Raw genomic sequence first — 457,516 nt, 5'->3', positions numbered from 1 at the left:
TTTTTGGCGCTTCCCTTTAACTTTTGCGGTGCCGTTCGGCTCTTACCTTCTCCATTCGTCTTTTTTACCTTTTCCCAACATGCTCGACCGTACCGTTGCCCCCCCTTTGCAGCCCCTGGCCCGCGTGGCCCTGCCCACGGCGGAGGTAATGCCTTTGCCCAATGCTGCCCGCCTCCACGTGCTGACCAACGATGCCCAGCCCGTGGTACGCCTGCAAGTGGTGCTGCCCGCCGGCAAAATTGCTGAGCCCAAGCCCAGCCTGGCCCTGCTCACGGCCCGGATGCTGCTTGAAGGCACGGCTACCCGCACTGCCCGCCAAATTGCCGACGAAGTGGCCTTCTATGGCGCGTCGCTCGACTGCGAGTCGGGCCCCGACCGCGCCATGCTCACGCTGTATTGCCTCACGCGGCACCTGCCTACGCTATTGCCGCTCGTGCACGAGGTGCTCACGCAGCCCTCTTTTCCGGAGCAGGAGCTGGCCCAGCTAAAAACCCGCACCGTGCAAAACGTGCAGGTGGAGCGCCGCAAGGCCAGCTACCGCGCTTCCGAGTGCTTCAACCAAAACCTGTTCGGCACGGCCCACCCTTATGGCCAACTGTTTGACGAAGCCGCTTTCCCGGCCTTCACCCGCGCCGATGCGCTGGCCTTTCACCAAGCGGCCTACCCGCTGAGCGAAGCTGAAATATTTTTGTGCGGCGACGTTGACGGGCACCGGCAGTTGGTGGCCGACACGTTTGGCCAGGGCCCCGCGGAGGCCCCCATAGTAGCCGCCGCCGGCACCCTAACGTCATTCCGGCCTGGGCACGACTACGTAACGGTGTCCGGCAGCTTGCAGGCGTCGCTGCGAATCGGGCGGCCTTGGCCCAACCCGCGCCACCCCGAAACCCACCAGCTGAACCTACTGGTTAAGGTACTGGGTGGCTACTTCGGTTCGCGCCTGATGCGCAACATCCGCGAAGACAAGGGTTTGACTTACGGTATTTCGGCCAGCGTTACTAACCGAGAGCAGGCCACAGCCCTTATCATTGGCACCGATGTGCAAGGCGACAGCGCCCCGCTGGCTGTGGCCGAAATCCAGCACGAGCTGCGGCGCTTACAGGAAGAGCTGATTCCGGCCGACGAGCTGGAAACGGTGAAAAATTACACCCTCGGCAAGTTTGCCAACGATTTGTCCACGGTATTTGAGCAGGCCGATAAGTACCGCAACGTGGTGCTGATGCGCCTGCCCGCCGATTACTACCTCCAGTTTGTGCGGCAAGTCGAAGCTGCCGACGCCCCCACGCTCCAGCGCCTGGCCCAGGAATATTTATCGCCCGAGGCCATGCAAGTAGTAGTGGCGGGGGCATAAAAGACCAACGGATAGACACAAAGAGGCCGTCACGCTATTGCAGCGCGACGGCCTCTTTACAAACTATACTTTTCGCCTTACGCCTCCTGAATGGCGGGGGGCCCTGGGTTGTATTCGGCCGTGGCGGTGAGGTGCTCGGCGGTGCGTTTGCCCTGGTCGTCGCGCATGTCGCGGCGCTTGAAGGGACGGATGATGAGGCGCAGGGCCTGGTCGGAGCTGAAGTAGCTGAATGCCCAGTCGACGAAGGCCACTACTTTATTGCGGAAGCCCACCAGCGTCATCAAGTGCACAAAAAGCCACGTCAGCCAGCCGAAAAAACCGTTGAAGTGCACGTTTTTGGGCAGGTCCACCACCGCCTTATTGCGACTCACGATGGCCATCACGCCTTTATTGGTGTACTCGAACGGCTGGGGCGCTTCGCCCTTGGTGAGGCGCACCAGGTTCTTGGCCAGCAACGAGGCTTGCTGCTGGGCCACGGGCGCCAGCATGGGCAGGCCCTTGGGCATGTCGGCAGTTACGAGGTTGGCCACGTCGCCGATGGCAAACACGTTGGCCAGGCCCTCCACTTGGTTCCACTGGTTCACGGTCACGCGCTTATTTCGGGTCACCACGGCGTCGGGCAGGCCGGGCAGGGCCGCGCCGTTCACACCGGCCGCCCAAATCAGGTTCTCGGTCGGAATAAACTCTGTATCAGAATAGTACGCCTTGCAGTTCTCAAAGCGTTTCACCGAAGTGTTGAGCCGCACCAGCACCCCCAATTCGTTGAGGTAGCGGCCAGCATCGGCCTGCGACGCCGGCGACATGGGCCCCAGCAGCGCCGGCCCGGCCTCAACCAGGAAAATCTGCATCGTGCCCAGGTCCAACTCGGGGTAGTCTTTGGGCAGCACGTGCTTGCGCATTTCGGCTAGCGAGCCGCTGATTTCGACGCCCGTGGGGCCCCCGCCCACCACCACGATGTTCATCAGGGCCTGGCGCTCGGCCAGGTCGGCGGTCAGCAAGGCCTTCTCGAAGTTCTGAAAGATGAAGCTGCGCAGGTTCAAGGCATTCGGAATACTCTTGATTTGCATGGCGTTGCGCTCAATGCTCTCAATGCCAAAGAAGTTGGTGAGCGAACCGGTAGCCAGCACCAGGTAGTCGTAGCGAATCTCGCCCACGCTAGTATGCAGCGTGTTGGTGGTCGATTCTACGCCCGTGACATCGGCCAAGCGGAAGAAGAAATTGCGCTGGCCCGCGAAGATTTTGCGCACCGGGTAGGCGATGCTGTCGGCCTCCAGGGCCCCCGTGGCGACCTGGTAAAGCAGGGGCTGGAAGTTGTGGTAGTTGTTGCGGTCGACCACCACTACCTGAACTGGTGCACCGGCCAAGTCCTTGGCCAGCTGGAGGCCCCCAAAGCCACAACCCACAATAACGACCCGCGGCTTATCGGAAAACGGAAGATTGGTGTCCATGGCTACGGTTTAGGAATGAGCAAATCTTTCCTATAACCCCAAAAATAGCCCAGGGGTTATCGAACGGCTTAATAATCAGCTGCCGTTCACCCCAAACTGCGTTAATAATCGACGCCCTCTTTCTTCTTGAATTCGCCGCTCTTCACCTGCTTGATGAATTGGAGCCAGCTGAAAGGGTTGGTGAGTGGGTTGTTGGCTTGCAGTGACTGGCCCAGGCCCATGCGGGCGTTGTAGTTCTGCTGCTGCAAGCTCATGGTTTGGCGGTAGGCCGCCGACGAACTCATGGGCAACGTGTTGAAAATGCGGCGCATGGTCTGCTCGTTGAGGGCATCGGCCCCCGGCGTGCGGCTCTCGCTCGGGATGGCCATGGCCAGGAACGCCGCCTTGAACTCGCGCTCGGTGGCGTAAGGAAACACCCGCACCTCGGGCAGCACCGTGGCATCCTCGCGCAGCGACACCACCACCGAGTAGCTCGCGCGCTGGTAGTCAGCGGGAATCTTGACGGTTTCGTTGGCGTAGCCCAGCGAGCGAATCACGATGCTGTCGCCGGCCAGCACGGCCATTGAAAAGTAGCCGTAGATGTTGGTGGCCGTGCCGCGGCCAGCCTTGGGCACGTATACCGTAGCCCCGGGCACGCCCAGCAGGCTGTCGCCGCTCGCCACAATGCCGGTAAACTGAATTACCTTGCGCTTGCCCTGGGCCTGGGCCCCGGGCGCGGCCAGCAGCAGCAGGAACACCGCCAGCACGGCAGCGAGTGTAAAGGAGAAACCCCGGGGGCGGCTGGTATTGGACATGGGTGGGCGGGCTAGTAAGCAAAGATACAACCAGTAAGGCCGGGCAAGCCTTATATTAGGGCAACGGGAAACTTACGGCAAGCACCGGCTTCCAGACACCAGATGCGCTTGAAACATTTCACGGTTGCGTTCGGTCAGCAAATATTTAAAGCCTTCGGCGACGAAAGCCGCGTGCGCATACTGCACCTGCTCTGGCGCAACCGCGAAATGGTAGTAGCCGACCTCGAACAGGTGCTCGATTTCACCCAAACCAAAACTTCGCGCCAGCTGGCGTACTTGAAGAACGCCGACCTGGTGAGCGTGCGCCGCCTCGACAACTGGATGTTCTACTTCCTAAAGGACGAAGCCCTGGATTTGGTATTGCAGCTCCTCGAGTTCATGGCCCGCGACCCGCAGCTGCTGCACGACCAGCGCATTTACCAAACCCTGTGGTCGAATCGTGAGTTAGCTGCTTACAAGCTCCAGAACCGGCACTGGACTGGTGGGGCCCCACCACCACCGGCCAAGTAGCATTATCCAAAATTCAGCTAGTCGATGATTTACGCACACCAAGTATTTGTTTGCACTAATCAAAAAAGCAGCGTGGGCCGCGACGTGGCCAAGGCCCTGAAGCACGCCATTAAGGACCAGGATTTGAAAACCGTGCGGACCGCCGACGGCGAAAAGCGGCGCAACGCCGTGCAGGAGTGCGACTGCCTCGACCGGTGCAAGCATTGCAAAAAAGGGGATGGCGCGGCCCTTATCGTGTACCCCGACGGCGTAACCTACGGCGACGTACAGCCCGCCGACTGCGCCACCATTGTGCGTGAACATTTGGGCGGGGGCCGCATCGTCACATCGCGGCTACTCAGCGAATAAGCTTCCTTTATATATATATGGCTTACCGGCACCTGTTTTTTGACCTCGACCACACGCTGTGGGACTTTGAAACCAACGCTGACGAGACGCTGACCACGCTCTACGACCGGCACGGGCTGGCCCGCCACGGCACCTTCGACTTGCCCACGTTCAAGCGCGTGTACAGCGACGTGAACCAGGCCTTGTGGCGCCTGTACCAGGCCAATAAGGTGACGCAAACGCAGCTGCGCGAGGTGCGCTTCGTGCGCACGCTGGCCAAGCTGGGTGTGGCCGAGGCCGACGTGCCCCCCACCCTCTCGGCCGAGTTCACGGACATTCTGCCGGAGAAATCGGCCGTATTTCCGCACACCCACGAAACGCTGGCGTACCTGCGCGGCAAGTACACGCTGCACCTGATTACCAACGGCTTTGAGGACGTGCAGCACCGCAAGCTGGCCTCTTCTAATTTGGCGCAGTATTTCGACCAGGTCATCACCTCCGAGCACAGCGGCCACCTCAAGCCCGACCCGCGCATGTTTGCCCATGCCCTGCAAGCGGCCGGCGCGGGGGCCCCGGAGAGCCTCATGATTGGCGACAACCTGGAGTGCGACGTGCTGGGGGCCCACAACGCGGGCATCGACCAGGTGTATTTCAACCCCGCCAAGCGCCGGCACTTTGCGCAAGTGACCTACGAAATCAGTAGCCTGGACGAGTTGCGGGCGTTTCTGTAGCCGGCGGGCGGGGCCCCGTTACCTTTGCGGCTTCCCATCCACCCGCTTTCAAAACGCCCCATGATCATGGCCAACGGCTTTTTTAACGTTCCGACGCCCCTCAACGAGCCCGTGAAGGGCTACGCGCCCAATTCGCCCGAGCGGTTGGAGTTGATCAAGATGCTGAAGGAATTGAAGCAGCAGGAACGTGACATTCCGATGCACATCGGCGGGCAGCCGGTGCGCACCGGCCGCCGCCTGCCCCTGAGCCCGCCCCACGACCACCAGCACGTGCTGGCCCACTTCCACGAGGGCGACGCAGGCCACGTGACGCAGGCCATCGACGCGGCGCTGGCCGCCCGCCCGGCCTGGGCCGCCCTGCCCTGGGAGCACCGCGCCGCCATCTTCCTCAAAGCCGCCGACCTGCTGGCGGGGCCCTACCGCGCCCGCCTGAATGCGGCCACGATGCTGGGCCAGAGCAAGAACGCCTTCCAGGCCGAGATTGACGCCGCGTGCGAGCTGATTGACTTTTTCCGCTTCAACGTGGCCTTCATGCAGGAACTGTACGGGCAGCAGCCCATCAGCTCGCCCGGCATGTGGAACCGCTTGGAACACCGCCCATTGGAAGGCTTCGTGTTCGCCCTCACGCCATTCAACTTCACCTCCATTGCCGCCAACCTGCCTGCCTCGGCGGCCATGATGGGCAACGTGGTGGTGTGGAAGCCGGCCTATCCGCAGATCTATTCGGCCCAGGTACTGATGGAATTGTTCAAGGAAGCCGGCGTGCCCGATGGCGTCATCAACCTGATTTACGTGGACGGCCCCGTGGCCGGCGACGTTATTTTCAAGCACCGCGACTTCGCCGGCATCCACTTCACCGGCTCGACCAAGGTATTCCAGACCATCTGGCAGGAAATCGGGCAGAACATCCCCCGCTACAAGTCGTACCCCCGCATCGTGGGCGAAACCGGCGGCAAGGATTTCATCCTGGCCCACCCCTCGGCCCACGCTAAGGCGGTGGCCACGGCCATCACCCGCGGCGCCTTCGAGTACCAGGGCCAGAAGTGCTCGGCCGCCTCGCGGGTGTACCTGCCCTCGAACCTGGCCGACGAGGTGCTGGGCTACGTGAAGGAAGACCTCGCCACCGTCAAAATGGGTGACGTGGAAGATTTTGGCAACTTTGTGAATGCTGTTATCAGCGAAGTCTCGTTCGACAAGCTGGCCCGCTACATCGACGGGGCCCACGCCGACCCCGACGCCGACGTGGTGGCCGGCGGTACCTACGACAAGTCGAAAGGCTACTTCGTGGCGCCCACCGTCATCGTAGCCAAAGACCCGAAATACGTAACGATGTGCGACGAGCTGTTCGGGCCCGTCGTGACGGTGCACGTGTACGATGCCGAGCAGTTCGAGGCCGCCCTCGACCTCGTGGACAGCACCTCGCCCTACGCCCTCACCGGCGCCATCTTCTCGCAAGACCGCTACGCCATCGACCTGGCCAGCCAGCGCCTGGTGAACGCCGCCGGCAACTTCTATATCAACGACAAGCCCACCGGGGCTGTGGTGGGCCAGCAGCCTTTCGGCGGGGCCCGCGCCTCGGGTACCAACGACAAGGCCGGCTCCATCCTGAACCTGCTGCGCTGGGTGTCGCCCCGCGCCATCAAGGAAACCTTCGTGCCCGTGACCGACTACCGCTACCCTTTCCTCGGGGCCGCCCCCCACGAGGACCTGAACCGCGACAAGGGCATTTAACCAAAGGGGGCCCCGCACCAGAGATTGGTGCTGGGCCCCCTTGTTGTTGAGGTCTATAGATCCTGCTAAGCCAGTTTATTATCGGACACTAAAGGGATTTTCAGGGCCCCGTAGATGTCCTAGACCCGCAGGGTGCACCCAAGTTCTGGCAGCTCTATTTTGCCTTCGGGGGCCACTTGTACGGTTTACTGCCACTCGCCGCTCTCAATGCGGCGGTACCATTCGATGCCTTGGTATTGCTGCGATACTAACAGATAGTGGCGCAGCGAAGGCAGGTTTTGGTATCGGAACAGTTTCCAAAGCCGGTCGTGCTCGGCCGTGGAATCCGACAAAACTTCTATGAGCAGAACTGGGTGCTGCACTACCCGGGTAGCGTCCACGTCTTCGGGATGACACGTCACAATCACGTCTGGGTACGTGTAATATTCCCCCTCTGCCACCCGCAGTTGCACGCTTTCGGCAAAGACCCGGCAGCCGCGGGGCTCAGTGGCAGCCATTAATTGGGCAGCGCAGCGCAGGATCAGGCTGCTGTGGTTCAGCGTGCCGCCCGCCATGGCGAACACTTCGCCCTTGAAGTACTGGTGCCGCACCTCACTGCGCTCCTCCAGCGCCATGTACTCGGCCACGGTGTAGCGCCGGGCCCCTGATTCTGCCTGTCCCATAGTTTGCGGATTTGGCGCCAAAGATACCAGCCGGGGCCCCGTAGCGCGGCGCCGTTGCGCCCCAAACCCACAGGCGCTACCTTTGCCCAATAGCGCCTACGCCGCGTTTTCCTTTCTCCCTGACTGTCATGTTTCTAGTTCTGCCCGCTGCTGGTTACCAGCCTTCCGACTACTTGCCCATCGTCATTCAGTTTGGCCTGGCCATTGCGTTCGTGGCGTTTGCCATGATAGCCTCGCACCTTATCGGGCCCCGGCGCAAGTCGAAGGTGAAGGACGAAGCCTTCGAGTGCGGCATCGAGAGCGTGGGCAACGCCCGCACGCCCATTTCGGTGAAGTACTTTCTCACGGCCATCCTATTCGTGTTGTTCGACGTCGAGGTAATCTTCATGTACCCGTGGGCCGTGAACTTCCGGGCGCTGGGCACGGCCGGCTTCGTCGAGATGCTCGTGTTCATCACCCTGCTGATGGCCGGTTTTGGCTACGTCATCAAAAAGGGCATCCTTCGCTGGAACGAAGCCTAAATCCCTCAAACTTTTGCGCGCCGGGCGGTGTTGGAAAAGTGGGCCCACTGGCCTTTCCACTTGATATTTTGACGATTATGGACACTCGCGTTCCGGAAATTAAAACAGTTGAGGCCCCCGAGGGCGTAGAAGGTGCTGGTTTCTTCGCCACCTCGCTGGAGAAAGTGGTCGGCATTGCCCGCGCCAACTCGCTTTGGCCCCTGCCTTTTGCTACCTCGTGCTGCGGCATCGAGTTCATGGCTACCATGGGCTCGCACTACGACATCTCCCGCTTCGGCTCGGAGCGGCCTAGCTTCTCGCCCCGCCAGGCCGATTTGCTGATGGTAATGGGTACCATTGCCAAGAAGATGGCCCCCATCGTGAAGCAAGTGTATGAGCAGATGGCCGAGCCCCGCTGGGTGCTGGCCATGGGTGCCTGCGCCTCGTCGGGCGGCATTTTCGACTCGTACTCGGTGCTGCAAGGCATTGACCGTATCATCCCGGTCGACGTGTACGTGCCCGGCTGCCCGCCCCGCCCCGAGCAAGTGCTCGACGGTCTGATGCGCGTGCAGGACTTGGCCAAAAACGAATCCCTGCGTCGCCGCAACTCGCCCGAGTACCAGGCCTTGCTGACGTCGTACAACATTAAATAAGCTGTTAGCTCTTGTTCAGCTGTTTCTCTTAAAACAGCTGAACAAGAGCTAACAGCTACCCGCTAACCGCTTAGAAATGACGCCCCAAGACTCCGCCGCCACGCCCGAAGCCGCCGTCGCCGAAGATCCCATCAAGGTGCAGAACGCTCGCTTACTGGCGCGCTTGCACACCCTGTTTGGCGAAGACGCTTTCACGGACGTGTCGGAGCCCTACGGTTTGCTCACGGCCACCACCACGCGGGAGCGCATCCACGGCATCATCGCCGGCTTGCAGCAGGACGAGGAAATTGCCCTGCACTTTCTCACCACCATGTGCGGCATCAACTACCCCGAGAATGTGGGCCAGGAGTTGGGCATGATTTACCACTTGCACAGCTTCACGCAAAACATCCGCCTGCGGCTTAAGATTTTCTTTCCGGTGGCCGACCCAGTGGTACCCACGCTGAGTGACATATACCTGACAGCCAATTGGATGGAGCGCGAAGCTTACGACTTTTATGGCGTCATCTTCACTGGCCACCCCAACCTGATGCGCATCCTGAACGTGGAGGACATGGACTATTTCCCCATGCGCAAGGAGTACCCGCTCGAAGATGGCACCCGCGAAGACAAAACCGACCTGTTTTTCGGCCGCTAGGCCCCTGATTTTTACGTCATGGCAGTAAACGACACGCTGGAAGGCACCCACCACATCATCGAAGAAGCACGGGAGCAACAAGACAAGATCTTGCTGCCCCTGCACAACGACTTCAACCAGGAGTTGACGACCCTCAACCTGGGGCCCACGCACCCGGCCACGCACGGCATTTTCCAGAACATCCTGCAAATGGATGGCGAGCGGATTGTGTCGGGCGTGCCCACCATCGGCTACATCCACCGCGCGTTCGAGAAAATCGCCGAGCGCCGCCCGTTCTATCAGATTACGACCCTGACCGACCGGATGAACTACTGCTCCAGCCCCATCAACAACCTGGGCTGGCACATGACGGTGGAAAAGATGCTGGGCGTCACCGTGCCCAAGCGCGCCCAATACATGCGCGTAATTATGATGGAGTTGGCGCGCATTTCCGACCATCTCATCTGCAACTCCATCCTGGGCGTGGATACGGGGGCCTTCACCGGCTTTCTGTACGTGTTTCAGGAGCGTGAGAAGATTTACGAGATTTACGAAGAGGTGTGCGGGGCCCGCCTCACCACCAACATGGGCCGCGTGGGCGGCATGGAACGCGACTTCACGCCGGTGGCCATCGAGAAGCTGCGAGCCTGGCTGAAGTCCTTCCCGACCGTGATGAAGGAGTTTGAATCCATGTTCAACCGCAACCGCATCTTCATGGACCGGGTGGTGAACGTGGGGCCCATCTCGGCTGAAAAGGCGCTGAGCTACGGCTTCACGGGGCCCAACCTGCGGGCCGCGGGCGTCGACTACGACGTGCGGGTAATGAATCCGTATTCGTCGTACGAGGACTTCGAGTTCGACGTTCCGGTGGGCACCAACGGCGACACCTACGACCGCTTCATGGTGCGCAACGAGGAGATTTGGCAAAGCCTGCGCATCATCAACCAGGCGCTTGATAAGTTGCCTGAGGGCCCCTACCACGCTGATGCGCCGCATTACTACCTGCCCCCCAAGCAGGAGGTGTACAAGAACATGGAGGCCCTGATTTACCACTTCAAAATCGTGATGGGCGAAATCGACGCCCCCGTGGGTGAGGTGTACCACTCAGTAGAAGGCGGCAATGGCGAGTTGGGCTTTTACTTGGTGTCGGACGGTGGGCGCACGCCCTACCGGCTGCACTTTCGCCGCCCGTGCTTCATTTACTACCAGGCTTATCCGGAGATGGCCGTGGGCACCACGCTCTCCGATGCCATCGTAATTCTGTCGTCGATGAACGTGATTGCCGGCGAGCTGGACGCTTAATTTCTGATTGATTTTGATTGATATGGCCCCCACTACTGCCCCATCGAAGCTGCAATTCTCGCCCGCCGGGCAGACGGAAATTAAGCGCCTGCTCACCCACTACCCTGCCGACCGCAGCAAATCAGTACTGCTGCCGGTTTTGCACATCGCGCAGGCCGAGTTTGGCGGCTGGGTTAGCCCCGAGGTGCAGGACTTGGTGGCCGAAACACTGGGCATCAGCCCCATTGAGGTGTACGAAGTTGCTACCTTCTATACCATGTATAACCTCAAGCCCGTGGGCAAGCACGTGCTGGAAATCTGTCGCACGGGGCCCTGCATGCTGCGCGGTTCTGACGAATTGACGGCTAATCTGGAGCGTATTACCGGTGCCAAAGTGGGCGAGACTTCGCCCGATGGCAATTTCACGTTGAAGGAAGTGGAATGCCTGGCCGCCTGTGGCTTTGCCCCCGTGGTGCAAGTGCGCGAGCAGTACTATGAAAGCCTCGACACTACCGAGGCGGTAGATGCCATGCTCAACGACCTGCGTGCCCAGATTCACCGGCCCATTCTGCCGTGGGAAATGTTGGGCGAGGTGCACTCGCAGCAAAATAAGTAACATCATGGCCGATCAAAACCAGGATTTGCCGCTTGTCGTGTCAGAAATTTTAATTGAGATGCACGATATGAAAGCTTCCATAAACAGGCTCGCTGAAATTATGCTGCGTCAGCAGCAGGAAACCAATAAGCGGTTCGAGTTGCTAATGGAGGAAAATCGACGCAATACCGAGATGATGATCGGTGCCTTTCGCGAAGAGGGGTTGCAAAGCCGCCAGCAGTTTGCTGCATTTGACAAACGTTTGGAGCGCATCGAACAAAAATTAGCCTAACAACCATGGGACGCAAGCTCTTAACCGAACATGTTAACGTCGAAGGCATCGAAACCTTCGAGGTGTACCGCAAACACGGCGGCTACCGCGCCGTGGAAAAGGCCCTGAAAACCATGACCCCTGACGAGGTGGTGGACGAGGTGAAGAAATCGGGCCTGCGCGGCCGCGGCGGCGCCGGCTTCCCCACGGGCCTGAAGTGGAGCTTTTTAGCCAAGCCCGAGGGCGTGCCGCGCTACCTCGTCTGCAATGCCGACGAATCGGAGCCCGGGACGTTCAAGGACCGCTACCTGATGTCAAAGCTGCCGCACCTGCTCATCGAGGGCATGATTGCGGGCAGCTACGCCCTGGGGGCCCGGACGAGCTACATCTACATCCGCGGCGAGCTATTGTACGTGCTGCGCATCTTGGAGAAGGCCATTGCCGAGGCGTACGCGGCGGGTTTCCTAGGCGAAAATATCCTGGGCTCGGGCTATTCGCTGGATTTGCACGTGCATCCGGGCGCCGGGGCCTACATCTGCGGCGAAGAAACCGCGCTGCTGGAATCGTTGGAAGGCAAGCGCGGCAACCCGCGCAACAAGCCGCCGTTCCCGGCCGTGCAGGGTCTGTACGCCCGCCCCACGGTAGTAAACAACGTGGAAAGCATTGCCTCGGTGGTTCCCATCCTCAACGAAGGCGGCGACGAATATGCGAAGTTGGGCGTGGGCAAAAGCACGGGCACCAAGCTGTTCTCGGCCTGCGGCCACCTCAACAAGCCCGGCATCTACGAACTGGAACTAGGCGTGCCGGTAGAGGAATTTATTTACTCCGACGAGTACTGCGGCGGCATTTGGAAGGGCCGCGAGCTGAAGGCCGTGGTGGCAGGCGGCTCGTCGGTGCCTATTTTACCCAAAGAGTTAATCCTGAAAACTGCGGCCGGCGAAAACCGCCTGATGACTTACGAGTCGCTCAGCGACGGTGGCTTCGTGACGGGCACCATGCTGGGCTCGGGCGGCTTCATTGCGATGGACGAAACCACGTGTATCGTAAAGAACACCTGGAATTTCTCACGCTTTTATCACCACGAAAGTTGCGGCCAATGCTCGCCCTGCCGCGAAGGCACCGGCTGGATGGAAAAAGTGCTGCACCGCTTGGAGCACGGCCACGGCTCGATGCACGACATCGACCTGGTGGTGAGCGTGGCCAAGCAGATTGAGGGCAACACCATCTGCCCGCTGGGCGAAGCCGCGGCGTGGCCCGTGGCCGCCGCCGTTCGCCACTTCCGCGACGAGTTCGAGTGGCACGTGAAGCACCCGCACGAGGCTACCCAGCCGGGGGCCGTGTACCGGGGCGCGGGTGTGCTGGCCTAAAGCAAAACCGCCGGGCGGGCCGCAACGCCGCCCAGCAGCTACTGTTTCAACCTGATATCCAATGGCTAAAATTACGTTCGACGGCATTGAAGTGGAAGTGCCCGATGGCACCACCATCCTCAACGCGGCCCGCAAAATTGGGGGTGGTGTAGTGCCGCCCGCCATGTGCTACTACACCCCGCTGAAGGGCAGCGGCGGCAAGTGCCGCGCCTGCCTGGTGCGCGTAGCCGCTGGCTCGGCCAAAGACCCGCGCCCCATGCCCAAGCTGGTGGCCTCGTGCATTACGCCGGTACAGGATGGCATGGTGGTGGAAAACACGACCAGCCAGCAAGTGCTCGACGTGCGCAAGGGCATCGTGGAGATGTTGCTCATCAACCACCCGCTCGATTGCCCGGTGTGCGACCAGGCCGGTGAGTGCGACTTGCAGAACTTTGCCTTCGAGCACGGCGTGAGCACTACGCGCTACGAAGAGGAGCGCCGCACGTTCGAGAAAATCGACATAGGGCCCTACGTGCAGCTGCACATGACGCGCTGCATCCTGTGCTACCGCTGCGTGTACACCGCCGACCAACTCACCGACGGCCGCGTGCACGGCGTATTGGGCCGGGGCGATGCGTCGGAAATCGGCACCTACATCGACAAGGTTATTGACAACGATTTCAGCGGCAACGTCATCGACGTATGCCCCGTGGGGGCCCTAACTGACAAGACGTTCCGCTTTAAGCAGCGCGTGTGGTTCACGAAGCCCATGAACGCGCACCGCGAATGCAGCCACGAGAAGTGCAACGGCCACGTCACGCTCTGGTACAAGGGCAAGGACGTGATGCGCGTCACGGCCCGCAAGGACGAGTACGGCGAAGTGAAGGAGTGGATTTGCAACGAGTGCCGCTTCGATAAAAAGGAAACGGCCGACTGGATACTAGAGGGCCCCGCGCACATCGACCGCTCATCGGTTATCTCGCAAGGCCACTACGAATTGCCCGTGGTGAACCCGCAAATTATCGCCGATTTGCCCGAAAGCACCATCCGCGACCTTCAGCAAAACCCACCGCTTAAATTAGGCGGGTTAAATGGCTAAATGGCTTGATAGCTAAATTGTTAAGCGCAACAATCATCAACAATTTAATTATTAAACCAATAAATAATTAAAGACATGACTTTTGAAACCCTGGGCTGGCAAGGCCTTGTCATTCTGGTCATCTTCGGCCTCTCGCTGCTGATTGCCACCTATTGCACCTACGCCGAGCGCGTGATTGCCGCCTTCATGCAAGACCGGGTGGGCCCCGACCGTGCGGGGCCCTACGGCCTGGCCCAGCCCTTGGCCGACGCCGTGAAAATGTTCACGAAGGAAGAATTCTTCCCGGGCGGGGCTAGCAAAGCCCTGTTCACCTTTGGGCCCTGCTTGGCCATGACCACGGCCCTGATGTCGTCGGCCGTAATTCCGTTCGGCAACGCGGTGCAATTTGGCAGCACGGTGGTGCATTTGCAGGGCATCGAAATCAACGTGGGCATGCTTTACGTTTTCGGCATCGTGTCGCTGGGCGTATACGGCGTCATGATTGGCGGCTGGGCTTCGAACAACAAGTTTTCGCTGCTGGGGGCCATCCGCGCCGCCTCGCAAAATATCAGTTACGAGTTGGCTATGGGCCTGGCGCTCATCGCCGTGCTGATGATTTCGGGCACACTGTCGCTGCGCGAAATCACCCTCCAGCAAGCTTCGGACGCACCCTTCGTATGGCGCGACATCTTTAACTGGAACATCATGAAGCAGCCGCTGGGCTTCATCATTTTCCTGGTTTGCGCCTTTGCTGAAACCAACCGCACACCCTTCGACCTGCCCGAGTGCGAAACCGAGCTAGTGGGCGGTTACCACACCGAGTACAGCTCGATGAAGCTGGGCCTGTACCTGTTTTCGGAGTACATTAACATCTTCGTGGTATCGGCCGTGATGAGCGTGTTGTACTTCGGCGGGTTTAACTTCCCGTTCCAGTACGAATTCCGCGACTGGCTCGCCTCGTCGCGCGGGCTGGAATTAATCACGGCCCAGAACATTATTACCGTGCTGGGCGCGGTGGGGCTGTTTGCCAAAATATTCGCCTTCATCTTCTTCTTCATGTGGGTGCGGTGGACGTTGCCGCGCTTCCGCTACGACCAGTTGATGCGCCTGGGCTGGACGATTCTCATCCCCCTCGCCATCTTCAACATCCTGCTCACGGGCGGCCTGATTACGACCGGCATCATCAAGTAGGGCCCCGTAATTCTCGTTTCTTTCTTCGACCTATGCAATCCCTCAGCAACCGCGCTAAAATTTTGGAAAAGAAGCCGATGACGCTCGCCGAGCGGGCTTACCTGCCGGCTATTTTCCAGGGCCTGAGCATCACGCTGCGCCACTTCTTCACCAAGAAGGCCACCATTCGCTACCCGGAGGAAACGCGGCCTTTCTCGCCCGTGTTCCGGGGCCTGCACGTGCTGAAGCGCGACGAGCAGGGCCGCGAGCGGTGCACGGCTTGCGGCCTGTGCGCCGTGGCCTGCCCCGCCGAAGCCATTACGATGGTGGCCGGCGAGCGCAAAAAGGGCGAGCAGAACCTCTACCGCGAGGAGAAATACGCCGTCAGCTACGAAATAAACATGCTGCGCTGCATCTTCTGCGGCCTTTGTGAAGAGGCTTGCCCAAAAGCAGCCGTGTACCTTCAGGCCGATAAAATGGCGCCGCCACGTTTTGAGCGCGACGAGTTCATCTACGGGAAAGACCGGCTGGTGGAGCCCGTGTCGCCAGACACCCGTTCGAAGCGCGGCATTCAGCTCACGGCCGAGCAGGCCGATAAACTGCGCACCCAACTGGCCTAGGGCCCGCTTTTCTTCTCTTACGCCAAGCGGCAGCTTCGCCCTCCTGTATGTCCCTCTTTCTCTTCCTTACGTTTGTGGCCCTGCTGAGTGCGCTGGGCGTGGTGCTGGCCAAAAACCCGGTGCACAGCGTGTTGTTCCTCATCCTCACGTTCTTCACGCTCTCGGGTCATTACTTGCTGCTGAACGCGCAGTTCCTGGCCGCGGTGAACATCATCGTGTACGCTGGGGCTATCATGGTACTGTTCCTGTTCGTCATCATGTTCTTGAACTTAAACGACGCCACGGAGCCCCAGAAACCGTTGCTAGCCAAAGTAGCCGCCACTATTGCCGGCGGCATGCTGCTGCTGATACTAGTAGCCGCCATGCGCAACGTGGAGCCCGCCGGCTACGACCCCGCTACCTTCAATTCGCAAGTTGGCATGGTAGATAAGTTGGGTATCGTATTATTTCAGCAGTACCAATTACCTTTTGAGCTGGCTTCCATCCTATTGCTGGCCGCAATGGTAGGCTCGGTAATGCTGGGCAAGCGCGAAACGGGCGAGCGGAACTTCTAGCTCATCAGCCTTTAACGCAAAAACGCCGCGTCCTCAGGACGCGGCGTTTTTGCGTTAAAGATGCAGCTATTCAATTCCTGACCAGCGCGGCTGGGGCCCTACTTATGATTATTGGAATGAGATTGATTCGCTTTCGCAACGGTGACAACGCTGATTTTTACCAACCGGGAAGTAATGGCCCGCTGCTTGTGAATCGGAGACGCGGCAAGCTCCAAGTGCATGAGCGAGGTGCTCAGCATAACCCAAAAAATGATGGCGGCAAAAATAGAGAATTTGGGCACGGTCGGTATGCGTTTTAGTGGAGAACTACCCATACTTACTGTGGATGATTTCCAAAGGATTTTTAGGCGCATGTCGTTTCGCTAACAACCTGGTGAACCTCCTACTTCACCAAGTCAATGACCTAAAAAAGGCGACGACTGAAGCATCAGTCGCCGCCCTACTTTTTTTAAGTATTACATCTGTTTAGGTGAATACTTATCCAAGTATTGCTGTAGCGCACGCCTATCCACATCCAACTCGCGCATTGATATCCTTGCTATTTCTGTTTTTCGCTCCGGATAAGTTCTATTTATAATAATCAGGTATGTTGCAACCGAGCGGTATCCCATTTCGGTTTTAATAATTGGCAAAGCTCTTCCCCAAGATAAAAAACCAGTTTCAGCAGCCCACATCCCACTACTTCCAATTTTTAATTGGGGCCCCTGATCAAGTCCTCGCTTAGTTGCCTGCCGTATCATGAAAAAACCTAGCAATGGAATAAACGAAGCGGCCCACGATTTGAGCCAGTAAGCAAGGGCAGTTCCACCAAATAAAAGCATCAATCCCGATACAATATCAAATAGAATCACACTTTGGGAAAACCCTATTTCGAGGACAAAGTTGATTTGCTTCTTCCCAAATTTGGGCTTCTTCATCTGTTCACTTTGCCACCATGTCCGTTTTAATGCTCAGCTCCTTCAACTGGGCCCCGGAGATGGGCGAGGGCGAATCAATCATCACGTCGCGGCCGGAGTTGTTTTTGGGGAAGGCGATGAAGTCGCGGATGGAGTCGGCGCCGCCGAAGAGCGAGCAGAGGCGGTCGAAGCCGAAAGCGATGCCGCCGTGGGGCGGGGCCCCGTACTCGAAGGCATCGAGCAGGAAGCCGAACTGGGCCTGGGCCTCTTCGGGCGAGAAGCCAAGCAGGCCGAACATGCGGGCCTGCACGGCCCGGTCGTGGATGCGGATGGAGCCGCCGCCCACTTCCACGCCGTTGATGACTAGGTCGTAGGCATTAGCGCGAGCTTGGCCGATGGTGGCGGGGTTATCGAGCAGGGCCAAGTCTTCGGGCTTAGGCGAAGTAAAGGGGTGGTGCATAGCGAAGTAGCGGCCCTCCTCTTCGAGGAATTCGAGCAGCGGGAAATCGACCACCCACAGCGGCGAGAACGTGTCTTTGGCGCGCAGGCCCAGGCGGTGGCCTATTTCGAGGCGCAGCTCGCTCAGGGCTTTGCGGGTTTTGGCGTCGGGGCCCGCCAGTAGCAACAGCAGGTCGCCGGGGTTGGCATTGAAGGCGGCGCTCCACTTGCGCAGCTCGTCCTGCGAATAAAACTTGTCGACCGACGATTTCACCTGGCCGTCGGCTTCCACGCGGGCGTAGATCAGGCCGGTGGCCCCGATCTGCGGGCGCTTCACGAAGTCGGTCAGTTCGTCGAGCTGCTTGCGGGTGTAGGCGGCGCAGGTGATGGCGTTGATGCCCAGCACCACCTCGGCGCTGTCAAACACCGGGAAGCCCTGGCCTTTTACCGTATCGGTCAGGTCCACAAACTTCATTTCGAAGCGCGTGTCGGGCTTGTCGTTGCCGTAGTCGCGCATGGCGTCGGCGTAGGTCATGCGGGGCACGGTGGGGAAATCTAGGTTCTTGATTTCCTTGAACAGGTAGCGCACCAAGCCCTCGAAGGTGTTCAGGATGTCTTCCTGGGTCACGAAGGCCATTTCACAGTCAATCTGCGTGAACTCGGGCTGGCGGTCGGCGCGCAGGTCCTCGTCGCGGAAGCACTTCACAATCTGAAAGTAGCGGTCGAAGCCCGACACCATCAGCAGCTGCTTGAACGTCTGGGGCGACTGCGGCAGGGCGTAGAACTCGCCGGGGTTCATGCGCGAGGGCACCACGAAATCGCGGGCCCCTTCGGGCGTGCTTTTGATGAGCACCGGGGTTTCCACTTCGATAAAATCCTGGCCATCGAGGTAGCGGCGCACGGCCTGGGCCATGCGGTGGCGCAGCATCAGGTTGTTGCGCACGGGGTTGCGGCGCAAGTCGAGGTAGCGGTACTTCATCCGCAGGTCGTCGCCGCCGTCGGTGTCGTCCTCGATGAGGAAGGGCGGCAGCTTGGCGGGGTTGAGCACGTCGAGTTTTTCGACCCGGATTTCAATATCACCGGTGGGCAGCTTATCGTTTTTAGAGTGGCGCTCGGCTACGCGGCCGGTGACCGATACCACGAATTCGCGGCCCAGGTGGCGGGCCTGGTCGCGCACGGCGTCGGTTTCCACGCCTTCTTCCAGGGCCAGCTGGGTGAGGCCGTACCGGTCGCGCAGGTCCACCCAGGCAATGCCGCCCTTGTCGCGGGTGCGCTGCACCCAGCCGCAGAGCGTGACGATTTGGCCAATGTGTTCGGCGCGCAGTTCGCCGCAGGTGTGGGTTCGTAGCATCTTGGTTTAATATCAGTTGACAGTTGTCAGTTATCAGTTTGGGGGCCCCGGACCGAATTTCTCACAACCAAACGCGCTGGCACGCAGCGGGGCAAAGTTAGGGCCTAACCCGGTGGGGTAAAATGCGCAACATTGCTTTCGGCCGGGGCCCTACTTTGGCACGTTAGGTGCAAAGAGCCGCGGTATCTGCGTTCTTTTGTTCTTTCAACTTCTCGCTCCCATGAAATTTCTCTCCGTTTTCGCCCTCGCCGGGGCCCTGCTGGCGGCTGGTGCGGCCCAAGCCCAAATCAAAGTCAAGACCAAAGCCAAGGACGACGCCGTGGTGATAAAAACCAAGGGCACGCCCGGCACCGTGACGCTTGACGGCCCCGTGAAGCGCGTGGAAACGCTCTCGGGCATCGATATTTTTCCCAAGCCCAACTCGCCGAGCATCATGCTCAGCTTCACCCAGCAGTTCACCAAGCCGGGCGTACTCACGATGACGGACTACAAAAACCGCGTCATTTACACCACCCCGCTCGACCCCGCCAACAACACCGGGGCCCCCGTTGAGCTGGGCAAAATCCCGGCCGGCACGTACTTAGTTGAGGCCAAAACCGGCAACTACGTGTACTGGAAGAAGGTGCGCGTGAAATACCCCACGGTGCGCCAATAGTTTTCGGCGGCTTATTTTCTGTTCATGAGAATATTTTCGTTGCTATTGCTCGTGCTGGGCCTGGCCAGTTTTGCGCCGGGCCCCAAGCTCGTTACCGCCAAGCTGCCCGGCCTAACGGTGGGCGTGCCCGAGGGCTTCGCGCCCCTGCCCGACGACGGCATTGCCGCCAAGTACCCGGCCGCCCGCAAGCCGCTGGCCGTGTACAGCAGCCCCAACGGCCGCGTCAACTTCAGCGTGGCCGTGCGGCCCACCGATTTCCAGACGCCCGACTACAACGTGCTGCTCCAGATTTATAAGTCTAGCATCCAGCGCCTGTATTCGAAAGTGGAGTTTAGTAAGCAGGAAGTGCGCCAGGTGCACGGCCACGACTTTGTGTCGTTCGAGTTCGTGACGACGGTGGTGGACGCGCGGCGCGGCGACCAGTTGGCGCCCATCCGCAAGTACCAGGCCGTGCAGTACGCAGTGGTGAAGGATCAGATGTACGTCTTCACCTTCGACGCGCCAGCCGCCGAGCAGGCCCAGTGGCAGCCCGTGGCCCAGGCCGTAATGGGGGCCATTGTGCTGAAGTAGGGCCCCGGGGCCGGCTCCGCGCAACTTTTTTATCCCGCAAAACTTTGCGCGCCATGACCGACGACTACTTCATGGCCCAGGCCCTGCAAGAAGCCCGCGCGGCGCTGGCGGCCGGCGAGATTCCCATCGGGGCGGTGGTGGTGCTGGAAAATAAAATCATCGGCCGGGGCCACAACCAAACCGAGCAGTTGCGCGACGTGACGGCCCACGCCGAGATGCTGGCCCTGACAGCCGCCGCCAACCACTTGGGCAACAAATACCTGGCCGACTGCACCCTCTACGTGACTGTGGAGCCCTGCGTGATGTGCGCCGGCGCCAGCGCCTGGGCCCAGCTGCGGGCCGTGGTGTACGGGGCCGAAGAACTGAAAACCGGGTTCCGGCGGCACGGGCCCCTACTGCACCCGCGCACCGAGTTGCGCGGCGGCGTGCGGGCCCCCGAGTGCGCCGCGTTAATGCAGTCGTTTTTCCGCGCTAAGCGTAGATAACTCTACCTTTGGCCACCGCGTCGCCGGTAACCCCGCGGGGCAGTTGGCGGTTGTAACGGTGAGTTTTCTTTCACTTTACCCTTTTCACTTATGGCTTTCGAACTGCCCAAGCTACCCTACGCCTACGACGCGTTGGAACCCACGTTTGACGCGCAAACGATGGAGATTCACCACACGAAGCACCACCAGGCCTACGTTACGAATTTGAACGCCGCCATTGCGGGCACGGCGATGGAGAGTCAGTCCATCGAAGAAATTCTGCACAACATTGCGGCCGCGCCGCCCGCGGTGCGCAACAACGGTGGCGGCCATTGGAACCACTCCCTGTTCTGGACCATCCTCTCGCCCAACGGGGGCGGGCAGCCTACGGGTGCCGTGGCCGAGGCCATTACCAAAGCTTTTGGCAGCTACGAGAAATTCAAGGAAGAATTCACCAAAGCCGCCACCACGCGCTTCGGCTCGGGCTGGGCGTGGCTGTGCAAGCAGGCCGACGGCTCGCTGCAAATCTGCTCGACGCCCAACCAGGATAACCCCTTGATGCCCGACGCCGGCTGCAAGGGCATGCCCATCCTGGGCCTCGACGTATGGGAGCACGCCTACTACCTAAAGTACCAAAACCGCCGGCCCGACTACATCGCCGCCTTCTTCAACCTCATCAACTGGGACGAGGTGAACAAGCGCTTCGCCGACGCCAAATAAGTTGGGCCGCTTCGGCGGCTCAATTGAAGCCCGCTTCCTAGCCGGAAGCGGGCTTTTTTGTGGTTTTGTGCCCTCCTTCACAGCCGCACGCCTGCGCGCAACAGCCAATACCCCGCCGCCAGGGGCCCCAACGCCAGCGCACACCGTGGTGCCCGCAACACGGCGGGCGCCGCCGGGGGCCCCCAGCAAATCGGCCCGGCCGATGGCGGCCCCAAACGCCGCTCCCAGCACTACTCATGGGCGGATACACGATAAGCACTGTTGGCCAAGGCCACGACAGCGCCGTGATGACGACCGAGCCCAGCAGCCACGGCCACAGCAGCAATGCCCGCAGGTAAGGCCGCTTTTGCGCCACCACTTCGGTGGGCCCAACCCCGAGGCCTGACGCGGGCACGAAGCGCAAAAACAGCGGCGCCGTGCGTTGCACGGCCAGCACCACGGCCACAGCTGCCGCCACCGCAGCTACAACGGCGGCAGCCACGGGCACGCCCAGCAGCTTTTCGGCCTGGCCCACGTCGCCATAGTCCACCACCGGGCTGGTCATCACGTAGCCCAGGAAGTTTATAATGCCAAACACCCCCAGAAACAGCCCAAATAGGGCCCCGGGGCCCGTGCTGCGCCCGCGCGCCGTGAGCGTCAGCGCCGCCACGCCCTGCGCCAGGCTGAACACCGGGCCGGCCAAGGCGATAAGTATTTCTTGCCGGGGCCCAGCGGGCGGGGCATCGACGTGTGAATTAAACAAGGTTGAGTGCACCCCGGCAGCCAGCGCCATCAGCGCGTGGGCCAGCTCGTGCAGCAGCACGGTGGCCAGGAAAGCGGCGGTGTACAGGCAAATGGCCGCGAAGGCCCAGCGCCGGGTATTTTTTTGCATGGCGGGCGGTGGGAGGCGAACGGAAATATAGGTCGTTTTCTATCTTGAATCGCGCCAATGAAGTGCGCCAGGGCCTGTTTTATTTCTATTGTAACTTTAGGCGCAAAAGCCCTTTTTCCGAACTTTAAAGCTGCGCCTGCATGAGCATCAAGCTGCGACTTACTATTCTAAGCTTCCTCCAGTTTTTTATCTGGGGCGCGTGGTTGATTACAATTGGTGCGTACTGGTTTCAAACCAAGCACTGGTCGGGCGCGCAGTTCGGCGCCATCTTTTCCACGATGGGCATCGCCTCTATCTTCATGCCCTCACTCATGGGCATTGTGGCCGACAAATGGGTAAACGCCGAAAAGCTCTACGGCGTGCTGCACCTGCTGGGTGGCATCACCCTCTGCACCATTCCGTTCGTCACTGACCCCGGCATATTCTTCTGGGTAATTTTGCTGAACATGATTTTCTACATGCCCACACTGGCGCTGTCCATCGCCGTGTCGTACTCGGCCCTGAAAAGCCAGGGCCTCGACGTAGTGAAGGACTACCCGCCCATCCGTGTCTGGGGTACCATTGGCTTCATCGCGGCCATGTGGACGGTTACGTTCCTGGGCTTTGAGAAGTCGGCCAACCAGTTTTACGTAGCCGCCGCGGCAGCACTGCTGCTGGGCTTCTACTCCTTCACGCTGCCCGCTTGCCCGCCGCCCTCCAAAGGCGCGTCGAGCCGCTCGCTGGTCGATGCGCTGGGCCTCAAGTCGTTTGCGCTGCTGCGCGACCGCAAGCTGGCAACCTTCTTCGCTTTTGCGCTGCTCCTAGGGGCCGCCCTGCAGCTCACCAATGCCTACGGCGATACCTTTTTGCACGACTTCGACAAAGTGCCCGGCTACCGCGATACGCTCTCGGTGCAGCACCCGGCCTTCATCATGTCGATTTCGCAGATTTCCGAAACGCTATTCATCCTCGCCATTCCGTTCTTTTTGCGGCGCTTTGGCATCAAGCAGGTCATGCTGTTCAGCATGATTGCCTGGGTGTTACGCTTCGGCCTGCTGGCTTACAGCAATCCCGCCGGTGGCCTCTGGATGATTATCATGTCGTGCATCGTGTACGGCATGGCCTTCGATTTCTTCAATATTTCGGGCTCGCTGTTTGTCGAAACCCAGACCCAGCCGAGCATCCGGGCCAGCGCCCAAGGCTTGTTCATGATGATGACCAACGGCTTTGGGGCCGTGCTGGGCAGCTCGGTGAGCGGCATCGTCATCCAGAACTACTTCACCGATGCCGCCGGCAATAAGGACTGGCAAGGCATCTGGCTGGCCTTTGCGGCCTACGCGCTGGTGATTGCGGTGCTGTTCGTGTTCATCTTCAAGCACAAGCACGACCCGCAGGTGGCTGAAAATGACTATCCCGAGCCCGTGCTATCGGTAGAGCAAGCGTAGCGGGCCGGTGGCCGGGCCCCTATTCCCAACGCGCCGCTTACTCGTTACGGGTGCTGCCTTTACCGGCGGAACAAAGGTGCCCAACCGAGTCATTTTCAACTATGAATCTAAGCTCGTCAATACAAACTTAGTATAAAAAAAGTCTGTTTTCAGTACAACAAAAAACCCGCGTTGCAGCGTGCAACGCGGGTTTTTTGTTGTTTTTTGGGCCCCAGCGGACTACTTACTGAAGAAAAAATCGGCTTCAATTTGGGCATTCTCGTCCGAGTCGGAGCCGTGCACGGCGTTGGCTTCAATGCTCTTGGCGTATTTCTTCCGGATGGTGCCTTCGGCGGCCTGGGCTGGGTTGGTGGCTCCGATGAGAGTGCGGAAGTCGGCCACAGCGTTATCTTTTTCGAGTACAGCGGCCACGATGGGGCCGCTCGACATGTACTTCACCAGGTCCTGGTAGAAGGGGCGCTCCTTGTGCACGGCGTAAAACTCGCCGGCGCGCTCGGCCGTCAGGGCAATTTTCTGGAGCTCCACGACGCGGAAGCCGCCGGCCTCCATCATGCCCAGAATGCCACCGATGTGGTTTTCTAAAACGGCGTCGGGCTTAATCATTGTGAATGTGCGGTTGGTGGCCATGGGGCGGGAGGGGGTGGTAAAAGAGAAAATGAAACGGGTAAGGGCACAAAAGTAGCCATAACTCGGGCGCGCGCCGGCCCAGCCGGGGCCCCCGTTGGGCCAGCCGCAGCGAACCTTCGGGGGGGCTTCGGTTGTTGGGAACGAATTTCTTCCGACTTTTGCCGCCCACTTGGCCCTAGGGGCCCGGCCCTTAGTTGACTCCCAGGTTTCTTACGTTGTCGATGACCACCCCCCTTGCCGAACTACAGGCGCTGCTCACGCAGCCCCGCCAAGTTTTCATCACCACCCACCACAAACCTGATGCCGACGCCCTCGGCTCGTCGCTGGCGTGGGCGGCTTACCTCAAGCAGCACGGCCACCACGTTACCGTGGTTACGCCCTCCGACTACCCGGCCTTCCTGAACTGGATGGGCGGCAACGACGAGGTAGTGGTGTACGACAAGCGCCAGAACGACCACCAGGTGCGCGACCTGGTGCAGCGCGCCGAAGTCATCTTCTGCCTCGATTTCAGCTGCCTGGCCCGCATCAACGAGATTGGGGAATACGTGCGCAACGCCCCCGGCACGAAGGTGCTCATTGACCACCACCAGCAGCCCGAGGCGTTTGCCGACATCAGCTTTTCTAACCCCGGCGCGGCGGCCACGGCCGAGCTGATCTTTGAAATTATCCGCGACCTGGGCGACCAGGCCCAGGTGACCAAGGCCATGGGCGAGGCCCTGTACGCGGGCATCATGACCGACACAGGCTCCTTCCGCCACCCCAGCACTTCGCGCAACGTGCACCTCATCATCGCCGAGCTGCTGAGCGCGGGCATCGACCTCTCGGCCGTGCACCGCCGCATCTACGATTCGCATTCCGAAATCCGGCTGCGCTTCCTGGGCTTTGTGCTCAAGGAAAAGCTGGTCGTCAACCGCGAGTTCAACACCGCTTACATTGCCATCACCCGCGACGAGCTGCGCGCTTACGACAGCAAAACCGGCGACACCGAGGGTTTGGTGAACTACGCGCTTAGCATCGAGGGCATTGTATTCGCCGCCATTTTCATCGACCGCGGCTCGGCCGTAAAGATTTCCTTCCGCTCGGTGGGCGACTTCTCGGTAAGCGATTTTTCACGCCAGCACTTCGAGGGCGGCGGCCACCACAATGCGGCCGGCGGCATCAGCTACCTGCCTTTGGCGCCCACCGTCGAGCGCTTTTTGGGCCTGCTGCCCCAGTACAAGGAGCAGCTGGTGAGCGAGCCCGTAGCCGCCGCGCCGCCCGTGGCCTAGCCCGCGCTTACCTTTGTAGCCAATTCGTTGCCCCAACTTTGTTTTTCCTCACACTTTAGCACGTTCATGCGTTCTACCTTCCGTTCTGGACGGCACCTGGCCCTGGGGGCCGGCTTGCTGGGCCTTCTATTCTCCACCGCGGCCTGCAACAAGCTTGGTGGCGGCGACTTCGCCAAAACGAAATCGGGCATCGAATACAAAATCTTTAAGAAAGTCGGCAGCAAGTACGAGCGGCGCGACATCAGCGGCGACGCCGACCCGACCTATAAAGACCGGGTAGGTAAGTTCCTGACCGCCTACATCGACACCCGCACCGGCAAAGACTCGGTGCTGGAGAGCACCCGCACCAAGTTCCAGGGCGCGTTGGTGCCGCTGCCGTTGCAGGAAGTGAAGCGCAAGGGCACCCCCGAGGAAGCATTTGCTTTGCTGACGCCCGGCGACAGCGCCGTATTCCGCTTCAACGCCGACTCGCTCTTCAAGCCCCAGGGCCCCAACCCGCCCCGCCCCGTGCCCCCCTTTCTGAAGAAGGCCGGCAACGTGGTGGTGTTGCACGTGGCCACCCGCGGCCTCATCGACCAGGCCGCCGCCATGACCATGCAGCAGGACTTGCAGCAGAAAATGATGGCCGAGCAGCAGCGCCAGATGATGGCCTTCGCCGGCGACCAGCTGAAAAAGGACGACGCCGCGCTGCAAGCCTACGCCAAAAGCAAGAACCTGACGGGCCTGAAAAAGACCCCCTCGGGCATTTATTACCAAATCACGACGCCCGGCGCGGGGCCCCTGGCCAAGCAGGGCCAGACGGTGACCATGAAGTACACCGGCATGCTGCTCGACGGCAAGGTATTCGACTCTTCGGACAAGCACCCGGGGCCCCCGTTTTCGTTTCCGCTTGGCCAGGGCAAAGTGATTCCAGGCTGGGACGAGGCCGTGGCGCTGCTCAATAAAGGCAGCAAGGCCACGTTCCTGATTCCGTCGACGCTGGCCTATGGGCAGCAGGGCGCCGGGGCCGACATTCCGGCCAACGCGCCGCTGCGCTTCGACGTGGAGCTAGTCGACGTTAAGTAATTTTCTCAGGTAGTAGGCATGCGGGTATCGTTCATAAAATCTTTTTTGCTTCGTTTCCGGGCCCAAGTTGGGCTGCTGGGCCTACTGGTGCTGTGCGCTTCGCCAGCCCTGTGGAGCTGTAGCAAAGCTGACGTGGTTGACGTCAACGCCGTTGACGACGCTACCATTCAGGGCTACTTGAAGCGGCATAACTATACCGCCTCCGACTACCAGCGGACTGCTTCTGGCCTATACTTGGTGACGCTTGCCACAGGCACGGGCCCGCAAGTGGCTCCGGGAAAGAAGCTGAGCGTGAAGTACACCGGCAAGTTTGTAAGCGCCGCCACAGAAAACACCGTGTTCGACACGTCAGATAATGCACCGACCAAAAGCTTTGATTATACCGTGGGGGCTGTCAGCCTGATCCAGGGATGGTCGGAAGGGGTAGCTCTCATGCGCCAGGGCGACCGCAAGTTGTTGCTTATTCCCTCTTACCTAGCTTACGGACCGACGGGAGCTGGCTCAGCCATTCCGCCCAATACCCCCATTTTGTTTGACATGCAAATTGTGACCGTTTCGCCCTAGCGGCGGCGGCTATGGTTGCTGCGCACCCCGTTCCGCGCTTGCTGCGGGGCGGGGTGCGTTCGTTTGCGGCCAGGGCCCCACCGGGCCGTTGTGCGCCTTCCCACCTCCTTCACCTTACCACTATACCATGCGTTTTTGGATGATTTTGACGGCCGCGCTGCTGGCCAGCCATTGGGCTGCAGCTCAGGCGCCGGCCGCGGCGGGCCCCAGCCGCACCGCCAGCGGCATCGAATACCAGTTGTTTCGCCGGGGCCCCGACGGGCGCTTTGCCCCCCGGGCCCTAACCGTGCCGACGGACGCGCCCTACGCCAGCCGGGCCGGCCAGTTCCTTACCGTATTCCTGGAGTTCCGTACCGGCCGCGATTCGGTGCTGATGAGCAGCCGCCGCCTGCAACCCAAGCCGCAGCCGTTCCCGCTGCTGCCCACGCCGCCTCGCGGCACCCTAGAGGAAGCCGTGGCCCTGCTGCTGCCCGGCGACAGCGCCGTTTTCCGCCTGCCGGCCGATACGCTGTTCGCCAAAACCTTCCAAGGCCAGCCGGTGCCGCCGTTCATCAAGCAGGCCGGCAACGTGCTAGTGATATCGGCCCGGGCTTTTGACCTGGTGAGCCGCGAGGAACTGACCGCCCGCGAGCAAAAGCTGCGTGCCGAGCAGGCCAAGGCCGCCGCCGCAGGTTCGGCCAAGCAGACGCTGAAGGACAATGCCCAAATCCAAGCCTACCTCAAGAAGAACAAGCTGGTGGCCCGCAAAACGGCCGGCGGCACTTATTACGTCCTCACCCGCACCGGCAAAGGGGCCCTGCCCAAAAAAGGCCAAGTCGTGAGCGTGCTCTACAAGGGCAGCTTGCTGGCCACGGGCAAGGTATTCGACGCCTCGGCCCAGCACGGCAACGTGCCCATTGACTTCCCGCTGGGCCAGGGCCAGGTTATCCCGGGCTGGGACCAGGCCATTGCGGCGCTGCCCAAAGGCAGCAAGGCCATCCTGCTCATCCCATCGCCACTAGGCTACGGCACCCGCGGCGCCGGGGCCGACATCCCACCCAACGCCGTGCTGCGCTTCGACGTGGAGCTGGTGGGCGTGAAGTAGTCGCCCGATGATTGATTGCCGCCTTGCGCGGGGCCCCACCAGCACGTGCTGCGGCGGGGCCCCGCGTTTTGCATTTATTCGGCCAGCACCTGCGAGAGAATGTCGAGCGATTTAATCTCGCCCAACTGCTCGACGTGCAGCTGGTAGTAGCGCAGCAGCACGTTCAGCAGCTCGCGGCGCACGCGGCCGTTGGGGATGGTGCTGGGGCCCTGGCCGTGCAGCAGATCGTCGAAGTAGCCCGCGAACTCGCGCAAGTGCAGCACGGCGGGCCCCGTGGGGCCCGTGCGGCAGGTGGGCGCGTGCCCGGCCATGGCCACCTGGTCGGTCAGTTCAGCCCCCGAGTCGGTGCCGAAGCCCAGGTACGTGGCCAGCTCCAGCAGGAAGCGCAGGGCAAAATTTTCGCTGCCCGCCGCGGCCCGGTCGAAGGCCAGGAGGTGGTCGTGCAGGAACGCGAACAGCGGCGCGTCGGCTTCTTCCTCGTGCAGGGCCCGGCCCAGCACTTCGGATAGGAACAGCACCACACTGCTCTTGGCCACGTCGTAGGGCAGGGTTTGGAAGGGCTCGGCGCAGCGGAACTCGGCCAGCCGCGTGAGGCCCCCACGGGCCGACGTGTAAGCAACTAATTCGAGTAGCGTGAGGGGCTGGAACAGGGCGATGCGCCCCGGCGGCTTGGACTTGCGCACGCCGTTCACCACGTAGCTCTGCAAGCCCAACTGCTCGGTGTAGACGCGGGCGATGATGCTGGTTTCGCGGTATTTGAGGAAGCTGAGGACGATGCCGCGGGTTTTGACCAGCATGGGAAGTAAACTAAAAAGAAGGATTAAACGGGAAAACACCGCCTTGGCGCGGGAAGTGCGGCAGACAAGCCCGAAACGGCAAACCAAGCGGCGGAGCCAAGCCAGCCTTGCGGCCGGGTTTTCCACATTTAATCCACTTCTCCACCTTCCGGCCTATTTCGATAACACGGCCACTTTGCTCACGCAGCCGTTTTGGCCGTTGGCGTCGGAGGTGAGCACCAGGTATACGCCCGAACGCACGCGGCGGCCGTCGGAGTCGGTCAGGTTCCAAGTGACGGTGCCGCCGGTGGCCGTGGTAGCGTACACGAGGTGGCCGGCCACGTCGGTAATTTTCACCAGCGCGTTGTTGGCCAGCCCGCCGATGCCCACCAGGCCCGCGAAATCGGGCCGCACGGGGTTCGGGAATACCTGGGCGCAGCTAGGAGTGCCCTCCGTGACGGTGGCCCCGCCGCGGTACGCCAGCACGCCCGAATCGGTGGCCACCCACACTTCGCCGGTTTTGTCGTTCACGGCCACATCGTTGATGCGGTTGGTGGGCAGCGGGCTATTGGCGGTGGTGAAGTGAAGCAGGGCCTCGCTACCGTCGGCGCTGAAGAGCCACAGGCCGTTGTCGGTGCCGAACCACTTGCGGTTGGCCCCGTCCACGGCCACCGACTTCACCACTTCGCTGTAGAGCACCGGGAACCGGCTGCCCTCGCCGCGCTGCACCGCCGGCAGTCGGAACGTGCTAGTGCCTGCCAGGGCCCCGCTGGGATCGTCGAGCACGGCCACGCCCGCCGCCGTGGTCACCCAAATAGCCCCCGCCCGGTCGTTCACCACGTCGTAGATACCGGGCAGAATCACGTCGCTGCCCGTGGCGGGGTCCGTGGCCAGCGAAAACTTGCGGGTTGCGCTGGTATTCGGATCGACTACCCACAGGCCGTCGCCACCCTGGCGGGCTTCCGAGGCCCATACTTGGCCGAGGTTGTCGATGGCCAGTCGGTCCAGGTTTTGCGAGCCGTTGAAGTATGGAATGGCGCTCCAGGCGGCCGCGGCGGGGTCGAAATGGAACAGGCCCGACACACCGGCCTGGCGGTGCTGGTTGGCCACCCACACGCCGCCGGTGGCGTCGGGGGCCACGTCCGTCACGCGCACGCTGATGTAGCTGGGGTCGTTGGGGTCGATGGTGCGGCGCAACAGGCTACCCGGCGTGCCTTCCGTGAATGCACGAAACTGGCCGGGGCCCTTCCACTCCAGCAAGCCGTTGCCGTAGCTGGCCACGTACAGCGTGCCATCGGCGGTGCGCGCCCCCCGCGACACGTCAAACGGGTTAGGGTACATGGCCGCCGGCAGGGCCCCGTTGATGTTGGTCCACTGCCCGGCCGTGTACTCATAAAATCCTTCGCGGCGGTAAAACGGCAAGTATCGGTCGGTGTAGCCACCCGTGAAAACATCCGTAATGCCCGTGTGGGCGTCGGACAGCAAGCTGTAGGCCGAGCCAGTGGCGGGGCCGTTGGCGGCGAAGGTTTCAGGGGCCTGGCCCGCGCGCAGCCGCTGCACCCCGGCCAGGTAATTGGCCACGTAGTAGCTGCCGTCCCGCGCCGAGTATACCGCGTCCGTCACGTAATCGCCCGAGCCGGCCGGTCCGGACAGCAACTGGAACGTCCCCGCGGCGTCGCGCCGGTACACGCCGTAGTTATCGCCGGCCAGTAGCAGGCCGCGCAGTGAACTGCGTAGCTGCCGGGCGCGGGTTGTGTAGGGCGCGGCCACCGGCTGCCAGGCATTGGCCGCCCGCCGGAACACATAGGTGCCGCCGCCGTTGTCCACCGTGGCGTACACGTGGGGGCTCTGAGTGGATAGCTGGCGGTAGGCTTCGTAGCCGCCAGCCACCACCGGCACCGGCTGGTATACGGCCCAGCTGCGGTAGTCGAGCAGGTTATCGGCCATGCGGGCCACCTGCAAGCCCGCCGACGTGGCCGCGAACAGCGTGTCGTGGGCCACGGCCGTAGCGTACACCCGCACCGCTGCCCCTACGGGCCCAATGGCACTGTACGTGTCGCTCACCTCCACCCGGTCCAGGTTCAGCACCACCACCCCAAACGCGGCGGCTAGGTACGCCCGCCGCCCGCTCACCATTGCCTGGTAAATGGTGCGGTCGCTCTGAATACTTTTGCGCAGAATATCGGGCAGGTTGCGCACCTGGCCGTCGTCCCCCAACAAATCCACGTTGTTGTTGCGGTACACCACCACCGTCTGGTGGCCCACCGAGTCGTAGGCCAGCGCCGCCACGCCCACGTCGCTCAAGCCGTCGCGGCTGGAAAGCGTCTGGGTGGTATTTAGCGTTTTGTCAATGAAATAAAAGGCATTTTCCGTGCCCACGTACACGCGGTTGCCGGCGTCGGCCAGGTGCAGGGGCCGGTTGGTGGGCAGGTGCAACTGCCAATCGCCGTAGCCGGCCGTGTTCTGGGCCCGCGCCCCCAGGGGCCCCAGCAAAGGGGCCAGCAACAACAACACAACCAGCAAACGAGCGAAACGGGGCATACGGCAGGGCCTCAGGGACGGTAAATGTAGCGCAAGCCCGCCGCCGTTCCCAACGCCAGGCCCATTGGTTTAGTGCGGGCGCGCGGCCGCCGCCGGGGCCCCAGGCCGCTCCTGCATCCCCGATAAAAAGCACGGGCGGCAACGGGCTTCGTACGAATCGGTTTCGCCCAGCAGCACTTGTTTTTCGCTGGCAGCAATGCGGAACGAGTAAGCGGCCAGCTCGCCGCAGCACACGCACACGGCGTGCACCTTGGTCACAAATTCGGCCGTGGCCAGCAGCGCCGGTATGGGCCCGAAGGGCCGGCCAAGAAAATCCATGTCCAGCCCCGCCACGATGACGCGAGTGCCCTGGTCGGCCAGCTGCTTGCACACGTCCACCAGCGAGGCGTCGAAAAACTGCGCCTCGTCGATGCCCACCACGTCAGAGCCCGCTGCCAACAGCAAAATTTCGTCGGGCAGCGCCACCGGCGTCGAGCGGATGCTGTTGGCGTTGTGGCTCACCACGTCCTGGGCGTGGTAACGGGTATCGAGCGCCGGCTTGAAGATTTCAACCCGCTGCCGGGCAATCCGGGCGCGGGTAAGCCGGCGAATCAGCTCCTCGGTTTTGCCCGAGAACATGGACCCGCACACTACCTCCACCCAACCCCGGTGCGGGGCGGTGAACCGGGGGCCAACTCTGGTTTCAATAAACACGCAATCAATTAGTTAAATCAAACACAACGTATTATAAACCAGGGCAGCCTGCCCTGGTCCACCGCACAAATTACGGCCTTGGGGCCCCAGCCGCCCCTGCTTGCCCTAGCCGTCGTAGCGCTGGTGAGGCAATTGCGTGGCCACCGGCACCCGGCCGCGCACGTTGCCCGCCGGCAGCCGCGCCTGGCAGGCCAAACGCTCGTCGAACGCTAAGCGGCCCGCGGCCCGGTAGCGCTCTTCGGCCGCCGTGGGGGGCCCCAGGCAGGCGCCCCCGGCCCGGACCTGCACCCGGCAGCTAGTGCAGCGCCCGCGCCCCCCGCAGGTGTGCATCCAGTCGAAGCCCTCCCCGTGCAGGGCGGTCAGCAGCGTGGCCCCAGCGGGTACTTCCAGCACCGCACCGGGCAGGTTCTCTATCGTCAGCAGGGGCATTTGTGCCTAACTTTCGGCGCTTGAACTTCGCCTAAAATGAACGACAAATATAGCCCCGCTAAGTGCGCACAGTACGGCTGCCGCCTAGCCGCCCGGCTTTGCGACCAGCACTTCGGCCCCCAGCCCGCCGCCACACTCGACGGCCCCGCCCTGCTGCGTTTCACGCCCGTACGCCAGCTCAACTTACTGGTGTTGCGTCAATTGCTAACGCAGTGGCAAGCCGAGGCCGCCCGCCTGCGCAGCCCGTATTTTGATTTCGACGCCGCGCCTGTACAGGCAAGCCTCGCGCAGCTAATGAATACGCTTTCGCGACACATCCGCCTCAACCGCACCGCCTTAGAGTCGCTGCTGGCCCAGGCCATTGCGGGGGCCCTGAGCTTGGCCACGGCCCCCGCTGCCGCGGCGCAGCACCTGCTGTTCAGCGGTCCGGAACCCATTGCCCCGGCAAGCCTGCGCGACAACTTGCGCTACATCGACCTTGACAAAGAATTCTACCAGGGCTTTGTTGACAACCTCCCGGCTACCACCGAGGGCTTCTCGGCTGAGTTTCTGAGCCACCGCTTCGAGCTTTACCAAGCGGCCAACTACCGGGCCCACGACGCCGTGCAGCGCTTCGTCGAAACCCTGAGCGCTCTGTTGCCCCTCACCACCGCCGATTTACTGGAAGAAGGCCCCGTGGCTGCTCCACAAGTACCCGCGACTCAATTGGCAGCAGTTCAGCCCGTTATTTCAGCTCCGGTGGCACTCGAGCCAGTGACCGTGCCGCTCGTCACCCAGCCACTGGCCGAGAGCGTTGCGCTCCTGCCTATGACCAATGTGCCGCTCTACGAGAAATTAAAAGCCTCGCAAGGCGATGCCCAACCGCTGGCCGAAACCTTGCGCGCCCACGCCGCCCACGCCCGCCCGCCTGAGCACGCCGCTCCTAAAGTAGAAACGCTGCGCGCCGCCATTTCCATCAACCAGCGCTTCAGCTTCATTAACGAGCTGTTCAACGGCGAGAACATGGAATACCACGCCGCTGTCCAACACCTCGATGCACTACCTACCGCCGAGCAAGCTCGGGCTTACCTAACCAACGAATTAGCCCAGCGCTACGACTGGACGCGCAAAGAAGAACACGTTGGCAAGTTGCTCAAACTCATCGAACGCAAGTTTGCTTAGGGCCCTGCGCAGGCCACTAAGCCGGCGCGCGTTCTTTCTTCGCCATTGGCTGCTTCCGTAGGCGCTAGCTGTAGCTGCCCTGGCCAATTTGGCCTATTCCGTGTACCAGCACTACGATTTCTCTTATTCGCCTGATGCCAGCAACTACCTGCGCATGGCCACTGGGCAGTTTGACATCGTCAGAATTACGCGGCGCTACCGCGCGCTGGTTCAACGCAGCACGCCTTAATAGGAACCCAGCAGGGGCTGCGGCCTTGGCCACGTAGGTCTTGCTCATCAGCTTGGGCCGTTCACGAAGCAGGCTTATCGCTCACCAGTAGTCTATACACGTTAACTTTTGGGTGGCGTACTATGCTTCCTCTGCTTTTTGGCGGGGCCCAGGTACCGATTGGGCAGTAGCCATCACTCTATTATTAGGGTCCCTAAAAAAGGAACCGTTCACCTTCTTGCTGCCTTAGTTGCTGTGGTACGCCCATCGCGCCCTTTCCATACCTCAGCAACTGCTCGTATTAGTTGCAGGCCTGGGGCCTTTATGCAGTGCATTGGGTAATTGACTCTCGTATCGGCGCTTCCGTTACCGAATCGGTAAACAATGCCTTTTCCCGTTTCGAAAACATTCGCTATTCCCTGCACCGCGCCTCCAGCTTAAAGGGAACAGGCGAGCTATTGAATATTTTTGGCTTGTATACTCTCATCTTACCCGTAGCATCCTGGCACGCGTGCATTACCCCATCCTTCGCACAGTGGCCCGACCCACTATGATTAGCCGAATTACTGCTGTTGGCCGTTAGTATTCATTCACGTGCTATTATTAGGCGACTTGGGTCGCATGGACTACTTGGCTGCACCCGTTGTCTGCACCGCCTTAGCGCTAGTTTTTAAGCACTGGCGGCAACTCTTACATTCTGCGGCTGCCACAAAAGCTTAGCGGACCAAGTCTTGCTTTCGGTAAGCATCAATTGCCAACAAGCTAAATAGTAAAATAGTAAACGACCATAGCGAAGACCCGCCATAGCTGAAAAAAGGCAACGGTATCCCCACCACAGGAGCTAGGCCCATCGTCATACCCATGTTTATCGTGATGTGAAAGAACAGAATGCTGGCCACGCAGTAGCCATAAGTGCGCCCAAACACTGATTTTTGGCGTTCCGCTACGTACAGAATCCGCCACAGAAGCGCTAAATACAGGCTAATAACTGTTAAACTACCAGCCCACCCAAACTCCTCCCCAACAGTGCAGAAAATAAAGTCGGTACTCTGCTCCGGCACGAAGTCGAATTTGGTTTGGGTCCCTTGTAAAAATCCCTTGCCCAATAGCCCCCCTGACCCTAGGGCGATTTTGCTCTGCGTCACGTTCCATCCCTTACCTAACGGATCAGCTGACGGGTTGAGAAGCACCTCGATACGTTGGCGTTGGTGTGGCTGTAGGACCTCGTTATAAAAAAAATCAACACCCACCACCATCCCAATAACCAAAGCCCATACACTAACTGCTAGCACCAAATGATGACGTAATACGCGTCGGTTGAGCAATAATATTGCTGCCAACAGTAGCGTAAAAGCTCCTACCAACCACAGCTTTGGCACCAACAAAGCCAACAGCAGAATTGTACCGGCAGCTGCCAGTAACAAGAGTATCAGTGGCGACATACCTTCCCGGAAGTAGGCCAGCAGCAACGCAGCAAATACTAGCGCTTGCCCCGATTCATTAGATGCAACGATCAGCAAAGGTGGCAACAGCGTGATACCGGCAAGTACCAACTGGTCACGCCAGTTTTGATATCGCAAATTAATCCCAGCCATAAACCGAGAAGCCGCCAGCGCCGTTGTAAACTTGGCAAATTCCGCCGGCTGCAATCGTACAGGGCCTAATTCAAGCCACGAGCGTGAACCAGCAATGGGCCGCGCCACCAACATCGTGAGGATGAGGAGCAAAATCATCCCTCCGTACAGACCATACGCAAGTGTATCAAACGCCTTATAGTCCACAACCAACAAAACCACTACCAGCACAACTGCTGTCCCTATCCACAACAGTTGCTTAAACCAATTGAATGCCATCAATTGATCAAAGTTCAGATTAGCCAGCGGGTTGACCGGAGCGTCGGCTGAATAACTAGCTGCATAGATGCACACCCAACCCAATCCAACTAAGCTTGTATAAATAGAGACAGTTACCCAATCAATACTGCGGCTATACCGTGCAGGTGACGAAAGCATTACAATATTTATTTTTTAGTAAAAGGCAATAAATATAAAATTAACCTCGCGTGGTTACACAATCCTCCTTATGAAACAGTAATTAATAAAAATTAACATTCTACTATTAAAATATAGTGCACAAAAAATAAATAATCTTTCTTTGATTCAACAGGGAATTAAACACAAAACGCCTGCCGCTGATGAAAGCGGCAGGCGTTGGGGAATAAACGTTGGGGAATAAAATAAAGTTGGCGGCGACCGACTCTCCCACCGGTGAAGGCAGTACCATAGGCGCACCGGGGCTTAACGGCTCTGTTCGGAATGGGAAGAGGTGAACACCCGGGCTAAAGCCACCATTGCTGGCGGGGAGTGCGCGTGTTCTGTCAAACCCGGTCGCCCGGGCACGCACTCCGCAATAACTCGACGCAAGGGGACAAAAACGAAACGCGTGGCGCGCCACCGAAAATCTGCGAAGCCCTCGGGCCATTAGTACGGCTCGGCTGTTCCATTTCTGGTTTTTCACCTGCCGCCTATCCACGTGGTCGTCTCCCACGGCCCTTCCAATTGGGATATCTCATCTCCAGGTGAGTTTCGCACTTAGATGCTTTCAGCGCTTATCTCCTCCCAGCGTAGCTACCCGGCGCTGCACCTGGCGGTACAACCGGCGCACCAGCGGCTGGTCCATCCCGGTCCTCTCGTACTAAGGACAGGTCCTGTCAAATATCCAACGCCCACCACAGATAGGGACCGAACTGTCTCACGACGTTCTGAACCCAGCTCGCGTGCCACTTTAATCGGCGAACAGCCGAACCCTTGGGACCTTCTCCAGCCCCAGGACGTGACGAGCCGACATCGAGGTGCCAAACCTCCCCGTCGATATGAGCTCTTGGGGGAGATCAGCCTGTTATCCCCGGCGTACCTTTTATCCTTTGAGCGACGGCCCTTCCATGCGGAACCGCCGGATCACTATATCCGTCTTTCGACCCTGTTCGGCTTGTGGGCCTCGCAGTCAAGCCCGCTTCTGCTATTGCGCTCTGCGTCCGGTTACCAAGCGGACTGAGCGGACCTTTGAAAGCCTCCGATACTCTTTTGGAGGCGACCACCCCAGTCAAACTACCCAGCAGCCACTGTCTCCGCGCGGCGGATTAGGCATCAGGCACGGCAAGGGCGGTATTTCAACGTCGGCTCCCCGAGACCTAGCGGCCCCGGTTCAGCGCCTCCCGCCTATGCTACACATGCCGAACCCAACACCAATGGCAACCTATAGTAAAGGTGCACGGGGTCTTTCCGTCCCGTGGCGGGTACTCGGCATCTTCACCGAGACTACAATTTCACCGAGCTCACGGCTGAGACAGCGCCCAGATCGTTACACCATTCGTGCAGGTCGGAACTTACCCGACAAGGAATTTCGCTACCTTAGGACCGTTATAGTTACGGCCGCCGTTTACCGGGGCTTCGATTCAAACCTTCGCCCTTGCGGACTAAGTTCCCCTCTTAACCTTCCGGCACCGGGCAGGTGTCAGGCCATATACGTCCGCTTGCGCGTTGGCATAGCCATGTGTTTTTGTTAAACAGTCGCCTGGGCCTTTTCACTGCGGCTTCTCTGGCTTGCGCCAGAGGAAGCGACCCTTCTCCCGAAGTTACAGGTCCATTTTGCCGAGTTCCTTGGCCGTGATTCACTCGAGCGCCTCAGGATACTCTCCTTGACCACCTGTGTCGGTTTGCGGTACGGGCGATGAATCGATTAAAACGCTTAGCAGGTTTTCTTGGCAGTCGGATTAGGCACGCTATCCGCGTGGCCCGAAGGCCGTGCGGTACTATCAGGTTTCGACAAGATGGGCGTACTTAACTACCCTTCCTATATCTACGCCCTTCAACGGGCACTTCCGTCCGCCCGCGGTGCTTTCACTTCTGCGTCACTGCATCACTTCGATTCATCGGTGCTGGACTATTAACCAGCTGGCCATCGAATACGCCCCTCGGCTTTTCCTTAGGTCCCGACTAACCCAGCTCCGATTAGCGTTGAGCTGGAAACCTTGGTCTATCGGCGTGGGGGTTTCGCACCCCCATTATCGTTACTCATGCCTACATATGCGTTTCTCCACGCTCCACCGCCCCTGACGAGACGGCTTCTCCGCAAGAAGAATGCTCCCCTACCACGCAACCATCTTGCAGGTTGCATCCAAAGCTTCGGTACCAGGTTTGATGCCCGCGTATTATCGACGCCCGATCGCTCGACCAGTGAGCTGTTACGCACTCTTTAAAGGAATGGCTGCTTCCAAGCCAACCTCCTGGCTGTCAAAGCAATCGGACCTCCTTTGTTCAACTTAACCTGGATTTAGGGACCTTAGCCGTTGGTCTGGGTTCTTTCCCTCTCGGCCGGGGACCTTAGCACCCCAGGCCTCACTGCCGGCGATACGTGCTGGCATTCGGAGTTCGTCAGGATTCGGTAGGCTCTGACACCCCCTAGTCCTATCGGTAGCTCTACCTCCAGCACGCTCCGCGCCGACGCTGTACCTCAATACATTTCGGGGAGTACGAGCTATTTCTCAGTTTGATTGGCCTTTCACCCCTACCCACAACTCATCCAAATCCTTTTCAACGGAAACTGGTTCGGACCTCCAGTGCGTGTTACCGCACCTTCATCCTGGTCATGGGTAGCTCACCAAGTTTCGCGTCTACCCCCCCCGACTACGCGCCCTGTTCAGACTCGCTTTCGCTGCGGCTCCGCGCCTAAAAGCGCTTAACCTTGCCGGGGAGGAGTAACTCGTAGGCTCATTATGCAAAAGGCACGCCATCAGGCCACCAAAGCCCTCTGACTGCTTGTAAGCACACGGTTTCAGGTTCTTTTCACTCCGGTATTCCCGGTTCTTTTCACCTTTCCCTCACGGTACTAGTTCACTATCGGTGTCTCAGGAGTATGTAGCCTTAGCGGATGGTGCCGCTCGCTTCAGACGGGGTTTCTCCGGCCCCGCCCTACTCAGGATCCCACTACCGTAAACCAGAATTGTCGCTTACCGGGCTCTCACCGTCTCTGGCCTGCTTTCCCACGCAGTTCAGCTAACTCGATTTAATCAGATGTTGTGGTCCTACAACCCCGCAGCGGCCGTAACCGCCGCGGTTTGGGCTCCTCCCCGTTCGCTCGCCACTACTTGGGGAATCATTGTTATTTTCTTTTCCTGCAGGTACTTAGATGTTTCAGTTCCCTGCGTTTGCCACTGCCCGGCAAGCGGGTCAGTTCACGACTCTTCCAGTCGCGGGGTTGCCCCATTCGGAAACCCCGGGATCACCGGGCATGTGCCCCTCCCCCGGGCTTATCGCAGCTTATCGCGTCCTTCGTCGCCTCTGAGACCCTAGGCATCCCCCGTGTGCTCTTGCTTACTTCGCTTTCGCAACGTGTTTCCTTAAGAAAACCCGCCGGCCTCCGAAAAGACCCGGCGCGCTGCGCTTCGTTTTTGTTACCCCTTACGTCAAAGAACGATTACCACTAAATGAATCAGTGATAGTGTAGAAAAGCTTCTATCAAGCTAATCCATATTATTTGAATGATGGAAAAGACATTTAGTATAACTGCTTGATTGATTTGAACTCACGAATCAAATTGCTCCAGAAAGGAGGTGATCCAGCCGCACCTTCCGGTACGGCTACCTTGTTACGACTTAGCCCTAGTTACCTGTTCTACCCTAACCGGCTTCGTTGCGGAGCACCGGCTTCAGGTCTACCAAACTTCCATGGCTTGACGGGCGGTGTGTACAAGGCCCGGGAACGTATTCACCGCGCCATTGCTGATGCGCGATTACTAGTGATTCCAGCTTCACGGAGTCGAGTTGCAGACTCCGATCCGAACTGAGAACGGCTTTTCGGGATTGGCGCACCATCGCTGGTTGGCAACCCGCTGTACCGTCCATTGTAGCACGTGTGTAGCCCTAGGCGTAAGGGCCATGATGACCTGACGTCGTCCCCGCCTTCCTCACTGCTTGCGCAGGCAGTCCATCTAGAGTCCCCGGCACGACCCGCTGGCAACTAAATGTAGGGGTTGCGCTCGTTGCGGGACTTAACCCAACACCTCACGGCACGAGCTGACGACGGCCATGCAGCACCTTGCTTTGTGTCCCGAAGGAAAGGTTCGTCTCCGAACCGGTCACGCGCATTCTAGCCTAGGTAAGGTTCCTCGCGTATCATCGAATTAAACCACATGCTCCACCACTTGTGCGGGCCCCCGTCAATTCCTTTGAGTTTCACCCTTGCGGGCGTACTCCCCAGGTGGGATACTTAACGCTTTCGCTAAGCCAGTGACCGTCTATCGCCACCAGCGAGTATCCATCGTTTACGGCGTGGACTACCAGGGTATCTAATCCTGTTCGCTCCCCACGCTTTCGTGCCTCAGCGTCAGTACCAGCCTAGTCAGCTGCCTTCGCAATCGGGGTTCTGGACGGTATCTATGCATTTCACCGCTACACCGCCCATTCCGCCAACCTCGTCTGGACTCAAGCCGCGCAGTTTCCAGGGCAGTTCCGTTGTTGAGCAACGGGCTTTCACCCCAGACTTACGCGGCCGCCTACGCACCCTTTAAACCCAATAAATCCGGACAACGCTCGCACCCTCCGTATTACCGCGGCTGCTGGCACGGAGTTAGCCGGTGCTTATTCTCCCGGTACCGTCAGGGCCCTGCGCACAGGACCGGTTCTTCCCGGAAAAAAGCCGTTTACGACCCAGAAGGCCTTCATCCGGCACGCGGCATGGCTGGGTCAGAGTCTCCTCCATTGCCCAATATTCCCTACTGCTGCCTCCCGTAGGAGTCGGGCCCGTATCTCAGTGCCCGTGTGGGGGACCAGCCTCTCAGCTCCCCTAGCCATCGTCGCCTTGGTGGGCCGTTACCCCCCCAACTAGCTAATGGCACGCAGCCCCATCCGAATCCAATAAATCTTTAACTTCTGCCCGATGCCGGACCAAAGTCTTATGCGGTATTAATCCGCCTTTCGGCGGGCTATCCCCCAGATTCGGGTAGGTTGGCTACGCGTTACGCACCCGTGCGCCACTATGGCATTGCTGCCACCGTTCGACTTGCATGTATTAGGCCTGCCGCTAGCGTTCATCCTGAGCCAGGATCAAACTCTCCATTGTATAATATCCTTCACCTGCTCGTAAGCAGGCTGCTGTCTTGGCTAATTCGACTCGTATTTACGAGTTCAAATCAATTTTACGCTTGTTAAATACTCTGCTTAATTTCTCAAGCAGAATCTTACCATTTGTCTTTTCCAAACATTCAAAGAACGTGTGCCATTTCCATTTGAAATGACAATGTGGCTTTTTAGCCGAGCCTCTGTTCCGCCTCTTCCGATTTGGGAATGCAAAGGTAATGAAATTTATCAGCTTGACAAGAAAATTTGTATTATTTTTTTTGTCAACAACTGCTTCAATTCTTTTGATCTGAAGCGGGGTGCAAAGGTAGCTGCTTTATTCCTTTTTGCAAGATAAAAGAGTTTTTATTTTCTCTTTTCCTACTACTGTTCCGATTGAGTCGAAGTGGGGTGCAAAACTACAATGACCTTTTCAGTTATTCAAACGAATCAGAAATTTTGTTTTCCGATGATTCTTTTGCCCTCGTCCGTTCGATTTGGGAGTGCAAAATCAGGTATTAAAATTAGCTCACGCAACTATGTGCACACTATTTGGATGTGACACATCATACATTTTATAACTCGTAGGTGACTCTACCCTGATGATCAAGCCAATAAGAAGAGTGCCGGTTGGGGCTTAGGCTAACGAATACGGGCTGGGATGGCAAAATCGCCGGGATAAGGATGGTGTGCGCGGGGCCGCAATGCTTCGTATTGGCGAATAGTGTGGCCCAATTGGGCAAAGAAGGGTAGTCCAATGGTTTCGTATTCGTACAGACCGTCGTTGATAACTCCGTCGGAGTTTACATAAATGACTGCACTCAACAAGAATTCGGACTGGTGCAGGGAATCGGCGAAGTAGGCTACGTCAGCCAAAAACCCGTGTGACATGCCAACAATGTTGTAGATGCGAAGACCATTCTCAGCGAGCGCGGCTGGGTTGCGGCCGTAGTAGAGGTACTTCTTATAGGTGTCGAAGTAACGCTTGGAGGCGTAGGGACGGAAACCTGCCTCGTGGGGCGTGGCGTGCAGGTAGTACCGAAGGAAGGAATAATCGTTAGCCGTGAGGTGTGGGCGGAGGGGATCGGGCACTGATTCGGGAAACAGCAAGGTGCGCAGCAGGGTACTGACGTCGGCCAAGGGCAGGTGGTTGGCGGTGGTAAAATCGTAGGGCTGGCGAACGAGTCGTGTGCCAATGCGGTAAGCGCGGCCTTTCGATACGGGGCCCAAGGGGCTGGCGTAGGGCCTGGGATTGGTCAGCGCTGGCTGTTTATAAATGGTATCGCCGGTGGCGGAGTGGAAACTGATGGGATTGGTATGGCGGTTGGCGACCGTGTCGCAGGGGGCAAAACGGCGCGTGATGCGGGCATTGGGAAAACCTAGCTGGGCAAGACGTTCGTTGAGGGGACCTTGGCCCAGAAATTCGTAGAGGCGGTTGTAGGCGGTATTATCGCTCACCAGCAGCATGCGCTTGATATAGTTGCCAATGGTCGCCGCTTGGTCGGAATCGGCGGGAGCGGCGAAGGGCACGGCGGTTTGGCAGCGGAAGGCGGTACCCGTGGCCATGATGGTACGGCGGGTGAGGCTGGGCTGGTGCAGGTCGTTCAGCTTTTCCAGAGCCAGCGTGACCACGGGCAATTTGACTAGGCTGGCCGGGTTGAAGTATTGGCGCGCATTGAGGTGGAAGGTGTGCGGCGTAAAACGAGGCACGTTTTGCGCGTCGCGGTCGATTTGGGTGTAGATGATTTGCAACTCGTAGGCGGGGTTGTCGGCAATGGGGGCCAAGCCGGGGGAGGTGTGCAGCAACGAATCCAGAAGCGGGGAATCGGCGCTCTGCTGGGGGCCCCGGGCGTTGGTCGTGCGGTTGAGGGGTGCGGTGTACCCAAACGCGGCAGCCATTGCCAGGAGCAGGAGCCCACCAATTATATAGGTATAGCGGTAGCGGGCAGGAAGGGAGAACTTATGATTCATCGGCAGGGCAAAAAACGACGGGGGCCGCGGTGAGGTCACCACGGCCCCCGGGCCTGGAGTTTAACAAAATGACTTAGTTGCTGACCGGCGTACGGCGCTGGGCTAGCAGCAGGTTAGAATCGGTTTGGCGCCAGTTGTAGCCGGTGCCGAATGGCAGCGGGCGGGGGTGATGCAGGCTATCGGTGTAGGCAGCGGTTAGCTCGGGCTGGTAGTGCTTGGCAAAAAGGTTGATGGGGCGGCGGTACGTTCCGTAGTAAGTGAACTGCCAAGTGCTTGCTGGAAAGTATTTCATGGCAATGCCTGAGTCGTCTTGTAGCAAATAATTGCTGCGCGCCAGCACGAGGTTGCGGATTTTTGAGAAATACGCCTTGTGCATAAGGTAGGTGGCCGACTTCACGTAGGTAGTGAGGGGCCCCAGGGTACGCGCGTAGGTGAGCAAAGCCGGGTGGGGCTTGAGTTTGGCGTCGCTGATATCGGCCGAGAAGTAGTAAATGGTTTGGGCTTGACCGCTGGCGCTGCGCACCTGAATTTCGGCCCCCGGGATGTTGGGGCGGCCGCTGGCGCGGGTGGTATCGGCTGCGCCGGGGGTGAGTTGGCCGGTGGCGGTGAGCTGCACGGGGCGCACGGCCAGCACCTGGTGGCCTGTACGGGCAGCGAATAGCATAATGAGCGGCACGGCCCCGTCAAGTTCCACCGATTTCAGGTCGATGGCCATGTCGTTGGTTCGGAAGAAGCTAAAGTTCAGCACTGACCACAGCGAGGCCTTGATGGCGGGGTACAGCTTGAAGTTTTCGAGCGAGGCGCGAGCGGGCACGCTGCCCACGGGCTCCAGGCCCACCATGACGTAGGCTTGGCTCGTGGGGAATAGGGTGGCGACGTTGAGAAAATCGGGGCCGCTGAACGGGTAGAAGATGGTGGGGCTGCGGCGCTGCACCGAATCTAGCTCGTGCGTGGCCCACTGCGTCATGCGGCTGGTGTGGGTGCTGGTGTACTTCGCCCAGCTTTTGTCCTGGTCTTTCGCGAAGGCTTGGTAGGCGGGGCCCTGGGCGAGGGCGGCCAAGTCGGAATTAGCGCGGACTGGCAACCCGGCGAGGTAAGTGGCCACGTCTTGCACGTAGGCCGTATCGGTGGGAGCAGCGGTGGCGGTGGGCTGGGTGGTGGGAGCACCGGGCGCACCGACCGTATCGGCGGAAGTAGGCGGCGCGGCGGGTGGCGTTTGCGCCGGGGCCCCGGCATCGGGAGTGGCCTTGGTCGAGGCCGACGTTTCGGTTTTAGTCGTCGATTCGGAGCAGGCAGCCAGGGCCAGCAAGGCGACGGGGAGCAGCCGAAGGGCAGCGTTTCGGAACAGCATATATATAAGGAGTGAAAACGCGGGCCCGGCCGGTGCCGGGGGCCCACTTGGAAGCCGCAAGTTACGGGTTGGGCGCAGGCCGGGGCGAGCGGAAAAATCGGGTGGTTGCCACGTACACCACCAGGCCACCCGCCAGCGTTAGCAAGCCGTAGCGCGATTCCGTGGGTTTTTCGCGCAGGATGAAGGCAAGCGTCCAGCCGCTCAAGCCCAGGAAAATCAGGGGAGTAAATGGATAGCCCCAGGCCCGGTACGGACGCAGGAGGTTAGGCTTTTTCCAGCGCAGTACAAACAGGCCCAGCACGGTGAGGAAGGTGAACAGGTTCAGCACGAAGCCGGCATACACCAGGATTTCCTTGAAACTGGGCCGCAGGATGAACGCCAGCGTGATGCCCGTTTGCAGCAGCAGGGCCCTAACGGGGACGCCGGCGCGGCTTTTGGCAGCGAAGAAGCGCAGGGCCGGCAGGTCTTCGCCCATGGCCTGCACAATGCGGGGCCCCGCAAAAATCATCGAGCTGATGGTGGAAACGAGCAGCGCCGCGATGATGCCTCCCGCCAGACGGCCCGCCGGGGCCCCAAACAGCGAAGTGGCGGCTACAAACCCGACCTCCACCTGCCCCTTCAGCCCGGCCAGCGGCGTGGAGCGGAGGAATACGTAGTTCAGTCCCACGTATAAGAGGAGCACCACGGCAGTACCGGCCAGCAAAATGCGCGAGAGGTTGCGGCCAGGGTTTTGGATTTCGCCGGTGAGGTAAGCGGCGGCGTTCCAGCCCGAGTAGGCGTAGCTCACGTACACCAAGCTCACGGCGAAAGCGGGGCTGAGCACCGCCCGCCAGCCGGCGGCATCGGGGGCGTAGTGCAGGGGCTGCCCCTCCCCTACCACTAAGCCGGCGCCGATGAACACGACCAGAATGGCCACTTTCAGGGCGGTGATGACGATTTGCAAGCGGCTGCCAGCGCGAGTGCTGGTGCCGTGCACTAGCGTGAGGGCCAGCACCACGCCCACACCGAGCGAGCTGGCCCCGGTAATGGCGGTGCCCGCCACCACGGCCTGGCCCAGGCCGGGCCACACGCTTTTCGCGTATTCGCCCAAAGCCAGCGCCGCCAAAGCCGTGGGGGCCGCAAAGCCGACGGTAGCCGATACCCAGCCCGATAAAAAACCCAGCGCCGGGTGGTAAATTTGCCCCAGGTAATGGTACTCGCCGCCCGAGCGGGGCATGGCCGCCGCCAGCTCGCCGTAGCTGACGGCCCCGCACAGCGCAATGAGGCCTCCCACGGCCCACAGCATCAGCAGCGCGAAGCCGCTTTGGATGTCGAGCACCTGAAACCCCAGGCTGGTGAAAACGCCCGTGCCCACCATGTTGGCCACCACGATGGCCGCCCCGGTGAGGAAACTTATTTTGTATGGTTGACTTTGCACGCTGGCAAATGTCGGGCTTTGGGTTGGCTAAACGAAAAAACGCGCCGCAGCGCGTTTCCTCGTATTCCCGCGGCAGCTTTTGCTACTCTATCACGGCCGCTTTGGGCTTTTTGTAGAGCGGCACGGTGCTGCACGGCTCGCCGTACATGATGCTGCTCGTGACGGGCAGCAGCTTCTGCATGATGGCCACGTAGGCGAACGTGGGCACGGGCTTTTCGCCGCAGCCCTTCACCACCACTTTGGCGTCGCGGTATTCTTCAGCGTCGAGGCCGGCAATGGCTTCTTCAAACAGCGACTGTTCCAGGGCCCCCAAGTCGCCAAATACGTAGCGGTGGGCGTGGTTTTGCAGCTTAATAGCGAGCAGCATATAGGCCCAGGTGGGCACAATGGCATCGGCCGAGCAGATAATGGCCACGTTTTGGCCGTCGTACTGGGCCCAATCGTGGGTTTTGATGAACTCGCGGAAATCCTTTTCGCGCAGGATGAGGCCGTGGAACAGGTTGTCCTTGATGTCGTAAAGCACCCGCTCGCCGGCGTGAATGAATTCTTCCAGGTTGAGGGTGACGAGGCCGCTGTTGGCGACGCGGTTGGTGAAAAGCGGTTCCATAATAATAAGGCTAAACTGGCGACGACGTTTTGGGCGTGGTCGTGTACACTTCTTTCAAATAAAACGGCTCGTAATAGGCCACGTCCTGGAACGCCTGGCGGCGAAAAGCGGCCACGCCCAGGGCCCCCACCGCCACGGCCGACGGCTCGATGCTGGCCAAGAAGCCGATGTTGGCTTGTTCCGCCACCAGCGGCCGAAACTTAGCCGCGCCGTTGCCAAAGCATAACACCCGGCGGTGGACCAATTGTTCGGCCAGGGCCCCGGGCGCGAGGATGAGGGGCGCGGGCGCCAGCACTTCCTGCCCATCGTGGGCGTAGAGGGCGGTGTACACTTCCATGCGCCGCGCGTCCAGCATCGGGCAAAACAGCGTTTTTTCCGCATCCGCCGTCACGGCGGCCACTTGCGCCGCCAGGGCCCCCAGCGTGCTCACCGCCACCAGCGGAATATCCAGCGCGAAGCACAGGCCCTTAGCCGCCGCCGCCCCAATCCGCAACCCCGTGTAGGAGCCGGGCCCGTCGCTCACGGCTACTGCGGCAAGATCAGCCAGAACGTGGCCGGTGTTTTCAAGCAATTGCTCAATTAATACGGTGAGGTGCGTGGAGTGCGACTTTTCCAGCCGCAGCTCGGACTGGCCAATCAGGCGGCCGTCGGCCACGTCGTGCAGCGCGACGGAGCAGACGGGGGAAGAGGTTTCGAGGGAAAGGAGAAGCATTATTTGACAAGCATTCGAATAATTAATGATTTTAATAAACCTCGTCCTTTTTAATTTTATAATTTGTTAGCTTCAGCATTTCTAGACACAATTCTTTAACAGGATGCTTTTCTACATCCACCGAAACAGCTTTGTATTTTCCCTTATAGTATACTTCCAAGGTCCAATTAGAGCCGTCTGTATGTGGTCCAGACATGTATTTGCGCTGCATTTGCCAGAACTTAATTGCCTCTAGCTTCTGCACAACTAATGGCATTTTATTAGTTTCTAACAGTGTAACTTGTTGTTGGTGCACATAAGGCAATGGTTTCCCCAAACACTTTTCTCCCTTCTTAATTGGGCAATCATGGTTGAGACGAGATATATCTTCTTTGTACAAAGCAAACCATTCTTCATACAGCTTTCTGGTACCGTTTGAATCGTAGATTTCCGGACGGTTTTCGACACGAACGACAACGTAGTGGTGAAATGCACTATACCAAGAAAAACGCAATGCGATTCTGGCAGTATCAGTCAACTTCTCATAATCTTCCTCGTTATTACGCGCAAAATAAACTTGCCCCCATTGTTTATCAGTAAGATTACTATTAAAACGAACAGTGTCAATCCAAGCTAATGAATTGACACTGTTCGTTTTTGAAACCACTTTTTCTTGCTGATGCGAGCATCCCGCAAAAAAGAAGCAGGTAATTGCTAGAGATGAGAGAGTGGATTGCAAATTCATATTACAGTAATAGTTTCTATTACTTCGTGCCCGCTAACCTGCGGTCGCTAGCAACTTATTTGCTAGTTATCATAAAATTGACAGTTACTCAGGACGGTAGCTAGGGAATCGGTTATTCGTTTTTTCCGCTAAGCAAGTCGAGGATACGGTCAAGTTTAGTATCCAAATTAATAACCTGTATTCCTACAAGGGAAACAGCGTTTTCTACATCACCAATCCGCGTATTCGCAATGGACTGGTTCTGTTCTATGGCACCTATTTTATGCGTCAATTTGCCAAGCTCCGCCTGCACATTACCAAGGTCCGCCCGTACCTCTTGCCGCAGCTCGTCCATCTCCCGCAAAACAAACTGCACATCGTCACTCTGAACCTTTCCAGCTTCCAGCAACTGGTTGACAGCCCCAAAAATCTGCTTGAGTTGCGCCGTGTGGCGGTCAGCAACGGCCAGCGTCTGAGAAACAAGCGGTTCGAGTTGGTCTGGGCGTTGGTCGGCAGTCATAGAAAAAATATAAGAAAATTAATTGTGCCACGAGCGGGCTCCGTAAACTGCTACTTCGTGCCCGCCGACTTGCGGGCGCTGGCGGCCTGGCCGCTGGGTTTCAGCAGGGCGGCGTAGCGGTTGGGGTCGTTGAGGACGGCTACGGCGGCGAGAATATTGGGGTCGTCGTCGAAGCCAGCCTCGGTGCGGCCCTTCTCGTAGTAGTAGCGCGACACGATTTCCTGCTCCAGGATTTCCTTGATTTCGGGCTTGAAGCGCTGCAAATCGTTGGCTTTATTAACGACCATTTTGCGCCGCATGGCTTCCAGCTCGGTTTTCACGTCGTCGTAATGCTTTTCCTCCTTCAGCCGCTTGCCGAGGTCGGTCAGGGATTTCTCGGAATCGGTGCTGTAGCTGATGTTTTTGCCCTGGAGGTAGGCCACAAACTTCTGGTAATCAGGCTCCGAAAGCTTGAATTCGCGAGCCGGGGCAATGCTGGCGTGCTCGGACCGGAAGCGGGTGGCGTAGTCAAACAAGTAGCTTTTCTGGAGCAGCACGCGGGTGATGTCAGCGATTTCGCGGTCGGCCACTTCCACATCCGGGGCCACGCCGCCGCCATCGTACACGGTACGACCGGCGGTGGTTTTGAAGGCCGTGCGCAGCGAGTCGGGGAATTTGCCCAGTGTGCCGTCGTCGGCGCGGTGGCTATAGTCAATCTCCTGGATGCAGCGGCCGCTGGGGATGTAGTACTTGGCGGTCGTCACCTTCAACTGCGAGTTGTAGCTCAGGGGCCGGGTGGCTTGCACGAGGCCCTTCCCGAAGGTGCGCTCGCCCACCAGCACGGCGCGGTCATAGTCCTGCAACACACCCGATACAATTTCCGAGGCCGAGGCCGAGCGGTTGCTCGTGATGATAGCCACCGGGATTTGGGTATCCAGCGGCAGGTCGAGGGCCTTGTAGGTCTTGTTCCACTCCGTCACCTTGCCTTTGGTACTTACCACATCCAGGCCCTTGTCGATGAACAAGTTGGAGATATTTACCGCTTCATTCAGCAGGCCGCCGGGATTATCGCGGATGTCGAACACGATTTTTTTCGCGCCCTGGGCCTTGAGCTTGGTTACGGCGGCGCGCACTTCCTTACCCGCGTCCACGGTGAAGGTGGCGAGTTGGAAGTAGCCAACTTCGGGCGAAATCATGCCCACGTAAGGCACGTTTTCAACCTGAATTTTATCGCGGGTGATGGCTACTTCCACCGGCTTGTCCTGGCCGTAGCGCGTCACAAGCAGCTTTACCACCGACAGGGCCTGGCCCTTGAGCAGCTTGCTGATATCGTAGTTCGACTTTTTCTCAATCACCACGCCGTTGACGCTGATGATTTCATCGCCCGGCAGGAGGCCCGCTTTTTGGGCCGGGTAGCCTTCGTAGGCGCTCTGCACCACGGTTTTGCCGTTGCGCTTCACCGTCAGGATGCCAATGCCGCCGTACTGTCCGGTCGTCATGGTACGAAAATCCTCGATGTCGTCCTCCGGGATGTAGTTGGTGTAGGGGTCGAGCGATTTGAGCATGGCGTCGAGACCCGTTTTCACCAACTTGCTGGGGTTGATTTCGTCTACGTAGTAAGTGTTCACCTCGCGGAACGTGGTGGCGAAAATGTCGAGGTTTTTGGCAATCTCGAAGTAGCGCTCGTTATCGGCAGCGGTACGGAACGAAAACAGGAGCGCGGCGCTACCGAGTGCGGCACCGGCAAAAAATTTGTGTCGGAGGGTCATGGAGCGGCGGGGCGAAGGGCGAAGCTACACGGCGGGCGGCGAAGCCGGGCGGGGAACCGCCGTACCGAGCAAACGATGGAAGGCGGAAATTAATTTTTTTTCCACCAACGGCAACGCACTTTTTTCCTTGCCGGTATAAATAATGCCCAGCACGCCCACCAGATGCCCCCCTGGGTGCTCCACAAGCCGATATTTATTCAAGCGGTACGCCTCCCGGATGAGGCGCTTGAGGCGGTTGCGGTCGACGGCCCGCTTGAAGCCGCGCTTGCTCACGCTGATGAGCACTTGGGGCGGGGCCCCAGTGGGCGCCTCGCTGGGTAGCCACACGATGCGCAGGGGGTAAACGCCAAAAGAGGAACTCTGCTTCCCAAAAAGCTCATCGATGAGCTTTTTGCGGCACAGGTGTTCCTCTTTCGAGAAGGTGTAGCGGCGCGTTGGCGCAACGCCCGGAACCTCACTCCCGGGCCCCTTCTCCGGGGGAGAAGGTGAGCCCAGGGATTGAATTTGTTCCATAGCTAAGTAAGCTAACAGCTGTTAACCATCAGCTAACAGCCTAATTACTAGCGCTTGTGACGGCCTTCGTCGGATACGGTGAGACGCTTGCGGCCTTTGGCGCGGCGACGGGCCAGCACGTTGCGGCCGTTAACGGTTTCCATGCGGTTGCGGAAGCCGTGCTTGTTGCGACGCTTGCGCTGCGAAGGTTGGTAGGTGCGTTTCATGTCAAATCAAGTTTCGAGTTGGGCCGGCAAAGGTACGGGTAAGTGCCAAGATTCGCAAGCGCCCGGGCCACAATTGGTTCCGGCCGATGCGCTTGGCCCCAAGCGGTTGCGCTGGGGCCCTAATTTAATTGGCTTCGGGCGGGGGCGGCTTGCGTATGCAGGGCCCTAGCTTTGCTCTCCCACCAGCCCATTGCCGCCCATGATTCAGTACCGCGTTTCCTACGAGAACCCGCTCACGTTTTACCTGCAAGTGGAAATGACGCTGGCCGTGCCCGCCGGGGGCACCGCGCCGCTGGCATTGCAGCTGCCCGCCTGGCGGCCGGGCCGCTACGAGCTGCAAAACTTCGCCCAAAAGATTCAGAAGGTGGAAATCAGCGACGCGGCCACCGGCCAAGCCCTGCCCTACCGCAAAACTACCAAGGACCGCTGGGAGGTAGCCGGCGCGGCAGGTAAGGAACTGAAAATCAGATATAATTTCTACGCCCACCAGATGGACGCGGGCGGCTCGTGGCTCGACGAAACCCAGCTCTACCTCAACCCTGTGCAGTGCCTGATGTACGCCGAAGGGCGCGAGCAGGAGGAATGTGAGCTGGCCCTGGCCTTACCCGACGGCTGGCAGGTGGCATGTGGCTTGCCCCAGGGGGGCCCCAACGTGTTGCGGGCGCAGAACTTCGACCAGCTGGCCGACGCGCCACTCATCGCCAGTCCTACGCTAGTGCACCAGCAGTACGAGGTGGGGGGCCTGCCCTTCCACGTGTGGGTGCAGGGCGAGGCGCCGCTGCACTGGCCGCGCATGCTGGCCGACTTTAAGGCGTTTTCGGAAGCGCAGGTGGCGCTGTTCGGGGGCTTCCCGGTGGCTGATTACCACTTCCTGAACCAGCTGCTGCCCTACAAGCACTACCACGGCGTGGAGCACCACAACTCGACGGTGATTACGCTGGGGCCCGCCGAGCTTATTATGACGGAGGCGCTGTATAAGGAGTTTCTGGGCGTGAGCTGCCACGAGCTGTTTCACACCTGGAACATCAAGAGCATCCGGCCCGCCGAGATGCAGCCCTACGACTACGCCCGCGAGAACTACTTCCGCACCTGTTTCATTGCCGAGGGCATCACCACCTACTACGGCGAGTACCTGCTGGCCCGCAGCCACGTGCGCACGCCGGCCCAGTACTTCGAGGAGCTGGGCGCGGTGCTGCACAAGCACTTCGCCGACGCGGGCCCCGACAACCTCTCGCTGGCCGACGCCAGCGTGGACCTGTGGCTCGACGGCTACAAGCCCGGCGTGCCCGACCGCAAGGTATCGGTGTACCACAAGGGGGCCCTGGCGGCGCTGCTGCTCGACCTCACGCTGCGGCAGCTCTCGGGCCACGCGCGTAGCCTCGATGACGTGATGCGGCGGCTGTACGCTGAATTTGGCCAGACCGGCATCGGCTACACCGAGGCTGACTACATCCGCTTGGTGGAGGAGGTGGCCGGCCGGAAGATGAGGGCCTACTTCGATAAGTTTATTTACGGGCTGGAGCCGCTGGCCCCGCCCCTTGACAAAGTGCTGCACACCGTGGGCTGCCAATTGATGGTGGCCGGAAACGGGTCGGCATCGGAAGGGCGCTTCGGCTTCCGCACCGTGGGCCGCAACGAGCGCACCGAGGTCAGCGGCATTTGGCCCGGCTCGCCGGCCGCGGCCGTCCTCACCGTGGACGACGAGGTGGTGGCCGTGAACGGCCGCCGCGTGGACCTAAACCTGCAAACCCTGCTTAGCACGGGGGACCCCAGCTACGAAATCAGCGTGTTTCGCCAGCACCGGCTGCTGACCGTGACGCTGACGGCGACGGAAGGTGCCAGCTACGGGCCCCGGTACTCGGTGGCCAAGCTGGCCGAGGCCGACGCGGCCCAGCGCGAAGGGTTTGCGAAGTGGCTGGGCTGGGATTTTTAGCCCGCCGCTTTTGCAACAAAAAGCCCCGCCGGAATGATCCGACGGGGCTTTTTATTAACTTAGAAATGGCTTAGTGCTTGGCGTCGCCGCCTTTGCCCACTTTGCCGGTATTCACCGACATGGGCTTGTTGCCCTGCGGATTGCTGCGGATTTTGTCAACGCCCTTGCCCACGCTGTTGCCATCGGTGGTGTTGCCGTGGGCCGATACGTCGGTCGTGTTCGGGCTTTGCACTTGCGTGCTCTTTTTCTTGGTGTTGGCCGCGGGGTTGACGGACGTTTTAGCGTTCGTGAGGTCGGTCTCTTTCTTGGATAAGGACATGGCGACGGGGGTTTGCGGTGGGAGATGTAAGGTGTACCGGTCTTGCTGCAAAAGGGTTGCGCCGCCGGGGCCCTAGCCGGCCGTCACCAACGCCGGCTCTACCCGTACCAGCTCGGCGAACTGGGCTTCGCGGGCTTCGATTTCTTCGGCCGAGAGGTTTAGCAAGCGCTCGGTCCCGAATTTCTCGACGCAGAACGAGGCCATGGCCGAGCCGTGGATGACGGCGCGCTTCATGTTTTCGAAGCTAATGTCGTCGGTGGCAGCCAGGTGGCCGATGAAGCCGCCCGCGAAGGTGTCACCGGCGCCAGTTGGGTCAAATACGTCCTCCAGCGGCAGGGCCGGAGCGAAGAACATCTTACTCTTGTGGAAGAGCAGGGCCCCGTGCTCGCCTTTTTTGATGATGAGGTACTTGGGGCCCATGGCCTGGATTTTCTTGGCCGCCTTCACCAGCGAGTACTCGCCGGAGAGCTGGCGCGCTTCCTCGTCGTTGATGCTGAGCACGTCGACCATTTCGATGGTGGCCAGCAGCTCTTCCAAGGCCACGTCCATCCAGAAATTCATCGTGTCCATCACAATCAGCTTGGGCCGGTTGACGAGGCGCTGGATAACGAGGCGCTGCACGGCGGGCGTCAGGTTGCCCAGCATCAGGTACTTGCAGTCCTGGTAGCCGTCAGGAATGGCGGGGTCGAAATTGGCCAGCACGTTTAGTTCAGTAGCCAACGTTTCGCGCGAACTGAGGTCTTGCGAGTACTTGCCCGTCCAGGCAAAGTTTTTTTCGCCCGCCTTGATCTGCAACCCATCTGTGTCCACGCCATGTGCTTGGAGCAGCAGGGTATCGGCGGGGTTAAAATCATCGCCTATTACGGCCACCAGCTTGACTGGCTTCACCGAATAAGAGGCAGAAAGGCAAATGAATGGAGCTGCACCGCCCAGAATTTTATCGACTTTGCCGAAGGGCGTTTCAATAGTGTCCAGCGCAACGCTGCCGATGACAAGTAAGCTCATTGAAGGAGGGTTGAGTTGTAGAATAGTTAGGAGAAGAAAGGACGGCAACCGCCTAAAGCCGACCGGCAAAAAGCAATTGCTAAGCTTAAGACACGGCAATAAATAAAAAAGTCCCCGGAATGACTTCCGGGGACTTTCAAATGAGGGTAAATAATGGGGCTCGAACCCACGACCTCCGGAATCACAATCCGGCGCTCTAACCAGCTGAGCTATATCTACCAGGTGGTTTTTGGTGGTGCAAAGATAGGAAAGGATGCGGTAGCGGGCAAAAAAACTTCGGATGCAGGCCAAATACCCGACCTTTGCGGGATGGAACCCACTGCTGCCCCGTCGTTCAACGATTTCAAACTCAACAAACAATTGCTCACGGCCGTGGCCGAAGCCGGCTTCACCGAGCCCACGCCGGTGCAAGCCCAAACCATTCCGCTGCTGCTGGCCGGGCACGATTTGCTCGGCATTGCCCAGACCGGCACGGGCAAAACGGCCGCCTTTGGCTTGCCCCTGCTGATGAAGGTGAAGTACGCCCAAGGCGTGAACCCGCGGGCCTTGGTGCTGGCCCCCACCCGCGAGCTGGCCATGCAAATCGAAACCCACCTCAAGGCGCTGGCTACGCAAACCGACCTGCGCATTTTCGCCATCTACGGTGGCCTGGGGCCCAAAACCCAGATTGAAACCATTGCCCAGGGCGTGGACATCCTGATTGCCACGCCGGGCCGGCTGATGGAAATTTACCTGAAGGGGGCCCTGCTGCTGAAGGACTTGAAGACGCTGGTGCTCGACGAGGCCGACAAGATGATGGACATGGGCTTCATGCCCCAGATCCGGCGCATTCTGGAAATCATCCCGCGCAAGCGCCAGAACATCCTGTTTTCGGCCACCATGCCCGAGCGGGTGACCTTGCTGAGCGAGGAATTCCTGGAGTTCCCGGTGCGGGTGGAGGTGACGCCGCCGGCCCAAACGGCCTCGACGGTGACGCAGACGCTGTACCAGGCCCCTAACCTGCTCACCAAAATCAACCTGCTGCACTTCCTGCTCCACCGCGACCAGGACACCATGACGCGCGTGCTGCTCTTCACCCGTACCAAGGAGCACGCCGACCAGGTGGCGCACTTCCTGGAGCGCAAGGCCCCGGCGGGCGAGGTGCGCGTGATTCATGGCAACAAGGGCCAGAACGCGCGCATCAACAACATGGACGCGTTCCGGGCCGGGAAGGTGCGCTACCTGGTGGCCACCGACGTGGCGGCCCGCGGCATCGACGTGCCCCAGGTGAGCCACGTCATCAACTTCGACGTGCCCATCATCCACGACGACTACGTGCACCGCATCGGGCGCACGGGCCGGGCCCTGCACACGGGCGCGGCCATCACCTTCGCCAACGAGGCCGAGATGGTGCACATCGCCGAGATTGAGCAGCTCATCAACCAGACCATTGAGCTGCTGCCGCTGCCCGAGGAAGTGAAGGTGGAAGAAACCCCGTTTGAGGAGCAGCAAACCATGAGCCGCGAGCTGGACGACCGCCGCAAGCTGCTCGACCCCGAGTTCAAAGGTGCTTTCCACGAGCGCAAGGAGTGGATCAAGCCCGGCGAAACCATCGACAAGCGCACGGGCAAGGTATTCCAGGCCGGCAAGAAGAAAAGCTCCAAAGGCGCCAAGGCCAACCCGGGCAAAAAGGGCGCCTCCGCCCCCGGCGTGAAGGCCCTGAAGCGGCGCGGGCGGTAGCAACCGGCGACTAGTGCACAGGAACAAAAGGCTGGGGCCCTGGAAAGCAGAACGTTCTGGTTTCCAGGGCCCCAGCCTTTTGTTCTAAGCGCATCAATGGTGGATCAGGTGCCCGAACCGGACGCTGGCCAGCGTGAGCACGCTGCCCCAAAACACGGCGCTCCAGAGCATGTGCAGCAGGATGCGGCCGCGCGGCACGCCCAGCAGCGTGGCGATGACCGTGCCCCCGATGGGCGAAAGCAGCACCGGCGTGAGGAAGGCAATGCCGCCCATGCCAAACCGCCGGAACACCTTAATGATATTGCGCGAGCGCGACGAAAAGATGGGCACCCGCCGCAGCCGCCGCTGCTGCTGCTTGTGCCGCACCCACACTCGGCCCACCCCCGAAATGATGAACACCGTGGTCATCATACCCGCCACGGTGAGCAGCAAAGTGAAACCAAACGGCAAGCCCATCGACACCCCCATCAGGGGGCCGCCCAAAAACTTCACCATGCTCAGCAGGAACACGGAAGCGTATTTGAAGGCGTGGGGAAGCACAGCAGGGGGTTGAGCAAAGACGACAGACGAAGGACAAAAACCCCGCCAGCGGTAAAGGTACCCCCACCAGCGGGCCGGGGCCCCGGCGCTAGATTTTGCTACCGAAGGACAAGTCGCCGGCGTCGCCCAGGCCCGGGATGATGTAGGCCTGGTCGTTGAGGCGCTCGTCGATGGCGGCCACCCAGAGGTGGGCCTCCGGGATTTCGCGGGCCACGTGGGCCAGGCCCTCGGGCGAGGCAATGACGGCTGCGATGTGCACCTGCCGCGGCATGCCGAAGCGCAGCATGGCCCGGTAGGTTTGCACCAGGCTTTTGCCGGTGGCCAGCATGGGGTCGGCCAAAATCAGCACCCGCTCGTCGAGGCTGGGGGCGGAGAGGTAATCTACCTGCACCGTTACCTGGGCCGTGCCCTCGATGCGGTAAGCGGCCACGAAGGCGCTGGGGCTCTGGTCGAAGTAGTTCAGGAAGCCCTGGTGGAAGGGCAGGCCGGCCCGCAGCACGGTGGCCAGCACCGGGAAGTCGTGGAGCAGCTTGCCAGTGGTTTCGGCCAGGGGCGTCTGGATGGTTTTGTCGGTGTAGCTGAGGTGGGCGCTGATGCGGTAGGCGATGATTTCGCCCAGCCGCTGCAAGTTGCGCCGGAAGCGCAGGCTGTCTTTCTGCACGTCGCGGTCACGCAGTTCGGCCAGGAAATGGTTGGCGATGCTGGGCTCGGCGCACACCTCGTGCACGCGGGGGTTGGCCTCGGCGGCGGAGGTGGTTTCGGAAGCGGGAGCGGACGGAATGGCGGCCATGCGGCGGGATTTTTTTGAAAGAAAAGAACCGGCCGGCCAGGCGCCAACCGCGTCCCGAAGTTGGCACAAAAACCCCCAACCCCCAAAGGGGCCCGCCCCACGGGGGCCCCGGACAGGGCCCCGCCTTGCCAACGGCCGCTTGCGTAGGTTTGTTAATTAATTCGTGCGGCGCGCAATGCCCTTGGCTTTACAGAGTTGCTTACTTGCTATGAAACAAATTCTTTTACTCCTAGCTACCTGCGCATTACCGGCTGGCTTCGCAGCGGCTCAAACGCCCACTGCCCCGCCACCCGCCGCGCCTACGGTTCCGGCGCGGGGCACCGAAACCTCGAACTGGTACATCTTCAACGACACCCTGAAGCCCGCGGCTAAACCGCTTCTACCTGCCCCGACGGCATCCCCGGTAGCTACCCCAATGGCAACGCCAGGGGCGGCCCCGGTAGCAGCGCCGCAGCCCGCCAGGGCCCCGGCGGGCGTGGCAGCCCCGGCTAGCCCCGCCCCGTTCTCGACCCAGGGCCCCACCTACGTGCCACTCGACGCGGACACCTACCGGCTCATCGACCGCTACGTTATTAAGTATGGGCCCGACTCGCTGAACGACCCGCACACCAGCGCCCGGCCCTACACCCGCGCCGGCGTGGGCCGCCTGGGTGAGCGACTGCTCTCGCCCGACAGCGCGACCTGGGGCCCCGGCACGCTTTCGCGCGCCGACCGGTTCAACGCGCAGTACTTATTGAAAGACAACTGGCCCAGCTCGCCCCTGGGAACGGCCCTTAACCAGAGCGCCAAGCCCATCCTGACGTATTTCTACCGCGACCAGACCGATTTATACAGCGTCCAGACCAAGGATTTCACACTACGAGTGAACCCCGTAGCGCTGCTGGAAGGCGGCAAGGACAGCAAAATTGGCGGCTTCCGCTACGTGAACACCCGCGGGGCCCAAATTGAGGGTTCGGTAGACCAGCGCCTGGGCTTTTACCTGTTCCTCACCGACAACCAGATGGCCGTGCCTGGCTACGTGCAGGACCGCATTTTGCGCGACACCATTGCGCCGCACGAAGGCTACCTCAAGCCGTTCAAAGCAGCGGTTATCGGCCCGGGCAGTAGCGCCTACGATTTCTTCACGGCGCGGGGCTACGTTACCTACGCGGCCACGAAACACATCAACGTGCAGTTTGGGCACGACCGCAACGTTATCGGCAACGGCTACCGCTCGCTCATTCTATCGGACTACAGCGCCCCGTACTTCTTCCTAAAGCTGAACACGCGCATCTGGAAGCTCAACTACCAGAACCTGTTCACGGAGATGATTGCGGAACGGAAAAACGCCGACCAGGTGTACCCCAAAAAGTACCTAGCCCTGCACCATTTGAGCCTCGACGTGACGAAGAACTTCAACATCGGCCTGTTCGAATCGGAAGTGGTGGGGGCCCCCGGGCGCGGCCTGGAAATCCAGTACCTCAATCCCGTCATCTTCTACCGCGCCATCGAGCAAAACGTGGGTTCGGCCGACAACGCGCTGCTGGGCCTCGATTTTAAGTGGAACATCAAGCACACGGCCCAGCTGTATGGGCAATTGGTGCTCGACGAGTTCAAGCTCAACGAGGTGCTGTCCGGCAACGGGTGGTGGTCGAATAAGCAAGCCGTGCAGCTGGGCGGCAAATACATTGACGTGGCGGGCATTCAGAACCTTGATTTGCAGCTCGAATTCAACTACATCCGCCCCTACACCTACCAGCACACCTCCTTCTACACGGCCTACACCAACTACCAGCAGCCCCTGGCCCACCCCATGGGGGCCAACCTGGCCGAGGTGCTGGCCATCGTCAGCTACCAGCCTCTGCCGCGGTTGAACTTAGTGGCCAAGGCGTTCTACACCAAGCAGGGCCTTGATTACGGCCAGGATTACGCCGGCAACCGCGTCGCCAACTACGGCGGCAACCCGCTGCTGCCCTACGTGCCCCACCCCCAGGACTACGGCAACCGCGTGGGCCAGGGCAACCAAAGCAAGCTGTTTCACTTCGACTTTACGGCCACGTACCAGCCGCGCCTGAACCTGTACCTGGACGCCAAGCTCATTGCCCGGCACCAAACGCTGGACCAGCCCTTGCCCTACGCCGTGGGCACCGGCACCGAAACCTACGCCTCGGTGGCCGTGCGCTGGAACATCGCCAAGCGCCTGAACGAATTTTAGGGCCCCATGAAGACGTACCTCCGCATCCTGCAATACGCCCGGCCGTTGGCCAACTTCTTGCCGCAGTACCTGCTTTACACGGTGCTGGGAACGTTTTTTGGGCTGGCCAACTTCACGCTCATCATCCCGCTGCTGCAAGTATTGTTCGACAAAACGGACAAGGTACCGCAGGTAGCGCCTGACCATTTACCGGCTTTCCACCTCGGGCTGGGCTGGATTAAAGACACCTTTAACTATTTCTTCGCCGGCGTGCTGGCCTCGCAGGGCAAGCTGGGGGCCCTGGCTTTCGTGTGCTTCATCGTGGTAGTGTCGGTCATGCTGAGCAACTTGTTTCGCTACCTCAGCTTGCGGCTGCTGGCCACGGTACGCGCCCGCGTGGTGCGCAACCTGCGCCGGGCGCTGTACTACCGCGTGGTGGAATTGCAATTGGGCTACTTCTCGGGCGAGCGGAAGGGCGACCTAATGTCGCGCTTCACCAGCGACGTGCAGGAAGTGGAAACCTCGGTGGTGAACACCATGACGGCCGTCATCCAGGAGCCGTTGAAAATCGTGGCCTTTTTCGCGCTGCTGTTCTACATCTCGGTGCCGCTCACGCTGTTCACGCTCATTTTGCTGCCGCTCTCGGGCGGGGCCATTGCGGGCGTAGCCAAGCGGCTGCGGCGGCAGGCCGAGGTCAGCCAGAGCACGCTGGGCTCGATGATGTCGGTGATTGAGGAAACGCTGGGCGGCGTGCGCGTCATCAAGGCGTTCAACGCGCAGGCCTACATCAAGGGCAAGTTTGAGGAGCAAAACGACCACTACGCCCGCACCTCGCGGCGCATGGACAACACCCGCGACCTGGCCTCGCCATTCTCCGAATTTGCTGGCGTGTCGGTGGTAGCGGGGCTGCTGTACTTTGGCGGCTCGCTCATTTTGGGCGGCAGCTCTACACTGACGGGCGAAACATTCATCGGCTACGTGGTGCTGTTTTCGCAAGTGCTCACGCCGGCCAAGGCGCTGTCGGGCTCGTTCGGCAACATCCAGCGCGGGCTGGTGGCCGGCGAGCGGGTGCTGCGCATCATCGACACCGAACCGACGGTGCGCGACCGGCCGGGGGCCCTGGTGCTGCCACCCTTTGAGCACGAGATTGAGCTGCGCGACGTGCAGTTCAGCTACGGCGATACGCCCGTGCTCTACGACCTGAACCTGACCATCAAAAAAGGCCAGATGGTGGCGCTGGTGGGCCCCAGCGGCGGCGGCAAAAGCACGGTAGCCGACCTGCTGCCGCGTTTCTACGACGCCAGCGGCGGGCAGATTTTCATCGACGGGCACGACGTGCGCGCCTGCACCATCCACTCGGTGCGCGACCAGATGGGCATCGTCACGCAGGAAAGCATCCTGTTCAACGACACGATTTTCAACAACATCCGCTTCAACACCGAGGCCACCGAAGCCGAAGTCATCGAAGCCGCCAAAATCGCCAATGCCCACGAGTTCATCGTGGCCAGCCCCAACGGCTACCAAACCATGATTGGCGACCGCGGCGGCCGTCTTTCGGGCGGACAGCGCCAGCGCCTGAGCATCGCCCGCGCCATCCTGCGCAACCCACCGATTCTAATCCTGGACGAGGCCACGTCGGCACTCGACACCGAGAGCGAAAAGCTGGTGCAAGAGGCCCTGCAACGCTTGATGGCGGCGCGCACTTCGCTCGTCATCGCCCACCGCCTGAGCACGGTGCAGCACGCCGACGAAATCATCGTGCTTCAGCACGGCCGCATTGTGGAGCGCGGCACCCACGACGAGCTATTGCGCCGGCCCAGCGGTGTTTACCAACGCCTTAGCTCGCTGCAAACCAACGCCGCGCTGGTGTAGGGCCCCGGCGCGGCCTATCTTTATTGCTGAACCCTCTACTCAAAAAATTTCTCTGCTCATGGTTGCGCTCAAACGTTTCGTTTCGGTAGTGGTGATGGTGTACTTGCTGCTGGCTCTGCTGTTCATAATGGTGCCAGCGGTGCGGAATCAAATAGCCGACCTGGGAACGGCGCTGTCGCAAGTGGAGCGAGAGCGGGACTTCTTCCAGATGCTGGCCACCATCGGGGCCGTCATCCTAGCCGTGCACCTGGTTGTTGAAAACCTCGATAGCAGCATCCTGCGCCGCAACGTGGCCAAGCAAGACGGCCGCATCAACGAACTGAAGGCCAAGCTCTACGACCACCAGCAGACGAGCCAGCCGCTGGCCACCGGGCCCCTGGGCACGCCCGCCAACCGCTACGAGGCCCCCACCGCGGCGCCCGAGCCCGAGCGCCCGCTGTTTCCGCAGAACGACCCCGGCCTGCCCAATACGCCCTCGGCCGAGCGGCCGCGGCTGTAATTCTTTTTACCCACGCCCTACCCTTTTCGCGTGCCCCACCCCACCACTGCCCTTACCACGGCCATCCACGCCGAGTTGGCCGAAGCCCGCACCGTACTCGACCGCTTCCTAGCCGACGAAACCAACCTGGCCCGCATTGCCCACACGGCCGAGCTGATGGCCACCAGCCTGCGCAACGGCGGCAAAATCCTTACCTGCGGCAACGGCGGCAGCCTCTGCGACGCCCAGCACTTCGCCGAGGAGCTGAGCGGCCGCTACCGCGCCGACCGCAGGGCCCTGGCCGCCATCGCCCTCACCGATGCCTCGCACATGACCTGCGTGGCCAACGACTACGGCTTCGAGTTCGTGTTCAGCCGCTTCGTGGAGGCCCTGGGCCGGCCGGGCGACGTGCTGCTAGCCATCAGCACCAGCGGCAATTCACCCAACGTGCTCCGCGCCGCCGAGGCCGCCCGCGCCCAGGGCATGAAAGTAGTGGCCCTCACCGGCAAGGACGGCGGCGAGCTGGCCGGCATCTGCGACGTAGAAATTAGGGCCCCGCACAGCGGCTACGCCGACCGCATCCAGGAAATCCACATCAAGGTGATTCACATCCTGATCATGCTGATCGAGCAGTTGGTTATCAACTAATTTCTGCTTGAACAGATGGTAATGCTAATGGTAATGCTAAGAAAAGGCCGTCATGCTCCGCTGCACGCTGCATGACGGCTTAATTATCAATTAATCAATTACATAACTTCTATTACTAATTATTTTTATGCTAACCAAAACCTTCGGCTCGGCCGTGCAGGGCGTCAATGCCTACACCATCATTGTTGAGGTGGTGGTGTCGGCCGGGACGGGATTTAACGTGGTGGGCTTGCCGGATAATGCCATTAAGGAGAGCCAGCAACGAATTGAGGCGGCGCTGAAGTTCCGCGGCTACCGGATGCCGCGCACCAAAACCGTGGTAAACATGGCCCCGGCCGACATCCGCAAGGAGGGCGCGGCCTACGATTTGCCCATTGCGCTGGGCATTTTGCACGCCTCGCAGCAGCTGAACACCGAACGGCTGCACGAGTACGTCATCATGGGCGAAATGTCGCTCGACGGCGAGCTGCGGCCCATTAAGGGCGTGCTGCCCATTGCCATTCAGGCCCGCAAGGAAGGCTTTAAGGGCATCATCCTGCCCAAGGAAAACGCCGAGGAAGCGGCCATCGTCAACCACCTCGACGTGCTGGCGGTGGGCAGCATGCAGGAGGCCATCGACTTTCTGGAGGGCCGCGCCGACATCAAGCCCACGGTGGTGGACACGCGCGACTTGTTCCAGCACGCGGTGAACAAGTACACGGCTGATTTTGCCGACGTGCAGGGCCAGGAAAACATCAAGCGGGCCCTGGAAATTGCCGCCGCCGGGGGCCACAACGTGATTATGATCGGGCCGCCCGGGGCCGGCAAAACCATGCTGGCCAAGCGCTTGCCCAGCATTTTGCCGCCGCTGAGCATGCAGGAGGCCCTGGAAACCACCAAAATTCATTCGGTGGCCGGCAAGCTGGGGCGCGGCGGCCTGCTGAGCACGCGGCCCTTCCAGGCCCCCCACCACACGATTTCGGACGTGGCCCTGGTGGGCGGCGGCAGCAACCCGCAGCCGGGCGAAATCTCGCTGGCCCACAACGGCGTGCTGTTCCTCGACGAATTGCCTGAGTTCAAGCGTTCGGTGTTGGAGGTGATGCGCCAGCCACTGGAAGAGCGCCGGGTGACTATCGCCCGCGCTAAGGTCAGCATCGAGTTTCCGGCCAACTTTATGCTAATTGCCAGCATGAACCCGTGCCCGTGCGGCTATTATAACCACCCCGAAAAGGAGTGCGTGTGCGGCCCCGGCGTGGTCCAGAAGTACCTCAACAAAGTCTCGGGGCCCCTGCTCGACCGCATCGACCTGCACGTGGAAGTGACGCCCGTGACCTTCGACCAGATGACGGAAACCCGCAAGGCCGAAACCAGCGCCGACATTCAGCCCCGCGTGGACCGGGCCCGGCAGGTGCAGGAAGCCCGCTTCAAGGAGTTTCCCGACGTGCACTCGAACGCCATGATGCCGCCCCAGATGGTGAAGGACATCTGCGAAATCAGCCCCGCTGGCCGCATGCTGCTGAAAACGGCCATGGAGCGCCTCGGCCTGAGCGCCCGCGCCTACGACCGCATCCTGAAAGTGGCCCGCACCATCGCCGACCTTGCCGGTACCGAAGAAATCCAGATCCACCACTTGGCCGAAGCCATCCAGTACCGCAGCCTCGACCGCGAAGGTTGGGCCGGGTAAATCACTATGTATAAGTCCGTCGTCAAGCCCCTGCTGTTCAAACTCGACGCCGAGCGCGCCCACCACCTCGTGTTTGACAACCTGCGCCGGGCGGCCCGCGTACCGGGCGTGGGGGCCCTGCTGCGCGGGCTGTACGACTACCAGCACCCGAGCTTGGAGCGCACGGTGTTCGGCTTGAAATTTCCGAACCCGGTGGGCCTGGCGGCGGGCTTCGACAAAAACGCGGCCCTTACCGACGAGCTGGCCACGCTGGGCTTCGGCTTCGTGGAGATTGGGACGGTAACGCCCCGGCCGCAGCCCGGCAACCCGCAGCCTCGCCTGTTCCGGCTGCCGCAAGACGGGGCCCTGATCAACCGCATGGGCTTCAACAACGATGGGGCCCCGGCGGTAGCGGCGCGGCTGGCGGGGCGGCGCAACCGCCAGCTCATCATCGGCGGCAACATCGGCAAGAACAAGGACACGCCCAACGCCGAAGCCGCCGCCGATTACCTAGCCGCCTACGACGCCTTGACCGACGTGGTGGACTACTTCGTGGTGAACGTGAGCTCACCCAACACGCCCGGCTTGCGCGAACTGCAAGAGAAAAAGCCGCTCATTGACCTGCTCCAGCAGGTGCAGGCCCGCAACCTGGCCCGCCCCGTACCGCGCCCCCTGCTCCTCAAAATTGCCCCCGACCTGACCGACGCCCAGCTCGACGACATCATCGAAATCGCTGAGGAAACTCACTTGAGCGGCCTCGTAGCCACCAACACTACTATTGGCCGCGGCGGACTGCGCACTGACGCCGGCCACGTAACAGGCCTGGGCGCGGGGGGCCTCAGCGGCCGGCCGCTGCGCGAGCGGGCCACGGAAGTGATTCGCTACCTGCACCGGCGCAGCGCGGGCGGCCTGCCCATTATCGGGGCGGGCGGCATCCACTCGGCGGCCGATGCGCAGGAAAAACTGGCGGCCGGTGCCTCGCTGGTGCAGCTCTACACCGGCTTTATTTATGAAGGGCCGGGGCTGGTGAAGCAGATAAATCGAAGCCTGGTACGATAGCCACCCGCTGGGCCCGCACCCGGCGCTGCCACCACCAAATGACGGGCAGCCCCAGCACCGTGGGCCACAAGAAGTTGTAAGGAAACGGAATAAAGCGCAGGCTGGTGACTGAAAACGCCGACACCGCCGCGATGTAGGAGGCCATAAACCCCGAAATATGGTTTAGCAGCCACTGGTTTTTGGCCCAGTGGCCGGCCTTGGCGTAGCCGCGCAGTTGCCGCACCGCTGTCATGGCCCCCAGGGCCCCAAATACCCCCACGGGTATGTTGCCCGCCGCGAAAGCATACGCCACCGTACCCAAAAATACTACTAGGCCGGTGCTCGCCACGGCCCAGTCGAAAGCCGCCACGCGGGCATTCCAGGCCAGCGGCTTCAGGAAAATGGAGCGGTAGCCAAACCCCGCCATGTACAGGCTAAACACCGCCGTAAGCAGCAAAAACAAGCTATGGATGTGCTGGGCCCCGGCAATGGCCGTGGTACCAGCCACGGCCATTGCCCAGAAAAACACGCGGCCCCAGAGCCGGTGGGCTTCCCCGCCCTTGCGCATTGCCAGGGCCACCGGAGCCACCAAAAACCCAATGATGCCGGCCGTAATGTGCAGGTAGCGGTTGTACTGAAAGAGGGTTTCCATGGCGCGGCGCGGCCACTAGTGCAGCCACGGCCGAAAGATGGAAAAGACTTCGCCACCGGGCTGTCTTTTTTTGCCGAACCGTTTAAAAACCAGTCTCAAACCCGCTGCTGGGGCCCCGGAGTGTCTTAGCATTCGGCCTTACTGGGGCCCGGTGAGTACCGCTTGCGCAAAGCGCCGCTAACACCAACCAGGCGGCCGGCAGCAGCCCCAGTTGGAAATTTACTTGGGCAGCAAATTAAGTATTAAGCCAAGCAGCAATGCAGCCCTAATGCTTTCAGTGCCATTACATCAGTAGCAAAAAAAAGGAGAAATAAATTATGTGAATAAATTCTGAATTATTGAAAATATCGTTTTTTTATAAAACAATTGAAACCCTGTTAATCTTGGGTTCGATATAAGGCACGTTCCCAATGGCGAGTTGCTGTTGCGAATAATTATTAATTATTTCTTTTTTACATTCTTTCAACCATGAAGAAAGTAATCCTTCCCCTCGCCCTCCTTGCCGGCATCGTTGGCACCGCAAACGCTCAAACCGGCATTAAATATGGTGTAAAAGGCGGCTATAATCTAGCTACTTTCTCCGGTACCGATTCGAAAGGCAGCGAGTACAAGTCGGGCTTCACTGCCGGTCTCTACGCCAACTTTGGCATTGCTGATAACTTCTCGGTGCAGCCGGAAGTACTTTTCTCGCAGAAAGGTGCCTCGATTGACAACTTCGAAGGCCTGCCCACTACCCGCTTCAAGACTACCTTGAGCTACATCGACGTACCCGTGCTATTGCGCGTGAACGCCGGCCAGGACGGCAAAGGACTTTTCTTTGAATTGGGCCCCCAGGCCAGCTTCTTGGTACGTAATCGCGACTTTACGCAGACTGGCAACACCAGCACCCAGAGCACAGACAACACCAACAGCGCCGACATGAACAAGACGGTGCTTGCCTACGTGGGCGGTATCGGCTACCAGATCACCAGTGGCCTGAGCCTTGGCTTGCGCTACACCGGCGACTTTACACAAGTGTACAAGCAAGGCATTTCGGCTAACTACGCCGGCCAAGCTTACGCCGGTGGCAACGGCAACAACCCTAGTGTTCACAACTCAGTATTCCAGTTCCAAGTTGGTTACGCTTTTGGCGGCAAATAGCTTCTTTGATAAGACAAAATAAAAGCCCGGCCTCTTGTAAAGGCCGGGCTTTTATTTTGTCTTATCAAAGAAGCTATCATAAGTATTAGTTATTAAATAATATAAAAAAGTTATCAAGTAGTAAAATATTTATCCATTCTATACGTTGCCAAATATCTTATTCGATAAAAAAATAAATATTCGTATTACTGCTCGAAAAAATAACACCGTATTTTTACGACTTGTTATTTTCACCAAATTAATTTTCATGAGAAAATCAATTATTACTATCGCCTTGTTAACAAGCATTGTCAGCGCTGCCCAAGCACAGTACCGGGGCCGCGGCGGCAACGTGTCGCTAGGCCTTAAGGCCGGCGCATCGCTCACCGATTTTGTGGGCCCCAATGCGAAGAATGTTTTTAATAATCGCTTTGGCTTCAACGCTGGCATCTTCGCTAACATTGGCCTCACGCGGCTAGTTGCCTTTCAGCCCGAAGTGCTGTACTCGCAGAAGGGCGCCAAGACCAATGCGGTGGACGTCAACTACCGCCTGCATTACGTTGATGTGCCACTGGCCTTCCACGTCAACACCGACGGGTTCTTTTTTGAAGCAGGACCCCAGGTTGGTTTCCTGGTGGCCGCAAAGTACCAGGCCGGCAACACGTCAACCGACATCACATCCAGCTACAAGAGCATTGATTTCGGCTATTTGGCGGGCCTGGGCTACCAACTAAAGCACGGCCTGGGCGTGGGCCTGCGCTACAACGGGGCGTTTACCAACTTCCCCAAATCATCGATGAATGGCAACACGACGACCCAGCCGCAGCAGCGCAACAGCGCTTTTCAACTCTACGCAACGTACTCGTTTAACTAGCCGCCCGGTTACTTAGGGGCCCAAAAAGGCCCGGCCTCCGTTGGGAAGCCGAGCCTTTTTGGGCTTTGAGTTGGGGGCCCTACCGCGTTTCCGCGGCGGCGTAGTTGCGGTAGAAGTGCGGGATGGTCTCGATGCCTTTCAGGAAGTTAAATACGCCGAAGTGCTCGTTAGGCGAGTGAATAGCGTCGGAGTCGAGGCCGAAGCCGAGCAGCACCGAATCGATGCCCAACTCAGACTTGAACATGGCCACGATGGGGATGGAGCCGCCCCCGCGCGCGGGCACCGGGGCCCGGCCAAAGGTGGTTTCCATGGCGGCGGCGGCGGCGCGGTAGGCGGCCGAATCGGTGGGCGTGACGACGGGCTCGCCGCCGTGGTGGGGGCGCACCTGCACCGTGACGCCGGCCGGGGCAATGCGGGCAAAGTGCTGCTGGAACAGGGCCGTAATCTCGTCGCTGGTTTGGTTCGGCACGAGGCGCATCGAGATTTTGGCGAAGGCTTTCGAGGCAATCACCGTTTTGGCGCCCTCGCCGGTGTAGCCGCCCCAAATGCCGTTCACGTCGAGCGTGGGCCGGATGCTGGTGCGCTCGGGCGTGCTGTAGCCGGCCTCGCCGTAGGCCACCGGCAGGCCGATGCTGGCCTCAAAATCGGCTTCGTCGAAGGGCGCCTTGGCCAGCTCGGCACGGGCCGCGGGCGTCAGCTCCTCCACGTTGGCGTAGAAACCGGGGATGGTGATGTGCCCGTTTTCGTCGTGCAGGCTGGCAATCATAGCGCATAGGGCGTTGATAGGGTTTTGCACGGCCCCGCCGTAGAGGCCCGAGTGCAGGTCGCGGTTGGGGCCCGTCACTTCCACTTCGTGGTAGCTGAGGCCCCGCAGGCCCACCTCGATGCTAGGCACATCGTTGGCCAGAATACCGGTGTCGGAGAGCAGGATGACGTCGGCTTGCAGCTTCTCCTTGTTAGCTTGCACAAAGAGGGCTAGGTTATTGGACCCAATTTCCTCTTCGCCCTCGATCATGAACTTGATGTTGCACGGCACGCCGCCCTGGCCGTCGCGCATCATCATTTCGAAGGCTTTGACGTGCATATAGGCTTGGCCCTTGTCGTCGCAGGCCCCCCGGGCGTAAATCTTGCCGTCCTTGATAACCGGCTCAAACGGGGGCGATTGCCACAGCTCGTACGGATCGGCGGGCTGCACGTCGTAGTGCCCGTACACGAGCACCGTGGGCAGGGCGGGGTCGGTGAGGTAGTCGCCGTACACGATGGGGTTGCCGGCGGTTTCGCACAGGGCCACATTTTGCACGCCGGCTTCTTCGAGGCGGGCCTTGAGAAAATCAGCGGCCCGCAACACATCACCGTGGAACTTGGGGTCGGCCGACACGCTGGGGATGCGCAGCCAGTCAAGCAATTCGTCGAGAAAGCGCTGCTGGTTATCGGCAAGGTAAGAGACGGCCATGGGGTGGGTGGGAATGGTGAAAAATCAGCAATAGTCGGGCAAAAGTAGTCGTACCAGCGTGCTTCAAATGGAATGCCTAAAGGACACCGGCGCGGGCCAGGCGTTGCGCGTACTCGCGCCGGGTGAGGCGGTACTGGGCCAGGGTGTAGTATTCGCCGTCGCGCTTTACGTGCTCCACCAATTCACCCTCCTTCACCATGCCGTTTTTCAGCATCACGGCCCCCGAGCCCGGGTTTTGGGTGGTGTGGTTGGCCAGGATTTTATTCAGCAGCAAGTCGTCAAAGCCGTAGCGCAGCACAGCAGCCAGGGCCTCGGTCATTAGGCCCTGGTTCCAGTAGGCCACGCCCAGCCAGTAACCCACTTCGGCGCGGTCGAAGCGCGGCTCGATTTTGAGGCCGATGCCCCCAATGAACTCGCCGGTGGCCCGCAACTCGATGGCAAACGTGACGCCCGCGCCCACCGCGTGTGCTTCCCGGCTAATTTTCAGCCAGTTCTGGGCGTAGTCGGGTCGGTACGGGTGCGGCATGTTGAGGGTGTTGCGGGCCACGGCCTCGTCGCTGGCCAGGGCCACAATGCGCGGAATGTCGGCATCGGCCAGCTCGCGCAATACCAGGCGCGGGGTTTCGAGGCGGGGAAAGGGGTGCATTGAGGGCATGGAAAAGAAGGAGCGAGAAACGGCAAAATAGAAGCCGGGCAGCGGCTTTACTTCTCCCATTACCTACCGGCGGGACGAAGCTACCGGGCCCAGGGCATGGGCACCCGGCTTTCGGTGCCGGCGCGCAACCGCCCGATGTTGGCGCGGTGGGTGTACACGAGCAGGGCGGCAATGGCGAACCCCACCCACAGCAGCAGCGGCTGTGCCGGCCGAAACGTGGGCAGCAGCTGGAGCAGCGCAAAGGCCAGGCCGGCCGTCATGCTGGCCAGCGACACGTAGCGAAACAGCGCTAGCATGGTCAAAAACACCAGCACGCACATGCCCACCGTGGCCGGGGCCAGCGCCAGCATCATGCCCAAGATGGTGGCCACGCCCTTGCCGCCCCGGAACTGGGCCCACACCGGGTAGATGTGCCCCAGCACCGCCAGGGCCCCGGCGCCCAGCTGCGCGTACAGCAGGGGCCCCGAGCCGCTGGGGGCCACCGCCAGCCACGCGGGCAGGGCCGTGGCCACGTAGCCCTTCAGCACATCAATAGCCATCACGGCCGAGCCGGCTTTTTTGCCCAGCACCCGGAAGGTGTTGGTGGCCCCGGCGTTGCCGGAGCCGTGCTGGCGAATGTCGTCCAGGCCGAAAAAGCGGCGGCCCACCCACAGCGCCGTGGGAATGGAACCGAGCAGGTACGCCGCCAGCAAGGCTAGCAGCAGTAAAGGAATATTCATAGTTGGGCAAAGGTACAGCAGGCCTTGCCCCCCTCCAGGGCCCTAAAAAAGGCCCCGCTGCACTGCAACGGGGCCTTTTCGGCTGGCTTACGAATCCCCGAAGGGGTCTTCGGTCGCGCCTTTTTTCTTCTTCTTTTTTTTTGGGGCATCGTCCACCGGGGCCTCGGTGGGGGCCGCGTCGGCATCGGCGGCCGCGGCCTGCTCCTTGTCCTTCTTCTTTTTCTTCGACTCCTTGGCCGACTCCTCGGCGGGTGCAGCGGCATCCGCTGGGCGGGTGGCTACAGCCTCTTTATTTACCGGCGCAGCAGCGGCCGGAATTGTAGCGGCGGGGGTTTGGGTGGCCGCCGTAGGAGTTGCCGCGGCTGGTGCCGGGGCGGCACCAGCTGGTGCGGCGGCCGGCACAGGAACTGTTTTCTTCTCGGGGGCCCCAGCCGCAGGCGTGGCGGCAGTACCCACGGTTTCGGCGTCGCCGAAGGGGTCGTCGCCCTTGGACTTTTTCTTCTTCCGGGGGGCCTCCTCCGCTGGGGTAGCGGCCTCCAGCGTTGGCTCCTTTCGCTTCTTCTTAGACGATTCCACCGCCGGCGGGGCGCTGGCGTCGGTGATTTCGCCGCTGCTGAAGGGGTCGTTGTCCTTGGCTTTTTTCTTCTTCTTGCTAGTATCCACCGTCGGCTCTTCGGCCTTAGGCGGCGCGGCGGCGCGGGCGGCCAGCTTGCCACTCTGGCCCAGGTAGTCGCGCTGGAAGCGGCTGCGGAAGCCGTCCACATCGCCAAAGTCGCCCAAGAAGACCCCGTAGTTCAGGGCCGTGTTGTAGTCGCCTTTCTGGGCCTTCGTGATTTCGCCGTCGTAGTTTTCGCTCTGGCTCTTGGTCAGCAGCAGGTTGTTGGCGTACTTGAAGTAGTACCAATCCTGCGAATCGGCTTCGAGGTAAATCTCCACTTCGTCGGTCGAGTTGTTGCGCTTGATTTCGACATAGCCGTCCACCAGCGCGTTCAGGCTTTGCTTGCCTACGCCGGCCACCCCAATTTTACCCACCGAATACCAGGCTTTTTTCTTGTCGTTCCAGCGCAGGTTCACGCGGCTCAGCAGCAGGGTGTGGGCCAGCTTGGGGCTGAGCTTGGCCAGCGCCACGGCCTGGCCTTTGTTGCTCAGGTAGGTTTCTACGCCCTTGCTGCCCACGAATTCGCCCAGCTTGTACAGCTCGTTGGGCGAGCCGTCCAGGGCCTCGGGCGAGCCCTTGGTCACGGCCACCATTTCGGTACCGAGCACATCCAAGGCCTTGGCGGGCATCACGATGTCGAGGCCCAGCAGGGCATCTACGCGGTAGGCGGCGCTGTCAGGGTTGGCCACGCCCACGCCACTGCCCACCATGCGGTATTCTTTGGTTGACTTAATGAACGTGAGGGGGCCCCGGAAGCCCATCTGGCCCGTCGAGTCCTTGTAGGTCATCACGGCGCCGTCGTAGCGGTTGGCGTCGGTCAGGTCGTTGCGCGAGATGGTGAACAGGCCCTGCTTGGCATCGTAGTGCAGCTTGCCATCGACGGTGAACAGCGGCACGTCCGTCTCGTTGGGCAGTGCCGATGCGTAGAGCGGATACACGCTGTTCGACTGGTCAGACAGGAACAGGCCGGTTACCAGCGGCGAGCCGTCTTCGGTTTTGGCGTCGCGCAGCGTCAGGGTAATATTCTTGGGGTCGATGCTGTCCTTCACCGGGAACCACTGGGCCCGGGCCAAGTCCTTGCCGAACTGCAGCTGCACCTGGCCGTCGAAGATCAGGCCCCGCTTTTGCGAGTTCAGCTTCACATCGCCGCGGTAGCCTATGCGCGGGGCCAGCAGAAACTTGGTATTCGTCTGCACCGTGGCCACGGCTATTGTAGCTAGGCCCTGGACGGGACCCGCCGCGTCGGCAGCCACCGCTTTTTTCTTGAACAGGCCGCCGTTTTTGCGTGCCGCGGCCACCACCGACGAGTCGCTGGCGAAGTTGGTGAACTTGAGGGCGAACGAGTCGCGCACCGTTTTGAAGCTGTACAGCGCGTCGCCAGTAAAGGCATCGCGCGACGCCACCTTGATGTTTCCCTTGTAGAGGTGGTGGAACTTGGCCAGCGAATCGAGTACCACGCCCGCGTTGCGCAGGGTTGTGATCTGAGCGTTGGCCAGGATGCTCACCCGGCCCGAATCGGGCACAATCCAGGCATCGGCGGAGGCGATGTAGGGCACGCCGCCGGCCTGCAAGCGGTAACGGGCCAGGTCGTACACGCCGGTAGCGGCCCGAAACTTTAGCCCGTGCTGGGCCGCGCCGGTGGCGTAGAAATACGACTTGGTGGAATCGGCCCCCGGGGCCACGCGCAGCTGCACCGACTTCTTCTTGAAGTCCCAGCGCCCGCCGCTGAGCGTGGTGCTGAACTGCGAATACGGCAGGTCGATACTGGCCTTGCTGCCGGGCTCGCGCGAGAAATCGGCGTAGCCTTTCTTCAAATCGTACTGGAACGCCACCTCGTTGGCGGTGAGGGCAGGCTTGTTGGCCTCGGCCGATTTCACGCTCAGCGTGGCCTTGCGGCCGCTGTAGCCGTCGGTTTTAAACGTGAAGTCGGGCGATTTGATGAAAGACTGGGGCCCGTCGAGGCGGCCGTCGCCACCGGTGCCCTTGGGCGTGAGCAGCGCCCGGCCCCGGAAGCTGTAGGCGTCGTTGGCGTAGAGCTTGATGGGGGCCCCGGCGCGGGGCGTGGTCAGGTACATCGAGTCGGCCTTAACGACCCAGTTCATGAGGTAGCCAGCTGGCAAGGCCATGCGCGGCGAGTTGACGCCGGCCGAGTTGCGGGCCGCAATTTCGCCGGTCTTGCCCTCCGTCACCACCGAGTCGCGGTAAAACGTGAATCGGTCCGAGGTGAACGTGCCGCTCTGGTACTTTACGGTGCCATCGGCTTGCAGGCCGCGGCTGTCGAGCTTCACTTTGTTGAACACGCGCCCCTTGCCCTTATAGAGCGGAAAGCCTTCCTTCGGCACATCGTACACGAAGCCCAGCGAGCCGTCGGGCTGCGGGGTGAGCTTGGTTTTGATGTCCGGGATGACGCCGCCGCTGCGGAACGTGCCGTCGAAGCCGCTGGCCGTTTGGCCCAGGTTGTTGAGCGAATCGAGGCGGAACGGCGGGATGTCAAACACCATCGTCGAGTCATAGGCCCCGCCCAGCACGTCCTGCTTACCGAAGAATACGCTGGCCCCGGTCTTGGAATCGAAGGCCGGGAAGTTCGGCTTTTTCTTGCGGCCCGACTTGTTGCGCGGGTCGTTCAGAAACAGCCGGCCGCTCGACACCTTGCCCCGGTTGGTGAGGGCGAAGTCGAAGTGTTTGCCGTTGTTGCTCTTGCCGGCCACTTTCTTGGGCTGGCTGCGAATGACCATCGAGTCAATCTTGGCCATGTCGACGTAAAACCCGTCGTAGTCGAAGGCAAATTCCTTGCCTTTAAAGCGCATGGCCGCCGCCACCACCGTGCCGCTGAACTTGATGTTGCGGTTCTTCTGCACCCGCACCAGGCTGCTGTCGGGCCGCACGTACACGGCCAGCGAGTCGTCGGTGAAGTTGAACCGGTCCACCCCACGGATGAGCAGCTCGTTGGTGGCCAGGTTGAGGGTGGCGTTGCGCCCAGCGCCCGACAACGACTTGATGGCCAAGTGGTCGTAGTCCTTGCGGTTGCGGGCCGAGGCCACGTAGTGCAGGCCCTTGGGCAGGATGGTAACAGCACCTGTCTGGCCATTCCACTGCACGTAGCCTTCGCGGGCGAGGCCAGCCATGGCGCTGCGCAGGTTGCCTTCAGCCGTGTTCAGGTCGGTGGCAATGTCGCTCACGTTCAGGGTACGGGCGTTGCCGTGTTCCTGGCTGTAGCCCACCAGCATTTGCAGCGGATGCAGCCGGTTGATGCTTTTAATCTGCTGGTAGCGCGAATCGGTGTAGAATTCCTGGCTCTCAAAATCGGCCGTTTGCTGGTTCTTGGCCGTCAGCACTTCGAAGTTGATGGTGGGTTGGTGCAGGTCCCAGGTGAGCTGCTCGGAGCGGATTTCGAGCTTGTGGTACGAGTCATTAAACGGCGTGTTCTTATACAACCCGTCCTCCCGTGAGAGGCGCAGCAGCTGCTTGTCGCGCAGGTAGCGCACCGCTACCCCGGGGTGCGTCAGCGAGTCCTGGCCCTGGTAGATGGTAATGGCCGCGCGGCCGGCTGTTATCATCGAGTCGCTAAGGATATAAGCCCGCGAGGCGGCCCGGAACTTGCGCTGGCCGCCCTCGCTCACCACCAGTGTAGCTAGTGAACCGTCGAGCGCCGCGCTCAGCAAGCGGCTGCCGGCCAGCGAGATGCCGCCCCGGTAGGCAATGTTGCCGCCCAGGCTTTTCAAGCGGGCGTCGTTGGTGAGGGAGATGAAGCGCGGGTAGCCGTTGTCGGCGGCGCCGGGTTTGCGGCGCACGCTGCGGTAGCTCAGGGCCCCCTTCACGGGCGCTTCGAGCAGGGCGGCGTAGGTCAGCGTCACGGGCTGGGCCGTGAATTCGGGCTTGCTCAGGTCGAAGTCGAACCCGCCGAGCACGGCTGTCACGGGGTTGTTCTTCACCGTCCAACCAAACTGGCCACCCGTGCCCACGAAGCGGCTGGTGCCGGGCACCACCGTGCCACTCACTTGGTGCAGCGCCACCGAGTCGCCGGCCGTAGCCATCACCAAATCGGCGTCTTTTATCACCATTACGGCGCCCCGGGTGGGTGGCGGCGAGTAGGTATCGTAGCTGGCGCTGGGCTCGAAGCCGGCCGTGCTAGGCGCAAAATCGGCGGGGTTGGCGGCCGGCGCGCTGGCGGTTGCAGTGGGCTTGGCGGGCGCGGCGTTGGCGGGGGCCCCGGCTTTGGGGGCCGTCTTGGCTACGGCTTTTTTGGCCGGCGCTTTTTTCTTGGCGGGGGCCCCCCAGCCGTCGTCGGCCTTGCCCCAGCCGTCGTCCTTATCGCCCCAGCCGCTGCTGGCCGATGGCGATGACCACAGGTCAGACGTGTCCCAGCCGCTGCTGGACTTCTTCTTTTTAGCTACAGGTTTGGCGGCTGCCTTAGGGGCAGTTTTGGCCGTGGGCTTGGCGGCCGGCAGCGGCTCGTCTTTCACCGGCGCGGGGGCCCCAAACTCCAGGTTGGAAACCGGGGCCGCGATGGGCGAATAGGCAAACGACACGGTGCCGCCCGCCGCCCGCAGCGAGTTAAAGCCCGAGCGGTACAGGTAGCCCCCGTTCAGGAACCGGCTGCTGGAGATGAAAAACTTGTCGGTTTCTGCCACTGGCTCCTTATCCAGCGTTTGGGCCAGCACGTCGAGGTACTGGTCGAGTTGCGCGGGGCTGAGCTTGGCCGTGGTGGCCGCGCCAATCAGGGCCTTAAAAAACGTTTCGAACTGCGGCCGGGGCCGGAATTTCTTGGCCAGCATGGCCTGCGACACCTCCACGATGCGCGCCTGCTGGGGCCCCGTGAAGCTGCTGCTGCCCCACAGCTGCTGGAGTTGGGCCCCCACAGCCTTCGCCGGGGCGTTGTTGGTGCTGGCCAGCATGGCCTGCACGTCCACCATGAACTGGGCGGGCTCGGACGAGAGCCGGCCGCGGACGGGGCCCGCGGGCGGCGTGGCCGCGGCCTTGGCCGCCGGCAGCGATTGGGCCGCCGCCGGCCGTCCACTGCCCCACACACCGGCCGCCAACGCGGCCACAACAAGGAGATATCTCATAGCAATAGCAATCTAAAACCCGCCGCGCCCCAAGGATTGATAGCGCAGGTGCAGCGTCGGGGCTACAATTTCGGAAATTGCCGGGACATCTGCCCTGCCCACCGGCCCGCCTGGCTGGCGCGGCAACGCGCCGTACCAGCCAAAACGTGCCCGGGGCCCTAATTATTATATTTCAACCAATTTACTATCAAATATTTAAGAGAAATATCTTGATATGTTATAATTTTCTCAAGCTTTCACAAAAATTGCCGATACCCAGCTCCGCAGGGTGCGGTGGCGCTGGTAAACGAGGCCGTGGCGCGTCGCTTCATTCTTTATTTTATCCAAGTCTTCCTCGTAGAAGCCGCTGAATAGAATGGGTTTGCCGCTGGGCAGCAGGGCGGCGTAGGCGTGCATGTCTTCGAGCAGCACGTTGCGGTTAATGTTGGCCAGGATGAGGTCGAAGGGCGCTTCGCCGGCCAGCACTTCCACCCCGCCCAGGCGGCACTCGATGGTGCGGCACTGGTTTTCGGCGGCGTTGTCGGCGGCGTTTTCTACGGTCCAGGGCTCCACGTCGACGGCCAGCACCTGGCGGGCCCCCAGCATTTCGGCCATGATGGCCAGGATGCCCGTGCCGCAGCCCATGTCGAGCACGCGCAGCCCGCGGTGGTCGATATCGAGCTGGTTTTCAATCATCAGGGCCGTGGTTTCGTGGTGGCCCGTGCCGAACGACATGCGCGGCATAATCACGATGTCGTAATCGACGCCCGCGGGCTGGGGGTGAAACGGGGCCCGCACCGACACCCGCTCGGCGATGATGAGCGGCTGGAAGTTTTTCTCCCACTCGGCGTTCCAGTTTTGGCGGGTGATAACGCGGTGCGCGTGGCTCAGTTCGCCCAGGGCCTCGTAGCGGGCCATGATTTCGGCCACGCCGTCGGGGTCGAACGCGGCCTCGGTGGTGTAGGCGCAGAAGCCGGCGTCGTTGTCTTCGAAGGTGTCGAAGCCCACTTCGCCCAGCTCGGCCACCAGGATGTCGGCCAGCTCGCGGGGGGCCTCAACGGTCAGTTCAATAAAGTCCATGCGGGAAAAGGAATTAAAAATGAAGAATTAAAAATTAAAAATGAGTGGATTTATGGTCGGATTCGACCATTTTTAATTCTTCATTTTTAACTTTTAATTCCTTTTGTAGCCGCAAAGGTCGCCGAAAAATCAGGCCCCGATGCCGCGCCACAGCCGCCGGCGTAGGGCCCCGTCGTTGCGCAGCACGGCGCGCACCGGCCACCAAGCCGATGCCGTGATGGCCAGCGCCAGCGCCACGCGCGCCCACCACCAAGGCAGAAAGTACAGCGCGGCCGCTGCGACCACGGTCACCAGGCCCATCAGCACGCTGTTGTTTTTGTTGACGTTGGAAAAATTGATGGCCTTGCTCACCGCCTTGGCCTGGTAGAGGGAACTCCACAGGCCCACGCTGGTGAGGGCCAGAGCGTAGAGCGGCACCAGCCCCAGGTAGGGCCACACCGTGCTGGGGAACAGCGCCAGCACCAGTAGCACGCTCAGCAAGCCATCGAGCACCACCACTGGCACCACCAGCCGCAGGTACTGCAATACGCGCGGCGTAAGACCCAGGCGCAGCAGTTCGTTGGCCGCCAGCCCTTGCATGAAGCCGAACAGGTTATTATTAATGTACGTGAAGCCGCTGATGCCCGCCAAGCCCAGGTAGAAAGTGAACTGCTTGTCGATGCCCAGCCCTTCGGCCAGTTGCCAGCGGGCAAGGCCCAGCAGCAGGATTTTCAGCGCCAGGCCCAGCAGCAGCAGGCCCCACGTCCGACGCAAGTAGGCACGGTGCTCGGGCGGCAGGCGGCTCAATAGGGCCCCGGCCGGGGCCCCAGCTACTGCCGGAGCCACCGCATCGGGCAGGAAGGGGGAGCTAAAATAGGGCCCCAGCCAGGCCAGCTGCGCCGCCCCCAGCGCCCACGGCAGCAGGGCCATGCCCAGACCCAGCGCCGGCGCATAGGCCGCGGCCGGGTGGGTCAGCCACCACAGCATCAGCCCCAGGCTGGCCAGGTGGGCCGGCAGCAGCGGGTGCCGCCAGCGCCGCAGCGCCAGCAGCAGCCGCAGGTTGAAGCTGAACGCAGTGGCTCCCAGCACCAGCAGCAGGCTAAAGCCCGTGGTGCCGGCCTGCCGGGGTGCCACGGCCAGCGCTGCCAGCAGCAGCACGAGAATGAGCAGCCGGCGCAGGGTGATGAAATCGAGCAGGAAAGCCGCGGCTACGTTCCAGCGGGCCGAAACCGGAAAATGCTCCGGCACCACCCGGGTAACGGGCCGCACGGCGGGCAGGAAATCGACGAACAGCGCCGAGGCCAGCAGGGTAGCGTTCAAGCTCAGCAATAGCTTGCCGGAGCCCCCGGCCGAAGCCAGCGCATTGGTGTGGTTCAGCAGGAAGCCCAGGCCCACGCCGTAGAGGGCCGTGAGGGCCAGCAGCAGCAGGGTCCCGGTGCGTTCGCCGCCATCGGCGGGCCAGAGCACGGCCCGTAGGCGGCGGCCCAGCAGGTAGGGCAGGAAGTGGCCGAGCCGGCCCGCCGGGGCCGGGGGCCCTAGCGTTGCGCGGTCAGCCATGTTAGGTCCTGGGCTTGGTTGGTGGCCGGGTGCAGCAGCTGGAGCAGGGCATCGCCGAGGGCGGCGCGCTCGCCGTGCGCGAACCCTTCCATCGTGCCCCAGAATTTCACTTCGCTCTCGTCAATCACTAGTAAGTGGGTGGCCAGCTGCTCGATGTGGGCCAGGTTGTGCGACGAGACGAAGGTGAGGGCCTGCGGCTGGTAGCTGCGCAGCAGGCCCAGCACGCGGTCGGCGGCAAACACGTCGAGGCCGTTGAAGGGCTCGTCGAGAATCAATAGCTCGGGGCGGTGCAGCAGGCACGAGGCAATGGCCACGCGCTGCTTCATGCCGGTAGAGAACGTACTCAGGCGCTTGCGGTGCACAGTGTCGTAGTCTTCGAGCAGGTGGCCCAGCAGGCTGGCAATGCGGGCCTGGGCATCGGGCAGCGCGTAGATGCGGGCTACGAACTGTAAGTACTCCTCGGCCGTGAGCTCTTCCACCAAATAGCCTTGGTTGACGAGGGCCCCCATGCGGTGCTTCACGGCCACGGGGAAGGTTTCGCCCAGCCCCGCGCCATCGATAATAATCTGGCCCTGGCTGGGCAGCAGTACGTTGGTAAGCAGGTTGAAGAGTGTGCTTTTGCCGGCGCCGTTGCGGCCCAGCACGCCCACGCAGTAGCCAGTGCGGGCCGTCAGGCTGACGTCGCGCAGCACGGTTTTGGGCCCAAAGGATTTGGAGAGGTGGCGTAGTTCTAATTCCATCGGCGGCAAAATACGGCCGTTCGGGCGCCCTGGGGCCCCGCAGTATCCTGCCACAAAAAAAGCCGCCTCCCAAAGGAAGCGGCTTGCTAACGGCTTACATTTTTAACCTGCTTGCTTACTGCGTTTTGCAGCCTGCGAAGGAGCGCACCGGCGTGTAGTGAATCGTGAAATCAGCCAAGCCGCGGGTGGGCGTCACGAACAGCACATAGTCGGCGAAGTCACGGTTGGGGGCTTCGGCCCAGAGCCCGGCCTTATCGGCAAAGAGCTTGTTTTCTTCCTTGAACACCAGCAAATCGGCAAAGGCCTGGTCAGGCTCCACGTACACGATGCCGAAGCAGCCGTTGCGCCGCGTCGGGTCGGTTTCGAGGTAGATGGAGCCGTACACCTTGCACGGGTCGACGGAGCCGTGCCGGGCCGCGGAGGCCGGCCGGCGGGTTTCTAGCTTAGGGGCCCCGGCGCCCGGCGTGGCCATGAGCGGGGCCCCCAGCGCCAGCAGCGCCGCGCAGAGAAAGGAGAAAAACACGGGCAGGCAAGGGGTTAAAGCACGAAAAAGCTACGGGGGCCCCAAAGCAAAAAGCGGGCCCTAGTGCCTAGAGATTATCCGAACAGAAAACAGGAAAACGGTCATGCTAAGCCTGTCGAAGCATCTCTACCATACAAGTAATCCTGCTGATTGAGTTAGTAACGCGGGAGAGGTGCTTCGACAGGCTTGGCATGACACCCTATTGTGATAGGTTCTTAAAACGACCGAACGATGGTCACAAAATCGGCCGCCTTCAGCGAAGCGCCGCCGATGAGGCCGCCGTCCACGTCGGGCTGGCTGAACAGCTCGCGGGCGTTCTGGGCGTTGGCCGAGCCGCCGTAGAGGATGGACACGTCGGCGGCGGCGGCGCCGGTGTAGGCGCGGGCCACTTGCTCGCGGATGAAGGCGTGCACTTCCTGCGCCTGAGCGCTGGTGGCGGTTTTGCCAGTGCCGATGGCCCACACGGGCTCGTAGGCGATGACAATCTGGGCAAATTCCTCGTTGCTAAGGTGAAACAAGCCGTCCTTCAACTGCTTGGCGATGAAGTCAAAGGTTTCATCGGACTCGCGGGTTTCGAGCGACTCGCCGACGCAGAAAATGGGCTTGAGGCCGGCAGCCAGGGCGGCCTTCAGCTTCTGGCCCAGCAGCACGTCGTCTTCGCGGAATTGCTGGCGTCGCTCCGAATGGCCCAAAATCACGTATTCGCAGCCCACCGAGGCCAGCATCGGGGCGGCCACTTCGCCGGTGAAGGCGCCGCTTTCTTTCTGGTGGCAGTTTTGGGCCCCCAGGTGCACGGTGCCGCCTTTGGGCAATTTTTCGCCTACCCCAGCCAAAAATGGAAACGGGGGGCACACCACCACCACCGGGTCGGTGGGCGTGGCAGCGCCCAGCTGGTCAACAATTTCTGAAATCAGCGCGAGAGCCCCTGGGTAGGCAAGGTTCATTTTCCAGTTGCCGGCAACGAAGTTTTGGCGCATAGCACAAAGTAGGGGTGAGACCCCGCAAAGCTACGCGGCGCGCGCTATGCGGGCTTTTGGGTGGGCGGCGCTGGCTCAGCCGCGGCCCGGCGGCGGGCCAGGGCGGCGTTTTCGGCTTCGGCGGCGGCCGTGGCAATTTCCCACGGCTGCCGGTGGCGGCCCACCCGCGACAGTGCGAAGCCGCCGATAGCCGCCACGGCCGCCCCAGCCAGTGCGGCCCATCCCAGTTCGGGCACTTCGCGCAGCCGCACCACCCAAATGGCCACCAGGGCCCAGGCAATGACCAATGGAAACGCCACTTCTTGAAATACCCGGCTGATGAGGAGCGCTAGGGCCACCACCACCACTAGCAGACTTAGCGCCAGCACAATGGCACCGCCTTGCACGGGCTGCCACCCCAATTGCCGGAACCCAATGGTAATGTTGATGACCGAGGCCACCGAAATCCAGCCCAGGTACAAGGCCACTGGCAGGCTGGCCCAGGCCGGGGCCGCCTGGGCCAGCACCCGCCGCCGGGCCCGCCCGTAGGCCGCCACGAGCGTGCCCAGAATAACCAGCATCACGCCCACGCTGGGCAAAATCAGCTCGTAGGCAAACAGCACCACCCACGCGCCGGTGGCCACGTTGGCCAGGGCCAAGGGCTTAGCCAGCGCATCGGGCAGCGAGAGCAGGCGCTGGGCGGGCAGCAGTTGCCACACCGCATAAATGGTCAGGCCCAGGAAAATCACGCCCCAAATGCTGAACGCGTAGCCCGCCGGCGTCAGCAGCGTCGGGTACTTGGCCGACACGGCACCCATGGTCTGCCCGTTCAGCGGGTGGGTGTTGGAGTAGTAATTGAGGAAAATGTTGCCGAAAATGGCCGCCGCCGCCAGCCAGCGCCACGCGCGGCCGGTGGCCGAACGTTCGGGAGTTGCGTAGTGGTCGGGCGGGTGGGAATGGGCGGAGGACATTGCTGCGAAGGCGATGAGGGGAACAGTTACGAACAAAGCAGCAACCCTAGTTTGATTGGACGCCCACCCAATCGACCAGCTCCGGGGCCTGCTCGCCCAGCAGCAGCTTTCCACCGGCGAACCCAGCCACTAACCGCCAAAGCCGGCGACTTTTGTTGGCTTTGCGTTGCCCTATGGGGCCACAAGGTTAACGGGTCTTTTTAAAAAAACAACTCATCGTGAAATATTTCTGTTTCCTCCTGGCCGCGCTCCTGGGGCCCCTGCCCTGGGCGGCGGCCCAAACGCCCAACGCGACGCCGTTGCAACAGGCCCTGCGCGCCGGCCGCGACCAACGCCGCTTCCTGCTGGTGGGGGCCCCCAGCGCCGAGCACCCCGACTTCAAGCGCCAAAAAGCCCTGCTGGCCGCAGCCGCCGACCAGCTGCAAGCGCGCGACCTTCGGGTACTGGATGTGTTTTACGACCAGCTGAGCCCCACCGACCACCAGCTGGCGCAGCGCCTGGGCCTGCGGCCGCCCGCGTTTGGCGTAGTGCTGGTGGGCAAAGACGGCGGGGCCAAGCGCACCAGCGCCACGCCCCTGGCGCCCGACGACCTGTTCGGCACGGTGGACAAGATGCCCATGCGGCGGCAGGAAATGCGCCGGCGCGGCCAGTAGCGGGCTCAGGCCCCGAAGTACTGCTCTACCAACTCGTCGGTTAGCTCGCGCTTGGGCACCTGGCCATGGGGCGCCGGCGGGAAGGCGTTGCGGCAGAACCCGGCCCGGCGCTGGAAGTCGTACAGGGCGTGGCAGTGGCCGTTGATGACGAGCGCGGCCCCCGTTTCCCCCACCGTCCAGAACAGCTGCACCGCCACGGGGATATGCCGGTCGGCCACATCGGCCACGTCGTACACGTGCAGCGCGTCGAGCATGGTCGTTTCGGGCCCCGGCGCCACGGCGTAGAAGTAGCCGGTGGTGCCGTCGTCTTCAAAAACCACCTGCGCCGTGCCGGCCGCGGCGGTGCTCACCAGCACCGTATCGGGGGTGCCCACCGCCACGGTGGCTTCGGTGCCGAGCTGCATGGGGCCCTATACTTTGTCGGCCAGGAAGCGGGCCGTGTGGTTTGTGTCCTTCAGCTTCACCAGTTCCTCGGGCGTACCTTCGAAGAGCAGGTGGCCGCCGTTGAGGCCGCCTTCGGGGCCCAAATCAATCAGCCAGTCGGCGCACTTGATGATGTCCACGTTGTGCTCGATGATGAGCACCGAGTTGCCCTGCTCAATCAGCGCATTCAGGGCCCCCAGTAGCTTGGCAATGTCGTGGAAGTGCAGGCCGGTGCTGGGCTCGTCGAAGATGAACAGGATCTTATCCTGCTGCAACGTAGCGCCTTTGGTGAGGAACGAGGCCAGCTTCACGCGCTGGGCCTCGCCGCCGCTCAGCGTGTTGGCCGACTGCCCGAGGCGGATGTAGCCCAGGCCCACGTCCTCCAGTGGCTGAAGGCGCTCGGCCACTTTGGGCTGGCTTTTGAAGAACTGCACGGCGTCGGCCACGGTCAGCTCCAGCACTTCGTCGATGCCTTTGTCCTGAAATTTCACGTCCAGCACGTCCTGCTTGAACTTGCGGCCGCCGCAGCTTTCGCAGGTCAGGTAGATGTCGGCCATGAACTGCATCTCAATCTTCACCTGGCCCTCGCCCTGGCACACCTCGCAGCGGCCCCCGTCGACGTTGAACGAGAAGTGCGACGGCTTGAAGCCCCGCGCCTTGGCCAGCGGCTGCTCCGAAAACAGCGTGCGGATGGCGTCGTAGGCCTTCACGTAGGTGACGGGGTTGGAGCGCGACGACTTGCCGATGGGGTTTTGGTCCACGAACTCGACGTGCGATACCTGGCCCTGCACGCCGGTCAGCTTGTCGAACTTGCCAGTGCTTTCGCCCGCGCCGCCGCCCAGCTGCTTCATCAGGGCCGGGGCCAGGATGCGCTTGATGAGCGTGGACTTGCCCGAGCCCGACACGCCCGTAACGACGGTCATCACGCCGAGCGGCACTTTCACGCTTACGTTCTTGAGGTTGTTTTCGCGGGCCCCGGTCAGCTCCAGGGCGTTGCGCCAGGGGCGGCGCACGGCGGGCACGTGCACCGCCAGGGCCCCGCTGAGGTACTTGCCGGTGTAAGTGGCCGTGTCGCGCAGCAGCTCGGGGTACGTGCCCTGGAACATGAGGTGGCCGCCGCCGCTGCCGGCCTCGGGGCCGATGTCGATGATCTGGTCGGCGGCCTCCATCATCTTCTCCTCGTGCTCCACCACCACCACGGTATTACCGAGTTCTTGCAACGAGCGCAGCACGCCAATCAGCTGCTCAGCGTCCTTGGGGTGCAGGCCGATGCTGGGCTCGTCGAGCACGTACATCGAACCCACCAGCGCCGAGCCCAGCGACGTGGCCAGCGAAATGCGCTGGCTCTCGCCGCCGCTCAGCGTGTTGCTCAAGCGGTTGAGGGTGAGGTATCCCAGGCCCACGCGGTTGAGGTAGCCCAGGCGGTTGGTGATTTCCGTCACGAGGCGCTCGGCCACTTTGGCTTCGTGCGCGCTCAGGGCCATGCCAGCGAAGAACTCCAGGGCCCCCGAGATGGGCAGCAGCACCACGTCGGCAATGCTGCGGCCGTCAATTTTCACGTACTGCGCGTCTTTGCGCAGGCGGGTACCGCGGCAGTCGGGGCACACGGTACGGCCCCGGTAGCGGCTTTGCAGCACCCGGTACTGGATTTTATGGCTCTGCTCACTTACCCATTTAAAGTAGGCGTCGAGGCCCTGAAAGTGCTTGTTGCCGGTCCACAGTAGGCGCTGCTCGGCCTCGCTCAGGTCGCTGTAGGGGCGGTGGATGGGAAAGTCGAAGCGGATGCCGTTTTTCAGCAGCGGCTTCAGCCACTCGCCCTGCTTTTCGGTGCGCCAGGGCGCGATGGCGCCCTCGTACACCGTCATGCTCTTGTCCGGAATCACCAAATCCTCGTCGATGCCCAGCACCGAGCCGAAGCCCTCGCAGGTGCGGCAGGCGCCGTACGGGTTGTTGAAGGAGAAGAAGTTGACGCTCGGCTCCTCGAACGTCACACCGTCCAGCTCAAACTTGTCGGAGAACGTGCGCGTCTCATCGTCCAGGCGCAGCAGGCAGGTGCCGTGGCCCTCGAAAAACGCGGTCTGCACCGAATCTGAGAGGCGAAATAATAGGTCTTCGTCGCCGGGGTGCAGCACGGCGCGGTCAATCATGATGAACACCTCCCCTTTCGGCTCCGGGGCCCCCACGGCCAGCAAGTCTTCGATAAAAGCTGTTTCGTCGCCCACCACCACGCGGCTGTAGCCTTTTTGCAGCAGCAAGTCCAGCTCCTTGAGAAGTGTACGGCCCGGGGCCAGGGGCGGCAGCGGGGCCAAAATCATTGCCCGGGTGCCCTCGGGTAGGGCCCCCAAAAAATCTACCACGTCGGCCACGTTATCCTTTTGCACCTGCACGCCGCTAACGGGCGAAAACGTGCGCCCCACCCGGGCAAACAGCAGCTTGAGGTAGTCGTAAATCTCGGTGCTGGTGCCCACCGTCGAGCGGTTGTTCTTGATGCTGACCTTCTGCTCGATGGCGATGGCCGGCGAAATACCGCGGATGTAGTCCACGTCGGGCTTGTCCATGCGGCCCAGGAACTGCCGGGCGTAGCTGCTCAGACTCTCCACGTACATGCGCTGGCCCTCAGCGTACAAAGTATCGAAGGCCAAGCTGGATTTGCCCGAGCCCGAGAGGCCCGTGACGACAATGAATTGGTTGCGGGGCAGGGCCACGCTCAGGTTTTTCAGGTTGTGAACCCGGGCATTTTTGATGAGGATGAACTCGCGGGGGTCGAGTTGGTCAATCGGGTCAGCCGCGGGGGCGGCCACTTGCAGAGCGTCATTTTTGGGCATAGACAAGCTAACAGCGGGCAGGGGGCAAAAGGTTGCGGGCGCAGGCCGTTTCCGCCCGCGCCGCAAAGGAAGCCCGCCGCCGCTGGGCTACCGCCACGCGGCTAGCCGGTCAGCCCCAAGCAACGTTCGCCGAGAAATTTCTTAACATTAACGCATTTTTTGTATTTTTAAACCCTGAATACTCGCAACGTCATTTCTGAGCAGCTTTCGATATAATTATTTTATGATTAAATTTATACTTGTCGCTTTCTTACTCCTTACTTCGCTGGGGCAGCCGGTGCGCGCGGCGGGGGCCCCAGCGGCGGGCCCCGCGCCCCTCAACGGCCAGTGGAAGGGCCCCTTGAAGTTACTCGGCGGCGAGATTACCCTCATTATCACCATCGTGCCGCTTAGCAATGGTACCTACTACGCGGCCCTCGACGCCCCGCAGCAGCGCATCAGCCGCATGCCGGTGGAAGTGGAAGTGAAGGGCGACGACCTCACGCTGCGTATCGAGCAGGCTGGCAGTCGCTTTGTGGGCAAGGTGCTGAACGACGGGGCCAGCCTCAGCGGCACCTGGACGCAGCCGGGCCTGACGGCGCCGCTGGTGCTGCTGCGCGCCGCCGCCTCGAAGCAGGCCGCTAACCGCCTGCGCGCCGCCCCGCCCTACCGCGAGTCCGACGTTGCGTTTCTCAACCCCACCACCCGCCAACACCTCAGCGGCACCGTGACGGTACCGGCCGGCGAGGGCCCCTTCCCGGGCGTGGTGCTGCTCTCCGACTTGGGGCCCCAGGGCCGCGACGCGGAAGTATCGGGCTACCGCATGTTTGGGCAGCTGGCCGACTACCTCACCCGCCACGGCATCGCCGTGCTGCGCTTCGACGACCGCGGCGTGGGCAAATCGGAGGGAATTTATGCCACTGCCACCACCGCCGACCTGGCCACCGACGCGCAGGCCGCCCTGGCTTGCCTGCGGTCCCAGCCCTTGGTATCGGGCGGGCGGGTGGGCCTGTTGGGGCACGGCGAAGGCGCCAACGTGGCCTTGCTGGCCGCCGGGGCCCCCAGCGGCCGGGCGCCGGCCTTTGTGGTGTCGCTGGCCGGCTACGGCGAATCGGGCTACGACGTGCTGCTGCGCCAGCAAAGTGAAATCATGCGCCTGATCGGCGCCGACCCGTCGCAGGTGAAAGCCGCCCAGGACGCCTTTGCCCGCACCGTGGTGCTGGTGCGCCAAACGGCCAACAACGCCACGGCCCGCGCCAAGGTCACGGCCCTGCTCAGCAGCGCCAACACGGGCCTCGACGCGAACATGGCCCGGGCCCGGGCGGCGCAGCTCACCTCGCCCTGGTCGCGTTACTTTTTCGATTTCGACCCGCAAACCCGCCTGGCCCAGGTGCAGTGCCCGGTGCTGCTGCTCAACGGCACGGAGGACCTGCAAGTATCGGTGCGCCAAAACATGACGCCTTTGCAAAAAGCCCTGAACCGCGCCCACAACCCAGCCACGGCCCAGCGCTTGGCCGGTGTAAACCACCTCTTTGAGGCCCCCACCGACCAGTGGACGGTGGTAGACGGGGCACAGCAACCCACGTTTTCGCCCGAAGCCCTGAAGAACATCCACGAGTGGGTGGCGCTCCAGACCAAGTTGCCCGGGGCCCCCTTGCCCGTGACCGTGAAGCGCGCGGCCCCGCGCAAGCCCACTCGCCCCATCCGGGCCCGCGGCTAGGCGCAGCGGCCGGCCGTAGTATTGCAGCATGGTATTACCACTACTTATTAACGCCGCTCGGCAGGCCCTCGGGTGGCTGGGCGGCGCGGCGCTGCTGGCGTTGCCCTTCGGTGCTTGCGCACAAGCCCCTGCCAGCCTCACCGGCGACTGGACGGGCGCGCTGGGTCCCCTCAGCCTCACGGCTCACCTCGCCGACCCCGCCGGGGGCCCCCGCACGGCCACGCTCGACGTGCCGATGCAAAACGCCCAGGGCTTGCCGGTGCAATTCACCGCTCCCACCGCCGACAGCGTGTACCTGCGCCTGCCCCAGGCCAAGGCCTACTTTGCCGGCCGCCGCGCCGCGGGCCAGCAGCTGGTGGGCGAGTGGCACCAAAGCGGCCAGGCCCTGCCCCTCACGCTGGCCCGCGCCGCGGCGGGGTCGCTAGCGGGCCCCCGCCGGCCCCAGTCCCCCAAGCCGCCGTTCCCCTACCAGTCGGCCGACGTAACGTTTACCAACGCCCCGGCCGGCGTAGTGCTGGCCGGCACCCTTACCACGCCGGCCGGTCCGGGGCCCTTCCCGGCCGTGGTGCTGCTGACGGGCTCGGGGCCCGAAGACCGCAACGAAACTCTGTTTGGCCACCAGCCCTTTGGGGTGCTGGCTGACTACCTCAGCCGGCGCGGCATTGCCGTGCTGCGCTTCGACGACCGCGGCGTGGGCCAGTCGGGCGGCTCGCAGGCCACGAGCACTAGCGCCGACTATGCCGCCGATGCACGAGCGGCGCTGGCATTCGTGCGGGCCCGGCCAGGCATTGCCCCGGCGCACGTGGGGCTGCTGGGCCACAGCGAGGGCGGCACCGCCGCTATTGCCGCCGCTGGCCAGCCCCAGGGGCCCAACTTTCTGGTGCTGCTGGCTGCCCCCGGCCTGCCCGGCAACGAGCTGATTGTGCAGCAGGTATTGGCCTTGGGCAAGCTGGGCGGGGCCACCCCAGCCCAATTGCAGAGCGCCGAAAAGATGCAGCGTCAACTAATAACCATCGTGGCGCAAACGCCCGACGACGCCCAGGCCCGCGCCAAGCTGCGCCCCTTGCTTGGCGCCGGCGGCGCGGCCAGCCCGGGGGCCCTGGCGCAGGCCGACGGCAAAATCAACGTGCTGCTCTCGCCCGCTTACCGCCACCTGCTGGCCGACCGCCCCGCCCAAACCCTGCCCCGCGTGCACTGCCCGGTGCTGGCCCTCGGCGGAACAAAAGACGTGCAGGTAGCCGCAGGCCCCAACCTGGCGGCCATTGCCCAGGGCTTAAAAGCAGGCGGCAACCGCGACGTGACCACACAGGCACTGCCCAGCCTCAACCACCTATTCCAAACCGCCCCCACTGGGGCCATTGGCGAGTACGGCACCATCGAAGAAACTTTCGCGCCTAGCGCCCTGCAAATCATCGGCGATTGGGTAGCCGCCCACGCCGGCCGCTAAGAGCTCTACATAAAAGCTGTTTAGGAAGTCGCTGAGGTCAATCAGAACGTCATGCTAAGCGCAGTCGAAGTATCTCTACCGCTCACTAAATCAATCGTTCAGCGATGCGGTAGAGATGCTTTGACTACGCTCAGCATGAGCGGAACCCGATTTCAGCAACAGCTTCGTGGTTATAAAGACTCAATTCCATTACCTCCGGCGCTATTTTGCACCCCGCGCACCCCGCGTAGCGTTTGCAGGAGCTGCGCGCTCTTTATAAACGCCAAGCGCTTCCACCCTTCCGCTTCCGCACCCGTTTTGGCGGGTGCTCAACCACTTTGCTATGAAACCTTCGCCGCGCCCCCGGCGCTCCTGGGCCGATGCGGGGCCCCTGCGCTGGGCGCGGCGCTACATGGGCTACTCGCGCGCCGAAGCCCGGGGCATGGTGGGGTTGCTGGCCGTGCTGGCCGGGGCCCTGCTGCTGCCGCTGCTCTGGCACCCCGCCCAGCCCCAGTACCTGCCCGCCGCCGATCAGCAGCAGCTCGACCAGCTGGCGGCAAACCTGGCCGCCAACCGGGCCCCGGGCCGTGCCTACGCCCCGCGCCCGTTCGAGCGGGCGGCGCGCTACCCCGCTGTGGCCCAGGTGCCATTAGGGCCCTTCGACCCCAACGCCCTAACGCCTGAGGGCTGGGAGGCCCGCGGCGTGCCACACTTCGTGGCCGGGCGCATCGTGAAGTACCGCGACGCGGCGGGCGGCTTCCGCGCCAAGGCGCAAATCAAGAAAATGTACGGCCTGGAAGATTCAGTATACCAGCGGCTGGCGCCCTTCATGCAACTGCCTGAGGCGCTGCCGGTCCGTGGTGAGCGGCCCGCCTACGCCGCCGGGGCCCCGGGCAAGTTCCCGCCGTTCGCCGCCAGCAAGTTCCCCAGCAAGCCCAAGCACCTCCAGCCCTTCGACCTGAACGCGGCCGACACCACACAATTGATGCAAATCCGCGGCATTGGCGCGGGCCGGGCCAAGTGGGTGGTGCAGTACCGTAACCAGCTCGGCGGCTACCTGCGGGCCGATCAGCTCGGCGAGGTGTTCGTGCTGCGCGACGCCCCCGATTTGGTGGACAGCCTCCGCAAGTACACGTTCGTGCAGCCGGGCTTTGCCCCGCAGCTGGTGAACGTCAACACGGCCTCGTTCGACGAGCTCTACTTGCATCCTTACATCCGCAAGCCGCTGGCCCGCCTTATCGTGGCCTACCGCAAGCAGCACGGCCCCTACCGCAAGCCCGAAGATCTACAGCAAATCCCGACCCTGAAGCCCGACGACTGGGCCAAGCTGCGGCCCTACGTGCGCTGCGAATAGGGCCCCGGCGGGCCGCTATTTCTTGCCCGCGCCCATTTCCAGGCCGCGCAGCTTATTGGCCTTCCACGTTGTCACGGCCACCACGAGCATCGTCATCAGGCCCCCAAACACCACGCTGGGCACTGTACCCATCAGCTTGGCCGCCGCGCCGCTCTCGAAGCTACCCAGTTCGTTGCTGGAGCCGATGAAAATGCTGTTCACCGCCGACACGCGACCCTTCATGTACTCCGGGGTGTAGGTGTGCACCAGCGTCGAGCGTACAATAACCGACACGGAATCGAAGGTTCCGGTCAGAAACAACAAAAACATCGACAAGTACAAATTGGTCGACAGCGCGAAGGCCACGGTGGCGGCCCCAAAGCCGGCCACTGCCCACAGCATTTTGCGGCCCGCTCCGCGCTTCAACGGCGAGAACGTGAGCCACACCGCCATGGCCACCGAGCCCACCGCCGGCGCGGCGCGCAGGTAGCCCAAGGCGTCGGGGCCCGCCTTGAGGATATCGGAAGCAAAAATGGGCAACAGCGCCACGGCCCCGCCAAATAGCACGGCAAACATATCCAGCGACAAGGCCGCCAGCACAATCTGGTTGCCGAAGATGAACTTAACTCCACTCAAAATGCTCTCTTTCAAACTCAGCCGCTCGCCCTCAATAGGCGGCAGCTCGCGGCTGGCAATGGTGATGAACAGCACCAGCGCCAAGCCCTCCATTACCACATCGACACCGTAAGCAAACTCCTTCCCCAAATGCGCGAATAGCAAACCGCCAATAGCAGGCCCCAGCACCGCCGAGGCCTGCCAAGTAGTTGAATTCCAAGTCACGGCGTTGGGCAGGAAGCTGCGATCGGGCAGCAGCTGCGGCATGAACGAGAACAGCGCGGGCCCCATGAACCCACGCGCAATGCCGCTCACGAAAATGACTAAATACAGCGGCCACACCACCGTGGCGTTGAAAACGCCCAGGTGCAGCCGGCCCCGCGCCAGCAGGTCGGCCTGGCCCGGGTGCGCCAGCCAGAACAGCGCCAGGGCGCACAAAAACAGCACCGCCACAGCCGGCACAATGATGCGCTTGCGGCGCACCGAATCGGCTACGTGCCCGGCATAGAGCGACACTGTGATGCTGGGAATGGCCTCGGCTAACCCAATAAGGCCCAGTGCCAACGGGTCTTTGGTGAGCTCAAAAATCTGCCAGCTCACCACCACCCCCTGGATTTGGGTAGCCACAGAGAACAGAACCCGGGCGGTAATCAGGCGGCGAAAATCGGGCAGGCGCAGGGCCGCGTAGGGGTCGTGAGGGGCCGCGGGGGCGGCAGGCGAAGCAGGGTTCATAACAGAAACACGGGCCCGGCGCGTGCTGCGCGGCCCCGCCGGGCAAAGGTAGCCCGCCCAACGCCGGGCCCAAAGCAGCGCTTGTTACATCCAATCCACCGCTTACCTTGCGCTGCGCCTTAGCCTTTGCTATGTCCAATTACGGACTCGACCTTGTGTACCGCCCTGACCTACCGGCCCTCATCGCCCGCTGGCAGCGCGAAATCACGCCCCAGGAGCTGCAAGCCGGTTACCAAGCCGTGCTAACAGCGGCCGACGCAGCCGGGTGCAGCCGCTGGCTACTCGACCTGCGCCGCCGCGAAGATGTGGTAGAACCCGCCGTGAATGCTTGGTTCGGCACCACTTTTGCGCCAGCGTTGCGGGGGCGCTACGCGGCTGCGGTGCGGCTGGCGTTTTTGGTATCGCCGCTGCGGGCGCAACAGGCCGTTACGGCTGTGGTTTCGGCCGCTAGCACCGATTGCCGCATTGCTACCTTCACCGACGAAGCCGCTGCCCACGCTTGGTTGGCCCAGGCCGAAGGCTAGGGCTTTAGTCGTGCATCGAAGTCCGACGTGAAGTTTTTAGGAAGGTTGCGCCGATTTCTAAAAATATTTTGTCATTTTTGCCTCAACTGCCTTGCGGATGCCCTAAGTGCGCCGCTACATTTGGCAACCGCTTGCAACGTTCTGCTTACAACCGGTATCTTCCGTTTTATTTCCTGTAATCTCTCAAGCTGCATACTATCGGTTCAAGCTCTACGTTCCCCTTATCCGTAGTCCTTTATGGAATCCATGCAGCTGAGCGATTCCGCGCTCGTTTCGCTTTACCTGGCCGGCCAGGAATCCGCCTTCGCGATGCTGCTTGAGCGGCACCGAAGCCGGACCTTCACCACCATTCTGCTCATCGTACGCGACGAAGACGTTGCTGAAGACCTCCTCCAAGACGCATTCATTAAAGCCATCCACGTGCTGAAAAGTGGCCGCTACAACGACGAAGGCAAGTTTGGGCCCTGGCTGTGCCGCATTGCGCACAACCTGGCCATCGACGCTTTTCGCCGCGGTAAGCGTGTGCCCCACCTCAGCCTCGACGGCGACGGGCCTTTAGCCAATTCGCTCGCCCATTCGGAAGAAGGAGCCGACGATGCCTTGGCCCGCGAAGAAACCCACGCCCGCCTGCGGGAGCTAATCCAGGAGCTGCCCCCGGCCCAGAAAGAAGTGCTGCTCATGCGCCACTACGGCGACCTGAGCTTTCAAGAAATTGCCGACGCCACCGGGGTGAGCATTAACACGGCCCTCGGCCGGATGCGCTACGCCCTGATAAACCTACGGAAGAAAATGGCCGTAAACCCGTCTTACTATGATTCAAACCTTACCCTATACGACCCTACTGCGCTACGTGTACAACGAATTGCCAGCTAGTGCCTTGCCCGAAGTGGAAGAAGCTCTCCAACACGATTCCGAGCTGGCCATCGCCTGCGCTGACTTACTGCTGGCCCAGCGCACCCTCGACGGCCTGCGCTGCGAGCCCCGCCCGGCGGTATCGGCCCGCATTTTAGAATACTCGCGTACGTTTCCGACCGGCAGTTAGGCCCCGGAATTTCGCCCGACCTTTGCCATCCCAAGCGCTGCTCGCCGCAGCGCCTGGGATGGTTTTTTGCTTACTGGCCGCGCCAATTCTTCGTTTATGACCCGTCCTGAGCGGTTTCGCTTCTTCCTCGATTACTTCACTGTCCACTTCCCGGCCCCCAAAACCGAGCTCATCTACCGTAACCCCTACGAGCTCATCGTGGCCGTGGTGCTGAGCGCTCAGTGCACCGACAAGCGCGTAAACTTAGTGATGCCAGCACTGCTGGCGGCCTTTCCCACCCCTGCCGCCCTCGGCGCCGCTACGGCCGACGAAGTTTTTCCCTTCATCCGCAGCGTTTCGTACCCCAACAACAAGGCGAAACACCTCGCTGGGCTGGGCCGGATGTTGACGGAAGACTTTGGCAGTGAGGTACCCAGCCAACTCGACGAATTGCAGCGTCTGCCCGGTGTGGGCCGTAAAACGGCCAACGTCGTGGCATCTGTTATCTACAACCAGCCCGCCATGGCCGTCGACACGCATGTGTTTCGGGTGTCGCACCGCCTGGGCCTGGTGCCCAAAACTGCCACCACGCCCCTGGCCGTCGAGAAAGGCCTGGTCCGCCACATTCCCCAGGCCCTCATCCCCAAAGCCCACCACTGGCTAATTCTGCACGGCCGCTACATCTGCGTAGCCCGCAGCCCCAAGTGCGGCATTTGCCCGCTGGCGCCCAGCTGCTTGTATTTCGAAAAGAACGTGGCGCCGCTGGCTGGCCTTGTCCCACCAAAAGCAGCAAAGCCCAAAGCCAGCGCCGAATAAACCTGCAAAGCTGCACCGGGGGCCCCAGTAGCGGGCCGTTAGGTCACCGCATTTTCCAGCACTCGCTGCACTACCGCAGCCAGTTGTTGACGGTCAAATTCTTTGGCGGCCAGGGCCCTGCCGCGCTGGCCAGCCGCTTGCAGCTGCGCCGGCTGGGCCAGCAATTCGCGCAAGCGAGCGGCCAGTTTCGGGGCGTCACCAGCCGGAACGTACCAGCCGCAACCGTGGGTTTCGACCAGCTTTTTGGTCCAGCCTTGGTTGGTAACGACCACCGGCGTGCCCACTGCTAGCGCGTCGTAGAGTTTGGCGGGCGAGTTGGCGTCGAGCACCGGCAAGTTCAGGAACGACACCACAGCCACATCGGCCAGCCCAAACCAGGCAAACACTGCGTGGCGTGGTAGCCCGCCCACCAGCCGGATGCGCCCGGGCCAACGCGCCGCCGCCGCCGCCGCTAGCGGCTCGTAGTAGCCGTGGCCCAGAAACAGCCACACCGCGTCGGGGTCGGCCGCCACCAGTATTTCCGCCGCAGCTATTAGCGTCGGGATATCGTTGGCCCGGCCGAAGGTGCCGGCGTAGAGCACCACTTTTTTGCCATTTAGACCTTGGTCCTGCCGCAGCGCTGCCACGGCCGCCGGCGTGGCCCGGGCCGCCAAGTCGAGGTCGGTGCCGTTGAGCACGGTGGTTACCTTTTCAGCAGCAACGCCCAAGTCAATCACGTAGCGCGTCATGTCGGGCGAGAGCGGCAAAATGTGCTGGGCGCTGTGGTACAACCGTTTCTCTAGCGCAAATAGCTGTTGCCGGGCCAGGACCGTGGGCACGGCCCCCATCGCCACCGGAAACGCCGGCCACAAATCCTGCACCTCGAACACCCACGGCACCCGCCGCCAGCGCGCCACCTGCGCCGCTGCCCAAGCCGCCGTCAGCGGCGTGCTGATGCCCCAGATAACGTCGGGCTTCTCCATTCGCAGCCCCGCCCGCACGGCCCACGCCGCGTACTGCGCAAACGCCAGGGCCCGGCGCGCGGGGCCCATCTTATTATCGTATGGGATGCTGGCTTCACGAATTTCTACCCCAGCCGGCACCCATGGAAACTCGTGCGTCAGCCGTTGCCCACGCCAAGCGGGCGTGGTCAGCAGCGTTACCCGGTGGGTCTGGGCAATATGGGCCAGCAGCGCATAGTGCCGGCTGGTGGCCGGGCAGTCGGGGTTGGTATGGTACTGGCTGAAGACAGCAATGTGCACGTAGTCAATGGATGAGTGGGCGAATGAGTGAATGAGTGAATGAGCATAATGCCATGTGGGCAGCACTCATTCACCCGCTCACTTATTGCCGCTTGGGCCGGTAGTGCGATTCGTTAAGCAGCTTCTGGGCGCTGCGCGCTGCCATAAGCTGGGCTAAAGTCACGTTAGGGTGGTCGTTCATGTACTTGCGCACAATTTGCAATCCCACCCACTGGCCCACCCGGCCGGGGCAGGTAGCATCAATTTCGGGCACGTTGGGCCGTTCGCCCACGTACTTCTGGATGGTGAAAGGTGTGGTGTTGTACAGCAGGTTTTGCTCCAGAAAATGGGCCCATATCTTACCCTCGTTGGCAGTCACGCCCACCACTTCTTTCCTGGTAAAGCCCAACAACAACGAATCGGGTACACAAGGCAGCGCGCGGCCCGCAAAATATAGCGCCTTGCCACCGCTCACCATAGCATCAAGCATGGTATTAGCAGGCAGCTCGTGGCGGTTGTACTTGGTGGCTACGCGCAATGCCAATGATGGCATTAAGTTGGCCGGCGTGTAGTTGCGCAGAATATATTTGGGCATTTCCACCGGCCGAAACTTGGCTTGGGTCCCCGCAAACCAGTCGAGGCTCAGCACCAGCAAACTGTCGTTCACAAAAATATCTTTGCCCTCAAACCCACTCACAAACGTGGCCGCGCGCGGAGCCTGGAACCCCGGAAAGTAATACTTCACCCGTCCGAACAGGGCCCCCAGGTCGCGGCCCAGCGCGGCGCTGTCCGGAAAGGCAGCGGCCGTCTGCTGCGCCAGTTCACGCAAGTGCGGTTCGGCCGCCAGGCGGGCCAAGGCGGTGGCTCCGGTAGTATCGGTAGCCGTACGCCGCTGTAAATAAAAGCGCGCGAACGCCGGGTGCGCGTTCATAAATGCCACCGCGCCGCTGGGGCCCTGGATTTTAAAAAACGCAGCTTCCAGCCGCTGCACTTGCACGGCGGGCATGGGAGCGTCGGTAGCTGCATCGGGCCGGCAGCCAGCTGGTTGGCTCCGGCCGCAGCCCGCCAAGGCCAGCGCAGCAGCCAGCAAAACGGACCAGGGCCCTCGTTTAGCAATTCTTTTCTTATCCACGCGTTTCTAACTTTCGGGTAAAATTAGCCACAACCTGGGCCCCGACCCGCAACCATTCCCTCATTCTTTCTATCTTCATTTTATGAAAAGATTGTTTCTTTCCTTATCGATTCTTGTGGCCAGTGCTACAGCGGTTTCGGCCCAGGTCGAAATTGGTATTAAAGTATCGCCTTCTGTCACGTACCTACGCACCGATGCCGCCTCTACTTACCAGTTCAAAGACGAGAAGAGCCAGTTAGGATTCGGTGGTGGCTTGATCGTGGATTATTTTTTTGGCGAAAACTACGCTTTCAGCACTGGTTTGATGCTAACCGGCAAAGGTGGCACCTATTCCTACCAAAAAGATTATCGGGCCCTAAATCCAAATGACCCGCTTATTCCAAAGGGCGATGTGCAAAAACTGAGTACGCAGTATCTTGAATTGCCTTTGACCGTCAAGCTTTTCACCAATGAAATTGCCCCAGCCACGCGTTTGTATTTTCAACTCGGTGGTTCGCTCGCCGTACCCATCGGAGCCCGCATCAATGGCGAAAAACGGTACACTGACCCCGACACTAACGAAGAAACTACCGCGCTGAGCCACGTATTATTTATTGACGCTAATGCGTTAGTGGCTTTTGGCGCCGAGTACCAGTTGGGCCGCAGCACCAAGTTACTAGCAGGCCTGAGCTATCACCGCGGCCTAGTCAACCTTGACCATTACTTCGAAAAAACCCGGGGCTTCAGCGACGTCACCATCAAAAACAACGTATTCGCCCTAGACCTGGGAATGAAATTTTAATCGCTGATTAGACTGGTCAACCGTGATTTCACTGCTTTTTTAGATCATAAAGTGCACATCAAAAAGCCCCGGCTGCAATTACAGTCGGGGCTTTTCATTGATAGACGAATCAGTGAAATCCGTTAAATCTGCTTAATCTGCGGTCCTAGTCGGTAAATTCGATTTCCCGGTCTTGCACCTTGCTCATGGCCGCGGCCATCGAGCGAAGCTGAATTTCCTCGCCGCGTTCGTCCTCAATCCGGTAATCGGTGAGACCCAAGCTACTGTCTTTTACTAGTTTCACCCATTTGTAGTACTTCAGATACCACTTCATTTGGCGCGAAACCAAGCCTTTGGTGTAGTAGGCGTACAGGAAGGGGTGCACCGACAGCGTGAGGCCCGATTGGTTCTGGGCCACCAGCAGGTCGTCGATGCTGTTATCAATGTCGTCCGTTACCTGAATAGAGGCCGAAATGCGGCCCGTGCCGCCGCAGGTGGGGCACACCTCGCCGGTCACGATGGTTTCAGCTGGCCGCACGCGCTGCCGCGTGATTTGCAGCAACCCAAACTTGGTCAGGGGCAGCACCGTGAATTTGGCTTTGTCGGCCTTCATCACGTCGCGCACGGCGTCTTCCACCTTCTTGCGGCTCTCAGCAGCACGCATGTCGATGAAGTCCACCACAATGATGCCCCCCATGTCGCGCAGGCGTAGCTGTCGCGCCACCTCTTTAGCAGCCAGCAGGTTAATCATCAAAGCCGTGGCTTCCTGATCGTTTTCCTGGTTGCTTTTACTGCCCGAGTTCACGTCGATGACGTGCAGAGCCTCGGTGTGCTCGATGACGAGGTAGCCGCCGCCGGGCACGGTCACGGTCTTGCCAAACAGCGTTTTAAGCTGCTTTTCAATGCCCGTTTGCTCGAAGATTTTGACCTTGGTGTTGTGCAGCTTCAGCAGCCCGAGCTTATCGGGTGCAATCTTCTGCAGGTAGTCGCGCATCTCCTCGTACATGGCCGGGGCATCGACCAAAATGCTGTCGAACGATTCGTTGAGCATGTCGCGCAGCATCGACGAGGTGCGCCCCAGTTCGCCCAGCACTTTATCGTTCGGCTTGGCGGTGCGCAGCGTGGTGTACAGTTGCTCCCACTTGCCCACCATGTCCTGCATGTCCTTATCCAGCTCGGCCACGTCGCGCCCCTCCGCTACGGTGCGGATGATGACGCCAAAGTTCTCGGGCTTGATGCTGGTGATGAGGCGCTTGAGCCGGTCGCGCTCCGCTTTGCTCACGATCTTTTTGCTCACGCTAATCGTGTTCGAAAACGGCATTAGCACGAGGTAGCGGCCCGCCATCGAAATGTCGGTACTCACCCGGGGCCCCTTGGTGGAAATGGGCTCCTTGATGACCTGCACTACAATTTGCTGGCCTTTTTTAAACACGCTGTCGGCCTTACCCACTTTTTCGAGGGGCGGCTCAAACGTGAACTGGTTAAGGCTAGCCGCGGGGGCCCGGCCGCTTTGCACGGTCCGTGCCCACTTCGTAAACGAGGGGTATTGCTCGCCCAAGTCGCCGTAGTGCAGAAACGCGTCCTTTTCGTAGCCAATGTCTACGAAGGCCGCGTTGAGGCCGGGCATCACCTTTTTCACAGTGCCCAGGAAGATATCGCCCACCGAATAGTTGGTGTCGTTGCGGTCGAAGTGGTACTCAATGAGCCGCTTATCCTGCAACAGCGCAATCCGTTCGCCTTCCTGAGTAGAATTAATGACTAATTCATTACTCAATGTCTTGTTTAGTTAAAGTAGCTCCGATGGACGAATATATAGCGATACCCCAAAACCGGCAAAAGGGAAGCCAGAACCCAAAGTTCTGACTTCCCTCGCGAGCCACAGGAAAAGCACACACCCGCCGCATCCGGGAGGCTACTGTGAGAGATGGGCAGCCGGCAGGTTTCAAACCGAAACCACCGGTTGCCAAAGCACCCCGAGGGGCGGCTTACTTCTTCTTGTGGCGATTCTTGCGCAGGCGCTTTTTACGCTTGTGGGTGGCAATCTTATGACGTTTACGTTTTTTACCGCAGGGCATGTGCTTGTGGGTTAAGTTTTTGGGATTGGGGTACAGTTATTTCAATTTGGCCAGCTCTTCCTCGACCGATGCGGCCAGGGCCGGGTCGGCACTGAGGCTTTTAGCCGCCAAAAAGGCGGCGCGGGCCTGTTCTTTAGCCCCCGTCCGGGCCGAGGTCACGCCCAGGTAAAACTGGGCATTCACGTTTTTGGGATTCACCTTCACCAACTGCTGGAAGCGCTCCACGGCTTTGTCGTACTGGTTGCTTTGCACCGCCAGAATGCCCAGGTCGTACAGCGCTCTTTCGTTGTTGGGGTCGGCGGCCAGTACCTCGCGCAACAGCGTTACGCCCTGCACGGGGTTGTCGGAAGCCATGTAGGCCATGCCCAGGTTGGTCTTGGCGTCGAGATTATTGGGGCTCTTGGCCAGCACTTTGGTATACAAATCACGGGCCTTGCCGCCGAGCAGCTTGATGCGCTCGTCCGACGAAGCAAAGCTAAACGCCTGGAAATAGGCATCCGCCGCTTGCTGCAACGCCTGGGGCCCCGGCTGCGCCGCGGCCACCTGCTCGTAGTAATAGCCCGCGCTGTCGAAGCGCTGCACGTTCTCGTAGCGGCGGGCCAGCAGCGTGGCGGCCTCAGCCCGTTGGGCCGGGGTACCGGCTTTGGCAAACTGCCCCACCAAGCGGTTCAGTTCCTGGCGCTGCTCTCGACTGGCCGTAGTGTGGGGGGCAGCGGCTGTGGGGCCCTCCGGGGAGGTAGTGGGCCCCGCCTCGGCCGACACGGGGCCCGACGACGCATCGGCTTTGGAGCCGTTGGTGGCTGGACCGCCACCGTCGCGGTTGGCCGTGCGGGCCGCATCCTGGGTCAATTCCGCCTTTCCTTCCTTGGGCTTCACAATGCCTTTGGGAAGCACAAACAAGCCGCCAATCAGCGCCAAGGCGAGGACTAGGACCAGTACTTGGTGAGCAGCGGGACGGGAGGCGGTGGCAGCCATAGAAAATAGCCGGCCGCCGGGCTTCCCATTTGTAGGAAGACGCCGGCGGCACAGCCGGTAATTAGCTAGTAATCAGCAACGAAAACTTAAGCTTTAGCAGCCGTGGTTTTTACTTTCTTGCTGTTTTTGATTTTAGCCACGAAGGTTTTCGACGGCTTGAAGCTCGGGATGTAGTGCTCCTCGATGATGAGCGACGTGTTTTTCGAGATGTTGCGGGCCACTTTCCGGGCGCGCTTCTTGTTAACGAAAGAGCCGAAGCCGCGCACGTAAATGTTGTTGCCCTCGGTCATCGAATCCTTCACCACTTTGAAGAAGGCTTCTACGGTCATCAACACATCTGCTTTCTCGATGCCGGTTTTCTGCGAAATTTCGGCGATTACCTCTGCTTTGGTCACGTTGGTTATGTACTTAGGGTAAAAAAATAAGAATCTGGGCAATAAAAATTCCCGCTTTCCGCGTAAGCCCTTGCCCGGTAGGCGATTCGCTTATGAAATCGGGCCACAAAGGTAGCTTCTTTTTTGGTTTTTCCCAATCACCCACTGCAATCGGGGCCCCGGCCCAATTTATTCGTCCTCAAAATTTTGGCTAATCTCCCCCGCCAACCTTCTGTGCTGGCCGCCGCGCTGCTGGCCTGGTACCCCCGCCACCACCGCGACTTGCCCTGGCGCCATACCCGCGACCCATACGCCATCTGGCTGTCCGAAGTTATTCTCCAGCAAACCCGCGTGGCGCAGGGCCTCCCCTATTACGAAGCCTTTCTGGCCGCTTACCCCACGGTGCAGGCGCTGGCCGGGGCCCCCGAGCAGGAAGTGCTGCGCTTGTGGCAGGGACTGGGCTACTACTCCCGGGCCCGCAACATGCACCATACGGCCCAGCAAGTGGTGCAGGAGCACGGCGGCCAATTCCCGACCACCTACGCCGGCCTGCTGAAGCTGCGCGGCGTGGGGCCCTACACGGCGGCGGCTATTGCCTCGTTTGCCTTCGACGAAGCGGTGGCCGTGCTCGATGGCAACGTGTACCGAGTGCTGGCGCGCATTTTTGGGCTGCACGCCGACATTGCCGCGCCAGCCTCGCGCAAGGAATTTCAGGCCCTGGCCGACCAGCACATTCCAGCCTCGGCCCCTGCCGATTTCAACCAGGCCATCATGGAGTTTGGGGCCCTGCAATGCACCCCGGCGCGGCCCGATTGCCTGTTTTGCCCCATGCAGCACAGTTGCTGGGCGTTTCAGCACGGGCAAGTGGCACTGCTGCCGGTAAAGAGCAAAGCAAAGGCGGCGCGTGTGCGCTACCTGCACTACCTGGTGCTGCGCCACGGCGAGGCCATGTACTTAAAGAAGCGCGGCGAAAAAGATATTTGGCAGGGCCTGTACGACTTCGCCGTAGTTGAAACCACTGGCTTAGAGCTGGATGCGGCCGAGGTGCTGCGCCACGTGGAAGCCCTGGGCGGCCAGCTCGATACTAGCCTCGCGGCCGAGCCAGGGGCCCCACCCCTGCTCAAGCACGTGCTGAGCCACCAGAAGCTGGAGGCGCGCTTCCATACCGTGTGGCTGGCGGGGCCCCTGCCGGCGACATCCTTGGCCGATACGGGCCTGCGGGCGTATTCGCCGGCCGAAATTGAGGAGTTACCCAAGCCGCAACTTATTGCCAATTATTTGGGCAAAAATTGAAATTATTTTACTAACCAATTTGGTAATTTAATTTTCGGCGCGTACTTTTATAGCACCTTAATCTCTGCGAGGTAAAACGCATTTTACCATTTTTAACCCCTACCGTCATGGCCGGAGTAAACAAAGTAATTTTAGTAGGCAACTTGGGCAAGGACCCCGAGGTGCGGCACCTGGAAGGCGGCGTAAGCGTGGCGCACTTCACGCTCGCCACCAACGAGTACTTCAAAGACAAGCAAGGCACGCGCGTGGAGCGCACCGAGTGGCACAACATTTCCGCCTGGCGTGGCCTGGCGGAAATGGCCGACAAATTCCTCAAGAAAGGCCAGCAGGTGTACATCGAAGGCAAGCTGCGCACCCGCCAGTACCAGGACAAAGACCAGCAAACCCGCTACATCACCGAAATCATCGCCGATGAGATTTCGATGCTGGGCGCCCGGCCGGGCGGCTCGCCCGGGGCCCCGGCCGCGGTGGCCGAGCCAGCGGTCAGCTTTCGGCAGGAGCCGGAGCTGGACCAGCTGCCGTTTTAGCCGTGCGTCCGTCTCGTTTCTGAAAAGCCCTGGCACCACGCCGGGGCTTTTTTCGTTGCGGCGGGGCGGGAGTACCTTTGAACGGCGGCGACCATTAATAGCAATCCGTGAAACATTCTACTTTTTTGCCGCGCTTCGCCGGCCGGCTGGCTTGGCTGGGGGCCCTGGCCCTCGGGCTGGCCGCATGCACGGCCGCGCCCGACTTCACGCCTAAGCCCAAGGGCTACAACCGTATTGTGTTGCCGCCCCACCGCTACCGGGCCCTGCCCGATGGCCACCCCTACACGTTCGACTACTCGCAGTCGGCGGTGGTGAAGCGCGACTCGTCGTACATGGCGCAGCCGCACTGGCTGAACATCTATTATCCACAACTGCATGCCAACGTGCAGATTACGTACATGGACGTGGCCCGCGACCGGCGCCTCTACAACAAGATGATGGAGGACGCTCGCAAGCTCACCGGCAAGCACCAGGTGAAGGCCACGGCCATTGATGAGCGCATTTTGAAGATGCCCAACGGCATGCGGGCTTCGGTGTTTGAGCTGCAAGGCGAGGTGCCAAGCCAGTTCCAGTTTTATACCACCGACAGCACCAAGCACTTTTTGCGCGGGGCCCTGTACTTCCAAACCGCCACCGCCAACGACTCGCTGGCCCCGGTAATTGAGTACGTGAAAACCGACATGGTGCAGATGCTGAATACGTTGAAGTACCGGTAGTTAAGCTGTTAGCTGTTAGATTTCTGTGCCAGGTTGGCGTTATTCAAGTAATTTATCGAAAAGCTAACAGCTGACGGCTAATAGCTAACAGCTCAAAAACATGAGTTTCTTTAATACCCGGCTGGAGTTTTTGCGGGGCGTGGGGGCCCAGCGGGGGCAGCTGCTGGGCAAGGAGCTGGGCCTGTTCACCTACGGCGACCTGATCCAGCGCTATCCGTTCCGCTACCTCGACCGGACGCAGTTTTACAACGTCGTGGATTTGCACGAAGACCTGCCTTACGTGCAGGTGAAGGGCATTTTGCGCAACCGCCAACTCGTGGGCGAGGGCCCCAAGCAGCGCCTCACGGCCACGCTGAGCGACGCCAGCGGCGACCTGGACCTGGTGTGGTTCAAGGGCATCAAGTGGATGCAGCAGATTGTGCAGAACCAGAAGGAATACATTCTGTTTGGCAAGCCCACGATGTTCAACGGGCGGCCCCAGATGGCCCACCCCGAGCTGGAGGAAGTGACCGAGGCTAAGGCGGGCCAGAGCTTTTTGCAGCCGGTGTACAACACCAGCGAGAAACTCAAAAACTACCACCGCGTGGACAGCAAGGCCATCATGCGCATGGTGGCCGACCTGCTGAAAATTGCGCTGCCGCACGTCACCGAGACGCTTTCGCCAGCCCTCGTGGAGCAGTACGCGCTGATGGGCAAGGCCCAGGCGATGCAGCAAATCCACTTTCCGCAGAACCCGGACTTGCTGGCCGCGGCGCGGTTCCGGCTCAAGTTTGAGGAGCTGTTTTACATCCAGCTCAAGCTGTTGCGCCAGAAAGACCAACGCAAGGTGACGCTGGCCGGCCAGATTTTTAACCAGGTGCCCACGCTGGTTGATTTCTATAACAACCACCTCAGCTTCGATCTCACGGGGGCCCAGAAGCGGGTTATCCACGACATTTACAAGGACTTCTGCGCCGGCCAGCAAATGAACCGGCTGTTGCAGGGCGACGTGGGCTCGGGCAAAACCATCGTGGCCTTCATCGCCATGCTGATGGCGGCCGACAACGGGGCCCAGAGCTGCCTTATGGCCCCCACCGAAATCCTGGCCGACCAGCACTACCAGGGCCTGAAGGTGTACGCCGACGCGCTGGGCATCCACTTGGGCAAGCTCACGGGCAGCACCCGCACGGCCCAGCGCCGCGTGCTGCACGAGGAGCTGCGCAACGGCACGATGCACATGCTGGTGGGCACCCACGCCCTGCTGGAGGACGTGGTGCAGTTCCGCAACCTGGGCCTCACGATTATGGACGAGCAGCACCGCTTCGGGGTGGCGCAGCGCTCGAAGCTGTGGCAGAAAAACCCGCACGTCATCCCGCACGTGCTGGTGATGACGGCCACGCCCATCCCGCGCACGCTAGCCATGACGCTGTACGGCGACCTCGACGTGAGCGTGATTGACGAGCTGCCGGCCGGCCGCAAACCCATCGTGACGGTGCACCGCTACGACGCCAACCGCCTGAAAGTGTTTGAGTTCATTCGCCAGCAGGTGCAGCTGGGGCGGCAGGCGTACATCGTGTACCCGCTGATTGAGGAGTCGGAAACATTGGACTACAAGGACCTGACAGATGGCTACGAGAGTGTGACGCGCGCCTTCCCGGAAATGCAAATTAGCATGGTGCACGGGCGCATGAAAGCCGAGGAAAAGGACTTCGAAATGGCGCGCTTCGTGAAAAAAGAAACCCAGATTATGGTGGCCACCACCGTAATCGAAGTGGGCGTAAACGTGCCCAACTCGTCGGTGATGGTGATTGAGTCGGCCGAGCGATTCGGCCTTTCGCAGCTGCACCAGCTGCGGGGCCGCGTGGGCCGCGGGGCCGACCAGAGCTACTGCATCCTCATGTCGGGCTTCAAACTGAGCAAGGACGCCCGCACCCGCCTCGAAACGATGGTACGTACCAACAACGGCTTCGAAATTGCCGACATTGACCTAAAGCTCCGGGGCCCCGGCGACCTCATGGGCACTCAGCAAAGCGGCGTGCTTGACCTGCTTATTGCCGACTTGGCCAAGGACGGACGCATCCTGAGCGAGAGCCGCGCCGCTGCCCAGTCGCTACTGGCGGAAGACCCCGAATTGGCCAAGGCCGAAAATGGTAACATCCGCCACCACATTGACAGCTTACCCGCCAACGCCGTGAACTGGAGCCGGATTAGCTAAAAATACAAGCCTAAAAAAGCGGCCTCGATGAAGCCGCTTTTTTAGATTAGAACAGTGCCAAGGAGCTGGGCACATTAGCCGGTTGCGAGCTGTTGCGCACCAGCACTACGGGGCTGCTGGTTCTGGGGGAAAAGTGGTTGGCGGGGGCCATCAATTCGGAGAAAGTAGCGGTAATGACCGGTGGATTGGGACGCGACCAACGCCCAACGACCACAAAACTCAAGAGCAAAAAAAGTTTTCCTATTGTTTTCATAAAGGAAACGCCTCTCGGCACGAAAAGAATAATTCTTGAAATATTTACAATCAATCAATTTTTAAAGTAATAGCTAGTAGTTGCCCTGGTAAAGTACGGTGTTTAGTGGAAAGGAGCAGACGTTCGAGCTACACCTTAAACGGTGCCGCTATACGAAAGTTTATTCGCATCGGTTGTGTTTATGCTACCCTTTTGTTACCCACTCAGCGCACTTAGGCGCCTAGCTCCCACGCCACACAGACTATAAGCAAACGCTACATTTGATGCATAAGCATATGGGCACAGGTATGCCTTCTGGTATTAATCTAATTTTCACTAAATGCAATACCATCGAATTAAGGCTATTTTGGCTGCAATGGGACTGTTGACCACGGCTGCACCAGTTTGGGCCCAAAAGGTCAAATCCGTCCCGTTCAGTTACCAGCCCGAGCAAGGCGCTGACCGCTACGACAGCCGGGTGCCAGTCAAAACATTGCCGCTGGCCGCTGGCAGCGGCTTCATCATTCTGGCCCACCAAGCCAACGGTGGCTACGCCGTGGAGCGCTACGACCAAGCCCTAAAAAAGCAGTGGGAGGCTACCCTGCCCGTAGCCCCGGGCGAAACGGTGGAAGCCTTCGGGATGGGTCCCGAGCAAGCTTGGGTGGTGCTGCACCACAAAGATGAAAGCGACCAAAACCTGACCTTACACCCGGTGAACCTGCGCAATGGCCAGTTGGGGCCCCCGGTGGTACTGGTGGCGGCCCCTGCCCGCGACCGCCGCCCGGGCGTGGCCATATCGCCCGATGGCACGCACCTGCTGGCCTTCGCCTACCAAACCCGCGAAGAGCAAATTAGGACCCTCAACGCAACGCTGTTTGACCAGAAGCTGAATAAAGTACTGAGCCGGACCTATGACTTCCGGGCCACGCGCGAATTTTTCTCGCCCAACGTGCTGGTGGCCAACGATGGGGCCCAGCTTGTAACGATGCTCAGCGATGGCATGAGCAAGCTGACCGTGCGCCGCTACCCGGCCACACCCGACCTGCCCACGCAGGCCACGCCGGTGCCGGTGCTGGGTGTGCCGGTGGGCGGCATCTTCGGGGGCCGCACCATCCGCATCCGCGACGCGCGGTTCAAGCTGCTGCCCGACGGCCAGCTCTACGCCGCCGCGCTGGTGGCCGACTACGATTCGGGCGAGCTAACGGGGTTGAAAGTAGTGCGCTTTGATTTCGACAAAAACGACATCAAGCTGAGCGATGAGGTCCCCTTCGATGCTCCCTACTTGGCCGCCGTAGGCCAGGCCACCGGGGCCCCGGCGCCCAAGCGGCTGGAGGATATCTACCTAGCCGACTTACTTCTCACGCCCGAAAAAAACCTGGTAGTGCTGGCCGAGCGCCACTACGAGGAAGGGGGCCCCGAGCTGCCCGTGCACGCCCGCGAAATCCACGCATTTGGCTACAACAGCTTTGCCCGGCCGAGCTGGCACAAGCTGATAGCCAAGGACCAAACGGCCCCGGCCGTGGACAGCTACACGGGCATCGGCTTCCGGGCCGCCGTTTTCAACGAAGAAATCCAACTGGTGACGCTGGAAACCCTGGCCGGCAAATCGGACCTGTACCTGCGCCACCTGCCGGCGCTAGGCGGCGTGGCCTCGCCCCCGCAGCGCCTCAAGCTGAACGTGGCCGACGACAAACAATTGGCCTACGTAAAGGACTTCACCGCTTGGCTGGGGCCCAAAACCATCATCGGCATCAGCCGCCCCAGCAAGCGCTCTGCTGCGCTGCAACTCGACCGGGTAGAACTGAAATAGGCCAGTTATAAGCCATCAAAAAAGCCATTCCCGAACCGGGAACGTCTTTTTTGATGACTATTACTTGAATGCTAGTAGATGTAGTCGTTGGCTTCGATGAGGCCAGCGGCCACGCGGCGGCGGGCGTCTTTCACGTTGAAGAGGTCGGCCTTGGTGAAGCGCTTGAGGCCCATGCTCAGCAAACGCTGCTCGTCGCCTTCGGTCATGCTGGCGATGGCTTCCTTGCCGGCGCGCTCCACGATGTCAATGGTGTCGGAGAGGTACACGCGGGCCATGTCCAGCTCGCGGCTCAATGTCTCCTCGCCTTTGGCAGCAATTTCTTTTTCCACGCGCAGCAGGGTGCTTTCGGCCACGTAGGTTTTGATGGCCATGTCGGCGATGTTGGTCAACACTTCCTGCTCCTTGGCTAGCGAGTTCATGTACTTCTGCACGGCCGTGCCGGCCACCATCAGGATGGCTTTTTTGAGGCCAGCAATGGCTTTTTTCTCGGCGGCAAACGGCGAATCGTCGCTCTCGCCCATGCTCGGAATGGCCAGCAGCTCTTGCTGCACGGCCTGGGCGGGGCCCATCAGGTCAATTTCACCCTTCAGGCCCTTCTTCAAAATCATGTCCACCGCCAGCATGCGGTTAATTTCGTTGGTGCCCTCAAAGATGCGGTTGATGCGCGAGTCGCGGTAGGCGCGGTCCATCGGGTAGTCGGCCGAGAAGCCGTAGCCGCCGAAAATCTGCACGCCTTCGTCTACCACGTAGTCCAGCACTTCCGAGCCTTCCACTTTCAGCATGGCGCACTCTACGGCAAACTCGCGGGCGGCGCCCAGCAGGGCCTCGTTGCTCCCCTTGCCTTCCGCTAGCAGGCGCTGCTCCATGCGGTAGATGTCGTCGCCGGCGCGGTAGATAGCCGATTCTACGGCATACATGCGGATGGCTTGCTGGGCCAGCTTGTAGCGAATAGCGCCGAACTTGCTGATGGGCAGCTTGAACTGCACCCGCTCGTTGGCGTACTTAATGCTTTGGATGGCCGCGCCTTTGGCCCCGCCCAGGCAAGCGGCGGCCAGCTTGATGCGGCCGATGTTCAGCACGTTGAAGGCGATGAGGTGGCCTTTGCCAATCTCGCCCAGGACGTTCTCTTTGGGTACCTGCGCGTCGCTGAAAAACACCTGGCGCGTGCTGCTGCCACGGATGCCCATCTTGTGCTCCTCGTTGCCCAGGCTCAGCCCGGGCGTGTTTTTGTCCACGATGAAGCCGGTGAACTGTTCTCCGTCAATCTTGGCAAACACGATAAATACGTCGGCAAAACCGGCGTTGGTGATCCACATTTTCTGGCCGTTCAGCACGTAGTGCGTGCCTTCGGCGTTCAGCACGGCCTTGGTTTTGGCGCCCAGCGCGTCGGAGCCCGAGCCGGGCTCGGTGAGGCAGTAGGCCCCCATCAGGGTGCCGTCGGTGAGGCCGGGCAGGTATTTTTCCTTTTGCGCGTCGGTGCCGAAGTACAGAATGGGCAGCATGGCAATGCCCGTGTGCGCCGCAAACGCCACCGGGAACGAGTGGCCACCGCCCACGCCCTCCGTCACGCGCAGCGCCGTGGGGAAGTCCATGTCCAGGCCCCCAAACTGCTCGGGGATGCTGACCCCGAACAGGCCCTGCTGGCCAGCTTTCTCCATCAGGCCGCGCATCAGGCCTTCCTCGTGGTTGTCGAGGCGCTCCAACAGAGGAGTTACTTCCTGGGCCACAAAGTCCAGGCAGGTCTGGTGCATCAGGCGCTGCTCCTCACTGAAATCGGCCGGGGTGAAAACGTCCTGCGCATCGGTCGGTTTGATGATGAATTCGCCGCCCTTCACGACAGCTTTTTGGGATACTTCCATGACGGTTGTTGAGTGAGGAGTTGAAGTGGATAGAGGAGTAAGGTGTTCGGCACGCCTACTATTTTGGCAAACAATAGGGCCCCGGGATTTAGTACTGCAAGATAAACAAAATTTGTTAGGCGTGCCGACTATTTTGGCAAGAAAAAACCCACCTAAGCGGGTTTTCTCCCATTAATGCGTATTAAGCAACTGCTACTTCCAGCGTTGCTGATTCCGTGCTGGGCTCTGGTATTGGCAAGCCCTCCAGCAATAAGCCTTCGATGTGGAAGGCAATGCCTTCGCGTGCGTTTTGCTCAACCTCGGCACGCGTTTCACCGAAAGCAGCCAGGCCGGGTAAGTCTGGCGCATAAGCAGAATAGCCGGTGGAAGTGTGCTCGAAAATTACCAGGTATTTTTTCATAGCGTTTCAGCGCAAGCCAGCTTGCTTTAGGATGTTCATGGCTGTACCGATGGCCACGTCGTCAGACGGTTTGTGGCCAGCTAAAGTAACCAAACCAAGTTTAGCCGGATGTTTGAATTGCACGTGGCTTCCAGATTGCCGTACCAATACCCAACCGTCTGCCTCAATTAACTTTCATCAGGCCAACAAAGTGCAGATGGATAGCCGTTCTACTTCAGCAGCTCGTAGATGCCGGCGACGCCCTGGCCGCCGCCCACGCAGGCCGTGACGATGCCGTATTTCTGGCCCCGGTCGCGCAGCTCGTCGAAGAGCTGGATGGAGAGCTTAGCGCCCGAGCAGCCCAGCGGGTGGCCCAGGGCAATGGCCCCGCCGTTCACGTTCAGCTTTTCGGTGTCGATGCCTAGCTCGCGCACCACGGCCAGGCTCTGCGAAGCGAAGGCCTCGTTTAGCTCAAACAAGTCAATGTCGTCCAGCTTCATGCCGGCTTGCTTGAGGGCTTTCGGCACGGCCTTGATGGGGCCCATGCCCATGATGCGCGGGTCCACGCCCTCGGTGGCGTAGGTGACCATGCGGGCGATGGGCTCCAGGTTCAACTCCTTCACTAGGCGCTCCGACATCACCAGTACGAAGGCCGCGCCGTCGGAGGTTTGGGACGAGTTGCCGGCCGTGACGCTGCCGTTGGCAGCGAACACGGGGCGCAACTTGGCCAGGGCTTCGATGGACGTATCGGCGCGGGGGCCCTCGTCGGTGTCCACCACGTAGGAGCGGTTTTTCTTCTTGCCGGTGGCCTGGTCGAGGTAGGTTTCTTCCACTGTAATGGGCACGATGCTCTTGGCAAACTTGCCTTCCTTGATGGCCTTGATGGCCTTCTGGTGCGAATTGTAAGAAAACTCGTCTTGGTCCTGGCGCGAGATTTTGTAGTCCTGGGCCACGGCTTCGGCCGTCAGGCCCATGCCCATGTAGTAGTCGGGGTGCTCGTTGGCGAGCTTGTAGTTGGGCACGGTTTTCCAGCCCACGGTGGGCACCATGCTCATGCTTTCGGTGCCGCCGGCGATGATGCACTCGGCCATGCCGGCCGTGATTTTGCCCACTGCCATGGCGATGGTTTCCACGCCCGAGCCGCAGTAGCGGTTCACGATGAGGCCGGGCACGTTGATGGGCAGCGCCAGCAGCGAGATGAGGCGGCCCATTTGCAGGCCCTGCTCGGCCTCGGGCACGGCGTTGCCCACAATCACGTCGTCGACGCGGCTGGGATCCAGCGCGGGCACCGATTTCATGAGGTGTTTGATGACCTCGGCGGCAAGGTCGTCGGGGCGGGTGAAGCGGAACACGCCACGGGGGGCTTTGCCAACGGCGGTGCGGTAGCCGGCGACGATATAGGCGGTATTGGCCATTTTGATAGATTCTGTCATGCTGAGCTTGCGAAGTATCTTATCACGTTCGCGCCGCTCGGGTGAGAAATTGATTCTGGCGAAGGCAGCCGTGATAAGATGCTTCCTTCGGGACGCCAGGTAGGCATGACAAATTTTTAGTTGCGCAGCGGCTTACCGGTGGTGAGAATGCTTTGAATCCGCTCCAGCGTCTTGCGCTCGCCGCAGAGGCTCAGGAAGGCATCGCGCTCCAGGTCCAGCAGGTATTGCTCGCTCACTTCGGTGGGGGCCGACAGGTCACCGCCGCACATCACGTAGGCCAGCTTGTTGGCAATCAGCTCGTCGTGCTTCGAAATGTAGTTGCCCTGCTGCATGGCGTACACACCGGTGCGGAACATGGCCAGGGCCCCCTTGCCGTGCACTTTGATGTTGGTTTTCTGGCTGGGCTGGGTGTAGCCGGCGTCGGCCAGCTCCAGGGCGGCGGCCTTGGCCTGGGCAATCACGCGGCTGCCGTTGACCACCACTTCGTCGCCCCGGCGCAGGAAGCCCAGGTCGAAGGCCTCCGCCGCCGAGGTCGAAACTTTGGCCGTGCTGATGGTCATGTAGGTGTTGCGCAGCAGGTTGTATTCGGGCTCGCCGTCTTCGTACTTGGCGGCGGTGCGCAGCGTCATTTCCTTGGTGCCACCGCCGCCGGGAATCAGGCCCACGCCGAATTCGACCAGGCCCATGTAGGTTTCGGCCGCGGCCACCACCCGGTCGCAGTGCAGGTTCAGCTCGCAGCCGCCGCCCAGGGCCAGGCCGTGGGGGGCCCCCACCACTGGGATGCTACTATAGCGCAGCCGCATCATGGCCTGCTGGAACTGGCTAATCATCAAGTTCAGCTCGTCAAATTCCTGCTCCACGGCCTGCATGTACACCAAGCCCAGGTTGGCCCCGGCCGAGAAGGCAGGCGCGTCGTTGCCCACTACTAAGCCCCGGTAGCCGCCTTCGGCCATGTCGATGCCCTTGAGCAGGCCCTGAATCACGTCCTGGCCTATGGCGTTCATCTTCGAATGGAACTCCACGTTCAGAATGCCGTCGCCGAGGTCGATGATGGAGGCGCCGCTGTTCTTCCACAGCACCTTGCCACTGGCCCGCAGGTTGTCGAGAATGATAAAGTTCTCCACGCCCGGCACCGGCTGGTAGCTTTTTGAAGCAATGTCGTAGAACTCGCGCACGCCGGCGACGCTCACCTGGTAAAAGGCCTGGTGGCCAGCGGCCAGCATTTCCGCCACCCACGGGGCCACGGTGCGGCCGGTAGCTTTGGCCAGGTCAATGCCGGCTTGCACGCCCAGCGCGTCCCAGGTTTCGTAGGGCCCCAGCTCCCAGCCGAAGCCGGCGCGCAGGGCGTCGTCAATCTTGTACAGCTCGTCGGCAATTTCGGGCACGCGGTTGCTCACGTAGGCAAACAGGCTCCCGAAGCTTAGGCGGTAAAATTCGCCGGCCTTGTCCTTACCCGCCACCAGTACCTTGAAGCGGTCGGCCACCTTGTCGATGGTCTTGGTCAGCTCCAACGTGGCAAACTTTACCTTCTGCGAAGGCTTGTATTCCAGCGTGTTGAGGTCGAGGGCGTAGATTTCTGACTTGCCGCCTTCGCCCTTTACTTTCTTGTAGAAGCCCTGGCCGGTTTTGTCGCCCAGCCACTTGTTCTCACCCATTTTCTGCACGAAATCGGGCAGGGCAAACGTGTCCTTAGCCTCGTCGTTGGGCAGGCCCTGGGCCAAGCCGTTGGCCACGTTAATGGTTGTGTCGAGGCCCACCACGTCGGAGGTGCGCAGCGTGGCTGACTTCGCGTGGCCAATCACGGGCCCCGTCAGCTTGTCGGTTTCCTCCACGGTCAGGCCCAGCTTCTGCATGGTTTGCATGGCGTCGAGTAGGGCGAATACGCCCACGCGGTTGGCGATGAAGCCGGGCGTATCCTTGGCCAGCACGGTGGTTTTGCCCAGGTACAAATCGCCGTAGTGCAGCAGGAAATCAACCACTTCCGGCTTGGTGTCGGGCGTCGGAATCACCTCCAACAGCTTCAGGTACCGCGGCGGGTTGAAGAAGTGCGTGCCGCAGAAATTTTGCTTGAAATCATCCGAGCGGCCCTCGGCCAGCAGGTGAATGGGGATGCCGCTGGTGTTGCTCGTGATGAGCGTGCCCTTCTTGCGAAACTCCTCCACGCGCTCGTAGAGGCTCTTTTTGATGTCGAGTCGCTCCACCACCACCTCAATTACCCAGTCGCAGCCGGCAATTTCCTTCAGATTGTCGTCGAAGTTGCCGGTTTTGATGCGGCTGGCCTCGCTCTTGCGGTAGAGAGGCGACGGGTTGGCAACGATTGCGGCTTGGAGCGCGGCGTTCACGATGCGGTTGCGCACGGCAGGGGCCCCCAGCTCCAGGCCTTTGGCCTGCTCGGCAGGCAACAGCTCTTTGGGCGCAATGTCGAGCAGCAGCACCTGCACGCCGATGTTGGCGAAGTGGCATGCAATGCGCGAGCCCATAACGCCGGAGCCCAGAACGGCTACTTTTTTGATGATTCGTTTCATTCAGGTTGGGTGAATGGGAAGGGATGCGGAGATGCGGAGAAGGAGCCGCGGGCCCGGTAGCGGGCCGGGGCCCTACGCCAGGTTTTCGTGGCGCAACGGCTTCAGTTCGAAGCCGTCGAACATGGTTTTTCCCTCGATGATGCCCGTAATCTGGGCCGTCACTTTCAGGAACACATCGAGCTGCGACTGCGGGATTTTCTCCCGGATTTTGGCGTTGAAATGCCGCACCGTTTGGCGCGAAATCTCTTTTTTCTCCAGGCCCAGCGGCGTCAGAAAAATGCGCACCGAACGCTTGTCCTGCGTATCGGCCTGCTTGTAAATCAGACCTTTGTCTTCCATGCTGCGCAAAATGCGCGTGAGGCTCCGGGTTTCCAGGCCCAGGAGCGGGGCAATTTTGGTGGCCGGGATGCCGTGCTCGTGGTCGATGTTGAGCAGCACAAACCCGATGCTAGTCGTGATGTCGTTCTGGGCCGCTTGGGTGTTGTACATCCGAGAAATGGCGTGCCAGGCCACTTTGATGTTGTAATCGACGGTTTCTTCGGGTTTCATGGCGCGGGATAAGTGCGGTAAACTTACGAAGAAATTTACTCGGCTTGCATACTACTTTCCCAAAAGCCGAAACGCGCGCCGCGGGCCGCCGCTCGGCTAGAACAGCCCCTCGATGAGGTCCTTGTTCTTCTCGGTGATGACCTTGCGCTTCACCTTCATGGTGGGCGTCATTTCGCCGGTTTCCACGGTCCACAGCTCGGGCAGCAGCGCAATTTTTTTCAGCTGCTCCCACTGCGCAAAGCTCTTGTTGCACTTGGCCACCAGCTCGTGGTAGAGCTTCACCACTTGCTCGTTCCGCACCAGTTCTTCGTTGGGCGCGTCGGGCACGCCGTGGCTTTTGCACCAGGCTTTCAGGTCGTGGAACGAGGGAATGATTAGCGCGGCGGCGTACTTCTTGTCGGCCCCCACCACCATGGCCTGCTCGATGAGCGGGTCTTCTTTGAGCTTGCTCTCAATCACTTGCGGGGCAATGTACTTGCCGCCGCTGGTTTTAAACATCTCTTTTTTGCGGTCGGTAATCTTCAAAAACCGCCCGTTCACCAGCTCGCCGATGTCACCGGTGTGCAGCCAGCCGTCGGCGTCGATGGTTTCGGCCGTCAAATCGGGCTTGTTGTAGTAGCCCTTCATCACCGAGGCCGAGCGGGTCAGGATTTCGCCATCGGGCGCAATTTTCACCTCCATGTTATCGATGAGGGGCCCCACGGTGCCGATCATGTTGTTCTCGCGCTCGTAGCCGTTCACGGCAATCACGGGCGAGGTTTCCGTCAGGCCGTACCCTTCCATCACCCGGATGCCGGCGGCCCAGAACACCCGCGCCAGCCGCGGTTGCAGGGCCCCGCCTCCGCTCACGATGCAGCGCAGGTTGCCGCCCAGCGCCTCGCGCCACTTGCTGAAGATGAGCTTGTTGGCAATGGCCAACTCGGTGTTGTACACGAAGCCCTGGTCTTTCTGGGTGTCATACTTCAGGCCCAGGTCCAGGGCCCAAAAGAAGAGCTTGTGCTTGATGCCGGTTTGCTCGTGGCCCTTGGCCACGATGCGGTCGAACACCTTTTCGAGCAGGCGCGGCACGGTAGTGAAGATTTCGGGCTTCACTTCGCGCAGGTTTTCGGCCACGGCTTCCAGGCTTTCGGCGTAGTAGATGCTCACGCCGCTCATCATGTACAAGTACGTGACCATGCGCTCGAAAATGTGGCACAATGGCAAGAAGCTCAGCGCCTTGTCGTGGGCCCCCACGGGCACAAACTGCTTGGAGCCGCGGTAATTGCTCAGGATGTTGTCGTGGCTGAGCATCACGCCCTTGGGCTGGCCGGTGGTGCCGCTGGTGTAGATGAGCGTAAGCAAATCGTCGGGCTCCACGGCGGCTTTTAGGGGCTCTAGGTCGGCGGGGTTGCCTTGCTGGCCCAGTTCCAGCAGCTCGCTGAAGTGGCGGGCCCCTTCGACCTTATCAAACGTGAAAACGTTCTCGGCCGGAATGGCTAGGCCCGCAGTGGCCTCCTGCACCTTATGAAACAGCTTTTCATCGGAAACAAATACGGCCTTTACCCCGGCATCGGTGAAGATGTACTTGTAGTCTTCGACCGTGATGCTGGGGTACATGGGCACGCTGGTGGCCCCGATTTGGGCAATGCCGAAGTCGGCCAACATCCACTCGGGCCGGTTCATGCTGATGAGCGCCACCTTGTCGCCGCGTTGCAAACCCAGGGCCCGCAGGCCGAGGCTTACCAGGTTGGCCTGGTCCTGCACCTGCTGGGTGCTGAGGGGCGACCACTGGCCGTTGATTTTGGCGGCCAGCGCGTCGGTCTTGGCAAACGTCGCGAGTTGGTAGGGCAGGATATCGAAAGAGCGGCGGACGTCCATCGGCGGGTGGGATGAAGCTTAAACGAGTTGAAATTGCGGCTAAATAAACGAGCTTTTTTGGCGATGGGGCCCCGGCATAGCGCGGCGGCGGCCGGGGCCCTGTTTTAAATTGCCCCGGCCGCCGCGGGAGCGTGTAATTTTACGGCCCTTGCTTTTGGTATTTTCATGAACCTGGCCCTGTTTTTTGACCCGCTCGCCGACGACGAGCCCACGGCCACCCCCACACCGCCCACTGCCCTGGCCGCCTATGCCACGCGCTTCACCGAGGCGTTCCCGGACTGGCGCGGGGCCGACGTGGCCATTCTCGGCCTCGACGAGTGGCGCGGCGCGGCCGCCGGGGCCCCACCCGCCGGCTACCACGGCGCCAACCGCGTGCGCGAGCGGTTTTACCAGCTCCAGAAAGGCACCGGGGCCCTGCGGCTCGTCGATTTGGGCAATCTGCGTCCCGGCCTCAGCCTGGAGGACACGTACCAGCGGCTGCGCGAAATTGTGGCCGCACTGCTTGAAGCCAACACGGTGCCCGTGCTGCTGGGCGGCTCGCACGACCTCGACTACGGCCAGTTTCTGGCCTACGAAACCCAGGAGCGGCCGGTGAGCTTCGCCATCGTGGATGCCCGGCCCGACATGGCCGAGCCGGGGCCCGCCACGCCGGCCGAAACCAGCCACCTGCGCCGCCTGCTGGTGCACGAGCCCAACTACGTGTTCAGCCTGGCCCACCTTGGGCACCAGCAGTACCTCACGCCGCCCGAGGTGCTGATAGCCCTCGACAAGATGCACTTCGACACGATGAGCGTGGGGGCCATCCGCACCGACCGCCGCCAGGCCGAGCCGCTGGTGCGCCAAGCCGATTTCCTGAGCATCGACCTGGCGGCTTTGCGCTGGACGGACGCACCCGGCTACGCCCCGGCCAACCCCTTCGGCCTCAGTGCCGACGACGCCACCCAGCTGTGCTGGTACGCCGGGCACAGTGAGCAGCTCACGTCGCTGGGCCTCTACGGCTACCGGCCCGAGCACGACCCCCACGGCCTGGCCGCCGCCACGCTGGCTACCATGCTCTGGTACTTTGTGGAGGGCTTTTACCACCGCCGGCCCGAAACGGGCTTCGGCACGTTCCGCTTCCTTACCTACACGGTGGTGCTGCCCGGCAACCCCGACAAGCTGGTGTTCTACAAGTCGCGCCGCGCCGACAAGTGGTGGATGGAAGTGGAAAGCCTCGGCGACAGCGCCGTGAAGCGCGTGGTGCCGTGCTCGTACGAAGACTACCTCCACGCCTCGCAGGGCGACCTGCCCGAGCGCTGGATTCGCTTGCAAGCCCTGTTGGGCTAGGTTTTAGTTGTCAGTTGTGCGTTATCAGTTGTCCCTAATTTTTTTGAGTACTGGAAATATGAGCCTGACAACTGACGACGAGCAACTGACAACTAAAACCTACACCAAAAACCAGCTCGCGTTGCGCAACGGGCAGGACCGCGACGAGATCTGGGTGGCCTACCAAGGCCGCATCTACGACGTGGGCCGCTCGCGGCTGTGGAAGCGCGGCAACCACTACGAGCACTGGGCTGGCCAAGACCTGACGCCCGGACTCGACAAAGACGCCCCGCACAACGCCAAGGTGTTCGACAATTTCCCTGTTATTGGCCTCCTGAAATAACTTTCTTGCCATGATGACCACCGAAGCACCGTCCGAATTCACCAACCTCGAAACGCTACCCACCGCCGAGTTGCTGGCCGGCATGAACCGCCTCGACCAGACCGTGCCCCAGGCCGTGGCCCGGGCCCTGCCCCAAATTGGGGCCTTGGTAGAGGCCACCGTGGCCCGGCTGCAAGCCGGCGGGCGCCTGTTCTACATCGGGGCAGGCACCAGCGGGCGGCTGGGCGTGGTGGACGCCTCGGAGTGCCCGCCCACGTTTGGCGTGCCGGCCGGGCTGGTGGTGGGCATCATGGCCGGCGGCGACGGCGCCATTCGCCAGGCCGTGGAGGGCGCGGAGGACAACGCCACCCAAGCCTGGGTCGATTTGCAGGCGCACAACGTCAACGCGAAAGACGTGCTGGTGGGCTTGGCCGCCTCGGGCCGCACGCCCTACGTCATCGGGGGCCTCAACGCGGCGCGCGCGGCGGGCCTGGCCACGGGCTGCATCGTGTGCAACGCCGGTTCGGGCGTGGCGGCCGCGGCCGAGTTTCCGGTGGAAGTAGTGACGGGCCCCGAGTTCATCACCGGCAGCACGCGCCTTAAGGCCGGCACGGCCCAGAAGCTGGCGCTGAATATGCTCACCACGGCCACGTTCATCCGCCTGGGCCGGGTGAAAGGCAATAAGATGGTCGACATGCAGCTCTCCAACGAAAAGCTGGTGGAGCGCGGCCAGCGCATGCTGATGGACGAGCTGGGCATCGCCCAGCCCAAGGCGGCCGAGCTGCTGGCCCGCCACGGCAGCGTGCGGGCCGCGCTGGGGGCCCTGGGCCGAGCATAAGCGCGGGTCGGAACGCGGAAACGCCTGCGTGTCGTTGGAGCAAGGAAGCCGTTTTTTAGCCGGCCCGGCCAAACCGAATGCGCCTTGGCGCGTTTCCACCTTGCTTTCTACCCCGCTTTGCTATGCACACCATCGAGCCTTTCTATAACTGGATTGACCAGTATTCGGCTGCCGAAGACCCCCACTCGCCGCTTTTCGGGGCCGAGAACAGCCTGGAATTATTCACCAACAATATTTACGGCTACCTCATTCACCCGCAATGGGATAGCATGGAATCGGACACGCTATTCCTCAAAATTCTATTTGCCGATTACGAAGACGGCGTGGCCGTTATCGAGTTCATCGGCGAGTGGAACGACGCCATTGAGAACGACGTGATGCACCTCAAGCGCTACATTGTGGACCCGCTCGTGGCCGAGGGCATCCGCAAATTCATCCTCATCGGCGAGAACATATTCAACTTCCACGGTGCCGAGGACGACTACTACGCCGAGTGGTTCGAGGACGTGGAGGACGGCTGGATTGCCGGCGTGAACTTTCAGGACCACGTGCTGCGCGAAATGCACCAGTACAATGTGGATAACTACGTGAACTTCGGGGGACAACTCGACGACCTGCCCTGGCGCACCCTGGAGCCGCGCCGGCTTTTTGAAGTCGTGGATGGCCTGTTGCAGCGCCGCTTAAATTAGCCCAAACGAAAGGGGCCCCACATCAGCTGTGGGGCCCTCGTCTTTATTTACGGCCGAAGCCGGGGCCCTAGTGCCGGCGGAGCATATCGGCCACGGCTTCCACCCACTGCGGCTCCGAGTTCAGCGAAGGCACCAGCTGCCAATGCTCGCCGCCGGCTTCTTCGAATAATTCCTTGAATTCTTCGCCCACTTCAATGGTCGTTTCCAGGCAGTCGGCCACGAAGGCGGGGCTGAAGGCCAGCACGTTCTTGATGCCTTTGGCGGGGAATTCCTTCAATACTTCGTCGGTGTAGGGTTGCAGCCAAGGGTCGCGCAGGCGGCTTTGCAGGCGGCTCTGGAAGCTGACGGTGTACTGCTCGGGTTTCAGGCCCAGGCCCGCCGCCACCAAGCGCGAGGTGGCGAAGCACTGGGCGCGGTAGCAGTACTGGTTCTGGTCGGTAAGCGTGTCGCAGCAGCTGCCGAAGCGGCAGTAGTTGGTGGGGTCGCCCTTTTTCACGTGGCGCTCCGGAATGCCGTGGTAGCTGAGTACCACGTGGTCGTAGTGCTGCTTGTCCATCTCGGCCCGGCCACGCGCCACGATGGAGGCAATGAAGCCCGGCTCGGTGGCAAACTGGCTGATGAAGTTGATGCTAGGTACAATCCACCAGTCTTTCACCAAGTCCATCACCTTCTCCTGCACCGAGCCCGTACTGGCCGAAGCATACTGCGGAAACAGCGGCAGCACCACGATGCGCTCCACGTTGGCGGCGCGCAGCTCCTCCAGGGCCCCAGCAACGCTCGGCTTTTGGTAGCGCATCCCAAAGGCCACCACGTAGCCGTCGCCCAGCGCTGCCTGCACTTTTTCCTTCAGGTCGAGGCCGTGGAAGAGCAGCGGCGAGCCGCGGTCCGTCCACAGCTCCTTGTAAATCTTCGCTGATTTAGGGGCCCGCAGCGGCACCACCAGCCCCTGAAACAGCGGGTAGCGAATGGCGGCCGGCATGTCCACCACGCGGCCGTCGGTGAGGAACTCGTTGAGGTAGCGGCGCACGTCGCCGGTTTCGGGCGAGTCGGGCGTGCCGAGGTTCACGAGCAGCACGCCGATGCGGCGGGCGGTGATGGTAGCGGCGGCGGCGGCCGGCGTCGGCGCAGCAGCGGTTTCAGGAGCAACGGAATTCATAGGGCAAAGGTCCGAAGTGACGGGGCAGAATAAGACGGGGCGAAATAATTCAGGTAACAGCCTGGGCCGCCGTTAAGGTTGCCACGGCGGCCCCAAGCCGCGCGGCCAGGGCCTCGTCCGTTACGGTGCCGGCCGCGTCGAGTTTGGCCCGGACGAACGGTACCGCGAAAGAGGCCGCCGGCACCACCGCCGCGCCCAGGGCCCCTAGCGTCAGCAGCAGGCCAGCGCGGGCTTTTTCACCGCCCCCTTCCGAGGGCGAGGCGCTGAGTACGCCGGTGGACTTGCCATAAAAGCTGCCGGCCGACACCAGCCAGTCCAGGGCATTTTTCAAGCTGCCCGGCATCCCGTAGGCGTATTCGGGCGTGGCGAGGAGCACGGCATCGGCCCGAGCCAGCGCTTGCCGCAGCGCCGCCACGGCCGGCGGCGCGGGGGCCCCGGGGCCGTCCAGGTCGGGGCTGAACAGGGGCAGGCCCAGCAGTTCTTCGTACAGCTCCACATCCGTTCCGGCCGGTACTGCCGCGGCGGCAGCCCGCAACAGCTGGCCAACGGCACTGCCGGGGCGGGGGCTTCCAGAAAGGGCAAAGAGTAGCATGGGGCAAAGAAGGGCACGGGGCAGGAGCTTATCAAACCGCGCGGGCCGGCCTTTGTTGGCCCGCCGGGCCCCCTACTGGCGGCGTAGGATAGGCCCCGGGCTAGCGAATCGCGGCCGAAAGCCGTACCTTTGCGGCCTCATTATCAAAACCATCCCTCTGTGAACCCCGAACCCAAGCCCCACCGGGCCGGCTTTGTAAGCATCATCGGCAAGCCCAACGTGGGCAAGTCGACGCTGATGAACGCCTTGGTCGGCGAGCGGCTGAGCATCGTCACCAGCAAGGCCCAGACTACCCGCCACCGCATCCTCGGCATCCTCAACGGGCCCGATTTTCAGCTTATTTACTCCGACACGCCGGGCATCATCCAGCCCAAGTACGAGCTGCACAACGCCATGATGGCCTTCGTGTACTCGTCGCTGGAAGACGCCGACGTGGTGCTCTTCGTCACCGACATCTACGAGCAGTACGACGAGGAGCCCGTGGTGGAGCGCCTGCGCAAGATGGTGGACACGCCCATCATTCTGCTCGTCAATAAAATCGACCAGGCCGACCAGGCCGCGGTCGAAGCCAAGCTGGCTTACTGGCAGGAGCAGTTGCCCAACGCCACCGAGGTGCTGCCCATCTCGGCCCTCAATGCCTTCGGCACCGAGCGGGTGCTGGAATCGGTACTTGAAAAGCTGCCCGTCCACCCCGAGTACTACCCCAAAGACGAGCTAACCGACAAGCCGGAGCGCTTTTTCGCCGCCGAAATGGTACGCGAAAAAATCTTCAAGCTCTACAAAAAAGAGATTCCGTACAGCTGCGAGGTCACCGTCGAAGAGTTCAAGGAAGAGGAAAACATCATCCACATCCGCGGCGTCATTTATGTAGAGCGCGCCAGCCAGAAGGGCATCGTCATCGGCAAAGGCGGCGAGGCCCTGAAGAAAGTAGGCACCTGGGCCCGTGAGGACATGGAGAAGTTTTTCAATAAAAAAGTTTTCCTCGAAATGCACGTAAAAGTGAACGAGAACTGGCGCACCGACCCCAAGGCCCTGAGCCGGTTCGGGTACCAGTAAACTGTTCATCAAATAGAACAGGCCGTCATGCTGCGCGCAGCCAAAGCATCTCTCCCGCTGATTAACCAGCCGACTGGATTACTGCCGCAGTAGAGATGCTTCGGCTGCGCTCAGCATGACGGCCTGCTCTGACCAATAATTTTCCGACCATTCTTTAATCAAATCACCCCGGGTACTGCCGAAACTGGTCGGGCCGGCGGCTGGGGCCCCCATTTTTATGAGTAACACCATCGCCATTGTGGGGCGGCCCAACGTGGGCAAATCCACCCTTTTCAACCGCCTCGTGGGCCAGCGCAAGGCCATCATGGACAACGAGAGCGGCGTAACGCGCGACCGCCACTACGGCCACGGCGACTGGATCGGCAAGAACTTCACTGTGATTGACACCGGCGGCTACGTGCACGGCTCGGACGACATTTTCGAAGGTGAAATCCGCAAGCAGGTAAAGCTGGCCATCGATGAGGCCGACGTGGTCTTGTTTATGGTGGATGCCGACGCCGGCGTGCACGGGCTCGACGAGGAGTTTGCGCAGGTGCTGCGGCCCTACCTCAACAAGAAGCCTATTCTGCTAGTGGCCAACAAGGCCGACACCAACGCCCGGGCTCACGCCAGCGGCGAATTTTACGCCCTGGGCATGGGCGACGGCGAAATTTTCGCCATCAGCAGCGCCAACGGCCACGGCACGGGCGAGCTGCTCGACGAAGTGGTGCGCCACTTCCCGGAAGCTGGCGAGGAAGAACCCGACTCGGGCGTGCCGAAAATTGCCGTGGTGGGCCGCCCCAACGTGGGCAAGTCCAGCTTCGTGAACCTACTGCTGGGCACCGAGCGCAGCATCGTGACCGACATTGCCGGCACCACGCGCGACGCCATTTCGACCCGCTACAACGTGTTCGGCCACGACTTCATCCTCGTGGACACGGCCGGGTTGCGCCGCAAAGCCAAGGTGAGCGAGGACATCGAATTCTACGCCAACATGCGCAGCCTGAGGGCCCTGGAAGAGTGCGACGTGTGCGTGGTGCTCATCGACGCCACCCGCGGCATCGAGTCGCAGGACGTGAACATCATCGGCTTGGCCGACAAGAACCGCAAGGGCGTCGTGATTTTGGTGAACAAATGGGACTTGGTGGAGAACAAGGAAACCAATACCACCAAGGAGTTTGAGGAGAAAATCTACTCCAAGCTGGCCCCCATTGCCTACCCGCCCATCGTGTTCATTTCGGTGCTCACGAAGCAGCGCGTGCACAAGGCCATCGAAACGGCCGTGCAGGTGTTCGAGAACAAGCGCCGCAAAATTCCTACTTCACAGCTCAACGACGTGATGCTAAAGGAGATTGAGCGCTACCCGCCACCCGCCCTCAAGGGCAAGCTGGTGCGCATCAAGTACGTAACGCAGCTGCCCACGCACAACCCGGTGTTTGCCTTCTTCTGCAACCTGCCGCAGTACGTGCAAGACAGCTACGCCCGCTACCTCGAGAACCGGATGCGCGAGCACTTCGACTTCAAGGGCGTGCCGATTGGCATCGTGTTCCGCAAGAAATAATTTTTATATACCAGAGGTTACCTTTTGGGCCCCGGGGTATAAAACGTTGGATTTGGCACTTGGCCTAGCCAGCTACTGAGTTTATCAACGCAAAATTTCACCCTCTCTAAACTTTCTTTTCAAGATGAAAAAATTCCTGTTCCTCGCCCTGGCTGCCGGTTCGCTCTCGTTCACCGCTTGCGATAGCAAAAAAGAAGATGCTATGGAAGCCAAAGGCGACGCCATCAAAGAAGGCGGCGAAGCTAAAGCTGATGCCATGGAGAACAAGGCTGATGCCGTTCGTGACTCGGCCAACGCCGTGGGCGAAGCAGTAGGCGACAAAGCCGACAAAATGGACCCCGCTGGTGCCCCCACGACCACGACCACCACGACCGAAGTTAAAAAATAGTTTCGGTTTTTTACCGGAATTAAAAAAGGCCGCTCCCTTCCGGGAGCGGCCTTTTTTTGGCTTATGGTTTCCGCTTACAGCGCCTCGCCCAGCGCTTGGCGCATGGCCGCGGCGTAGGCAGGCGTCAGCAATTCCTCGGCGTAAATAGGGTATGCGACCACGGCCGCGTCGGTGAGCGACGGAATGAACACGCTGCGCGCTTCAGCATCGAGCACCGCCAAGTGCAGCGGCAGCAGCACCCGCTTAGGTTCCGGGGCCCCAGTGAGCTGGGCGTCGAGGTAGCGCACCTGCTCGGCGTCGGCATCGACGAGTAGTTCCGACACGGTGCCCAGGGCCGTACCAGTGGCCCCGCGCACAGCCCAACCGCGCACGTCGGGGTAGCCATCGGCTACTTCAAAATCGGGCAAGTCGCGTAGGCGACGCAAGTTGATTACGGGTTCCATAAAAAAAATCAGGAAGCAGGCGGGGTATTTTCGGCCTGCAGTAGGGCCCCCACAGCTTGCAGAAAAGCGTGGTTTTCCCGCTGCTCGTCGGCCGTGTTGTCGCGGCCAGATAATTGCCCAGCCTGTTGTACCAAGCGTGCCGCGTCTTCGTCAAGTGCCGGGTACGCGCGTTGCTGAACGGCACGAAGCAAATTGGCGGCCGCCACAAGGCCTGGACGCAGGCTAGCCTGGGCGTCGCCATCGGCCAGGCGCGCGGTGGCACTGGTCAAGTTGTCGCGCTGCTCGCGCACCGTGGCGTCGTTGCGCAAATCGGCCCGGTCGGCTAGGTCCGATAGATTTGGCACCAGCGCCAGTAGTGCAGCTTGGGTACCACCTGCGGGGCCCCCGGGGCCCTGCTCGGGCCCAGATGGAACTGCCGCCTGCTCGAGCCTAACAGCGGCAGTATCGGCCACTACCGGGCCAACCGGTGCGGTTTGGTCAGTAGCGGGCGGGGCAGGTTCATCGGCGGGGTCGGGACGCAAGTACCAGTAGGCACCCAGCGTAAGCACCAAGGCCACCAAGGCTATTAAAAGCCACGGGCTAAGCGGCTTCCTTTTGCGCTGAATAAATATTTCGGCCAAAGCAGTTGAGAGAAGCGGGAAATGCTGGTTACGCCCTCAAAGCCAGACAACGCAAACCAGCCGCTGGGGGTTGGCTGGCTATGCGCACCAATCCAAAGCTGTTGGGGCCTAACAACCTGCTTTTGCATTCGCAGTGCACTGGCAAATTATAAAAAATTGGCCAGAGTCTAACAAACTCTACAACTAGACGACCAGCCCCTCTTTCTGAAGTTTACATTAAATACATTATTAAATTAGTGCAATTCAAATTTTACGCGAAATTAATCTATTAGTAAGTTTATAGTATATTCGTAGCTCTAAAAGCATATTACTATCCTATCCAGTTTATTAAGCATGAAAGCATTTCTATCAATAATCATATTTCTAATAAGCAGTATCCGATTGCTTGCTCAACTTCCTACCAACAGCTACGCAGTTACATCTGCATGTCCAGGCAGTGCCAACAATTACTCTACGCTTCAAGCAGTATTAACCACTGGGGCTCTGGTTCCAATCGGCACAGTTAATGAGAACGGAAATGGACTTGTAATCAATGCCTTGGGCTACGATGCTGCCAACACAACGGTGATTTACGGTTTGCAATCGAAACCCTTGGACCCTGCCGTGCTTGTTTCTGGCAATTCGGTTTCGCCCACACTCTTCCGCATCGATGTGGCCACGGCAGCCGCTACTGCTTTGGGGCCTGTGGCAGCCCCACCCATGCCTACTACAGGCCAATCTGCTCCGGGGCCTACTGAAATGTACCGCGACATAGCGCTAGTACTTGATTTTGTGGGCGATGGCGATGCAAGTTCTAATTATTACCTCGGTGGAGTAACGTGCCGGGTTTTTTATGACGGCGTGGCCCGTGCTTACCGCTTGGCTGACGTTCATTTCCATGTTGGTCTGTTGCCGCTAGCTGGGCTAGCTACGGCACCAGCTGCCACCACTACTTTGAGCCCTGATTGGCACCAAGTAGATCTTTCCGACGCGCCCTCGGCGGCCTTAACCGCTACCTACCAGGCCAACGCAGAGCGCTACCTCAACAATATGGGCACGGCCCCTATCCCCGACGGTGGCTTTCAGGATTGGGTATATAATACTGACCGCGACGAGCTAGTGGCTTACATCGGCACGTCTAACCACTTCTTGACCATTGCCAACCCGGCTACTCAGCCCGTGGCTCGCACTACGGCGGTGGCCGTGCCCATCCCTAATGCCTCGGGCGCCCCAGGTAGCCAAAACATTGGCGCCCTATTTACTGATAATCTCCACAATGTATACGCTATTTCGGCTCAGGACGGCATTATTTACCAGATTGACCACCTGACGGGTGATTATTTGGGCAAATCATATGGGGCATTTGGCTGCTCGCGCGGCGACGCCGTGAGCTTACCTGGGGCCACGCCGATTACACTCGCTAGCTTCGAAGCCGCTTCCACCAGCAATGCTGTACTGCTAGACTGGACGACTACTTCTGAATTTAGCGCTGCTTCGTTCGAAGTACAGCGCAGCAGCACCCGTGCCAACTGGACTACTATCCAAACGCAGGATGCTACCGTTCAGGCGGCGGGCGCTGCCTACCGCATCACCGATGCCACCCCCCTGTTGGGCTTGGCTTATTATCGCTTAGCCCTACGGTACCCCGACGGGCGATTGGCTTATTCGCTGGTACGAGCCGTTAAGTCCATGGGCACAGCGCTAGCCGTTGCGGCGGGAAAGCCTATTAGCTCGTCGCTGCAAGTTTTTCCGAATCCTGCTCACGGCTCGCTGGCGTTTACCTTACCCGCGGGCGACGTTTCTACCAGCGTTGATTTAGTTAGTGCCACTGGCCAATTGGCCCGCCATTACGCCCCTTTCACCAATGGCAGTACGCACTCGCTTGATATACAAGGCCTACCCAAGGGCTTTTATTTGTTGCGAGTACAGCTAGCTGGGGCCGTTCGTACAGCCCGTGTAGTGCTCGCACCCTAATGGCAAGCTAGGCCGCTTCACTAAATAACCCACAAAAAACTCCGCCCGAAAACAATGTTTTCGGGCGGAGTTTTTTGTGGGTTCGAGCCCTACAAACGAGTTTAGGCGCTCACCGGTTGGTAAAGCTTGGCCAAGTGCGCCACGGCGTAGTCTACCTCATCGGCGGTGTTCATTTTACTAAGCGAGAAGCGCACGGTGGCCCGGTCGGGGTCGACGCCCAAGGCTTCGAGCACGTGCGAGCCCGCTTGGGCCCCACTGGTGCAAGCCGAACCGCCGGAAGCGGCTATTTTGCTGATGTCTAGGTTAAAGAGCAACATCTCGCTAATGGCCGACGGCGGCAGGCTCACGCTGAGCACCGTGTAGAGGCTACAGTTGGCATCGGCCGAGCAGCCGTTGAATTGCACGTCGGCCACCCGCGCCCGCAGCTGCTCGATAAAGCGGTCCTTCAGCCCTTGTACATAGGCGCGGTGGGCCCCCATGTCGCGGTAGGCAATTTCTAGGGCCTTGGCCAAGCCCACAATGCCGTACACGTTTTCGGTGCCTGCCCGCACATTGCGCTCCTGCGAGCCGCCGTGGATGAACGGCACCGACTGCGTACCCGGCCGAGTGTATAAAAACCCTACCCCCTTGGGGCCGTGAAACTTGTGCGCCGAACCCACCAAAAAATGGTTTTGCAACGCCTGTACGTTGTGGCGGTAGTGCCCCATCGTCTGCACCGTATCGGTGTGGAAAATGGCGTCGTGCTTGGTGCACAGGGCTCCAATGGCTTCGATGTCGTTCAGGTTGCCGATTTCGTTATTGCCGTGCATCAGGCTCACCAAGCTGCGCGGGTGCATAGCCAGCAGTTCGTAGAGGTGGGCCAGGTCGAGGCGGCCTTGGGCGTCGTGGCGCAGGTAACTCAGCTCAATGTCGCCAACTTTGGCCAAGGCTTGCAGCGGGTGCAACACGGCGTGGTGCTCCAGTAGCGAGGTGGCGGCGTGGCGCAGACCCAGGGCCCGCACACTACCGAAAATAGCCGCGTTGTCGGCCTCGGTGCCGCCGCTAGTGAAGGAAATCTCGGCCGGAGCCGCGCCGATCAGGTGGGCCACCGTTTTGCGCGCGTTTTCGATGGCGGCGCGCACTTGGCGCCCTGGCCCGTGCAAGCTGCTGGGGTTGCCATAGTGCTGGCCCAGAAAAGGCAGCATGGCCTCCAGCACTTCGGGGTCGAGGGGCGTGGTGGCAGCGTTGTCGAAATAAGCGTGCATGAGCTGAACCTTTAATAATGAGCAGTTAATAATAAGTGAGCGGCAGCTAGCAACCCGCCCTTGGGCCCCGTTGCCGGCCGCCGCCCACTCGTTATTAATTGATTATTTTATGCCTTCACGGCAATAATTTCCTTAATATCGGCGATGATTTTCTGCGCTAAATGGTCGGCCGTGCTGTTCGAATCCGACTCGGCATATATGCGAATAATGGGCTCGGTATTGGATTTACGTAAGTGCACCCACTCCTTATCAAACTCAATTTTCACGCCGTCAATGGTGTTCACCGGCTGTTTAGCATAGCGCTTTTCCATTTGCGCCAGCACCTCATCGGTGTCGATTTCCGGAGTTAACTCAATCTTATTTTTGGAGATAAAATAACCTGGGTATGACGCCCGTAACCGCGATGCAGTAAGGCCCGATTTTGCCAAGTGCGTAAGGAACAAGGCAATGCCAACCAGCGCGTCGCGACCGTAGTGCAGTTCGGGGTAGATGATACCGCCGTTGCCCTCACCCCCAATTACGGCGCCGGTTTCCTTCATCTTGGTCACCACGTTCACCTCGCCCACGGCGGCGGCGGCGTACTGCCCCCCGTGCCGTTCGGTTACGTCACGCAGGGCCCGGGTGCTACTTAGGTTGCTCACGGTATTGCCACCACCCAGGGCCCCCAGCACGTAATCGGCCACGGCCACCAGCGTGTATTCTTCGCCAAACATCTCGCCGTTTTCGCTCACCAGGGCCAAGCGGTCCACATCGGGGTCCACCACAATGCCGAGGTCAAACGAGCCTTTTTCTAGCATCTTGGCAATGTCGCGCAGGTGCTCGGGTAGCGGCTCGGGGTTGTGGGCAAAGTTGCCCGTGGGCTCGCAGTGCAGCTTCTCTACCGTCATCACGCCCAAGGCTGCCAGCAGCTGCGGTACCGCAAAGCCGCCCGATGAATTCACGGCGTCTACCACCACCCGGAAATTACGGGCCCGTATGGCCTCCACGTCCACTAGTGGCAGCGCCACCACGGCCGCAATGTGATGGGCTAGGAAATCATCGTCGGTGCTGTACTGCCCTAGCTTACCAACGGGCGCAAAGTCAAAGGCTTCGCTTTCGGCCAAGGCCAGCACCTGCTGACCGGCAGCGTCGGACAAAAACTCGCCATCGGCGTTGAGCAGCTTCAGTGCATTCCACTGCTTGGGGTTGTGCGAGGCGGTGAGGATAATGCCGCCAGCTGCCTGCATGGCGGTCACCGCCATCTCCACGGTGGGCGTGGTGCTCAGGCCCAAGTCCACCACGTCGAGGCCGAGGCCTTGCAAAGTAGCGGCCACGAGTTGGCTCACCACGGGGCCCGAAATGCGGGCGTCGCGGCCGATGACAACCATGCGCGCCGCCGTGGACTGCGCCATGACCCAGGTACCGTAGGCGGCGGCGTATTTCACCACGTCGAGGGGAGTAAGGCCTTGGCCGACCGGCCCACCGATGGTGCCGCGAATGCCAGAGATAGATTTAATGAGGGTCACGGAACTAGAAATGTAAAGGGAGGCAAAAATACGTAACCGCACCGGGTTGGGCCCAGTTCGGTCTATCTTTGAAACGATGGAAAACCACCCGCCTGCCTCCGGGGCCCTGTTGGGGCCCACCCGACGCCCAGCCCAATTGGCCGCTTTCGGCCGCTTGCTCGACGTGCTTGACCGCCTCCGCACCGAATGCCCTTGGGATAAAAAACAGACGTTGCAGAGCCTGCGCCACCTCACCATCGAGGAAACGTACGAAATCAGCGACGCCATTTTGCGTGACGACCTGCCCGATTTAGAGAAAGAACTGGGCGACGTGATGCTACACCTGCTGTTCTACGCTCGCATTGCCGCCGAACGGGAAGCGTTCGATATCGCCAATGTTCTTAATGCCCAATGCGAAAAACTTATTTTTCGCCACCCGCACATCTACGGCGACGCCCAGGCCGCCGATGAGGCGGCTGTAAAGCGCAATTGGGAGCAGCTCAAGCTGCAAGAGAAGGGCAATGTCGGCGTGCTAAGCGGTGTGCCCGTCTCGCTGCCCGCCCTCGTCAAGGCAATGCGCATCCAAGAGAAAGCGCGCGGCGCCGGCTTTGATTGGGACGACCCAGCTCAGGTATGGGATAAGGTGCAAGAGGAGTTAGGCGAGTTCGGAGACGAGTACGGCCACGGTCAGCCTGAAAAAATGCAGGCCGAACGAGCCGCAGATGAATTTGGCGACCTCTTATTTTCACTTGTCAATTTTGCCCGCTTTGCCGGCATCAATCCCGAAGAGGCCCTGGAGCGCACCAACCGCAAGTTTATCAGTCGCTTTCAACACCTTGAAGGGGCTACGGCAGCCGATGGCCATCGCTTAGCTGATTTGTCTTTAACCCAGATGAACGAGTATTGGGAAGGAGCGAAACGCCAGCTAGCGGCATCATCTATTGCTTCTTCCATAAAAAAATAGCTTTCTTGCACACCTCAACCGAGTGCCGCGAGGTTGCTTAAACGGTTTTTTCTTTGGCTGCGCCAAAGATTTTGGTTAGGTTTGTCTAGCTGAATTATCGTTTGACTTACTTCTGGCGTCAGCTCTTTCTCTTCCGTACTTCGTTCCAGGGTATCCAATCCCTAGTCTGGCTCGAGCAAGGCCGCTTTTCTTTTTTGTTTAGCATGCCTTAGCTTTTTCCTTTTTTTTCCTTTAATTTTTACCTCTTCCCAACCCCCCAACCCAAACCTTTCGGAATAATGGAACAGAAAAATGCCCTGAACACGAGCCCCCGGCCCACCACCCCGGCCGCTCCTAAGGCTGCGGCCGCCGAAAAAAGCAGCGGGGGTGCCTCGCTGTTCTCCGTAATCGTAATTATTCTGGCCTTCGTCGTCGCCTACGTTATCTTCAAATTCGTCCTCGGCAACGGCAGCCATTTCCAAGGCGGTGTCAACACCAACGCGCCGCTTCCTGGTGACCTGTTGGGCACGGTATACAGCGGTGGTAACATTGTGCCGATTCTGATTACGATGTTCCTGTGCGTTATCACCTTCTCGATTGAGCGCTTGCTGACCATCTCGAAAGCCAAAGGTTCGCAGAGCATTGAAGGTTTTGTGCGCACCGTACGCCAGAAGCTGAACGCCAACGACATCAACGGCGCCCTTACTGCTTGCGACCAACAGAAAGGTTCGGTAGCCAACGTGGTAAAAGCTGGCCTATTGAAATACAAGGAAATGGTGACCGAGCGTGGCATGAACAACGACCAAAAGGTGTTGGCCATCCAGAAAGAAATTGAGGAAACTACCGCCCTCGAATTGCCGATGCTGGAGAAAAACCTGGTGATTATCTCCACCATTGCCTCAGTAGCTACCCTGACGGGTCTGCTCGGTACGGTGTTCGGTATGATTAGCGCCTTCTCGGCCCTGGCCCAAGCTGGTTCGCCTGATGCCGTGAAACTGGCCGCTGGTATCTCAGAAGCTCTGATCAACACGGCTTTTGGTATTGGTACTTCGGCCCTGGCCATCATTGCCTACAACTACTTCACCAGCAAAATTGACGAGCTGACTTACAGCATCGATGAAGCCGGTTTCAGCATTGTGCAGACCTTTGGCCAGCACACCACCACGCAGACGGCTAACGTCTAGGTTGCCGTCTTCACCGACGCACTAAAACACAGGGAATGCCGTTTACTACGGCATTCCCTTTTTAACCCCACCGCACAATGCCTAAAGTAAAACCGCACCGCACCTCGCCGTCGCTGGATATGACGCCGATGGTGGACCTGGCTTTTCTGTTGGTGACGTTCTTCATGCTGACGACCAAGTTTGCCCCGGAAGAAACCGTCGTGGTAGACACGCCTTCGTCAACATCGGACATTAAACTGCCTGAAAGCAACGTTATTACGCTGACCATAGATAAGAACAAGCGCGTTTTTTTCGGCCTAGACGACGACAAAGCCAAGGTAGCAACGCTGCAAAAGGTGGCGGCCAAGTACGGTGTCACCTTTAACCCATCGCAAACCAAAGCTTTCGGAAACCTGACCAACTTTGGAGTGCCCGTTGGCCAACTCGGCTCGTTGCTGAGCATGGACGCCGACCAGCGCAAGGCCGTGGCCAAGACTGAGCCCGGCATTCCCATGGATTCTCTCAACAACCAACTCATCGACTGGGTTATGGAAGCCCGCAAAGCCAACTTAGCGCTGTACAAAAAGCAGACATTTATTGCCATCAAAGGTGATGGCAACGCCGACGTACCAACGGTACAGCAAGTAATCAAGGTATTGCAAGAGAAGGACATCAACCGCTTCAACCTCATCACTGACTTGGAGAACAAGCCCGTGGTGGCCAAGTAAGGCGGTTTATCTAGTAACCCATCCACTAGTACTTAACTAGAAACTATGTCGGAAGTACAAGCAAAAGCCGATTCCGGTGGCAAAGGTGGAAAGAAGCGGGCCAAGAAAATGTCGACCAAAATCGACATGACACCGATGGTGGACTTGGCCTTTTTGCTTCTTACATTCTTCATGCTCACCACCACGTTCGCGAAGCCCAACGTGATGCAGTTGACCATGCCGGTGAAGGAAAAAAACGAGGATGAGCAAACCAAGCTCAAAGAATCTGAGGCCTTCACCATCATCATGGGCGAAAAAAACAAGGTGTATTACTACGCCGGCATGAACTCTGCCGAAGCCCCAGCTGAGTTAAAAGTTACCAACTACGGTCCCAACGGCATCCGTCAGGTCATCCTGGATCGCCAGCGAGTACAGCCCAAAACGGTAATTCTCATCAAGCCCGACGATAAGGCCGTGTATAAAAACATGGTGGACATCCTCGACGAGATGAACATCACCAACCAGCGGAAATATGCGCTGGTAAAAGTTGCCAAGTCCGATCAAGACCTTATTAAGAAATCCGGGCTATGATGAATTCTGCACAAATCGCCCAAGCTAGCTTGGACGACATCGTATTCGAGGGCCGTAATAAAAACTACGGTGCCTATGTACTGCGCCAGCTTTACCAGCGCAACGTCACTCGGTCGCTGATCATTGCGACGGCTCTACTGATACTGCTGGTAGCCTTCCCGCTTATCGCGCAATACATTAGAGATCGTCAGCCAAAAGAGGACTTAAAGAAAAACCTCACCGAGAACGTGTTGATGGACGCTCCGCCACTGGACGACACCAAGCCCCCGCCCCCACCCCCGCCCCCTGAGGCGCCCCCACCCCCACCGCCCAAGCTTACGACCATCAAATTCACTCCTCCAGTTATTAAGAAGGACGAAGAGGTGAAGCAGGAGGACGTGCCGGATCAAGAGGAGCTGAAAGACAAAGCTGTAGCAACGGTAACCGTAAAAGGCAACACCGATGCGCAGGATCTGTCTGAACTCTCAGGTGAAGGCAACAAAGTGGTGGAAGAGGTAGTGGACACCAAGGTGTACCAATACGTAGAGCAAATGCCGCAACTTCCGGGCGGTGGTGGCAACGCTGCCATCGTGGCCGCCATTCAGAAGTCTACCAAGTACCCGCGCATGGCGCAGAACAACGGGGTTGAAGGCCGGATCTTTGTGAGCTTCACGGTGAACGCTGAAGGCGATGTTTCGGACGTGAAAGTGGTAAAAGGCCTAGGTTCTGGCTTGGACGAGGAAACGATTCGGGCGGTGAAAACCCTGCCCAAATTTATTCCTGGCAAGCAGAATGGCCGGGCCGTGAGCGTATCCTTTACAGTGCCGATTACCTTCAAAATCCAATAGTTTTTGTTGCAGTTTGCACTCGCAACATTTTATAGAACCCCGGACGGAGCCATGGCCCGGCCGGGGTTTTTGCATATCATGGCAGGCGACGGAGCGCTCTCTGGAGCCCAAGCAATGATCGATGGTAGTAATTTTTGATTTCTTTGCACGTTGGTTAATCAACTCGTGGGGCCCTAGTCGAACCATTTGAAGTAATGGAACGGTTTTAGCTGATTCCCAACCGGCTTTTTAGGCCGTTTCCAATCTGCTTAATGCTTAACATACCTACCACTGAAGAGCGCCTGGGCCGGTCACCGCGGCACCTTGTGCGCTACTTCCTGCTTTTCATGTCGCTGGTATATGCGGGCATGGGGGCCTGGCTAGCTTGGACGGTTGGCCAGCCCGCTAGCCCCGTGACCATGCACTTTGCTCAAATTGGCCTCACTGGTAACCGTTTGAGGTTGTTGGGGCTGGTTTTCATCATATATGGCTTGGTACGTTTTGTACGAAGCTACCGCGCCAACTTCCGCCCTTCTTCCCCCTCCGACGCCGATGACCTTTCCAATGGCTAAGCCTGCTCATTTCCTTACCGCACTGGCCGGTGGCTGGCTATTGCTTGCTGGCTGCCAGTCAAACAGCGGAGCCGGTGGCACTGATACCGCCACCAGTGGCAGCGTGGCAGTGGCAGTTGACGAGACGTTTGCGCCCATTCTGCAAGCGCAAGTTGATACGTTTGGTAAGTTGTACCCCGAAGCGCACGTCAAGCTGCATTTTGAGCCAGAGGAAAACATGATGGTAGACCTTCTGAACGATAAGGTGAAGGTGGCCGTGGTTGCTCGCGAGCTAAATGCGGAAGAGATTGCCTCCTTTGCCAAGCAAACCATCGTGCCCCGCACCACGCGCATTGGCATCGACGGCTTGGCCATCGTTTTGCATCCGTCCAACCCGGATTCGATGTTGACAATTAATCAATTGTGCGACATATTTACTGGCAAGAGCAAGACTTGGAGCCAGGTCAGCAACCAAAAGAAACTGGGTGATATTAATGTTGTCTTTGATGCCAACCGTAGCAGCACCGCTCGTTTCGTGCGCGACTCACTGACGAAGGGGGCCCCACTTACGACGCGGGTGTTCGCAGCTTCGTCAAATCCGGCTTTGCTTGACTACGTAGCGAATCATCCTAACGCAATTGGTGTAGTAGGGGTGAATTGGATTTCTGACCACGATGACCCGGCAGCCATGAAATTTCTTCAAAAGGTGCGCGTGGCTAGCATCACAGCCAGGCCCAATCCGAAGCCTGACGATTACATCCAGCCTTACCAAGTTAACTTGGCCCAGAAGACGCCGGAGCAAATAGCCAAGTACCCCGAACTTCAGAATTATCCTTTGCGCCGCAACCTATACGTCATCAACCGGGAGGCTCGCACCGGTTTAGGCAGTGGGTTTGCTTCATTTGTGGCCGGCAAAAACGGCCAGCTGATTTTTCAAAAATCTGGGCTGCTGCCAGCCCAAATGCAAGCACGGGTCGTGACTACTCCCAAACGTTAGTCGCTATTCTGCGTAAAATTCATTAAATCCTCTTTTTTCACCAGCCCTCCTCCAATGAGTTTCAAGCCCTGGAAACAGCCCCTGCTCGCTGCCGCCGCTTTGGCAGCCGGTACTACGGCGGCCACCGCCCAAACCAACAATGTGCAGACCTTAATTCAGCACGAACGCTACAACGAGGCCAGGGCCGCGTTGAGCCAAGGCAGCACGCCGGAGAATGCTTTCGAATTAGGCCGCATCTACCAGTTCCGGGACATGCCCGATTCAGCGGCGTTTTACTTTAACAAAGCTAGCGGCTCTTCGCCCTTTGGCCAGGTTGCCGCCGGCCGTGCTTTACTGGCTAAAGGCCAGATAGCGCCGGCCGATGCGCAGTTTGATGCGGCGGCGAAAGCCACCAAAAACAAAGACGCCAAGGTATTGACTATGATTGCCCAGGCTTACGCCGAGGCAGATGGCGTGAAGACCGTTGACAAAGCCGTGACTTTTGTCAACAGTGCTCAGACCGCAAACAAGGGCAAGGTGGATCCTACGCTGATGCTGGCCCGGGGCGAAATGTATATGAACACCGAACAAGGCGGAGGCGAAGCCATGAACAGCTTCGACCAAGCCATTGCGGCCAACCCTAGTTTCGCACCGGCTTATTATGAAAAAGGCGTGCTGAATGTGCGTGCCCGTAACTACAACGAGGCCCGCACCAACCTCAACAAAGCCGTTGAATTGGATCCGAGCTACGCCCCTGCTTACCGCGAGTTGGCCGACATGTACTACTACGCTGGCCAGTACGACCAAGCACTGAGCACGTTCCAGAAATACGTGGGCTTATCGGAGAAGTCTCCCCGTACCGATGCGCAGTATGCTTCTTTCCTATACTTGACGAAAAAGTATCCAGAGGCTCTCACGGCAGTAAACGGCGCGCTGCAAAGCGACCCGAACAACCTCACCATGAACCGCCTGAAGCCATACTTGCTGTATGAAACCAGCGATTACGCTGGGGCAGCTACGGCCATGGATTCGTACATGAAGTTGGTACCGGCTGGCAAGATTCTTCCTGAAGACTATGTGTACCAGGCGCGCATATTGACGCGGAGTGGCCATCCCGACGAGGGCATTGCTATTCTGCAGAAGGCTATTGCTTCCGCTCCCGATCCTGCCAAGAAGGCTGAACTGGAGGGTGATTTAGCCTCTGCCCTTCTTGCCAAGAAAGATTATAACCGCGCAATTGGCCTGATTAAGAAAAAGATCAACGCTAACCCTGATAAGAGTGATTTGGTAGATGTATTCCGCTTGGCCTCAGCGTACGACAACGCTAAGAAATATACCCAGGCTGACAGCGTGTACAACGTTATTTTGACGGCTAAGCCAACTTACGGCCCCGGCGTGCTGGCCCGGGCTCGCACAAACAACAACCTAGACCCGGATTCGAAGAAAGGCTTAGCCAAGCCGTACTACGAGCGCTACATTGAGCTCTCGAAGGCGGAAGGTGCCGACCCGGCTAAATTCCGCAACGGCTTGATCGAATCGAACTACTACCTCGGGGTGTACGATTTGCAAGTAAAGAACGACAAAGCCGGTGCTAGCACCTACTTCCAGCAAGTGATGGCAATCGACCCGGCCAACAAAGAGGCTAAGAATGCGCTAGATATCATCAATGCCAAGCCGCGTACTACGACTACTAAGAAAACCACTACTACGGTTAAGAAAAAGTAGTTTTCCGATTAGCTAGTAAATGAAGAGGCCCCGTTGCAATACTGCGACGGGGCCCCTTTTGTGTGCGTAATGCCTAGCTACTGCTGGGCAGCGTAGGTTTCCCATTTAGCCAATGCAGCAGCAAAATCAGGGGGTAATTCTGCTTCAAAAAACACCTCCTGGCCCGTAGTGGGTTGCACAAAGCCCAACGATTGGGCGTGCAAGGCCTGCCGTGGGAGCAACTGGAACGTATTTTCCACAAAGGCGCGGTAGCTGGCGGTGTTGGGGCCCACCCGAATGCGATTGCCACCGTAGGTGGCGTCGTTGAATAAAGGGTGGCCCAGATACTGCATGTGGGCCCTTATTTGGTGGGTACGGCCGGTTTCAAGCACGCAGCTGATGAGCGATACGGGCCCATAGCTGCGCAGCACCTCGTAGTGCGTTACGGCCGATTTCCCTTGCTCACCGTCTGGGTATACCGCTTGCACCTTGCGGTCGCGCACGCTCCGCCCAATATGGCCCCGGACGGTTCCTTTGGCTTCTTTGGGGGCCCCCCATACCAGGGCCAGATAACGCCGCCGAATGGTGTGGTGGAAGAACTGCAACGAAAGGTGCGTCATGGCAAATTCCGTCTTGCCAATCACCAGCAGCCCGGACGTATCCTTATCGATGCGGTGCACCAGGCCCGGACGAATCTCACCGTTGCGCCCCGTGGGGAGGTTGGCCAAGTGGTACGCCAAGCCGTTGACAAGCGTGCCCTCCCAATGCCCAAAGGCTGGATGTACCACCATTCCCGCTGGCTTGTTTACAATAAGCAAGTCGGCATCTTCGTAAGGAATGTCCAAATCCATGGGTTCGGGCAAAACTTTGCCCGTACGCGGCGGCTCAGATAGAGTCACCGTGATGGTATCGAGCGGCTTAATTCGGTAGCTAGGTTTTACCACCTGGCCGTTTACCTGCACGGCCTCGGCCCGAATGGCCTCCTGCACTTTATTACGTGAAGTATTACCCAGCCGGTGCAACAAAAATTTATCGATGCGCAACAACTCCTGGCCGCGGTCCACCACAATGCGGTGGTGCTCATATAATTCGTCACCGCTTTCAGAATCGTTGGCGTCAATCTCAGGGCCCTGTTCAGCTTCAGTCATAGCAACAGAAAAATATTCCAACAAAAAGGCCAGGGCTTGCGCCCTGGCCTTTCGCACTTGCAAGCACGAGTTGCTTACTTCTTGCTTTTGGTTTTAGTCTTGTTCACGCCAGGGGTGGCGGCCGCAGGGGCGGCGGGCATGGTCGCAGCGCCCGTAGTCGGGCCCGATTTCAGCGGGGCTGGAGCGGTAGGCGTGATACCCATTTTCTTCAGCACGATTTCAGAGATATCTCCTTCTTTGGGGCCGTGCAGCAGCGTCGGGGTATCACCGTCCGAGTTCAACACGTAAGTATAACCGTTCTCGGTGGCTACGTCATCAATTGTCTTTTGCAGCTTATCAAGGGCCGGGCGCAACAAGCTTTGCTGCTTCTGCTGCAACGACTGCTCAGCGCTACGCTGAAACTCCTGGATAGACTGCTGCAAGCCGGTTAACTCTTTTTCTTTGTCGGCCTTCACCACGTCGGTCATCGTGTTGGCGCTCTTTTGGTAAGCGTCCAGCTTACCCTGGTACTCGGTGTATTTGCTTTTCATCTGCGCCGCCAACTGTTCGTTGTAGGTCTTCAGACTTGATTCAATTTGCTTGCTCTCGGGCATTTGGCTTAGCACATACTGCACGCTGGTGTAGCCAATTTTGAGCGGGGCCTGGGCTTGCGCAGAATTAGCGGCCAGGGTGCCAGCGGTCAGCAGAGCGGCGGCCAACGTCAAGCGGAGGGTTTTCACGGGATTCATCAAGGGAAAAGTTTCAGAGAAAGTGTAGATACAAAGGTAGTTATTTTGGGCTCTTCCTAGCTGCACGGCTCGGCTTAGCTTTGGCAGGCGTGTCAGGAGTGCTCGAATCCGATTCGAAAGTAGGGTCGGTCGCCGCGGTTTTAGGCGGCGTCACCGTCTTTACGGGGCCCTTAACGCCGGGCTGATTGCGGTCTTCAGCGGCCAAGCCCAGTTCCTCCAGTACAAACTCGGTATAGTCGTAGGTCGGGTTGGTGTACAATAAAGTCAAGTCGCCAGCCTTATCGATGATCATGGCTAACTGTTTTTTCTTAGCCACCTTTTCGCACGCCTCGAATACCTTATCCTGCACTGGCTTATTCAATTCCTGGCGCTTCTTGAAAAGTTGGCCTTCGTAGCCAAACTGCTTGTTCTGGTAGGCCTTTACTTCTTGCTCTTTCAGCAAGATTTCGTCCTGCCGCTTTTTCTTCATCTGCTCAGTTAGCACCACTTCTTCGTCGTGGTAGGTACGCTGTAAGCGTTCCAAGTCCTTCTTCTGCGCTTCAATCTCCTTTTGCCACGTCGTCGACAAGGCATTCAGTTCCTGCTGCGCCTTAGCAAAATCGGGCATTTTGGCCATGATGAACTCCGAGTCAACCCACCCGAACTTCTGGGCCTGGGCCCCGGGGGCTGCCAGCAGCATCCCCACCAACACGCCCCAAAAACCTATTTTCATGCGCATCGAACAAAGGAAGCGGCCGCTAAGTGCCCGCCAAACTAGCGGATCTGCTGGCCAATGATGAAGTGGAAGTGGTTAAAGTCTTGCTTGGTATTCACGCCGGGCAGCGGCACCACTGCGTCGAAGCCGTGGCCAAAGTCAAACCCTAGCAAACCAAATGCCGACATGAAAATGCGGGCCCCGACGCCTACCGAGCGGTACAACTTGTAAGGGTTGTAATTATTGTAGGTATCGAACGAGTTGCCGGCTTCGGCAAAGCCCAGCACGTACACCGTCGCGGCGGGGTTCAGGCTAACGGGATAGCGCATCTCTAGCACATACTTATTGTAGATGATGCCCCCGTTCTGCTGTGATTGCGCCGTTGGAATGGCGTAGGAAGCGTTCGGGTCGTCGTAACCGCGTAGGCCGATGTAATCGGTGCCCACGATGAAGTTGCCGCCGCCGTTGTAGCCCAGGCCGGCACCACCCATTTTGAAGCGTTCAAATGGGCCAATGTCACGCGTGCCGTACGAACCCAGAAAACCAAAGTGAGCCCGGGTGTTCAGCACCAGCTTGCCCACGATGGGGGTGAACCACGAAGCATCGAACATCCACTTATGGAATTCCAGCCACTGGTTGGCGTCGGGGTGGGCCCCCGGGAAGATGGAGTAAGGCGGCGTCAGGCTTAAGCTCAAGCTCAGCGACGATCCCCGGCGCGTGAAGGTCGGGTTGTCGATGCTGTTGCGTGAAAGCGTTGTGTTGAGGGTAATGTTGTTGAACGTGCCAGTGGCCGCGCCCGTGGTCAGCAGCGAATAGTTCTGTGTCTGGTAATGGCTGTACGACAGCGAGTTACTCAGCGTGAAATAGTCATCCGGCACCCGCAGTTGGCGGCCCAAGCCCACAGTGGCGCTATTCACTTTGATGAAGCTACCCGTATTGGCATCGAACGTAGTGCCGAGGCGACTAATGCTACGGTTCAGACTGAAGGATAGCGAGTTTGGACGACGGCCACCCAACCACGGCTCCGTGAAGGAGAGCGAGTAAGCCTGGTACTGGAAGCCGTTGGCTTGCACGTTCAGGGCCAAGCGCTGGCCATCGCCGGCGGGTACCGGCGTCCAGTTGCGTAGCGTGCTGGCTTTACGCATCGAGAAGTTGTTGAACACCAAGCCCACCGTACCGATGAAGCCAGCATAGCCGCCCCAGCCGCCCGAGAGTGTCACTTGGTCCGAAGGCTTCTCCACCACTGTGTAATTGATGTCTACCGTGCCATCGGCCTGGTTTGGGATAGGGTTGATACCTACTTTTTCGGGATCAAAGTAACCTAATGTGGCCAGTTCGCGGTTAGAGCGGATGAGTAGCTCGCGGTTGAATTTATCACCGGGCAACGTCCGAATGGCCCGGCGCACCACGTGGTCGCTGGTTTTGGTATTGCCCGATATGTTGATTTCCTTAACGTGAGCCTGCACTCCTTCGGTCAGGCGCATCTCGATATCAATTGAGTCGCCCTCCACCTTTTTCTCCACCGGTTCAATTTGAAAAAACAGGTAGCCGTCGTTCATGTAAAGCGACGTAACGTCCTGGCCTGTTGGATTGTAATTCAGGCGCTTGTCCAACGTTTCCTTGCTGTACGGGCTACCTGATTTAATGCCCAATACCCCCGACAGCGTTTTATCGTCGTAGAGATAGTTGCCATTCCAAGTGATGTGGCGGAAGTAGTACTTGGGGCCCTCATCCACTTTGATAGTCAAAGCCAATCCTTTGTCGTCACGGACCAAGGTATCGCTCACGACAATGGCATCGCGGTAACCCTCGGCATTGTAGAACTCGACCAGCTTCTTCTTATCCTCCTCATATTCCGTCCGCTGGAATTTGCCAGAAGTCAAGAACTTATATGGCTTCCGCTCCTTAGTTTTCTTCAGCTTGCCTTTCAGCTTATAGTCCGAGAAGGCTTTGTTGCCCTCAAACGTAATGTCGTGGATACGGACCTTGTTGCCTTTATCCACATTGATGCGCAAAGCCACGCTATTGGACAGCGAAGAGTCCGGCACTTGTAGGATATTAACCTTAGTGTCTAGGTAGCCTTTATTAACGAAGAATTTGCGCACCTGAGCGCGGGTGTTATTCAATAACGCGTCGGTAACCACCTTGCCCCGAATCAAGGCAATTTTTTTAGTAAGTTCCTCCGTCTTGCCTTTGCTCATGCCATCGAATGTGAATTTCGATAAGCGCGGCCGCTCTTTCAGAGTAAAATCCAGGAAAATCTTGTCGCCTTCGATCCGGGCGATGGTCACATTTACGTCACCCAAAATGCCTTGGGCCCAAAGCTTACGGATGGCTTTACCAATTTCTTCACCTGGAATGGTAATGTTATCGCCTATCCGCAACCCCGACAAGCCAACGAGGGTATTGGGGTCGAGGTAGCGGGTGCCGCTCACGGTGATGCCGCCCAGTACGTATTTTTTGGGTTCATCAGCGCCCCCTGCCGGGCGCACGCCCGGGCTCTGGGCCTGGGCCACGCCCAAACTTCCCATCACCAACCACCCTAGCAGCAGAAACCAAGAAAAATTACGCACTGAAATCATGAATTGAATAAAATACTAGGAAACAGCGATTTGCTCGCTGGTTTTGCCAAAACGGCGCTCGCGCCGTTGGTACGCCCGAATGGCATCTTGCAAATGCTCACGCCGAAAATCGGGCCACAGCAAATCAGTAATGTAAAGCTCAGTATAAGCCAACTGCCACAGCATGAAATTGCTGATGCGCTGCTCACCGCTGGTTCGGATAAGTAGTTCTGGGTCAGGAATACCCGCCGTGGCGAGGTAGCCCGTGATACTGGCTTCGCTCACGTCAGCGGGTTGCACCCGGCCGGCTGCTACGTCAACCGCTAAGCGGCGCGCCGCCTGGGCCAAGTCCCAACGACCACTGTAGCTCAGGGCCAGCACCAAGGTCATGCGGGTACCGCCTTTGGTTAACTCCTGGGCCTCAGCTAACTCGCGCTGGCAACCAGCCGGCAGACTACCCGTGTCGCCAATAGACTGCAAGCGGATGCTGTTCTTGAGTAAAATCGGAGTCTCTTGGCGAATGGTATGCACCAGTAGCTGCATCAAGGCCATTACTTCTAGCGCCGGGCGATTCCAATTCTCAGTGGAGAAAGCGTACAGTGTCAAGTATTTTACCCCAAGTTGTGCGGCTTCTTCCACGGTTTCACGTACAGCCGTAATGGCACTCTGGTGCCCAAACACCCGAAGGCCACCTCGTTGCTTGGCCCAGCGGCCATTTCCGTCCATAATGACGGCCACGTGCGCGGGAATATTAAGAGAGTCGATTTCGGCCCGGCCGGTCATCGTTGCGGTTTTGATATAAGAGGCCGCAAGTTACGAAGACGGTTGCATCTGCCAGCGATGGTGGACCAATGTGGGGCCCCGGGGCCCTTGCTTCCACACAATAAAAGCCCGCCACTGTGCTAATATTTGGCACGGTGGCGGGCTTTTCAGTGGTTATCAAACTACCTCAACAACTGTTTATTGTTTTTGTATTGTGGCGGGCAGCGCACCTTATAAAAGGTATACGAAATGCTAAGGCCACTGTAATAATACCAGTCGTTGTCGTACGGGTTAACCAGCAAGGGGTCTTGGTCGCCCAAGTTGTCGAGTTGGTCGCTAAAAGTTTTGCGCACCCCTACTTCCAGGCCTAGGTTGATGTGTTGCGACAAAGCATATTTCAGTCCGGCTCCGGCTGGAATGGCAACTCCAAAATGTCCGCCTGAGCGGTTATAGTCCGGGCCTAGAATTGGGTTAGCCGTTTGGGTGCGGGTATTGGCGTAATAGCCGCCCACGCCCACGAATAGGTAAGGCGTAAAATGGATTTTTTGCTTGCGGGAACGGTAATCAATGAAATTGTATTCCATCGCCACGGCCGCTTCCAATATGCTCCCTTTCATGTTGGAGTCCCGGTAAGACTGCAAGGGAGGCGTACCGCCTCCTTCGCCGGTTACGTTGGCATCGTTGGCCCGAAGCAAGCCCGCCAAGAAACTTCCCCGCAACGTTACCGGCGCCGACACGTCGCGCCGGTAAAACGCAGTGATAGCTGGGCGATTATTGCCAAACTGGTATTGCGGCGAGATTTCTCCCCGGTAGTTGGTTACACCCAGGCCCAATCCCAATTCACTGGTACGTTGGGTTTCAATCTGAGCTTGGGCCGAGGCGCAAAAAAACGCACTCCCTGCTTGCACTAAGCAAACGAGGAGTGCGCAACGAAATGCATTAACTATCATTAAACTGAATAAGGCACTAAGCGCTGGCCAACAATGGCGGGCCATGATTGCTTAGCGGAATTTTGGGTTTTTGATACGAGGCGTCAAGATATAGTTTAACGACAAGCCGGTTACGGTGTACCAGTCGGATTTATTTTGACCGCGCTTACTGCCTTCGTTATCAAAGCTAGAAAAATCTCCTGTATGGCTTCGGGTAACACCGTAGCCAAAGTACTGCTTTTCAGTAAGGGCACTCGTTGGGGTACCAGGGGCAATACCTAAGGCAGTGGCTCCTAAATAATTGCCGTTAACGTCATCCAAAAAACCCGTGAAGGTTTTGCGAATACCAAACTCCAAGCTAGCGTCAAAGTTGCGGTTGATGCGGTAACGCACGCCACCACCGAACGGAATAGCGACCTGAAAGCGGCTGTAATCCGTACCCTCCGTGGCCAGCGGTTGCAAAGGAACGTAGTTGCCGTTGGCGTCGCGGCCTTTGGGGTTGTGATGAAAGCCCGCCAAACCAGCGAAAACGTACGGCACGAAGTCGGGGCGCTTCAAAAAGTTGTTGCGGTTTTGAATGAGGTCGATGATGACTACGCCGGAAAGCTCCACAATGTCGTTTTGGAAGTTGGCGTTGCGATTGTAGCGGTACCGGGCGTTCTGATCAGTGGCATTAGCCGCCGTGGCGTCGTCGCCGTTGATGCGGCCGTACGACAGGCCCAAACGGCCCGACACCCGCGGGTAGAAGCGCCGGGTCAAGGTCACACCCACGTTGGGGCGGGTGTTGTTAAATCGGAAACTGGCAAAGCCTGTCTGGGGAGCCAAGTCACCGAAATAATTCATGGCGTTAATATTAAAGCCAACCGAATTATACTGTTTGCGCTTGTTGAACTGTTGCGCATCAGCCCGCGAAGAACCGAGCAACGCCAGTCCCACTAATAAAGCAGTGGGATATGTGAAGATATGTTTCATAAGGCATCAAAAGTGAATAGCGTAGATCGAAGGCGAAGCGGAAAAGTACCAATAGCGGACTCTCAGGTATTTACAAAAGTAGAGACTGTTTGGAACTTAAAAAAATTTATGGACAATTTTTAGACTTACGGCAACTTATTAACCCAGCACCGAACTGGGGTTGCGACGGTCGAGTCCCCAATTCAGTTTGCTGCGGAGCGTACTCAAAAAATTGACGTGATTTAGCTTGACCAGTCGTGCGCAGAAGCTTTCGCGGCGCACAGCCATCTGCACATTCGCATCAACAGAGATGGAGCGGGAGTCGAGCGAAAGCATATAATTGGAGCTACGACCCTCAATTTCAAAGGAAAGCACGCTTTGGTTAGACACAACGAGGGGCCGCACGTTCAGATTGTGGGGGCATACGGGCGCAATGATAAAATTGTTGGTTTGGGGAACCAATACAGGGCCCCCGCAACTCAGCGAATAGCCCGTGGAGCCGGTGGGCGTGGCTACCACAAGGCCATCAGCCCAGTAGGAATTCAAATATTCACCATCAATGTAAGTGTGCACGGCAATCATCGAAGCCGAGTCTCCTTTTAAAATACTAAATTCATTCAACCCAAAGTTCAGCCCGCCAAATACGTCCGGGTCGGTATCAACGCGAATGAGGCTGCGGTCATCAAACACGAAATGGCCTTTATATAGGGCGTCGATGGCCTGGCCAATGCCCTCAGGGGTGACGGTAGCCAAGAAACCCAGCCGGCCGGTGTGGATGCCCAGAATAGGAATTTGCAGGGCCCCCACGTAGGTCACGGTGTCGAGCAAGGTGCCGTCGCCGCCGATGCTGAGCACGAAATTGGTGCCCCGCAGCGAGTCGCCGCGCCGGAAACTGGTGGTGTTGGCGGGCAAGCGCAGGGTGTTGTCCAGGTAGGTGCGAAAGGACTCCACGATGCGCACTTCGGCCTGGCGGGCAGCCAAATCGTCGAGAAGGGCTTGGATGGCCGGGGCGGCATCCTCTGCGAAGGGCTTGCCAAGGATGGCGAATTTCATGTGGTCGGAAACGGTAAGTGATGCGAATAACGCACCTGGAGCTGCTTCGCGGGGCGCAGGGCCTCGGCGGCGGCTTCAGATGGGGAAGGTGCTGCGAAAAAAATACCCAGCTTGGCCCAGGCCGTTTCGGGTGTATTCGAGGGTGAACACCCGGTCGTAGTACGTGACCAAGTGCAAACCGAGGCCCGCTGAGCGCAGCAAGCGGTTGGGCAGCTGGTTGCCGGGTGGGGCCCCGGGGGCCACTACGTAGCCCGCGTCGGCGAACAGGTTGAGGTAGGCTACCAGCGGAATGGTGTTGATTTTAGGATTATTGATGCCAGCCAAGTGAATTTCGCTGGCGTTGAAAAGCCGGTAGCTCAGCCCCTGCTGCACAAGGCCGTAGTGGCGGCCATCGACGACGTACGCGTCGTAGCCGCGCACCAGGGCGTCGTTGCCCAGGGCGCGCGCATCGGCGTAGGCCAGGGCCCTGGTGAGGCGCACTTGTCCGTTCAGCTCGAACGCGTAATAAAAGCGGTGGCCGAGCGAAAAATAATGGTCGTAGACCAAGCGCAGAGTGGTAAGGGCCGGCAGGTCGGGGTTTAGAAAGACGCGGTGCGCTAGCAAGCCCTGGGCAAATTGCCCGGTGAGCGGATAGGCGAAGGTATTGCGCTGGTTGAGTGTGCTGACGAGGCTAAAATCGAGGAACTCGCGCGCGGTGCGGCCCAGGAAATAGTTGGGGTTGTCGAAGTTCACCGAATCCAGAATCTGCTCGCGGTGGTACGAGGCGTCGAGGGCGGTGAGGAACTGCACCGTGTGGCGCAAGCGCAGGCCCCCTGAGGCATAGAGCCGCTGGATGGGGTAGGCGTCGTCGGCGCGGTAGGCTTGCAGGCGGTCGCCAAGGGTGCGGAAATCGACGGAGCGGCTCTGGGAAAAAGAAAAGCCGCCGCCCACGCCCACGCGGCGGGTGCGGCCCAGGCCGGGGGCTTCGTAAAACACTTCGTACTTGGGGTTAAACCCCAATTGCAAGTTGGCCGTTAGCTGCTCGTTGCGGCCCCGGAAATTGTTGCGTACCAAATGGATGCCGTAGTCGAGCCGCCGCCAGCGGTCGGGCCGGTCGAGCCAAGCGCGGAAGTTGCGGTCGGCGATGGAAAAGATGGGCACCGGAAACGTATATAGCCGCTCCTGCACCACAAACAGCAGCACTAGCTGGCCGTTGCCCTGGCAACTGGCCTGCACCAGCACCGTGTGGAAAAGCTGGAGGTTAAACAACCGGCGGCGGTTGGCTTCGAGGCGGGCAGGCAGGTCGGCCAGGTTGAGGGTATCGCCCTCGCGGATGTTTAGCTCGGCCCTTAAGGTGCGTTCGCGCGTCACGCGGTTGCCCACTAGCAGCACCACTGCCACCCGCGCCCGGGCCGGGGCCCCCTCGCAGGGCAAAATGCGCACCAGCGTATCGGTGGGAGCCACCACGGGGGGCAGGGCGCGGGTAGCACGTAGGGGCAACGTGTCGGCCAGGGCGGGCCCCGGACTGGCCAGCCACCCCAGCAAAAACAATAGAACGCCCAGCACCCGTTTCTCGCTACACGCTCAGGTAGCGCAGCAGGCCGTCGTAGCGCTCCTGCTCGTCCTCACTCACCTCGCCGGCGCCGCTGAACTGGGCCGTCACCACGTAGCCAAATCGCTCGAGCGTGGCCACGATGCGGGCCAGGTTGTCGGTGTTCAGCTTCAGGGTGAGGCGGATGCGGTACGGGTCCTGCTCGTCGGGCATGGTATGGGCGTTGACAATCTTGGCCTTGTTTTCCTCCACGTAGCGGCTGATTTGCGAGAGTGAGTAATCGCGCTCGGCCATGCTGAGCACAATGATGCCGCCCTGGCCGGGGGCCGACGTTTGGGGCCCGAAGGCGGCCAGCGCGTCGGCTACCGTCACCACGCCCACGTAGGTGTCGTCGTCGTCCACCACCGGTACCAGCTGGAGCTTGTTTTCAATAGCTAGCTCCACCACCCGAAAAAAGTGCTGGTCGGGCCGCACGAATGTTTCACGAAAACCCAGCGTAAGTTCGGAAAGTAGCGTGTTGGGGTCTTCAAAGTCGGCCAGATCGGCCTCCGTTACCAGGCCGCAGTACTGGCGCTCGGCCAGCACCGGCAACTGGCCCACCCGAAATTCGTCGAGCCACCGGGCGGCTTTGCCCAGCGAGTCGGTGCCCTTGAGGGGCGGAATCATTTCGTTGAGTAAATCTTCAGCGAGCATGGCTTGCATGGGCGGGCGGGGCGAAAAAACGCGGCGCCGGGGCGGACGCACGTAAGATGAGAAAACGGGAATAGGGCAACCTGTATTCAGTCGGTAGCGATAGTTGGGGAAGTGGTAAGCGGGAAAGTCAGTGGAGGCCCGGGCCACGGGGCCCTGAGGACCCCACCGGCAAAAATTGCGCCGGGCCGGCGCGTCAGGCCAAAACGGCGGGATGCGGCTCAGTCTTTCGCAAGAACCGGCGCAAGTAGGCATTGAAACCGGCGGGGCGCTCCATCATCGGGGCGTGGCCGCAGTGGTCGAGGAAGGCCAGCTCGGCCGCGGGCAGCAGGCGGGCAAAATCGTGGGCCACCGGCGGCGGGGTGATGGTATCGTTCAGGCCCCACACCAGCAGCACCGGCACCTGGATGCGGTGCAGCTCCTTGGTGAGGTTGTGGCGCTGGGCCGAACGCGCAATGGCAATGATGCGCAGGCACTTAGAATTGGAGTTGGTGATGCGAAAAATCTCATCAACGAGCTCCTTGGTAGCTACCGCGGGATTATAAAAGGTGTAGGCCACCCGCTCTTGCACGAAGCCGTAGTTGCCGCGCTTGGGAAACGAGCCGCCCATACCGTCCTCAAACAAGCCGCTGCTACCCGTGAGCACCAGCCGGCTCACCCGGGCCGGGTTGTCGAGGGTGTATACCAAGGCTACGTGCCCGCCCAGCGAGTTGCCAAGCACCGCGAAGGCCGGCGGCAACTCCAGCGCCGCCACGAAGCCTTCGACGTAGCGCGCCAGGCCCGGCACGCCAGCCTGCGCCAGCGGCATGTCGTAGATGGGCAGCAGCGGAATGAGCACCCGGTAGCCTGGCCGAAAGGCGTCCACTACGTCGGCCCAGTTGCTGAGAGCCCCAAACAAGCCGTGCAGCAGGAGCAGCACGGGACCCTCGCCTTCGTCGACGTACTCGTAGCCTTGGCGGTGGTGGGTCTGCAGTTCCATGGAAATATACTAACCGGCCGCGGGGGGTACGGGTTTCGCAATGTTACAAAACCGCAGCCAATTGGCCAACATCGCCCGGCCGTCGGGCGTCAGCAGGGCTTCGGGGTGAAACTGCACCCCAAACAGCGGCCACGTGGCGTGGCGCAGGGCCATCAGCTCGGGCGGGCCGGGGGCCCCGGTGGTGCGGGCCAGTGCCACTAGCGCCGGGGGTAGCGGCTCGCGCAGCACCAGCGAGTGGTAGCGCGTGGCGGGCGTGACGGCCGGCAGGCCCGCCGCCAGCGCCGCCCCCGGGGCCCAGGCCACGTCCGACACCTTGCCGTGCATGGGCCGGGCAGCCCGCCCCAGCTCGGCCCCGAAAAACTCGCCCAGCGCCTGGTGGCCCAGGCACACGCCCAGCATGGGCACCCGCGCGTGGTAGTGGGCAATGACGGCCGGCATGACGCCTGCCGCCGCCGGCACGCCGGGCCCCGGCGAGAGTACGATGCCGTCCCAGGCCGTTTGTTGCAGCTCGGCCAGGGGCACGTCGTTGCGGCGTACCACCACCTCAGCCCCCAGCTGGCGCAGGTAGTCGGCCAGGGTGTGGGTGAAGGAATCGAAGTTGTCGAGCAGCAGTAGCTTTTTCAAATGTGATGAATTAAAAGATATGCAAAATGTGAAAATGTGTGCGATGCGGCAGGTGTCCGAATTTAGCTCTAACCGCTGTGCTTTCTGCACTTTCAAACCGCCGCTTTTTCAATTTCCACATCTTCACATCCCCACATTTTTCAATTCTTTGTAAACGCGGTTTTCATGCGCGTGAGCAGGCCCTTGGCCACGGGCAGCACGTAGGCCGTGGTGCGCAGGGCCAGCGGCGTGGCCTGCCGCACCACGGGCAGCACCTGCGAGCCGGCCACCACTTGGGGCCCCAGCAGCGGCAGCCCGGCCAGGCCAGTGCCGTGCAGCAGCAGGCTCAAGCCGAGCAGCCACTTCAGCAGGCCCGCGGCTCCGCCCAGCAGGCTATCCAGGAAGCCCAGCGGGGTGAGGTGCAAGGCAGTCTTCAGCAAACCGCCCAGCCAGTGCACGCCCCACAGTATCAGCCCAAACACCAGCGCAAACGAGACAATCGGCAGCAGTCCGTAGGCTTCGCCCACGTAGTGCCGCACCACCGGTACTGTGGCCGTAAGCAGGCTAATACCCCCCACCACGGCCAGCACGAAGGCCAGCAGCGAGGCCACCTCCAGCACCAGCCCGCGCCGGAACCCTTTCACGGCCCCCACGCCAAGCACAAGTAGCAGGAGCAAGTCGAGGGCCGTCATTTTTTAAGGAGTGATTCGGTGAGTCGATGAATGGGTGAATGAGGTGGCGAGTGAGTAAATGGGGCCGTCATGCTGAGCGCAGCGGAGCGGAGTCGAAGCATCTCTACTGCCCAACTAGTCCAATCGATTGGTTTGCTGCTGCGGGAGAGATGCTTGGGCTGCGCTCAGCATGACGATTTCATTTACTAACTCACTCATCCACAAACTACTAATTTACCTACTGATTGGTATTATTCAGCAGATTGCTCACGACTTGCGAAATCATTTTGCCGTCGGCCTGGCCGCTTAGCTCGCGGGCGGCCACGCCCATTACCTTGCCCAAATCAGACGGCCCCTGGGCCCCTACGCGCTGGATAATGTGCACGAGGCGCTCGACCAAATCAGCCTCGGTGAGCTGCTGGGGCAGGTATTCTTCGATGACGGCCAGCTCGGCCAGCTCGTTGCCTTCGAGGTCGGAGCGGAACTGCTCTTTGTAGATGGCGGCGGCATCGCGGCGCTGCTTGGCGGCTTTGTTGAGGAGCTTCAGCTCGGCATCGGGCGTGAGGGCGGCGCCTTGAGCCCCTTCGGCGGTTTCGGCCAGCATGATTTGCGACTTGAGGGAGCGGAGCGCGGTGAGGCGCACCTTGTCTTTGGCCAGCATGGCTTGCTTGATGGCGGCGTCGAGGGTTTCTTTGAGGGGCATGGCCAGGGAATTGGGATGAGGGTGGGCGAACGGGGCCCGGGGCCCCACGTGCTGGCGCAAAATTACGCCGTAGCGGGCCGGCAGCTACTTTAGGCGCTGGCGCTGCCCGCCAGGGCCCCTATAAACTCCTGGGGCTGGTCGAGGTACAGCGCCAGCCGGCGCACGGTGCGGCGCGTGCCGTAGGGCCCCGCCACCACCACGGGCGCGGCAAACGTGAGCAGCACGTTGGGGCTGGCCAGCAGCACCTTGGCCGCGTTCAGGGTATCGGCCGCGGGCGCCGGGGCTTCGCTGATGGCCGCGGCCACCACCGCGGCACGGGGCACCGCCACTTGCCAGGCAAAACCCACGCGCACCACCAGCGCCTGGGGCCCCAGCAGCAGCGGGCACAGCCGCACGGCGTGGGTATGGGCCACCAGCAGCAACACGGTGTACAGGCTTAAAAACGTGAGCCAGTTGGCCGCCACGGGGTGCCAGTGGCCCACCACCAGGTGCGCCGCGGCGGTTTCGATGAGCGTGAGGAAGCCGGCCGTCGCCATCAGCGCCACGAAGCCCGACTCACAGTGGCCGCTGAAGGCGGCGTGGGCCGGGCGCGCCTCCACCGGGGCCCACCAGCCCAGCACGGCGTAGCGCAGCATGGTAGCTTCGGCCACTAGTACGACGCCCGGCAAGCCCAGCACCTGCTCCAAAGCCAGGCCCAGGCTGGGGCCCCAGCTCAGCTGCTCCCGGGCAGCGTGGTAGGCCCGCCATAGGCGCCGGGCGCGGGCCGCGGCAGCCAGCAGCGCCGCGCCTTCCAGCAGCGCGGGCAGGAAGGCCAGGGCCCGCAGGGGCTGCTGCCGGCTGGCGGGCAGCAGCCAAAAAGCCAGCGCCAAGCACGCCCCCACCGCGGCCCCTACGGTACTGAGGGGTAAGCCGTAGCGCCGCACCACCAGCCAGTAGAACAGCGCCGGCACCACCACTAGCAAGTCGAACACCACGGCCACCGGCAGCGCGGGGTGCTGGTAGAAAATGGCCCGCGTGGTGATGGCGTGCTCGGTGGCCACAATGGCCAGCGCCAACCCGGCAAATAGCAGCAGCGGGCGCAGGCGCGGGGTAATGGGGAAAGCTACGGTCATGAAAAAATGGGCAAAGCGGCAAACGCCGGGGCCGGCCGCCGGTTGTGTTGGGAGAAAGAACTACCCGACCTTCGCGGCCGAGTCTTTTGCCAGCAATATACCTTGCCTCCTTATGACTAAGCTCAGCGTCAACATCAACAAAATTGCCACCCTGCGCAACGCCCGGGGACCGCGCGCCCGCCCCGACTTGCTGCAAGCCGCCCGCGACATCGAGCGTTTCGGAGCCGAGGGCATCACGGTGCACCCGCGGCCCGACGAGCGCCACATCCGCTACCAGGACGTGCACGACCTGCGCACCACCGTGACCACCGAGCTGAACGTGGAGGGCAACCCCACGCCCGATTTCCTGGCCCTGGTGCGCGCGGTGCGCCCCGCCCAGGTGACGCTGGTGCCCGACGCGCCCGACGCCGTGACGTCCAACGCGGGCTGGGACACGATTTTGTACCAAGCATTTTTGCGCGACGTGGTGGCCGAGCTGCACGCCCACGGCAGCCGCGTCAGCATTTTCCTCGACACCGACCTGACCCTCGTAGACGCGGCCGCCGCCACTGGCACCGACCGCATCGAGCTCTACACCGAGGCCTACGCCCGGCAGTACGCCGCCGGCCGCGAGGCCGCCGTGGGGCCCTACCGCGCCGCCGCCGCCCACGCCGGCCACCTGGGCCTGGGCGTGAACGCCGGCCACGACCTCGACCTCGACAACCTGGCTTACCTGCACCAGCAGCTGCCGGAGCTGGATGAGGTGAGCATTGGGCACGCGCTGGTGGCCGACGCGCTGTACCTTGGCTTGGAAAACACCGTACAGCTCTACAAGCGGCAGCTGCGCTAGTCAGGGGCCCACTGCCGTCAACTGGGCCCCGGGCGCCGAGGCCCGATGGCGTTAGCGGCTCGCAGTCAATTATCTGGGGCTTAGCATAGCGGGACGTACGTTTCGCTTACCTTTAGCCAGAGGCGTAATTTTCACATTTTTCCTATCATTTCTTATGCTGAAACCGCTACTCTTTGCCGCCGCGCCCGCTTGGTTCCGGCGGGGGCTACTGGCGCTGGCCCTGCTGCCAGCCCTAGGGGCCCGGGCCCAGTCCATTGCTTATACCCCGGCCTCAGCCGCCAACGTGGCCGGCACCTACGCCGACCTGGGCACGGCGGGCACGGCCATTGCCACGGCCAACACCGACGACGCCAACTCGGCAGCCCAGAACATTGGGTTCACGTTTAATTTTAACGGCACGGCGTTCACACAATTCGTACTGAACACCAACGGCTTCGTGCGGCTGGGGGCCAACGCACCCTCGGCGGCGGCCCTGTTCCTGAGCGAGACGGCCAACATCGCCGACCCCATCCTCAGCCAGAACCCGGCCGACGTCAACATACTGGCCCCGTTTAACGTTGACTTGGCCCCCGGTGCGGCCGCTGGCGGTACCGAATACCGGGTAGTTACCACAGGTACGCAGCCCAACCGCGTGTGCACCGTGCAGTGGAAAAACGTGCAGGACAAAGCCGCTACCTACCCCACCCAGTACGCCAGCCTCAGCTTCCAACTCAAGCTCTACGAAGGCACCAACAACATTGAGTTCGTATATGGGCCCACGGTGGCGAGCACGGGTACCGCTACTGCCCGCTTTTTGGTAGTAGGCATCAAGGGTTCGGGGCGGAACGATGGCCAAACGGTGCTGGCAGAGAAAATAAACTCGAACAACGCCTGGTCAACCGCCACGTTCCGCACCGGCTACTACGCCAACGACGGCACCAACATCCTCTACACGCACAACTACCGCGCCGACGTGCCCCCCGACCTGGGCCGTACCTACCGCTTCACGGCCACGCTCCTGGCCGTAGCCGTGTACACGCTGGGCAAGGCCGCAACCTACGCCTCGCCCCTGGCCACGCAGGCGGGCGTGGTTAACTACTCGAACACCACCCTCACCAACCTGCCGGTAACGCTGACCGTGAGCGGCACCACCTCGTTCATCAACACGCAGACCGTGGCCTCGCTGGCGCCCGGTGCGGCGGTGCTAGTCACGTTCCCGGCCTTTCCCATTACGGCCACCAGCGGCACCAACACCCTGACGATAACGGTGCCGGCCACGGCCACCACCCCGGTCCTGTCGCAGGCCGTTACCCAAACGCTGTCGGCCTCTGACCTAAGCTTCCTCACGGCCGACCCAACTTTGGGCGCGGGCCTGACCACGGCGGGCAGCGTGCTGGCCGTGGGCTACCAGGTTGGTTCGGCCGTGCTCACCACCGTCACGCCCACTTTTGTGGGCACGGGCGCAACTGGCTCTACGTACCAGGTAGTGGTGTACGGAGCCACGGCCGCAGGCCAGCCCGGGGCGGCGCTGTATACGTCGCCCACCCGGCCCCGGCCCGCCGCTGGGGGCCCCGATGCAGTGGCCATTCCCAGCACGCCGGTCAGCGGGAAGTTCTTCGTGGGCGTGCGCACCATCGGCGCCGACAACATTGGGCTGGGCTACCAGAACGAGGTGCCGCTGCTGCGCCCCGCCACGTTTTACCTCACCACCGATGGCACCACTTGGGCCGACATCAGCAGCCTGGGGAGCATCAGCTCACGCCTGGCCATTGATGTAACGCTGGGCCCTGGGGCCCCCTGCGCACCCGTGACGGCCCTCAGCGCCATGCCCACCGGGGCCACCACGGCCACGGTGGCCTTCACGGCCGGCAGCGGTAACACCAGCTACACCGTGACCTACACGCCCACCGGGGGCACGGCCCGCACCGTGGCGCCAGCACCCACGGCCTCGCCGGTGCTGCTCACCGGCCTCACCGGCGGCACGGCCTACACCGTATCGGTGGTGGGCAACTGCGGCGGCGGCACGGCCACGGCGGCCTCCACCACCTTCACCACCGGGGTGCCCACGGCCACGCGCAACGCCCTAGGCGCCGGCGTGCTGGCCGCGTTCCCGAACCCGGCCAGCCGGGCCTTCACCCTCAGCCTGCCCGCCGTGGCCGGGGCCCGCACCGCCGCCGTGGTCCTGTACAACGCCCTCGGCCAGCAGGTGCAGGCCCGCACCGTTGCCCTGGCCCCCGCTGGCACCCAGGCCTTGCTCGACGTGGGCAGCCTCGCCCCCGGTATCTACACGGTGCGCGTGCAGGCCGGCAGCCAATCGGCCAGTTTACCCATTACACTGCAATAGGGCCCTGGGGCCCTGCCCAGCACTAGAAAGCCCCGCCAAGTACTTGGCGGGGCTTTTATTTTTTCACTTTTGGTTGACTAACGCTAGCTGCTGATGGGCACTTTACCCAAGATGGCCTCGATTAAATCCTGAGTGCGGATGCCGTCGGCCTCCGCCTCATAAGTTAGCAGGATGCGGTGGTTGAGCACGTCGGCGGCCACGTCCTTGATGTCTTCGGGCAGCACGTAGTCGCGGCCGGCCAGGTAGGCCACGGCCTTGGCGGCGCGGTGCAGGGCAATGCTGGCCCGCGGGCTGGCCCCAAACTGCACGGCCTGCGCGAAGTCGGGCAGGTCGTAGTCGGCCGGGCGGCGGGTGGCAAACACCAGCTCGATGATGTACTTCTCGAGCGTTTCGGAAATCTGCACCTGGTTGATTTGCTGGCGAATGCCTTGGATGTCAGCGGCCGTCAGCACCGGCTGCACGTCTTCCTGGAAGCTCAGGTTGGCCATGCGGCGCATCACTTCCAGCTCGTCGGCCTTCTTGAGGTAATCGACGTGCACCTTCAGCATGAAGCGGTCGACCTGGGCCTCGGGGAGCGGGTAGGTGCCCTCCTGCTCCACCGGGTTTTGGGTGGCCAGCACCAGAAACGGCCGGTCGAGGCGGTAAGTAATTTCGCCGATGGTGACCTGGCCCTCCTGCATGGCTTCGAGCAGGGCACTCTGCACCTTGGCCGGCGAGCGGTTGATTTCGTCGGCCAGCACCAAGTTGGCGAAGATGGGACCCTTCTTCACCTCGAACACCGACTGCCCCTGGTTATAAATCATGGTGCCCACGAGGTCGGACGGCAGCAGGTCGGGCGTGAATTGCACCCGCTGGAAGTGCAGGTTCAGCACCTTGGCCAATGTGGACACGGCCAATGTCTTGGCTAGCCCCGGCACGCCTTCGAGCAGGATGTGCCCGCCCGTGAACAGCCCAATTAGCAGCCGCCCCACCAGCACCTGCTGGCCAATCACCACCTTGCCCATTTCGGTGAACACCCGCTGGATGAGGGCGGGGTAATCGGGTGGCGTGGGGGCAGCAGCGGGAGGCGTGGGCAACATAGGCAAGGGCGTGAGTAGGGCCGCAAATTACACCAGCGGCCCGGGGCCCCAGCCGCGTCAGGTGCGCAAGGCCTGCATTTGCTCCGTCAGCACCGTAATTATCCGCAGGCTTTCCTCGCGGGCGGAGGCCTGGTAGGCCTGGGCGTTGGGCCCGTCGGCCTCCTCCCAGCCGGCCAGGGCCCCCAGGGTTTCCAGGCGCGTCACCGAACTCTCGATGCGGGCGTAGATGGCCTCCCACAGCTGCTGGTTCCAAGCGGGCTGTTGCAGCAGGTGCAGGCGCAGGTCAAGCAGGCCCATCACCACGGTGGCCAGGCGCGCCAGCAGCTCCGACTCGGCCGCGCTGAACGTGCGGGGCTCGTTGCCAATCACGCAGAGCACGCCGATGGGGTAGCCAGCCGCGGTGCGCAGCGTGTGGCCGGCGTAGAAGCCCAGGTGCAACCGATTCACCAAGAAGGGGCTAATTAGGTCACAGGGGTGCTCGTACAGGTTTTCAAAAATGGTGGTTTCCTCCCTCAGCAGGGCCACCGAGCACAGGGTTTCGCCCCGGTTCACTAGGTCTACGCCCGGCTCCAGCCCGTAGTTGAGGCCCAGGCTCACTTCCTCTTCGTCCACAAACGCCACAATACCGATGGGCACGTTGAAGAGCTTGGCCGCCAGGCGTACCAACTCCGAAAACGTCTCGTCCCGCATCGTATTCAGCAACTGGTACGGCCGCAGCGCTTGCAAGCGCTGCTCTTCGGCGAGGGGCAACGGGGCAAGCGGAGCGGTGGCCATACAATTATTTCCCGTTAAAACACTAGGCTGGTACCCAAAGATACAACCCCTCACCCTGCGCACCCGCCCCTATAGTCAAATAATAAGAACGCCTGCTCTCCGGGGCCCTATATTCTAACGACAAAGCCTCACTTCCGGGCGGGAAGCGGGGCTTTGCGTTGTACCGGAGACGGGGCTCGAACCCGTAAGCCCGTGAAGGCAAGGGATTTTAAGTCCCTCGTGTATACCATTCCACCACTCCGGCGTTATATTTTATTTTTTTGATTCTTACCGCGGTAGTTATTGGTCAGGGCGTGGCAATTGGGACAAAGTAACTGCAAATTTGCCAAACGGTGGTCGTTATTTACACCATTGGCGTGGTGTAGCTCCAATGGCATCGGTTGGCCCTGCCAAGTATTCAAGCCACAGACTTCGCAATTATCAGATTTGATGCCTTCTGCCAATAACTGCTTTCTCAAACCATGCGTGAAATTGTATGGCGAATTTTCCACCATAATTTCTTCCAGCGTGGCCTTGCGACCAAAGCTCCGATAGCGCAGTCCAGTATTCCAGCCCGCCCCGGTGAAGTGGCTCATGTCTAACCCCAGTTGCTGAATCCGGGCGTGCACCGTTTTGTAGTTGCCGCCTGCGGGCACCAGCCCGATGCGGCCCAGCACTTGCCGGATGGACAAACTTTCGGCCACCGCCTGCCGGAACTCGTCATCGGTGCTGAGGCATTTGCGCGTGGCGGCCATGGGGAGGAGTAAAACAAAAAAGACGTTGCCGGTGGGCAACGTCTTTTTTCGAACTTAGAGCGGGAGACGAGGTTCGAACTCGCGACCTCGACCTTGGCAAGGTCGCGCTCTACCAACTGAGCTACTCTCGCAATGATAACCGCGACTGGCGTAGCGGCTAATGGTTTCACAAAGGTAAGGGGATTTGGGCTGGAGGCAAGCCCAGGGCCCAAAAACTTGCCCCTGGCACAGCTTTGGGGCTCATTTTCAGCCTGAAAAATTTACGCGGGGCCCAGCGTCAGCTTCAATTCGTTCAGTTTTAGCAGCGCTTCGATAGGCGTGAGGGTGTTCACGTCGAGGTTTTGGAGCAGCTCGCGCAGGCGTTCCAGGGCCGGGTCGCCGGGCTCGAACATGCTCAGCTGAAGCTGGGCGCGCGGGGCGGTGGCCACGGCCGAGGTGGCACGGGGCCGGGGCTGGGCCGACTGGGGGCCCTCGTCGAGCCCCGCCAGCACGGCGTCGAATGCGGTGGGGGCCCCTGTCTCGTCCGCGCCGGCGCTGGTGCGCTCCACTTCGAGGTGGTGCATGATTTCGTTGGCCCGCAGCACCACGGCGGTGGGCATGCCGGCCAGCCGCGCCACGTGAATGCCGAAGCTGTGCTCAGAGCCGCCGGCCTGCAGCTTGCGCAGGAACAGGATGCGGCCGTCGGCTTCCTTCACGGCCACGTTGTAGTTGCGCACCCGGGGGCAGTCGTCGGCCAGCTGGTTCAGCTCGTGGTAGTGGGTGGCGAAGAGGGTTTTGGCCTTGGCTTTGGGGTTGTTGTGCAGGTGCTCCACGATGGCCCAGGCGATGCTGATGCCGTCGTAAGTACTTGTCCCTCTGCCAATTTCATCCATCAGCACGAGGCTGCGGTCGGAGAGGTTGTTGAGGATGGAAGCGGTTTCAGTCATCTCCACCATGAAGGTGCTTTCGCCCTTGCTCAGGTTATCGGAAGCCCCCACGCGGGTGAAAATCTTGTCGATGATGCCCACCGTGGCACTTTCGGCGGGCACGAAGGAACCGATTTGGGCCAGCAGCACGATGAGGGCCGTTTGGCGCAGCAGGGCCGATTTGCCGGCCATGTTGGGGCCCGTAATCACCACAATCTGCTGGTCGGTCTGGTCGAGGCAGATGTCGTTGGGGATGTAGCTTTCGCCGGGCGGCAGCTGGCGCTCAATCACCGGGTGGCGGCCCTGCTTGATGTCGAGCACCGTGCCGTCGTTCACCACGGGCCGCACGTAGCGGTGCTGGCGGGCCGTAAGGGCGAAGCTGGCCAGGCAGTCCATCACGCCAATGGCCCGGGCGTTCTGCTGAATCTGGGGCACGAAATCGAGCGCGCTCAGCACCAAATCGGTGTAGATGCGCTGCTCGATGACAAATAACTGTTCTTCGGCGTGAAGGATTTTCTCCTCGTAGGTTTTCAGCTCCTCGGTCACGTAGCGCTCGGCGTTCACCAGCGTCTGCTTGCGAATCCAGGCGGCGGGCACCTTGTCTTTGTGGGCGTTCGTAACCTCCAGATAATAGCCAAACACCTTGTTATAAGCCACTTTCAGCGACGAGATGCCGGTGTTGCGCTGCTCGCGGGCTTGCAGCTGCAAAAGGTAATCCTTGCCCGAAAAGGCCAGGCCGCGCAGTTCGTCCAGCTCGGCGTCCACGCCGTCGTTCAGCACGCCGCCCTGGTTGGTGAGCAAGGGCGCGTCGGGCTTGATTTTGGCCTGGATTTCCTTGCGCAGGGCCAGGCAGGGGTTGAGCTGGTCGGCCAGTTTCTCCAGGGCTCGCACGCCGGACGCGGCCAGCCGGGCGCGCATGGGCTCCACGGCTTCCAGGGCCCTGGCCAGCTGCAGCAGCTCGCGGGGGTTCACGCGGCGTACGGCCACTTTGCTGATGAGGCGCTCCAGGTCGTTGATTTGGCGCAGGTGCTGGGTGAGGTCGGCCAGCAGGTCTTCGTCGGCCACCAGGGCTCCCACGGTGTCGAGGCGGCGCTGGATCTGGCCTACTTCCTTCAGCGGCAGCACCACCCATTTGCGCAACAGCCGGGCCCCCATCGGCGTCAGCGTTTGGTCCAAAATGTCAATGAGGGGCACGCCGCCGGGGTGCTGGGCCTGGATCAGTTCCAGGTTGCGCACCGTGAAGCGGTCGAGCCACACGTACTTGTCCTCCTCCAGGCGGCCCAGGCTGGCAATGTGGCTGAGGTTGGCGTGCTTGGTTTCGGCCAGGTAGTGCAGGATGCAGCCGGCGGCGATGACGCCCTCCTTCAGGTTATCGACCCCAAAACCCTTGAGCGAGGTGGTGCGGAAGTGGCGCGTGAGCGTGTCGTGGGCGTAGTCGGGCCCAAACACCCACTCGTCGAGGGCATACGTGCAGAAATCGGGGCCAAAATGCCGCTCAAAATCGCCGCGGCTTTGCTTGCAAAACAGCACCTCGGCGGGCCCGAAGTTTTGCAGCAGCTTGCCGAGGTAGCCCACGTCGCCCTGGGCCACCAGAAACTCGCCGGTGCTGATGTCGAGGAAGGAAATTCCGGCCTCAGCTTTGCCGAAGTGAATGGCCGCCAAGTAGTTGTTGGCGCGGCGCTCCAGTACGTTGTCGTGCAGGCTCACGCCGGGCGTCACCAACTCGGTGATGCCTCTTTTCACCAAGCCTTTGGCCTGCTTGGGGTCTTCGAGCTGGTCGCAGATGGCCACGCGCTGGCCGGCGCGCACCAGCTTGGGCAGGTACGTGTCGAGCGAGTGGTGCGGGAAACCGGCCAGCGGCACTTCGCTGGGCGTGCCGCCCCCGCGCTTGGTGAGCGTGATGTCGAGGATGCGGCTGGCCGTAACGGCGTCTTCGCCAAAGGTTTCGTAGAAGTCGCCCACCCGAAACAGCAGCACCGCGCCCGGGTACTGGGTTTTGAGCTGGTAGTACTGCTTCATCAGGGGCGTGTCAATCACCGGCGCGGCGGTGAAGTGGTCGGGGCCCACGGACTTGATGACGAATTCTTTTTTGGGAGCGGACAAGGCGAAAAGACCTGGGGCGCGAAGCCGGGGCTTCGGGCGGTGGGGAAACGGCAATTACGGGCGCGGCACGGGGCGCAGGGCCCCAACAAGGTGGGGCACCAGGGCCCCAACGCGAAACGCGCCGCGGCACGTTCCTACCTTTGGCCATGCGAAAACTTACCATGGCCGAGCTGAACCGCGTGGCGGTGGCCGACTTCAAAAGTACGCCCAAAAGCCCCGTGGTTTTGGTGATGGACAACGTGCGCAGCCTGCATAACGTGGGCGCCGTATTCCGCACCGCGGATGCGTTTGCGCTCGAAAAAATCTGGCTCTGCGGCATCACTGGGCGGCCGCCGCACCGCGAAATCACCAAAACGGCCTTGGGTAGCGAGGCCGCCGTGGCCTGGGAATACGCCGCCGAAACGACCGACGCCGTGGGGGCCCTAAAAGCAGCCGGCTACCAGGTGGTGGCCGTGGAGCAAACCACGGGCAGCGTGCCGCTGCCGCAGTTCCAGCCCGCGCCGGGCCGGCCGCTGGCGCTGGTGCTGGGCAACGAAGTATTCGGTGTAGACGACGCGGTGCTGGCCCTGTGCGACGTGGCCGTAGAAATCCCGCAGTTCGGCACCAAGCACTCGCTGAACGTGGGCGTGGCGGCCGGCGTGGTGCTTTGGGACGTACTGGTGAAGCTGGGCGTGGTGTAGCCTATTGGGTTTTAGTTGGCCGTTGTGCGTTATCAGTTGTTAGCGGTTTACTGTTAGCTAGTGAACGGCCTGACAACAGACAACTAGCAACAAGCAACTAAACCCCATGCCCGATTTCCTTCGCCCCGACGACCAACTCCGCGCCCTGCGCCCCCTGGTGCCCACCGAAACGCCCGCCGACGCCGCCACCGACACCGTGGGCGACTTCCTCCACGCCACGCTGCGCCCCGTGCTGAAGCTGCAAAACGAGCTGCTGCTGGCCGCCGTGGCCGACTTCGTGCGCGACCACCACATTGCCCTGGACACCGCCGATGCCACCACCCAGCAGCGCCTACTCACCGAGCTACTGAGCCGCAACACCAAGCTGCGCGCTACCGTCATCGGCCTCGTTACGGCCCTGTTCACGGCCGCCGAATACGCCTATTACCGCACCCAACGCCCCGAGCTGAACCGCCGCCTGCTGGCCCTGGCCCAGCAGCGCGTGCTGGGCCAAACGGCCGCCGTGGGAGCCTTAGCCATCGCCTAAAAAAAGCGGTGGCGCCCGCCCGGGGCCCCACCGCTTTCGCGCGTTGCGCAGGTAATTAGTTACTAGTACTCTGAGTTGCGCAGTTGCACGGCGTCCATTTTCTTGCGCATGCGCATGTTCAGCAGCTCCACTACCAGCGAAAAGAACATGGCGAAGTAGACGTAGCCCTTGGGGATTTCCTGGTGCGCGGCTTCGAGCACCAGCATGGCCCCGATCATGACCAGGAACGAAAGGGCCAGCACTTTAATGCTGGGGTTGCGGTTCACAAAATCGGCCACTACGCCTGAAAAGGCCAGCATGATGCCCATGGCGCAAACCACGGCCGCAATCATCACCAGCACGTTGCTCACCAAACCCACAGCCGTGAGGATAGAGTCGAAGCTGAACACGATGTCGATGATGACGATTTGCACGATGACGCCCGCCATGGTGGTACCGGCCTTGCCCATGCCGGAGCTGTCTTCGTCGTGGCCTTGCAGCTTTTCGTAAATCTCCACAATGCTTTTATAAAGCAAGAACAGGCCCCCGGTCATCAAAATCAGGTCGCGGCCCGTGACGCCGAAGGGGCCCTCGGCCGTCTGGATGGGTAGCGTGAAAAGCGGGGCCCGTAGGCTCACGAGCCACGAGATGCTGGTGAGCAGGGCGATGCGGAACACCAAAGCCAGCAACAGGCCGATGGTGCGCCCCCGGGGCTGCTGCTCGCGGGGCAGCAGGTTCACGACGATGGAAATGAAGATGATGTTGTCGATGCCCAGCACGATTTCCATGAACGTGAGGGTCAGCAGGCTAATCCAGGTTTGTAGTTGCCCAAAGGCGGAAAAATCGTACATAAATTAAATGCGAAGATGGAAGAACGGGAAAACGTGAGAAATAAAAAATTAAGCAGATGGGCTATTTTTCACATTCCCACATCACCTCATTTTCACCTTTCTTAGCTCTTCATGTTCACGAACTGCAGCGGCAGGCCAATGTCGGCGCGGCGCAGCACGGCAATGGCGGCCTGCAAGTCGTCGATTTTCTTGGCCGTCACGCGCACTTGGTCGTCCTGCATCTGGGCCTCCACCTTCACCTTGGCGTCTTTGATGGCCTTGATGATTTTGCGGCCAAAATCCTTGTCCACGCCGGCGCGCACCTTGATGGTTTTTTTGATGAGCTGGCCGCTGGGCTGCTCGTCGGCCGTGAAGTCGAGGCTGGTGCCGTCGATGCCCTGCTTCACCACGCGGCCCAGCAAAATGTCTTCGAGGGCCTTCACGCGCATCGAGTTTTCCGAGGAAAGCAGGATGGTGTTTTCTTTCTTGTTGAGCTCGATGCCGCCCTTGGTGTCGCGCAGGTCGTAGCGGGTCAGGAGTTCTTTTTGGGCCGTGTTCACCGCGTTTTCGAGGGTTTGCGGGTCCACTTTGCTCACGATATCGAAGGATGCCATGTCGGAAGGTTAATTGAAGTACAGGTGAAGGTGCCACCGCCGGTGCGAAGATAGCCGGGGCCCGGGTGCATCTTTGCGCCCCGCCCCGGGGCCCCGGCCAGCCAAAACGGCCTTGTAGTACGCGGCGGGCCGCTGGGCGTTGCCCGGGCTGCTGGAGCCGTAGCGTTTGTTTTTCCGCTTTCCCGCCATGCCCCCCCTCCCCGACCTCGCCGCCATGGTGGCCGTCTACAACCAAATCAACCACTACGGCCGCGCCAACGGCATGGCGCTGGACGTGCCGGGCCCCGGCCAAGCCGACTACCGGATGCGCGTGCGCTCCGAGCATTTATCGTCGCCCAACACTTGCCACGGCGGCGTGCTGGCCGGCCTCATGGACGCCGCCCTCGGGGCGGCGGCCCTCACGCTGGCCTTCACCGCCCAGGAACTGGTTTCAACCGTCGAGTTCAAGATGAACTACCTGCACGCCGTGCACCTGCACGACGAGCTGCGCGCCGAGGGCCGCGTGGAGCACACCGGCCAGCGCCTGCTGGTGAGCAGTTGCGTGGTGTACCGCGTGGTGGCCGGGGCCCCCGACGTGGCCGTGGCCCGCGGCCTGGGCACCTTTAACCGCTACCCGGCCGATAAGCGCGACTTCGCGCACTTGCTGCGGGGGCCCCAGTCCGACCACATTCGCTAGCCTGCACCCGCGCCGGGGCCCAAAAAAAGCGCCGCGGGGGCCCCGCGGCGCTTTTTCTTTTTGCAATCGGCGGGCCTTACAGCTCGACGGGCACCGTTTGCAGGTCGGGCTCGGGCTCGTAGTCGTCGGTTTCCGACAGCTGGGGGGCAGTCACTTTGCGCACATTGCGGGCGCAATCCTCGTCGCGGTGGTTGCGGCCCACCGTGAACTCCACCCAGTCGCCCTCGCGCAGGTCGTTGAAGTCGCCTTCGGTGAGGTCGGCGTAGCTGAAGAACAAGTTGTTGGGCGGCATCACCACGAAGCCAAAGCCATTTTTCAGGTTCTTAATGGTGCTCATGCCGGTGGTGCCCACGGGGCCCGCGGCGGTGGGGCCGTTGGGGCGGGCGGGCTTGGGCGCGGCAGAAGCGGTGGCCATGGTGCTGGGCGCAAACGCGGCCGGCTCCGACTGGCTCACGAACAGGGCCTCCACCACTTCGTCCTGGGCGGTCAGGCCGCGGTCAATTACGGCGTGCATGGCCACGGGGTAGGTCACTTGCTCCAGCAGCTGCTGCGAGGCGCGCGTCACGCGGGTTTCGCCCTTGAAGTCCTCGTACTTGAAGTCCCAGTTCAGCAGCATCACGCGGGTGCCCACGGTGTTGAGCTTGCGGATCAGGGGCACGTAGTCCGAATCACCGGCGATGAGCACCACCACATCGAGGGTTTTGTGCAGGGCCAGCTCCAGGGCCTCCAGCGAGAGCCACACGTCGATGCCTTTTTCCTGCAGGCGGCCGTCGCGGGTTTTCAGGGGCATGTAGTGGGTGCTCACGCCCAGGTTCATCAAAATATCGTCGAGCAGGCGGTCGTGGAACAGGCGGTCTTTGTCGCGGGCCTCGGTAGCGGAGAGGCGGCCCCGGAAAAAGTGGGCATCGGTGATTTGCGCCAAGCGTACATCTACATCTTCTTCCTCCGCAACTTGGTGGCGAATAAATTCGTGCAGCCCTTCGAGACTGATCCGCGCCTTCCGCTCGTGCTGGAAATAGTAATAGTCGCTGATTTTTAAAAAATAATTGCCGTCGTAGAACACGCCGACGCGAATCAGGGGGCTATTCATCTGGTTCATGCGGATGGTGGGGTAAAATAGTAGTAAATGAGAGACGTTTTAAGTGAGATGTGCGGACAGGACCCTGCCGCGCTTCACCAAAGCGGCAGCGCGGAACGGGGCAGTTCAGAAGTAAGTGGGGAAAGCCGGCGGCCGAGAACCGGGCCGACTGGGGCCCCAGCGGGCCGTTAATTAATAATTATAGTGACTAATTAAGCGTAACCCCGGCCGGTAGAACCAATTAATAACGAAGAAATAACGTATAAATCGGCACCTAACTCCTGCCCTCTCTGCACATATCCACTGCGAAGCTAATAGCCCGTGCCGACTAATGCAACCGATTGCCAGTTTCTTTTACACCCGAAGCACAGAAAATAACATCTAAAATCCTATTTTGCCCATTATTAGCCCCAGCACTAACAGCGCGTAACCCGCGCAAATACTCACCTCGAGCACGTTGCCTGAGGGCGAGCCGGTGCGGATGAGCGGGACTTTAAAGGAGTACCCCAGCAGCGGAAATAGCCAGCGCACGCCGGCTTTGGTGAGGGTATCGGCCACGAGGTGCGAGGCGTAGCCAGCGCCCGCAAACAGGGCCACGCCGCGCCAGCCCAGGTGGTGCTCGGCCAGGTAGCCGACGTAGGTCCAGAAGGCGGTGGCCCACACCGTGTGCGTCCAGGAGCGGTGGCTGGTGAAGGGCGCCAGGGCGATGAAGGCCCCCAGCAGGCTCAGCCACACCTGCCCGGCGTAGAGGCCCGCCACGCCCGTGCCCAGCCCCGTGAACAGCAGCGCCAGCCGCCGCGTGGAGCCGCCCTGCAAGCCGGCCCCCAGCAAGCCAAAGCCCAAGGCAATGAGGTAATAAAGCCGCTGCCCGCCGCCCACGTGCAGGTGCAGGTAGCTGTAGGCCCCGATAACCAGCGCCGCCGCCACGAAGGCCCAGCGCACGTAGTGCTGCGCGAAGCCCAGGCGCTGGCTCAGGCGGCTTTCGGGGTGGTCAAGGTCGGGGGCCAGGGCCGAGAAGCCGGCCAGGGCAATGCCGGGCAGCGACGCCGGCACGCCCGGGGCCAGGCCCGCAATGGCCACGCCCGTGATGAGGCCGATGACCAGGTGAGAAGATCCGCGCACTAAAAATTGACTAACGATAAAAGGGCCGCAAAGCTACGCGGCCCGCCCGCGGGGGCCCCGGAAACCTTCGCTGGCCCCCGGGTGTATTGCAGGGGCCAGCCCGGCCGGAACGCGTTCCGGTCGGGCTGCTTTACGTGTTTCTGCCTAGCCCCAATCGTTGTGCAAGTAGTTGATTTTCTGCGTCTATACCGCCTTTCGCCCGAAATTCAGACCCTGGCGGCCCGCCTGCGCGAGGCCGCCAAGCCGGGCCCCGGCGGCGTGCGCCTGCACCTGCGTGGCCTCGTGGGCAGCCAGGATGCGGTAGTGGCCGCCGCGGCCGCCAACCCACAGCACGCCCACGTATTCGTGCTGCACGACAAGGAGGAAGCCGCGTATTTCCTGGCCGATTTGCAGCACTTGCTGCCCGAGGGCAGCGAGGCGCTGCTGTTCCCCAGCTCGTACAAGCGGCCCTACCAGTTCGACGAAACCGAGAACGCCAACGTGCTGATGCGCGCCGAGGCCCTGAACCGCCTCAACACGGTGCGCGGCGGGGCGGCGGGCCAGGGCGTGTTCATCGCCACGTATCCCGAGGCCCTCACGGAGAAGGTTATCAACCGCCAGAGCCTGGTGAAGAACACGTTCACGGCCAAAACGGGCGACAAGCTGGACGTGAATTTCCTGGGCGAGCTGCTGGGCGAGTACGACTTTGAGAAGACGGATTTTGTGTACGAGGCCGGGCAGTACGCCGTGCGCGGCGGCATCGTGGACGTGTTCAGCTACGCCAACGAGCTGCCGTTTCGGCTGGAGTTATTTGGCGACGAGATTGAGAGCATCCGCACGTTTAACCCCGAAACGCAGCTATCGGTGGAGCCGCGGCCGCAGGTGAGCATCATTCCCAACGTGCAGACCAAGCTGTTGCAGGAAAAGCGGGAGGCGTTTTTTGAGTTCTTGCCCCCCACGGCCTGCCTGTGGCTGAAGGACGTGCGCCAGACGCTGGACGTGGTGACGGACTTATTCGAGCGCGCGGAAGCCAATTTCCAGGCGATGCTGGGCGAGGGCGGCGGGATGCAAATCGTGAGCAAGCCGGCTGACTTGTTCGAGTCGGGCAAGAACTTCAAGAAGTCGCTCGACGGGTTCGCGGTGGTGGAATTCGGTAAGCGGTTCCACTTCAAGAACGCCGACGCGTTTCAGTTCGCGGCCAAGCCGCAGCCGAGCTTCAACAAGGAATTTCCGCGGATGGCGAAGAACCTGCGCGAGAACCAGGTGCGCGACTTCACCACAATTATCGCCGCCGACACGGTGCGGCAGGCCGACCGGCTGCGCACGATTTTCGACGAGATTGACAACAACGTGCAGTTCCAGCACCTGCTGCTGGCCCTGCGCGAGGGCTACGTGGACGAGCAGATGGGCCTGGCCGTGTACACGGACCACCAGCTGTTTGAGCGCTACTATAGGGCCCAGGAAACCAAGAAGTTCTCAAAGAAGAAGGCGCTGACGCTGCGCGAGCTAAAGACCTTGCAACCCGGTGACTATGTGACGCATCAGGACTATGGCATTGCCCGGTTTGCGGGCCTGACCCAGGTGGACATCAACGGGCAGATTCAGGAAGCTATTCGGCTGGTGTACCGCGACGACGACGTACTGACGGTGAGCATCCACGCGCTGCACAAGATTGCCAAGTACAGCGGCGCCGAAGGGTCCCCACCCAGCATGAGCAAGCTGGGCTCGCCGGAGTGGGAGAACAAGAAGAAGGCCGTCAAGAAGAAAGTGAAGGACATCGCGGCCGACCTCATCCGGCTGTACGCCAAGCGCAAGACGGCCCCGGGCTTCGCCTTTTCGGCCGACGGCTTTATGCAAGCGGAGCTGGAATCGAGCTTCATTTACGAGGATACGCCCGACCAGGCCAAGGCCACCGAGGACGTGAAGTACGACATGCAGCAGCCCCACCCGATGGACCGCTTGGTGTGCGGCGATGTGGGCTTCGGCAAGACGGAGGTAGCGATTCGGGCGGCGTTCAAGGCCGTGGCCGACGGCAAACAGGCGGCGGTGCTGGTGCCGACGACCATCCTAGCGATGCAACACTACAAGACGTTCCGCGACCGGCTGGCCACGCTGCCCGTGACGGTGGAGTACGTGAACCGCTTCAAAACCACGAAGCAGATCAAGGAAACCTTGCAGCGCGTGGCGGAGGGCAAAACCGACATCCTCATCGGCACGCACCGACTTACTAATAAGGACATCGTTTTTAAAGACCTCGGGCTGCTGATTATTGACGAGGAGCAGAAGTTCGGTGTAAAGACCAAGGACAAGCTGAAGGAGCTGAAGGTGAACGTGGACACGCTCACGCTCTCGGCCACGCCGATTCCGCGGACGCTGCACTTTTCGCTGATGGGGGCCCGGGATTTGAGCGTGATTGCCACGCCGCCGCCCAACCGCCAGCCGGTGCAAACCGAGCTGCACGTGTATGATGAAATCCTGATTCGCGACGCGGTGGCGCGGGAGCTGAAGCGCGGCGGGCAGGTGTTTTTCGTGCACAACCGCATCAAGGACATCGAGGAAGTGGCGGGCATGATTCTGCGCCTCGTACCGGACGCCAAGATTACCTACGCCCACGGCCAGATGGAAGGTGACCTGCTGGAAAAGCGCATGATGAAGTTCGTGGAGGGCGAATACGACGTGTTGGTGAGCACAAGCATCATCGAGAGCGGGCTCGACATTCCGAACGCCAACACCATCATCATCAACCGGGCCCACCTGGCCGGCCTGAGCGACCTGCACCAGATGCGGGGCCGCGTGGGCCGCTCCAACCGCAAGGCCTACTGCTACTTGCTGACGCCGCCCGTGGCCAACCTGCCCGCCGACGCCCGCAAGCGCCTGAGCACGCTGGAGGAGTTTTCGGACTTGGGCGCGGGCTTCAACGTGGCCATGCGCGACCTCGACATTCGCGGGGCCGGCAACCTGCTGGGCGGCGAGCAGAGCGGCTTCATCAACGACCTGGGCTACGAAACCTACCACCAGATCCTGGACGAGGCGGTGCGTGAATTGAAGGAAACCGAGTTCAAAGACCTGTTCATGGGCGACTCGAACCAGCGCCTGCAAGCCGCCGCCGGGGCCGCCCGCAACCACGAGTGCAGCGTGGAAACCGACCGCCAGGTGCTGATACCGGACCGCTACGTAAGTAACGTGTCGGAGCGCTTGCAGCTCTACGCCAAGCTGGATAGGGCCGAAAAGCCTGAGGCTTTGCGCAAGTTGCTGGCCAGCATGGTGGACCGCTTCGGGCCCCTGCCGGCCGAAGTGGAGCAGCTCGCCGACCTCGTGCGCCTGCGCTGGCAGGCCGGCCGCCTGGGCTTCGCCAAGCTCACGCTGAAGCGCGACACGCTGAAGGGCTACCTGCCCGCGGGCCCCGACCACCAGGCGTACTTCCAGGGCGACCAGTTTGGCGACATTCTCAACTACGTGCAGACCCACGCCCGAAGCGCGAGCATGAAGGAACGCAAAGAGCAGCTGGTGATTACGTTCGAGGAAGTGAAGTCTATTCCGCAGGCCAAAAAGGTGCTGGCCGAGCTCGGCAGTGCCGAATTGGTGGAGGCGTAAAGCCAGATTTTGCTACCTTGTGTAAAATAATTAACCCATGGATTACAACGAGCGTTTTGGACAGATTGAGGCCCTGCTGGCCGACCTGCTGCGCCGCATGGATCGGCAGGCCGAACAAATGGACCGGCAGAGCGGCCAGATTGACGACATCATTGGCATTCTGAAAATATCTGATGCTCGTCAAACCCGGGTGGAAGAGCGGCAGGACGCAATGTTAGTTAGAATAGAGCAACAAGGCGAGCGGCTGGATAAGCTGCTGCAAACCCAGATGAAGATGCTGGAAATGATGAGCTACAACGCGAACCGCACAGATGAGCTGGAGCGCAAATTCCCAATCCTCACCGCCTACGAAGCGCGTTTTCAACGGCTGGAAGCGGCCGTTTTCAACAAGGCCAGCTAGGCTTCCAGCGCTTGAGAGCTTACTAAATCCCGGCTTGGTGCTTACCAAGCCGGGATTTTTATTGGCGTATCCGCCCCTGCGGCTCACCGCCAACCGAAGCTGAACAATGGGGGCGTAGGCGTACAAAAAACCCGGCGCGGGGCGGGCCAAAATGCCGCGAAAAGTGTTGTTCTTTTCCACGCTCTCTCTCCTTCCTGTTTTATGAAAAAGCTCCTTTTTCTGGCCGCGCTGGCGGCCGGCATCACCACCGCTTCGGCGCAAGCGCCGGGCTCGGCCCAGGGCAAAGCGGGGCCCACCAACCATAAGCCCGTGACGGGCGACCCCGTGACGGCGGCTCCCAACGGCCCGGTAAACGCCGGCGTGAAGCCCGGCCAGAAAGTGAACACGGCCCCCGCCACGGGCGCCAACCGCGCTTCGCGCTCCAGTTCGACTCTCAAGGCAGCCAACCAGGGCACGGCTACGGCCAGCAGCCTGCCCCAAGCCATGGGCAAAAACGCCGCCGTGAAGCCCGGCGCGAAGAAATAATTTTCACCAGGCCCCTAAAAAAGAGAGGCCCTGCGCACGTGCGCAGGGCCTCTCTTTTTGCCTGTCGTTCGGCGCTACTTGCCCTGCACCGTCACGGTGGCGGTGCCGCGCACGGGCTGGCCGGTGGCCGTGATGCCCTCGACGGTAGCGCGGAAGGTACCGCTGACGTCGGCGGTGAAGAAGGTAAGCGTGGCCTCGCCGGCGGCGTCGGTGCGCACCGTGGGGTTCCAGTAGAGGGACGTGCGGCGCGGGTCGGGGCCCGGGGCCGTGAGCGTGGGGGCCCCGTAACGCGGCGCGTAGAACTCGCGGGCCTGGTAGTAGCCGGGCAGCTTCACGGTGGCGATGCCCGGGGCGGGGCCCTTGTCGGCGCCCTTGTACTTGGGATCGGCGCGCTTGGTGTAGATGGCGATGACGCCGCCACTGCCACCAAAGATGGCGCCCTCGTTGCCCTTGAAGACTTCCACCGACTGAATGTCGCTCGACACGAGGGTGTTGATGACGTCGGCGTCTACCCGCATGCCGTCGAGGATGAACTGCGGCGTGCCTTGGTTGCGGATTTGGATTTGCATATTCGGCGGGGAGCCGCTGATGGTGAGGCCGGCCACGCGCCCTTGCAGCACCTGGAAAACGCTCAGGCCCGACTGCGCCGCGGGCGTGTTGGCAAAATCAACCACGGTGCCGCCCGTGGCCCCGTAGAGGCGGCGGGGGTCGTCGGGGGGCACGGCCACGCGCTTGGCCGTTACGGCCACGTTGTCGAGCAGGATGTTGCGGGCCACCATGCCGGCGGGGTGCCGCGAGGGGTCCATCTCGTGCTCGTCGGCCTGCTGCTGGCGGCTGCGCTTCACAAAATCCGCGACCGGGGCCGGCGGCGTGGGCAGCGGCGGCAGCCGCAGGTTTTCCACCGAGGGCCCCGTATCGGGCCGAATAACCACGTTGGAGCCGCCCTGCGCGCGCCGGGCCTGCAAGGTCACAATGGCCGTATCGCGCCCATCGAAGCCCACGAAGCGGAAGCGGCCGGCGGCGTTGGTGACGCCGGTGGTGACCTGCCGAATGGGCCGGGTTTCGACGAACGTGAGCTGGCTGTTGGGGATGGGGCGGTAGCCGTGCTCGCTCAGCACCTGCCCGCCCAGGGCCAGGGCCTGGTCGGCGGGGTATTCGAGGGAGACGGCCTGGCCGCTCACCACATTTTTCCACACGAAGCGCCGCCAGCCCTGCGTCAGCAGCAGGTCGTCGAGGGCGCGGGCGGTTTCGGCGGTGGGGTTTTGAAAGTAGTAGCCGGGGCCCTCCACGTAGCCCGCCAGGTCGGAGGTCAGCAGCAGGTTCGAGGCAATGGTTTCGGCGGTGGGGTCGAGGTTGGCCAGGGCCGTTTCGACCACCGACACCGACAACCGCGTGGCGGCCAGGGGCTGGCCGGCGGCGTCGGCCACGCGCACCTTCATCTGCACCGGGGCCCGCAGGCCGTAGGGGCTGGTTTTATCGGGGGTGAGGGCGGCGGGCAGCGCGGCCGGGCCGTTTTGCACGAAGGCCAGGCGCTCGGCCTGCGGCGTGCCCTGGGCATCCACCAGCGTCAGGTGCAGGATGCCATTCGGGTAGCGCGCCTTCGATACCTTCCAGGTGGCAGGAGCCGCGCCGATGGGGCGCGGGGCCATGTACACCAGGAAGCCGCGCACCTCCGTCAGCAGCATTACCGGGCCGGGCACGGGGGCCCCGGCGGGGCCTTGGTAGTGGGCTTCCACCGCGTAGTCGGCGCCGGCATCGGTCACGCGCAGGGCGTAGCCGCTGGCCTGCACGGCGGGCAGGGCGTAGTCGGCAGTGGTGCCGCCGGGTAAGGCCACACGGGCGCGGTAGTGCTGGCCAGCGGCGGGCGTGAAAGTGAAGTGCCCCATGCCCAGGTGGGTGGTGGCGAAATTGGGCACCACGGCCGCGTTGCGGTCGTCCACTATCTGGGCCTTGATGTCCACGCCGCGGCCGTTGGCGTCTACCGCCTTGCAGGCCACCACGGTGGGCAGGCCGGCCACCAGGGCCCCGCCCTCGGGGAAGAACTGCACGTCGGGCCGGCCCGCGGGCACGGCGGGGGCCCCGGCGGCGGGCCGGCGCACGGCGGGGGGCGGCGGGGCGTTAGCGGTGTAGGGCGAGGCGGCCCACACCTGCAAGCGGCGGCTGTACACGAAGTCGTCGCCGGCGTTGCGCATCCAGTTGGTGTAGGCGCGCAGCTGGTAGGTGCCAGCGGCCAGCGTGTCGGCCACATCGAGGTCGCCGTAGGCGCGGCCGCCTTGCAGGCGCAGGGTGCGCCGGGCCACAATTTTTTGCTCGGGCGACACCAAATCGACGTACAGCACCTTGCTCAGCGAGTCGGCCTGGTGGCGCAGGCCGTCCACCACGTAGGCGCTGAACCAGATGGTTTCGCCGGTGGCGTACACGGGTTTGTCGAGGTGGAGGTAGGCTTTTTCGGGCAGCACGGTGGCGTAGTATTCGCTCACCTGGCGGGCCAGCCGCTGGAGGATGCTCTCGTCGACCGGGCGGGGCCGGGCGGCCCCCAGCGCCAGCAGGCCACCACCCGCGAGCAGCGCCAGGGCCCAATTCCGGGAAAAATGTGCGTTCATGCGGGAAAGCTACCAAGGAAATGGGCCGTTGGCCCCGCGCGGGGGCCCCAGCCAAGTGATGGCGAGGTGAAGCCGCAGCCCCGCCCCCAGGGCCCCCAGCGCCAAACGGGCCCCGCCAGTAGTGGCGGGGCCCGTTTTATGAGCAGCTCGCAAGCCGGGGCGACGGCGCTAGTCGCAGCCGTCGGGGCCACAGGCGGGGCCGTCGGCCTGGCCGGCCACGGCCACCAGCTGGGGCTTGGCGGCCTGGGCCTCGTCCCACACCTTGCCCAGCACCTCGGCAAACAGCTCGGCGGGCTGGGCCCCCGACACGGCGTATTTGTCTTCGAACACGAAGAACGGCACGCCGCGCACCCCAATTTGCTGGGCCTGGTACTCGTCGTAGCGCACGGCTTCGGCGTAGGTGCCGGCGGCCAGCGCTTGGCGGATTTCATCGGCGTCGAGGCCCACTTCGGTGCCCAGTGCGGCCAGGGTTTCCACGGCGTTCAGGTCGCGGCCCTCCGTGTAGTAGGCGGCCATGAGGCGCTCCTTGGTGGCGTCTTGCCGGCCGTGGTGGGCCCCCAGGTGCACGAGCTGGTGGGCCAAAAACGTGTTGGCCGGCACGGTGTGCTCGAAGTCGTAGGCCAGGCCCACCTCCTGGGCGATGCCCGCCATGTGGTCGCTCATGCGGCGGCCTTCGGCGGGCGACACGCCTTTTTTGGCGGCCAGCGACTCATGGATGTTTTGGCCGGGTACGGGCTGAAAATCGGGCGTCAGCTCGAAGCTGCGCCACACCACCTCCACCGCCTCGGGGTGGCCAAATTGCCGGAGGCCGTCCTCAAACCGGCGCTTGCCGATGTAGCAGAACGGGCACACCACATCGGACCAGATTTCAACTTTCATTTAGAAGAGTATTTGCAGGGTTGGAAAAAACAGGCGGCGCGGGGCCCCGCAGCGGTCCGCTGACCGGTAACAAGCCAGGGGCCCCCGAATGTTCACGTTGGCTTTCCCGCACTACGGGCAAAGAACCTATAAGGCAACATTTTAGACCGGCGGCGGGTAAAACGAGCTTGGGCTTCAAAGCCTTCTCTTTCGTCCGTCAACTCCTTTTATCATGGAATTTCAAGAATTGGGTGCCTCGGGCGTCAAGGTTTCGCGCATTACGTTTGGCAGCTGGGCGGCCGGCGGCTGGATGTGGGGCGGCACCGAGCAGAACGACGCCGTGGGTGCCATCCACGCCAGCTACGAGCTGGGCGTGACCAGCATCGACACGGCCCCCATCTATGGGCAGGGCCTAAGCGAGCAGATTGTGGGCGAGGCCATCAAGAGCCTGCCGCGCGACAAAGTGCAGTTGCTCACCAAGTTCGGCATGCGCTGGGACCTGGCCAAGGGCGACTTCGCCATGAAAACCAAGGACAACGAAGGCCACGACCTCGACGTGTACAAGTACGCCAGCCGCGACAGCATCATTAAGGAGTGCGAGGACAGCCTCAAGCGCTTGGGCACGGACTACATTGACCTTTACCAGCAGCACTGGCCCGACACCACCACGCCGATTGACGAGACGATGGAGGCCGTGCAGCGCCTCATCGAGCAGGGCAAGGTGCGCGCCGCGGGCGTGAGCAACTACTCGGTGGCGCAGATGGAAGAAGCCGAAAAAACCATTAAGCTGGCTTCCAACCAAATGCCGTACAGCATGTTGCGGCGTAATATTGAGAAGGACTTAGTGCCGTATTGCCAGGCGAATAACAAAGGTATTCTGGTGTACAGCCCGCTGCAGCTGGGCTTGCTGACGGGCAAAATGAAGCCCGGCCAGCACTTCGACGCCAGCGACTTGCGCAGCACTAACAAGCTGTTCCAGCCCGAAAGCGTGACCCGCGTCAACGAGTTCTTAAACAAGATCCGGCCCCTGGCCGAAACCAAGGGCGCCACCCTGGGCCAGCTCGTGCTGCGCTGGACGCTGGCGCAGCCCGGCATCACGGTGGCGCTGGTGGGGGCCCGCAACCCCGAGCAGGCCGTGCAAAACGCCAAGGCCATCGACGTGCCGCTCTCGTGCGAGGAAATCGACTTCATCAACAAGCAGCTGCGAACCTTGGGGGCCGCTGCTACTTTAGCGTAAACATTCGTTTAGCGTTCAGTACCATGTCATTCTCTGAAAACACGCCGCGCCGCACCTTTTTGCAGCGCGCTGGGCTGGGCCTGCTGGCCGCCGCCCTACCCGTCTCCTTCGTTCGGGGCGCTGGCGCGGCGCCCGTCCCACCGGCGGCCGAGGCGTTGCGCAAGCTCCAGGCCGGCAATCTGCGCTTCCAGAAAGGCCAGTTGCAGCACCCCAACGAAACCCTGCAACGCCGCCGCGAAGTGGCTTTGAAGCAAACCCCAATAGCCACGGTACTGGCCTGTTCCGACTCGCGGGAGTCGCCCGAGCTTATTTTTGACATGGGCCTAGGCGACCTGTTCGTGGTGCGCACCGCCGGCCACGCCCTGGACGACGCGGTGATTGGCACCTTAGAGTTTGCGGTGGCCGAGTTGCACGTGCCCTTGCTGGTGGTGATGGGGCACCAGCGCTGCGGGGCCATCAAGGCCACGCTCGACTCCATCAATTCGGGCCAATTGGCGCCCGGCGACATGGAAACCCTCGTCGATGCCATCCGGCCGGCCGTGGTGCTGGCCAAGGGCGACGGCGACGTTCGGTACGCCAACGTGGTGAAGGCCAACGTGCAGATAACCATCGACCGCCTACAAAACTCCAAAATCCTGTCGCAGGCCGTGGCCAGCCAGCAGTTGCTGATCGTCGGGGCTTATTACCAGCTCGACACGGGCGCGTCCGAGTTTCTTACCTGAGATTTCGCGCCGGCCGGGACCGTAGCGCAGCGCCGGCCCGGTATTTTTGCCCCCATGCCCCTGCCCTACCGCCGCCTCGTCGTCAAAATCGGTTCCAACGTCCTCACCCAGCCCAACGGCCTGCCTGACCTGGCCCGCCTCACCGAGCTGGTGGCGCAGGTGGCCGCGCTGCACGCCCAGGGCCTGGAAATCATCGTGGTATCGTCGGGGGCCGTGGCCGCGGGGCGCAGCCTGCTCACCCTGCCGCCCAAAACCGACGCCGTGCGCAGCCGCCAGGTGCTGGCCGCCCTGGGCCAGGTGAAGCTGCTGGGCCTCTACGCCGAGCGCCTGGCTACCCACGGCCTGCTGGGGGCCCAGGTGCTGGTGACGAAGGAGGATTTCCGCGACCGCCAGCACTACCAGAACATGCAAAACTGCTTCCTGGAGCTGCTCCAGCAGCAGGTAGTGCCCATCGTGAACGAGAACGACGTGGTGGCCGTCACGGAGTTGATGTTTACCGACAACGACGAGCTGGCCGGCCTGATTGCCGCGCAGCTCAACGCCGACGCGCTCATTATCCTCAGCAACGTGGACGGTATTTTTGACGGCGACCCGGCGGCCGCTGGCTCGCAGGTCATCCGCGAGATTGCGCCGGGGGCCACGGGGTTCGCCGATTTTGTGACCACGCAACGCTCGCAGTTTGGGCGCGGCGGCATGCTGACGAAGTGCCACATGGCGCACAAGGTGGCCAAGCTGGGCATCAGCGTGCACATTGCTAATGGCAAAACCGCTGGCATCTTGCCCGCCGTACTGGCCGAAACCGCCGTCAACACCTGGTTCCAGCCGGGCAAAACGGCGTCGAGCAAGAAGAAATGGCTGGCCCACGCCCAGGCCGCGGCCCAGGCTGTGGTGCGCGTGAACGCTGGGGCCCGGGCCGCCCTTACGGCCGCCGGCCACGCCAGCAGCCTGCTGCCGGTGGGCGTGGTAGCCATCGAGGGCACCTTCCAGAAGGGCGACATCGTGCGGCTGACCGACGACGCCACGGGCCAGCCCTTCGCCCTGGGCATCGCCGAATACGGCGCCGATAGGGCCCTGGAGTGGCTGGGCCAGCAGCACCAGCGCGCCCTGGTGCACTACGACTACCTGTTTTTGAACCCCGACGCCTAGTAGGATAAATCTAGTATCTTGTCGGGTAAAATGACCTGACAAATGGCGAAGTATTATGTCTTAGCGCTGAGGGCCGAAGAACAGGCCTCGCTAACGGAACTCGTGCAGCAGCGGCGCGTGGCCAGCGCCCGGCTTGTGCGGGCTCAGTGCCTGTTGGCCGTAGCTACAAACGGCTTGAACTGGAGCGACACCCAGACTAGCCAAGCCTACGGCGTGAGTACGCGCACCCTGGAGCGCCTGCGCCAACGCGCCTGCGAGGCGGGCGTGGAGGCCGCCCTGCTGGGGCAGCCCCGCCAGCAGTGGCCGGCCAGTAAGTACACCGGGGAGGTGGAGGCGCACCTGGCCGCGGCGGCCTGCTCCACCCCGCCCGAAGGGTACGCCCACTGGACATTGCGCTTGTTGGCCGCTCACCTGGTCACGCTGCAGGTGCTGCCCGAGGCCAGCCCGGCGATGGTGGGGCGGGTACTAAAAAAAATGCGTTACAGCCCTGGAAGCGACAGATGTGGGTGATTCCACCCGCTCAGAACGCGGCCTTCGTCTGCGCCATGGAACGGGTGCTTGACGTCTACCAACGCCCGTACGACCCAGCCCAGCCAGTCGTGTGCCTGGATGAGTCGCCCAAGCAATTACTACGCGAAAGCCGCGTGCCACTCCCGCTGCCCGATGGCAGCACCCGCTACGACTGCGAGTACCACCGCCAGGGCGTGGCCCAGGTGTATATGCTGCACGAGCCGCTGGCCGGTCGCCGCCGGGTGCAGGTCGAAGACCGCCATGACCGACTCACGTTTGCCCGGGCGGTAGCCCGCCTGCTGGAGGAGGACTACGCCCAAGCGACGCGCGTGACGCTGGTGCTCGACAATTTGTCGGCGCACCAGCCCGCCGCTTTTTACGAGATTTTTGACCCGGTACGGGCGCACGCCCTGTTGCAGCGCGTGGAATTTGTGTTCACCCCCAAGCATGGCTCGTGGCTCAACATGGCTGAAATCGAGTTTGCCGCCCTGCTCACCCACGGCCTGCCGCAGCGCGTGCCCGACCGGCCGACGCTGGAAGCGCACTGCTACGCTTGGCAACTAGCGCGCAACCAACTGGGGGCACCCACCAACTGGCAGTTTACAACCGAGAAGGCCCGCATCAAACTCAAACGGTTGTACCCGACAACCGGCTAGATTTGACCTACTAGGGCCCCGGGGCCCCGCCGCTAGCCCTGCGCCGTGGGGCGAACGATGATTTCGCCTACGTCTACGCTGGCCGGTTGCGCAATGGCGAACGCAATGGCGCGGGCAATGGCCGCGGGCGGCAGCGCCATGGCGTCGCGGGCGGCTTCGAGTTGCGCCTTCACTTCCGGGTTGGTCACGCCGTCCGCGAAATTTGTGTGCACGAAGCCGGGAGAAATAACGGTGACGCGCAGGTGCGCGCCGGCCTCCTGGCGCAGGCCCTCGGACAGGGCCCGCACGGCAAATTTCGTGGCGGAATAAACCGCCTGGTTCGGCACCGTTTTGTGCGCCGCGGTGGAAGCCGTGTTGACGAAGTGCCCAAACCCTTGCTGGCGAAAAAGGGGCAGCGCGGCGGCAATGCCGTACAGCACGCCCTTAAGGTTGACGTCCACCATGTCCTCCCAATCTGCCACGCGCAGGTCGTCGAGGGGCGAAATCGGCATCACGCCGGCGTTGCTGATGAGCACGTCTAGCTGGCCGTACCGGCTCGTGGCCAGCTGGATTAGTTTGTCCACATCGGCGCGCTGCCGCACGTCGGTGGGGGCGTAGGCTACCTCGCCGCCCGCCGCCGCAATGCGGGCCGCCAGCGCCGCCAGGCGTTCGGGGCCCCGGGCGCCAAGCACCACTTTCGCCCCTTGCGCGGCGAGTAGCAGCGCCGTGGCTTCGCCAATGCCGCTGCTCGCCCCCGTAATGGCGACGACCTTGCCCGTTATTCCGTTTTCCATGGTATTGCCTTTTTACCTGGGTGGTTGAGGAAGGCAAAGGTCGCGGCGGGCAGCGGGGCAATGTTATGCGAATCAATCCAAAACTTATGAAACCACCACCGGCTGCCGGCGGTACTGATTGGGCGCTTGCCCAGTCCGCTTTTTGAAGAAGCTGTTAAAATTGGGGGCGTGCCCGAAGCCTAGGCAATAGCCTATTTCCGCCAGGGTCCAGTCGCTGTGGCGTAGCAGCGCCTTGGCTTCGGCGGCTACCTTTTCGGCGATGTGCGCCGTGGTGGTTTTGCCCGTCACGTCTTTCAGCGCTTTGTTGAGGTGGTTGGTGTGCACAGCCAGATGCTGGGCAAACTCGTTCGCATTCTTAAGCGGCAGCGTGTGCTGCGGCGAAGCAATGGGAAACTGCCGGTCCAGCAGCTCCAAAAACGCCGCGCTGAGGCGAGCGGCGGACGTGCCCGGCCGGTGGAAGGGCGCGGCCGGCTCTAGTTTGAGCAACTCGTGCAAAATGATTTGCAAGTAGTTGCGCAGCAGCTCGTTCTTGTTGACGTACGACGACTGCGCTTCCGCCAGCAGTTGCGCAAAGAGGTTGCTGAGCCGGTGTACTTCTGCCGGCGCGGGGAACAGCACCGGGCTGCCCCCCACCCGGAACAGCGGCGAGCCGGCCACACCATCGGGGCGCAGCGCCGGCGGTAAAAACTCCTCCGTGAACAAGCAGGCGAAGCCCGTTTCGTGGCCGGCCAGCCGCTCCCAGGAAAAGGCAACCAAGGGGTTAGCCAGAATCAGGGCGCAATCCTGCACCGCCACTTGCTGGTCGGCGTAGCCCAGGATGCCCTGCACGCTGCACAGCAGCTTTATTTTATAGAAGTCCCGCCGCTGGTGCGGGAACGAGACGGGTCGCGCCACATCCTCCAAACGGTACACCAAAACCTGCCCAGCGGCCGAGTTCCGACCGTGCTGCTGGTGAACGTCCGCAAGGGTCAGCCGCGTTTCCATGCCGCAAAGCTATGCCATTCAAACTACTCCGCTAGCCCCCGCCGCGGGGCCCACCGGCCGGGCCCCGGTAGACACCGGGCCGCCGGCGAAAAGCCAGCAGCCCAAGCCGTTCTTTGCAGAGCTTTTGCTCCGCTGCCCATGACTGCCACCGCCACCCACTACGCCGCCCTTTTCTCTGCTACCCAGCAGGCCAGCTACGCGCTGGGGGCCCTGGCGCCCGCCGCCACCGATGCGCTGTTGCGCGAGCTGGCCGCTACTGTGCGCGCCGAAACGCCGTTTTTGCTGGCCGAGAATGCCCGCGACCTGGCCCGCATGCCCGCGGCCGACCCGCGCCACGACCGCCTGCGCCTCACCGCCGAGCGCCTGGCCGGCATCGCCGCCGATTTGGAAAACGTGGCCGCCCTGCCCTCGCCGCTCGGCCAGACGCTTAGCGACGAGACCTTGCCCAACGGCTTGCATTTGAGCAAAATACGGGTACCGCTGGGCGTGGTCGGCATCATCTACGAAGCGCGGCCCAACGTGACCTTCGACAGCCTGGCGCTGTGCCTGAAAACCGGCAACGCCTGCTTGCTGAAGGGCGGCTCCGACGCAGCTTACTCCAACGCGGCGGCGCTGGCCGTGGCGGGGCCCGTGCTGGAGCGCCACGGCCTGCCGCGTGCCGTGGCCACGCTGCTCCCGCCCGACCGCGCCGCCACCGAGGCCCTGCTCGGGGCCGTGGGCTTCGTGGACGTGGTGATTCCGCGGGGCAGCCAGGGGATGATTGACTACGTGCGCCAGCACGCCAAGGTGCCCGTCATCGAAACCGGGGCGGGCGTGGTGCACACCTACTTCGACGCGAGCGGCGACCTGGCCAAGGGCGCAGCCATCATCGCCAACGCCAAAACCCGCCGCGTGAGCGTGTGCAACTCGCTCGACTGTCTGCTCATCCACGCGAGCCGTTTGGCCGACTTGCCGGCGCTGGCGGCGCCGCTGGCCGCGGCCGGGGTGGAGATTTTTGCCGACGCGCCGGCCCTGGGGGCCCTGGCCGGCCACTACCCCGCCGCCCTGCTGGCCCCGGCCAACGAGGCGCACTTCGGCACCGAGTTTTTGGCGCTGCGCATGGCCATCAAAACGGTGCCCGACCTGGCGGGGGCCCTGGCCCACATTGCCCGGCACGGCTCGCGCCACAGCGAAGCCATTATTTCGGAAACGCCGGCCCACATCGACACCTTTTTGCAGCGCGTGGACGCGGCCGCGGTGTACGCCAACGCCTCCACGGCCTTCACCGACGGGGCCCAATTTGGGCTGGGGGCCGAAATCGGCATCAGTACCCAGAAGCTGCACGCCCGGGGCCCCATGGGCCTGGAGGAGCTGACCAGCTACAAGTGGCTGGTGCGCGGCGACGGGCAAGTGCGGCTGGGTTGATGCGTGCAACCCTCCTGGGCCGCCGCGCTATCTTGTTGGCATGAAGCACCTTTTGCCGCTGGCCCTGCTGCTGGCCCCGCCCGCCTTCGCCCAAACGAAGCTGAACCTGCCGCTCAAGCGGGAGCTGGACAGCATTTACGTGCAGGACCAGCGGTACCGCGAAATGATGATGACGGGCATGGGCCCCGGCAAAGCCGAGGCCACCGAAGCGGCCCTGCACCTGGCCAAAGGCGAGCTAGGCAATTATTTATCCACCAACATGATCCGCACTGACTCGTCTGATATGCGCCGGGTGGCGGCCATCGTGCGGCGCTACGGCTACCCGGGCAAGTCGCTGGTGGGCACGCCCACGAACGAGGCGGTGTGGTGGGTGATTCAGCACTCCAATAAAATTCCGCAGTACCTGCCGCTGCTCAAAGCCGCGGCGGAAACGGGCGAGCTGCCCTTCTATCGTTACGCCCAAATGCTGGACCGCCAGCTGATGAACGACGGACAGGAGCAGCTGTACGGCACGCAGGGCAAGGGCTACACCGTGCCCAACCCGGCCACCGGGGCCCCAGAAAACATCCGGTTCATTTGGCCCATCAAGGAAGCGGCCCGCGTGAACGAGCGCCGCAAGCAGGCCGGCTTCCCCACCACCGTGGAGGAAAACGGGGCAGCCATCGGCATTCCCTACCAGCCGGTTACGCTCGACTACGCCAAGCAGGTGCAGCGGCGGGCCCAAGGACGTTAAGCCGCTAATCCACCAGATTGATGGTCACCACTTTGCCATCGGCGTCGGCCGTGAACTTGCACTCCTCGAAGTTGGGGGCCGACAGCTTGGGGCGCACGTTGTTGGAAAACGCGTAGGGCTCGGTGGGGATGCCCAGCAGGTTTTTGTCGAGCTTGTCGTTGTTGTTCACGTCCTGGGTGAGGGCCACGGCCCACTCGCCCTTGGCCAGGTCCACGGGCACCGATACTTCGTGCTGGCCGTTGGGCTTCACCTCCAGCCGAAACGCCTGCTGGCCGTGCTTAAGGAAGGTTTCGGGGCTGTGGTAGAAGTTCAGCCGCACCACCGACTCGGTGGAGGCCAGCCCGGTAACCACCACCGTGACGGACGCGGTGTCGGGGCCCGGAGCAGCCACAGGGCCGGCGGCGCTGGCCACGCAATTGCTGCCAACCAAAAGCGAGAAAAACAGTAAAGCCTTCATAGCAAGCACAACTAATCAGCACGGTGCGGCTGTAACGCCGCCCGGGGCCGAAAGAGTTCGGGCCTGGGGGTTCCAGGCCGCATCCTTTGGCAATCTTTACGGCATGGATGGACTGACAAAAATTGACGATTTGGGCCAGCCGCGGGTGGTCATTGTGGGGGGCGGCTTTGGGGGGCTGGCGCTGGCGCAGTCCTTGGCCAAAGTGCCGGTGCAAGTGGTCCTCATCGACAAGCACAACTACCACGCCTTCCAGCCGCTGCTGTACCAGGTGGCCACGGCCGGGCTAGCGGCCGACAACATCGTGGCCCCGTTCCGCAAGGCGTTGGGCAAGCAGAAGAACTTTTACTTCCGGCTGGCCGAGGTGCAGTCCATCGACGCCACGGCCCAGGTGGTGGAAACCACCATCGGCCTGCTGCGCTACGATTACCTGGTGCTGGCCACCGGGGCCACCAGCAACTTCTTCGGCGACAAGCTGATGCAGGAGCACGCCGTGACGCTAAAGAGCGTGAGCGACGCCCTGGAGCTGCGCAACACGCTGCTGGCCAACTTCGAGCAAGCCCTGCAGCTCGGCGACCAGGAGCAGCTCAACAGCCTGCTCGACTTCGTGATAGTGGGCGGGGGCCCCACGGGCGTGGAAATGGCCGGGGCCCTGAGCGAGCTGCGGGCCCACGTGTTTCCGCAGGACTACCGCGAGCTGGACTTCAAGCAGATGGACATTCACCTGGTGCAGAGCGGGCCGGTGCTGCTCAAGGGCATGTCGGCCGAGGCCTCGGCGCAGTCGCTGGCCGACCTGCGGGCCCTGGGCGTGGAGGTGTGGCTGGATGCGCGGGTAAAGTCGTACGACGGCTACACAGCCACCCTCAGCACCGGAAAAAAGCTGGTCACGCGCACGCTCATTTGGGCGGCGGGCGTGACCGGGGCCCCCGTGGCCGGCCTGAGTGCCGAGTGCCTGGGCCCCGGCAACCGCTACCTGGTGGACGAGCACAACCGCGTGGTGGGCTATGACAACGTGTTTGCCCTCGGCGACATTGCCCTGATGAAAACCGCCGCCGCGCCCGACGGCCACCCCCAGGTGGCGCAGCCCGCCCTGCAGCAGGGCCGCCTGCTGGGCCGCAACCTGGGCCGCCTGCTGGCCGGCGACCTCATGCAGCCCTTCCGCTACGACGACAAGGGCAGCATGGCCACCATTGGCCGCAACCGCGCCGTGGCCGACATCAAGTTTTTCGGCCGCGAGTTTCACCTGAGCGGCTTTTTGGCGTGGCTGGCCTGGAGCCTGGTGCACGTGCTGGCCCTGGTGAACTACCGCAGCCGCATCGCCGTGGCCTTCACCTGGGCCTGGAACTACTGGAGCCAGGACAAGGGCCTGCGCTACATCATCGGGCGCATCAAGCCCTTGCTGGGCAGCAGCGCCGACACGCCCGCAGACAAGGCCATTGTATGAGGCGCCGAAGTCGAGTGGGGGTGCCGACATTCACCGAGAAATAGCGTGCTTTCGCCGGCTGGCACACGCCGTTCAGCCAAGGGCCAAACGGTCCCCATTGGCCCCGTCATTCCCCGTCACAAATTTGTGTTATTCCTTTCTACAGATTAAAACAAATCATGAATAATACCCCACGCACCCCGGCGGCGCAGCGCAGTAATGTTACGGTTACCGGCGCGGGCGGGCAGGCCCCGGCCATTGTTTTTCTGCACGGTCTAGGCGCCGACCAAAGCACCTGGCGGCTGGTGGCCCCCGCTTTTGAGGACCGCTACCAAGTGGTGCGCCTCGACCTGGTGGGCGCCGGGCAGTCGGATTGCGCCGCCTACGACCGGGTGCGCCACGGCTCGCTGCAAGGCCACGCCGACGACCTGCTCGACGTGCTGCGCGCGCTGGATTTGCACGACGTCGTGTTCGTGGGTCACTCGGTCAGCTCAATGATTGGGGTGCTAGCGGCCATCAAGGAGCCGGGGCGGTTTGCGCGGCTGGTGCTGCTGGCCCCCTCGCCGCGCTTCATCAACACTAATGGGTACGCCGGGGGCTTCGCCCAAACCGACATCGACGAGCTGCTGGCGGCCATGGACAACAACTATCACAGCTGGGTCGGCTCGATGGCCCCCGTGATGATGGGCCGCGATCAGCCCGAGCTAATTACGGAAATGACTAACAGCTTTTTCCAAACCAACCCCGCGCTGGCCCAGCACTTTGCCCGCGTCACGTTCCTCTCCGACCACCGCCTCGACCTGCCGTACCTCACTACGCCAGCCCTGATATTGCAGTGCGCGCACGACGTGATTGCACCCCTAGCCGTGGGCCGCTACCTCCACGAGCAACTGCCCAACAGCCAGTTGCGCATCATCGACACGCCCGGTCACTGCGCCCACCTCACGGCCCCCGCCGAAACCCTGGCGGCGATACACCGCTTCCTGCACGCCGAGGCCGTGGCTGCGTAGCGCCGCCCAGGCAAAAAATGGGACCTGCCAAAACGCCGCGGCCCGATTCGTGCGAATCGGTCGGCGGCGTTTCTGCGTAAAATTGCGCTTATGAAAGACCTGCTGCCCGCCCCCGCCGACTACCGCCTCGAAGGCCGCGTGTGGGTGCAGGGGCCCCACGACCGGTTCCTCGGCATTGGCCGGCTCGAATTGCTGGCCCAAATTCAGGCCACGGGCTCCATTTCGCGGGCAGCGGCGGCCATGGGCATGTCGTACAAGCGTGCCTGGGACCTGGTGCACTCCATGAACACCCAGGCCCTGGCGCCGCTGGTGGCCACCCAAACCGGCGGCAAAAGCGGCGGTGGGGCCCTGCTCACTCCCGCCGGGGCCCAGGCTGTGGCCGACTTCCAGGCCGTACAAACCCGCTTCCACGCCTTCCTGGCCGAAGAAACCCGCCGCTTGGCCGAATAAAACTGCCCGGACTGCGGCGCGCTTTGCAGCCCGGGCAGCCCGCATTTGCCGGCTGCCGGCCGGCCGTTGTGCCATAAAACCACGGGGACGAAAGCCCGGGGCCCTAACGCGGGGGCCAAACCTTTGCTGCTACCAAGCGTTATGTTTGTGAAAATATAACCTTTTGGGATTAGCCTTTACCAATTCGCATGGCGCATAAATTACGCTCTTTGCGGGGTGCAGCGGCGGCGGCCGTGGCCCTCGAACTTCTTCTCCAACACGCCGCCACCGCCCAGGGGGCCCCGCGCCGCGCCGCCCAGCGCGACACTTCAAAAGTAGACCTGGGCGAGGTGGTGGTGGCCGCCTCACGGGTGGAGGAAAGCATCTTGCAGTCGCCGGTGACGGTGGAGAAAATCAACCCGCGGGCCCTGCGGCTCACGCCGGCCCCGTCGTTCTTCGACGCCATCGAGTACCTCAAGGGCGTGCAGGTAATTACGCCCAGCCTGGGCTTCAAGGTCATCAACGCCCGGGGCTTCACCAACACTACCAACGTGCGCTTCGCCCAGCTCGTGGACGGCATCGACAACCAGGCGCCGCACATTGGGGGTGCCATCGGCAACGTACTGGGGCCCAGCGACCTGGATATTTTATCGGTGGAGGTAGTGCCGGGTACGGCCTCGGCCCTGTACGGGCTGAACGCCATCAACGGGCTGGCCAACTTCGCCACCCGCAACCCGTTCCGCTTCGAGGGGCTGAGCGTGCTGCAGAAAACGGGCGTCAACCACGTAAACGACCCCGACGTGGGGGCCAAGGCGTACTCCGAAACCAGCGTGCGGTTTGCTAAGGCGCTGTCGGACCGGTGGGCCTTCAAAATCAACGGCACCTACCTGCGCGGCTACGACTGGGTGGCCAACGACCAGACCGAGCTGAACCCCAACGGCAACGCCACCACCGGCCTGTTCGGGGCCCAAAACCCGGCCCAGGACCAGGTGAACCGCTACGGCAACGAGTCGTCGGACCGCACCAACCTGACGCTGGGCGGCAAAAGCTACTCGGTGGCCCGCACCGGCTACGACGAAAAGGACGTGACCAGCTACGACCTGCGCACGCTGAAGGGCGACCTGGCCGTGCACCGCAAGCTGGGCGCCGGATCGGAGCTGAGCTACACCTACCGGGTGGCCAGCTTCGACAACGTGTACCAGCGCTCGAACCGCTTCCGGCTGCAAGGCTACCTCTTGCAGCAGCACGCCTTGCAGCTCACGGGCCCCGTGGTGCAGGCCCGCGCCTACTTCACGCAAGAGACGACGGGCCAGAGCTATAACCTGCGCTCGGCGGCCGAGAACATCGACCGCAGCTACAAGCCCGACGCCACCTGGAACCAGGACTTCACCAATGCCTGGAACACGGCCACCGCCGGCGGCCAGCCCGTGGCCCAGGCCCTGGCCACCGCCCGCACCGCCGCCGACGCCGGCCGCTACCAGCCCGGCACCGCCGCCTTCGCCCAGAAGCTGAAGGACCTGGAGAACATCAACAACTGGGACGTGGGCGCGGCCCTGCGCGTGCGCGCCAACCTGGCCCACGCCGAGGCCCAGGTGAACATTGCCGAAGCCCTGCGGCGCGGCGGCACGGCCCTGCCCGCGGGCCTCGACCTGCTGGCCGGGGCCGACCACCGCAGCTACATTGTGGTGCCCGACGGCAACTACTTCATCAACCCGGAGAAGGAACACGCCCCGACCGACGACCTGGTGTACAGCAAAACCGGCGGCTTCGTGCAGGCCGGGGCCCACTTGCTGGCCGACAAGCTGCGCCTGACGGCCACGCTGCGGGTTGACAAAAACGACTACTTCAACGCCAAATTTAACCCCCGGCTCACGGCCGTGTACTCGCCCACGCAGCGCCACAACTTCCGCCTCAGCTACCAAAGCGGCTACCGCTTCCCGAGCTTGTTCGAGGGCTTCAGCAACGTGAACAGCGGCCAGGTGAAGCGCATCGGCGGGCTGCGGGTGATGTCGGACGGCGTGTTTGAGAACAGCTACCTGCGCACGAGCATCGACGCCTTCAACGCGGCCGTGACGGCCAACATCAACGCCAATACCTCGGCCCAAACCGCGGCTCAGAAGCGCGCTGCTGCCATTTTGGCCAACCAGGGCACGCTCGTCAAAACGCCCTACACCTACCTCAAGCCCGAGTACATACGCTCGCTCGAGCTGGGCTACAAGGCCGCGCTGGGCCCCGGCGGCCGCCTGCAGGCCGACGTGGATTTCTACTACAACTCGTACCGCGACTTCATTGCCCAGGTGGAGGCCTACGTGCCCCAAACCAGCGCCGGCGTAGCCCTGAACACCGGCACCGACCTGAACACCATCGCCACGGCCCTCAACGCCCGCACCGGCCAGGCCCGCTACCGCCTCTGGACGAACTCGCAGAGCCAGGTGTACAACTACGGCGGCTCGCTGGGCCTGCGCTACGACGTGGCCGGCGGCTACCTCGTGGGCGCCAACACCACCTACACCCGCCTCGACCGCACCGAGAACGGCGATGGCCTCGAAGACGGCTTCAACACCCCGCGCTGGGCCTACAACCTGAGCCTGGGCAACGAGAAAGCCGTCGGCAACTTCGGCTTCGACCTCAACTTCCGCTGGCAGCAGCACTACTACTCGCAAACCTTCCTGGTGAACGGCGACGTGCCGGCCTACCACTCGCTCGACGCGCAACTCACCTACGCCGTGCCCGCCCCCAACCTGCGCTTCAAACTCGGCGCCAGCAACGTGCTGAACCACTACTACGTGACCTACCTCGGGGGCCCCAGCGTGGGCGGCCTCTACTACCTGGCCGTGACGTACAGCGTGCAGTAGCCAGGCGTTACTCCCAAATAGAAATTGCGCAATATCAGGCCGTCATGCAGCGCGCAGCGAAGCATCTTTTTAGCGGCAGTAATCTTAATCGATTGGATTAGTTACGCGGGAAAGATGCTTCGCTGCGCTCTGCATGGCCGTTTTATTAATTCAAATAGTTTTTTTGATTCTGAACACCTTGCGCCTTCGAAAGCCGCGGTAATCCGGGCAGATAACCGACGGCCGGATGTGCTCTTTGCTCCGCGCCAGCGTGGGACACTTAGCCTTGCCTTTGGGGCCCCCACCGCTGAAGCTGATGGTCCAGATGCTGTCAAAATCGGCGTCGGGCCAGGCCAGCGGGGTTTTGATGCCCAGCTCTTTAGCGATTTTGAGGATGTTGACGTGCTCCCAGATCAGCAGCACCGTGCCACGGTGGCGCCGCAGCATTTTGGTGAGGCCCTTGGCATTTTCGGCGGCGAAGTCGCTGTTGATGGTGAGGTTGTGGCGCACCGCGTAGGGCATCACGGTTTGCAGCATCCGGATGCTGGTCGTGTCCTTGCCATCAGTGCCGATAAGCGGCACGTAGGTAAAGTCGGGCGGGGTCGGCATCAGCTTATTGAGCACGGCGGGCAGGGCCAGGGCCCGGTTCAGGCCGGCGCACGAGAGGTTGTCGCCAGTAGCCAGTTTTTCGCCGTGCCGGATGATTACAACCCGCAGCACCGGCGGCGTTGCCACTACTTGCGCTTTCCGCGCGAAGGGGCTAAGTAAGTACAATAAATACAGGCGGGCTTTATCAATTTCGGTGGGCGCAGGCATGCGGGCTGGAACGGGTAACAAGGGTGTTGTTGGATGAACAGGGTACAGTTTCCGGAGCAGTTTGTTGGGAAAGCGCGTCTAATCTGCGCTTCAGGCGAGGCGCTGGCAACGCATGTAGTAACTATCTGCGGCCCACACGGGGGCCCCGGCCCGGGCTACCGGCACTACCTTGCCGCAACGCACCGCCCGAACTGCCCCTATGCTCCTCCTCCGAACCCTGGCCGCCCTCATCGCCCTGATGACCAGCTGCCAGGCGCGCGAAGCAGCACCAGCAGCAGCGAAACTAGGGCCCCCAGCAGTTGCGCCGCAGCCGGTGGTGGACACGAGCCGCGTGGCAGTTCTTCCTTATGACGAGAAGCGGGACCAATATATTTTCCAAAACGCTGGGCAAGTGAAAGCTGCTTCGCTTTCTCCAGCGGAATTGGCCCAGGTTGAAACCTTGCTCAGGGCCTCTATTGACGAATACAACCGACCGCAAGCAGTTGAGCTTCAAAAGCTGCGAAAGGCACAACCCCAAAGTGAGTTTAAAGCGGATGATTTCATCATTAACCTACCCAAATACAAGCGCCAATTAGTTGCCGTACTTAATGCAAAGGGCGAAAAAGAAGTATGGGTTAATTGCTTTAGCCACGAAGTTTATAAAATGGACTGACACCACGAAATTGCGTTTTGGCATAACGGTGGAAACTGTCTTTTCAATGTTAAAATTGATTTAGCTAAACAGAAATGGTATGACCTAATGGTTAACGGAGTGGCTTGATTTCCAGCAGTTCGCGTTTACTCACCCAATTCCTTTTCCACCGCCGGGGCCCTGCTGCCCAGCAGCAACAGGCCCACGGCCACCACCACCAGGGCCCCGCCGCCGAGCATCGGCCAGCTCAGCTGCTCGCCGCCGAAGGCCCAGCCCAGGCCCACGGCCACCACCGGGTTCACGAAGGCGTAGGTGCCGGCCAGGGCCGGGGCCACGGCTTGCAGCAGCCACACGTAGGCCGTGAAGGCCACCAGCGAGCCGAACGTGACCAGGTACGCATACGCCCACCACGACTTGGCGCTGACCGCCGCCAGGTGCAGCTGCTGGGCTTCGCCGCGGGCCAAGCCCAGCACCACCATCACCAGGCCGCCGCACAGCATTTGCATGCCGCCGGCCACAAAGGGCGAGGCCGCCGCCGGCCGCCGCTTGCCGTACAGCGAGCCGATGGCCCAGACCAGCGCCGCCACCAGCACGCAGGCCATGCCGAGGCCCTCGTGGCCGGGCTGCGCTACGGCACTACTCCCGCCCGAGGCCCGCGCCAGCAAGTACACGCCCGCCAGGCCCAGCCCCAAACCGAGCGCCGCCACCGGCGTGGGCCGCGCCGACACCCCGCTGGCCCAGCCCAGCAGCGCCAGCAGCATGGGCACGGTGGCCACCAGCAGCGCCGCCAGCCCCGACGGGATGTACTGCTCGCCCAGCGTCACGCCGCCGTTGCCGAAGGTGAGCAGGCAAATACCGATCAGCAGGGCCCGCCCCCAGCTGGCCCCCGACGGCGCCGGGGCCCCGCGCAGCCGCATGGCGCCGTAGAGCAGGGCCCCCGCCAGGGCGTAGCGGGTGCCCGCCATCAGCAGCGGCGGCAGGCTTTCGATGGCGAACCGGATGCCCAAGTACGTGGAGCCCCAGATGATGTAAACCAGGGCAAAAGCCGTGAACAACGCCGCTTTTGACGGCGCGGAGGAAGTAGAAACAGGCATAACGCGCAGCCGGCGGCCGCTAAAAATGAAGCCGCAAAAGTCGGTTTTTTTTGGTTCCCAAGCGAGTTGCCTGTAGCGTGGACGCTGCGAACCCGCGAGTTGCGCAGTCACCGGTTCACTCGCCAACGCGCAGCACCCACGCTACTTGTGGGCCGAACGGAAATCGGGGTTGAAGGCCAGGCTCACCTGCACCGTGCGGTTGTCTTCGTACACGATGTTGTCGTCGTGCGCCACCACTTGGTTGAGGTAGCTGGCCTCCACGGCCAGGGCCTTGGTGAACTGGTAGCCCAGGCCGCCGTAGAGGCGGTTTTGGTTGAAAAAGCCGGGCGCGTTGTGGCCGTAGCTGACGAAGATTTCGTCCGAAGCCAGCGCGTACAGGGCCCCGGGCTCGATTTTGGGCCGGGTGAGGGCGAATTTCAATTGCAAACGGTAGCGCGAGCGGTGCTGAAAATCGAACCTAGCCTGGCCCTCCGGCCGCAGCCAGCGCTGGTCCTGGATGTAGCGGTGAACCAGAGCCAGGCGGCCGGCCGCCTGGTCAATTTCCACCTTCTCGTAGATGCGTCGCTCGCCGGTGCGGCCCGGGTCGGGGTAGTCGCCGTAGGGCAGCGAGAGCAGGTAGGTGTAGCCCGCCGTCAGCATCACCTTCTCCGACGCCGAGTAGTTGACGCCCGTGCGGTAGAAGTACTGCTGCGGGTCGCGCAAGCCGTTGGTGCGGCGGTACTGGAACTCGGTGTGCAGGCCCCAGCGCCGGTACACGCTGGCGTCGGAGAAGTAGCACAGCCACACGTTGCGGTTCGCGTCCCAGATGCGGGCCGGGGCCGGGCTGCCCGGCTGGGCCCCCGCGGGGCCCACGCTCAGCAAACCCACCAGGAAGAAAAAGAGGAAAAAGTGCTTCACCCCCGCCCTAACGTAAACGAGGGCCCCGGGGCTGGCCGGGGCCCCAATTTGCCCGCGCCGCTTAGTTTTTCGCGCCGCAGTCGGCGCAGAATTTCTGGTCGGGTTTCAGGCCCGTGCCGCAGCCGGTGCAAAACCGCCCCGGCGCCTGGGCCGCGGCGTTGGGGGCCCCGCAGCTGGGGCAAAACTTCTGGCCGGCGGCCAGCTTAGCCTGGCAGCTGGCACATTGCACCAGCGGGGTGCGGCCCAGGAAATCGAGGTTTTGGGTGTAGTCCTGGGCGCGGGTTTTGGTGTGGATTTGCTCGCGGGTGGCCTGGGCCTGCTGGGCCCGCAGCTCCTCCTGCTCATCGGGCGCGCAGTCTTCGCAGAGGCCCGCGCCGGCGTTCCAGCACACGTCGGGGCACACCCAGTGGCCGCAGCGCGTGCATTGCTTGAAGTAGGTTTTGCCCTCGGCCACGGCCGTTTCCAGGGCCCCGTCGTGGGCCTTGCCCCCAATGGCGCGCTGGATGTGGTAGGCCGCATTCTCAGCCCCGCCCAGGCCCCCAAACAAGCTGCTGGCCGCCTGCAACAGCCCGCCGGCAATGCCGATGGCGTTGGGCTGAAACCGCGACATGTACCCGTTGCGGCACTTGTCGCAATGAAACTTGAACTGGTAGCCCTTGTCGGTCGATAGGTCGTCGTAGTTGGCAACGAACTGGATCATGGTGCTCATGGCGATTCGCGGGAAAGATGGCGCGGGCAAAAGTAGCACAAGCTTAAGTATAGCGTTATCGCCGCGATAACGCCACGCCAGCCCTCGCCAAGTGCCAATGCTAAAGGGCCCCGCTGGCAACTGGCGGGGCCCTCTAATTAGTTAATGCCCGGGGCCCCAAGCCATGGCTCGAGTCGTATACGAGTAGCGCAGCTCACCGGTACCCACGCGGAGCACCGTGCCCGGTTCGGCAACAATGCAGTTGCTATTTCAGACTACACGTAGGCCCCGTGGGCCAAACCACGGGTTCGCCACCCGGCGCATCTTGGCAAAGCGGCCAGCGCAAAGCACCACCATTACCTGCCAGATAAGAGTGCCTCCGCTGCTAGGCGAAGCACATAACCCTAACCTGGACTATTCACCCACATCACACAAATTACTACAACTAGCCCAGCAACCACTCCAGCACATAATAAAACCACTCCTGGTATGCTTTGCACTATTCGATCAGACGTGCTAGCAGCCGAATTAGGCAACAGCCTCACTCCGCCATAAAGCAGGCCTAAGCATGCAGCACCAGCAAGTAATCCCAGCACTATCGCTAGCCCGTCCATTGAATGAGAATTCCAGAGCAGCATAAAAACGGAAACTAGGCAAGAACGACTAACACGAGCTTTATCGGCTTCAAGCGGCCACCGAATTACGCATACTTCAACTCCAGGGCCCCCACGCGCAGCGTCACGCCGGGCTCGGCGGTGAGGTGGCCGGCCACCTGGGCGTCGTAGCCGCTGGCTTGCAGGACGGCCACCACGGCGGCGGCGCTGGCGGCTTCGGTCACGACGAGCATCCCGGTGCCCATGTTCCAGTAGAGGTAGGCAGTTTCGGGGCTGATGCCGCCCGCTTCGCACAGGCGCTGCATGGCGGGCAGCGGCTCGAATAGGTTGTCCAACAGGGCCCCCAGGCCGTTTTTGAGGACGCGCTGGAAGTTGTCGGCCACGCCGCCGCCGGTGATGTGGGCCACGCCGTGCAGCGGCAGGCCGGCGTCGAGCAGGGCCGCGATGCCGGGCGAGTAGATGAGCGAGGGAGCCAGCATGGCGTCGCCCCAGGTGGGGAACTGGGCGGCGTCGGGGCCGTCGTAGGGGGCCTCGTGCCAGTGGTCGCCGAAGAGCTTTTGCAGGGTTTTGCGGGCGAGCGAGTAGCCGTTGGAGCGGAACGAGGGCGAGCGCAGGGCCACCACGGCGTGGCCGGCCTGGGCAGTTTTGCCGCTCAGGGGCTGGGCCAGGCTGGGGTGCAGCACGCCGATGGCCGTTGAGCACCAGTTGAAGTTCATGGCCGCGCCGGGCCAGCCGCCGATGCGGTTGCCCAGCTCGGCAATTTCGCCGCCCGTGATGGCCACCTTGGCGAAGTTGGCCGCGTCGTGCAGACCGCGCATCATTTGGTCCACCACGCCGTAGTCGAGGTGGTTCACGTCGATGATGTTCGACAGGTTGGTGGGCACGAAGCCAGCGGCGATGAGGTCGTCGGCCGTCATGGCGATGAGGTCGTAGCCCAGCGTGTCGTAGCGGTTCAGGCGCTCGGCCACCTCAATCTTGGTCCCGATGCCGTCGGAGCTGATGCCCAGGCGCTCGGCCCCAAACCGGATTTCGTTCGAGAAGCCGCCGTCCAAATCCTGGGCGGGCTCGCCGGGCAAGCCGGTGCGGTTGGCGAAGGTTTTTTTGGCCCAGCCGTAGGCGTTGCGCGAGGCGGCGTTGCCTTCTTCGATGGAGTAGCCGGCGGGATTTTCGGAGGAGGGAGTAGACATGATTAAAACGGCGTTTTATTATCAATTTGATAGGCCGTCATGCAGAGCGCAGCGAAGCATCTTTCCCGCATAACTAACCCAATCGATTGGATTACTGCCGCGGGAAAGATGCTTCGCTGCGCTCTGCATGACGGCCTCTGGTTAAGCAAAGACCTAGTGCTCCGTGGGCGCGGGGGCCTTGGCGCTCACCGAGGTTTTATCCTTCTTTTTGTCGCCGCGGTGGCTCTGGCGCTCTTCCTGCACGTGGCGCAGGTAGTGCGTCACGTCGCCGGTGGGGTACTTGCCCGAGAAGCAAGCGAAGCACGAGCCACCGTGGCCGCGCTCCTCAGAAAAAAGTTGCTCCAAATCGGCCAGGTCCTGGTAAATCACCCGATCAGCCTCGATGTAGCGGCAGATTTCATCCTCCGAATAGTTGGCCGCAATCAGCTCGGTGCTCATGGCCATGTCGATGCCGTAGATGCAGGGCGAGACAATGGGCGGCGCGCTCGAAATGAAGTACACCTCCAGGGCCCCCGCCTCGCGCAGCAGCCGCACGATGCGCCGCGACGTGGTGCCGCGCACGATGCTGTCGTCCACCACGGCCACTTTTTTGCCGCGCACGAAGTCGCGGATGGGGTTGAGCTTTTTCTTCACCACGTCCTCGCGCCCGGCCTGGGTGGGCACGATGAACGAGCGGCCCATGTGGTTATTTTTCACCAGGGCCCGGCGGTAGGGCACGCCAATAGCCTCGGCCAGGCCGGAGGCAGCGAAGTAGCCACTGCTCGGCACGTCAATCACCATGTCGGGCTTCAGGCCAGCGTCGGCCACTTTGCGGGCCAGCAGCTTGCCCAGGCGCACCCGCTCGCGGGCCACCAGGCGGCCGTGGATCACGGAGTCTTCGCGGGCGAAATAAATCTGCTCGAAGGCGCAGAAGTTTTTGGGCAGCGCGTAGGGATTCTTATAGTGCACCTGGAAGTTGTTGTCGATGAAAATGGCCTGGCCGGGGCCCACGTTCTCGATAAATTCAAAGTCCAGGTAATCAAAGCACGTGCTCTCCGACACGAAGGCAAACACGGGGCCCTCGGGCGTGTCGCGGCGGCCCAGCACCAGCGGCCGGATGCCCAGCGGGTCGGTGAAGGCCAGCAGGCCGTGCCCGGCAATCATGGTGATGGTAGCGTAGGCACCCTCCACCAGCGCCTGGGTGGTTTCCACGGCGTCGAAAATGTCCACCACCGAGAGGTGGTCCAGGTCCTTCACGCGCAGCTCCGAAGCGAAGGTGTACATGATGAGCTCCAGGTCATTCGTCGTTTTGGGCAGCACGTGGTAGTGGTCGTGCAGGCGCTTGGCCACGTCGCGGAAGTTGATGACGTTGCCGTTGTGCACCATCGCCAGGCCAAACGGGTAGCTGGTGGTGAAGGGCTGGGCCAGGTCGGAGTCGTTGGCGCCCTGCGTGGTGTAGCGCACGTGCCCGATGCCGGTGTGGCCCTTCAGCTTTTTCACGTGCTTAGGCTTGAACACGTCGTTCACGAGCCCCTGCCCCTTGTGCAAGTGAAAGGAATCGTCAAACGTGGCGATACCGGCCGCGTCCTGCCCCCGGTGCTGGAGGGCGGTGAGGCCGATAATCATGTCGCCCACCACGTTGTCGGGGCCGTGAAAACCTACAATACCGCACATATACTTTGAATTAAAAATTATGAATTAAAAATTAAAAATCTGATGGATTAAATTATAAAAATGAATTGCATCAAAGGTCTGAATCGATCAATCTGTCAACTCATTTTTAATTTTTAATTCATAATTTTTAATTAATTCCGCCAGCGTTTCGGCGTACAACTCGTGCTCCACGGCCAGGCCGCGGCGCTCTACTTCGGCCAGCGTGGCGGCCCCGCGCAGGTCCACCGTTTGCTGGGCGAGGATGGGGCCCGTGTCGAGGCCTTCGTCCACGAGGTGCACGGTGATTTTAGTTTCGGGCAAGTGGTTGTCGAACGCCCACTCGTAGGCGTGCAGGCCCTGGTGCTGGTGCGTATCGGCGGGGTGAATGTTGACGATGCGGCCCGCAAACGGCTGAATGAACGCGGACGACAAAATGCGCATGTAGCCCGCCAGGACGATAAAATCGGGCCGGTACTGCTGAAGCAGCGCGGCCGCGTCGGCGTCGAATTCGGCCCGCTTGCGGCCCTGGCTGGGCAGCGCCGCCGTGGGGCAGCCCAGGGCCCCGGCGGCTTCGAGGCCGGGCGCATCGGGCTTATTGCTGAACACCACGGCCACCTCGGCCAGGTCGCGCAACGGGCCGGTTTGGGTGGCGCGCACCAGGGCCAGCATGTTGGAGCCACGGCCAGAGAGCAGGATGGCCAGCCGCGCTTTAGCGGGCGCCCCTGGCCCCGGGGCCCCAGCGGTAGCGGAGGGCGCTGGGCGGCGGTCGTACTGCGGCGAGGTCGGCGTCATGGCAGCGGGTTCGAGCTTCAATTTACGGCGCGTTGGGTTAGCACCGGTGCCGGGCGCTGGGCAATGTCGGGCCGCACGTACTTGTCCTGGAAATTAACCAGCGCGGCGGCCTCGTAGGCGCGGGCCGTGGCGGCCGCCAGCGTGGGGCCCTGGGCACTGAGCACCAGCACCCGCCCGCCGTTGGTAACCAGCTGTCCCTCAGCGCTCCGTTTGGTAGCGCCGTGAAAAGCCTCCACGCCCGCCGGCAGGTCCTCCAGCCCCGTGATGGGGAAGCCCGTGGGGAAGCCGCTGGCCGGGTAGCCGCCCGAGGCCAGCACCACGCCCACAAAGGCACCCGGCCGCTGCCGCACCACCTGCTGGGCCAGGCTGCCGTCGAGCGTTGCTTCAATCAGCGCCAGCAAGCTGCTCTCCATCGCGGGCAGCAGCACTTCAGCTTCGGGGTCGCCGAGGCGCACGTTGTATTCCAGCAGCTTGGGCCCCGTGGGCGTCAGCATGATACCGAAATACAGGAAGCCCCGGAAATCGAACGGCTCGGCTTGCAGCCCGCGCAGGGTGGGCTCCACGATGTCGCGCCGAATATCGGCCAGCGCTTGGTCATCGGCAAACGGCACGGGGCAATAGGCGCCCATGCCGCCGGTGTTGGGGCCCTCGTCATTGGCCAGCAGCTGCTTGTGGTCCTGCGAGGTGGCCAGCAGCTTCATGTCGTGGCCGTCGGTGAGGCCGATGATGCTGATTTCGGGGCCCGTGAGCCGCTCTTCCAGCAGGAAGGAATACCAGCCGGTGTAGTGCGCCTGCAAGTCGTCGAGCGCCGCCTCGGCCTCGGCCGGCGAGCCGCACACGTACACCCCCTTGCCAGCGGCCAGGCCGTCGTACTTTACCACCACCTGGCCGCCCAGCTCGGCGGCCTTGGCGCGGGCGGCATCCACCTCGTCGCTGCGGAACGGCCAGGCTTGGGCCGTGGCCACGCCGTGGCGCCGCATGAAGTCCTTGCTCCACACCTTGGAGCTTTCCAGCAGGGCCCCCGCCTTGGTCGGCCCGAACACCTGGATGTCGGAGCCGACGAAGTAGTCGGCCACGCCGGCCGCCAGCGGGGCCTCGGGACCCACCACAATCAGCCGCACGCCCTGGTGACGGGCGTAGGCCTCCAGCGCCGCAAAGTCGAGCGGGTCAAGGCCGGGGTGGCTGTTGGGGATGCCGGCGTTGCCGGGCACCACCTGCACCGACGCGCCGTCGCGGGTCAGCTTAGCGGCCATGGCGTGCTCGCGGGCCCCGGAACCGAGGAGAATGAGGGGTTTCAAGTTGATGAGCTTTCTTGTGTGATGAGGCGCAAACCAAGCGGAATAGCTTTAAGCCAGCGCTGTCACTTCTAGCCGGTTATTATCGGGGTCGAGGGTTTCAAATTCGTAATAACCGTCGCCGGTGCGGCGCGGGCCACTCAAAATAGGGTAGCCCGCGTGGCGCAGTTCCTGGGCTTTGGCTTCCACTTCCGCTACGGTATCTACGCCAAAAGCCAGGTGAATAATACCCCGGTGTTGGCGCTGCACGGTATCGTTTAGGTTAGCTGGGACGTCAGGCTTAGTCATCAATTCCAGCCGGGCCCCCGAAGCAAACGTCAGGAAATAGCTCTGGAACTGTTTGCCTTCGTTCGTGTACTTGGCATTCGATTGGGCCCCAAAGTATTTTTCGTAGTACGCCCGTAAGCGCTCCAATTCCTCGGTCCAAATAGCAACGTGTTCCAGGGTCATAACCGAAGGATTTGCTTCCAATCAAAAACGCTACAGCGCCTTCAGCTCCGCATCGGCGGCTTTCAGCTTAGCCTTGGTAGCCAGAATGTCCTGGCGCAGGCGCTCGCGCAAGCGCGGCGTGTTTAGGGCGCGCAAAGCCGCTTGGGCCGCGTTGTCGGGGCGCACCACGGTGAGGTTGGGCGTGCCGCTGGGCATGATAACCGACGAGTTCAGGTTCATGGCTAGCTCGGCGTAGTCCTTCCACGGCGGGCAGCTGATGACGGGCACGTTCACGTTGGCCGCCAGGGCCCCCCCGAGGCCATTCGACAAGCCGGCCACGGCGATAATCACGCCGGGCTCAATCGAGCGGTTCCAGACTTCGGCCATCGGGCCGATTTCCTCGCCGTTTTTGTGGGCCGAGCACACGCGCAGCTGCGTGAAGACGTCGTAGCCTTCGAAGAACGAGCGGATTTTCTGGCAGTGCTCCTTATCGGCAGGCGAGCCCATCACGATGTTCACCCAGGCGTCCTTCATCAGGCCGGCCTTCACCAGGTTGCTCACCAGTCGGTTGGCCACGTTGCCGCCGGTGGCGGTTTCGTCGGCCGTGGCCAGGGGCTGGCCCACGATGCGCTGGTAGATGTCGAGGTAGCGGTTGGTGGCTTCCTGGGCGACTTCGGGGGTGAGGGCGCGGGGGTATTTGCCGTCCACCTTGTTGGCAATCAGCCACTGGCGCACGTACTCCTTGTCCATCTGCTCGGCGCCTTCGGGGTTCTTGGCGTAGTCCTCGGCGCCCCAGAAGCGCGACGAGTCGGGCGTGTGGATTTCGTCAATCAGAATCAGCTCGCCGTTCAGAAGGCCAAACTCATACTTGGTATCCACCAGGATGATGCCCTGCGAGGCTAGCAAGTCGGAGCCCACCTTGAACAGTTCCAGGGCCTTCTCGGCCATCTTGTCGTACAGCTCCTGGCTCACCCAGCCCTCGCTCACGAGGTTTTCGGGGGTGATTTCGCGGTCCGACTCCTCCTTGGTGGTCGGCGTCACGATGGGCGTGGGGAATTGCTGGTGCTTGACGAGGCCATCGGGCACGGTCACGCCCGAGAACGTGCGCTGGCCTTTCTGGTAGCCGCGCAGCATCGAACCCGTGATATAGTTGCGCACAATCATCTCCACCTTAATGGGTTGCGCTTCCTTCACCAGCATGGCGTTGGCGTCAATCATCGCCTTCACGTGGTTGGGGATGATGTGGGCCGTTTTCTCGAACCAGAAGTTGGCCAAGCCATTCAGCACCGCGCCCTTGTGCGGCACGGCGGTATCGAGCACGGAGTCGAAGGCCGACAGGCGGTCCGATACCACGATGAGGCGCGTGCTGTCGTCGATGCGGTAGCTGTCGCGGACTTTGCCGCGGTGCAGCAGTTGGAGCTGGGGGGTGGCGAAATGCGGGAGGGTGTTCATGGGGACTTAGTTGGCTAAAACTGAATGCTTTTGAGCAATGTGCTCCACGATGTTCTTGAAAATTTGGAGGCCTGCCCCCTCTTCCGGGGCCCCTGGGTTCTGCCGGCGACGGCGGGCCCAGTCAGGATGATTAAAAGCAGATAAAAACGCCTCTGGGTGCGGCATCAGGCCAAACACATGCCCGGTGGGGTCGGTGAGGCCGGCGCAGTTGAGGTCGGCGCCGTTGGGGTTGTGCGGGTACTCGCTGGTGCCGTCGCCGGCCGCATCTATATAGGAGAGGCAATTGAGGCCAGCCGCTTCCAGGGCCCCGCGGGTGGCGGCGTCGGGCACCACGAGGCGGCCTTCGCCGTGGCGCACGGGCACCTCCAGCACGTCGAGGCCTTTGAGGAAGGGCGTGGTGGTGCGCGGGTGCACGCGCAGCCGCACCCAACGGTCTTCGTAGCGGCCCGAGGCGTTGTGGGTCAGCGTCACTTCGGGCGTCACGTCGCCGCCCAGGTTGGGCAGCAGGCCCAGCTTCACCAGCACCTGGAAGCCGTTGCAGATGCCGAGCACGAACTTGCCGTCGGCCACAAACTGCTTGATGTCGTCGAGCAGCGTGCGGCCCCCGGGGCCCGTCTGGCGGTAGCGCAGCTTGTTTGCCAGCACCACGCCCGAGCCCAGGTCGTCGCCAAACGAAAACCCGCCGGGAAAGGTCAGCACGTCAAAATCGTGGATGCTCACCGCGCCGTGCAACACTTGGTTCAGGTGCACGATGGTGGCCTGGGCCCCGGCGAGCCGGTAGGCGGCCGCAATTTCCTCTTCGCAGTTGATGCCGAAACCGGTGAGCACGAGGGCCCGCACTGCGTCATCTTGTGCCGGTAGTTGAACTTTATGTACTAGCTCCTGCGAGTCTTGTGCCATCTGATTTGGGTTTTGGGCCGAAGCGCCAGCAATTTGTGCCATTAGTGCCCGGCCGACTCGCCGAAGCCGGCCAGCTCGTCCACACCAAGCAATTGATTAACAGGACCATTTGACCAGGTATGCCGCAATTCGGTAGTAGGGGCCCCAATGACCGTTTGGCCAGCGTGGCGCACGGTCAGTTGGCCGTCGTCGGTCACTAGGCCCAAGCGCGTGGCGCGGCCGGCCAATAATTTTTCAAACGCCACCACGTCCTCCGGAGCCACGGTGGCCACGAAGCGCGAGTGCGACTCTGAAAACAGCTGTGTGGCTAGGTCCAGCTCCGTTGCGGGCAGCTCCACCGAAGCGCCACAGCCGTAGCCAAACGTGGCCTCGGCCAGCGCCACGGCAAGGCCGCCGTCGCTCAGGTCGTGGCACGATTGGATGAGGCCCTGGTCGTTGGCCTGGCCGATGAGCGTGTACAGCGCCTTGGCTTCGGCGAAGCGCACCCGGGGCACTTGGGCCCCCAACTCGCCGTGCAGGGCGTAAAACTCGGAGCCGCCCAGCTCATCGTAGGTTTCGCCCAATAGATAGATAACGTCGCCGGCCTGCTTGAAATCGGAGGTAATGGCGCGGCGCACATCTTCCATCTTGGCCGTCATTGAATAGAGCACGGTGGGCGGCACAGAAATCTTCACGCCGTCGGCCTTGAAGTCGTTCTTCATGCTGTCTTTGCCGCTCGTGAGCGGGATGCAGTAGGCAGCCGTGGCGTCGCGCAGGGCCTCGCACATCTGCACCAGCTTGGCTAGCTTCTGCTTGCCGTCGGGGTTGATGGCGGGGTCGTACACCGAGTCGGGCACGCAGAAGTTGTCGTTCACCGACCAGAAAATCCCGTCGCCCGGCGACAGGTTGGGCAGCTTGCCGCCCACAGCGATAATCTGGCGCACAGCCTCATCAAACGAGCCGGCCGACATCTGGTAGGCATCCAAATCACCGTAGCGGGGCAAAATGCCGTTGCTCACGGCCACGCCCTCCCAGCTCTCGAAATTGAAGCGCACCACGGCCGCGTCCTGCGGGGCCTGGCCGGTGGCGCCCATCAGCGGCTTCACAATCGTGCGGCCCTTAACCTCGTGGTCGTACTGCCGGATGACCGACTCGCGCGAGCAGATATTCAGGGCCCCCAGCAGCTGGCGCAGCGTGTCGGTGTAATCCGCTTGGGCCGGAATCCGCGGCTCAGTGGCAACGGGTTTCTCGTATTCGGCCTCCAAAATTTTGCGCGGCACGCCGTCGTGCAGAAACGCCAGCGCCAGGCGCGCCACGGGCTGCCCGTCGAAGTTCACGTCCAGCGAGCCGCCGTTGGTGAAGTGGCCGATGTCGGTCAGCTCCACTTCCATTTCCTGGCCCAGCGCCAGCAGCTCGGCCATCTGGCCGGGCTCCACCACCAGCGTAAACCGCTCCTGCGACTCGCTCACGAAAATCTCCCAGGGCCGCAGGCCGGGGTATTTCAGGGGCACTTTTTCCAGCTCTACCACCGCGCCGCCGCTGATGCCGGCCAGCTCGCCCACGGAGGACGACAGGCCGCCCGCACCGTTGTCGGTGCTGCACTTTAGCAGGCCCCGGCGGGCGGCGATGAGCAGGAAATCCATCGCCAGTTTCTGGGTGATGGGCGAGCCGATTTGTACGGCCGTGGCGGGGGCACTTTCGTCCAGCTCGATGCTGGAGAAGGTGGCGCCGTGGATGCCGTCCTTGCCCACGCGGCCGCCGGCCATCACAATCCGGTCGCCGGCGTCAATCTTTTTCTCCCACGAATCCAGGCCTGCGAACTGCATCGGCATCACGGCGCCGGTGCCGCAGTACACGAGCGGCTTGCCACGGTAGCGGTCGTCGAACACGATGGCGCCGTTCACCGTGGGCACGCCCGACTTGTTACCGCCGTCTTCGATGCCCTTGCGCACGCCTTCCAGGATGCGGCGCGGGTGCAGCTGGCCGGTCAGCAGGGGCCCGTCGTAGGCGGGGTTGCCGAAGCAGAGCACGTTGGTGTTGAATAGCAGCCGGGCCCCGCCGATGCCGGTGGCCAGCGGGTCGCGGTTGTTGCCCAAAATGCCGGTGATGGCCCCGCCGTAGGGGTCGATGGCCGAGGGCGAGTTGTGCGTTTCCACCTTCCACACGAACAGCGAATCGGCGTTGATGCGCACGGCCCCCGCGTTGTCGCTGAACACCTTAACGAGCCAGTCGTTGCCGTTGGCGCGCAGCTGGCGGTCCACTTCCGCCGTGGCGTCTTTGATGTAGGTTTTGAAGAGACCATCAATCCACTTTCTCTCATCCGTATCACGGTCCCAGTAGTGAATACGTGCGCTAAATTCCTTATGCTTACAATGCTCTGACCACGTTTGAGCGATGATCTCCATTTCGCAATCAGTAGGTTCAGCCGGCATGCCGAATGATTCTCGCATCGCCTCCGTGACCGGGTCGGCGAATTCGTCCCGTATTGCCTGCATTTCGACTAGGTTCAGGGCGTAGATGTTATCCTTCGAGAGCTGCACCAGGGCCTCGTCGCTGAGGCCGGTGAGCGAAATCGTCTCGGTAATGGCTTTCGCGCCGCCGCCGGGGCGCGGCGTGTAGTCGCGGATGCCGTCGGCCACGCGGCCCACCTCGAAGCGGTTAATCATCTTGTTGCCCAGCAGCTCCTCGGCCAGGCGGCGCAGGTCGGCGGTGGACAGGTCGTGCTCCAGCAAGTACAGGCGCTTGCTGAAAATGTGCTGCGTGCGCGTGTCAATCGGCTCGTTTAGGAAGTCGGCCAGCGCGTTCTGGACGCTGGTGCCCTCATCGTCGGTCACACCGGGGCCCCTGGCCACCAGGATATAAGCAGCAAAGCCGGGCACAGGGGCCACGGCTTCGTTCAGGGTTACGTCGTGCAATACAGGGTCGGCGAGGCAGCGGGTGGCAAAGGCGCGCAGCTGCGCAGCATCCAGGGCCCCGTAGCGCACCGTGTAGCGGGCGGCGGTGCGCACGCGGCCGGTGGCCAGGCCCAGGTGGCGCGCCGCGGCGGCCGCCACCCGGTGGCCGTCGCCGTCGTGCTGGCCCGGTTTGAGGGTGAGTTGGATGGTATGGGTAGTCGGTTCCAAATCCGTCAAAGTCATAAGTCCTCGCTAAAAAGCTGCCTTCCCAAGCAATTGAATCTAAGCGGCTTTCTCAGGCCGGCTGCCCGGCTTCACGGCCGGAATTCCGGCCAAATGCGCCGGGATGTGGTCGGCGTCAAACACGGCGGCGTTCACCGCCAACAGCGCAAAGTTCGGGAACGGAAGCTTCACCGCACCACCCGTCCGGTCAATTAATGAAACCACCGCCAAAACTTCTACCCCCATTTCGCCCAAAACCCGCGCTACTTCCAGCGTGCTCTTGCCGGTCGTAACTACGTCTTCCGCAATGATTACCCGCTCGCCCGGGCGCAGCGTGAAGCCGCGCCGCAGGGTCATTTCGCCCTGCGCGTCGCGCTCCGTAAAAAGTGAAGGCACGCCCAGCTGGCGGGCCAGCTCGTAGCTCACCACCACGCCGCCCATGGCAGGGCCCACCACGGTATCGGGCACCAGGCCAGCGGCCCGCAGCCGCGCGGCCAGCACGGCCATGGCCGGGGCCGCCAGCTCGGGCCGCCGCAAAAAGCGGGCGCACTGTACATAAGTATCCGAGTGCAAGCCCGACGACAGCTTGAAGTGGCCGGTCAGCAGCGCGTCTTCCTGGCGCAGCTGCGCTTCCAGGATGGCGGCCACTTCGGCGGCGGGCAGGTCGGGGGTGAGGGTTGGGGTCATGAGGATTTTATTCAAACAACTATCCTAGAACGTCATGCTGAGCGCAGCCGAAGCATCTCTACTGCTCCACTAATTGTAATTACTGCCGCAATAGAGATGCTTCGGCTGCGCTCAGCATGACGTTTTTATATGTCAAGATTTAACCACGCGAAACTCATTTATCTGGTCGCGCAGCTCCTGCGCCGCCTTCCCAGCATCGGCCGCTTGCCAGATGCTGCGCGAGGCGTTGATGAGCACGCCGCTGCCGTCTTTGCGCAGGCCGGCCTTTAGCGTGGCGGCCAAGTCGCCGCCCTGGGCCCCGATGCCGGGCACCAGGAACCACTGCCGCGGGCAGGCGGCCCGCACGCGGGCCATAGCCGTGGGCTCAGTAGCGCCCAACACGAGGCCGATGATGGCCTCGGGCAGCTCCTCGTCAAGCTGCCGGGCCACGTGGGCGGCCAGGTCGCTGAGGTGGCCGCCGTGAGCCAGGGCCTGGTCTTGCAGGTTGTGGGCGGGCTTGTTGGAGGTTTTGGCCAGCGAGAACACCAGCTTGCCGGGCCGGGCAAAGGGCCGGATGGCGTCGTCGCCCATGTAGGGGTTCACGGTCACGCCGTGGGCCCCCACCACGTCGTAGGCGAAGCGGGCGTAGTGGTCGGCCGTGTTGGCAATGTCGCCAAACTTGCCGTCCAATATCACCGGAATATCTGCGGGAATGCCCTGGATGGTGCTTTTGAGCAGCGCCACGCCATCTGCCCGGCTGAGGAAAAAAGCCAGATTCGGCTTAAAAGCCGCCGCGTAAGCGTGGGTTTCGGCCACCACCTGGCGCAGGCGCACCGCTACTTCGGCGTCGGTGCCGATGGGATCGAGGCCCACGCAAAGCAACGTATTGGCCGAGTGAACACGTGTAATCAGCTGTTGCATAAGAGCGCGGGCACGAGGGGCCCACGGGTAAAACGTTTGATTATTCCAGCGCGCGGGCTTATGGCAGCCGCGCGGCCTACCGGGGCCCCAAAAGTAAAGCCGCCCAGCTTGCACCGGACGGCTTGCTACTGCGGGTCAGGCACCTATCGCCCCCACCACCATGCGGGGCCCGTTGGGTAGGGCCATGAAGCCCCGCGCCTTGGCCACCGCCCTCCGCTTGGGGGCGGTGCTCGGGTTGCCGTTGCCCGCGCGGGTGGCGGCCAGCGGCAACGTAGCAGCGGCTACTTTCGGGGTGGGCGTGTTGGTATCCATAAAATGAGAAATGGAGGGGGGGAATTATTTTAATTAAAAACTGGTCCGTGCGGGCATAAAAAAACCGTTTCGAAAAACCGGAACGGAAACAGGGCAAAAACCAGAAAAATCAATAAAGACGCCGAAGGCAACGACCGGTTGATCTTCTCGCAGAACGCCTTGCGGTTTCGTTCCACGCTCCATCGAATGATGATTGGGGCGAATCATGGTGCAAAATTACGCCAATTTTATGCCCAGTAATTATTTCGTCGAATTAATTTTTTATTTCGTCACAAACAAAATCTTTATTACGCCACTAAATCACGCCATTAATTAACTGATATTACGCGGTGAATTGGGCTAATTGCTGGTACATGGCTTTGAGTCCGGTCAAATATAGTTGTGCTTTCAAGCGAAAATGCCCAATGCCGCACTTGAGTTTGAGCGCTTCTAACTTGGTGTAAGCCAGAATAGCGGCAAAAAAATGATTGGCTTGGGTGTCGGGCGTTTTGGTGGGCGACTTGCCCATCGACGCATTCTGTTTGAGGGATTTGTGGTATTCTTCGACTTTCCACCGTCTCTGGTAAATCGCCGCCAACTGGGCTTGGTTCAGGGTCGTGTCGCTGCTGACCAGGTAGAGCACGCCCTGCGAACCGTCTTTGTTTGTAAAGACTTGCCTGGTCACGAGCACCGCCGGTTGGACGGACCGCAAAAAGACGCGCAGGGGCTGCTCCTCGGGAAAAACAAGGGTATCGACGGCCTGAAACCGGCCTTGCGCCCGCGCGGCCTCGCTCAAGGCCACCGTGCGCGAGGATTCGAGCGCCACGACGAAGTGGTGGCCCAGGGCCCGCACGGCATTCAGGTTTTCGGCCGAGGCGTACCAACTGTCGGCCAGCAGGTACCGATAGGCCACTTGCTGCTGGGCCACGCGCAGCATGGCCCGCAGGTGCTCGTTCTTGGTGTACTTGCTTTTGGCTTTGGTTTGCTGGGTTTTGGCGTCCCAGACGGCCTCGGTTTTTTCGATGAGTTCCACGGCGATGGGCACGGCCAACGCGCCGGCCTGGTAGAGCAGGCTCACGAAGTTAAGCCCCTTGACAAAGCGGCCCTGGCCGTGGTCCCAGTGCGTACAAATCAGGGCGCTGGGGTCGGTGTGCGCCTTCTCCAGGACAGAATCGTCGACGATAAGCACCGCAAACTCGTCGGCCGGCCGCTGCTGCTCGGCCCGGCGAATCAGCGGCTTGGCTTGCCGCCAGACCTGCTCGGAATCCAGGTACGAGCCACTGAGCCAGCGCGTCACCTGGTCGTGGCTCACCGCCCCGCCCAGCAACCGCGACAAACCCGTGGCCGAGGTTTGACCCGTCGAGCTAATCAGATAATCCGTGTATAAGTCCAGCGTGCAGGTCATGGCGGCAAGCAGTGAAAGGGGCAAACCTTAATTTAGCGCGTAACATCAGTTAGTAATTTCGACCCAATTTGCCATTGCTACAAGTGCGCAATCTTTTTTGGGCCTGATCCGCAGCCCCGACCTGTCGTTGCGGGGCCCAGCTCCGGCGGCCGACAACGGTGTTTAGCGCACGTTGCGCGAGGAAAAGCTACCCGGCTCGTGCAGGAGTGCCCCAACGCGCTGGGGACGATGTGTTAGCTACGGCCGACCGCCTGGAGGTGGGCAAGTCCACCATCTACTGCATAAGTAAGCAGCAGCACGTGCAAGCGCGCTAAGCCCCTACTCCTACTCCATGCTCAGCCCGCCCTGCACGCAACCCCGCCTGCCGCGGCGGCGCCGGGGCAGGCGGGGTTGCACCGCCTTGGGGCCCAGGTGCTGGCAGCGTTGGCCCAGGAATTTCCCCTACCTTAGAGCTAGGCCTTAATCTTACACTTGGTTCAGGACAACTTAATGCCGGGGCTCCGGGTTATATAGCCAATCTGTACTGGTTTCGCGCGGAACCGGTAGTTTATCCGCACTATTCATTCATTGCCGTTATGCTGACCCTCGTATTAGGCTTATTGGGCGCTGCCGCCCTCGTTGCCCGCCGCGCTGCCCAGGCCCCCCAACCCAAGCTGGAGCCCGTACCGGTGCGGAACAAATAAGGCCCTCGGCCCCGTAAATAAAAAAAGCAGCCCAGAGGCTGCTTTTTTGTTGCCTGCGCCACACGAAAGTTGGGGCGTCGCCGTTGAAATCGTTAGCGGATGACGAGCTTACACATTTGGTTGCCTCCGCTACCTTCCAACTTCACGTAGTATAGGCCATTGGCGAAGTGGCTCAAGTCGAGCGACTTGGTGGCATGGTCGTTGAGGTCGGTTATGGTTTCGTGGTATACGACCGAGCCAATCACATTCAGTACTTGCAGTTCGGCGCGGTGGCCTTCCTGGCCTTTGATGGTGAGTTGCACGAAGCCGGTGGTGCTGGGGTTGGGGTACGCTGTCAGCATTTTATCGTCGGTACTGGGGCGCGTTTGCTGCACGGCGGTGTGCTGGGCTTCGATGGGCCGAGGTGGCGTGGGCTGGGCAAATCCGCTGGCCAAGCCACCGGTGGCCAGGGCCAGGATGAAAGAAAGGGCAAGTAAGCGTGGCATCATACAAAAATTCGAGGTAACGAATCGGCCCGGGTGCGACGGATGGCGCACGGACTGATGTAGTTAACGGTGGGAATTAATTTTAGTTGACAAAGATAATCCCAAATCCCTATGTTACTGATGAAAAAGTTGTTATTACCGATGGAATCAAAGCTTTTCCCGATTACTCACCACTTTTCATCGCCTAACTGAGTGGACGTTCTCATCATCGGCGGCGGCTTGGCCGGTTTGGCCGGGGCCCTCGACTTGGCCCAGCGCGGCCACGCCGTGGCGGTGGTGGAACGCCGGGCTTACCCGTTCCACCGCGTGTGCGGCGAATACGTCAGCAACGAGGTGCGGCCATACCTGGCCCGGCTCGGGGCCGACCCGGCCCCGCTGGGCTTGGCCGATATCCGCCGGTTTGAACTGTCGTCGCCGGCCGGGCGCGTGCTGCGCAGCCCCCTCGACCTGGGCGGCTTTGGGGTGAGCCGCTACACACTCGACGAGTTTCTGTACCGGCGGGCTCTGGCGGCGGGCGTGCAGTTCTACTTGCCCGCCACGGTGGCCAGCGCGGCGTTCGATGCCGCTACGAACCGCCACGCGGTAGCCCTGGCCGACGGCCGCGCGCTGGCCCCGCGCGTGGTGCTGGGGGCCTACGGCAAGCGCGCCAACCTGGACCGCCAGCTCGACCGGCCGTTTTTTCGGCAGCGCTCGCCCTACCTCGGGGTGAAGTACCACCTGCGCCTGCCGGGCCACGCCCGCGACGTGATTGCACTGCACAACTTCCGGGCCGGCTACGCGGGCATTTCGGCCATCGAAGACGGCAAGCTGTGCTTCTGCTACCTCACCACGCGCGACAACCTGAAGGCCCACGGCGGCACCGTTGCGGCGATGGAAAAAGCAGTGCTGCACCAAAACCCGCACCTGCGCGCCATTTTTCACGAAGCCGAGTTTTTGTACGACCAGCCCGAGGTCATCAACGAGATTTCCTTCGCCCCAAAGCAGCCCGTGGAGCAGCACGTGCTGATGTGCGGCGACTCGGCCGGCCTCATCACGCCGCTGTGCGGCAACGGCATGGCCATGGCCCTGCACGGCGCAGCGCTGGCCAGCGCCGCCGCGCACAACTTCCTGAACGACAGCACCAGCCGCCCGGCCATGGAAGCGGCCTACGCCCGGGCGTGGCAGGCGCGGTTTGGGGCCCGGCTGCGCGTGGGGCGCGCCGTGCAAGGCCTGTTTGGGGGCCCCGTGCTGAGCGAGGCCGTGGTGGGGGCCCTGGCCCACTGGCCCGCCGCCGTGCAGGGCCTGATGCGGCGCACCCACGGGGCCCCGTTCTGAGGAAAACGCCGGCGAACCGGCCGGCCAAAATCTTTTCCCCCCGCGCCTTCCGTATTTTGCGTAAACTGCGCACAATGACCAGCTACTTAGGCGCCATCGGCACCGCCAACCCCTCCCACTGCATTGCGCAGCAACAAATTGCCGATTTTATGGCCCAGGCCCTGGAATTCGGCGACGCCGACGCCCGCCGGCTTCGGGCCCTGTACCGGGTGTCGGGCATTGGGCAGCGCTACTCGGTGCTGCCCGACTACGGCCGCCCCAACGGCGACTACACCTTCTTCCCGAACACACCTGGCCTGGAGCCATTTCCTAGCGTGGGGCAGCGCATGGCCGTGTACCGCCGCGAGGCCCTGCCGCTGGCCCTGGCTGCTGTGGCCGACTGCCGCCGCCAGGTGCCGAGCCTGGCCCTGGCGTCCATCACCCACCTCGTCACGGTGAGCTGCACGGGCATGTACGCGCCCGGGCTTGACATTGAGTTGGTGCAGGCACTGGGCCTGCCAGCGGCGGTGCAGCGCACTTGCGTGAACTTTATGGGCTGCTACGCGGCCGTGAACGCCCTAAAGCTGGCCGACGCTGCCTGCCGCGCCAACCCCGCCGCCCGCGTGCTGGTGGTGAGCGTGGAGCTGTGCACGCTGCACTTCCAGAAAAGCGCCGAAGACGACCACCTCGTGAGCAACGCGCTATTTGGCGACGGCGCGGCGGCGTGCCTAGTGCAGGGCCGGCCCTTGCCCGATGGGGCCCCCAGCCTGGCCCTCACCGCCTTCCACTGCGGCTTGGAGCCCGATGGGCACGCCGACATGGCCTGGCACATCAACGACTTCGGATTTGAAATGACGCTTTCGAGCTACGTACCCAAGCTCATCCAGCGCGGCATTGGGCGGCTGACGGAGCAGCTGCTGGAAAACCTGCCCGTGCGGCGCGCCGACATCCACCACTTCGCCATCCACCCCGGTGGGCGCAAGATCTTGGAAACCATTGAGCAAGCGCTGGATTTGAGCCACGACGACAACCGCTTCGCCTACCGCGTGTTGCGCGACTACGGCAACATGTCGTCGGCCACGGTGCTGTTTGTGCTGCGCGACGTGCTGGCCGCCGCCACCCCCGCCGACCACGGGGCGCCGGTGCTCAGCTTCGCCTTCGGGCCAGGCCTGACGCTGGAAGCCATGCTGCTGACCGTCAGCCACCAGGGGCCCACCGTGCGGGCGGTGGCCGAGTCGGCGGAACTAGCCAGCCCGCGCCTGCTTAGCGTTAATTAAGCCGTGCTGACGTACCGGGCCCCAGGCCCCGAGCTGATGGACGACCTGACGCTGGCTTCGGACGATTTGCGCCGCAACCTCGACGAGCTGGCACTCATCAACACCTGGCTGGGCGGCTACCGGCCGGTGCTGGATGCGCTGGCTCGGTTGCGGCCGCGCTTCCCCGCGGGCCGGCCGCTGCGCGTGGCCGACCTAGGCAGCGGCGGCGGCGACACCCTGCGCCACGTGGCCCGCTGGGCCCGCCAGCACGGCGTGGCGGTGGAATTGGTCGGCATTGACGCCAACCAATTCATGCTGGACTACGCCCGCGCCAAAAGCCAGGACTACCCCGAAATCAGCTACCGGCAGTTCGATATTTTCTCGGCCGAATTTCAGGCCCAGCCCTTCGACGTGCTGACGTGCAGCCTATTCTGCCACCACTTCACCGACGACGAGCTGAGGGCCCTGCTGCGGCAGTGGGCCCGGCAGGCGCAAGTGGCCGTGGTCATCAACGACTTGCACCGGCACTGGCTGGCCTACGGCAGCATTTGGGCCCTGACGCGGCTGCTCGGCGGCTCGTACCTGGTGCGGCACGACGCGCCGCTGTCGGTGGCCCGCGCCTTCCGCCGCGCCGATTGGGTGGGGCTGCTGGCCCAAGCGGGCTTGGCAAAATATGAGCTGCGCTGGCGCTGGGCGTTCCGGTGGCAGCTGGTTATCTGGCCGAGTTAGGGCCCCAGCGGTTGGTAGCTGGCTAAAAAGTAAGCGGCACCGTGTAGGAAACCGCCACGGGCTTGCCGTTTTGCCGGCCGGACCGGAAGCGTGGCAGCTTGCGCACCGCCGCCAGCACGGCCGCGTTGCAGCCGCCGTCCGGGCCTTTAATGACTTTGGCGTCCTTCACTGTGCCGCTGGGGCCCACCACGAAGTACACGAACACCTTGCCGCTGCAGCCGCTACCCGGGGCTACCCCCTGCTGGATGGACGCTACAATGCTGGCCTTGCCTGGCAGCTGTGGCATTTGCTCGACGTAGGTGTACACCTTGGCCGAATCAGGCGTGGGGGCGGCGCGCACGGCGTTGGACATGGTTTGGGCCGCGGCCGCACCGGTAGCGGCCAGAAAAACGCAGCCAGCCAGTGCCAACCGGCGCGATGAGCGGAAGAAAGTCATACCGCAAGATACACGGTAAGCGGCACGACCGGCTACGCAAGTGGCGGCTGCTACCGGGCCGCTGGGGCCCTAGCTGGCTATCCGAATAGGGCTTTGTCATTCCGACGAAGCCCTATTCGGATAAGCATTAATTGGCCCATCGCCCAGGGCCCTAACTCAGCCCCACAGGCTGGCGGCTACCCGGAACGTGTTGGCGTGGGCTTCCACGATGTCGGCGATGCGGGCGGAGTAGCCGCCGCCCATGCACACCACCACGGGCAGGCCCTGGGCGTGGCAGAGGCTGAGCACCAGCTCGTCGCGCTGGCGGCAGCCATCGCGGCTCAGGGCCAGGTGGCCGAGCTTGTCGGTGGCCAGCACATCCACGCCGGCCAGGTAGAACACGAAGTCGGGGCGCACGCGTGCTACCAGGGGCCCCAGCGTGGCGGCCAGCAGGCCGAGGTATTCGGCGTCGGCGGTGCCGTCGGGCAGGGGCTGGTCGAGGTCGGAGGTTTCCTTGCGGCCGGGGTAGTTGCGGGCCCCGTGCACCGAGTAGGTGAACACGCGCGGCTCGTGCTGGAAAATAGCGGCCGTGCCGTTGCCCTGGTGCACGTCCAGGTCCACAACCAACACCTTTTGCGCCAGCCCGTTGGCCAGCAGCCAAGCGGCCGCGGCGGCTTGGTCGTTCAGCAGGCAAAAGCCCTCGCCCCGGTCGCGGAAGGCGTGGTGGGTGCCGCCGGCAATGTTGAACGCCGCGCCGTGCACCAGGGCCCGCCGGGCGCACTCGATGGTGCCGCCGAGGATGGTGACTTCGCGCGCAAACAGCTCCGGCGACCACGGAAAACCCGTCACCCGCTCCTCCTGCCGGGTGAGCTGGCCCAGGCGCAGGCGCTGGTAGTACCCGGCGTCGTGCACCCGCAAAATGTCGGCATCCGGCGGGGGCACGGGCACGAAAAAATCGGCCGCCGTGGCCGTGCCTTCGTGCAGCAGCTGCTCGGGCAGCAGCTCGTACTTCAGCATCGGGAAGCGGTGGGCAGCCGGCAGCGGGTGGGCGTAGCTGGGCGCGAAGGCAATGGGCAGCATCTGGGCTAGTTGTCAGTTGTTTGTTGTCAGTTGTTAGTTAGGGTGTACCGCCAAGCGCACGCCGCCGCGAATCCACCAGTACGTTGGTTGAAGCACTCCACTAACAACGGACAACGAATAACTGACAACGAATAACTGACAACTAAAAACTGACAACTAAACCTCGCCAACTATTTCGGGACGGCCTTGAACGTCATGCTGCTGAGGACAGCGCCCGGGGTTTCCACCGTCAGGCGCAGGGTGTGGGTACCGGGGGGCAGCGGCAGGGGGCCCTGGGCGGCCAGGGGCCAGTCGGCGGCCGCGGCGTTGGCGGGCACGTCGAAAGTGCCGAGGCGGGTGCCGTCGAGCGATAGGGCCAGGCGGGCGGGCTGGGCGGTGGGATTGGCCGCGCGCAGCACCGCCGCGAAGGGCGCCTCGCGGCCGATGCGCACGGTGTAATTCAGCCAGTCGCCGGCCTCGGTGTGGCTCACCACAAAGCCGGGGCCCGCGGGGTCGGCGCTGAGGTCCACGCCGTCGTTGCGGTAGGCACCGCCGGCGTTGGGGGCGGGCGCTTGCAGGCCCCCGGTTTTCTCGGCGTAGGCGTCGAAGTACGCCTGGCCGTTGCGGCCCAGGTCGTAGTCGGGGGCCCCCACCCGGCCGGGCACGGTGAGCGAGGCGAAGGGCTGGGTATCGTTGGTGCGGAGCTGGCGGGTGAGGGCGTCCACCACGTCGCGGTTCACCTGGCAGTTGGCAAACAGGCAGTTGCGCAGCAGCGTGGCCCGGCCGGTGGCGTCCAGGATGCTGCCGTAGGGCTTCACATCGAGCAGGCTGGTGCGGCCGTTCACGCGCTTCAGCGTCCAGTGGCACCAGCCGATGCCCGCCGCGTCGAGGGCCCGGTAGGCGGCGGCCAGCCACTCGTTCGAGTTCTCGCCGATTTCGCCCACCCACACCGGCACGTGCTGCGCCGCCCGGAACTTCACCATGCCCCCGATGCGCGAAATCTGGTCGGGGTTGGTGGCGTCGGCGGCCCGCGGGTCGTTGGTGTCCCAGTAGTGGTGGGCGTTGTAGACGAGGTTGGTCTTGTCCTTGGTTGTCAGCGCGGCCGGCGTCAGGCCGGCGTAGTTGTTGCCGTAGCCGTCGCCCTCCAGCAGCAGCAAATGATGGTCGCCCTGGGCGCGCACGGCCGTGATGAGGCGGCTGTAGAGCGCGTTCAATTCGGCGTGGTTGGGCGAGAGGCCGTGGGCGACGTTCAGGTTGTGCGGCTCGTTGATGAGGTCGTACATGGCCACGGCGGGGGTGTTTTTGTAGCGCCGGGCCAGCGTTTCCCACAGCCGCACCGCGATGTCTTGGTAGAGGAGCCGGCCCTTGGCGTCGCGCCGCTTCCAGAGGTCGAGCGGGGCCAGGTTGTCGTTGATGTTGGGGTCGGTGCCCTGGCCGCCGGGGGCCGCGTGCAGGTCCAGCACCACGTACATGTTGCGGGCGGCGCACCACCTTATCACGTCGTCGAGCAGGGCGAAGCCGGGGGCCTGGGCGGGCTGCGTAAACAGCTCGTTGCGGTCGTAGTACCCGGCCAGGGCCCCTACGTAGGCGGCCAAGTTGCCGGTGGCCAGGGCTTGGTTGCGGGCGTGGCGCTGGGCGGGCGTCAGCAGCAGGTCGTAGTGAAACGGCACCCGCACGCAGTTAAAGCCCTGGTCGGCAACGAAGTTGATGTCGGCCTGGGTGACGTAACTGGCCCGGTAGTCGGCGTAGAACTGCTCCACTGCCGCCTCGGGCAGCGTGCGCAGCAGCGCCCGCTTGATGCGCCCCTGCGAGCCCAGCGAGTCGGTTTTGAGGATGTAGCTTTCCTGGAGCAGCCAGCCGCCCACGTTCACGCCGCGCAGGCGCACCGCGCGGCCGGCGGCGTCCACCACCTGGGGCCCCTGGGCGTGCAAAAAGGGTAGCGGCTGGGCGGCGGCCGCCCCCCCCAGCAGCGCCAACGCGGCCAAGGCGAGGAAGAGTCGTTTCATGGCGCCAAGCTACGCACCGCACCGGGGCCCCAAAAGCAAAAAGCCTCCCCGCGCGGCGGAAAGGCTTTTTGTGAGGCATACTGGGCTCGAACCAGTGACCCCCACCGTGTCAGGGTGGTACTCTGAACCAACTGAGCTAATACCCCAAAGGCGCCCGCGCCAAGGTGCGGCGGGCCGGGCAAAGGTAGCACCGGCCGGCGAATTTTTAGGCCCCGGGGCCCCGGTGGGCAACTTTCTGGGCGGGGCGAAGTATAGGGCATCGTCGATACCCGATGTGGGGCCCCGCCGGGGCCGCTGTTTTCTATCCCTTTATCCATCCCCTTAATTTATGAAAAATCTTCTTCTCACGCTTATGCTGGGCGCCGCGGCGGCCCCGGCGGCTATGGCCCAGGCCCGCGCCGGCGGCGACCTTTCCTCGAAAGATTACACCGGCGGCGCCGTCACCGATTCGCGCAACACCGGCTTCGGCATCAAGGGCGGCTACAACCTGAGCAACCTCTACGGCGGCGGCAAGGGCCTGCTCAACCCCGATTACATCAACGCCTTCCACGGCGGCGTGTACGGCCAGTTTGGCTTCAACCAAGTGTCGTCCGTGCAAGTCGAGCTGCTGTACACGCGCAAGGGCTACATCGCCAACTTTGCCGGCGGCGCTTACAACGAAAGCCAGCGCACCACCCGCCTGAACTACTTGCAGCTGCCCGTCCTGTACGTGGCCAACTTCACCAAAAACCTGAGCTTCCACATCGGGCCCCAGGTGTCGCTGCTAACCAACGCCCGGGTGTACGACCAGGACCTTGCCCTGTCCGCCGGCGGCTTCAACTCGCTTGATTACGGCGCCGTGGCCGGCTTTGAGGGCCGCGTGGGCCCCGCCCGCATCGGCGTGCGCTACGACCTGGGCCTGGGCAACGTGTACAAAGACGGCGTGTCGATAAAGTACGGCGGCAATACTGTGGCCAACCTGACCAACAGCAACTTGCACAACCAAACCTTCCAGGTGTACCTGGGTTTGGGCTTCACCCAATAGGCCCGCTGGGGCCCTACCGCCGCCTGCCCGCGCGCCTTTCGGGTTGCGGGGGCAGGCGGCTTTTTTATTCCCTTTTCCCATGCCCGCCCTCGACCCCAATGCCCTGTACGCTGCCCGCGAGCTAATTGTGGGCCGTGGCCTGGCGGTGCTCGCCGCCTGGGTCATCGCCAACCTGGTGGGCAGCGGCTACGCCGTGGGCCGCGCCGACCGCCGCCTGGAGCCCTACTACTTCCACTTCATGAACGTGGCCTGGGCCCTGGTGAACGCCGGCCTCGCCGCCTGGGGCATCGTCATGCTGCGCCGCTTGCCGCCGGCCGGTTGGTCGCTGGCCGCCGAAGCGGGGGCCCACCACCACGACGAAAACCTGTTCCTCATCAACACCGGGCTCGACGTGCTCTACGTCGTCGTGGGCCTCTGGCTGCGCCGCCGGGCCACCGAGCCTGACGCGCGCCACCCCGCCCGGCTGGCTGGCTTCGGCTACTCGGTGCTGCTGCAAGGCACCTTCCTGCTGGTATTCGACTTGGCCATGACGGCCCTGCTGCACCTGGCGGGGGCCCCGCTGCGCGCCGCCGGGCTGTAGCGTGGACGCTGCGAGTCCACGGCTCCCACTTCGTCCTACCGATTATTGTTCAGCGACCGGTTAGCGGCTCGGACTCGCAGCGTCCAAGCTACACGCGAACGGCCCGCTACTAGGCAGTAGCGGGCCGTTTTATTTCAACGTAAAGCCGGGGGCCCTAGCTGCGCGGGGCGTGCTGGCCTTCAAGGATTTCTTCTACAATTTTCTTGTTGAAGGCGGGAATATCGGCGGGCTTGCGGCTGGTGATGAGGCCTTTGTCTACCACCACTTCCGAATCTTCCCAGTGGGCGCCGGCGTTTTTAAGGTCGGTTTTCAGGCTGGGCCAGCTGGTCATTTTCTTGCCGCGCACCACGTCGGCCTCAATCAGCGTCCAGGGGCCGTGGCAGATGGCGGCCACCACCTTGCCCGAGCCGGCAAACTCGCGCACGAAGGCCACCACGTCTTTGTCGAGGCGCAGGATGTCGGGGTTCATCTGGCCGCCGGGCAGCACCAGGGCGTCGTAGTCGGCCGGCTTCACGTCGGTGATGACTTTATCGACATCTACTTTGTCGCCCCAGTCCTTGCTGGGGCCGTCCCAGCCCTTGATGGAGCCGCTTTTGAGGGAGATGACGTGGGTGGTAGCGCCTTCGCCTTCGAGGTATTTCTTGGGCTCGTCAAGCTCGGCCTGCTCGAAGCCGTCGGTGGCAATGATGGCAATTTTCTTGCCCTTGAGCTTATCGCTGCTGAAGATGGACATGGGTAAGGAATGGTAAAGAGAAAGGGCCGGGGATAGTCCCGGTCCTTTCTTTTACGCCCATGGGGACCTTTGGTTCCGCGGCAGCGCGGGCGCTCCTAGCCCAATTCCAACTGTTCGGCAATAACGCGCAGCGCCAGAGCTTGTGCGTTGGCAATGGCCTGCTCCCGCGTAGGTCCGTAGGCCAGGGCCCCGGCTATTTGCAGCAATTCGGCCAGCCAGCGTCCGTTGGCTTCGCGTTCCGTTTCGATAGTCATAGGATGAAAAAGAAGTTAACCAGGATTCAGCCCGAAACGTCTTTTCTAGCTACCCACATGGTATGCTCTCTAGAGAAGGCATTTTCAGCATCCTTGACGAAATCAGACAGTTCTTTATCAGTTGTTATTCCATCGCTTTTCTGTCGTATCAGAACTATCTCATGTGCTGTAAACGCATACACAGTAGAATTGTCTTGATACCTTTTTACTTGAATCCAAGTGAGAACACCGGTTGCTCCAACTATAATTGCTTCGATTGGAAGATTGGATAATTTAGGATAACCAATTTGAACAAGAAGCAATATGATTGCTAAACTGTGAAGAATAACCATTACCCGAAACCAACGCTTGCCCATTATACGGTTCTCTACAGATTTCTTACTGTACCATAAGCGTTGTTCCTCTATCCTATGTTCTTTATAAACAGCCAACCTAGTTGGAGTATCTAGATTACGAACCCATTTCATCTTATCAGTAACAGCATCATAGGAAACTGCTCCGTTACCCATAAACTCGGAGAGAGTATTATTTTGACTTAAAATTTCTGCTAAATCATTACAAAACTCATGTTGAGCTTTTATTGGCGGATCTGTCACAGAATAAGGTTCTGCATTCATCATATAGCGCCAAGATCTAGTTTTAATAGATTCGGCAACAGCGCGGCCTTTATACCAGACTTTGTCATGGCGTTTCCATTCAGACAATAAACTTATTCCTAAAGTCGTCATAAAGAAGACTGCAGAAATAATAGTTACCGCAGTAGACTTGGCAGAGTAGGCGGCGAACAGAGCACCAACTACCATCAAAATCAAATAGGAATACGTCGTACGTAGATGCAGCGTCTGAGCATCACTAGAGGCATTATTTGCTGATTGATATAATGCCGGGTAGTCTTCAGAATCGACAGATAAAGCGCCTGCTGTGTTAGATTGAGTAGTCACGTATAGCTGAGACAAAAGAATTTGTATTCCATCCTACGATGATGTTGGCCGCTTGAGTTACAGCTTTAGGAGTTACAGTACTTCCCCAAGGCATCACAGCAATGATTGGCTTTTGCATCTGTTTAGCATAATCAATCTCATACTGTATCCAGTCACTATATGAAACATATAGTCCTCCTAAAATAATAACACATTGCACAGGTCTTATTTGACCCATTATTTCTTCCCCTAAAGCTGTACTTGACATCTTATCGAATTTATCATCGCGTGGTACGCTATAATTGGCATATTCAAAAAGAGGAGCTTCATCGAGTAAGTTTATAAATCGCACGTAATCGTCATGATAGCGCCAAGCATGACTAATAAAAAGTCTGTATCGTTTTAAAGCAGGCATTGTGTTTAGGATTAAATGAATGAAGAAAAGCGAAACGTTATCTGAATCAATATTAGGGATTATCCCTTCCCCATCACCCCATCCGCCCGCTTTTTCACGCCGGCTTGCACCGTTACAGCGGCTTCCTGCGGGGCATAGCCCGCGCCGCTGAAGGTGAGGGTGTAGTCGCCGGCGGGCACGGCCAGGGCGTAGCGGCCCTGCTCGTCGCTCACGGCCGCGGCGGTTTTGGGGCCCGCGACGGCCACCGTCACGCCCGCGGCGGGGGCCCCGCCGGGCAGGGTGAGGGTGCCGCGCACGCCGGCCTGACCGGGGCCGCGCACCAGGCCCAGCAGGTACTCGGTTTGGAAGAGGCGGGCGGTGTCGGGCTGGAGGCGGAAGATGCGCTGGGCGTCGCGGTTCATCTTCTGGTAGTCGTCGTAAAGGGCCTTGTTGGCCGTTTGCTGGGCGGCGGTGCCCTGCTGGGCGGTGCCTTTCAGGGCCTGGTACTCGCCGAGCAGGGCCCCCACGTCGGCGGCTTCGGCGGCCAGGGCGGCGGGGAAGCCGTCGGGCATCTGGCCGGCGGTGCGCAGGTCGGCCGCGTGGGCCCGCACGAAGGCGTCGGCCGCCGCCATCAGGGCCGCGGCGCGGGCCCAGTCGTAGTGCCCGGCGGCGTCGTAGTCGCGGTGGCCGGCCGCGTCGCGCATGGCGGCGTAGGCGTCGGGGTAGGCTTCCTCGATGTAGCCGTCGAGCTGGTACCAGGCGGCGAGGTACTCGGTGAGCTGGGGCAGCAGGCGCTGGCGCACGGCTTCGGCCTGGCCCGAGCGGGCGGCATCGTCGGGGAGGGCCTGCGCGGCGGCGAGGGCCGCGGCCTGGGCGTCGGCCAGCGCGGCGGTGTAGCCGCTCTTGTAGGCGGCAAACCGGGGCAGCTGCTCGCCGTAGGCCTGCCAGGCCAGCGGCAGCAGCAGGTACAGGTCGCCTTGCGACATCGGGATTAAGGACTTGGTCATGGCGGTGCCGAACAGCGGACGATAAAAGGTAAATAGTACCGCCAAATGTAGGCGGTTTAAGCCCGGCCACAAGGTCCCGCATCTATAAAAAATACAAAATCGTTCTTTTTGCGGCCGACTTTTCCGTCGGTTTTTCGGCTCCGCCCGTTCCGCGCCGGGCCCCGGGGGCCGGGGCCGGCCGGAAACCGGGGCCAGCGCGCCCCCCGGCGGCAGCGGCCGGCCGGAAAAGCCTTTTTGTCCTTTCCCCGGCTTGGCTAGCCCCTCCCCCGGCGCTGCCGGCCGGCCGGAAAGGGGGAGCCGCTCGTCTCCCGCTGGGCATTGCCGGGCAGAAATTCGTTTCGGCCGCCCCCCCGAGGGCCCCGGCCGGTCGGATTTTTGTTTTCAGGCGGTACCGCGTCCGTACAATTTGGGCCCTGGCCCGCCGCCCTAGCTCAGCACCAACCCTTGCGCCGTGAACCGCCGGTAGATGCCGGCCAGGATTTCGCTTTTGGTGAGTTCCTGCTGGCGGATGTTGGTAATCCAGAACAGCACGCGCAATTCGTATACCTGGCCGTTGATGTTGTTGAGCAGGATTTCGGGAGCCAGGGTGTGCATGGTGTAGGGGCTGGCCTTGATTTCCTCCTGGATTTGCTCGCGGGCGGTTTGCAGGGCAGCTTGCGGGTCGGCTTGCCCGTCGGCGTCGGGGTTCACGGCGGGGGCGATTTTTAGGGTGAGGTCCACGCGCACGTGGTCGTTGGTGCGGGTCCAGTTGATGACGTGGCCGGAGAGCAAATCGCCGTTGGGCACGATAATTTCGGAGCCCGTGACGGAGGTGAGCTTGCTGGAGCGGATGCCGATGTCCTGCACGCGGCCCGCCTTGCCGGCCACCTCGATGAAGTCGCCCACGTGGAAGGGCCGCTCGAAGATGAGGATGATGCCCGACACCAGGTTGTTGACGATGCTTTGCAAGCCCAGGCCGATGCCCACGCTGAGGGCCCCGAACACGATGGCGATTTTGCTGAGCGGCAGGCCCGTGGCGGCCGTGGCCAGCGCGAAGCCCACGAGCACCAGCAGCAGCCGCAGCCCCACCAGCCAAGAGCCGCGCTGCCGGGTCCCGGGGGTATCGTCGGCATCGCTCACTTCGCCAAAAAAGTAGCCGATGTATTGCTGAAGCTGCGCCGAAATGTAGAGAATGATAAAGAACAGCAAGATGTTGCCGAGCGTGAACTCGGTGCTGCCCAGCAGGCGCGGGGCCGCGAGGAAGCGTTCGGCCACGCCGTAGAGCACACCATACAGGTTCAGGTTGGAGGTGAACACCAGCAGCCACAGGCCCGCCGCCACCGCCGTGAGCAGGCGCAGCAACGAGGGGCCGATTTTGTCGTAGTCGAAGTGCCCCACGCCGCCCGCCGCCGAGCGGCTGCACAGCACTTGCAGCAAAAAAGCCTCGGTGAGCAGCTCGATGAGCACGGCCAGCCCGATGCCCTGCGTGAGCCCGAATATGGCCGTCGTGCTGAACATCTTGGCCAAGCTTAAGCGGCCCAACACGTTGCAGGCCACGGCCAGCCCGTTCAGCGCCATGAACACCCCCGTGACGGGCACCACGAACGGGGGCAGCTTGGCTGCGTGCCGCACGCGCCGCAGCAGCACCGCCCCGATGCCCACGGCCGCCACGTCGAGCAGCAGCAGGCCCCAGCGCACCAGCAGGCCCGCCGCCGCGTTGGCGTTGATAAGGGCCAGCCCCACGAAAAACGCCACCAGCCCCAGCCAGTACCAAAACGCGCCGCGGGGCCAGCTGCGGGCAAACACCGCCGTGAGGGCCCCCAGCAGCAGCACTTGCAGCAGGGCCAGGTACACGGGCGGCGGGTGCAGCTCCAGGGCCGGGGCCAGGCTGAACACCACCACCAGCGTGGCCGCTACCAGCCCCGGCCGCAGGTAATGGAAGGGCGGCTCGATGGCCAGCGCCCGCTTGTTCACCCGGCGGTAGTTAAAAGCCACCCAACCGTAGAACACGGCCCCAATCAGGGCCATGTAGGCCCAGTTGTCCCAGTTGTTGGCGAAGTAGTAGCCGATGATTTCGCGCCGGTAAACCTCGTCCTGGGCCGCGTCGGGGTCGGGCGGGGGCGGTGGAACGGGCCGCGCCTGCCACAGCGGCGGGTAGGCCGCCTTGATGGTGGTGCGCCCGAAGCGGCGCATGAGGTCGCCCACCCGGTCTTGCAGCTCCAGCGACTGGATGTAGCTGGCCGCCACCTGGGTTTGCAGCGTCTTCACGCGCTGGAACCGCTTGGTGAGCAGCCCTGCGATGCGCCCCTGCCGCCCTTGCAGCGCCGAATCGGCCCGCTCCAGGGTAAGGGCGGCCGCGTCGGGGTGGGGGGCGCGGGCCGGCGGGCCGGGCAGGGCCTTTAAGCGGGCCTGCATGGCTTCCAGCGCCTCGTGGGCCCCGCCCAGCGCCGTGCGCCACTCGGTGAGTTGGCCTTGGGTGGTGGCCAGCATCAATTGGCACATTTGCAACTGCTTGATGTCCACCACCTGGTCGGTTTCCTCCACCCCGTGCTGAATGGCTTTCAGGGTTTCGCACACGTCGGGCAGCGCTTCGGCCAGGTCGCGGGGATCGTACACGTTGCGCACCTGCCCGGAAATCCCGCTCAGCGTGGTGTAGCCCATTTCGATGCGGTGCGCGTCGTCGTGCGTCACCGTGTCTGGGGCCCCGGCGGCGGGGGCCCCGAGCGGCGCGGCCCGGCGCTGGGCCTGGGCTCCCGTTGCCAGCAGCACCAGCAACACCCCTAAATAACTAAACTTTACCAAGCCCTTTTTTAGCAATCTACTTATAATCAAAGAAAATAACGGATACATATTGTATTAAAGATAGCAAGCGGCAATAAAGGGGAATGTACGCCTTATTGCCGGGACCCGGGGCTCTATTCGGCGGAGCGGCGCAGCTGCTTGAGCTCCTGGCGCACGGCCTTCACCCGGTCATCGAAGCCATCGGGGTCGTACTCAACCTCTTCCACGTCCACCCGGTCGAGCAGGTCCATCAGCTCGTCGGAGTGGTCGAGGCGGGTGCCGGCGGGCATCTTCACAAACGTCATTTCCGACCACAGCAGCGCCAGCAGGCGCAGGCCGTCGGCGGCGCGCATCTGCATTTCTACCACCAGGTTGGAGTTGTCGAAGTGGATGAGCTGGGTGCGGATGAGCACCTCCACGCCCTGGCGCGCGGGCTTGAGGTAGCTGAGGTGGTGCTTGGTGATGACCCAGGCCGCGTGCTGCTCGCGGGCCAGCTCGCCCATATTCAGGGCGTAGTGCTCGGCCACTTGGTCTTCGCGGGCGTTGAGGAAGTAGTCGAGGTAGCGGGCGTTGTTGAGGTGGCCCAGCATGTCGCAGTCCTGGAAGTGGACGCGGTGGCGGGTCTCGGGGGTGCGAACGAGGTCGGGCATGGCGCAAAAGTAGCGCTGGGCCCCAAAACCACCCCAAACTACTCGGCACGCCTACTACTTTGCCCGAAAATGCCTACCTTTTGCAACCCGTTGCCGCTGCCCAAAATTCCACCCGATGTTCGACCTTACCCCCGCCCGCGCCGCCGCCGTCCGCGCCGTGGCCGACACCCTGCTGCCGCCCGCCCCCGGCCTGCCCACCGGGTCCGAAGGCATTGACCTCGATCAGTTTGTAGCCGCTGTGCGGGCCCAGCCCTTCGGGGCCCAAGCCGAGTTCGGGCAGCTGCTCGACCTGCTCAACCAGCCTGTGGTGGGCCTTACGTGGCTGGGGCCCCTGCGGCCGTTTGCGCAGCTCAGCGCCGCCCAGCGCGAGCAGCTGCTGCAAAGCTGGGCCGCTTCGCGGCTGCCGCCGCTGCGCAAGGGGTTTCAGGCGCTGCGCAAGCTGTGCCTGTTTCTGTACTACGGCGGCAGCCGGCCCGGCCGCCCCGCCGCCTGGAACGCCCTGGGCTACCCCGGCCCCGCCGACGCGCCCGCCGACACCGCCCAGCCCCTCCAAACCCTGCGGCCCCGGCAGGACATTACCTACGACTGCGACGTGCTGGTGGTGGGCTCGGGGGCGGGCGGCGGCGTGGTGGCCGGCGAGCTGGCCGCCGCCGGCTTCGACGTGCTGGTGCTCGAAAAGGGGCCCTACTACCACGGACGCGACTTCACGCAGCGCGAAACCGACATGATGGGGGCCCTGTACGACGCCCGCGGCACCCTCGGCACCCACGACGGCGGCGTGGGCATCCTGGCCGGCTCGTGCCTGGGCGGCGGCACCACCGTGAACTGGGCCGGCGCCTTCCGCACCCCCGACTACGTGCTGGAGGAATGGGCCCGCGCGCACCAGGCGCCCCACTTCACGGGCCCCGATTTCCAGCAAAGCCTGGATGCGGTGAGCGCGGCCCTGGGCGTGAACACCGATTACACCCGCCACAACGGCCAGAACCAGGCCCTGTGGGACGGCTCGCAGCGCCTGGGCCAGGACGTGAAGCTGATTCCACGCAACGAGCGGGGCGTGGACGCGGCCGACGACGCGCACTTTAGGGCCCTGGGGTACTCGTCGCTCGGCGATGGGCACGGCCACAAGCAGGGCACCCTGAACACGTATTTGCCCCTGGCCGCCCGCCACGGGGCCCGCCTGCTGGCCGATGCCCGCGTCGAGCGCATCACCCAGGCCCACGGCCGCGCCGCCGGGGCCGAGGCCGTGTACGCCCCCGCCGACGGGCCCGCCGTGCGCGTGCAGGTGCGGGCCCGCTGCGTGGTGGTGGCCGCCGGGGCCATCCAGACGCCGGCCCTGCTGCTGCGCTCGGGCCTGCGCCACCCGCACCTGGGCCGCCACCTGCACCTGCACCCCACCCTGATTGTGGCCGCGCTGTACCCCTGGGCCATGCACTCGTGGCACGGCCCGAGCATGAGCGTGGTTAACGACGCCCACACCCGCCGGCACGGCACCAACTTCGGCGTGAAGCTCGAAACGCCCCCCACCCACCCCGGCCTGCTGAGCACCGTGCTGCCCTGGCTGAGCGGGGCCCAGCACCGCGAGCTGATGGCCGGCGCCGCCCACCTCGGCTCGTTCATCGCCCTCACCCGCGACCGCGACGGCGGCCGCGTGCGCGTGGACAAGCACGGGATTCCGCTGATTGACTACGCGCTGTCGGATTTTGACCGGGGCAACCTGCTGGCCGGCGTGCAAGCCGCGGCCGAAATCCACGCCGCCGCCGGGGCCCACACCATCTACCTGCCCCACGGCACACTGCCCATTTTGAAGGCCGAAAACGGGGCCCTGCGCCACCCCGAGCTGCTGGCCCAGCTGCCGCACCTGGGCTGGCGGCCCAACCAGTTTGGCCTCTACAGCGCCCACCAGATGAGCACCGCCCGCATGGGCGGCGACGCCGCCACCCACCCTGTGCGCCTCACCGGCGAGACCGTGGAGCTGCCCGGCCTGTACGTGGCCGATGGCGCGGCCTTCCCGGCGTGCTCGGGCGTGAACCCCATGCTCACCATCATGGCCCTGGCCCACCACACGGCCCAGGGCCTGAAGGCCACGCTGCCGGTAGCGGCCCGCGCAATGGCAGCCCAGTAAATGCGTTGAGAAATTGCTTGAATTCATTAACCGGCTGGACGACGCCATTGCGCAGCGGCTGCACGGCTGCGCCCGCCACGGCGAACTACGTCGCATCAAGGCCCTAACCGGCGCCCACATCGATTCGCTGCGGTACAGTGCCTTCGCGCAGCGCAAGTTTGCGAACCGCCGCCGTAAGATTAAGCGGCGCCTGCCCCACGAGGGCAGGCGACCGGGGGCCCCAAAGCCGATTTTTTTAGCGGGCAGCGTACCCAGGAGCGGTTTTTGCGTAACCACGCGGGTATGGCTATTTTCCCGCTTATGCATTCTGCCCGTTTTTCCACCTTAGTACTGGCCTTGGGCCTGGCAGCTTCGGGCTGCTCGGTCTTTCACAAGCGCGCCAAAGCCCCGATAACCGAAGCAGGCCCCGCTGCCGCCGCGCCCACGCCCGCCACCGCCGCCCGCGACTTGGCCGATGCCATGGCCACCGTGCTCAAGCTCACTCCCGACCAAACGAGCCGTATCCGCACCGTCCTCAACGGCACCGTCGAGCAGGCCAATGCCGCCAAGCAGCAGCACCCCGCCCAATCGCCCGAGCTGGCCGCCGCCCTCAAGCACATTAACATCGCCTCCCAAACCCAGCTGCAACAAATCATGGGGGCCGCCAAGTACCGCGAGTTCAAGGCCAAGCAAGCCCGGGTGCAGGCCGAAATGGCCCGGCAATAAGCGCAGCAGCTTGCAATTCAGCGCGCCAGACGAGCAAGTGAATGATCCTTTACGAGGCAGCCCCGGGGCCCTACAGGTACGCCAGTAGCCAGCCAATCAGGCGCTTCACCCCGCTGGTGTAGGGCGGGTACATGGGTTTGAGGGCAGTGAAGCCCACGCGCTGTTGCAGCACGCCCTTCTCGTTGCTGAAGGCCAGGAAGCCGGCGTGGCCGTGCGCCTTGCCCAGGCCGGAGGTGCCCACGCCGCCAAACGGCAGCTCGGGGTGGGCCAGGTGCAGGATGGTTTCGTTCACGGCCGCGCCGCCGGCGGCCACGGCCCCGAGCAGGTAGCGGCGGTTGGCCGGGCTGGTGGTGAACACGTACTGGGCCAGCGGCTTGGGCCGGGCGTTCACGTAGGCGGCTGCCTCGGGCAATTCGTCAAAAGCCAGCACGGGCAGCAGGGGCCCAAAAATCTCTTCTTCGAGCACGGCGGCCCCGGCGGGCACGTCGGTGAGCACGGTGGGCTCGAGGTACTGCTGGGCCGCGTCGAAGGCACCGCCGGTGGCCACGGTGGCGCCGCGGGTTTCGGCGTCTTCCAGCAAGGCAGCCAAACGGCCGAAGTGGTGGGGGTTCACCACGCGGGCGTACGACTCGGAGGCTTTGATGCCGGCCCCGGCGGGGTTGTAGAAGCGGCCGATGGCGGCCTTCATTTCTTCTACCAGGGGCCCCAGCACGGGGCGCTGCACCAGCAGGTAGTCGGGGGCCACGCAGGTTTGGCCGGCGTTGAGGAACTTGCCCCACACGATTTTCTCGGCTGCGTCGCGCAGGTTGGCGGTGGCGTCCACGATGGCGGGGCTCTTGCCACCCAGCTCCAGCGTGAGGCCGCTGAGGTGCTCGGCGGCGGCGCGCATCACAATTTTGCCCACCGCGGGCGAGCCGGTGAAGAAAATATGGTCCCAGGGCAGGCGCAGCAGGTCGGTGGCCACGTCCTTGTCGCCCTCCACCACCAGCACTTCATCGGGCCGGAACAGCTCCTCAGCCAAGCGGCGTAGCAGGGCCGACGTGGCAGGCGTTTGCTCAGCGGGCTTGATGACCACCGCGTTGCCAGCCGCAATGGCCGAAACCAGCGGGTCGACGGCCAGGTAGAACGGGTAGTTCCAGGGCGCGATGATGAGGACCACGCCCTTGGGCTCGACCTGCACCCAGCCGCGGGTGCCGGCCAGGGCCAGCGGCGTGCCCACGCGGCGCGGCGCCAGCCACTTTTTGAGGTGCGCCGCGGTGTGCTTGAGCTCGACCTGCGCGGCCCAGATTTCGGTGATGTCGGTTTCCGACGGCGGCTTGCGGAAATCGGTGTGCAGCGCCTCCTGAATGGCCGCGCGGTTGGCCGTCAGCCAGTCGCCCAGCCGGCGCAGGCGGGTGCGGCGGGCGGCCACGTCTTCCTGGCGCAGGGCGGGGGCCCGGCGGCGCAGCGCCTCAAACGAGGCCTGAAACGGGTTGGAGGCGGCAACGGGCGCGGGCGAGGCGGCGGGGGCAGCGGCGGGGGTCATAAGGGCTGGGCGGGTGGGCAGCAACGGGGCCGGGCCCCTCGCTGAAAGGTACGCCGGGGCCCGCCAACCCGCCAAGGCCCCGGCCGATGTTACGCGCACGTTATCTTTGCACCGGCCGGGGCCCCGGCGGCGGGGTACGGGCTGCCGCTTTCTATTTGCCTGGCGTCCTATTTTATTGCTTTACTTATTAACATGTTACTACGCTACCCGCATCGGCGGGGGCCGTGGCAGCGCTTGGCGCTGCCGTTGACCTTGCTGTTTGCCCTGGGCCCGGCCGCCGCCGCGCCCGCCCCGCGCCCCGACTCGGTGGCTGTCCCCCACCCCGCCGTGCTAGCCGATACCATTCGCCCCGCCGCCGCAGGGCCCCCCGCCGACTCTCTGCCCGCTAAGCCCGGCCACGCCCGCCGCACCGATTATATGGTGGCCCCGGGCGTGACCTGGCACTACGAAAAGCCCCGGCCCTTCCAGTGGCTCTACCACATCCCGCGCGATGTGGCGGAGATGCCGGGCTACGCCTTTAAGAAGAAAAATGTGCCCGTGCTGGCCGGCATTGTGGGCAGCAGCGCCGTGCTGTTCGCCTTCGACCAGCTGATCATCGACGGGGTGCAGCGCGGCAGCCGGGGCCTGGGCATCACCGCCGAAGACAAGCAGCGCAACCTGTTCCGCCTGCCCTTCCACGTCGGCAGCATCAACCTGCCCATCGAGTACAACGCGCCCGACAACTTCAACACCTCGCTGTACTTCCTCGGCGACGGCTGGACGCACCTCACCATTGCCAGCAGCTTTTTGGCGTACGGCATTTTTGGGCACGACAACCGGGCCCTGCAAACCTCCAGCCAGCTCGGCGAGGCCATCCTCACCACTGGCCTGGCCACGCAGCTCATCAAGCACCTCACCGGCCGCCAAAGCCCCAATGTGTCGACCAAGCCCCGGGGCGAGTGGGACCTGCTGCCCAACTACAACGACTACCAAAACGCCGTGCCCCAGCACGATGCTTTCCCCACCGGGCACCTGGCCACGGCCATGGCCACGGTCACAGTCATCGCCGACAACTACCCCGAGTACCGCTTCATCCGCCCCGTAGGCTACGGCCTGATGACGGTGCTGGGCGCCGCCATGCTCAACAACGGCGTGCACTGGGCTTCCGACTACCCGCTGGGCATCGCCTTGGGCTACGGCTTCGCCAAAATTGCCGTGGCCCATGGCCGCACCCGCCTCAACCCGGTTACCGGCCTGGCCCGGCCCCGGCCCTGGTACCGGCAGGCGCAGCCCGCGCCGTTCGTGTACGGGCCCTTCACGGGGGCCAGCCTCACGTGGCGCTGGTAGCCCACGCCGCTAGCGCAAAAAGGCCCTTTCCCGCGCGGGAAAGGGCCTTTTTTTGGGCCCTGGGGCCCCAACAATGCAGCATTAGAACAAGCTTTTTTTCACGGTACGGTGACCGTTTTTGTCGAATTTGACGATGGTGCCGTCGGCGCGCTTGATTTTTAGCGAGCCGTCGAAGTTGCGCTTCACCTTGACGCCGTTGGCGTACTTCACCTTCTGGAACGTCACCCTGGCACCCGGGGCCTGGTAGCGCCCCTTGGCACCGGGCAGCTTGGCAGTGCCGGGCCGGGGCATGGCGAGGGCCGCCGGGTGGCCGGCCACGGGCGCCACTGCAGCGGCGCGCGGCGGCGCGTAGTAGGCCGCCTGGCGGCTGGCGTAGGCTTGGTACTGGCGGGGGGTGAAAGCCGCTTTCAGGCGGCGGCTGGTTTGCTCGTTGGTGGCCCGCACGGCAGCGTATTCCCCGGCGGTATCGGCGGCGTACTGGGCGGAGTACCCTTGCAACGCCCGGCCCCGGGCGTAGTACTCGTTTTTGATGCGCGTGAGCAGGGCGGGGTCGGTAATTTGCAAGTCGCGGGCCACGCGCATGGCCGCCACGTCGGCGTCGTTGCGCAGCCGCATGGTATCGAGAGCCGAAATAGCGGCGGCTGGGGCCCCGTTGGTGGGCAAGTACGCCGAGCTAGCGGCCGTGTTTTCGGCCTCCTTCTCTTGCGCGCACGCGGCGGTAGCTAGCGCCGCTACGGCCAGCAGAACCAATGTTTTAACGGTCATGAACACACTGTTAAGTATAGATTAGCAAGGCATTGCACCTGCGCCGCCTTTCATGCGCGCCGCGGCCGGCGCCAGCCGTTGCCACGGGCCGGCAGGGCCCCCAGGCAAATTGCGGCCCAAAAAAAAGTCCTTCTCCGTACGGGGAAAGACTTTTTTTGGGCAACGCTGGGCTTGCGCCGCGTGTACTGCTTAAAGCAGCGGCTTCTTCACGGTGCGGTGGCCGTCCTCGTCAATTTTGATTTTGGTGCCATCGGCGCGCTTGATTTTCAGCGACCCGTCGTCGCTGCGCTTGATTTTGGCGCCGTTCTGGTATTTCACTTTGCGGTCGGCCTCGTTGTTTTCGAGCTTTTTAATGCCCGAGCCCTGGCCCACGCGGGCGCCAAGGCTAGGGGCGGCGGCCGTGGTAACCACCGTGTAGGGCCCCGAATAATAACCGCCCTGGTTGGCGGTGTAGGTCTTGTACTGGTCGGCGGTAAGGGCCGATTTCAGGTTGGCCGTGGCTTGGTCGTTGGCGGCGCGGGTGGCGGCGTACGCGCCGGTGGTGTCGGTGGCGTACTTGGTGGTGTAGCCTTGCAGCTCGCGGCCGCGGGCGTAGTACTCGTTTTTGATGCGGGTAACCAAAGCCGGGTCGGTAATTTTCAGGTCCTGGGCCACGCGGGCGGCCAGGGCGTCGGCGCTGGTGCGGTAGGCAGCCGTGTCCACGGTCGTGGTGGTGGTTACCGGGGTGTTGTCGCCGGCGGCGGGCACGGTGGTTTCCGTGGTGGTCTTCTCCTGCGAGCAGGAAGCAGTGGCGAGCGCAGCGGCGGCCAGCAGGCCCAGGAGTTTGGTGTTCATAAAGGCAAAGATTAAGAATTGTAAAACCGCTCTTTTGCAGTTTTGTGAAGCCAGTACGGCCGAGCCTGGGACGGGGTTGCCCAGGCCCGGCCGTACCGGTTTCTTAGCGTGTGGTTGCTACGCGTTTACCACCGAGCCGCCGTTGGGGTGCAGCGTTTGGCCCGAGAAGTACGAGGCGTCTTCCGAAGCCAGGAACACGTAGGCCGGGGCCACTTCCGAGGGCTGGCCGCAACGGCCCATCGGGGTGTCGTGGCCAAAGAGGGGGATTTTCAGCATCCCAGCCCCCGTAATGAACGGCGTCCAGATGGGGCCCGGGGCCACCGAATTTACCCGAATGCCTTTCTTGATGAGTTGCAGCGACAGTGCCCGCGTGAAGCCCTCGATGGCCCCCTTGGTGGAGGTGTAGTCGAGCAGCGCCTCGTTGCCCTTATAGGCGTTCACCGACGTGGTGTTGACAATAGCCGCGCCTTCCTTCAAATGCTTCAGGGCCGTGCGCGTGATGCGGAACATGGCAATGATGTTGAGGTTGAAGATGCTGTCGAGCTCCTCGTTGGTGATTTCCTCGAGCGAGTCGTGCCAGTTCTGTTCGGCGGCGTTGTTCACCAGCACGTCCAGCTGGCCGTACTCGGCCACGGTGCGCTCCACGATTTCCTCGCAAAAGGCGGGGATTTTCAAATCGCCGGGCAGCAGCAAGCAGCGGCGGCCGTAGCCCCGCACCAGTTCCTGGGTTTTTTCGGCATCTTCCTGCTCGGTAGGGAAGTAGCAGATGGCCACGTCGGCCCCCTCCACGGCGAAGTGCACGGCCACGGCCCGGCCAATGCCTGAGTCGCCGCCCGTGATGAGGGCAATTTTGCCCTTCAGCTTATCGGCCCCCTTGTAGCCTTCGCGGATAAACTCCGGCTCGGGGGTCATTTTGTATTCGAGGCCGGGTTTGCCGGCGCCCGCGTCCTGGGACTGGGGCGGGAAAATGGTGGGTTTGTCAGACATGATGGGATTTTGAAAGGAAAGCTGAATTGGCTTTGCTAACGGCCGGCGGCGCGGTGGGGTTGGCCCCACGATCAGTTTTCAGGCCGGACTTATAGAAAAAATTTAAGTATTGATAATCAGCTATAAATATAAATTTAGAAACCTCGAAAGATCTCTCGCACACCTTAATATTAAACTAACGTTACGCCTTTGCCTCCAAAGGTTACACCCCTGCCACTCTGCTCCTATTTTGCCATGAAGACAGTTGAAATCGTTGTTATGGGGGGCTGCCATGTGGTGGGCTGGCCCCAGAGCAAGGCCCGCCCCTTCCCCACGCTGCTCAGCGAGCTGGTGGGCGCCAAGGTGGTGGGCCAAGTGCCCCACCTGCGGATCTCGCACCTGGCCGAGGGCCTGGCCAGCGTGCACGCGCTGCGCCCCACGCACGCCGTGTTTCAGTTGGGCAACTACGAGTTCACGGGCTACCTCAAAAGCCTGGTGCACCAGTACAACCACCTGTTCGATACCCGCCTAGTGGAGGAAACCCTTGGGCACTACGCCGAAAAGGCCCCCGCTGAAGCAGCCGGCACCGGGGCCCCGCTGGGCCGCCGCGGGGGCCTTGGGCCGGCGCATTATGCCCGCGTGGGTGCGGCGGGGGCCCTGGTTACGGGGCTGTGGCTGTTTTCGCGGCAGTACCGCGCCAGCTTCCGCAACCTGGCGGCCTGCGCCCGGCAGCACCCGGGCACCTCGTTCATCTTCCTCTCGCCCCTGCCCTGCCTCACGCCCGCCGACAACGCCATGCGGCGCTTCGGGGGGTGGTTGTTACGCCGCCGGCTGCCCGCGCTGCCCAACGTGCACTGGCTCGACGCGCACCAGTTGCTCGGGGCCGAGCCCGCGCTGTTCGTCGACGCGGCCCACCTCAACCAGCGTGCCCACCAGGCCCTGGCCTACGGGCTGGCCGCCGCCGTGCTGGGCCATGCCGACGGCTGTTTCAAAGAGAAAGTCCGGGCTGGGGGCCCGACGTTTACGGCCCGCTACCTCTTGCCCCGCCCCCTTGGAAACCCTGCCCGCTCCCCCACCCTTGTTGCCCACTGACCCGAGCCTGCCGCACCGGCACTTCGTGCTGCACAAGCCCTACGGCTGCCTTAGCCAGTTCCGCAGCGAGTTCAAGGGCGAGCGGAACAAGCAGTTTCTGGGGGCCCTGCACGATTTTCCACCCGGCACCATGGCCATCGGCCGCCTCGACGAGGCCAGCGAGGGCCTGCTGCTGCTCACCACCGACGGGGCCCTGAGCGCGCAGGTGCGCAGCCCCGGCGTGGAAAAGGAATACTACGCCCAGGTAGACGGCCTTGTGACCGACGACGCCCTGGCGCAGCTGCAAGCGGGCTTCGCGTTGCGCGCCGCCGACGGCACCGCCTACCACACGGCCCCCTGCCAGGCGCGCCGGCTGGCCGAGGCCCCGCCCTTCGCCCCGCGCACCCGCAAAATCCGCGACGAGCGGCACGGGCCCACCAGCTGGCTGGCCATCGTCCTCACCGAAGGCAAGTTCCGGCAGGTGCGCAAGATGACGGCCGCCGTGGGCCTGCCCACCCTGCGCCTGGTGCGCGTGCGGGTGGGCGGCGTGTGGCTCGGCAACCTGGCCCCGGGCGAGGCGCGCGAAGTAGCGGCCTTCGCCGGGTGCGGCAATTAGGGCCCCGAGGGGTTTTTAAGCTAACTACTTTTTTCGTAACTTTCGCCTTTCGGCGGAATCTAATTAGCCGCTTTAACCTTTTCGCTTTGGCTAGGCCAAGCAGCTACGTCGAACTAATAATAACCCATGGGAAGAGCACAAGAAACGTTCGGTAAAAAAGAGAACGAAAAAAAGCGGCTAAAAAAGAAAAACGATAAAGAAGAAAAGCGCGAGCAGCGCAAGGCCAACGCCAAGCCCGGCCAGAGCCTGGACGAGATGCTGGCCTACGTGGACGAGAACGGCAACATCTCCACCACCCCGCCCGACCCGACCAAGAAGCGCGTCATCAAAACCGAAGACATCCGCATCGGCATTGCCCGGCAGGAAGACCTGCCCCAGGAAGACCCGGTGCGCACCGGCACCGTGGCATTCTTCAACGACTCGAAGGGCTACGGTTTTATTAAAGATTCGCAGACCCAGGAGAGCATCTTTGTGCACGCCAACGGCTTGGCCGGGGGCCCCATCAAGGAGGGCGACAAAGTGAACTTCGAGGTGGAAATGGGCCAGAAGGGCCCCACCGCCGTGCGCGTGAAAGCCGCCAGCGCCACCCCGCCGCCAGCCCCAGCTCCGGCCGCTCAATAATAAAGTTGGTTTTCAATGCAAAAGCGGCCGCAGCTCCTAGAGCTGCGGCCGCTTTTGCGTGCTGGGGCCCCCCGGGGGCCCCTAGCCGGAGACTCGGCCAGTTCTCTGGCTAGGGGCCCCAGCGGCCGGGTAGGTTGCTTTCGCGTTCTGAGCAGCAGTATGGGGTAGTTTTGAAGCCCGCCTGTACTTTGGCGGTATAGGGGTGGGACTTGCCCCTACCCGTTGTTGAACGGAATAAGTGGATGGGCGCACGCAGGGGCGGGGCTTGCCCCCGCCCCTGCGTGCGCCCATCCACTTTGGGGCTGGAAATATTTTCCAGACGCCCTGTAACGCCGAGGCCCCAGTGGCGGTAACCCGCCCCAAACCCCGTATCTTACTGGCGGCCTACCCCTTACTAATCAACCCGTTCGCATGAGGACTTCTTCCCTTACTCGCTTCTTTGATACGGCCGTGGCCGTGGCCTTGGCCCTCACCGCCACCGGCGCGATAGCCCAGCAGCGGCAGGCGCGCCCGGTGAGCGGCAGTTTTGAGCAAGTCGAGTCCAGCGGCGGCATCGACGTGTACCTCTCCCAGGGCCCCGTGGCGGCCGTGGCGGTGGAGGCCCTGCCCGAGGCGCTGCCCCACGTGGTGACGGAGGTGCGCAACGGCACCTTGTCCATCCACTGGGAAAAGGATTTCTCGTGGCAGAAAATGTTTTCGTGGAACAGCCTGAGCGGCCGGCAGCGTAGCGTGAAGGTGTACATCACGGCCCCGCGCCTGACGGGCCTCGCGCTGAGCGGCGGGGCCGACGCCCACGGCCAAACCCCGCTCGTGGCCGACGAATTCAGCATCCGGGCCAGCGGCGGCTCCGACGTGACGCTGCGCTTGCAGGCCAAAACGGTGCGCGCCGAATCGTCGGGCGGCTCCGACGTGACGCTGACCGGCAAGGTGGAGCGCCAGGATATGCGCTTCAGCGGCGGCTCAGACTACCACGGCTTAGGCCTGCAAAGCACCACGGCCACCATCAACGCCAGCGGCGGCTCCGACGCCGACGTGTGGGTGGACGGCGAGCTGACGGCCAACACCTCCGGCGGCTCCGACCTGCGCTACAAGGGCAACGGCCGCCTCACCAACCCCCGCCGCAACGACGGCGACGATGTGAAGCACGTGCGGTAAGGGGCTGGGGCCTTACGCAACCAGTTTAGGCCGTCATGCAGAGCGCAGCGAAGCATCTTTCCCGCAGCAGTAATCAAATGGTTAGTTGAGCGGGAAAGATGCTTCGCTGCGCTCTGCATGATGGCCTAACGTCTGCATTCCTGTTTTGGCTTTGCACGGCCGTTTTAATATCTGAACGACTGTTTTAACGTTCAAACGCGCAGACCCGCAGAATCCACGCTACGCCTTATAGCCGCACGTTGAAGGCCAGCGTTTGCACCACTACCCGCTGCAAATAGCTGCTGTAGGCGATACGCACACCGGCCTCGACGGGCGTGCGCAGGTGGAAGACGTTGAACAGGGCCAGTAGGTCGGCGCCACCGTTGCGGAAGTCCTGGTAGGCGCGGGTGCGCACAGGCACGCCGCTCACGGGCACCGTTATTAAGCTGCTGCCGCGGGCCACGTCGGCGAATACGTCGGCCCGCAGGCGCTGCACGTAAAGCACGCGGCCCACCGACCAGTGCACAAAGGCCAGCGGCAAGTTGTAATCGGCGCTGGCGGCAGCGAGGCGGTCGAAGCTGATGTAGCTGGTTTCGGCCCGTGGGTACGAAATGGCGGCCGTGAAATTGTACTGGCTTTGCTGCTGGTACTGGTAGCCAGCGCGCAGGCGCAGGGCGTGGTGGGCGGCCAGGCCGGGCAGGTACACCGCCGCCTGGGCCCCTATTTGGCTGGCTTGCAAGGCCGTGCCGAAGGGCGTGGTGCGGTAGGTGGCCAGCAGCGTGGCCCCGCCGCGGGGCGCCACGTCGCGGGCGCTCTGCTTGAGCTGGCTCGCGTAGGCCAGGCTGGTTTGCAGGGCGTGCAGCGGCGTGGTGGGGCCCGTTTCGTCGCGGTTGCGCAAGGTGGCGGGGTAGTTGTACACCCGCTCGTGCAGGTAATAGGCTCCCAGCGTGAGGGCCTGCAAGTACTTCGAGCGGGTGAGCACCAGCGGCACGCGCACGCCGGCCAGCACCCGGGCGTACTGCCAGCGGGCCGGGCGCAGGCTGTCGAGCGGCGCGGCCCGGTCGAAGTAGCGCGTCGAGTTGCGGCCGCCGTAGCTCGCCTCCACGTCCAGCACCGGGAAGCGGCCCTGGTAGCTCAGGGCCCCGGTGGCGGCCACGGTGCGCTCCGTCTGGTCGTAGCTCAGGCCAGCGAAGGCCTGGGTGGTGCTCAGAAAATCCTGCGAGCGTACGCCCACGCTCACCGCGTTGCCGGCCGGGCTCTGCACCGCGCCGTAGCTGAACACCCGGAAGGCGTGGGCCAGCGGCCGGTAGCGTCGCACCCCGTAGCGCGGGCCCGCCGAATCGGGTGAGGCCAGCAGCGTAGCGATGCGGGGCCCCGCGGGCTCGCCGGCGGCCAGGGCGGCGGCGTAGGGCCCCGGCACGTCAGCGGTGGCGGGGGCCCCCAGGGCAGTCCAAGTGGTGGGGTCGAGGGGCATTTCCACCACCCGCGCCCCAGTAGCGCGGTAATCGTGGAAAGCCAGGGTGCGGCCGCCGGGCGACACGGCCGCGTGGTACGCCCCAAAGGGCCGGTTCGTCACTTGATAAGTCAAGCCGTTTTTCAGGCTGACGGCGTAAATATTGTCCACCCCCGTTTGCGGCGAATTGTACAGCACATAGTCGCCCCAGGGCTGGGGGTTGGTCAGGTTCACGTTGGCCGTGGGCAGCAGGGGCTGGGCCGCGCCGGTAGCAGGGTCGATGATTTCCAGCGTTTTACCGGCGGCGCGGAGCGTGACGGCCACCACGCGGCGGCCATCGGGCAACCAGCGCGGCTGCTGGTAGAGAGCGTTGCCGGGGTTGGGCAGGGTTTGCAGCAGGGCCCCCGAGCGGGCGTCGAGCACCACCAGCGCGTGGCGGTAGGCCTCGCTGGTGCGCACGGCCACCAGGCGGGTGCCGTCGGGCGAGAGGGCGGCGGCGGCGAAGCGCCCGCCCCGGCCCACGGCGCGCAACCGGCCGGTTTTCAAGTCCAGGATTTTCAGCTCCGAATACACCCGCTGCCCCCAGCGCGGCTGCTGCCGGAACTCGGGCCACACCGCCGCCCCGCCGCCCACCGAGAGCTGCTCCGGAATGTTAATCAGGCCCGGGGTGAACACTTTCTGCTCGCGCCCGTGGCGGCCCAGCTGCACCAGCTGCGGGATATTATTCAAGCCGCTTTTCAGGGCCAGCACCGTGCTGTCGTTCACGTACTGCGGGTATTGGTACTGCGTGAAGATGCGCGTGCCGGCCTGCCCGGCCAGCTCGCGCACCGGCGTGGGCGCGGGCCGGGCGGCTTGCTCGGTGCGCCAAGTCGAGTCGAGCTCGGCCATGGTGCGGGCGTAGAGGGCTTCCACCCGCAGGCCGGCGGTGCGGCGGATGCTGTTCGAGAACGAGAACGGGTAGAACGGGAAGCGGTAGTAGGCGTCCAGCACGCGGGCCCAGGCGGCGGGGCCCCGGTGCGCTTTCAGGTACGAGGTCATGAAATAACCCAGCACATACCAGTCGGGCACGTTGTCGCGCAGCGAGCCGTTCACCGCTTTCTGGTAATTGTACCGCCGGCCGCTTAGCAAGTTGGCGCGCAGGCCCAGGCCGAAGTACGGGATGCGCCCGCGGCCGCTGCGCGTGAGGGCGGTTTCGGCGCCCACGGCGTCGCCCTCGAAAAACCACTGCGGCACGCCCACCGCCGCTACGCCCAGGGCCCCGTCGCCGAGCAGCGGCACCAACGCCCGCCCCACGCCCTGCCGCGCCTTGTCAAACTGGTTCACGTGCCGGAACTCGTGCACCACCAGCCCGTCGAGCCAGTCCACGGTGCCCAGGCCCTGGCCCTGCTGCGGGGTAGTGAAAAACTCGGCGTGCCGCGGCAAAAACGTCACGAAGCCGTTGCTCACGGTCGTTTGGTTTTGCAGCACCACGGCGATGGGCCGGGCCTGCACGCCCAGCGTGGCGCCGTCGGGCCCGTGCACGGCCTCCAGCCGCCCGGCCGTGCGCTGCGCCGCCGAGTCCAGCCCCACCGGGTACAGCACCCGGAAGTGCGGCGTGCGCACCTCGCGCCAGCGCAAGTCGGGCGGGTTTTGGCTAATAACGGGCAGGCTTTGGGCCCCCGCAGCCCCGGCAAGAAACAGGCCCCCCAGGGCCCCCAGCAACAAACGACGCATTATCTGGCAGAGGCGGGCAAACCGTTGGCCCCGCGCCACGGCCCCGCCCGGCAAGCTACTTAGTTTCGGTGAGTTGCGGCGGCAGCAGGCGGGGGCCGTGCAACCCTTGGCGGAGTTGGTGGCTCTTGTTTATACTCGACTTACCGACCTTCTCCACGCGTGCGCGCCCGTTTTTTCCTGCTGCCCGCCCTGCTTTTGTACGCCCTGGCCGGCTGTAAGCACGACGCCGGTACGGCGCCGCTGTGCTATTCGGGCGTCGTTCTAAACTATGACTGCACGGCTGGCCTCTTAATTCAGGTCGACAGCCAACACCCCATCGGCAAATCGCTCTATCCCCCTGCTTCTTCCTACGCCGATAGCCTTGGCAGCGACAATGTTATCGCGGCGGTCAACTTACTGCGTTCCTCGAACAAATGCGCCCAGCGCATTTATTTCACCTACGAAAACGACCCCAAGCGGCAGGCTCCCGACAACGCTTGCCCGTTCCTTGGGCCTTCTCGCAATCCAGCTCCGCGCCTGGTGCTTGGCAACGTGTCCACCACACCCTGCGCCCTGCCCTAGCCCGCTCCCTTTTCTGCGTTTTAATCCTCCCAACTGTGCACCCACGCTTACTACTCGCTTTTGCTTTTTGCGCTTTGGCCGGCTGCAAGCACGCCGCCGACACGACGCCGCAATGCTACGCGGGCACCGTGCTGAGTACTAGCTGCTACGACGGCGTCATCATCAACGTGGACGCGCAGTTCCCGATTGGCAAGCCCGTGGGCTACGGATTTGCGCTGCACGATTCCACGAAAGCCACCAACCAAAACGTCATAGGGGCCCTCAACAGCAATACGTTGGCACAGTTTAATGTCCCGGGGCAACGCATTTATTTTACCTGCACCGGCGACACGCAGGGGTTCAGCAACTTTGGGCCCTGCAACCACATGGGCATTCCGCTGCCCGTGCCCCATGTGGTGCTCACCAGCTTTTCGGCCACGCCCTGCGACCCGTCCACGCGCTAATCCGCGGTTGCTACCGGGCCGCGCGCAGCCAGGCCCGGGCGGCGGGCACGTTGCCGAAAATGCGCATCTGGAAGCTGCTGGCGATGCCGCTAGCCATGGCTTCGGCCGAGAGGGCGGCGAACGATTCGGGGCTGACGATGTGGGCAAAGTGCGTGAGGCCGGCGGCGATGGCGCGGGGCGTCCAGTCCTGGGCAATCCAGTCCACGGCGTGGTCCCAGGGGCCCAGCACAGCGGTGTTGTCGTTCAGCAGGAGCGGGCAGCGGTGCCGGGCGATGACCTCCAGGCCCGCGTTGGCGGCCGTGATGATGCCCTCGCGGGTTTGGTAGCCGAACCACTCGTTGTACACGAGCCGGTTGGCCGCGTCGTACTCCGCCGTGAAGATGACTTTACCAAAAGCGTTTTTTATCTCTGTTTTCATGCGGGCCGCCGAAAAAGGCGGTGACGATGCGAAGGTAGCTTCGGAAAAACGGCAGCCCGCCGGGCCCCAGCAAGTGCGAAGCCCGCGTATCCAGGCGCAACTCTTTCCTCGGCTAACGTATTCGGAATTACCAAGGCAGCGTGCCCGTTACGCGCCCCCAAGCGGCTGCCCGAAGAAGGCAGCCGCTTTCGTTACGGGCTTGGTTTCAGTGCCTACGCCGATATCAACTCCTTATCCGGCACGCTCTGGTCCTTAAGGGTGGCGGTGCCGCGCTCCTTGCGCATGATGCGCGAGTAGAGGCTGATTTCCTGGTCGAACAGGAACTGAAAGAAGAGCTTGGTGTAGCTGGTGTGGGCCAGCAGCGGCTCGTAGAACTCGGGGGCTACCTGCTTGAGCTTGGGCAGGTTGTTCCACGGAATGCTGGGCATGTCGTGGTGCTCGTTGTGGAAGCCCACGTTCAGGTTCACGCCGTTCAGGCGGCCGTAGTAGGAGTAGGTTTCCTGGGTGTCGCTTAGGGTGAGGTAGTGCTCCTGAATCCAACGGGCCCCGAGCGGGTGCAGGCCCACCGAAAACCAGAAGCTCAGGAACAGGTACAGCAGGGCCGTCCAGCCGAAGAAATACACCACGGCCACGTCGAAGGCAATTTGGGCCGCAATGTTGGCAAAAACGTAGCGGTCGACGGTGGCAATTTCGCGGCAGCGAATGGTGCGAATGAGCTGAAACACCGGGAAGAAAAACAGCCAGATGGCCTTGCCGATGCTGTAGTTTTTGATCAGCTTGGCCTCGTACCAATCGGGCAGGTCGGCGTCCAATTCGTGCACGCCCTGGAACACGTGGTGCTTGATGTGGAAGTTTTTGAAGCTGATGGCCGTGGGGAAAATCGAGGGGAAGTTGGCCAGGATGCCCGTGGCCACGTTTTTCCACAAGCCCTTGAACACCAGTTTGTGGGCCGCTTCGTGGATGACTACGAACAGCGTGTGCGAGAAGAACGCGCCCACCAGATACGCCACCGGAATGGTCCAGTACCAGGCCTGGTCGCGCAGCAGATACGCAATGAGTACCTGCGCCGCCACGCAGCCCGCCCCGATGAGAAAGGTGGCGGGGTTGCGGGTCATGAGCTGCTTCACCTCGGGGTGCGCCCGCACAATCTGGCGGGTGCGCACGCGGTGCGGTTCGGTGGCGGTGGCCACGGTAAAAGCGGTGGGGGCGGTAGCCATGCGGAGAAGAGGCAGGGGAAGCGCGGCCGGAAGTAGCGGCGCAAAGCTGAACTTCAAAGCTACGCCGAATAGGCTCCGCCGTGGGCCGGCCGCGCCCGGGGCCCTAGGGCCCCGGGGCCACTTGCAGGGCCCCGCGCCCCAGGGCCGGCTGCCCGGCCGCCGACACGCCCTGCGCCACGAGCTGGAAGCGCCCGGCCGCGTCGGCGGTGTAGAAGGTGAGCTCGGCCTCGCCGGCGGCGTTGGTGCGCACGTCGGGGTTCCAGTACAGGGTGCGGCGGCGCGGGTCGGGGCGCTCGACGGCGGGCCGGGGCCGGTCGTAGCGGGGCTGGTAAAACTGCCGGGCGCAGGCGTAGCCGGGCGCATTCACGGACATAATGCCCGGGGATACCACGCTCGCAAACTGGGTATCGTCGCCGCCCCGCCGCGTGTAAACGGCGATGACGCCGTTGGCCGAGCGGGTGCCGTAAATAGCTGCGCTGGGTCCCTTTAGCACCTCGATGGTTTCGACGTCGCGGGCCGGGAAGAACGACAGCGCGTCCTGCTCCACCGGTACCCCGTCGAGCAGAAACAGCGGCCGGTTATCGCCCGTAATGGTCGACGGGCCCCGCACCTGGATGACCATGTTGGGCTCGGAGCCGCTCACGTTCACGCCCGCCACCCGGCCCTGGAGCATCTGAAACACCGTCAGGTACGCGGACCCCGCCAGCGAGGGGTCACTCATGCGCAGTACCGTGGCGCTGCCTTGGTTATATAGGCGGCGGCCGTCGATAGGCAGTATTTTTTTGGCTTTTACGCTCACGTTGCTCAGCACGATGGTTTTGGCGGTGTCGAGGCGGAAGCGGCGGGCGGCGGCCACCTGGGCCTGGCTGGATTGCCGGGCGGCGGCTTCGGCGGGCGTGGGCAGGACGGGCAGCGGCGGCAGGGCCCCCGCGGGCACGGGCGGGCCCGCGTCGAGGCGCAACTCGAGGTTGCGGCCGCCCCGGGCGGTGCGGGCCTGCAGCGTGAAGCGGCTCGTGTCGCACCCGCCCAGGCCGTTGAACAGGAAGCGGCCCTGGTCGTCGGTGGTAGCCGGCAGCACGAGGCGGCTGGGCGAGTTGCGCAGCAGGATGAGCCGGCCGCTGGGCACGGGCTTGCCGTTGGGCGTCACCACCCGGCCCAGCAGGCCCAGCGACTGTTCCACGCCGAACTCGCGCAGGGGCCGTTGGCCGGCCAGCACGTCTTTCCAGGCAAAGCGCCGCCAGCCCTGGGTCAGCAGCAGGTCATCGAGGGCGCGGGCCGAGGTTTCGGTGGGGTTTTCGAAGTAGTAGCCGGGGCTTTCGACGTAGCCGGCCAAGTCGGACGTCAGCAGCAGGTTCGAGGCGATGGTTTCGGCGTCGGCGGCGGCCCCGGCGGCGTCCGTCACGGCCAGCGACAGCTGGGCCGCCACCGGCTGGCCGGCCGCGTCGGTCACGGCCACGCGCAGGCGCACCGGCTCGCGGGGCCCGTAGTCGGCGCGGTCGGGGGCCAGGGCCACGCGCAGCGGGGCCGCGCCGGGGGCAAAGGCCAGGCGCTCGGCCTGGGGCGCGCCGGCCCCGTCGAACACCGTGAAGTGCACGATGCCGGCCGCAAACTTGGCCTGCGGAATGCGCACCATGAACTCGTCGTTGCCACTTATTTCGCCCTGGCCCACGTAGCCCACTGCGCCGCGCTCCTGGGCCAGCAGCAGCACCCGGCCCCCCGCGGCCCCGCGCTGGCGGATGCTCACGCGGAACGCCCCGGGCTCGGGTGTTACGCGCAGGGCGTAGCCGCTGGCCTGGGCCACGGGCAGCGGCAGCACGAGCGCCTCGGCCCGGGGGCCCGTCACCACGGCGTGGTAGCGCTGGCCGGGCTGCGGCGTGAGTCGGAACGTGCCCATGCCCCGGTGCGCGCTGCGGAACGTGGCCACGGGCTGGTTTTGCGCGTCCAGCACCTGGCCCTCCACGTCGAGGCCCCGGCCGGAGTAGTCCACCGCCTTAAAGGCCACCACGCTTTCCAGGCCCGCCACCAAGTTACCGCCTTCGGGGAAGAACTGCACGTCGGGCGGGGCCCCTAGGCGGCGGGCCTCCGTGCGGGCGGCCGCGGCGGTGGCGCGCGCTACGGCCCGGGCGCTGGGGCCCGCCTCGCCGCTGCCGGGGGCGGGCCACACTTGCAGGCGGCGGCTGTAAAAGTAATCGGGGCCGGCGTTGCGCATCCAGCCGGTGTAGGCGCGCAGCTGGTAGGTGCCAGGGGCCAGCGTGTCGGGCAGGGCCAGCGCGCCGGGGGCCCGGCCGCCGGCCAGGTGCAGGGCCTGCCGCAGCACCACCTGGCGGCGGTCCGACACCAACTCGACGTGCAGCACCTGGCTCAGCGAATCGGACCGGTGCTGCTGGCCGTCGACCACGTAGGCCCCGAACCACACGGTTTCGCCCGCCGCGTAGGCGTCTTGGTCGAGGTGCAGGTAGGCTTTTTCGGGCCGGACTTCGGCATAAAATAGCTGCACGCCCTGCACCAGGCGGCGCACCACTTCGTCGGGCGCGGTGCCGGCGGGGCGCAGGGCCACGGTGCCCAGCCCCAGTAGGCCCAGGCCGGCGAGGGCATAAAATCGAAAGCGACGCGGCACCGGGTAGGGCGTGGGCATGGCGGGGGAAAAAGCGGAAGGAAAGGATGCCAGGCCGGGGCCCCAGCCGAAAGGCAACGCTATATACGCATGGTAGCTGCACAGTTTATGAAACCGGCCAATACCCGGCGCTAACCCACTGCAAATTACCGCGCTTCGGGAGCCTATTCGGTGGGTTTTTTGTTAAGGGAAGTATCCGCGCGGCGGGCCGTGTAAGGTTCGCCGCGCGGGGCCGTCTAGCCAACCAAACCCCGCCCCCATCCGGCGGGCCGCGCCGCTTCGTACTTCAGCTTTCACCCCCGCATTCCCATGAAAAACCTATTGCAACTAGCCGCCGGCCTGGCCTTGCTGGCCGGGGCCACCGCCTGCGGCTCGCCGCAGGCCCAGGCGCAAGCCAAGCCCGGCACCCCCACGCGCTCCACCGCCGGCTTCGCCCCGGCCAACGCCGCCAGCCTGGCGCAGGCCACCTTCGCCGGGGGCTGCTTTTGGGCCCAGGAAGAAGCGTTTGAGCAGCTCAAAGGCGTGAAGCAGGTGGTGAGCGGCTACACCGGCGGCACCGTGGCCCACCCCACCTACGAGCAGGTGGCGGGCCAGGAAACCGGCCATACCGAAGCCGTTGACATCTACTACGACCCGAAAGAAATCAGCTACCAGCAGCTGGCCGATATCTTCTTCACGGCCTCGCACGACCCCACCCAGCTCAACCGCCAGGGCCCCGACACGGGCCCCGAGTACCGCTCGGCCGTGTTCTACCGCACCCCGGCCGAGAAGAAAACGCTGGAAACGACCATTGCTAAGGTGAACGCCTCGAAGGAGTACGACGGCAAAATCGTGACCCAGGTGGTGCCGCTCCAACAGTTTTGGCCCGCCGAGGGCTACCACCAGGGCTACTACCGCCTGCACCCCGACAACCCCTACATCGAGCACGTGTCGGCCCACAAGGTGGAGCACGTGCAAAAGCTGTTCCCCAACCTGCTGAAGCCGGTGCTGTAGGGCCCCCGCCCTTTGCCTTGCCCCCGGCCCCACGGCCGGGGGCTTTTTTGGGCCCGGAAGCGGCCCTTTGCGGCCGGCGGTTACCTTTGGTTTTTGCTGCTTCCCTCCACCTTGCCCGCCGCTGCATGCCCTCTGCTCCTGCACCCGCTCCGGGGTTCGATTTCCAGTTGGTATTTGCCGCCCTGCCCGCTCCCCACGCGCTGCTGGGCCCCAGCGGCCAGGTGCAGGTACTGAACGACGCCCTGCTGGCCCTGCTGCCCGGCCCGGTGGGTACCCGCCTGCCGGGCCAGCCGCTGGCCGAGCTGCTGCGCGCCTGCGCCGCCGCCGATGCCCTGCTGGCCCCCGCCGCCGAGTGGGGCCCCACCCTGGCCCGGGCCCTGGCCACGGGCAAGGCCGAGGTGCTGACGCCCGCCCCGCAGCGCACCGCCCCCGGGGCCCGCTACTGGCAGGCCACGCTCCGGGCCCTTCCCGCGTACCGCCGCTCGCCCCCCGGCCTGCTGCTGAGCTTGCTCGACGTGACCGACGCGCTGCACCCCGCCGACCCGCACTCGCTGCTCAGCCGGGCCCGCCTGCGCATTTTTGCCGGGCACCTGCCCCAGCAGGTGTGGACGGCCACGGCCGACGGGCAGCTGGAATTTGTCAACGAGCGCACCGCCGAGTTTTTGGGTGAAGACGCGGCCAGCCGCGGGGGCCTCAACGACTGGCGGCGCGCCGTGCACCCCAACGACCAGGCCGCGGTGCTGGCGCGCTGGGAGCAGGCCGTGGCGCAGGGCAGCCCGTTTGAAGTGGAAATGCGCCTGCTGCGCCACGACGGTACCTACCGCTGGATGTTGGCCCAGGCCGAGCCCGCCCGCGACGCCCACGGCCACGTGCTGCGCTGGTACGGCACCAACACCGACATCCACCAGCTGCGCACCCTCACCCGCCAGCTAGTGAGCCGCGAGCAGGAGTTTCGCTTCCTCGTCGAGAGCCTCCCGCACTTGGTGTGGGCCGCCACCGCCGACGGCCGCTTCACCTTCGTGAACCGGCACTGGGTGGACTACACGGGCCTGCCCCTGGACCAGACTCAGAACGGCTGGGCGCAGCTGCTGCCGCCCGAAGACCGGACGACGACCGTGCAGGAAATGGCCACGCACTGGGCCAGCGGCCGCGCCTTCGAGCTGCACACCCGCCTGCGCGACGCCCGCACCGGCCAGTACCGCTGGTTTGTGCACCGCGGCCAGCCCCTGTACGACGCCCGGGGCCAGTTTGTGCGCTGGTACGGCACGAGCACCGACGTGGACGACGCCGTGCGCACCCAGGGCTTGCTGGAGGCGCAAAACCAGCGCCTGACCCGTGCCAACCAGGACTTCGACAACTTCGTGTACGCCGCCAGCCACGACCTCAAGCAGCCCATCAACAACATGGCGGGCATTTTTGAGGAGCTGACCCGCACGGCCTACTTCCGCGACCCCGAGGCCGGCCAGCTGGTGACTTACTTCGAGCGGGCCCTGGCCCAGATTTACAGCACCATCGACGACCTCACGGCCGTGGTGCAGCTCCAGCGGCCCCAGCCGGCCTTGCCCGAACCGGTGGACCTGGCCCAGATGGTGCGCGCCATCGTGCACAGCGTGCAAAACCAGGTGCTGCACCTGCGGGCCGAAATTTCCCTCGACGTGGAGCGCTGCCCCACCGTGCCCTACGTGCGCGCCCACCTGCAAAGCCTGCTCTTCAACCTGCTCAGCAACGCCCTGAAGTACGCCGCGCCCGGACGCCCGCCCCGCATTGCGGTGGGGGCCGTGCCCGACGCCGAAACCGGCCGCCCCGTGCTCACGGTGCGCGACAACGGCCTGGGCATCGACCTCGACCGGTTTGGGCCCCAGTTGTTTCAGCAATTTGCCCGCTTCCACGCCCACGTCGACGGCACGGGCATGGGCCTCTACCTCGTCAACCGCATTGTGGAAAGCCACGGCGGCCGCCTCGAAGTGGCCAGCGTGGTGGACGCCGGCACCACGTTCACCCTGTATTTGTGAGGCAGTTGGCTGCTGGCTTTTGGTTGATGGCTTTTGATTGGAAGCGGTAGTGGCTAGGGCCCCGGAAGCAGTTGGGGCCCCAGGCCCTCATGCTCGCCTGAGCGTCCGCGCAGCCGAAGCATCCCTCCCGCTTCGCTGAACGATTTGGTTGGTTGCGCAGTAGAGATGCTTTGCTTCGTTCAGCATGACGGCCTGCCGGGGCCCTCAACTGTTCCTAGCGAAAAACCATTAGCCGATACCCACTAGCCCACCCAAATGCTCGCCTCCAAACTGCCCGACGTGGGCACCAGCGTTTTCACCCGCATGACCCTGCTGGCCCAGGAAACCGGGGCCCTCAACCTGGCCCAGGGCTTCCCCGACTACGCCCCGCCCCAGGCCCTGCGCGAAGCCCTGGCCCGCCACGCCCTGTCGCCCGACGGCCACCAATACGCGGCCATGCCGGGGCTGCCGCGGCTGCGGGCGGCCATTGCCGCGCAGGTGGGGCGGCTGCGCCCGGGGGCCCTGGCGCCCGACCCCGACGCGGAAGTCACCGTCACGGCCGGCGCCACCGAGGCGCTGTACGCGGTGCTGGCCGCGGTGGTGCGGCCCGGCGATGAGGTGCTGGTATTCGAGCCGGCGTATGACCTGTACGGGCCCGCCATTCGGCTGCAAGGCGGCGTGCCGCGCTACGTGCGCCTGCCCGCGCCCGACTTCCGGCCCGATTGGGCCGCAGTGCGGGCGGCGTTTTCGGAGCGCACCCGGCTGGTGCTCGTGAATTCGCCCCACAACCCCAGCGGGGCCGTGTTTTCGGCCGACGACTGGGACGCGCTGGCGGGCCTCGTGGACGGCACCGACGCGCTGGTGCTCAGCGACGAGGTGTACGAGCACCTGGTATTTGATGGGGCCCCGGCGCGCAGCGCGCGGCAGCACCCGGGCCTGCGCGGGCGCAGCTTCGTGTGCTCGTCGTTTGGCAAAACCTACCACGCCACCGGCTGGAAGGCGGGCTACTGCGTGGCCCCGCCGGCCCTCACGCGCGAGCTGCGCCGGGTGCACCAGTTCGTCACCTTCAGCGTGAGCACGCCCACCCAGCTGGCCCTGGCCGACGCGCTGGAGGCCGACCCCACCGACGCCCACGCCCGCGGCCTGGCCGATTTCTACCAGGCCAAGCGCGACTTGTTCCGGGGCCTGCTGGCTGGCACCGGCTGGGAGCTACTGGCCGTGCCGGGCGGCTACTTCCAGCTAGCGAGCTACGCCGCGTTTTCCGGGGCCCCCGACGTGGCATTTGCCGAGGAGCTGGCCCGGCGCTGGGGCGTGGCCGTGGTGCCGGTATCCGCGTTTTACCACGACGGCTACGACCCCGGCCTGGTGCGCTTCTGCTTCGCCAAAGAGGCTCCCACCCTGGAAGCCGCCGCCGCCCGCCTGCGCCAGCCGCCGGGCTAGGGGCAGTTTTCAACGCAGTCCACACCTTCCCTGAAAATGCCGAACGACCTCACCGTAACCCTGATCCAAGCCGACTTGCACTGGCACGACCCGGCCGCCAACCGCGCCATGTTCGATGAGCTGCTGGGGGCCCTAACCGCGCCCACCGACCTGGTAGTGCTGCCCGAAATGTTCACCACCGGCTTCAGTATGGACGCCGCGGGCCAGGCCGAAACCATGCAGGGCCCCACCGTGGCCTGGCTGCGCGCCACCGCCGCCCGCCTGGGCGCCGTGGTGACCGGCAGCGTCATCATCCGCGAGGGCGACGCGTTCCACAACCGCCTGCTGTGGGTGCGGCCCGACGGCACGCTGGCCCACTACGACAAGCGCCACCTGTTCACCTTCGCCAATGAGCACCGCACCTACACCGGCGGCCAGGGGGCCCCACTGGTGGAGGCCTGGCGCGGCTGGCGCATCTGCCCGCTCATTTGCTACGACCTGCGCTTCCCGGTGTGGAGCCGCAACCCCGCCGCCGCGCCCTACGACCTGCTGCTGTACGTGGCCAACTGGCCGGCCGTGCGCCGGGGCCCCTGGCAGGTGCTGCTGCAAGCCCGGGCCATCGAAAACGTGGCCTACGTGGCCGGCGTGAACCGCGTGGGCACCGACGGCCTCAGCCACGCCTACGCCGGCGACTCGGCCCTGCTGAACATGCGCGGCGAGTACCTGGCCGCGCCCGGCGACGCCGTGGGCTGCGTCACGCGCACGCTGAGTTGGGAGGGGTTACAGGATTTCCGGGCGAAGTTCCCAGCCTTGCAGGACGGGGATGCGTTCACGCTGGCCGGGCGGTAGCGTTTGCTGGGGGAAGCGCAAAATGCGTTGAGGTGCCGTGAACGTGCACACCCTGATTTATGAACTGAGCGATTCAAGCCGGCCGGCGCTACTCGCAATAGACCTTGGGGGTAGCGGGTCAGCAGCAATAAAACAATTGGAGCTTCTACTATCAATTTTTATTGAAACCGAGCTTTAGGGGCACAGGGGCCTTGTTAGTGCCCTTTTTTTGTTCTACTTGCTCAGATTTTCATCGGCCCCTCATCGTTTGGCCGGGCTATTGATTGCTTCGCTAGAATAGGCTTTTACCGGGGCGCGGCGAATGTTCGCTTCTTTCCGGATTTTATATCGTGATTTTAATATTAGTCCTTTGAAATACTTTTTACTCCCATTGGCTCTGCTGACCAGCGTGTTGACTCACGCGCAGACTACTTTCAGCGTGGGCCCTCGCGTGGGCGGCGGCTTGTTCACCGTTCACTTCCAGCAAGTGGGCAACGACTATTCCAAATCAATTTACCGCTCCGGCTGGAGTGCCGGCTTGGCGGGGGAAATAGGTTTGGGGCACTGGGCCCTGCAACCGGCGGTGCTGTACGAACAAGGGGGCTTCAAGTCCCAAATGCTGTACAACAACGGCAGAAGCACCTACGACAACCGAGACGATGTGCGGCTGCAATACGTGACCATTCCCCTGCACGTGGCTTACCGGCAACGAGCCACTGGCCAAGGCGTGCAGGCATTCGCGGGGCCCTACCTGGGCCTGCTGCTGGGCGGGCGCTACCGATCAACCAGCGACAACGCCAACGATGGTTTTCATGCCGAAGGCTCGGCCACCGTTAGCGCGGACCCCAACGCCTCCTCGGCCCCAGGCCTGGTGTTGCAACGCGTCGACGCCGGCTTGGAGGGAGGTGTTGGTTACCGCTACCAAGGTTTTTTGCTGCACGCCGGTTACCGCCTGGGGCTGCGCAACGTGAATTCGGATCAATACTATGGCTTAATCTCTTTTGGGAGCACCAAATACCGAACCCGCGCTTTCCAGGCTTCGCTTACTTACCTGTTCGGTTTCAAATAGAAAGGCAATGCCACGCCGCAAGGAAATATCTCGTCCTGAAACCAAGTGCTCGTTTGACCAAGCGCTCCAAGCAATCCAACTGACGCCTTTGGTTGGCAGGAACCATTGTTGAGGCGAGTTAACAGCAGTTCACAAAACTTGGCAAACAATTAATATACTGCAAATCTGATACTTGTATCGAATTTGCTTGCGCTTGCACTTCTGATTTGCCCCAAGCGTAAGCTCAGCAGTTTAACGCTACTACTACGCCGTTTTACTGCACGGCCAAGCGCTGCACGGCGGCGGTGCCATCGGCGGCTTCGGCGCGCACTAGGTAGAGGCCGGGGGCCAGGCCGCTGAGGACCAGCGCGTGCTGGCGGGCTAGGTCCCCGGGGGCCCTAACCACACGGCCGGTGGCGTCGATTACCGACACGCGGGTAGGTTGGGCGGTTTCGGCGGTGGCCTGGGCGCGGGCGGGGTTGGGGTACAGGGCCAAGCCCAGGGCCGCGGCGGCCGGGGGGCGGGTGGGCGTGGGCGTGCCGCGGCGCACGGCGTAGCTGCTGAGGCCCCCGGTTTCGGTGCCGATGAACAACTCGGGGATGCCGTCGGCGTTTACGTCGGCCGCGGCCAGGCCGTAGCGCACCAGCGCGCTTTGGCCCAGGCGGTTGGCTTCGTATTGGCTTAGCAGGGCGTTCCAGAACAGGTTGGTGCGGGGGGCGGTGGGGCCAGCCAGCAGCGTGCGGTAGTTGCTGAAAAACCGGACGGCGCCGGTGTTGTCGGCCGTCACGAGGTCGGGCAGGCCGTCGCCGTCAAAATCGGCCACGGCGGGGCTGAGGTGGAACGGCCGGGCCCCGGCCGCGTCGCGGATCCGGCCCAGGTCGTTGTTCACCGCCACAAAGGCGTTTTCGAGCGCCACGCCGGGGCCCTGGTTGCGGAAGTAGCGCAGCGACTGGCCGGGCTCGGTGTAGTCGTCGGTGCCCACCAGCAGGTCCACGTTGCCGTCGCCGTCCACGTCGGTGAAGCACGGCATGTCGCCCATAAACGCGGGCAAGACGCCGCTGCCCGCCGCGCCCTGGGGCTTGAAATAGTTGGTTGTGGTGGGGTCGAACACCGCCGGGCGGCCGGCGGCGGCCGTGTTCAGGATGTAATAAATGCGGTTGACGTTCTGGTAGTTGGCGGCGTAGGCCAGGTCCAGGGCCCCGTCGCGGTTCAGGTCCACCAGCACGGGCTTGAGGGCGAGGAACAAGGCTGGTGCGGTGCCCTTGGCGGCCAGGCCCAAATAGTCGCGCGACACGAGGCTGAACACCGGCCGGGCGGCCGTGCCCACGTTGCGGTAGTAGGTGAGGCTGGCGCGGTACTGCCCGTTCACGCGGTCGGCGTTGCTGCCGATGAGCATGTCGGCCAGCCCGTCGCCGTCGAGGTCGCCAAAGGTGGGGGCCGCCGCCTCGCTCACGTCCACCACGTCGTTGGTGAGGAAGCCGCGGGGCTGGTAGCCGAAGGCTGGGGCCCCGGTGGCGGCCGTGTTGCGGTACAGGCGCACGTTGTCGCGCTGGCTCACGTTGTCCTGGCTGTTGTCCAGCATGTTGGGGGCCACCACTAGGTCGTTGATGCCGTCGAAATCGGTGTCAATCAGGTAGCCCGCCGGGAACACCGGCAGGCGCACGGGGTTGGCCGCCGACGGGAAATCGGTGCGGATGCTGCTGGCCGTGAGCGTGGCCAGCTGGTTGGTGCCCTGGTTGAGCAGCGCCACCAGCTCGGGGCAGTTGTCGCGGCCGTCGAGCACGTCGTACACGCCGTCGCCGTTCACGTCGAGCACCAGCAGGTTGTGGCCGCCGGTGTGGGTGGGCTTGGCCGCCGCCCCGCCGCCCCGGCAGGCTAGGCCTGGCAGCTGGTAGGCAGCGCAGCCGCTGCACGTTTGCAGCTGGGCCCAGTAGTTGGTGTCGATTTTATAGGTCAGGCCCGCCCCGCAGGCGTCGGCGCTGGTGTTCAGGTACAGCTCGATCCGCGTGGCGCTCACGAAGTCGTAGCTGAGAATGTCGAGCTTGCCGTCGCCGTTCACGTCGGCAATGGACGGCATGTTGTAGCCGCCGATGGTGAGGTTGCTGGTGCCCGTGCCGGCCCCCGAAAAGCGCAGCTGGCTGGTGGTGAGCTGGAAGCTGGGCCGCCCTCCCGCCCCGGCCACATTACGGTGCACCCGGATGTCGCCCCCGTTCACGTAGCTGAACAGGTCGGGGCGGCCGTCGCAGTCGTAGTCGCGCAGCAGGGCCCAGCCCGCCAGGTCCTGCGGAAACAGGGCCTCGTAGTCGGGCGCGTACTGCCAGCCGCGGCTGCCGCCCGGCTGCGCCGCGTTCAGGAACGTGTAGCAGCGGCTGGTTTGGCGGTCGAAGGCAAAGAGGTCGTTCCGGCCGTCGCCGTTCAGGTCGATGCTGCTGAACTGGGGCGTGTTGAAGCCGCCGGCCCAGGCCTGGCGCAGCGTGTCGGCGCCCTCCACCACGGCCCCCGCCGCCCGGTACTCGAACCCGCCAAAAGTGGCGGTTTGGGCGCGGGCCGCCGGGGGCCCCAGCAGCAGTAGCAACAGCAAAACGGCGTAGCGGCGCAGCATAAGCAAGAGTAATCGGGGGGTTTTTAGCGAAACAGCAAGAGCGGCAGCGAATAACTGACAACGGTTGCGGGGCGCAAAGTTCGCCGCGCCGGGCGGCGGGGGCCCGGGCCCCGTCCCTAAATTAGGCTCTTACTTTGTGCGGTGCGGCCCCACCCGCCCAGCCACGGCTGTTAAATGGTAATTGATAAATGATAAATGTAAGCGCCCTCTACGCCCACTACCTGGCCGCCCACGGCCAGGTCAGCACCGATTCGCGCCAGCCCCAGCCGGGCACCCTGTTTTTTGCCCTGAACGGCCCCAGCTTCCGCGGCGCCGACTTTGCGGCCCAGGCCGTGGCCAAAGGGGCCCTGGTGGCCGTGGTGGACGACGCCGCGCTGGCCGCCCAGGACGCCGCCCACTACTTCTTCGCCCCCGACCCCCTGGAGGCCCTGCAAGCCCTGGCCGCGCACCACCGCCAGCAGTTTAGGGGCCCCGTGCTAGCCGTGTCGGGCTCGAACGGCAAAACCACCACCAAGGAGCTGCTCACCGCCGTGCTGGCCAAGCGGTTCCGGGTGCTGGCCACGCTCGGCAACCTCAACAACCACATCGGCGTGCCCCTCACGCTGCTGCGCCTGCGGCTGGACGAGCACGACTTTGCGGTGGTGGAAATGGGCGCCAACCACCGGGGCGAAATCGCAGCCTACTGCCAGTGGGCGCGCCCCACCCACGGCCTGCTCACCAACATCGGCAAGGCCCACCTCGAAGGCTTCGGCGGGGCCGCGGGCGTGGCCCTGGGCAAGGGCGAGCTGTTTGATTTCCTGCGCGCTACCGGCGGCCTGGCCTTCGTGAACACGCTCGACGCGCAGGTGGTGGCCCGGGCCGCCGCCGTGCCCCAGCGCCGCACCTACCCGGGGCCCGCCGACGACTACCCCGCCACCCTGCTCGCCGCCGACCCCGCCGTGGCCCTGCGCCTGGGCGCCGCGGGCCCCGACGTGGCCGCCCACATCACCGGCGGCTACAACTTCCCCAACCTGGCCGCCGCCGCCGCCGTGGGCAAGTTTTTTGGCGTGCCCGTGGACGACATTGCCGCCGCCCTGGCCACCTACAACCCCCAGAACAACCGCTCGCAGCTGCTGCGCACCGCCCGTGGCAACGAGCTGATCCTCGACGCCTACAACGCCAACCCCAGCAGCATGGCCGCGGCGCTGCGCAGCTTCGCCCAGCGGCCCGCCGCGGCCGGGCAGGGCAAGCTGGTCATCCTCGGCGACATGTTCGAACTGGGCCCCGAAGCCGAAGCCGAGCACCGCGCCCTGGGCGAACTACTGGCCGACCTGGCGCTGCCCGAAGTGCTGCTGGTGGGGCCCCTGCTGGCCAGCGCCCAGCCGGCGTTGGGGCCCCGAGCCCGCCACTTCGCCACCAAAGCCGCTGCCGCCGCCTGGCTGACCGCCGCGCCCCTCAGCGGCCGGCAAGTGCTGGTGAAGGGCAGCCGCGGCATGGCCTTGGAAACGCTGGTGGAGGTGCTGTAGGGCGGGGCACCGCCGCCGCTTTGCGGTTCGTGGGCTGGCTCCCGGGCAGCCGGGCAGCGCGCTGCGAGGCTTGGCGTTCGACAGCAGCTTGCAAAATTTGGAGGCCCGGCGACTGGTAGGTTCTGGCGGGCTGGCTCACCAGTTGCACATTATTTCTTCGTGATTTCGCGTTGGCTGCCTTCCGGCTAAAAACCTGTGTGGGGCCCCGGAAACCGACTTATTTTGCCAGCGGCGTGAATTAAAAATATAATTTTTATTCAGTTAAATATTAAAAAACTTCATCAAAAGTTTTTAATTACCACAATGCCTTCGTAAGATTGGCCCAGCGAATCAGATGCTTCTGCCGGCGCGGCGCGCATTTGATTCCCGAAAAAAGAACGCTTTTCCGTTCTCCTCCTACGTGCTGAATCAGCCCACCTAAGCCCCTGGTTTTCACCGGCGGGCGCGGTGCCGGAACCCCACCCCCGGCTGATGTTCTAGTTGCTTGCCGACCTGGCTCCCACCCGGCAGTCGGCCGCCTAACTTCCTCCACGTACGGCGCACCGCGCCGGCTGCTGCGCTCCGCAGGGCCGCCGGGGCCCACCCCCACTCCTTCCCTCTCCCGCAACGCCCGTCTTTTTTAGCCGGGGCTCCTTTTCGTGGGCATGTTGTTGCCAGCCGCTGCTTTGGCGTTGCCCTCCCCGGCACCGCGCAGGGCCCCGCTGCGCACCCGTTCCGCCGCTTTCGCTGCCGAAACCGCGGAATAAGCTCCTTCCTACCCTCTGGTAGACGGCCCCGAAACGGCCGCCCGGTGCCGCGTGGGCGGGCCCCGGCATTGCAACTTTTCACCAATTAAAACCACATGAGAAAACTACTACTATTGCTGCTGGCGGGGCTGCTGGCGGGGCAAGCCGCAGCCCAAACCAAGGTATCGGGCCAGGTGAAGGACCAGGCCGGGGCCCCGCTGCCGGGCGTGACGGTGTTGGTGAAGGGCACCAACCAGGGCACCGGCACCGATGCAAACGGCGTTTTTACCCTCGCCTGCGCGCCGGACGCCCGGCTGGTGTTCTCCTTTCTGGGCTACGCCGCGCAGGAAGTGGCGGTGGCGGGCCGCAGTACCTTCAGCGTGGCGCTGGCCACCGATAGCAAGCAGCTCGACGACGTGGTGGTGGTGGGCTACGGCACCCAAACCAAGGCCGAATTCACGGGGGCCGCGGCCCGGGTGTCGGGCGAAGCCATCAAGGACTTGCCGGTGCAGAGCTTCGACCAGGGGCTGGCCGGCAAGGCCACGGGCGTCAGCATCGGGCAGCCCAACGGCGTGCTGAACAACGCCCCGGTAATCCGCATCCGGGGCGTTAACTCCATCTCCCTCAGCTCGTACCCGCTGATTGTGGTGGACGGCATCCCCATCAACACCGGCAACCTGGCCAACAACACGACGGTGGCCAACAACCCGCTCGGCGACATCAACCCGGCCGACATTGCCTCGATTGACGTGCTGAAGGACGCCGCCAGCACGGCCATCTACGGCTCGCGGGCGGCGGCCGGCGTCATCCTCATCACCACCAAAAGCGGCAAGGCCGGCAAGGCCCGCGTGAGCTACGAGGGCTGGGCGGGCGTGACCAACGCCGTGCGCCTGCCCAAGATGTTGAACGCCGAGCAGTTCATGCTCATCAAGAACGAGGCGGTGCTGAACGCCAAAATGTCGTCGGGTAACGAAAACACGGCCAGCGTGTCGGGGGCCTCGTTTTTCCCCACGCTCAACCCCGACGGCTCGGTAGTAGACACCAACTGGTACGACCAGGTGTACCAAACCGGCGTGTCGCAGAACCACAGCCTGAGCGTGTCGGGCGGCTCGGAAACGACGAAGTACTACCTCTCGACCAACTATTCCGACCAGAAGGGCATTCTGAAAACCAACGAGTTCGTGCGCAAGGGCGTGCGCTTCAACCTTAGCCACCAGCTGACGCCCTGGCTGAGCCTGAGCGGCAACGCCAACTACACCAACAGCCTGAACGCCTCGCCCAGCACGGGCTCGCTGGAGGGCAACGCCTTCGGGCTGGTGGGCTCGGCCCGGCTGGCCTGGCTCTCGGCCCCCAACGTGCCCGTCCTGAACCCCGACGGCAGCTACAACGTGAGCACGGCCAACACCCTGGGCATGGGCAACAACACGGTGGCCAGCAACTTCTACAACCCGGTGCCGCTGCTGGACTTGAACAAGTACACCTCGGAAAACGACCGCATCATCACCAACTTCTCGGTGGGCGTGACGCCGTTCAAGGGCCTGGAGTACCGGCTGAACTACGGCGTGGACCGCCTCAAAATCGAGAACGACAACTTCCAGAGCGCCGTGCACGGCCCCGGCTTTGGGAGCGGCAACGCCACCAACAACAGCATTTTGGTGAACAACTGGAACGTGACCAACACCCTGACCTACCAGCGCACGCTGGGGCCCAAAAACGCGGTGAGCCTGCTGGTGGGCTACGACGTGCAGAAGTTCGAAAACTCGTCGTGGGGCGCCACCCGCTCGCAGATTTCGGACGGCTTTTTCGACACCTTCCAGGGCAGCTACGCCAACATTGTGCCCGTGAGCAACGCGCTGAGCGAGCGGGCGTTTGCCTCCACGTTTGCCCGCCTGACGTACGATTTCGACAAGCGCTACTTCCTGACCGTCAACTTCCGGCGCGACGGCAACTCGGCGCTGGGCTCGGGCAAGAAGTACGGCGTGTTCGGGGGCGTGTCGGGCGGCTGGCTTCTGAGCCAGGAGGATTTTTACAAGACCTCGAAGCTGGCCGACGTGGTAACCAACCTGAAGCTGCGCGCCAGCTGGGGCAAGGTGGGCAACGGCAACCTGGCCAACTCCTACGGCTCGCTCTCGCTCTACAACTCGGCGCTGTACGGCGGTGCGGCGACGTGGGTGTTTGGGCAGGGCGGCAACCCCGATTTGGGCTGGGAAACCAGCAAGCAAACCAACGTGGGGGCCGACATTGGCCTGTTCAGCGACCGGGTGCAGCTCGACCTGACCTACTACCGCAACAACGTGGACGGCCTGATCCTGAACGTGCCCATGTCGCCGTCGAAGGGCATTCCGGGCAACGCCATCCTGCAAAACGTGGGCGCGATGTACAACCGTGGGTTTGAGGCCGGCATCACGGCCAGCCTCGTCAACCGCGGCAAATTTAGCTGGTCGGCCAACCTGAACTACACCACCAACAAGAACCTGGTGACCGAGCTGTACGGCGAGGGCACCGAGCTGGTGGGCACCACCAGCACCAGCTCCGAAACCACCAACATCACCCGCGTGGGCTACTCGGTGGGCAGCCTCTACGGGGCCCGCACGGCCGGCGTGAACCCCGACAACGGCCGGCGCATCTTCATCAACCGCGCTGGCGAGCAGGTGCAGTACAACCACGCCGTGCCCTCGGGCCAAAGCCGCTGGACCTACCTCGACGGGCGCACCGCGGCGGCCATCAGCGTGTCGGACTACCAGCTGCTGGGCAACGCGCTGCCCACCTGGTACGGCGGCTTCAACAACACCTTCAAGTACGGCAACTTCGACGTGACGGTGAACCTGACCTACTCGGGCGGCAACTACGTGATGAACGGCAGCAAGGCCACCTGGCGCGACCAGCGCTTCTGGAACAATTCGACCGAAGTGCTGGAGCGCTGGACCACGCCGGGCCAGGTGACGGACATTCCGCGGGTGGTGTACGGCGATTTGCTCTCCAACGGCTCGTCGTTTCCGGTGTCGGCCAACGTGGAAAAGGCTGATTACCTGCGCTTGCAGTCGGCTGGCATCGGCTACCGCGTGCCGCTAAACCTGCTGGGCAACTCGGGCATCAGCTCGGTGCGCATCTACTCGCAGGTATTCAACGGCTTCCTGCTGACGAAGTACACCGGCACCGACCCCGACATCTCCTCGAACGGCAACACCAACACCACGCCCGGCGTCGACAAGAACTCGATTCCGCAGGGCCGCACCTTCACGCTGGGCGTGAACGTGGGCTTCTAGGGCCCCAACCCAAACAGGTTGTCAGTTGCTCGTTGTCAATTATTAGTCAACTACTTGGCCTATGACGAACAACCGACAACTAGCAACTCCCAACTAAACTCCTCGCACATGCTGATACGACTACTTCCGCCCCGTGCGCTGGCCGCGGCCTTCCTGGGGGCCCTGCTGCTGGCCCTGCCGGCCTGCAACGAGAAAACCCTGCTGAACCCCGTGCCGCGCACCTCGCTGCAAGGCAGCCTGCTGTTCAACACCCCCGACCGCGTGCTGGGCCAGGTGAACGGCCTGTACGCGGGCCTCAAAAACGGCAGCTACTACGGCGGCCGCTACCTGATGCTGAGCGACATCCGGGGCGAGGAATTCATCAACCGCCTCCAAAACGTATTCACCGGCTACGACGCCTGGAACCACACCATCAACTCGGGCTCGAACGACGCGCTGACGACCTGGAGCACCGCCTACGCGGCCATCAACTCGGCCAACCTGGTGGTGGACGGGCTGGCGGCCAACCCCACCGTGGTGCCGGCCGCCACCGCCGCGCAGTATACCGGCGAGGCCAAGCTGGTGCGGGCCCTGAGCTACTTCGCGCTGGTCACGTTCTACGGCCAGCCCTATGTGAAGGACGGTGGGGCCTCGCTGGCCGTGCCTTTGCGCCTGTCGGGCGAAATCAGCACCGCCAACAACGACCTGGCCCGCAGCACGGTGGCGGCCGTATACGTGCAGATTTTGAAGGATTTGAACGAGGCCGAGGCCGCCCTGCCCCTTACCTACGCCACGGCCCTGCTGAACACCACCCGCGCCCACCGCAACACGGCCATTGCCCTGAAAACCCGGGTGTACCTGAGCATGGGCCGCTACGCCGACGTGGTGACGGAGGCCCGGAAAATCGTGTCGGCCGCCGCGCCATTTAGGGCCCCCACGGGCGTGGCGCACCAGCTCCAGGCCAACATCAACACCATTTTCAGCACCGACTACACCACCACCGAGTCCATCCTGTCGATGCCCATGACGACGCTCGACAACGTGAGCGGCCAAAACTCGCTGGGCTACGAGTACACCTTCAACCAGGAGTACAACCTGAACCCAACCGGCATCCTGGGCAACGCCACCTGGCGCCCCGCCGACCTGCGCCGCACCATGCTGCGCACCGCCGGCACCACCGTGTACTTGACCAAGTACCGCACCGCCAACCCCTACCTCGACTACGTGCCCGTGGTGCGCTACGCCGAGGTGCTGCTGAACTACGCCGAGGCCCTGGCCCGCCAGTCCAGCCCCGACATGGCCACTGCCACTGCCCTGCTCACGGCCGTGCGCCAGCGCTCCGACGCCACCTACGCTTTTCCGGCCGCGGCGGTAGGCACGGCGGGGGCCCTCACCAGCACCATTTGGGTAGAGCGGCGCATCGAGCTGCTGGGCGAAGGCTTCCGCTCGAACGACTTGCTGCGTAACCTGCTGCCCATCCCGGCCAAGGGCACCGCGCCGGCCATTTCGCCCAGCCAGCCCGAGTACATTTTCCCGATTCCAAACGCCGAAATTTCCAGCAATAAGCTCTTATAGTGATATTGCCGAACGTTTAGGAAGGCATTAGGCTGTCATGCTGAGCGGAACGAAGTGGAGTCGAAGCATCTCTACTGCGGCAGTAATCCATGATTAGTTAGCGGGAGAGATGCTTCGGCTGCGCGGACGCCAGATGAGCATGACGGCCTAATGTTGATTTTTTTCAGACGTCTTTAATACTGTCATTGCTGATTATTTAATTCCGAAATTCCTTTTCCTTCCTGAATGAAGCGCCCTTCTTTACTACTTGTTACCCTGTTGGCCGCCAGTGGCCTGGTTACGGCGCAACGCGCCAACAAGAATGCCCCGGCGGCCGCCACGGCGCCGGCCGCCCGCCCCGCCGGCCAGCCCGCCGCCACGCTCGATGCCGTGACGAAGGGCCTGAAAAAAACCGAGGGCTACTTCCCGTATTACTACGACGAGAAAACCGGCAGAGTGTACCTGGAACTGGAGAAGTTCGACCAGGAGTTCCTCTACTTCAGCTCCCTCACCGATGGCGTGGGCCAAGGAGGCCCCGAGCGGGGCGCGGCCTCGGCGGCGGTGGCCAAGTTTGTGCGCACCGGGGGCAAGGTGTTTTTGCTGGAACCTAACCTCAGCTTCCGGGCCTCGGCGCCGGGCCCCGACGAGCAGCGGGCAGTGGAAAGCGCCTTCGCCAAGTCCATCATCTGGGGCTTCGCGCCGGTGGCCGTGGAGGGCAGCAAGGTGCTGCTGGACCTGACGCCGTTTCTGGTGCGCGACAGCCAGAAGCTGACCGACCAGCTGGGCCGCCGCAACTTCGCCGGGCTGCGCGCCGGCGCGGCGGGCGGCGGGGCCCCCGCGCCCTATCGCCTCGACGAAACCCGCTCGGCGGTGTACCCCGACAACACCAAGAACTTCCCCCAGAACACCGAGTTCGAAGCCATCGTCACCTTCGTGGGGGGCCCCAGCTCGGCGGGCCGCGGCTTCGGCGGGGGCCCCGACCTGGCCCCCGACCCCAACGCCGTGACCGTGCGCATGCACCAGTCGTTCGTGGCCCTGCCCGACGCCGGCTACCAGCCCCGCCTGTTCGACCCGCGCTCGGGCTTCAACCCGTTCACGTACCAGGACTTCTCGTCGCCCATGACCGAGCCACTGGTGCACCGCTACACCCGGCGGCACCGCCTGGCCAAGCAAGACCCCACCGCCGCCCTCAGCGACCCGGTGAAGCCCATTACTTACTACATCGACCGCGGGGCCCCGCCCGACGTTAAGCGCGCCCTCATTGAGGGCGGCAGCTGGTGGAACCAGGCCTTTGAGGCCGCCGGCTACCGCAACGCCTTCGTGGTGAAGGAGCTACCGGAGGGCGCCGACCCCATGGACATCCGCTACAACGTGGTGAACTGGGTGGACCGCGCCGGCAACCCGCGCGCGTTTTCCTACGGCTCGTCGTACATCGACCCGCGCACCGGCGAAATCATCAAGGGCGTGGTCACGCTCGGCTCCGACCGCCACCGCCAGGACTACCTGCTGGCCGAGGGCCTGCTCCAGCCCTACAAGCCCGGCCAGCCGGTGCCCACGGCCATGGCCGAAATGGCCCTGGCCCGCGTGCGCCAGCTTTCGGCCCACGAAATCGGCCACACGCTGGGCCTCTACCACAACTTCACCTCCAGCACCAAGGAGCGGGGCTCGGTGATGGACTACCCGTTTCCGCGTTTTTCGCTGAAAGCGGACGGCACCGTGGACGTGTCGCAGGCCTACGCCGCGGGCATCGGCAGCTGGGACAAGCGGGCCATTACCTGGGGCTACCAGGACTTCCCGAAGGGCACCGACGAGGCAGCCGGGCTGGAAAAAATCATGAAGGAAACCCTGGCCCAGGGCCACATCTTCATCCCCGACATCGGCGGCTACGTGCACCCCATCGCCAACCAGTGGGACGAGGGCACCAACGCCGTGACCCAGCTGAACACGCTGATGAACGTGCGCCGCCACGTGCTCGATAACTTCTCGACCAACGCCATTCCGGCCGGGGCCCCCCTGGCCACTTTGGAGGAAGTGCTGGTGCCGATGTACCTACTGCACCGCTACCAGGTGGAGGCGGCGGCGAAGTCGCTCGGCGGCCTCTACTTCACGCACGCCGTGAAGGGCGACGGCCAGGTCATCACCCGGATGGTAGCCCCGGCCGAGCAGTGGCGAGCCTTCGACGCGCTGATGGCCACCGTGACGCCCACCGCCCTGGCCTTGCCCGAGGCACTCATCAAGCAGATTCCGCCGCGGCCCTCGGGCTTCCCGAGCAGCCTGGAAACCTTCAGCGGCCACACGGGGCCCACCTTCGACCCCATCGCCGCCGCCGAAACGGCCGCGGGCCTCACCATCGCTTCGGTGCTGAACCCCGAGCGGGCCGCCCGCCTCGTGGAGTACCACGCCCGCGACGCCCAGCAGCCTGGCTTCCTGCCCGTCGTGGACCGCATGCTGGCCCAAACCTGGAAGGCGCCCCTGCCCGCCGGCTACAAGGGCGAGCTGCAAGTGCTGGTCAACAACCTCACCCTGAAGTCGCTGCTGCAACTCGCCGCCGCCCCCGACGCCGCCGAGAGCGTGCGCGGCGAAAGCCTGCTGGAAATCGCCGGCCTCAAGCAGTGGATGAGTGCCCACCTGGCCGCCGCCCCGCCCCGCCACAAAGCCAGCCTCCTGTTCGGCCTGGCCCAAATCCGCCAGTTTGAAAACGACCCCAACAAGTTTGTGCCTAACCCCGGCGTGGACACGCCCCCCGGGGCCCCCATCGGCATGCCGGGGATGGACTTTCTGGGCGACGACGTAGCGTATTGATTTTTAGGGCCCCAGGCTTCATGTTGTTTTATTGAACGTCATGCTGAGCGCAGCCGAAGCATCTCTGCCGCGGCAGTAATCATAGTTAGTTCAGCAGTAGAGATGCTTCGGCTGCGCTCAGCATGACGTTCTATTTGTACGCCTTGCCTGCTTGCACAAGCACCTAACTCCTCCCCATTTCCTCCACCCTAACCCCTCGCCGCATGAAACGAATCTCTACTGCATTGGGCCTGCTGGCCGGGCTGGCGCTGGCCCCGCTGGGGGCCCGGGCCCAGGCCCCCGCCATGGCGCCGGCCAAGCTCGAAGCCCTCAAGAAAGAGCTGCTCGTGGAAATTGACAAGCAGCAGAAGGCCACCCAGCAGATGGTGGACATGGTGTTCAGCTTCGGCGAGCTGGGCTTCCAGGAAACGGAAACCTCGCGCTACCTCACGGGCATTCTGAAGAAGAACGGCTTCGCGATTCAGACCGGTATTTCGGGCGTGCCCACGGCCTGGACGGCCAGCTGGGGCACGGGCAAGCCGGTCATCGCCATCGGCAGCGACATCGACTGCATCCCGAAGGCCTCGCAGAAGCCCGGCGTGGCCTACCACGACCCCATCATCGCGGGGGCCCCGGGCCACGGCGAGGGCCACAACTCGGGCGTGCCGCTGAACATCACGGCCGTGCTGGCCCTCAAGAAAATCATGGAGCGCGAGCACCTGCCGGGCACGCTCATGCTGTGGCCGGGCGTGGCCGAGGAGCAGCTCGGCACCAAGGCCTACTTCGTACGCGACGGCTACTTTAAGAACGTGGACGCCTGCATCTTCACCCACGTGGGCGACAACCTGGGCGTGTCGTGGGGCGACAACGGCGGCAACGGCCTGATTTCCGTCAAGTTCGACTTCGACGGGCAGGCGGCCCACTCGGCCGGGGCCCCCTGGCGCGGCCGCAGCGCCCTCGACGCCGTAGAGCTGATGGACGTGGGCTGGAACTTCCACCGCGAGCACATGGAGGTGACGCAGCGCTCGCACTACGTCATCCCCGACGGCGGCGACCAGCCCAACGTGGTGCCCTCCAAGGCCTCGGTGTGGTACTACTTCCGCGACCGCACCTACCCCAAAATCATGGAGATGTACGCCGACGCCCTCAAGATGGCCGAGGGCGCCACGCTCATGACCAAGACCACCACCACCCACGAGGTGCTGGGCAGCGCCTGGCCGGGCCACATGAACAAGGCCATTGCCGAAGCCATGTACCAGAACATCAAGCAGGTGGGCCTGCCCCAGTGGAGCCCCGACGACCAGGTGCTGGCCCGCGCCGCCCAGGTGGAAATGAAGGCCCCCAAAACCGACCGCCGCAACCGCCCCATCGACGGCCTGGCCACCAAGCTCGACTCGCTGACGGCCCCCGAGGCGTTTTCCATCGGCGGCGGCTCCGACGACATCGCCGACATTTCCTGGAACGTGCCCACCGTGGTGCTGCGCTACCCGGCCAACATCCCCGGCCTGCCTGGCCACCACTGGTCCAACGCCATTGCCATGGCCACGCCCATCGCCCACAAGGGCGTGACGGCCGGCGCCAAAGCCGAGGCCCTCACGCTGCTCGACATGCTGGTGAATCCCGCCCTCATCAAGGACGCCTGGACGTACTTCACCGAGGTGCAAACCAAGGACACCAAGTACACGCCCATGGTGTCGGCCACCGACAAGCCCGCCATCACGCTCAACAAGAACATCATGGCCCAGTACCGCCCCGAAATGGCGAAGTACTACTACAACCCGGCCAAGTATAAGTCCTACCTGGAGCAGTTGGGCATCACCTACCCCACCGTGCGCCCCGCCGGGGCCCCGGCCAAGGTCAACGGCACGGATTGACCTAATAACCATTAAAACGGTCATGCTGAGCGCAGTCGAAGCATCTCTCCCGCAGCAGTAACCATTGATTACTTGCGCGGAAGAGATGCTTCGACTGCGCTCAGCATGACCGTTTTTTTTATAGCAGCCCGTTTTAGGGCCCCTAAACCAAAACGCCCCGGGGCCCTAAAACGGGCTATCCAAATTGGCCAGGGTGGGCAGGAGGGCGTCTTTGGGCGAAATCGTGGGGTTTTCCACGTTCCAGTCGATGCCTAGGGCCGGGTCGTTCCAGAACAGGCCGCCTTCGGCAGATGGCGCGTAGTAATTCGAGCACTTGTAGAGAAACAGCGTGTCTTCCTCCAGGGCCACGAAGCCGTGCGCGAAGCCAACGGGCACGAAGAAGATGTTACCCAGCGCGGCACTCAGCTCCACGGCCACGTGCTGGCCGTAGGTGGGCGAGCCGCGGCGGATGTCCACCACCACGTCCAAGGCCCGGCCCTGGGCCACGCGCACCAGCTTGGCTTGCGCATGCGGCGGCTTTTGGAAGTGCAGGCCCCGCAGCACGCCGGGCTGCGACTTGCTCTGGTTGTCCTGCACCCAGTCGAGGTCGGCGGGCAGGCCGGCCTCCTGCATCAGGCGCGCGCTGAAGGTTTCGTAAAACACCCCGCGCGGGTCGCCAAACAAGCGGGGAACGAACTCGATAGGACCGGAGATGGTATATTTTTTGACTTGCATAGGGCGGCAAAATTATAGAATAGTACTTGGGCAATCGGTTATTTTTTGGGGCCCGGCACGGCGGCCACGGCCGCCAGGTACTGGGCGAGCACCAGCTTTTCATCAAACTTGGCTTCGGCCAGGGCGCGGCTGGCCTGGCCCATCTGCTGCAATGCTAGGGGCCCAAGGCGCAGCACTTGCAGCATTTTGGCGGCCAGGTCGGGGCCCGAGCGCACTTGGCAGAGGTAGCCGTTCTGGCCGTCCTGCACGGTGTCGCGGCAGCCGGGCACGTCGGTGGTGACCAGGGGCTTGCCGCAGGCCGCCGCTTCGAGCAGGGTTTTGGGCGTGCCTTCGCGGTAGCTGGGCAGCACCACGCAGTCGGCGCGGTGCAGGTGGGCGGCCACGTCGTCGGCGCGGCCCAGGTATTCGATGTCGCCGCCTTGCAGCCAGGCCTCGAACACGGCGCGGGCCACGCCCACGCCGCCGGCCTCGTCGAGGGCCCCCAGCAGCTGCACCCGCGTGCCGGGCACGGCCTGGCGCACGAGTTTGGCCGCTTCAAAATATTCTTCGATGCCCTTTTCGTAGAGCACCCGCGCCACCATCAGGAACACGAACGGCGTGTTGCGCCCGAACGCCGGGGCCGGCCGGAACCGGGCCGTGTCCACGCCCGAACCGGGCAGCAGGCCGGCAATTTCGGCCCGCACCAGGCCGTGCTGGATGAATAGCTGGCGGTCGTCGGCGTTCTGGAAAAATACCTTGCTCGGAAACCGAAACGCCACCCGGTACAGGCCCAGGGCCACCCGGCTCACCAGGTTGCGGATGAGGAACACCGTGCCCAACCCGCTCACGTTGTTGATGCTGGGCACACCCGCCAGCCGCGCCGCCAGCGTGCCGTAAATGTTGGGCTTGATGGTGTAGTGCAGCACCACGTCGGGCTTTTCGCGCTTGTAAATCCTATAAAAGCGGCGCGTGAGCTGGGCGTCTTTGGCGGGGTTGGTGCCCTTGTTTTCCATGAGAATCGGCACGTAGCGGCAGCCTAGCTCAGTTTCGAGGCGGGCGGAGTAGTCGTCGGGCGGGGCAATGGCCAGCACCTCGTGGCCGGCGGCTTGCAGGGCCCTAACGAGGCCGGCGCGGAAATTCCAGATGTTCCAGCTGGTGTTGATGACGAGGGCGACGCGCATTCAGGGCAATGGGTGAATGGGCGAACGGGTTCGGTGAACGGGTTCGCCCGTTCGCCGAACCCGTTCGCCCAATGTCCGGCAAAGGTCGGAACAACCGCGCTAACGCGGCGCGGGCGCGGCCACGTCTTCGAGCCCGGCCAGGTCTTCGAGCCCGGCCAAGCGGTGGCGCATCTCCTCCAGCTCGTTTTCGCCCGGCGCCTCGTCGAAGCCCGCCACCAGCCGCCGGCCCTGCTCGGCCATCGCGCGGCGGTCGGGGCCCGCGGGCAGGGTGCGGGCAATGTCGGCCAGGGCCCGCATCAGGCGCAGGCTCACGGCCACGTCGGTGCGGGCGTAGGTGCGGATTTGCTCGAACGCTGCCTCGGCCAGCCGGTTGAAGCCCAGCTGCGGGATGCTGACGCGCAGCGCCCCCGCGCCGTCGTAGAACCGGGTGGGCGGCACCTCGCGCCCGGCGAACCGAATCAGAACGCTGCTGAGTTGGTCCACGCAGGCCACGGCGGTGCTGGGGTCGTTCACGGCGGGCGAGATGGCCCGCAGCGCGATGTCCACAATCTGTAGGATGCCGAACTCGATGTCCTGCTCCAGGGTGCGGGTCGGGCCGAACTCGAAGGCCCGGCGCAACTGCTGGCCCAGGGCCGGGGGCAAGGCCTGGCCTTCGGCCACGGTGAGCAGCGGGATGCCCGCCGGCACGAAGTGGCCCACGCGCCGGCTCACGCGCACGGTGAGCCCGTGGGCCTGGGCCAGGCGCAGCAGCTGGGGCGCGTCGATGGTGTGCACGTAGCCCGACACCGCGCTCAGCAGGGGCACGTCGGCCGGGCCGGGCGCGTCGGCCGGCACGGTGGGGGGCAGCGCCCCGCGGCGCGGGTCCGGCATCGTGGCGTCGATCATGCGCTCGGTGCGGCGGGCCAGGGTGTCGACGATGTTGTTGACGCTGATAGCCTGCGAGATGTGGTTGATGAAGTACAGCAGCCAGCCCACGCAGGCCACGGCCAGCACCATCGCGCCCAGCACCGTGAGCACGGGCGCGAACGGCCGGGGCAGCAGGTGGGCCGCGGGCAGGGCCGCCAGGCAGTACAGAAACGTGCCCAGGAAAACGCCCAGCGTCTGCTGCGTGATTCGGTCGCGGATGAAGGTGACGATGATGCGCGGCGAAAACTGCATCGACGCCAGGGTGAGCGTCATGAGCAAAATGGCGAACACGATGGACACGACCGTCATCATCGACGTGGCGATGCTGCTCAGGATGAGCTGCGCGGTGTGGGGGTCACGGTTCGACGGAAACAACACCGTGGGCACCCAGGCGCTGAGGCGCGGGTGGCTTTCTTCCTGCGCCGAGAGCAGGGCCCCCGCGGTCCCCAGCGCCAGGGCAATGAACAGCGGCCGAATTAAAAAGCCGCCCCGCAGGTTGTGGACGAGGTGAAAAATGGAGTGGCTGGTGCGGGGGTTGTTCATCGGGGAAGGCCGGGCGAAGCGTGGCCCTTTTGTACGCGGGTCTGCGCCGCCGCGCCGACCTTTACGGCCGCAATCTTTGTTGTTCCGCCATGACGCTCCGCTTACTGCCCGCTTTCGTTCTGGCCCCCGCCCTGCTGCGGGCGGCCCCGCCCGTGCCGCCGGGCAAAATCATCTTCCAGCAAAACTGCGTACGTTGCCACGGAGCCAACGGCCGCCTGGGCCTGAACGGGGCCCACGACCTCACCAAAAGCAACCTCAACGATTTCGGCCGCACGTACCTGGTCACCAACGGCCTGGGCAAGATGCCGGCTTTCAAAACCAAGCTCAGCGCCGCCCAGGTCGCGCAGGTGGTGGCCTATTCGCAGACGCTGAAGTAGGGCCCCGGGGCCCCGGTTCAGCCATTGCGCGGCGGCGGCCGTAGACTCTTTTTTTCGTGGCGGCCCCGCCGGGGCCCCCACCCGCGCCCCGCGCCGCACCCAACGCTTTTTCAACATGGCCAACAAACCGAATTCCAACAGCCGAAACACCGGCAGCACCCGCAACTTCAACACCGACAACACCCGGGCCCACGCCTCGGCCGGCACGGGCAAGAGCCGCGTGCACGCCACGGCCGCCGAGCACGAAACGGCCGTGCTGGTGAGCGTGCCCCCGCGCCGCCAAACCGAAGCCCAGACCACCGAATACCTCGACGAGCTGGCCTTTCTGGTGGAAACGGCCGGGGCCACCGCCACCCAGCGCTTCGTGCAGCGCCTCGAAAAGCCCGACGTGCGCTCCTACGTGGGCGAGGGCAAGCTGGCCGAAATCAAGGCCTACGTGCAGCACGAAGGCAGCAGCATGGTGGTGTTCGACGACGACCTCTCGGCCTCGCAGCTGCGCAACCTGGAGGCCGAGCTGAAAGTGAAAATCGTGGACCGCTCGCTGCTGATCCTGGACATCTTCGCCCTGCGCGCCAAATCGGCCACCGCCCGCACGCAGGTCGAGCTGGCCCAGTACCAGTACCTGCTGCCCCGCCTCACCGGCCTCTGGACCCACCTGGACCGGCAGCGCGGCGGCGTGGGCACCAAGGGCCCCGGCGAGACGGAAATCGAAACCGACCGCCGCATCGTGCGCGACCGGATCGACTTTCTCAAGGAAAAGCTCGAAACCCTCGACAAGCAGGCCACCACCCGGCGCAAAGACCGCGGCGGCGTGGTGCGCGCCTCGTTGGTGGGCTACACCAACGTGGGCAAAAGCACGCTGATGAACGTGCTGGGCAAAACCGACGTGTTCGCCGAAAACAAGCTCTTCGCCACCGTCGACGCCACCACCCGCAAGGTGGTGCTGGAGGGCACGCCGTTCCTGCTTTCGGACACCGTGGGGTTCATCCGCAAGCTGCCCACCAAGCTGATCGAGAGCTTCAAGAGCACCCTTGATGAGATTCGGGAGGCCGACTTGCTGCTGCACGTGGTGGACATTTCGCACCCCAACTTCGAGGAGCAAATCCAGGTGGTGAACGACACGCTGCTGGAAATTGGGGCCGCCGACAAGCCCCTGCTGCTGGTGTTCAACAAAATCGACCAGTACCGGCCCGACGAAATCCCGGATGACGACTTCGCCGCCGAAGCCGCCGGAGCGGAGCGCGAAACCGCCGCCCGCCCGCCCCTGGCCCAGCTCCAGGCCACCTACATGGCCAAGCTGCACGACCCGGTGGTGTTCGTCTCGGCCCAAACCAAGGAGAACCTCGACGAGCTGCGCCAGTTGCTGGGGCAGCGCGTGGCGGCCCTGCACCAGCAGCGCTACCCGCACCTGGCGGCGGGAGAGTACGGGGAGTACGAGGCCGAGTAGCTGGGGCCCTACAGGGGACCCGGCTGCGTATGAAAAATAAAAAAAGCCCCCGGCGCGACCGTGCAAACGGTCGCCGCCGGGGGCTTTTATGGGCAGATCAATATGGTTGCCTTAAGGTTGCTTCGCCAAAAGAGCTTTTGAAACAAACCCAGTGTATCCATTAACATATACTTTGCAGTATCCACTTCCCGGGGTATCTTCTAAAACATATACAGCAGCGTCTGTAGGGCAACTATACACTTCGTTGGCTGTCACAGAAGCATTATCCCTTAATGGAGGGTTAATCCCTGGATTATTAAAATATGTTTTGAATCTAAATTCTGAAGGGGAGGATTTTGTTCTTGAATCTGAATTATCATAATACACGTCACTAGAATTAATACTCAGTAATGATTTGGAAATGTAGCCGATGTGGCCATTAACCGACGCCTTGCAATAAATAGTTTCTGGTATATCTTCAATAACATACACGTTCGCGTTAAGGGGGCAACTGTAAACTTCGTTTGCAATAGGTGTAGGAGCGCTTCTTAAAGGAGGGGCAATTGAACTATCAAATTTTGTCCTGTATTGATAACGTCCTGAATAGACATAAGCATCAGGACGATTCGATTTTGAGTTAGGAGTTATTGTGTACGGATTCCGGTAGTTAGCAGAAGATTGGCTCGAACCAGCGCTCGTGGGAGGTGCATAGTAATTACCTCCAGTGATTGTCCCAGTATTAGGGTTATAGTTACCCGGATAACTGTAATTGTCAGTTATAGTATTATTTGGCCGTGTTCTTTCATGAGACTGCACATAGGTACCATTACTTCGATAGTAGCCACGGACATGAACTTGCGCAAAAGAAAGTTTAACATTAATTAAAAGGCATATTAATAAAAAAATAGGGTGAAGGAAATGTTTCATGATTTACTAATTAAAATGTTGTTGATCTTACTCTCAAAAGGCGAGATAAAAACAGAAAGAGGTAATCACCGTAGCATTTCTACTACCATTTTTGTTTGTCTAGAAGTGTGCCAGGATAATCAGAATAAAAGACCCCAGCAGAAATTGATTAACAGATTATCCATTTTTTTAAATGGATATTGTCCAAGAGCAAATATATAAATAGATGAATGATAAAACAAAGTAAGGGTCGCATTTTATTCGGGACTTTCGGTAAGCACACCTAGCCCCGCACTAAAGGCACTAAATACGGCGGTACGCCCCAGGCTTTTTACGTCCGCAATCCTTTGTCCGCGCAATTGCTCAAAATCGTGCCGCTGAAGTTTGACAGCTAAATTGCTATCAGCTAAACTCGGATTTATAAAATGCCTTTAATTTCAATTATAAAAGCCCCCGGCGCGACCATGCAAACGGTCGCCGCCGGGGGCTTTTTATTTGGGATAACCGCCTATTGCGGCCGGCTTTTTAGGCGCACGGCCCGGAACTCGGAGCTGGCTTTCCACTGCGGGAAAGTGGTTTCGGAAGCCAGCTTTTGGCCGATGCGGAACAGCAGGCGGGCGTCCTGAGCGGCGCCGCGCAGGTCCCACTTGGGGTTGTATTGGTCGGAGGGCTGGTGGTAGTTGTTGGCCTCGAAGTCCTCACGCTCCTTTTCGGCGAAGGCCTTGCCGTGGAGGCGGCTGTCGAACTCGCCCTTGGCGTACAGGGCCGGGATGCCCACCTTGGCGAAGCTGAAGTGGTCGGAGCGGTAGAAGCTGCCGGTTTCGGGGTGCTGGTAGGGGATGACGTAGCGGTTTTGCTCCTTGGCGGCGGTGCGGGCGTAGTCGTCGAGCTCCGACTGGCCGTAGCCGGTGATGGTGAGGTCGCGCATGGGCCCGAAGGCCAGCAGCTCGTCCATGTTGATGTCGGCCACGGTGTTGGCTACCGGAAACAGCGGGTGCTGGGCGTAGTAATCGGAGCCCAGCAGGCCCTGCTCCTCGCCCGTCACGGCCAGGAACACGAGGCTGCGCTGCGGCTTTTCCTTGGCCTGCTCGAAGGCGGTGGCAATGGCCAGCAGGCCGGCGCAGCCGCTGGCGTTGTCCAGGGCCCCGTTGTAAATCGAGTCGCCCTTCACGGCCGGGCCGATGCCCAGGTGGTCCCAGTGCGCCGAGTAGATGATGTACTCCTCGGGCCGGGTGGTGCCGGGCAGCACGGCCACCACGTTCTTCGAGGTTTTGTAGGTGATTTTGTTGTGCAGCGTGGTCGTCAGGTTCAGGCCCAGCGCTTTGCCCTTGAAGCCGCGCTTATTGGCAGCGGCGTACAGCGCGTCGTAGTTCTGGCCGGCGGCGGCGAAGATGCGCTTGGCGGCGTCGAGGGTCATCCAGCCTTCGAGGGCCACTTTGCTAGCGCCGTGGTCGGGCGTGGTGGGGTGCAGCTTGGCGCCGCCGTTGCTGCTTTGCACCACCGTCCAGGGGTACGAAGCGGGTTTGGTGTCGTGGATAATGAGCAGGCCGGCGGCGCCGTGGCGGGCGGCTTCCTCGTACTTGTAGCCCCAGCGGCCGTAGTACGTCATGGCCTTGCCCTGGAACATGGTGGTGTCGTTGCCCGCGTTGCCGGGGTCGTTGATGAGCACCACCACGGTCTTGCCCTTCACGTCGAGGCCGGCGTAGTCGTCCCACTTATACTCGGGGGCCGTCACGCCGTAGCCGGCAAACACCAGCGGCGAGTCCTTGATTTCCACCGTCGGCTTTTCGCGCTCGGTCAGGAACATGAAGTCGGTGCGGTACTTGAGCGCCAGGCTTTTGCCGTTGCCAGCCACGGTAGCCACCGAATCGGGCTTACCGGCAATTTCCACCAGCGGCACCGGCTGGAAGTAGCTGCCGTTGGGCCCCGGCTTCAAGCCCAGTTTCTTGAACTCGGCCGCCAGGTAGCTCGTGGCTTTTTCCTCGCCCACCGTGAACGGCCGCCGGCCCTGAAACGCATCCGAAGCCAGCACCTGGATGTGCTGGGCCAGCAGCGCGGGCGTGATGCCGTCGCTCGGCGTGGACACGCTGGCCGTGTCGGTGGGCGCCGCTTCGGCCGCGGGGGCCCCGGCGGCGGCAGTGTCCGCGGTGGTAGTTTTGCCCTGGCAGCCGGCCAGCAGGAGGCCGGCCACGGCCGGGGCCAGCCAGGCGCGCATCGTGAGTAAGTGCATCATGAAGTAGAGAAAGTGATAACCGGACCCGGCAAGGGCCCCCGCCGCGAATGTAGGAAATGAACCGCCCAGGGGCAGGCAACGCCAGCCGCACCCCCCGCGTAAAAAGCCCATCTTAACCTTAAACCTCTTTCACTGATGAGCGACAACAACAATACGCCGAGCGGCACGCTGGGCGGCATCGTATCTTCCATTTTCGGTGGCAACAACAGCGCCACGCCCGGCAGCACGCTGGGCGACATGGCATCGGCCATATTCGGCGGCGACAAGACCGGCGGCGACGTGGCCAAAGGCTTCACCGCGCGCCACCGGGTGCTGAGCGGCGCGTTGCTGGCCGCCGGCGTTTTCTACCTCTACAAGCGGATCAAGAACAAAGACACCGCGTTTTAAGCGGTTAATGGGCCTTTTGCTCGCAATGCCCGCCTGCCGCCCGTGGTTCACAACCACGAACGGCAGGCTTTTTTGTGGGGCCCCGGCGAAGGGCACGGCTGTCATGCTTATCTGGCGACGGTCTAAAACGGGGTGGTCCGGCGAATTTTTCTGTCGTCGGGCCACTCTGGCGATGCCCCGGAATCACTGTTCAATTCCCGGGCCCCCTGTTCAATTATAAGAGTGGCCCGACGAAGCCCTTCGGGCAATTCGCCGGACCACCCCGTTTTAGACTACTGCCCGTTTTTTTAATAGCCCAAACAGCTTCTAGAAAATAAGATCCCGGCCCTGATTTGAATAGCGAACGGACGAAATATTCCGATACCTTGGGCGTTCTGTTTTCCCCTAACCCCTCCTCCGCATGGCATTTTTTAGAAAGAAGCCCGCCGGGCCCCCCGCCCCGCCCAAAAGCACCGCCCGCGAGTGGGCCGACTCGCTGCTGTTCGCCGTGGTGGTGGCCAGCATTTTCCGCTGGTCGGCGGCCGAGGCCTACGTCATCCCTTCGCCCAGCATGGAGGGCACGCTGCTAGTAGGCGAATACTTAGTGGTGAGCAAGTTGCACTACGGCCCCATCACCCCGCAAACGCCGCTGCAAGTGCCGCTCACGCACCAAACGGACCCCCTATTTCACCTGAAAAGCTACTCCGACCTGATTCAACTGCCCACGTTCCGCTTCCCGGGCTTCTCGAAAATCAAGCGCAACGACGTGGTGGTGTTTCACGTGCCGTTTGAGGCGCAGTACCCGGCCGACTTGCGCGACAACTACATCAAGCGCTGCGTGGCCGTGGCCGGCGACCAGTTCGAGCTGCGCGCCGGCCAGCTATTGGTGAATGGCCAGCCAGCCCCCGGGCAGGGCGCACTGGAGCACAAGTACTTCATCCAGACCACCGAAAACAACGACGACGTGCAGCGCGATTTCCGCGCCCAAGGCGTGGTGGACTACCACCTGACGGCCGACGACCAGCTGATTTACGACAACGAGGGCAAGCCCGCGCTGCAAAACGACGCGCGCTACGGCCCCGGCTACGAGGTGGACTGCACGCCCGCCGCGGCGGCGTTTTTTCGGGCTCAGCCCTACGTGCGCGGCGTGGTGGCCGAGGTGGAGCCCGCCGGCCAGCCCGCGCCCTGGGGCCCCGCGCTCTTCCCCGACAACCCCGACTACCCCGCTACCGAGGTAGCGCCCGCCACGCCCGGCCTGCGCCACTGGAACCAGGACAGCTACGGGCCCCTGGCGGTGCCGAAGCAAGGCCAAACCGTGCAGCTCACCCCCCAAAACGCGGCCGTTTACTACAAGCTCATCCTGCGCTACGAGCACAACGAGGGCATCGCCCTGCGTGCCACCGGCCACGCCCTCACTATCCTGCAAAGCGGCAAGCCCCTGACCAGCTACACGTTCAAGCAGAACTACTACTTCATGATGGGCGACAACCGCCACAACTCGCTCGACTCGCGCTTCTGGGGCTTCGTACCCGAAGACCACGTGGTGGGCAAGGCCGTACTCGTGTGGCTCTCGGTGGACCCCTACGCCGATTTCCTCCACAAAGTCCGCTGGAGCCGGCTGTTCCACAGCGTCAGCTAGGAAGCTGTTTAAATTAATAAGCCGGTCATGCTCATCTAACGGCCTAAACTACCTTTTTTAGCCAAAACCCCGCCGTGCTTGGTTACGCACGGCGGGGTTTTGGCTAAAAGAACGGGGCGCCGAGCTACCGGGCCGGGACCCCAATTTTGGGGCGTACGGGGGGCGTTTTTTCGGTTCGCACCGGCGTGCCGGGTTCGTAGCGGGCAATTAATTCGTCGGCCACGGGGGCCAGCGTAATGGGGTGCAGGAAATCACCCAGCAGCGTGCCGGTGCAGCGAGTGTCCACGTTGGGGGCGGCGGTGCGAGTGGCCACGTCGTCGAGGTGCACGGTACGGAAATCGATGCTAAACCGGGTGCAGTTGGTGGTGTTGGGCACGGTGCCGTGCAAGTGGGCCCCCGAGAACAGGATGAGGCCCCCCACCTGGCCCACCAGCCGCAGCTCGTGGTTGTGGTCCACGGGGTCGAGCGGGCACGGGCGCTTGCGCTCGTCCTTGAGGCCCCCGGCCTGAATGCGCCGGCTTTCGGCGTACCAGTCGCGGCAGTCATAGCCGCCCGATTCGTTGCGCACCGGCTGGTCCCAGTAGCTGGGGAAAAACGTGAGGCAGTTGTCGGCCTCGATGTCGTACATCGGAATCCACCAGTTCAGCTGGTTCATCGGGGCTGAGAACCACGTGTCGCGGTGCGGATCGAACGAGTAGGCGATGCCGGTGGTGAGGTAGCCGTGGCTGGTAGCGGTGCGCATCCGGGGCACGTCGAAGTACGTCTTGTCCAGGTCGAAACCCATTTCGCGCAAGATGTTCTGGATGAGTTGCTTCGAGTGCGGATGGTTAATGAATTTAGGTTTCAGCTGATTCAGGATCCGGGTGTACTCGTCGGGAGCCAAGTGGTGCTGGGCCAGCGTGGGGTGCACATTGCCAAACGCCTCCTCGGTGAGGGAGCGGGCAAAGTCGCACAGGGCCAGCACACTCGGGCGGGGCGAGTACACAAATAGGTCGCCCTCGTAGAGCTTCTGGCGCACCTGGGGCTCGGGCAGGGCCGAATCAAAGTAGATAATACTCATACCGCTTCGTTGAAAATGGCCTGCTTCGCCTCCCTTGGCAAACAACAGGCCGTGTGAAAAAATATAGAAACAGCTATAAAAAGGCCCCCATCGGGAGCCGCGCGGTGGCCGTGCTGCAACCCTTGCGCGGATTTTTGCTCAACTCCAAAGCTTGGAATTTTTCAAGAAAATACAGAATAAGCACCGTTCGTCGCTTTTCAAAAATAAGCTTAGATTTCCTAAATACCTATTTGTTAACATATTTTGTGTTTATTAACACATTTTGTGCCGCAATTGCCCGCATTGGCCCAACCGGGCGCCCGCACCGATTGCACCCGACCTTTGCGCCATGCACACCCTTGCCCAACTCCGCGCCGGGCAGCTGGCCGGCGCCACCCGCCTCAACCTGGCGGCGGACCTGACGGAATTCCCCCCCGAGATTTTCGAGTTGGCCGACACGCTCGAAATCCTCAACCTATCGGGCAACCGCCTCGCAGCCTTACCCGCCGATTTTGGGCGCCTGCACCGGCTGCGGGTGCTGTTTTGCTCCGATAATTTGTTCACCGAAGTGCCGGCCGTGCTGGGGCAGTGCCCGCAGCTGAGCATGGTGGGTTTCAAGGCCAACCAGATTCGGCGGCTGCCCGCGGGGGCCCTCACGCCGGCGCTGCGCTGGCTCATCCTGACCGATAACCAGCTCGAAAGCCTGCCGCCCGAGCTGGGCCAGTGCCACCAGCTGCAAAAGCTGATGCTGGCCGGCAACCGCCTCACGCACCTGCCCGATGCGCTGGCCGCTTGCACCCGGCTCGAGCTGTTGCGCATCGCCGCGAACCGCTTCGGGGCCCTGCCGGCCTGGCTGCTGGCCCTGCCCCGGCTGGCCTGGCTGGCCTACGCCGGCAACCCCTTTTGCGCCGAGGCCGAGGCCGCCGCCCTGGCCCGCCACCCCATTGCGGCCATCGAATGGCACAGCCTGGCGCTGGCAGAGCAGCTGGGCGAGGGCGCGTCGGGCGTCATTTATCGGGCCCGCTGGCACCCGCTGGGGGCCCCGGCCGCCGACGTGGCCGTGAAGCTCTTCAAGGGCGCCGTGACTAGTGACGGCTTGCCGCACAGCGAGATGGCTGCCTGCATCAGCGCCGGGGCCCACCCCCACCTCATCGAAGTCCGCGGCCAAATCATCGACCACCCGGCGGGGGCCGAGGGCCTGGTTATGGCCTTGATTGACCCCGCCTTTGGCAACCTGGCCGGGCCGCCCAGCTTGGCCACCTGCACCCGCGACGTGTACGCGCCCGGCACCGCTTTCGCGCTGGAGGCCGCCGTGCGGCTGGCCCACGGCGTGGCTTCGGCAGCTGCGCACTTGCATGCGCAGGGCGTGCTGCACGGCGACTTGTACGCCCACAACATCCTGAACACTGGCGCCGGCGACTGCCTGCTGGGCGACTTTGGGGCGGCCTGCTTTTTTGCCCCCGACAGCCCCACGGCCCTGGCCTTGCAGCGCCTGGAGGTGCGCGCCTTCGGCTGCCTGCTCGAAGAACTGCTGGCGCGCTGCGGGGCCCCAGCCGCTGCCCTGCAACCGCTGTGGGATTTGCAGGCCCGCTGCGCCCAGCCGGCGGTGGGCGAGCGGCCGCTGTTTGCCGAAATCCGAGAAGTGCTGACCAGGGAAACCTGGGATTAATGCCGCCGGCCTAGCTTCGCGCCATGAAAACGCTATACCTGCTCCGCCACGCCAAGTCGAGTTGGAGCTTCGACGACCTGAACGACCAGGAGCGCCCGCTCAACGACCGGGGCCGCGACGATGCCCCGCGCATGGGCCAGGCGCTGGCCAAGCGCGGCATCCGGCCCGACGTGCTGGTGAGCTCCTCGGCGGTGCGGGCCCTGAGCACGGCCGTGCTGGTGGCCCGCGAGCTGGGCTTCGCGCACGAAAAAATCACCGTCGACCCCGCCATCTACCGGGCCGACGCCGACGCGCTGCTCGCCATCATCCGGGCCCTGCCCGACGCGGCCGAATCGGCGCTATTGGTAGGCCACAACCCCACCATCACCGATACCGCCAACGCCTTTTCACCCAGCTCGTTCAACGAGCTGCCCACGGCGGCCGTGGTGTGCCTGCGCTTCAGTACGGATAGCTGGGAGGAAGTGGCCCGCGCCAACGCTGAGTTCTACTTCTACGACTACCCGAAAAATGTGAGCTAGCCGCCGGGGCCCGCGGCGCGCAGGGGCCCTGGCCGGCGCAATTTTCAAGCCAGCGCACAGCCCGTACGGAAAGCGCGAAGAACGGCGTAGCACGCCATTCAGCGTTCGCCCAGCCACGGCGGGCCGCGCCCTTCCACAGCACCGGGTACTCTGGCTCGACAACTACGCTAGCGCCCAGCGTTTTGGGCGGCGTTGAAGTAAGAATTGCGGCCTACCTTGCGGCAGCCGTCGCCTCAGGCAGCGGCTTACCGGTCAGGCGTTTACTTCAGCGGTGTACGATGAGGGTTCGGGTTTTCGTTGCATTGAAATGGGCCGGGCTACTGGGGCTGGCAACGGCTGGGCACGCCCAGGGCCCCGCGCCCCTGCTGAGCACAGCCGACGGCTTGACGGACAACACGGTGCAGTGCCTGGTCCAGGACCGGCAGGGGTTTTTGTGGGCCGGCACCCAGGACGGGCTGAGCCGCTACGACGGCCGCGCCTTCCGCACGTTTCGGGCCGATGCGCGGCGGCGGGGGGCCCTGGCCGGCAACTTCGTGCGGGCCCTGGCCCCCGACGCGGCCCGCGGCGGCCTGTGGGTGGGCACTGGCGACGGCGTGTGCTACTACGACCCGCGCACCGAGCGCTTCGGCCGCGTACCCTCCGATTCGGCGGCCCATTACTTCGTGAACGCCCTGCTCGCCGACCCCGCGGGCGGCGTCTGGATTGGCACCGAGAACGGCCTCTGGCACTATGCCCCCGCCACCCACCGCCTGCGCCGCTACTGGTGCGCTCCGGGCGGGGCCCCGGCCAGCACCGCCCGCCGCAACTCGGTGCGGGCCCTGGCCCGCGACGCGGCCGGCACCGTGTGGGCCGGCACCGGCGAGGGCCAGCTCTGCCGCTTCGATGCCGCCACCGGCACCCTGCGCCCCGAGCCGCGCTACGGCCCGGCCGGCCCCGCCCCGCTAAGCGCCCTGGCCGCTGCGCCCGGCGGGGGCCTGTGGGCCGGTACCGAGGGCGGCGGCCTGCGCTACCTGCCGCCCGGCCGCCCCGCCGCCGAGCTGCGGCGGCCGGGCCCCGGCCAGCCCGCCGTGCGCAGCCTGTGGGCCGACGCGCGCGGCGGGGCCTGGGTGGCCACCGCCGCCGGGCTGCGCTACTGGCCGGTGGGCCCCCACCTGGCCGGCGCCACTGCCGCCGCTGCTGCCTTGGCCGCCCCGGCACCTGACTCGCTGCGGCTGGCCGGCGAAGTGCTGGCCCTGGCCCCCGACCGCGCCGGCCAGCTGTGGGCGGGCACCGGCGCGGGCCTGCGCCGGCTCGACGTGCGGCCTTCGCCCTTTGCGCTGCTGCCGACGGGGCCGGTGTGGGCGGTGGCCCCGGCCGCCGCGGGCCTGTGGGTGGGCACCGAGCGCCAGGGCCTGCTGCGCCTCGACCCGCGCACCGGGGCCGTGGCCGAGCGCCTGCGCCACCACCCGCGGGACCCCGCTAGCCTAGCCGATGACTTCGTGCGCTGCGTGCTGCCCGATGCCGACGGGGGCCTGTGGGCCGGCACCCAGCGCCAGGGGCTCGACTACCGCGCCCCGGGGGCCCCGGGCTTCCGGCACTTTCGCCACGCGCCGGGCGAGGTGGGCGCGCTGGCCGACGACTTCGTGCGCTGCCTCTACCGCGACCCGCTGGACGGGGCCCTGTGGGTGGGCACCGAGGGCGGCCTGAGCCGGCTGGCCGACGCGCGCCGCGGGCGCTTCACCACGTACCGCCAACGGGCCAACGACCCGCGCGGCCTGCCCAACAACTTCGTGCGCTGCGTGCTGCGCGACGGGGCCGGCCGGCTGTGGGTGGGCACGGGCGGCGGGGGTCTGTGCCGGCTCGACGACCCCGCCACGGGCCGCTTCACGGCCTTCAAGGCCAACGCCCGCGACGAGCGCAGCCTGCCCGGCAACTTCGTGCGGGCCCTGTGCGTGGATGCCGCCGGCCGCCTGTGGGTGGGCACCGAGGACGGCGGCCTGTGCCGGCTCGACGACCCCACCACGGGGCGCTTTACGTCGTTTGGCGAAGCCCAGGGCCTGCCCAACGACGTGGTGTACGCCCTGCTGCCCGACCCCGCCGCCCGCGCCCTGTGGCTGAGCACCAACCGCGGCCTGGCCCGCCTCGACCTGGCCACCGACCGCCTCACGGCCTTCGACGCCCGCGACGGCTTGCCCCAGCAGGAATACAACGCCGGCGCGGCCTGCTGGGGCCCCGGCGGCGCCCTCTACTTTGGGGGGCCGGCTGGGCTGGTGGGCTTCCGGCCCGCGGCGCTGCGGGCGCCGCCCGCCCCGCCGGTGCTGCTGACCGGCCTGCGCCGCCTCAACCAGCCCGTGGCGCTGCCCGATACGGCCGTGGGCCAGCGCCGCGTGCTGCGCCTGGGGCCCCAGGACTACGTGTTTACGCTCAGTTTTGCGGCGCTGGACCTGCGGGGGGCGGGCCGCCAACGCCTGGTGTACCAGCTCGAAGGCTTCGACCCCGAGTGGGTGCCCGCCGGCCCGCAGCGCGAGGCTACCTACACCAACCTCGACCCCGGTCCGTACACGTTCCGGGTGCGCGGGGCCGACGCGCCGCCCGGCACCGGGGCCGCCCTGCGGCTGGTGGTGGCCCCGCCCTGGTACGGCACCTGGTGGTTTCGGGCGCTGGCGGCGGGCGCCGTGGGGGCCCTGGCCTGGCTGGCCTACCGCCTGCGCCTGGGCCAGCTGCTGGCCCTGGAGCGGGTGCGCCACCGCATCGCCCGCGACCTGCACGACGACATGGGCTCAACGCTGAGCAGCATTGCCCTGCTCAGCGAAATGGCCCGCCAGCACCAGCTGGGCCAGCGCCCGGCCCAGGCCGCCGGCCTGCTGCACCAGATCCAGGATTCGTCGCGCCAGATGCTCGACGCCCTCGACGACATCGTGTGGACCATCAACCCCGCCCACGACGGCCTGGGCGACGTGACGGCCCGGATGCGGGCCTTTGCCGCCGAGTTGCTGGAGGCCCGCGGCATTGCGCTGGCCTTCGAGGTGGCGCCCGCCGTGGGGGCCCTGCACCTGCCCATGGAGCGCCGCCGCGAGTTTTTCCTGCTCTTCAAGGAAGCCGTGAACAACTTGGCCAAGTATGCCCACTGCCAGCAGGCCCGCGTGGCCCTCACCTGCCCCCCCGGCCACCTGCTGCTGGTAGTAGAGGACGACGGCGTGGGCTTCGCGCCCACCGCGCCCGCCCAGGGCAGCGGCAACGGCCTGCCCAACATGCGCGCGCGCGCCGCCGCCCTGCACGCCGTGCTTACCCTCACCTCAGCCCCCGGCCGGGGCACCGCCGTGCGCCTGAGCGTACCGGTGTAGGGAGTGAGGAGTGGGCGGTGCCCGGGCTGCCGGCCGTTCGCTCCATCCAAAAACCACCCATTTATGTGGTTGCTACCGGCCGCCACGAGCCTTATCTTCACTCGTTGCGAAGCCCCGTGCCATGCCCCCCACCCGCCTGATTTTGTACGAAGACAACGCGGGGCTGCGGGCCAGCCTGGGCCAGTTTCTGGCCGGGGCCCCGGGGCTGGTGCTGGTGGGCAAGTTCGAGTCGTGCGCGCAAGCGGGGGCCGACGTGCGCCGCCTGCGGCCCGACGTGGTGCTGATGGACATCGACATGCCCGGCTGCTCGGGCATCGAGGGGCTGCGGCAGGTGAAGGCCGTCGCCCCGGCCACCAGCGTGGTGATGCTCACCGTGTTCGACGACAACGACCGGGTGTTTGAAGCCATTTGCGCCGGGGCCGACGGCTACTTGCTCAAGAAGACCCCGCCCGCCCGGCTGCTCGAAGCCATTGCCGAGGTGCGGGCCGGCGGCGCGCCCCTCACGCCGGCGGTGGCCCGGCAGGTGCTGCGCCTGTTTCCGCGGCCGGGGGCCCCGGCGCACCCGCCCCGCCCGGCCCCCGACCTCAGCGCCCGCGAGCTGGAAATACTGGGCCTGCTGGTGGAAGGCTACAGCTACAAAATGGTGGCCGACAAGTGCTTCATCAGCCTGGACACGGTGCGCTCGCACATCAAAAAAATCTACGAGAAGCTGCACGTGCGCTCCGCCACGGCCGCCGTGAGCCGGGCCCTGCGCGACGGCTTGACGTAGGCGGGCCCGCCACCAGCTGGATTTCAGGGCAACCAGCGCGGCCGGGCGGAATTGCATTAAATCACATTAATATGTGATTGTCTTAATTTATTCTAGGCGGCACCTTTGTAGTGCCAGCCTAACCGCCAGCCACCCGCCCTTCCCGCCGATGCCGCTTGCCCGCCCGCCGTTCGGCGCTGCGGTAGTTGCCACGTCCTTTCCATTGCTATGAAATACTACACCGTTCCCCTCAAAGGCGGCTTGGTGCTGGTGGTGTTTGTGTCACCAGCGGATCAGTCGGCGTACTCGGGGCCCCAGACAAAAGCTTAGCCATCAGGCATTTTCTCGACCTGACGCCGCATTCGCGCCAGGTCATCACCCTTTCTTCTTACTGCCATGGAAACCTTCGCTCCTTTTCCCAGCGCGCCCGGCGCCTTTCTTGCCACCCGTGCCGAGGCCAGTGCCCCGGCTCCGGCCAGCACCCACTGGTCGTGGTGGTTGTTTTTGCTGGGCGTGCTGGCCTGCTCGCTGGTGGGTCCGGCGTGCGCCCTGAACTAGGGCCCCGGCTTTTGGGGTTTATTAACTGAGCCCTTTGGGTTTTTAACCTATTGATCAGCAAGGATATGGTACACATTACCCCGTTGCCGGCGCCCGGGGCAGCCATAGGGTAATGAACCGTGGGGGCCCGTTGGCGTACTGCGGCGGGGCCCCCGTTCCGGGGCTTTTGCCTCTGCGAACGTTCCCTGATCTTTGCCGCATGAAAACCCTTCCCCGCGACCTGAGCTGGCTGCGCTTCAACGCCCGCGTGCTGCAAGAGGCCCAATCCGACACCGTGCCGCTGCTGGAGCGCCTCAAGTTCCTGGCCATTTTTAGCGCCAACCTCGACGAGTTTTTCAAGGTGCGCGTGGCCACGCTGCGGCGGCTGGTCAAGCTCAAGAAGAAAACCCGCGACCAGCTGAACGAGAGCCCCAAGCGCCAGCTGAAGGCCGTGTTGGCCGAGGTGCAGCGCCAGCAGGAAGCGTTTGGCACTACCTACCGCGAGCAGCTGCTGCCAGCCCTGAACGCCGCGCACATCCACCTGCTGAGCGAGCCCGAACTAACGGACGCGCAGCGCACGTGGGTGCTCGAGTACTTCAACGCTTCGGTGCGCGACCTGCTCTCACCGGTGGTGCTCGACGATACGCTGCACCACTTGTTTTTGAAGGACCAGGCCGTGTACCTTGCCTTTTTCCTGACGGGGCCCCGCGCCGCGCCGGGCAAGGCCAAGGGCCCCGAGGCCGAGCGCGTGCTGGCCATGGAGCTGCCCACCAAGCGCCACGGCGGCCGCTTCGTGCAGCTGCCCGCCGAGGGCGACGAGCGCTACGTGATGTTCCTCGACGACGTGGTGCGGGTGGGGGCCCCCAGCCTGTTTCCGGCCTACGCCGGGGTGGCGGTGCACGCCGTGAAGCTGAGCCGCGACGCCGAGCTGGACATTGAGGAAGAGGTATCGGACGACTTGCTGGCCAAAATCCGCAGCAGCCTGGCCAAGCGCGCCACCGGCTACCCGGCCCGCCTGCTGTACGACCCCGAGATGCCGCGCGAGGCACTGCGGGCCCTCAAGCAGAAAACCGGCATCACCGACGAGGAGCTGGTGGCCGGCAGCCGCTACCACAACTTCCGCGACTTCTTTGGCTTCCCCAGCTTTGGGCAGGCCAAGCTGCTGAACCCGGCCTGGCCGCCCCTGCCCCACCCCACGCTGCCGCGCACGGGCAGCCTGCTGGCCGCCATCGGCCGGCGCGACCACCTGCTGCACCCGCCCTACCAGAGCTTCGACCACGTGACGCACCTGCTGCGCGAGGCCGCCGCCGACCCGCAGGTGTCGGCCGTGGCCATCACGCTCTACCGCGTGGCCGCCAAAAGCGCCGTGGCTAAGGCCCTGCTGAAGGCCGTGAAAAACGGCAAGCAGGTGACGGTGGTGGTGGAGCTGAAGGCCCGTTTCGACGAGGAATCGAACATTTACTGGGCCGAGAAGCTGCAAAAGGCGGGGGCCCACGTCATCTTCACCCCGCCCGAGCAGAAGGTGCACGCCAAGCTGCTGCTCATCACGCGGCGCGAGGCGGCCGAAATCCCCCGCCAGTATGCCTACCTCAGCACCGGCAACTTCAACGAGGACACGGCCGCGGTGTACACCGACCACGGCCTGTTCACGGCCGACGAGCGGCTGACCAAGGAGGTGGCCGCCGTGTTCAATTACTGCCACGACCGGGTGGCCCCCGCCGCCCCCTTCGAGCACCTACTGCTGGCGCCCTTCACGCTGCGCCCGCGTCTGAACGAACTGATTGACCACGAAATCAAGCTGGCCCACAAAGGCCATCCGGCATCCATCATTCTCAAAATCAACGCCCTGCAAGACCCTGGCATGATTGCCAAGCTCTACGCCGCCAGCAAGGCCGGCGTGCGCGTCGAGCTCATCATCCGCGGCATTGGCTGCCTGGTACCGGGCGAGCCGGGGTTGAGCGACACCATCAGTCAGCGCGGCCTAGTGGACCGCAACCTGGAGCACAGCCGGGTGTACGTGTTCGGCAACGGCGGCGAGGAAAAGGTGTTCGTGTCGTCGGCCGACTGGATGACGCGCAACCTCGACCGCCGGGTGGAGGTGGCCTTCCCGCTGCTCGACGAAACCCTGCGCGCCGAAGTGCGCCAGTTGCTCGATTTCCAGCGCGAAGACAACGTGAAAGCCCGCGACTTCGACAACAACTTCCTGCTGCCCGAGCCCGCCGGGGCCCCACGCGTGCGCGCCCAGGAGGCCACCTACCAGTGGCTGAAAAAGCTGAAGCGGCGCAAGTAGCCGGGGCCCAGGCGGCTACCGGGCGCGCTCCACTTCCGCTAGGAAGTGGGCCGCGTCGCCGGTGAGCAGGGCGGCGTGGCGGGTAATTTTTTCGATGGGCCAGTGCCACCAGGCCACGGCCAGCAGCCGGGCGGTGGTGGCAGCGTCGAACCGCGGCCGTATGACCTGCGCCGGGTTGCCGCCTACAATGTTGTAGGGCGCCACGTCGCGCGTCACCACGGCGTGCGCCCCGACAATGGCGCCGTCGCCGATGGCCACCCCGGGCAAAATGGTAGCCCGGTAGCCAAGCCACACGTCGTTGCCCACGGTCGTATCGCCTTTGGTGGGGTAGGTTTTACCGGCCATGGCCCCGGCCCAATCGCCACCAAAAACTGCGAAAGGGTACGCGCTTACAGCGCCCGCCAGGTGGTTGGCCCCGTTCATGACGAACTCCACGCCGGAGGCAATCATGCAGAACTTCCCGATAATGAGCCGGTCGCCCGTGAAATCGAACAGGTAGCGTACGTGTTTTTGAAAATTATTAACATCTTCAAAATCATCGTAGTAGGTATAATCTCCTACCGTTATCTGGGGGTGGTCAACGACGTTTTTCAGAAAGCACAGCCGCTCGTAGCCGGCCAGCGGAAACATAGTAGAAGGCGCAACGACGGCCATAAAAAAGAAGGTAAGGAAGCGTTGGGGCCCTAAAGGTACCGGGCCCGAAGCCCCGCTACGGCCCGCGCGGCGCAGGGCCCCTGGCCGCCACGCAGCCTGGCGTTTGAGCCAATGCCCAAGGCCTCCTCCGCGCTGATAACGGCCGCCTCGTAGGGCCTCGTGGGCTTATCGGCCCGGGCGCACATCATGTAGCCCACGGGCTCGCAATTGGTGTTGGTGGTGATGTACTGCCCTCCAGCCGGTAGGCCGGCCCGAAGTCGAGCTTATCCACGGCGTAGGCCAGGAACTCCCAGTTCACCAGGTCTTTAGAATGCAGCACCGGCAGGCCCGGCATGGCGTGCATGGTGGTGCCGGTGAGATAATAGTCGGTGCCCACCCGGATCATGTCGGGGTCCGAAAACTCGTTGCAAAACAAGGGGTTCGAGAACGTGCCGTTGCCGTTGTCCGCCATCCAGGTTTGCTCGGCCGGGGCGGCCTTGGGCGGCTTGGCGCGCTGCGCGCCCGCCAGATGCGGCAGGCCCAGCAGCAGCCAAGCCCACGCCAGCAAGTGGTAGCCCAGGCACGGGGGGCCGGTCGGTGTCGTCGTCCTCATGGGAAGCAGTTAATTGAGTGAACTGCGCGGTGCCCCCGCCAACCGCCCCCCCCGCACGGCAGGCAGAACGCCGGCAAAGTAGCACCTGCTCCGGTACGCCGGGGCCCAAACGCAAACCGCCCCGCACTTCGGGCGAAGCGCGGGGCGGCAACAAGGGGCGGCGGGGGTGCAGCGGCTAGTGGCGGCGGTAATCGTCGTGACGGTCATCGTGCCGGTCGTAGCGGTGCTGGGCTTCCCAGCGGGCGCGCTCCTGGGCGCGGCGGCGCTCCAGTTGGCGCTGTTCGCGCTCGTAGCGGGCCCGCTCGACGGGCGAGAAGCGGCGCGGGTCATGGTCGTGGTCAAAGGGAGCGGCGGTAGCGGCGGTGGCGGCAAACAGGCCAAGGGCAGTAACGAACGAAAGCAGGGCAGTTTTCATGGTTGGGGTGGGGATGGAGGGAGTGAAAACGAAGCAGCGCCCCGATGACTTGGGCAGCGCTGAAAGAAGAAAGGAAATAGACGCGTCTGCCTTTCCTAAGAAGCTCCTAAGTTCGGGCCATGCTTAAACTTAGGTCTTGTTGCGACAGAGAGGAAGAAGATGGATAAGAAGTATGGGGCCGCTTGAGTCCGTCATACAGGAGCATCCCCTTTCTGTTCTACGGCCACTTTGGACAGTTCCGCTAGGCCCAGAGCCTGTTTCAGGAGTGAAAAAGCCTGTCGTAGTACGCGCAAGGAAAGGACCTTTTCTTTCTCTTTAGCATATGAAAGTTTTGCAGTCAGTTGTTGGTCTGGATGTTAGCAAAGACACCCTGGCCGTTTGTTACCAGGTCGGCCCGCGCCTGCAGCACCAGGAAGTAGCCAACACCCCAGCCGGCTTTCGACAGTTAGTGCGCTGCGGTGGGGCCACGAGTCTGTACGTGCTCGAAGCCACGGGCCCCTACTACCTGGCTGTGGCCTACCACCTGGTGGCCGCCGGGGCCCAGGTAGCCGTCCTCAACCCGCTCGTGGTCAAACGCTTCATTCAGATGCATTTGGGCAAGGGCAAGTCGGACCGCAAAGATGCGCAGTGGCTGCTGCGCTACGGCCAGCAGCAAGCTACCCCGCGCTGGCAACCCGAGGAAGCGCTGCTCGTGGAGTGTCGGCAATTGGAACAGGTTGTTGAATTACTTATTCGGCAGAAAACAATGGTCCACAACGCCTTAGAAGCCCCACAGGCGCAGCCCGTCGTCAGTCCGGTGGCCCTGGCACAACTGCGCCAGACGTTGCTTGACTTGGCTGAGCAGGTGCAAGAACTCGAAGCCAAGCTCTTGACGATGGTCGAAGGGCGGTATCCGGCTGAAATGCCACTGCTCTACTCTATTCCGGGCATTGGCCGTAAAACAGCAGCTTACCTACTGCTCTTCGCGGGCGGTTTCACCAACTTTCAGAACTCCCGCCAACTCATTGCCAAGGCAGGTTTATGTCCGCGCGAGTTCAGCTCGGGCACCAGTGTGCGCGGCAAAGCGCGTATCACGAAGATGGGTGGAGCCCTGATTCGCAGTAAGTTATTTATGTGTAGTTGGTCCGCTCGTCGGGCCAATGGGGCGTGCCGAGCGCTGTATGACCGCCTCGTCGCCAAAGGCAAAAACGGCAAATTGGCCCTAATTGCGGTCTGCAACAAGCTGCTCAAGCAGGCCTATGCCATTGTGACTTCGGGCGTACCTTACCAAACTGATTTTACCAAAAAAGTAGCTGTTCCACTTGTTTTTTAACACAGTTCTTGTTTGAATTAACTAAGATGCTCTTACGGCGGTCATGCTGAACGCTTTATTAACTCAAACAGCTTCTAAGACAAGCGCTATGCCACAGCCCCACACCTCAGCTTTTCCCCTATTTTAATCAATTACTTAACAATCAATATTTTACCCATAAACCGCTTCAAAACCACCGATAAAGCGGCCAAGTACCTCGACCAGCACCGCCCTTTATTTCCTATTCTCGTACGCCGCTGGGCGGTGCTCAGCCCCATAGCGACCCTAATGGGAATCTAGCGGCGCCGTTTTCGCCCGGGGCCGGGCTAATACCGGTGGTCGGTCCAGTGCAAAAGCTGCGCGTGAAAGGGCAGTGGCTGGTCGGCAAAAAAGGCCAGCAGCTCGGCGGCAACGGCAAAGCCGTCGGCTTGGGCCAGGGCCAGCAGTTCGGCCGGCTCCAACCGGCGACCGTCGATGCGCAGCTCGGTGGCCGTCAGCTCCACGGCCTGCACCCGCACGATGGGCCGGGGGCCCCAGAACTCGTAGCAATCGGGCTGCTGGGCCCGGGCGCAAAACTGCGCCACCACCCCGGCCTGCCACCGCTGGCCCGCACGAATAGTGTGGATTTTGGTGCCCGCCACGATGGCCGGAATGAACGCTTCGTTGAAACCAAGAACCATGGGCGGGCGGGTTGGGGGCCCCAAAGTACGCGGGCGGGGCCCGGGGGCCGGTTTTGGCCCGGCGGCGGCCTGGCGGCTTTTTGCCACACGCAGAGGCAGCGCGGTCCACACCCTGGTGTATCTTACGGCCAGCTTCGCGTTGCCGCCCGGCGGCTCGCGCAACTAAACTCCCTTAGCGGTTACCGCAATACATGGAAACACGAGTGATTGCCGAACCGCAGATAAGTACGCTGAGCACCAAGCCGCACTATGCGATTTTAGATGGACTGCGGGGCGTGGCCGCGTTGCTGGTCGTGGCCTTTCACCTCTGCGAGGCGCACGCCACCAGCCACCTCGACCAGCTCCTCAACCACGGCTACCTGGCCGTGGACTTTTTCTTTCTGCTCTCCGGCTTTGTCATCGGCTATGCCTACGACGACCGGTGGGGCCAGCTGACGCTCAAGAACTTCTTCAAGGCCCGGCTCATCCGCCTGCAACCGATGGTGGTGCTGGGCATGGTTGTGGGGGCGGGGTGCTTCTACTTCCAGGATTCGCCCCTGTGGCCCACCATCCACCAAGTCCCGGTTTGGAAAACGCTGCTGGTGATGGCCATTGGGTTTACCCTGTTGCCGGTGCCCCTTTCGCTGGACATCCGGGGCTGGCAGGAAATGCACCCGCTCAACGGGCCCGGCTGGTCGTTGTTTTTCGAATACATCGCCAACATCCTGTATGCGCTCGGGGCCCGGAAGCTGTCCAACGGGGCCCTGGCGGTGCTGGTGGCGCTGGCCGGGGCGGCGCTGGTTCACCTGGCCGTCACCAGCCCCACCGGCGACGTTATCGGCGGCTGGTCGCTGGACGCCCCACAGCTGCGCATCGGCTTCACCCGAATGCTGTACCCATTTTTTGCCGGCCTGCTGCTGTCCCGCGTGGCGGCTTTGGGCCGGGTGCCGCACGCTTTCCTATGGTGCAGCTTGCTGCTGGCGCTGGTGCTGGCCTTCCCGCGGGTGGGCGGAGCTGCGCACCTGTGGCAAAACGGTCTCTACGATTCGCTGAGCATTGTGCTGCTGTTCCCGCTGGTGGTGTGGCTGGGGGCCAGCGGGCAGGTAACCGGGCCGGTGGCGTCGCAATTTTGCACGTTCCTGGGGGCCATTTCCTACCCCATCTACATCACCCACTACCCGCTCATCTACATCTACACCGGCTGGGTGAGCAAGCACAAGACGCCGCTGCTGCAAGCGCTGCCCATCACCCTGCTCACGTTTGCCGCCGCGGTTGGGCTGGCCTACGCCTGCCTGAAGCTCTACGACGAACCAGTGCGGCGGTGGCTGAGAAGCAGGTTTCTAGCCCCAAAGCCTGCCCGAGCAAGTGTTGTAGGACCTGCACGAGCGGCTGGGGCCCCACAATAGCTCCCCCCCGTTTGCCCTGTGTCGCCGCCAGCTACGCCCGGCAGTCCGCTACGGAAGCACAAGCTGGGCAGAGCCAAGTCCTGCGCCAATCAGCCGCTGCCTGAGCGGCTGGCGCGGCTGGGCGGCGAAGGCCGTTGCTCCGCTTTATCGCCAACCTGACAAAAGCTGGTAGCAAGCTACTGGCTTGTCTTCGTGTAAAGGAAAGGTCGGTTTACTTTACACTTACTCGACTTCATGTAAAGCAAATCAACCTTTTCTTTACACGTTATTACTAAAAACACGACAACGGCCCCATGAACCCACGCTGGCAACCGCCCCCATTGCCGCCCACCGGAGAGCTGGAAACCCGGACCGTACTCAAAAAGCTGGCTACTGCGCACCGGGCGCTAGCCGAGCTAAAAGGAATTTTAGAGACGCTGCCCGATGCGGAAATCCTGCTCAACACGCTGCCTTTGCAGGAAGCCAAGGATAGTTCGGCAATTGAAAACATCATCACCACGCACGACGAGTTGTTTCAGGCGGCCGTGCAGACGAACGCGCCCATCACGCAGGCGGCCAAAGAAGTGCAGAACTACGCCGCCGCTTTGCAACTGGGCTTTGAGCTTGTTCAAAAGCACGGTTTTCTGAGCAGCAACCACTTGGCACAAATTCAGGCTGAGCTGGAGCACAACAACGCCGGTTACCGCCGCCTGCCCGGCACCACGCTCAAAAACGATAAAACCGGCGAGGTCATCTACACGCCGCCGCAAGACTACGCCGCCATCCTAGACCTGATGAGTAACCTGGAGCAATACCTCAACGACGACGAGCTAAGCGACGCCGACCCGTTGGTGAAAATGGCCGTGCTGCATTTTCAGTTCGAGACCATCCACCCCTTTTACGATGGCAACGGGCGCACGGGCCGCATCCTCAACATCCTGTACCTGGTGCTAAAAGGCTTACTCGACTTGCCCGTGCTCTACCTCAGCCGCTTCATCACGCAGCACAAAGCCGATTACTACCGCCACTTGCAGCAGGTGCGCGACACCGGCAACTGGGAGCCGTGGCTGCTCTACCTTATCACCGGCGTCGAGCAAACCGCCCAGGAAACGATCCTGCTCATCAAGGCCATGCGGCAGCTGATGCAGCAGGCCCAGCAGCAGCTGCGCGGCTACCGCTTCTACAGCCTGGGCCTGCTCCACCACCTGTTTCGCTACCCCTACACCCGCATCGAATTTGTGCAGCAAGAGCTAAAAGTGAGCCGCCTCACCGCCGCCAACTACCTCAACCAGCTAGCCGAACCCGGCGGCCTGTTGCAGAAACACAAGCGGGGTAAAAGCAACTACTACGTAAACCAGCCGCTGTTTGAGCTACTAGCACAGCTGGGGTAGCGGTTGCACTTCGTACCAAAGTGGCGAAGCTCGCGCGCAGCTTGTGCAGAAACTTCTCCAACCAGCGGTTGGAGAAAAAACCAACGAGAAATACTGCAACCAGCGGTTGCAGTATTTCTCGCGCCGATGGTGCGAGAAGTTGAGCCGAGCCGCAACTCACGATAGGGTTGAATTACCGGTTCATTCAGCACCGGGGCGGTACTTTCGTGCCATGCCTATCCTTGCCCGCAGCAGCGTCTTTATCAGCTATAGCCACGCCGACGAAAGGTGGCGGAAGCTAGTGGAAAAACACCTGGCCCCACTCGGGCGCGACCACAGCTTGCGCGTCTGGAGCGACCAAAGCCTGAAACCGGGGGAGCCATGGCTGGCCCGTATCAAGCGCGAATTGGCAACAGCCAAAGTGGGCATTATGCTGGTTAGCGCCAACTTCATGGCGTCTGACTTCATTCACTCCGACGAGCTGCCGCCGCTGCTGCTAGCAGCCAAGAAAGAAGGAGTAACGCTGCTGACGGTAGTGGTCGGACACTGCCATTTTGCCAACTCGCCGCTTAGCAAGCTGCAAGCTTTCAACAAGCCGGATAAGCCGTTGGAGGCCCTGACCCTTCCGCAACGCAACAAGGAAATGGCCCGGCTCTGCGCCCTGCTGATGAAAATATTCGGCTTGAAACCGGGCGTGGCGAAACCAGCAGCAACGAAAGCGGCCACGGCTAAGCAAACCGCTACCCCCAAGGCCCCTAAGCAAGCAACCGCCGCCGCAGCCAAGCCGGAACCTGCTGCCGAAGCCGCTACCAAAGCTAAAGCAATTGCCAAGCGAAAAGCAATAGCTAAAAAAGCCGCCGACGCGAAGAAACTAGCCACCGAAAAGGTAGCGGCTACCCCCAAGAAGCCCGCCGCCAAACCTACTACTACCCGCGCCACCAAGAAGAAATAATGACTGAACTAACCTGGGCCAGCAAGTACCTGCCCGACGGCCGCCGCGCCACCCCCGTGCGCCTCGCCCTGCCCTTCCAAACCGTGAAAACGGTGAACGAGAGCGCCCAACTGCGGCAAGACCAATATTCCTTGTTCGCGCAGGGTAAATCTACCGAATGGCGCAACCGCCTAATTTGGGGCGATAAGAAATACGTGCTGCCGAAACTGATGGCAAGGCATACCTAATTTATCTTTGATATGCAGGCCGCTAGCGGCTTACCAGCTTAGCAATCTTCTACTTTTGCTCTATGTCCACTAATCGCAACCGCATTTTTATTAGCTACAGTCACGCAGACGAATTGTGGTTAAACCTTCTACGCACTCATCTACGACCATTAGAACGCAACCATAAATTACAGGTCTTCGCTGATGACACTCTGAAAGCAGGTGAAGTTTGGCGTAGCCGCATTGATGATGAGTTAGCTCAGGCTCGGGTAGCTATTATGTTAGTCAGTGCTGATTTTCTAGCGTCTGATTGGATTAATAGCCAAGAATTGCCAGCGCTACTTTTAGCCGCCAAACATCAAAGCACAACTATTATATCTATTATCGTACGTCCTTGTGCTTTCAGTAGTTCGCCCTTAGCCAAATTTCAAGCACTTAACAATCCAGCAAAACCACTGTCAAGTATGTCGTCAGAGCAGCTTGACAAAGCGTTAGCAAAGCTCTCCGAGGAATTAATACAGATTTTTCCTCAACCCGCCGCTGTCACTATGCTACTGGATTCAATAGTCATTAAGAACTTCCGTAGCCTTCACGAGCTAAGCTTAGAAAAGTTATCGCGTGTAAACCTCTTAATGGGTAAAAATAACTCTGGCAAGACTAGTGTGCTTGAAGCCATTTATGCGCTAACAAATATTGAGCAACCTTGGTGGGCTGAACAATTAGAAAGCACGAGGGGAATAGGAGAAGACGACCAAGATTTTCGGTCATTCTTTTACAATTTCAACATCGCTAATACGGTACAAGTAAATGCCAGCTACAAAGGTGTAGGTCGAGGGCCAAGCAAATACCGATTTCAGCTTGAAGAAGATGAATCAGGCGCAAGAAAAGGAACGAAAGGGCGCCGTAGCGGACAAAAGTCGTTGCTTGTCACTATCTGGTTGGGAGCGCGCAATTCAGGTCATACCTTTAAAATGACGCGTGACCAAGATGCAGAGGAGATGGTTTATACTGAATACTCTGAGAATGCGGACGAATTCTTAGAAGAGGGATTACCAGAGAAGATGTCAGTTCGCCATACATCTACTTTTGTATCGACTACTCTGGACTTAGAACAGTTGAGCGAACAACTGGCGGAAGTGACGGTGAATAAAGAGGAGGAACCACTCTTAGCAGTAATGAAGCAAATCGACCCACGAGTTAAATCGTTGACTTTGGGTAATAACGGGCGTATTTACCTCGACTTAGGCGAAAATTTCAGTATGCGCTCATCGATTAATCTAATGGGCGAAGGTATTCAACGACTACTATCAATTGTAGCTGCACTAGCTTCTGTGGCCGGAGGTATTATCCTGATTGATGAAATTGACAACGGGCTGCATTATTCTGCGCTTCGTGTTCTCTGGCAGGGAATTCTGGCTGCTGCTGATGAATACGATGTACAGGTAATTGCTACAACTCACAACGCCGAAGCACTACGCCACCTTACAGCAGTACTAGAGGATGAGCAATGGGCGCGTTACCGTGATTCTGTGGCTGCATATACACTGGTGCGCGCTGATGATGACACTGTCCGTAGTTATCGCTACGGTTATGAACAACTTAATAATGCATTGAATCACGACATTGAAGTTCGTTCGTAGTCATCTTCTAAAACTGTTCTTCTTCCATACACATTGCATTTACCACCTTGGCAACTAAGCAGCTTAATATTTTTGTAGAGGGCCACGATGACCACGACCTTATTGTAGCGCTACTTTATGAGCTTAAAGGAAAAGCAATACGCAGTCATCCTACTCGGCTAAATTCTAAAAAACGCCGGGGTACTACTTATTTAGAACTCACACCTAATGGTACTACCATCTTAGTGCTTGCTACTGGTGGCTGGACGCGTTTACCAGAATATGTGGTGCAATTTAGAGAAGCTAAAGATACACAAGGCCGAAACCTCATCGTATTCGATGCTGACTTTGCCAAGCCGGAGTACCCGCAAGGTGGTCCCGTACAACGAAATGCTGCTTTGCGTGATTTAGTAGCAGAATTTGAGCCCTCACCGGAATTATTTCTGTTTCCTGGGCCTAGCCGTGAAGGAAACATTGAAATACTACTTCTTGATTTAATTAATCCAAACCATCAGCAGGTGATGAATTGTTTTAATTTATATGATGAATGTCTAGCACAATACAAAAATCCTGCAACTGGCCAGCGACTGTATTATATTCCGTCAGATAAACGGCGAGTTTATGACTACGTTAATGTTTTGCCTCTATCACCTGATGAGCGCAAACGACACCAAGAAGAGGGAGGGCAAAAAATATTCGAGAACCCCTTGTGGTGGAATCTAATGGCTGATGCAATTCAGCCGCTCCGCATGTTCTTAGATAAGTATGTTCAGTAGCTGTGAATGATTACCAAAGAACAATTTCACTTTCCTCAACGACCCGGTGCTCCCGATGGAATACCGCTGGTTCTGGGATGAGTTTCGGAGTTTCATGCGCGGCGATTCCGAAGTTGGTGGTTCTGACGGTGGCTTGTACCTCACCAACATTCAGCAGCTGTATGAGCGTGCCCCGGCCCCATCGGCACTGCCCGGCCCGCTGGCGGCGCTGCTGGGTGCTGGGCCGCTGCCTACGCTGGGAGCCAGCGCTAGCGGCGCCGATGACTTTCTGGGCCGCATTGAGGCCCGCCCCGGCCCGGTGCTGGTGCTCAACGACGAGGCCCACCACACCCACGACGAAGACAGCGAGTGGAACCAGACCATCCGACGGCTCCACGCCCGCCGCCCGGTGGCCTTGCAACTCGACGTATCGGCCACGCCCCGCTTCAACAGTGGCGCGCTATTTCCGTGGACTGTTTCGGATTACCCCTTGCGCCAAGCCATTATTGACCGGCTCGTAAAACGGCCCCTCAAGGGGTTATCGCACATTCAGGAAGTCAACTCCGACATTGCCAGCGTCCGCTACGAGGGTTTCCTGATTGTTGGCGTAGAGCGCTGGCGTGAATACCGCGAGCAGCTTACGCCGCTAGACAAAAAGCCGGTGCTGTTCGTAATGATGAACAGCACCAAGGAAGCCGACGACGTAGCCGACTGGTTGCAGCGAAAATACCCGGCCGACTTTGGCGGCAACCGAACGCTAACCATCCATACCAAGGAAAAAGGCGCTCAAGTTGACGAAATCACGGAAAAGGACCTGGATGCCGCCCGCAAGGCTGCCCGCGAAATCGACGACAACCAGTCGCCGGTCAACGCCGTGGTATCGGTGCTGATGCTGCACGAAGGCTGGGACGTGCAAAACGCAACCGTAGTCGTGGGCCTGCGCCCCTACACCTCCAAGGCCAACATCCTGCCGGAACAAGCCATTGGGCGCGGCCTGCGCCTGATGTTCCGCAACCTGACGCAGAACAGCTTTACGGAGCGCGTTGATATTATCGGCAACAAGAAGTTTCTGGAATTTATCGACGTGCTGGAGAAAGAAGAAAATCTGAAGTTTGACACCTTCGAGGTTGGTAAGGACAAGCTGCGGATTGTCACCATTGAGCCGATGCCCGAAAAAGTCGCCGCCGACATTGGTATTCCCGACTTAAGCCCGCTGCTGGTGCGCAAAAAGTCGCTGATGGACGAAATAGCCGCTATCGACGTGAGCAAATTCCCCCCTAGTAGGATAAATCTAGTATCTTGTCGGGTAAAATGACCTGACAAATGGCGAAGTATTATGTCTTAGCGCTGAGGGCCGAAGAACAGGCCTCGCTAACGGAACTCGTGCAGCAGCGGCGCGTGGCCAGCGCCCGGCTTGTGCGGGCTCAGTGCCTGTTGGCCGTAGCTACAAACGGCTTGAACTGGAGCGACACCCAGACTAGCCAAGCCTACGGCGTGAGTACGCGCACCCTGGAGCGCCTGCGCCAACGCGCCTGCGAGGCGGGCGTGGAGGCCGCCCTGCTGGGGCAGCCCCGCCAGCAGTGGCCGGCCAGTAAGTACACCGGGGAGGTGGAGGCGCACCTGGCCGCGGCGGCCTGCTCCACCCCGCCCGAAGGGTACGCCCACTGGACATTGCGCTTGTTGGCCGCTCACCTGGTCACGCTGCAGGTGCTGCCCGAGGCCAGCCCGGCGATGGTGGGGCGGGTACTAAAAAAAATGCGTTACAGCCCTGGAAGCGACAGATGTGGGTGATTCCACCCGCTCAGAACGCGGCCTTCGTCTGCGCCATGGAACGGGTGCTTGACGTCTACCAACGCCCGTACGACCCAGCCCAGCCAGTCGTGTGCCTGGATGAGTCGCCCAAGCAATTACTACGCGAAAGCCGCGTGCCACTCCCGCTGCCCGATGGCAGCACCCGCTACGACTGCGAGTACCACCGCCAGGGCGTGGCCCAGGTGTATATGCTGCACGAGCCGCTGGCCGGTCGCCGCCGGGTGCAGGTCGAAGACCGCCATGACCGACTCACGTTTGCCCGGGCGGTAGCCCGCCTGCTGGAGGAGGACTACGCCCAAGCGACGCGCGTGACGCTGGTGCTCGACAATTTGTCGGCGCACCAGCCCGCCGCTTTTTACGAGATTTTTGACCCGGTACGGGCGCACGCCCTGTTGCAGCGCGTGGAATTTGTGTTCACCCCCAAGCATGGCTCGTGGCTCAACATGGCTGAAATCGAGTTTGCCGCCCTGCTCACCCACGGCCTGCCGCAGCGCGTGCCCGACCGGCCGACGCTGGAAGCGCACTGCTACGCTTGGCAACTAGCGCGCAACCAACTGGGGGCACCCACCAACTGGCAGTTTACAACCGAGAAGGCCCGCATCAAACTCAAACGGTTGTACCCGACAACCGGCTAGATTTGACCTACTAGTGGGCTGCGCGTAAAGAGCAAGCCCGGCCAGCCCGACCAGACGTTCACCTATGAAGCTACCGACGTAATATCCAAGGAAAAGCTTTTTGAGCGTCAATACACGCTGGCCCCACCTACCACGGCGGAGGAAGTAATTGGCTACTACGCCAAGCGAATTGCGGAGAACCTCAAACTCCCGTCGCAATTCCAGATACTGGCCCCTAAAATTCGGGAATATCTGGCCGAGCGCCTGTTCCGCGAAACCGTAGACCTAACCGACCCCGGCGTTATCCGGGCGCTAGGCTCCAACCAGGTGAGTTGGGTAGTAACTGAAACTTTCGAAAGAATTTTGCGCCCGTTGGTAGTAGAAGCCAAGGAGCCGGAACTACTACATCAAGCCCGCCCGCTGTCCAGCATTGCACCCTTCCCCACTTCACGCAAGCTGCTGGAATCGTCGCGCACGATATTCAACTACGTGGTTTGCGACAATGAATTTGAGTTGGCCTTCGCCCGCTTCCTCGACCAGGCCCCCGACGTAGCCGCCTTCGCCAAACTCCCCGAAACCTTCGGCTTTTACATCGCCTACACCGACACCCGCAGTAACCTGCGCCACTACTACCCCGATTTTATCGTGCGCCAGCCCGACGGAACCCATTGGGTAGTAGAAACCAAAGGCCGCGAGGACATAGACGTAGCCCGCAAGGACGAAGCCGCCCGCGCTTGGTGCCAGCGCGCTACCGAACTAACCGAAGTGCAGTGGAAGTATTTAAAAGTGATGCAAACCGAGTTCGAACGAATGCAGCCCGACGACTTCGAGGATTTATTGGCTAACAGTCCAGGCTTATTTGATTAGGCATATTAAAAATATGTAAAGAAGCCCCGGCCGCTCGTGCAGCCGGGGCTTCTTTGGCTCACTCCTGACGTTTATGCTTGCGGCGGCGCGGGCTTGGTGCCGTGCCCCGCGTCCACGACGATGCGGGCCTTCGCGTAGGCGGCCACCAGCTCGGGCAGGGCACTTTGCAGGTTGGGCACGCGCACGTCGAGCCGGGTCATGGCCTGGCGGGCTTCGCTCAGGTGCTGCAGGGCGGCTTCGCGCAGGACGCTGCCGCTCATGGCTTGCTGGCGCGGCGTGCCCAGCAGCGGCTTGTAAGTGGCCGTGCGGTCGTGCAGAACTTGCAGCTGCTCGGCCGTCACCATTTCTTCGGCCAGGGCAGCGGCCAGGGGCAGGGCCGTGGTGTAGAGGCTTTCCAGCGCGGCGGCCTGCGTGAGGCCGCGCATGTCGTCGAGGGCCGAGCGGGTGTAGGCGGCGGCTTTGGCCAGGTCGGCGTGGCCGCCGTCCAGGTACAGGGCTTTCAGGCCCTGCACGACGGGCATGGCCGCGTCGAGCACCGCGACTTCCGCCAGGTCCTTGGTTTCGGTGTAGCCTTTGCTACCGGTGCCGCTGCGCTGCTGGGTTTTCTCGTCCAGGGCCGCCAAGGCGCTTTGCAGGGCCGCGTAGTCGGGCAGCAGCTTCGCGTACAGCGGCTCCCAGGCGGGGCGCTGGTCGGTGAGCAACTGGAGCACGTTGCGGGCCATGCCCTGGTAATTTACTTCGGCGTCGGTCATCAGAATAAAAAAATAGAAGAGTACAAGCGGCCGGATTCTTATAACCCAGCCCGCTGCTAATGTAAGGGCCCCGGGCACGCCCGGCCGGGCCGGTAGCCCCGGCCAGGGCACGCAGCCAAAAGCCCGGACTGGAGTCGGCGGCCACGAGTAGGATATCGGCGGGGCGAAGTAGGATATCTTTCAGGCAAAGCAGCGTGCCTGCGCTCGAGAGCAGGATATCTTTCAGTATAAGTAGGACATCTTCGGGAACAAGCAACTTGTCGGCAGCACTGAGCAGCGTGGCGGGGCCACGAAGGGGCTTGTCGGCGGTTTTGCGGGTTGGGGGGGCCTCAAAACAGAAAGTCGAACCCTACAAACACCAGCTTCTCCTCGCCTACTGAGTACGTCACGTTCACGACGGCTTGCTTGAGCACGTCCACGTACACGCCGCCGCCGAAGCCGGTGTGGAAGGCGTTGAGGCCCTTGCGCACGTCCACGTCGGAATACACGCGGCCGGCGTCGGCCAGGCCCAGCACGCCGAGCTTGCCGGGGAAGATGTAAGCATTGAAGCTGAAGAGCTGCAAGCGGGCCTCGAAGTTGCCGTAGAGGGCCGTGCGGCCGGCGTAGCGGGTACGCCGGTAGCCGCGCAGGTTGGTGGTGCCGCCCAGCGTGTTGGCCTGGTAGAAGCGGTAATCGCCCAGGTTGTGCTGCACGCCCACGCGCCCGGCGTAGGTGAGGCGGAACGGAAAGCTGGGCGTGAGGTAGGCGCTAATTTCCGAGCTGAGGCGGCCGTAGGTGAGCTTTTCGCTGTTGAGCTGCCAGTTGTACTGGGCCTCGTTGTGCCAGCGCAGGCCGATGCGCGGGTCCTTCTCCTCCGACACGGCGTCGATGTTGAAGTAGAACAGCCCGCCCAGGTACTGGTTGGATTTGAAATCGGAGGAACGCACGCCAAAGCGACGGTTATCGTTGCCCGCCCCGATGCTGTCCTGTATCACCTGCCCAATGGGGTCGGTTTCGACCCGAAACTGATCGTACTGGGGCCCCAGGCCCACTTTGATAAAGTTAAAAATGTGGCGCTCGAAGGTCGGGGCCACGTAGAGGCGGTTGAAGCGCACCCGGTACGAGTTGTTGACGGTGAAGTTGGTGGGCTGGGGCTGGTCGGGGGGGCGCACCGCGAGGTTGCGCGAGTCGTTGCCGAGCCCGAAGAAGTTGTAGAGCAGCTGGGGCCCGTAGTACTGCGCCGCCACGTGCAGATCGGTGTGGCCAAACACGCGGGTGAACTGGCCCGCGTAGCGCAGGTTGTAGGCCTCGCGGGCCGGGGCGAAGTTGGCCGTCAGGGTCTGCTCCGAGCCGAACGGGTCGCGGCGGAAGCCGTAGCGCCGGTGCGTGACGCCGCCGCCCAGCAGCAGGCCGTCGTCGATGTTGTAGCCAAAAAACACGGCCGGGCCGGTGTAATTCAGGCGGTAATCCTTGAGGTCGAAGCGCTTGGGGTGGTCGTAGCGGCTCACGTCCACGCCCGGCTCCAGGCGCAGGCGGGCTTCGGAGCCGGTCAGCACCACGTTGCCCGTGTCGGCGTCGTACACCTGGGTGCGGTGGCGGATGCCGGCCACGTGCGAGCGGTCAATGATGGAGTCGCGTCCCGTGCCGCCGATGATGCGCAGCTTGATGGCCTTGCGCACGTCGCCGCGCACCACGTACACGTCCTGACCGGCAATGCCGTAGAGGCGCAGCTCATCGGTCACCTTCACGTCGAGCGTGCGGTCGTAAATCGTGCTCAGGTTACCCTTTTTGCTGATTTTTTGCACCAGCACGTGGGTTTTGCCGTCGGGCCGGCGGTCCACCGTGAACTTCTCGTTTTTCCGCGAGCCACGCACCTCCACGATGTTGGCCAGCAGGTCGGCGTACTTGCCGGCCACGTCGGGCAGCAGGGCCCGGCGGCTTTTCAGCTTGGCCACAATCTCGGCCCCGTGCAGGGCATAAATCGCGGCCGGCCATTTGTCGCGGAACGCCTTTTCAATTACCTCGTCGGTGAGGTGGGCCTTCAGGTACTCGGCCTGCTCCACCCACTGCTCCCGGCTCACGCCGCTCATGAAAGTGCGGTCGTTGCTGAGGGCCGTCTGGTTCAGGCCTTTGTAGTCGGCGTAATCGTAGCCGAAGTTCTGGAAGTTGCGCACCGCAAACTTGCGGCTGGCCAGGTAGGGCAGCACGCCGTCGCCTTTGAAGAAGGCGATGTCGCGGTCTTTGGGCACGGCCACGTAGGTGCGGTTGCCATCCTTATTTTTCTGTTCGCTCCAGCGCCACTGGTCCTCGTGGCGGTCCCAGTCGCCAATCCACATATCGAACAAACGCGAGCGGGCAAAGGCTACCTCGTCCACGCGGTTGTCGTTGTCGTCGAGCAAGCGGCCCAGCATCTTCTCCGTGTCCACCAGCTTCTTGGCGAAGTCCAGGCTGGCCACGTTGCTTTGGTTGTCCTTGGCGTCTTCCTCCAGGGCCACGGCCTTGTTGGCAAACTGCGGAAAGTACTGGCCCAGCAGCGGGTCGGCGGGGATGTAGCGCGGCACCGGGTTGGTGTGCAAAATGCCGGCCGCCGTGCCCAGCGGCGGCAGCACAAACGAGGCGTAGGGGTGCTGCGCCGACACCTGGTCTTGGAGCACGGCCTTGGCCAGGCCCGTGCGCAGGGCCTCGGGCAGCACCGCGGCGGGGTCCTTGTCGAGGGTGCGCAGCGTGAAGCCGTGGCCGGCCTCGTTGCGCAGCTTCAGCGAGGCGGTTTGCTTGCCGCCGCCGGTTTTGTAGGGCGTGAGGCCCCCTTGCTCGCGGGCCAGGTCGAGCACCGGAAACGCCACCGGCGCGGCCCACTCGGCGCGGTAGTGCTGGCCCAGCAGCCAGTTGTGGAACTTGCCGTGCTGGTTGTAGGCCGGGTTCACGGCCACCGTGCGCAAGCTGTCGGCCCCGAAGGCGGGGCGCTTGGCCGGTAGGGGCCACACGGCCTGTGCGGGCTCGTCGTCGTCGTCGCGGTCCTTCTTCTTTTTCTTCTTGTGGTGCTTGCTCAAAGCCTGGGCCGGCACGGCCGCAATGGCCCCGCCGGCGCCGGTGGTGTAGAGGCGGGTGCGGAACACCTGGTGGGCAGTTTCGCCGGTGCCGTTGGGCACTAGAAACTCGCTCCACACCTCCCCGTTGTCGTAGTAATTCACCCGCGCGAAGCCCTTCTCTTTGTCGGAAAACAGGGCCCCGCCGCCGTCGCCGGGCTTCACGTGCTGGGTTTTGCAGCCCGAGCCGCTGGTGATGTAGTGCGTGTTGTTCTCCTTGAAATACTGGAGGTTGTGCTCGTGCCCGTTGGAGTAAATAATGTTCGGGTACTTGGCGAAGATATCGGTCAGGCCTTTCTTGTACGCTTGGTAGGCCGGGTAGGAGAGGTCTTGGCTGATGCCGCCGTACTTGCGGGCCCAGGGGTAGATGGAGCCGATGACCGGCAGCGGCACAAAGGCGTACTTGAAGACGATGCTGAGCGGGAAAATATGGTCGGCCAGCGTGAAGTAGCCGCCGTGGATGCCGTCGGAGTACAGCGGGTGGTGGGCCACCACCATGATGTGCTTGTCTTGGTTGCGGGCGATGATGTCTTCCACTTGGGCGTAGATATCGGCGTCGGACGAGATGTTGCAGAAGCCGTTGGCGGGCCGGAGCTCGGCCGGCGTCAGGAACCACTGCGAGTTCAGGAAAATCAGCACTAGGTTGTCTTGCACCCGCACCTCGTAGGGCCCCGGGCAGCCGTCGCGGGGCAGCAAAAAGTCGCCCGTGTAGCTGAAGGCCGTCGAGTCTTTCTTCAGGTAGCTCTCCGTGAATTCCTGCTCGCGGTTCACCTGGGCCAGGCCGTTGCGCGTGCCCTGGATCCAGTCGTGGTTGCCGGGCGTCATGTACTTCTCGCCCTGGTAGCCCTTCAGCACGTCGAGCTGGGCCGTGATGCGGCCCTCGGCGGTGCGGCGGTCCACGGCTCCCACCGGCGGCATGCCCTGGTTATATATGTTGTCGCCGAGGAAAATGGTGGTGCTCCGGGCCCCGGCCTGCATAATTTGCTTGCGCAGGAAGTTCAGCGACGGCTCGCCGCCGTTGGCCGGCAGCACGGGGTTGCCCACGTCGCCAATTAGGAACACCGAGTAGCGGAGGTGCGTGGTGTCGGGGGGCGTGGTTTTTTCCCAGCCCACGGCCCCGCGGCGGTAGTTGGGCTTGGGGTGCAGCGGGTTGTTGGGCGATTCGCCGGCTTCCCCGATTTCTTCAATTTGGGCCCACCCCGCCGCGGGACGCCCCGCCACTAATACAATCAATAGCCCCAAAACGCGTATAAATGCCTTCATGCAATAAGGTCCTTCCAATAATAAATAGTAAACTTCGTGGGATGGCGGCTGGCCCCGGCTTGGCCGCAATAATAATCTTGTAAAAATACGGGAGACCCAGGCAAGTTGCCCCCGCCCCACTGCGCCGCTGGGTTTAACTTGCCTGGCCGCACCCGCGTTTAAAGCAAGCGCGCGGCCCTTTTGCCTCGTCCCCGCATGGAAACCCTCCCCCTCCCAGCCTCGCCGCCCGCCGCCCCACCGCCCGCTTCTGCGGGGGCCCCAGCTGCCGCAGCCGCAGCCGCTAATTTGCTCAAAACCGATAAGCCTGCCAAGGCCGACAAGCCCGCGCTTTCGCCCTTGGTAGAAGCCGCACGCGCCGCCGTGGTGCCGCTGCTCGAAACCCAGCTGGCCCCTACCCTCACCTACCACACCCTGCGCCACACCACCACCGTGGCCAAGGAGGCCCGGGCCCTGGCCGCCGCCGCCGGCCTGGGGCCCGCCGATACCGAGGCGCTGCTGGTGGCCGCCTGGTGGCACGACACCGGTTACCTCGACGTGTACGACGGCCACGAGTACCGCTCGATGGAGCGCGCCGCTGCCTGGCTGGCTGAGCAGGGCGTGCCCGCCGAGCGCATCGAATTAGTGCAAACCCTCATCCAGGCCACGCACCGCGACGAGGCAGCCGAAACCGAGCTGCAACAGCTGCTCGTCGACGCCGACATGAGCAACCTGGCCCGCGACGATTTCCAGGCCAGCGCCGAACTGCTGCGCACCGAGTGGGAAGTGGCCTTAGGCAAGACCTACACCAGCGGGGAATGGGCCGAGCTCCAGCTCACCTTCATGCAGGCCCACCACTACCACTCCGAGGCCGGCAAGGCGCGCTACAACAAAGACTTTAGGGCCAACAAGAAGGAGCAGCGCGACGAGCTCAAGAAGATTGAGAAGAAGACCAAGAAGCGCGCCGAGGCCAAAACCGGGACCCTGGCCCAGCCCAAGCGCGGCATCGAAACCATGTTCCGCACCATGTACGGCAACCACATGAAGCTGAGCGACATGGCCGACAAAAAGGCCAGCATGATGATTTCGCTCAACGCCGTGCTGCTCTCGGTTATCATCACCTACCTGGGGGCCAAAAGCTCGGCCCTGGGGCCCTCTTTCACCCGCAACCCCATGCTGGCCGTGCCGATGGGCATTCTGCTGCTCACCTCGTTGGGCTCGGTGGTGACGGCCATCCTCTCGGCGCAGCCCGACGTAACGAGCTTCAAGTGGCTCAAAAAGAGCCCCGAAATTGCCACCAACCGGCGCGTCAACCTGCTGTTTTTTGGCAACTTCACCAAGCTCAGCCTCGACAACTTCCAGGCCGGCATGCGCGACCTGATGCGCGAGAAGGACATGCTCTACACCAACATGGTAACCGACGTGTACTACCTCGGCGAGGTGCTGGCCCGCAAGTACGGCCTGCTGCGCAAAAGCTACTCCATCTTCATGGTGGGCCTGATTTTGACGGTCCTCTCTTTCGGCATCGTGCTGGCCTATAAGTCGTAGAAACCGCCCGGTGGGCCGTACTTTTGCCCACTGCTATGGCCCCGTAGTTCAACGGATAGAACAAGGGTTTCCTAAACTTTAGATGTGAGTTCGATTCTCGCCGGGGCCACTTAAATTTTTGACTCACAGCTAAATAGCAGCACTTCTGATTCTGGAGGATGCTGCTATTTTTTTTACCCTTCCACTTCCCACCCGCTATAAAAAACCGCTACTCCCGCTGGCTGCTTTTGCTGGCCGCGGGGCCCCTGTTTTGCCTGTGCAGCAAAGCACGGGCCGGCGTTGCGCCGGGCACGGGCCCTGGTGTGGGCCGTGGCAGTGTGTAAAAGCGGTGCTTTTAAGGCAATAGGCCCGCCCGGGGCCCTGGTTTTCCCGTAAGTATTACCCGCTGCGCCCTGGGGTACCGGCGGGTATTCTTTCAGCGACCCCTCATCATTCTACCACTATTTTCGATGAATCAATCCCTTCAGGGGCCGGCCTTGGGCAATTAAGCGGAATAATTCGATTTCTTTTGCCCTGCTTTTGATGGCCCGCCGCGGCTTATTTTCTTGGTTGGTATGCCCTTGTTTGCTTCGTCTGCGCCCCGCGTGCCCCGGCCTTTGGCTGGCCACGACGACGCGGCCTTGGTGCAAGCGCTCGGCGGCAGCGGCGGCGAGGCGGCCTTTGCGGAGATATACGAGCGGTATTGGTACGAGCTTTACGCCGCTGCCTACCGCAAGCTGGGGACTGCCGAGCTGGCCGAAGAAGTAGTGCACGACGTGCTGGCCGCCCTGTGGCAGCGGCGGGCCCAACTAGCCGTCGAGCACCTGAAAAGCTACCTGCTGGGCGCAGCCCGCTTCCGTACCATCGACGCCCTGCGCGCCCGCCTGGCCTACGCTCATTACCTCGACCACCAGCGCGGCCACGCCCCCGAAGCCGACAGCAGCACCGAAAATGCGTTGGCCGCCAGCGATTTATCGGCCGCCCTGCTGGCCGGCCTGCGCCAACTACCCGCCCACACCCAGGCCGTGTTCCGGCTCAGCCGCTTCGAGCACCACTCGGTGCCGGAAATCGCCAGTCGCCTCAACCTCTCGCCCAAGACCGTGGAGTATCACCTCACCCGGGCCCTTAAGCTGCTGCGCGTGAGCCTGCGCGACTTTGTGCTGCTGGCGCTGTGGTGGTGCTGGTAGGGCCCCGGGGCCCGGGGTTTTAATCTTTTTTTTGCGGGCCGGCCAGGGGTTTGGCACCTTTCTCCGACTTACTAGGACGAACCCGGCCCCACCGGCCGCTTGCCCATGACTGACCCCACCCTCCAAGCCCTGCTGCACCGCTACCGCGACGGCACTTGCACCCCCGCCGAAACGCGGGCCGTGGAGGACTGGTACGCGGCTCAGCCCGACGGGCCCGAGCCCTCCTTGGCCGTGGCTGAACGCGAGGCTTTGCGGTGCCGGCTGTGGCAGCGTTTGCGGCCGGCCCCAGTGACCCTTGGGCAGCGCACCGCTGGGGCCCTAGCTGGCGGGCGGTGGTTGGCCGCGGCCGCGGTGGCCGCTGGCCTGGGGGTGGGGAGCGGCCTGCTGGGGCCTCGGCCGGGGCCCCAGCAGGCCCCGGGGGCGTGGGAGGTGCGCTACAACGGCACGGCCCGCACGCAAGCAGTGCAGCTGCCCGACGGCAGCAACGTAACCATCCAGCCCACCAGCCGGCTGCGCTACCGCGCCGGTTTTGCCGGGGGGCAGCGGGCAGTGTACCTGCGCGGGGAGGCTTTTTTTAGGGTAGCGCACGACGTGGCCCATCCGTTCCGGGTGCTCACGGCCGACCTGGAAACCCGCGTGCTGGGCACCAGCTTTACGGTGCGGGCCTACCCGCAGCAGGCCGAAACCGTGGTGCAAGTGCGCACGGGCCGGGTGCAGGTGCAGCCGCTGCGGCCGGTGCCAGCCATTGCCTCGGCCCAGGACGTAGCGCCGGCCCGGGCAGCGGGGGCCCTGGTACTGCTACCCAACCAGCAGGCCGTGTACGCCCCGGCCCGGCAGCGGCTGCGCCGCGAACTGGTGCCCCAGCCCGCCCAGCTGGCCCCGCAACCCTTTGCTTATGACAACCGGCCGGTGGCCGAAGTGCTCGACGCCTTGCAGGAGGCCTACGGCGTGGCCATTCGTTACCGGCCCGCGGCGGTGGCGGGCTGCACCGTAAACCTAAACCTGCGAAGCCAAGCGTCGCTCTTCGCCAAGCTCGACGCGCTGTGCCAAGCCACGGGCGCGTCTTACACCCAGGCCGACGCCGAAATAACGTTTCACTCGACCAGTTGCCAGTCAATTTAATCTTGCTAAAATAATGTATATTTATTGCAATCGTTTGCACATAGGTACTCGTAGGTCCCGATACCCGCCGCGGCTCGGGATTGCTCATTCCTCTTCTTACGCCGCTTAGCGGCCTTGCTTACCGGTTCACCCTTTACTCTTCCCACATGCTACCAAGGCTACTTTTTTCGCCGGCCCTGCCCACCCTCAAGCGCGCCGCGCTGCTCCAGCCCCTGTGCCTCACGCTGCTCAGCAGCATGGCCGTGGCCAACCCGACGGCCGCGCAGCCGTCGCTCACGCAAGCCGTTACCCTCAACGCCCAGGACGCGACGGTGTACACCGTGCTGGCCGACATTGAGAAACAAACGGACGCGCGCTTCCAGTACAGCCGCCAGCTCATCCGGGCCGGCCGCCACGTGAGCCTCAAGGCCGCGGGGCAGCCACTGGGCGAAGTGCTGGTGGCGCTGCTGGAGCCCCTGTGCATTCGCTACACCCTTACCGCTGAGGGCATTGTGCTGCGGCCCGCCGCCGACACGCCCGTAACAGGCAAGGTGGTGGACGAGAAGGGCGAGGCCCTGCCCGGCGTAAACGTCATCGTGAAGGGCACCAGTGTGGGCACCGCCACCGGGGCCGACGGCCAGTACACCATCAACGCGCCCACGGGGGCCACACTGGTGTTCAGCTTCGTGGGTTACACGGCCCAGGAGATTCCGCTAAACGGCCGCGCCACGCTCGACGTAAAGTTTGAAGCCGCGGCTTCGCAGACGCTGAACGACGTAGTGGTGGTGGGCTACGGCACCCAGGTGAAGCGCGAGGTAACCGGCGCCATCGCTTCGGTGAAGGGCTCGGAGCTGGTCAACCAGTCGTCGCAAAACCCGGTCAGCTCGCTGCAAGGCAAGGTGTCGGGCGTGCAGATTACCAACTCGGGCACGCCGGGCGGGGCCCCCCAGATCCGGGTGCGGGGCACGGGCTCCATCGGGGGCGTGTCGCCGCTATACGTGGTGGACGGCACCTTCCTACCGGACGGGGCCGATTTGAGCTTTCTCAACCAGGACGACATCGCCTCGATTGAGGTGCTGAAGGACGCCGCCAGCGCCTCGATTTACGGCATCAAGGCCGCCAACGGCGTGATTCTGGTGACCACCCGGCGCGGGCAGTCGGGGGCCCCGCGCATCAACTACAACGGCTTCGTGGGCGTCCAAACCGTCACCAACAAGGTGCAGATGGCCAACGCTTCGGAGTACGCCACGCTCTACAACGAGAAGAACGCCCTGCAAGGGGCCCCAGCCAGCGCCAACCTGGCCACCGACTTGCCCTCGACCGACTGGTTCAACCAGCTCTCGCGCAAGGCCCTCATCACCAACCACCAGCTCAGCTTGAGCGGGGGCTCGGACAAGATTTCGTACTCGTTCAGCGGCTCGTACCTCAAGCAGCAGGGCATCATCAAGAACAACGATTTTGAGCGCATCACGGCGCGCCTGCAAACCGACTTCAGCGCCACGGACCACATCAAGCTGGGCTACAACGTGCTGTTTTCCAACATCAACTCGACCGATGTACCGGGTGACATCTTTTACCAGGGCTACGTGGCGCCGCCCGTGGTGCAGCCGTTTCTGCCCAGCGGGCGCTACGGCGACCCGGGCCTGATCGGCACCGGCCTCGGCAGCTTCTCGAACCCCCAGGGCACGCTGGATTACTTCAACCAGCAGTCGCAGCGCCAGAACCTGGTGAGCAGCGTGTTCGCCTCGTTCAACTTCCTGCAGTACCTTACTTTCCGCACCAGCCTGGGCGTGAACTACGGCAGCAGCAAGTTTTACAACTACCAAAAGGCCGACTCGCTCACCACGGTGCAGGTATACCGGGGCAACACCTTACGCAGGAGCTTCGGGCAAAACAACCAGGTGCAATGGGAAAACACCCTCACGTTTGACCGCTCGTTTGGCACCGACCACCACCTCACGGCCCTGGTGGGCACCACGGCCCTGCGCTACCGTACAGATAATATTACTGGCAGCATCAACGGGGTACCGTCTGGCTCTAATGATTTTCTCTACTTCAGACTAGGCACGGGTAATACCGCTAATCTTAACCCTGCGGACACCGAATTACCCGATTTATACAAGCTGTTCTCGGTGTTTGCCCGCGTCAACTACGCCTACAAGGGCCGCTACTTGCTGACGGCCAGCATCCGGCGCGACGGCTCCAGCCGGTACTCCGAGCGCTACGGCAACTTCCCGTCGGTGGGCCTGGGCTGGGTCGTGTCCGACGAGTCGTTCCTGCAGAACAACTCCATCTTCTCATTCCTGAAGCTGCGGGCCAGCTACGGCATTTTGGGCAACAGCCAGCTGCCGAACAGCAACATTGCCACCCAGTTGGTTGACTTCGGGGCGGGCTACGGCACTTTCTTCAACGGGCAGTTTTACCCCGGTGCCACCGTGGGCACGCTGGCGGCCAATCAGCTGCGCTGGGAAAAAGTGCGCGAAGCCGACGCCGGCCTGGAAATGCGCTTCCTGGACAACCGCCTGACGGCCGAGTTTGACTACTACAACCGCCGCACCGTCGACGCCGTGTTCCCGGTGCCGGTCCTGATTTCGCCCGGCTACACCAATAGCGGCGGCTTTCTGTCGAATAGCGCCACTTTCCAAAACCAGGGCGTGGAAATGGCCCTGCGCTGGGCCCCCACCGCCACCGGCGACTTTAGCTACAACCTGGGCATCACCGGGGCTTACAACCAGAACAAAGTCATCTCAACGGCGGGCAACGCGCCGCTGTACGCGGGGGGCCTGCCGGTGGCCGGCTACTTGGCCACGGTGTCGCAGGTGGGGGCCCCGTTGGGCGCCTTCTACGGCTACGAAGTGGCGGGCGTGTTTCAGACCGCGCAGGACGTAACCGGCTCGGCCCAGCCCGGCGCGAAGGCAGGTGACCTGCGCTACCGCGACGTGAACGGCGACGGCGTGATTGACAACCGCGACAAGGTGGTGCTGGGCAACCCCAACCCGCGCTTCACCTACGGCGTCAACACAAACTTCCGCTACAAAGGATTCGACCTGCAAATTGACATCCAGGGCGTGGGCGGCGTCGAGGTACTCAACGGCTTGCGCGAGGTGCGTTACGGCAACGAGAACTTCACCAAGGCTTTTTACGACACGCGCTGGACGGGCGCGGGCTCGACCAACTCGGCCCCGTCGGCCAACCTGGCGGGCACTAACCTCGACGTGAGCTCGTACTACATTGAGAAGGCCGACTACATCCGCCTGCGCAACGTGCAGCTGGGCTACAACTTCCCCAAGGCCGTGACCGGGGCCCTGCGCACCCAAACGCTGCGCCTCTACGCCAATGCCCAGAACCCCCTGACGCTGACCAAGTACTCGGGCTTTACGCCCGAAGTGGGCGGGGCCCCCACCAGCGCGGGCATCGACCTGAACGTGTACCCGCTTTCGGCAACTTACAACATCGGTATTAACATTGGTTTTTAACATTTTAGCCCATCTATTCGCATGAAAAAGCAAGCATCGTTTCTATTCCGGCGCACCGTGCCGGTACTGCTCGGCTTGGGCCTGACGGCCGGCGTCGTGTCGTCGTGCTCGAAGTACCTCGACGTGAACCCACAGGGGCAGCCCAAGGCGGAGCAATTCTTTCAAACCCAGGCCGACGCCACGCTGGCCATCAACGCGGCGTATGGCAAATTGCGCGAGTGGAACCTGACGGCCTTCAACTGGCTGGCTGTGACGACGCTGACCTCGGACGACGCCGAGAAGGGCAGCGTGGCGGGCGACGCCGAGTTCCTGAACAACTTCGTATTTTTCCGCATCACCTCGACCGAAGGGGCCGTGGAAGGCTACTGGACTGGCCAGTACCAGGGCATCAACGTGTGCAACCAGGTGATTCAGAACGTGCCCAACGTCAGCGCAATGGACGCCACGCTGAAAGCCCGTTACGTGGCCGAGGCGCAGTTTGTGCGCTCGTTGCAGTACTTCAACTTGGTGCGGGCCTTCGGCGACGTGCCGCTGAGCGTGAAGCCCGCCGAAACGCCCGATGAGTTGAACCCCGCCCGGGCCCCCAAAGACCAAGTGTACGCCCAAATTGTGAGCGACCTGACGGCCGCAGCGGCCGTGCTGCCCACCTCGTACTCGGCCGCCGACCAGGGCCGCGCTACCAAGGGGGCCGCGCTGGCACTGCTCTCGAAAGTGAAGCTGTACCAGAAAAACTGGGCCGACGCGCTGAGCGCCTCCGACCAGGTGATGGCTCTGAACTACGCGCTGGCCCCGGACTTTTACAAGATGTTCCGGGTGCCGGGCGAGAACGGCACCGAGTCGATTTTCGAGATTCAGTCGCAAACCCTGGTGGGCAACTGCGGCGCCTCGAACAACCAGTGGGCCCAGGTGCAGGGCGTGCGCCCGCAGTTCGGCTGGGGCTTCTTCAACCCCACGGCCGACCTTGAAGCTGCGTTTGAGCCCGGCGACACCCGCAAGCTGGGCACCATTCTGCTCCGCGGCTCTACCACGCCCGACGGCGACAAAATCGACCCGAACGCCTCCAACATGCGCTACAACATGAAGGCCTACGTGCCGAACTCGTACCCCAAGGACTGCAACTACGGCGCCGACCAGAACATCCGGGTGCTGCGCCTGGGCGAGGTGCTGCTCATCAACGCCGAGGCCGCCAATGAGTTGGGCCAGAGCGCCAAGGCCTTAGTAGACGTGAACCGCATCCGGGTGCGGGCCGGGCTGGCCCCGCTGGCCGCTGGCCTCTCGCAAGACGCCCTGCGCCAGGCCATCTGGAAGGAGCGCCGCGTGGAGCTGGCCCTGGAGTACGGCGACCGGTACTTCGACCTGGTGCGCCAGGGCCGCGCCGGCATCGTGCTGCGCGCCGCCGGCAAAAACTTCGTGGACGGCAAGAACGAGCTGATGCCCATCCCGCTGAGCCAAATCACGCTCAGCGGCGGCAAGCTGACGCAGAACCCCGGCTACTAACCGCCGCACCACCCAAAAACCTGGGGCCCTAATGGACCCCAGGTTTTTTTATCTCCTTTCGCTTTGGTTTTAACCCCACAATTTTTGCGGGTACTGGGCCTCTGGGCCGCGCTGGGGGCCCTGGCCGCTGCCGGCGCGTGCCAGAAAACGCCCGACGCCGCCCCGGTGGCCCCCACCCCGCCGCCTACCGCGCCGGCCACGCCCACCGTGACGGATCCTACCGCCGACCGCCTGCTGCTGGATAAAGTGCAGCAGAACACGCTGCGCTACTTCTACGAGGGCGGCCACCCCATCAGCGGCATGGCACGCGAGCGCAACACCTCGGGCGAAACCGTGACGAGCGGCGGCACCGGCTTCGGGGTGCAGGCGTTGGTGGTGGGCGCCAGCCGCGGCTGGCTGGCCCGGGCCGACGCCGTGGCCCGCACCCAGAAAATCTGCGACTTCCTGGCCCGTGCCGACCGCTTCCACGGGGCCTGGCCGCACTGGCTGAACGGCAGCACGGGGGCCGTCATTCCCTTCAGCGCCCAGGATAACGGCGGCGACTTGGTGGAGACTTCGTACCTGATAAACGGCCTGCTGGTGGCCCGTGCCTACTACGACGGCGGGGGCCCCGAGGAAACCGTGCTGCGCCAAACCATCACCCGGCTCTGGGAATCGGTGGAGTGGGACTGGTACGCCAGCCGCGGCGACGGCCTGCTGTACTGGCACTGGAGCCCTTCGGCGCAGTGGGCGATGAACCTGCCGATTCGCGGCTGGAACGAGGCGCTGATTACCTACGTGCTGGCCCTGGGCTCGCCCACACACGCCATTGCGCCGGCCGTGTACCAGGCCACCTGGGTGGGCAGCGGCCTGGGCGCGGGGCTCGTGAGCGAAGGCTATAAATTGCCGCTGGGGCCTTTCTACGGCGGGCCGCTGTTTTTTGCGCACTACTCGTTTCTGAGCCTCGACCCGCGCCGGATGCAGGACCAGTACGCCAACTACTGGCAGCAAAACGTCAGCCACACGCTCATCAACCGCGCCTACTGCCTCTACACCGCGCCCAAGGCCAATGGCTACTCGGCCAGCCTGTGGGGCCTCACAGCTTCCGACGACCCCGACGGCTACAAGGCCCACCAGCCCACGGCCGACAACGGCACGGTGTCGCCCACGGCGGCGCTTGCCTCGTTCCCGTATGCGCCTTACTACGCCATGCAGGCGCTGCGCAACTACTACGGTTCACTAGCTGCCCGGCTCGTGGGCGAGTTCGGTCCGCGCGATGCTTATAACCCGTCGCGGGGCTGGGTGGGGCAGGACTTTCTGGCTATCGACCAGGGCCCCATTATCGACATGATTGAGAACTACCGCAGCGGCTTGCTCTGGCAGCTGGGCACGAAAATCCCCGAGCTGCAAACCGGCTTGCAGCGGGCCGGCATTGGGGCCCCCGCCTACGCCCCGGGCTTCTATTTGGCCGTGCCCGAGGCCCGCACCGGCCGCTACGACCTGCTGAAGCACCCCGACCAAAACGCCTACCCGCTGGCCGTGGCCCTGGCCGCCGCCGGCGCCTACACCCTCACCCTGGAAGCCGCCGACGGCACCGTGGTGGAAACGCCCTGGGCCAACCGGCAGCTGGCCGCCGGCCAGTACACCGTGGCCCTGGGCGCCACTGCCCCGGCCGGCGACTACACCGTGCGCCTGGCCGGCGGCGCGGCCGGCACGGGGGCCCTCACGCTGCTCGTCACGCTTCACTGATTTTTTTTCGCATGAAACCCTGGCTTTTCTCTCTTATACTCAGCGGTCTGGCGCCGGCCGTGGGACTAGCCCAGCGGGCTCCGGCGCCAGCCAAGCCGGCCACCAAACCTGCCGCTTTCGACCCGCGCCAGCGGCCCCGCCACCTCACCGACGAGCAGCTGCTCGACCAGGTGCAGCGCCAGACGTTCCGTTATTTCTGGGATTTTGGGCACCCGGTGAGCGGCATGGCGCGGGAGCGCAGCAACAAGTCGTACGACTACGGCGACGAGGTGGTGACGACCGGCGGCACGGGCTTCGGCCTGATGGCCATCATCGTGGCCGCCGAGCGGGGCTGGATCACGCGGGCCCTGGCGGCGGCGCGGGTCAGCAAAATCGTGAACTTCTTGTGGAAGGCCGACCAGTACCACGGCGCGTTTCCGCACTGGTACGACGGGGCCACGGGCCACACCATCCGCTTCAGCCCAAAAGACGACGGAGCCGATATTGTGGAAACGTCCTTTATGTACGAGGGCTTGCTCTGCGCCCGCCAGTACTTCACCAAGGACACGCCCGACGAAAGCAACGTGCGCAATAAGGTGCTCTGGATGTGGGAGGGCGTGGAGTGGAGCTGGTTTACCCAGGGCCAGAACGTGCTGTACTGGCACTGGAGCCCCAACAACGGCTGGAGCATGAACCACCAGTTGCACGGCTGGAACGAGGCCCTGGTGACCTACGTGCTGGCCGCCGGCTCGCCCCGCTACGCCATCGACAAGGCCGTGTACGACCAGGGCTGGGCTACAGGCCCCGACTACCTGAACGGCAAAACCTACTACGGCCAGCAGCTGCCCCTGGGCCCCGAATTGGGGGGCCCCCTGTTCTTTTCGCACTACTCGTTTTTGGGCCTTAACCCCCACGGCCTGAAGGACGCGCACGCCGACTACTGGGCGCAGAACCAGCGCCACACGCTCATCAACCGCGCCTATTGCGTGGCCAACCCCAAGCACTACAAGGGCTACGGCGCTAACGCCTGGGGCCTCACCGCCTCGGACAGCTACCAGGGCTACGCCGCCCACTCGCCCACCGAGGACCTTGGGGTGATTTCGCCCACCGCGGCGCTGTCGGCTATGCCCTACGCGCCGGCCGAATCGATGCTGGCCCTCAAGCACTTCTACAACGATTTAGGGGATAAAATCTGGGGGCCCTACGGCTTCGTGGACGCCTACAGCGAGGAGCACAACTGGTACGCCAAGTCGTACCTGGCCATCGACCAGGGCCCCATCGTGGCCATGATTGAGAACCAGCGCACTGGCCTGCTCTGGAAGCTCTTCATGAGCGCCCCCGAGGTGCAGCGCGGCCTGACGAAGCTGGGCTTTGAGAGCCCGGAACTGAAGAAGTAGAACGAGGCCTTAATCGCTATTCCCAGGCCGTCATGCTGAGTGCAGCCGAAGCATCTCTACTGCGGCAGTGATCCAATCGGCTGGTTAGTCAGCGGGAGAGATGCTTCGGCTGCGCTCAGCATGACGGCCTGGAGTTAAAGCAGGTATTTCATGACGGCCTTTTTCTGATTTTACCTTGAAAAACATCCTCTTTCTTCTCCTCCTAGCCACGGCCGCCGCGGCCCAGCCGGGGCCCCCGCGCCGCACCTACTGCAACCCACTGAACCTGGACTACGGCTACACGCCCATCCCGAACTTCTCGACCGCGGGGCGGCACCGCGCCACGGCCGACCCAGTGATTACGCTTTTTAAGGGCACGTACTATTTATTCTCGACCAACCAACGCGGGTATTGGCACAGCAAAGACTTGTACGACTGGCAGTTTATTGAGCGCACGTTCATTCCGCCGGGGCTGAAAACCTACGACGACCTGTGCGCGCCGGCCGTGTGCGCCGTGGGCGATACGCTGCTGGTGTTCGGCTCGACGCAGGAGAAAAACTTCCCGCTCTGGATGAGCACCGACCCGTTGCACAACCAGTGGAAGCACGCCGTGTACCCCTTCCAGGCGGGGGCCTGGGACCCGGATTTTTTCCTCGACACCGATGGCAAGCTGTACTTGTACTGGGGCAGCTCGAACACCTACCCGCTCTACGGCCAGCAGATCAGCCGCAAAACCTTCCAGCCCATGGGCGAGAAAAAGGAGATGTTCGGGCTGAACGACAAGCAGTTCGGCTGGCAGCGCTTCGGCGAATACCTGGACAATACCTTCCTCGACCCGTTCATGGAAGGCGCCTGGATGACCAAGCACAACGGCAAGTACTACCTGCAATACGGGGCCCCGGGCACCGAATTCAGCGGCTACGCCGACGGCGTGCAGGTGGCCACCGGGCCCCTGGGGCCCTTCGTGCCGCAGCCGCACAACCCGTTTGCCTACAAGCCCGGCGGCTTTGCGCGCGGGGCGGGCCACGGCAACACGTTCCAGGACGTGTGGGGCTCGTACTGGCACCTTTCGACGATGGTGGTGGCGGTGAAAAACAACTTCGAGCGGCGGCTGGGCCTGTGGCCCGCGGGCTTCGACGCCGACGGCGTGCTCTACACTGACACCGACTTTGGCGACTACCCGCACTACCTGCCCACCGGCCCCGCCGACCACCTCAAAAGCACCTTCACCGGCTGGATGCTGCTCAACTACCAAAAGCCGGTGCGAGCTTCGTCCACGCTCGGCGGCTACGCGCCCAACCTGGCGGTGGACGAGAGCATTAAAACCTACTGGAGCGCCGCCACCGGGGGCCCCGGCGAGTAGTTCGAAACCGACCTGGGCCGGGTGAGCGCCGTGCGCGCCGTGCAAATCAACTACGCCGACCAGGACGCGGAATTCCTGGGCAAGCAGCTGGGCATCTACCACCAGTACAAGCTTTTGTACTCGCTCGACGGGCAGAAATGGCAGCTATTGGTGGACAAGAGCCGCAACAAAACCGACGTGCCGCACGACTACGTTGAGTTGCCCAGGGCCGTGCAGGCGCGTTATTTGAAGCTCGAAAACGTGCACATGCCCACCGGCAAGTTTGCCCTGAGCGGGCTGCGGGTGTTTGGCAGCGCCGGGGGCCCCAAGCCGGTGGCGGTGCGCGAATTTGTGGTGCTGCGCACGGAGCACGACAAGCGCAGCGCCTGGCTGAAGTGGGCCCCGGCCAGCGACGCCTACGCTTACAATATTCGCATCGGCATTGCGCCCAATAAGCTCTACCACAGCATTCTGGTGCACAGCCAAACCGACTACTACTTCAAAGGCATGGACAAAGACCTGCCCTATTATTTCACCATCGAAGCCGTGAATGAAAACGGCGTCGGCCACGCCACCAAGGTGCAAAACGCGCCGTAACCCACATTAGCGTGGACGCTGCAAGTCCGCGACGAGCGCAGCGAGTGGGACGGTAGCCCGTTCAACTCCAGCCGTTCAACTTTACCACTCGCTGCGCTCGTCGCGGACTCGCAGAGGCCACGCTACACAACAATGCCAACTTACATCCCTACCCTTCTTACTCATGACCCAATCCACCCGTATTCGCACGGCCCTTTTCTTACTCACGCTGGGCCTGGGGGCCCTGCCGGCGGCGGCCCAGCAGGCGGCCGCGCCCAAAACCGCGCTGCCCGCGGCCGACGCCAAAATGACGGCCTTCGTTGACAACCTGCTGGGCAAGATGACACCCGAGGAGAAAATCGGCCAGCTCAACCTCGTGTCCGTCGGCTTCGACGTGACGGGGCCCGTGGTGAGCAAGGACGTGGACGCCAACATCCGCAAGGGCCGCGTGGGGGCCGTGCTGAACACCTACACGCCGGTGGCGGCGCGCAAGCTCCAGGCCCTGGCCATCAAGGAGTCGCGGCTGCACATCCCGCTCATTTTGGGCTACGACGTCATCCACGGGCACCGCACCATCTTCCCGGTGCCGCTGGGCCTGGCCGCGTCGTGGGACCTGCCGGCGATGGAAAAAACCGCCCGCATTGCCGCCGACGAGGCCAGCGCCGACGGCGTGAACTGGGTGTACTCGCCGATGGTGGACATTGCCCGCGACCCGCGCTGGGGCCGCATCATGGAGGGCAGCGGCGAAGATCCCTACCTGGGCTCACAGATTGCCCGGGCCATGGTGCGCGGCTACCAGGGCCCCGACAACGACATGACCCGGCCCGACCGGGTGATGGCCTGCCTCAAGCACTTCGCCCTATACGGGGCCGCCGAGGCCGGGCGCGACTACAACACCACCGACATGAGCCTCCAGCGCATGTACAACGAATACCTGCCGCCCTACAAGGCGGCAGTGGAGGCCGGCGTGGGCTCGGTGATGTCGTCGTTCAACGACGTGAACGGCATCCCGGCCACGGCCAACAAGTTCCTGATGACCGACCTGCTGCGCACACAGTGGGGCTTCAACGGCTTCGTGGCGACGGACTACACCGCCATCAACGAGCTGGAAGCCCACGGCCTGGGCGATGATAAAAAGGTGTCAGAGCTGGCCCTGAAGGCCGGCATTGACCAGGATATGGTGGGCGAGATTTTTCTGAATAACCTGGCGAAAAACCTGGCCGACGGCACCGTAACCCAGGCCGACATTGACCTGGCCTGCCGCCGCGTGCTGGAAGCCAAGTACCGCCTCGGCCTGTTCACCGACCCCTACCACGGCGTGAGCGAGAAGCGCGCCAAGGCCACGCTGATGAAGAAGCAGTACCTGGCCGACGCCCGCGACGTAGCCCGCCGCAGCTTCGTGCTGCTCAAAAACGACAAGCAAACCCTGCCCCTCAAAAAGACCGGCACCATTGCCCTGGTGGGGCCCCTGGCCAACCGCCAGCGCGACATGATCGGGAGCTGGAGCGGCGCCGGCGACTGGAAGCAGGCCGTATCCGTCGAGCAGGGCCTGCGGGCCGCCGCGCCGGGCGTGAAGATTATAATGGCCCAGGGCGCCAACGTGGCCGACGACCAGCAGATGATTGACCGCCTGAACGCCCACGGCGGCGAGCTGAACATCGACCCAAGGGCCCCCGAGGCCCTGATTGCCGAAGCTGTGGCCGCCGCCCAGAGCGCCGACGTGGTGGTGGCCGTGGTGGGCGAAAGCCAGGGCATGACCGGCGAGGCCGCCAGCCGCGCCGACATCGGCCTGCCCGGCCGCCAGCTCGACCTGCTCAAGGCGCTGAAAGCCACCGGCAAACCCCTGGTGGTGGTACTGCTGAACGGCCGCCCCCTGACGCTGCCCTGGGAGGACCAGCACGCCGACGCCATCCTTGAAACCTGGTTTGCGGGCACGCAGGGCGGCCACGCCGTGGCCGACGTGCTGTTCGGGGCCTACAACCCGGCCGGCAAGCTCACGGCCACCTTCCCGCGGGCGGTGGGCCAGATTCCGATCTACTACAACCACAAAAGCACCGGCCGCCCCTACGCCGGCGTGAAGCTCGACAAGTACAAGTCGCGCTACCTCGACCTGCCCAACGACCCGCTCTACCCCTTCGGCTACGGCCTGAGCTACACCACGTTCACCGTGTCCAAGCCCACGCTCAGCGCCGCCAGCATCGGCATGGCCGGGGCCCTGGACGTGGCCGTGACCGTGCAGAACACCGGCCAAGCCGACGGCGAAGAAGTGGTGCAGCTATACCTGCGCGACGTGGTGGGCACGAGCAGCCGCCCGGTGCAGGAGCTGAAAAACTTCCAGAAAGTGCTGCTCAAAAAGGGCGAAAGCCGCCAGCTCACCTTCCACCTCACGGTGGAGGACTTGAAGTTCTACAACAACGATTTGAAGTTTGTGGCCGAGCCCGGCGAGTTCCAGGTGATGGTGGGCAGCAACTCGCGCGACGTGCAGATGGCCTCGTTCATGCTTACGCAATAAGGCCCCGGCGGGCCGAGCGGGGCGAAAAATATTTTTATTCGTGCGGGCGCGACACCAGGCTTTGATGCATTTGGTTGACATCGGGGCGGCTGTGCTGGATAAATTTCTGGCCCAGTTCCTTGGTGTCGCTCACTACATATGGGCCTTTATATCCGCCGGGCTCGCGCACGGCAGCACCAACTACTTTGGGGCGTGGGGCGGCGGGCGTGGCCGAGCGCAGCGGCTTAGCGGGAGCCGTTTGGGCGCGGGCGGGGAGCAGCAGGGCCCCCAGGGCCAGGCCGGTTAGCAGGGTTAGGATGGTTTTCATTGGTTGGAAAATGAAAGGTGAAAGCGCACGCAAAGACTCAATTCCGGTGGCTGGGCTACGTGCCTTTTGCGGCAACCCGGGGCCCCTGGGCCGTTGGCCGTGCTGAAGGTAACTAATAACCAGCCAAGCAGTAAGCGGTTACGCCCAAGCAAGAACTTGGCGAAAGGCAGTTGCGCGCACGCCAAGTGCGCACAATTGCCTTTCGCAATAGGTTGATGGACTTGTCAAAAGGCCCGGTGGACATTGTTCCGCCGGGCCTTTTGCGTTTGGGGAGCCCGGCCGCAGTGGGGCCTCGGCCGTATGGCGGGCCAAGACTACCTGCTTAATGCAACCGAAAAAATGACGAACCGCTGGAGTTTAACGGGCCGCCGGGCCTTGGTCACAGGCGGCAGCAAGGGCATCGGCTGGGCCGTGGCCGACGAGCTGCTGGCCCTGGGCGCCGACGTGCTGGTGGCCCGCAACGCCGACGAAGTAGCCGCCGCCGTGGCCGCCTGGACGGCCCAGGGCCCGCCCGCCGCCGGCGTGGCGGCCGACGTGAGCACCGAGGCCGGCCACGCCGCCATCTTCGCCGAAGTGCAGGCCCGCGGGCCGGGGCTCGACTTGCTCATCAACAACGTGGGCACCAACATCCGCAAGGCCTTCAACGCGTACTCGCCGGCCGAATATCAGCGGCTGTTCAGCATTAACCTATTCAGCATCATGGAGATGCGCCGGGCCGCCTACCCGCTGCTGAAGGCTTCGGCCCACGCCAGCATCGTGAACGTGGGCTCGGTGGCCGGGCGCTTCGACGTGGGCACCGAGGCCCCCTACAGCCTCACCAAGGCCGCCGAGGAGCAGTTGGGCCGCAACCTGGCCGTGGAGTGGGCCCCCGACGGCATCCGCGTGAACACGATGGCGCCCTGGTTCGTCCGCACGCCCCTCACCGAGCCGCTGATGGCCCAGCCCGACTTCCAGCAAAAAATTGCGGCCCGCCCCCCCCCTCGGCCGCGCCGGCGAGCCCGCCGAAATTGCCGCCGCGGTGGCCTTCCTCTGCCTGCCGGGCGCTTCGTACATCACCGGCCAGTGCCTGCTCGCAGACGGCGGCATGAGCGCCAAAGGCCTGTAGTACAGGCGCTGCGAGTTCGCGCGGTTGAACGGCCACCGAACGGTTATCGGCAGGACGAAGCGAACGCCGCGGACGCGCAGCGGCCACGCCACCCCATCTTTGCAGCCACTAGAACCCGCCCCGTGCCGTACCCGCAACCCACTGCTGTTTCTGCGCCGCCCGGGGGCCCCGCGCAGCTGTATCCGCTGGGCGATGCGGCCGTGGTGGTGCAGTTTGGCGACGCCATTAGCCCGGCTACGCACGCGGCTATTCAATCCTTTAACTCGTACTTGACGCAGCACCCCTTCGCGGGGCTGCGCGAGTGCGTGCCCGCCTTCACCACCCTCACCGTGTACTACGACCCGTGGCTGGTGAGCGACGGCGGCCGGCACCAACCCTACGAGCAGGTAGCGGAAACGCTGCGCGAAATGCTGGCCGCTGTGGGGCCCCCAGCGGCCGCGGCGGCCGCCGATTTAGTAGAAATTCCGGTTTGCTACGGCGGGGAGTTTGGGCCCGATTTGGCGTTCGTGGCCCGCCATGCTGGCCTTTCCGCGGCCGAAGTAATTGGCCGGCACGCGGCCCCTGAATACCTCGTGCACCTGATTGGCTTCGCGCCGGGCTTCCCGTATTTGGGCGGGCTCGACGCGACCTTGGCCACGCCCCGGCTGGCCCAGCCGCGCCCGCGGGTGCCGGCCGGTACGGTGGGCATCGCGGGGCCCCAAACCGGCATTTACTCGCTGCCCACGCCCGGCGGCTGGCAGCTCATCGGCCGCACGCCGCTGCGGCTGTTCGATGCCGCGCGGGCCGCCCCCAGCCTGCTGCACGCGGGCCAAACCTTGCGCTTCGTGTCCATCAGCGCGGCGGAGTACGCCAGCACCCAGCAGCATGAGCCTTAGCATTTTGCACCCCGGCCTGCTCACCACCGTGCAGGACCTCGGCCGGCCCGGCTACCAGCAAGCCGGCGTGCCCGTGGGCGGCGCCCTGGATGCCGTAGCCCTGCGCGTGGCCAACCTGCTGGTGGGAAACCCCGCAGGCGCAGCCGGCCTAGAAATCACCCTCCAGGGCCCCCGCCTCCGCTTTGACGCGGGCACCCTCCTGGCCCTCATCGGGGCCGACCTCTCCCCCACCCTCGACGGCCAGCCAATTGGGATGAACCGGCCCGTTTGGGCCCCCGCTGGCGCGGAGCTGGCCTTCGGCGCGCCACGGGCGGGCTGCCGGGCCTACTTGGCGGTGGCGGGCGGCGTGGCCGTGGCGCCAGTACTGGGCAGCCGCGCCACCTACCTGCGCGCCGGGCTGGGCGGCTGGCACGGCCGCGCCCTGCGCACCGGTGATGCGCTGCCCATGGGCGAGCCGTCGCCCATCGGCCAGCGGCTCTTGGCAGAATTACCTGAAAACCAATTTGCTATATCCCAGGCCACATGGACGCCGGGGCCCCAGCTGTGCCCCGTCCCGCGCCCCAACCCCGTCATCCGCGCCGTGCGGGGGCCCGAGTACGGGCAGTTTGCGGCGGCGAGCCAGCGGGCGCTTTGGGAGGAGCCGTTTGCCATCACGGCCGCGGCCGACCGCATGGGCTACCGGCTGCAAGGCCCGCCGCTGGTGCGGCTGACGGACGCGGAGCTGCTGTCGAGCGCCGTGACGTACGGCACGGTGCAGGTGCCGCCCGGCGGCCAGCCCATCGTGCTGCTCGCCGACCGCCAAACCACCGGCGGCTACCCGCGCCTGGCCCAGGCCATCACCGCCGATTTTGGGGCCCTGGCGCAGGCCGCCCCGGGCCAGGCGCTACGCTTCCGGGAGGTTACCTTGGCCGAGGCGCAGGCGCTGTACCTTGCGCAGGAGCGCGCCATCCTGGCCTTGCAGCGGGGTATTTGGCTTAGGTTTGCATAGCACTCAGAATGAATTAGGCAGTCACGCAAATAGGCGGTCATGCAGCGCGCAGCGCAGCACCTCTATTGCTCAACTAATCATTTACTGCCGCAGTAGAGATGCTGCACTGCGCGCTGCATGACCGTTTTTAGTTGACGTTTTTTATTCTTTTTTAATGACTTACTCCGTTGACCTGAACTGCGACATGGGCGAGAGCTTCGGGGCCTGGGCCCTGGGGCAGGACGCGGCCGTGCTGCCCTTCGTGACGTCGGCCAACATTGCCTGCGGCTTCCACGCCGGCGACCCGGGCGTGATGCGGCAAACCGTGCGGGCGGCCCTGAGCCACCACGTGGCCTTGGGCGTGCACCCGGGGCTGCCCGATTTGGTGGGCTTTGGGCGGCGTAATATGGATATTTCGCCCGAAGAGGCCTTTGATATGGTGGTCTACCAACTGGGGGCCCTGGGGGCCGTGGCGCGGGCCGAGGGTGGGCGGCTGCACCACCTCAAGCCCCACGGGGCCCTCTACAACATGGCCGCCACCAACGCCGCCCTGGCCCAGGCCATTGCCGAAGCCGTGCACCGGGTGCAGCCCGAGCTGGTACTCTACGGCCTGGCGGGCAGCGAATTAACCAAGGCCGGCGAGCGGCTGGGCCTGAAAACCGCCCACGAAGTATTCGCCGACCGCACCTACCAGGCCAACGGCACCCTGACGCCGCGCCGCCAGCCCGACGCCCTGGTAACCGACGCCAATGCCGCCCTGGCCCAGGTGCTGCGGATGGTGCGCGAGGGCCAGGTACGCAGCCAGCAGGGCCCCGACGTAGCCATCCGGGCCGATACGGTGTGCCTGCACGGCGACGGGCCCCACGCCCTGGAATTTGCCCAGCGGCTGCACGGGGCCCTGCGCGAGGCGGGGGTGCGCCTGGCGGCCGATTTCAGTGGCGCGCACTGATGGGGGCAGGCAAGCGGTGGTTCGGCGGGGCCAGCCTGGGGGCGGCGTTTCTAATGGCCAACTCGTCCATCGGGCCGGGGTTTCTCACGCAGACGACGGTGTTCACCCAGCAGCTGCTCACCAGCTTCGGGTTCGTGATTCTGGTATCGGTGGTGCTGGACGTAGGCGCCCAGCTCAACACCTGGCGTATTCTCACCGTCAGCGAGTTGCGGGCCCAGGACCTGGCCAACCGGCTGCTGCCGGGGCTGGGCTACTTCCTGGCGGCGATGGTGATTCTGGGCGGCTTTGCCTTCAACATCGGCAACATTGCCGGCTGCGGGCTGGGCCTGAACGTGCTCACGGGCATGAGCTTCGCGCACGGGGCCCTGGTGAGCTGCGCGGTGGCCCTGACCTTGTTTTGGGTGCAGGAAATCGGCAAAATGCTCGACGGCTTCACCAAAATCCTCGGCACGGTGAAGATTCTGCTCACGCTCGGCATTGCCTTCAGCGCGCACCCGCCGCTGCTGCAGGCGCTGCACCACACGGTGCTGCCGGCCCACATCAGCGCGGCGGCCATCGTCACCATCGTGGGTGGCACGGTGGGCGGCTACATCACGTTTTCGGGGGCCCACCGGCTGCTCGACGCGGGCATAAAGGGGCCCGGGCAGCAAGCCGAAGTGACGCGCAGCGCCGTCAGCGGCATCGTCATTTCCACCGTCATGCGGTTCGTGCTGTTCCTGGCCATCGTGGGCGTGCTCAGCCACGGGGCCGTGCTGGACAAGGACAACCCCGCGGCGGGCGTGTTCCGCTCGGCGGCGGGCGAGGTGGGCTTCCGCATTTTCGGGGTCATTTTGTGGAGCGCGGCCATCTCGTCGGTGGTGGGCGCGGCCTACACGTCGGTATCGTTTTTCAAGACGTTCCACCCCGTCTTTGCCCGCTACGAGCGGGCCTGCATCTCCGTGTTTATCATTCTGTCGACGGGCATTTTCGTGCTCGTTGGCAAGCCGGCGCAACTGCTGGTGTTCGCGGGGGCCGTAAACGGGCTGATTCTGCCCATAGCGCTGGGCATCGTGCTGGTGGCCGCCACCAGCCGCCGCCTCATGGGCGCCTACCGCCACCCGCGTTGGATGCTGGCCGCTGGCTGGGCGGTGGTGCTCATCATGGGGGCCCTGAGCGTGCCCGTGCTAATGGAGCAGGTGGGGGCCCTGCTGCGGTAGCTGGCGCCAGGTCCCCACGCAAAAAGCCCCGCCGCAAATGCTTGCGGCGGGGCTTTTAAACAGAGCGGAAACGGCTGGTGGTTAGTCGCGCGGCTTCACTTTCATCTTGTTGCGCTTGCCTTTCACCTTCGCATCGGCGGGTACGGTGACGGTAGCGGGGTCAGCGGTGGTCGTGGTCGACTCGGTAGTCGTGGTGGACGACGGAGCCGGGGTCATGGCCGGGGCCGGGGTCATCGCCGGGGCCGGCGTGGTGGGTGCCGTCGTTTGCTGGGTGGTGGTAGTAGTGGTTTGGGCGCTGGCCGAGTAGCTACCGGCGATGCACAACAGGGCGAGGAGAACGAGTTGCTTTTTCAAGGGAATGAAGGATTTGGTGAACGAATCCGCACCAACAAAGTGCGGGTTTTGAATTGCCCTAAACGGCAACGGCTAGAAAAACATTGCCTTTGTTCACTTTTATTTCATGAATCTTCGTGCTTTTCTTTCATTTTGGGCCCCAGCGGCGCCGCTATTGCACGGTGATGCGCTGCTTTTGGTCGCCAATTTTCAGGTCAAAGTCACCGGTTTCGAGCACGGGCTCGCCGGTGGGGCCCGCGTAGGCCAGCTCCGATACAGGCAGGGTGAAGGTGACGGTTTTGGTTTCGCCGGGCCGCAGCGAAACCTTGTCGAACCGGCGCAGGCGGCGCACGTCGGGCGCAATCTGGGTGGCCACCAGGTCAGACGAGTACAGCTCCACGGCCTCCTTGCCCGCGCGGGGCCCCGTGTTGGTGACCTGCACCGTGACGGTGAGCTGGCCGGTTTTGAGCAGCGTGGCCTGGTCCACAGCCAGGTCGTGGTAGCGGAAGGTGGTGTAGCTCAGGCCCGCCCCGAACTCGTACTGCGGGTTGTAGTCGGCCTCGTAGTTGTGCACGCCGGCGGACTTGGTTTGCTCCTCCGAATACTTGTGGATGTACGAGCCCAGGGCGTTGGGGTAGCGCGGGTAGGTGTAGGGCAGCTTGCCCGAGGGGTTCACGTCGCCAAAAAGCACGTCGGCGAGGGCGTCGCCGCCGAAGTTGCCGGGCAGGTAGCCCTGCACCACGGCCTACATGCCCGGCTCAAAGCGGCTGATGACGCGCGGGCGGCCCTCGGTGAGCACCAGCACCACGGGCTTGCCAGTGGCGGCCAGGCGCTGGGCCAGCTGGGTTTGCAAGTCGCTCAGGTACATGTCGTTGAGGTCGCCGGGTTTTTCGGCGTAGGAGTTTTCGCCCAGGCACAGCACCACCACGTCGGCGGCCTGGGCGGCGGCCACCGCCTCGTCGAGACGGTCGGCGCGCTCGGCGTAGTACTTGGCGTTGGGGCTGGGGTCGTAGCTCACGCCGGGCACGTAGGTCACGTTGGGGGCCCCCACCTTGCCGCGCACCGCGGCCAGAATGGTGTGGTACTTGCCGGTGAACTCCGCCGCTTTCTCGCCCTGCCACGAATAGCTCCAGCCGCCGTCGAGGGTGCGCATGGCGTCGGCGTTGGGGCCCGTGACGAGCACCTTGGCGGTCTTTTTCAGGGGCGGCACGTTCGCCTGGTTTTTAAGCAGCGTTACGGCCTCGGCCCCCGCCTGGTACGAGGCCTACTCGAAGGCCGGGCTGCCGAACTCGGGGTAGTCCTTGGGGTTGGTCATGGGCCGCTCAAACAAGCCCGATTCCATTTTCACCCGCAAAATGCGCCGCGTGGCATCGTCGATGCGGCGCTGGGCCACCTTGCCTTCGTGCACCAGCTCGGTGAGGCCATCGCAGAACTGCTCGTACTGGTAGGGCGGCATCGACATGTCAATGCCCGCGTTGATGGCCAGCATAATGGCCTCCTTGGGCGTGGCGGCGAGGTGGTCGCGGGTTTGCAGGTTTTCGATATCCTGCCAGTCGGTCACGACCAGGCCCCGGAAGCCCAGCTTTTCCTTCAATAGCTTGGTTACCAACTCGTAGTTGGCGTGCATGGGCACCCCGTTCACCAACCCCGAGTTTAGCATAATCGTATGGGCGCCGGCCGCGATGGCCGCTTTAAAAGCCGCCAGGTGGTACTCGTACAGCGCCTCCGTGGAGAGGTAGGCGTTGGTGCGGTCCTTGCCCGCCTGCGTCACCTGGTAGCCCAGGAAGTGCTTGATGGAGGCCGCTACGTGCTCGGGATGGCCGATGTCGTTGTGGGCGCCTTCATAGCCTTTCACGGTTTGCACGCCCATCTCGGCCCCGAGGTAGGGGTCTTCGCCAAACGTCTCCCACTGGCGGGGCGAGCGCGGGTCGGGGCCCAAGTCGAGCACCGGCGAAAACACCCACGGAATGGCGCTGGCGCGGGTTTCGTAGGCCGTAATTTCGCCCCCCCGGCGCACCAGCTCGCGGTTGCGGGTGGCGGCCTGGGCAATCTCCTGCGGAAAAAGCGTGGCCCCGGCCGTGAACGTCTCGCCGTGAATGGCGTCGATGACGTAGGACAGCGGAATTTTCAGGCGGTTTCCCGCATCGCCACGTCCTGCGCCGCCCCAATGATGCCGTACTAGGTAGCCGGCGGGCAGGCGCGGTTGTTGGTGGAGTTTTGCAACGAGCCGATGTGGTACTTCACCACCACGTCGCGCAGCCGGGCCGGGTCCAGGGCGTAGGGGGCGTCGGCCGAGGTGCGGCTTTTGCCCTTGCCCACCACGTCGAGCGTCACCTGGGCCATCTGGCCCACCTTTTCTTCCAACGTCATTTGGGCCAGCAGCGCTTCTACGCGGCGGTCAATTTCGGCCGGGGCCAGGGCCTGGTATAGGCGGTTGGCGCACGAGGTTTTGGTGGGCTTGGTTTTGGTTTTAGGGGTGGGTTGGGCCTGGGCGCCGGCAGCGACGGCCGCCAACAGCAGGCCCGCAAGGGCCGAACGAAAACGGAACATACAGTGAAACAAGGGGGTAGGAAAAGCGGAACGATTTGCGACCCGAAAAGTAAGCCGCTCGGCTCCCACTTTCTGGCACTCTTTTGCTGTTTAGTTGCCCTTATTCATCATTTTTGGGCGAGGTGCCGGGGCCCTGTTCAAACTGCAACCGCTGGTTGAAGAAGGGCAGCAGATTCTGGTAGATGCGGCCGTCGCGGCCCATTACGTGGTTGCCGTGGTTGCCCGCGTAGGCCTCGGCCGAGTGCGGCACCCCGTAGGCCGCGAGCTGGGCGCTGAGCATGCGGCACGCCACCGGAATGTGCTGAAACTGGTCCTGCTCGCCCCAGTCGAAGGCCAGGCCCCGGAGCTGGCGCAGGCTGGCCAAGTACTTCGGCACCAGCTCGTAGGGCGAGGCAGCGCCCCACTGGGCCAGCACGGCGTCGCGGTGGGCCAGGCTGTCGGCCCCAGCCGCCCACGGCAGCGCGGCCCCGAACGCGCCCCGGCCGGGCGTGGACGAAAACGCGCGGGCCTGGCCCACGATGCGGACGGCGTTGAAGTCGTTGCCCAGCGCGGCCCGCGACGCGACCCGGCCAGCCACCGCTTGGCCCGGCCGGCCGGCCATCCACTCGGCGTGAGGCGCGGCGAAGGCGGGGCTGAGGGCATAAGGCCGCGGCTTAGGCGCCGGGGCACTGCATGGCCAGCCGCAGCGTGCTGTTGCCGCCCATGGAGTGCCCGGCCAGGCCCCGGCTCGCGGGCCGGGCCAGGGTGCGGAAGTGTTGGTCAACGAAGGCCACCAGTTCGCGGGCCGTGAAGTCGGCCCAGAAGCCATTGGAAAGGGAAATAGCAGATTATCAGAGCCGGAAGGCCTGGGTGGGAAAGGCCGCGTCCTCGTAGGGCGCGGGCAGCGGCCGGGCGCGGCTCACCGAGTCGAACACCATGGCCTGGCGCTGGGCCGGGCGGTAGGCAGGCCACGCCGCCCCCGGCGTGCCGGTGGCGATGAAGGCCACCCAGCGCTGGTGCATTTGGGCGGCCAGGGCGCGGGCCGGGGCGCTTTGGCGAGCCACGGGGCCCAGCGCGTTCCAGGCGTAGCCCAGTTCCTGGGCGTGCACCGGGCCGGGGCCCCCAGGCGTTTGGTAGTCGAAGCGGTATAGCCAGGTGGGCTGGCCGGCGTCGGCCAGCGTGCCCGCCAGCCGGTACGAGGCCAAGCGGTAGAGGTAGTCGGTGTTGTTGCGCAGCCAGGCTGGGCCGGTGGGCGGGGCGGCAGCGCGGCGCTCGTAGGCCTGCCACACTTGGCCGCCGTTGGTGCCGAACAGCGTCGTCAGCACCTCGGCATTGGGCTGTTGCAGCGCCGGCCAAAAGCCCATAAACAAGGCCGCCTCGTCGCGGTTGGTGCCCACCAGGGCCCTGAGCGGCGCGTGGTCGGGCCGGGCCAGGTAGGCCAGGGGCGCTTCGGGAATGGTCACGCCATCGAGCACGGGGCCAAACAGCTGCAGGCCCGCGGGACCGGCCGCAATTTTCTCTTGGGCCCGGATGAGGTCGGCCGTGGGCAGCGTCAGGAGCTGGCTGGCTTGGTCGGGGCGCAGGCCTAGGGCTCCTAGCAGGCGCTGGGCCACGGCGGCGGCCGTGGCGGTGTCGCGCACGGCCTGCACCCCGCCGCTCTCCAAAATCACTTGCTGAAACAGGCCCCGGGCGGCGGGCGTGGCCAGCACGGCGCCCACCAGCTTGGCTCCTGCCGACTCGCCCATCACCGTGACGCGGCCCGGGTCGCCGCCAAAGGCCGCAATGTTGTCGTGCACCCAGCGCAGGGCCGCCACCGCGTCGAGCACGCCGGCGTTGCCCGACTGCCGATAGGCGGGCCCCAGCCACTGGCTCAGCTGTAAGAAGCCCAGGCTGCCGAGCCGGTAGTTGATGCTGACCGCCACGATGCTGTCGTGGCGGGCAAAGTTGCCGCCGTCGAAGTCGCTGCCCGCGCCGCCCGTAAAGGCCCCGCCGTGCACCCACACCACCACCGGTTTGGCCCGCCGCGCCCGTACCGATGGCGTCCACACGTTCAGGGTCAAGCAATTGTCTTCACCCTGGGGCCCCGTGGTGCTGCCCTGCGGCGCCCGGGGCCCAAAGGCCGTGGCGGGCCGCACCTCGGCCCACGGCGCCAGCGGCCGAGGCGGCAAAAACCGCCCCGCGCCCACTGGCGCCGCCGCGTAGGCCACGCCCTTGAACACCACCAGGCCATCGGCCGCGCGGGTGCCTCGCAGGCGGCCGGCCCGGGTTTGGCACACGGGCCCGGGGCCCGGCGCGGCGGGCTGGGCATGGGCCGTGGGCGGGGCGAACAGCGGCCAGCAGACGGCCAGGGCGAAAGGTTTTAGCCACCGAAGCATAAGAAAACAGTTGGTTGGGGCGCAAAGAAAACGCCCCGCTACCAGACGTAGGTGGCCATCGCGCCGCCGGCCAGCAAAGTGGCCAGCGCCTTGCCTTTATACTGGGTGTTAAAGACTTGCCTTTCTTCTGGCAGCCGCTGGCTAGCATCCGCAGCAGGCCACCAGCCAGGAAGGGTTTATTAAATAGCTGAAAATTAGAATAAACCGGAAAGGAGAAGAAGGAAGAAGCGCCGGGGCCCTACCACACGTAGGTGCCCACTGCGCCGGCCGCCAGGGTAGCGGCCAGCACGCGCCCCTGGCTGCGCACGGCGAAGGCCTGGGGGCTCTTGCCTTCGTTCAGCACCACCAGCACGGTGCGGCCGGCGGGGGTTTTGAAGGCCACGTTGGGCAGGCCCGCGGGCAGCGTGGAGGCGATGCGCACCGAGCCGGGGCGCACGAACTTGCTGGCGTGGGCCGTGATGTAGTAGGCCGGGTTGCGGGTCACGGCATCGCCGGGGGCCAGGGTAATGGCGCCCAGGCACTCGGTGCAGCCGCCGGGCGTGTGCGGGTTTTGCTGCGGGTCGGCGGCCAGGTTCCACTCCAGCACGGTGCGGCACCAGTTACGCGTGGCCCCGATGGTGAGCTGCTTGGTGTGCCAGGCCAGGTCTTTGGGCAGGTTGCCGGGGGCCCCCACCCACTCCTCGGTGAAGTACAGGTTTTTGGTGGGGTACTTGGCGTGCACCTGCGCCAGGGCCCCAATCTCGCCCCGGTAGAGGTGGAAGGCCGAGCCGTCCACATAAGGCCGGGCCATGACGTCGTCGAGCACCGTCAGCGGGTAGTCGGGACGGTCGGCGTTGTGGTCGTAGCAGATGATTTTGGTTTCCAGCTTGGCGGCTTTGAAAGCCGGGCCCAGGCTTTTGCCGATGAACACGGCCTGGTCGGCGGCTTCCATCAGCAGGCTGGGGTTGTTGCCGGGGTGCAGCGGCTCGTTCTGCACCGTCACCGCGTCTATCCGGATGCCGTGCGCTTTCATGCCCTGGAGGTACTTGACGAAGTACCGGGCGTAGGCGTCGTAAAAATCGGGCTTGAGGCTGCCGCCCTTCGAGTTGCCGTTGGTTTTCATCCAGGTCGGCGGGCTCCAGGGCGAGCCCAGTAGCTTAATGTTCGGGCTAATGGCCAGGATTTCCTTCAGCACCGGAATCAGGTCCTTTTCATCCGGCGCGAGGCTGAACTTGGCCAGCGTGGGGTCGGTTTCGCCGGCCGGCAGGTCGTCGTAGCTGAACACCTGCGCGTCCAAATCCGAGGCGCCGATGCTCAGGCGCAGGTAGCTCACGCCGATGGCGTTGCCCGCCGTGCCGAACAGCTCTTGCAGCAGCTTGGCGCGGGCCGGGGCGCTCATGGCGCGCAGCAGCTGGGCGCTGCCGCCCGTCAGGCAGTACCCGAAGCCGTCGATGCCCTGGAACTGCTGGGCCGCGTCCACTTCAATCACCGGGGCCCCGGCCGGGGCCCCCGCCCCCGCCGCCCCAAAGGCCAGGGCCCCCGCCTGCCGCTGAAACAGCGCCGTGCGGTCGGGCGTGGTCAGCCACAGCTCGGCCTTGGGGCCCCCGGGCGCGGGGCGCGGGGCCGGCGCCGCCAGCCCCAGGGCCCCCAGCAATACTTTAGAAACGAACGGGAACGAGAAGGGCATCGGGCAGGAAGGGTTAGGAAGGACCAGAAAGCAAACGAGCGGAACCCACCGGGCCCCGCTCGTGGCGTGTAAAGCGTTAGTAGCCGGGATTTTGTTGCCCCTGGGGGTTGGTATTTAACTCGGTCTGGGGCAGTGGGAAGAGCAGGTAGTTTACGTTGCGGGCGCCGCTGCGCTGCTGGGCAATCAGGTCCAGGGCCGTCACGGCGTGGGTGGCCGAGGCGTCGGCGGCGGTGTGGCGGGCGTAGCGCAGCAAATCGAACCACCGCTCGCCGTCAAAGGCCAGTTCCAGGCGGCGCTGGAGGTCAATCTGGTTGCGCAGCGCCTGCTTGCTGGCGGCCTGCGGCGAAGCCGGGGCAAGGGCAGCCAGGCCGGCGCGCTGGCGCACCAGATTCAGCTTGGCCAGGGCGTCGGCGGTGGGGCCGTTCTGCTCGTTCACGGCTTCGGCGTAGGCCAGCAGCACTTCGGGGTGGAAGCTCAACGCGCGCTCCATGCCCGCCCGCATGGCCTGCCGCCAGGGCCCGTTGGTGCTGCACTGCGAGAAGCCGATGCGGTACGCCGGCGCCGCCGGGGCCCCGCACCCCGCCAGCAGGGCCAGGCCCAGCGCCCCTTGCCCCACCCAAAGCCCGGCCCTACGCAACCCGTTCGTCATGGTACCCAGTGCCTAGCCGTCCCCGTTGTTTCAAAGATACAGTTTGTTTGATTGTGGCCTCCCGCGGCGCCGTTGGCCCCCGGCGGCGCCGTTAGCCACCAGGCGCTGCGCAAATTTTACCCGAAACCGCGCAAATTTTACCCCAAAGTAGTGGGAAAATGACGCGCTACGGCCGGCCGCCGTAAATTTGCTTCCCGTTTGGCTTTTGCCCCCCTCCCACCCGTATGCCGCGCAAAAAAGTCTTGTTTCTGATTGGTTCGCCCAACCAGACCACGCAGATGCACCAAATTGCCGAGCTGCTGCGCGACGAGTTCGACCCATACTTCAGCCAGCTGTACTACGACGGGTGGCAGCGCGGCTTCTACCGCTTCCTCATCTGGTCGAACGTACTGAAAGGCACCGTGGTTACGGGCCACATCAAGGCCAAAGCCGACCGCTACCTGGCCGCCCACGGCCTGCCCAACGACTTCGAGGCGCGCGTGTTTCGGCACGACTACGACCTGGTGGTGTGCTGCTCCGACCTAATTGTGCCCTGGAACCTGCTGGCCAAAACCAAGTCCGTGTTCGTGCAGGAGGGCATGACGGACCCGCTCAACCTGTGGGCCCGGCTCGTGAAGCGCTTCACCCGCTATCCTGTGCTCACCATCAGCACGGCCCTGAACGGGATGAACAACTGCTGCGATGTGTACTGCGTGGCCTCGAACGGCTACGCCGAGCACTTCAAGCAGGTAGGGGTGGACGCGGCCAAGCTGGTGGTGACGGGCATCCCCAACTTCGACGACGTGGAAAAGCTGCGCCGCAACAGCTTCCCGCACCGCGGCTACGTGCTGGTGGCCACCACCGATATGCGCGAAACTTACCGGCCCGACAACCGCAAGCGGTTCATCGGTGAGGCCGTGCGCATCGCCGCCGGCCGGCCCATGATTTTCAAGTTCCACCCCAACGAAAACATGGCCCGCGCCACCGCCGAAGTGCAGCGCTGGGCCCCCGCCGGCGCGCTCATCTACACGGAGGGCAACACCGAGGAGATGATTGCCAACTGCGCCGAGCTCATCACTCAGTACAGCACCGTGGCCTTCGTGGGCTTGGCCTTGGGTCTGCCGGTGCACTCGTACTTCGACGTGGAGGACCTGAAGCGCAAGCTGCCCTGGCAAAACCACGGCACCTCGGCTCGCCGCATTGCCGACGTGTGCCGCCGCTACGCCGGCTTTGCCGGCAGCGGCCCGGCGTTTCTGAAACAATACCAGCCCGAGGCCTTTTCTACGCCCGCCGCGGGGCCCCCAGCCGCTGCCCACGCGGCCCAACCCGCCCGCCCGTGAACATCCTCACCGTCATCCAGGCCCGCCGCGGCTCGTCGCGCCTACCCGATAAAGTCAGCCTGCCGCTGGCCGGCCAGCCCCTGCTGGTGCGCATGGTCGAACGGGTTCAGTTGGCCAAGCTGGCCGGCCAAATCGTGGTGGCCACCACCACCGATGCGGCCGACGATGCCCTGGCGGAAATGTGCGAAGCCCACAATATCAACGTATTCCGCGGCGCGCCCACCGACCTGCTCGACCGCCACTACCAGGCGGCGCTGGCCATTGGCAACGTCGATGCAGTGGTGAAGATCCCGTCCGACTGCCCGCTCATCGACCCTGCCGTGATTGACCAAGTACTGGGCTATTACATAGCTACAGCCAGGCAGTACGATTTCGTAAGCAACCTGCACCCCGCCACCTACCCCGACGGCAACGACGTGGAAGTGATGCCCCTGGGGGCCCTGGCCACAGCCTGGCGTGAGGCCCAGCGCCCGCTCGAGCGCGAGCACACCACACCCTTCTTCTGGGAAAACGCCGGCCGCTTCCGCCTCGCCAACGTAACCTGGGAAACGGGGCTCGACTATTCGATGTCGCACCGCTTTACCATTGATTACCGCGAAGATTACGAATTTATTCAGGCGGTATTTGAGGAGCTTCATCCGGCTAATCCAGCGTTCGGTTTGGACGACATCCTAACTTTATTAAAGCAAAGGCCGGACATTTACGCCCTCAACGCCAGCCTGGCCGGTGTGAACTGGTACCGCAATCATTTGGATGAGCTAAAAACCGTGGCCGCCGACCAAACCAAGTCTTTATAGTTGTCAGTTGGTTGTTGTCAGTTGTCCGCCTGAAAGACCCTCTGATAACACCCCAGTAATACCTGACAACTGACAACTAGCAACTGACAACCAAGATGACTTCCGAAAAACAAGACGAACTGAAAGCCCTGGCCCTGCGCGTGCGCGAGCACATTGTGCGCCTGAGCACCGACGGCGGTTGCTTCACCGGCGCTTCGCTGAGCTGCGCCGACCTACTGGTGTACCTCTACGCCGACTTCCTGAACATCAGCCCCGCTACGGTGGACGCGGCCGACCGCGACTTCCTGTTCCTGAGCAAGGGGCACGACGTACCGGCCCTCTACGGCACCTTTGTCGAGCTGGGCTTCATGCCCAAAGAGCGCCTGGCCAACCATTTGAAATCAAACGACAGCATTTATTGGCACCCCAACCGCTCGGTGCCGGGCGTTGAGTTTCACTCGGGCTCGCTGGGCCACCTGCCCTCCGTGGGCCTGGGCGTGGCCTTGGATAATCGGATGCGGGGCCTGAAAAACCGCACCATCGTCATCACCGGCGACGGCGAGTTGAACGAAGGCTCGGTCTGGGAAACCGTGCTGGTAGCCGCCGCTCACAAGCTCAGCAACTTCACGCTGGTCGTGGACCGCAACCACTTCCAGGCCAACGTGGCCACCGAAGACCTGATTCCGCTGGAGCCTCTGGGGCCCAAGTTCGAGGCTTTCGGCTGGGCCGTGCAGCGCATCGACGGCCACAACTTCGCGCAGTTGGAAGAGGCCTTCGGGGCCCTGCCCTTCTCCGCTGACAAGCCCTCGGTTATCATCTGCGACACGGTGCGCGGCCGCGGCCTGCCCAGCATTGAAGCCCGCGCCGACCGCTGGTTCTGCAACTTCTCCTCGGACGAAATCACGCAGCTACTGGCCGAATTGCACAGCCAGGAAGCCACTACGCTCACCAGCGAAACGCTGACGGTGCGTTAGCTGTCATTCCGATCAACACGAGGAATCTGGGTTGCTCGGAATCAGTAATACGGTAGCAGAATTTGGCTCAGATTCCTCCCTTTGGTCGGAATGACAACCTTGGAATTGATTTTATGAACTACGAAGAACTGATCAAAGAAACGGCCCTGGCCGACGACCGCCTCATCGTGATGACGGCCGAAAACCGCGCCCTCATCCGCAACCTGCCGGCCGTGCTGGGGCCCCGATTCATCGACACCGGCATCACCGAGCAAACCCTGATTGGGGCGGCGGCCGGGCTGGCCCTGCGCGGGCGCATCCCGGTGGTGCACGCGCTGGCCACCTTCCTCACACTGCGGGCCTTTGAGTTTATCCGCACCGACGTGGGCATCGGCCAGCTGCCGGTGAAAATCAGCAGCTTCGTGCCCGGCTTTCTGTCGGACGGCAACGGCCCCACCCACCAGGCCATCGAGGACGTGGCCCTGATGCGCGGCATCCCCGGCATGACCGTTTTCGCGCCCGCCGACGAGGCCGACATGCTCGGCATGCTGCCCCAGATTTGGGCCTCGCCCAGCCCAGCCTACGTGCGCATCAACACCCGGCCCAGCACTTACCAGCACGCTCCGTTTGAAATGGGCAAGGCCGAGGTAGTAGCCACCGGCACCGACGCTACCATCCTCGTGTACGGTATGCTGTTCGAGCAGGCCCTCATTGCCCGCGAGCTGCTCGAAGCCCAGGGCAAGTCGGTGGGCCTCGTGAACATGCGCACCCTCAAGCCCGTGGACGAAGCCGCCCTGCTGCAAGTGGTGCGCGCCGGGGGCCTGGTCGTGACGCTGGAAGACCACTTCCAGACCGGCGGCCTCTACTCCATCCTGGCCGAGGTGCTGCTGAAGAACGAGCAGACCGCCAAGGTGCTGCCCATCGCCCTCAACGAGAAGTGGTACAAGCCCGGCCTGCTGAGCGAAGTGCTCGAATACGAAGGCTTCACGGGCCAGCACATTGCCCAGCGCATCGCCGAAAAGCTGGGCGCCAACCCCGCCGCCATCACCACCAAAACCGAAGTGGTGGAGAATGAATTCGCTGAGTAGCAATTCAAAAGGCAAGCGGCTTGTGCCAACCAACTAGGCCGTCATGCAGAGCGCAGCGAAGCATCTTTCCCGCACCAGTAAACCATGATTAGTGACGCGAAAAAGATGCTTCGCTGCGCTCTGCATGACGTCCGATAAACCAACTCAAACGTTTCCGAAACCTATGCCCAACACCGTTTCTTCCAACGCCAACTACCCCGACTTCACCGAGTCGGACGCGCTGTACGCCCGCGCCACTTCCATCATGACGCCGGTGACCCAGACCCTGGCCAAGGGCCCCGGGCAGTACACCAAGGGCGGGGCCCCCAAGTACGTGAAGCGCGGCAAGGGCGCCCACATCTGGGACGTGGACGGCAACGAATACCTTGATTTCCAGATGGGTATCGGCCCCATTTCACTGGGCTACGCTTACCAGCGCGTGGACGACGCCATCCGGGCGCAGCTCGAAGACGGCATTACGTTCTCGATGATGCACGAGCTGGAAGTGCAGTTTGCCGAACTTATCCACGAGATTATCCCCAACGCCGAGAGCATCCGCATCAGCAAGACCGGCGCCGACGTGTGCTCGGCGGCGGTGCGCGTGGCCCGCGCCTTTACGGGGCGGCCCCATGTGCTGTGCTGCGGCTACCACGGCTGGCACGATTGGTACATCGGCACCACGAGCCGCGACAAGGGCATCCCGCAGGAAAGCAAGGACTTAGTAGACGCCTTCGAGTATAACAACCTCGACTCGTTCAGGAAATTGCTGACACCCGAGGTGGCCTGCGTCATCCTGGAGCCGTTCATTTTCGACGCGCCCAAAGACAACTTCCTGCACGAAGTAGCCCGCCTGTGCAAAGAGAACGGCACGCTGCTGATTTTCGACGAGATGTGGACCGGCTTCCGCATCGCCGTGGGCGGCGCCCAGGAGTACTTCGGCATCAAGGCCGACCTGGCGGTGTTCTCGAAGGCGTTTGCCAACGGGATGCCAATTTCGCTGCTCACCGGCCGGCGCGACGTGATGCAATTGTTCGAGCAAGACGTATTTTTCTTCACCACCTTCGGCGGCGAGGCCCTGAGCCTAGCCGCGGCCATGGCCACCATCGCCGAGATGCGCGAGCAAAACGTGCCCGCCCGCCTCGCCGAGCAAGGCAATAAGCTCAAGGAAGGCTACAACAAAATCGCCGCCGACCTCGGCCTGAGCCAGTACACCAAGTGCTACGGCTACGACTGCCGCAGCATCGTCACCTTCGACGCCAGCGCCGGCAACCCCCTGGAAGTGAAGGCCTACGTGCAGCAGGAGCTGTTCAAGCGCGGCATCATGTGGGGCGGCTTCCACAACATGTGCTTCTCGCACACCGACGCCGACGTGGCCCACGCCCTGGCCATGTACGCCGAAGTATTGCCCCTGCTAAAGGAGGCCATCGAAGCCGGCGATGTGGCCGCCCGCCTGCACGGCGAGCCGGTGGAAGCCGTATTCCGCAAGGTGAGCAACGCTGCGCCAGCCAAGGTGAAGTAAAAATTTAGGGCCCCTGGAGAACCTGGGGCCCTAAATCCTTACTTCACCTTGGCCGTCATGCGGAGCGCAGCGAAGCATCTTTCCCGCAGCAGTAAACCACGATTAGTGAAGCAGGAGAGATGCTTCGCTGCGCTCGGCATGACGGCCTGGGGTGAATGGCCTAGAACAAATAACCCGGGACAGTTTAGGGCCCCGGGCCAGCATGCCTAATTCCTTTATGAACCTCTTCGACCTGACTAACAAAACGGCCATCGTCACCGGCGCGTGCGGGCTTATTGGCCGGCAGCACTGCGCGGCACTGGCCGCGGCCGGCGCCAACGTGGTAGTGGCCGACATCAACCAAGCCGCGGCTGAAGCAATGGCGGCCGGCTTGCCCGGGGGCCCCCACCTGCCGTTGGCCGTGGACGTTACTAGCCCCGAATCGCTGGCGGCGGCGCGCGACCAGATTATCAGCCAGTTTGGGCACATTGACGTGCTGGTGAACAATGCGGCCATCAACGACATGTTTGAGAACCCAGCGCTGGCGGCGGACCTCAGCAAGTTTGAAAACTTCCCACTCGCTACCTTCCAGAAGGTGCTGGAGGTGAACGTGACGGGGATTTTCCTGGCGGCGCAGGTTTTCGGCACGCCGATGGCGGCGCAGGGCAGCGGCTCCATCATCAACGTAGCCAGCACCTACGGCATCGTGGGGCCCGACCAGAGCATTTACCGCAACGAGGCCGGCGAGCAAACCTTCTACAAGTCACCTTCTTACCCCATGACCAAGGGCGCGGTGGTGAACTTTACCCGCTACCTGGCCGCCTACTGGGGCAACAAGGGCGTGCGCGTGAACACGCTCTCGCCGGGCGGCGTGGAGAACAGCCAGGACGCCTTTTTCGTGAAGCAGTACAGCGCCAAAACGCCCCTGGGCCGCATGGCCGCCGCCACCGATTACCAGGGCGCCGTGGTATTCCTGGCCTCGGAAGCTTCGGCCTACATGACCGGCGCCAACTTGGTGGTGGACGGCGGCTGGACGGCCATCTAGCACTGTAGCGCGGCCTTTGTAGTCCGCGGCTCTCGCTTCGCCCTGCCGATTACCACCTAACAATTATTATGCAACGACGCGGACTATAAATTCCGCGCTATAGCACTTCAACCCTTCCTTAAGTGAATTTAACCGACCTCCAAGCCCGCGCTAAACGCATTAAATTGCTGCTGACTGACTGCGACGGCGTGCTCACCGACAACGGCGTGTACTACTCCGAGCGCGGCGAGGAAATGAAGCGCTTCAGCATCCGCGATGGCATGGCCGTGGAGCGCCTGCGGGCCGTGGGCGTGGAAAGCGGCATCATGACCGGCGAAACGTCGGGCTCTGTGCAGCGGCGGGCCGACAAGCTGCGCATCACTGAGCTGCACCTGGGCATCAAGGACAAGCCGGCGCGGCTGCACGAAATCATCGCCCGCACGGGCCTGGCGGCCGAGGAGATTGCCTTCATCGGCGACGACACCAACGACGTGGAAATCCTGAAGCTGGTGGGCCTGGCGGCCTGCCCCGGCGACGCTACCAGCTTCGCGCGGGCCGTGGCCGATTTCCACTGCGAGACGCGGGGCGGCCACGGCTGCTTCCGCGAATTGGCCGAATTTATTATCGCCAGCCGGTAAAATAAAACCGCTGGGCGTACGTCTGGGGCCCTGGGGCCCTAAACAATCCTGCAATCCTGCTTATTTCGTAGCATTATCTCATATTCGGCCAGCTCCTGGCCCTACTCCCACCCCACCCGCTTTGGCATGAGCACCGTACAAATCAAGAAAAACCGCAGCATTGGTCCCGGCCAGCCCTGCTACATCATCGCCGAAATTGGCATCAACCACAACGGCTCCGTTGATATTGCCAAGCAGCTCATTGACGCCGCGGTGAGCGCCGGCTGCGATGCCGTGAAGTTCCAGAAGCGCACCCCCGAGCTGTGCGTGCCCAAGGACCAGTGGGAAAAGATGCGCGACACCCCCTGGGGCCGCATGAGCTACATCGACTACAAGCGCAAAACCGAGTTTGGCCTGGAAGAATACACGGCCATCGACGACTACTGCAAGGCACGCGGCATCGACTGGTTTGCCTCGTGCTGGGACGAGCCGTCGGTCGATTTCATGGAGCAATTTCAGCCCGTGCTCTACAAGATGGCGTCCGCGTCGCTCACCGACAAGCCCCTGCTCGACCGCGTGCGCGCCACCGGCCGCCCGCTGATGCTGAGCACCGGCATGAGCACCCAGCACGAAATCACGGACGCCGTGGCCTACGTGGGCCTTGATAACCTGATGATTGCGCATAGCACCTCGGCCTACCCCTGCCCCCCGGCCGAGCTGAACCTGCGCATGATCCAGACCCTACAAGCGCAATTCCCGAACACGCCCATCGGCTACTCGGGCCACGAAACCGGCCTGAGCACCACCGTGACGGCCGTGGCCCTGGGCGCCACCTTCGTGGAGCGCCACTTCACCCTCGACCGCGCCATGTGGGGCTCCGACCATGCTGCCAGCGTGGAGCCCGGTGGCATGGCCAAGATGGTGCGCGACATCCGCGACACCGAAACTGGCCTCGGCAACGGCGTGAAGGTGGTGTACGAAAGCGAGAAAGAACCCCTGCGCCGCCTGCGCCGCGAGGTGACGGCCGCCTAGGGTCAGCTTTTAAAACTGGCGCAAACGGCAATACGGTCATGCTGAGATTGCCGAAGCATGACCTTTTTCGGCCTATCGGTTTTACTTAAGTACCTCAGGCACCGTTTAAAATTCGTAGTCTGCCGTATTACTTGAAACTATTCGGGCCGCTCGCTTTTTTAGTGAGCGGCCCGCTTTTGTAAAGCCAATCAGGCGCGGGCCGCCCTGCCTTATTTGCCTGGCTTTTGACCGAAATACTCGAAAGCTAATAGCCAACGGCTATCAGCTAAAAGCTTAAATAATCATGCTGGAGACGCTAAGCAGCTTTTACAACGGCCTCAACCCGGTGGGCCGCACCACGGTCATCACCACGCCCATTTTGCTGCTGGCGGTGGTGGTGCTGCTGGTGCTCGAGCGCAAGTACCCGTACCGCAAGGGTTTGCCGTTCTTCCGCGAAGGATTGTTTCTCGACTTGTTTTGGTACACGCTGGTGCAGAGCTATTTCCTGCAAATCCTGATTTTCGGGTTCATCATTGCGCCGCTGGCCAAGCACTTCGGGGCCCAATTTCATTGGGTGAGCGATTGGCCGGTGGCGGCGCAGGTGGGCTTTTTCGTGGTCACGCACGACTTTTACATCTACTGGTTCCACCGCTTCCAGCACAACAGCGCCTTCTTCTGGCGCACCCACGAGGCGCATCACTCGGGCAAGCAGGTGGACTGGCTAGCCGGTTCCCGCTCGCACGCGGTCGAAATCATCATCAACCAAACCATTGAGTTTGCGCCCATCATCTTGCTGGGGGCCAACCCCATTGTGGTGCCCATCAAGGCCTTGATTGACGCCGTGTGGGGCATGTACATCCACGCCAACGTGGACGTGAAATCGGGCAAGTTGCAGTACGTCATCAACGGGCCCGAAATGCACCTTTGGCACCACGCCGACCACGAGGAAGTGTACTTCGCCAACTTCTCCACCAAGTTTGCGGTGTGGGACTGGCTATTTGGCACCGCCTACCTGCCCGAAGGGCGCAAGCCCATTCGCTGGGGCCTCCCCTACGCGTTTCCGAAGGATTACTTTTTGCAGCACGCCTTTTCGGTGCGCCGCTTCGATGAGGGGGCCCTGGCCGAGAAATCGGCCCTGTTCCGGCACTACCACGGCGTGCGCTTCCGGCTGCTGAGCTGGGTGGGCCAGCGCGTGCCCGTCGCCCGGGTGCTGCAAGGCTGGGCGGTGCCCGACGGGGCCCCGGAAACCGTGGGCCGCCGCCCCGGCGACAACCCTAGCCCCGCGACGCCCGTTACCCCGGCCGCCGCCGAATCGTCCCGCCCCGTCAACGCCTTGTCTTGAATTTAGTCGCCAATTCCGCCTGGATTTTTCTGTTCCTGGCTTCCGTGATGGAAGTGTGCTGGAACTACAGCTTGAAATACACCAGCGTAGCCAAAATCAAGGCCATCGACTGGTCGCAGTTTTTCGCGGCCCCGGCCGGGCTCTACACCTTGCTGCCAGCCATTGGCTACGTGGCCTTTGGCGTGGCCAACGTGTTCTTCTTTTCCAAGGCCCTCAACCAAATACCTGCTGGTACCGCCTTCGCGGTGTGGATGGGCATTGCCCTGGTCGGCATCAAAGTGGTGGACACCCTCGTGCTCAAGGAGCCGTTTAGTGCGTGGCACGTGCTGTATATTGGGTTCATTCTGGTGGGCATCGTGGGCTTGAAGCGCACTGCGTAGGCCCCCATTTCACTTTTCGTTTCCGCCATGATTCGTCTGATGCTTGCCGACGACCACGCCATCCTGCGCGACGGTCTGCGGTCGTTGCTCGCCGCCGAGCCCGACATTGACGTGGTGGGCGCGGCCGGCGACGGTACCGAGCTGCTGGCGTTGCTGGCCACTACGCCCGCCGATGTGGTGCTGATGGACATCAACATGCCTGTGCTCGACGGCTTCGAGACCACGGCTGAATTGCAGCAGCATTTTCCCAGCGTCAAGGTATTGGTGCTCAGCATGCTCGATAATGAGCACTACGTGATGCGGATGCTTCAGGCCGGGGCCCTGGGGTACGTGCTGAAGAACGCCGCCTTTCAGGAAATTACCCACGCCATCCGCACCGTGGCGGTGGGCCACCGGTTTTTGTGCACCGAAATCGGGCTTAACATGCTCTACAAAGCAGTCAGCGACGGTTCTGTTGCCAACGGCGAGTTGGCAAAGCCCGCCGCGGGCATGAGCCTCACGGCCCGCGAGTTGGAAGTGCTCAAGCTCATCGCCGAAGGCCTCACCAACAGCGAGGTGGCCGACCAGCTCTTTACCAGCAAGCGCACCATCGAAACCCACCGCCAAAACATCATCGGCAAAACCGGCGTCAAAAACACCGCCGCCCTCATCAAGCTAGCCGTCCGGCAGGGCCTCATCAGCTAACCCAGTAGGTTGACCTTGAAGTGGTTAGCTTAAAGCATTGGCCGGGGCCCTAATTCAGCACCCCGCCAATGGTCCCGATGGTGAGGGCCACAATGGCGGTGTTGAACAGAAAGGAAATGAGCCCGTGCAGCAGGGCGATGGCGCGGATTTCGCGGCTGCTAATGCCAATGTCGGCCGTTTGCGCCGTCATGCCCACCACAAAGGAGAAATAGGCAAAATCGAGGTAGTTGGGTTCGAGCTTCGGCTCGTCTTTGTCCTTGTCGTTGTCGTCGGGAAACGTCAGGCCCCCTTGGTCGTGGCCCTGGTCGTCGGCGTCGTAGTACGAGTGGGCGTAGCGCAGCGTGAACACGCAGTGCACCAGCAGCCAGGCCAGGGCCACGGCCCCCAGGCCCAGGGCCAGGTGTAGGGCCTTTGCCCCTTTGTGCACGTCTTTGAGGGTGCCCAGCAGCCCCACCACGGCCACCAGGCTGGCCAGGGCGGCCCCGAGCACCACCAGAAAAGCCACCGTGCGGGGCAAGTCGTCGCTGGCGGCCACGCGGCGGATGTCGTCGGTATCGGCCGTGCGCATCGCGGCCAAAATCAGGAACAGGTTGACGGCCGCGAAGCCGTCCCAGCCAGCCACCGTGCGGGCCAGGGCCCCCAGCCCCGCCGGGGCCAGCCACGCGGCCAGGGCCCCTACCGCCGCGCCGAGGGCGAAGCGCCATTGCAGGCGCACCAGGCGCAGCCAGGGGCTAGGGTTTTGGGCAGGCGTGGCGGAAGTGGTGGATTTAGCCATGGGGCCCCAAGTTAGGGATTGGCCCGCGTTGGCTGGGTGAAGGGCGCGGCCGGGCGGGGCCCCGGCGCGGGCGCGCTGCCCCGGATTTTGTTTCTTTTGCCGCCATGAACCTTGCCCCCCTGTCCGGCCTCTACGCCCCGTCGCTCGCCCTCGTCACCGATTTGTACCAGCTCACGATGGCCTACGGCTACTGGCAGCAGGGCTTGCAGGACCGCGAGGCCGTGTTCCACCTCTACTTTCGCAAGGCCCCGTTCCAGGGCGGCTACGCGGTGGCCGCCGGCCTGGCCCTGGCCGTGGACTGGCTCGAAAACTTACGCTTTTCGGACGACGATTTGGCGTACCTCGGCGGCCTGCGCGGCAGCAAGGGCACGCCGCTGTTCCCACCCGAATTCCTGGCCTACCTGCGCGATTTGAAATTTACCTGCGACGTGGACGCCGTGCCCGAGGGCACCGTGGTGTTTGGCAACGAGCCGCTGCTGCGCATCCAGGGGCCCCTGCTGCAAGCGCAGCTGCTGGAAACGGCGCTGCTCACGCTCGTCAATTTCCAGACACTCATCGCCACCAAAGCCGCCCGCATCCGCGAAGCCGCAGGGCCCGACGACCAGATCCTGGAGTTCGGTCTGCGCCGCGCCCAGGGCTTCGACGGGGGCCTGGGGGCCAGCCGCGCCGCCTACCTCGGCGGGGCCGACGCCACCAGCAACGTGCTGGCCGGCCAGCGCTACGGCCTACCCGTGCGCGGTACCCACGCCCACAGCTGGGTCATGTCGTTTGCGGATGAAGAGCAGGCGTTTACGGCGTACGCCCAGGCCTTTCCCGACGATTCGGTGTTCCTGGTGGATACCTACGACACGCTCGACGGCGTGCGCCACGCCATCGAAGTAGCCAAGAAAATGCGCGCCCAAAGCCACGAGCTGGGCGGCATCCGCCTCGATTCGGGCGACCTGGCCTACCTCAGCCGCGGGGCCCGGGAGCTGCTCGACGCGGCCGGGTTTGACCAAGTGCGCATCGTGGCCAGTAACGACCTGGAGGAAAACCTCATCACCAGCCTCAAGCAGCAAGGGGCCCGCATCGACACTTGGGGCGTGGGCACGCAGCTCGTGACGGCCTACAACCAGGCGGCCCTGGGGGGCGTGTACAAGCTGGCCGCCCTGCGCACGGCCGACGGCACGGGCTGGGATTTCACGATCAAGCTCAGCGAGCAACTGGCCAAAACCAGCATCCCCGGCATCTTGCAGGTGCGCCGCTACCTCGACGAGCAGGGTCACCCGCGGGCCGACATGCTCTACAATACCGCCGTGCCGCTGCCCGAGCGCCTCGTGCTCGTCGACCCCAACGACGCCACCCGCCGCCGCCCGGTGCGCCCCGGGGCCCCCTTTCGCGAGCTGCTAGTGCCCGTGTTCCGCCAGGGCCGCCGCGTGCTAGACCTGCCCACCCTGGCCGAAAGCCGCGCCCTCGTCCAGCGCGAAGTTGCCAGCCTCGACCCCGCCGTGCGCCGCTTCCTCAACCCCCACACCTACCCCGTGGGCCTAGAGCTCAGCCTCTACGACTACCGCACGCAGCTCATCCTGGCCAAGCGCCCCCAGCGCCCGGCGTAGGGGCCCCAAGAACGGTCGGGTATCAGACGCAACAGATTGTTAAGCTGTCGACGCCAAAGCACCTATTTTTTTGCAGTAAATTCCCACTCGCCCACCACAATGCCAGTGCGCATAATTTCCTGCACAAACGGGTTCCAATCGGTGAACTGCTCGGGCGAAAAGGTGTGCGGCTCGATATCAACAAACTGTTTTTGAATGATGGCGTTGCTGATTAAGCCTACGTCCTGAAACCCGAACCCAGTGAACTCATCAGCCACCAAGGCCACGTCAATATCCGAAAATTGGCGTTGCTCGTTGCGGGCGTAGGAGCCGAACAGAATTACTTTTCGCAACGAAACATGTTGGCCACGAATGCTTTCAGCAAATAATTTGACCCGTTCTAGGGCAACTGATTGAGTAAGCATTGGCGGAGGTCGGTTACGTCTTGCAGCACCGTTTGGGTAAAAACTTTAGTGGCTTGCTGGCGCAGGTTGGCCGTGTAGCTTTCGTAGCGTCCCTCCAACTGAAAAGTATTCAATTGCTGCACAAACGTGGCCTGAGCTGGCGTCAATAACAATTGCGTATCGGCCAGCAACCGGGCAATATTATGCGTGAAGGGCGGCGTATCACCTATATTATCTTTCACCCAGAGCGCCTTAGCCAGCTTTTCGATGGTCAGGTGCGCCCAGAATAGGCACGGCACATAAATGCCGGCCGTGAACATAGTGCCTACCTCTTGCCAGTTTTGGTCGGCGGCATTCACCCAATAGGCGATGTGGTCGGCTTTTGTCACCAGGCTAAGGTAGAGAAAAAGCAGCAGAGGCAGAAGGAGCCTTGGGCGCTTTGTATTTTATTTTCCAACGCGCATTACCTTGCCATTCTGATATCGGTAGCGGCCTAGTGGTAAGGCAGTCAGCGTAGCGCAAGTAGTTGAATCTGGCTTACCAACCTTTTTAATTGGCCCAACGACTATCTCGTGGTTACGCATGACTACTTCCCGGCCACAGATTACGTCCAGCTCATCAACCAGCGTGCCCTCACTGCCTTCACCGTGTCTTTCGTCCTCTACCTCGGTCCAGCCTCGCAATAGTAAAATCGGTTTGTTGGAAATATCTAACACGGCTTTGTAGACCCATCGGCCTCCACTCCCGGAGCCCATACTATAAGTTTCAGCTGTCACTAAAATTTCGGGTCCTCCCTGACTGTCCAAATTGGCCGTGTCCAAGGAAATGTTAACATTGCCACTACGCCAATGGTCGCCATCCAACTCTGGAAGAGCCATGTCAATTTCAATCCAGGTATTTGAAACTGAGCTTGACTTGTAAAAAAGCCGGGGTGCTTGCTCCACTTCTCGCACTTCCAGAAAGCGTCCGAGGAGGGTATCAATCTTCATTCCGCTTTCAGGCGCCGCTCGCATCCCTAATAGGTCAACCTGCTGCCAAGCCAATTGTAGTGGACCAATACTATCACGAATTACAGTATTGGTCATTGCAGTTGGCATTACAAAAAGCACTGATGCTGCCATTGTTTTCGACTCAGGAGCTGGTATCTGAATCTGAACAGGCTGCTTAGTTTTACAACCCACCAAAAAAACAACGGCAGCCGCTATTGCTAGTCGGCTGCCGTTGCTCAGATTTTGTCTTGTGCGCATAAAGACAAAGAAAGCGCACAATTACATGTGGATGGCGCGGTTTTCGGTCGCGGCGAGGCAGGCTTCTTTCATGGCCTCGGCGTAGGTGGGGTGGGCGTGGCTCATGCGGGCCACGTCCTCGGCGGAGGCGCGGAACTCCATGGCCGTCACGGCCTCGGCGATGAGGTCGGCGATGCGGGGCCCGATCATGTGCACGCCCAGGATTTCGTCGGTCGTCTTGTCGGCCAGCACCTTCACGAAGCCGTCGGTGTCCATGCTGGCGCGGGCGCGGCCGCTGGCTTTGAAGGGGAACGAGCCCACTTTGTAGGCCTTGCCGTCCTGCTTCAGCTGCTCCTCGGTGTAGCCCACACCGGCTACCTCGGGCCAGGTGTACACCACGCCGGGGATGAGCAGGTAGTTGATGTGCGGCTTCTGGCCAGCGATGGTTTCGGCCACGAACGTGCCTTCCTCCTCGGCTTTGTGGGCCAGCATGGCCCCGCGCACCACGTCGCCGATGGCGTAGATGCCCGGCACGTTGGTTTGCAAATGCGCGTCGACTTTGATGCGGCCGCGCTCTTCCATCTGCACGCCGGCGGCTTCCAGGTTCAGGCCCGCCGTGTAGGGCGAGCGGCCCACGGCCACGAGGCAGTAGTCGCCCTCCAGCTTGATTTCTTCGCCCTTGGGCGAGGTAGCCGTCACAGTCACGGTATCGCCCTGGCGGACGGCTCCGGTCACCTTGTGGCTCATGTAGAACTGAATGCCGATTTTGCCCAGCACCCGCTTCAGCTCCTTGCCCAACGACAAATCCATCGTCGGGATGATGCTATCGGTGTATTCCACAATGGACACCTTGGTGCCCAGGCGGGCGTACACCGAGGCCAGCTCTAGGCCGATGACGCCGCCGCCCACCACCACCATGCTGCCCGGCACCTCGCGGATGTTCAGGGCCTCGGTGCTGGTGATGATGCGCTGCTTGTCCTGCTGGATGAACGGCAGTACCGTGGGCTTCGAGCCGGTGGCGATGATGACGTTCTTGGTTTCAATCGTTTGGGCTTCGCCGCCGCTGGTGGGCGCAATGCTGATATGGTTTTTGTCAACGAACGAGCCGAGGCCTTGCAGCACGTCGATTTTGTTCTTCTTCATCAGGTAGGCGATGCCATCCACGTTGGCCTTCACCACGCCGGTCTTGCGGTCAATCATCTGCGGCATGTTCACCTGGAGGTTGTCCAGCTCGATGCCGTGCTCCTTGAACGTGGTATGCGCGTTGTGGTAATGCTCGGTGCTGTCGAGCAGCGCCTTGCTCGGAATGCAACCCACGTTGAGGCAGGTGCCGCCCAGGGTGGGGTATTTCTCGATCAGAGCGGTTTTGAAGCCGAGCTGGGCGCAGCGAATGGCCGCTACGTAGCCGCCGGGGCCGCTACCGATTACCGTAACGTCGTACTGGTTCATATAAAGCGAAAAGGTCGGTTGAATGCCCAAAGGTACGGCGAAACCGGCCGCCTCGGGGGCCCCGGGGGCCCCCGGGGCCCCATAAAACCCAAAGAGCCCAGCCGTATCATGGCTGGGCTCTTTGGGTTTCTTTATCCCAATAATTGAGGTATTCTGCGTTGGCGCGTAGGATTCGCAGGCCATGGCCAGGTGGGTGCCGCGCGTGCTCACCACCAGGCAGATGAACTTGGTGGCGCTGGTGCTGGGCTTGAGCAGGTGCAGCTGGTTGGTCAAGTTAAGCAGGAGGTCCTTGACCGTCTCGCGTTGCAGCTTGCAGGGCGGCCACGGCCTTCTGCTTTTACTTGGCCACCGCTGTGTTGCGGGCCGTCGTCGTGTTGGGGTTGATGGCCGGCGAGTTCGAGTGCGGGGCTGGGGTCATGCAAGAGGTGGCGGCCATCACCGCCAGCAGCTACGGCAAGTCGGCGAGGGCATTTTGAGCAGCTTAGCTGGCAGGAAAATTCATAGCGAAGCTGTTTTACCCCGTACGGTTGGTCTAAGCAAAAAAAGCCCGGCGTGCAAACCTGCACGCCGGGCGTTGCCGTCGCGGCAACCACTTGCCGGGCCCCTATTTCTTGGCCTGCGCCGCCACCCAGGCTGAGCCGCCGGCTACCACCAGCGCGTCTTCACCCAGGCCCACGAGCGACGTGTGGGTATGCGTGCGCTCGCTGATGGTTTTGCGCAGCCAGAACGTGAGGAATGTGGAGGCCACCGCCCCCAGGCTGCCCACCAGGGCCCCGCTCAGGGCGTTGCCGCCGCGGGCTTTGTAGAGCGTGGCCCCCACCAGGGCCCCCGAGGCAGCCCGGGCCCCCAGCTGCTGGGGCTCGGTGCGGTTGCCCGTTTTGGGCGACTTGTCGCCCACGAACTCCAGGCCCAGCAGGCCCTTGAGGGTGCTAGCCACGGTGGCGTTTTGCAGGAAACGAAGCGGTGACTTGGCCAAGCCCTTGGGCCGGGCCTGCCTACTCAGGTAGTGGCTGAGGAAGGTGGGGCCGCTGGTGGTGCGCATGCCCGACAGGGCGGCTAGGCCCAGTACGGGCCAGAAGCGGGCGGTGGGCGCTGGCTTGGGCCAGTTAGCGTCCTTGTTGAACTTGGCGGCTTTCGGTTTCTTGGCTTTCATAAAAAAGTTAAGGCTACGGGCCGGGCGCATGTGCCCGGCCCGTAGCCTTAACGGAAACCGCGGCCCGAAGGCTGGTTTTTTTACGCTACCCGCTGGGGGCCCTACACGCCCAGCAGCAGGCGGGTGGGGTCTTCGAGCAACTCCTTCACCCGCACCAGAAAGCTGACGGATTCGCGGCCGTCGATGATGCGGTGGTCGTAGCTGAGGGCCAGGTACATCATGGGCCGAATCACCACTTGGCCGTTCTCGGCGATGGGGCGCTGGATGATGTTGTGCATCCCCAGGATGGCCGACTGCGGGGCGTTGATAATGGGCGTGCTCAGCATCGAGCCGAAAACGCCACCGTTGGTGATGGTGAACGTGCCGCCCGTCATCTGCTCGATGGTGAGTTTATTGTCGCGGGCCAGCACAGCCAGGCGCACTACTTCTTTTTCAATGCCGTCAAACGAGAGCTGTTCGGCGTTGCGGATCACGGGCACCACCAAGCCCTTGGGGGCCGACACGGCGATGCTGATGTCGCAAAAGTCGTTGTACACCAAGTCAGTGCCGTCGATTTGGGCGTTTACGGCGGGCCACTCTTTCAGGGCCACGCACACGGCCTTGGTGAAGAACGACATGAAGCCCAGGCCCACGCCGTTTTTCTCCTTGAACTTGTCCTTGAACTTGGTGCGCAAGTCCATGATGGGCTGCATGTTCACCTCGTTGAAGGTGGTGAGCATAGCCGTTTCGTTTTTCACGGCCACCAAGCGGCGGGCCACCGTTTTGCGCAGGTTACTCATGCGCTCGCGGCGCTGGCCACGGCTGCCGGCCAGGGCAGCGGATGCCGCTGCCGGGGCCGCCGCGGGCGCCGCCGGAGCAGCTTGCGGAGCAGCTTGCGGAGCAGCTTGCGGAGCGGGAGCGGCGGGCTTGGCCTGCGCGTTTTGAGCATCTTCCTTGGTGATGCGGCCGTCGCGGCCCGAGCCGGCCACGTCGGCGGCGGATACGCCCTTCTCGCCTAAGATTTTACCGGCGGCCGGCGAGGGCACGCCCGTAGCGTACGTTGCGGCGCTGGGCGCGGCGGGCGCTTGGGCCAGGGGCACGGCCGCTGCCGGGGCGGCGGGGGCCGCAGCCGCCGAGGCCCCGCTGCCGCTTTCGATGCGGGCAATCAGGGCCCCGATGCCGATGGTTTCGCCCTCCTGGGCGGCGTGGCGCAGAATGCCTTCGGTATCGACGGGCAGCTCAAACGTGGCTTTGTCCGACTCCAGCTCGGCAATCACTTCGTCGCGTTTCACGAAAGCCCCATCGGGCTTCAGCCACTTGGCAACGGTTACTTCCGTGATGGACTCGCCGACGGCGGGAATCGTCATTTCCACGGTGCCGCCACCGCCAGCGGCGGGGGCAAGTGCCACCACCGGAGCCGCGGTCGGGCTTCCGCCGGGGCGGTCGGCCGGGGCCCCACCGTAGCCAGCCTGGTCGCTGGCCTGCGGGTTTTCTTCACCTTTCGTCAGCGGGTCGGTCGCGGAGGCGGCCGGGGCCGCAGCAGTAGGGGCCGCATCGGCGGGGGGCCCAGTGGCCTCGCTGCCACCGTCGAGCTCGGCAATGGTGGTGCCGATGCCGATGGTTTCGCCTTCGGCCACCCGAATTTTCAGTACACCAGCAGCCTCAGCGGGCAGCTCAAACGTGGCTTTGTCGGATTCAAGCTCGGCAATTACCTCGTCGCGCTTCACGGCGTCGCCGTCTTTTTTCAGCCACTTGGCAATGGTTACTTCCGTGATGGACTCGCCAACGGCGGGAATTTTGATTTCGGTGGGCATGAGCAACAGGTGGGGAAAGCGTCTGGAAGGTGTAAGTTAGAGAAGCAAGGGGGCCCCGGCAGGGAGAGGGCCAAGGCGGCCAACCGCACAATGGCCGCGGCTCGCTTAGTACGGCTAGTCCTGCTTTTTGGCGATTGCGGCCGTTTCCTTTATTTGCTCGGTGGCCACGGCTTCCTTGGGGTTGTCGAAGGCGCGGGCCACGAGGTCTTTCTGCTCCTTGATGTGGATTTTGTTGTAGCCGGTGGCCGGCGAGGCCGAGGGCTTGCGGGCTACCACGTCCTCCAGCTCGCGGCGCATGAAGCGGAGCAGGTAGTTCCAGTAGCCCATGTTCTCGGGCTCCTCTTGTACCCAGTACACCTTGGCTTTGGGGTACTTGGCCAGCTCGGCCTGCAATTGTTGCTGCGGAAAGGGGTGCAGCTGCTCCACGCGCACCAGGGCCACGTCGGTGCGGTTGCTGGTGCGCTGCTCGTCGAGCAGGTCGTAGTACACTTTGCCCGAGCACAGCAGCACGCGCTTCACTTTCCTGGCTTCGGCGTAATCGTCGGCCAGCACCTCGCGGAAGCGGCCGCTGGTGAACTCGTCAATCGGCGACACGCACAGCGGGTTGCGCAGCATCGACTTGGGCGACATCACCACCAGCGGCTTGCGGAAGCTCCACGTCAGCTGGCGGCGCAGCAGGTGGAAGAAGTTGGCCGGCGTGGTCACGTTGGCCACCACAATGTTGTTCTCGGCGGCGAGCTGGAGGAAGCGCTCGGGGCGGGCGTTGGAGTGCTCGGGGCCCTGGCCCTCGTAGCCGTGAGGCAGCAGCATCACCAGGCCGTTCATGCGCTGCCACTTGCTCTCGGAGCTCACCACGAACTGGTCGATCATGGTTTGGGCCCCGTTGGCGAAGTCGCCGAACTGCGCTTCCCACACCACCAGGGCCGTGGGGTTGGCCATGCCGTAGCCAAATTCGAAGCCTAGTACCGCGTACTCGCTCAGCAGCGAGTTGAAGATGCTCAGCTGCTGGTGCTCACCCTCCAGGTGGTTCAGCGAGTTGTAGGGCGCCGAGGTTTCGGCGTCGTGCAGCACGGCGTGGCGGTGCGAGAACGTGCCGCGCTGCACGTCCTGGCCGCTCACGCGCACGATGTGGTTTTCGGTCAGCAGCGAGCCGTAGGCCAGTAGCTCGCCGGCGGCCCAGTTCAGCACGCGGGTTTCGTAGAACATCTTGCGGCGCTCACGCAGCAAGTTGTCAATCTGCTTGATGGGCTTGAAGCCGTCGGGAATCGTGGTCAGGGCCTTGGCCACCTTCGCCACCACTTCCTCCGACACGCCGGTTTCAGGCGATTGGGCGAAGTCTTCGTTGGTGCTGCGGCGCAGGCTACGCCACTCATTTTCCAGGGCCTGGTACTTATAAGGCAGCGGTTTCTGCTTCACCAAGTCGAGGCGGGCTTGCAGCGTATCGCGGAACTCCTTGTCCATCTGGTTGGCCAGCTCGGCGTCCACGTCGCCGCGCTGCACCAGCGTGGCGTTGTACACCTCGCGCGGGTTCTGGTGCTTCGAGATGATGTTGTAGAGCGTGGGCTGGGTGAACTTGGGCTCGTCGGACTCGTTGTGGCCGTGGCGGCGGTAGCACACCATGTCGATGAAGAAATCGGCGTGGAACTGCTGGCGGTACTCGGCGGCGAGCTGCGCGGCAAATACCACGGCCTCCGGGTCGTCGCCGTTGACGTGAATCACCGGCGCGTCAATCATCTTGGCCAGGTCGGTGCAGTAAATCGACGAGCGGGCGTCCTCAAAATCAGTGGTAAAGCCCACCTGGTTGTTGATGACGAAGTGCACCGTGCCGCCGGTTTTGTAGCCTTCCAGCTGCGACATCTGGGTCAGCTCGTAGCCGATGCCCTGGCCGGCCAGCGCCGCGTCGCCGTGGATGAGGATGGGCAGGATTTTGTGGTAGTCGCCGGCGTACTGGTGCTCGATTTTGGCGCGCACAAAGCCTTCCACTACCGGGTTCACCGCCTCGAGGTGCGAGGGGTTGGGGGCCAGCTTCAGGTTAACTTTCTTGCCATTAGCCGTTTCCACCTCCGACGAGTAGCCCATGTGGTACTTCACGTCGCCGTCGCCCATGGTGAGGTCGGGGATGGCCGTGCCCTCAAACTCCGAGAAAATCTGCTCGTACGTTTTGCCCATGATGTTGGCCAGCACGTTCAGGCGGCCGCGGTGGGCCATGCCAATCATCACTTCCTGCACCCCCAAATCAGCGCCCTTGCCAATGATGGCGTCCAGGGCCGGAATGGTGGTTTCGCCGCCTTCGAGCGAGAAGCGCTTCTGCCCCAAGAACTTGGTGTGCAAGAAGTTCTCGAACACCACCGCCTCGTTCAGCTTCTTGAGGATGCGCTTTTTGTACTCCACGCCGGGGTTGAAGGCCAGGGCTTCGCGCTCGATTTTCTCGCGCAGCCAGTCCAGCACCTCCGGGTCGCGGATGTACATGTACTCGAAGCCCACCGTGCCGGTGTAAATTTTTTCCAGCGCCGCAATGATGTCGCGCAACTTGGCCTGGGGCCCCAGGCCCAGCATTTCGCCGTTGCGGAAAGCCGTGTCCAAGTCGGCGTCGCTCAGCCCAAAGTCGGGCAGGTCGAGGCGGGGCTGGCGGTCCTTGCGCTCGCGCACCGGGTTGGTTTTGGCGCGCAGGTGGCCGCGGCTGCGGAAGGCGTGGATGAGGTTGCGGACGGCCGTCTCCTTGTCGCTGGGCGCACTTTCGCTGCTCACTAGGCCGGCCGGGGCGTTGTTGGTCGAGGCCACGGTGTTCAGCACGCCGTAGTCGTTGGGCTGGGGCGCGGCCGGCGCAGCGGGCGCCGTTACCAGGCCGGCGGGCGCCACCGCAGCACCGTTGCCATTGGTGGCCGGGGCCCCCTCGGCTGGGAATTGCTGCGAGAAATCAAACCCTTCGAAAAATTTGCGCCAGCCAAAATCTACCGATTCGGGGTTTTGCTGGTACGCTTGGTACAGGGTTTCGATGGCCACCGCATCAGCGTTGGCGATATACGAGTAGGAATCCATGGGCGAAAGTGCTGGGTGGGTATGGCAGCGCAAAAGTAAAAGGCCTGAAAACAAAGCCCAAACCTATAACCGGGTTTACAAATGGACCTATTTACCAAATACATAAGTTTGAATTCGGCTTTCGATGCTACCCCATTTTACTGGCAATCTATCAATAAAATGCCATTTTATTGAAGAACGCGTCCCGGGGCCCCCAAATTGTGCTAGAAATGGTTTGCGCTGGCTCTTAATCCCTTATCGGCCCTGCCCAATGCGCCACGGAGCGGGGCGTACCATCGGGGGCATACAGCAAGCTGAGGGGTTGAGCGGGGTCGCGGTTGACGTCGGCGGGCGTGATGCCCCAGCGGTGCCACAGTTCGGCCAGGGCCTGGGCGTAGGCGCCGTTTTCCCAGGGGTTGAAGATGGCCACGCCCACGTCGTCAATCAGCGCGTCGAATACTAGGTGCGTGTCGCCGGGCCGCGGGTGGCGCGGGTACAGGTCGGGCACCATGTGCAGTAAGTGCGCCGCGTAGTACACCCGCGCCTTGAACTCGGCCACCTGCACTGGGTGCAGGGGCCGCCGGGCGTCGGCGTACACCTGGCGCATGGCCTGGCCAATCAGGCCGATGTCGGCCAGGCACGCCACCAGCACCGACTGCCCCATTTTAATACTGAACACCAGCGTGTTGAGGTCGTCGTCGTACTCAAAAGGCACCGCATCCTCGGCCGGGTCTACTTCGAGCACGAACACCGAGCCGGGCACAAAGTCGGCGTACTCGGTGGGCACGCGCAGGCCTTGGAGTAGCTGGAAAAACACCTGAAACTTGCGCAGCAGCGCCGCGTTTTCGGCCAGTGGGTAGCGGGGCCGGATGAGGGGCGCTAATTCGGTGAGCAGCTCGGTGATGAAGATGCCGTAGAACATCTTGCCCAACCACAGAAACAGCGTGTCGTCGCCGAGGGCACGCAGGGCGTCGGGGCCCTCGGCAGCGGCGGCGGCCACGGTGGCCTCCAGCGCTTCGAGGCGCGGGCGCACCGCGGGGCTGGCCGGCAGGCACAGGTCGCGGAAGGCCACGGTGCTTTGATCGAGGAGCTGGATGGGCCGGTCGGCCAGTCCGTAATGCACTTGCAGCCAGTCGGCAAACACGGGCACGGTGTCGGCGGGCCCCACGGGCTGCCCGCTGAGGAAGCACGTGGCGGGGCCGAAGCGCATGCCCTCAAACGGGTCGTAGGGCGTGAGGTCGGCGGGGGAGAAATCGGGCATAAAGGCAGAAGCGCGAACTTGGCCGCGGCGGGCGGCAAAGTTCGCGCTTCTGGGCGGCACGCGGCCGGCGGGTGGCTACCGCGACAACGAATTAGCCGCTTTGCGCAGCAGCGTGCCCAGGTTGCCGAGCGGCCCGGCGTAGTTGCCGGGGGCCGTTTCGGCCACTTTGATGGTTTCGGCGCTGAGGCTGGCCAGCAGCTCGGCCACTTCGTGCGAGGCGGCGTTGGGGCCGCTCAGCAACTCGCCGAGCTGGCCGAGCTCCTGGGTTATTTTGGCCAGGCCCGGACGGTCTGATGACGCCAGCACGGCGGCCCAACGGTCAATCTCGGTGCTGCCGGGGCCATCGGCTTTGGCGGGTAAGCCATGGCTAAGCAGGGCCAAGGTATCGTCGAGCAAGGCGGTGGCCTGTTGGTCAGTTACCGACAAGGGCACGGCGGGCTGGGCGGCGTTGGACGGGGTGGCGGCGGTAGAATCCATGGGGTCGGCAGTTTGGGAAGATTAGATGACGGGCTATACTTGCCAGCCGCCCAAAAAGTTAAAAAACCGTTGCCGGGGGCCCCCACGGTTGGGTTACCTTTTGGCGGCACAGCTGATTACCGACCGCATTCTCACCCCACTTTTGTTTTTAATCCCATGCAAGTTTCCTTCAAAACCCTGATTGCCGCCACCGCCGTTGCCCTGTCTGCCACCGCTTGCAGCACCGACACCACCAAAACCACCGAGCAGACCGCTGATGGCAGTACCACGGCGACCGTAACCACCGATAGTTCGGCCATGACGGCCACCCAGGCCGGTGCCGCCGCCGGTGCCGCCGTCGACAACGCTTCGGCCAACCTGAAAGAAGGTGCTCAAACCGCCGGTGCCAAAATGGACGCCACTGGTGCCAAAATGGGCGCCAAGATGGACGCCGCTGGTGCCAAAATGGACGCCAACGCTACCGAAGCCAAAGCCAACACCAAGGAGGCCATGGACAAAGCCGGCCACCGCATGGACGCCCTGGGCGACGCCACCGCCAAGTCGGCCCGCGAAACCAAAGCCAACCTCAAGCAAGGCATGAACAACTAAGCAACCGGCTCGCGCCGCTGCGCCAAAAGCCTGGGCCCCTGCGGGGTTCAGGCTTTTTTTGTGCGCGCTACCAGCGGCGGGCACGGTTGCGGCTGGGGGCCCTCAACCGGTGGCTACCTCTAGTAGCACCTCGTAGTAGGGACGGCCCAGCATGCGGGCACGCAACCAGGCGTAGAAGCTTTGGATCTGCAAGTCTTCGCGCTCCAGGGGCCAGAATTCGGGCATTTGGGCTACTTTTTGGGCGAAGGCGGGGCGTTGGGCCACGGTGGGGTCTTCCAATATTTCGTGCACCAGGGCCAGGTAGCTGAGTACGTAGCGGTAGGCCCCCCCGGCGGCCGGGGCCCCGGCGGGCCCGGCGGGAAACCGCTCGCGCAGGCCGCGGTCGATGGCCCGCAGGCGGAGCAGCGCCACGTCGGCCGCGCCCAGCTCGAACTGGATGAGCAGCTCGCCCAAGTTGCGGTTCAGCAGCCATTCCAGGCCCATGTGCTGCTCCAGCCAGTAGTCGGTGCGGCCCAGGCGCAGCAGCACGTGGTTGGCTTTGTGGAAGTTGCCTTCGGCGAAGTAGTGAAACGTGAGTTGGAGGCGGGCCGTGATGGCGTCGAGCGCAGGCAGGGCGGGCGCGGCGCGCAGGGCCCCTTCCAGCAGGGCAATGCTTTCGGCATTGCGGCGAAGGAAGGCGTAGTTGGCGGCCAGCAAAAAGGTGAACCGGGGCCCAAACTCGACCAGCGGCCGGCCGCCGTCGGCCAGCACCGCCCGCCCCTGCTCAAGGTAGCGCACCGATTCGGCGAAGTGGCGCGTGCGGTACAGCGCGTGGGCCAGCATGTAGAGCAGCCGCAGCTGGTAGCCGCGCTGGGCCGGCGCGAAGCCGTGGCGGCGCGCCATCAGCCCGTAGCAGCGCTCGGCGAAGGGGGCGAACGAAGCAAAATCGCGCCGCACCAGCATGCCGCTGCGCGCAATGCTGAGCAGGCGGCACAGCAGCGAGGGCGAGCGGGCGAAGGCTTCCTGCAAGTCGTACTCGGCCAGGATTTCCTGCACAATGGCGTCGAACGCCGCCGCTGGGCGGCCCTGGGTGCGGGCCTCGCGCAGGCGGTGGCGCAGCAGGCTGTCGGCAATGTTGGCGCGCTCCTCCTCGTCGGCGGCTTTTTTGTTGGCGTGGCGGCGGCGCAGCACGTCGGGCAGGGGCTCGGCGTGGGGCGTGCCGGCGTGCTGGATTTGCAGGTTGTACACCGCGTTCAGGGCCTCGTACTGCTCGTGGTCGCGGGCCTGCTTTTCGGCCTTGCGCAGCGTGCCCCAGGCCAGGCGCGGCACGCCGGCCCCGAACAGGTACTGGGCCAGGGTAAGGTGCCCGCGCACGGCGGCGGCGGCCGTGGCGTCGTGCTGGCGCTGGCGCAGCACCAGGAAATCGGTGAGGTGCAGCAGCAGGCGCTTGCGCACGGCGTAGTAGGCCACGGCGTTGGGCCCCGCCGGGTAGAGGCGCGCCACCAGCGCGGCGGGCCCCAGGGCGGGGCCCGTCAGCAGTTCGTAGAGGCGCACGTCTTGGCGGCCGGCCACCCGCTGGCGCTGGCGCTGGAGAAACCGCCCAAACTCGGTGCGGTCGTCGGGGCTGAGGGTGAGCAGGGCAGTGCGGAGGTCGTCCATGGCCCACAAAGGAAGCGCAAAACCGGACCCGGATTTGCCGGGGCCCTGCAATATAGCGCTTTGCTAAAATGTCGGATACTATTCAGTTAATACACTGGTAATCACAGGGTATTTTGCCCTATGATTACCAGGGTAAAAGTCTGACGACTTGATTTTTTGGTGAACGGCGCGGGCCCGGGGCCCTGCACCTTTGGGCTACCTCTTCACCAAACCCTTTTTGCGATGTCGCTCCGTTTACTTTTCCTGTCCCTGGCCCTGCTAGTGGCCGCCGGCCATGCCCGGGCCCAAGACCTGCTCACCAAGCGCAACGGCGACGAGGTGCAGGTGAAAATCCTGGAAATCACGCCTTCGGAAGTGAAATACCGCCGCACCGACAACCCCGACGGCCCGCTCATCAGCGTGTACAAAACCGAGGTGTTCATGATTCGCTACGCCAACGGGGCCAAGGAAGTGTTTGGAACGGCCCCCGGGGCCCCCGCGGCGCCGTACCTGGCCGCGCCCGCGCTGGCCCCCACGCCGCACACGGGCCCCGACGTGCCCGGCGACGTAGTATTCCCCGACGAGGAGGTGCACCTCAGCGGCCCGCGCATCGGCTTCACCGTCCTCACCGCCGGGCCTCTGGACCGCGGCCGGCAGGAGCCAGGCTACCACGACCTTAACCCGTTCCTCACGCAGTTTGGCTGGCAGTTCGAAACGCGCTTGTTCCGGCTGCCCAACGGCGTGAGCGGCCTGGCCGAATTTGTGCCGCTGGTGGGCGGGCTCGAGCAGAACAAGTTCATCCCGAGCATCAGCGGCATCCTGGGCATCCGGGGGCCCAAGGGGTTTGAGTTCGGGCTGGGGCCCAACCTGACGCCCATCGGGGCCAACATCGTGCTGGCGCTGGGCACGTCGTTTCGCAGCAAAAGCGGCCTCAACTTCCCCGTCAACCTGGCCGTGGTGCCCGGCAACGGCGGGGCCCGCATTAGCCTGCTGGTAGGCTTCAATTCGCGGCATCGGTAGCGTTCAAATTTTTGATAATCAACCCATTTATTAACAAAGCCATGCAAAAGCTGCTGTTGCTACTCGTGGTGCTGGTGGGGGCCCTGCTGCCCGCCCAAGCCCGGGCCCAGGCGGCCCCCGGCACCGATACCATCCTGCGCCTCGACGGGCAGGAAATTCAGGGCCGCGTGGTGACCCTCACGCCCACGGTGCTGCGCTACCTGCCCGCCGCCCCGGCCGCGCCCGACACGCTGGCGCTGCCCGTGGCCGAGGTATTCCTGGTGCGCTACGCCAACGGCACCAAGGAGGTGCTGCACCCCGAGGCGGCCGCCGGGGGCCCCGCCGACTTGCTGCCGGGCCTCGACGCCGGGCAGCGGGTGGGGCTGGGCCGCCGCGACGCCGCCGCGCACTACAACCAGCACGGCCCGTACTGGGGCACCTTAGGAACTACGCTCTACGCCGGGCCGGTATTTGGCCTGGTGCCGGCGGCCATCATCAGCAGCATCGACGTGAAGGCCCGCAACTTCCAGTCCCCACAGCCGGCTTTGCTCGCCGACGCCGACTACCAGCGCGGCTACCAGCAGCAGGCCAACCGCACTAAGCGCCAGCGGGCCTGGGCCGGCTACGGCACCGGTGCGGGGGTGTGGGTGGTACTGGTGGCGGTGCTACTGACAGCGGCTGCCTCCCACTTGTAGGGCCCCACGGGGCACCAACAAAATTCCGGCTTCCGCCCGGCCCACGCTAACCAAACCGAAAGCGCGGCCGTACAACTCCCCACAACCTCCCTTCCCACCCCAGTCCTCTTTTTTAACCTTCAAAACATTCCCCGTCATGGACGTTAACAACAATAACCTGAACGATAACACCGAGCTGCAGGGCCGTGGCAACTGGAACCAGCTGAAAGGCGAAGCCAAGCAGAAATGGGGCAACCTCACCGACGACGACCTGACCTACGCCGATGGCAAGCAGGACGAATGGTACGGCAAGCTGCAAGAGAAAACCGGCAGCACCATCGACGAAATCAAAAACTGGTTCAACGGTAAAACCAACAGCGCCGATACCCAGGCCGACGTAAAAAGCACCGAGTACCAAGCCCGCGGCGACTGGAACCAAATCAAGGGCCAGGCCAAGCAGAAGTGGGGCAACCTCACCGACGACGACCTAACCTACCAGGAGGGTAAGCAAGACGAGTGGTTCGGCCAGCTGCAAGCGAAAACGGGCCACGCCATTGACGACATCAAGGACTGGTTCCACAAGACGTTCTAGGTTGACTTAAGTCCTTCCTTTCCACTGAAAAGTGCCTCTTTCGTTTCGGAAGGGGCGCTTTTTTTTAGCCCGCTGCTCATGCGCTACGTTTCCCTCGACCTCGAAACCAGCGGCGCCGACCCGCTGCGGCACCAAGTGCTGGAGCTGGCCGCCGTGGTGGAAGACACCAAGCGCCCGCGCCCGCTGGCGGAGCTGCCCACCTTCCGCCGGCTGCTGGTGCACCCCGAAATTGTGGGTACGCCGGGGGCCCTGGTGCTGAACGCGCGCCTGCTGGCCGAGCTGGCCGACGCCACCCTGGGGCCCCCGGCCGAGCGCTGCACGCCCGCCGAGGTGCTGCCGCAGCTGCGCGAGTTCCTGGTGGCCGAGGGCTTCCGGCCCGACCCCAAGGACCGGGTGCGCTTCATTTTGGCCGGCAAGAACGTGGCCGTGTTCGACCTGCTCTTTTTGCAGCAGCTGCCGGGCTGGGGCACGATTATTAAGTCGGAGCCCGCCACCATCGACCCCGCCCTGCTGTACCTCAACTGGCGCAAAGACAGCCGCTTGCCCAGCATGGCCATCGCCAAGGCCCGCGCCCAGTTCGACGACACCGCCGTGGCCCACGAAGCCCTGGCTGACGCCCTCGACGTGGTGCGGCTGCTGCGCCCATTCTACGAATTTGCGGTGTACAAGCGGGTGCGGGGCGAGGAGTAGGGCCCCGGCGGGCCACGAACTACTTTTGAAGCCCACCGCGGGGCGGGCCCGCCGTTGCTGGGGCCCCGCGGCCGTTGTTCGCCTCCCAAACCCCCCGGCCTTTCCCGCCGCCTACCCTGTGCACACCATCACCGAAGAGGCCGCCGCGCAGCTCTGGGACGCCTTCCGCGGCGGCGAGGCCCGGGCGCTGGCGGCCCTCTTCGAGGCCTACTACGACGCACTGTACGGCTACGGCCTGAAGCTGACCGGCGACGAGGAGCTGGTGAAGGACTGCATCCAAAACCTATTCCAGCAGCTTTGGCGGCGGCGCGCGGGCCTGCGCGCTGTGCAGGTCGTGAAGGCGTACCTGTTCAAGGCCTTCCGCCACCACTTGGCCGACGAAACCCAGCGGCTGCGGCAGCAGCACGCGCTGCCCGCCGGCCCCGACTCGTTCGAGGTGATCTACTCGCACGAGGAGTTCCTCATCGCCGAGCAAAGCGACGCCGAGCAGCGCGCCCGCCTGCTGGGGGCCCTCAACCGGCTCTCCAAGCGCCAGCGCGAGGCGCTGTACCTGAAGTTTTTCGACGGCTTTTCCTACGAGCGCATCGCCGAGGTGATGGCGCTTAACCCGCAATCGGTGCGCAACCTGGTTTTCAACGCCTTAAAAGCCATCCGGCGGATTATGCTGACGGTGCTGGCGCTGCTGTGCCTGCTGGGCGAGGGCTGAAAACGGCGCGCCGGGGGCCCCGGGTTGCGGCCTTTTTCGGTAACAATAAAAATATTTTTTGGACGCGATGAGTATAAAACCCGTCGTGGGCCGTGGTGAAGGTGAATGGGGTGCCGCGGCGGCTGCCGCACGCGCCCGGCCCGCTTGGGTCCCCCGCGTTTCGCCCGCTCCTTGCCCATGCCCTACGCTGCTTACTCGACCGACGATTTCCTGGCCGACGAATCCTTTCAGGCATTCGTGGCGGCGAGCGACCCCGCGGCCGTCGCGTTCTGGCAGGCCTGGGTGGAGCAGCACCCTGCCCAGGCGCCGGCGTTCCACGAAGCCGCGGCGGTGCTCCGGCTGCTGGCCGCTGGCCGCCCTGCGCCCGCCCCGGCCGCTTTAAAGCAAGCGGAGCTGGCCAAGCTGTGGTACGCTATGGTGCCGGCTGGAGCCCCAGCGTCGCGGCAGCTTGCGCTGCGCAGCCGCCGCGACGCTTACCGGCGTGGGGCCGCAGCGGCCTTGGTGGCGGTGCTGTTGGTAGTGGCCGGCCTGGGCTGGTGGCAGCGCCCCGCGGCGGCGCCCGCCTGGGCGCGCTACGCCACGGCCGCCGGCCAGCACCGGCAAGTGGTGCTACCCGATGGCTCCCGCGTGGTGCTGAACGGCAGCTCGGAGCTGCGCCTGGCCGCCGCCTGGCCGCCGGACCAGGGCCGCGAAGTGTGGCTCAGGGGCGAAGCCTATTTTGATGTTCAACACACGGCCCCGGCTCAGTTGAAGGCGGTGGCCGATGCGCCGGCCCAAGTCAAGTTTACGGTGCACGCGGGGGCCCTCGACGTGGCGGTGCTGGGTACGCAGTTCGACGTGCTGAGCCGCGCCGGCACCACCAAAGTGGTGCTCAACAGCGGCCAGATTGAGCTGCGCCGCACCGCCGGCCCGCCCGAACCGCTGCTGATGCAGCCGGGCGACCTGGTAGAGCTCGACGCCAACGCGCCCCGGGGGCCCCTGGCCAGGCGCGCTGTGCAAGCTGCCTTCTACTCGGCCTGGACCAGCGGGCACCTCGACTTTAACGACACGCCGGTGGCAGAAATCATCGCCGTGCTTGAAGACACCTACGGGCTGCAAATCACGCTGGGCAACCCCGCCCTACGGCGGCAAAAGCTGACTGGCTCGTTACCCAACCGCGACGTGGACGTGCTCCTGAATGCCCTGGGCAAGTCATTGGATGTCAAAGTACACCGTGCGGGCAACCGCGTGCGGCTTGATTAATTTTTGCGTATCTTCTTCTACCCTTTTCCCTACTCCCGCCCATGGTCCACTATACTCAATCGTTGAAGCTGCTGCCCCTGCTCCTGGCCGGGGGCCTGGCCGGGCGGGCGCAAAGCCCGGTGGTGGCCATGTTGCGGCCCGTGCAAAGCTCGCCGGCTCCGGAAGCAGCCCCCAGCCGGGCCGAGGCCCGCGGCACTTCGCTGGAAAGCCTGTTGCAGGCGCTCCAGAAAGAACACCACGCGTTCTTCTTGTACCGCAGCGAGTTGGTGCGCAACAAGTTCGTCGACCTCTACGCGCGCACCTTCGCTTCGTGGGAGGAAAAGCTGACCTACGCCATCACGGCGAGCGGCCTGCGGGTCGAGAAAACCGACCGCAACGTGTACGTCATCTCCGGCCCCAAACTTCCGGGGCCCCAGTCGCAAACGATTGCAACCGGTAGCGGCCCCAGCGCTCCGGCCGAAGAGCCGGTGGCCGCCAGCCCCGCCGCGGTGCCGGTAACCGGCCGCGTGACGGGCCCCGACGGCAGCGGCCTGCCCGGCGTGACGGTACTCGTGAAGGGCACCACCAACGGCGTATCGACCGACGTGAACGGCAACTTCACCCTCAGCCTACCCGACGCCAATGCCACGCTGGTCGTCTCGGCCGTGGGCTTCGTCACGCAGGAGCTGCCGCTGCAAGGCCGCACGCAGCTGAACGTGGTGCTGGTGACCGACGTGAAGGCCCTGGAGGAAGTGGTGGTGCTGGGCTACACCACCGAGCGCAAGGCCGACCTGACCGGCGCCGTGGCCCAGGTGAACCAACGCGACATCAACGCGCTGCCGGTAACCGGGGTCGCACAGATTTTGCAGGGCAAGGCGGCGGGCGTGTCCATCACGGCGGCCACCGGGGCCCCGGGCGAGGCCATCGCCGTGCGCATCCGCGGGGTGGGCACCATCAACGACAACAACCCGCTCTACATCATCGACGGCGTGCCGACCAAAGACGGCATCAACCAGATTTCGCCCAACGACATCGAGAGCATCAACGTGCTGAAGGACGCCTCGTCGGCCGCCATCTACGGGGCCCGGGCCTCGAACGGGGTAGTAGTGGTGACCACCAAGCGCGGCAAGTCGGGCAAGCCGCGCCTGAGCGTCAGCGCCTACACCGGCGTGCAAACGGCCACCAACCTCATCAAAATGGCCAACACCGACCAGTACGTGGCGGCCTACAACGTGGCCGCCGCCAACGACGGCCGGGCCCCTATTCCGGCCGCGGTGGCCGCCACACTGCCCAACGTGAACTGGCTGAAGGAGGTGCTGAAACCCGCCATGCAGCACAACGTGCAGCTGGATGTGAGCGGCGGCGGTGAGAACTCGCAGTACATCGTATCGGGCAGCTATTTGAAGCAGGACGGCCTGGTAAACAACTCGTCCTACGACCGGTACAACCTGCGCACGGCGGTGAGCAGCTCGCTCTCGAAGTACGTGAAGATTGGCACCAACGCGAACCTGTCGTACGCCAAAACCCGGCAGGTGGGCTCCTCCGGCGACGGCTTCGGCGACGGCAACCCGGGGGCCAGCATCGTGCGCTTTGCCCTGTTCCGCACGCCGGGCACGCCGGTTTATAACGACCAGGGCCAGTTCGTGGACCTGCCCACGGCGGGCGGCCAGCCGGCCTCGTCGTTTCTGGGCGACGGCATCAACCCGGTGGCCCTGGCCGACGCCACGGACCGCAACTTCAACGCCTACTCGGTGCTGGGCAACGCCTACGTGGAGGTGACGCCGGTGGCGCACCTGCGCATCCGCTCGGACTACGGCATCACGTTCCGCATCACCGATTACAAGCAGTTTTTCAAGACGTTCGGCATTGACCGCTCGTTCAACTCACCGGCGCAATTGGCGCAGTCCAACAGCACCGATTTCAACTTCAACTGGACCAACACCGCCATCTACGACCTATCGGTGGGCAAGAGCACCTTCGCTATTTTGGTTGGTAGTGAGGCCATTAAGAACAACTCCAGCGGCATCTCGGCCTCGCGCCGCGGCTACGTGGACCAGTCGCCCACGTTCCAGTACCTCGACAGCGGCACGGGCATCCAGCAGAACGGCGGCGGCGAGGCGCACTCCACGCTCCTGTCGGGCTTCGGCCGGCTGACGTATGATTACGACGGGCGGTACCTGGCCACGGTGAACTTCCGGCGCGACGGTTCTTCGCAGCTTTCGCCCGGCCTCAGGGCCCAAAACTTCGTGTCGGGCTCGGTGGGCTGGAACTTGGCGCAGGAGGAATTTCTGCGCAACATCGAGGCCATTTCGCTGCTGAAGGCGCGCGTGAGCGTGGGGCAGCTCGGCAACTCGGCCATCGGCAACTATCCCTACGCCTCGCTGGTGGGCAACACCGGCTACTACCCGTTCGGGGGCGTGTCGACGCAGGCGCTGAGCATCGTGACCAAGGGCAACCCGGACATCCGCTGGGAAACCAGCACCCAAACCAACTTCGGCCTCGACCTGGGTTTGCTGAAGGGGGCCCTGCAACTATCGGCCGACTACTTTATCAAGAACACGTCGAACGTGCTGCTCTTTTTGCCGCAGCCCAGCAGCGCCGGCAACGGCGGCAACCCGGCCGTGAACGCCGGCAAAATCCAGAACAAGGGCTTCGAGCTGGAGCTGAGCTACCGCAACACCGTGGGCAAAGACTGGCGCTACGGCGTGAGCGGCAACCTGGCCACGCTGCGCAACGAAGTGATTTCGCTGGGTAGCGCCTCGCCCATCGTGGGCGGCCGCATCGACAACAACTACTACGCCACGCTGACCACCGTGGGCCAGCCCATCGGCTCGTTCTACTTGCTGCAAACCGAGGGTATTTTCCAGACCGCGCAGGAGGTGTTCACGCACGCTTACCAGGGCCCCGGCATCCAGCCAGGCGACGTGAAGTTCCGCGACATCAGCGGGCCCGACGGGGTGCCCGATGGCGTGATTGACGGCTACGACCGCACCTTCGTGGGCAGCCCCATTCCGAAGCTGACCTACGGCCTGACGGGCAACGTGAGCTTCAAAAACGTGGACCTGAGCGTATTCTTCCAAGGCGTGCAGGGCAACAAGCTCTACAACCAGGTGAACACCGACATCGAGGGCTTTTACCGCGCCTTCAACCTAACCGAGCGGGCGGCCACCAATTACTGGACCGGCCCGGGCAGCACCAACCAATTTCCGCGCCTCTCCTGGACCGGGGCCTCCAACAACAAGCAGCCCTCCGACCGCTTCCTGGAGGATGGTTCGTACCTGCGCCTCAAGAACGTGCAGCTGGGCTACACGTTTGGCGAAAAGCTGCTTTCGCCCGTGAAAATCAGCTCGGTGCGCATCTACGCTAGCGTACAGAACCTGCTGACCTTCACCAAGTACACCGGCCTCGACCCCGAGCAGGGCACCAATAGCAACTCGGCCGGCGACGGCGTGCGGGCCACGGGCATCGACTTTGGCACCTACCCCTCGGCGCGCACCTTCACGGTGGGCATCAACGCTGGCTTCTGATTAGTTCTCAGCTGTTAGTTGCTGGCTGTTAGTTTTTTATTGTAACAACCAGCAACCGCTAACCAGCAAGAAACAACTGACAACCGACAACTAGCAACTGACAACTACCATGAAAATCCAACCCACCGCCCTCCTGCTGGGGGCCCTGTTAGTTACCTCGGCCGGCTGCAAAACCTTCCTCGACCAGCCCGTGCTGGGCCAGTACGAGGCCGGCCAGTTCTTCACCTCCGACACCAACGCCCTCCTGGCCGTGAACGCCGCCTACGTGCCCCTCTCGTTCCGCGACGCGTCGTCGAACGCGCTGTGGGTGCTCGGCGACGTGGCCTCCGACGACGCCGTGAAGGGCAGCAACCCCGGCGACCAGGCCGACTTCGAGAACATCGACATCTTCAACATCACGCCCATCAACGCGGCCGTGGAGGCCCAGTGGCGGCGCTACTACGACGGTGTGTTCAAGTGCAACGTGGTGCTCGACGGCCTGCCCGACGGCAACACCAGCATCAGCGCCGCGGTGCGGCAGCAGGCGGTGGGGCAGGCGCAGTTTCTGCGGGCCTACTACTACTTCCAGCTCACGGCGATTTACGGAAATATTCCGCTGCGCCTGAAGGTGGAAACGCCCGCGGAGCTCCAGAGCCCAGCCCTGCCCCAGGCCCAGATTTACGCCCAGGTGGAGGCCGATTGCCAGGCCGCCATCGCGGCGCTGCCCGCCACCTGGACCGGCGCCGACGTGGGCCGCGCCACCAAGGGCGCCGCCCAGGCGCTGCTGGCCAAAACCTACCTCTACGAGCAGAAGTGGGCCCTGGCCGCCACCACGGCCCAGGCCGTGGAGGCCTCGGGGACTTACGCCCTGCTGCCAGTGTTCGCCGACAACTTCCGGGCGGCGACGAAGAACAACAAGGAGGCCATTTTCTCGGTGCAGCACACGGCCGGCCTCAGCCCCAACCAGGGCAACAACCTGAACCAGTGGTTTGCCCCGCGCCCGCAGAACGGCTACGGCTTTTTCTACCCCACGCAGAGCCTGGTGGATAATTTTGAGAAAACCTCGGGCGGCGTCGTCGACCCGCGGCTGGACTACTCCGTGGGCCGCAGCGGGCAGTCGTTTTTCGGCGTGCCGTTTGACCCTACTTGGAGCACCACGGGCTACGTGTCGAAGAAGCACTTGCAGCCGCTGTCGGAAATTCCGACCACCACCAAGGGCGACGGCAACCTGAATTTCCAGGCCATCCGCTACGCCGACGTGCTGCTGATGGACGCCGAGGCTTCCAACGAAGCTGGCAACAGCGCCAACGCCCTAAAAGCCCTCAACCAAGTGCGCAAGCGCGCCCGTGAGAGTTATGTCTACGACACCAGCTTGCCCAACGCGGGCACCGTGCCCACCGGCCTGCTGCCCGACGTGACCCTGACCGACCAGGCCCAGCTGCGCGACGCCATCCGCCGCGAGCGGCGCGCCGAGTTGGCCCTGGAATTCCAGCGCTTTTTCGACATCACCCGCTACGGCCAGACCTACGCCCAGCAGGCCCTGGCCGACCGGCCGAACTTCAACTACGCCCGCAACCGGTTTTATCCCATCCCGCAGAGCGAGCGGGACACCAACAAAGGCTTGTAGCCGCCGCCTTTTCCCTCCCGCCCAACCCTCATCTTTTCGCCATGAAAAGCCAACGATTTTATTTGTTCGCACTCATTTTGCTGCTGCTGGGGGCCCTAGTGGGGGCCTCGTCGTGCTCGAAAACCGACGACAGCGCCCCCGTGGGCAACGCCGACAAAACCAAGCTCGCGGCCCTGATTGACTCCGTGACGGTGGGCTACACCGCCGCCACCGAGGGCACCAAGCCCGGCACCTACGCCCCAGGCGCGAAAACCGCCCTAAAAACCGCCCTTGACTTGTCCACGGCCACCAAGAACGACGCCAGCTACAACCAGGCCGCCGTGAACGCGGCCACCGCCAACCTGCGGCGCGCCGTGGTGGTATTCAAGTCGGCGCTGGTTCAGGAAGTGTCGGTGGCCAACCTGGTGGCGCAGTGGAAGTTCAGCGGCAATGCCAACGACGCCACGGCCAACGCCAACAACGGCACGCTGCGCTCGGGCCCCACGGGCCCCGGCACCGCGCCCGGCGACGGTGGCACACTGCCGGTGCTGGTGGCCGACCGGTTTGGCCAAGCCGGCCAGGCCTACGAGTTCAACAACGGGGCCTACATCGAGGTGCCCTACCAGGCCGCGCTCAACCCGCAGGCGCTCACCATCAGCCTGTGGTGTAAGCGCTTCGATGGCAATGACAACAACTACCTGCTCTCGCTGAACCGCTGGACGGGCTACAAATTCCAGCTCCAGAGCGCCGGCAAGCCCTTCCTCACCATCACCACCACGGCGACCACTGCCGACAAGGACGACGAGGCGGGCATTGTGCCCACGAACGTGTGGACGCACGTGACCGTGTCGTATACCGACGGTAGCATGAAATTCTACATCAACGGGGCCCTGGTAAAAACCTGGACCGACGTGAAGGGCCCCCTGAAGACCGTGCCGCAGGCCGTGGCCCTGTGCATCGGCCAGCAGCTGCCCAAGAGCATCTACAACAGCGTGCCCACCGGCGGCCAGGCGGCCGGCTACTTCGAGTACTACGGCCCCGCTTACTTCAAAGGCCAGATGGATGACATCCGCTTCTATAACCGCGCCTTGACCGACGCGGAGGTGCAGTCCATCTACACCATCGAAAAATCGCTGTAGCCGCGCCGCAGCCATAAATCGCACAAGATAGAACGTCGTGCAAAGCGCAGCGAAGCACCTTTTCTGCGCCATTAATCATGATTAGTTACGCGGAAAAGATGCTTCGCTGCGCGCTGCATGACGTTCTATTTTATGGTTTTTTTATTCGGAAAGAAATCCAATAGTACCCCGGACTCGCAGATTCTAGGCCAATTGCCCTCAACATTCACTTCATTCCCCGCATGCGTATTTCCCCCAGCCACGTTCCTTTCCTCATCGGCAGCGTTGCCGCGCTGGCCCTGCTGGCCGGCTGCAACGGCTCGCCTAACACCGCCGCGGTGGCCACCGCGCCCAGCGCCGGGGCCCCAGCCGACACCACCGCCGCGGCCAGCGGCGGCAGCTGGGCCCTGCTAAACTTCGTAAAAGTAGACAGCGCCAACCCCATTTTGGGCCCCAGCGCGGTGGGCAAGTTCACCGACCCCGTTCTGAAAAAGACAGTGCTGTGGGAGGAAAAAGACGTGTTCAACCCCGCTGTGGTGGTGCGCGACGGCAAGATTTACATGCTGTACCGGGCCGAGAATAAAATCACCACCTTCGGCAAGGCCTCGCGCGTGGGCCTGGCCAGCAGCACCGACGGCATCCACTTCGCGCGCGAGCCCGAGCCCGTACTGTACCCCGCCAACGACGCCCAGAAGAAGTACGAAACCGGCGGCACCGAGGACCCGCGCGTGGTGGAAGATGCCAAGGGCACCTATTACATGACCTACACGGCCTACGACGGCAAACTGGCCCGCCTGCACGTGGCCTCCTCGCCCGACCTGCGGCACTGGACGAAGTACGGCAACGCTTTTGCCCAGGCCGGCGGCGGCAAGTACCTGGGCAAGTGGAGCAAATCGGGCTCCATCGTGTCGCGCTACGAGCCCGACGGGCGCATCGTGGCCACCAAAATCAAGGGCAAGTACTGGATGTACTGGGGCGACGCCCAAATCTGGTTGGCCACCTCCGACGACCTCATCCACTGGACGCCGCTGGAAATGGCACCCGGCGAGAAGCCGCCCGTGCCGCTGCGCGACCAAGCCCTTACCCTGCCCAACCTGAAGGTGGTGCTGCCCACCCGCGCCGGCAAGTTCGACAGCGACCTGGTGGAATCGGGCCCCCCGGCCATGCTCACCGACCAAGGCATCCGCCTGATTTACAACAGCCGCAACGTGCCCTCGTTCGGCGACAAGTCGCTGCCCGAGGGCACCTACACCGCCGCCCAGGCCCTGTTCGACAAGAACGACCCCACCAAGCTGCTCCAGCGCACCAACACCAACTTCATGCGCCCCGACAAGCCCTACGAGAAGACCGGCCAGGTGAACCAAGTAGTGTTTCTGGAAGGCCTAGCGCGCTACAAGTCCACCTGGTTTCTGTACTACGGTACCGCCGATTCGAAAATCGCCGTCGCCACTCGCCCGGTGGAATAAGCTGTAGCGTGGACTCTGCGAGTCCGCGTTGCTCGCTTCGTCCTGCCGATTATCGGGCAGCGACCGGGCAGCGACGCGGACTCGCAGAGTCCACGCTAAAGCCCGGGGGCCCCAACTATCAACCCTTTAGCTTCCCCTTATGCAACCAGCCGCCACGGCAGCCACCGTGCCCCAGACCGCCTCCTTCACGGAGAAAAAGTACGTGCCGACGCTGATTTTTGTCTCGTCGCTGTTCATGCTCTGGGCCATTGCCATTACGATGGGCGACGTGCTCAACAAGCACTTCCAGAACGTGTTGCACGTGAGCAAGGCCAACTCGGGGCTGGTGCAGTTCTCCATTTTTGGGGCCTACGCGGTGATGGGCATCCCGGCGGGCTTGTTTATGAAGCGCTTCGGCTACAAGAACGGCGTACTGCTGGGGCTAGGGCTGTACGCGGTGGGCGCGTTCCTGTTCGTGCCGGCGGCCAACGCCAGCTCGTTTGGCTTTTTCCGGGGGGCCCTGTTCGTGCTGGCCTGCGGGCTGGCCACGCTGGAGGCCGTGGCGCACCCCTTCATGGCTGCCCTCGGCGACCAACGCACCAGCGACCAGCGCCTGAACTTTGCCCAATCCTTCAACGGCCTGGGGGCGGTGGTGGGGCCCCTGCTGGGCAGCTACTTCATATTGGGCGGCAGCGCGGCGCACGTCACCGGCGACTTGTCGTCGGTGAAAACCATGTACACCATCATCGGCAGCGTTATCCTGGGCATCGCCGTGGCGTTTTTCTTCGTGCGGGTGCCGCCCCTCTCCAACGCCCACGCCGCCCCCGCGCCCGCCGAAACCGAGGCCGGCTTTTACTCGGGCACGGCCGAGGTGGCGCCGGCCGCCAAGGGCCTGCTGCGGCACCGCCACTTCGTGTGGGCCTGGGTGGCGCAGTTCCTCAACGTGGCGGCGCAGGGCGGTACCTGGGCGTTTTTCATCAACTACGGGGTTGAGAAAATGCACTTTTCCGACAAAGTGGCCGCCAGCTACTTCGCCCTGTTCATGGTGCTGATGATGAGCGGCCGCTTCGTGGGCACCTTCCTCATGCGCTTCATCGCCCCACCCAAACTACTAGCCACCTTTGCCTTGGCCAACATCGCCATGTGCCTGGTAGTGGCCCAAAGCTGGGGCTGGCCGTCGTTCGTCTGCCTGCTGCTGATCAACTTCTTCTTCAGCATCATGTTCCCCACCATTTTCAGCCTGGGCATCAAAGACCTGGGGCCCCAGACGCCGCAAGCCTCGTCGGTGCTGGTGATGGCCGTAGCCGGCGGCGCGTTCTTCCCCTTCCTCATGGGCAAAATCGCCAACCACGACATCGCCGCGGCCTATTACCTGCCCATTATCTGCTACGCCTTCATCTTCCTGTTCGGCGCTAGGCTGTACCGGGTACGCTAGGGGCCCTAAAGATCGTCGAACAAGTCGGCCCATTCCAAAGCCAGTCCCGGCAGCGTGGCCACCGGCATGGGGCCCGGCGCAGCGTACTCGGCGGCCAGTTCATATCGCTCGTTTTCGAGCACGTAGGCCGTCACCGTGTTAATGCCGGGGAACACAATCCAGTATTCGCGCACCCCGCTTTCCTGGTAGAGGTCGAACTTGGTTTTGGTGTCGTGGCCGGCGTTGCCGGGCGAGAGGATTTCAATAATCCAATCGGGGGCCCCCACGCAGCCGCGGCTGTCAATTTTGCCCAAGTCGCACACCACGCAGATGTCGGGCTGCACCACGGTGCGGATTTCCTCGTCGCCATTACCGCCGCCCGTGATCAGGCGCACGTCGAAAGGCGCGGCGTAGACCCGGCAGGCCTTGCCTTTCAGGAAAGGGTGTATTTCAGCCACCAAGTTGGTGGAATACTGCTGGTGGCGGGGGCTGGGGCCCGCCATGGGCCGCAACAACTTGCCCTTCACTAACTCCACAAACTCAGTGAACCGCCAGCTTAAGTAGTCGGCGTAGGTATAAGACTGGTTCGGATCAAGCTGCGAAAGCTGGGTGATAACGGCCATTATCGAAGTCTTTGGTACCTAGTAAAGATAGCGCCTAGCGTTACCGGCCGGCGCCCGCGTACCCCGCCAGATACCCGAACCGCTCCGTCAATTTCCCCTCCATGGCAATGGTGGCGCGGGCCAGCACGCCGCCGGCATCGCCGTTGAAAAACTGGGGGAACACATGGTCGAGCAGCTGGCGGCCGAAGTCGCGGCTGGCGTTGCGGGGCAGCTCGCAGGGCAGGTTGTCCACGGCCATCACCGTGATATTCTGGGGGCCCGAGTAGGGCGGCGCCAGGACCCCGGTGGTGGGGTCGTAGTCGAAGGCGGGGTCGGGGATGCTGGTGCTGCGCTGCGTGATGGGGATGGAACCGTTCACGTCGCAGGTGACATCGGCGATGGTGTTGATGCGGAAGTTGGGGCCCCCAACGTCGGCCAGCTCGAAGAGGCGCGGGGCCGCCGGGTGCCAGAAAGCGCAGGCAATCAGCAGGTCGGTGACGGGTGCGAACAGGCCAAAGGTGGACTTGTAAGCCTCCGGGTGGCGGTGGAAATCGGTTGTGTCCCAGACGCGGCCGTCGCGGCGGCTGTTGTAGTCGGCTGAGCACAGCTGCGCGTACACCGGCTCGCGGAAATCGTGGTAAAGGTAGTCGTACACGCTCACCCGCCGGATGCCCACGCGGTCGAGCACTTCCAGGGCCCCCTGGGCCACGCGGCCGGTGCCGGTCACGGCTATCTTGATGGGCGGCAGCGCTTTGACTTTGAAGTATTCCTCCTGCATGTCGTCCATGTCCACGCACTCGTGAGCGGGCTTGAGGGCAAACAGGCCGTGCTTGCGGCCGTAGGTGAGCAGCCCGTTGTAGGCCCCCACAATGCCGGCGTAACGCCCAAAGGCCACCACCCGCTCGCCGCGCTCATTGGTAATCAGCTCGTAGTCAATAAGTTTAATACTACGGTCGAGCACCGCGCGCAGGAGCTGCTGGTTGGCCGGCTGCGCCTTGATGGTGTGCGAGAAGAACAGGTACGTTTGGTACGGCAGCAGCTGGGCCACGGGCACTTCCTTCACGCCCAGCAGCACGTCGCAGCCGGCCATATCCTCGCGCACCTCGATGCCCAGGTCGCGGTATTCCTGGTCGGCGTAGCTGCGCAGCGGGCTGTTTTGCACAATTATTTGCAGGCCGGGGAACGTGCTTTGGGCTTCCACGCACTTCTTGGGCGTAAGGGGTACGCGGCGGTCGGGCGGGGTTTTGCCCTCGCAGAGCAGACCAATTTTGAGCATAAAGCGGCGGAAAAATGGGTGGGGCGGTCGGACAAAGCTACCGATTTAGGCCCCGGCCGGGACGTTTCGCCCCTACCTTTGTTGTAGGACTTTACGCCCCGCCACCCCCACTTCATGCCCCTACCGATGCCGCTGAAACCCCAGCCCGCCGACGTTTTTGAAGCCCGCCACAACGCCCCCAGCGCCGCCGACCAGGCAGCCATGCTCCGCACCATCGGGGTGGCCAGCGTGGCCCAGCTCATCGACGAAACCGTGCCGCCCGCCATCCGCCTGCCCCGGGCCTTGGATTTACCCGCCGCCCTCAGCGAGCGGGCTTTTTTGGCAAAATTCAAGCAGATTGCCAGCCAGAACCAGGTGTTCAAGAGCTACATCGGCCTGGGCTACCACGACACCACGCTGCCGCCGGTCATCCAGCGCAACATCCTCGAAAACCCCGGTTGGTACACCGCCTACACGCCCTACCAAGCCGAAATTGCCCAGGGCCGCCTCGAAGCCCTCATCAATTACCAAACGATGGTGATTGACCTCACGGGCCTCGAAATTGCCAACGCCAGCCTGCTCGACGAGGGCACCGCCGCCGCCGAGGCCATGCACATGCTGCACTCACAGACGAAGAAAAAAGGCGCTTACAAATACTTCGTCTCGGAGCAGGTGCTGCCCCAAACCCTCGACCTGCTGCGCACCCGCGCCACGCCGGTGGGCATCGAGCTGGTCATCGGCGACCACCGCGAGGCCGACCTCGGGGGCCCCGATTTCTTCGGCGCCATGGTGCAGTACCCGGGTGCCGACGGCGAGATTTTTGACTACAAAGACTTCATTGCCGGGGCCCACCAGCACGACGTGTTCGTGGTGATGGCAGCCGACTTGCTGGCCCTCACGCTGCTTACTTCGCCCGGCGAGCTGGGAGCTGATGTGTGCGTGGGCAACTCGCAACGCTTTGGCGTGCCGATGGGCTACGGGGGCCCCCACGCGGGCTTCTTCTCGTGCAAAGACCAGTTCAAGCGCGTCATCCCCGGCCGTCTGATTGGCCAGAGCATCGACGCGGCCGGCAACAAGGCCTACCGCATGGCCCTGCAAACCCGCGAGCAGCACATCCGCCGCGAAAAAGCCACGAGTAACATCTGCACCGCGCAGGTGCTGCTGAGCGTACTCGCCGGCATGTACGCCGTGTACCACGGGCCCCAGCGGCTGCGGCAGTTCGCCGTCAACACCCACGCCCTGGCCCAAACCCTGGCCGCCGGCCTGCACACGCTGGGCGTGGAGCAAACCAACGAATTTTACTTCGACACGCTGAACTTGCGCCTGGAAAGCGCCGAAATGCAGCAGGCCGTGCGCCAGGAAGCCGAGGCCCGGGGCCTCAACTTCCGCTACTTCGGCGAGGTGCGGGTGGGCCTTTCGCTCAACCAAAACACCGAGCTGCACGACGTGGCCGACATCCTCGACGTGTTCGGCAAGGTGCTGGGCAAGGAGACGGACAAGCCCGCGCCGCTCGAAGAAGTGGAGCTGCTGGCCCCCGCCGGCCTGGCCCGCACCAGCGAGTACCTGACGCACCCGGTCTTCAACACGCACCACGCCGAGCACGAGCTGCTGCGCTACATGAAGCAGCTCGAAAACAAGGACCTGAGCCTGGCCCACAGCATGATTGCCCTGGGCTCGTGCACGATGAAGCTGAATGCCACCGCCGAAATGATTCCGGTGACCTGGGCCGAAATTGGGGGCCTGCACCCCTTCGCCCCCGTGGAGCAAGCCAAAGGCTACGCCCAAATTTTCAGCGACCTGCAAACGTGGCTGTGCGAGGTGACCGGCTTTGCCGCCGTCAGCCTCCAGCCCAACTCGGGGGCCCAGGGCGAGTACGCCGGCCTGCTGGCCATCCGCGGCTACCACGAAGCCCGCGGCGACCACCACCGCAACGTGGCCCTGATTCCGGCCTCGGCCCACGGCACCAATCCCGCCTCGGCCGTGATGGCCGGCATGCAAGTGGTAGTAGTGAAGAGCACCGAGGACGGCAACATCGACGTGGCCGACCTAAAGGCCCAAGCCGATAAGTACGCCGACAAGCTGAGCTGCCTGATGGTGACCTACCCCAGCACGCACGGCGTGTACGAGGAAACCATTATTGAAATCTGCGAACTGATTCACCAGCACGGCGGCCGCGTGTACATGGACGGCGCCAACATGAACGCCCAGGTGGGCCTCACCTCGCCCGCCATCATCGGCGCCGACGTGTGCCACCTCAACTTGCACAAAACCTTCTGCATCCCGCACGGCGGCGGGGGCCCCGGCGTGGGGCCCATCGGCGTGGTGGCCGACCTGGCCCCCTACCTGCCCGGCCACGCCGTGGTGCCGGTGGAAGGCCGCAGCAGCGGCGCGGTTTCGGCCGCGCCCTGGGGCTCGGCCAGCATTTTGCCCATCAGCTACGCCTACATTTCAATGATGGGCGGCGACGGCTTGCAGCGCGCCACGGAGCTGGCCATCCTGAATGCCAATTACATCAAGGCCCGCCTGGAAGCGCACTACCCGGTGCTGTACACCGGCAGCCACGGCCGCTGCGCCCACGAGATGATTCTGGACTGCCGCCACTTCAAAAAGGCCGGCATCGAGGTAGAAGACATTGCCAAGCGCTTGATGGACTACGGTTTCCACGCGCCCACGGTGAGCTTCCCGGTGGCCGGCACGCTGATGGTGGAGCCCACCGAGAGCGAGAGCAAGGCTGAGCTGGACCGCTTCTGCGACGCTATGATTGCCATCCGCAAGGAGATAGCCGAGGTGGAAGCCGGCCGCGCCGATGCCAAGGACAACGTCCTCAAGCACGCCCCGCACACCGCCGCTACCGTGCTCGTGCACGACTGGACGCGCCCCTACTCCCGCGAGCAGGCCGTGTACCCGCTCGAATCGGTGCGCGCCAACAAGTTCTGGCCCAGCGTGAGCCGCATCGACTCGGCTTACGGCGACCGCAACCTGATTTGCAGCTGCACGCCCATCGAACAGTACGCCGACCACGAGGAGGAGCTGGTACAGGCCGACAAGGGTCCCTCGTACTAGTTTTTAGTTGTCGGTTGCTCGTTGTCAGTTGTTAGGAAAAAGGGCCGCTTCCAATATGGAAGCGGCCCTTTTTATATTAGGTACGAGGTGCAAATAGGGCCCCATTAACCGAACAACTAACAACGAGCAACCAACAACTAGAACCAAAACCTACTTGTCGCCACGCGCGCCGAAGCAGCGGCGGTCCATGTAGCCGGTGGTGGTTTTGCCATCTTTGTCGAGGCGCACCTTCACGAAGTAGGCGCTGATGGTGTCGGTGACTTGCACCTCGGTGCCGGTGGGCGACTGCGCCAGCACGGCCGAGGTTTTGGTCATGCCGTCGTACACGGGGCAGTCCACGATGGTGGTGTGGGGCTGCGGGGTGCGGCTGGCATTGGTCGTGCGCAGGCGCTCGTCGCGGGCGGCGGTGCAGGAAGCCAACGCGGCAGCCACTAATAAAAGGGATAAAACTTTTGACATGGAGATAAAGATTAAAAAGATAGGGTGATTAAGAAGTTGGAAAGATAGAAGAAATTTAGGATTAATCCATTTGATTTTGTCCATTAAGCCCATCAAACCATCATTATTCTACTAAAGCTTATCGTTGGGCATAATGATGGGCAGGCTTAGGTAGCCAGGGCCCCGGGCGCACCGTCATTTTGGGCAGTTCGTGGGTCCTCAGCCGGCCGGCCAATACTAGGGCCGGGCTTTCGTCGTTGCGCAGCAAGCCGCTGGCGATTAGCACTTCCCAGCCGTCGAGAAGCCTGCACCAAATCGGAACGCGGGGCCCCAGTTTTTCGTTAACTACTCAGCACGCAAGCACCGCTGCGGCGCCCCGCCGGGCAAACCGGCGCCCCACTTTTTCTTCCCTTGTTATGAAACCCAATTCCCGCTTTTTTGCCCGCCCGGTAGCTTTGGTTGCCACGGGTTTGGCGCTGCTCCTGGGCACCGCCGCCTGCACCACGTCGCACGTGGGCGTGTCCAATGACTTTGACCACGCCGTCAACTTCAGCGCCTACAAAACCTGGTCTTGGTACCCCAAGCAGCAGGCCGATACCCAGGGGGGCCCCGCCAAGGGCTACGAGTCGTTTGTTGACCAGCGCATTCGCGCAGCCGTGGCGGCCGATTTGACCGCCAAGGGCTTGACCGAAGTGGCGCAGGGCCAGGCCCCCGACGTGTTCGTGGCCTACAGCGCCCGCGTGGAGAACCAGCAGCAAACGTCGCCCTACTACAACGGGCTAGGCTACCCCTATGGCTACGGGTACGGGTACGGCGGCTACGGCCGCGGCTACGCACCCGTGACGCAGTACAAAGCCGGCACCGTCATCATCGACATCGTGGACGCCCGCCGCAAGGAGCTGGCCTGGCGCGGTACCGGCATGGCCGCCCTCAACCAGAACAACATCTCGCAGGACGAGGCCACGCGCATCGTGACCGGCATCCTGGGCACCTACCCACCCAACGAGACCAACACCCGCCGCTAAGCCGGTACGGCGTGTTCTGAGCAGAAGCCAAAGGGCCCCTTCCGCGTTGGAAGGGGCCCTTTCTTATTCAACGAACTACGCTGGCCGCTAAGGCCCGGGGCCCAACTTACACCGGTACGTTCACGTGGCGCTCGGCGTGGTAGGAGCTGCGTACCAGGGGGCCGCTTTCCACGTACTTCAGGCCGCGCTTGAGGCCTTCTTCGCGGTAGTGGGCAAATTGGTCGGGGGTGATGAACTCGGCCACGGCCAGGTGGCGCTTGGTGGGCTGCAGGTACTGGCCGAGGGTGAGAATGTCGAGGCCGTTGGCCACGAGGTCGTCCATGGCTTGGTACAGCTCGTCGGGCTGCTCGCCCAGGCCCAGCATGATGCCCGACTTGGTGCGGTGCCCGGCCAGCTTCGTGCGGCGGATTTGCTCCAGCGAGCGGTCGTACTTGGCCTGCGGGCGCACCAGGCGGTAGAGGCTGCCCACGGTTTCCACGTTGTGCGAAATCACTTCTTGGCCGCCCGAAATCATGGTTTCTAGGGCGTCCCAATTGGCTTTCACGTCGGGGATGAGGGTTTCGATGGTGGTGCTGGGCGAGAGCTGCTTGGTGAGCACCACGGTTTCGCGCCACACGCTGGCACCGCGGTCCTTGAGCTCGTCGCGGTTCACGCTGGTAAGCACGGCGTGCTTCACCTTCATCAGGGCAATGGCCTCGGCCACGCGGCGAGGCTCGTCGAGGTCCAGCTCGGTGGGGCGGCCGGTGGCCACGGCGCAAAACGAGCACGAGCGTGTGCAAATGTTGCCCAGAATCATGAACGTAGCGGTGCCGGCGCCCCAGCACTCGCCCATGTTAGGGCAGTTGCCGCTCTCGCAAATGGTGTGCAGCTTATGCTCGTCGACGAGCTTGCGCACGGCGGCGTACTCGGGGCCCACGGGCAGCTTCACGCGCAGCCAGTCGGGCTTGCGGGGGCGGGCCGGGGCGGCCGTTTCGGGCTGGTTGAGGATGGGCAGGTCAATCATTATGGCAATTAACAGGGTCAGTGAGCAGTGAGCAGTTTCGACTACCAGCGCGTGGGGCAAGGTCAACCCATTGGGTATTGGGCGTTAACATGGCTGTTAACTGATACCTGCCCACTGCGTCTAGCTGCGGTGGCCGATGTACAAGGTGAGGTACACCGACGGGAAAAACTTGTTGTTGATGAGGGCGGCGTCGCCTTGGTTGCCGGGGCTGAGGATGAGCAGGCGCTTGGCGTAGCTCTCGACCAGGAAGCCGGCTTCGAGGCCCGCCACGGCGTCGCGGTAGCGCCCGTACTCGAAGCTGAGGGCCCCGCGCAGGTGGGCCCCGGCCACGAGCTGGGTTTTGGCGATGCCGCTAAAAAACGGCGCATGGTCCACAATGGCGCCCTCCTGCACGTGGATGGCGGGGTCGTACTGCTCGTCGCGGATGTCGTCGCTGCTGCTGAAGCGCCCCGTTTGGGCCGCCGTGTAATCGTAGCTGATGTAGTAGGGCATCAGGATGCCGATGGAGGGCCCCGCGCTCAGCAGCGCGTTCACCTGCACGCCGGCGTCGGCCGCCTTGCGGAACAGGATGCGCTGCACGCCGAATGACGGGCGCAGGGCAAACGCGTAGTTGGTTTTGTGGTAGATGAAGCTGCCCCCGGTGGAGTTATTGCTGACGCGCTCCTCCTTTTGGTTTTTCAGCGACACGCCCTCCAGGCTCCAGAAGCGCAGCCACCGGTCGTCGAGCACCCGGGCCGAGCGGATGGACACGCCCCCAATAAGGCCGCCCTGGGTGTTGAAGTTGATGCCGTAAACGAATTCTTTGCGGTACGACTGCTCGTCGGACGGCGCGGCCGTGGCCAGGGGCGCGCGCCCGTTGGCGGGGGCCCCGGCCGCGGAGCGGTTGCTAGGCGCCGGGGCTGCCGGGCGCGGGGCAGGCCTGGTCAGCGCGGGCAGGTCTTGGGCCCGGGCGGCCAGCGGCAGGGCCCCGGCCAGCACCAAGCCGGGAAGGAAGCGGCGAACACACAACATACGCAACGAAGTTAGACGCAAACAGATGAGAGAGAATGGCCCCCAGAACCCGCGCGCGGCCGGTTGGGTTCGACGGGCGGGCTACCTTTGCGCGGCCCCTGGCCCCGCTCCCGTTCCATTCGTAAAGATACACGCAATGCCCACCGCTACCGCCCATTACCTCGGCCACCTGCGCACCGAAGCCACCCACGTGGCCTCGGGCACCATCATCCACACCGACGCGCCCGTTGACAACCACGGCAAGGGCGAAGCCTTTTCGCCCACCGACCTGGTGTGCGTGGCCCTGGCCTCGTGCATCGTCACCACCATGGGCATCGTGGCCGACCGCCACCAGCTTGACCTGGCCGGCAGCACCTACGCCACCACCAAGCACATGAGCACCGAGGCGCCGCGCCGCATCGCGCGCATCGAGGTGGCCCTGCGCCTGCCCACCGCCCTCGCCGCCGCCGACCGGGCCCTGATGGAGCGCACCGCCCGCACCTGCCCCGTGGCCCTGAGCCTGCACCCCGACGTGGACAAGCAAATCACCTTCAGCTACGACCTGTAGGGCCCCGGCTTGTAAGGAAATTACAGCAACGGTCATGCTCATCTGGTGTCCGCGTAGTCGAAGCATCCCTCCCACAGCAGTAATTATTTACTTGCGCAGTAGAGATACTTCGGCTACGCGGACACCAGATGAGCATGACCGTTTCTATTAGTCTAAGCAATCTTTAAAGCTGTGGGCACCACAGGTTTTGCCTGCGCTACAGGTTGGCGAACAAGGCGTGGGGCGCGGTTAGCGGGGTGGGCTGGAGCAGGTCGTTGGCGGCCAGCCAATTCACGAACGCGGCCCACTTGCCCTCCTCCATCTTGCCCCACTGGCCGGCTTCGTTTAGGAAATGGGGCTGTAATAAGGTGAGCGACGTTTCGGTGAAGGCCGCGTCGGCGAAGGCGGGCAGGCCGGTTTGCTCAAGCAGCCGGGCGGCCCCGGCGGCGTCGCGGGCGGCCAACTGGTAGCCGGCTTCCGTGGCGGCCAGGAAGCGTTGCAGGGCCCCGCGCCGCGTTTCGATAAGGGCATCGGTGCTGACCAGGACGGGCGTGTAGCCGTACGGGATGCCGTAGTCGGCCAGGGCAAACGTGTGCAGGGCCACGCCGCCGCGCTGGGCCAGGGCTCCCTCCCAGCCCTGGAAAATCCAGGTGGCGGCCACCTTGCCGTCCAGCAGGTCTTGCCAGATGGCCAGCTTGTCGGGGTACGTCAGCACCACGTCGCCGCGGCCACCATCGGCCCGCACCAGGGCCCGCACGATGTGGTCTTCGAAGCGCGCCTGGTACGAGGCATACACCTGGCCATCAAGCTGCGCGGGCCGCGCGAGGCCGCTACTGGCCAGGGTGGCAATGGCGCTGGTGTCGTGCTGGAGCAGCGCCGCCACGGCGGTTACGGGCACCGGCGTGGCGGCCGTGCGGTAGCTGAGCACGGTTTCGGAGCTGGCGATGGCCAGGTCGGCGCGGCCGCTGGTGAGCTGGCGGGCGGGCGTGGTGGCGTAGTTGTCCGTTTCGGGCGAAACGAGGGCCACGTCCAGGCCCGCCGCGGCGTACCAGCCCTGCTGTTGCGCCAGGAAGAGGCCGGTGTGGTTGGTGTTGGGCGTCCAGTCGAGGGCAACGGTGATTTTTTCCACTTGCAGGTTTTTGGGTTGTCAGTTGTTCGTTGTCGGTTGTCAGGCTGCTTGTAACTAATTGAGTGCTTTAGGAAATCATTTAAATCAATCGGAACGTCATGCTCATCTGGTGTCCGCGTAGCCGAAGCATTGCTCCCGCAGCAATAATTAATGATTAGTGAAGCAGTAGAGATGCTTCGGCTACGCGGACACCAGATGAGCATGACCGAAATACAACTTCCTAAATATCTTCGACAACTAATAACAAATAACTGGCAACTTATTTATTTTGAATACTTAAAGCCAAGCGGCCGAGCACGCTGGGGCCCAAAACGGGCGAAGCGCTCAAAGTCAGGCCCCCGGATTCTGCTGGAGAAAACGGGGGCCCGGCGAATTGTGTACGAAACAAGGGCGGCGCCTAGCTGGCCACGGCGGCCTTCACGGCATCGAGGCGGATGCCCATGTGCGAGGCGTCGAACGTAGCTTCGCCATTTTGGATGAGCAGCAGCTGCGGCGACTGGTGCTGCACACCAAACTGTTCGGCAATTTGAGCCGACAGGGGGCGGAAGCGCAGCAGATCCAGGTAGTAAATTGGCACGTCGTCGAGGCCGCTAGCGGCCCACTGGCGCTCAATTTTGGCCTTGGCCGCGGCGCTGATGGAGCACGTAGTACTGTGTTTGAAGATGATGACGGGGTGCTGGCGCGATTCGTCGGCAATGGCCGTCAGTTGGGCCGCATCGGTGAGCGGAAGCCAGGGAGTAGACATAGAACAGGGTTTAAGTGACTGATTTATTGACCTTTTTACCAAGCCAGGACTGGTTGCGGAAATGCAGCCAGCGGCTCCCCAGCAGTGGCCGCGGCCAATAATTCTCCGCACCAACAAGCGGGCGGTTATTTCCTCTTACGGCCCAGGCTCAGAAAGTTTTTTTTGTTCTTCGGATTCACCGGGGCCCCGTGGCGGTAGTGCATGGCGTCGGCCCCGTCGGGGCGGGGCTGGTCGCCGGCGCCGCGGTCGAGGCGGGTGCGCGGGACGTCGAGGTGCGTGTCTTTGTAGGGCGTGGGCAGGCGGCGGCCCTCGCGCTGGGCCCGGCGGTGGGCGGCGTCCACGTCGCGCGCCTTTTGGAGCGTAATCTGGGCCCGCGCGGGAGCCGCGGCACCGAGGGCCAGCGCCAGCAGTAGCAGCCAGTCGCCGGCGCGGGGCGGCTTACTCGGGGTCGGCTTTGGCAGGCGCGGCGTGGGGCTTGGCATTGGGCTTGGGTTTGCGGTGGAAGAGGTTTTTGAACGCCTCGAAGGGCTTGAACGGCTTGCGGGGCTGCTTGTGCACGATGCGGCGCTTGAGCTTAGGCTTTTTCATAAGCCCGGTTTTCTTGTCGAAGTGCAGCTTGCTAGCCTTAGCGGGCTCCTTGGGCGCCTCGGTGGCGGTGGCCGCGGGGGCGGCGCCGGAGGCCACGGGGGCGTCGTCGGCGTCGGCTTTTTGCTTGCCGCGCTTGCCGGCGGCGCGGGCGCTTTGCTTGCGGGCGCGTTCGGCGGCCTTGCGCTGCGCTTTCAGCTCGGGCGAGGTGGGCGGCGTGGGCAACCGGTAGGGGTGGAACAGCCTGCACGAGCCCAGCAGCGCGCCCAGGAGCAGGAGGATAACTAAGCGGTTCACGGGGGGCATAGCATAGAATAAGGGCCGGAAGATAAGCACGGCCTAGCAGCGGCCGCGCCCTACTGGGGGCCCATCTTGGCGGCTCCCTATTTCATCTTGCCACCTTGCTATTTCGCCCCGCCGCCGGGCCGGGCGCGGGCCCCCGGCCGGGGGCGGGCACGCGGCTTTGGATTGCTGGGGGCCAGTGCGTTGCTTTGGTGCTCATTCCCAATTCGTCAGCTAATAGTTGTCGGTTATTAGGTTGCTTACAATTGCCCGGCAACCGACGACAAGCAACTGCCAACTCGTTTGCTTGGATGCTCATTCTTAACGCCTTGCTTATGCCCCCATTTCTACGCCGTTGGTTACCTTGATCGGGTTGCTACTGTTTGCCGTCCTGTACCTGGCGCGGGCCCCACGGCCGGTGCCGGCCGGGGCCCCGGCCACCGCGTTTTCGGCCGAGCAGGCGCTGCGCGAGGTGGCCGTGGTAGCCCGGGTGCCCCACAGCATCGGCACGCCGGCCAACGCCGCGGTGCGCGACTACCTGCTGCGCCGCTGCCGGGCCCTGGGCCTAACGGCCACCGTGCAGGACACCACCGTGGTAGTAGCCGGGGGCCCCGGGACCCTCACCGGGGCGCGGGTGCAGAACGTGGTGGCCCGCCTGCGTGGCCGCCTGCCCGGGGGCCCCGCCGTGCTGGTGCTCACGCACTACGACTCGCAGCCGCACACGCCCGGCGCCAGCGACGACGGCGCGGGCGTGGCCGCCGCCCTCGAAACCATCCGGGCCCTGCGCGCCGGCCCGCTCCTGGCCCACGACGTGCGCTGGGTATTCACCGACGGCGAGGAAATGGGCCTGCTGGGGGCCCAGTACGACTTCATTCCCCCGTCGGCTTACGACTACATGCACCAGCAAATGCCCCACAGCCAAGTCTACATCTGCTCCAACGGCTCTCATTTCGCCATGTGAGACGACCCGCAACATTGTTTACCCGTGCTGCTTAAGTTTCTGAAGGAGAACCCGTTGGTTTGAATACACTTTAACACCTACTATACAGTGGCTAGTAATAAAAACAGATTGACAGCACGGAAAAAATTCAGCAGGTGAACGAGAAGTTACACAGCGTTACTTCCTAATTATTGTACCTCCTGGAGAATCACTCTGTGTAAAACAATAAGTTACAACACAATTATTTGACTATGAAATCCAACCATCTTACTACCATAGTTATTATTTTATCTTTGGCAACTCTAATTTCCGGATTTGGAATAATGAACGTTATGGTAAGCATGAAATATGAAACAGAAAACACAAATAATTGCATATCTAATATCACCGGCCACGATTTATGCCTATCATTATTTTATTGCAAAATAAGCACTGTCATATTCCTTCTCTTGACCGTAATATTCATATTATTCGGAAACAGACTATTGAAGAAAAATTAATTTTTATGATAATTATTATTGGTAATATGATAAGACAAATAATATCGTGCAGTCAAAAAATGACATAATTTCTGAGTTGTTTTTATAACCCAATAACCCCGCCCCGCCCTAGCGCGTCTAAGGCAGCTACCGCCACACTGTAGCTGTTTGCCTATGAGCCTCTGGGAGATAATTCGCCGCCTCTACCCCTACGTACGGCCGTACCGGGGCCTCGTCCTCGGCACACTGCTGCTGACGCTGGTGGGCTCGCTGGCCGCGCAGGTGAATCCCTTCGTGCTGCGCTACACCGTGGACACGGTGCCGGGCCTGCTCACCCGCCACCAGGGCCTGGCGCAGGGCCTGCCGCTGCTGCTGGCGGTAAGCGCGCTGCTGCTGGGCAAGGAAATCATCAACACCGGCATCCAGTTCGGGCAGAAGTACTACGGCGAGAAAATTCGCATCAACGTCTCCACCCAGCTCTCGGCAGACGCGGTGCACAAGGTGCTTGGCTACCAACTCGGCTTCTACGCCGACAACGGTAACCAAACCGGCAAGCTCCAAACCCGCATCGACCGCGGCGTGGAGAGCCTGATGAAGCTGGTGCAAAACTTCTTCATCGACATCCTCCCGCTCTTTGCCAACGCCATTGTGGCCCTGGTGGTGATGTTTTTCGCCAACGTGTACGTGGGCCTGGTGGCCGTGGCGGTGCTGCCCGTGTACTTCTGAGCTACCGGCAGGCCGACCGCCTCAACGGCTCGCGTAGGGCCCTGCGCACCCTGCGCGAGGCCAAAAGCCAGGGCCTGGTCAACCTCATCGACTCGGCGGTGGTCATCAAAAGCTTCGTGCGCGAGGCCTAAGAGGAGGAAAAGCAGGCCCGCTTGCAGCAGGAATTGCAGAAGGCCCAGCTCGAAACCCGCAAGGTCAACTTCCGCTACGACGGCCTGAAAACCTTCACCGAATCCATCGGCGTGGTGCTCATCATCGTGCTCACGGCCTACCTGGTGCTCGACCGCCAGATTTCCATCGGCGCCATCATGTTCCACATCCTGCTGTTCAACAACGTGTCGGCGCCCATCCGGTAGCTGCACCGCATCTACGACGAGATGAACGACGCCCTCACCTACTCGGAGGGCTTCTTCGACATCCTCGACGCGGCCGACGCCACCGAGCCCACGGGGGCCCTATTGCCCGACCACCTGCGCGGCACCTTCGCGCTGCGCCACGTCGATTTCACGTACCCCAGCGGCACCCAGGCCCTGCACGACGTGAGCTTGACCATCGAAGCCGGCAAAACCACCGCCCTGGTGGGCCTCAGCGGCGCCGGCAAAAGCACGGTCATCAACCTGCTCTGCAAGTTCTACGCCCCCGACCGTGGGGCCCTGCTGCCCGACGGCAGCCCCTGGCCGACTACAACACCCACGCCCTACGCCAGCAAATCGGCCTGGTGCTCCAGAAAAACCACATTTTCAAGGGCACCATCGAAGAGAATATCCGCTACGGCGTGATGGACGCTGACCTAGCGCAAATCCAGGCCGCCGCCCGCCAGGCCTACCTGCACGAGCAGATCATGCTGCTGCCCAAGCAGTACCAGTCCGATGCCCAGCAGCTTTCCGGCGGCCAGCAGCAGCGCATCGCCATCGCCCGGCTGTTCCTCAAAAACCCGCCCATCATCTTCCTCGACGAACCCACCGCCTCGCTCGACGCCATCGCCACCGAGCAAATCAAGAACAGCCTGGAAGCCATCAAGCAGGGCCACACCGTGGTCATCATCTCCCACAGCCTCGCCCAAATCGTCGATTCCGACCGCATCTACGTCATGCAGCAAGGCCGTGCTGTGGAGAGCGGCACCCACGAAGAACTCTACGACCAGCGCGGCACCTACCGCGAAAGCTTCGACGCCTCGGCAAGGAGCTTAAATATTGAGAAACTAGCCCGGGTGATGGTAGACGACGGGGATGAGGTGGCCGATACGGCGGGGTAATTAGTAGAATTAATTATGCGGTAAATATTCATTAACCTCTACAGCAAACACTCCTGCAACATCGTGCGCAAATGCGAGTGCTTCGTCCATATCATCCCAATAGAACCGCTTTAAAACAATGCCCGCGGATGCGTTTTGCAATGACAGCATCACAACTATTTTTTCTATGCTCCGCGATTTACTATTCCAAACGCCCCAATTTCGTGTATCGCCCCCGCCCTCTAAAAATCGTTTTACGGTTACGCCAATAATAGGAGGTATTAGTTGCCAACGACCGAAGCGCCAACCAAATAGGCTATAGTATTTTCGATAATGCCGATGCTCCAAACTGACTTCTATTCCAGTGCGGGTGATAAGTACAATCAAGCAGGCGGCTGCACTAATTTCAATGCCAATCGTGGTATCTACACTGGACACAGATAACAAACAAAATAGACTTAGCGGAATAATTAGAAAATTATCCCCAAGTGCCGTACGAGTTAATATGGTATTCAAAGAGATTAAAAATTGGTATTCAGTTAAGATATAATCCCAATACAACGCGAGTTTAACGCAATGTAATTCGTGATCAATAATGACGCGGGGGCTGTGCCTGTGCTTAAGCAGAAAAAGAACTTTACAACCATTCAATGACCATCGACCTCACCAACGTCGACACCAAAGCGGGTTTTCACATGACGATGAAAAGCCAACTGGGATTTCCGGACTGGTACGGCGATAATTGGGACGCTTTCTGGGATGCAATTACCAGATTGGTCGAAATGCCGGATTGCTTGGTTTTGCAAAATTGGGAAACCTTCGCCCAGGCCTGCTCCAAGGACATGCAGATTTTGCGCCAGATTGTGGCTGATTACCAGCGGGAAGCACTGGGCAGGCAGATTCTGCTGGGGGAGTAGCAGTCGCCGGCCGCTGCCTAAATTGCCGCCCTCCTTTCCACCCCCGCACCGGGGGCCCTAAATAGCCAGCGGCCCACTAGCAGGCCCGGCCACTTGGGGCCCCGGCGCGCTTTACCCCTTCCGTAGATGCTGCTAAAAAAAGCTTCCCTCCTCTTGGTAGCGAGTGGCTTCGGCCTGGCCGCTGCCCACGCCCAAGCGCTGCGCCCGCCGGCGTACCCGCTCATCACCCACAACCCGTATTTCAGCGTCTGGGCGTTTCAGGACGAGCTGGCCGGGGGCCCCACGCGGCACTGGACCGGCGAAACGCAGGCCCTGGAAGGCGTGGTGCGGGTGGACGGGCAGGCCTACCAATTTTTGGGCAAGGTGGGGCCCCAGTACCGGGCCGTCATCCCGACGGTGCGCGAGCAGCCCTACCGCGCGCGCTACACCTTTAAGCGGCCCGCGGCGGGCTGGGAGAAGCCAGGGTTTGCGGCCGGCGGCTGGCAAGAGGGCCCCGCGCCGTTTTCGGACCAGCCCGCGCTGCACGGCACCGCCTGGACCGGCGGCAACGTGTGGGTGCGGCGCACCGTGCGCGTGGCCGACCCGCGCACCACCGGGGCCCTGAGCGTGCTCATGCAGCACGACGACGACGCCGAGGTGTACCTCAACGGCGTGCTGCTGACCCGCCAGCCGGGCTACAACAGCAGCTACGACCACTTCGCGGTGCCCGAAACCGCCCGCCGGGCCCTGCGCGCCGGCGACAACGTGCTAGCCCTGCACGCCAACAGCCCGCGCGGCGGCGAATACCTCGACGCCGGCCTCTACGAGGCGCTGCCGGCCCCGGGCGCGCTGCCCACGGCCCGCCAAACGGCCGTGGCCGTGACGGCCACCCAAACCACCTACACCTTCGCCGCTGGCCCAGTACAGCTGACCGTCAACTTCTTGTCGCCGCTGCTGCTGGACGAGCTTGAAACCGTGGCCCGGCCTGTTAGCTACGTGACCTACACGGCCACCGCCACCGACGGGCGCGCCCACCCCACCCAGGTCCTCCTAACTGAGGCCGGCACGCTGGCCAGCAACACCCCCTACCAAACGGTGGCCACCCGGCCCGGCCAGGCCGGGGCCCTGCGCTGGCAAGCCGTGGGCACCACCGCGCAGCCCGTGCTGGCCACCGCCGGCGACAACGTGCGCATCGACTGGGGCTACGCCTACCTGGCCGCGCCGGGCGCCGCCGCGCTCGGCACCGGGGCCCCGCAAGTTCTCAAAAGCACTTTTGCCACCACCGGGGCCCTGCCCGCCGGCGCGCCCCTGACGGGCCAGGCCCAGCGCGTAGCCCAGGCCGCGGTGCTTGACCTCGGGGCCGTGGCCACCGCGCCCGCCGAGGGCCACTTGCTGCTGGGCTACGACGAGCAGTACGCCGTGCAGTACTTCGGCCAGAACCTGCGCCCCTGGTGGCGGCGCGACCCGGCCATGACGATGGAAAAAGCCCTGCAAGCGGCCGAAACCGACTACGCCCGCCTGCGCCAAAAAGCCACGGCGTTCGACCAAAAGCTCCGCGCCGACGCCCAGGCCGCCGGGGGCCTAAAGTACGCTGACCTCTGCCAGTTGGCTTACCGCCAGGCCATTGCCGCGCACAGCATCGTGGCGGGGCCCAAGGGCGAGCTGCTGTTTTTCTCCAAAGAGAACTTCTCCAACGGCTCCATCGGCACCGTGGATATAACGTACCCCTCAGGGCCGCTGTTCTTGCTGTATAACAACGAGTTGGCGAAGGGCCTGCTGCGCTTCATCTTTGAATACAGCGAGTCGGGGCGCTGGAAAAAGGACTTTCCGGCCCACGACGTGGGCACCTACCCGCGCGCCAACGGCCAGACCTACGGCGAGGACATGCCGGTGGAAGAAGCCGGCAACATGCTGATTATGACCGCCGCGGCAGTGAAGATGGACGGCAAGCCCGACTTCGCCCGCGAGCACTGGCCCACGCTCACTAAGTGGGTAGGCTTTTTGAAACGCGACGGCTTCGACCCCGCCAACCAGCTCTGCACCGACGACTTTGCCGGCCACTTGGCCCGCAACGCCAACCTCTCCCTGAAGGCCATCATGGGCATCGCCTGCTACGGCCAGATGGCCCGGCAGCTCGGCGACGTCGCCACGTCCAACGAGTACCAGACCCTGGCCCGCGACCTGGCTAAAAAGTGGATGCAAATGGCTCAGGACGGCGACCACTACGCCCTGACCTTCGACAAAGCCCCCGGTTCGTGGAGCCAGAAATACAACTTGGTCTGGGACAAGGTGCTTGGCCTGAACGTGTTCCCGCCCGAGGTGGCGCAGCAGGAAATAGCCTTTTACCTGAAGCACCAGCAGCGCTACGGCCTGCCCCTCGACAGCCGCAAGACCTACACCAAGTCGGACTGGATCCTGTGGACCGCCACGCTGGCCAGTACCCCGGCCGATTTTGAGGCGCTTGTGGGCCCCGTGTGGCAATTCGCCAACGACACGCCCAGCCGCGTACCCCTCACCGACTGGCACGAAACCACCGACGCCAAGCAGCAAGGCTTCCAGGCCCGCTCAGTGGTGGGCGGCTACTTTATGAAAATGCTGGCGGACAAGCTGGGGGCTCCGTAGCGCACAGGCTTGACGGACCTTTGGGGCCCTAATGCCATCATTAAAAAACGGTCATGCTGAACGCAGTGAAGCATTTCTACCGCAGCAGTAAACCGAATTACTTGCGCGGGAAAGATGCTTCACTGCGTTCAGCATGACCGTGCTTTTCCATTGCCAATTCGGATAGTCTATTAATAGCCTTGCAGCCAGGCCAGGCGCTCTTTTAGGCGCTGCTGGGGCAGGAAATCGGCTTCGAGGGGCGGGGCGAAGGGGATGGGCGTGTCGAGCCCGGCTACGCGCTGCACGGGGGCGTCGAGGTGCTGGAAGCAGTGCTCGGCCACCCAGGCCACGATTTCGCCGCCCAGGCCCCCGGTGAGGGTGTCTTCGTGCAGCACCAGGAGACGGCCGTTTTTGGCCACGGTGCGGCGCACGGCTTTGGTATCCCAGGGCAGCAGGGTGCGCAGGTCGAGGATGTCGGCGCTGATGTTCAGCTCGTTGCAGGCCGCCAGGGCCCAGTGCACGCCCATGCCGTAGGTGACGATGCTCAGCTCGTCGCCCTCGCGCACCAGGGCTGCCTCGCCGATGGGCGTGGTGTAGTAGCCGTCGGGCACGGGGCCGCTGAGGCTGCGGTAGAGCAGCTTGTGCTCGAAGTACAGCACCGGGTTAGGGTCGTCGAAGGCGGCGCAGAGCAGGCCCTTGGCGTCGTGCGGGTTGCTGGGGTACACCACCTTCAGGCCCGGCACGTGGGTGAACCACGCCTCGTTGCTTTGCGAGTGGAAGGGCCCCGCGGCGGTGCCCGCGCCGGTGGGCATCCTGATTACTACGTCGGCGGCCTGGCCCCAGCGGTAGTGGCTCTTGGCCAGGTTGTTCACGATTTGGTTGAAGCCGCAGGTCACGAAATCGGCGAACTGCATTTCCACCATCGACTTCCTGCCGCGCACGCTCAGCCCCAGCCCGGCCCCCACAATGGCCGACTCGCACAGCGGCGTGTTGCGCACGCGCCCCTTGCCAAACTCGGCCACGAAGCCCTCGGTAATCTTGAACACGCCGCCGTACTCAGCAATGTCCTGGCCCATCAGCACCAGCCCGGGGTGGCGCACCATGCTCTGGCGCAGCCCGTCGGAAATGGCGTCGATGAAGCGCAGGCTTTTCGTTGTTGGTTGCTGGTTGTCAGTTGCTAGTTCGTTCGAAGAATCGTTTTTCGCACTGACAACAGGCAACTGGTAACGGCTTACGGCCGACGCATCCGGCGCGAAGGGCGCGTACACGTCGGCCAGTTCGCGGGCGGTGTCGGCCGAGGGCCCCGGGGCCGCGTCGGCCTCTTCCAGGGCAGTTTCGATTTCCTTTTTGAGCTGCTCGCGCAGGCTGTGGCGGGCGGTTTCGGTGAGGATGCCTTCGGCCAGCAGCCACTTTTCGTAGCGGTCCACGGGGTCTTTCTGGGCCCACTCCTGGAGCAGCTCGGCGGGCACGTACTTGGTGCCGCTGGCCTCCTCGTGGCCGCGCATGCGGAAGGTGAGGGCCTCTACCAGCACGGGGCGCGGGTTTTGGCGCAGGTCCACGGCTAGGCGGTGGATGGTGTCGAACACATCGAGGACGTTGTTGCCGTCTACCTGCACGGCCTCCATGCCGTAGGCGGGGCCCTTGTCCACAAACGACTTAAACCGGAACTGCTCGTTGGAGGGCGTGCTGAGGCCGTAGCCGTTGTTTTCAATCAGGAAAATGACCGGCAGCTGCCACACCGCGGCCACGTTCAGGGCCTCGTGGAAGTCGCCCTCCGAGGCCCCGCCGTCGCCCGAGTACGTGAGCGTGACGCGGGGCTTTTCGTCGAGCACATCGGCCAGGGCAATGCCGTCGGCCACGGCCAGCTGGGGCCCCAGGTGCGAAATCATGCCCACGATGTGGTACTCGCTGGTGCCGAAGTGGAAGCTGCGGTCGCGCCCCTGCGTGAAGCCCGACGGCTTGCCCTGCCACTGCGCAAACAGCCGGGCCAGCGGCACCTGCCGCGCCGTGAACACGCCCAGGTTGCGGTGCAGCGGCAGGATGTACTCGTCGGCCTCCAGGGCGAGGGTGCTGCCCACCGAAATGGCCTCCTGCCCAATGCCCGAAAACCACTTGCTGACCTTGCCCTGGCGCAGCAGAATCAGCATTTTCTCCTCAATCAGGCGCGGCTTCAGCAGCTCGCGGTACAGGTGCAGCAGGGTGTCGTTGGCGTAGTCGCGGCGGTCGAAGGTCATAAGGGAGCGGGGTGGGGCGGACGGAGCAAAGGTAGCGGCGGCGGCCGGCTGGGGCCCCCACCGATACCTTTGCCCGCCGGGGCCCCGGCGCGCCGAAATCTTTGGCCCGGCTTTGCTGTTAGAGACCAATTAAATTACTATTGCTTCATGATTAATTTCCAGGAATTTACCCTTGCCAACGGCCTGCGCTGCATCGTGCACGAAGATTTCAGCACCCCGATGGCCGTGCTGAACGTGATGTACGACGTAGGGGCCCGCGACGAGGACCCCGACCACACGGGCTTCGCGCATCTGTTTGAGCACCTGATGTTTTCGGGCTCGGTGAACATTCCCAGCTACGACGAGCCCTTGCAGCGCGTGGGCGGCGAAAACAACGCCTTCACCTCGCAGGACGTCACCAACTATTACCTCTCGCTGCCCGCCGCCAACCTCGAAACCGGCTTCTGGCTCGAATCGGACCGGATGCTGAGCCTGGCTTTTTCGGAAAACGGCCTGGAGGTGCAGCGCAAAGTGGTGGTGGAGGAGTTTAAGCAGAGCTACCTCAACCAGCCCTACGGCGACGTGTGGCTGAAGATGATGCCGCTGGCCTACCAGGTGCACCCCTACCAGTGGAATACCATCGGCAAGGAAATTTCGCACATCGAAAACGCCGTGATGGACGACGTACGCGGCTTCTTCAACAAGCACTACGCGCCCCAGAACGCCATCCTGGTGCTGGCCGGCGCCGTTAGTTTCGACGAAGCCCAGCGCTTGGCTGAGAAGTGGTTCGGGCCCATTGCCGGGGGCCCCGCCTACGTGCGCAACCTGCCCCAGGAGCCCACCCAAACCCAGGCCCGCACCCAAACCGTGCAGGCCGCCGTGCCCCTCTCGGCCCTCTACAAAGCTTACCACGCCCCCGCCCGCCGCGACGACAACTACTACGCCGTGGACCTGCTCGCCGACATGCTGGGCCGGGGCAAGTCGAGCCGCCTGCACCAGCGCCTGGTGAAGGAGCTGGCCTTATTCAACAACATTTCCGCCTCCCTCACCGGGGCCCTGGATGCGGGCCTGCTCGTGGTGAGCGGCAAGCTGAATGCCGGCGTGGACCTGCACGAAGCCAACACCGCCGTGGAAGCCGTGGTGGCCGAATTCGTGGCCGCCGAAGTGGACGCTTATGAGCTGGATAAGGTGAAGAACCAAGCCGAGAGCCACTTAGTATTCGGCGAAATTGACCTGCTGCACCGGGCCCTCAACCTGGCCTACAGCAAGCTCCTCGGCGATGCCAACCTGGTGAACGATGAGAGCCGCCGCATCCAGGCCGTGGACGTGGCCGCCGTGCGCGCCGCCGCCGCCCAAGTGCTTCGCCCCGAAAACTGCAACACGCTCTACTACGAAGCCGTGGGCGAGCCCGTGGAAATGGAAGAGGAGTTGCTGGAAGCCGAGTAGCACGGCCGGTAATGCAAAATAGGCCGTCATGCTCGGCTGCGCGGACGCCAGATGAGCATGACGGCTTGATAATTTACCTGAAGGCCTCGTAATTTATTTACTTTCCTTACTTCCGGGCGGGGCTGAGGGTGCTGTTGCCGCCGGGGGCCCCGGGGGCAGGTTTCTTGGCGTAGTGCTTGCGCGGGGGCACGTCGCCCATGTAGCTGTCGATGTGCCGGTGGTCGGTTTGGGGCATGGGCATGCCGGGGGCCAGGTAGTAGTCGCCGCGCGACACTTCCAGCTTGCGCTTGCCAGCGCCGGTGGCCTTAAGGGTACCGGCGCGGTAGTAGTTACCTTTTTTGCGGCTGGCCTGGCGCACTGAGCGTTTATAATTCTTGGTGCCGGTTTGGGCCTGGGCCCCGAATAATACGGCGAGCACGAGGGCCCCGGCGAGGAAAGAACGCAGCATGCAGTACAATAATTTAGAATAAAGAAGTGGGCCCCAACCGTTAGCCAGAGCCCACTCTACGTGTAACTGTCGGCCGTGGATTAGCCTGGCTTAGCGAGGGCTGGGCGAGAGCGTGGTTTGCTTCGTGCTGACCGGGGCTTTGCGGGGCGTACCGTCGTAGTTGTCCATTTCGTGGCCCGTGCGGATGTGCACGCTCATGCCGGGGGCGGTGTATACCGCGTCGCGGCCCTGGCGGGCCTGCGCGTCGTCGTAGGCCTCCCAGCCGGTGGGCTCCGTCACGGCGGCCATCACGGGGGTGGCGGGGTCGGGGGCGGGCCAGGCAGCGGCGGCGCGGCGGGTAGTTTTGCGCACAGTGCGCTGCGCTTTTTTAGCCACGCGGCGGGTGGTACGGGTGGTTTTTTTGGTGGTGGCCGGCGTGGTTTGGGCGCTGGCTTCGGCGATTAGCAACACCGACAAAGCGAGGGTAATGATGGAGCGGAACATGGGCGAAGCGGGCTTAGGGAGTGAGGAGCTGCTTGCCTAAAATCGAAGACCGTGCCAAACTTAAATTTCACTGCCCGGGCCCCGGCCCGCCACTGAAACTGCCCCGGGGCCCCACCCGCAAATTCAACCTAAAAACGCCCCGCCTGGCTACGCAAGCCAAGCGGGGCGTTCAATAAAACCCAACAGGCCCAGGGGCCCCCAACGCTTACTTTGGCGAGAGCGTGGTGCCGCTGGTGCGCTTGGCGGGCGTGGCCTTGTCGGTGGTGCCTTTGTAGGAACCCACTTCCTTGCCGGGCGTCACCTCCACGGGCATGCCGGGGGCGGCGTACACGCCCTGGCCCTTGCCGCCGTCGTTGGCCGATGACGCGCCGGGGGCCCCATTGCCGAAACCGCCGTCGGGGGAGGTAGCAGTGGCGTCGGAGGTGGCGGCCGGCACGGGCTTGGTTTTGGCGGCGGTGGCGGCCGGTTTGGCGGCGCGGCGCGGGGTGGTTTGGGCAGTGGCGGCGAGGGCCGAGGCGGCCAATACTACGGCGAGCAAGGAACGGAGCATGGAGACAGGGAATAAGGGTGAAGGATGGGCCGTTGGCCCCGCCGGCAGGCGGCCCAACGGGTTGCCTACGCGAAACCGCCCGCCGGGGTGCCGTCCGGCCGTAACTTTGTGGCTATGCTACAGGATTCCATTGCCGGCCTCGAGGCCGAAATCAGCGCCCAGGAGCTGGCCACCGCGGCCCAGCTCGACGCGTTCCGCATTGCCTACCTCGGCCGCAAGGGCCGCCTGGCCGACTTGTTCGACCAGCTCAAAACCGTGCCCGCCGAGCAGAAGCGCGCCGTGGGCCAGCAACTCAACCAGTTCAAGCAGGCCGCCCAGGCCCGCCACGACGAGGCCCAGCAGGCCCTGGAAGCCGCCACCGCCAACCAGCCCGCCGACGCCGGCTACGACTACACCCTGCCGCCCGTGCCCAACGCCCTGGGCACCCGCCACCCCCTGAGCCTGGTGCGCGAAGAGATGCTGCGCATCTTCGGCCGCATTGGCTTCTCAGTGGCCGAGGGCCCCGAGATTGAGGACGACTGGCACAACTTCACGGCCCTCAACTTCCCCGAAAACCACCCGGCGCGCGACATGCAGGACACGTTCTTCATCGCCCCGCCCGCCCCCAAAAGCCCGATTGATCCGGCCGACTCCGGGGCCCCCGACGTGCCGCTGCTGCTGCGCACCCACACCAGCACCGTGCAGGTGCGGGTGATGGAAACCGAGCCCCTGCCCATCCGCCGCGTGATGCCGGGCCGCGTGTACCGCAACGAGGCCATTTCGGCCCGCGCCCACATGATGTTCCACCAGGTAGAAGGCATTTTCATCGACGAGGGCGTGAGCTTTGCCGACCTCAAGCAAACGGTGTACTACTTTGTGAATGAGATGTTTGGAACGGACATTAACATCCGGTTCCGGCCCAGCTTCTTCCCCTTCACCGAGCCCAGCGCCGAGATTGACATCACCTGCCTTATCTGCAAGGGCAAGGGCTGCAACATTTGCAAGTACTCGGGCTGGGTAGAAATTGGCGGCTGCGGCATGGTGGACCCCAACGTGCTCGAAAACAGCGGCATCGACCCCGAGAAATACTCCGGCTATGCCTGGGGCATGGGCATCGAGCGCATCGCCATGCTCAAGTACCAAATCAAAGATTTGCGCCTGTTCACGGAGAACGACCTGCGCTTTTTGCGGCAGTTCGAGGCCGTGTAGGGCCCCGGGGTTCTGAATTAATTCGTTCGGTCTTGCTGTTGCCTTTGCCATGACGCCCAACTTGTTGCCCCCCGTGCTGCCGCCGGCCGCCGCGCTGCCCGAAGCCTCCGCCCCGGCCATTAGCCTGGCCGACTGGCTGAACCACATGACGGAGGACGAATTCTACGTCTTCTGCCAGCGCAACGCCGAACTGAAATTTGAACGCCGGGCCGACGGCACCATTGAGTTTTTAAGCATGACCAGAGGAACCACGGGCCGCCGCAATACCAAGCTGATTGTCCGCTTAGGTGTATGGGCCGAAGAAAATAAGTTGGGCGAAGTATTCGATTCTTCCACCGGCTTCCGGCTACCCAACAGTGCGGTGCGCTCGCCCGACGTGGCGTGGGTGCGCGCCGACCGCTGGGGGGCCCTGGCGGCCGCGCAGCAAGAGCGTTTCCCGCCGCTCTGCCCCGATTTTGTGGTGGAGTTGGCCAGCCCGTCCGATAGCCTGACCGATTTGACGACCAAACTGTTGGAGTACATCGCCAACGGTTGCCGCTTGGCTTGGCTCATCGGCCCCAAAACCGAAACGGCCCGCGTGTTTCGCGCCGACGGCTCGGTGAGCGTCGCCAAATCATTTGAGGAAACCCTGGACGGCGAGGACGTGCTGCCTGGGTTTCAATTTCCTCTGGCCGCGCTGCGCTAGCCCCGGGGCCCCACTAGAACCTTACCAAGAAAGTCGGCTACAAAATCCGCCCAATCCGTGGATAATCCGACGAATCCGTGATTTATGAAAGTTAGAAATCAAAACCAAAACAAGGTCAACGTCATCACGCTGGGCTGCTCGAAGAACATCGTGGACAGCGAGGTGCTGATGGGCCAGCTCCAGGCCAACGACTTTGACGTGACGCACGAGGCGACGAAAAGCGACGCCAACATCGTCATCATCAACACCTGCGGCTTCATCGACAACGCCAAGCAGGAGAGCATCGACACCATCCTGCGCTACGCCGACGAGAAGGAGGCCGGCCGCCTGGAGAAGCTCTACGTGACGGGCTGCCTCTCGCAGCGCTACAAGGACGAGCTGGAGGTGGAAATCCCGCAGGTGGACGCCTACTTCGGCACGCTGGAGCTGCCGCAGATGCTGAAGGTGCTGAACGCCGACTACAAGCACGAGCTGGTGGGCGAGCGCCTGCTCACCACGCCGCGCCACTACGCTTACTTCAAAATTGCCGAGGGCTGCAACCGCCCGTGCTCGTTTTGCGCCATCCCGCTGATGCGCGGCAAGCACGTGGACCGCACCATGGACGACCTCGTGCGCGACGCCGGCCGCCTGGCCGCCCAGGGCACCAAGGAGCTGATTCTCATTGCCCAGGACCTGACTTACTACGGCCTGCAAGCCTACGGCGAGCGCAAGCTGCCCGAGCTGCTGCGCCGCCTCTCCGACGTGAACGGCATCGACTGGATCCGGCTGCAATACGCCTACCCGTCGCAATTTCCGCTGGAGGCCCTGGACGTGATGGCCGAGCGCGCCAACATCTGCAAGTACCTCGACATGCCCTTGCAGCACGGCTCGGACAATATGCTGAAAACCATGCGCCGCGGCATCACCCGCCGCCGCACTTCGGAGCTCGTGGACACCATTCGGCAGCGGGTGCCGGGCATTGCACTGCGCACAACACTCATCGCCGGCCACCCCGGCGAAACCGACGCCGACTTCGACGAGATGTACGAGTTTGTGCGCCAGACGCGGTTCGAGCGGCTGGGCATTTTCACGTACTCGCACGAAGACAACACGCATTCCTACACGCTGGAAGACAACGTCCCCGCCGACGTGAAGCAGGGCCGCGCCGACGCCATCATGGAGCTGCAGCAGGGCATTTCGCTGGAGCTGAACGAGGCCCGCGTGGGCCAGACATACAAGGTGCTCTTCGACCGCAAGGAGAGCGGCCACTTCGTGGGCCGTACCGAGTTCGACTCGCCCGAGGTGGACAACGAGGTACTCGTGCCGGTGGAGAAAAACACGTTCGTGCGCCTCGGCGATTTTGCCAACGTGAAAATCACCTCGGCTACGGATTTCGACCTGTACGGCGTGCTTGTCTGAACCACGGATTTATCGGATTGAACGGATTCGTCGGATTTTGGGGACGATTTTTCTTTACCGGTTCGCTGAATTTTGAAGGATGTGGGGCCCTATTCGGGCGGCTTTTAAATTGCCACCAGTCATTCTATTTACAAAAGGCAGCCAACCGGCTGCCTTTTTTGTTTAGTCCCGACCTTTGCCGCGCGGCCCCGCCGCGCCGCTTTCAATCGTCCCCAAAATCCGACGAATCCGTTCAATCCGATAAATCCGTGGTTCAGACACTCTCCTACGCCGACACCGGCGCTTTCTCCGGCCTTCTCACCGATTACCTGGCCCAAAAGCCCGAGCTGGCGCCCTTCTACCACCGCTGGCCGGCGCTGGAAAACTTCACCGCCCAAATCGAGGAGAAGCGCGCTGCCTACTCACCCGAGGCGCGGCAGCGGCTGGTGGAGGCCCTGCGCGCCCAGTACGCCACCGGCGAAGTGCCCGCTGCCGTAGCCGCCAACCTCGAATTGCTGGAGAAGGACACTGCGTTCACCGTCACCACCGGTCACCAGCTCAACCTGCTCACGGGGCCCCTTTACTTCGTGTATAAAATCGTGTCGGCCATCAAGTTGAGCCGCGAGTTGAAGGCCCGGTTCCCGCAGTACGATTTCGTGCCCGTGTACTGGATGGCCACCGAGGACCACGACTTCGCCGAAATCAACCACTTCTCGCTCTTCGGCAAAACCTACCAGTGGGACGCCGCCGGCACCGGGGGCCCCGTGGGCCGCCTGCCCCTGGCCGGCCTGGAAGAGCAGCTGCTGAGCCAGTTGCCGCCCGAGGTGCCGTCTCTGTTCCGCGACGCCTACGCCGGGGCCCCCACGCTGGCCGCCGCCACCCAGCGCCTCGCCGACGGCCTGTTTGGCCAGTACGGGCTGGTGACGCTCGACGCCGACCGCCCGGACTTGAAGCAGGCCCTGGTGCCGGTGCTAGAGCAGGAAATTCAGCACCAAACCTCCAACGCCGCCGTGCAGGCCACCAACGCCCGCCTCACCGCCGCCGGCTACAAGCCGCAGGTGTATTCGCGGCCCCTCAACCTGTTCTTTCTCACCGACAACGGCTTGCGCGAGCGGTTGGAGCCCGACGCCAACGGCGCCGACTGCGTGGAGGTGACCGTGCGCAACACCGCCCGCTGCCACAGCCAGGCCGAGCTGCTGGAGCTGGCCCGCCAGCAGCCCGCGCGCTTCAGCCCCAACGTGGTGCTGCGCCCGTTGTACCAGGAAATTCTACTGCCCAACTTGGCTTACATCGGCGGGGGCGCGGAGGTGGCGTACTGGTTCCAGCTGAAGGACGTGTTTGCCGCCTTCGGGGTGCCGTTTCCCATCGTGCTGCCCCGCAACTCGGCCCTGTACGTGAGCCGCGCCAACGCCAGCAAGCTCAAGAAACTGGGTTTGAGCACCACCGACATTTTCCGCCCGCTGCCCGAGCTGAAGAAGCAAGTGGGCGCCGCCCTGGGCCAGGAAGAAATCAGCCTGAAGGAGCAGCAGGAAGCCCTGGCCGCCACCTTCCAGCAAGTGCAGGACCTGGCCCAGCGCCTCGACGCCTCGCTGGTGCGCACCGTGGCTGCCGAAGCCCAAAAAGCCGCCGCGGGCCTCGCGGGCCTCGAAAAGCGCCTCAGCAAAGCCGCCGAAACCAAGCATGAAACCGCCTACGCCCAACTCGCCGCCATCAAAGAAAAGCTCTTCCCCGGCGGCGGCCTACAAGAGCGCACCGACAACGTGCTGAACGTATTAATTAATAACCCGGGCTTTATCGAGCAGTTGCTGGGGGCCCTGGAGCCGCTGGCGCTGAATTTCGCGGTAATTGAGGAGGAGTAATTAATGATAATTACTTTGCCATTCGATTAAAAACTCTTTGTCTTTATTGATTTGGAACATCAGGAGCCTAGTCCCAGATACAAAGACACTAACGGCCGTATTGACGGCAAGCGTTTGCTTGCAAACGTATGGTTCCGACCCTCGGCAACACTCCAATTCATTCTTAGCAATTGCCCAAATAAATACGTCCTTGGGTTGATAATTTTGGGTGGTATCACACGCTCAGTATCGCGTGCATTCGCTCAAAATGGTATTCATCCGTCCGACTCTAAAATCATAGCTGCAACCGCCATCGGAGCGTTATCCGGCTGGATTACAACTTATTGTTACACCATAGCGCTAAGTGCCATGGGGCGGCTGTTGGGCGGCAATGCAGATAGTAATCAGTTCAAAACTGTTGTAGCATGGGCTATGGTACCATCTATAGGTGGGTTGGGCTTGCTTGCGTTGCGCTACAATGTGTTGCGGCCTGACTTAATTAATCCCGCTACTATTGCTCCTTATTGGACTTACATAGAATCAATTATAAGCTTCGTAAGCATTCTGCTGATCTTTTGGACCGTTACTATTTTCCTTAAAGGAATCAGCATCTTGCAAGGCTTTGGCCTAGCTAAATCATTCATTAATATGCTGTTGCCAGGAGCAGTAATCCTGGTACTCATTGCGGCATTTACCATTTTTGATAGACTATTTTCTTCCTTGCTGCAATAGAAGTGTCCACTAAACCCGCCCTGCGCCGCACCGCCCTGGCCCACCGCGGGGCCCTAACGGCCGCCGAAGTGGCGGCGCGCAGCGAATTAATTAGCGCGCAATTATTTCAGCATTTCCCGGTGGCGGCGTGGCGGTGGCTGCACGTGTTTCTGCCGCTGGCGGCCAAGAACGAGCCCGACACGTGGGCCATTATCCGCCGCGTTTGGGCCGAGCAGCTGCCGGTGCGGCTGGCGGCGCCGGTGGTGCAGCCCGACGGCATTTTGCTGAAGCACTACGAATTGACGGCCGCCACACCGCTAGTGGCCAGTCGCTGGGGCGTTCCGGAGCCGGTGGGGGCCCTAGCTACGGGTGTAATGCCCGCCGCGTTTGATGCCGTGCTGGTGCCGCTGCTGGCTTGCGACGCGCGCGGGCAGCGCGTGGGCTACGGCGGCGGGTTTTACGACCGGTTTTTGGCGCAGTGCCGGCCGGATACGGCCTTCATTGGGCTCAATATTTTGGATGAGTCGCCGGGGGCCCCGATGGCCGACGTACTGCCCACCGACGTGGCCCTGAAGGCCCTCGTGACGCCGGCGGGCGTGTGGCGTTTTTAGGATTCTGACGGGCCGAAAATAAATAGTGGTTTGGGGCCCTAAAGCCTGCAATAAGGCAATATAGCGGTGCGTTGGTGGTTCATCTTCCACTCATTCGCCCCGTCGCCTATGGCCGCCATCGAACCGAAAGCTTCCGCCCCCGCTCCCAACGGCCGCCGACGAAGTAAGAAGGTGTCGACCCGCATCGACATGACGCCGATGGTGGACCTCGCGTTTCTGCTGCTCACGTTTTTCATGCTCACCACCACGTTTGCCAAGCCCTACGTGATGCAGCTGACCATGCCCGTAACCGACGAGAAGAACCCCACGGATGTGCCCGCTTCGAAGAGCCTGACCGTCATTCTGGGCAAAAACCACCGCGTGCACTACTACTTCGGCCTGAACCAACCGGCCGATAAAACGGTGGCCGCGGCCCGGTTGGAAACCACGGATTTTGGGCCCCGGGGCATCCGGCAGGTGCTACTGGCCCGCCAGCAGCGGGGCCCCGTGGTGGTGCTCATCAAGCCCGGCGCCGACTCGCGATACAAAGACATGGTGGACATTCTCGACGAGATGAGCATCACCAACCAGAAGCAATACGCCCTCACCAAGCTTTCCCCCGCCGACCTCACCCTTTTAACTAGCAACGCGTTATGATGAACAATGCCCAGCTGGCCACGGCCAGCCTCGACGATATCGTATTCGACGGCCGCAACCGGACCTACGGTGCCTACGTGCTGCGCCACCTCTACCAGCGCCACGTGACGCGGGCGCTCGGCATTGCCCTCGCCCTGCTAGCATTGCTGGTGGGCGGCCAAGCCCTGGCGCGGCTAATTAGGGGCCCTGAGGTGGTGGTTCCTTTCGTGCCCACCGGCATTGGTAACCCCGAAGTAAAGCCGATGATAATTGACCCAATTGTTATTCCCCCGCCGCCCGTAGCCGCCGTACAACCGCCGCGCTCAACGGTCGTGCCTACCATTCAATTTACGCCGCCTAAAATTGTGAGTGACAACCAACAGGTAGATAAAATCGCCGACCAGGACGAATTGAGGAATGCTGTGGTGGCTACCAAAACTGTTGTGGGGCCCGAAGTCATTGACCCTGACGGCCTGAAAACCATAGAGGGCCCTGCTGAAGTGGCGGACATTATGAATCCCCAGATTTTTACTGTTGTGGAGCAAATGCCGCAGTTGCCAGGCGGCGGCGGCACCGAAGCCATCGTGGCGGCCATCCAGCGGGCTGCTCGCTACCCCACCCAGGCCCTATCCGCCGGGGTGGAAGGCAAGGTGTTCGCCAGTTTCGTGGTGAACGCGCAGGGCGAAGTGACAGACCTGAAAATTGTGAAGGGCCTGGGCTCGGGCCTGGACGAAGAGACGCTACGGGCCATTAGCAAGCTGCCGCGCTTCATTCCGGGCCGGCAAAACGGGCGGGCCGTGAGCGTGCAGTACACCGTACCGATTTCCTTCCGCATGGACAAGTAAAAGAGTAGTTTTAATAATTAAAAAAGCTCCTGGCCATATGGCCAGGGGCTTTTCTGTTAATACCAAATAGGGTAGTTTAGAACGTCATGCAGAGCGCAGCGAAGCATCTCTCCCACTGACTAAATAATTAATTACTGCCGCATTAGAGATGCTTCGCTGCGCTCTGCATGACGAATCAATTCCCCAAACATCTCATTGAAGCAGCATTGACAATACGCCAGCCGCCGCGCTTATTCGCTCACTTCCACAATGCGGGCCTGGCCCCAGGGCGCAATGCGTACCTGCACCCGCAGCGGCCGGGCCACGGTGGACTTGCGCAGCACGCTGGCCGCCGGCACGTAGTAACGCTCTAAGCCGTAGCGCAGCCCCAGCGTGCGCGGAAATACGTCGGTGACCCAGCCGCGCAGCACCGCTTGGCCGGCCGCGGCGCGGGGCTCGGCGGCGTACACGCCGAGCACAGTGGCCGCGGGGGCCCCGGCCGAAGCGAGCAGTACATACACACTTTGACGGGTGCTCGGCTCCTCAGGGCCTCGCCACTGGGCCCGGGGCACGGTGGCTACGGCGTAGCGCAGGCGCACGAAATCGGTGGTTTTGAGGGTGGTGAGGTCGGTGGGGGTGGCGGTCAGCACCACGGCTTTACCCAGGGCCGTGGTGGCGTAGCCCGCGCCGGCCACGCCCAGCACGTACAGCACCTGGGCCCCCACCAGCAACCGCGGCAGCAGCTTAAACCGGGATGGAGCGTCGGGAATGGTGGCAACGGGAGCCATAGGGCAGTTAAATTTAGGCAGTGGAATGGACAAAGCCGCGCTACTCGGCAGGTTTGGCAGCGGCGGCCGCGCTGGGGGCCCCAGTGGCGGCCAGCACCCGGGCGTTGCGGCGGCGCAGGTACCAGCTCAGGCCCAGCAGCAGCACCCCGCCGAGCAGGAAAAACAGCGACTTGTCGAGGAACGCCCACGTCAGCTTGAAGTACGCCACCATGGTGGCCCCCACGAACAGCACCGTGCCCAGCGTGAGCTGGTCGGCGTCGCCGGCGCGGTGGGCGCGCACCAGCACCGAGCCGGCGTGGGCGTACAGCACCACCAGTGTGGCAATGGCCAGCGGCAGTCCGCCCGGCAGGTAGAAGCCGGGCAGCAGCAGCAGCCAGTCGGGCAGCGTGTCGAGGCGGCCACGCTGCTTTTTGCCCGCGACCGACAACGCCAGCACCGCTCCCAGGGCCCCCAGGTAAGCCAGCACCGGCGGGCGCAGCAGGCCGGCGTAGGCATCGGTTTCACCAAACAGGGCCAGGCCCAGGGCAAACAGGTAGGCGGCCACCAGCGGGGGCGCCTGCGCGTTGCGGCCGGCGTGGCGGTTGGGCTGCCAGTCGCCGGCGGCGTACACGAGCATGGCCGGCACGAAAAACCAGGTGATTTTGGCGTGCGACACGCCCACCCACAGCGCCACCTGCCACAGCAAGCCCGCCGACAGCACGGTGCTCAGCAGGCCGTCGGGGCGGCGCCACCACAGGTAGCCCAGGCCCCCGGCCAGCAGCGCGGCGGTGGCGTAGCTGTAGCTGCCCAGCGCCTGGGTGCAATAGGTTTGCACCACCGCCCCAATCAGCACGGTGAGGGCCGCCAGCATGCGGCTGCGGTGGGCGTAGGCCAGGGCCACGCCGGCCACCACCCAGGCCAGCAGCCCGCTGGCGTCGTAGCCCACCAACTGGTAGGTTTGGCTAACGAGGATGATGCTGACACCGAACAGCACCAGCCCTAGGCCTACCAGGCCCCGGCCCAGCATGCGGTTGCCGCGCTGCACGAAGTAGTGCCCGCCCGCGTAGGCCCCCACCAAGCTGCTGATAAGCAAGGACAAGCGCGCCACCGGCGGCAAGGCTGACCAGTTGGCCGCCACCACGCTCAGGGCGCTCAGGGCCACCAGCAGGCTGCCCAGCAGCGGCAGCAGGCCCACGGCGGGCACGGCATCGGGCGGGTAGCGGGCCAGCAAGCGTTGCCGCTGGTCCTCCGTGATGAGGCCCTCGGCCACCCAGGCAGGGCTTTCGGTGCGAAGAAATTTATGGCTCATTCCGGCTGCAACATACATTAGCCGGCACGGCCAGGGCGGTTTCCATCAGTTCCGCCACTGCCTCGTCTAGCCCGTGGTACCAATCTTCGTGCGGCGAGGTAGCCCCGCAGCCACCGGGCCGCGGCGGGCAGTCGGTGTCGCGCCAGCGGCGCTGGCAGCGCGGGCACACGGCCGCCGTTTCGAACGTGTTCCACACGCAGCCGCAACTGCACTGCCAGTGGGCCCCGCCGTCGGGCTCCCAGTGGCAGCGGGGGCAGTAAATGGCCAGGGACGAATCGGTGGACATGAGATGATTAAGTTAATAGACTTGTTCCCCAATAGTATTTTTGGGGATGCTTGGAGCCTATCCGAAAAATAAAGAAGTTGTAGCCAAGCGCAGGAATTTTGGGGTTACCACACCTGACAAGATTCCCAGTGCGCCCGACTACAACCGCGTACGAAGCTACGATTCACGCCGATTTTTTGCCTGCGCCGGCCTTGTGGGCTGCCGTCGAACCGCTGGCCAGCGGGCGCTTCCGGCCCCGGCAAGCGAGGCCGCCCGTCGGCCTGTAACCGCCAGATGTTCTTCGCTATTTACTATATTTTGGGTACGGGGATGCAGTGGAAAGCCTTGCCGCGGTGCCTGGGGGCCGCCTCCACGGTTCACGACTGGTTCCAGCAGTGGACCCAGGCAGGCGTATTCAAACAACCCTGGACCAGTGGCTTGGTCCAATTACAGGCCGAAGGCCGCCTGGATTGGGACTGGCAAGGCCTCGATGCCTGCCAGACCAAGGCCCCGCTCGGGGGCGAGGCCGTCGGCCCCAACCCCACGGACCGAGGCAAGGGCGGGGTCAAACGCCACGCCGATGGGCAGGCCCAGGGCCTGCCCATCGGCGTGGCCGTCACCGGAGCAAACGTGCACGAAGTCACGCAGGTACGGGCCGTGCTCGATTCTATGCCCGTGTTGCCGCCGCCCGCAGAAGACGATTTTGCCCCCGGCTTCTGCGCCGACAAGGGCTACGATGCCGAGGCCATTCGCCGCTTATTGGCCCAGTGGGGCTACCGGGTACACATCTTGAGCCGGGGTGAGGAAGCCGACAAGTGCCGCACCCCCGGGTACCGGGCGCGCCGCTGGGTCGTCGAGCGTACCCATGCCTGGTTCCATCAATTTCGCCGCCTGCTCATCCGATGGGAAAAGAAAGTCGACAACTACGAAGCCTTTTTGCACCTGGCCTGCGCCAATACTGTCTGGCGACGCTCCCTCTTATTTTTCGGATAGGCTCTAAGTCTCAGTACTGAAACATCTCCTGTAAACGGTCGCAGACGGCTTGGGCCGTGGCTTTGGGCAGCACGCCCAAGCGGCGCACCAAGCGGGTCTTGTCGACGGAGCGGATGTGGTCGAGCGCCACCTGGCCTTCTTTGCCCTGGAACGTGCAGTCCACGCGCGAAGGGTAGTCGCGCCGGGTGCTGGTCAGCGCCGCCACGGTCACCGTGCGCAGGTAGCGGTTCATCTCGTCGGGGGAGAGCACCACGCAGGGCCGGGTCTTGTTGATTTCGCTGCCCTGTGTGGGGTCGAGGTTGACGAGCCACACCTCGAAGCGCAGCACGGTTACCACTGCCATTCCGTGTCATCGAAGTCGTCGGCGAAGCCTTCCAGCAGCTCGCCCTCCGGGGCTTGGCCCTGGGCCAGGGCATGCTGAAAGCGCGCGTCCCAGTCCTGGCGGCGGGGCGTGGCCACGGGCGTGATGAGCAAGCCCTCCGGCGTGGGCTGGAGGTCGACCTCGCCGGTGAGGTGGTACTGTTGCAGGAGCTTCTTGGGTAGCACAATTCCCTGGGAATTGCCCACCCGAATCAGGCGCGTGTTCATAAAGGCAAATGTACGTACAATGTAAGTACATTTGCTCAGTCCGTTGGTTTCATTATTTGGATACCACCTCCACCTTTTAAACAGACATCAAAACGCTCGCCATTAGGCCTCTTGCAGGATGCGCGCGAGCACCTGCAATTTTGCATGATACTCTTTTACATGCGTCGTTGGCATAATGCTGTCCGTCAACCTGCTCCACGTGGTCAAACGCTCGATGGCACGCTGGATGAATGGTTTGCAATCGGAATCTATGCGGCCTTCGTCGACTAGTTGAGCAAAACCCGTCGCGATGACCGAGGTATCGAGGGTGTAGATGTACTGCACGTCATCGAAGCCCTTATCGGCTATCTGCGCCGCGATTTTGCTCTCGAAAAGAAGGGCGTCGTTGTACGCCTCCACGTCCATTTCCCCCACGCTTTCAATCGTCCAAACCAAACAGTCCACGGCCGGCATCGTGGGGTTCTCTTTGCGCTGTACGCTTCCCCGTTCGATAAGGCAGTAGTAGGCAGAGGTTAAGCCGCTTGTTTAAATTCGAGTGGAGTCATAAAATTTAAGGCTTGGTGGGGCCGTTGCGTGTTGTAGTCGAGCATCCAGTCGTCCACTAGTAGGATAAATCTAGTATCTTGTCGGGTAAAATGACCTGACAAATGGCGAAGTATTATGTCTTAGCGCTGAGGGCCGAAGAACAGGCCTCGCTAACGGAACTCGTGCAGCAGCGGCGCGTGGCCAGCGCCCGGCTTGTGCGGGCTCAGTGCCTGTTGGCCGTAGCTACAAACGGCTTGAACTGGAGCGACACCCAGACTAGCCAAGCCTACGGCGTGAGTACGCGCACCCTGGAGCGCCTGCGCCAACGCGCCTGCGAGGCGGGCGTGGAGGCCGCCCTGCTGGGGCAGCCCCGCCAGCAGTGGCCGGCCAGTAAGTACACCGGGGAGGTGGAGGCGCACCTGGCCGCGGCGGCCTGCTCCACCCCGCCCGAAGGGTACGCCCACTGGACATTGCGCTTGTTGGCCGCTCACCTGGTCACGCTGCAGGTGCTGCCCGAGGCCAGCCCGGCGATGGTGGGGCGGGTACTAAAAAAAATGCGTTACAGCCCTGGAAGCGACAGATGTGGGTGATTCCACCCGCTCAGAACGCGGCCTTCGTCTGCGCCATGGAACGGGTGCTTGACGTCTACCAACGCCCGTACGACCCAGCCCAGCCAGTCGTGTGCCTGGATGAGTCGCCCAAGCAATTACTACGCGAAAGCCGCGTGCCACTCCCGCTGCCCGATGGCAGCACCCGCTACGACTGCGAGTACCACCGCCAGGGCGTGGCCCAGGTGTATATGCTGCACGAGCCGCTGGCCGGTCGCCGCCGGGTGCAGGTCGAAGACCGCCATGACCGACTCACGTTTGCCCGGGCGGTAGCCCGCCTGCTGGAGGAGGACTACGCCCAAGCGACGCGCGTGACGCTGGTGCTCGACAATTTGTCGGCGCACCAGCCCGCCGCTTTTTACGAGATTTTTGACCCGGTACGGGCGCACGCCCTGTTGCAGCGCGTGGAATTTGTGTTCACCCCCAAGCATGGCTCGTGGCTCAACATGGCTGAAATCGAGTTTGCCGCCCTGCTCACCCACGGCCTGCCGCAGCGCGTGCCCGACCGGCCGACGCTGGAAGCGCACTGCTACGCTTGGCAACTAGCGCGCAACCAACTGGGGGCACCCACCAACTGGCAGTTTACAACCGAGAAGGCCCGCATCAAACTCAAACGGTTGTACCCGACAACCGGCTAGATTTGACCTACTAGTGGGCGCACATGGGCCAGCGAGCGGAACAGGTGCGCGTCGAGCAGTTCGCGGCGAAACGAGCCGTTGAAGCGTTCGATATAAGCGTTTTGCGTTGGCTTGCCTGGCTGAATCCAATGCAGCATAATGCCCTGCTTTTCACCCCACTCGCTCAGACGATTGCTGATGAATTCGGGTCCGTTGTCGGTGCGCAGCTGCGCGGGACAGCCATGGTAGTCGACTAAGCGCGTCAGGGTCTGCACCACGCGGGCGGCAGGCAGCGAGAAGTCGATTTCGACGCCCAGCAACTGGCGGTTGTCATCGTCGAGCACGTTCAGGGTCCGAAACCGTCGCCCATCCGTTAGCACGTCACTCGTAAAGTCGAGCGACCAGCACACGTTGGCCGCCACCGGTGCGACTAACGGCTGCTTGACGCGGGCCGGTACGCGCTTTTTTAGGCGCCGGGGTAGATTCAGGGCGAGCGCCCGATAAAGGCGTAGCGTGCGTTTGTGATGGATTACCAGTCCGTTTTTACGCAAGCGGTGATGTAATTTCCAGAAGCCCCAGCCCGGATGCCGCCCGGTTAATGCTCGCAGGGCCGCTTGCACGGGCTCGTCATGGCGCCCTTTTACTACTGGGTGGTAGCGGCCACGGGAGAGCCCCGCGAGCGCACACGCACGCCGCTGGCTCCAACCTTTTGTTACTAAGCCCTGCGCTGCCTGGCGTCGCGCCGCAGGGCTGGCTACTTTTTTCGCCGGATCTCCTTGATAGCCTGGTTTTCTAAGCTCAAGTCAGCGAACAGCTGCTTGAGTTTTCGATTCTCCTCTTCCAAGTGCTTGAGCCGCGTTAGTTCCGCGACGCTCGCCCCGGCATACTTGCTTTTCCACGCGTAGAATGTCGCCTCACTCAGGCCGTGCTCCCGCACAATTTGGGCGACGGTTTGCCCGCTGGCTTGCTGTTGCAGAATGGCCACAATTTGGGCCTCGCTGAATCGTCCTTTTTTCATTAGTCAGTCGTCAGGCAGTGAAAGTTACATCTTTCTCTACTCACAACTGGCTCGCTATTTAGGGAAGCGTACAAAGGGTACGCTTCCCTAAATAGCGAGCCAGTATATGGTTGAAAGAAAGGCAGCAAGGTGCAGTGGCGGGTGCAGAGCTCTGCACCCGCTATCGAGCGCTGCCGCTACGAGTCAAATCAGCTCCGCAAACCTACTGAAAGGCACCTTTTGCACCAAGCGCAGCCCGGTTTCGACCGAGCCGGAGGGTTCTGCAACAGCAACCACCGTTTCGGTAAACTGGTTGGCTATCGGTCGCTCAGGGCCGAAGCCCGCTCGGGGCCAGCATCAGCTCGTGGATGTATTTCACGGGCACGGTGCCGTAGCTAAGGAATTTTTCGTGGAAGGCTTTGAGGCCAAAAGCGGGGCCTTGCCGTCGCTTTAGCTCGTCGCGCAAGGTCAAAATGGCAGAGGAGCCGGCAAAGTAGGTACTGAGCTGCACTTGGCTAAGGGAAGCGCGCCGCCACTTGTTGGCCGCCTCGGTTTCGTCCTGAAAGCCCTCGCGGCGCAACAGCGCCACCGCGTCTTTTTCGCTCAGGTTTTCCACCTGAATGGCGCGGTCGAGGATGGCGTTAAGCGTGATGCGCAGGTTGAACTTGTCATCCATCAGCCAGATTTCGTCGGCGTTTTTGCCGTAGCCATTCTCCAGCATCATGCGCTCAGCGTACACGGCCCAGCCCTCCGCCATGGCACCGTTAAAGAACAAGCTTTTGACGAGCGAAGGCGAGCGGTTGGCGTACACCTGTTGCGTGTAATGGCCGGGAATAGCTTCGTGGATGTTCACGATTTGCAGCATGTAGTCGTTGTATTCGCGCAGGTAGCTTTCGGCCTTGGCGGGCGTCCATTCGGCTGCAATCGGCGTCACATAGTAATAGGAGTCGGCGCCTTGGTCGTACGGGCCGGGGGGGGTACAAGCTGGCGACCACGCCGGTGCCGCGCAGGTAGAGCGGCGTTTCGCGCACGACCAGCGGCTTCCTGGGGTCTTGCGTCAGCAGGTTCTTCTCGTTCACAAACGCTACCAGCGCGGGAATCTGGGCCCTGGCGGCGTCGACCAATCCCTTGTATGATTGTACTGCCCTATCTTGAGGGGAGCCGGAAAAGGAAACGGGGTCACCGCCTATCCCTAAATGCGGCGCTTTGGCGTCGACGTTGCGAGTGAGAGTTTGTGCCCCGTTTCCCGTTTTTGCCTGAAGACTGAACAGTATGGAGGGAGCCCGGCCCTGGCGCTGGTGGCATCCCGCATTTGTACAAGGAGAGTTGCGGTGAAAACCAGACCGGCTGGTTGCTTTCCACCTTTTTTACCCCGTGCCCATGCCCACTGTTCCTTCCCCCACCGCCCCGCTCAAGTACGTCGTGGGCATCGACATTGCCAAAGACACGTTCGTGGCCTGCTTCGGCCGCATCGAAGCCAGCCAGCAGCTGCGCTTCGGCCAAGAAGCCACGTTTGCCAACACGCTGGCCGGCTTCACGGCCCTGCTGGCCTGGTCGGCTCGGCAGCAAGTAGCCCCGGCCCCGCGCTGGTTCGTGGTCGAGGCCACGGGCGTCTATTACGAAGCGCTGGCCTATTTTCTGGCCGATAACGCGCAGGCCCTGAGCGTGCTGCTGCCCAACAAAGTCAAACACTTTGCCCAGCGCACCGAACTCAAGCGCAAGACCGACCAACTCGACGCCCGCCTGCTCTGCCGCCTGGGCCTGGAGCGGGCCTTGCCCGCCTGGCAGCCGCCCACGCCCGCCCTGCGCCAGCTGCGGGCCTTGGCCCGCGAGCGCCAACGCCTGAGCGACCAAGGCGGCCGGCTCAAAACCCGGTGCCACGCCTACCAGCACAGCTACCAACCCGACACCCGCACCCTGGAACGCCTGGCGGCTCAACAACAACGCATTGTCCAGCAACTAAAAGCCGTGGACCAGGACCTGGCCGCACTGCTCGAAGCCGAGCCGGAACTGGCCCGCAAGCTGGCCCACCTGACCAGCATTCCGGGCATCGGCCTGACCACGGCCATCGTCGCGGTGGCCGAAACCAACGGCTTTGTCCTGGTGGAAAACGAGCGCCAGCTCGCCTCCTACGCCGGGCTGGACGTGGTCCAGCGACAGCGTGGCCTCTCGGCGCTGGCCACGCGCATTTCCCGGCGAGGAAACGTGCGCCTGCGCACGGCCCTCTACTTGCCGGCCGTGAGCAGTCTACGCTACAATCCCCAGCAAAAAGCCTTCTACGCCCGCTTGCGGGCCCGTCAGCCCAGCGGCAAGCCCGGCGTGATTGCCGTCATGCGCAAGCTCTTGCTGCTCTGCTACTCGCTCTGGAAAAACGACCGGCCTTACGACCCCCAGTATCACCCGGCCCGTGCTGCTGTAAAAGAAGTAGCCCCGGCCACGTAAACGGGCCGAGGCTACACAGGATGAACCCGAAGGTCCTCCTTTAGGAGTTCCAAAGGTAAAAAACTTGTCCGATTTCTTGCTTTTTATCACAGTATCTCAAAGTGCGGCGTGCTTCCGGCTGAGCTGGTCGAGGACGGCCGCAATCAGGGCCAACGTGTCGGCGGGGGCCTTCTGGCCGGGCAGGTACGTGGGGTAGAGCCGGGCAGCCCGCCGGCCCATGTCGTGCAGCAGGTCGGTTTTGTGGCCGGTACACCGCCTCGGCGGGAAACGGCGACTGAATGTCGTAGGCAAATTTTTGGTCGAACAGCGCTTTGCCGATGCGGAAGGAGCGGAATTTGCCCGCCGGCAATACTTCGTTTTTCAGAAAGTCCAGGTACCCTTGCATGGCTTGCCGGGTGGCGGCCACGCGGGCCATGAAGGCTTGCTTTTCGGCCGCACTCAGGCCCGACTGCTGCACCGAGTCGGCCAGGGTCGGGCCAAATACGGCCAGGCCGCCCGCCAGTTGTTGCAGCGCCAATTCGGTGTGCTCCTTGGCGGGGGTGCTGATGTTGGCCTTGGCCGCGGCGTAGTAGGCAGCGGCGTGGCTGATTTTGTCGGAAATGTTGCGCAGGCGCCGGTCGAGGCGGTAGTACCGGCCGTTGAGCAGCGGGGCCACGGCGCTGCCCAGGTTGTAGGTGGCGGGGTTCCACTGCCACTCCCGCAGCGTGTCGGCGTACCAGCGCCGGGCGCGTAGCTCGTTGCGCAGCAGGCGCAGGTCAATCTGGTTGGCCGGCGAGAGGCGGGCCAGGTCAAATGTGCCGAGCGTGGTCAGGTTCTTCTTAGCAAAGGTGGCGTCGCGCTGGCGCTGGGCCGCGTCGGGAATCACCAGCAGCGAGTCGTACTTGTGGTACCCCTTGGTGGTCGCCAGTCCCGGCTCTTGGCGCCACAGCGCCAGCAGAAACTGGTTTTTGTAAGTATCAAATCGGGCGTCGGGGTGTAGCCGGTGGCGGCCAGGGCCAGTAGCGCGCACACGACGGTGGGGAGGCAGGTGCGGAGAAAGCGGAAGGGTATTCGCATTTGGAAAGGTAGGCCAATGGAGTCCGTATTCTATCACGCCACGCCAACACATATTTATACACTCCTTTCAGTGAACAGGTATTCTCACTGGATTACGTTGCGCCATTAGATTCTGTTTTTAGTAAATAAATTTCGCAATCGGTAAACTTTTGATATACCTTTGGGGTAAGCGGTGTATGCAGTGCGTGTACGCCGTGTTGTCTTGACCCCTCCTGCTTCCGTACCTCGCTCACCTGTTGCATGCGCGTATTCAGCAAGAAAACCATTACGGAGTACGGAAATGCCAATGCCCAAGCACGAGAGGAATTGAACACCTGGTTTGCGCAGGTTGAATTTGCGCAATGGTCCAACCTGAACGAGTTGAAACAGGACATGCCCGCGACCGATTACATCGCGGATAACCGCTACGTCTTCAACATCAAAGGCAACCACTACCGCGTGATTGCCATGATTTTCTTTCCGACCAAGCAGGTCTACATTCGGGGCATTTACACCCACGCCCAATACTCCAAGCTAGCGAAAAAACAGATTACTGTCTTGTAGTCCTTGCCCGATCGACTTACCCCGCTACCGCCCCCTCGCCATGTCCCCAACCGCCGCCCCCACTGCCGTGCCAACCGTCGCCCCCACCGCCAGCCGCACCGCCCCCGTCACGACGATTCGTGTCACCAACGCCGAGGAACACGAAGCGGCGATCAACCAACTCATCGTGTGGAACCAAGCCCCGGACGCGGCCGACAACCCGGCCTTGGAAGCACTGGCCGACGCGGTGGCGGCTTACGAAGAAGCCGCCGGCCACCGGCCCCAGCCGCCCCACACCCTGCGGGGCATTTTGGAGGTCGAAATGTTCAAGCGCCGGATTCGGCAGCGCCAACTGGCGGAAATTTTGCATGTGACCGAGCCACGGCTGTCAGAATTGATGAAAGGCAAGCGCGAGATGAACCTCGATTTTGCCCGCCGCCTCCACACCATCTTGCACATCCCGGCAGAAGTAGTGCTTCACCTTTCGGCTTAACTGCCAACGATTATTATCCGACCCAAACCGGGGTCATTGCCCGAAGGGCACGGATGACCCGATTGGCATCGCTGGTAGGGTTTTTTTGCGCTTCTACTCAGATTGCAACCCTCCGTCCGCAATTCCGACCCTTTACAAGTACTTACGCCACCGCAACGTGGTCATCCACGCGCACCGCAAATAAGCAGCGAACAACCCGCCCGTTTAACTTTTGGACCAAACTTTTAACCAAGGCCAAGGCTGGCGACGCAAAAAAAAGCCTGCACGCCACGGGTACACACCTTGCGCAGCGCGCACGTCGAGGCCCTCGCGCAACGCCCCGACGTGGCCCGCTTTCATTTTCTCGACGAGACCGGCCGGCGCCTGGGCTACGCGCGGCGCTATGGCCGGGCCCGGGGCGGACGGCGCGTGGGGGGGGCCGTGCCGTTGCGCCGCCCGGCCCGCTCCCTCACGTTGATTGGCGCCTTGTCCGTGCGCGGGCTGCACGGGGCACACGTGCTGGAAGGGCCCTTGAATCAGCACCGCTTTCCCCTTTATATCGCCCGCATCCTGGCCCCGCAGCTACGGCGCGGGGACGTGCTGGTGCTCGACAACCTGCGGGTGCACCACCTCCCCGGATTAGGCGAGTGGCTGGCCCGGCGCGGCGTAGAAGTACTGTTTCTGCCCCCCTACTCGCCCGACTTCACCCCCATCGAGCAGGCCGGGAGCAAGCTCAAAACCAAGCTGCGCCACGCCCAGGCGCGTACCCGCGGAGCGCTGCAAGAAGCCCTACACCCCGCCATCGCCTGGATTACTGACCCCGATGCGAAAGCGTGGTTTAATCATTGCGCCTATCACGTAAACCGCTCATGAAACCGCTATAAGTAGTTTAGCGCGCTTTGCTGCTTGCTCATTAACACCTTGCTATGCTATCGAATAGCCAACTTATAAGTGCCCGCGGCCAACTGGTACTGCTGGAGCTGTCCCGTCGCCTGTATTACGCGAATATTCGCCGAAGAGGTCGCCAGTGGTTTGCTAGCCTCGTACACCGCCTGACCGGCAGCTACGGGCAGCGTGAGGGTGGCCGTGGCATTGGGTGGCACTGTAACGGTGTAGGAAAGGACGGTTCCGTTGCGTTGCCAAGCCGAAAGAATAGTGCCGTAAGGGCCCTCATGGGTGGCCGCGAAGTGGTCAAGGCCCGCCACGAAGTGGGGCGTGAGCAACACGTTTTTGAAGCCCGGCTGCTGCGGGTCGGGCTGGATGCCGCCTAGCCCCTTGTAAAGCCAGGCCCCGATTTCGCCGAACATGATGTGGTTAAGCGAAATATCGCTTTTGGCGTCGATGGGCCAGTTTTCGTAGAGCGTGGTGGCGCCATTGGCCATCCACCAGCCCCAGGAGGGGTAGGTTTCCTGGGCAGCCAGGCGGTAGGCCACGTCGGCCTGGCCGTTGTCGCTCAGGGCCCCCAGAATGGCCTTGGTGCCGAGCAGGCCCACGTCGAGGTGGAAGTTGTCGGCGGCCACGCGGTGGGCCAGGTTGGCGGCTACTTTTGCCCGCAGCTCGTCGGGCACCACGCCCCAGTAGAGCGGCACGCTCAACTCGGTTTGCACGCCGTGGCCGTAGAGGTTGGTTTGCCTATTGAGGTACTTGGCGTTGATGGCGGCCCGGATTTTTTGGGCCAGCGCGGCGTAGCGGGCGTGGTCAGCGGGGTGGCCCAGCAGCTGCGCAGCTTTGGCCAGAATGGTGGCGTCGGTGAAGTAGTAGACCGAGGAGGTCAGTTCCACCGGCGACTTGGATTTCACTGGCACCCAGTCGCCCAGGCCCCAGGCGGTCAGGCCGGAGGGGCTGATATTGTCGAGGTGGTCGACGTAGCGCTTGAGGTTGCCGTAGCAATCGGCAAGCAGCTTTGAATCGCCGTAGAACAGGTAAATATTCCAGGGAATAATGGCGATGGTGCTGGTCCAGTCGGGGCCGTTGCCCCACTCGTAGCCCCAGCCGTCGCTGGGGATAATGGAGGGCAGCACGCCGTTGGGCTGCTGCTCGTCGCGGTGGTCGGCCAGCCATTTTTCGTAAATGGTGATGCCGTCGAAGTTGTAGAGGCCGGTTTCGCTGGCAATGTGGGCGTCGCCGGTCCAGCCGTTTTTCTCGCGTTGCGGGCAGTCGGTGGGGTAGCCGAACAGGTTGGACAGGTACGAGTTGTTGGTGGCCCACCAGATTTTGTCGATGGTCGGGTTCGACGATTTCACCTGGCCCACCGCCGCCACGTCGCTGTGCATGAAATAGCCGGTGAGGCTGCCCGCCGTCAGCGCCACGGGCTGGCTGCTCGTCACCTCCACGTACTGAAACCCCTTGTAGTTGAAGAGCGGCATGAACGTTTCCTCGCCGCCCCGGCCACCGAGCGTGAAAATATCCGTCTGAAACGGGTCGCTCGTATCAGTGGGCCGGTAATGCACGTCGATGTTCGACTGGTCGACGTGGCCGTTGGGGTAGCGCCGCTCGCCGTGCTTGAGGCGCAGCACGGTGCCAGCGGGGCCCCGGGCTCGAATCTGGCTGACGCCGGCAATGTTGCGGCCCAGGTCGAATACGTAGGTCGTGTCGTTGAGCCGGGCCACGCTTTGCGCCGGCACCGCCTCCACGTTGCGGATGGGCGCCAGGGCCTGGGCCACGATGTTGGTGGACGGCGCGGCCCGCAGCGTCACGGGCTTCCACTGGGCGTCGTCGAAGCCCACCGTGTTCCAGCCCGGCTGCTCCAGGCGGGCGTCGTAGTGCTCGGCGGTGTAGATGCTGTTGAACACCAGGGGCCCCAGGGCCGTTTTCCAATTGGTGCCGGAGGTGACGGTCGTCACCTGCCCATCGGCCCCGGTCAGGCGCAGGTCGAGGCAGAACGCGGGCCGGTTGCGCCAGGGTGCTTCGTGGAAGTACCACACGGCCGTGGACTGGTGGTTGTACCAGCCGTTGCCGAGCAGCACGCCCACCGCGTTTTGGCCGGGGTGCAGGTAGGGCGTCACGTCGTAGGTGACGTAGAGCGTGCGCCGGTCAAAGCGGGTGTACATCGGGTCGAGGCGGTGGTTGCCCACCTTGCGGCCGTTGAGGTACAGCTCGTACAAGCCGGCCACGGCGATGTAAGCCCGCGCCTTGGTCACGCCCGCGGGCAGCGCAAACGTGGTGCGGAAGTAGGGGGCGGGTTTGAGGTTGATGTCGCGCGAGTCGCTGATCCAGGCGCCCTGCCAGTTCTTTTGGGCCATCAGGCCGGTTTCGAAGCTGGCCACCGGGCTCGCCGGGCCCCCGGTGCGGGCCTGGTCCCAGGCCCGCACCCGCCAGTAGTACTTGGTGAACGGCCGCAGCGCCGGCCCCGCGTAGGCCATCAGCTGCCGGGCCGACGCCACCCGCCCCGACGTCCAGGCCCCGCCCCCGCCCCGGGCCACGGCCCCCGAGTCGGGGCCCACGGTGAGCTGGTAGGCGGTTTGCGCCGCCCCGCGCCGGCCGTCGGCCAGCCGCCAGGTCAGGCGGGGCTGGGGCGCGTCGAGGCCCAGGGGGTTGGTGAAGTATTCGCACCGCAAATCGGTGGGCGCGCCGGCCCCCCCAGCGGCCCGGGCCGCCGGGGGGCCCGGCAGCAGGCCGGCACCAACGAGCACCACGCGCCAACCCTTAGGCAACCAACCGACGAATCGCACGCGAAATCCAAGCATCAAAAAGTAGTACAGGATGAAAACTACTGCCTTGCGGGGCTCCGGGGCCCTACCTAGCCCCGAGTGCGGCGGTGGCTTTGGGCAGCCAGGGCGCGGTGAAATGGTACTGCCCCGAGCCGACGCTCACCGGCACGTAGCCGCCGGCGGCCGGGCCGGCCCGCAGGCCCTTGCCGGCGTCGAGCTTCCGGCCGCCCTCGCGCACCACGTCGGCGCTGGCGGCGGGCACGTACACGGTGGCCGTGGCGTTGGGGGGCACGGTCACGTCGAAGGCCAGCTGGTCACCGCTGGTTTGCCATTGGGCCTGGGCCGGGCCGTACGCGGTGGTCAGCAGGGCCGTGGCCTGGGTGAAGCCGCCCCCCGGCTGGGGCCGCACGGTGAAGGTGTGGTAGCCGGGGGCCCCCACGTTCAGCCCCGCCACCGTGGTGTAGAGCCAGTGGCCAATGGCCCCGTAGGCGTAGTGGTTGAAAGAGGTCATGGACGGCGGGGCGAACGTGCTGTCAGGCCGCATCGAGTTCCAGCGCTCCCACACGGTGGTGGCGCCCATCGTCACGGGGTACAGCCACGAGGGGTAGGTCTTCTGCAACAGCAGCTTATAGGCCACGTCGGTGTGGCCGAAGCGGCTCAGCACGTGGCATAGGTAGGGCGTGCCGAGGAAGCCCGTGGTGAGGTGATTGTCGTAGTCGGCCACGTTCAGGGCCAGGCGGTCAGCGGCCTGGGCGCGCAGGTTTTCGGGCAGCATGTCGAAGTGCAGGGCCAGCACGTACGCCGTCTGGGTGTTCGACATCAGGGCCCCGCCGGGCGTCACGTACTCGCGCAGGAAGGCCGCCTTGATGCGCTGGAGCAGGGCCGTGTAGGCGGCCACGTCGTCGGTTTTGCCCAGCACGGTGGCCGCGTCGAGCATGATTTGGGTGGAGTGGGCCCAGAAGCACTGCGCAATCAGGGCGTGGCTGGTCACGGCCGAGCGGCCCGCGTTGTCGTCGTCCAGGTCGTAGGCCAGCCAGTCGCCAAACTGAAAGCCGGTGTCCCAGAGGTCGTTCCGGCTCCGGTCCTGGATGTACTTCACCCATGCCTTCATGCTCGGGTACTGCACGGCCAGCGTCCGGCGGTCGCCAAACAGGGCGTACAGGTCCCAGGGAATGACGGTGGCCGCGTCGGACCAGCCGGCGGCCCCGATGGGGACCTTGCCCGAGGCAAATTCCAGCGCCGGAATCACAAACGGCACGGCCCCGTCGGGGGCCTGGTCGGCGGCCAGGTCGCGCAGCCACTTGGCAAAGAAGCTGTTGGTGTTGCGGTTAAAGGCCGCCGTGCGGCTGAACACCTCCGCGTCGCCGGTCCAGCCCAGGCGCTCGTCGCGCTGGGGGCAGTCGGTGGGCACGTCGAGGAAGTTTCCCTTCTGGCCCCACTGGATGTTGCTCTGCAGCTGGTTGATGAGCGGGTTGGAGCAGCTGAACGAGCCCGTGGCGGGCATGTCCGAGTACAGGGCCACGGCCGTAAAATCCTCGGGCTTAGGGGCCCCCGGGTAGGCATCGATGCGCAGGTAGCGGAAGCCGTGGAAGGTGAAGTGCGGCTCCAGCGCCTCGTCCGACCCCGTGCCGCGCAGGTAGTACGTGTCCTCGGCCGAGGCCGAGCGTAGGTTATCGAGGTAGAAGTTGCCGCGCTTGTCCAGCACTTCGGAGTGCGAAAGCGTAATTTTGTCGCCGGCCTTGCCGCGGGCCCGCACCTGCACCCAGCCCACCAAGTTCTGGCCGAAGTCGTAGATGGTTTCGCCCTTCGGCGACTTCGTTACCTTGACTACTTTAAAGGTTTCGTGCTTCCGAACGGGCTCGTTGAAAGAGGCAAAAAGCACTTCCTTTGGGTAGTTCTGCACCCGCGCCGCCGTCCAGCCGCTGCCCGCGTACCCGGCCGCCGCCCAGCCCGCCGGTTCCATCCGCGCGTCGTAGGTTTCGCCGCGCTGCAGCTCGGCGAAGCGGACGGGGCCGGCGCTGCTGGTTTGCCACGTGCCGTCCGACACCACCGATTCCTTAGTGCCGTCGGCGTAGGTCAGGTCGAGCTGAAACAGCAGGGCCACGTCTTTGCCGTAGATGTTGCGGTCGTGCTTGTAGCCAATGAGGCCGCGGTACCAGCCGCTGGCCAGCGTCACGCCCACCGCGTTGGGGCCCTCTTTCAGCAGGCTGGTCACGTCGTAGGCCTGGTAGGCCAAGCGCTTGTGGTAGCTCGTCCAGCCCGGCGTGAGGTAGGCATCGCCCACGCGCCGGCCGTTGATTTGCGCCTCGTACAGGCCGTGGGCCGTGATGTAGGCCGTGGCCATCGCCACCTTTTTGCCCGCCCTAAACTCCTTGCGCAGCAGCGGGCTGGGCCGCAGCACAGTGTCTTCGGCGTAGCCAGGGCCAATCCACGACGCCCGCCAGTTGGCCGGGGTCAGCAGGCCTACCTGCCAGAAGGCGGGCGCACTCCAGGCCGAGGGCTTGCCGCCCCCGTCCCAGGCCCGCACCTGCCAGTGGTAGCGCCGGCCCGGCTCCAGGGCCCGGCCCGCGTAAGTCACGTTCACCGAAGAGTCGGACGCCACTTTGCCCGAGTTCCACACCGCGGCGGGGCCCCCTTGGGCCAGCCCGGCCGCCGAGGCGGCCACCCGCACCTCGTAGGCGGTTTGGTGCACGCCGCGCTGGTTTTTGGCCGCCAGCAGCTGCCAGCTGAAGCGCGGCCGGGCCACGTCGAGGCCGATGGGGTCGGCCAGGTTTTCGCAAAGCAGGTGCTGCACCCTCACCTGGGCCACTGCGCTGCCAATGCGCAGCAAGCCCAGCACGAGCAGGAAAGCAGTAAGTTTTTTCATGGCGGAAGGATTTGCAGGCATGGCGTTTAGGGGCCCCAGGGCTCGCCTCACAGCGGATTTTGCACTAAGTTATCCAGCATCACTTCGCGCTGCGGAATGGGCAGCAGCAGCTTGTTGGCCGTCACCTGGTAGGCGCTGGCGGGCAGGAAGGTTTGCAGGGCTTTTTGGCGGGTGCCGTGGGCGTTCATCACGTCCACGGCGCGGCCGGTGCGCACCAAATCGTACCAGCGCTGGTTTTCGAAGGCCAGTTCCACGCGGCGCTCTTGCAGCACGGCGTCGCGGAAGGCGGCCTGCGAGGCCGGGGCCTTGGCGGGCAGGCCGGCCCGCTTGCGCACCTCGTTGAGGGCGGCGGCGGCCTCCCCGCCGGCTGCGAAGCCTTGCTCGTTCAGGGCCTCGGCGTACATCAGCAGCGCGTCGGCGTAGCGCAGCATGGGGAAGTTGGTATCGGTGCGGCCGGGGGCCGCGAGGCCGAAGTTGTACTTGGTGATGTAGGGCACGGCCACGAACTTGCCTGTGGCGTCGGTAAAGCCCAGCGCGAGCGAGGCAGTTTTGCGCAGGTCGCCGGCCTCGTAAGCGTCAATCATGTCCTGGGTGGGAATGTTCCAGCCCGAGCCGATGCCCAAGTTGGGCGCAGTGACGTCGCCGGTAATGATGTTGCCGGAGGTGTAGGGCGCAAAAATGAAGGTGAAGCTGCTCGAAATGTCGGGCTGGGTGCCCAGGTACTGAATCTCAAAAATCGACTCCGCATTGTTCTTGTTGGCGGGGTCGAACACGCTGCGGTAGCTCGGCAGCAGGCTGTAGCCCCCGGTGCGCACGTCGCGCAGCAGGGCCACGGCCTCGGCGTAATCTTTCTGGGTGAGGTACACCGAGGCGAGCAGGGTGTTGGCCGCGCCCTTGGTGGCGCGGCCGGCGTCGGCGGCAGCGTAGGCGGCCTTGGTGGGCAGCTTGGCAGCGGCGTCGGTCAGGTCGGCGATGATGCTGGCGTACACGTCGGCGGCCGGGGCGCGGCCCTGCGACTTGGCCGCCGTGGGAGACGCCACCGATTCCAGGCGCAGCGGCACGCCGCCGAACTGCCGCACCAAGGTGTAGTAGTACAGGGCCCGCAGGAACTTCACCTCCCCGAGGTACTGGTTTTTCTTGTCGGCGGGCATCGTCACAGCGTCAATTTTGCCCAATACGTCATTGCAGCGGCTGATGCCGTTGTACGACACCTGCCACAGCTCCTGCACCGATTCGGAATTGGCGCTGATCAGAAATTCGTCGACGAATTCGCGTTGCGACTCCTGGCCCCGGTTGCTGTCGTTGTACTGAAAAGTGGTGTTGTCGGAGCGCAGCTCCCCGAACACCCAGTAATCGACGTTGCCCAGCGTGCGGACGGGCGCGTAGGCCCCGTCCACGGCCTGCTGCACCTGGTCCTGGTTTTTAAAGAAGCTGTCGGCGCTGGTCGTGGCCTGGGGCTGGAGGTCGAGGAAGCTTTTCTTGCAGCCCGCGGTGGCCAGCAGCAGGCCCAGGGCGAGTGCGGAAATAAGGGGTTTTTTCATGGTGGGGCGCGGTGTTAGAAGCTCAGGTTGGTACCGAAGATGATGGTCCGGGCCAGCGGGTAGTTGAGAAAGTCTTCGCCCGGCGTCAGCACCGAGCTGTTGTTGCGGCTCACCTCGGGGTTGGCCCCGCTGTACTTGGTGAAGGTGGCCAGGTTCTGGGCGCTGGCGTACAGGCGCACGCCCCGCACGAAGCCCGTGCGGGTGAGCAGCGCGGCGGGCAGGCGGTAGCCCAGCGTCACGTTCTGGATGCGGGCAAACGAGCCGTCCTCTACCCAGTCCGAGTTCACGTCGCGGTAGATGACGCGGGCCCCGTTGGTGGTGGGGGTGCGGCCGTCGCCGGGGTTTTCGGGCGAGCGCCAGCGGTTCAGGATTTTGCGGTCGACGTTGAAAATGCCGTCGATGTTGAGCAGGTACTGGTTGGCCGTTTTCAGCACCTGCCCGCCCTGCGAGCCGGTGATGATCACGCCCAGGTCGAAACCCTTGTACCCGAAGTTGTTGGTGACGCCCCACAGGTACTTGGGCTGGGCGTGGCCGATGACGCTGAAGTCTTTCACCGCCTCAATCACGCCGTTGCCGTCCACGTCGTGGTACTTAATAGAGCCCAGCACCGACGTGATGTGCTTGGGCGAGGCCGCGAAATCGGCCGCGTTGGTGTATACTCCGTCCACCGTGTACCCAAAAAACTCCCCGATGGGGTGGCCCACCTGCGTGATGTGGGTGGGGTTACCCTCGCCGCTGCGCCCGCTGTAAATCGGCGCGTTGTCCTGGTTCAGGGCCAGCACCTCGTTGTGGTTGAAGGCGATGTTCAGGTTCGTGCCCCAGGTGAAGGCGCCGGTGAGGTTGCGCGTAACCAGGGCCAGTTCCAAGCCCCGGTTCAGCACCTTGCCCGAGTTGATGGTGGCGTTGGAATAGCCCGACGAGAGCGGCAACTGGTTGTCGAGCAGGATGCCGTTGGTGATGCGGTGGTAGAAGTCAACCGTGAACGCGAGCCGGTTGTCCCACATGCCCAAGTCGAGCCCGAGGTCGAGCTGGGTCGATTTCTCCCAAGTCAGGTTGGGGTTGGGCAGCGACACCTGGGCCCGGCCGGGGGCCAGCTGCCCGCCAAAAGCCGTGTTGGCCGAGCCGCCGGCGTCGATGCCGCTGCCGATGTAGCCGTAGCCCGAGGCCACGCCCGCAATGGACGTGTAGTTGCCGATGTTGAAGTTGCCAGTCAGGCCGTAGCTGGCCCGCACCTTCAGGTTGCTCAGCGTTGGCAGTTGGTGCATGAAGTCCTCGTTAATCACGTTCCAGCCCGCGGCCACCGACGGAAACGTGCCGTAGCGGTTCTGGCTGCCGAAGCGCGACGACCCGTCCGTCCGCACCGTGCCGGTGAGCAGGTACCGGTCCTTGTAGGCGTAGTTAACGCGGGCCAGGTACGATATCAGGGCCCACTCCTGCACGTCGGCGCCGAAGTTTGGCAATAGGGCCGCCGCGTTGATGGTGCGCACGTCGTCGCCGGGGTAGTTGTTGGCGAAGAGGTACTGTGACTCAAAATGCTCTTTCTGCGCGCTGTAGCCGGCCACGGCGCTGATTGTGTGGTCGGTGCCAAACTTCTTGTCGTAGCTCAGCAGCGTTTCCGACAGCCAGTTAAAGCGCGTGTAGCTGGTGCTGGTGGAGTTGGGCACCACCGGCGGCGGGGCAAAAATGCCGCCCACACTGGCCGGGTTGAACGTGAACGCCGTGTTGTTGGCGTAGTTGATGTTGATACTGTAGCGCAGGCGCAGCCCCGGCACAATCTCGTATTCGGCAAAGGTGCCGCCCAGGCCCTGAAGCGTTTTGCGGGTGGTGCCCGCGAATTCCAGGCTGTTGAGCGGGTTGGGCCCCGTGAACATCCCCGGCGAGGCCACGAACGGGGTGCGGTTGCCGTTGGCGTCGAAGGCCGGCACTAGCGGCGAGAGCCAAAGCGAGCGGGACAGCACGTCCACGAAGCTATTTTCGAAGTCGTTGCCCTGCTGAATGCCGTAGGTAGGGGCCAGGTTCAAACCCAGGCGAATCTTCTGGCCCACTTTGCCCTCCACGCTGAGGCGGGCGGTGTAGCGCTTGTAGCCGGTGTAGCGCACCGTGCCATCCTGGTTGAGGTAGCCCAGCGAAAGGGCCGTGCGCAACTCTTCGGTGCCTTTGGTAAGGGTCGCGTTGAGGCTGCTCTGGGGAGCCGTGTGCAGGATTTCGTTGTACCAGTTGGTGCCCGCCCCGTACTGGGCCGGATTGCGGAACTCCACCGGAATGTCGGCATCGGTCACCGCCACGCCCCGGGCTGCAAAATCGTCGGTGATGATGTCGCGCCGGTACTGGGCAAATTCCTGCCCGTTGAGCATCGGGGGCCGCTTTTTGTTGGGCACCTGCTGGATGCCAGTGTAGGCGCTCACGTCCAGGTTGGTTGCGCCGGCCTTGCCCCGCTTGGTCGTAATCACCACCACGCCGTTGGCCCCCCGCGAGCCGTAGATGGCCGTCGAAGAAGCGTCCTTCAGCACCGTAATTGTCTCAATATCGTCGGGGTTGAGCAAGTTCAGCGGGTTATCGACCTGCCCGAACGAGCTGGCAATTGGGAAGCCGTCAATCACGAACAGCGGCTGGTCGCCGGCCCCAATCGAGCCCGAGCCCCGTACCTTGATGGAGGTGCCCCCGCCCGGCGTGCCGGTCACGTTGCTCACCTGCACGCCCGCCACTTGGCCAGCCAACTTCTGGTCTACGCTCACCACCGGCAGGTCGCGCACGGCGCGGACGTCCACAGTGGCCACCGCGCCCGTCACGTCTTCGCGCTTCTGGGTGCCGTAGCCTACCACCACCACGTCTTCCAGGCTGGCGGCGTTTTCAACGAGCGATACGCTCAGGGGCTCGGGCTGGGGCACCGTCACGGGCACTTGCTTGGGCGTGTACCCAATGGAAGAAACCAGCAGCGTGTGGGGGCCATTGGGCACGGCCTTGATGGTGAAGGTGCCGTCGGGGCTCACCGAAGCCCCCAGCGTGGTACCCTTCACCACCACGGTGGCGCCAATGGCCGGCCCGCCCTTCGGGTCGAGCACCCGACCCGTGAGGGCCCCCGTTTGGGCCAGCCCGCGGGTGGCCAGCGTCAACAAAGGCAGCAATAGCCACAGAAAAAAGAGACGTTGTTTTTTCATGGGTGGTACAGGGGAAAAGAGGAAAAAGAAAGAAATATTTGATTGACCTGCTCAGCAAGTAATTCAGCTTCAGCGCGGGACGGCATTTGCCTAAGTGCTGCGCTGGCAATAGGGCTTTGTGGCAATCGATTGCCTTTTCAATCGATTGCTTGTGCAGGCAGCTAGTGGCTGGCGGCGGCATTAGCCGCCAGCCGTCCGGGGCGTCAGCGCACGAAGGCCATGGCCACGCCGCCGTCCACGTTCAGCACGTTGCCCGTGCTCTTGGCCAGCGAGCCATCGACGAACACGCGCACGGCTTTGGCAATGTCTTCCGCGAGCAGCTCTTCGCCCAGTAGCGTGCGCTTGGCGTAGTGGGCGGGTAGGTCTTCCACCGCAATGCCGTAGGCCTTGGCCCGGCCGGCGGCCCACTCCCCCTCCCATATTTTGGAGCCGCGCAGCACGGCGTCGGGGTTCACGGTGTTGACGCGGATTTTGTCGGGCCCCAGCTCGGCGGCCAGCAGGCGGCTCATGTGCAGCTGGGCGGCTTTGGCCGTGCCGTAGGCCACGTTGTTGGGGCCCGCCACAAGGCCGTTTTTGCTGGCAATGTTCACGATGTCGCCGCCCAGTCCCTGCTGGCGCAGGACGGCCACCGCCGCCTGGCTCACCAGAAACTGGCCTTTTACCAGCACGTCGTTGAGAATATCCCAGTCGGCCTGGGTCGTCTCGGCCAGCGGCTTGCTAATGCTCAGGCCGGCGCAGTTCACCACGATGTCGACCCCCCCAAATTGCAGCGTCGCCTGCCGCAGCGACTCGGCAATACTCTCGGCATCGGTCACGTCGATGGGCGCGGTGAGGGCGCTGTCCGGGCCAAATTTCTTACGCAAGTCCGCCTGGGTTTCGGGCAGGCGGTCGCGGTCCACGGCCACCACGCAGGCCCCAAACTTCAGCAATTCCTCGCAGATGGCTTTGCCGATGCCGCCGGTGCCGCCGGTCACGTAGGCCACCTTGCCCGAGAGGGCTTTGGGCGGGGCCATGCGCTGGAGCTTGGCTTCTTCGAGCAGCCAGTACTCGATGTCAAAGGCTTCCTGCTCGGGCAGGCCCTGGTAGGTGCTCACGGCCTCCGCGCCCTTCATCACGTTGATGGCGTTGGTGTAAAACTCGGCCGCCACGCGGGCCGTCTGCTTGTCTTTGGCGAAGGAGAACAAGCCCACGCCGGGCCACAGCATGATGACCGGGTTGGCGTCGCGCATGGCCGGGCTATTGGCGTGCTTGCTGCGCGCATAGTAGGCCGCGTAGGCCTGGCGGTAGGCGGCAAACGCACCTTCCAGGCAGGTTTTGACGGCGGCAGGATCGCCGCTCATCTGCTCGGGGTCGAGCACGAGCGGGCGGATTTTGGTGCGCAAAAAGTGGTCGGGGCAACTGGTGCCTTTGGCGGCGAGGCGGGCCAGGTCGTGCGAGTTCACGAACTCCAGCACCCGGGCGTCGTCGGTGTAGTGGCCCAACATGCGGCGTTGGCTGCTGGCCAGGCCGCGCAGCACGGGAAGGGCGGCGGCAGCCTGCGCCCGGCGCGCGGCCGCATCGGGACGATTTTCGAGCTTTACGCCGCCGAATACGGGGCCTTTCTTGCCGTAGTTGGCTTCGAGGTACGTGGCCGCCATCTCAATCACTTCGAGCGTGTTAACATACGATTCGTAGCTCGTTTCGCCCCAGGTAAACAGGCCGTGGCCGCCCAAGATGACGCCGCGCAGGCCGGGGTTGTCGGCCACGATTTTCTCCAGCTGCAAGCCCAGGTCGAAACCCGGCTTCTGCCAAGGCAGCCAGCCCAGGGTGTCGCCCCAAATTTCGTGCATGATGGCCTCGCCGTCCTGGCTGGCGGCGATGGCGATGAGGGCATCGGGGTGCAGGTGGTCGATGTGCCGGAAGGGCAGCAGCCCGTGCAGCGGCGTGTCGATGCTGGGCGTAGCGCACTTGGGGTCGAAGAGGCAGTACTCGAACAGGCCCACCATCTCGTCCTCAAATTCGAGGCCCCGGTAGCGGGCCTTGAGCTGGTGCAGCTTCTCGACGTAGAGGTTGGCGCAGCCGGCTTGGGTGAGCGTGCCGATGTCGCCGCCCGAGCCCTTTACCCACATCACCTCCACGGGCTGGCCACTCACGGGGTCGGTGGCCTGGATTTTAACCGACGTGTTGCCGCCGGCGTAGTTAGTCAGGCGTAGGTCGGCCCCGAGCAGGTTGGAGCGGTAGAGGAACAGGGCCACTTCGTCGCCGGCCAGGGCGGCGGCTTTGGCTTCGTCCCAGCGGTAGCTGACGTGGCGGAAATTGAGGGTGTCTTTCATGGGGGAAGCGGGCGGCCGTCCGGGGCGGTAAAAGGGAAGCGCTGGCAAAATTTGCCGGGCGCCGGGCCCCCAACTTCCTGTACTCTCCTGCTTAGCGGCATTTTTTTGGGGCCCGGCAAGGCCCAGCCCACCCACCAGCGGGGCCCACGGGCCCGCCAAAGCAGTTGGGGGCCAAAAACACCGTTCAGTTTTTCGGCCGGCCCACTGCCCGCGGGCCTGAGCGCCGGTTTCGCTACTCACCGCGCCGCTAGAGACGAACAAGCAGCAGGGCCCACAAGGGGCAGGAGGGTGCAGGGAAGTGCAGGGAGGTGCAGGAGGGCTGGGAAAGCCAAAAGCCACAGTTTTGCTAAAAATCTTCCCAGCCCATGCTAGTTGTTCTCGGAGTTTTGTTTCACGCGCTGGGCGGCTTCGCCTCGGGCAGCTTTTACTTGCCCTACAAGAAGGTGAACGGCTGGTCCTGGGAAAGCTACTGGCTGGTGGGCGGCCTGGTGTCGTGGCTGGTGGCGCCCTGGGTGCTGGGCCTGCTCACCGTGCCCCACCTACTCGGCGTGCTCCGCCAAACCCCCGGCAGCACGCTGGCCTGGGTGTATTTCTGGGGCCTGCTGTGGGGCACGGGCGGGCTCACGTTTGGGCTGGCGATGCGCTACCTGGGGCTCTCGCTGGGCATGGCCTTCACGCTGGGGCTGTGCGCGGTGTTTGGCACGCTGGTGCCGCCGCTGTGGGCCGGCACGCTGGGCCAGCTGGTGGGCACGGCGTCGGGCCGCTGCATCTTGCTGGGGCTGGGCGTGTGCGTGCTGGGCATCGTCATCTGCGGGCGGGCGGGGCTGCTCAAGGAAAAAACGCAGACCCAGGCCGAGAAGCGCGGCACCATTGCCGAGTTTGACCTGCGCAAGGGGCTGGGCGTGGCCGTTTTCAGCGGCATCATGAGCGCGTGCATGTCCTTCGGGCTCACGGCCGGGCAGCCCCTGGCCACGCTGGCCGCGGCCAACGGCACCAACCCGCTCTTCGTCAACAACGCCATCCTAGTCGTCATCCTCGCGGGCGGGCTCACCACCAACGCCGCGTGGTGCCTGTACCTCAACGTGAAGAACCACAGCTACACCGACTACCTAAACCCGTCGTTTCCGGCCCTGCGCAACGTCGTTTTTTGTGCCCTGGCGGGGCTGACGTGGTACTTCCAGTTCTTCTTTTATGGCATGGGCGACAGCCAGATGGGGCCCTACCGCTTCTCGGGCTGGACGCTGCACATGGCGTTTATCATCGCCTTCAGCAGCATGTGGGGCCTGCTGCTGCACGAGTGGCGCGGGGCCAGCCGGCTCACGCTGCGCACCATCTCGCTGGGCATTGGCCTGGTGGTGCTCTCCACGGTGGTGGTGGGCTACGGCAATTATTTGGCCGAATGAGGGCCCGGGGCCGGCCGGATTTTTGGGGCCCTGCCCTGGTTAGCGGTGGCAAGCGCTCAAAAGTGTTAAGCTTGCGCAACCGTTCCGTTTCTCTTTTTGCCCCATGTACCAGCTGCAGCTCAATCCGCTTGACCAAATACCTAAGTACAAGCAGATTGTGCAGTCGGTTATTGCCGACATCGAGCGGGGGCACTTGACGGCGGGCGTGCAGCTGCCGTCCATCAGCGAGATGAGCGAGGAGTATTACCTGGCCCGCGACACGGTGGAGAAGGCCTACCGCGAGCTGCGCGAGCGCAACTTCATCACCTCGGTGCAGGGCAAGGGCTACTACGTGCTGTCGCGCGAGCCCGACAAGCCCAAGATTCTGCTGGTGTTCAACAAGCTCAGCTCGTACAAAAAGGAGATTTATTACGCCTTCCTGGAAGCGCTGGGCGACCGGGCGACCGTTGATTTGCAGATTCACCACTACAACGCCGAGCTGTTCAAGGGCATCATCGAGCGCAGCCTGGGCAAGTACAGCTACTACGTGGTGATGCCGCACTTCACCTACACCACGCCGCCCGAAGCGTACCTAAGCGTGCTGCGTACCATTCCGCCGGCCAAGCTGGTGCTGCTGGACAAAGACGTGCCGGAGTTGCATTACGACTGCCTGGCGGTGTACCAGGATTTTGCGCGCGACATTGGCGGGGCCCTGGACGCGGCGACCGCCGACCTAGTGAAGTACCCGCGGATGCGGATGATTTTGCCCAGCGACGACAACTACCCGGTGGAGATTGACCAGGGGTTCCGGCAGTTTTGCACCTACAACGACAAGGATTTTGCCGTGCGCGAAAACGCCCGCGACGAGGTGCTAGCGGCCGGCACCTGCTACGTGGTGGTGCGCGAAACCGACCTGGTGGAACTGGTGAAGAAAGTACGCCAGACCCCTTACCTATTGGGCCGCGAAATCGGCATCATCAGCTTCAACGAAACGCCGCTGAAGGAGCTGCTGGGCATGACCGTCATCACGACCGACTTCCACCACATGGGCCGCACGGCGGCCACCCTGCTGCTGGCCGGGCGGCACGAGAAGGTGCGCAACCCCTTTAGCCTCATCCCGCGGGGCTCGATTTAAAGCGGCCGCGGGCAGGAGAGTGCAGAAAGGTGGGGGCCCTGAAAACGCGGTGCTTTGCCTCACCGCCGGGGCCCCGTTCGCCGGCGGATGGGGCCCCCAGCGTGGCCCGCTTGTTTTCTTACCTAACCCCTCGTTGCGCATGCTCTCCTCCCAGCAGATTCACGACCTGAACGCGCCCTTTGTGGCGAACCACGAGTTCCAGTACGCGCACCTGGGCGAAGTACTCGACCAGCGGGGGCCCGCCAGCGCAGCTGGGGTAGTCGAGCAGCTGCGCCGGTTTCGGGTGGCCATCCCGAGCTGGGCCCTGGGCACGGGCGGCACCCGGTTCGGGCGTTTCCCTGGCGGGGGCGAGCCCCGCTCCCTGGCCGAAAAAATTGCCGATGTGGCGCTCCTTCACCAGCTCAACGGCTCGTCGAACGCTATTTCGCTGCACATCCCCTGGGATATTCCCACCGACGTTGCCGCGGTGCAGCAGCAATTGGCGGCGGCCGGCCTGCGCATCGACTCGGTGAACTCCAATACCTTTCAGGATCAGCCCGCGCAGGCCCACAGCTACAAGTTTGGCTCGCTGGCCAGCACCGAGGCGGCCGTGCGCGAAATGGCCGTGCAGCACAACGTTGCCTGCATCGGCTACGGCCAGCAGCTGGGCGCCAACGTGCACACCGTGTGGCTGGCCGACGGCAGCAACTTCCCCGGTCAGCAGCACTTTCGGCGGGCCTACCAACGCACCCAAGAAAGCCTGGCCGCCATCTACGAGGCGCTGCCGTCCGATTGGACCATGCTCGTCGAGTACAAGCCCTACGAGCCCAATTTCTACTCGATGGTGATTCCCGACTGGGGCACCTCATTGGCCTTGTGCCAGAGCCTGGGCCGGCAGGCGCAGGTGCTCGTGGACCTGGGCCACCACCTGCCCAACACCAACATTGAGCAGATTGTGGGTCGCTTGCAGCACTTTGGGCGGCTGGGGGGCTTCCACTTCAACGGCTCCATGTACGGCGACGACGACCTGACCACCGGCAGCATCAAGCCCTTCCAGCTCTTCTTGATTTTCAACGAGTTGGTGGATAGCGCCAAGGATGCCGCCGTGCGCAACCCGGCCGTGGCCTACATGATTGACGCCAGCCACAACACCAAGGACCCGCTCGAAGACTTGCTGCAATCGACCGACAACATCCTCACCGCCTACGCCAAGGCCCTGCTCGTGGACCGGCCGGCCCTGGCCGCCGCCCAGGAAGCCAACGACGCGGCCCTGGCCGAAGACGTGCTGCGCGACGCCTTCCTGACCGACGTGCGGCCCCTGGTGGCCGAGGCTTACCGCCAAAGCGGCGGGGCCCTGCGGCCGGTGGCAGCCTACCGGCGGGCGGGCCACCGCGCCGGCCTCATCGACCAACGGGGCCGGCTAGCCGTGGCGACCGGCCTATGAAAAAGGCCATCTACGCCATCTTCGACGTGGGCAAGACCAACAAGAAGCTGCTGCTGTTTGACGAGCAGCACCACCTGCTGGACGAGCACCAACAGGTGTGCCTCGAAACCGTGGACGACGACGGCTTTCCCTGCGAAGCACTGGAGCGGCTCACGCACTGGGTGCTGGACCACTGGCAGCAACTGCGCCAGCACCCGCAGTACCAGCTGCGGGGCGTCAACTTCACCGCCTACGGGGCCAGCTTCGTGCACCTGGGGGCCGATGGCCAGCCGGTGGCCCCGCTCTACAACTACCTCAAGCCCCTGCCCGAGCGCATCGCCGAGCAATTTTATGCCAGCCTGGGCGACGCCGCCGCGGACTTTGCCACCGTCAGCGGCTCGCCCCGGCTGGGTCTGCTCAACTCGGGCCTGCAGCTCTACTGGCTCAAGCACGCCAAGCCGGCGCTGTACGCCCGCGTGCACACCTGCCTGCACCTGCCCCAGTACCTGTCGTACCTGCTGACGGGCGAGAAGTTTAGCGACTACACCTCCGTGGGCTGCCACACGGGGCTCTGGGACTTCACCCGCCGCGACTACCACGCCTGGGTGCGGCGCGAGGGCCTGGACCAGAAACTGGCCCCGTTGCTGCAAGACCCCGTGGCGGCGGCGGTGGACGGGGTGTTGGTGGGCGCAGGCCTGCATGACTCGTCGGCGGCGCTGCTGCCTTATCTGAGCCAGCCCACCCAGCCGTTTTTGCTCGTGAGCACCGGCACCTGGGCCGTCACGTTCAACCCCTTCAACCGGCAGCCCCTCACCCCCGAGCTGCTGCGGCGCGATTGCCTGAGCTACCTCTCGCCGGCCGGACACGCGGTGCCGGCGGCCCGCCTGTTTCTGGGCCGCGAGCACGACCACCAGGTGGCGCGCATCGCCGACCACTTCCACATCGGGCCCGGGCTGCGCACCGAGTTCTACAAGTCGCAGCAGCGGGCACAGCCCGCCGACCCGCGGGCGACGCCCTTCCGGCCGTGGTGTATGCACGGCACGGGGCCCTACCCCGAGCAGCCCGCCGAAGCCTGGGACTTGTCAGGATTTCGCACGGCCATCGATGCCTACCAGCACCTGCTGCGCGGGTTGGTCGACTTGCTGACTGCGTCCATACGCCTAGTGCGGCAGGCCGAGAAAACCATTTTCGTGGACGGGGGGTTTGCCCGCAACCCGCTGTTTTGCCAGCTCTTGGGCGAGGCCTTCCCCGACGCGACCATCCAAACCTTGGAAGTGCCGCAGGCCACCGCCCTCGGGGCCCTGCTGCACTTGGAGGGAGGCCTGGCGCACAAAAAACCCGAACTTTTGCTTACATAAATGAGCTGCTAGCTATTAGCTTTCCTTTTGATGGACAATGGGTTCCAAAGAAAGTAATGTCAATCTGATTTTGCCTGATTACCTAGCGGAAGGAGCTTACCTCGAAATAATTAACGCGCCCGCGCGCGTCCGCCAACGGTTATGAAAGTCGCTTTATTCGTGCCCTGCTACGTGGACCAGTTCTACCCGCAGGTGGCCATTGCCTCGTTGCAGCTGCTGGAAAAGCTGGGCATAACGGCCGTTTTCCCAGCCCAGCAAACGTGCTGCGGCCAGCCCATGGCCAACAGTGGCTGCGAGCAGGACGCCAAGCCGGTGTACCACCACTTCGTCGAGACGTTCCAGGACTACGACTACGTGGTGGGGCCCGCCGGCAGCTGCGTGTACCACGTGCGCAAGCACTTCGACATCATCGACCAGACCCCCGCCGTGCAGCACGTGCGCACGGCCACTGTGGAGCTGTTCGATTTCATTACCAGCGTTTTGGGTGTAACGGAACTGCCGGGCCGCTTTCCGCACCAGGTCGGCCTGCACCTGAGCTGCCACGGCCAGCGCGGGCTGCACCAAGCCAACGAATCGGAAATGACGCCCGTGCGCGACGGCCAGTTGCGCCGCCTGCTGGCGGGGCTGGAAGGCCTGACCCTGACCGAACTGGACCGCAACGACGAGTGTTGCGGCTTCGGGGGCACGTTTTGCGTGAGCGAGGCCGGCATTTCGGCCCGCATGGGCCAGGACCGGGTGGCCGACCACCTGCGCCACGGCACGCAGGTGCTCACCGGCGGCGACATGAGCTGCCTGATGCACCTGGAGGGCCTCGTGCGCCGCCGGCAGCTGCCCCTGCAAGTGCGCCACGCGGCCGAAATCTTTAACCAAGCCTTCGCATGAGCCAGCCTTCCACCCACGCCCAACGCTCGGATGTTTTTTTGCTGGATACCGAGCGCACCACCTGGCACGACGAGACGCTCTGGTTCGTGCGCCAGAAGCGCGATAAGGCAGTGTACGCCACGCCCGAGTTCCAGGAGTTGCGCCAGTTGGCTTCCGACATCAAAGACCACACGTTAAGCCGGTTGGCGGAATACCTGGAGCAATTCGAGGCCGCCGCGCTGGCCAACGGCGTGCGCGTGCACTGGGCCGCCGATGCCGCTGAGCACAACGCCATCGTGCTGGATATCATCCGGCAGGCCGGGGCCTGCCTGGTGGTCAAAAGCAAGTCGATGCTCACCGAGGAGTGCCATTTGAACCCGCACCTGCTGGCCCACGGCGTGGAAGTCATTGACAGCGACCTAGGCGAGCGCATCATCCAGCTGCGCGGCGAGGCCCCCAGCCACGTGGTGCTGCCCGCCATCCACCTCAAAAAGGAAGACGTGGGCGAAACCTTCTGGCAGCACCTGGGCACCGAAAAGGGCCTCACTGACCCGCAGCAGCTCACTGAGGCTGCCCGCCTGCATTTGCGCGAAAAATTTCTGGCGGCCGAAGTGGCCATTTCGGGCGTGAATTTCGCGGTGGCCGAAACTGGCTCGGTGGTGGTGTGCACCAACGAGGGCAACGCCGACCTGGCCATCGGGCTGGCGCGGGTCCACATTGCCTGCATGGGCATGGAAAAGCTGCTGCCGCGGCTGTCGGATATGGCCGTGTTCACGCGCTTGCTCACGCGCTCGGCCACCGGGCAGCCCATTACCACCTACACCTCGCACTTCACCCGGCCCGCGCCGGGGAAGGAAATGCACGTCGTCATCGTGGACAACGGCCGCAGCCAGCAGTTGGGCCGGCCCGATTTTCGGGCTTCGCTCAAGTGCATCCGCTGCGGGGCGTGCATGAACACTTGCCCGGTGTACCGGCGCAGCGGTGGCCACAGCTACGATTTCACTATTCCAGGGCCCATCGGGGCCATTCTCTCGCCCAACATCGACATGCGCCAGCACGCCTCACTGCCTTTCGCCAGCACGCTTTGCGGCTCGTGCACGGACGTATGCCCGGTCAAAATTGACATTCACACCCAGCTCTACAAGTGGCGGCAGGTGCTGGGTGCCGAGGGAATGCTGCCGGCTAGCAAAAAGTACAGCATGCAGTTGCTCAGCCGCGTGTTAGCCCGCCCCGGCCTGTTCAAGCTGGGAGGGGAAATAGCCCGGTTGGGGCTGCGCTTCGTACCCCACGCCCTGAGCCATGCCCCTGGCTACAACCCCTGGGCCATCGCCCGTGAGCTGCCGACCCCGCCCCCACAGAGCTTTCGCGCTTGGTACGCCCAGCAGCCCGACCAAGCATGAGTTGTTCCCGCGAACGGATACTGGCGGCGGCGCGCGCCAGCCAGCCCACTGCTCTATCCTTGCCCACGGTGCCCCCCTACGATGGGGAGGCGACGGTGGAGAAGTTTTCGGCGTTGCTCACCAGCATCGGCGGCGGGGTAGTGGTGCTCGACGGCTTGCCCCAACTGGCCGAGGTGATACGCCAGCTGTACCCAGCCAACTACCGCGTGGCTTCGAGTCTGCTGCCAGCGACGGTAGCAGTAACGAGCGACGTGCCGATTGGCCAATTGGCTTCCATCGACCTGGCCATCTTGCGGGGCGAATTGGGAGTAGCCGAAAACGGAACCGTGTGGCTGCCCGAACCTAATATGCTGCACCGGGCTTTACCCACCATCGCGCAGCACCTCGTGCTCGTGCTAAACCGGCGTAACATCGTAGCCACCATGCATCAGGCATACGCGCAAGTGATAGACGTGGGAGGCTACGGCGTGTTTCTAGCAGGGCCGTCCAAAACGGCCGACATTGAGCAATCGCTGGTGATTGGGGCGCACGGCGCCCGCAGCCTCACGGTTATGCTTTACTAAGACGTTGGATTACTGGGTCATATGGTAGTTGAATAAGGCTCGAATAAGTAAACCTTATCAGTCCTTATAGTGGGCTCAGGTAAACGCCGGGCTCGCACCAACCGGCTAGCACTATTAGCATTTCTGGCGAGCATAATACAGGCGAAAACGACAAAATGAAGCTGCTGCAAGGTCTGGCTCAGGCGCTCGTGGTCGCGGGCCAGCCGCCGAAAGCGACTGCACCAGGCGAAGCTGCGTTCGACCACCCACCGGCGAGGCAGCAGCACGAAGCCAGTCTGCCCCTCGGGCTTAATTATTACTTGCAAATCAATAGCATGTACGGCTGCCTCGTACTCCGGGGCTTCGCCCGTATAGCCCTGGTCGCCGAAGCTAACCTCGACCGTTTGGCCCGTCACTTCCTGTACCTGCCGACATAATTCGCCTACCTGCGCCCGCTCCTGCTCGTTAGCTGGCGTGACGACGACGCTCAGCAAGTGCCCCAGCGTATCCACGGCGATGTGGGCCTTGCTGCCTTTGCGCCGTTTGGCCCCGTCGTAGCCCGCCCGGTGCCCACTCCCGGGGGTGCTCTGCAGCGTACGTCCGTCAAAAATAACGGCGGTGGGCGTGGCTGCCCGACCTAGCAGCATCCGCTGCAACTCGTTCAAATCTTTTACGATACGCTCAAATACGCGGGCATCCCGCCAGCGCTCCCACTGCTGATACACGGCGGACCAGGGTGGCAGGTCATGCGGCAGATAACGCCAGGGGCAACCCGTGTGGGTCAGGTAGCGCAAGCCATTAGACTTGTTCCCCAATAGTATTTTTGGGGATGCTTGATGTGAATACGATAACCGATGACCGGCAAATGCGGGCGTTGACGGTACGGGACATGGCCGCGTTTTGCGCGCTGGCCGAGCCGTTTGCCGCGGGCTGTCAACAAGAAGCCGATGCCCGATTTACCGACCAACGTCCGCGCAAGCGCAAGACAGGTGGCGGGCGCAAAGGGGTGCTAAGCAGCCCACAGCAGAAATTATTGTTCGTTCTGTACTACCTCAAAAAGTACCCCACCTTTGACGTATTGGCCGCCACGTTTGGCCTGCCCCGCTCCAAAGCCTGTGAACACGCCCACCGCCTGGCCAGGGCCCTAGAACGCACCCTGCGCACGCAGGGCGTGCTACCGGCTCGCGCCATCGACTTGTTGGCCCAGCTGCAACGGGTCTTCGCCGAGGTGCCCGTGCCGCTGCTCGATGCCACCGAGCGCCCGCAGCACCGGCCGCGGGCCGTGGTGGACCGGGCGGCGGACTACTCCGGCAAAAAAAAGACTGCCCCGTAAAAACACCCTCCTTGCCGACCCGACCCGCTACATCCACTACCTGGGACCGACTACCTGCGGGTCTACCCACGATTACCACCTGCTTAAAAACGAGTTTGATGCCAACCTGGGCTTGCGCGACCTCTTCGCCTTGCTGGCCGATTTGGGCTACCTGGGCCTGGTCACCGACTACGACCTGCTGCCCCAGAGCCTGCCGCAGCGCAAGCCCCGACGCCGCAAAAAACGCCCCGATGCGGCCCTGACTGCTGCCCAACGAACCGAAAATGCGGCCCACGCCCGCCGCCGCGTCAAGGTCGAACACGCTATCAGCGGGGCCAAGCGCCTGGGCTGCGTCGCCCAAACCGGCCGCAATAAGTCCGCTTCGTTCAACGACCGGCTCCTGGCGCTGGCCTGCGGTATCTGGAACTGGCATTTGAAGAAACAAAGAGAATTTATTTAGGAACAAGTCTAATAAGTAGTGCGTCAAAAGATAAGCAGGTAGTAGATTCGGGGATGAAACTTGCCCCGATAGTCCTGACCGTCGCCCAAGTGCAGCAGCTAGCGCGAGTTGCTGCCACAGGCGCCCATCCGCGGGAGCGCAAACGTGCGCAAGCAGTGCTGAGCCATAGCCGCGGCCTGACGCGCTACCAGTTAGCGGCGGCGTACGCGGCTGACCGCGATACCGTCCGGGCGTGGCTGACCCGCTTCGCGCAGGGCGGCGTGGCCGCCCTGGCGGAGGGCCAGCGGGCCGGCCGGCCCCCCAAACTGGCCCCGGCCGCCAAAAAAAGTAGTGGCTTGGGTGGGGGCCGCCTGCCAGCAAGTGCGCCGGCTCGTGCCACGCATCTGGCGGGAACTGTGCGTTCGGCTCAGCGTCAGCACCCTGCGCCGCGCTTTGCGCCAGGCCGGCTACAGCTGGAAGCGGAGGCGCCGCTCGCTCAAAAGCCAGCGCGCCCCCCACGCTTTTCTCGCCGCGCAGCAGCAGTTGGCCGCCCTGCACCAAGCCGAGCAGCGGGGCGAACTGGCTGCGTACTGCGCCGACGAAGTGCGCTTCTCGCGCCAGGCCCCCGTGCCCTGCGCCTGGCAGCTGCGCGGCCAGCCGCCGGTGGGCCTGCCGGCGGAACGCGGGGCCGGGGGCGGCTATTCCGTGCGGGGCTTCTGGCGGCCAGCTGACCCGCACGCCCCCGGCCGCCAGCACTTTATGAGCTTTGTCTCGCCCACGGCCTTTACCACCGACCCGTTCGTGCTGGCGGTGGCTGACTTGCTAGCCACCCGCCCGCAGCCCACCGTGCTCGTGCTCGACAATGCCTCGATTCACAAAGCCGGGCTGGTCAAGGACCAACTGGCCGCCTGGGCGGCGCAAGGCCTGACCTTGTTTTTCCTGCCGCCCTACTCGCCCGAACTCAACCGCATCGAAATCCTTTGGCGCTTTTGCAAGCATTATGGGCTTACTTCCGACGCTTACCAAACGCCGCTGACGCTCTGGCAACACGTCACCGACCTGCTACGCGCTATAGGTACCCCAAACCACCAGATTACTTTTGCCTGACTACTTAAATAAGCAGCTACACCGGCTTGCGGGCCCGCGTCATCTCGCGCTTACCAGGGGGCCCCGGCAGCTTTTCGGTGAGCCAACCAGCAGCCCGCAGGTTGCGCCGGAACTGGCCTTGGGCGCAGTAGCTCACCAGCACCGCTCCGGGCGCGGCGGTGTAGTAGAGATTGTGAAAAATGTCCTCGGTCCACAGCTCAGGCTGCTTTTCGGGCGCGAAGGCGTCGAAATAGATCAGGTTGTAGTGGCTAGCAGGTAGGGCAACGGCCTGAATCTGCTGCTGTTTTTTAGCCAAGAGTAAATTAGGCGTCAGCATGCGGGGCATACCCCAAGGCATGGTGTGCAGTTCGGTGAATACTCGGCTAAGCACCGGGTTACTGGCCCACTGCGCAGCCAGGGCCCCCACGGCAGCAGGCGGCAGCGGCACGGTTTCGTAGCCAGTATAAGCTACGGCGGCGCCAGCCGCCTGAGCCGCTTCCAGCGTCAGCAAGGCGTTGAGGCCGGTACCCAGGCCCACTTCCAGCAGCTGTAACGGCTCGTGCTGCCCCAGGCCCGCCGCCAGCAGGGGCCCCAAGCCCGCTTCAATGAACACGTGGCGCGATTCCTGGGCGGCGCCGTGGCGCGAGTGGTAGTGTTCATCGAGGGCCGGCACGTAAAGCGTGGGTGAGCCATCGGCGGTGGTGCACACCTCTATTTTTGCTTCCTCGAAAGACAATGGTTCATTCATAGCTCGTTGACCACATGGCCCGCGTAAAAGTAAGTTTGCCCGAAAGCTTTGGCTTCGCGGTGGAAATTCCCGTCCGCATCACCGACCTCAACTACGGGGCCCACCTCGGCAACGACGCGCTGCTAAGCATCTTGCACGAGGCGCGGGTGCAGTACCTGGCCCACCTCGGCACGGCCGAGTTCGACGCCGCCACCCGCCTGGGCTTCATCATGGCCGACGTGGCCATCGAGTACAAGGGCGAGGCGTTTCACGGCGACGTGCTACGCATCGAAGCAGGGCCCCTGGACCTGAACAAGTACGGCTTCGACCTGGTGTACTGTGTGAAAAACCAAGCCGGCAAGGAAATAGCCCGCGCCAAAACCGGCATGCTGTGCTTCGACTACAACACGCGCAAGCTGCGCGGGCTGCCAGCCGAACTGGCCGCGCGGCTGAACCTGCCAGCCGCCTAGCCGCCGGGGGCCACGGCGCCACGAGCTGGCGCGCGCCCCGCGCAAGGGCTGGCGGGCAGGCGTGGGGCGGTGCAACTCCGCAGGGCCCCCGCACTGCCCAAGCGCCCTTATAGCAGTTCCGGGTCTAGGGTACGGTCGGCCGGCGGAAAAAGCCGGGGTGCCAGCGGCGGCGGCCAAACGGTCCCCTGAACACGGAACCACCCTAGGGGTGAAATTCTTAAAATATGCTTAAACCTACTTTTTATTGAAAGATAAGGTAGCAAGCGCAAGGGCGGCCTTGGCTATTATACGCCAGCGCCAGCGCCCACAATACGAGCGCAACATTACGTAATGGCTAGCCGGCATTATCTTATCATTAAATAAAATACCTTATGTAACGCACTGGTTATCATTGCGTGTACATTAAGTGAATAACCCTAAAAGGGGGTAGCCAACCGGTAGTTTTGAGCCACTAATCTCCGGACTATGGCGCTCTTTTACCGTTTTCGCTTTTGCTGCTTTGCGTTCTTGGTGGGCCTCGCCGCGGGGCCGGCCCGGGCCCAGCCCGGCAGTGGCCCGGGGGCCACGCTGCGCGGCACCGCCCTCGATGCCACCACCGGCGAGCCGCTCATCGGGGCCACGGTGCTGCTGCTGCAAACCGCCCACGGCGCCACGGCGGGGCTCGACGGCTCGTTTCTGCTCAAAAATGTGCCGGCGGGGGCAGCGGTGGTGCAGTGCCAGAGCGTGGGCTACGCCGCCCAGCAGCAGGCCGTTACGCTGGTGGCGGGCCAAACCTTGGGCGTATCGTTTCGGCTGAAGGCCAGCGGCCAGGAACTGGCCGAAGCCGTGGTGACCGGCCAGGCCGACCGCGAGTCGGCCCAGAGCGCGCGCCGCTCGGAGCAGAAGGCCGATAACGTGCTGAACATCATTTCGGCCCGCACCATTGAGCTCTCGCCCGACGTGACGGTGGGCAACGTGGTGCAGCGGGCCTCGGGCGTATCGGTGGTACGCAACGCGGGCGGCGACGGCCAGTACGCCATCATCCGGGGCATGGACCGGCGCTACAACTACACGCTGGTCAACGGCATCAAGATTCCCAGCCCCGACCCCAAGAACCGCTACGTGCCGCTCGACATCTTCCCGGCCGAGCTGCTGGAGCGCCTCGAAGTTATCAAGGCCCTGACGCCCAACATGGAAGGCGACGCCATCGGCGGGGCCCTGAACATGGTGATGAAATCGGCCCCCGACCACTTGGTGGTGGCGGCCACGGTGGCCGGCGGCTACAGCGACTTATTCGCCACCCGGCCGTTTGCGGGCTTTAGCACCAGCGGCCTGGCCCAGCAGTCGCCGGGCCAGGCGCACAGCGCCGACTACGTGGCCAAGCCCGGCGACCTTTCCAACGCCGCGCTCAACTACTCCAGCATCAAGGTGCCGGTGAACTCGCTCTTTGGCCTGACCATCGGCAACCGCACCCGCGACGGCAAGCTGGGCCTGCTGGTAGCGGGCAGCCTGCAAAGCACCTACCGGGGCTCGGACCGCCTGTTTTACCGGCCGCTGGGCCAGCCCAAGCCCGAGCCGCTGCCCAACACCTTCACCTTCGACGAGATACAGCGCCGCGAGTACTCGCTGCTGCAAATCCGCACCGGCCTGCACGCCAAGCTCGACTACGTGCCCAACGCCCGCAACCGCGTCAGCCTGTACTCGCTGCTGGTGCGCCTGGACGATGCCCAGCACCGCCACATCACGACCAACGACCTGGGCACCGGCGGCGACGTGCCCATCAGCGACCAGTCGCGGTTTCAGCGCCAGCAGCTGTGGTCCGAAACCTTGCAGGGCGACCACACGCTGCTGCCGCGCCTGACGCTGAACTGGTCGGCGGTGTACGGCCGGGCCACGTTTGACACGCCCAACCAAACCGACGTGACCATTGTGCGGGCCACGGCGGCCAACACCCAGCAGGGCACGTTTGTGCAGTCCAGTTCGCACCTCTGGCAGCACAGTTTCGACCAGGACGTGGCCGGCTACGCCAACTTGAGCTTCGCGGCGACCGATAAGCTGGAATTCACGGCCGGCGGGATGGTGCGCAACAAGGACCGCACCAGCACCTACGACTACTACGACCTCGACGCGGCCACTACCGGCACGGGCACCAACAACCGCCAGCCCTTCACGAGCTACGACCAGGCCCGCTTCGTGTTCAACCTCGACAACGGCTTGCAGAAAAGCACCGATGGCAACAACTACGTGGCCAACGAGCGCATCACGGCCGGCTATGCCCAGGCAAAGATTCTGCTGGCCGACAAGCTGCAAATCCTGGGCGGGGTGCGGCTGGAGAACACCAACCAGCACTACGACTCGCAGCTGCCGGCCACGCAGGTGGGCCGCAGCGGCACCATCAACTACCTCGACGTGCTGCCCAGCGTGCACTTCAAGTACTTGGTGAACGAGCGCCAGAACCTGCGCCTGTCGTACTTCAAGGGCATCACCCGTCCCAATTTGTTTGAGCTGGTGCCGGCCATCAACAACCTCAACAACGACTACTACACCGAGGCCGGCAACCCCTACCTCAAGCACACCCAGGCCGACAACATTGACCTGCGCTACGAGTACTTCGGGCCGGCGGCCTCGCAGCTGCTGGCGGGCGTGTTCTACAAAAATATCCAGAACCCGATTGAGTACGGCTTCGGGGCGAGGCAAGCCCTGGGCGTAGCCCCAACTACTTACTTCTCGCAGGTATCCAACAATACTTTCTACTACACCCCGCAGAACTTCGGCAACGCCGTCAATTTTGGGGCTGAGCTAGTATTTACCAAGTATATCCGCAACTGGGGCCTGACCGGCAACTATACCTACACGCACTCCAGCATCACCACGACCAAGCGCGTGTACTACCGCGCCGCCGACGGCACCCTTACTACGGCCGGGGAGGGCCAGCCCACGGCCGAGTACCCCAGCGCCCCCACCCAAACCCGGCCCCTGCAAGGCCAGAGCGACCACATTGCCAACCTGGCGCTGCTCTACCGTAGCGAGGCCACGGGCCTGCACGCCCAGCTGGCGGCCGTGTACACGGGCCGGCGCATCAACCTGGTGTCGCCTTATAAAGACCTCGACCAGTGGCAGCGGGCCACCACGCAGCTCGATTTTTCGGCCGAAAAGAAGCTGCCCCAGCACCTCACCGTTTTCCTGAAAGTGACCAACCTGCTGAACACGCCCACCGTGGTGGAGGTGCTGCAAGCGCCCACCGGCGGCCTGCTCACGGCCCCCGAGCAAACCCGCGCCGACCGCATCCTGGTGCAGCGCGACGTGTACAACCGCACCTACCTGCTGGGCCTGCGCTACCGCCTCAACTAGGTTCCTCCCCCTCTTTTTCCCCTTGGTTATCGTGACGCGCTTTTACCGTTGGCTGGGCTTGCCCGCGCTGCTGCTGGCCGGCCTGGCCGGGGCTCGCCCGGCGCCCGGCCGGCCCGGGGCCCCCTCCTCCGCCAGCACTTTCAGCTTCGTGGCGCTGGGCGACATGCCCTACTCGCTGCCCGCCGACTACGGCCGGTTTGAGAAGCTGATTGGAGCAATAAACCAGCAGCGGCCCACTTTCAGCGTGCACGTGGGCGACATTAAATCGGGCTCGACGCTGTGCACCGAGGAAATGTATGGCAAGGTGCTGACGGAGTTTAAGACCTTTGAGCAGCCGCTGGTGTACACGCCCGGCGACAACGAGTGGACCGATTGCAACCGCCCCAAGGCGGGCAGCTACGACCCCGAGGAGCGCCTGGCGGTGGTGCGCAAAATGTTCTTCGCGGACCATAATTCCTTCGGCAAGACCAAGCTGGCGCTGACCTCGCAGGCCCTGGACCCGGCCTTCGCGGCCTACGTGGAGAACAACCGCTGGACCGCCGGCAACGTGGCCTTCGCCACGGTGCATTTGGTGGGCTCAAACAACAACTTCGTGCCCAACGATGCGAAGGGCCAGAACCGCGAGTTCTACGAGCGCCAGCGGGCCAACCTGGCCTGGCTCGACGCGGTATTTGCCGAGGCCACGGCGCAGAAGCGGCTGGGCGTGGTGCTCTTCACCCAGGCCGATATGTTCAACCCGGCCAAAGACGCGAAGGACGCCGACGGCTTCAGCGAAATCCTGGGGGCCCTGACCCGGCACGCGGTGGCCTTTGGCCGGCCGGTGCTGCTGGTGAACGGCGACTCGCACCGCCTTATCCTCGACAAGCCGCTGCTCAACCCGGCCTCGCCCAAGCAAGTGCTCCAAAATTTTACGCGCCTGCAAGTGCCCGGCGAGGCCGACGTGCAGGCCGTGCGCATCACCGTGGACCCCGGCCAGCCCGCCCTCTTCTCAGTGCAGGAGCTGGTGGTGCTTGGCAATTGATTCTGGTTTTCCCCTTCCCCATTTTTCACTTTTATACCTTAGCATGAACCTCTTAACAACTGCCGGGCGCGGCGCGGGCCTGCTGGCGCTGGCTTCCCTGGGCTTGCTGACCTCGTGCAACAAGTCGAACGAAGACGTGCAGCTCTCGACCCCGCCGCTGACCGTGGGCAAGGCCGTGGACAACAGCGCGCCCATTGGGGGCCCCGTCAAGGGCACGATGAAGCAGGACCTGAGCTTCGACGTGAACGCCGACGTGATTGTGAATGCCGGCGACACGCTGGTGGTGCAGCCCGGTGTGAAGGTGAACTTCCTGGGCAACTACAACTTCGTGATCAAGGGCACGCTGCTCTCGCTGGGCACGCAGGCCAAGCCGATTTATTTCGCGCCCAAGAGCTTTGTGCACACCGACCAGGTGGGCGCCGACCCGGCCACCGACCCCGCCTACCAGGGCAAATGGGGCGGCATTCTGGGCGACGTGACCTGCCCGCTGATGGTGATCAAGTGGACCCACGTGGAAGGCGGCGGTGGCACCGTGGTGACCTCGCCCGTATCGGCCGGCATTGCCAACAACAAGAACACCTACCCCATTTTCTTCCAGAACCCGCAGGGCGTGTTTGACCTGGAAGACTCGTGGCTGTACGGCGGTACCGACGACCCGATTCGCATCTTGGGCGGCCGCATCAACGTGATGCGCAACACCTGGGAGAAGGGCGGCAAAACCGGCGGCGAGTACCTGAACATCAAGTCGGGCACCACCGGCAACGTGGCCTACAACCTGTTCATCGGCTCGGCCACCAACGGCTCGAAGGCCTCGAACAACGGCGGCAAAAACCCGCAGACCAACATCTACATGTACAACAATACGTACGTGCACAACGGCTACCGCCGCAACTCGGCCGGCCGCGGCGGCTCCATCAACTACGAGGAGGGCTCGCGCGGGGTGTACTACAACAACATCATGGTGGACTGCAAGTACGGCCCGCGCGTGGTGGGCTCGGGCAACTACCTGGGCAACGTGCTGGTGGTGGCCGACACGGCCAACCTCAAGTACGGCAACAACCTGAACTACGTGGACTCGCTGGCCCAGGCCAACGAAATTTATCCCACGGCCTTCCTTACCAAGCCCCAAGCCACCGATCTGCCGCTGCCCAGCTCCTTCCTGCCCACTGGCTACAAGCTGGGCATGGCCTACAACGGCAACGCCGTACTGGGCAAGAACAACCCGCAATTCGTGGGCTTCCCGCTGCCGGCCCCGGTGAAGCGCCTGGCCGACGTGAACACGGTGGGCACCTACAACTTCCACCTGAGCAGCGCCTCGCCGGCCATCGGCAAGGGCAACGCGACCTTCGCGCCGCTGGCCACTTCGCCGGCCATCCCGGTGAGCGCCAACTACGGCGCCACGGCCATCAACGCGCCCAGCAAAGACCTGGGGGCCTACCCCACCGACGGCAGCGGCAACCAGCACTAATTCCCTCTTTTTCAGCCTGAACACCTAAAAGAACGTCAGGCTGAGCTTGCCGAAGTATCGCTACCGCGCCGCTAGGATTGCTAACCTACTGGCGCGGTAGCGATGCTTCGGCAAGCTCAGCCTGACGTTCTTTTCTGGGTTTAAATTCTGATGAAAAACATCACTTACCCGACCCTCGGCCTGCTGGCCGGGCTGGCCCTGGCCGGCTGCCACGCGGGCCCCGACGCCACGCCCCAGCCCGTGCCCGCGCCTGCCCCCGCGGCCGTGCGCGACACGCTGGCCTACTCCTTCGCGGTGCTGGGCTGCAACCGCGTGGACAACTCGGACCTGAACCTGGCCGCCAACCCCAGCACCGCCAACGTGCCCCAGCTCAACCAAACCTACGCCGAGCTGGCGGCCCTGAAACCGGTGCCCGACTACCTGTTTTTTATGGGCGACATGGTGCTCGGCTACTCGCCCGATTCGGCCGTGATTGGCCGCGAGCTGCGGGCCTGGGTGCGCCTCTACCAGGCCGCGCCGCTGAGCCGCACCGGCATCCGGCTGGTGGCCATGCCCGGCAACCACGAGGTGATGAGCGGCAAAAATCAGCCCTCCTTCGCGGGGGCCGAGCTGGCCTGGCGCAACGCCATGCGGCCCTACACGGTGGGCAGCAACGGCCCCGCCGCCGGGGGCCCCGACAAGCTGGCTACCGACCAAAGCCACCTCACCTACTCGTTCGATTACAAGAAATCACATTTCGTGGTGTTGAACACCGACCCCGTGGGCGCTGAGGCCACCGTGCCGCTGGCCTGGCTGCAAACCGACCTGGCCGCCGCCCGCGCCAAGGGCAGCCAGCACCTGTTTGCCTTCGGCCACAAGCCGGCCCTGCCCGCACCGGGCGGCGACGGTCTCAGCAACGGCGGCAGCCTGTGGGACGTGCTCGAAGCCAACCACGCCGAGGCCATGCTGGCGGCGCACAACCACTTGTATTTCCGCTCGCAGCAGCCCAATTACCACCCCTGGCAGGTCATTGCTGGCAACGGCGGCTCAGTGCTCGATGTCAGCGCCTCGCCCAACCGGCTTTTCTACGGCTACACGCTGGTCAAGGTCTTCACCAGCGGAAAGGTGAAGGCCTACAGCTACGGCCGCGACCTGCCCGCCAACGGCTACCTGGGGGCCATCACGGCCGCCACCCCCACCACCGTGCGCGACTCGGTGGACCTGACTTGGAAGTAGCGCGGGCCGGCCGCCAGTTTCCGCGCTGCCAAGCCTGGGGGGGCCCCGCTGGCAAAGTTTGCGCAAAAGGAACGCGACTTGCCCCAAAAGCTGCGTGAGTGGACCCCGCAAGCCACTTAAACGATACTGCGGCGCCTCTGCGCGCCGGCCTGCGGCCCGATTGTGGGCCAGCAGCCGGCGCGCAGAGGCGCCGCGGTACGGGGCCGGGGGCCCAAAAAATCAATTCAAGCTGTTGCGCCGGTTTCCAAGGCGCGGGCGCGGGGCCCCATTGCCAGGCCCGCAACGCGCGCCTTTTGGGGGAGCTGCCCGGCCGCGGCGCGCAGGGCTTTGGCTTTGTGCGCGGCCCGGGCGGCGGGGCGTTTGGCGGCGGCTGGGCAGCACGCCGGGGCGGCCACCGCAGGCCCTTTGGCTGCTTTGCGGGCGGCATTGGCGGCGTGCTGGGCCAATCTGCGCCGCTGCTTCACGAGCTTGCCCGCCAGGCGCTTCACCGTTTTGGCCACAGCCTTGGACGGGGCGAGGGCAGCACCATCGCCCGCGCCCAGGTACGCTTGCACCAATTCGGTGAGCTCGCCGGCTAGGGTTTTGCGCTGCGCTTTGGGCCTGGGTGGCGCAGTGGGTCCTGCCGGGGCCCCAGCCGCGTCCTGCGGCTACCCAAAAATCTCGTTCAACACGCCCGCCAGGCGGATGCCGGCTTGCAGCAGGCGCTGGTCCAGCAGTACGGAGTGGGCGGGGAAGTAGCGGTAGTCGAAGGCCGGGTTTTGGGCGGCTTCGGCGTAGAGCGGCTCGCTGAGCTGGTACGACTCAAAGAGCCAGGTGGCCATGGGGTCGCGCTGCCACTGCTGGATTTGGGTTTTGCTGGCGTGGTCGTGGGCCTGGGCCAGCTCGGGGTACGTAAGGCCCTCGTAGTCAATCAGGCCACTGTCCCAGAGGCTGTGCAGGTTCTGGTCGCGGCCCTGGAACTTGACGGCGATTTTGTTGCCGCCCTGGTCTTCGCTGTGGCCTGCGTGCATGGGCTGGTGCACGTCGCCCACCAAATGCACGATGAACTTCAGGGCAAACACCCGGTCGGCCTTCGACTTACTGGGGTCCTTCAGCTGGGCAATCATCTGCTGCAACGCCAGGTAGGCGTTGGGCTCCTTGATGGTGTCGATGGTGGCGACGTACTGCGCGTAGGGCAGGTTGTGCGTGGTGTCGAGGTAATGCCAGGGGGCCGTGTACTTGTAGGCCGGGTCGGAGCGTATCTCGTCGGGGTAGGTGCTCACCAGCGGCAGGGTTTCGGGGCCCAGCAGGGCGGCCACTTCGCGCTTGGCTTTGGCGGTGAGGTGGTTTTCGGCGATGCGGGCAATGGCGCGGTGCCCCACCACGCCCCAGGCAAACAGGCTATACGGCAGGCACAAAAGCAGCGCGGCGGCGAGGCATTTCTTCATCATGGGATTGGCAGGAAAATGGTGGCTAAAAAATCAAAAAACCTGCCACCGCGCACGGCAAGCAGGTTTTTTGAGCCTTGTGTTTGGTTAATTAATTGAAGATATAGCGCAGCCCGACTTGCATGTAGTAGGTCGAGCCCAGGCTCACTGCGTCGCGGAACGCCGTGGTCAGCAGTTGCCCGGTCACGTTGTCGCGGCCGAAGCGGAAGGTGGGCGTAGGGCCCGTGGCGGCATTGGTGAGATTGGCCACGTTTTGGGGCTCCAGGAAGGTGTTGAAGGTGGTTTGCTTGACGCGGCCCCAATTGTTATTCAGCAGGTTGCCCAGGTTGAAGATGTCCAGACTTACTTGCAGCGAATTGCGCTTGGGGCCGAGGTTGGTAAAAATGTCCTGCAAAATCTTCACGTCCACTTCGCTGCGCCAGGGAAACTGCGCGCCGTTGCGCTCGGCGTACTCGCCCTTGTGCTTGCTCAGGTAAGGGTCCTGGTCGACGAAGGCGAAGAAAGCGTCGCTCTGCTGCTGGGCCGTGAACTGGGTAACGGTGCTGGCCCCGGTACCGGTGGTAACCGGCACGAACGTAATCTCGGAGGCGTTTTTCGGGATGTAAATCAGGTCGGCGTTGGCCCCGTCGCGGTTGAAGTCGGCCGAATACTGGTATGAATAGCGGCCCTGGGTCGCCCCCTCGTAGTAGAGCGAGATGGTGGTGCCCAGGTGGCCCAGGTACTCCTGGCGGTACGAGAGCGAGGCGATAACGCGGTGGGGCAGGGTATTGCCGTTGTAGGCCAGGCCCAGGTTGTTCGAGCCATTGACGGTGGCCGTGCCCTGCCAGGCCGACAGGGGCTGGTCACCGCCGCCGTCAAACAGGTTTTTCGCGTCGGTGTAGGTATAGGACACCGAGCCAAACAGGTTATTGCTGAACTGCTTGTCGAGCTTGCCGGTCAGCGAGAAGTAGTAGCCCTGCGAGGCGTTGCTGAGCACGATGGCGTTGTAAGCGCCAGTGCCGTTAGTGGCCCCGGTAGCGACCGGCTGGCCCGCTGCGGTTAGCGGGTTGACGAATTTATTGGTATTCGCGTTGGGATAAATCAGGCGGTTATCGGGGTAGCCGTTTACACCTAAGGCGGCAGGGGCTACCAGGTTGGCATTCCGGTACACCGCCGCGTTGATGTCGCGGTTCACGATGGCTTCTACCGTGCCCACTATACCGAAAGGCAGTTTAGCATCCAAGGCCAGGCTGCTTTTCCAAGTCTGCGGGAAGCGAAAGTTTTGGGCCAGCGACGAAGTCGTGCTCGGAATAACCGTGCCGGGCTGCGGGGTCGTGGCGGGGCGGTAGGCGGTGGGGTCGGGATTAAAGGGGCCCGGTACGGCCGGGTTGGTGCTGCCCTGGGAGGCCCCGTAGGTCTGCGTGATTTGCAGGGTGCCCGCGTCGCCGGCCTGGCTAACAATCCACACGTAGGGCACGCGGCCCGTGAAGATGCCCGAGCCGCCGCGCAGTTGCAAGCTGCGGTCGCCGAGCACGTCGAGGTTGAAGCCCAGACGCGGCGAATACAGCACCTGGTTGCCGGGCAGGGCCGCCACGTCGACTTTTTCGCTGCCCGCAAAGTTCAGGTCGGCCACTTTCTGGAACGAGCGCAGGGTGTTGGCGTAGTGCGTGAGGTCGACGCGCAGGCCGCCCGTCACGCGGAGGCGTTCTGAAATGGCCACCTCGTCCTGCAAGTACAACGAGTGCTGCTGGTACTTGAAGCTCGGGAAGGCCTGCTCGTAGCCGGGCGTCAGCGAGTACGTAAGGCCAAAGTCGACCGGGTTTTTGCCGGTGGCGAAGTCATTCCACGACGCAAACGTGTAGTAGCCAGTACCGAAGCGCTGGAAGCCGTTCTTGGTTTCGCTGAAGTCGCCCTGGTAGCCGGCCGTGAAGTTGTTGCGGCCCAGCACCCACGTGAAGTCGTCCTTGATGGAGTAAATTTTTACGTCGCGCAGGTTGCCGTAGGTGAAGGGTTCGGTGCCGAACGACGTAAACGGCGTGCCGTCCTTCAGGATGTCAACGAATGGAAACAGCGTGCTACTGGGTGAGCTGCGCGGGTCGTTCTGGCGGGTGTAGGTGCCGCGCAGCACGTTGGTGGTGCTGCCTTTTTTGCCAAAGGTCGAGTTCAGCTCGGCCGCCAGCGAGTAAAAGTTGGCCTCCTGGAAGTAGTTGGCGTTCTCGTAGAACAGGGCCGTATTATTCTGGCGGTTGCCGCTGCCATCCAGGAAGGTGCCATTGCCGTTAGGGTTGGGGTACTTGTAGCCGCCATACGGGCTGCGCGAGGTACTGGGGAAGTTCACCCCCTTGCCCTCTACCTGGCTGTAGCGCACGTTGAAATGGTGGTTCTGGGCGATGTTCCAGTCGAGGCGGCCCAGGATTTTGGTGCGCGGGGCGGTGAAGCTGTAACCTTGGTAAGCGCCCGGGTCGTAGCCGTACTTCTCGCGCAGAAAGGCCGCGTAGGTATCCAGTTCGGTGGCCGTGGGGCGCGCTATGTTGGTGCCGCTGCCAAAGGGCGCGGCGGCGGTAGCGGCCGTGCGCTGCTGGCCGGGCGTGCGGTTTTCCTCCGTCTCGAAGTTGGCGAAGAAGAACAGCTTATTCTTAATAATGGGGCCCCCGAGGCGGGCGCCGTACTGGTAGAAGCGCTGGTCCTGGATAATAACGCGCTGGTCGCCTACCCGGTCGCCCCGGAATTTCTGGTTGTTGAAGTAGCCGTAAGCCGAGCCCGCGAAGTCGTTGGTGCCGGCGCGCGTCACGGCGTTGATGGCCGCGCCGGTGAAGCCCGACTGGCGCACGTCGTAGGGCGTCACGTTCACCGAAATCTCCTCGATGGCGTCGAGCGAAATGGGCGAGCCGTTTGCCGGCAAGTTGCCGCCGATGCCGAAGTTGTTGTTGAAGTCGGAGCCGTCAACGCTGAAGTAGTTCGAGCGGAGGCTGCCCCCGCCGATGGAGCCGTTGCCGTTGGATTGGGGCGTGAGGCGGGTGAAGTCGTTGAGGCTGCGGCTGATGGAGGGCAGGCGCTGCAGCGCCGTGCGGTCGATGGTGGTCACCGAGCCGGTCCGGTCCGAGTTCAGGATGGAGCGGGGGTTGCTGGCCGTCACCGTTACTTCCTGGAGCTGGGTATCGGCCGCGCCCAGCGTCATGTTCAGCACGTAGGGCTGGTCCAGCTGGAGCACGATGCCGTTGCGGGTGTTGGTTTGGGCCCCCACGTAGCTGATTTCTACGGTATAAGGCCCCCCGATGCGCATGTTTTGGATGGTAAAACGGCCCTCTGCGTTGGTAGCCACGCCGTAGGTGGTGCCGCTGGGCGTGTGCACGGCCCGCACCGTGGCCCCAATGGAAGGCTCGCCCTTGGCGTCCTTGATCAGGCCAGTCAGGCTACTAGTCGTCACCTGGGCCCGGGCGCCCCAGGCAGTCAGCAGGAAAACGAGGGCAACGAGTAATAGCTGTTTCATCAAAAAACGAGGGGGTAGGAAGTGGAAATGGCAACGAGCGGCTAGGCGGCCAACTAAACCAGCACGCTAATGAGGAGAGAATAAAAATATATATTTAACATAGTGTATATAAATACTTTGAATAGCTTTATCAATAGAAGCAGTGGATCAATTGACTACAGCAAAACAGTATTAATCATTTTATATATGATACTTTCTCTTAGAGGGGTGCAAAATTATTGGCAGGATATTGCGGCAGCGTTACGTGAGTGTTAGGTGTACTTTAACACTGCCGGCCGATTGCTGCGGCCCCGCCGCAAGGGCGCGGCTACGGCAGTGGCCTCCGCCCGCTTGCGGCGCGGCGGCTTAGCAAGCAGACGCGCCGCAAGCGGGCGGGGCCCTCACGGGAACCCAACGCCTTGCCTGCTTGTATCTTTGCTCTATGTTATTCGAACTGCCCCTCGCCCCCACGCCTACTAAGCGCGACATCCGCAAACTTTCGGCCGACGACCTGAAGGCTTTTCTGGTGGAGCACGGCGAGAAGCCCTTCCGCGCCAAGCAGGTGCAGGAGTGGCTGTGGAAGAACGCGGCCGGCTCGTTTGAGGAGATGAACAACCTCTCGCTGGCCACCCGCGAGTTGCTGGGGGCCCACTTCGTCATCAACGGCGTGACGGTGCAAAACCAGCAGCGCAGCAACGATGGCACCATCAAGTCGGCCTTCAAGCTCTACGACGGCAACGTCGTGGAAGGCGTGCTCATCCCGCACGACACGCGGATGACGGCCTGCATCAGCAGCCAGGTGGGCTGCTCGCTAACCTGTAAATTTTGCGCCACCGGCTACATGGACCGCAAGCGCAACCTCGACGCGGCCGAGATTTACGACCAGGTGGTGCGCATCCGCGAACAGTGCGAGGGCCAGTACGGCACGCCGCTCACCAACATCGTGTACATGGGCATGGGCGAGCCGCTGCTCAACTACGCCAACGTGGTGGAAAGCGTGCGCCGCATCACGGCCCCCGACGGCCTGAACATGGCCCCGCGCCGCATCACCATCAGCACGGCCGGCATCGCCAAGATGATCAAGAAGCTGGCCGACGACGACGTGAAGGCCAACCTGGCCCTAAGCCTGCACGCGCCCACCGACGCCAAGCGCAACGAAATCATGCCCATCAACGAGGCCAACTCGCTGGCTGCGCTGAAGGAAGCCTTGCAGTACTACCACGAGAAAACGGGCCGCAAGGTCACCTACGAGTACATCGTGTTCGAGAACTTCAACGACACGCTGGAGGACGCCGAAAACCTACTTAAAATCAGCAAGTGGCTCCCTTGCAAAATCAACCTCATCGAATACAACCCCATCGAAAACGCGGACTACCGCAACACCGGCGAGGAAAACCTGGTATCGTTCCACCAGTACCTGGCCGACCGCGGCGTGCAAACCAACCTGCGCCGCTCGCGCGGCAAGGACATCGACGCCGCCTGCGGGCAATTGGCGGTGAAGGAAAAGGCCGCCGCGGCCTAAAGGAATTGCTAACCAAGTGCAAGGGGCCCCACCGTTTCGGAAACGGTGGGGCCCCTTGCCTTTGTACCTAGGAAAGCCCGGGGCCCTAATCGCGCCACTTCCCCGTGGCCTGGGGGCGGCCGGTGGCTTTTTCATCTTCCGATTCGCCGGGCTTTATTTCTTCGGTGCGCACGCGCACGGCGTGGACCTTGGGCTGTACTTTTTGGCCGAAGGCATCGGCGAATTCCTGGGTAAACTCGGCCCCGAAAAAAATGATGAGTGAGGAGTAGTTGATCCAGAGCAGCAGCACGATGGCCGAGCCGGCCGCGCCAAATGCCGAGCCGGGGTTGGCATAGCCGATGTACACGGCGATGAGAAGCTTGCCCAGCACAAACAGCAGCGCTGTGATGAAGGCCCCGATGCCCACGTCGCGCCACCGGATAATAGCGTCGGGCAGGAACCGGTAGATGAGGGCAAACAGCAACGTGGTGACGCCCAAGGACAACGCAAAATCGACCACCTTGATGGCCACCACCCCGGCGGCCGGAATCAGGTGCTGCAACCAGCCAGTGAAAGAGCTAAGCACGGCGCTGACCACGAACGATACGAGTAGCAGCAGCGCTACGCTCAGGATGAGGCCGAAGGAGAGCAGGCGCTGGCGGATGTAGTCGCCGATGCCAATGCCCGTGGTTTTCACCTTTAGGTTCCAAATGTCGTTGATGCTTTCCTGGAGCGTAACAAAAAAAGTGGTGGCGGCAAAAATTAGCGTGCCCACCCCGATGGCGGTGGCCAGGCCACTTTTGTTCTGCATGGTAAAGGTGGCGATGCTGTCTTGCAGAAACTTAGCCGATTCGGCCCCCACCAGTCCCTTTAGCTGGCCGTACACCTGGCCCGTCACGGCGTCGTGGCCCAAGAACTTGCTGGCTATCGTGATGACGATGAGCAGCAGCGGGGGCAGCGAAAAAATGGTGTAGTACGACAGCGCCGCCGCGTGCCGGAACGAGTTGTTCTCCATGAACTCGCCGGCCGACGATTTCAACACCTGCACAATATCCGAAAATTTATACGTCGCCATCCAACAGCAAAAAAGTAAGCTCCTATTACGGCCGCCCCGGCCTTTCGTTTGCCAAACAACTAATATCCTGGTTACGAAAGGATTATTTCTCTACTCCAGGCGGCGCAGCTCCCACCGCAGGGTGCGCACCGGCGCGGTGCGCAGGGCCCCGGCCAGCGCCGCGTCGTCGCGGAAGCGCAGCTGGTGCAATTCCACAGCCTCCACGCTCACCGCCAGCGCATCGGCGGCGAAGGGCCAGGGCCGCACCGCGGCGGGCGTGCCGGGGCCCCCGGGCTGGCGCACGTAGCTGGCGTGGGCCCGGTGGCCGGCCGGCAGCGGGCTGATTTCCACCTCGCGGCCCATCTCGGGCAGTTCCTGGCGGCACAGGATGAGTGAGAGCCGGTCGCACCAGTGCAGCAGGTCATAGGCGCGGCGGGCCTCGGCAGGCGTGGCGCCCAGGGCCCGGCCCCAGCGCCGCTGGCTGGCCTTCAGCTCATCGAGGAAAGCCGTGGTGGCGGGGGCGCTGCCGCGCAGCGGCTCGTGCAAGCAGCTCAGGTGCAGGCTGGTGAGCAGGCTGCGCCACTGCCCCTGGAAGCGGGCGGCGTGCAGCAGGTCCTGCGCCTGCGCCAACGAAAACTCCTTTTGCGTGAAATTGGCTGGGGCCCCGGCGGGCGTGAGGCCGTAGTGGCCGCCGCGGCCGTGCCAGTCGGCCTGCTCGTCGTCGTGCTGCGCCACGGCCGCCAGCAGGCCCACCCAGCGGTCGGGGGGCAAAAAAGGCGGCCAGGCCCAGGCCAGCTGGGCGGCGAGCAGCGCGTGGGCCTGCTGGTAGATGATTTGCCAGCCGGCGGGCGTGGGGTTGACGATCATGGCGAAGACGGGGCGAAACCTGGCTTCCCGATACGCCCCGGGGGCCCCGGGGTTGGGGCCGGCGGGGCCCCGGGCGCACCTTTGCGGCGGTTTTCCCGTTTGCAGGGCGTGATTTCCGCCTTTCGCTCGCTCGCCCACCGCAACTTTCGCCTCTACTACGCCGGGCAGTCGGTATCCCTCATCGGCACCTGGATGCAGCGGCTGGCCGTGGGCTGGCTCGTGTACAGCCACACCCATTCGGCCTTGCTGCTGGGCCTGGTATCGTTCGCGGGCCAAATCCCGACGCTGCTACTCGCCCCCTACGGCGGCACCGTGGCCGACCGCTACAGCCGCTACCGCGTGCTGCTCATCACCCAAATCGCCTCGCTCGTGCAAGCCAGCGTGCTGGCCTGGCTGGTGCTGAGCGGGCACTACGCCACCTGGGCCGTGGCCGGCCTGAGCCTACTGCTAGGCACCATCAACGCCTTCGACATCCCGGCCCGGCAGTCGTTCCTCGTGGAGCTGGTGGACGACCGCACCCACCTGCCCAACGCCATTGCCCTGAACTCGACCATGGTGAACCTGGCCCGGCTGGTGGGCCCCGCCCTGGCGGGGCTGCTGCTGGCGCGCTTCGGCGAGGGCCCCTGCTTCGTGGTAAATGCCGTGAGCTTCGTGGCCGTGGTGGCCTCGCTGCTGCTGATGCGCATTGCCCCGCGACCGGTGCGCACCCACCGCCCGGGGGCCCTGGAGGGACTGCGCGAAGGCTGGGCCTACCTGCGCCAAGCCCCGGCCCTGCGCCGCCAGATTCTGCTCATGGCGGGCATTAGCTTCTGCGCCATGCCGTACGGTACGCTGCTGCCGGTGTTTGCCCAGGATGTATTCCACGGCCAGGCCGGCACCTACGGCTGGCTCAACAGCCTCGCGGGCCTGGGGGCCCTCACGGGGGCGTTTTACCTGGCCTCGCAGCCGGCAGAGGCGCGCCGGCCGCAGCTGATAACCTACGCGGCGCTGGGGTTTTGCGCCAGCCTGGTGGGCTTCGCGCTCAGCCCGCAGCTGGGGCCCGCGCTGCTGTTCATTACCCTGGGCGGGGCGGGCATGATGCTCTTCATCGCCGGCACCAACACGGCGATCCAAACCAACGTGGCCGACCACATGCGCGGCCGCGTGCTAAGCTACTACGTGATGGCCTTCCAGGGCGTGCAGCCGCTGGGCAGCTTGCTGGTGGGCTGGCTGGCGCGCCACCTGGGGGCCCCGCACACGGTGCTGCTGCAAGGCGCGGCCGGCCTGTTGGTGGGCCTGGCGTTTTGGTGGACGGGCCGCCCCGCCGACAATGTTCGTCAAACCGGGTTAGGCAGTTTCGATGCAAACTCCTTGTCGAAATCCGCGAAATAGCGGCAATTGGCAAGTAACTTATCGTAGTCAGCTTCGGCTAATAACTCAGCACAGTGGCCTTCGTCATAGTGCTTGCGACAGAGAGCAGTTGCTTCTTTTAGGAATTTCGCGGGGTCAACAATCGTCGTGGGATTGGCTGGCACTGAGCAGGTGCAACCATAT

403 protein-coding genes, 5 tRNA genes, 3 rRNA genes and 7 pseudogenes (1 of these 418 running past the window's edge) are annotated in these 457,516 nt (G+C 62.9%); 215 read left to right on the top strand and 203 right to left on the bottom strand.

Going from position 1 to position 457,516, the window contains the following annotated elements; all coding sequences use genetic code 11:
• The first annotated feature begins 79 nt into the window (after window positions 1-79).
• The gene (locus AXW84_RS03080) at window positions 80-1,348 is read left to right on the top strand and encodes a M16 family metallopeptidase (protein ID WP_068228532.1); all 1,269 of its coding nucleotides are present in this window, start codon (window positions 80-82) and stop codon (window positions 1,346-1,348) included.
• A 77-nt stretch (window positions 1,349-1,425) separates the two neighbouring features.
• Here the strand turns inward: AXW84_RS03080 and AXW84_RS03075 are convergent, their stop codons facing one another.
• Window positions 1,426-2,796 carry an NAD(P)/FAD-dependent oxidoreductase gene (locus AXW84_RS03075; protein WP_068228528.1) on the bottom strand — a complete coding sequence of 457 codons (1,371 nt, stop codon included), beginning with the start codon at window positions 2,794-2,796 and terminating at the stop codon, window positions 1,426-1,428.
• 101 nt (window positions 2,797-2,897) lie between these two features.
• Window positions 2,898-3,590, bottom strand: coding sequence for a carboxypeptidase-like regulatory domain-containing protein (locus tag AXW84_RS03070; protein WP_068228525.1), 693 nt, complete (start codon window positions 3,588-3,590; stop codon window positions 2,898-2,900).
• 102 nt (window positions 3,591-3,692) lie between these two features.
• On the opposite strand from AXW84_RS03070, the gene AXW84_RS03065 reads away from it, so the two are divergent.
• The 4 genes from AXW84_RS03065 (at window position 3,693) to pruA (ending at window position 6,889) form a co-directional block, all read left to right on the top strand.
• Window positions 3,693-4,100, top strand: coding sequence for an ArsR/SmtB family transcription factor (locus AXW84_RS03065; RefSeq protein WP_068228522.1), 408 nt, complete (start codon window positions 3,693-3,695; stop codon window positions 4,098-4,100).
• 24 nt (window positions 4,101-4,124) lie between these two features.
• Complete coding sequence (locus tag AXW84_RS03060) at window positions 4,125-4,448, top strand: (2Fe-2S) ferredoxin domain-containing protein (RefSeq protein WP_068228521.1); 324 nt, start codon at window positions 4,125-4,127, stop codon at window positions 4,446-4,448.
• Between the two features lie 17 nt (window positions 4,449-4,465).
• The gene (locus AXW84_RS03055; RefSeq protein ID WP_068228520.1) at window positions 4,466-5,158 is read left to right on the top strand and encodes a YjjG family noncanonical pyrimidine nucleotidase; all 693 of its coding nucleotides are present in this window, start codon (window positions 4,466-4,468) and stop codon (window positions 5,156-5,158) included.
• Between the two features lie 66 nt (window positions 5,159-5,224).
• Window positions 5,225-6,889, top strand: a complete 1,665-nt coding sequence (gene pruA, locus AXW84_RS03050; RefSeq protein ID WP_068238866.1) for an L-glutamate gamma-semialdehyde dehydrogenase — start codon at window positions 5,225-5,227, stop codon at window positions 6,887-6,889.
• Window positions 6,890-7,074: 185 nt separating this feature from the next.
• Here pruA and AXW84_RS03045 read toward each other — a convergent pair whose 3' ends face one another.
• Window positions 7,075-7,551: a Uma2 family endonuclease gene (locus tag AXW84_RS03045; protein ID WP_068228513.1), complete on the bottom strand. Its 477-nt coding sequence runs from the start codon at window positions 7,549-7,551 to the stop codon at window positions 7,075-7,077.
• A 128-nt stretch (window positions 7,552-7,679) separates the two neighbouring features.
• Here AXW84_RS03045 and AXW84_RS03040 point away from each other — a divergent pair, with 128 nt between their 5' ends.
• The 11 genes from AXW84_RS03040 to AXW84_RS02990 all read left to right on the top strand — a co-directional run bounded on the left by AXW84_RS03040 (window position 7,680) and on the right by AXW84_RS02990 (window position 16,235).
• Entirely contained in the window at window positions 7,680-8,072 is a 393-nt protein-coding gene (locus tag AXW84_RS03040; RefSeq protein WP_068228510.1) for an NADH-quinone oxidoreductase subunit A, read from the top strand.
• Window positions 8,073-8,149: 77 nt separating this feature from the next.
• On the top strand, window positions 8,150-8,704 hold the full coding sequence (locus AXW84_RS03035; protein ID WP_068228506.1) for an NADH-quinone oxidoreductase subunit B: 555 nt from the start codon (window positions 8,150-8,152) through the stop codon (window positions 8,702-8,704).
• Between the two features lie 76 nt (window positions 8,705-8,780).
• Complete coding sequence (locus tag AXW84_RS03030; RefSeq protein WP_082773666.1) at window positions 8,781-9,341, top strand: NADH-quinone oxidoreductase subunit C; 561 nt, start codon at window positions 8,781-8,783, stop codon at window positions 9,339-9,341.
• Between the two features lie 18 nt (window positions 9,342-9,359).
• Window positions 9,360-10,622, top strand: coding sequence for an NADH-quinone oxidoreductase subunit D (locus AXW84_RS03025; protein WP_082773665.1), 1,263 nt, complete (start codon window positions 9,360-9,362; stop codon window positions 10,620-10,622).
• Window positions 10,623-10,644: 22 nt separating this feature from the next.
• Window positions 10,645-11,217, top strand: coding sequence for an NADH-quinone oxidoreductase subunit NuoE family protein (locus AXW84_RS03020; RefSeq protein WP_068238858.1), 573 nt, complete (start codon window positions 10,645-10,647; stop codon window positions 11,215-11,217).
• A 4-nt stretch (window positions 11,218-11,221) separates the two neighbouring features.
• Window positions 11,222-11,488, top strand: a complete 267-nt coding sequence (locus tag AXW84_RS03015) for a hypothetical protein (RefSeq protein WP_068228504.1) — start codon at window positions 11,222-11,224, stop codon at window positions 11,486-11,488.
• 5 nt (window positions 11,489-11,493) lie between these two features.
• The gene (gene nuoF / locus AXW84_RS03010; protein WP_068228502.1) at window positions 11,494-12,834 is read left to right on the top strand and encodes an NADH-quinone oxidoreductase subunit NuoF; all 1,341 of its coding nucleotides are present in this window, start codon (window positions 11,494-11,496) and stop codon (window positions 12,832-12,834) included.
• A gap of 61 nt (window positions 12,835-12,895) precedes the next feature.
• Window positions 12,896-13,912, top strand: a complete 1,017-nt coding sequence (locus AXW84_RS03005; protein ID WP_068228500.1) for a 2Fe-2S iron-sulfur cluster-binding protein — start codon at window positions 12,896-12,898, stop codon at window positions 13,910-13,912.
• A gap of 75 nt (window positions 13,913-13,987) precedes the next feature.
• Entirely contained in the window at window positions 13,988-15,082 is a 1,095-nt protein-coding gene (gene nuoH / locus AXW84_RS03000; RefSeq protein ID WP_068228497.1) for an NADH-quinone oxidoreductase subunit NuoH, read from the top strand.
• A 32-nt stretch (window positions 15,083-15,114) separates the two neighbouring features.
• Window positions 15,115-15,681: a NuoI/complex I 23 kDa subunit family protein gene (locus AXW84_RS02995; RefSeq protein ID WP_068228495.1), complete on the top strand. Its 567-nt coding sequence runs from the start codon at window positions 15,115-15,117 to the stop codon at window positions 15,679-15,681.
• A gap of 47 nt (window positions 15,682-15,728) precedes the next feature.
• Window positions 15,729-16,235 carry an NADH-quinone oxidoreductase subunit J family protein gene (locus tag AXW84_RS02990; RefSeq protein WP_068228493.1) on the top strand — a complete coding sequence of 169 codons (507 nt, stop codon included), beginning with the start codon at window positions 15,729-15,731 and terminating at the stop codon, window positions 16,233-16,235.
• A 98-nt stretch (window positions 16,236-16,333) separates the two neighbouring features.
• On the opposite strand, the gene AXW84_RS24405 is transcribed toward AXW84_RS02990, so the two are convergent.
• The 3 genes from AXW84_RS24405 to aspS form a co-directional block, all read right to left on the bottom strand.
• Window positions 16,334-16,516 (bottom strand): hypothetical protein, encoded by a 183-nt coding sequence (locus AXW84_RS24405; RefSeq protein ID WP_157886778.1) that lies wholly within the window; start codon window positions 16,514-16,516, stop codon window positions 16,334-16,336.
• A 174-nt stretch (window positions 16,517-16,690) separates the two neighbouring features.
• Window positions 16,691-17,152 (bottom strand): hypothetical protein, encoded by a 462-nt coding sequence (locus AXW84_RS24400; protein ID WP_157886777.1) that lies wholly within the window; start codon window positions 17,150-17,152, stop codon window positions 16,691-16,693.
• 4 nt (window positions 17,153-17,156) lie between these two features.
• On the bottom strand, window positions 17,157-18,920 hold the full coding sequence (aspS, locus tag AXW84_RS02985; RefSeq protein WP_068228489.1) for an aspartate--tRNA ligase: 1,764 nt from the start codon (window positions 18,918-18,920) through the stop codon (window positions 17,157-17,159).
• A gap of 220 nt (window positions 18,921-19,140) precedes the next feature.
• Here aspS and AXW84_RS02980 point away from each other — a divergent pair, with 220 nt between their 5' ends.
• The 4 genes from AXW84_RS02980 to AXW84_RS02965 all read left to right on the top strand — a co-directional run bounded on the left by AXW84_RS02980 (window position 19,141) and on the right by AXW84_RS02965 (window position 21,329).
• Window positions 19,141-19,575 carry a hypothetical protein gene (locus AXW84_RS02980; protein ID WP_068228486.1) on the top strand — a complete coding sequence of 145 codons (435 nt, stop codon included), beginning with the start codon at window positions 19,141-19,143 and terminating at the stop codon, window positions 19,573-19,575.
• A gap of 24 nt (window positions 19,576-19,599) precedes the next feature.
• The gene (locus tag AXW84_RS02975) at window positions 19,600-20,145 is read left to right on the top strand and encodes a hypothetical protein (protein WP_157886776.1); all 546 of its coding nucleotides are present in this window, start codon (window positions 19,600-19,602) and stop codon (window positions 20,143-20,145) included.
• Window positions 20,146-20,198: 53 nt separating this feature from the next.
• Entirely contained in the window at window positions 20,199-20,630 is a 432-nt protein-coding gene (locus AXW84_RS02970; RefSeq protein WP_068228480.1) for a nucleoside deaminase, read from the top strand.
• A 90-nt stretch (window positions 20,631-20,720) separates the two neighbouring features.
• Window positions 20,721-21,329 carry a superoxide dismutase gene (locus AXW84_RS02965; protein WP_068228477.1) on the top strand — a complete coding sequence of 203 codons (609 nt, stop codon included), beginning with the start codon at window positions 20,721-20,723 and terminating at the stop codon, window positions 21,327-21,329.
• 37 nt (window positions 21,330-21,366) lie between these two features.
• Here AXW84_RS02965 and AXW84_RS02960 read toward each other — a convergent pair whose 3' ends face one another.
• Entirely contained in the window at window positions 21,367-22,200 is an 834-nt protein-coding gene (locus AXW84_RS02960) for a hypothetical protein (RefSeq protein ID WP_068228474.1), read from the bottom strand.
• A 140-nt stretch (window positions 22,201-22,340) separates the two neighbouring features.
• Here AXW84_RS02960 and AXW84_RS02955 point away from each other — a divergent pair, with 140 nt between their 5' ends.
• Entirely contained in the window at window positions 22,341-23,624 is a 1,284-nt protein-coding gene (locus AXW84_RS02955; RefSeq protein ID WP_068228471.1) for a nucleoside permease, read from the top strand.
• 219 nt (window positions 23,625-23,843) lie between these two features.
• Here the strand turns inward: AXW84_RS02955 and AXW84_RS02950 are convergent, their stop codons facing one another.
• Window positions 23,844-24,251, bottom strand: coding sequence for a nucleoside-diphosphate kinase (locus AXW84_RS02950; protein ID WP_068228468.1), 408 nt, complete (start codon window positions 24,249-24,251; stop codon window positions 23,844-23,846).
• Window positions 24,252-24,472: 221 nt separating this feature from the next.
• On the opposite strand from AXW84_RS02950, the gene AXW84_RS02945 reads away from it, so the two are divergent.
• The 4 genes from AXW84_RS02945 to AXW84_RS02930 all read left to right on the top strand — a co-directional run bounded on the left by AXW84_RS02945 (window position 24,473) and on the right by AXW84_RS02930 (window position 28,232).
• Window positions 24,473-25,519 carry a DHH family phosphoesterase gene (locus tag AXW84_RS02945; protein ID WP_068228460.1) on the top strand — a complete coding sequence of 349 codons (1,047 nt, stop codon included), beginning with the start codon at window positions 24,473-24,475 and terminating at the stop codon, window positions 25,517-25,519.
• Between the two features lie 66 nt (window positions 25,520-25,585).
• On the top strand, window positions 25,586-26,584 hold the full coding sequence (locus AXW84_RS02940) for an FKBP-type peptidyl-prolyl cis-trans isomerase (RefSeq protein WP_082773664.1): 999 nt from the start codon (window positions 25,586-25,588) through the stop codon (window positions 26,582-26,584).
• 45 nt (window positions 26,585-26,629) lie between these two features.
• The gene (locus AXW84_RS02935; RefSeq protein WP_157886775.1) at window positions 26,630-27,148 is read left to right on the top strand and encodes an FKBP-type peptidyl-prolyl cis-trans isomerase; all 519 of its coding nucleotides are present in this window, start codon (window positions 26,630-26,632) and stop codon (window positions 27,146-27,148) included.
• Window positions 27,149-27,275: 127 nt separating this feature from the next.
• Window positions 27,276-28,232 carry an FKBP-type peptidyl-prolyl cis-trans isomerase gene (locus AXW84_RS02930; protein ID WP_082773663.1) on the top strand — a complete coding sequence of 319 codons (957 nt, stop codon included), beginning with the start codon at window positions 27,276-27,278 and terminating at the stop codon, window positions 28,230-28,232.
• Window positions 28,233-28,306: 74 nt separating this feature from the next.
• On the opposite strand, the gene recO is transcribed toward AXW84_RS02930, so the two are convergent.
• The 4 genes from recO to AXW84_RS02910 all read right to left on the bottom strand — a co-directional run bounded on the left by recO (window position 28,307) and on the right by AXW84_RS02910 (window position 32,671).
• Window positions 28,307-29,029, bottom strand: a complete 723-nt coding sequence (gene recO / locus AXW84_RS02925) for a DNA repair protein RecO (RefSeq protein ID WP_068228442.1) — start codon at window positions 29,027-29,029, stop codon at window positions 28,307-28,309.
• Window positions 29,030-29,182: 153 nt separating this feature from the next.
• Window positions 29,183-31,549, bottom strand: a complete 2,367-nt coding sequence (porZ, locus tag AXW84_RS02920; RefSeq protein ID WP_157886774.1) for a type IX secretion system anionic LPS delivery protein PorZ — start codon at window positions 31,547-31,549, stop codon at window positions 29,183-29,185.
• Window positions 31,550-31,618: 69 nt separating this feature from the next.
• Window positions 31,619-32,242, bottom strand: a complete 624-nt coding sequence (locus tag AXW84_RS02915) for a thymidine kinase (RefSeq protein ID WP_068228435.1) — start codon at window positions 32,240-32,242, stop codon at window positions 31,619-31,621.
• 105 nt (window positions 32,243-32,347) lie between these two features.
• Complete coding sequence (locus AXW84_RS02910; protein WP_068228429.1) at window positions 32,348-32,671, bottom strand: 2Fe-2S iron-sulfur cluster-binding protein; 324 nt, start codon at window positions 32,669-32,671, stop codon at window positions 32,348-32,350.
• 36 nt (window positions 32,672-32,707) lie between these two features.
• Here AXW84_RS02910 and AXW84_RS02905 point away from each other — a divergent pair, with 36 nt between their 5' ends.
• Window positions 32,708-33,832, top strand: a complete 1,125-nt coding sequence (locus AXW84_RS02905) for a hypothetical protein (RefSeq protein ID WP_068228425.1) — start codon at window positions 32,708-32,710, stop codon at window positions 33,830-33,832.
• Between the two features lie 88 nt (window positions 33,833-33,920).
• Window positions 33,921-34,061 (top strand): hypothetical protein, encoded by a 141-nt coding sequence (locus tag AXW84_RS24395; protein WP_157886773.1) that lies wholly within the window; start codon window positions 33,921-33,923, stop codon window positions 34,059-34,061.
• A 695-nt stretch (window positions 34,062-34,756) separates the two neighbouring features.
• Here AXW84_RS24395 and rodA read toward each other — a convergent pair.
• The 14 genes from rodA to rpmH form a co-directional block, all read right to left on the bottom strand.
• Window positions 34,757-36,052 (bottom strand): rod shape-determining protein RodA, encoded by a 1,296-nt coding sequence (gene rodA / locus AXW84_RS02900; RefSeq protein WP_068228422.1) that lies wholly within the window; start codon window positions 36,050-36,052, stop codon window positions 34,757-34,759.
• 228 nt (window positions 36,053-36,280) lie between these two features.
• Window positions 36,281-36,392 (bottom strand): 5S ribosomal RNA (rrf, locus tag AXW84_RS02895).
• A 108-nt stretch (window positions 36,393-36,500) separates the two neighbouring features.
• Window positions 36,501-39,422: ribosomal RNA gene (locus tag AXW84_RS02890) — 23S ribosomal RNA — on the bottom strand.
• A gap of 222 nt (window positions 39,423-39,644) precedes the next feature.
• Window positions 39,645-41,158: ribosomal RNA gene (locus tag AXW84_RS02885) — 16S ribosomal RNA — on the bottom strand.
• Together the 16S, 23S and 5S rRNA genes form the textbook arrangement of a ribosomal RNA operon.
• A gap of 638 nt (window positions 41,159-41,796) precedes the next feature.
• On the bottom strand, window positions 41,797-43,125 hold the full coding sequence (locus tag AXW84_RS02880; RefSeq protein WP_082773662.1) for a serine hydrolase: 1,329 nt from the start codon (window positions 43,123-43,125) through the stop codon (window positions 41,797-41,799).
• Window positions 43,126-43,198: 73 nt separating this feature from the next.
• Complete coding sequence (locus AXW84_RS02875; RefSeq protein ID WP_068228414.1) at window positions 43,199-44,476, bottom strand: hypothetical protein; 1,278 nt, start codon at window positions 44,474-44,476, stop codon at window positions 43,199-43,201.
• 61 nt (window positions 44,477-44,537) lie between these two features.
• On the bottom strand, window positions 44,538-45,893 hold the full coding sequence (locus AXW84_RS02870; protein ID WP_068228411.1) for an APC family permease: 1,356 nt from the start codon (window positions 45,891-45,893) through the stop codon (window positions 44,538-44,540).
• Between the two features lie 82 nt (window positions 45,894-45,975).
• Entirely contained in the window at window positions 45,976-46,500 is a 525-nt protein-coding gene (locus AXW84_RS02865; RefSeq protein WP_068228408.1) for a DUF2480 family protein, read from the bottom strand.
• 10 nt (window positions 46,501-46,510) lie between these two features.
• The gene (tsaB, locus tag AXW84_RS02860) at window positions 46,511-47,212 is read right to left on the bottom strand and encodes a tRNA (adenosine(37)-N6)-threonylcarbamoyltransferase complex dimerization subunit type 1 TsaB (RefSeq protein ID WP_068228406.1); all 702 of its coding nucleotides are present in this window, start codon (window positions 47,210-47,212) and stop codon (window positions 46,511-46,513) included.
• Between the two features lie 31 nt (window positions 47,213-47,243).
• The gene (locus AXW84_RS24390) at window positions 47,244-47,936 is read right to left on the bottom strand and encodes a hypothetical protein (RefSeq protein WP_157886772.1); all 693 of its coding nucleotides are present in this window, start codon (window positions 47,934-47,936) and stop codon (window positions 47,244-47,246) included.
• 112 nt (window positions 47,937-48,048) lie between these two features.
• Window positions 48,049-48,435, bottom strand: coding sequence for a hypothetical protein (locus AXW84_RS02855; RefSeq protein WP_068228403.1), 387 nt, complete (start codon window positions 48,433-48,435; stop codon window positions 48,049-48,051).
• Between the two features lie 50 nt (window positions 48,436-48,485).
• On the bottom strand, window positions 48,486-50,183 hold the full coding sequence (locus tag AXW84_RS02850) for a S41 family peptidase (RefSeq protein ID WP_068228396.1): 1,698 nt from the start codon (window positions 50,181-50,183) through the stop codon (window positions 48,486-48,488).
• A gap of 24 nt (window positions 50,184-50,207) precedes the next feature.
• On the bottom strand, window positions 50,208-50,696 hold the full coding sequence (locus tag AXW84_RS02845) for a ribonuclease P protein component (protein WP_082773661.1): 489 nt from the start codon (window positions 50,694-50,696) through the stop codon (window positions 50,208-50,210).
• Between the two features lie 47 nt (window positions 50,697-50,743).
• A complete protein-coding gene (rpmH, locus tag AXW84_RS02840; RefSeq protein WP_068228392.1) occupies window positions 50,744-50,902 on the bottom strand; it encodes a 50S ribosomal protein L34 in 159 nt (52 codons plus the stop codon).
• 199 nt (window positions 50,903-51,101) lie between these two features.
• Here rpmH and AXW84_RS02835 point away from each other — a divergent pair, with 199 nt between their 5' ends.
• Window positions 51,102-52,835, top strand: a complete 1,734-nt coding sequence (locus AXW84_RS02835) for a M61 family metallopeptidase (protein ID WP_068228389.1) — start codon at window positions 51,102-51,104, stop codon at window positions 52,833-52,835.
• 70 nt (window positions 52,836-52,905) lie between these two features.
• On the opposite strand, the gene AXW84_RS02830 is transcribed toward AXW84_RS02835, so the two are convergent.
• The 3 genes from AXW84_RS02830 to AXW84_RS02820 form a co-directional block, all read right to left on the bottom strand.
• On the bottom strand, window positions 52,906-53,154 hold the full coding sequence (locus AXW84_RS02830; protein ID WP_068228385.1) for a hypothetical protein: 249 nt from the start codon (window positions 53,152-53,154) through the stop codon (window positions 52,906-52,908).
• Between the two features lie 72 nt (window positions 53,155-53,226).
• Window positions 53,227-54,159, bottom strand: a complete 933-nt coding sequence (locus AXW84_RS02825; protein WP_068228381.1) for a PfkB family carbohydrate kinase — start codon at window positions 54,157-54,159, stop codon at window positions 53,227-53,229.
• Between the two features lie 145 nt (window positions 54,160-54,304).
• Window positions 54,305-54,378: transfer RNA gene (locus AXW84_RS02820), tRNA-His, on the bottom strand.
• Window positions 54,379-54,468: 90 nt separating this feature from the next.
• Here AXW84_RS02820 and AXW84_RS02815 point away from each other — a divergent pair.
• Window positions 54,469-55,878 (top strand): DEAD/DEAH box helicase, encoded by a 1,410-nt coding sequence (locus AXW84_RS02815; RefSeq protein WP_068228378.1) that lies wholly within the window; start codon window positions 54,469-54,471, stop codon window positions 55,876-55,878.
• Between the two features lie 93 nt (window positions 55,879-55,971).
• Here the strand turns inward: AXW84_RS02815 and AXW84_RS02810 are convergent, their stop codons facing one another.
• A complete protein-coding gene (locus tag AXW84_RS02810) occupies window positions 55,972-56,418 on the bottom strand; it encodes a hypothetical protein (RefSeq protein ID WP_236943234.1) in 447 nt (148 codons plus the stop codon).
• 88 nt (window positions 56,419-56,506) lie between these two features.
• Window positions 56,507-57,208 carry a uracil phosphoribosyltransferase gene (upp, locus tag AXW84_RS02805; RefSeq protein ID WP_082773660.1) on the bottom strand — a complete coding sequence of 234 codons (702 nt, stop codon included), beginning with the start codon at window positions 57,206-57,208 and terminating at the stop codon, window positions 56,507-56,509.
• A 415-nt stretch (window positions 57,209-57,623) separates the two neighbouring features.
• Between upp and AXW84_RS02800 the strand changes: the two genes are divergently transcribed.
• The 6 genes from AXW84_RS02800 (at window position 57,624) to AXW84_RS02775 (ending at window position 65,080) form a co-directional block, all read left to right on the top strand.
• Window positions 57,624-59,402: a capsule assembly Wzi family protein gene (locus AXW84_RS02800; RefSeq protein ID WP_068228377.1), complete on the top strand. Its 1,779-nt coding sequence runs from the start codon at window positions 57,624-57,626 to the stop codon at window positions 59,400-59,402.
• A gap of 6 nt (window positions 59,403-59,408) precedes the next feature.
• On the top strand, window positions 59,409-61,253 hold the full coding sequence (locus tag AXW84_RS02795) for an ABC transporter ATP-binding protein (protein WP_068228375.1): 1,845 nt from the start codon (window positions 59,409-59,411) through the stop codon (window positions 61,251-61,253).
• A 58-nt stretch (window positions 61,254-61,311) separates the two neighbouring features.
• The gene (locus AXW84_RS02790) at window positions 61,312-61,752 is read left to right on the top strand and encodes a hypothetical protein (protein ID WP_068228366.1); all 441 of its coding nucleotides are present in this window, start codon (window positions 61,312-61,314) and stop codon (window positions 61,750-61,752) included.
• A 30-nt stretch (window positions 61,753-61,782) separates the two neighbouring features.
• Window positions 61,783-62,379 carry a D-sedoheptulose 7-phosphate isomerase gene (gene lpcA, locus AXW84_RS02785; RefSeq protein ID WP_068228364.1) on the top strand — a complete coding sequence of 199 codons (597 nt, stop codon included), beginning with the start codon at window positions 61,783-61,785 and terminating at the stop codon, window positions 62,377-62,379.
• Between the two features lie 127 nt (window positions 62,380-62,506).
• A complete protein-coding gene (locus AXW84_RS02780; protein WP_068228362.1) occupies window positions 62,507-64,042 on the top strand; it encodes a YifB family Mg chelatase-like AAA ATPase in 1,536 nt (511 codons plus the stop codon).
• Window positions 64,043-64,048: 6 nt separating this feature from the next.
• Window positions 64,049-65,080, top strand: a complete 1,032-nt coding sequence (locus AXW84_RS02775; RefSeq protein WP_068228359.1) for a quinone-dependent dihydroorotate dehydrogenase — start codon at window positions 64,049-64,051, stop codon at window positions 65,078-65,080.
• Here AXW84_RS02775 and AXW84_RS02770 read toward each other — a convergent pair.
• Window positions 65,025-65,711: a hypothetical protein gene (locus tag AXW84_RS02770; protein WP_068228356.1), complete on the bottom strand. Its 687-nt coding sequence runs from the start codon at window positions 65,709-65,711 to the stop codon at window positions 65,025-65,027. The genes AXW84_RS02775 and AXW84_RS02770 overlap by 56 nt on opposite strands.
• Window positions 65,712-66,179: 468 nt before the next feature.
• On the opposite strand from AXW84_RS02770, the gene AXW84_RS02765 reads away from it, so the two are divergent.
• Both AXW84_RS02765 and AXW84_RS02760 read left to right on the top strand, forming a co-directional pair.
• Window positions 66,180-66,851 (top strand): porin family protein, encoded by a 672-nt coding sequence (locus tag AXW84_RS02765; protein ID WP_068228353.1) that lies wholly within the window; start codon window positions 66,180-66,182, stop codon window positions 66,849-66,851.
• 274 nt (window positions 66,852-67,125) lie between these two features.
• Complete coding sequence (locus AXW84_RS02760) at window positions 67,126-67,704, top strand: porin family protein (RefSeq protein ID WP_068228350.1); 579 nt, start codon at window positions 67,126-67,128, stop codon at window positions 67,702-67,704.
• A gap of 79 nt (window positions 67,705-67,783) precedes the next feature.
• Here AXW84_RS02760 and AXW84_RS02755 read toward each other — a convergent pair whose 3' ends face one another.
• The 10 genes from AXW84_RS02755 to AXW84_RS02710 form a co-directional block, all read right to left on the bottom strand.
• Complete coding sequence (locus AXW84_RS02755) at window positions 67,784-69,157, bottom strand: dipeptidase (RefSeq protein ID WP_068228347.1); 1,374 nt, start codon at window positions 69,155-69,157, stop codon at window positions 67,784-67,786.
• A gap of 76 nt (window positions 69,158-69,233) precedes the next feature.
• Window positions 69,234-69,803 carry a GNAT family N-acetyltransferase gene (locus tag AXW84_RS02750; protein ID WP_068228344.1) on the bottom strand — a complete coding sequence of 190 codons (570 nt, stop codon included), beginning with the start codon at window positions 69,801-69,803 and terminating at the stop codon, window positions 69,234-69,236.
• An 89-nt stretch (window positions 69,804-69,892) separates the two neighbouring features.
• On the bottom strand, window positions 69,893-70,531 hold the full coding sequence (gene plsY / locus AXW84_RS02745; protein ID WP_068228341.1) for a glycerol-3-phosphate 1-O-acyltransferase PlsY: 639 nt from the start codon (window positions 70,529-70,531) through the stop codon (window positions 69,893-69,895).
• An 87-nt stretch (window positions 70,532-70,618) separates the two neighbouring features.
• Complete coding sequence (locus tag AXW84_RS02740) at window positions 70,619-76,255, bottom strand: hypothetical protein (RefSeq protein ID WP_157886771.1); 5,637 nt, start codon at window positions 76,253-76,255, stop codon at window positions 70,619-70,621.
• A 228-nt stretch (window positions 76,256-76,483) separates the two neighbouring features.
• The gene (prmA, locus tag AXW84_RS02735; RefSeq protein ID WP_068228335.1) at window positions 76,484-77,314 is read right to left on the bottom strand and encodes a 50S ribosomal protein L11 methyltransferase; all 831 of its coding nucleotides are present in this window, start codon (window positions 77,312-77,314) and stop codon (window positions 76,484-76,486) included.
• Window positions 77,315-77,443: 129 nt separating this feature from the next.
• Window positions 77,444-78,850, bottom strand: a complete 1,407-nt coding sequence (locus AXW84_RS02730; protein ID WP_068228329.1) for a hypothetical protein — start codon at window positions 78,848-78,850, stop codon at window positions 77,444-77,446.
• Window positions 78,829-79,590 (bottom strand): ABC transporter ATP-binding protein, encoded by a 762-nt coding sequence (locus AXW84_RS02725; RefSeq protein WP_068228326.1) that lies wholly within the window; start codon window positions 79,588-79,590, stop codon window positions 78,829-78,831. The genes AXW84_RS02730 and AXW84_RS02725 overlap by 22 nt, the downstream gene beginning before the upstream one ends.
• 115 nt (window positions 79,591-79,705) lie before the next feature.
• Window positions 79,706-80,113 carry a hypothetical protein gene (locus tag AXW84_RS02720; protein WP_068228317.1) on the bottom strand — a complete coding sequence of 136 codons (408 nt, stop codon included), beginning with the start codon at window positions 80,111-80,113 and terminating at the stop codon, window positions 79,706-79,708.
• 215 nt (window positions 80,114-80,328) lie between these two features.
• On the bottom strand, window positions 80,329-81,090 hold the full coding sequence (gene tpiA / locus AXW84_RS02715; protein WP_068228314.1) for a triose-phosphate isomerase: 762 nt from the start codon (window positions 81,088-81,090) through the stop codon (window positions 80,329-80,331).
• Window positions 81,091-81,134: 44 nt separating this feature from the next.
• A complete protein-coding gene (locus AXW84_RS02710) occupies window positions 81,135-82,040 on the bottom strand; it encodes a tryptophan-rich sensory protein (protein ID WP_068228312.1) in 906 nt (301 codons plus the stop codon).
• Between the two features lie 218 nt (window positions 82,041-82,258).
• Between AXW84_RS02710 and AXW84_RS02705 the strand changes: the two genes are divergently transcribed.
• Window positions 82,259-82,693, top strand: coding sequence for a DUF4174 domain-containing protein (locus AXW84_RS02705; protein ID WP_068228309.1), 435 nt, complete (start codon window positions 82,259-82,261; stop codon window positions 82,691-82,693).
• A 5-nt stretch (window positions 82,694-82,698) separates the two neighbouring features.
• On the opposite strand, the gene AXW84_RS02700 is transcribed toward AXW84_RS02705, so the two are convergent.
• Window positions 82,699-83,097, bottom strand: a complete 399-nt coding sequence (locus AXW84_RS02700) for a DUF2251 domain-containing protein (RefSeq protein ID WP_068228308.1) — start codon at window positions 83,095-83,097, stop codon at window positions 82,699-82,701.
• A 6-nt stretch (window positions 83,098-83,103) separates the two neighbouring features.
• Entirely contained in the window at window positions 83,104-85,941 is a 2,838-nt protein-coding gene (gene uvrA, locus AXW84_RS02695) for an excinuclease ABC subunit UvrA (protein WP_068228307.1), read from the bottom strand.
• Between the two features lie 223 nt (window positions 85,942-86,164).
• Here uvrA and AXW84_RS02690 point away from each other — a divergent pair, with 223 nt between their 5' ends.
• The 3 genes from AXW84_RS02690 (at window position 86,165) to AXW84_RS02680 (ending at window position 90,420) form a co-directional block, all read left to right on the top strand.
• On the top strand, window positions 86,165-87,640 hold the full coding sequence (locus tag AXW84_RS02690) for an alpha/beta hydrolase family protein (RefSeq protein ID WP_068228305.1): 1,476 nt from the start codon (window positions 86,165-86,167) through the stop codon (window positions 87,638-87,640).
• Window positions 87,641-87,668: 28 nt separating this feature from the next.
• Entirely contained in the window at window positions 87,669-89,087 is a 1,419-nt protein-coding gene (locus tag AXW84_RS02685) for an alpha/beta hydrolase (RefSeq protein ID WP_068228301.1), read from the top strand.
• A gap of 322 nt (window positions 89,088-89,409) precedes the next feature.
• Complete coding sequence (locus tag AXW84_RS02680; RefSeq protein WP_068228298.1) at window positions 89,410-90,420, top strand: ComEA family DNA-binding protein; 1,011 nt, start codon at window positions 89,410-89,412, stop codon at window positions 90,418-90,420.
• A gap of 15 nt (window positions 90,421-90,435) precedes the next feature.
• Here AXW84_RS02680 and AXW84_RS02675 read toward each other — a convergent pair whose 3' ends face one another.
• Entirely contained in the window at window positions 90,436-91,746 is a 1,311-nt protein-coding gene (locus AXW84_RS02675; RefSeq protein WP_082773657.1) for an MFS transporter, read from the bottom strand.
• Between the two features lie 131 nt (window positions 91,747-91,877).
• Between AXW84_RS02675 and AXW84_RS02670 the strand changes: the two genes are divergently transcribed.
• The 4 genes from AXW84_RS02670 to nth all read left to right on the top strand — a co-directional run bounded on the left by AXW84_RS02670 (window position 91,878) and on the right by nth (window position 94,107).
• A complete protein-coding gene (locus AXW84_RS02670; RefSeq protein WP_068228294.1) occupies window positions 91,878-92,270 on the top strand; it encodes an STAS/SEC14 domain-containing protein in 393 nt (130 codons plus the stop codon).
• 237 nt (window positions 92,271-92,507) lie between these two features.
• A complete protein-coding gene (locus AXW84_RS02665) occupies window positions 92,508-93,143 on the top strand; it encodes an RNA polymerase sigma factor (protein ID WP_068228291.1) in 636 nt (211 codons plus the stop codon).
• Entirely contained in the window at window positions 93,082-93,312 is a 231-nt protein-coding gene (locus AXW84_RS02660; RefSeq protein WP_236943233.1) for a hypothetical protein, read from the top strand. The genes AXW84_RS02665 and AXW84_RS02660 overlap by 62 nt, the downstream gene beginning before the upstream one ends.
• A gap of 96 nt (window positions 93,313-93,408) precedes the next feature.
• On the top strand, window positions 93,409-94,107 hold the full coding sequence (gene nth / locus AXW84_RS02655; protein WP_068228284.1) for an endonuclease III: 699 nt from the start codon (window positions 93,409-93,411) through the stop codon (window positions 94,105-94,107).
• Between the two features lie 38 nt (window positions 94,108-94,145).
• Here the strand turns inward: nth and AXW84_RS02650 are convergent, their stop codons facing one another.
• Window positions 94,146-95,348 (bottom strand): glycosyltransferase family 4 protein, encoded by a 1,203-nt coding sequence (locus tag AXW84_RS02650; protein ID WP_068228281.1) that lies wholly within the window; start codon window positions 95,346-95,348, stop codon window positions 94,146-94,148.
• 82 nt (window positions 95,349-95,430) lie between these two features.
• Window positions 95,431-96,459, bottom strand: coding sequence for a gliding motility protein GldB-related protein (locus AXW84_RS02645; protein WP_442905603.1), 1,029 nt, complete (start codon window positions 96,457-96,459; stop codon window positions 95,431-95,433).
• A gap of 82 nt (window positions 96,460-96,541) precedes the next feature.
• Between AXW84_RS02645 and AXW84_RS02640 the strand changes: the two genes are divergently transcribed.
• Window positions 96,542-97,240, top strand: coding sequence for a porin family protein (locus tag AXW84_RS02640; RefSeq protein WP_071889803.1), 699 nt, complete (start codon window positions 96,542-96,544; stop codon window positions 97,238-97,240).
• A gap of 145 nt (window positions 97,241-97,385) precedes the next feature.
• Here AXW84_RS02640 and AXW84_RS02635 read toward each other — a convergent pair whose 3' ends face one another.
• The 3 genes from AXW84_RS02635 to AXW84_RS02625 all read right to left on the bottom strand — a co-directional run bounded on the left by AXW84_RS02635 (window position 97,386) and on the right by AXW84_RS02625 (window position 100,664).
• Window positions 97,386-98,993, bottom strand: coding sequence for an Rne/Rng family ribonuclease (locus AXW84_RS02635; RefSeq protein ID WP_068228273.1), 1,608 nt, complete (start codon window positions 98,991-98,993; stop codon window positions 97,386-97,388).
• Between the two features lie 337 nt (window positions 98,994-99,330).
• Window positions 99,331-100,269, bottom strand: coding sequence for a tetratricopeptide repeat protein (locus AXW84_RS02630; protein WP_068228271.1), 939 nt, complete (start codon window positions 100,267-100,269; stop codon window positions 99,331-99,333).
• An 86-nt stretch (window positions 100,270-100,355) separates the two neighbouring features.
• Complete coding sequence (locus tag AXW84_RS02625) at window positions 100,356-100,664, bottom strand: HU family DNA-binding protein (RefSeq protein WP_068238849.1); 309 nt, start codon at window positions 100,662-100,664, stop codon at window positions 100,356-100,358.
• Between the two features lie 186 nt (window positions 100,665-100,850).
• Between AXW84_RS02625 and mutY the strand changes: the two genes are divergently transcribed.
• The 6 genes from mutY (at window position 100,851) to AXW84_RS02600 (ending at window position 107,415) form a co-directional block, all read left to right on the top strand.
• Window positions 100,851-101,936 (top strand): A/G-specific adenine glycosylase, encoded by a 1,086-nt coding sequence (gene mutY, locus AXW84_RS02620; protein ID WP_068238847.1) that lies wholly within the window; start codon window positions 100,851-100,853, stop codon window positions 101,934-101,936.
• A gap of 107 nt (window positions 101,937-102,043) precedes the next feature.
• Window positions 102,044-102,463 (top strand): single-stranded DNA-binding protein, encoded by a 420-nt coding sequence (locus AXW84_RS02615; protein ID WP_068228268.1) that lies wholly within the window; start codon window positions 102,044-102,046, stop codon window positions 102,461-102,463.
• A gap of 125 nt (window positions 102,464-102,588) precedes the next feature.
• Complete coding sequence (gene gldD, locus AXW84_RS02610) at window positions 102,589-103,179, top strand: gliding motility lipoprotein GldD (RefSeq protein ID WP_157887208.1); 591 nt, start codon at window positions 102,589-102,591, stop codon at window positions 103,177-103,179.
• A 100-nt stretch (window positions 103,180-103,279) separates the two neighbouring features.
• The gene (gene recG, locus AXW84_RS02605; protein ID WP_068228265.1) at window positions 103,280-105,373 is read left to right on the top strand and encodes an ATP-dependent DNA helicase RecG; all 2,094 of its coding nucleotides are present in this window, start codon (window positions 103,280-103,282) and stop codon (window positions 105,371-105,373) included.
• Window positions 105,374-105,465: 92 nt separating this feature from the next.
• Window positions 105,466-105,696 (top strand): hypothetical protein, encoded by a 231-nt coding sequence (locus AXW84_RS24385; RefSeq protein ID WP_157886770.1) that lies wholly within the window; start codon window positions 105,466-105,468, stop codon window positions 105,694-105,696.
• A gap of 285 nt (window positions 105,697-105,981) precedes the next feature.
• Window positions 105,982-107,415, top strand: a complete 1,434-nt coding sequence (locus AXW84_RS02600) for a hypothetical protein (protein ID WP_068228262.1) — start codon at window positions 105,982-105,984, stop codon at window positions 107,413-107,415.
• Between the two features lie 71 nt (window positions 107,416-107,486).
• Here AXW84_RS02600 and AXW84_RS02595 read toward each other — a convergent pair whose 3' ends face one another.
• The 7 genes from AXW84_RS02595 to AXW84_RS02570 form a co-directional block, all read right to left on the bottom strand.
• Complete coding sequence (locus AXW84_RS02595) at window positions 107,487-109,274, bottom strand: acyl-CoA dehydrogenase family protein (protein WP_068228259.1); 1,788 nt, start codon at window positions 109,272-109,274, stop codon at window positions 107,487-107,489.
• Between the two features lie 181 nt (window positions 109,275-109,455).
• Window positions 109,456-109,674 carry a type II toxin-antitoxin system HicB family antitoxin gene (locus AXW84_RS02590; protein WP_068228257.1) on the bottom strand — a complete coding sequence of 73 codons (219 nt, stop codon included), beginning with the start codon at window positions 109,672-109,674 and terminating at the stop codon, window positions 109,456-109,458.
• Between the two features lie 6 nt (window positions 109,675-109,680).
• Complete coding sequence (locus AXW84_RS22965; protein WP_071889800.1) at window positions 109,681-109,842, bottom strand: type II toxin-antitoxin system HicA family toxin; 162 nt, start codon at window positions 109,840-109,842, stop codon at window positions 109,681-109,683.
• 41 nt (window positions 109,843-109,883) lie between these two features.
• Window positions 109,884-111,086: an acetyl-CoA C-acyltransferase gene (locus AXW84_RS02585; RefSeq protein WP_236943230.1), complete on the bottom strand. Its 1,203-nt coding sequence runs from the start codon at window positions 111,084-111,086 to the stop codon at window positions 109,884-109,886.
• 116 nt (window positions 111,087-111,202) lie between these two features.
• Window positions 111,203-113,611 (bottom strand): 3-hydroxyacyl-CoA dehydrogenase/enoyl-CoA hydratase family protein, encoded by a 2,409-nt coding sequence (locus AXW84_RS02580; RefSeq protein ID WP_068228251.1) that lies wholly within the window; start codon window positions 113,609-113,611, stop codon window positions 111,203-111,205.
• 72 nt (window positions 113,612-113,683) lie between these two features.
• On the bottom strand, window positions 113,684-114,160 hold the full coding sequence (locus tag AXW84_RS02575; protein WP_068228248.1) for a MarR family winged helix-turn-helix transcriptional regulator: 477 nt from the start codon (window positions 114,158-114,160) through the stop codon (window positions 113,684-113,686).
• A 96-nt stretch (window positions 114,161-114,256) separates the two neighbouring features.
• On the bottom strand, window positions 114,257-116,017 hold the full coding sequence (locus AXW84_RS02570; protein ID WP_068228245.1) for an AMP-dependent synthetase/ligase: 1,761 nt from the start codon (window positions 116,015-116,017) through the stop codon (window positions 114,257-114,259).
• 165 nt (window positions 116,018-116,182) lie between these two features.
• Here AXW84_RS02570 and AXW84_RS02565 point away from each other — a divergent pair, with 165 nt between their 5' ends.
• From AXW84_RS02565 to AXW84_RS02550, 4 genes are all read left to right on the top strand, one after another.
• Entirely contained in the window at window positions 116,183-117,343 is a 1,161-nt protein-coding gene (locus AXW84_RS02565) for a formimidoylglutamase (RefSeq protein WP_068228243.1), read from the top strand.
• Window positions 117,344-117,401: 58 nt separating this feature from the next.
• Window positions 117,402-117,665 (top strand): cytochrome b5 domain-containing protein, encoded by a 264-nt coding sequence (locus AXW84_RS02560; RefSeq protein WP_068228240.1) that lies wholly within the window; start codon window positions 117,402-117,404, stop codon window positions 117,663-117,665.
• 13 nt (window positions 117,666-117,678) lie between these two features.
• Window positions 117,679-118,482, top strand: a complete 804-nt coding sequence (gene murQ / locus AXW84_RS02555) for an N-acetylmuramic acid 6-phosphate etherase (protein ID WP_082773656.1) — start codon at window positions 117,679-117,681, stop codon at window positions 118,480-118,482.
• Between the two features lie 122 nt (window positions 118,483-118,604).
• Window positions 118,605-119,171, top strand: a complete 567-nt coding sequence (locus AXW84_RS02550) for a hypothetical protein (RefSeq protein WP_068228235.1) — start codon at window positions 118,605-118,607, stop codon at window positions 119,169-119,171.
• A 67-nt stretch (window positions 119,172-119,238) separates the two neighbouring features.
• On the opposite strand, the gene hemH is transcribed toward AXW84_RS02550, so the two are convergent.
• Together hemH and AXW84_RS02540 are read right to left on the bottom strand one after the other, a co-directional pair.
• Window positions 119,239-120,327, bottom strand: a complete 1,089-nt coding sequence (gene hemH, locus AXW84_RS02545; RefSeq protein ID WP_082773655.1) for a ferrochelatase — start codon at window positions 120,325-120,327, stop codon at window positions 119,239-119,241.
• Between the two features lie 49 nt (window positions 120,328-120,376).
• On the bottom strand, window positions 120,377-120,919 hold the full coding sequence (locus AXW84_RS02540) for an NADPH-dependent FMN reductase (protein ID WP_068228227.1): 543 nt from the start codon (window positions 120,917-120,919) through the stop codon (window positions 120,377-120,379).
• 159 nt (window positions 120,920-121,078) lie between these two features.
• Between AXW84_RS02540 and era the strand changes: the two genes are divergently transcribed.
• From era to AXW84_RS02525, 3 genes are all read left to right on the top strand, one after another.
• Window positions 121,079-121,975 (top strand): GTPase Era, encoded by an 897-nt coding sequence (era, locus tag AXW84_RS02535; protein ID WP_068228225.1) that lies wholly within the window; start codon window positions 121,079-121,081, stop codon window positions 121,973-121,975.
• Between the two features lie 217 nt (window positions 121,976-122,192).
• The gene (der, locus tag AXW84_RS02530) at window positions 122,193-123,515 is read left to right on the top strand and encodes a ribosome biogenesis GTPase Der (RefSeq protein WP_068228224.1); all 1,323 of its coding nucleotides are present in this window, start codon (window positions 122,193-122,195) and stop codon (window positions 123,513-123,515) included.
• Between the two features lie 124 nt (window positions 123,516-123,639).
• Window positions 123,640-123,903 carry a hypothetical protein gene (locus AXW84_RS02525; RefSeq protein WP_068228221.1) on the top strand — a complete coding sequence of 88 codons (264 nt, stop codon included), beginning with the start codon at window positions 123,640-123,642 and terminating at the stop codon, window positions 123,901-123,903.
• Window positions 123,904-123,977: 74 nt separating this feature from the next.
• Here AXW84_RS02525 and AXW84_RS02520 read toward each other — a convergent pair whose 3' ends face one another.
• Entirely contained in the window at window positions 123,978-124,346 is a 369-nt protein-coding gene (locus tag AXW84_RS02520) for a PRC-barrel domain-containing protein (RefSeq protein ID WP_068228218.1), read from the bottom strand.
• 8 nt (window positions 124,347-124,354) lie between these two features.
• A complete protein-coding gene (locus tag AXW84_RS24380) occupies window positions 124,355-124,903 on the bottom strand; it encodes a hypothetical protein (RefSeq protein WP_157886769.1) in 549 nt (182 codons plus the stop codon).
• 996 nt (window positions 124,904-125,899) lie between these two features.
• On the opposite strand from AXW84_RS24380, the gene AXW84_RS24375 reads away from it, so the two are divergent.
• Window positions 125,900-126,919, top strand: a complete 1,020-nt coding sequence (locus AXW84_RS24375; RefSeq protein WP_157886768.1) for a T9SS type A sorting domain-containing protein — start codon at window positions 125,900-125,902, stop codon at window positions 126,917-126,919.
• A 101-nt stretch (window positions 126,920-127,020) separates the two neighbouring features.
• Here AXW84_RS24375 and AXW84_RS02505 read toward each other — a convergent pair whose 3' ends face one another.
• Together AXW84_RS02505 and glmM are read right to left on the bottom strand one after the other, a co-directional pair.
• On the bottom strand, window positions 127,021-128,163 hold the full coding sequence (locus tag AXW84_RS02505; RefSeq protein ID WP_068228207.1) for a cysteine desulfurase family protein: 1,143 nt from the start codon (window positions 128,161-128,163) through the stop codon (window positions 127,021-127,023).
• A gap of 107 nt (window positions 128,164-128,270) precedes the next feature.
• Complete coding sequence (glmM, locus tag AXW84_RS02500; protein ID WP_068228199.1) at window positions 128,271-129,668, bottom strand: phosphoglucosamine mutase; 1,398 nt, start codon at window positions 129,666-129,668, stop codon at window positions 128,271-128,273.
• A 76-nt stretch (window positions 129,669-129,744) separates the two neighbouring features.
• Between glmM and mazG the strand changes: the two genes are divergently transcribed.
• The 7 genes from mazG (at window position 129,745) to AXW84_RS02460 (ending at window position 137,109) form a co-directional block, all read left to right on the top strand.
• Window positions 129,745-130,611, top strand: coding sequence for a nucleoside triphosphate pyrophosphohydrolase (mazG, locus tag AXW84_RS02495; protein ID WP_068228196.1), 867 nt, complete (start codon window positions 129,745-129,747; stop codon window positions 130,609-130,611).
• Window positions 130,612-130,889: 278 nt separating this feature from the next.
• Window positions 130,890-131,774 (top strand): MotA/TolQ/ExbB proton channel family protein, encoded by an 885-nt coding sequence (locus AXW84_RS02490; protein ID WP_068228193.1) that lies wholly within the window; start codon window positions 130,890-130,892, stop codon window positions 131,772-131,774.
• A 77-nt stretch (window positions 131,775-131,851) separates the two neighbouring features.
• Window positions 131,852-132,481, top strand: coding sequence for an ExbD/TolR family protein (locus tag AXW84_RS02485; RefSeq protein ID WP_068228190.1), 630 nt, complete (start codon window positions 131,852-131,854; stop codon window positions 132,479-132,481).
• Between the two features lie 45 nt (window positions 132,482-132,526).
• Entirely contained in the window at window positions 132,527-133,051 is a 525-nt protein-coding gene (locus AXW84_RS02480) for an ExbD/TolR family protein (protein WP_068228187.1), read from the top strand.
• Entirely contained in the window at window positions 133,048-133,878 is an 831-nt protein-coding gene (locus AXW84_RS02475; RefSeq protein WP_236943229.1) for an energy transducer TonB, read from the top strand. The genes AXW84_RS02480 and AXW84_RS02475 overlap by 4 nt, the downstream gene beginning before the upstream one ends.
• A gap of 543 nt (window positions 133,879-134,421) precedes the next feature.
• Window positions 134,422-135,405, top strand: a complete 984-nt coding sequence (locus AXW84_RS02465; RefSeq protein WP_068228181.1) for a PstS family phosphate ABC transporter substrate-binding protein — start codon at window positions 134,422-134,424, stop codon at window positions 135,403-135,405.
• Between the two features lie 54 nt (window positions 135,406-135,459).
• Entirely contained in the window at window positions 135,460-137,109 is a 1,650-nt protein-coding gene (locus AXW84_RS02460; RefSeq protein ID WP_068228178.1) for a tetratricopeptide repeat protein, read from the top strand.
• A gap of 77 nt (window positions 137,110-137,186) precedes the next feature.
• Here AXW84_RS02460 and AXW84_RS02455 read toward each other — a convergent pair whose 3' ends face one another.
• From AXW84_RS02455 to AXW84_RS02385, 15 genes are all read right to left on the bottom strand, one after another.
• On the bottom strand, window positions 137,187-138,236 hold the full coding sequence (locus AXW84_RS02455) for an RluA family pseudouridine synthase (RefSeq protein ID WP_068228175.1): 1,050 nt from the start codon (window positions 138,234-138,236) through the stop codon (window positions 137,187-137,189).
• 74 nt (window positions 138,237-138,310) lie between these two features.
• Entirely contained in the window at window positions 138,311-138,955 is a 645-nt protein-coding gene (locus AXW84_RS02450) for an OmpH family outer membrane protein (RefSeq protein WP_236943228.1), read from the bottom strand.
• Window positions 138,956-139,004: 49 nt separating this feature from the next.
• A complete protein-coding gene (locus tag AXW84_RS02445; protein WP_236943227.1) occupies window positions 139,005-139,676 on the bottom strand; it encodes an OmpH family outer membrane protein in 672 nt (223 codons plus the stop codon).
• A gap of 41 nt (window positions 139,677-139,717) precedes the next feature.
• On the bottom strand, window positions 139,718-142,240 hold the full coding sequence (gene bamA / locus AXW84_RS02440) for an outer membrane protein assembly factor BamA (RefSeq protein WP_082773653.1): 2,523 nt from the start codon (window positions 142,238-142,240) through the stop codon (window positions 139,718-139,720).
• A gap of 15 nt (window positions 142,241-142,255) precedes the next feature.
• On the bottom strand, window positions 142,256-143,002 hold the full coding sequence (locus AXW84_RS02435) for an isoprenyl transferase (RefSeq protein WP_068228153.1): 747 nt from the start codon (window positions 143,000-143,002) through the stop codon (window positions 142,256-142,258).
• Between the two features lie 161 nt (window positions 143,003-143,163).
• On the bottom strand, window positions 143,164-143,931 hold the full coding sequence (locus AXW84_RS02430) for a type IX secretion system protein PorG (protein ID WP_071889794.1): 768 nt from the start codon (window positions 143,929-143,931) through the stop codon (window positions 143,164-143,166).
• 51 nt (window positions 143,932-143,982) lie between these two features.
• Window positions 143,983-144,882: a DUF6089 family protein gene (locus tag AXW84_RS02425; protein ID WP_071889791.1), complete on the bottom strand. Its 900-nt coding sequence runs from the start codon at window positions 144,880-144,882 to the stop codon at window positions 143,983-143,985.
• A gap of 138 nt (window positions 144,883-145,020) precedes the next feature.
• Window positions 145,021-145,914: an NAD kinase gene (locus AXW84_RS02420; protein WP_068228146.1), complete on the bottom strand. Its 894-nt coding sequence runs from the start codon at window positions 145,912-145,914 to the stop codon at window positions 145,021-145,023.
• 75 nt (window positions 145,915-145,989) lie between these two features.
• Window positions 145,990-147,438 (bottom strand): POTRA domain-containing protein, encoded by a 1,449-nt coding sequence (locus AXW84_RS02415; RefSeq protein WP_068228144.1) that lies wholly within the window; start codon window positions 147,436-147,438, stop codon window positions 145,990-145,992.
• 31 nt (window positions 147,439-147,469) lie between these two features.
• Window positions 147,470-148,147, bottom strand: a complete 678-nt coding sequence (locus AXW84_RS02410; protein ID WP_068228138.1) for a CBS domain-containing protein — start codon at window positions 148,145-148,147, stop codon at window positions 147,470-147,472.
• 184 nt (window positions 148,148-148,331) lie between these two features.
• A complete protein-coding gene (locus tag AXW84_RS02405) occupies window positions 148,332-149,114 on the bottom strand; it encodes an alpha/beta fold hydrolase (RefSeq protein WP_068228137.1) in 783 nt (260 codons plus the stop codon).
• 9 nt (window positions 149,115-149,123) lie between these two features.
• Window positions 149,124-149,738, bottom strand: a complete 615-nt coding sequence (locus AXW84_RS02400) for an anthranilate synthase component II (protein WP_068228136.1) — start codon at window positions 149,736-149,738, stop codon at window positions 149,124-149,126.
• A gap of 140 nt (window positions 149,739-149,878) precedes the next feature.
• Window positions 149,879-150,409 carry a CvpA family protein gene (locus AXW84_RS02395; RefSeq protein ID WP_068228133.1) on the bottom strand — a complete coding sequence of 177 codons (531 nt, stop codon included), beginning with the start codon at window positions 150,407-150,409 and terminating at the stop codon, window positions 149,879-149,881.
• 217 nt (window positions 150,410-150,626) lie between these two features.
• On the bottom strand, window positions 150,627-151,091 hold the full coding sequence (locus AXW84_RS02390; RefSeq protein ID WP_068228131.1) for a GatB/YqeY domain-containing protein: 465 nt from the start codon (window positions 151,089-151,091) through the stop codon (window positions 150,627-150,629).
• An 89-nt stretch (window positions 151,092-151,180) separates the two neighbouring features.
• A complete protein-coding gene (locus AXW84_RS02385) occupies window positions 151,181-152,203 on the bottom strand; it encodes a hypothetical protein (protein WP_068228129.1) in 1,023 nt (340 codons plus the stop codon).
• A 112-nt stretch (window positions 152,204-152,315) separates the two neighbouring features.
• Between AXW84_RS02385 and AXW84_RS02380 the strand changes: the two genes are divergently transcribed.
• Both AXW84_RS02380 and AXW84_RS02375 read left to right on the top strand, forming a co-directional pair.
• Window positions 152,316-153,032: a pyridoxine 5'-phosphate synthase gene (locus tag AXW84_RS02380; protein ID WP_068228127.1), complete on the top strand. Its 717-nt coding sequence runs from the start codon at window positions 152,316-152,318 to the stop codon at window positions 153,030-153,032.
• A gap of 154 nt (window positions 153,033-153,186) precedes the next feature.
• The gene (locus tag AXW84_RS02375) at window positions 153,187-155,355 is read left to right on the top strand and encodes a T9SS type A sorting domain-containing protein (RefSeq protein WP_068228125.1); all 2,169 of its coding nucleotides are present in this window, start codon (window positions 153,187-153,189) and stop codon (window positions 155,353-155,355) included.
• Between the two features lie 83 nt (window positions 155,356-155,438).
• Here AXW84_RS02375 and AXW84_RS02370 read toward each other — a convergent pair whose 3' ends face one another.
• From AXW84_RS02370 to mutS, 6 genes are all read right to left on the bottom strand, one after another.
• The gene (locus tag AXW84_RS02370; RefSeq protein ID WP_068228122.1) at window positions 155,439-156,434 is read right to left on the bottom strand and encodes an AAA family ATPase; all 996 of its coding nucleotides are present in this window, start codon (window positions 156,432-156,434) and stop codon (window positions 155,439-155,441) included.
• Window positions 156,435-156,491: 57 nt separating this feature from the next.
• Window positions 156,492-157,184, bottom strand: a complete 693-nt coding sequence (locus tag AXW84_RS02365) for a GAF domain-containing protein (RefSeq protein WP_162268240.1) — start codon at window positions 157,182-157,184, stop codon at window positions 156,492-156,494.
• Between the two features lie 185 nt (window positions 157,185-157,369).
• Window positions 157,370-157,452 (bottom strand) — tRNA-Leu (locus tag AXW84_RS02360).
• 1 nt (window position 157,453) lies between these two features.
• Window positions 157,454-157,942, bottom strand: coding sequence for an HNH endonuclease (locus tag AXW84_RS02355; protein ID WP_068228116.1), 489 nt, complete (start codon window positions 157,940-157,942; stop codon window positions 157,454-157,456).
• A gap of 58 nt (window positions 157,943-158,000) precedes the next feature.
• Window positions 158,001-158,073 (bottom strand) — tRNA-Gly (locus tag AXW84_RS02350).
• A 129-nt stretch (window positions 158,074-158,202) separates the two neighbouring features.
• Window positions 158,203-160,866 (bottom strand): DNA mismatch repair protein MutS, encoded by a 2,664-nt coding sequence (mutS, locus tag AXW84_RS02345; protein ID WP_068238837.1) that lies wholly within the window; start codon window positions 160,864-160,866, stop codon window positions 158,203-158,205.
• Between the two features lie 230 nt (window positions 160,867-161,096).
• Between mutS and AXW84_RS02340 the strand changes: the two genes are divergently transcribed.
• Together AXW84_RS02340 and AXW84_RS02335 are read left to right on the top strand one after the other, a co-directional pair.
• Entirely contained in the window at window positions 161,097-161,630 is a 534-nt protein-coding gene (locus AXW84_RS02340) for an RNA methyltransferase (RefSeq protein WP_068228113.1), read from the top strand.
• Between the two features lie 106 nt (window positions 161,631-161,736).
• Window positions 161,737-162,156 (top strand): hypothetical protein, encoded by a 420-nt coding sequence (locus tag AXW84_RS02335; protein WP_068228108.1) that lies wholly within the window; start codon window positions 161,737-161,739, stop codon window positions 162,154-162,156.
• Window positions 162,157-162,218: 62 nt separating this feature from the next.
• Here the strand turns inward: AXW84_RS02335 and AXW84_RS02330 are convergent, their stop codons facing one another.
• Together AXW84_RS02330 and AXW84_RS02325 are read right to left on the bottom strand one after the other, a co-directional pair.
• Window positions 162,219-162,986 (bottom strand): TerC family protein, encoded by a 768-nt coding sequence (locus AXW84_RS02330; protein ID WP_068228098.1) that lies wholly within the window; start codon window positions 162,984-162,986, stop codon window positions 162,219-162,221.
• Window positions 162,987-163,087: 101 nt separating this feature from the next.
• On the bottom strand, window positions 163,088-163,579 hold the full coding sequence (locus tag AXW84_RS02325; protein WP_068228095.1) for a YajQ family cyclic di-GMP-binding protein: 492 nt from the start codon (window positions 163,577-163,579) through the stop codon (window positions 163,088-163,090).
• Window positions 163,580-163,766: 187 nt separating this feature from the next.
• On the opposite strand from AXW84_RS02325, the gene AXW84_RS02320 reads away from it, so the two are divergent.
• On the top strand, window positions 163,767-164,255 hold the full coding sequence (locus AXW84_RS02320) for a PaaI family thioesterase (protein WP_068228092.1): 489 nt from the start codon (window positions 163,767-163,769) through the stop codon (window positions 164,253-164,255).
• Window positions 164,256-164,331: 76 nt separating this feature from the next.
• On the opposite strand, the gene AXW84_RS02315 is transcribed toward AXW84_RS02320, so the two are convergent.
• Complete coding sequence (locus AXW84_RS02315) at window positions 164,332-165,345, bottom strand: NYN domain-containing protein (protein WP_335339480.1); 1,014 nt, start codon at window positions 165,343-165,345, stop codon at window positions 164,332-164,334.
• Window positions 165,346-165,714: 369 nt separating this feature from the next.
• A complete protein-coding gene (locus tag AXW84_RS02310; RefSeq protein ID WP_068228080.1) occupies window positions 165,715-166,455 on the bottom strand; it encodes a metal-dependent hydrolase in 741 nt (246 codons plus the stop codon).
• 159 nt (window positions 166,456-166,614) lie between these two features.
• Between AXW84_RS02310 and mfd the strand changes: the two genes are divergently transcribed.
• The 3 genes from mfd to AXW84_RS02295 all read left to right on the top strand — a co-directional run bounded on the left by mfd (window position 166,615) and on the right by AXW84_RS02295 (window position 170,953).
• Window positions 166,615-170,028 (top strand): transcription-repair coupling factor, encoded by a 3,414-nt coding sequence (gene mfd, locus AXW84_RS02305; RefSeq protein WP_068228079.1) that lies wholly within the window; start codon window positions 166,615-166,617, stop codon window positions 170,026-170,028.
• A gap of 37 nt (window positions 170,029-170,065) precedes the next feature.
• The gene (locus AXW84_RS02300; RefSeq protein ID WP_068228078.1) at window positions 170,066-170,428 is read left to right on the top strand and encodes a hypothetical protein; all 363 of its coding nucleotides are present in this window, start codon (window positions 170,066-170,068) and stop codon (window positions 170,426-170,428) included.
• A gap of 201 nt (window positions 170,429-170,629) precedes the next feature.
• Entirely contained in the window at window positions 170,630-170,953 is a 324-nt protein-coding gene (locus tag AXW84_RS02295) for a hypothetical protein (protein WP_068228075.1), read from the top strand.
• Window positions 170,954-171,027: 74 nt separating this feature from the next.
• On the opposite strand, the gene AXW84_RS02290 is transcribed toward AXW84_RS02295, so the two are convergent.
• Both AXW84_RS02290 and AXW84_RS02285 read right to left on the bottom strand, forming a co-directional pair.
• The gene (locus AXW84_RS02290) at window positions 171,028-173,556 is read right to left on the bottom strand and encodes a TonB-dependent receptor plug domain-containing protein (RefSeq protein ID WP_068228071.1); all 2,529 of its coding nucleotides are present in this window, start codon (window positions 173,554-173,556) and stop codon (window positions 171,028-171,030) included.
• Between the two features lie 168 nt (window positions 173,557-173,724).
• Window positions 173,725-174,435, bottom strand: coding sequence for a DsbA family oxidoreductase (locus tag AXW84_RS02285; RefSeq protein WP_068228068.1), 711 nt, complete (start codon window positions 174,433-174,435; stop codon window positions 173,725-173,727).
• Window positions 174,436-174,646: 211 nt separating this feature from the next.
• On the opposite strand from AXW84_RS02285, the gene AXW84_RS02280 reads away from it, so the two are divergent.
• From AXW84_RS02280 to AXW84_RS02260, 5 genes are read left to right on the top strand one after another with little or no spacing between them, the layout of a single operon-like run.
• A complete protein-coding gene (locus tag AXW84_RS02280) occupies window positions 174,647-175,651 on the top strand; it encodes an aldo/keto reductase (RefSeq protein WP_068228066.1) in 1,005 nt (334 codons plus the stop codon).
• A gap of 23 nt (window positions 175,652-175,674) precedes the next feature.
• A complete protein-coding gene (locus AXW84_RS02275; RefSeq protein WP_068228062.1) occupies window positions 175,675-176,373 on the top strand; it encodes a carbonic anhydrase in 699 nt (232 codons plus the stop codon).
• Window positions 176,374-176,427: 54 nt separating this feature from the next.
• Window positions 176,428-177,519 (top strand): glutamate 5-kinase, encoded by a 1,092-nt coding sequence (gene proB, locus AXW84_RS02270; protein WP_068228058.1) that lies wholly within the window; start codon window positions 176,428-176,430, stop codon window positions 177,517-177,519.
• A 42-nt stretch (window positions 177,520-177,561) separates the two neighbouring features.
• Complete coding sequence (locus AXW84_RS02265; protein ID WP_068227630.1) at window positions 177,562-178,029, top strand: helix-turn-helix domain-containing protein; 468 nt, start codon at window positions 177,562-177,564, stop codon at window positions 178,027-178,029.
• Window positions 178,020-178,685, top strand: coding sequence for an IS630 family transposase (locus AXW84_RS02260; RefSeq protein ID WP_082773621.1), 666 nt, complete (start codon window positions 178,020-178,022; stop codon window positions 178,683-178,685). Before AXW84_RS02265 ends, AXW84_RS02260 begins: the two co-directional genes overlap by 10 nt.
• 32 nt (window positions 178,686-178,717) lie before the next feature.
• Here the strand turns inward: AXW84_RS02260 and AXW84_RS02255 are convergent, their stop codons facing one another.
• Window positions 178,718-179,458, bottom strand: coding sequence for an SDR family oxidoreductase (locus tag AXW84_RS02255; protein WP_068228055.1), 741 nt, complete (start codon window positions 179,456-179,458; stop codon window positions 178,718-178,720).
• An 84-nt stretch (window positions 179,459-179,542) separates the two neighbouring features.
• The gene (locus AXW84_RS02250) at window positions 179,543-180,442 is read right to left on the bottom strand and encodes a helix-turn-helix domain-containing protein (RefSeq protein WP_068228051.1); all 900 of its coding nucleotides are present in this window, start codon (window positions 180,440-180,442) and stop codon (window positions 179,543-179,545) included.
• 138 nt (window positions 180,443-180,580) lie between these two features.
• Here AXW84_RS02250 and AXW84_RS02245 point away from each other — a divergent pair, with 138 nt between their 5' ends.
• Window positions 180,581-181,846 (top strand): glutamate-5-semialdehyde dehydrogenase, encoded by a 1,266-nt coding sequence (locus AXW84_RS02245; RefSeq protein WP_068228047.1) that lies wholly within the window; start codon window positions 180,581-180,583, stop codon window positions 181,844-181,846.
• Between the two features lie 40 nt (window positions 181,847-181,886).
• Window positions 181,887-182,579: a DUF6624 domain-containing protein gene (locus tag AXW84_RS02240; RefSeq protein ID WP_068228044.1), complete on the top strand. Its 693-nt coding sequence runs from the start codon at window positions 181,887-181,889 to the stop codon at window positions 182,577-182,579.
• A 4-nt stretch (window positions 182,580-182,583) separates the two neighbouring features.
• Here AXW84_RS02240 and AXW84_RS02235 read toward each other — a convergent pair whose 3' ends face one another.
• Window positions 182,584-183,036: a DUF2141 domain-containing protein gene (locus tag AXW84_RS02235; protein WP_068228041.1), complete on the bottom strand. Its 453-nt coding sequence runs from the start codon at window positions 183,034-183,036 to the stop codon at window positions 182,584-182,586.
• Between the two features lie 103 nt (window positions 183,037-183,139).
• On the opposite strand from AXW84_RS02235, the gene AXW84_RS02230 reads away from it, so the two are divergent.
• The 4 genes from AXW84_RS02230 to AXW84_RS02215 all read left to right on the top strand — a co-directional run bounded on the left by AXW84_RS02230 (window position 183,140) and on the right by AXW84_RS02215 (window position 188,750).
• Window positions 183,140-184,477 (top strand): NAD(P)/FAD-dependent oxidoreductase, encoded by a 1,338-nt coding sequence (locus AXW84_RS02230; protein WP_068228038.1) that lies wholly within the window; start codon window positions 183,140-183,142, stop codon window positions 184,475-184,477.
• 158 nt (window positions 184,478-184,635) lie between these two features.
• Window positions 184,636-185,466, top strand: a complete 831-nt coding sequence (locus AXW84_RS02225) for an alpha/beta fold hydrolase (RefSeq protein ID WP_068228034.1) — start codon at window positions 184,636-184,638, stop codon at window positions 185,464-185,466.
• A 90-nt stretch (window positions 185,467-185,556) separates the two neighbouring features.
• Window positions 185,557-185,916, top strand: coding sequence for a winged helix-turn-helix domain-containing protein (locus AXW84_RS02220; RefSeq protein ID WP_068228031.1), 360 nt, complete (start codon window positions 185,557-185,559; stop codon window positions 185,914-185,916).
• Window positions 185,917-186,104: 188 nt separating this feature from the next.
• Window positions 186,105-188,750: a TonB-dependent receptor gene (locus tag AXW84_RS02215; protein ID WP_204248417.1), complete on the top strand. Its 2,646-nt coding sequence runs from the start codon at window positions 186,105-186,107 to the stop codon at window positions 188,748-188,750.
• Between the two features lie 150 nt (window positions 188,751-188,900).
• On the opposite strand, the gene AXW84_RS02210 is transcribed toward AXW84_RS02215, so the two are convergent.
• Entirely contained in the window at window positions 188,901-189,545 is a 645-nt protein-coding gene (locus tag AXW84_RS02210) for a hypothetical protein (RefSeq protein WP_071889788.1), read from the bottom strand.
• Window positions 189,546-189,744: 199 nt separating this feature from the next.
• Between AXW84_RS02210 and AXW84_RS02205 the strand changes: the two genes are divergently transcribed.
• On the top strand, window positions 189,745-190,197 hold the full coding sequence (locus tag AXW84_RS02205) for a hypothetical protein (protein WP_068228028.1): 453 nt from the start codon (window positions 189,745-189,747) through the stop codon (window positions 190,195-190,197).
• A 125-nt stretch (window positions 190,198-190,322) separates the two neighbouring features.
• Here the strand turns inward: AXW84_RS02205 and AXW84_RS02200 are convergent, their stop codons facing one another.
• From AXW84_RS02200 to AXW84_RS02130, 17 genes are all read right to left on the bottom strand, one after another.
• On the bottom strand, window positions 190,323-191,270 hold the full coding sequence (locus AXW84_RS02200) for an EamA family transporter (RefSeq protein ID WP_071889785.1): 948 nt from the start codon (window positions 191,268-191,270) through the stop codon (window positions 190,323-190,325).
• A 141-nt stretch (window positions 191,271-191,411) separates the two neighbouring features.
• Entirely contained in the window at window positions 191,412-192,167 is a 756-nt protein-coding gene (locus tag AXW84_RS02195) for a DUF2490 domain-containing protein (RefSeq protein WP_068228022.1), read from the bottom strand.
• 61 nt (window positions 192,168-192,228) lie between these two features.
• Window positions 192,229-192,876, bottom strand: a complete 648-nt coding sequence (locus AXW84_RS02190) for a zinc ribbon domain-containing protein (RefSeq protein WP_068228019.1) — start codon at window positions 192,874-192,876, stop codon at window positions 192,229-192,231.
• A 679-nt stretch (window positions 192,877-193,555) separates the two neighbouring features.
• On the bottom strand, window positions 193,556-194,656 hold the full coding sequence (locus tag AXW84_RS02185; RefSeq protein WP_068228016.1) for an AIR synthase-related protein: 1,101 nt from the start codon (window positions 194,654-194,656) through the stop codon (window positions 193,556-193,558).
• A gap of 153 nt (window positions 194,657-194,809) precedes the next feature.
• Window positions 194,810-196,309, bottom strand: a complete 1,500-nt coding sequence (purF, locus tag AXW84_RS02180) for an amidophosphoribosyltransferase (RefSeq protein WP_068228014.1) — start codon at window positions 196,307-196,309, stop codon at window positions 194,810-194,812.
• A gap of 87 nt (window positions 196,310-196,396) precedes the next feature.
• Complete coding sequence (purN, locus tag AXW84_RS02175; RefSeq protein ID WP_082773648.1) at window positions 196,397-197,080, bottom strand: phosphoribosylglycinamide formyltransferase; 684 nt, start codon at window positions 197,078-197,080, stop codon at window positions 196,397-196,399.
• Window positions 197,081-197,097: 17 nt separating this feature from the next.
• A complete protein-coding gene (purD, locus tag AXW84_RS02170) occupies window positions 197,098-198,378 on the bottom strand; it encodes a phosphoribosylamine--glycine ligase (RefSeq protein WP_068228010.1) in 1,281 nt (426 codons plus the stop codon).
• A gap of 48 nt (window positions 198,379-198,426) precedes the next feature.
• Window positions 198,427-198,825: a VOC family protein gene (locus AXW84_RS02165; RefSeq protein ID WP_068228007.1), complete on the bottom strand. Its 399-nt coding sequence runs from the start codon at window positions 198,823-198,825 to the stop codon at window positions 198,427-198,429.
• Between the two features lie 30 nt (window positions 198,826-198,855).
• Window positions 198,856-200,256, bottom strand: coding sequence for a phosphoribosylaminoimidazolesuccinocarboxamide synthase (locus tag AXW84_RS02160; protein WP_071889782.1), 1,401 nt, complete (start codon window positions 200,254-200,256; stop codon window positions 198,856-198,858).
• 6 nt (window positions 200,257-200,262) lie between these two features.
• Window positions 200,263-201,156: a phosphoribosylformylglycinamidine synthase subunit PurQ gene (locus AXW84_RS02155; protein WP_068228005.1), complete on the bottom strand. Its 894-nt coding sequence runs from the start codon at window positions 201,154-201,156 to the stop codon at window positions 200,263-200,265.
• Window positions 201,157-201,197: 41 nt separating this feature from the next.
• Entirely contained in the window at window positions 201,198-204,272 is a 3,075-nt protein-coding gene (locus tag AXW84_RS02150) for a phosphoribosylformylglycinamidine synthase subunit PurL (protein ID WP_068228002.1), read from the bottom strand.
• A 39-nt stretch (window positions 204,273-204,311) separates the two neighbouring features.
• Entirely contained in the window at window positions 204,312-204,938 is a 627-nt protein-coding gene (pyrE, locus tag AXW84_RS02145) for an orotate phosphoribosyltransferase (RefSeq protein WP_068227998.1), read from the bottom strand.
• Window positions 204,939-205,070: 132 nt separating this feature from the next.
• Entirely contained in the window at window positions 205,071-205,838 is a 768-nt protein-coding gene (gene pyrF / locus AXW84_RS02140; protein WP_071889776.1) for an orotidine-5'-phosphate decarboxylase, read from the bottom strand.
• 135 nt (window positions 205,839-205,973) lie between these two features.
• Window positions 205,974-206,150 (bottom strand): hypothetical protein, encoded by a 177-nt coding sequence (locus tag AXW84_RS24370; protein WP_157886767.1) that lies wholly within the window; start codon window positions 206,148-206,150, stop codon window positions 205,974-205,976.
• Window positions 206,151-206,183: 33 nt separating this feature from the next.
• On the bottom strand, window positions 206,184-206,357 hold the full coding sequence (locus tag AXW84_RS24365; protein WP_157886766.1) for a hypothetical protein: 174 nt from the start codon (window positions 206,355-206,357) through the stop codon (window positions 206,184-206,186).
• 115 nt (window positions 206,358-206,472) lie between these two features.
• The gene (locus AXW84_RS02135; protein WP_068227993.1) at window positions 206,473-207,534 is read right to left on the bottom strand and encodes an IS701 family transposase; all 1,062 of its coding nucleotides are present in this window, start codon (window positions 207,532-207,534) and stop codon (window positions 206,473-206,475) included.
• Between the two features lie 775 nt (window positions 207,535-208,309).
• Entirely contained in the window at window positions 208,310-208,705 is a 396-nt protein-coding gene (locus AXW84_RS02130) for a T9SS type A sorting domain-containing protein (protein WP_068227989.1), read from the bottom strand.
• 189 nt (window positions 208,706-208,894) lie between these two features.
• On the opposite strand from AXW84_RS02130, the gene AXW84_RS02125 reads away from it, so the two are divergent.
• The 3 genes from AXW84_RS02125 to AXW84_RS02115 all read left to right on the top strand — a co-directional run bounded on the left by AXW84_RS02125 (window position 208,895) and on the right by AXW84_RS02115 (window position 211,980).
• Window positions 208,895-210,016, top strand: coding sequence for an NAD(P)/FAD-dependent oxidoreductase (locus AXW84_RS02125; protein ID WP_068227986.1), 1,122 nt, complete (start codon window positions 208,895-208,897; stop codon window positions 210,014-210,016).
• A 74-nt stretch (window positions 210,017-210,090) separates the two neighbouring features.
• Complete coding sequence (locus tag AXW84_RS02120) at window positions 210,091-211,272, top strand: type III polyketide synthase (protein WP_068227983.1); 1,182 nt, start codon at window positions 210,091-210,093, stop codon at window positions 211,270-211,272.
• Window positions 211,273-211,275: 3 nt separating this feature from the next.
• Window positions 211,276-211,980, top strand: a complete 705-nt coding sequence (locus tag AXW84_RS02115) for a methyltransferase domain-containing protein (protein ID WP_236943225.1) — start codon at window positions 211,276-211,278, stop codon at window positions 211,978-211,980.
• A gap of 22 nt (window positions 211,981-212,002) precedes the next feature.
• Here the strand turns inward: AXW84_RS02115 and AXW84_RS02110 are convergent, their stop codons facing one another.
• From AXW84_RS02110 to AXW84_RS02095, 4 genes are all read right to left on the bottom strand, one after another.
• Entirely contained in the window at window positions 212,003-212,416 is a 414-nt protein-coding gene (locus tag AXW84_RS02110) for an energy transducer TonB (protein ID WP_068227980.1), read from the bottom strand.
• A 156-nt stretch (window positions 212,417-212,572) separates the two neighbouring features.
• On the bottom strand, window positions 212,573-213,475 hold the full coding sequence (locus AXW84_RS02105; RefSeq protein WP_068227977.1) for a histone deacetylase family protein: 903 nt from the start codon (window positions 213,473-213,475) through the stop codon (window positions 212,573-212,575).
• Between the two features lie 170 nt (window positions 213,476-213,645).
• Window positions 213,646-215,460, bottom strand: coding sequence for a cellulase family glycosylhydrolase (locus tag AXW84_RS02100; protein WP_082773647.1), 1,815 nt, complete (start codon window positions 215,458-215,460; stop codon window positions 213,646-213,648).
• 71 nt (window positions 215,461-215,531) lie between these two features.
• A tRNA-Val gene (locus AXW84_RS02095) sits at window positions 215,532-215,606 on the bottom strand.
• Between the two features lie 182 nt (window positions 215,607-215,788).
• Between AXW84_RS02095 and AXW84_RS02090 the strand changes: the two genes are divergently transcribed.
• Window positions 215,789-216,484, top strand: coding sequence for a porin family protein (locus AXW84_RS02090; RefSeq protein ID WP_082773646.1), 696 nt, complete (start codon window positions 215,789-215,791; stop codon window positions 216,482-216,484).
• 79 nt (window positions 216,485-216,563) lie between these two features.
• A complete protein-coding gene (locus tag AXW84_RS02085; RefSeq protein ID WP_068227968.1) occupies window positions 216,564-217,064 on the top strand; it encodes a DUF6992 family protein in 501 nt (166 codons plus the stop codon).
• 154 nt (window positions 217,065-217,218) lie between these two features.
• Here AXW84_RS02085 and AXW84_RS02080 read toward each other — a convergent pair whose 3' ends face one another.
• The 7 genes from AXW84_RS02080 to AXW84_RS02065 form a co-directional block, all read right to left on the bottom strand.
• Window positions 217,219-217,797 (bottom strand): type 1 glutamine amidotransferase domain-containing protein, encoded by a 579-nt coding sequence (locus tag AXW84_RS02080; protein WP_204248416.1) that lies wholly within the window; start codon window positions 217,795-217,797, stop codon window positions 217,219-217,221.
• 95 nt (window positions 217,798-217,892) lie between these two features.
• Complete coding sequence (locus AXW84_RS22960; RefSeq protein ID WP_071889773.1) at window positions 217,893-218,051, bottom strand: type II toxin-antitoxin system HicB family antitoxin; 159 nt, start codon at window positions 218,049-218,051, stop codon at window positions 217,893-217,895.
• A gap of 26 nt (window positions 218,052-218,077) precedes the next feature.
• Window positions 218,078-218,992, bottom strand: coding sequence for a DUF4231 domain-containing protein (locus AXW84_RS22955; RefSeq protein ID WP_071889770.1), 915 nt, complete (start codon window positions 218,990-218,992; stop codon window positions 218,078-218,080).
• On the bottom strand, window positions 218,976-219,386 hold the full coding sequence (locus tag AXW84_RS22950) for a TIR domain-containing protein (RefSeq protein WP_071889767.1): 411 nt from the start codon (window positions 219,384-219,386) through the stop codon (window positions 218,976-218,978). The genes AXW84_RS22955 and AXW84_RS22950 overlap by 17 nt, the downstream gene beginning before the upstream one ends.
• A gap of 59 nt (window positions 219,387-219,445) precedes the next feature.
• Window positions 219,446-220,372 carry a carboxypeptidase-like regulatory domain-containing protein gene (locus tag AXW84_RS25690; protein WP_068227960.1) on the bottom strand — a complete coding sequence of 309 codons (927 nt, stop codon included), beginning with the start codon at window positions 220,370-220,372 and terminating at the stop codon, window positions 219,446-219,448.
• A 426-nt stretch (window positions 220,373-220,798) separates the two neighbouring features.
• Complete coding sequence (locus AXW84_RS02070) at window positions 220,799-223,120, bottom strand: mechanosensitive ion channel family protein (RefSeq protein ID WP_236943319.1); 2,322 nt, start codon at window positions 223,118-223,120, stop codon at window positions 220,799-220,801.
• A 146-nt stretch (window positions 223,121-223,266) separates the two neighbouring features.
• Window positions 223,267-223,782 (bottom strand): acyl-CoA thioesterase, encoded by a 516-nt coding sequence (locus tag AXW84_RS02065; RefSeq protein WP_068227955.1) that lies wholly within the window; start codon window positions 223,780-223,782, stop codon window positions 223,267-223,269.
• Window positions 223,783-223,897: 115 nt separating this feature from the next.
• Between AXW84_RS02065 and AXW84_RS02060 the strand changes: the two genes are divergently transcribed.
• Together AXW84_RS02060 and AXW84_RS02055 are read left to right on the top strand one after the other, a co-directional pair.
• A complete protein-coding gene (locus tag AXW84_RS02060) occupies window positions 223,898-225,904 on the top strand; it encodes an FAD-dependent oxidoreductase (RefSeq protein ID WP_068227953.1) in 2,007 nt (668 codons plus the stop codon).
• 300 nt (window positions 225,905-226,204) lie between these two features.
• Window positions 226,205-226,609, top strand: coding sequence for a hypothetical protein (locus AXW84_RS02055; RefSeq protein ID WP_068227949.1), 405 nt, complete (start codon window positions 226,205-226,207; stop codon window positions 226,607-226,609).
• 70 nt (window positions 226,610-226,679) lie between these two features.
• On the opposite strand, the gene AXW84_RS02050 is transcribed toward AXW84_RS02055, so the two are convergent.
• A complete protein-coding gene (locus tag AXW84_RS02050; RefSeq protein WP_068238827.1) occupies window positions 226,680-228,134 on the bottom strand; it encodes an aldehyde dehydrogenase family protein in 1,455 nt (484 codons plus the stop codon).
• Between the two features lie 192 nt (window positions 228,135-228,326).
• On the opposite strand from AXW84_RS02050, the gene AXW84_RS02045 reads away from it, so the two are divergent.
• On the top strand, window positions 228,327-229,460 hold the full coding sequence (locus AXW84_RS02045) for a phosphatase PAP2 family protein (protein ID WP_068227945.1): 1,134 nt from the start codon (window positions 228,327-228,329) through the stop codon (window positions 229,458-229,460).
• Between the two features lie 81 nt (window positions 229,461-229,541).
• On the opposite strand, the gene AXW84_RS02040 is transcribed toward AXW84_RS02045, so the two are convergent.
• The 3 genes from AXW84_RS02040 to AXW84_RS02030 all read right to left on the bottom strand — a co-directional run bounded on the left by AXW84_RS02040 (window position 229,542) and on the right by AXW84_RS02030 (window position 232,046).
• Window positions 229,542-230,225, bottom strand: coding sequence for a hypothetical protein (locus AXW84_RS02040; RefSeq protein WP_068227943.1), 684 nt, complete (start codon window positions 230,223-230,225; stop codon window positions 229,542-229,544).
• Window positions 230,226-230,414: 189 nt separating this feature from the next.
• Window positions 230,415-231,059, bottom strand: coding sequence for a hypothetical protein (locus AXW84_RS02035; protein ID WP_068227941.1), 645 nt, complete (start codon window positions 231,057-231,059; stop codon window positions 230,415-230,417).
• A gap of 117 nt (window positions 231,060-231,176) precedes the next feature.
• Window positions 231,177-232,046, bottom strand: a complete 870-nt coding sequence (locus AXW84_RS02030; RefSeq protein WP_068227938.1) for an SDR family oxidoreductase — start codon at window positions 232,044-232,046, stop codon at window positions 231,177-231,179.
• A gap of 234 nt (window positions 232,047-232,280) precedes the next feature.
• On the opposite strand from AXW84_RS02030, the gene AXW84_RS24355 reads away from it, so the two are divergent.
• The 4 genes from AXW84_RS24355 (at window position 232,281) to AXW84_RS02010 (ending at window position 235,488) form a co-directional block, all read left to right on the top strand.
• Window positions 232,281-233,117: a hypothetical protein gene (locus AXW84_RS24355; protein ID WP_157886764.1), complete on the top strand. Its 837-nt coding sequence runs from the start codon at window positions 232,281-232,283 to the stop codon at window positions 233,115-233,117.
• On the top strand, window positions 233,107-233,712 hold the full coding sequence (locus tag AXW84_RS02020; RefSeq protein ID WP_236943224.1) for a pseudouridine synthase: 606 nt from the start codon (window positions 233,107-233,109) through the stop codon (window positions 233,710-233,712). The genes AXW84_RS24355 and AXW84_RS02020 overlap by 11 nt, the downstream gene beginning before the upstream one ends.
• Before the next feature lie 126 nt (window positions 233,713-233,838).
• Complete coding sequence (locus tag AXW84_RS02015; RefSeq protein WP_068227933.1) at window positions 233,839-234,333, top strand: cold-shock protein; 495 nt, start codon at window positions 233,839-233,841, stop codon at window positions 234,331-234,333.
• A 411-nt stretch (window positions 234,334-234,744) separates the two neighbouring features.
• Window positions 234,745-235,488: a head GIN domain-containing protein gene (locus AXW84_RS02010; RefSeq protein WP_082773643.1), complete on the top strand. Its 744-nt coding sequence runs from the start codon at window positions 234,745-234,747 to the stop codon at window positions 235,486-235,488.
• Between the two features lie 226 nt (window positions 235,489-235,714).
• Here the strand turns inward: AXW84_RS02010 and AXW84_RS02005 are convergent, their stop codons facing one another.
• On the bottom strand, window positions 235,715-238,633 hold the full coding sequence (locus AXW84_RS02005; protein WP_068227927.1) for a TolB family protein: 2,919 nt from the start codon (window positions 238,631-238,633) through the stop codon (window positions 235,715-235,717).
• A 159-nt stretch (window positions 238,634-238,792) separates the two neighbouring features.
• Here AXW84_RS02005 and AXW84_RS02000 point away from each other — a divergent pair, with 159 nt between their 5' ends.
• On the top strand, window positions 238,793-239,194 hold the full coding sequence (locus tag AXW84_RS02000; protein ID WP_068227925.1) for a hypothetical protein: 402 nt from the start codon (window positions 238,793-238,795) through the stop codon (window positions 239,192-239,194).
• A 35-nt stretch (window positions 239,195-239,229) separates the two neighbouring features.
• A complete protein-coding gene (locus AXW84_RS01995) occupies window positions 239,230-239,637 on the top strand; it encodes a hypothetical protein (RefSeq protein WP_162268239.1) in 408 nt (135 codons plus the stop codon).
• A 10-nt stretch (window positions 239,638-239,647) separates the two neighbouring features.
• Here AXW84_RS01995 and AXW84_RS01990 read toward each other — a convergent pair whose 3' ends face one another.
• From AXW84_RS01990 to AXW84_RS01980, 3 genes are all read right to left on the bottom strand, one after another.
• On the bottom strand, window positions 239,648-240,055 hold the full coding sequence (locus AXW84_RS01990) for a hypothetical protein (RefSeq protein WP_068227921.1): 408 nt from the start codon (window positions 240,053-240,055) through the stop codon (window positions 239,648-239,650).
• A gap of 212 nt (window positions 240,056-240,267) precedes the next feature.
• Window positions 240,268-241,272 carry a fatty acid desaturase gene (locus AXW84_RS01985; RefSeq protein WP_068227918.1) on the bottom strand — a complete coding sequence of 335 codons (1,005 nt, stop codon included), beginning with the start codon at window positions 241,270-241,272 and terminating at the stop codon, window positions 240,268-240,270.
• A 103-nt stretch (window positions 241,273-241,375) separates the two neighbouring features.
• Window positions 241,376-243,907 (bottom strand): TonB-dependent receptor plug domain-containing protein, encoded by a 2,532-nt coding sequence (locus AXW84_RS01980; RefSeq protein WP_068227916.1) that lies wholly within the window; start codon window positions 243,905-243,907, stop codon window positions 241,376-241,378.
• Between the two features lie 288 nt (window positions 243,908-244,195).
• Between AXW84_RS01980 and msrA the strand changes: the two genes are divergently transcribed.
• From msrA to AXW84_RS01955, 5 genes are all read left to right on the top strand, one after another.
• Window positions 244,196-244,879, top strand: a complete 684-nt coding sequence (gene msrA / locus AXW84_RS01975) for a peptide-methionine (S)-S-oxide reductase MsrA (RefSeq protein WP_068227913.1) — start codon at window positions 244,196-244,198, stop codon at window positions 244,877-244,879.
• 125 nt (window positions 244,880-245,004) lie between these two features.
• Window positions 245,005-246,891, top strand: a complete 1,887-nt coding sequence (locus AXW84_RS01970; RefSeq protein WP_157886763.1) for a sensor histidine kinase — start codon at window positions 245,005-245,007, stop codon at window positions 246,889-246,891.
• A gap of 255 nt (window positions 246,892-247,146) precedes the next feature.
• Complete coding sequence (locus AXW84_RS01965; protein ID WP_068227908.1) at window positions 247,147-248,310, top strand: methionine aminotransferase; 1,164 nt, start codon at window positions 247,147-247,149, stop codon at window positions 248,308-248,310.
• A 36-nt stretch (window positions 248,311-248,346) separates the two neighbouring features.
• Complete coding sequence (locus AXW84_RS01960; RefSeq protein ID WP_068227904.1) at window positions 248,347-249,138, top strand: amidohydrolase; 792 nt, start codon at window positions 248,347-248,349, stop codon at window positions 249,136-249,138.
• Window positions 249,139-249,487: 349 nt separating this feature from the next.
• Window positions 249,488-250,186, top strand: coding sequence for an outer membrane beta-barrel protein (locus AXW84_RS01955; protein ID WP_157886762.1), 699 nt, complete (start codon window positions 249,488-249,490; stop codon window positions 250,184-250,186).
• 253 nt (window positions 250,187-250,439) lie between these two features.
• On the opposite strand, the gene AXW84_RS01950 is transcribed toward AXW84_RS01955, so the two are convergent.
• On the bottom strand, window positions 250,440-252,767 hold the full coding sequence (locus AXW84_RS01950; RefSeq protein WP_068227899.1) for a T9SS type A sorting domain-containing protein: 2,328 nt from the start codon (window positions 252,765-252,767) through the stop codon (window positions 250,440-250,442).
• A gap of 188 nt (window positions 252,768-252,955) precedes the next feature.
• On the opposite strand from AXW84_RS01950, the gene AXW84_RS01945 reads away from it, so the two are divergent.
• The 5 genes from AXW84_RS01945 (at window position 252,956) to AXW84_RS01925 (ending at window position 264,451) form a co-directional block, all read left to right on the top strand.
• Window positions 252,956-254,272 carry a UDP-N-acetylmuramoyl-tripeptide--D-alanyl-D-alanine ligase gene (locus tag AXW84_RS01945; RefSeq protein WP_068227897.1) on the top strand — a complete coding sequence of 439 codons (1,317 nt, stop codon included), beginning with the start codon at window positions 252,956-252,958 and terminating at the stop codon, window positions 254,270-254,272.
• Window positions 254,273-255,113: 841 nt separating this feature from the next.
• Window positions 255,114-258,263: a SusC/RagA family TonB-linked outer membrane protein gene (locus tag AXW84_RS01940; protein WP_068227895.1), complete on the top strand. Its 3,150-nt coding sequence runs from the start codon at window positions 255,114-255,116 to the stop codon at window positions 258,261-258,263.
• A 108-nt stretch (window positions 258,264-258,371) separates the two neighbouring features.
• Complete coding sequence (locus tag AXW84_RS01935; protein ID WP_068227894.1) at window positions 258,372-259,817, top strand: RagB/SusD family nutrient uptake outer membrane protein; 1,446 nt, start codon at window positions 258,372-258,374, stop codon at window positions 259,815-259,817.
• A 225-nt stretch (window positions 259,818-260,042) separates the two neighbouring features.
• The gene (locus tag AXW84_RS01930) at window positions 260,043-262,598 is read left to right on the top strand and encodes a zinc-dependent metalloprotease (protein WP_068227891.1); all 2,556 of its coding nucleotides are present in this window, start codon (window positions 260,043-260,045) and stop codon (window positions 262,596-262,598) included.
• Between the two features lie 203 nt (window positions 262,599-262,801).
• On the top strand, window positions 262,802-264,451 hold the full coding sequence (locus AXW84_RS01925) for a peptidase dimerization domain-containing protein (protein ID WP_068227889.1): 1,650 nt from the start codon (window positions 262,802-262,804) through the stop codon (window positions 264,449-264,451).
• 165 nt (window positions 264,452-264,616) lie between these two features.
• Here AXW84_RS01925 and rfbC read toward each other — a convergent pair whose 3' ends face one another.
• The 3 genes from rfbC to AXW84_RS01910 all read right to left on the bottom strand — a co-directional run bounded on the left by rfbC (window position 264,617) and on the right by AXW84_RS01910 (window position 267,774).
• Window positions 264,617-265,165 (bottom strand): dTDP-4-dehydrorhamnose 3,5-epimerase, encoded by a 549-nt coding sequence (gene rfbC, locus AXW84_RS01920; protein WP_068227888.1) that lies wholly within the window; start codon window positions 265,163-265,165, stop codon window positions 264,617-264,619.
• Window positions 265,166-265,203: 38 nt separating this feature from the next.
• On the bottom strand, window positions 265,204-266,325 hold the full coding sequence (locus tag AXW84_RS01915; protein WP_068227886.1) for a glycosyltransferase family 4 protein: 1,122 nt from the start codon (window positions 266,323-266,325) through the stop codon (window positions 265,204-265,206).
• 99 nt (window positions 266,326-266,424) lie between these two features.
• Window positions 266,425-267,774: a DUF2254 domain-containing protein gene (locus AXW84_RS01910; RefSeq protein WP_082773641.1), complete on the bottom strand. Its 1,350-nt coding sequence runs from the start codon at window positions 267,772-267,774 to the stop codon at window positions 266,425-266,427.
• Between the two features lie 89 nt (window positions 267,775-267,863).
• Between AXW84_RS01910 and AXW84_RS01905 the strand changes: the two genes are divergently transcribed.
• Together AXW84_RS01905 and hflX are read left to right on the top strand one after the other, a co-directional pair.
• Window positions 267,864-268,151, top strand: coding sequence for a c-type cytochrome (locus AXW84_RS01905; protein WP_068227884.1), 288 nt, complete (start codon window positions 267,864-267,866; stop codon window positions 268,149-268,151).
• Window positions 268,152-268,266: 115 nt separating this feature from the next.
• Complete coding sequence (gene hflX / locus AXW84_RS01900; RefSeq protein WP_082773640.1) at window positions 268,267-269,598, top strand: GTPase HflX; 1,332 nt, start codon at window positions 268,267-268,269, stop codon at window positions 269,596-269,598.
• A 111-nt stretch (window positions 269,599-269,709) separates the two neighbouring features.
• Here the strand turns inward: hflX and AXW84_RS24350 are convergent, their stop codons facing one another.
• Complete coding sequence (locus AXW84_RS24350) at window positions 269,710-270,504, bottom strand: hypothetical protein (RefSeq protein WP_157886761.1); 795 nt, start codon at window positions 270,502-270,504, stop codon at window positions 269,710-269,712.
• 487 nt (window positions 270,505-270,991) lie between these two features.
• On the bottom strand, window positions 270,992-272,716 hold the full coding sequence (locus AXW84_RS01895) for a M28 family metallopeptidase (RefSeq protein WP_157886760.1): 1,725 nt from the start codon (window positions 272,714-272,716) through the stop codon (window positions 270,992-270,994).
• 135 nt (window positions 272,717-272,851) lie between these two features.
• Here AXW84_RS01895 and AXW84_RS01890 point away from each other — a divergent pair, with 135 nt between their 5' ends.
• Together AXW84_RS01890 and lepB are read left to right on the top strand one after the other, a co-directional pair.
• Window positions 272,852-273,103, top strand: coding sequence for a hypothetical protein (locus tag AXW84_RS01890; protein ID WP_068227880.1), 252 nt, complete (start codon window positions 272,852-272,854; stop codon window positions 273,101-273,103).
• Window positions 273,104-273,503: 400 nt separating this feature from the next.
• Window positions 273,504-274,721 (top strand): signal peptidase I, encoded by a 1,218-nt coding sequence (gene lepB / locus AXW84_RS01885; protein ID WP_068227878.1) that lies wholly within the window; start codon window positions 273,504-273,506, stop codon window positions 274,719-274,721.
• Between the two features lie 124 nt (window positions 274,722-274,845).
• Here lepB and AXW84_RS01880 read toward each other — a convergent pair whose 3' ends face one another.
• On the bottom strand, window positions 274,846-275,781 hold the full coding sequence (locus AXW84_RS01880; protein ID WP_071889765.1) for a phytanoyl-CoA dioxygenase family protein: 936 nt from the start codon (window positions 275,779-275,781) through the stop codon (window positions 274,846-274,848).
• 328 nt (window positions 275,782-276,109) lie between these two features.
• On the opposite strand from AXW84_RS01880, the gene AXW84_RS01875 reads away from it, so the two are divergent.
• The 6 genes from AXW84_RS01875 (at window position 276,110) to ppk1 (ending at window position 284,845) form a co-directional block, all read left to right on the top strand.
• On the top strand, window positions 276,110-277,429 hold the full coding sequence (locus AXW84_RS01875) for a leucine-rich repeat-containing protein kinase family protein (RefSeq protein WP_068227875.1): 1,320 nt from the start codon (window positions 276,110-276,112) through the stop codon (window positions 277,427-277,429).
• Between the two features lie 23 nt (window positions 277,430-277,452).
• Window positions 277,453-277,947 (top strand): SixA phosphatase family protein, encoded by a 495-nt coding sequence (locus AXW84_RS01870; protein ID WP_068227873.1) that lies wholly within the window; start codon window positions 277,453-277,455, stop codon window positions 277,945-277,947.
• A 278-nt stretch (window positions 277,948-278,225) separates the two neighbouring features.
• Window positions 278,226-281,270, top strand: a complete 3,045-nt coding sequence (locus AXW84_RS01865; RefSeq protein ID WP_082773638.1) for a sensor histidine kinase — start codon at window positions 278,226-278,228, stop codon at window positions 281,268-281,270.
• A gap of 121 nt (window positions 281,271-281,391) precedes the next feature.
• Entirely contained in the window at window positions 281,392-282,039 is a 648-nt protein-coding gene (locus tag AXW84_RS01860; RefSeq protein ID WP_068227869.1) for a response regulator, read from the top strand.
• Between the two features lie 375 nt (window positions 282,040-282,414).
• Window positions 282,415-282,576, top strand: coding sequence for a hypothetical protein (locus tag AXW84_RS24345; protein ID WP_157886759.1), 162 nt, complete (start codon window positions 282,415-282,417; stop codon window positions 282,574-282,576).
• A 199-nt stretch (window positions 282,577-282,775) separates the two neighbouring features.
• The gene (gene ppk1, locus AXW84_RS01855) at window positions 282,776-284,845 is read left to right on the top strand and encodes a polyphosphate kinase 1 (RefSeq protein WP_071889762.1); all 2,070 of its coding nucleotides are present in this window, start codon (window positions 282,776-282,778) and stop codon (window positions 284,843-284,845) included.
• Between the two features lie 15 nt (window positions 284,846-284,860).
• On the opposite strand, the gene AXW84_RS01850 is transcribed toward ppk1, so the two are convergent.
• From AXW84_RS01850 to AXW84_RS01840, 3 genes are all read right to left on the bottom strand, one after another.
• Window positions 284,861-285,499 (bottom strand): CatB-related O-acetyltransferase, encoded by a 639-nt coding sequence (locus tag AXW84_RS01850; RefSeq protein WP_068227867.1) that lies wholly within the window; start codon window positions 285,497-285,499, stop codon window positions 284,861-284,863.
• A 184-nt stretch (window positions 285,500-285,683) separates the two neighbouring features.
• Window positions 285,684-286,091: a family 43 glycosylhydrolase gene (locus AXW84_RS01845; RefSeq protein WP_204248415.1), complete on the bottom strand. Its 408-nt coding sequence runs from the start codon at window positions 286,089-286,091 to the stop codon at window positions 285,684-285,686.
• A 175-nt stretch (window positions 286,092-286,266) separates the two neighbouring features.
• Window positions 286,267-286,506 (bottom strand): hypothetical protein, encoded by a 240-nt coding sequence (locus AXW84_RS01840; protein WP_068227861.1) that lies wholly within the window; start codon window positions 286,504-286,506, stop codon window positions 286,267-286,269.
• A 322-nt stretch (window positions 286,507-286,828) separates the two neighbouring features.
• On the opposite strand from AXW84_RS01840, the gene AXW84_RS01835 reads away from it, so the two are divergent.
• The gene (locus AXW84_RS01835; protein ID WP_068227860.1) at window positions 286,829-287,818 is read left to right on the top strand and encodes an IS110 family transposase; all 990 of its coding nucleotides are present in this window, start codon (window positions 286,829-286,831) and stop codon (window positions 287,816-287,818) included.
• Between the two features lie 305 nt (window positions 287,819-288,123).
• On the opposite strand, the gene AXW84_RS01830 is transcribed toward AXW84_RS01835, so the two are convergent.
• Complete coding sequence (locus AXW84_RS01830) at window positions 288,124-288,477, bottom strand: hypothetical protein (protein ID WP_068227858.1); 354 nt, start codon at window positions 288,475-288,477, stop codon at window positions 288,124-288,126.
• 191 nt (window positions 288,478-288,668) lie between these two features.
• Between AXW84_RS01830 and AXW84_RS01825 the strand changes: the two genes are divergently transcribed.
• The 10 genes from AXW84_RS01825 to AXW84_RS01790 all read left to right on the top strand — a co-directional run bounded on the left by AXW84_RS01825 (window position 288,669) and on the right by AXW84_RS01790 (window position 298,036).
• Window positions 288,669-289,862: an acyltransferase family protein gene (locus tag AXW84_RS01825; protein WP_082773637.1), complete on the top strand. Its 1,194-nt coding sequence runs from the start codon at window positions 288,669-288,671 to the stop codon at window positions 289,860-289,862.
• Window positions 289,863-290,182: 320 nt separating this feature from the next.
• Complete coding sequence (locus AXW84_RS01820) at window positions 290,183-291,232, top strand: Fic family protein (protein ID WP_236943223.1); 1,050 nt, start codon at window positions 290,183-290,185, stop codon at window positions 291,230-291,232.
• Between the two features lie 43 nt (window positions 291,233-291,275).
• Window positions 291,276-292,163, top strand: coding sequence for a toll/interleukin-1 receptor domain-containing protein (locus AXW84_RS01815; RefSeq protein ID WP_157886758.1), 888 nt, complete (start codon window positions 291,276-291,278; stop codon window positions 292,161-292,163).
• Window positions 292,163-292,390: a hypothetical protein gene (locus AXW84_RS01810; protein WP_068227852.1), complete on the top strand. Its 228-nt coding sequence runs from the start codon at window positions 292,163-292,165 to the stop codon at window positions 292,388-292,390. The genes AXW84_RS01815 and AXW84_RS01810 overlap by 1 nt, the downstream gene beginning before the upstream one ends.
• Before the next feature lie 62 nt (window positions 292,391-292,452).
• Window positions 292,453-294,009, top strand: a complete 1,557-nt coding sequence (locus AXW84_RS22945) for an AAA family ATPase (RefSeq protein WP_071889756.1) — start codon at window positions 292,453-292,455, stop codon at window positions 294,007-294,009.
• Between the two features lie 47 nt (window positions 294,010-294,056).
• Entirely contained in the window at window positions 294,057-294,764 is a 708-nt protein-coding gene (locus tag AXW84_RS24340; protein ID WP_157886757.1) for a hypothetical protein, read from the top strand.
• A gap of 55 nt (window positions 294,765-294,819) precedes the next feature.
• A complete protein-coding gene (locus AXW84_RS01805; RefSeq protein WP_068227850.1) occupies window positions 294,820-296,058 on the top strand; it encodes a DEAD/DEAH box helicase in 1,239 nt (412 codons plus the stop codon).
• A gap of 8 nt (window positions 296,059-296,066) precedes the next feature.
• Complete coding sequence (locus tag AXW84_RS01800) at window positions 296,067-296,534, top strand: helix-turn-helix domain-containing protein (RefSeq protein ID WP_068227630.1); 468 nt, start codon at window positions 296,067-296,069, stop codon at window positions 296,532-296,534.
• Window positions 296,525-297,190 (top strand): IS630 family transposase, encoded by a 666-nt coding sequence (locus AXW84_RS01795; RefSeq protein WP_082773621.1) that lies wholly within the window; start codon window positions 296,525-296,527, stop codon window positions 297,188-297,190. The genes AXW84_RS01800 and AXW84_RS01795 overlap by 10 nt, the downstream gene beginning before the upstream one ends.
• Before the next feature lie 342 nt (window positions 297,191-297,532).
• The gene (locus AXW84_RS01790; protein ID WP_157886756.1) at window positions 297,533-298,036 is read left to right on the top strand and encodes a restriction endonuclease; all 504 of its coding nucleotides are present in this window, start codon (window positions 297,533-297,535) and stop codon (window positions 298,034-298,036) included.
• A 71-nt stretch (window positions 298,037-298,107) separates the two neighbouring features.
• On the opposite strand, the gene AXW84_RS01785 is transcribed toward AXW84_RS01790, so the two are convergent.
• On the bottom strand, window positions 298,108-298,788 hold the full coding sequence (locus AXW84_RS01785; RefSeq protein ID WP_068227845.1) for a hypothetical protein: 681 nt from the start codon (window positions 298,786-298,788) through the stop codon (window positions 298,108-298,110).
• Between the two features lie 329 nt (window positions 298,789-299,117).
• A complete protein-coding gene (locus tag AXW84_RS01780) occupies window positions 299,118-303,116 on the bottom strand; it encodes a metallophosphoesterase (RefSeq protein ID WP_071889753.1) in 3,999 nt (1,332 codons plus the stop codon).
• A gap of 195 nt (window positions 303,117-303,311) precedes the next feature.
• On the opposite strand from AXW84_RS01780, the gene AXW84_RS01775 reads away from it, so the two are divergent.
• The 11 genes from AXW84_RS01775 to bglX all read left to right on the top strand — a co-directional run bounded on the left by AXW84_RS01775 (window position 303,312) and on the right by bglX (window position 319,393).
• Window positions 303,312-304,640 (top strand): Pycsar system effector family protein, encoded by a 1,329-nt coding sequence (locus AXW84_RS01775; RefSeq protein ID WP_082773636.1) that lies wholly within the window; start codon window positions 303,312-303,314, stop codon window positions 304,638-304,640.
• A 37-nt stretch (window positions 304,641-304,677) separates the two neighbouring features.
• A tRNA-Arg gene (locus AXW84_RS01770) sits at window positions 304,678-304,749 on the top strand.
• 445 nt (window positions 304,750-305,194) lie between these two features.
• On the top strand, window positions 305,195-305,806 hold the full coding sequence (locus AXW84_RS01765; protein WP_068227839.1) for an RNA polymerase sigma factor: 612 nt from the start codon (window positions 305,195-305,197) through the stop codon (window positions 305,804-305,806).
• A 105-nt stretch (window positions 305,807-305,911) separates the two neighbouring features.
• A complete protein-coding gene (locus AXW84_RS01760; protein ID WP_068227837.1) occupies window positions 305,912-306,928 on the top strand; it encodes a FecR family protein in 1,017 nt (338 codons plus the stop codon).
• A 146-nt stretch (window positions 306,929-307,074) separates the two neighbouring features.
• A complete protein-coding gene (locus AXW84_RS01755) occupies window positions 307,075-310,383 on the top strand; it encodes a SusC/RagA family TonB-linked outer membrane protein (protein WP_068227835.1) in 3,309 nt (1,102 codons plus the stop codon).
• A 21-nt stretch (window positions 310,384-310,404) separates the two neighbouring features.
• Window positions 310,405-311,880, top strand: coding sequence for a RagB/SusD family nutrient uptake outer membrane protein (locus tag AXW84_RS01750; protein ID WP_068227833.1), 1,476 nt, complete (start codon window positions 310,405-310,407; stop codon window positions 311,878-311,880).
• A 63-nt stretch (window positions 311,881-311,943) separates the two neighbouring features.
• Complete coding sequence (locus AXW84_RS01745; protein ID WP_157886755.1) at window positions 311,944-313,608, top strand: glucoamylase family protein; 1,665 nt, start codon at window positions 311,944-311,946, stop codon at window positions 313,606-313,608.
• An 11-nt stretch (window positions 313,609-313,619) separates the two neighbouring features.
• Window positions 313,620-314,984, top strand: coding sequence for a glucoamylase family protein (locus AXW84_RS01740; RefSeq protein WP_082773635.1), 1,365 nt, complete (start codon window positions 313,620-313,622; stop codon window positions 314,982-314,984).
• A 175-nt stretch (window positions 314,985-315,159) separates the two neighbouring features.
• Window positions 315,160-316,326, top strand: coding sequence for a family 43 glycosylhydrolase (locus AXW84_RS01735; protein WP_236943222.1), 1,167 nt, complete (start codon window positions 315,160-315,162; stop codon window positions 316,324-316,326).
• A gap of 21 nt (window positions 316,327-316,347) precedes the next feature.
• Window positions 316,348-316,902 carry a hypothetical protein gene (locus tag AXW84_RS25685; protein ID WP_236943221.1) on the top strand — a complete coding sequence of 185 codons (555 nt, stop codon included), beginning with the start codon at window positions 316,348-316,350 and terminating at the stop codon, window positions 316,900-316,902.
• A 163-nt stretch (window positions 316,903-317,065) separates the two neighbouring features.
• Window positions 317,066-319,393: a beta-glucosidase BglX gene (bglX, locus tag AXW84_RS01730; RefSeq protein WP_071889750.1), complete on the top strand. Its 2,328-nt coding sequence runs from the start codon at window positions 317,066-317,068 to the stop codon at window positions 319,391-319,393.
• 34 nt (window positions 319,394-319,427) lie between these two features.
• On the opposite strand, the gene AXW84_RS01725 is transcribed toward bglX, so the two are convergent.
• Window positions 319,428-319,700: a hypothetical protein gene (locus AXW84_RS01725; protein ID WP_068227828.1), complete on the bottom strand. Its 273-nt coding sequence runs from the start codon at window positions 319,698-319,700 to the stop codon at window positions 319,428-319,430.
• Window positions 319,701-320,039: 339 nt separating this feature from the next.
• Between AXW84_RS01725 and pxpB the strand changes: the two genes are divergently transcribed.
• From pxpB to AXW84_RS01705, 4 genes are all read left to right on the top strand, one after another.
• Window positions 320,040-321,680, top strand: coding sequence for a 5-oxoprolinase subunit PxpB (gene pxpB / locus AXW84_RS26475; RefSeq protein ID WP_442905593.1), 1,641 nt, complete (start codon window positions 320,040-320,042; stop codon window positions 321,678-321,680).
• Window positions 321,670-322,668, top strand: a complete 999-nt coding sequence (locus AXW84_RS01715; RefSeq protein WP_068227826.1) for a biotin-dependent carboxyltransferase family protein — start codon at window positions 321,670-321,672, stop codon at window positions 322,666-322,668. Before pxpB ends, AXW84_RS01715 begins: the two co-directional genes overlap by 11 nt.
• 154 nt (window positions 322,669-322,822) lie before the next feature.
• Window positions 322,823-323,596, top strand: coding sequence for a LamB/YcsF family protein (locus AXW84_RS01710; protein ID WP_068227824.1), 774 nt, complete (start codon window positions 322,823-322,825; stop codon window positions 323,594-323,596).
• Entirely contained in the window at window positions 323,596-324,792 is a 1,197-nt protein-coding gene (locus tag AXW84_RS01705) for an NRAMP family divalent metal transporter (RefSeq protein WP_068227821.1), read from the top strand. The genes AXW84_RS01710 and AXW84_RS01705 overlap by 1 nt, the downstream gene beginning before the upstream one ends.
• A gap of 81 nt (window positions 324,793-324,873) precedes the next feature.
• Here the strand turns inward: AXW84_RS01705 and AXW84_RS01700 are convergent, their stop codons facing one another.
• From AXW84_RS01700 to AXW84_RS01675, 10 genes and pseudogenes are all read right to left on the bottom strand, one after another.
• Window positions 324,874-325,146 (bottom strand): hypothetical protein, encoded by a 273-nt coding sequence (locus tag AXW84_RS01700; protein WP_068227819.1) that lies wholly within the window; start codon window positions 325,144-325,146, stop codon window positions 324,874-324,876.
• Between the two features lie 151 nt (window positions 325,147-325,297).
• On the bottom strand, window positions 325,298-325,477 hold the full coding sequence (locus tag AXW84_RS25675) for a fibronectin type III-like domain-contianing protein (protein WP_236943316.1): 180 nt from the start codon (window positions 325,475-325,477) through the stop codon (window positions 325,298-325,300).
• 222 nt (window positions 325,478-325,699) lie between these two features.
• Window positions 325,700-326,308: pseudogene (locus AXW84_RS25670) on the bottom strand (glycoside hydrolase family 3 protein); the annotation flags it as partial.
• Window positions 326,309-326,389: 81 nt separating this feature from the next.
• Window positions 326,390-327,223 carry a glycoside hydrolase family 3 protein gene (locus AXW84_RS25665; protein WP_236943315.1) on the bottom strand — a complete coding sequence of 278 codons (834 nt, stop codon included), beginning with the start codon at window positions 327,221-327,223 and terminating at the stop codon, window positions 326,390-326,392.
• An 80-nt stretch (window positions 327,224-327,303) separates the two neighbouring features.
• Entirely contained in the window at window positions 327,304-327,675 is a 372-nt protein-coding gene (locus AXW84_RS25660; protein WP_236943220.1) for a hypothetical protein, read from the bottom strand.
• Window positions 327,676-327,775: 100 nt separating this feature from the next.
• Complete coding sequence (locus AXW84_RS01690) at window positions 327,776-328,276, bottom strand: hypothetical protein (RefSeq protein ID WP_068227817.1); 501 nt, start codon at window positions 328,274-328,276, stop codon at window positions 327,776-327,778.
• Window positions 328,277-328,328: 52 nt separating this feature from the next.
• Window positions 328,329-328,448 carry an alpha/beta hydrolase-fold protein gene (locus AXW84_RS22935; protein ID WP_204248414.1) on the bottom strand — a complete coding sequence of 40 codons (120 nt, stop codon included), beginning with the start codon at window positions 328,446-328,448 and terminating at the stop codon, window positions 328,329-328,331.
• Between the two features lie 57 nt (window positions 328,449-328,505).
• A complete protein-coding gene (locus tag AXW84_RS01685) occupies window positions 328,506-330,029 on the bottom strand; it encodes a carboxylesterase/lipase family protein (RefSeq protein WP_068227815.1) in 1,524 nt (507 codons plus the stop codon).
• A 238-nt stretch (window positions 330,030-330,267) separates the two neighbouring features.
• On the bottom strand, window positions 330,268-331,695 hold the full coding sequence (locus AXW84_RS01680; protein ID WP_082773633.1) for a glycoside hydrolase family 30 protein: 1,428 nt from the start codon (window positions 331,693-331,695) through the stop codon (window positions 330,268-330,270).
• A gap of 76 nt (window positions 331,696-331,771) precedes the next feature.
• Window positions 331,772-332,344, bottom strand: coding sequence for a RagB/SusD family nutrient uptake outer membrane protein (locus tag AXW84_RS01675; protein ID WP_068227814.1), 573 nt, complete (start codon window positions 332,342-332,344; stop codon window positions 331,772-331,774).
• Window positions 332,345-332,568: 224 nt separating this feature from the next.
• Between AXW84_RS01675 and AXW84_RS01670 the strand changes: the two genes are divergently transcribed.
• The 11 genes from AXW84_RS01670 (at window position 332,569) to AXW84_RS01620 (ending at window position 343,015) form a co-directional block, all read left to right on the top strand.
• The gene (locus AXW84_RS01670; protein ID WP_071889747.1) at window positions 332,569-333,663 is read left to right on the top strand and encodes a hypothetical protein; all 1,095 of its coding nucleotides are present in this window, start codon (window positions 332,569-332,571) and stop codon (window positions 333,661-333,663) included.
• Window positions 333,660-334,460 carry a cytidylyltransferase domain-containing protein gene (locus AXW84_RS01665; RefSeq protein WP_068227811.1) on the top strand — a complete coding sequence of 267 codons (801 nt, stop codon included), beginning with the start codon at window positions 333,660-333,662 and terminating at the stop codon, window positions 334,458-334,460. The genes AXW84_RS01670 and AXW84_RS01665 overlap by 4 nt, the downstream gene beginning before the upstream one ends.
• A 95-nt stretch (window positions 334,461-334,555) precedes the next feature.
• Complete coding sequence (locus AXW84_RS01660) at window positions 334,556-335,413, top strand: transketolase (RefSeq protein WP_068227809.1); 858 nt, start codon at window positions 334,556-334,558, stop codon at window positions 335,411-335,413.
• A 113-nt stretch (window positions 335,414-335,526) separates the two neighbouring features.
• Window positions 335,527-336,480 carry a transketolase family protein gene (locus AXW84_RS01655; RefSeq protein ID WP_068227806.1) on the top strand — a complete coding sequence of 318 codons (954 nt, stop codon included), beginning with the start codon at window positions 335,527-335,529 and terminating at the stop codon, window positions 336,478-336,480.
• Between the two features lie 163 nt (window positions 336,481-336,643).
• Window positions 336,644-337,978 carry an aminotransferase class III-fold pyridoxal phosphate-dependent enzyme gene (locus tag AXW84_RS01650; RefSeq protein WP_068227805.1) on the top strand — a complete coding sequence of 445 codons (1,335 nt, stop codon included), beginning with the start codon at window positions 336,644-336,646 and terminating at the stop codon, window positions 337,976-337,978.
• A 217-nt stretch (window positions 337,979-338,195) separates the two neighbouring features.
• Window positions 338,196-339,002, top strand: coding sequence for an SDR family oxidoreductase (locus AXW84_RS01645; protein WP_068227802.1), 807 nt, complete (start codon window positions 338,196-338,198; stop codon window positions 339,000-339,002).
• 122 nt (window positions 339,003-339,124) lie between these two features.
• Window positions 339,125-339,619 (top strand): KdsC family phosphatase, encoded by a 495-nt coding sequence (locus tag AXW84_RS01640; RefSeq protein ID WP_068227800.1) that lies wholly within the window; start codon window positions 339,125-339,127, stop codon window positions 339,617-339,619.
• Between the two features lie 126 nt (window positions 339,620-339,745).
• Window positions 339,746-340,630, top strand: a complete 885-nt coding sequence (locus AXW84_RS01635; RefSeq protein ID WP_068227798.1) for an N-acetylneuraminate synthase family protein — start codon at window positions 339,746-339,748, stop codon at window positions 340,628-340,630.
• A gap of 283 nt (window positions 340,631-340,913) precedes the next feature.
• Window positions 340,914-341,951 (top strand): sterol desaturase family protein, encoded by a 1,038-nt coding sequence (locus AXW84_RS01630; protein ID WP_071889744.1) that lies wholly within the window; start codon window positions 340,914-340,916, stop codon window positions 341,949-341,951.
• On the top strand, window positions 341,948-342,331 hold the full coding sequence (locus AXW84_RS01625) for a DMT family transporter (protein ID WP_082773632.1): 384 nt from the start codon (window positions 341,948-341,950) through the stop codon (window positions 342,329-342,331). The genes AXW84_RS01630 and AXW84_RS01625 overlap by 4 nt, the downstream gene beginning before the upstream one ends.
• Window positions 342,332-342,358: 27 nt before the next feature.
• Complete coding sequence (locus AXW84_RS01620; RefSeq protein WP_068227796.1) at window positions 342,359-343,015, top strand: response regulator; 657 nt, start codon at window positions 342,359-342,361, stop codon at window positions 343,013-343,015.
• Window positions 343,016-343,064: 49 nt separating this feature from the next.
• Here AXW84_RS01620 and AXW84_RS01615 read toward each other — a convergent pair whose 3' ends face one another.
• Window positions 343,065-343,790, bottom strand: coding sequence for a DUF1345 domain-containing protein (locus AXW84_RS01615; RefSeq protein WP_068227794.1), 726 nt, complete (start codon window positions 343,788-343,790; stop codon window positions 343,065-343,067).
• Between the two features lie 104 nt (window positions 343,791-343,894).
• On the opposite strand from AXW84_RS01615, the gene AXW84_RS01610 reads away from it, so the two are divergent.
• Entirely contained in the window at window positions 343,895-345,385 is a 1,491-nt protein-coding gene (locus AXW84_RS01610) for a nicotinate phosphoribosyltransferase (protein WP_068227791.1), read from the top strand.
• A gap of 62 nt (window positions 345,386-345,447) precedes the next feature.
• Here AXW84_RS01610 and AXW84_RS01605 read toward each other — a convergent pair whose 3' ends face one another.
• From AXW84_RS01605 to AXW84_RS01570, 9 genes are all read right to left on the bottom strand, one after another.
• Window positions 345,448-345,789, bottom strand: a complete 342-nt coding sequence (locus AXW84_RS01605; RefSeq protein WP_071889741.1) for a nucleotidyltransferase domain-containing protein — start codon at window positions 345,787-345,789, stop codon at window positions 345,448-345,450.
• Window positions 345,765-346,157, bottom strand: a complete 393-nt coding sequence (locus AXW84_RS01600; protein WP_068227787.1) for a HEPN domain-containing protein — start codon at window positions 346,155-346,157, stop codon at window positions 345,765-345,767. Before AXW84_RS01600 ends, AXW84_RS01605 begins: the two co-directional genes overlap by 25 nt.
• 57 nt (window positions 346,158-346,214) lie before the next feature.
• Window positions 346,215-347,015: a hypothetical protein gene (locus AXW84_RS24335; protein WP_157886754.1), complete on the bottom strand. Its 801-nt coding sequence runs from the start codon at window positions 347,013-347,015 to the stop codon at window positions 346,215-346,217.
• A 21-nt stretch (window positions 347,016-347,036) separates the two neighbouring features.
• Window positions 347,037-348,443, bottom strand: coding sequence for a dihydrolipoyl dehydrogenase (gene lpdA / locus AXW84_RS01595; RefSeq protein WP_068238806.1), 1,407 nt, complete (start codon window positions 348,441-348,443; stop codon window positions 347,037-347,039).
• Between the two features lie 604 nt (window positions 348,444-349,047).
• Complete coding sequence (locus AXW84_RS01590) at window positions 349,048-349,596, bottom strand: DUF4126 family protein (protein ID WP_068227785.1); 549 nt, start codon at window positions 349,594-349,596, stop codon at window positions 349,048-349,050.
• Window positions 349,597-349,697: 101 nt separating this feature from the next.
• Window positions 349,698-351,389, bottom strand: a complete 1,692-nt coding sequence (gene odhB, locus AXW84_RS01585; RefSeq protein WP_068227783.1) for a 2-oxoglutarate dehydrogenase complex dihydrolipoyllysine-residue succinyltransferase — start codon at window positions 351,387-351,389, stop codon at window positions 349,698-349,700.
• A gap of 114 nt (window positions 351,390-351,503) precedes the next feature.
• A complete protein-coding gene (locus AXW84_RS01580; protein WP_068227781.1) occupies window positions 351,504-354,428 on the bottom strand; it encodes a 2-oxoglutarate dehydrogenase E1 component in 2,925 nt (974 codons plus the stop codon).
• Window positions 354,429-354,654: 226 nt separating this feature from the next.
• On the bottom strand, window positions 354,655-355,668 hold the full coding sequence (locus AXW84_RS01575) for a hypothetical protein (RefSeq protein WP_068227778.1): 1,014 nt from the start codon (window positions 355,666-355,668) through the stop codon (window positions 354,655-354,657).
• Window positions 355,669-355,743: 75 nt separating this feature from the next.
• Window positions 355,744-356,145: a hypothetical protein gene (locus AXW84_RS01570; protein ID WP_068227776.1), complete on the bottom strand. Its 402-nt coding sequence runs from the start codon at window positions 356,143-356,145 to the stop codon at window positions 355,744-355,746.
• A gap of 156 nt (window positions 356,146-356,301) precedes the next feature.
• Here AXW84_RS01570 and AXW84_RS01565 point away from each other — a divergent pair, with 156 nt between their 5' ends.
• Window positions 356,302-356,733 carry a hypothetical protein gene (locus AXW84_RS01565; RefSeq protein ID WP_068227773.1) on the top strand — a complete coding sequence of 144 codons (432 nt, stop codon included), beginning with the start codon at window positions 356,302-356,304 and terminating at the stop codon, window positions 356,731-356,733.
• 102 nt (window positions 356,734-356,835) lie between these two features.
• Here AXW84_RS01565 and AXW84_RS01560 read toward each other — a convergent pair whose 3' ends face one another.
• A complete protein-coding gene (locus AXW84_RS01560) occupies window positions 356,836-358,371 on the bottom strand; it encodes a hypothetical protein (protein WP_068227770.1) in 1,536 nt (511 codons plus the stop codon).
• Between the two features lie 222 nt (window positions 358,372-358,593).
• On the opposite strand from AXW84_RS01560, the gene AXW84_RS01555 reads away from it, so the two are divergent.
• The 12 genes and pseudogenes from AXW84_RS01555 (at window position 358,594) to fucP (ending at window position 372,342) form a co-directional block, all read left to right on the top strand.
• Window positions 358,594-359,370, top strand: a complete 777-nt coding sequence (locus tag AXW84_RS01555; protein ID WP_068227767.1) for a hypothetical protein — start codon at window positions 358,594-358,596, stop codon at window positions 359,368-359,370.
• A gap of 41 nt (window positions 359,371-359,411) precedes the next feature.
• Entirely contained in the window at window positions 359,412-360,044 is a 633-nt protein-coding gene (locus AXW84_RS01550) for a hypothetical protein (RefSeq protein ID WP_157886753.1), read from the top strand.
• A 136-nt stretch (window positions 360,045-360,180) separates the two neighbouring features.
• Window positions 360,181-360,372, top strand: a pseudogene (locus AXW84_RS25425) (CsbD family protein); the annotation flags it as partial.
• On the top strand, window positions 360,361-360,615 hold the full coding sequence (locus AXW84_RS26470; protein WP_442905606.1) for a CsbD family protein: 255 nt from the start codon (window positions 360,361-360,363) through the stop codon (window positions 360,613-360,615). The pseudogene AXW84_RS25425 and the gene AXW84_RS26470, both read left to right, overlap by 12 nt.
• A gap of 78 nt (window positions 360,616-360,693) precedes the next feature.
• Complete coding sequence (locus tag AXW84_RS01535; protein ID WP_068227761.1) at window positions 360,694-361,305, top strand: hypothetical protein; 612 nt, start codon at window positions 360,694-360,696, stop codon at window positions 361,303-361,305.
• A 118-nt stretch (window positions 361,306-361,423) separates the two neighbouring features.
• Window positions 361,424-362,011 carry an RNA polymerase sigma factor gene (locus tag AXW84_RS01530; RefSeq protein WP_157886752.1) on the top strand — a complete coding sequence of 196 codons (588 nt, stop codon included), beginning with the start codon at window positions 361,424-361,426 and terminating at the stop codon, window positions 362,009-362,011.
• 177 nt (window positions 362,012-362,188) lie between these two features.
• Window positions 362,189-363,253, top strand: coding sequence for a FecR family protein (locus tag AXW84_RS01525; protein ID WP_068227755.1), 1,065 nt, complete (start codon window positions 362,189-362,191; stop codon window positions 363,251-363,253).
• 41 nt (window positions 363,254-363,294) lie between these two features.
• Window positions 363,295-366,759, top strand: coding sequence for a SusC/RagA family TonB-linked outer membrane protein (locus tag AXW84_RS01520; RefSeq protein WP_068227752.1), 3,465 nt, complete (start codon window positions 363,295-363,297; stop codon window positions 366,757-366,759).
• 109 nt (window positions 366,760-366,868) lie between these two features.
• Entirely contained in the window at window positions 366,869-368,365 is a 1,497-nt protein-coding gene (locus AXW84_RS01515) for a RagB/SusD family nutrient uptake outer membrane protein (RefSeq protein WP_068227749.1), read from the top strand.
• 41 nt (window positions 368,366-368,406) lie between these two features.
• Entirely contained in the window at window positions 368,407-369,483 is a 1,077-nt protein-coding gene (locus tag AXW84_RS01510) for a LamG domain-containing protein (protein WP_068227746.1), read from the top strand.
• Window positions 369,484-369,704: 221 nt separating this feature from the next.
• Window positions 369,705-370,928: a glycoside hydrolase family 130 protein gene (locus AXW84_RS01505; protein WP_082773627.1), complete on the top strand. Its 1,224-nt coding sequence runs from the start codon at window positions 369,705-369,707 to the stop codon at window positions 370,926-370,928.
• A 139-nt stretch (window positions 370,929-371,067) separates the two neighbouring features.
• Window positions 371,068-372,342, top strand: coding sequence for an L-fucose:H+ symporter permease (fucP, locus tag AXW84_RS01500; protein WP_068227743.1), 1,275 nt, complete (start codon window positions 371,068-371,070; stop codon window positions 372,340-372,342).
• Between the two features lie 5 nt (window positions 372,343-372,347).
• Here fucP and AXW84_RS01495 read toward each other — a convergent pair whose 3' ends face one another.
• Both AXW84_RS01495 and AXW84_RS01490 read right to left on the bottom strand, forming a co-directional pair.
• Window positions 372,348-372,944 (bottom strand): Uma2 family endonuclease, encoded by a 597-nt coding sequence (locus AXW84_RS01495; protein WP_068227740.1) that lies wholly within the window; start codon window positions 372,942-372,944, stop codon window positions 372,348-372,350.
• Window positions 372,945-372,984: 40 nt separating this feature from the next.
• Window positions 372,985-374,199 (bottom strand): NAD(P)-dependent oxidoreductase, encoded by a 1,215-nt coding sequence (locus tag AXW84_RS01490; protein WP_068227737.1) that lies wholly within the window; start codon window positions 374,197-374,199, stop codon window positions 372,985-372,987.
• Window positions 374,200-374,325: 126 nt separating this feature from the next.
• On the opposite strand from AXW84_RS01490, the gene gcvP reads away from it, so the two are divergent.
• Window positions 374,326-377,241: an aminomethyl-transferring glycine dehydrogenase gene (gcvP, locus tag AXW84_RS01485; RefSeq protein WP_068227733.1), complete on the top strand. Its 2,916-nt coding sequence runs from the start codon at window positions 374,326-374,328 to the stop codon at window positions 377,239-377,241.
• Between the two features lie 150 nt (window positions 377,242-377,391).
• Here gcvP and AXW84_RS01480 read toward each other — a convergent pair whose 3' ends face one another.
• Window positions 377,392-377,700, bottom strand: a complete 309-nt coding sequence (locus AXW84_RS01480) for a hypothetical protein (protein ID WP_157886751.1) — start codon at window positions 377,698-377,700, stop codon at window positions 377,392-377,394.
• Window positions 377,701-378,095: 395 nt separating this feature from the next.
• On the opposite strand from AXW84_RS01480, the gene AXW84_RS01475 reads away from it, so the two are divergent.
• Window positions 378,096-378,704, top strand: coding sequence for a DUF4136 domain-containing protein (locus tag AXW84_RS01475; RefSeq protein ID WP_068227729.1), 609 nt, complete (start codon window positions 378,096-378,098; stop codon window positions 378,702-378,704).
• Between the two features lie 106 nt (window positions 378,705-378,810).
• Here the strand turns inward: AXW84_RS01475 and lipA are convergent, their stop codons facing one another.
• Window positions 378,811-379,707 carry a lipoyl synthase gene (gene lipA / locus AXW84_RS01470; protein WP_068227726.1) on the bottom strand — a complete coding sequence of 299 codons (897 nt, stop codon included), beginning with the start codon at window positions 379,705-379,707 and terminating at the stop codon, window positions 378,811-378,813.
• Between the two features lie 120 nt (window positions 379,708-379,827).
• Window positions 379,828-380,718 carry a hypothetical protein gene (locus tag AXW84_RS01465; protein ID WP_157886750.1) on the bottom strand — a complete coding sequence of 297 codons (891 nt, stop codon included), beginning with the start codon at window positions 380,716-380,718 and terminating at the stop codon, window positions 379,828-379,830.
• Between the two features lie 136 nt (window positions 380,719-380,854).
• Here AXW84_RS01465 and AXW84_RS01460 point away from each other — a divergent pair, with 136 nt between their 5' ends.
• A complete protein-coding gene (locus tag AXW84_RS01460; RefSeq protein ID WP_068227723.1) occupies window positions 380,855-381,265 on the top strand; it encodes an OsmC family protein in 411 nt (136 codons plus the stop codon).
• Between the two features lie 196 nt (window positions 381,266-381,461).
• Here the strand turns inward: AXW84_RS01460 and AXW84_RS01455 are convergent, their stop codons facing one another.
• The 4 genes from AXW84_RS01455 to AXW84_RS01440 all read right to left on the bottom strand — a co-directional run bounded on the left by AXW84_RS01455 (window position 381,462) and on the right by AXW84_RS01440 (window position 384,000).
• The gene (locus tag AXW84_RS01455) at window positions 381,462-382,373 is read right to left on the bottom strand and encodes an ABC transporter substrate-binding protein (protein ID WP_068227720.1); all 912 of its coding nucleotides are present in this window, start codon (window positions 382,371-382,373) and stop codon (window positions 381,462-381,464) included.
• A gap of 397 nt (window positions 382,374-382,770) precedes the next feature.
• Window positions 382,771-383,118, bottom strand: coding sequence for a bacillithiol system redox-active protein YtxJ (gene ytxJ, locus AXW84_RS01450; protein ID WP_068227709.1), 348 nt, complete (start codon window positions 383,116-383,118; stop codon window positions 382,771-382,773).
• A gap of 125 nt (window positions 383,119-383,243) precedes the next feature.
• Window positions 383,244-383,600 carry a hypothetical protein gene (locus AXW84_RS01445; RefSeq protein WP_068227699.1) on the bottom strand — a complete coding sequence of 119 codons (357 nt, stop codon included), beginning with the start codon at window positions 383,598-383,600 and terminating at the stop codon, window positions 383,244-383,246.
• Complete coding sequence (locus tag AXW84_RS01440) at window positions 383,557-384,000, bottom strand: hypothetical protein (RefSeq protein ID WP_157886749.1); 444 nt, start codon at window positions 383,998-384,000, stop codon at window positions 383,557-383,559. Before AXW84_RS01440 ends, AXW84_RS01445 begins: the two co-directional genes overlap by 44 nt.
• A 340-nt stretch (window positions 384,001-384,340) precedes the next feature.
• Here AXW84_RS01440 and AXW84_RS01435 point away from each other — a divergent pair, with 340 nt between their 5' ends.
• The 4 genes and pseudogenes from AXW84_RS01435 (at window position 384,341) to AXW84_RS26465 (ending at window position 387,385) form a co-directional block, all read left to right on the top strand.
• The gene (locus AXW84_RS01435; RefSeq protein WP_157886748.1) at window positions 384,341-384,946 is read left to right on the top strand and encodes a M20/M25/M40 family metallo-hydrolase; all 606 of its coding nucleotides are present in this window, start codon (window positions 384,341-384,343) and stop codon (window positions 384,944-384,946) included.
• A gap of 632 nt (window positions 384,947-385,578) precedes the next feature.
• The gene (locus AXW84_RS25650) at window positions 385,579-386,130 is read left to right on the top strand and encodes an ABC transporter transmembrane domain-containing protein (protein WP_236943219.1); all 552 of its coding nucleotides are present in this window, start codon (window positions 385,579-385,581) and stop codon (window positions 386,128-386,130) included.
• A 152-nt stretch (window positions 386,131-386,282) separates the two neighbouring features.
• The gene (locus tag AXW84_RS25645; protein WP_236943218.1) at window positions 386,283-386,486 is read left to right on the top strand and encodes a hypothetical protein; all 204 of its coding nucleotides are present in this window, start codon (window positions 386,283-386,285) and stop codon (window positions 386,484-386,486) included.
• A gap of 21 nt (window positions 386,487-386,507) precedes the next feature.
• Window positions 386,508-387,385 (top strand): annotated as a pseudogene (locus AXW84_RS26465) (ATP-binding cassette domain-containing protein).
• A gap of 9 nt (window positions 387,386-387,394) precedes the next feature.
• On the opposite strand, the gene AXW84_RS24330 reads toward AXW84_RS26465, so the two are convergent.
• Window positions 387,395-387,880 (bottom strand): hypothetical protein, encoded by a 486-nt coding sequence (locus AXW84_RS24330; RefSeq protein ID WP_157886747.1) that lies wholly within the window; start codon window positions 387,878-387,880, stop codon window positions 387,395-387,397.
• Window positions 387,881-388,014: 134 nt separating this feature from the next.
• Between AXW84_RS24330 and AXW84_RS01425 the strand changes: the two genes are divergently transcribed.
• Together AXW84_RS01425 and AXW84_RS01420 are read left to right on the top strand one after the other, a co-directional pair.
• Window positions 388,015-388,281, top strand: coding sequence for a barstar family protein (locus AXW84_RS01425; RefSeq protein WP_068227685.1), 267 nt, complete (start codon window positions 388,015-388,017; stop codon window positions 388,279-388,281).
• A gap of 126 nt (window positions 388,282-388,407) precedes the next feature.
• Entirely contained in the window at window positions 388,408-390,882 is a 2,475-nt protein-coding gene (locus AXW84_RS01420) for a glutaminase family protein (protein WP_068227683.1), read from the top strand.
• Between the two features lie 170 nt (window positions 390,883-391,052).
• Here AXW84_RS01420 and AXW84_RS01415 read toward each other — a convergent pair whose 3' ends face one another.
• Window positions 391,053-393,095: an alpha-ketoacid dehydrogenase subunit alpha/beta gene (locus AXW84_RS01415; protein ID WP_068227680.1), complete on the bottom strand. Its 2,043-nt coding sequence runs from the start codon at window positions 393,093-393,095 to the stop codon at window positions 391,053-391,055.
• A 147-nt stretch (window positions 393,096-393,242) separates the two neighbouring features.
• On the opposite strand from AXW84_RS01415, the gene AXW84_RS01410 reads away from it, so the two are divergent.
• Window positions 393,243-394,520: a M16 family metallopeptidase gene (locus AXW84_RS01410; protein WP_068227678.1), complete on the top strand. Its 1,278-nt coding sequence runs from the start codon at window positions 393,243-393,245 to the stop codon at window positions 394,518-394,520.
• Between the two features lie 106 nt (window positions 394,521-394,626).
• Here AXW84_RS01410 and AXW84_RS01405 read toward each other — a convergent pair whose 3' ends face one another.
• From AXW84_RS01405 to AXW84_RS01395, 3 genes are all read right to left on the bottom strand, one after another.
• Window positions 394,627-394,968: a hypothetical protein gene (locus tag AXW84_RS01405; RefSeq protein WP_068227675.1), complete on the bottom strand. Its 342-nt coding sequence runs from the start codon at window positions 394,966-394,968 to the stop codon at window positions 394,627-394,629.
• Between the two features lie 90 nt (window positions 394,969-395,058).
• Window positions 395,059-395,451 carry a hypothetical protein gene (locus AXW84_RS01400; protein WP_068227673.1) on the bottom strand — a complete coding sequence of 131 codons (393 nt, stop codon included), beginning with the start codon at window positions 395,449-395,451 and terminating at the stop codon, window positions 395,059-395,061.
• Window positions 395,452-395,656: 205 nt separating this feature from the next.
• Window positions 395,657-396,001, bottom strand: a complete 345-nt coding sequence (locus AXW84_RS01395; protein WP_157886746.1) for a hypothetical protein — start codon at window positions 395,999-396,001, stop codon at window positions 395,657-395,659.
• Window positions 396,002-396,115: 114 nt separating this feature from the next.
• Between AXW84_RS01395 and pheS the strand changes: the two genes are divergently transcribed.
• The 8 genes from pheS to AXW84_RS01355 all read left to right on the top strand — a co-directional run bounded on the left by pheS (window position 396,116) and on the right by AXW84_RS01355 (window position 403,871).
• Window positions 396,116-397,189, top strand: a complete 1,074-nt coding sequence (pheS, locus tag AXW84_RS01390) for a phenylalanine--tRNA ligase subunit alpha (RefSeq protein WP_068227668.1) — start codon at window positions 396,116-396,118, stop codon at window positions 397,187-397,189.
• A 49-nt stretch (window positions 397,190-397,238) separates the two neighbouring features.
• Window positions 397,239-397,874, top strand: coding sequence for a Uma2 family endonuclease (locus AXW84_RS01385; protein ID WP_082773625.1), 636 nt, complete (start codon window positions 397,239-397,241; stop codon window positions 397,872-397,874).
• A gap of 84 nt (window positions 397,875-397,958) precedes the next feature.
• A complete protein-coding gene (rimO, locus tag AXW84_RS01380) occupies window positions 397,959-399,272 on the top strand; it encodes a 30S ribosomal protein S12 methylthiotransferase RimO (RefSeq protein WP_068227665.1) in 1,314 nt (437 codons plus the stop codon).
• A gap of 248 nt (window positions 399,273-399,520) precedes the next feature.
• Window positions 399,521-401,110 (top strand): bacillithiol biosynthesis cysteine-adding enzyme BshC, encoded by a 1,590-nt coding sequence (gene bshC, locus AXW84_RS01375; RefSeq protein ID WP_068238798.1) that lies wholly within the window; start codon window positions 399,521-399,523, stop codon window positions 401,108-401,110.
• A 51-nt stretch (window positions 401,111-401,161) separates the two neighbouring features.
• Entirely contained in the window at window positions 401,162-401,821 is a 660-nt protein-coding gene (locus AXW84_RS24325) for a YIP1 family protein (protein WP_157886745.1), read from the top strand.
• A gap of 2 nt (window positions 401,822-401,823) precedes the next feature.
• Window positions 401,824-402,411: a 5-formyltetrahydrofolate cyclo-ligase gene (locus AXW84_RS01365; RefSeq protein WP_068227658.1), complete on the top strand. Its 588-nt coding sequence runs from the start codon at window positions 401,824-401,826 to the stop codon at window positions 402,409-402,411.
• A 108-nt stretch (window positions 402,412-402,519) separates the two neighbouring features.
• A complete protein-coding gene (locus AXW84_RS01360) occupies window positions 402,520-403,047 on the top strand; it encodes an ExbD/TolR family protein (protein ID WP_068227656.1) in 528 nt (175 codons plus the stop codon).
• Window positions 403,044-403,871, top strand: a complete 828-nt coding sequence (locus AXW84_RS01355; RefSeq protein ID WP_082773624.1) for an energy transducer TonB — start codon at window positions 403,044-403,046, stop codon at window positions 403,869-403,871. Before AXW84_RS01360 ends, AXW84_RS01355 begins: the two co-directional genes overlap by 4 nt.
• 230 nt (window positions 403,872-404,101) lie before the next feature.
• Here AXW84_RS01355 and AXW84_RS01350 read toward each other — a convergent pair whose 3' ends face one another.
• Genes AXW84_RS01350 through AXW84_RS01340 form a run of 3 tightly spaced genes read right to left on the bottom strand, consistent with a single transcriptional unit; the run spans window position 404,102 to window position 406,212 of the window.
• Complete coding sequence (locus AXW84_RS01350; protein ID WP_068227650.1) at window positions 404,102-404,638, bottom strand: GDYXXLXY domain-containing protein; 537 nt, start codon at window positions 404,636-404,638, stop codon at window positions 404,102-404,104.
• Between the two features lie 40 nt (window positions 404,639-404,678).
• The gene (locus AXW84_RS01345) at window positions 404,679-405,926 is read right to left on the bottom strand and encodes a DUF2157 domain-containing protein (RefSeq protein WP_071889735.1); all 1,248 of its coding nucleotides are present in this window, start codon (window positions 405,924-405,926) and stop codon (window positions 404,679-404,681) included.
• Window positions 405,916-406,212, bottom strand: coding sequence for a hypothetical protein (locus AXW84_RS01340; protein ID WP_068227644.1), 297 nt, complete (start codon window positions 406,210-406,212; stop codon window positions 405,916-405,918). The genes AXW84_RS01345 and AXW84_RS01340 overlap by 11 nt, the downstream gene beginning before the upstream one ends.
• Before the next feature lie 191 nt (window positions 406,213-406,403).
• Here AXW84_RS01340 and AXW84_RS01335 point away from each other — a divergent pair.
• Window positions 406,404-407,184 (top strand): IS5 family transposase gene (locus tag AXW84_RS01335; protein ID WP_442905589.1). Its coding sequence is split into 2 segments (ribosomal slippage): window positions 406,404-406,429 and window positions 406,428-407,184, totalling 783 coding nucleotides; the frame shifts between segments, so codons are not numbered across the junction.
• A 10-nt stretch (window positions 407,185-407,194) separates the two neighbouring features.
• Here the strand turns inward: AXW84_RS01335 and AXW84_RS01330 are convergent.
• The 4 genes from AXW84_RS01330 to AXW84_RS26460 form a co-directional block, all read right to left on the bottom strand.
• Window positions 407,195-407,527, bottom strand: coding sequence for a type II toxin-antitoxin system PemK/MazF family toxin (locus AXW84_RS01330; RefSeq protein ID WP_068227637.1), 333 nt, complete (start codon window positions 407,525-407,527; stop codon window positions 407,195-407,197).
• Entirely contained in the window at window positions 407,515-407,772 is a 258-nt protein-coding gene (locus AXW84_RS01325; protein WP_068227634.1) for an AbrB/MazE/SpoVT family DNA-binding domain-containing protein, read from the bottom strand. The genes AXW84_RS01330 and AXW84_RS01325 overlap by 13 nt, the downstream gene beginning before the upstream one ends.
• Before the next feature lie 102 nt (window positions 407,773-407,874).
• Window positions 407,875-408,216, bottom strand: coding sequence for a hypothetical protein (locus tag AXW84_RS01320; protein WP_157886744.1), 342 nt, complete (start codon window positions 408,214-408,216; stop codon window positions 407,875-407,877).
• 68 nt (window positions 408,217-408,284) lie between these two features.
• Window positions 408,285-408,362: a hypothetical protein gene (locus AXW84_RS26460; protein ID WP_071892484.1), complete on the bottom strand. Its 78-nt coding sequence runs from the start codon at window positions 408,360-408,362 to the stop codon at window positions 408,285-408,287.
• Window positions 408,363-408,419: 57 nt separating this feature from the next.
• Here AXW84_RS26460 and AXW84_RS01315 point away from each other — a divergent pair, with 57 nt between their 5' ends.
• On the top strand, window positions 408,420-408,887 hold the full coding sequence (locus AXW84_RS01315; protein WP_068227630.1) for a helix-turn-helix domain-containing protein: 468 nt from the start codon (window positions 408,420-408,422) through the stop codon (window positions 408,885-408,887).
• A complete protein-coding gene (locus tag AXW84_RS01310) occupies window positions 408,878-409,543 on the top strand; it encodes an IS630 family transposase (RefSeq protein ID WP_082773621.1) in 666 nt (221 codons plus the stop codon). The genes AXW84_RS01315 and AXW84_RS01310 overlap by 10 nt, the downstream gene beginning before the upstream one ends.
• Here AXW84_RS01310 and AXW84_RS01305 read toward each other — a convergent pair.
• The 3 genes and pseudogenes from AXW84_RS01305 to AXW84_RS23830 form a co-directional block, all read right to left on the bottom strand.
• Window positions 409,540-410,223: pseudogene (locus AXW84_RS01305) on the bottom strand (IS3 family transposase); the annotation flags it as partial. The gene AXW84_RS01310 and the pseudogene AXW84_RS01305 sit on opposite strands and share 4 nt — an antisense overlap.
• Window positions 410,224-410,276: 53 nt before the next feature.
• On the bottom strand, window positions 410,277-410,540 hold the full coding sequence (gene tnpA, locus AXW84_RS01300; protein WP_068227618.1) for an IS66 family insertion sequence element accessory protein TnpA: 264 nt from the start codon (window positions 410,538-410,540) through the stop codon (window positions 410,277-410,279).
• A gap of 307 nt (window positions 410,541-410,847) precedes the next feature.
• A pseudogene (locus AXW84_RS23830) lies at window positions 410,848-411,462 on the bottom strand (DUF885 family protein); the annotation flags it as partial.
• A gap of 437 nt (window positions 411,463-411,899) precedes the next feature.
• Between AXW84_RS23830 and AXW84_RS01290 the strand changes: the two are divergent.
• Complete coding sequence (locus tag AXW84_RS01290; protein WP_068227612.1) at window positions 411,900-412,961, top strand: IS110 family transposase; 1,062 nt, start codon at window positions 411,900-411,902, stop codon at window positions 412,959-412,961.
• Between the two features lie 40 nt (window positions 412,962-413,001).
• On the opposite strand, the gene AXW84_RS01285 is transcribed toward AXW84_RS01290, so the two are convergent.
• Window positions 413,002-413,970: a DUF885 family protein gene (locus AXW84_RS01285; protein WP_068227604.1), complete on the bottom strand. Its 969-nt coding sequence runs from the start codon at window positions 413,968-413,970 to the stop codon at window positions 413,002-413,004.
• Window positions 413,971-414,257: 287 nt separating this feature from the next.
• On the opposite strand from AXW84_RS01285, the gene AXW84_RS01280 reads away from it, so the two are divergent.
• The 3 genes from AXW84_RS01280 to AXW84_RS01270 all read left to right on the top strand — a co-directional run bounded on the left by AXW84_RS01280 (window position 414,258) and on the right by AXW84_RS01270 (window position 415,884).
• Window positions 414,258-414,560 (top strand): type II toxin-antitoxin system HigB family toxin, encoded by a 303-nt coding sequence (locus AXW84_RS01280; RefSeq protein ID WP_068227600.1) that lies wholly within the window; start codon window positions 414,258-414,260, stop codon window positions 414,558-414,560.
• A gap of 40 nt (window positions 414,561-414,600) precedes the next feature.
• Window positions 414,601-415,032 (top strand): helix-turn-helix domain-containing protein, encoded by a 432-nt coding sequence (locus AXW84_RS01275; protein ID WP_068227597.1) that lies wholly within the window; start codon window positions 414,601-414,603, stop codon window positions 415,030-415,032.
• A 282-nt stretch (window positions 415,033-415,314) separates the two neighbouring features.
• Window positions 415,315-415,884 carry a transposase gene (locus AXW84_RS01270; RefSeq protein ID WP_068227594.1) on the top strand — a complete coding sequence of 190 codons (570 nt, stop codon included), beginning with the start codon at window positions 415,315-415,317 and terminating at the stop codon, window positions 415,882-415,884.
• Window positions 415,885-415,940: 56 nt separating this feature from the next.
• On the opposite strand, the gene AXW84_RS01265 is transcribed toward AXW84_RS01270, so the two are convergent.
• From AXW84_RS01265 to AXW84_RS01245, 5 genes are all read right to left on the bottom strand, one after another.
• Window positions 415,941-418,697 (bottom strand): alpha-L-rhamnosidase, encoded by a 2,757-nt coding sequence (locus AXW84_RS01265; protein WP_082773618.1) that lies wholly within the window; start codon window positions 418,695-418,697, stop codon window positions 415,941-415,943.
• Between the two features lie 49 nt (window positions 418,698-418,746).
• Window positions 418,747-421,527: an alpha-L-rhamnosidase gene (locus tag AXW84_RS01260; RefSeq protein WP_068227591.1), complete on the bottom strand. Its 2,781-nt coding sequence runs from the start codon at window positions 421,525-421,527 to the stop codon at window positions 418,747-418,749.
• Window positions 421,528-421,574: 47 nt separating this feature from the next.
• Window positions 421,575-423,068, bottom strand: a complete 1,494-nt coding sequence (locus AXW84_RS01255) for a RagB/SusD family nutrient uptake outer membrane protein (protein ID WP_068227588.1) — start codon at window positions 423,066-423,068, stop codon at window positions 421,575-421,577.
• A gap of 14 nt (window positions 423,069-423,082) precedes the next feature.
• Window positions 423,083-426,226 carry a SusC/RagA family TonB-linked outer membrane protein gene (locus AXW84_RS01250; protein ID WP_068227585.1) on the bottom strand — a complete coding sequence of 1,048 codons (3,144 nt, stop codon included), beginning with the start codon at window positions 426,224-426,226 and terminating at the stop codon, window positions 423,083-423,085.
• A gap of 203 nt (window positions 426,227-426,429) precedes the next feature.
• A complete protein-coding gene (locus AXW84_RS01245; RefSeq protein WP_068227582.1) occupies window positions 426,430-428,538 on the bottom strand; it encodes a bifunctional aldolase/short-chain dehydrogenase in 2,109 nt (702 codons plus the stop codon).
• Between the two features lie 365 nt (window positions 428,539-428,903).
• Between AXW84_RS01245 and rhaT the strand changes: the two genes are divergently transcribed.
• The 7 genes from rhaT to AXW84_RS01210 all read left to right on the top strand — a co-directional run bounded on the left by rhaT (window position 428,904) and on the right by AXW84_RS01210 (window position 436,639).
• Window positions 428,904-429,941, top strand: a complete 1,038-nt coding sequence (gene rhaT / locus AXW84_RS01240) for an L-rhamnose/proton symporter RhaT (RefSeq protein ID WP_068227579.1) — start codon at window positions 428,904-428,906, stop codon at window positions 429,939-429,941.
• A gap of 103 nt (window positions 429,942-430,044) precedes the next feature.
• A complete protein-coding gene (locus tag AXW84_RS01235) occupies window positions 430,045-431,055 on the top strand; it encodes a GntR family transcriptional regulator (RefSeq protein ID WP_068227576.1) in 1,011 nt (336 codons plus the stop codon).
• A gap of 139 nt (window positions 431,056-431,194) precedes the next feature.
• The gene (locus AXW84_RS01230) at window positions 431,195-432,478 is read left to right on the top strand and encodes a TIM barrel protein (protein WP_068227572.1); all 1,284 of its coding nucleotides are present in this window, start codon (window positions 431,195-431,197) and stop codon (window positions 432,476-432,478) included.
• Window positions 432,475-433,815: an FGGY-family carbohydrate kinase gene (locus tag AXW84_RS01225; protein ID WP_068227569.1), complete on the top strand. Its 1,341-nt coding sequence runs from the start codon at window positions 432,475-432,477 to the stop codon at window positions 433,813-433,815. Before AXW84_RS01230 ends, AXW84_RS01225 begins: the two co-directional genes overlap by 4 nt.
• 141 nt (window positions 433,816-433,956) lie before the next feature.
• On the top strand, window positions 433,957-434,697 hold the full coding sequence (locus AXW84_RS01220; protein ID WP_068227565.1) for a (Fe-S)-binding protein: 741 nt from the start codon (window positions 433,957-433,959) through the stop codon (window positions 434,695-434,697).
• On the top strand, window positions 434,694-436,076 hold the full coding sequence (locus tag AXW84_RS01215; protein ID WP_068227560.1) for a lactate utilization protein B: 1,383 nt from the start codon (window positions 434,694-434,696) through the stop codon (window positions 436,074-436,076). The genes AXW84_RS01220 and AXW84_RS01215 overlap by 4 nt, the downstream gene beginning before the upstream one ends.
• A complete protein-coding gene (locus AXW84_RS01210) occupies window positions 436,073-436,639 on the top strand; it encodes a LutC/YkgG family protein (protein ID WP_071889728.1) in 567 nt (188 codons plus the stop codon). The genes AXW84_RS01215 and AXW84_RS01210 overlap by 4 nt, the downstream gene beginning before the upstream one ends.
• A 116-nt stretch (window positions 436,640-436,755) precedes the next feature.
• On the opposite strand, the pseudogene AXW84_RS01205 reads toward AXW84_RS01210, so the two are convergent.
• Window positions 436,756-437,418 (bottom strand): annotated as a pseudogene (locus AXW84_RS01205) (IS5 family transposase); the annotation flags it as partial.
• 38 nt (window positions 437,419-437,456) lie between these two features.
• Here AXW84_RS01205 and AXW84_RS01200 point away from each other — a divergent pair.
• The 4 genes and pseudogenes from AXW84_RS01200 (at window position 437,457) to AXW84_RS01190 (ending at window position 439,476) form a co-directional block, all read left to right on the top strand.
• A complete protein-coding gene (locus AXW84_RS01200) occupies window positions 437,457-437,951 on the top strand; it encodes a helix-turn-helix domain-containing protein (RefSeq protein WP_157886742.1) in 495 nt (164 codons plus the stop codon).
• Window positions 437,866-438,390, top strand: a complete 525-nt coding sequence (locus AXW84_RS22925; RefSeq protein WP_071889722.1) for a transposase family protein — start codon at window positions 437,866-437,868, stop codon at window positions 438,388-438,390. Before AXW84_RS01200 ends, AXW84_RS22925 begins: the two co-directional genes overlap by 86 nt.
• Before the next feature lie 53 nt (window positions 438,391-438,443).
• Window positions 438,444-438,647: pseudogene (locus AXW84_RS26455) on the top strand (helix-turn-helix domain-containing protein); the annotation flags it as partial.
• An 82-nt stretch (window positions 438,648-438,729) separates the two neighbouring features.
• Window positions 438,730-439,476 (top strand): IS630 family transposase, encoded by a 747-nt coding sequence (locus AXW84_RS01190; protein ID WP_068227548.1) that lies wholly within the window; start codon window positions 438,730-438,732, stop codon window positions 439,474-439,476.
• A 16-nt stretch (window positions 439,477-439,492) separates the two neighbouring features.
• On the opposite strand, the gene mnmD is transcribed toward AXW84_RS01190, so the two are convergent.
• Entirely contained in the window at window positions 439,493-440,203 is a 711-nt protein-coding gene (gene mnmD, locus AXW84_RS01185; RefSeq protein ID WP_068227545.1) for a tRNA (5-methylaminomethyl-2-thiouridine)(34)-methyltransferase MnmD, read from the bottom strand.
• Between the two features lie 14 nt (window positions 440,204-440,217).
• Between mnmD and AXW84_RS01180 the strand changes: the two genes are divergently transcribed.
• From AXW84_RS01180 to AXW84_RS01160, 5 genes are all read left to right on the top strand, one after another.
• Window positions 440,218-440,652 carry a thioesterase family protein gene (locus AXW84_RS01180; RefSeq protein ID WP_068227541.1) on the top strand — a complete coding sequence of 145 codons (435 nt, stop codon included), beginning with the start codon at window positions 440,218-440,220 and terminating at the stop codon, window positions 440,650-440,652.
• Window positions 440,653-441,117: 465 nt separating this feature from the next.
• Window positions 441,118-443,982 carry a TonB-dependent receptor gene (locus AXW84_RS01175; protein ID WP_082773616.1) on the top strand — a complete coding sequence of 955 codons (2,865 nt, stop codon included), beginning with the start codon at window positions 441,118-441,120 and terminating at the stop codon, window positions 443,980-443,982.
• 31 nt (window positions 443,983-444,013) lie between these two features.
• Window positions 444,014-445,003, top strand: coding sequence for a metallophosphoesterase (locus AXW84_RS01170; protein WP_204248411.1), 990 nt, complete (start codon window positions 444,014-444,016; stop codon window positions 445,001-445,003).
• 43 nt (window positions 445,004-445,046) lie between these two features.
• The gene (locus AXW84_RS01165) at window positions 445,047-446,471 is read left to right on the top strand and encodes a hypothetical protein (protein WP_068227538.1); all 1,425 of its coding nucleotides are present in this window, start codon (window positions 445,047-445,049) and stop codon (window positions 446,469-446,471) included.
• A gap of 150 nt (window positions 446,472-446,621) precedes the next feature.
• Window positions 446,622-447,686: a metallophosphoesterase family protein gene (locus AXW84_RS01160; protein WP_068227534.1), complete on the top strand. Its 1,065-nt coding sequence runs from the start codon at window positions 446,622-446,624 to the stop codon at window positions 447,684-447,686.
• 224 nt (window positions 447,687-447,910) lie between these two features.
• Here the strand turns inward: AXW84_RS01160 and AXW84_RS01155 are convergent, their stop codons facing one another.
• The 3 genes from AXW84_RS01155 to AXW84_RS01145 form a co-directional block, all read right to left on the bottom strand.
• Window positions 447,911-448,240, bottom strand: a complete 330-nt coding sequence (locus tag AXW84_RS01155) for a hypothetical protein (RefSeq protein WP_157886740.1) — start codon at window positions 448,238-448,240, stop codon at window positions 447,911-447,913.
• A 93-nt stretch (window positions 448,241-448,333) separates the two neighbouring features.
• On the bottom strand, window positions 448,334-449,116 hold the full coding sequence (locus tag AXW84_RS01150; RefSeq protein ID WP_068227528.1) for a S1/P1 nuclease: 783 nt from the start codon (window positions 449,114-449,116) through the stop codon (window positions 448,334-448,336).
• An 88-nt stretch (window positions 449,117-449,204) separates the two neighbouring features.
• The gene (locus AXW84_RS01145) at window positions 449,205-452,582 is read right to left on the bottom strand and encodes a TonB-dependent receptor (protein ID WP_068227524.1); all 3,378 of its coding nucleotides are present in this window, start codon (window positions 452,580-452,582) and stop codon (window positions 449,205-449,207) included.
• Between the two features lie 421 nt (window positions 452,583-453,003).
• On the opposite strand from AXW84_RS01145, the gene rlmN reads away from it, so the two are divergent.
• A complete protein-coding gene (gene rlmN, locus AXW84_RS01140) occupies window positions 453,004-454,083 on the top strand; it encodes a 23S rRNA (adenine(2503)-C(2))-methyltransferase RlmN (protein WP_068227522.1) in 1,080 nt (359 codons plus the stop codon).
• Between the two features lie 85 nt (window positions 454,084-454,168).
• Here the strand turns inward: rlmN and AXW84_RS01135 are convergent, their stop codons facing one another.
• Both AXW84_RS01135 and AXW84_RS01130 read right to left on the bottom strand, forming a co-directional pair.
• Complete coding sequence (locus AXW84_RS01135; protein WP_068227517.1) at window positions 454,169-455,137, bottom strand: YihY/virulence factor BrkB family protein; 969 nt, start codon at window positions 455,135-455,137, stop codon at window positions 454,169-454,171.
• 90 nt (window positions 455,138-455,227) lie between these two features.
• A complete protein-coding gene (locus tag AXW84_RS01130) occupies window positions 455,228-455,983 on the bottom strand; it encodes a DUF3891 family protein (RefSeq protein ID WP_068227515.1) in 756 nt (251 codons plus the stop codon).
• Window positions 455,984-456,091: 108 nt separating this feature from the next.
• Here AXW84_RS01130 and AXW84_RS01125 point away from each other — a divergent pair, with 108 nt between their 5' ends.
• The gene (locus AXW84_RS01125) at window positions 456,092-457,354 is read left to right on the top strand and encodes an MFS transporter (protein WP_082774082.1); all 1,263 of its coding nucleotides are present in this window, start codon (window positions 456,092-456,094) and stop codon (window positions 457,352-457,354) included.
• Here AXW84_RS01125 and AXW84_RS01120 read toward each other — a convergent pair.
• A protein-coding gene (locus tag AXW84_RS01120) for a DUF4276 family protein (protein WP_068227511.1) crosses the window boundary here: on the bottom strand, window positions 457,300-457,516 show its final stretch. It continues 383 nt past the right edge of the window; 217 of the gene's 600 nt are visible here — the last part of the coding sequence; its start codon lies off the right edge, out of view; its stop codon occupies window positions 457,300-457,302. The two genes, AXW84_RS01125 and AXW84_RS01120, sit on opposite strands and share 55 nt — an antisense overlap.

The organism is Hymenobacter sp. PAMC 26628 (assembly GCF_001562275.1).
In the GTDB taxonomy this organism is placed as follows: Bacteria; Bacteroidota; Bacteroidia; order Cytophagales; family Hymenobacteraceae; genus Hymenobacter.
This window is presented reverse-complemented; position numbering and strand designations above follow the sequence as displayed.

Excerpts from the sequence above, each read along its gene's own strand:
- AXW84_RS02375 (WP_068228125.1), top strand. The coding sequence starts at position 153,187 with ATGCTGAAACCGCTACTCTTTGCCGCCGCGCCCGCTTGGTTCCGGCGG.
- tpiA (WP_068228314.1), bottom strand. The coding sequence starts at position 81,090 with ATGCGCCAAAACTTCGTTGCCGGCAACTGGAAAATGAACCTTGCCTAC.
- AXW84_RS03065 (WP_068228522.1), top strand. The coding sequence starts at position 3,693 with ATGCGCTTGAAACATTTCACGGTTGCGTTCGGTCAGCAAATATTTAAA.
- AXW84_RS02110 (WP_068227980.1), bottom strand. The coding sequence starts at position 212,416 with ATGACTTTCTTCCGCTCATCGCGCCGGTTGGCACTGGCTGGCTGCGTT.
- AXW84_RS01870 (WP_068227873.1), top strand. The coding sequence starts at position 277,453 with ATGAAAACGCTATACCTGCTCCGCCACGCCAAGTCGAGTTGGAGCTTC.
- AXW84_RS02485 (WP_068228190.1), top strand. The coding sequence starts at position 131,852 with ATGCCTAAAGTAAAACCGCACCGCACCTCGCCGTCGCTGGATATGACG.
- AXW84_RS02570 (WP_068228245.1), bottom strand. The coding sequence starts at position 116,017 with ATGGACGTCCGCCGCTCTTTCGATATCCTGCCCTACCAACTCGCGACG.
- AXW84_RS01130 (WP_068227515.1), bottom strand. The coding sequence starts at position 455,983 with ATGATCGTCAACCCCACGCCCGCCGGCTGGCAAATCATCTACCAGCAG.
- AXW84_RS03070 (WP_068228525.1), bottom strand. The coding sequence starts at position 3,590 with ATGTCCAATACCAGCCGCCCCCGGGGTTTCTCCTTTACACTCGCTGCC.
- AXW84_RS01650 (WP_068227805.1), top strand. The coding sequence starts at position 336,644 with ATGCCCAACACCGTTTCTTCCAACGCCAACTACCCCGACTTCACCGAG.
- proB (WP_068228058.1), top strand. The coding sequence starts at position 176,428 with ATGCCCCTGCCCTACCGCCGCCTCGTCGTCAAAATCGGTTCCAACGTC.
- AXW84_RS02030 (WP_068227938.1), bottom strand. The coding sequence starts at position 232,046 with ATGTCTGACAAACCCACCATTTTCCCGCCCCAGTCCCAGGACGCGGGC.
- AXW84_RS02465 (WP_068228181.1), top strand. The coding sequence starts at position 134,422 with ATGGCTAAGCCTGCTCATTTCCTTACCGCACTGGCCGGTGGCTGGCTA.
- ppk1 (WP_071889762.1), top strand. The coding sequence starts at position 282,776 with ATGAAAACCCTTCCCCGCGACCTGAGCTGGCTGCGCTTCAACGCCCGC.
- AXW84_RS24400 (WP_157886777.1), bottom strand. The coding sequence starts at position 17,152 with ATGAAGAAGCCCAAATTTGGGAAGAAGCAAATCAACTTTGTCCTCGAA.
- AXW84_RS26460 (WP_071892484.1), bottom strand. The coding sequence starts at position 408,362 with ATGCTCGACTACAACACGCAACGGCCCCACCAAGCCTTAAATTTTATG.
- AXW84_RS01160 (WP_068227534.1), top strand. The coding sequence starts at position 446,622 with ATGAAAAACATCACTTACCCGACCCTCGGCCTGCTGGCCGGGCTGGCC.
- AXW84_RS01425 (WP_068227685.1), top strand. The coding sequence starts at position 388,015 with ATGACCATCGACCTCACCAACGTCGACACCAAAGCGGGTTTTCACATG.
- AXW84_RS02970 (WP_068228480.1), top strand. The coding sequence starts at position 20,199 with ATGACCGACGACTACTTCATGGCCCAGGCCCTGCAAGAAGCCCGCGCG.
- AXW84_RS01535 (WP_068227761.1), top strand. The coding sequence starts at position 360,694 with ATGCGCTACGTTTCCCTCGACCTCGAAACCAGCGGCGCCGACCCGCTG.
- AXW84_RS03040 (WP_068228510.1), top strand. The coding sequence starts at position 7,680 with ATGTTTCTAGTTCTGCCCGCTGCTGGTTACCAGCCTTCCGACTACTTG.
- AXW84_RS01875 (WP_068227875.1), top strand. The coding sequence starts at position 276,110 with ATGCACACCCTTGCCCAACTCCGCGCCGGGCAGCTGGCCGGCGCCACC.
- fucP (WP_068227743.1), top strand. The coding sequence starts at position 371,068 with ATGCAACCAGCCGCCACGGCAGCCACCGTGCCCCAGACCGCCTCCTTC.
- AXW84_RS02520 (WP_068228218.1), bottom strand. The coding sequence starts at position 124,346 with ATGGAACCCGTAATCAACTTGCGTCGCCTACGCGACTTGCCCGATTTT.
- AXW84_RS01350 (WP_068227650.1), bottom strand. The coding sequence starts at position 404,638 with ATGGCTCCCGTTGCCACCATTCCCGACGCTCCATCCCGGTTTAAGCTG.
- AXW84_RS02100 (WP_082773647.1), bottom strand. The coding sequence starts at position 215,460 with ATGAAACGACTCTTCCTCGCCTTGGCCGCGTTGGCGCTGCTGGGGGGG.
- AXW84_RS25690 (WP_068227960.1), bottom strand. The coding sequence starts at position 220,372 with ATGACCAAGTCCTTAATCCCGATGTCGCAAGGCGACCTGTACCTGCTG.
- AXW84_RS02540 (WP_068228227.1), bottom strand. The coding sequence starts at position 120,919 with ATGCTACTCTTTGCCCTTTCTGGAAGCCCCCGCCCCGGCAGTGCCGTT.
- AXW84_RS02320 (WP_068228092.1), top strand. The coding sequence starts at position 163,767 with ATGCCCCCCCTCCCCGACCTCGCCGCCATGGTGGCCGTCTACAACCAA.
- AXW84_RS02335 (WP_068228108.1), top strand. The coding sequence starts at position 161,737 with ATGCCCGATTTCCTTCGCCCCGACGACCAACTCCGCGCCCTGCGCCCC.
- AXW84_RS01945 (WP_068227897.1), top strand. The coding sequence starts at position 252,956 with ATGATAAATGTAAGCGCCCTCTACGCCCACTACCTGGCCGCCCACGGC.
- AXW84_RS01890 (WP_068227880.1), top strand. The coding sequence starts at position 272,852 with ATGAGCGACAACAACAATACGCCGAGCGGCACGCTGGGCGGCATCGTA.
- AXW84_RS02405 (WP_068228137.1), bottom strand. The coding sequence starts at position 149,114 with ATGGAACTGCAGACCCACCACCGCCAAGGCTACGAGTACGTCGACGAA.
- AXW84_RS02665 (WP_068228291.1), top strand. The coding sequence starts at position 92,508 with ATGGAATCCATGCAGCTGAGCGATTCCGCGCTCGTTTCGCTTTACCTG.
- AXW84_RS01400 (WP_068227673.1), bottom strand. The coding sequence starts at position 395,451 with ATGTTCCGCTCCATCATTACCCTCGCTTTGTCGGTGTTGCTAATCGCC.
- AXW84_RS03035 (WP_068228506.1), top strand. The coding sequence starts at position 8,150 with ATGGACACTCGCGTTCCGGAAATTAAAACAGTTGAGGCCCCCGAGGGC.
- AXW84_RS01575 (WP_068227778.1), bottom strand. The coding sequence starts at position 355,668 with ATGCCCGATTTCTCCCCCGCCGACCTCACGCCCTACGACCCGTTTGAG.
- rhaT (WP_068227579.1), top strand. The coding sequence starts at position 428,904 with ATGCTAGTTGTTCTCGGAGTTTTGTTTCACGCGCTGGGCGGCTTCGCC.
- AXW84_RS02640 (WP_071889803.1), top strand. The coding sequence starts at position 96,542 with ATGAAAAGATTGTTTCTTTCCTTATCGATTCTTGTGGCCAGTGCTACA.
- AXW84_RS01780 (WP_071889753.1), bottom strand. The coding sequence starts at position 303,116 with ATGAAGGCATTTATACGCGTTTTGGGGCTATTGATTGTATTAGTGGCG.
- AXW84_RS02980 (WP_068228486.1), top strand. The coding sequence starts at position 19,141 with ATGAAATTTCTCTCCGTTTTCGCCCTCGCCGGGGCCCTGCTGGCGGCT.
- AXW84_RS02905 (WP_068228425.1), top strand. The coding sequence starts at position 32,708 with ATGAACGACAAATATAGCCCCGCTAAGTGCGCACAGTACGGCTGCCGC.
- AXW84_RS02340 (WP_068228113.1), top strand. The coding sequence starts at position 161,097 with ATGCGAAAACTTACCATGGCCGAGCTGAACCGCGTGGCGGTGGCCGAC.
- AXW84_RS01580 (WP_068227781.1), bottom strand. The coding sequence starts at position 354,428 with ATGGATTCCTACTCGTATATCGCCAACGCTGATGCGGTGGCCATCGAA.
- murQ (WP_082773656.1), top strand. The coding sequence starts at position 117,679 with ATGACCACCGAAGCACCGTCCGAATTCACCAACCTCGAAACGCTACCC.
- AXW84_RS01690 (WP_068227817.1), bottom strand. The coding sequence starts at position 328,276 with ATGGCCGGCCGGCCGGGCCAAGCGGTGGCTGGCCGGGTCGCGTCGCGG.
- AXW84_RS01765 (WP_068227839.1), top strand. The coding sequence starts at position 305,195 with ATGCCCTTGTTTGCTTCGTCTGCGCCCCGCGTGCCCCGGCCTTTGGCT.
- AXW84_RS02355 (WP_068228116.1), bottom strand. The coding sequence starts at position 157,942 with ATGGCCGCCACGCGCAAATGCCTCAGCACCGATGACGAGTTCCGGCAG.
- AXW84_RS02750 (WP_068228344.1), bottom strand. The coding sequence starts at position 69,803 with ATGCACCCCTTTCCCCGCCTCGAAACCCCGCGCCTGGTATTGCGCGAG.
- AXW84_RS02330 (WP_068228098.1), bottom strand. The coding sequence starts at position 162,986 with ATGTACGATTTTTCCGCCTTTGGGCAACTACAAACCTGGATTAGCCTG.
- AXW84_RS02830 (WP_068228385.1), bottom strand. The coding sequence starts at position 53,154 with ATGTCCTTATCCAAGAAAGAGACCGACCTCACGAACGCTAAAACGTCC.
- AXW84_RS01800 (WP_068227630.1), top strand. The coding sequence starts at position 296,067 with ATGGCGAAGTATTATGTCTTAGCGCTGAGGGCCGAAGAACAGGCCTCG.
- AXW84_RS02685 (WP_068228301.1), top strand. The coding sequence starts at position 87,669 with ATGGTATTACCACTACTTATTAACGCCGCTCGGCAGGCCCTCGGGTGG.
- AXW84_RS02550 (WP_068228235.1), top strand. The coding sequence starts at position 118,605 with ATGCACACCATCGAGCCTTTCTATAACTGGATTGACCAGTATTCGGCT.
- AXW84_RS01620 (WP_068227796.1), top strand. The coding sequence starts at position 342,359 with ATGATTCGTCTGATGCTTGCCGACGACCACGCCATCCTGCGCGACGGT.
- AXW84_RS01275 (WP_068227597.1), top strand. The coding sequence starts at position 414,601 with ATGTCCCCAACCGCCGCCCCCACTGCCGTGCCAACCGTCGCCCCCACC.
- AXW84_RS01460 (WP_068227723.1), top strand. The coding sequence starts at position 380,855 with ATGCCCACCGCTACCGCCCATTACCTCGGCCACCTGCGCACCGAAGCC.
- AXW84_RS01355 (WP_082773624.1), top strand. The coding sequence starts at position 403,044 with ATGATGAACAATGCCCAGCTGGCCACGGCCAGCCTCGACGATATCGTA.
- odhB (WP_068227783.1), bottom strand. The coding sequence starts at position 351,389 with ATGCCCACCGAAATCAAAATTCCCGCCGTTGGCGAGTCCATCACGGAA.
- AXW84_RS02595 (WP_068228259.1), bottom strand. The coding sequence starts at position 109,274 with ATGGAAGTATCCCAAAAAGCTGTCGTGAAGGGCGGCGAATTCATCATC.
- AXW84_RS02700 (WP_068228308.1), bottom strand. The coding sequence starts at position 83,097 with ATGCAGCTCGGCACCGAAGCCACCGTGGCGGTGGGCACCCCCGATACG.
- AXW84_RS02065 (WP_068227955.1), bottom strand. The coding sequence starts at position 223,782 with ATGCCCGACCTCGTTCGCACCCCCGAGACCCGCCACCGCGTCCACTTC.
- AXW84_RS01360 (WP_068227656.1), top strand. The coding sequence starts at position 402,520 with ATGGCCGCCATCGAACCGAAAGCTTCCGCCCCCGCTCCCAACGGCCGC.
- AXW84_RS01840 (WP_068227861.1), bottom strand. The coding sequence starts at position 286,506 with ATGAAAACTGCCCTGCTTTCGTTCGTTACTGCCCTTGGCCTGTTTGCC.
- AXW84_RS01265 (WP_082773618.1), bottom strand. The coding sequence starts at position 418,697 with ATGCTTGGATTTCGCGTGCGATTCGTCGGTTGGTTGCCTAAGGGTTGG.
- AXW84_RS01960 (WP_068227904.1), top strand. The coding sequence starts at position 248,347 with ATGCCGAACGACCTCACCGTAACCCTGATCCAAGCCGACTTGCACTGG.
- AXW84_RS01895 (WP_157886760.1), bottom strand. The coding sequence starts at position 272,716 with ATGATGCACTTACTCACGATGCGCGCCTGGCTGGCCCCGGCCGTGGCC.
- AXW84_RS02120 (WP_068227983.1), top strand. The coding sequence starts at position 210,091 with ATGACCAGCTACTTAGGCGCCATCGGCACCGCCAACCCCTCCCACTGC.
- AXW84_RS01980 (WP_068227916.1), bottom strand. The coding sequence starts at position 243,907 with ATGCCCACGCCCTACCCGGTGCCGCGTCGCTTTCGATTTTATGCCCTC.
- hflX (WP_082773640.1), top strand. The coding sequence starts at position 268,267 with ATGGCCAACAAACCGAATTCCAACAGCCGAAACACCGGCAGCACCCGC.
- lepB (WP_068227878.1), top strand. The coding sequence starts at position 273,504 with ATGGCATTTTTTAGAAAGAAGCCCGCCGGGCCCCCCGCCCCGCCCAAA.
- AXW84_RS01230 (WP_068227572.1), top strand. The coding sequence starts at position 431,195 with ATGCTCTCCTCCCAGCAGATTCACGACCTGAACGCGCCCTTTGTGGCG.
- AXW84_RS01860 (WP_068227869.1), top strand. The coding sequence starts at position 281,392 with ATGCCCCCCACCCGCCTGATTTTGTACGAAGACAACGCGGGGCTGCGG.
- AXW84_RS02770 (WP_068228356.1), bottom strand. The coding sequence starts at position 65,711 with ATGGAAACCCTCTTTCAGTACAACCGCTACCTGCACATTACGGCCGGC.
- AXW84_RS02005 (WP_068227927.1), bottom strand. The coding sequence starts at position 238,633 with ATGCGTCGTTTGTTGCTGGGGGCCCTGGGGGGCCTGTTTCTTGCCGGG.
- AXW84_RS02420 (WP_068228146.1), bottom strand. The coding sequence starts at position 145,914 with ATGAAATTCGCCATCCTTGGCAAGCCCTTCGCAGAGGATGCCGCCCCG.
- AXW84_RS02205 (WP_068228028.1), top strand. The coding sequence starts at position 189,745 with ATGCTCCTCCTCCGAACCCTGGCCGCCCTCATCGCCCTGATGACCAGC.
- AXW84_RS02995 (WP_068228495.1), top strand. The coding sequence starts at position 15,115 with ATGCAATCCCTCAGCAACCGCGCTAAAATTTTGGAAAAGAAGCCGATG.
- AXW84_RS02285 (WP_068228068.1), bottom strand. The coding sequence starts at position 174,435 with ATGAAAGTTGAAATCTGGTCCGATGTGGTGTGCCCGTTCTGCTACATC.
- AXW84_RS02865 (WP_068228408.1), bottom strand. The coding sequence starts at position 46,500 with ATGGAACCGCTTTTCACCAACCGCGTCGCCAACAGCGGCCTCGTCACC.
- AXW84_RS02585 (WP_236943230.1), bottom strand. The coding sequence starts at position 111,086 with ATGACAGAATCTATCAAAATGGCCAATACCGCCTATATCGTCGCCGGC.
- AXW84_RS02815 (WP_068228378.1), top strand. The coding sequence starts at position 54,469 with ATGGAACCCACTGCTGCCCCGTCGTTCAACGATTTCAAACTCAACAAA.
- AXW84_RS02575 (WP_068228248.1), bottom strand. The coding sequence starts at position 114,160 with ATGAAACCCGAAGAAACCGTCGATTACAACATCAAAGTGGCCTGGCAC.
- AXW84_RS02210 (WP_071889788.1), bottom strand. The coding sequence starts at position 189,545 with ATGCCTGCGCCCACCGAAATTGATAAAGCCCGCCTGTATTTATTGTAC.
- AXW84_RS02795 (WP_068228375.1), top strand. The coding sequence starts at position 59,409 with ATGAAGACGTACCTCCGCATCCTGCAATACGCCCGGCCGTTGGCCAAC.
- msrA (WP_068227913.1), top strand. The coding sequence starts at position 244,196 with ATGAAAAACCTATTGCAACTAGCCGCCGGCCTGGCCTTGCTGGCCGGG.
- pyrE (WP_068227998.1), bottom strand. The coding sequence starts at position 204,938 with ATGACCCCAACCCTCACCCCCGACCTGCCCGCCGCCGAAGTGGCCGCC.
- AXW84_RS01615 (WP_068227794.1), bottom strand. The coding sequence starts at position 343,790 with ATGGCTAAATCCACCACTTCCGCCACGCCTGCCCAAAACCCTAGCCCC.
- AXW84_RS01810 (WP_068227852.1), top strand. The coding sequence starts at position 292,163 with ATGACTGAACTAACCTGGGCCAGCAAGTACCTGCCCGACGGCCGCCGC.
- AXW84_RS24350 (WP_157886761.1), bottom strand. The coding sequence starts at position 270,504 with ATGAAACATTTCCTTCACCCTATTTTTTTATTAATATGCCTTTTAATT.
- AXW84_RS02395 (WP_068228133.1), bottom strand. The coding sequence starts at position 150,409 with ATGACGGCCCTCGACTTGCTCCTGCTACTTGTGCTTGGCGTGGGGGCC.
- AXW84_RS01235 (WP_068227576.1), top strand. The coding sequence starts at position 430,045 with ATGTACCAGCTGCAGCTCAATCCGCTTGACCAAATACCTAAGTACAAG.
- gcvP (WP_068227733.1), top strand. The coding sequence starts at position 374,326 with ATGCCGCTGAAACCCCAGCCCGCCGACGTTTTTGAAGCCCGCCACAAC.
- AXW84_RS02435 (WP_068228153.1), bottom strand. The coding sequence starts at position 143,002 with ATGACCGGCCGGGCCGAAATCGACTCTCTTAATATTCCCGCGCACGTG.
- mutS (WP_068238837.1), bottom strand. The coding sequence starts at position 160,866 with ATGAAGCAGTACTACCAGCTCAAAACCCAGTACCCGGGCGCGGTGCTG.
- AXW84_RS02280 (WP_068228066.1), top strand. The coding sequence starts at position 174,647 with ATGGAATTTCAAGAATTGGGTGCCTCGGGCGTCAAGGTTTCGCGCATT.
- AXW84_RS01560 (WP_068227770.1), bottom strand. The coding sequence starts at position 358,371 with ATGGACGACCTCCGCACTGCCCTGCTCACCCTCAGCCCCGACGACCGC.
- AXW84_RS01685 (WP_068227815.1), bottom strand. The coding sequence starts at position 330,029 with ATGCTTCGGTGGCTAAAACCTTTCGCCCTGGCCGTCTGCTGGCCGCTG.
- AXW84_RS03015 (WP_068228504.1), top strand. The coding sequence starts at position 11,222 with ATGGCCGATCAAAACCAGGATTTGCCGCTTGTCGTGTCAGAAATTTTA.
- der (WP_068228224.1), top strand. The coding sequence starts at position 122,193 with ATGAGTAACACCATCGCCATTGTGGGGCGGCCCAACGTGGGCAAATCC.
- recO (WP_068228442.1), bottom strand. The coding sequence starts at position 29,029 with ATGCTGGTCAAAACCCGCGGCATCGTCCTCAGCTTCCTCAAATACCGC.
- AXW84_RS01135 (WP_068227517.1), bottom strand. The coding sequence starts at position 455,137 with ATGGCGACGTATAAATTTTCGGATATTGTGCAGGTGTTGAAATCGTCG.
- AXW84_RS01785 (WP_068227845.1), bottom strand. The coding sequence starts at position 298,788 with ATGACCGACGCCGAAGTAAATTACCAGGGCATGGCCCGCAACGTGCTC.
- AXW84_RS02255 (WP_068228055.1), bottom strand. The coding sequence starts at position 179,458 with ATGGAAAACGGAATAACGGGCAAGGTCGTCGCCATTACGGGGGCGAGC.
- AXW84_RS01830 (WP_068227858.1), bottom strand. The coding sequence starts at position 288,477 with ATGGTTCTTGGTTTCAACGAAGCGTTCATTCCGGCCATCGTGGCGGGC.
- AXW84_RS01385 (WP_082773625.1), top strand. The coding sequence starts at position 397,239 with ATGACGCCCAACTTGTTGCCCCCCGTGCTGCCGCCGGCCGCCGCGCTG.
- AXW84_RS24355 (WP_157886764.1), top strand. The coding sequence starts at position 232,281 with ATGAAGACAGTTGAAATCGTTGTTATGGGGGGCTGCCATGTGGTGGGC.
- AXW84_RS01480 (WP_157886751.1), bottom strand. The coding sequence starts at position 377,700 with ATGTCAAAAGTTTTATCCCTTTTATTAGTGGCTGCCGCGTTGGCTTCC.
- AXW84_RS01515 (WP_068227749.1), top strand. The coding sequence starts at position 366,869 with ATGAAAATCCAACCCACCGCCCTCCTGCTGGGGGCCCTGTTAGTTACC.
- mnmD (WP_068227545.1), bottom strand. The coding sequence starts at position 440,203 with ATGAATGAACCATTGTCTTTCGAGGAAGCAAAAATAGAGGTGTGCACC.
- AXW84_RS01260 (WP_068227591.1), bottom strand. The coding sequence starts at position 421,527 with ATGAAAAAACTTACTGCTTTCCTGCTCGTGCTGGGCTTGCTGCGCATT.
- AXW84_RS22960 (WP_071889773.1), bottom strand. The coding sequence starts at position 218,051 with ATGACTATCGAAACGGAACGCGAAGCCAACGGACGCTGGCTGGCCGAA.
- AXW84_RS01965 (WP_068227908.1), top strand. The coding sequence starts at position 247,147 with ATGCTCGCCTCCAAACTGCCCGACGTGGGCACCAGCGTTTTCACCCGC.
- AXW84_RS02055 (WP_068227949.1), top strand. The coding sequence starts at position 226,205 with ATGCATTCTGCCCGTTTTTCCACCTTAGTACTGGCCTTGGGCCTGGCA.
- AXW84_RS02040 (WP_068227943.1), bottom strand. The coding sequence starts at position 230,225 with ATGACCGTTAAAACATTGGTTCTGCTGGCCGTAGCGGCGCTAGCTACC.
- AXW84_RS01905 (WP_068227884.1), top strand. The coding sequence starts at position 267,864 with ATGACGCTCCGCTTACTGCCCGCTTTCGTTCTGGCCCCCGCCCTGCTG.
- AXW84_RS01525 (WP_068227755.1), top strand. The coding sequence starts at position 362,189 with ATGCCCTACGCTGCTTACTCGACCGACGATTTCCTGGCCGACGAATCC.
- AXW84_RS02045 (WP_068227945.1), top strand. The coding sequence starts at position 228,327 with ATGTTACTACGCTACCCGCATCGGCGGGGGCCGTGGCAGCGCTTGGCG.
- AXW84_RS24370 (WP_157886767.1), bottom strand. The coding sequence starts at position 206,150 with ATGGATACCAACACGCCCACCCCGAAAGTAGCCGCTGCTACGTTGCCG.
- AXW84_RS01315 (WP_068227630.1), top strand. The coding sequence starts at position 408,420 with ATGGCGAAGTATTATGTCTTAGCGCTGAGGGCCGAAGAACAGGCCTCG.
- AXW84_RS22925 (WP_071889722.1), top strand. The coding sequence starts at position 437,866 with ATGCCACCGAGCGCCCGCAGCACCGGCCGCGGGCCGTGGTGGACCGGG.
- AXW84_RS01675 (WP_068227814.1), bottom strand. The coding sequence starts at position 332,344 with ATGACGAACGGGTTGCGTAGGGCCGGGCTTTGGGTGGGGCAAGGGGCG.
- AXW84_RS01705 (WP_068227821.1), top strand. The coding sequence starts at position 323,596 with ATGGGGGCAGGCAAGCGGTGGTTCGGCGGGGCCAGCCTGGGGGCGGCG.
- AXW84_RS01570 (WP_068227776.1), bottom strand. The coding sequence starts at position 356,145 with ATGGATTCTACCGCCGCCACCCCGTCCAACGCCGCCCAGCCCGCCGTG.
- AXW84_RS02235 (WP_068228041.1), bottom strand. The coding sequence starts at position 183,036 with ATGAAGGCTTTACTGTTTTTCTCGCTTTTGGTTGGCAGCAATTGCGTG.
- AXW84_RS01555 (WP_068227767.1), top strand. The coding sequence starts at position 358,594 with ATGTCGCTCCGTTTACTTTTCCTGTCCCTGGCCCTGCTAGTGGCCGCC.
- AXW84_RS02410 (WP_068228138.1), bottom strand. The coding sequence starts at position 148,147 with ATGCAAGCCATGCTCGCTGAAGATTTACTCAACGAAATGATTCCGCCC.
- upp (WP_082773660.1), bottom strand. The coding sequence starts at position 57,208 with ATGGCCGCCATTCCGTCCGCTCCCGCTTCCGAAACCACCTCCGCCGCC.
- AXW84_RS02600 (WP_068228262.1), top strand. The coding sequence starts at position 105,982 with ATGGGACTGTTGACCACGGCTGCACCAGTTTGGGCCCAAAAGGTCAAA.
- AXW84_RS01985 (WP_068227918.1), bottom strand. The coding sequence starts at position 241,272 with ATGGCTACCGCCCCCACCGCTTTTACCGTGGCCACCGCCACCGAACCG.
- AXW84_RS01645 (WP_068227802.1), top strand. The coding sequence starts at position 338,196 with ATGAACCTCTTCGACCTGACTAACAAAACGGCCATCGTCACCGGCGCG.
- AXW84_RS02930 (WP_082773663.1), top strand. The coding sequence starts at position 27,276 with ATGCGTTTTTGGATGATTTTGACGGCCGCGCTGCTGGCCAGCCATTGG.
- AXW84_RS02945 (WP_068228460.1), top strand. The coding sequence starts at position 24,473 with ATGACCACCCCCCTTGCCGAACTACAGGCGCTGCTCACGCAGCCCCGC.
- AXW84_RS02775 (WP_068228359.1), top strand. The coding sequence starts at position 64,049 with ATGTATAAGTCCGTCGTCAAGCCCCTGCTGTTCAAACTCGACGCCGAG.
- AXW84_RS02880 (WP_082773662.1), bottom strand. The coding sequence starts at position 43,125 with ATGAATCATAAGTTCTCCCTTCCTGCCCGCTACCGCTATACCTATATA.
- bglX (WP_071889750.1), top strand. The coding sequence starts at position 317,066 with ATGACCCAATCCACCCGTATTCGCACGGCCCTTTTCTTACTCACGCTG.
- AXW84_RS01935 (WP_068227894.1), top strand. The coding sequence starts at position 258,372 with ATGCTGATACGACTACTTCCGCCCCGTGCGCTGGCCGCGGCCTTCCTG.
- AXW84_RS01670 (WP_071889747.1), top strand. The coding sequence starts at position 332,569 with ATGCCGCGCAAAAAAGTCTTGTTTCTGATTGGTTCGCCCAACCAGACC.
- AXW84_RS01715 (WP_068227826.1), top strand. The coding sequence starts at position 321,670 with ATGAGCCTTAGCATTTTGCACCCCGGCCTGCTCACCACCGTGCAGGAC.
- AXW84_RS02250 (WP_068228051.1), bottom strand. The coding sequence starts at position 180,442 with ATGGAAACGCGGCTGACCCTTGCGGACGTTCACCAGCAGCACGGTCGG.
- AXW84_RS03060 (WP_068228521.1), top strand. The coding sequence starts at position 4,125 with ATGATTTACGCACACCAAGTATTTGTTTGCACTAATCAAAAAAGCAGC.
- pxpB (WP_442905593.1), top strand. The coding sequence starts at position 320,040 with ATGACGAACCGCTGGAGTTTAACGGGCCGCCGGGCCTTGGTCACAGGC.
- AXW84_RS01990 (WP_068227921.1), bottom strand. The coding sequence starts at position 240,055 with ATGAAAACAGAGATAAAAAACGCTTTTGGTAAAGTCATCTTCACGGCG.
- AXW84_RS01280 (WP_068227600.1), top strand. The coding sequence starts at position 414,258 with ATGCGCGTATTCAGCAAGAAAACCATTACGGAGTACGGAAATGCCAAT.
- AXW84_RS02085 (WP_068227968.1), top strand. The coding sequence starts at position 216,564 with ATGCCCGCCCTCGACCCCAATGCCCTGTACGCTGCCCGCGAGCTAATT.
- AXW84_RS02580 (WP_068228251.1), bottom strand. The coding sequence starts at position 113,611 with ATGAAACGAATCATCAAAAAAGTAGCCGTTCTGGGCTCCGGCGTTATG.
- nuoF (WP_068228502.1), top strand. The coding sequence starts at position 11,494 with ATGGGACGCAAGCTCTTAACCGAACATGTTAACGTCGAAGGCATCGAA.
- AXW84_RS01635 (WP_068227798.1), top strand. The coding sequence starts at position 339,746 with ATGAGCACCGTACAAATCAAGAAAAACCGCAGCATTGGTCCCGGCCAG.
- AXW84_RS02940 (WP_082773664.1), top strand. The coding sequence starts at position 25,586 with ATGCGTTCTACCTTCCGTTCTGGACGGCACCTGGCCCTGGGGGCCGGC.
- AXW84_RS02670 (WP_068228294.1), top strand. The coding sequence starts at position 91,878 with ATGTCCAATTACGGACTCGACCTTGTGTACCGCCCTGACCTACCGGCC.
- AXW84_RS22945 (WP_071889756.1), top strand. The coding sequence starts at position 292,453 with ATGTCCACTAATCGCAACCGCATTTTTATTAGCTACAGTCACGCAGAC.
- AXW84_RS02725 (WP_068228326.1), bottom strand. The coding sequence starts at position 79,590 with ATGGAATTAGAACTACGCCACCTCTCCAAATCCTTTGGGCCCAAAACC.
- AXW84_RS02505 (WP_068228207.1), bottom strand. The coding sequence starts at position 128,163 with ATGCACGCTTATTTCGACAACGCTGCCACCACGCCCCTCGACCCCGAA.
- rodA (WP_068228422.1), bottom strand. The coding sequence starts at position 36,052 with ATGCTTTCGTCACCTGCACGGTATAGCCGCAGTATTGATTGGGTAACT.
- AXW84_RS02135 (WP_068227993.1), bottom strand. The coding sequence starts at position 207,534 with ATGACCTGCACGCTGGACTTATACACGGATTATCTGATTAGCTCGACG.
- AXW84_RS03025 (WP_082773665.1), top strand. The coding sequence starts at position 9,360 with ATGGCAGTAAACGACACGCTGGAAGGCACCCACCACATCATCGAAGAA.
- AXW84_RS02390 (WP_068228131.1), bottom strand. The coding sequence starts at position 151,091 with ATGCCCCTCAAAGAAACCCTCGACGCCGCCATCAAGCAAGCCATGCTG.
- recG (WP_068228265.1), top strand. The coding sequence starts at position 103,280 with ATGAGTTTCTTTAATACCCGGCTGGAGTTTTTGCGGGGCGTGGGGGCC.
- AXW84_RS01845 (WP_204248415.1), bottom strand. The coding sequence starts at position 286,091 with ATGAGGACGACGACACCGACCGGCCCCCCGTGCCTGGGCTACCACTTG.
- AXW84_RS01325 (WP_068227634.1), bottom strand. The coding sequence starts at position 407,772 with ATGAACACGCGCCTGATTCGGGTGGGCAATTCCCAGGGAATTGTGCTA.
- AXW84_RS01175 (WP_082773616.1), top strand. The coding sequence starts at position 441,118 with ATGGCGCTCTTTTACCGTTTTCGCTTTTGCTGCTTTGCGTTCTTGGTG.
- AXW84_RS02015 (WP_068227933.1), top strand. The coding sequence starts at position 233,839 with ATGGGAAGAGCACAAGAAACGTTCGGTAAAAAAGAGAACGAAAAAAAG.
- AXW84_RS02060 (WP_068227953.1), top strand. The coding sequence starts at position 223,898 with ATGTTCGACCTTACCCCCGCCCGCGCCGCCGCCGTCCGCGCCGTGGCC.
- AXW84_RS03075 (WP_068228528.1), bottom strand. The coding sequence starts at position 2,796 with ATGGACACCAATCTTCCGTTTTCCGATAAGCCGCGGGTCGTTATTGTG.
- AXW84_RS02740 (WP_157886771.1), bottom strand. The coding sequence starts at position 76,255 with ATGAGATATCTCCTTGTTGTGGCCGCGTTGGCGGCCGGTGTGTGGGGC.
- AXW84_RS02560 (WP_068228240.1), top strand. The coding sequence starts at position 117,402 with ATGAGCCTGACAACTGACGACGAGCAACTGACAACTAAAACCTACACC.
- AXW84_RS01925 (WP_068227889.1), top strand. The coding sequence starts at position 262,802 with ATGAAACGAATCTCTACTGCATTGGGCCTGCTGGCCGGGCTGGCGCTG.
- AXW84_RS02105 (WP_068227977.1), bottom strand. The coding sequence starts at position 213,475 with ATGCTGCCCATTGCCTTCGCGCCCAGCTACGCCCACCCGCTGCCGGCT.
- AXW84_RS01750 (WP_068227833.1), top strand. The coding sequence starts at position 310,405 with ATGAAAAAGCAAGCATCGTTTCTATTCCGGCGCACCGTGCCGGTACTG.
- AXW84_RS02230 (WP_068228038.1), top strand. The coding sequence starts at position 183,140 with ATGGATGGACTGACAAAAATTGACGATTTGGGCCAGCCGCGGGTGGTC.
- AXW84_RS01940 (WP_068227895.1), top strand. The coding sequence starts at position 255,114 with ATGAGAAAACTACTACTATTGCTGCTGGCGGGGCTGCTGGCGGGGCAA.
- AXW84_RS02525 (WP_068228221.1), top strand. The coding sequence starts at position 123,640 with ATGAAAAAATTCCTGTTCCTCGCCCTGGCTGCCGGTTCGCTCTCGTTC.
- AXW84_RS01825 (WP_082773637.1), top strand. The coding sequence starts at position 288,669 with ATGGAAACACGAGTGATTGCCGAACCGCAGATAAGTACGCTGAGCACC.
- AXW84_RS03055 (WP_068228520.1), top strand. The coding sequence starts at position 4,466 with ATGGCTTACCGGCACCTGTTTTTTGACCTCGACCACACGCTGTGGGAC.
- AXW84_RS01310 (WP_082773621.1), top strand. The coding sequence starts at position 408,878 with ATGTGGGTGATTCCACCCGCTCAGAACGCGGCCTTCGTCTGCGCCATG.
- pheS (WP_068227668.1), top strand. The coding sequence starts at position 396,116 with ATGCTACAGGATTCCATTGCCGGCCTCGAGGCCGAAATCAGCGCCCAG.
- AXW84_RS02190 (WP_068228019.1), bottom strand. The coding sequence starts at position 192,876 with ATGAGCACCATGATCCAGTTCGTTGCCAACTACGACGACCTATCGACC.
- AXW84_RS01225 (WP_068227569.1), top strand. The coding sequence starts at position 432,475 with ATGAAAAAGGCCATCTACGCCATCTTCGACGTGGGCAAGACCAACAAG.
- AXW84_RS02155 (WP_068228005.1), bottom strand. The coding sequence starts at position 201,156 with ATGGCACAAGACTCGCAGGAGCTAGTACATAAAGTTCAACTACCGGCA.
- AXW84_RS02955 (WP_068228471.1), top strand. The coding sequence starts at position 22,341 with ATGAGCATCAAGCTGCGACTTACTATTCTAAGCTTCCTCCAGTTTTTT.
- AXW84_RS02445 (WP_236943227.1), bottom strand. The coding sequence starts at position 139,676 with ATGAAAATAGGTTTTTGGGGCGTGTTGGTGGGGATGCTGCTGGCAGCC.
- AXW84_RS01415 (WP_068227680.1), bottom strand. The coding sequence starts at position 393,095 with ATGACCTTCGACCGCCGCGACTACGCCAACGACACCCTGCTGCACCTG.
- AXW84_RS01805 (WP_068227850.1), top strand. The coding sequence starts at position 294,820 with ATGGAATACCGCTGGTTCTGGGATGAGTTTCGGAGTTTCATGCGCGGC.
- AXW84_RS01605 (WP_071889741.1), bottom strand. The coding sequence starts at position 345,789 with ATGCTTACTCAATCAGTTGCCCTAGAACGGGTCAAATTATTTGCTGAA.
- AXW84_RS02765 (WP_068228353.1), top strand. The coding sequence starts at position 66,180 with ATGAAGAAAGTAATCCTTCCCCTCGCCCTCCTTGCCGGCATCGTTGGC.
- bamA (WP_082773653.1), bottom strand. The coding sequence starts at position 142,240 with ATGATTTCAGTGCGTAATTTTTCTTGGTTTCTGCTGCTAGGGTGGTTG.
- AXW84_RS02385 (WP_068228129.1), bottom strand. The coding sequence starts at position 152,203 with ATGACCGTAGCTTTCCCCATTACCCCGCGCCTGCGCCCGCTGCTGCTA.
- AXW84_RS02975 (WP_157886776.1), top strand. The coding sequence starts at position 19,600 with ATGAGAATATTTTCGTTGCTATTGCTCGTGCTGGGCCTGGCCAGTTTT.
- AXW84_RS01565 (WP_068227773.1), top strand. The coding sequence starts at position 356,302 with ATGCAAGTTTCCTTCAAAACCCTGATTGCCGCCACCGCCGTTGCCCTG.
- AXW84_RS02910 (WP_068228429.1), bottom strand. The coding sequence starts at position 32,671 with ATGCCCCTGCTGACGATAGAGAACCTGCCCGGTGCGGTGCTGGAAGTA.
- AXW84_RS02835 (WP_068228389.1), top strand. The coding sequence starts at position 51,102 with ATGATTCAGTACCGCGTTTCCTACGAGAACCCGCTCACGTTTTACCTG.
- AXW84_RS02240 (WP_068228044.1), top strand. The coding sequence starts at position 181,887 with ATGAAGCACCTTTTGCCGCTGGCCCTGCTGCTGGCCCCGCCCGCCTTC.
- AXW84_RS02010 (WP_082773643.1), top strand. The coding sequence starts at position 234,745 with ATGAGGACTTCTTCCCTTACTCGCTTCTTTGATACGGCCGTGGCCGTG.
- AXW84_RS03020 (WP_068238858.1), top strand. The coding sequence starts at position 10,645 with ATGGCCCCCACTACTGCCCCATCGAAGCTGCAATTCTCGCCCGCCGGG.
- AXW84_RS02160 (WP_071889782.1), bottom strand. The coding sequence starts at position 200,256 with ATGAACACCCTCCCGCATTTCGCCACCCCCCAGCTCCAACTGCTGCAC.
- AXW84_RS01970 (WP_157886763.1), top strand. The coding sequence starts at position 245,005 with ATGCCCTCTGCTCCTGCACCCGCTCCGGGGTTCGATTTCCAGTTGGTA.
- AXW84_RS02185 (WP_068228016.1), bottom strand. The coding sequence starts at position 194,656 with ATGTCTACTCCCTCCTCCGAAAATCCCGCCGGCTACTCCATCGAAGAA.
- rpmH (WP_068228392.1), bottom strand. The coding sequence starts at position 50,902 with ATGAAACGCACCTACCAACCTTCGCAGCGCAAGCGTCGCAACAAGCAC.
- AXW84_RS02825 (WP_068228381.1), bottom strand. The coding sequence starts at position 54,159 with ATGAGCTTACTTGTCATCGGCAGCGTTGCGCTGGACACTATTGAAACG.
- AXW84_RS01550 (WP_157886753.1), top strand. The coding sequence starts at position 359,412 with ATGCAAAAGCTGCTGTTGCTACTCGTGGTGCTGGTGGGGGCCCTGCTG.
- AXW84_RS02290 (WP_068228071.1), bottom strand. The coding sequence starts at position 173,556 with ATGAACGCACATTTTTCCCGGAATTGGGCCCTGGCGCTGCTCGCGGGT.
- AXW84_RS02430 (WP_071889794.1), bottom strand. The coding sequence starts at position 143,931 with ATGATAGTTAATGCATTTCGTTGCGCACTCCTCGTTTGCTTAGTGCAA.
- AXW84_RS02275 (WP_068228062.1), top strand. The coding sequence starts at position 175,675 with ATGTCATTCTCTGAAAACACGCCGCGCCGCACCTTTTTGCAGCGCGCT.
- AXW84_RS01210 (WP_071889728.1), top strand. The coding sequence starts at position 436,073 with ATGAGTTGTTCCCGCGAACGGATACTGGCGGCGGCGCGCGCCAGCCAG.
- AXW84_RS02035 (WP_068227941.1), bottom strand. The coding sequence starts at position 231,059 with ATGAACACCAAACTCCTGGGCCTGCTGGCCGCCGCTGCGCTCGCCACT.
- AXW84_RS01330 (WP_068227637.1), bottom strand. The coding sequence starts at position 407,527 with ATGGCAGTGGTAACCGTGCTGCGCTTCGAGGTGTGGCTCGTCAACCTC.
- purN (WP_082773648.1), bottom strand. The coding sequence starts at position 197,080 with ATGACGCCGACCTCGCCGCAGTACGACCGCCGCCCAGCGCCCTCCGCT.
- AXW84_RS02380 (WP_068228127.1), top strand. The coding sequence starts at position 152,316 with ATGACTAAGCTCAGCGTCAACATCAACAAAATTGCCACCCTGCGCAAC.
- prmA (WP_068228335.1), bottom strand. The coding sequence starts at position 77,314 with ATGGACTTTATTGAACTGACCGTTGAGGCCCCCCGCGAGCTGGCCGAC.
- AXW84_RS01610 (WP_068227791.1), top strand. The coding sequence starts at position 343,895 with ATGAACCTTGCCCCCCTGTCCGGCCTCTACGCCCCGTCGCTCGCCCTC.
- AXW84_RS01710 (WP_068227824.1), top strand. The coding sequence starts at position 322,823 with ATGACTTACTCCGTTGACCTGAACTGCGACATGGGCGAGAGCTTCGGG.
- AXW84_RS24335 (WP_157886754.1), bottom strand. The coding sequence starts at position 347,015 with ATGCGCACAAGACAAAATCTGAGCAACGGCAGCCGACTAGCAATAGCG.
- lipA (WP_068227726.1), bottom strand. The coding sequence starts at position 379,707 with ATGATTGACCTGCCCATCCTCAACCAGCCCGAAACGGCCGCCCCGGCC.
- AXW84_RS02455 (WP_068228175.1), bottom strand. The coding sequence starts at position 138,236 with ATGACTGAAGCTGAACAGGGCCCTGAGATTGACGCCAACGATTCTGAA.
- AXW84_RS02200 (WP_071889785.1), bottom strand. The coding sequence starts at position 191,270 with ATGCCTGTTTCTACTTCCTCCGCGCCGTCAAAAGCGGCGTTGTTCACG.
- AXW84_RS02690 (WP_068228305.1), top strand. The coding sequence starts at position 86,165 with ATGATTAAATTTATACTTGTCGCTTTCTTACTCCTTACTTCGCTGGGG.
- AXW84_RS01445 (WP_068227699.1), bottom strand. The coding sequence starts at position 383,600 with ATGCCAAGCCCCACGCCGCGCCTGCCAAAGCCGACCCCGAGTAAGCCG.
- AXW84_RS02845 (WP_082773661.1), bottom strand. The coding sequence starts at position 50,696 with ATGGAACAAATTCAATCCCTGGGCTCACCTTCTCCCCCGGAGAAGGGG.
- AXW84_RS02710 (WP_068228312.1), bottom strand. The coding sequence starts at position 82,040 with ATGTCCTCCGCCCATTCCCACCCGCCCGACCACTACGCAACTCCCGAA.
- AXW84_RS02800 (WP_068228377.1), top strand. The coding sequence starts at position 57,624 with ATGGCAACGCCAGGGGCGGCCCCGGTAGCAGCGCCGCAGCCCGCCAGG.
- AXW84_RS01405 (WP_068227675.1), bottom strand. The coding sequence starts at position 394,968 with ATGCTGCGTTCTTTCCTCGCCGGGGCCCTCGTGCTCGCCGTATTATTC.
- AXW84_RS02855 (WP_068228403.1), bottom strand. The coding sequence starts at position 48,435 with ATGACTGCCGACCAACGCCCAGACCAACTCGAACCGCTTGTTTCTCAG.
- AXW84_RS02490 (WP_068228193.1), top strand. The coding sequence starts at position 130,890 with ATGGAACAGAAAAATGCCCTGAACACGAGCCCCCGGCCCACCACCCCG.
- tnpA (WP_068227618.1), bottom strand. The coding sequence starts at position 410,540 with ATGAAAAAAGGACGATTCAGCGAGGCCCAAATTGTGGCCATTCTGCAA.
- AXW84_RS02660 (WP_236943233.1), top strand. The coding sequence starts at position 93,082 with ATGATTCAAACCTTACCCTATACGACCCTACTGCGCTACGTGTACAAC.
- AXW84_RS01660 (WP_068227809.1), top strand. The coding sequence starts at position 334,556 with ATGACTTCCGAAAAACAAGACGAACTGAAAGCCCTGGCCCTGCGCGTG.
- AXW84_RS01655 (WP_068227806.1), top strand. The coding sequence starts at position 335,527 with ATGAACTACGAAGAACTGATCAAAGAAACGGCCCTGGCCGACGACCGC.
- AXW84_RS01950 (WP_068227899.1), bottom strand. The coding sequence starts at position 252,767 with ATGCTGCGCCGCTACGCCGTTTTGCTGTTGCTACTGCTGCTGGGGCCC.
- AXW84_RS02680 (WP_068228298.1), top strand. The coding sequence starts at position 89,410 with ATGAAACCTTCGCCGCGCCCCCGGCGCTCCTGGGCCGATGCGGGGCCC.
- AXW84_RS01245 (WP_068227582.1), bottom strand. The coding sequence starts at position 428,538 with ATGAAAGACACCCTCAATTTCCGCCACGTCAGCTACCGCTGGGACGAA.
- AXW84_RS01255 (WP_068227588.1), bottom strand. The coding sequence starts at position 423,068 with ATGAAAAAACCCCTTATTTCCGCACTCGCCCTGGGCCTGCTGCTGGCC.
- AXW84_RS02165 (WP_068228007.1), bottom strand. The coding sequence starts at position 198,825 with ATGACCCTGGAACACGTTGCTATTTGGACCGAGGAATTGGAGCGCTTA.
- AXW84_RS02315 (WP_335339480.1), bottom strand. The coding sequence starts at position 165,345 with ATGAATAGCCCCCTGATTCGCGTCGGCGTGTTCTACGACGGCAATTAT.
- AXW84_RS02565 (WP_068228243.1), top strand. The coding sequence starts at position 116,183 with ATGAACCTGGCCCTGTTTTTTGACCCGCTCGCCGACGACGAGCCCACG.
- AXW84_RS02295 (WP_068228075.1), top strand. The coding sequence starts at position 170,630 with ATGAAAAAGCTCCTTTTTCTGGCCGCGCTGGCGGCCGGCATCACCACC.
- AXW84_RS01475 (WP_068227729.1), top strand. The coding sequence starts at position 378,096 with ATGAAACCCAATTCCCGCTTTTTTGCCCGCCCGGTAGCTTTGGTTGCC.
- AXW84_RS01145 (WP_068227524.1), bottom strand. The coding sequence starts at position 452,582 with ATGAAACAGCTATTACTCGTTGCCCTCGTTTTCCTGCTGACTGCCTGG.
- ytxJ (WP_068227709.1), bottom strand. The coding sequence starts at position 383,118 with ATGTCTACTCCCTGGCTTCCGCTCACCGATGCGGCCCAACTGACGGCC.
- AXW84_RS02265 (WP_068227630.1), top strand. The coding sequence starts at position 177,562 with ATGGCGAAGTATTATGTCTTAGCGCTGAGGGCCGAAGAACAGGCCTCG.
- AXW84_RS02790 (WP_068228366.1), top strand. The coding sequence starts at position 61,312 with ATGGTTGCGCTCAAACGTTTCGTTTCGGTAGTGGTGATGGTGTACTTG.
- AXW84_RS01590 (WP_068227785.1), bottom strand. The coding sequence starts at position 349,596 with ATGAAAGCCAAGAAACCGAAAGCCGCCAAGTTCAACAAGGACGCTAAC.
- lpdA (WP_068238806.1), bottom strand. The coding sequence starts at position 348,443 with ATGAACCAGTACGACGTTACGGTAATCGGTAGCGGCCCCGGCGGCTAC.
- AXW84_RS02615 (WP_068228268.1), top strand. The coding sequence starts at position 102,044 with ATGGCCGGAGTAAACAAAGTAATTTTAGTAGGCAACTTGGGCAAGGAC.
- AXW84_RS01910 (WP_082773641.1), bottom strand. The coding sequence starts at position 267,774 with ATGAACAACCCCCGCACCAGCCACTCCATTTTTCACCTCGTCCACAAC.
- AXW84_RS01395 (WP_157886746.1), bottom strand. The coding sequence starts at position 396,001 with ATGCTCCGTTCCTTGCTCGCCGTAGTATTGGCCGCCTCGGCCCTCGCC.
- AXW84_RS02090 (WP_082773646.1), top strand. The coding sequence starts at position 215,789 with ATGAAAAATCTTCTTCTCACGCTTATGCTGGGCGCCGCGGCGGCCCCG.
- AXW84_RS02780 (WP_068228362.1), top strand. The coding sequence starts at position 62,507 with ATGCTAACCAAAACCTTCGGCTCGGCCGTGCAGGGCGTCAATGCCTAC.
- AXW84_RS02370 (WP_068228122.1), bottom strand. The coding sequence starts at position 156,434 with ATGTTGCCCACGCCTCCCGCTGCTGCCCCCACGCCACCCGATTACCCC.
- AXW84_RS01490 (WP_068227737.1), bottom strand. The coding sequence starts at position 374,199 with ATGCTCAAAATTGGTCTGCTCTGCGAGGGCAAAACCCCGCCCGACCGC.
- AXW84_RS01915 (WP_068227886.1), bottom strand. The coding sequence starts at position 266,325 with ATGCGCGTCGCCCTCGTCATCAACACCAGCTGGAACATCTGGAATTTC.
- AXW84_RS01740 (WP_082773635.1), top strand. The coding sequence starts at position 313,620 with ATGAAACCCTGGCTTTTCTCTCTTATACTCAGCGGTCTGGCGCCGGCC.
- hemH (WP_082773655.1), bottom strand. The coding sequence starts at position 120,327 with ATGAATTCCGTTGCTCCTGAAACCGCTGCTGCGCCGACGCCGGCCGCC.
- AXW84_RS22950 (WP_071889767.1), bottom strand. The coding sequence starts at position 219,386 with ATGCCTGCTTTAAAACGATACAGACTTTTTATTAGTCATGCTTGGCGC.
- AXW84_RS01345 (WP_071889735.1), bottom strand. The coding sequence starts at position 405,926 with ATGAGCCATAAATTTCTTCGCACCGAAAGCCCTGCCTGGGTGGCCGAG.
- AXW84_RS02755 (WP_068228347.1), bottom strand. The coding sequence starts at position 69,157 with ATGGCCGTCTCTTACCTTGCCGATAACCAGCAGCGCTTTCTCGACGAA.
- pruA (WP_068238866.1), top strand. The coding sequence starts at position 5,225 with ATGGCCAACGGCTTTTTTAACGTTCCGACGCCCCTCAACGAGCCCGTG.
- AXW84_RS02950 (WP_068228468.1), bottom strand. The coding sequence starts at position 24,251 with ATGGCCACCAACCGCACATTCACAATGATTAAGCCCGACGCCGTTTTA.
- AXW84_RS01520 (WP_068227752.1), top strand. The coding sequence starts at position 363,295 with ATGGTCCACTATACTCAATCGTTGAAGCTGCTGCCCCTGCTCCTGGCC.
- AXW84_RS01880 (WP_071889765.1), bottom strand. The coding sequence starts at position 275,781 with ATGAGTATTATCTACTTTGATTCGGCCCTGCCCGAGCCCCAGGTGCGC.
- AXW84_RS02150 (WP_068228002.1), bottom strand. The coding sequence starts at position 204,272 with ATGACTTTGACGGATTTGGAACCGACTACCCATACCATCCAACTCACC.
- AXW84_RS01250 (WP_068227585.1), bottom strand. The coding sequence starts at position 426,226 with ATGAAAAAACAACGTCTCTTTTTTCTGTGGCTATTGCTGCCTTTGTTG.
- AXW84_RS02475 (WP_236943229.1), top strand. The coding sequence starts at position 133,048 with ATGATGAATTCTGCACAAATCGCCCAAGCTAGCTTGGACGACATCGTA.
- AXW84_RS03005 (WP_068228500.1), top strand. The coding sequence starts at position 12,896 with ATGGCTAAAATTACGTTCGACGGCATTGAAGTGGAAGTGCCCGATGGC.
- AXW84_RS01630 (WP_071889744.1), top strand. The coding sequence starts at position 340,914 with ATGCTGGAGACGCTAAGCAGCTTTTACAACGGCCTCAACCCGGTGGGC.
- AXW84_RS01495 (WP_068227740.1), bottom strand. The coding sequence starts at position 372,944 with ATGGCCGTTATCACCCAGCTTTCGCAGCTTGATCCGAACCAGTCTTAT.
- AXW84_RS01760 (WP_068227837.1), top strand. The coding sequence starts at position 305,912 with ATGACTGACCCCACCCTCCAAGCCCTGCTGCACCGCTACCGCGACGGC.
- AXW84_RS01930 (WP_068227891.1), top strand. The coding sequence starts at position 260,043 with ATGAAGCGCCCTTCTTTACTACTTGTTACCCTGTTGGCCGCCAGTGGC.
- rfbC (WP_068227888.1), bottom strand. The coding sequence starts at position 265,165 with ATGCAAGTCAAAAAATATACCATCTCCGGTCCTATCGAGTTCGTTCCC.
- AXW84_RS01835 (WP_068227860.1), top strand. The coding sequence starts at position 286,829 with ATGAAAGTTTTGCAGTCAGTTGTTGGTCTGGATGTTAGCAAAGACACC.
- AXW84_RS01865 (WP_082773638.1), top strand. The coding sequence starts at position 278,226 with ATGAGGGTTCGGGTTTTCGTTGCATTGAAATGGGCCGGGCTACTGGGG.
- AXW84_RS25660 (WP_236943220.1), bottom strand. The coding sequence starts at position 327,675 with ATGTTCCGTTTTCGTTCGGCCCTTGCGGGCCTGCTGTTGGCGGCCGTC.
- AXW84_RS01795 (WP_082773621.1), top strand. The coding sequence starts at position 296,525 with ATGTGGGTGATTCCACCCGCTCAGAACGCGGCCTTCGTCTGCGCCATG.
- AXW84_RS02325 (WP_068228095.1), bottom strand. The coding sequence starts at position 163,579 with ATGGCATCCTTCGATATCGTGAGCAAAGTGGACCCGCAAACCCTCGAA.
- AXW84_RS01755 (WP_068227835.1), top strand. The coding sequence starts at position 307,075 with ATGCTACCAAGGCTACTTTTTTCGCCGGCCCTGCCCACCCTCAAGCGC.
- nth (WP_068228284.1), top strand. The coding sequence starts at position 93,409 with ATGACCCGTCCTGAGCGGTTTCGCTTCTTCCTCGATTACTTCACTGTC.
- AXW84_RS01220 (WP_068227565.1), top strand. The coding sequence starts at position 433,957 with ATGAAAGTCGCTTTATTCGTGCCCTGCTACGTGGACCAGTTCTACCCG.
- AXW84_RS02875 (WP_068228414.1), bottom strand. The coding sequence starts at position 44,476 with ATGCTGTTCCGAAACGCTGCCCTTCGGCTGCTCCCCGTCGCCTTGCTG.
- AXW84_RS02675 (WP_082773657.1), bottom strand. The coding sequence starts at position 91,746 with ATGAACCCTGCTTCGCCTGCCGCCCCCGCGGCCCCTCACGACCCCTAC.
- AXW84_RS02300 (WP_068228078.1), top strand. The coding sequence starts at position 170,066 with ATGGATTACAACGAGCGTTTTGGACAGATTGAGGCCCTGCTGGCCGAC.
- AXW84_RS02425 (WP_071889791.1), bottom strand. The coding sequence starts at position 144,882 with ATGAAACATATCTTCACATATCCCACTGCTTTATTAGTGGGACTGGCG.
- AXW84_RS01215 (WP_068227560.1), top strand. The coding sequence starts at position 434,694 with ATGAGCCAGCCTTCCACCCACGCCCAACGCTCGGATGTTTTTTTGCTG.
- AXW84_RS01510 (WP_068227746.1), top strand. The coding sequence starts at position 368,407 with ATGAAAAGCCAACGATTTTATTTGTTCGCACTCATTTTGCTGCTGCTG.
- rlmN (WP_068227522.1), top strand. The coding sequence starts at position 453,004 with ATGTTATTCGAACTGCCCCTCGCCCCCACGCCTACTAAGCGCGACATC.
- AXW84_RS24345 (WP_157886759.1), top strand. The coding sequence starts at position 282,415 with ATGGAAACCTTCGCTCCTTTTCCCAGCGCGCCCGGCGCCTTTCTTGCC.
- nuoH (WP_068228497.1), top strand. The coding sequence starts at position 13,988 with ATGACTTTTGAAACCCTGGGCTGGCAAGGCCTTGTCATTCTGGTCATC.
- AXW84_RS02730 (WP_068228329.1), bottom strand. The coding sequence starts at position 78,850 with ATGGCTGACCGCGCAACGCTAGGGCCCCCGGCCCCGGCGGGCCGGCTC.
- AXW84_RS24390 (WP_157886772.1), bottom strand. The coding sequence starts at position 47,936 with ATGAATTTGCAATCCACTCTCTCATCTCTAGCAATTACCTGCTTCTTT.
- pyrF (WP_071889776.1), bottom strand. The coding sequence starts at position 205,838 with ATGCAACAGCTGATTACACGTGTTCACTCGGCCAATACGTTGCTTTGC.
- AXW84_RS24365 (WP_157886766.1), bottom strand. The coding sequence starts at position 206,357 with ATGATTCGCCCCAATCATCATTCGATGGAGCGTGGAACGAAACCGCAA.
- uvrA (WP_068228307.1), bottom strand. The coding sequence starts at position 85,941 with ATGCCCAAAAATGACGCTCTGCAAGTGGCCGCCCCCGCGGCTGACCCG.
- porZ (WP_157886774.1), bottom strand. The coding sequence starts at position 31,549 with ATGCCCCGTTTCGCTCGTTTGCTGGTTGTGTTGTTGTTGCTGGCCCCT.
- AXW84_RS01410 (WP_068227678.1), top strand. The coding sequence starts at position 393,243 with ATGATTAATTTCCAGGAATTTACCCTTGCCAACGGCCTGCGCTGCATC.
- AXW84_RS01420 (WP_068227683.1), top strand. The coding sequence starts at position 388,408 with ATGCTGCTAAAAAAAGCTTCCCTCCTCTTGGTAGCGAGTGGCTTCGGC.
- AXW84_RS02480 (WP_068228187.1), top strand. The coding sequence starts at position 132,527 with ATGTCGGAAGTACAAGCAAAAGCCGATTCCGGTGGCAAAGGTGGAAAG.
- AXW84_RS01505 (WP_082773627.1), top strand. The coding sequence starts at position 369,705 with ATGCGTATTTCCCCCAGCCACGTTCCTTTCCTCATCGGCAGCGTTGCC.
- AXW84_RS03030 (WP_082773666.1), top strand. The coding sequence starts at position 8,781 with ATGACGCCCCAAGACTCCGCCGCCACGCCCGAAGCCGCCGTCGCCGAA.
- AXW84_RS02245 (WP_068228047.1), top strand. The coding sequence starts at position 180,581 with ATGACTGCCACCGCCACCCACTACGCCGCCCTTTTCTCTGCTACCCAG.
- AXW84_RS02965 (WP_068228477.1), top strand. The coding sequence starts at position 20,721 with ATGGCTTTCGAACTGCCCAAGCTACCCTACGCCTACGACGCGTTGGAA.
- AXW84_RS01165 (WP_068227538.1), top strand. The coding sequence starts at position 445,047 with ATGAACCTCTTAACAACTGCCGGGCGCGGCGCGGGCCTGCTGGCGCTG.
- aspS (WP_068228489.1), bottom strand. The coding sequence starts at position 18,920 with ATGCTACGAACCCACACCTGCGGCGAACTGCGCGCCGAACACATTGGC.
- AXW84_RS25650 (WP_236943219.1), top strand. The coding sequence starts at position 385,579 with ATGAGCCTCTGGGAGATAATTCGCCGCCTCTACCCCTACGTACGGCCG.
- AXW84_RS01725 (WP_068227828.1), bottom strand. The coding sequence starts at position 319,700 with ATGAAAACCATCCTAACCCTGCTAACCGGCCTGGCCCTGGGGGCCCTG.
- AXW84_RS01775 (WP_082773636.1), top strand. The coding sequence starts at position 303,312 with ATGGAAACCCTCCCCCTCCCAGCCTCGCCGCCCGCCGCCCCACCGCCC.
- AXW84_RS02220 (WP_068228031.1), top strand. The coding sequence starts at position 185,557 with ATGAAAGACCTGCTGCCCGCCCCCGCCGACTACCGCCTCGAAGGCCGC.
- purF (WP_068228014.1), bottom strand. The coding sequence starts at position 196,309 with ATGTGCGGTATTGTAGGTTTTCACGGCCCCGACAACGTGGTGGGCGAC.
- mazG (WP_068228196.1), top strand. The coding sequence starts at position 129,745 with ATGGAAAACCACCCGCCTGCCTCCGGGGCCCTGTTGGGGCCCACCCGA.
- AXW84_RS01290 (WP_068227612.1), top strand. The coding sequence starts at position 411,900 with ATGCCCACTGTTCCTTCCCCCACCGCCCCGCTCAAGTACGTCGTGGGC.
- AXW84_RS02850 (WP_068228396.1), bottom strand. The coding sequence starts at position 50,183 with ATGACCCTCCGACACAAATTTTTTGCCGGTGCCGCACTCGGTAGCGCC.
- AXW84_RS02960 (WP_068228474.1), bottom strand. The coding sequence starts at position 22,200 with ATGCAAAAAAATACCCGGCGCTGGGCCTTCGCGGCCATTTGCCTGTAC.
- AXW84_RS01680 (WP_082773633.1), bottom strand. The coding sequence starts at position 331,695 with ATGCCCTTCTCGTTCCCGTTCGTTTCTAAAGTATTGCTGGGGGCCCTG.
- AXW84_RS03080 (WP_068228532.1), top strand. The coding sequence starts at position 80 with ATGCTCGACCGTACCGTTGCCCCCCCTTTGCAGCCCCTGGCCCGCGTG.
- AXW84_RS01180 (WP_068227541.1), top strand. The coding sequence starts at position 440,218 with ATGGCCCGCGTAAAAGTAAGTTTGCCCGAAAGCTTTGGCTTCGCGGTG.
- AXW84_RS02215 (WP_204248417.1), top strand. The coding sequence starts at position 186,105 with ATGGCGCATAAATTACGCTCTTTGCGGGGTGCAGCGGCGGCGGCCGTG.
- AXW84_RS03045 (WP_068228513.1), bottom strand. The coding sequence starts at position 7,551 with ATGGGACAGGCAGAATCAGGGGCCCGGCGCTACACCGTGGCCGAGTAC.
- AXW84_RS02460 (WP_068228178.1), top strand. The coding sequence starts at position 135,460 with ATGAGTTTCAAGCCCTGGAAACAGCCCCTGCTCGCTGCCGCCGCTTTG.
- rimO (WP_068227665.1), top strand. The coding sequence starts at position 397,959 with ATGAAAGTTAGAAATCAAAACCAAAACAAGGTCAACGTCATCACGCTG.
- AXW84_RS02590 (WP_068228257.1), bottom strand. The coding sequence starts at position 109,674 with ATGAAAAAATACCTGGTAATTTTCGAGCACACTTCCACCGGCTATTCT.
- AXW84_RS01340 (WP_068227644.1), bottom strand. The coding sequence starts at position 406,212 with ATGTCCACCGATTCGTCCCTGGCCATTTACTGCCCCCGCTGCCACTGG.
- AXW84_RS01850 (WP_068227867.1), bottom strand. The coding sequence starts at position 285,499 with ATGGCCGTCGTTGCGCCTTCTACTATGTTTCCGCTGGCCGGCTACGAG.
- AXW84_RS02990 (WP_068228493.1), top strand. The coding sequence starts at position 15,729 with ATGTCCCTCTTTCTCTTCCTTACGTTTGTGGCCCTGCTGAGTGCGCTG.
- AXW84_RS02630 (WP_068228271.1), bottom strand. The coding sequence starts at position 100,269 with ATGGCTGCCACCGCCTCCCGTCCCGCTGCTCACCAAGTACTGGTCCTA.
- AXW84_RS02130 (WP_068227989.1), bottom strand. The coding sequence starts at position 208,705 with ATGATGCCACGCTTACTTGCCCTTTCTTTCATCCTGGCCCTGGCCACC.
- AXW84_RS01465 (WP_157886750.1), bottom strand. The coding sequence starts at position 380,718 with ATGTTGTGTGTTCGCCGCTTCCTTCCCGGCTTGGTGCTGGCCGGGGCC.
- AXW84_RS02080 (WP_204248416.1), bottom strand. The coding sequence starts at position 217,797 with ATGTCCATCTTCAGCAGCGATAAGCTCAAGGGCAAGAAAATTGCCATC.
- AXW84_RS02260 (WP_082773621.1), top strand. The coding sequence starts at position 178,020 with ATGTGGGTGATTCCACCCGCTCAGAACGCGGCCTTCGTCTGCGCCATG.
- AXW84_RS02225 (WP_068228034.1), top strand. The coding sequence starts at position 184,636 with ATGAATAATACCCCACGCACCCCGGCGGCGCAGCGCAGTAATGTTACG.
- AXW84_RS02050 (WP_068238827.1), bottom strand. The coding sequence starts at position 228,134 with ATGACCCCCGCCGCTGCCCCCGCCGCCTCGCCCGCGCCCGTTGCCGCC.
- plsY (WP_068228341.1), bottom strand. The coding sequence starts at position 70,531 with ATGAATATTCCTTTACTGCTGCTAGCCTTGCTGGCGGCGTACCTGCTC.
- AXW84_RS01150 (WP_068227528.1), bottom strand. The coding sequence starts at position 449,116 with ATGATGAAGAAATGCCTCGCCGCCGCGCTGCTTTTGTGCCTGCCGTAT.
- tsaB (WP_068228406.1), bottom strand. The coding sequence starts at position 47,212 with ATGCTTCTCCTTTCCCTCGAAACCTCTTCCCCCGTCTGCTCCGTCGCG.